This is a genomic window from Aeromonas sp. MTB, from assembly GCF_056632455.1.
In genome coordinates this window covers 2,545,300-3,006,672 of sequence record NZ_CP147026.1, presented here as the reverse complement: position 1 = coordinate 3,006,672, position 461,373 = coordinate 2,545,300, and the positions used below count along the sequence as shown (strand labels likewise).

Sequence of the window (461,373 nt, the reverse complement as noted above, 5' to 3'; positions counted from 1 at the left end):
TTCGGTCAGCTGCTCGGCGATCTGTACGGCACGGACACAGTAGGGGCAACCCGGGCGACCAAAAATCACTGCAAACATATTTTCTCTCCGTTTTTTAAGCCGTTTATGTATGGCCGTTGATATGAGGCAGGCAACAGCATAGCCCTGCCTCGTGGCGACTTGAAGCCGAAATTATCGATACCGTGATTCGAGCGGGCCTATTGGCTCAGCTCTCATCGGCGATCTGGATCGGCTGCTGCTGGTAGATGCTCTCCAGCACCCCCTTCTCGAATACGGTCCAGGGCCACGGCGCCTTGCTGGCACGATAGCGCTCATGGGTGGCCGGATCTTGCGACAGGCCACGCTGGAACATCACGAACGCCTTGCGCTGGCCGCCTGCCGTGTCGATAAAGCCCACCAGATTGGAGGTGCCGGTGATGGTTCCCGTCTTGGCGTGGACCTTGTTCTTCATCATGGGGGCGGTGACGCTGCGGCGCCACGCCAGGGTGCCATCCACCTGGGAGCTTGGCAGCAGCTTGATCAGGCCAAGTTCGGCATCATTTTTCTGGATGAAGTTCAGCACCGACATCATCTGGCGGGCGCTGATGAGATTGTGAGCGGAGAGACCGGAGCCGTCTGCCAGAGTGGCGTTGCCCAGATAGATACCGTTCTTGGTCAGGATGGCGCGCACCGCCATGGTGCCGCTGCGATAGCTGCCCGGCTTGTTGTAGTAGTGACGGCCCACGGTTTTGAGGAAGGTATCGGCATAGAGGTTGTCCGATTTCTTCAGCATCTTGGCGAGCATCACTGGCAGGGAGACCGAGTAGTGGGTGCCGAGGGTCTCAGCCCCTTCAGGGGCCTTGTGGGTGACCCGCAGCAGGCCATCATGCTTGATACCGGCACGGTTCATCGCCCAGCGGATGTTGTCCCAGCCCCAGGCTTCCACGTCGTGAATGGCGAAACGCAGCCCCTGCGGCTCCTTGTTCGGGGTGATGCAGCCCTTGAGCTCGTAGAAGTTGCCCTTGGCCATGTCCACTTCCAGTGCGCAGAACTGGCGCGCCATGTCGCCATAGCTCATCACCTCCACGTTGTCGGCACCGATGCCGATGGGGACGCCGGTAGCCACATTGCCCACCGCCGGTTTGCCAATCTGGGTGGCAGTGATGGTGCCGTAGGCGCAGTTCTTGTCGATGATGACAGAGGAGACGGGCGCTGCGAAGCAGAGGGTCTGATCCCCCCACGACCAGCCGTTGCCGCGCTCGTAGCCGTTGTAGGCGCCGGTGTTGACGTAGACATTCCCCTTGATGCTGGTGACACCGAGCTGTTTGAACAGGGCCAGCAGATCCATGCGGGAGAGGGTGGGGTCGCCGACGAAGTTGATCCAGATATCGCCGTTGATGGTGTCACCCTGTTTGGCACCAGGTTGGGCCTGAATGTCAGTGGCGAAGCGGAAGTCGGCACCCAGCTCGAGGCGGGCCGCCAGCGCGGTGAGCACCTTCATGGTGGAGGCGGGGGCGATCATCTGATCGGCGTGGCGGGCGAACTCGACGCCGTTATTGCCCTGCACCATGATGGCGTACTGGCCACCCTGAGGGGGCGTCAGCGGGGCGGCATGAGCCGCCAGAGAAGAAAAGAGAGCACAAAAACCAATCAACAGCCGCTGCATAACATCCTCTAACGTGACGAAGGGCCCGGCAGTGGTGCCGACCCTGATAATTCAACCCGCCGATGCGGGATCGACGGGATAACGCAATTCATGCCATGTATGCCGGTCGCCATCATGTCATCGAGTTGGCGGTACGATAGCGACCCTCATAATCAAAAATTTTCTCTTTTATCTGCCAGAAGCGACCCGATTTGCGGGCGATGACAAAATCCGGATGACGGAACTGGCTTTGCGCGGCCAGCACGCTCGCCAGGGTGGCAAATTCGGGCTCCAGCCCCGGGGCGGGCCAATGATGACGCACAAAGTGCTGTTGAAACAAGCGCCGTGCGCCCGGGGAGTGAAATCCGAAGTATTCACTGAGGGTCAGCCCATCCTCATCGTGGTAGGTCACCTCCAGCCGCTCCCCCTGTTTGCCGCGCCCTGCTGTGAGGGTTAGCCCCGCACAGCGGATCACCATGCAATCCTTGAGATTGAGCGCCTCTTTGAGCTTGTCGTCAGGGTCGACCAGCAGCTGATCGCAGCTCTGGCAGCGGCGGGCGGCGATGTCGTTCTCCGCACCACAGCCGGGGCAGATCTTGGCGCGAAAGCGGTAGTCGCACTCCTCGCGGTTGCCCTCGTCATCTTCAAACAGCCCCTGACAGCGGCGGCCGTAGTGCTCGATCACCTTGCCATCCTCGTCGGTTTTTCCCCAGAAGGTGTTGGCAAAACCGCAGGCGGGGCAGGGCACTTGCACCGGTTCGGTGCCGGCGTGGGGGCGAGGCTCCCCCACTTCGGGGGCGAACAGGTTGAAGTTGTTGCCCGCATAGTCGAGTACCAGACAATCCTCCTTGCCCGGCGAGAGGCGCAGGCCCCGCCCCACGATCTGCTGATAGAGCGAGACCGACTCGGTAGGCCTGAGCATCACGATAAGATCGACATGGGGGGCATCGAAACCGGTGGTGAGCACCGCCACGTTGACCAGAAACTTGAGCTCGCGCGCCTTGAAGGCGCTGATAAGGGCATCGCGCTCCGGCCCCGGCGTTTCGCCGGTGATAAGTGCTGCCTGCTGGCCTCTGGCGCCAAGCAGGCCGTGAATTTCGCGGGCATGTTCGACGGTGGCGGCGAAGATCATCACCCCCTGCCGGTCGGCGGCATACTCCAGCACCTGGCTCAGGATATGGGGGGTGACCCGCTGCTGGCGCTTGAGCTCGCCGTTGAGATCTGCCTCGCTAAAGAGGCCGTTCTCCCGCGCCACCAGCTTGCTGAAGTCGTAGTGGACGATGGGGGCATCCACCATGCGCGGCGGCGTCAGGTAGCCGTTTTTCACCATAAAACGCAAGGGCAGCTCGAACACGCAGTCGCCAAACAGCCGCTCGCCGTGGCTCTTGACCATGCCGTGGTAGTGGCGCCGGTAGATCCAGCCCAGCCCGAGCCGATAGGGGGTGGCGGTGAGGCCGAGGATCTTGAGGGCCGGGTTGGCGGCCTTGAGGTGGTCGATCACCTGATGGTACTGGCTGTCGTCATCGAGCGAGACCCGATGGCACTCATCGATGATGAGCAGCGAAAAGGCTCCGTCGAAGGCATCCAGATTGCGGGCAACCGACTGCACCGAGCCAAACACCACCTGGGCGCTCGCCTCCTTGCGATCCAGACCGGCGGCGAAGATGTCGGCCTTGAGCCCCCACGCCTCGTACTTGCCGTGGTTTTGCTCCACCAGCTCCTTGACGTGGGCCAGCACCAGCACCCGACCGCGCGCCTTGCGGGCCAGCTCGGCGATCACCAGACTCTTGCCGGCACCGGTTGGCAGCACCACCACGGCGGGATCCGGGTGTTTGCGAAAGTGGCTGATCACGGCGTTGACGGCGTCGGTCTGATAGGGTCTGAGAACGAACATGGGGGCGTGGCGTTTTGGCATGGTACGGCGCAGGGTGGTGCCATTATAGGGTGCTTGCCGCCACAAAAACAGCGGGCCGGCATGATGCCGGCCCGCAGGGTGCTTGGTTGCTGATCAATGGAACGGGAAGATGTAGTTCATCCAGCTTGCCATGCGCAGCAGTATCTTGCGCATCACAGATACATGGTGGAAGTACTGGGTGTAGACCGCAGCCTGCCCGCTGGCACCGGCAATCATCTGATACTTGGCCCATTCGGGGTCGGTGATGGAGATAACAACCGGCAGGCGACCCGGACGCACCGCCGTGGTCTGATCCAGCAGACCGGCGTTGGCCTGCACGTTACCGGCGGCAATGGCCGGAACCACGGCTGTCACCTTGCCTTTGAAGATTTTGCCGGGTACGCCATCGATCACCACTTCGGCCTCATCACCCACCGCCAGTCGCTGCATGCTGTTCTGCCAGAACCAGCCGACGTAGGCGGTGTCATCCTTGTGGATGAAGGTCATCACCGGACGATACATGAAGGGGGTGGCGATCATGCCGGGGCGCAGGGCCAGCTGCACCACATGGCCATCGCTTGGGGCATAGACCACGGTTTGTGACTGCTGGTATTTGGCTTCCATCAGCTGGGCCTGCAGATCATTCAGGGTGGCTTTCTGCTGGTCAATCTGGGCCACGATGTCGTCCACGTTGGCCTGGGTGACGTCGAGGTCACGCTGCTTGCCCACGCCACGGCGCATCAGGTCACTGGCGCGATCTCTGTCCAGTTTGGCTGAGCGCAGTCTCGCCTCGATGGACTTGAGGTGCTCGCGGTTGGATTCGACTCGGGCGGTGAGGCTATCCACTTTCAGACGGAACGGCTCATCATCAAGGCGAAACAGCACGTCGCCTTTTTTCACCGGCTGGTTGGCTTGTACCGGCACCTCAACGACCCGGCCCTTGACCAGCGGCACTATGGGGGTGGAGACGTAGTAGTTGCGCGCCATCTCGGAGTAGGGGTGGTTGTAGTTCATCAGCATGATCAGGGTGCCGATGAGCAGCACGCCACCCAGTGCTGCGGTGGGGACGGTCCACTTGTTGAGCGGGATGCGGAAAATTTTGAATATGGCGACACACAGCGCCGTGTAGGTCAGGATCAGTAGCAGGTCCATGGTTTATCCCTGTTGCTCACTCTCTTCGATAGTGTTGATACGGCTCTTGAGATCCGCCAACTCCTGCTTGAGGGCCGCCAGCTCCTCTTCATCTTTTTGCAGGCGCTGGCTAAAGCCCCAGCCGCGATCGGGGCGATAGATGGTTGCCCAGATCCAGAGGAAGGGCCACAGCACATGCAGGGTAAACAGGCTGACCCAACCTGCCACGTGAATGGCATCCTGATGAGGGTGATTCCGATGTTTGGCAATCTCGTAAGGAATATCGTGGATAACGATGACTCCATAAAAAATGACCAGCCCGACAAAGACGAGCAGACCAAGTGCAAAATAATCAAGGGCCATTTATAACCTCCACTGGCATGACGCACAGCTTAATCATTGGTTCCAACAAGCACTAAAGCAATTAAGAATCACACATTTATCGTCAGTTCGCCCGGAATCTTAAAGCTATTCGCTGTATTGAAGCTGAAGCCGTTCAATAGTTGCATTATTAGTCTTTTTGTCATTAAAAAAGGCGCCATCAGGCGCCTTTTTTGTGCTGCTTTCGCTGCATTTTTTGCTGTTTTTACCCTTCGCTGGTACTGCTGACCAGCGGCTGGCGGAACTTCATCAGGAAGGCCACGGTAATGGCAGCCGTTGCAGTCAAGCCGATGATGGTGGAGGTCCCCATCTCCAGCCCGAACCCGATGGGGGCGTTGGCCAGATAGGTAATCACGACAGCAGTCATGAACATGGCGGGAATGGTGCAGATCCAGTGCAGCTTGCCCTCTTTAATGAGGTAGGCGGCAGCGGCCCACAGCATGATGACGGCGGTGGTCTGGTTGGCCCAGCCGAAGTAGCGCCAGATCACCCCGAACTCAGCCTTGGAGATGATGAAACCAAGGATAAACATGGGGATGGCGATCAGCAGACGCTTGGCCAGCGGTTTCTGGGTCATCTTCAGGAAGTCCGCCACGATCAGGCGAGCACTGCGAAACGCGGTGTCACCGGAGGTGATGGGCAGGATCACCACGCCGAGGATGGCCAGAATGCCGCCGACTGTGCCGAGCAGGCTGGTGGAGACTTCGTGTACCACGGCTGCCGGGCCGCCGTTGGCCATGGTGGCGTTGAGCGCTTCGGTGCTGTCGTAGAAGGAGAGACCCAGGGTGCACCAGATAAGGGCGATGATCCCTTCACCGATCATTGCACCGTAGAAGATGAAGCGGCCGGATTTTTCGTTCTGCATGCAGCGCGCCATCAGCGGTGACTGGGTGGCGTGGAAGCCCGATACCGCGCCACAGGCGATGGTGATGAAGAGCAGCGGCCACAGCGGCAGTTCGGTCGGGTGCAGGTTGGAGAAGTCCATCCCGGTGTTGTAGAAGCCTTTGCCGGAGGCGATCAGGCCAACGATGAGGCCGACCGACATGAAGACCAGCAGGGCCCCGAAGATGGGGTAGAAGCGGCCGATGATCTTGTCGATGGGGACTATGGTCGCGAGGATGTAGTAGGCAAAAATTGCCACGATCCAGTAGACCAGATCGGTGGAGGTGAGGTTGGCGAGCAGCCCTGCCGGGCTCAGCACGAATACCACGCCCACCAGCATCAGCAGTACCACAGCAAACAGGTTCATGAAGTGCTTGGCGGCGGTGCCCAGATGCTCACCGACCACGGTTGGCACCGAGGCCCCCTTGGCGCGTACCGACAGCATGCCGGAGAAGTAGTCATGTACCGCACCGGCGAAGATGCAGCCAAAGACGATCCACAGCATGGCGACCGGGCCATAGAGGGCACCCAGAATGGGGCCGAAGATGGGGCCAACGCCTGCGATGTTGAGCAGTTGAACCAGATAGACTTTCTTGTCCGACATCGGGACATAGTCCACCCCGTCAGCCATGGTGATGGCGGGGGTTTTTAGCTCGGGTTTCGGGCTGAATATCCGTTCGATGAATTTGCCGTATATGAAGTAGCCGGCCACAAGTAAGCCGACACAGAGGAAGAACCAGATCATTGCTACGCTCCTGCATTGTTATTTTTTAGTGTGCAGAGCGAGTCTAAAACGGTTGCGCCTGACTGGCAGGTGAAACTCCCCGAACGGCGCTTTGGCGCGCCGAGCGGTCGGCGGCTGTGATCAGGCGCACACTCCGCGGCTCAGTCCAGCCCCAGCTGATCTTTAAGCTCCTTGAGATAGCGACGACTGACCGGCACCCGGGCGCCGCTCGGGGTGACAATCTCTGCCAGCTGGTTATCCAGCAGCCGGATCTCGAAGATGGCGTTGGGGGAGACCAGATACTGGCGGTGACAGCGCAGCAGCGGGCTCTTTTCTTCCAGGGATTTGAGGGTGAGCTGGGTGTGGAACAGCTCGCCCTGACAGGCCACATGGACCCCGCCCAGATCGGAGAAGGCATACTCCACCTGCGCGATGGGCAGCAGCCTGACCCGATTGTGCAGATAGCCCGGAATATGTTCGATAGTCGGGGCCAGCCGCTCGATGGGCTGCGGGGAGATATCCTGCTTGAGGCGAGCGAGGGTCTTGGCGAGCCGGGCGGGCTCCACCGGTTTTAGCAGGTAGTCGAAGGCGTTCTCTTCAAATGCCTGGATGGCATATTCGTCAAAAGCGGTGACAAAGACGATGCGGGGCAGGGGGTCGAGCATGGCGACCAGCTCCATGCCGCTCAGCTTGGGCATCTGGATATCGAGGAACACCACATCAGGCTTGAGGCGCTGAATAAGCGGCAGCGCCTCGATGGCGTTGGCCGCTTCCCCCACGATCTCGATGGCAGGATCGCAGGCCAGCTGCTGCCTCAGCTCTTCGCGGGCGTAGTGTTCGTCATCGACAATCAGGGTGCGGATCATGGTTGCTCCTTGGGGATGGTGAACGAGACCCGGGTCCACTGCTCAGGCTCGCAGGCAATAGTCACGCCATAGCGCTCGCCAAAGGCGCTTTTCAGTCGCCGATCGACAATGGTCATGCCCAGGCCGTCGCCAGCGGGGTGCGCTTGCCAGGTGCCTGCATTATCTTCCACATGGATGGTGACGCTGGTGGGATGCTCATCGGTATAAAGGCGAATGCGCCCTTGCTCCAGCAGGGTCGAGATGCCGTGCTTGATGGCATTCTCGATCAGCGGTTGCAGGGTGAAGCTGGGCAGTCGCAGTGTGGCCAGATGGGGCGGGATCTCGTTTATCACCGTCAGCCGATCGCCAAAGCGGGCCAGCTCGATCTCCAGATAGGATTGGCAGTGCTCCTGCTCCTCCTGCAGGGTCGCAAGGCCGCTCTGGCGTTTGAGATTTTTGCGAAAGAACAGCGAAAGATGCAGCAGAAGATCTCGCGCCTTGTCCGGATCACGCCGGGTGATGGCACTAATGGTGTTGAGGGTGTTGAACAGAAAGTGGGGGTTGATCTGGGCCTGGATAAGTTTCAACTCGGACTGCACCAGCAGCCGCTGATGCTGCTCCAGCCGACCGGCCAGCAACTGCTGTGACAGCAGATTGGCAATCCCTTCCCCCAGGGTGTGGTTGATCTTGAGAAACAGCCGCTTCTTCGGCTCGTAGAGCTTGATGGTGCCGATCACTCCCTTGTCCCCCTGCAGCGGGATCACCAGTACCGAACCCAGCTGGCATGCGGGGGAGAGGCTGCAGCGATAGGGCTGGCTGTTGCCATCGGCAAACAGCACCTTGTTCTGGGCGATGGCCTGCATGGTGATGGCTGACGCGATGGGGGTACCCGGCAGATGGTGATCTTCGCCGGCGCCGATAAAGGCGAGGATCTGCTCGGTGTCCGTGATGGCGACCGCCCCCACGCCGGTCTCCTCCTGAATGATGCGGGCAATCTTGTTGCTCGCCTGTGGGGTAAAGCCCTGACTCATGATCCCCACGGTGCGGTTGGCGATATTGAGCGCCTTGGCGGAGAAGACCCGGGAGAACTTCTCATACATCCGCTGCTGGTCGCGGATCATGCTGATAAAGAGCGCCGCGCCGCAGGAGTTGGCCAGAATCATCGGGGTGGCGATGGTGCGCACCAGCAGCAGGGATTTGTCGAACGGGGTCGCCACCAGCAGGATGATCACCATCTGCATGATCTCGGCATAGAGGGTGGTAAAGAAGGCGATGCGTGGTTCAAACAGGGCATCCGTTCGCCCCGAGCGCATCAGTCGCCAGTGCACAATGCCCCCGAGCAGCCCTTCACAGGTGGTGGAGATGGCGCAGGCGAGATCGGTAAATCCCCCTAGCGTATAGCGGTGCAGGCCGCCGGTCAGCCCCACCAGAAAGCCCACCAGCGGTCCCCCCAATAATCCCCCCAAGACGGCGCCGACCGCCCGGGTGTTGGCGATGGCATCGTCGATATCGAGGCCCACATAGGTGCCGAGGATACAAAAGCTAGAAAAGATGATGTATATCAGTATCTTGTGAGGTAGTCTCACTGAATAGTTGGCAAGCGGGCGCAGCAGCGGGCTTTTCGAGAAGAGATAGGCGATCACCAGGCTGACGCTCATCTGTTGCAGCAAGGAGAGGACCAACTGCATAAAAAACACTCCTCATAAGCCAGCTGAAAAAATGTTCAGCCCGTGAATAAGTGTGATCAGGATCTTGTTCTGTTGGCCCAACTGGGCGCAACGGGCCGCCAGTTTGCCAGAACAAGTTGATAAAACCATATTAAATCAGCATGTTAAATTGATATTTGTGTAAGCGGCAGCGGGTTGATATTGATGGATGGAGCATGAATGTATCCGCTGGATACGCCACACGGAGGTGGCATGCTCCGCCCGGCCCCTTGGCTGGGCGTTTTTTATACATGGTCAGTTGGCAACCTTCTGATGGGGGTTTGAGCAATTATTCCGGTTTGTCCAATGAGTTATCCCCAGCTTCTGGGGATAACTCAGAATGCAAAGTAGTAGCAGAAGCGGCGGGTCAGGTTGAAGAACTGCCGTTGTCCCTCATCCAGCTCTTCCTGTTTGATAAAAGCAGTGATGGTGCGTTCATCTTCTCGCAGATCGATCATGGCGACGGCTTCCGGCCGCTGGGCCTTGATATAGGGCAGGATCTTCGGCTTGAGAGGCATGGTGGGTTCGGTAGAGAGCACCAGCGCGATGCTCTCGTCGGAGAGTTTCACCAGTGAACCCGGCGGATAGACCCCCAGCACCTTGACCAGCAACTTGACCAGATTCTGGTCGAACTTTTTCTGGGATAACTTGTAGAGCTGGCTGATGGCCTGACTCGGCGCCGCCGGGTTGCCGCTGTTGCGGGGATGGAGCAGCTCGTCGTAGAAGTCGACCAGTCCGATCAATCGCGCCAGCGGCGGGATCTCCCCGCCCTTGATCCCGAGCGGATAACCGCTGCCGTCTAGCCGCTCGTGGTGCAGATGGGCGACCTGACGGATTTTCGGTTCAAAGGCGTTGAGCTGGGTCAGCATGTCAAATCCGTACTGGGGATGCATATTGAGGAAGTTCTGCTCGGCCTTGTTGAGATCCCCCCGTTTTTGGGTGATCTGGCTCGGGATTTTCAGTTCGCCGATGTCGTGGATAAGTCCCGCAAGTCCCGTCTCCTCAATCTCGATTGGGTTCATGCCGAGTTCGCGGGCCATCAGCATGGCGATAAAGGCGACGTTGAGGCTGTGCTGCAACAGGATATCGGTGTGGGGGCTGCGAATTAGGTGGAGCCCGAGAGGTCCTTCATGCTGACTGAGGGTGAAGGCGGCATTGCGGACGATCTGGGCGGTATTGGCCAGCCCCTCATCCGGTTTGAGGTTCAGCGCCCCGAGTGCATCGCGCAGCTCGCTCATGGATTGGCCAAAGGCTTTGTCAGCGGCGCGCATGGAGCGGCGAAAGGCTTTCTCGTCAAAGGGGGGCGGGCCCGAGGCAATCAGCTCTTCCAGCTCATCAAGATCAGGCCCGGCATCCGGGATATCGCCGCGCAGCAGCGGCTCGATGGGCAGATCGCTCTTGTCGGGGTCGACCATCAACAGGGTGAGATCAAGATGACGGAGAATGTCGAGTTGCTGCTGATCCTTGATCTTGAAGGTATTGAACATAAACGGGTGGTTAGTCCATCCCGTGGGGAGATGGATATAGTGGCCTACTCTCAATTGCTCTATCGAGGCTTGGATCAGTGCCATCGGTTAACCTGCATTTCATGAATGCCTACTCAACAAGCTAGCAAAATCCGATGGATAGACAACTAAAAATCCATTTCGGGGCCACGGAGCGCCCCGTGCTGTGATGGGGCGCACGAGCGCCGTGCTTCTCCTCTTAATTCGCGCTTAAGTTTTACTTCCTACGCTGGCCCCGTCGTTTTTGTTGGCTTGGCCGGCCCGCTGCGCTGCAGGCCGGTATGTAGGAGTTGTTTATGCGTGTAACTCTCGGTGTATTACAGACCAACCTTTTGCTGGTGCTCTTTTTCGCCCTGGTACTGAACTGGCCAGTCTTTTTGCATTTCTATACGGTGCTTAGCGCCCTGACTCATGTCAAAGCCGGATTTGCCATCTCGATCCCGCTGGTGCTGATCGCGGCGCTCAATGCCGTGTTTATTCCCTTCACGTTCCGGTTTGTGCTCAAGCCCTTTTTTACCGTGCTCATTCTGACTGGCTCCATCGTCAGCTACGCCATGCTCAAATACGGCGTCATCTTTGATGCAGGCATGATCCAGAACATAGTGGAGACCAACAGTGGTGAGGCGGGGGCCTATTTGAATGGCTCGGTTGCGCTCTGGTTTCTGCTGACCGGGCTGCTGCCTGTTCTGGTGCTCTGGTCACTGCGGATCCGCTATCCGGCTCGCTGGTATCAGGGGTTGGCGTTGCGGGCTGGTGCACTGGCTATCTCTCTGCTGTTTATCGGGGGCGTCGCGTCACTTTACTATCAGGATTACGCCTCGGTCGGGCGCAACAACAAGTCGCTGGCCAAAGAGATTGTGCCTGCCAACTATGTGCACGGCCTCTACAAATATGGGCGGGATGTGCTGTTTGCCACGCCGATCCCTTACCAGCAGTTGGGGACCGATGCCAGGGTGGTGGCCCGGGGAAGCAAGCCGACTTTGATGTTCCTGGTGGTGGGGGAGACGGCGCGCAGCCAGAACTACTCCCTTAACGGGTATGGCAAGGCGACCAACAGCTTTACGGCAAAAGAGCAGGGAGTGGTGTCGTTCAGGGATGTGCGCTCCTGCGGTACAGCAACCGCCGTTTCGGTGCCCTGCATGTTCTCCAACCTCACGCGCCGTGGCTACGATGACCAGCTTGCCAGCTCCCGTGACGGCCTGCTCGATGTGCTGCAACATGCCGGAGTCTCGGTATTGTGGAAAGAGAACGATGGCGGCTGCAAAGGGGTGTGCCGCAATGTGCCGACCATCGAGATCCTTCCCAAATCCTATCCTGCGCTCTGTCAGGGGGAGTCTTGCTATGACGAGGTGCTGCTGGAGGGGCTAGATCAGCAGATTGCCGGCATGAAGGGCAACAAGCTGGTGGCCTTTCACCTGATGGGCAGCCATGGCCCGACCTATTTCCGTCGTTACCCTGCCAGCGAGCGCGTCTTTATGCCGGACTGCCCGCGCAGCGACATTGAAAACTGCAGTAACGAAGAGCTGGTCAACACCTATGACAACACCATCCGCTACACCGACAAGGTGGTGGGGCTGCTGATAGACAAGCTCAAGTCGTTGGAGAGCCAGTACGATGTGGGACTGGTCTATCTCTCCGATCACGGCGAATCCCTCGGGGCCATGGGGCTCTATCTGCACGGCACGCCCTACAAGTTTGCGCCGGATGATCAGACCCGGGTGCCGCTGCTGACCTGGTTCTCGCCTCAGTTACAGGCTGATCGCCAGCTGGATATGGGTTGCCTGGCGGCGGAGGCGAGCAGTCAGCGCTTCTCCCACGATAACCTGTTCCACTCCATGCTGGGGATCATGGATGTGCAGACCCGTGTTTACGACAACAAGCTGGATCTGTTCAAGCCATGTCGGGCAGGTTAAACCGCCAGCAAGCACACAATAGAAAACGGCAGCCAGTGGCTGCCGTTTTGTTAACTCGCAAGATCAGTGTCTTACTTCTGCTCCATGATGATCTGCAGCAGATCTCCCTCCAGCAGGGCGCGCTTGACCAGTGCAAAGCCGCCATAGGTCGGCTGGTTCTGGAAGCGGGCTTTCACGATGGGCAGACCACGGTGGAAGCTCGGCAGGGATTGATGCTCGACGCAGCGACGAATGGCCGGGAAGAGGATCTCTTCGGCGGCGGTGATTTCACCGGCGATCAGCACCTTCTGCGGGTTGAACAGGTTGACCGTGATGGCCACCGCCCGTCCCAGATGCTCACCCACGTTCTCGATGACGCTGCGGGCCAGCTCATCACCTGCCAGCGCCGCCTTGCACACCTCCTGAATGGTGATGTGCTTCTCTTGCAGTGCACTCTGGTGACCGCGGCTGATGAGCTCCTTCACCTTGTCGATGATCGCTTCGTTGGAGGCGATGGTCTCGAGGCAGCCGAAGTTGCCACAGTGGCAGCGCTTGCCGAGTGGCTCGACCTGAATATGGCCGATCTCGCCGACGTTGCGGTTCTGGCCGAGGAACACCTGACCCTTGGTGATGATCCCGGAGCCCGTCCCCTGGTGAACACTCACCAGAATGGAGTCCATGCAGTCGCGGGACTCGCCGAAGAAGTGTTCGGCCAGCGCCAGCGAGCGGGTGTCGTTTCCCACGTAGCAGGGGAGGTTGAAGTGGTTCTCAAGCAGCTTCGCCAACCCCAGATTACGGATCTGGTACTTGGGGGTGTAGATGACCATGCCGGATTCCGGGTTGACCAGACCCGGCATGGTCAGCGCGATGCTGATGAGGTTGCGACAACGTTCGCGGTTGGCATCGATAAAGGCGCCAATCTCTCGCAGCAGCATGTCGACCACGGGTTGCTGGTCGATCTCGGTCACCTGAATGACGTGCTGGTCGAGCTCCTTGCCATCGAGGTCATAGAGACTCAGTTGCAGGTAGCCGCGGCCCAGCTTGGCAGAGACAAACTGAAAGCGATGTTTGATGGTGGTCAGGGAGATGGCACGCCGCCCGCCGGTTGAGGCTTGCGGAGAGGTCTCCTTGATCAGGCCATGCTCGATCAGTTGCCGGGTTATTTTGGTCACGCTGGCCGGGGCCAGCTGACTCAACTCGGCAATCTTGACCCGGGAGATGGGGCCTTGCAGGTCGATGAGCCGATACACGGCTGCACTGTTGACCTGCTTGATAAGATCTACGTTTGCTATTTGTCCGCCAGTCATGATGTCACTGTTGTGTGTAGTGTCCGTTAACCACGGTCCCACGGACCGTGAAGTCCTGATCGAAGACAGTGAGGTTGGCTACTTTACCGACCTGGATACTACCGAGACGTGAGTCCCATCCAATGGCGCGAGCGGGGTAGAGGCTGGCCATTCTCAGTGCTTCATCGAGCGGTAATCCGACCTGCTTGACCAGATTTTCCACCCCCTCAATCATGGTGAGGGAGGAACCGCCGAGTGTACCATTCTCGTCGACACACTGACCATCGCGTAAAAAGACGGTGGTGCCACAAAAATCAAATTTCTCAAAGCCTTCCGGCGCTCCGGCTGCCGCGGTGGCATCGGTGACCAGCACCAGTCGCTCCCCCAGCGCCTTGTGAGCCAGACGCACGTTGGCCCAGTGCACATGGTGGCCATCGACGATGATGCCCGCGTAGACATCTTTGCGATCGTAGATGGCGCCCACGACGCCCGGCTCGCGACCGTTGAGGGTCGGAGTCATGGCGTTGTAGAGGTGGGTCGCAAAGCGAATACCGTTATCGAACCCGGCCATCGCCTGATCGTAACTGGCGGCAGTGTGACCGGCCGAGACCAGAATGCCCGCTTCCACCAGACGGCGGATATGGGCCGGCTCGTTGCGCTCCGGAGCCAGGGTGATTTTGGTGATGGCATCCGCGTTGGCGCAGAAGAAGTCGATCATCTCGTCCGCTGGCTGGCGAATTTGCGCGGCAGGGTGGATCCCCTTGCGCTTGAGGTTGGTGTAAGGCCCTTCCAGATGGACGCCCAGCACCTCGTTGGGGTGTACAGCCATGTAGTCACGGGTCACCGCAACGGCCTGCTTCATGTCGGCATCCGGACTGGTGATCAGGGTCGGCAGGAAGCTGGTGGTTCCGGATTTGAGGTTAGCCGCCTGCATGGTCGCCAGGGTTTCGGTGGTGATGTCGGTGTTGAACATCACCCCGCCACAGCCGTTGAGCTGCACGTCGATAAAACCGGCGGTCAGGTTGGCGCCTTTGAGGTCAATCTGCTCGATGCCCGCAGGCAGTTCGGCCAGGTGAGAGATGGCGACAATCTTGTCGCCCTCGATAAGCACCCCGTAGCCGGTCAGCACGCAGCTGCCGGTGTAGAGGGTGCAGTTGGTCAATGCGTACATGACGACTCCTTACAGACGGCCGATGTTGGCGGCTTCCAGTTGCTGGAAGTAGCGAACGGTCTTGACCTTGAGCTCCATGGTAGAGGGCTCGTCGCACACCATCATTCCCTTCGGATGCAGTTGCAGGGTGGAGATGGTCCACATGTGGTTGACGCTGCCTTCCACGGCGGCCTGCAGGGCCAGTGCCTTGCCGTGACCGGTGACCAGGATCATGATCTCTTCCGCATCCATCAGGGTGCCGACACCCACGGTCAGGGCCAGCTTGGGCACCTGCTCCATGTCGCCACCGAAGAAGCGGGAGTTGGCGATGCGGGTGTCTTCGGTCAGGGTCTTGACCCGGGTGCGGGAGGAGAGGGAGGAGGCCGGTTCGTTGAACGCGATGTGGCCGTCGTTACCCACGCCCCCCATGAACAGGTGGATCTTGCCGTAGGACTTGATTTTGTCTTCGTAGCGCTTGCACTCGGCCACCAGATCCTCGGCATTGCCGTTGAGGATGTTGATGTTTTCGGGACGAATGTCGATGTGGCTGAAGAAGTTGTTGTGCATGAAGCTGTGGTAGCTCTCCGGGTGATCTTCCGGCAGGCCGACGTACTCGTCCATGTTGAAGGTGACCACGTTCTGGAAGCTCACTTCACCGGCTTTGTGCAACTCGATCAGGCGCTTGTAGGTGTTGAGCGGGGTGCCACCGGTGGGCAGGCCCAGTACGAAAGGGCGATCGCTGGTCGGCTTGAACGCGTTGATGCGGTCAACGATGTAACGAGCAGACCACAGGCCTACTTGGCTGGCAGATTTCAACGGGATCAGGCGCATATGGGATACCTCTGTGTCGGGTTGCGACCGGTTTGGCGGTGGCAATTGGCTAAGACGGATTCAAGTTGTTTTATAGCGTAAATAAAGATTGCGAACTAAGCCACATCTATCCACCACCTTTATCTTGTTTGGGTGATAACGATCACGATTATCGGTTTATTAATTTGCGCAGCGAAATAAAAGCCCTAGACTGCCAATCAAGCCTTGATGGCTTATGCGTCAAACGTGATAAGCACTTAATTTCTAGAAAAACATTAACTAAGGAGAGGAACCGTGAACATTCTCGGTTATTTGCAAAAGATCGGCCGTGCCCTGATGGTGCCGGTAGCGGTATTGCCTGCCGCCGCGATCCTGATGGGGGTTGGCTACTGGATTGACCCGAATGGTTGGGGTGGTGACAGTGCGCTGGCTGCCTTCCTGATTAAAGCGGGCGCAGCCATTATCGATAACATGTCCGTACTGTTCGCAGTCGGTGTCGCTTACGGTATGTCCAAGGATAAAGACGGTTCTGCTGCGCTGGCAGGTCTGGTCGGCTTCCTGGTCGTTACCACCCTGCTGAGCCCGGGCGCTGTGGCCCAGATCAAGAGCATCCCGGTGGAGCAGGTTCCTGCCGCGTTTGCCAAGATCAGCAACCAGTTCGTGGGTATCCTGTGTGGTGTTATCGCCGCTGAGCTGTACAACCGCTTCAGCAGCGTCGAGCTGCACAAGGCACTCTCCTTCTTCTCCGGTCGTCGTCTGGTACCGATCGTAACCTCCGTGGTGATGATCGTCGTATCTTTCATCCTGATGGCCGTATGGCCGGCAATCTACGGTGGTCTGGTCTCCTTCGGTGAGTCCATCGTGAGCCTTGGCTCTACCGGTGCCGGTATCTACGCCTTCTTCAACCGTCTGCTGATCCCGATCGGTCTGCACCACGCCCTGAACTCTGTGTTCTGGTTCAACGTGGCCGGTATCAACGACATCCCGAACTTCCTGGGTGGTCAGGCTACCATCGATGCCGCTCTGGCCGCTGGCAAGAGCCTGGAGCAGGTGAAAGGCGTGGTTGGTATGTACCAGGCTGGCTTCTTCCCCATCATGATGTTCGGTCTGCCGGGTGCCGCTCTGGCCATCTACCACTCCGCCAAGAAAGAGAACAAAGAGAAAGTTGCCTCCATCATGATCGCAGCTGCCTTTGCCTCCTTCTTCACCGGTGTAACCGAGCCGCTCGAGTTCTCCTTCATGTTCGTGGCGCCGGTACTGTATGTCATCCACGCTGTACTGACCGGTATCTCCGTGTTCATCGCTGCCTCCATGCAGTGGATGGCCGGTTTCGGTTTCAGTGCCGGTCTGGTGGATATGGTGCTCTCCAGCCGTAACCCGCTGGCGACCAACTGGTACATGCTGATCCCTCAGGGTCTGGTCTTCTTCGGCCTCTACTACACCGTGTTCCGCGTAGTGATTGCCAAGCTGAACCTGAAAACCCCGGGTCGTGAAGATGACGAAGATACTGCTCCGGCTGCCGCTCAATCTACCAACCGTACCGAGCTGGCCAAGCAATACCTGGAAGTGCTGGGTGGTCAAGAGAACCTGGTCTCCATCGATGCCTGCATCACCCGTCTGCGTCTGACTCTGAAAGACCGCAGCATCGTCGATGAGCGCAAGCTGAAAGCCTTGGGTGCGGCCGGTGTGGTCAAACTCGGTGAGCAGAACCTGCAGGTGATTCTGGGCCCATTGGCCGAAATCATCGCCGGTGAGATGAAAGCCCTGCGTTAATCGAGCGACTCGCTCACCTCAAGTCTAAGTCCATTGTTGACATAACTAAGGGCCCCGCTCAGGGGCCCCATATAAAAAAGCCAAGAAAATCCAACCTTTACTTCAAATGAGAGCAGCAGTTATGAACTTGAAACATTCTCTGTTAGCCATTGCCATGTCTACCGTTTTTGTCAGCCAGGTCCAGGCAGCCGATGCCGCCAAGCAGGCCGTGGTCGACTCCCTCGCCAACAACCTGGTGGTCAAGTATGAAGTGGTCACCAACGACGGTGCCGGTGCCGGCCTCGATTGCCAGGCGCTCGGTTCCGAGTGGGCAAGCTGTGGCGTTGCCAAGCTGCACCTGACCAATACCGGTGCGGACGTGACCTCCAAAGACTGGAGCATCTACGTCTCCTCCATCCGTCGTATCCAGCGTGTGGATAACGACCAGTTCACCATCACTCACCTGACCGGCGATCTCTATCGTTTGACGCCAACCGAGAAGTTCCAGGGCTTTGCCAAGGATGCCACTGTCGAAGTGCCGCTGGTGGTGGAATACTGGGTACTGTTCGAATCTGACATCATGCCGAACTGGTATGTCGCCAGCGAAGGTGCCGAGCCGAAAGTACTGGCCAGCATGAGCAACATCAATGATGCCAGCACCTACGAGAAGCCGATGCCGGCTGATGGCTGGAAGCGTACCAAGGATGACAAGAACATCCTGATGAACAGCGAGACCCGTTTCACGGCCAACCAGACCAGCACCCTGCTGCCGGCTGGCAAGATTGACAACCAGATCCTGCCGACCCCGATGAAGCAGGTAGTCAAAGCTGGTCCGCAAATCGACTTCTCTACCATCAAGCTCAATGCCCTGGACTTGCCGAGCGATCGCGCCGAGGCCCTGAAGGCTCAACTGACCAAGCTGGGTGTTACCCTCTCCGACACCGGCTACCCGGTGACCATCAAGCTCGGCAGCAAGCTCAAGCAGGCTGAAGGCTATGACATGACCATCGGTCAGAAGGGCACCGTGATCCAGGGTCGCGACATCGACGGGGCATTCTGGGGTGCACAATCCCTGATCTCCCTGCTGGGTGTTGATGACAAGCTGGTGAGCCCGATGACCGTCGAGGATGCGCCGCGCTTTGAATACCGTGGCATGCAGACCGACGTGGCCCGTCACTTCCGCAGTCTGGATACCATGAAGAAGCTGGTTGACCAGATGTCTGCCATGAAGCTCAACGTGCTGCACCTTGGCCTGACCAACGATGAAGGCTGGCGTCTGGAGATCCCGGGTCTGCCGGAGCTGACCCAGGTCGGTAGCCAGCGTTGCCACGACGAGTCCGAAACCAAGTGCCTGATGCCGCAACTGGGTTCCGGCCCGACCAGCGACAACCAGGGTTCCGGTTTCTACAGCAAGTCTGACTACGTGGATCTGGTGCGTTATGCCAAGGCCCGCGGTGTGACCGTGATCCCCGAGATCAACATGCCGGCTCACGCCCGTGCTGCCGTGGTCTCCATGGAAGCGCGCTACAAGCGTCTGATGGCGGAAGGCAAAGAAGCGGAAGCCAACCAGTTCCGTCTGACTGATCCGGCTGACACCTCCAACGTCACCTCGGTCCAGTTCTACGACAAGATGTCCTTCATCAACCCTTGCCAGCCGGGTGCTGCCACCTTCGTGGCCAAGGTAATGGATGAAGTTGCCCAGATGCACCAGGCCGCCGGTCAGCCGCTGACCGCATGGCACTACGGTGGTGATGAGGCGAAGAACATCATGCAGGGCGGTGGCTATCAGGATCCGGCCGTCACCAAGAAAGAAGAGCTGGTCGCCTGGAAAGGCAACGTCGACTCCAGCAAGCAGGACAAGCCGTTTGGCAAGTCCCCGATGTGCCAGAAGATGATCGACGAAGGCAAGATCAAGGAAGTGGGCGAGCTGCCGGTTTACTTCGCCAAGGAAGTGGGCCAGATGGTCAAAGACCGCGGCTTCTCTACCCTGCAGGCCTGGGAAGACGGTCTGAAGTACGCCAGCGGTGCCAAGGACTTCGCCACCGACAACACCCGTGTCAACTTCTGGGAAACCCTCTACTGGGGTGGCTTCAACGAAGCGATGAAGTGGGCGCACAAGGGTTACCAAGTGGTGCTGTCCAACCCGGATTACCTCTACTTCGACTTCCCGAACGAAGTACACCCGGCCGAGCGTGGCTACTACTGGGCAACCCGTTTCAACGACACACGCAAGGTATTTGCCTTCGCCCCGGAAAACCTGCCGCAGAACGCCGAGACCTCGGTTGACCGCGACGGCAACGCCTTCGTGGCCAAGGGTGACCAGGGTCCGGTCAAGTTCAAGGGGATCTCCGGTCAGCAGTGGAGTGAAACCGTGCGTACCGATGCTCAGTACGAGTACATGGTCTACCCGCGTATCTTCTCCGTGGCCGAGCGTGCCTGGCACAAAGGTGGCTTCGAGCTGAACTATGTGAAGGGTCGTGAGTTCTCCGGCGAGACCAAGTTCGTCAACAAGGCCACCCTCAACAAAGAGTGGAACCAGTTTGCTAACGTACTGGGTCAGCGCGTGCTGCCGAAACTGGATCAGGCCGGTGTTGAATACCGCCTCTCCGTACCGGGTGCCAAGGTAGTGAACGGTGTGCTGGAAGCGAACGTGGATCTGCCGGGTCTGCCCATCCAGTACAGCCTGGACGGTACCAACTGGAGTGCCTATGACGCAGCGGCCAAGCCGAACGTGAATGGCAAGGTCTACCTGCGTACCATCAGCTTCGATGGCAAGCGCACCAGCCGCGTCACCGAACTGAACTGATAGCAGTCAACCGTTAACATGAGGTGGGTCGCAAGACCCGCCTTTCCCAAGGGCGATGGCGCATCGGGTTTGGGAAAGGTTGACTGTGCGTGTGAGCCTTTGTTGTGTGTAATTGTCTGTTTTGTGTTTTTCATCACTTTCAGCCCCGCCTAGTGCGGGGCTTTTTTATGCATTTGGTGTGCAATGTGCCAAGCCACGCCGTTTTTAGCGGTGCAATGGCCGGGAAATGGCCCGGAAGTGCCAAATTCAGGTTGAGACAGCGCCCGTAATAAGGGATCATACTCGGCTTGACGGCGGGGGGATGAGGGTGCCAGCCGGCACAACTTCCGCCAGTGACGCTTTTTTGAGGTGAGCCATGAGTCAGGCGAACAGCCCAACTAACTTTATTCGTCAGATCATTGATGAAGATCTGGCCAGCGGTAAGCACAGCAGCGTGCATACCCGTTTTCCGCCCGAGCCGAACGGTTATCTCCATATCGGCCACGCCAAGTCCATCTGCCTGAACTTCGGCATCGCCCGCGACTATCAGGGCCAGTGCAACCTGCGTTTCGATGACACCAACCCGGTGAAGGAAGATATCGAGTACGTAGAGTCCATCAAGCAGGACGTTCAGTGGCTCGGCTTCCAGTGGAATGGCGAGATCTGCTACTCCTCCGACTATTTCGACAAGCTGCATGGCTACGCCATCGAGCTGATTGAAAAGGGTCTGGCCTATGTGGACGAGCTGACGCCCGAGCAGATGCGTGAGTACCGTGGCACCCTGACTGAAGCTGGCAAGAACAGCCCGTTCCGCGATCGCAGCGTGGAAGAGAACCTGGCGCTGTTTGCCAAGATGAAGAACGGCGAGTTCGCCGAAGGCACCGCCTGCCTGCGCGCCAAGATCGACATGGCTTCTCCCTTCATGGTGATGCGCGATCCGGTTATCTACCGTATCAAGTTTGCCCATCACCACCAGACCGGTGACAAGTGGTGCATCTACCCGATGTATGACTTCACTCACTGCATCTCGGACGCGCTGGAAGGGATCACCCACTCCATCTGCACCCTGGAGTTCCAGGACAACCGTCGTCTGTACGACTGGGTGCTGGACAACATCACCATCGACTGCCACCCCCGTCAGTACGAGTTCTCTCGTCTGAACCTCGAATACACCGTCATGTCCAAGCGCAAGCTGAACCTGCTGGTGACCGAGAAGCACGTCGATGGTTGGGATGACCCGCGCATGCTGACCGTCTCCGGTCTGCGTCGTCGTGGTTACACCCCGGCCTCCATCCGCGAGTTCTGCAAGCGCATCGGCGTCACCAAGCAGGACAACATCGTCGAGATGAGCATGCTGGAAGCCTGTATCCGTGAAGACCTCAATGAGAATGCGCCGCGCGCCATGGCCGTGCTGCATCCGGTGAAAGTGGTCATCGAGAATCTGGCTGCCGACGAAGTGCTGACTGCCCCGGCCCACCCGAGCAATGCCGAGATGGGTACTCGCGAGCTGAACTTCACCCGCGAAATCTTCATCGATGAAGCGGACTTCAAAGAAGAGGCGAACAAGCAGTTCAAGCGTCTGGTGCTGGGCAAGGAAGTGCGTCTGCGCAATGCCTATGTGATTAAGGCCGAGCGCATCGAGAAAGATGCCGATGGCAAGGTCACCTGCATCTACTGCTCCTACGATCCCGAGACCCTGGGCAAGGATCCGGCCGATGGCCGCAAGGTGAAAGGGGTGATCCACTGGGTCAGCGCCACTCACTCCCTGCCAGCGGAAGTGCGTCTCTACGACCGTCTGTTCAAGGTGCCGAACCCGGGCGCCGAGGATGACTTCGAAGCCGCGCTGAACCCGGAATCCCTGGTGATTATCGAGGGGGCCCGTGTCGAGGCATCCCTGAAGAACGCCAAGCCGGAGCAGGCTTACCAGTTCGAGCGTGAAGGTTACTTCTGCGCCGACAACAAGCTCTCCAGCCCGGAGCATCTGGTGTTTAACCGCACCGTTGCCCTGCGCGACTCCTGGGGCAAGGTAGAAGGCTAAGCCGATGGGGCAGGGGAGACCCTGCCCTGTGTGCTGCCAACGGCCTGCGCCGGACAATAAAAAAGCCAGCTGATGCTGGCTTTTTTATTGTCCGTTATCTGCAAGTCGCGGCCGACTTATTCGTCGTGCTTGCACTCACCGGTAGCACAGTGACCGTAGAGGTAGAGGCTGTGGTTGGTGAGATGGATATTGAATTTCTTGGCGATCTCGCGCTGACGCTGTTCGATCACTTCGTCGGAGAACTCGATCACCTTGCCGCAGTCGAGGCAAACCAGGTGGTCGTGGTGCTCCTGAGTGGCCAGCTCGAATACCGACTTGCCACCTTCGAAGTGGTGACGGGTAACGATACCGGCATCATCAAACTGGTTGAGAACGCGATAGACGGTAGCGAGACCAATCTCTTCACCCAGGTCGATCAGTCGTTTATAGAGATCTTCGGCGCTGGTGTGCTGGCAGTCCGGCTGTTGCAGGATTTCCAGGATTTTGACCCGGGGCAAGGTGATCTTGAGCCCGGCCTTTTTTAACGCTTGGTTGTTGTCTGCCATATTCTACTTATTCGCATTCTCGAAGGTGGGGTTATTCTGATGGACTGCCGCAGGAATGGCAACCTTGAACTCGCTTGGCCTGTCATTATAGGTCGTAGCTTCCCTAAAAATAAACCCAGCAATTCAAGGGGTTTAGCCATAAATGGCCGGTTGGATTGAAATAATCAATCGTGTCGTCCGACTTGCTGGCATGGCAGATGTTGATAAGATGTAACTTTCATATTCTGGTCGGATGAGATCCATGGATTGGCTTTTTGACAATGCGGCCTGGGTGCGCCGTGCACTCAACGCCTGGCCCCCTTTCTGGGGCGCCGGTATCAAGATAGAGACCCTGAGCGATGACTTTCGCTACTGCCGGGTGACCCTCAAATCCCGCTGGTGGAACAAGAATGCCAACCGCACCCAGTTTGGCGGCAGCATGTTTGCCATGACTGACCCCATTTATCCGCTGATGCTGATGGGCTACTTCAAGAATCGCTATTACGTCTGGGACAAGGCGGGCAGCATCAACTACATCAAGCCGGGCAAGGGCAAGCTGGTGGCCGAGTTTAACCTGACCGAGGGCAAGCTGGCCGAAATCGTGGCGGCGACCGAAGGTGGCAACAAACACTTCCCAGAATTCGAGGTCTCGGTGCAGGACAAGAGCGGCGAGCTGGTGGCGCAGGTCAAGCGCACCCTCTATGTGCGGGCCAAACCGGAGCACAGAGGGGAATAACAGGGGTGAATAAAGGCAGGCATCGCCACTTGCAGATACAACAAGGGCCCCGTCGGGGCCCTTGTTGTCAAAGAGAGGAGGGGACGCGGATTACTCCAGCTCGCCCAGGCACATCTCTTCGTGCAACTGCTTGCACCAACCCTTGACGCGCTCGGCGGTCAGCTCCGGCTGGCGATCTTCATCGATACCCAGACCGACAAAGTGCTTGTCATCGACCAGTGCCTTGGAGGCTTCGAACTCGTAGCCGGCAGTCGGCCAGTGACCGATGATGATGGCGCCTTTGGCTTCGACGATGTCACGCAGGGTGCCCATGGCGTCGAGGAAGTACTCGGAATAGTCTTCCTGATCACCGCAACCGAAGATGGCGACCAGCTTGTTGGTGAAGTCGATTTCGCCCAGATCGGGGAAGAAGTCGTCCCAGTCGGCCTGGGCTTCGCCGTAGTACCAAGTCGGGATGCCGAACATCAGCAGATCAAAGCTCTCGATGTCGGCCTTGCTGCTCTTGGCGATGTCACGGACTTCAATCAGGTTTTTGCCCAGCTCTTTCTGGATCATCTTGGCGACAGCTTCGGTGTTACCGGTATCGCTGCCAAAAAACAGACCTACACTTGCCATAGTGTTTAGTTACCCGTATTTGGTGTTAATGCTCAACGCTCAGACTGCAATGTCCACCGCAAAGGCGGACTCAATCTGTTGTTTCAGGATAGATTGGATCAGCTCGGCTCGGCTGATGTTCTGTTGTAACGCAAGTTGGTTCAGGCGCTCCAGCAACTCGGCCTCCACCTTTAACTCTACCCGCTTCAGCCCATTTTCCCGATCGCGCTTAAGCTGGTTACGCTTGTTGATCTTGAGCTGGGTCTCGCGGGGGAGTGGATTGGTCTTTGGCCTGCCGGGGCGCTTCTCATTTGCGAACAGATCCAGTGTTGTTCGATCAGTTTGCTGTTTGGCCATACATCACAGATGAAAATAAGTTAGCCGAGTCCTGAGCCTTCCCAGCCCAGTTCGATCAGCCCCTTGGCGACAAAACCCGCACAACCCAGAAACAGTACCAACCAGACGATAAAACGACCGAAACGGGGCACATTGCCGCGCTTGAGCACGTCCTGAATGGCCAGGCCAATCAATATGAAAATGGCCACAAAGAATAACTTGAGGCCCAAACTTTCGATCAGGTCGATATGTTCACTTAGCATGGATTGCGCACACTCCTTATGACCGGCGCACTATATCACAAAGGATTTGAAACTGTTAACCGCCTGTCGACAGGAAATCCACAACCAATTTGTTGAACAGAGCCGGTTTTTCCGCATGCAGCCAGTGGCCGGTACCCGCGATGACACGCACCTTTGCCGCCGGGAATTGGGCCAGTGCCGTCTCGCTGTATTGCGGCTGCATATAGTCAGAATCCCCCCCTTTGATAAAGAGCACAGGCCCCTCGAAGCGGCGTTCATCGTCTGGCCAGCCCATTATGTTGGCGTAGTTTTGCTCAAGGGCGGGCACATTGAAGCGCCAACCCCAGCCATGCTCGCCTCTGGCGAACGATTTGAGCAGGAACTGGCGCACCTCGGCGATCTCGATGTGCTGCGCCAGCATGGCTTCCGCTTCACTGCGGCTTTGCGGCGGCGTGCGCAGTGTAGCGTTGAGTCCGGCAAAGACATTCTGGTGGCGGGAGTGGGGATAGGCGACTGGCGCCATGTCGGCCACCACCAGCTTGGTCACCCGCTCAGGCGCCAGCTTGGCGACCTGCATCGCCACCTTGCCGCCCATCGAGTGGCCAATCAGGGTTGCTTCGGCAATATTCAGCCGATCCATCAGGGTCAGGATATCGGCAGCCTGGGCCGGATAGCTCATCTCGCTGCTATGAAAGGAGGCACCGTGGTTGCGCAGATCGACGCTGATGACCCGGTACTGTTCACAGAGAGCACGGGCCAGCAGGCCGAGGTTGTCGAGGCTGCCAAACAGGCCGTGGATCAGAATGACCGCCGGGCCCTGACCCTGCTCCTTGAAGTTCAATATGCTGTTTTGTTGCAAAATGACACCTTGTCGGTCGTGGGTGCGTATCGCTGTTTTATTTAACGCACTGGAAAGAAAAGGATTTCGTCCAACGGATGGGGAATAAATGTGGTTTTTTTTCTAAAAAATCCCGTCCGGATCGGCTATCAGTGCGGCTGATCACACACTTGGCCCGCTATTATGCCGTATTCTCGATGAGATTCATGTACATCTGCCAGCCCCTTGCTTGGGCTGTCGGGTTTGCCTATGTATAATCGCCGCATCCGAATTTCGACGAGTCCAGCGCATCCCTATGAAAACCATCGAGCTTGATGACGATCTCTACTTCTATATCGCCAGCCAGACCCGGCACATTGGTGAGAGTGCCTCCGATATCCTGCGCCGTCTGCTGGAACAGCCTGCTCACCAAGGTGTGCCGGTTGCCGAGCCCGTTGCCGTCGCGCAGCCCAGTACGGTAGCCACCCAACAAGGGCTGCAAGCCCTGCTCGATTCCGGTGAGCTGCAAAAAGAAGAGAAGTCCATCAACCGCTTTATGCTGGTGCTGAGTACCCTCTACCGGGATAACCCGGAAGGCTTTACCCAGGCCACCGAAATCAAGGGGCGCAAGCGCGTCTATTTCTCGCAGGATCCCGAGGCTCTGCGTGCCAGTGGCAGCACCACCAAGCCCAAGCCGGTACCGGAGACCCCGTTCTGGGTGATCACCAACACCAACACCAGCCGCAAGCAGAACATGGTTGCCCAGCTGATGGCCAGCATGGGCTATGGCGAAGAGGTGATCGCGCAGGTGTGTGGCGCCATTTAACGATTCTTCAAGACTCAGGCCTTGCCCGGCAAGGCCGCCATTACGCAAGGAAAACGCCATGGCTCAGCATTCCCACGCCGGTCAACCGGCCCGTTTAAGCGACCTGACCAACATCCCCCGTCTGGTCAGCGCCTACTACCTCAACAAGCCGGACATGAGCCGCCCCGAGCAGCGAGTTGCCTTTGGTACCTCCGGCCACCGCGGCAGCGCCCTGCACTACGCCTTTACCGAATCCCATATTCTGGCGGTGACCCAGGCGCTGGTGGAGTATCGCCAGCAGGCCGGTATCACTGGCCCGCTGTTTGTCGGCATGGATACCCACGCCCTGTCCGAATCCGCCTTTGCCAGTGCCGTCGAAGTGCTGGCTGCCAACGGCGTCGAGACCCGCATTCAGGCTGGCCTCGGTTTTACCCCGACCCCGGTCATCTCTCACGCCATCCTGCGCCATAACGCGGGCAAGCCTGCAGCGCGCGCCGACGGTGTGGTGATCACCCCGTCCCACAACCCGCCGGAAGATGGTGGCTTCAAGTACAACCCGCCTCACGGTGGCCCCGCCGAAGGGGAGATCACCAAGTGGGTGGAAGACCGTGCCAACGCCCTTCTGGAAGCGGGTTTGGCTGGCGTGAAACGGATGCCGTTCGCCGAGGCGCTCAAGAGCCCGTTCGTGGTCGAGCACGACTATGTCACCCCCTATGTGGATGATCTGAAGAACGTGCTGGACATGGATGCCATCAAGAACGCGGGCATCAAGATCGGTGTCGATCCGCTGGGCGGCTCTGGCGTCGCCTACTGGGACGTCATCGCCAAGACCTATGGCCTGAATATCGATGTGGTGAACTACAAGGTCGACCCGACCTTCTCCTTCATGACCCTGGATAAAGACGGCAAGATCCGGATGGACTGCTCCAGCCCGTTCGCCATGGCGAGCCTGATTGCCCTCAAAGACAAGTTCGACATCGCCCTTGGCAACGACCCTGACTACGACCGTCACGGCATCGTCACCAAGTCTGGCCTGATGAACCCGAACCACTATCTGGCGGTGGCGATCCAGTATCTGTTTACCCATCGCACCGGCTGGTCTGCCGATGCAGCCGTTGGCAAGACGCTGGTATCTTCTTCCATGATTGACCGGGTTGCCGGTGAGATTGGCCGCACCCTCAAAGAGGTACCGGTCGGCTTCAAGTGGTTCGTGGATGGCCTCTACAGCGGCGAGTTTGGCTTTGGTGGCGAAGAGAGTGCGGGCGCCTCCTTCCTGCGCAAAGATGGCACCGTTTGGACCACCGACAAGGATGGCTTCATTCTGGCGCTGCTGGCGGCGGAAATTCTGGCGGTGACCGGCAAGGATCCGCAGGCCCACTACGACGCACTGGAAGCCAGGTTTGGCCGCTCCAGCTATCGCCGTATCGACGCCCCGGCCAACAGCGCCCAGAAAGCGGTGCTCTCCAAGCTGGATCCGGCACTGGTAGAAGCCTCCACCCTGGCGGGTGAGCCCATCATCGCCAAGCTGACCAAGGCGCCGGGCAACGATGCCGCCATCGGCGGCCTCAAGGTGGTGACCGAGAACGGCTGGTTCGCGGCGCGCCCCTCCGGCACCGAGTCTATCTACAAGATCTATATGGAGAGCTTCAAGGGCGACGCGCACCTCGACCTCATCCAGCAAGAGGCCCAGCAGATCGTCTCTGCTGCGCTGGCCAAGGCTGGTGTCTAAGCCGCGCATCACGTCAGCGCCCGGGTCCTCGGGCTAAAGACAAGGTGAAGAGAGGAGCCAAATCGGCTCCTCTGTTTTTCTGTGGTGGCTACGAATTGTGCGAGGGCCTGCTGGTCTGTGGTTTAAAGCATGGCCTGTATCTGGGCCAACACAGCCTGTACCTTGGCGGCAGGTGGATGGGTGCGACCCAGTACGCGCATTCCCCACACCATGGTCATCAACAAAGCCGCGAGGGTGTCGATATCGCGCTCGGCGGCCAACTCTCCAGCTGCTTGTGCCTGGCGCAAGTTATTGGCCACCCGCTGTTCCACTTCGGCCAAGTGAACGCTGGCTTCATGCTGAATCGTTGGATTTTGGCGCCCCACTTCCAGCAGGGTATTGACCAGCAGGCAGCCACGATGTGCCTCGCTGGCTATGGCATCCCGAGCTACAGCATCGAGCAAGGCTCGTACACCGGCTAGGGGAGAATCTGCCGAGGCCAACAACAGTTCGATCTGCGCCAGACTCTGTGCTGAATAGCGCTGCAACACTTCGATAAACAATCCCTCTTTAGAGCTGAAGGCGCCGTACAGGCTGCTGGGCTTCAACCCCATTCTGTCAACGAGTGTGGCGATGCCAGTGTTGCTGAAGCCCGTTTCCCAGAAGCTGTTGAGGGCAATCTCCAGAACTTGTTCTCTGTCAAATGATGCCGGTCTTGCCATTTCGATTCCTGCTTGCGTTGTCTTTCTGTAGTGATCACTAAAAAATATCTTGACCAGTGTTGGTGGTTTGTTTGATATTGTAGTGACCACTACAGAAAGGATGATAATCATGCCCACACTTGAGCAAAAAATCAAAGAGTACGATGCGATAAAGCGAACTAAAGTCCCTGGTGATGTACTGGCGGTGATGGAGGGGGCTACAGAAGCGCTACGGGCGAGCGGACTGGGACAAGGGGCATTTGTCACTGGCGATCAGTTTCCTGACTTTGCGTTGCCCGATCAGCACGGGGTGGTGCGCCCGCTCTCCCACTATCTGGCTGAGGGGCCTGTGGTGCTCAACATCTATCGAGGTGGTTGGTGTCCTTATTGCAATCTCGAGATGCAGGCACTCAATATTGCGTTGCCCGAGTTTGTGAAACGGGGGGTCACCCTCCTCGGTTTGACTCCCGAGATGCCAACAACCGTGCAGGACACTCTCACCGCCAACGAGCTGGCGATCACTGTGCTCAGCGATGAAGGCAACCGGGTGTCGGCTTCGCTGGGGTTGGTATTCGAGCTGCCCGAGGTGCTGCGCCCAATCTATGAGCGTTTTGGTATCGATATTCCGGCCAGCAACGGGGATGACAGTTTTACTTTGCCAGTCCCGGCGACGTATATCCTTGGCCAGGATCGGGTGGTGCGCTACCACTTCGTCAATGTGGACTACACCCAACGGGCAGAGCCTACCCAGCTGATCGCTGAGCTGGACAGACTGGCCGCGGCTGGGATGCTTTAAACCGACACGGCGCCAGAAGGCGCCGTGTGGAGTGCAGACGAGGCGGGCCTGGACAGGCCTGCCTCGTGTTTATAAGCAAATGACTCAGTAACCGCCTTTAGCCTCTTTCACCGCCAGCCCCAGCTGCCACACCGCCATGGCGTAGTGGGTGCTGTGGTTGTAACGGGTGATGGTGTAGAAGTTGGGCAGACCGTACCAGTATTGGTAGCCGGTGCCCACATCGAGGCGCAGCAGGCTCGCTTCGCTGTGGTTGCCGAGGGTGCTGGTGGGGGTGAGCCCTGCGCGGCGCAGGGTGGCGACCGGGTAGCGGGTCTGGAAGCCATGCTCATAGCCGGGCAGTTGGCCCTGACCGCGCACCGCAACCGGTTGGCCTTTCTCCCAGCCGTGGGCCTTGAAGTAGTTGGCGACGCTGCCGATGGCATCTACCGGATCCCACAGGTTGGTGTGGCCGTTGCCATCAAAGTCCACCGCATAGCGCTGGAAGCTGGAGGGCATAAACTGGCCGTAGCCCATGGCGCCCGCATAGGAGCCCTTGGGTTCGGTGGGATCCATCCCCTCGTCGCGGGTCATCACCAGGAAGGCTTCCAGCTCGCTGGTGAAGAATTCGGCGCGGCGCGGATAATCAAATGCCAGAGTGGCCAGCGCATCCAGAATGCGGGTCTTGCCCATCACCCGGCCCCAGCGGGTCTCCACCCCGATAATGCCGACGATGATCTCCGGCGGCACCCCGTAGATCTGCTCCGCCCGGTTCAGCTCGCTTGCGTATTCACGCCAGAAGTTGACGCCGTTCTGTACGTTGTCGGGGGTGATGAACTTGGCGCGATAGCGGTTCCAGGCGCCGGTCGGGCCGGTGGGCTTGGCGGTAGTCGGCGCCTGGGCATCCATCAGGCGGATGATCCAGTCGTAACGCTCTGCCTGTGCCAGCACCTGATGCAACTGGGCGTTGTCAAAACCGTGCTTCTCGACCATTTTCTGGACGAACCTGTCCACGTTGGGGCGATTGGCGAAGTCCCCCTTGCTAACCCCTTGTGTATAAACGGGTTTGCTCGATGGCGCCTGATTGATAAAGGCGCTCTTGGGCTGGGGGACGACCACGGGCTTTGGCGCGGGGGCGCTGCTGCAGCCACCGAGCAGGGGGAATAATGACAGAGTGAGAAGAGAGGCAAGGCGACGCATAGGGTTCTCAAAGAGACTGATAAAGTGTCGCAATGGTAAAACATTGTCATCCCCGTGCAAGTGTTCCGTGCGCCTTGTTTGCCGCCAATTCATCGTGCGATGGATTAGCGCTCCGGTGAGGGCTGTGCTGTTTATGGCTGGGGGGGACGCAGGGTGTGGTAACCGCTCCAGAGTCGGGTCAGGGTGGTGATGGCGCAGAGCAGGGCAAAGCCGTAGGCGAGCGGGGCGAAGGCGGCGGGCCACAGGCACATCAGCACAAAGAGGGCGATGGTCTCGCTCCCCTCGGTGAGGCCGCCCAGATAGTAGAGAGATTTATGGTGGTAGACCGGATTATCGATCCCCCGCTTGCCCGCCATGATGGCAAACGCCAGAAAGCTCGACCCTGTACCCATAAAGGCAAATAGCAGGGTGGCGGCGGGCAGCGCATTGGCGGGGGCGGCGAGGGCAAAGCCCAGCACCACGGCGGCGTAGAAAATAAAGTCGAGGGTGATGTCGAGAAAGCCGCCGCAGTCGGTGATGCCGGTTTCCCGCGCCACGGCGCCATCGAGCCCGTCCAGCAAGCGGTTGAGCAGGATCGCCCCGAGCGCCCATTGATAGCAGCCAAAGGCCAGCAGCGGCAGCGCCAGCATGCCGATGGCAAAGCCGGTGAGGCTCACCTGATTGGCACTGATCCCGGCACGGCAGAGCGGCTTGGCGAGCTGGGTGAGGGGGCTGCGGATCACGGGGATCAGATGGCGATCAAACAAGGTGAACTCCTCGGTCAAAAACAGGATTCAGTGAGATTGAGTATGGTGCCCGGCGCATCCTCTTCGTCGTGGGTCACCAGAATCGCGGGGATGGCCAGCGCCCTGATCTGCGCGAACACCAGCTCGCGAAAGGCGGCCCGCAGCGGCTTGTCGAGGCGGGAGAAGGGCTCGTCCAGCAGCAGGGCGTCGGGTTCCGCCAACAGTGCCCGCAGCAGGCTGACCCGTGCCCGCTGCCCCCCTGACAGCAGCTGTGGCAGCTTATCAGCCTGATCTGCCAGTGCGACCTGCGCCAATGCGGCCAACGCCTTTTCCCGCCGCGCACGTTTTCCCTTGATGATCGCAGGCATGCCGAACATCAGGTTCTCCGCTACCGTCAAATGGTCGAACAGCAGGTCATCCTGAAACAGCATGCCGATGCGCCGCGCCTGCGGCGGTAGGGCGTTGAGTAGCCGCTCGCGAAGTCTTATCTCCCCCTCCAGCCGGATGGGGCTGCTATCAGTCTGCGCGCCCGGCAGTACCCCGGCGAGCCCCGCCAGCAGGGAGCTTTTACCACAGCCGCTGGGCCCCATCAGGGTCAATACCTCGCCGGGTGCCACCTGCAGGGGGGGCAGCGAGAGCAGTAGATTTTCATCAAGGTAAAGCCGAAGAGGCGTGGTGCTCAGCATATGGCTATTTCCATCATGAGAGTTCATCGTGAGCCGCCCCCCTTGAGCGCCGGATTGATCCGCGCCGGCAGCCAGAGCGCCAGCAGATAGATAACGAGCGGCAGCAGCAGTTGCAGCAGACCGTAGAGCCCCGCCAGCCGCCGGTTGAGGCCGCTGCCGATGGCCACCGCTTCCGTGGTGATGGTGACCACTCTGCCAGCCCCAAACAACAGGGTTGGCAGATACTGGGCCAAACTCACCGCCGCCCCGACGCCGAAGGCAAACAGCAGCGGGCGCGCCAGCAGCGGCGCTTTCACCTGCCACCAGGCTCGCCATGGCGTAGCCCCCAGCAGCAGGGCGCTCTGGGTGATCCGCGGATCGAACTGGCGATAGGGGCCGTGCAGGCAGAGATAGACATAGGGAAAGACGAACAGCAGCTGGCTCCAGAGCACCCAGCCCCAGCCAATGCCGCTGCTTATCGAGTCATGCGCAAGCCAGTCCAACCCGAGCCGGATGCCAAATAGCAGGCTTGCCTGCGGCAGCAACAGCGGCAGGCAGATAAGCCAGAGCGGCCAGGGGCGGCGGCTGGCTTGTGCCTCAAGACTGCACACCGCCATCATCAGTGCCAACAAGCCGCTCACCAGCGCCAGCAGCGCGCTGGTTCCCAGCAGTGGCAGCAGGGTTGGCAGCAGATCCAGCCAGTAGTGACTGCTCCACTGGCTGGGCCAGAGGGCGGGAAAGGGCCAGCGGCGCGCCAGCGACCAGAGCAGCAGGGCCGCCAGCACCGCCAGATTGAGGGTGATCAGCGTCAATGCAACGCCTGCTGCGAGCCGGTTGGCAAAGAAGTGGGACGCTGCCCGTTTGCCATTGAGCCAGCAACCTTTGCCCATCTCTTGATGAAGCCACTCCAGTAATCTGAGCATGGCAATGAGCAACGCCGTGATAGCGAGCAAAAGCAGGGCGCCGCTGGCGGTGGCACCGCGCCAGAGTAGATCCGGGTCCTGATACCAGAGCCACAGCCGTACCGCCAGCGGGGCGGGGGCATCGGGCCCGAGCAGCTGGGCGAGATCCACCACCGCCACTCCGTAGGCCGCCACCGCATAGATGGGCAGGCGCAGGGCAGGCCAGAGGGCGGGCAGCAGCAGGCGCCACCAGATCTGGGGGGCACTGAAACCGAGGCTCGCCCCCAGCCACTGCTGGCGTGCCAGCTGGATGGGTTGCTGTGCGGCCATCGCCATCAGCAGCAAAAAGGGGGTCTCCTTGAAAACGAGCAGTGCAATCAGCCCAAGCCCCAGAGGGTCCCGAATGGTCTGCCAATCGGGAGGCAGTTCAAGTCCGGTCAGAGCTGGCGAGACGAGCCGCAGCAGCCAGCCGGAGGGGGCGAGCAGAAAGGCAAAGCCGATGGCAAAGGCGACATGGGGCATGGCCAGCATGGGCGAGAGCAGACGACGGAGCAGCCCGAAAACCCGGCTGTTGCTGTGGGCCAGCAGCAGGGCGGTCAACAGCAGACTACCGAGGGTGGAGGCGGCGCCAATCCACAGACTCAGCGCAGCTGAGTGCCAAAGACCGGGTTGGGCGAGCAGCAAGGCGAGATGAGAGGCGGCCATCCCCTCCGCCAGCAGTTGCCACAGTCCCGCCAGCAATGGGATGACGAAGATCGCCAGATAAATGACCGCCATCCCCGTACTCATACTGGGGTGGCGTGTCAACCGGCGCCACGGTCGGGAGCGGGAAAGCGGGTGACCAGCGGCACTCATCAGTGACCGTAACGCTCGGCCCAGGCCGCTTCCAGCTTGAGCTGCCAGCTGGGGTGAGGCTCGGCTACCGCTTTGAAGCGCAGTGCCGGTTGCCCTTTGGCGGGATCAGGCAGCGCATCGGCCCGCAGCACGCTGGGATCACCCCAGAAGGCCGGATTGGCTTTTCGTGCCTGCGCCGCCGGGCTCAGCAGGAAGTTGGCCACCACCTTGGCACCCGCACGGGCACTGGCGTTGAAGGGGATGGCGAGAAAATGGCTGTTGGTGAGCGCCCCTTTCTCCATGGCGACCGCTTCCACACTGGGGGGCAGGGCGCCAATCTGGGCAGCGCTCTGCGCCTCCTGCGGATTGAAGCTGATGGCCATGGCCAGTTCGCCATCATCGAGTAGCTGGCGGGTTTCGGCGGCGCTGGTGGGGAACAGTTTGCCCTTGCGCCAGAGTGCCGGATGCAGCTCATCGAGCCAGGCCCAGAGCGGGGCGGTGAGCTTGGCAAAGTTGCTCTCAGTCGCCTCCCGATAGAGGGGGGCGGGGTTTGGCGTTAACTCCAGCAGGATCTGCTTGAGAAAACTGGAGCCATGGAACTGGGGCGGCTTGGGGTAGGTGAAGCGACCGGGATGGGCCTTGGCCCACGCCAGCAGGGCTGCAGCCGAGGTGGGCGCTCTGGCGACCTCTTCGGTGTCGACCATCAGATTGAGCTGGCCGATGCCCCAGGGGGCTTCCAGCCCTTCCACCGGCAGGGTGAAGTCCTCACTTACCGGCAGGGTGCTGTCTACCTGCGCCATGTTGGGCAGCTCGGCGGTAAAGGGTGCACCGAGCAGCCCCTGCTCCTTGAGCGCCTTGAAGTTCTCGCCGTTGACCCAGAGCAGGTCGATGGGGCCGCCAGCTTGCTTGCCCGCCTGCTTGTTGGCCAGCAACTGGCTGACGCTCTGGGCGATGTCATCCACCTTCACCTGCACCAGCTTGACCTGATAGTCGCGCGCCAGCTCCTGCCCGGCCCACACCAGATAGGCGTTGATCTCCGGGCTGCCGCCCCAGGCGTTGAAGTAGACGGTCTGTCCCTTCGCCTCCTCAAGGGTCCGTTGCCAGTTATCGTCTGGGTTGGCCGCCAACAGCGGGCCGCTGGCGAGCAGGGGCAGGGCGCACAGCAGGGCGTTTAGCCGCTGTTTGAGCTGTGAGTTGAGTTGTGAGAATGGCTTGAGCATAAACGTTTACCTGATTGTCAGGCGCCACGGCGCCAGCGGTGATAACGGGCCAGCAACGCCAGCACCCGGGTGGGCTGGTGGGCCCGTTTCCATTCACCCGCCACGTATTTGTTCCCCTCCATCAGGGTGGGGTAGGCGTGAATGGTGCCGAGGATCTTGCCTAGGCCGAGGCGGTGACGCATGGCGAGCACGAACTCGGCAATTCGCTCACCGGCGTGAGTGCCCACTATGGTGGCGCCAAGGATAGTATCCTTGCCCGGCACGGTCAGCACCTCGACAAAACCGTGGCGCTCCCCATCGGCGATGGCGCGATCCAGCTCGGCCAGCTCGAAGCGGGTCACCTCGAAGGGGATCCCCTGCGCCTCGGCCTCCTTGCGATTGAGGCCGACCCGGGCAATCTCCGGCGTGGTGTAGGTGGCCGCCGGAATGACCCGATAGTCGGCCCGAAAGCGCTTGAACTGGCCAAACAGGGCATTGACCGCCGCATACCAGGCCTGATGGGCTGCGAAGTGGGTGAACTGGTAAGGGCCCGCTACGTCTCCCACCGCCAGTATGCTGGGGAAGTTGGTGGCAAGGAAGCCATCGACCGCTATGGTGCCGCGGGGGGCAAGCTCGACTCCCAACGCTTCGAGCCCGAAGCCGCTCACATTGGCGACCCGACCCAGTGCCAGCAGCAGTTGATCCCCTTCCACCACTTGTGTCTCATCGCCCCGGCGCAGTTGCAGCCGGATGGGGAGATCCCCCTCGGCGGCGGGCAGATAGTCGGCTCGTTCGGCACGCCAGCCGGTGAGTAGCTGTACGCCATCGCGGCTCATCTGCCCGGCCAGGGCGTCGGCTACCTCTCTCTCTTCGCGGGGCAGCAGTTGCTCCGAGAGTTCCACCAAGGTCACGGGAATGCCGAGCAGGGCGAAGCTCTGGGCCAGCTCGCAGCCGATGGGGCCACCGCCCAGCACCAGCAGGTTGCGCGGCGGGGTGCGCAGCTGCCAGAGGCTATCCGAGGTGAGGTAAGGCACCTGATCCAGCCCCGGCAGCTTGGGCACCAACGGTCGGGCGCCGGTGGCGATAACGATATGGCGGCTGGCAAGGCGCTGGCCGTTAACCTCCACCTCCCAGGGAGAGACCAGCCGCGCCTCCCCTTCGATGCATTCCACTCCAAGCCCCTGATAGCGTTCGATGGAGTCGTGGGGCTCGACCTCCTTGATAACCTCCGCTACCCGCTCCATCACGGCGGCAAAATCGGCGCGGGAGTGGCTTGGGCTAAAGCCCAGCTCGTCGGCTTTACGCTGCTCTGCGGCAAAGCGGGCGCTGCGGATCAATGCCTTGGAGGGGACACAACCGCTGTTGAGGCAATCTCCCCCCATCTTGTGCTTCTCGATGAGCGCCACTTTGGCCTTCACCGCTGCCGCGATATAGCTGGTAACCAACCCACCTGCACCGGCACCGATCACCAGCAGGTTGTAGTCATAGCGAGCGGGTTTGCGGTAAGGGGCGAGCAGGCGCCGCTGCGCGAGGTATGTAGTCAATTTCTTGACCAGCCAGGGCATCAGCCCCAGCAGGGTCAACGCGACCATCAGGCCGGGGGAGAGGATATTGCCTGTGCTGGTTAACTGGCCAAGCTCGCTCCCTGCCAGCACATAGACGAAGGTGCCGGGCAGCATGCCAAGCTGGCTGACCCAGTAGTAGGTGCTGACTCTGATGGGGGTGAGCCCCATCAGCAAATTGACCAGAAAGAAGGGAAAGATGGGGATGAGGCGCAGGCTCAGCAGATAGAAGGCCCCCTCCTTCGCCATGCCGGAGTGAAAGGTGGCCAGCTTGTCGCCAAAGCGGGCGGTGACCCAGTCGCGCAGCAGAAAACGGGCGCTGAGAAAGGCCAGGGTCGCGCCTAGGGTGCTGGCGAAGGAGACCAGCAGCAGCCCCCAGCCGACGCCGAACACAGCGCTGCCACCCAGGGTGAGCAGGCTGGCACCGGGCAGGGAGAGGGCGGTGCTCAGCACATAGATAAGCACGAACAGCAGGCTGGCCGAGACAAAGTGGCTGTCGACCCATTGCGCCACTGCCGCCTGCTGGGCCTGCAAGGCGTCCAGAGTGAGGTAACGACCGAGATCGAGGGCAAAAAAGGTGCCGATAAGGCTCCCCATCACCAGTGCAAGCAGCAGGCGGGTCCGGTTCATCAGGCGTCCTTGCTGTCGGGCTGGGCAGGACGTTCCGGTTGCACCGGTAGCTGGCAGAAGCCCTGCGGCGCGATATCGAGGGCAGCGTTGAACTTGGCCGACATGTTCTGAAAGGCGATAAGGCCGGTCAGCTCCACCATGGCATCGTCATCGAACCAGGGTTTGAGGCGGGCCGCCTGCTCATCGCTCACCCCATCGAGGCCAGTCATCGCTTCGGTATAGTCGAGCACTGCTTTCTCCCGCTCGTCGAACAAGGGGCTTTCGCGCCAGTTGGCCAGCGCCTCCACCTTCTCGCTGGAGCCAGCTCTCTTTACCAGGGTCATGGCGTTGATGTCGACGCAAAAACGACACCAGTTGAGCTGGGAGACCCGCACCGTCACCAGCGAGCGCAGCACGGGATCGATGGGGGAGCGCTTGCGGTTGATGACGCCGTAGAGGGTGGCGACGGCTGCAAAGAGGCGCGGCGAGCGGCCCCAGCATTTGCCCGGAATAAGCACCTGACCATAGTTGCGCTTTTGCAGCCAGAAAAAGGGGCGGATAAACCAGGCATATTCCCGGTCGGGTTTGACCTCAACGCGCATCAGTTACCTTCTTGTTGTTTCACTCTTACGGTTTCAAATTGGGTTTGTAGGCTTGGCCCAACCGCTCGTTCAGGCGGGTCAGGAAATCCTCGATCCGCGCCCGGTTGGTGCCCAGATCGCTTTGCCCCTGACGGGAGGCTGATCGCATATCGATGCGGGTCTCTTTGGGGCCAGCAAAGACCCGCAGCGCCACATCATCCTGAAAGCCGAACCAGCCGGTGGTGACCACCGCATCCAGACCGTTGGGGCTGGGTCGTACCTGCCAGCCCAGCTCCTGCATCAGCTCCTCAGCCTCAATAACCACCTCTTCGGGGGCGGTATGGGTAAAGAGAGGACCGGGTTTTGCCTCAACTGCTTTCAGCGGTGCGCTATTTATTGGCAGATCCTGCGCCGTTCTGAGCTCTGCTGCCCAGCGTAACTGGGGGGGATTGTAGGGATCTGTGCTCACATCGTTGATCAGCGGCATCCGCAGCGCCTGTGCCACAAAGGTCAGCGGCAGCAGCAGTGGCAAGGCGCCAAGGCCGCTGGCGTAGCGGTTGCGGCTCCAGGGCAGACGCACCAGCAAGATCAGGGAGACAAGGGCTCCGATGAGACAGATCGCAAAACCGATCCACCAGGGCCAGAGATGAAAGCGGCTGCCGAGGGCGCCAGCGAGCGGGAGTAACCAGGCCAGCAGGGGCCACAAGCAAGAGCGGGGCATAGCACGGGATCCATCGTCGAATGTGGACAATGCCGAGAAGGATAAACTTAATTGCCTGATAACGTTAGTAAATTGATGAGAGTTTGGCGTGGTTTTGGTCAGTTTTGCGAGGGAGATGCAGAGGGAGGTGAAGCCCGCCTGACGGGAGCTTCACCGAGAAGATGGTCAGTTGTGATGACTTAGTTGCGATAGAGCACTTTGATCAGATGGAAGCCGAACTTGGTGCGCACCGGCCCCAGCACCTTGAGCAGTTCACCCTTGAAGACGGCATCGTCAAAGGGCTTGACCATATCCCCTTTATTGAACTCCCCCAGATCGCCGCTGCGTTTTGAGGAGGCGCAGGTGGAGAAGCGCTTGGCCATCTGGCCGAAGTCGGCTCCCTTCTCGATCTTCTCCTTGATCTCCAGACACTGTTTTTCGGTCTTGACCAGAATGTGCTGGGCACAGGCTTTTTTCATCGGGGCGCTCCTGGGAGTGATGGCGAAGGTTGTTAACGCCAAGGGTGGTAGCAAATCGGGGCGCAAGAGTACCCCAATTTGCCACCGGCGTCAGCCATCACATCCCGCCATTTACCGGCGCTCGTCAGCCCTGTTATTGGCGAGCGCGGGTGGCCAGCATGGCGCTGGGACGCGCTTGCCATATGATCTCCAGACCGAGCAGGGCGTAGAGGCTCCAGATGGCCAGCGGATTGAGCCACTCTCCCCCCAGTTGCAGGGTCATCAGGGCGCAACCTGCCAGCAGCAAGGTGATGCCCGGCAGCCGCCAGTGGACGGGCAGGGGGGCCAGCAGCGCCATCGCCAGCAAAATGCCGAGGCCAAACGGCAGGTTCAGGGCGGTAAAGGCCAGCGCCTGCTGGCCACTCATGCCGGTCAGCAGGGCCAGCAGGGCGCTGCAACAGGCGAGAAAGGTGATGAACTCGAGACGATCGGCAATATAGTCAGCCATCTGTTCGCTACGTGCATGCATGATGTGTCTCCTTCAGTTGATGGTTCAAGTGTGAGGGAGGGACGTCTGCAAAGGCAGCGGGATAATTCGATTGCGCTGAACGAGCAATTCTTAATCACCCGCTACGGCGTGTGCCGGGCCTGTTAAACGGTGATGGTGGGGCGATGCCGACAAACTCTGTCGTGGTGGGTTTCTGGTGGTAAAGAGAGGGGGAGAGGTGATAAATGGTGCCTGACGATGGGGTGAAGCATGTTTAGGGCAGGTCAGCTCGCCCCCATCGGGAAAGCGGGCACCGTCATTGTCACCAAAATGTGTGATTTATGGTCAACCTCTTAAAAGATATGGCGAATTTGCCAATGGCGCCGCGCTGTCGCTGGCCGACGCCTATGTTAGGATAAGGTTCGCCATTTTTCTGGCGCGCATTTTTGTGTCACGGCCATGCACGGCATGGCGTGCTGCGCCGCATTCGGGGTTGGCCCGAAAGGGCGCTGGTTTCCTTCACCACAGATTCAGGAATATTGACCTTTGACAGGATGCATTTCATCCCTGCTGGCAGGGCGTTCACTGTCCGGCCCTGCGTTTCGCCGCGGCCTGCGGGTACTGGGGGTGGGCCTGTTGCTGTCGCTGCTGGCTTCGCCCGCGTTTGCCGCCAAGCTCACCTATCAGGTCAAGGGGTTGAAAGGGGAGAACAAGGATAACGTTGAAGCCTACCTCAATGCCCTGCCGGTCTATCAGGAGCGGCAATACCGTCCGGCCCGCGCCAAAATCACCGAGAGCGTGCAAAAGGCGCTGCAGGTTTATGGCTACTACCAGCCGAAAATCACCCTGAGCCGCGACAAGAAGACTCCGTCCAAAGTGGTGATTGAGGTGGACAAGGGGGAGCCGGTCATCGTCTCCCGCCTCGATATTCTGCTGGAGGGGGATGCGGGCAGCGACGAGCTTTACAGCGCCCTGCTGGACAAGTTGCCCCTCAAAGAGGGGGAGCCCCTCAACCACGCCAAATATGAATCCATCAAGGCGGATCTCGGCAGCCTCGGGCTGGCCCGCGGTTACTTTGATGCCAAGCTGAGCAAGAGTCAGGTCAAGGTGTTCCCGGACAAGGGGACGGCGGAGATCTTTATTCTGTTCGAATCGGGCCATCGCTACCGTTTTGGCGAGATCCGCTACGATGCCACCCCCGAAGCGCTTCACCTTATTCGCCCGCTTATCAACATCAAGAGCGGCGACCCCTATCTCGCCATCCGTCTGGCCGAGATGTCGCAGGATGTCTCCTCCACCAAGCTGTTCCGTCAGGTCGATATCAAGCCGGTATTGAGCGAGGCGAGCAACTATCGGGTGCCCATTGCGGTGACGCTGGATAACCGGGTCGATCACGAAATCGAGACAGGTATCGGTTACGCCACCGACGTAGGGCCGCGGATGAGTGCCACCTGGGAGAAGCCCTGGGTCAACCGCTACGGCCACCGTCTCTTTGCCACCGCCAAGGTGTCGGCGCCGGAGGCCGAGCTCAGCTTCGACTACCAGATCCCGGTGGGTAACCCGCTGCGGGACTACTACTCCATCCAGACCGGCTACCAGTACAAGGACAACAACGATACCCGCTCCGATCTCACTACCATCGGTGTGCACCGCTGGACGCGGCGGCCGGAGAGCTGGGATCGGGACGTCTTTATCCGGCTGGAGAACGAGATCTATACCCAGGGCGCCGACGAGGGGAACAGCTTGCTGTTGATCCCCGGGGTCTCCTGGTCCCGACTGCGGGTGCGCGGCACTCTGGTGCCCGATTGGGGGGATCGCCAGCAGCTGACGCTGGAGTTCTCCGATCCCAGATGGGGTTCCGACATCAGCTTTATGCGGGTGTGGGGGCGCAGCAAGTGGCTGCGTACCCTCGGCGATAACCACAGATTCCTGATGCGGGCAGAGCAGGGGGCCATTATAGGTGACAGCTTCTCGCTGGTGCCGCCGTCTTTGCGTTTCTTTACCGGTGGCGATCAGACGGTGCGCGGCTTTGGTTACGAGAGCATCTCCCCCACCGGGCCGGATGGCAAGCTGACCGGTGGCCGCTACACCAGCGTGGCCAGTCTGGAATACAACTACCGCTTCAGCGAGAAGTGGCTGGGGGCCATGTTTGTGGATGGCGGCACCTCCACCACCGATTACAGCGAACCCTGGAAAATAGGTACTGGCGTCGGTGTGCGCTGGGTCACCCCCATCGGTCAGGTCAGGCTGGATCTGGCGGTCGGGGTATCGGAGGAGGACAAGCCCTTGCGGCTGCATTTCGCATTGGGGCCTGAATTATGATGTTGTCTAAACGCTTTTTTCTTTGGCCGCTGCGGCTGTATCTTGCGCGGGGGTCTGCATTGTGATCTGGCTAAAACGCATTTTTCTTTGGCTGATGGGGCTGGTGTTCCTGCTGCTCATCGGTGTCAGCCTGCTGGGCTTTACCCATCAGGGCAACAAGTGGCTGTGGCAACAGGCCAAGGGGGCGCTGCCCTCCCTAAAGGGAGAGCTGGTGGCCGGTCAGCTTGGTTATGGCTGGACCCTGGAAGGGGTCGGCTGGCAGGATGAGCTGGTGGATGTAACGGTGGATCGCGCCGTGCTCGACTGGGATCTTGGCAAACTGCTGCAGGGCAAACTCTGGATCAAATCGCTTGAAGTGACTCATCCGGTGGTGAAGGTGGCCGACTCCGAGCCTGCACCGGAAGAGCCGTCGGAGCCTTTTGTCTGGCATCCGCTCCCCCTCAAAATTCAGGTCGACAGCCTCAAGGTGGCCGATCTCGATCTGGCGCTGCCCGGCGTGGCAGTGACCCTGGGGTCCCTCGATATCGGCGCCACCCTCAACCGCAAGGGGCTGATTGTACGCGGCCCGGTGCTCGATAACTTGAAGGTGACGCTGGACGACGCGGCGCCCGCCAGCGCAGCCAAATCCGCCAAGCAGCCAGCCGCTAACGAGAAACAAGCCGGAGCTGCGGTGGCGCGCAACGACAAGGCCAGCGCCGAGACAGCCAAACAGGGCAAAGGGGCGCCAGTTGCAAAAACTGCAAAGGCAACCCCCATTCTCCTGCCCGTCATTCATCTTCCTTTCCCCATTCAGCTGGAAGGGGTCAGCGCGACCCGGGTGCAATATAAGCAGGGCGAGCTGATTGAAGGGCTCGACAAGCTGCTGCTCTCGGCTACCGCCGTCGATGATCGCATCGAGGTGCGCGAGCTCTCGCTGCGCCACGCCATGGCCGATCTGGAGCTCAAGGGACACATCCAGCTCAGTGACGACTACCCGCTGGCGGTGACGCTGGATGCCAAGGCCCGCAAGGGGCTGCTGGATGGCGAGTTGCAGGGTGAGCAGGCCACGCTGGCGCTGAGCGGTTCGGTCGGCAAGCTGGGGCTGGTGTTGTCGGCCAAGGGGCCGGTCGCCGCCAATCTCAAGGGCTCGCTGGCAGCCCTCGACCCGGATCTCCCTTTTGATTTGACCCTCGACTGGAAGAGCCTCGGCTGGCCATTTCATAAGGCTGCCAAAGATGAGCCGAGCTATCGGCTGGACAAGGGGAGCCTGACTGCCAAGGGCAAGCTCTCCGGCTATCAGTTTGCCCTCAATACCTCCGGCAAGGGAACCGATGTCCCCCCTTCAAGCTCGCGCTGGACGGGAAGGGGGATCTGGAGCGGCTCAGCAAGATCGCCTTGCAGCTCAACGCCCTCAAGGGGAGCTCAAGCTCGATGGCAAGCTGGCATGGAACAAGGGGATCGAGTGGCAGGGGACCACCCTGTTCAAGGGGATCAATCCGGCCGAGCTGCTGCCCGAGCTGAAAGGGACGCTGGACCGGTGAGCTGGAGAGCCGTTTCGTGATGAACGAAGTGGGCCACTGGGAGCTGAAACTGCCCAAGCTCAAGGTGGATGGCAAGCTCAACCAGTACCCGCTGGCCCTCAAGGGGAGCTTAGCGGCAACGACAAGATGGAGTGGCTGATCCCGGCGCTCTCGCTGCAAAGTGGCCCTAACCAGTTGCAGGCCAAGGGCAGTATAAGCAGCGCCCAGTGGAAGCTCGATGCCAACCTGCAGGCTCCCCAGCTGGGGGCATCTATCCTGGCCTGAAAGGGGATATCAAGGGGCAGGTGAAGGTCAGTGGCAATCAGCAGACGCCAAAAATCGATGCGGATCTCGCCTCCGAGCGGCTCTACTATGCCGGCACCGACCTGAAGGGTATTAGCCTCAAGGGCAATGCGGTGATCGGCGCCAAACCGGCCGGTGAGCTCGCGTTGTTGGTGGCGCAGCTGAAACAGGGGGAGACCAAGCTCAGCCAGCTGGCCCTGAACCTCAGCGGCGATATCAGTCAGCATCTGTTGACCCTGACCATGAAGGGTGACCCTGTTGCGGCCAATCTCAAACTGGGTGGCGGCGTGCGCGGGGATCACTGGCGCGGGGCGCTCTCCGAGTTGCGGCTGAAAACCCCGCTGCGCCGTTGGGACTTGAGCTCCCCCTGGGCGCTGGATCTCGATCTGCCGCGTCAGCGGCTGGCGATGGGGGATCTCTGCCTCGGCTCCCAGGGTGCCAGCCTCTGCGTCAAGGGGAGTCAGATTTCCGCTGCCCAGGGGACTCTGGAGTTTGCCCTGAGCGAGTTTGATCTCAAGCGGCTGCGCCCCTGGTTGCCGGACAACTTCCGCTGGCAGGCGATGCTCTCGGCCGATGGCCGCGCCAGCTGGCGTGGTAATCAGCCGACCCTGCATGCGGTGGTACGCACCACGCCGGGCACTTTTGTGGCAGATGGTCTAAAGACCGACTATCAGCAGCTGGCTTTGGCCCTTGATTTCGAGCGGCAGCAGGCGGCCATTCGCCTCGATTTTGCCTCCAAACAGATCGGCAATATCGATACCGATCTACTGATCAGGGAGCCCGCCGGTCGCGGTCTGCTCGGCGGTCAGCTCAAGTTTGACGATCTCAAGCTCAATACCTTCGCGCCGCTCATCCCTGAGGTGCGCTCCCTGCAAGGGATCATCTCCGCCGATGCCCGCTTCGACGGCACCCTGGCGGCGCCCCTGCTGTTTGGCCAGCTCAACCTGCGTGACGGTGAGGTGCAGACCCACTCTGACATGGTGACCCTGACCAAGCTGGTGACCCGCCTCAAGATCGAGGGAAATCGCGCCGAGCTGGATGGCTCCATGCTGGTTGGCAAGGGGCCGCTGGCGTTGGGCGGCTGGCTCAGCTGGGCCAAGATGCCGGTCAGCGGCAGCCTCACCATTCAGGGCAAGGATCTGGAGGCGCAATATCCGGGCATGGGCCGGGTCAGAGTCTCGCCCGATATCGCGGTGTCGCTGGGGGAGGAGACCCGCATTACCGGTCAGGTGGATATTCCCTGGGCGCGCATTCTGGTCAAGAGCTTGCCGGATTCGGCGGTGGCGGTCTCAGACGATGTGACCGTGGTCTATGACGATCTGCCCCCGGCTCCCAAGCAGGCCAGCCTGCCGCTGGCGATGAAGGTGGCGATCCGCCTTGGCAACGATGTGAAGCTCGATGCCATGGGGCTGAAGACCGATGTCTCCGGTGGCCTCAATATCCGTCAGGATCCCGAGAAGCCGCTGGCTGGCAATGGCCAGCTGGTGCTGACCAACGGCCGCTTCAAGGCTTACGGTCAGAACCTCATCATCAAGGAGGGGCGGATCCTCTTCTCCGGTCCGCTGGATCGGCCGTTCCTCAACATCGAGGCCAACCGGGATCCCGATACCATCGAGGGTCAGGTGACGGTCGGGGTGCGGGTGACTGGCCCTGCCAGCAAGCCGGAGATCACTGTCTACTCCGAACCGCAGATGGCGCAGTCGGAACAACTCTCCTATCTGCTGCGCGGCAAAGGGTTGCAGACCGGCGGTGAGGATGGCGGTTTCAACGGTCTGCTGGTGGCCGGTGCGGTGAGTCAGGCCAATGGCGTGGTGTCGAGCATCGGCGAGTCGCTGGGGATGAGCGATGTTTCCCTCGATACCGCGGGCAGTGGCGACAACACCCAGGTGACTCTGTCGGCCTATCTGCTGCCGGGCTTGCAGTTCCAGTACGGGGTCGGGGTTTTCAGCCCCATCGCCGAATTCAAGCTGCGCTACGAGGTATTGCCACGGCTCTATCTGCAGGCGATGAGCGGGGTGGCTCAGGCGGTCGATATCTTCTATCGCTTTACTCTGTAACGCTTCATTCCGTAACAGGGCTGATATGAACGTAAACGGGAGGCGCAGGCCTCCCGTTTTTTTATTGCGCGATCGGCTGCAGGTAAATGGCGATAAGGGACTGGAGGGTAGAGGAATAACGGATTGGGCAGACCAGAAATGCGAAAACCCGGCACCAGGCCGGGCTTTCTGAATTATGGTGGAGGGAGAAGGATTCGAACCTTCGAAGGCAGAGCCGTCAGATTTACAGTCTGATCCCTTTGGCCGCTCGGGAACCCCTCCACGGGGTATTGCTTCAACTTGTCGCACTTGAAATGGTGGAGGGAGAAGGATTCGAACCTTCGAAGGCAGAGCCGTCAGATTTACAGTCTGATCCCTTTGGCCGCTCGGGAACCCCTCCACAAGTGCGAGGCGCATACTAACAGATCTTCCGGTTTTGTGAACCCCCAAGCAGGATTTTTCCATTAAAAGAATTGGATTTGTGGCCGATAACCAGTGAAATCGCCATTTTCGAGAGTTATCTCATGCTGCCCAGTTCAATCCGTAATCACCTGCTCGTCGATGAGGGCCAGTTGGGGCAGCGCCTCAACCGTGACCTGCAACATGGCGATCGGGCGGATTTCCGGTTGCATCTGGCCCTGCTGACCGATGCGGTGGAGGAGCAGCCCTGGTTTGATGCCAAACCGGCGGCGACTCCCCAGAGCCGTGACTGGCGTCTGCACTTTGAGCTGAGACCGGCAGAGGTGCTGGTGGCTGAAGGGGCGGGGAGTGACTGCAGTGCCATCAATGAGCGGTTGCAGCAAGGGGGAAGCATGGTGGATGTACGGCTCTGGCTGGCGCTGCAAACACCGCCGCTGGCGGTCAAACAACCGCTGCTGGATGAGGCTGTCTACGACAACCTGTCGCCGCTGGCGCGGGAGCGGTTGCAAGGAAAGCTGGCCGATGTGCCGAGGCAGGAGGATCCGCTGGTATTGCTGCCGATCCTCGATCGTTTGCAAGAGGGGGTGGATACCCGGTTGCACTGGCTCAGTTGATGGCGCTTGTTCACTGACGTAACGCGATGCTTGTCGGCAAATCACAGGCAACAAAAAGGCGGGTGACCCCGCCTTTATGCTCTTTGGAATTTTTAGCCTTGCGGCATGCTATCAAGCGTCAGCTTCATCCGGTTGCGGCTGCTCTTTGAGGGCTGCATTGGCACGACGGGCAATCGGCTTTTCGGTGTGACGGTTGAGTTGGCGCTCCAGTTTTTGCCCCAGTTCGTTGATGGCGGCGTAGAGATCCTCATGCTCTGCCTGGGCAAACAGTTTGCCGTTGGGGATGCCAGCACTGGCTTCGACAGTGAACATCAGACGCTCTTTGGAAACAATCACATGGGGTGTGATGAGAGGCACCTGAAGACGTTCGAGCTTTTCAAAACGGGATTCGATGCGCTCGCGGATAGCCGGGGTGATGTCGATGATTTTGCTGGTAATTTCGATTTTCATATTGGCCCCCTTCGGGTCGTCTTGCTTGTGTCTTCACCTTCAGATTACTCATTGGTAAAGATTGAAATGTGATCTATGTCACATAACCTTCCCTTGGCTATTCAGCAACTTATAAATTGTGATCTTTTCCGGTTTCGTGCCAAAAACAGCTTGAGCTCCATGAAACTGGCAGGCAGTATGACGGGAATAGGATCGTTTCTGTCCCTTCTTGGCAGCACTTCGTGTCGACCTCATGTCCGGTTTCCACTGCTTGATATCGCATGTTTGTACTCTTCCCTCGCAACCTCTGATCTCATGAGCGGATGCAGGGGGCGTTGCTATGCCTGATTGGACATCAAACGTGGTTGGTTGTTGTGTTGGAGTGGTAAATGAAGCAGCAGGCCACGCAAGTCATGTGGTTTTTCGATCGGCAACATGATCAGTGGAGTCTCTCTGATCAGGGGGCCTACCAGCAGTGGCAAGGGGAGGGCAATCATCCCTGGGCCGCTCGCCTGTTACCGGAAGACGAGGCAGGCTTTGCCGACTTTCTTGTCCGGCTTCATGAATCACATCTGCCTGAACAGTTCATCGGTCATCTGAAAGATGATCAGGGGCAGCTCAACCATGTGCTCTGGAGCGGCCAGTTTGTGCCCACCCAGCAGATCTGCTGTGGCTGGCTGGCCCCTCTTGATACCGCTAACAGTGCAGTATCCTCTCTCAACCTCTCTTTGCCGTTGCTGCAAACCACCCTGCTCACCCAGTTGGCGCAGGCGCTCTCTGCCCGCACCGGGCTCGATTTCTTCAATACCCTGGTCAGCCAGCTGGCCCATATCCTCAAGGTGGATGCGGTCTGGGTGGGGGAGTTGTGCGGTGCCGACCGGGTCAAAGTGCTGGCCGCCGACGGGCTGGCGCTGAAGGACTATCCGCTGGCGGGTTCCCCCTGTCAGGAGCTCTACAAGCAAGGGGCCATCTGTTTCGAGGTGATCGACGAGTCGCAGGAGTATCAACCCTGGCTGGCGGCCGGGCAGACTTATTATGGTCAGCCGCTGTTTGATGCCAGAGGCCAACTTCTGGGCCATCTGGCGCTGCTCTATTCGGCCCCGGCAGATACCAGCAATCTCACCTCGGTGCTCAATACCTTTTCGGTACGGATGGTGGCCGAGCTGGAGCGATTGCAATCCGATGCCCAGATGCGGCTCTCTGCCGTTGCATTCGAGACCCACGAAGGGATCATCATTACGGATCCGGGGTTCAAGATCCTGCGGGTCAACAACGCCTTCAGCCAGATCACCGGCTTTGACAGCCAATCGGTGCTGGGCCTGCATCTGGAAGAGGATCTCTGGCCCAATCTGGGTGGGCTCGGTTACGAGCTCAATACCCTCAGCCGCTGGCAGGGGGAGACCCAGCGTCGCCATGTCGATGGTCACACCTATCCCCAGTGGGAGATAGTGACGCCGGTGCAGGACGAGAAGGGGGTGATCAGCCACTTTGTCATCTGCTTCGAGGATATCTCCGAGCGCAAGGCGGCCGAGCGACGCATTCAGGATCTCGCCTATTACGACGAGCTGACCGGATTGCCCAATCGCCGTCAGCTCCACGAGACTCTGGTGCAGACCTTCAACGAGGCGACCCGCGATGGCTTGATTGGCGCGCTGCTCTTTATCGATCTCGACCACTTCAAGACCATCAACGACTCCCTCGGCCACGCCACCGGTGACTGGTTGCTCAAGGAGGTCGCCGCCCGTCTCAAACGGTTGGTGCGACAGGGGGATTGTCTGGCGCGCCTGGGTGGAGACGAGTTTGTATTGCTGCTGCCATCGCTCTCGGCCAGCCCGCCCCAGGCGGAGATGCAGGCCGATATCATTGCCGAACGGCTTATCACCGAGATTGCCGCTCCTTATACCTATGTGGGGCAAGTGCTGCACATCGGCGCCAGTGTCGGCATTACCCTGTTTCCGGATCGGGAGCAGGGGGTCGATGATCTGCTCAAGCAGGCGGATACCGCCATGTATCAGGCCAAGTCCGCTGGCCGCAAGACCCGTCGCTTCTTCGATGCCTCGATGCAGCAGCAGGCGGATCGCCGTCTGCTCATTCACAACGAATTGCGCAACGCCCTCAGCCAGCAAGAGCTGACCCTCTACTATCAGCCCCAGCATATGGTCGATGGCGGCGATATCATTGGTGTCGAGGCGCTCATTCGCTGGCAGCCGGCCGGTCGCTCGCTGGTCTCACCGGCCGAGTTTATTCCCATCGCCGAGGAGACGGACCTGATTGTCGATATCGGCAACTGGGTGCTGCACGAGGCATGCGCCCAGTATGTGCTGTGGGAGGAGAACGGCATCCACATTCCGCAGATCTCGGTCAACGTCAGTGCCAAGCAGTTCCATGCCACCGATTTTGTCGAGCGGATCCACGATGTGTTGGCGCAAACTGGCATGGACCCGGCCTGCCTCAATCTGGAGATCACCGAATCTGTGGTGCTGGGCCATGCCGAGGACACCATCAGCAAAATGACCGAGCTCAAGGAGCTCGGCATCAGCTTTGCCATCGACGATTTTGGCGCCGGTTACTCCTCCCTGAGCTACCTCAAGCGGCTGCCTGCCGATGAGCTCAAGATCGACCGCTCCTTCATTCAGGACATCCCGAAAGATGGCGACAACATGGCCATCGTCGAGGCGGTGATCGCCATGGCGCGACATATGGGGTTCAACGTCACGGCGGAAGGGGTGGAGTCCCGTCAGCAACTGGAGTTTCTCAAGGCGCAGGGGTGCAGTTTCTATCAGGGCTATCTCGCTTCCAAGCCGCTGCCGGTGCCCTATCTGGAGAAATATGTACAGCGGCTGACCAGACCGGAGCAACTGCGTGAAATGCAGCTGAGCGAGTCAGAAAAATAGTCCCTGCTCCCCGCTGTAGCGCTGCCCGGCAACGGGTAGAATGAGAGGCAGTAGACCCACCGCCACCGGGCGGTGTATTGCCCTCAATGGAGATGTTCAGTGAAAGCTGTATGGGGAATTGTTTTGTCGGCGCTGTTTGTGCCGACCCTGATGGCGCAGACTGCCGACCAGACGCTCTACCGTCAGGCGTATGACGCCGTACGGGCCAATGATCAGGCCCGTTTCCAGCAAATTCGTGCCCGTTTGACCCATTACCCCCTGCTCCCTTACCTCGATTACTATCAGCTCGCCTTTCGTCCGGGGGCGGCCGATTACAACGATGTGACCCGCTTTATCCGCCAGCATGGAGATACCCCCCAGTCCAACCGGCTGGAGCGCAGCTATCTGACCTATCTGGCCCAGAGCCAGCAGTGGTCGCAGTTCCTGCGCTTCTATCCGGCCAAGCCGAGCTCCACCGATCTGCTCTGCATGCACTATCAGGCGCTCTATTACACCGGCAAGCCGAAAGAGGCGTTGCAGGGGGCGGGCAAGATCTGGATGAGCGGTCAATCCCGTCCCGATGCCTGCTCCCCGCTATTTCAGCTGTGGCAGGCATCCGGTCAGCGAACTCAGGAGAAGATCTGGCAGCGGATGACGCTGGCGTTCGAGGCGGAAAACCCCAATCTGATCCGCCATCTTGGCGCGACCCTGGGGAGTGGCTTGCAGAGCTATGGCGATCAGATGGTGACCCTGTTCGAACAGCCAGCCAAGGCGATGAACCCGGCCTATTTCAGCAGCAATCCCTATTCCCGCAAGCTGCTCTCCCTCGGTTTGACCCGCTATGCCAATCAGGAGCCTGAGTCGGTGCTGCGCCAGCTTGCGCTGTTTCGCAGCCGTTTCGGCCTGACCCAGGCCGAGGTGAAACCGGTAGAGCGTGCCATTGCCCGCCGCCTGCTGCTGGATCGCTCCATTGCCCAGCGCAGCTGGGTCGACAGCACGGTGAAAAAGCTGGCGGATCCCGACATTACCGAGCTGCGGGCGCGACTGGCCATCTGGGAGCAGGATTGGCGTGGCCTCTCCGGCTGGGTGAAGATGATGCCGATGGCCCGTCAGAAAGAGGATCGCTGGCGCTACTGGATGGCGCGCTCCCTTGAAGTGCAGGGGCAGCAAAAACCGGCGCGGGATCTCTATCTGGAGACCGCCAACCTGCGCGGTTTCTACGGCTTTATGGCCGCCCAGCGCACCGGGGTGCCTTATCGCATCAAGAACCAGAGCGTCAAGCATGTACCGGACTGGCGCACGGCCAGTCAGCGCTGGCCCTTCCTGTTGCGGGTGCGCGAGCTGCTGTCGATGAACGAGATTGCGGCGGCCCGCTCGGAGTGGATCCACAACATGGATCGCAATCCGGTGGCCCAGCGCATCGAGTTTGGTCATATCGCCCTCAATCAGGGTTGGCACGAGCTGGCCATTCTCGCCAGCATTCGCGCCGAAGCGTGGGATGCCCTCGACCTGCGCTTCCCGCTGCCGCTCAAACGCACCTTCTCCCAGATGGCGCAAGAGCGCACCATGAACACCAGTTTGCTCTACGCCATCTCCCGTCAGGAGAGTGCCCTCTATCCGCTGGCACAGTCGCCGGTGGGGGCGCGCGGTCTGATGCAACTGATGCCTGCTACTGCCAAAGAGACAGCCGGCAAGCTGGGGGTGCCCTATCGCAACGAGCAGCAACTGTTTGATCCGACGATGAATATTCGTCTGGGAAGCGCCTATCTCAAACGCTTGCTGGATGTCTATGATGGCAACCGGATCCTGGCGGCGGCCGCCTACAACGCCGGGCCGGGACGGGTAAAACGCTGGCGAGAGCAGAGTGACAACAAGCCGATGGACGTGTGGGTCGAGAGCATCCCCTACAAGGAGACCCGCAACTACGTGCAAAACGTGTTGTCGTTCGATCTCATCTATCAGCACAAGCTGCAGCAGCCGCTGCGCTTCATGTCAGAGCGGGAGCTCAATCACGCCTATTGAGTCGGGGGCCGCCAGCCGGCTCCTGTTTTCAAATTTCCCTGCTGCCGGGTATCATCGGGTAAGGTTTTGTTACCAAAGGAAACATGCCTAGTGACCTGGCTCCGGGAATTGCATCAGGCCGCAGGGTATACTCGGGCGTCGGCACCGACAGGTTCCCCCACAATAAAGGAATGGATAGTGGCAACGATTAAAGACGTTTCTCAGCTGGCAAATGTGTCTATCTCCACCGTGTCGCGGGTTATCAACAACACGGCACAGGTAGCACCGGAAAAGCGTGAGGCCGTACTGGCGGCCATGAAGGAACTGAATTTTCGACCCAACAGTTTTGCCCAGGCACTGGTCAGCAAGCGTTCCAACTGCATTGGCGTGCTGGTTGGCGACCTCTGCGGCGGCCCCTTCTTTGCCCAGATGATGCGTGGCATCGAAACCATGGTCGATCAGGCCAACAAGTTCACCATCGTCATGTCTGGCAACCACGATATCGCGCGCGAGCGTCACGCCATTCAGGCGCTGCTGCAGCGCCAGTGCGATGCGCTGATCCTCCACAGCAAGGCGCTCCCTGACGAGGAGCTGAGCGAGCTGGCGGCTGGCTCTACCCCCATCGTGTTCATCAACCGTCAGGTGCCGGGCGCGGAAGATCGCTGCGTCTGGCTCGATAACCAGGCGGGGATCACCACCGCGTGCCAGCACTTGCTGGATGCCGGTCATCGCAACATCGCCTTTATCACCTCCGATGATGAAGAGTTTGTCGATGGTCAGCAGCGGATGGCCGGTTACACCCAGACCCTGGCCAGAGCCGGGATCGCCTTTGATCCTGCTCTCGTCAGCCGTGCCTATGCCGACGAAAATGGCGGCTATGTGGCGATGAGTGAACTGCTGGCCCGTGGCGTCGAGTTCACGGCCGTGCTCGGTTTCAACGACGGTATGGTGGCGGGGGCGATCTCTTGCCTGCTGGAGCGGGGTTACAAGATCCCGCAGCAGGTGTCGGTGGTGGGGTTCGACGATATCCCCTACGCCCGCTACATCTATCCCAAGCTCACCACGGTGCGCTACCCCATCGAGGAGATGGGCAGCCGCGCTGCTGAGCTGGCGCTGCGCCTGCTCGATCACAAGCCGGTAGACGGCCTGGCGCTCAAGTTTGAAGCCCAGCTGGTGGAGCGGGAGTCAGTCGCCTGACGTGCGTCAAACAGTGAACAACAGTGTGGCCCCATCGGGGCCACACTCTTTTCTGCGTTATCTGAATAATCCGCTATTTATCCCGCCAGGGCGATCCGCTGCTGGCGGCGCGCCTCCACCCCTTCTGCCAACATATCGAGCAACTGCCTTGTCTGTTCCCAGCCGATGCAGCTATCGGTGATCGACTGGCCGTAGCGCAGCGGTTTATTGCCGATATCCTGATGCCCTTCGCAGATAAAACTCTCCACCATGATGGCGGCGATGGCATGGCTACCAGCACCCAGCGGGTCGGCAATGTCACGGGCAACCAGCAGCTGGCGGGCATGCTGCTTCTGGCTGTTGCCGTGGCTGCAATCGATCATCAGCCGGGGTGACAGATGATGCTGGCGCAGCAGCTCGCCAGCCTCTGCCACATGACTGCTCTGATAGTTAGGCTGGCGGCCACCGCGCAGGATCAGGTGGCAGTCGGGGTTGCCATGGCTGCGCACCAGTGCCAGCTGGCCATCACCGGAAGGTTGGGTATAGAGGTGGGCTGCCCGGCTGGCGAGGATCGCCTCGACAGCGATCCGGATATTGCCATCGGTGCCGTTTTTAAAACCGATGGGGCAGGGAAGGGCCGAGGCCAGCTGACGGTGGAGCTGGGATTCGGTGGTGCGAGCGCCAATGGCACCCCAGCTGATGAGATCCCCCAGATAGAGCATGCTGGTGAGATCGAGAAATTCGGTGGCACAGGCGAGCCCTTCCTGTCCAAGGGCCAACAGTAACTCCCGAGCCTGGGATAGGCCCTTTTCCAGTCGATCGCTGCCATCGAGGTCGGGATCGAAGATAAATCCTTTCCAGCCGAGCGTCGTGCGCGGCTTTTCGAAATAGGTGCGCATCACCAGTTGCAGCTGCTCCCCGTATTGGCCCTGCAGTTCAGCGAGCCGGCCACCATAGTCGCGGGCGGCTGCCGGATCGTGAATGGAGCTGGGGCCGATCACCAGCAGCAGGCGGTCATCCTCTCCCTGCAGAATATGGCGGGCTTGCTGGCGGCTGCGAGCGATCTGGCGAGCGAGCCGTGCCGGACAGGGTTTGGCCTTTAACATCTCGTCAGGGGTGGGCAGGGTGGCAAGGGGTGAAGCATTCAGAAGTGAGGTGAACATGAGCGATCCTGATGAAAATGGAAATCTGCATGCTCTTTGCTGTCCAGTGGGGATCTTCCCCTTATTCTCTTGGTTAACAGAGCGCGGGCATGGGCCCGCGCTCTGTTATATCGGCCTTGGCTACCTTAGAAGCGGGCTGAGCCGCTGACGTAGTAGCTGCGACCCGGTTCGACGTTCTGGAAGACAGTATCTTTCTCTTGCAGGCGCACGTCGGTCAGGTTGTTGATCCCCAGTCGCAGGTCAAAGTTCTCGGTGACCTTGAAGCCGGTGCCGAGATCGAAGGTCTGATAGCTGGGCAGCTTGTGCAGTACGACAACCTTGTTGACGGTCTGCTCGGCAAACTGGGTGCCGGTGTAGGTGGTGCCGACAAAGGCATTGACCCGCTCGGTGGCCTGCCAGGTGATCTTGGCATTGGCCTTGTGCTCCGGTCGCTCGGGCAGAGCCTGACCCTGATCGCCTTCCGCCTTGAGGTAGGTGTAGTTCGCGCCAAGGTTGATATCGTCGGTCAGATCGAGCTTGCCGGTCAGTTCCAGCCCCTTGGTGGTGGCTTTCTCCAGGTTGTACCAAGTGCGGTCAGTGGAGTTCGGCAACTGCTTGAAGGTGAGCATGTCGTCGATGTCGGAGTAGAAGAGGGTGGCGCTGGTCTCCCAGATCCCTTCTCCTGCGATGACACCCAGCTCGTAGTTGGTGCTGGTTTCCGGCTTGACCTTGTCGCTGCCATAGATGCGGCAGCTGCCGCCGCAGCTCTCGATGCTGTAACCGCTGGAGTACTGGTGCGGCGCCGGTGCCTTGAAGGCCTGGCTGACACCGCCTTTCACTGTCACCACATCGTTCATCTCATAGACCAGATAGCCGCGCGGGGTGAAGTGGCTGCCGTAGATCTCGTGGTGATCGTAACGGCCGCCCAGCGTGAAGGTCAGGCTGTCGGTCAGGCCAATTTCGTCCTGGGCGAACAGCGCCTCCTGAGAGTGACTCTCCTTGCCGCCGATATCCTTGTAACTCACCGCATCCACCAGCTCCCGATCCAGATATTCACCACCCAGGGTCAGGTAGTGGTTGGCCAGCGCCAGGTTGGTGTAGCCCTTGAGGGTCAAGGTGTTCTCTTCCAGTTTGCGCTGCTGCGGGGCCGAGTAGCTGGTGTTGAAGTCATCGATCTGGGAGGTCTCGTAGTTGGCCATGACGGTGGTGTCACCCCAGCTCCAGTTCCCCTTGTGGGTCAGACCAAACAGGTTGCGATCGTTTTGCTGCTGGCGGCTGTGCACCTTGTTGCCGGTTTTGCGGAAGATATCGAGAGGCCGCTCATCCTGGTTGTAGAGGTAATCCAGCTCGAAGCGTTGCTGCTCATCCACCAGCCAGCTGAGGGTGGAGGCGAAGTTGCGGGTCTGCTTGGCTTCGATAAGGGGGATGCCGTCAGCGGCTTCGGTGGGAGTCCAGGCTTGACGGTCATACACCTCGCCGTTCATCCGGATCAGCAGGTTGTCGGTCAGCGGGCCGGTAAAGCCCAGGTTGGTTCTGTGCTGATCGCCGCCATCCTTGCCCTCGATGGCCTTGAAGTCGGCATCGGCCGCCCCTTGCCAGGTTTTGCCCGGCTGCTTGGTGATGATGTTGATGACACCACCGATGGCATCGGAGCCGTAAAGTGCCGACATGGGGCCACGGATCACCTCGACCCGCTGGATCATGCCAAGGGGCACGGGAGTGTTGTCGAAGTTGCCGCCGCGCCACAGGGCATTGGAGGAGGAGAGGCGTTTGCCATCTACCAGTACCAGGGTGTATTTGCCGGACATGCCGCGAATACCGATATCGCTGCGGCCATTGGTGTCAGCTTCAGCCTGAATGCCCACTTCGTGGCGCAGCAGGTCGGCAAGATCATTGACGGGCGCGGCGGCGATCTGTTCGGCCGTGATGACAGAGATAGAGGCCGGTGCCGAGCGGGTATTGTGCGCCGTGGTGGTGACGGTGATCACCTCATCGGCTTGAGGGGTGTTGCTGGCGGCGATCGCTTGCTGGGTCAGCAGAGTGACGATGGTGGTGGCCAGCAGGCTGGGAGCAATAAAACGGGAGGTTGAGGATTTCATTATTTACATCTTCCATAATATACAAATGATAAGCGTTATCATTATCAAATTGAATTTGCTCCGATCGCAACTCTTTTTTATCGGCGAAGTTCAGTTTCGTTCGTCACCTTCTTTTGACTAAAAAGAAGTTAATGAAATTGATTCTCATTTGTATTGATCGTTATTTCGCTCCTTGTTAGGATGCCGTTCACCCTGATATCTGGTGAGTCAAATGACTCACTTTTAGTCGTGTCAGGCAGTGATTCATTCCAAGGAGTAGCACCGTCATGTGTGACCATGCACTGGAAGGAGAGTGGCCCGCAACAGCGGTCGGGTTGGATAAAGTGTGCTGTTTTGCCAGCGGTGACAGGGTTCTGGTCGCTTCCGGTATCCACGACAGTTTTACTGGCATCCCGCCGGAGAAGCTGCTCGCCCATCTGCGTCAGTTGCGCCAGCAGGGGATGGTCAATCCCATCGCCATCGGCGCCATCCCGTTTGATACCCAATCCCCCTGGCATCTGGTGATCCCGGCGCAATCGCAGTGGGTCAAACGGGATGCGTTGTTACCCGCCAGCTGTTGCCAGCTCCATGGCGAGGTGAGCGAAGTGACCGGCTCTGCCCACTATCATGGGGCAGTGCGGGCAGCGTTGCAGCAGTTCAGCGAGGGGCAACTCGAGAAGGTGGTGCTGTCGCGCGCCATCGATGTGCAGAGCGCAGAGCAGACCTCCCCTGCACACGCCTATGGCTCTCTGCTGGCCCAGAATCCGGGCGCCTATGTGTTCCAGATCCCGCTGCCGGAGGGGGAGACCCTGCTTGGTGCGAGCCCCGAGCTGCTGGTATCGCGCAGCGAGATGGCGGTGGTGAGCAATCCGCTGGCGGGCTCCCGTCCGCGCCACGCTTTTCCTGATCAACAGGCGGCCAGTGCCGAACTGCTTGGGGCGCAGAAGGATCGCTATGAACATGCGCTGGTGGCCGATGCAGTCGCTGCGGCCCTCGCTCCCTTCTGTCGCGAGCTGGACGTCCCCCTGGAGCCGCAGGTGATCGCCACTCCTACCATGTGGCACCTCTCGACCCGCATCGCCGGGCGGCTCCATGAGCCCTCTCCCGTGCTGGCTCTGGCGCTGGCACTGCACCCGACGCCAGCGGTATGCGGCACGCCGCTCTCGGCAGCACGTCAGGCCATCGCCCGGCTCGAGGGGTACGATCGCCGCTTCTACTGCGGCGCCGTCGGCTGGATGGATGCCGATGGTAATGGCGAGTGGGTAGTCACCATTCGCTGTGGCGTGCTGGCTGGCAGGCAACTGCGGCTTTATGCTGGCGCCGGGGTCGTGGTGGGCTCCTCGCCGGAAGCGGAGTGGCAGGAGACCGCCGCCAAGCTCGGCACCATGTTGCGTGCCTTCGGCCTCGAAAGCCGGGAGCCGGAGGTAACCGCATGAAGCCGCTGGTGCCCTTTACCCCCTGGCCCGCCGAGCTGGCAGCCCACTACCGTGCGCAAGGGTGGTGGCGCGGGCAACCGCTCACCGCCCTGCTCGATGACTCCGCCGAACGTTATCCCGAGCGCACGGCCCTGATCTGCGGCGAGCGCACCCTCAGTTATGGCCAGTTAAAGCGTGAGGTCGATGCACTGGCGGCGCGGCTGGCCGCGCGCGGGCTGGGTCATGGCGATACCGCTCTGGTGCAGTTGCCCAACTGCGCCGAGTTATATATCTGCTGGTTTGCCCTGATCCGCTGCGGCGTGGTGGCGGTGCATGCCCTCTACAGCCATCAACGGCGCGAGCTGGTGGCCTTTGCCCGCCAGATTGAGCCCGCCTTGCTGGTACTAAGCCCCTCTCACCTCGGCTTTGCCGGTGAAGCGGGAAGCCTCGTGGCCCTTGATGAGCTGGTATCTCCCTCCTGCCAGACACTGCTGTTCGAGCAGGCTGAAGGCTCCGATCTTCAGTCGGGATTTGCATGGCGTCAGCCTGACCCGATAGCCCGTGCTGATGGTTCGCCGCTGACGGCTATCTCGCCAACTCCTACCCCGGCCGATCAAGTCGCTTTTTTCCAGCTCTCCGGCGGCAGCACCGGCACCCCCAAACTGATCCCCCGTACCCACGATGACTATGGCTACAGCGTGCGCCAGAGCGTAGAGGTGTGCGGCTGGGATGAGCGGGTGATCTATCTCTGCGCTCTGCCAGCGCCCCACAACTTTCCCCTGAGCTCCCCCGGGGCACTCGGGGTGTTTTATGCCGGTGGCTGCGTGGTGCTGGCAAAGGATCCCTCTGCAGCAACCTGTCTGCCGCTGGTGCAGCGCCATCAGGTCAACTGGGCGGCGCTGGTGCCACCGGCTCTGGCGCTCTGGCTGGAGGCGGCCAGCCACTATCCGCAGACCTCCCTGGAGTGTGTGCAGGTGGGCGGCGCGCGCCTCAGCCCGGCTCATGCCGAGGCGGTAGCGAGCCGTCTTGGCTGCCGCTTGCAGCAGGTGTTCGGCATGGCCGAGGGGCTGGTCAACTACACCCGCATCGAGGATGACCAGTGGCACATCGTCAATACCCAGGGCCGCCCGATGAGCCCGGGCGACGAGGTCGAGGTGCGGGATAGCGACGGACGCCCCTTGCCAGATGGCGAGTGCGGCGAGCTCTGGACGCGTGGCCCCTACACCTTTCGCGGCTACTTCAAAGCTGATGCCCACAATCAGCGGGCTTTTGACCGGGACGGTTTCTACTGCACCGGCGATCTGGTCTGCCGCTTGCCCGGCGGTCATTTGATAGTGGTGGGGCGCAACAAGGATCAGATCAACCGGGGCGGGGAGAAGATCGACGCCCTCGAGATTGAAGAGCTGTTGCTGACCCACCCGGAGGTGCGGCAGGCAGCGCTGGTCGCCATGCCTGATCCCATGCTCGGGGAGCGCAGCTGCGCCTTTCTGATGTGCCGCGAGCCCCTCAATTTGCCCCGCTTGCGCCGTTTCCTGCGCGAGCAGGGGGTGGCCGATTACAAACTGCCCGATCGCCTGGTGCTGGTGGAGCAACTGCCCCACACCCCGGTCGGCAAGATAGACAAACAGACGCTGCGCGAGCAGCTCGCCAAGGAGTGTGCATGACCATTCAATCCCTCGCCGCCTATCCGCTGCCTACCGCCGAGGAGCTGCCCACCGGGCGGGTGAACTGGCCCTTCGAACCGGGCCGCGCCGCCTTGCTGGTCCACGATATGCAGCACTATTTCGTCGACTTCTACGGGCCGGACAATCCGCTGATCAATCAGGTCATCGACCATATCGCCACCCTGATCCGTCAGGCGCGAGCTCTTGGCATGCCGGTGGTCTATACCGCCCAGCCCGCCGAACAGAGTCAGGCCGATCGGGCGCTGCTCAACGACATGTGGGGGCCGGGGTTGACCCGGGCGCCGGAGCGTCAACCCATCGTTTCGGCGTTGGCGCCCGAGCCGCAGGATACTGTGCTGACCAAGTGGCGCTACAGCGCTTTTTGCCGCTCACCGCTGGCCGAGCTGATGGCCGAATGGGGGCGGGATCAGCTGGTGATCTGCGGCATCTACGGCCATATCGGGGTGATGCAGACGGCGGTCGATGCTTTTATGCGCGATATTCGCCCCTTCCTGGTGGCTGATGCCATCGCCGACTTCTCCCGCGAGGATCATCTGTTGGCGCTCTCCTACGTCAGCCGCAATGCCGGTCGGGTGATTACCGTGGCCGAGGTGATGGCGGCCAGCAAACACCCTCTGACTCGCGAGTCACTACGTGCTCAGGTGTTGGCACGGCTGCCCGCCGAGATGCAGCAGGAGCAGCCCACCGAGGATGACAACCTGCTCGACTACGGTCTCGACTCGCTGGCGGTGATGGGGCTGGTGGAGGAGTGGCGCCAGCAGGGGCTGGTGGTGGAGCTGGCCGAGCTTGCCCGCACACCGACCCTGGCTCACTGGTGGGCGCTCCTCTCCCGTCAGCTTAATGTCAGTCAGGCCAAGGCTTATCAGGTCAACGAAGATCACGTCAGCGAACCGGAGTGCACCCCATGAGCGAGTGGCAAGGCAGAACCGTCTGGGTAACCGGTGCGGCGCAGGGAATTGGCCATGCGGTGGCGCGCACCTTTGCCGAGGCGGGGGCCAGCGTGGTGGCGCTCGATCTGCAACTGGCCGAGGCGCTGCCCGGCAACGTGAAGGGAGTGGTGATCGATGTCAGCGACAGCGAGGCCGTGACCCGCTGCTGCGAACAGCTGCTGGATGAGGGGTTGGGGCCCGATGTGCTGGTCAATGTCGCGGGCGTACTGGCGACCGGCAGGCTCGATGAGGTGGATGACGCCCTCTTGCAGCGCACCTTCGCCATCAACACTTTCGCCCCCTTCTACCTGATGCGGGCCCTGACCCCCTGGTTTCAGAGACGGCGCAGGGGCGCCATCGTCAATGTCTCCTCCAATGCCGGTCGGGTGCCACGAGTGGGGATGGGTATCTATGGCGCCTCCAAGGCGGCGCTGACCAGCCTCACCCAAACGGCGGGGTTGGAGCTTGCTCCCTACGGCGTGCGCTGCAATCTGGTGTCGCCGGGCTCGACCCGTACCCCGATGCTGTACGGCATGTGGCAGGAGGGGGAGGCGGCGCAGCAGGAAGGAGAGCTGCGTACCATCGCGGGCCTGCCCGGGCAGTTCAAGCTGGGGATCCCTCTTGGCAAGCTCGGGACACCCGACGAGGTGGCTGCCTGCGTGCTGTTTCTCGCCTCCGATGCCGCCAGCCATATCACCCTGCAGGATCTGGTGGTCGATGGCGGTGCCACTCTGGGGGTCTAGCCCGCGCGCTGCCGATCCGGCAGGCGTGACACCTTCTTAATGGAGGAGGCCTTGCCTCCTCGCTTTTCAGCCATGCGGGCAGGAGCAACTCACTGCCCGCTCGATGTTTGCGCAAGGATATTCCCATGGAACAGACAATGGCGATGCGTGCCACCCACCTGCGTGGTGAGCACCCGCGCTGGCCGCTAACCACCGCTCAGGCGGGCATCTGGTTTGCCCAGCAAAAATACCCGCAGAGCCCCGCCTGCAATACCGGCGAGTACTGGCTGCTGGAGGGGGCGCTGGCTCCCCATCACTTCACCCGCGCGGTGCGCCAGACCATCGACGAGATCCCCGGTCTGCACTGCGCTTTTGTGGCCACTGCTGATGGCCCGCAAATGGTGGCCAATCCCGCCTGCTGGCAACTGACCGAGCGGGATCTGCGCAGCGAAGCCGACCCGCTTGCAGCCGCGCAGGCCGAGATGCGTGCGCAGCTGGCCGTCCCCTTCAATCTGGCCGGGGGGCCGCTTTTTGCCACCAGCCTCTATCGCCTTGGTGAGGGGCAGTGGGCCTGGTTTATTGCCGTGCACCATATCGCCATCGACGGCTTTGGCCTGAGCCTGCTCTGCCAGCGGGTGGTGAGCTGGTATGAGGCGCTGTGCGCCGGTGAGCAGCCAGCCCCCTGCCGCCATGCATCCCAGCAGGAGTTGCTGGCTGAAGAGGTGGCCTATCAGGATTCGCCGCGCGCCGCGCGGGATCGCGATTTCTTCGTGCAGCAGCTGGCCGGGGTGGAGAATCCGGCGTCGCTCTCCCGCCGTCCGGCGCAAGGGCCGGGCCCCACCTATCGTCTTGAGCAGCGGCTTGCTGGCCGCCAATGGCAGGCATTGGTGGCACGGGCGAGTCGCTCGGCCTGTCACCCCTACAGCCTGCTGTTGGCGGCAGTGGCCAGCTATGTGCAGCGGATGAGCGGCGCTGGCGAGGTGGTGCTGGGTATCCCGCTGATGGGGCGGCTGGGCTCAGCGGCGGCCGATACCCCCTGCATGAAGGTCAATGTGGTGCCCCTGCGCATCAAGCTGAGTGGCTCCAGCCGGGTTGGAGAGTTGCTGGCACAGGTCGAGCGGCAATTTGCCGCCCGGCGCCGTCATCAGGGCTGCCGTCAGGAGTGGTTGCAACAGCGTCAGCCGGGCCAGCCGCTGTTTGGCCCTCAGGTCAATTTGATGCCCTTTGCCCGTACCCTCAGCTTTGGTGAAGGGCACAACCAGGTTCGTGGCGAGGTGCAGGTGCTGGCGGCGGGGCCGGTGGAGGAGTGCGCCTTCTACTTTGCCGAGGAGGCAGGCGCTATGACCCTGACCCTCGAAGCACATCAGGGGCGCTTCAGCCATCAGGAGAGCGAGCGTCATCTGGCCCGGCTGCTGGCCTATCTGGCTGCCTGGAGTGAGGCGGGTGACGAGGCCCTGGCGGTGCGTTTGCCGCTGTTGCTGCCCTGCGAGCAAGCTGAGCTGGCGCGCTGGAACCAGACCGATCATCCGCTGCCGACCACTACCCTGAGCGCTCTGCTGGCCGAAGGGCTGGCGGCGGCGGATCAGAGCGCCATCGCGCTGGAGTGTGGCGCCGAGCGCTGGAGTGTGGCCGAGTTGCGCCAGCGTACCCGTCAGCTGGCCTGCTATCTGGCGGGGAGGGGCGTGAGCCCCGGTTGTCGGGTGGCGGTGGTGATCCCGCGCGCTCCCGAGCTTATTCTCGCCCAGCAGGCCATCATGGCGGTAGGTGCCGTCTATGTGCCCGTTGACCCGGACTATCCGGCGGAGCGGATCGGCTACATTCTCGCCAGCAGCGATCCTGCGCTGGTGCTGACCAGTCGCACCTTGAGGATGCCGCTCGATGTGGCCGCGCCACTTGTCTGCCTCGATGCCCCCGGTGTGGCAGAGCAGCTGGCGGCGGTAGAGTTGGCAACGACAGCACCTTGTGAGCTGCTAGCCCCCAAGCCGGAAGATGCGGCTTACATCATCTACACCTCCGGCTCGACCGGTCGGCCCAAAGGGGTGGTGGTGAGCCATGGCGCCATCGTCAACCGGCTGCTCTGGATGCAGCACATGTATCCCATCGGCCCGGCGGATCGGGTGCTGCAAAAGACCCCGGCCGGTTTCGATGTCTCCATCTGGGAGTTTTTCTGGCCCTTTATGAACGGGGCGCGGCTGGTGCTCGCCAAACCGGGCGGCCACAAGGATCCCGCCTACCTTGCCGAGCTGATTGAGCTGGCGGGTATCACCACCTTGCACTTTGTCCCCTCCATGCTGCAGATCTTTGTCACTCAGGCCGAGCCTGCGCGTTGCCGCGCCCTGCGGCAGGTCTTCTGCTCCGGCGAGGCGCTGCCCGCGGATCTGGTGCAGCGCTGGTATGGGGCATTTTCAGCCCCCCTGCACAACCTCTATGGCCCGACCGAGGCGGCGGTGGATGTCACCTGGTATCCCTGCCGGGCAGACGAGGCGGTGACCAGCGTGCCCATCGGCTATCCGGTCTGGAATACCTGCATCCACATTCTCGATCCCTGGTTGCAGCCGGTGCCGCCCGGTGTGGCGGGGGAGCTCTGGATCGGCGGCGTGCAGGTGGCGGAGGGGTACTTTGGTCAGCCCGAGCTCACCGCCGAGCGTTTTATTGCCAATCCCTTCGGGGCGGGACGGCTCTATCGCAGCGGCGATCTGGCCGCCTGGCGCGAGGATGGCGCCATCGAGTATCTGGGGCGCCTCGATTTTCAGGTGAAGATCCGCGGCCAGCGCATCGAACTGGAGGAGATCGAACAGGTGCTGCTGCGCCATCCCCGGGTGGCGCAGGCGGTGGTGCTGGCCCCCGAATTTGCTCCCGGCGATCGCCGTCTGGTGGCCTATGTGGTGGCCTCAGATAGCAGAGAGCTGACGCTGGCCGAGCTGGCACCCGCCCTTGGCGCGGCGTTGCCCGACTACATGGTACCGGGGCTCCTGGTAAACCTGGCCGAACTGCCGCTTACCCCCAATGGCAAGCTGGATCGCAAGGGGCTGCCGCTGCCCGATATGGCATCGGCGGTGGGTCAGGCGTTGCCGAAAACCCTGCTGGAGGAGCGGCTCTGTCGCCTCTTCGCCGAGGTTCTGGGGCTGGCGCGGGTCGGCGCCGACGATAACTTCTTTGCCCTCGGCGGCCACTCCCTGCTGGCGGCGCAGCTGGTGGTGCGTATTGAGGAATCAATAGGACAGGGTCTCACTCTGGCCAGCCTGTTCGAAGCGCCGAGCCCAGCCCAGCTGGCGCGTCGTCTTGGCGGCGAGCGGGAGGCCATGCCCATGCTGTTGCCCCTGCGGGCGCATGGTGCGCAGTCTGGCACATCGTGCCCCACCCTCTTTTGCGTCCACCCCGCAGGGGGGCTCGGCTGGTGTTATGCGCCACTGGTGCCCCATCTGCCGACCGACATGGCCGTCTATGCCCTGCAGGCGCGGGCGCTCTGTCAGCCGGATGCGCCGCTGCCCGCCAGTTTCGACGAGCTGGCGCTCGATTATGTGACCGAGCTGCGTCGTCAACAGAGCGAGGGGCCCTACTGGCTGCTCGGCTGGTCGCTCGGGGGCATGCTGGTGCATCGGATGGCCGCCATGTTGCAAGAGCAGGGACAAGAGGTGGCCATGGTGCTGCTGCTCGATGCCTACCCCTGCCTGCAGTGGCAGACCCAGCCGCTGCCCGACGAGCAGCGGATGCTCGATGCGCTGCTGCGAATGGGGGGGATTGCGGTTGCGGACGATGCGCTCGATTCCCTCACTCGTGACGAGGTGGTGGCACGGTTGGGGGCGGAGGGGAGTGCGCTGGCCATGCTCGACGAGCAGGTTGTGAGCGCCATGATTGAGCTGGTTGGCCACAACAACCGGTTGATCCGTGAGCCGGTCGACTACTGCTACCACGGGGAGGTGATCTTTATCGAGGCGTCAGCCTCCCGCCAGCCCTGGCTGGATGGGCGCGGTTGGGAGTCGCTGACAAAAGGGGAGATCCGCTATGAGCGCTTCCCCTGCCTGCATCAGGAGATGGTGCATCCCGACTGGCTGGCAAAGATCGGCGCTTTTATTTGTGAGCGGGTCGATGGGGTCGGGCAACAGCCGCACATCCGGCAGGAGGGGGGCGCATGACCCCGGTTGCCGCTATCCGGGAAGCCTTGCTGGCGGGCAAGCTGGTAGGGCTGGGAGAGCCGCACTGGCACCCGGATTTTATCCGGCGCCAGCACGCCTGGCTCTGCGATCCTGCGCTCTGGGGAGTCATGACCGATCTGGTGCTGGAGTGCGGCAACCGCCGCTATCAGGGGTTGCTCGATGCCTGGCTGGCGGGTGAGGAGAGCTGGCAGGGGGAGCCGCTGACGCTGGCACGGCTCTATCCGGTCTGGCTCGACTCCTGTGCTTTTCCCGCTTGGATGGCCCCCGAGTTTCCGGCCCTATTCGCGGCCCTGCGCCAGAGCAATCTGGCGCGCCCCGAACATGTGCGGCTGCGGGTGCATCTCTGCGAGCCCTTATTCGAGTGGCAGGAGATGAGCCCGGAGCGGTGGCAGCTACACAACAGGGGGCGGGATCAGGCGCTGGCCGACTATCTTCTTGCACTTCCCCCGCGCGGCGTGGTGGTGCTGGCGGGGGCGCGTCATCTGCTCAAAGCCGCAGGGGATCCCCACTTTGCTCAGCCGACGCTGGGCCAGTTGCTGGAGGCGGCAAGACCGGGCTGGCTACAGGTGCTTCACCCCTGGCCAATGGTTGCTGGGAAGGGAGATGAGGAAGAGGAGCGGGTGTGCGAGCTGGCCGGGATCGCGACTGCCGACCTCTATCCTCACTGGCCGGTGCATCCGCCGCTGGAGACCCTCATCGATCGGTTGGTGCGCGTGGCTGACCGGGGACGGGAGATGCGAATTTGCCCCACCTTGCTGGCCGAGCCCTGGCGCAGCCACTTGCTAAGCCGCGCTCACTTGCTGCCAGTTGGCATGGCCCGCCAGCTGCAACACTTGCTGCCAGTTGGCATGGCCCGCCAGCTGCAACACTGGCTGGCGTAACTGCTGGTTGGAGTAACACCTGACAAGAAGTAACAGCTAACTGAAGTAACTCAATGGGGGAGCAAGGCTCCCCTTTTTCACATTTTGCATCCTGCATTCAGCGCTGCAAAGTTGCACCATTTACGGCATACCTTGCCACTCATCGCCGAAAATTCAGCTCCTTCGCTACTTTAAAGAAGTTTCTACTGGTCTTACCTGAATAAATCCCTTTGCTTTTTATTTAACAAGGTATTTACATCTAGGTGTCACCAGCATCGGTGACGCTCACAACGGCAAGGAGCCAGTTATGACCCATGTCGACATCCCTTTCCTTCGTTACCTCGATGCGGAAGGGTGCCCGGTCGCCACCTTACCGACCTGGCTGGACAAGGCGATACTGCACACCTTCTACCGCAATATGGTGATGGTGCGCAGCTATGACAAAAAAGCGATTGCGCTGCAACGAACCGGCAAACTCGGTACTTTTCCCTCCCATCTCGGCGCAGAAGCCGTGGGGATTGGCATTGGTCTGGCCATGCAGCCGCAGGATGTCTACGTTCCCTACTATCGAGACATGCCCACCCTCTATGTGCGGGGTGTGCCGATGGAGAAAAACCTGCAATATTGGGGGGGGGACGAGCGGGGGAGTTATTTTCTCAAACCCGATGGGACTCCCTCTGAAGATCTCCCCATCTGCGTCCCCATCGCCACCCAGATCACCCACGCCTGCGGTATTGCCTCGGCTTTCAAACTGCGTAATCAACCGCGGGTTGCCGTAGTCACTATCGGCGACGGCGGCACCTCCAAGGGGGATTTTCTGGAGGGGCTCAACTGCGCCGGGGTCTGGCACCTGCCGATGGTCATCATCGTCAACAACAACCAGTGGGCTATCTCGGTGCCGCGCAAGCTGCAATCGAGCGCTCCTACGCTGGCCCAAAAGGGGATTGGCGCCGGGGTGCGCAGCCTGCAGGTGGATGGCAACGATGTGGTGGCGGTCTACGATGCCGCCCGCAGTGCCGTCGAACGGGCCCGCAGCGGCAAGGGGCCGACCCTGATAGAAGCGGTCAGTTATCGCCTCGGTGATCACACCACGGCCGACGATGCCACTCGCTATCGCGATGGGGCCGAGGTCGAGGCCGCCTGGGAGAAAGAGCCGGTCAAGCGGCTGCGCCAGTTTATGCACAGCCAGGGCTGGTGGGATGAAGAACAGGAGCAGAGCCTGCTGGCGGAGGCTACCCGAGAGGTCGAACAGGCGGTCGCCCGTTATGAGGCGATGGCGCCCCAGCCGCCGGAGGCGATGCTCGATTATCACTACGCCAGCCTGCCCGCCGAACTCTTGCCCCAGCGCGAGCGAGTGATTGCCAAGGGGATGAAGCAGGAGGTGGGCCATGAGTGAGATCAGTTTGCTGGAAGCGGTCAACATGGCCCTTCACTACGAGATGGAGCACGACCCGGATGTGGTGGTACTGGGCGAGGATGTGGGGGTCAACGGCGGGGTGTTTCGCGCCACCGTGGGCCTGCGCGACAAGTTCGGTTTCAAGCGGGTGATCGACACGCCGCTGGCCGAGGGATTAATCGCCGGGGTGGCGGTCGGCATGGCCACTCAGGGGCTCAAGCCGGTGGCTGAGTTCCAGTTTCAGGGCTTCATCTTCCCCGGGATGGAGCAGATCATCTGTCAGGCGGCGCGGATGCGAAACCGCACCCGTGGCCGCCTCTCCTGTCCCCTCGTCTATCGCTCCCCGTATGGCGCGGGCATTCATTCGCCTGAACATCACAGCGAGAGCGTCGAGGCGCTGTTTGCCCATATTCCGGGGCTACGGGTGGTGATCCCCTCCAGCCCGAGGCGCGCTTATGGTTTGCTGCTCTCGGCCATCCGCGATCCGGATCCCGTGATGTTTTTCGAACCGGATCGCATCTATCGCTCGATGAAATCCGAGGTGGTGGATGACGGTGTCGGCTTGCCGCTGGATGTCTGCTTCACCCTGCGCCCGGGCCGGGATATCACGGTAGTGGCCTGGGGGGCCTGCATCCAGGAGGTGATGCGGGCGGCGAACCTGCTGGCCGAGCAGGATATCCAGTGCGAGGTGCTGGATCTGGCCACCATCAAGCCGCTGGATATGGAGACCATCCTCACCTCGGTACGCAAGACCGGCCGGTTACTGGTGGTGCATGAGGCGTGTGGCAGCTTCGGGGTCGGGGCCGAAATTGTGGCGCGGGTGACCGAGCAGGCACTTCCCAGCCTCAAGGCGCCACCCAAACGGTTGACCGGGGTGGATGCAGCCGTTCCCTACTATCGCAACGAGGCGTATTACCTCATCACCGAGCAGGATATCGCCGATGCGGCTCATCAGCTGATGGAGAACCAGTGGCTATGAAATTTTTCAAATTACCGGATCTGGGTGAAGGGTTGGCCGAAGCCGAGATCGTCGAATGGAAGGTGAGTGCCGGTGATACCGTTGCGGTCGATCAGGTGCTCTTGTCGGTGGAAACGGCCAAGGCGCTGGTGGATGTGCCCTCTCCGGTGGCCGGGGTGATTGCCCGTCTCTGCGGCGCCGAGGGGGATATCCTCCATATCGGTGCGCCGCTGGTGGAGTTCGAGGGGGGCGAAGATGATGGCACCGTGGTGGGCAAGGTGAGCGCCCATCAGCAACATATCGAGGATCACTTCGTGGTGGGGGCCATTGCCCCGGGGGGATCGCTGGTGCAAGCCATGCCAGCCGTACGGTTATTGGCACAAAAACTGGGTCTGGATATCGACCGGATCAAGGGGAGTGGCAGCGGCGGCATGGTGACCGAGCTGGATGTGCAGCAGGCATTCGAGGCCCAGCAGAGCAGTGGCAACGAATTCCTCAAAGGGTCACGGCGGGCCATGGCCAAGGCGATGGAGCTCTCTCATCAGACTGTGGTGCCGGTCAGCATCACCGATGAGGTGGATTTGCGTCACTGGCGCCCTGATGAGGATGTGACGGTGCGCCTTATCAAGGCCATTGGCGTGGCGTGCCGCGCAGAGCCCTCGATGAACGCCTGGTTTGATGGCGACACCCTGTCACGGCGGCTGTTCAAAGAGGTTAATGTAGCCATCGCGGTGGATTCAAAGCATGGCCTCTATGTGCCGGTGATGGAGAACGTGGCCGAGCGGGAGGGGGCAGATATCCGGCAGGGGCTGGATCGGATGATCGCCGATGTGAAGGCGCGCGCCGTGCCGCGCGAGATGTTGCAGGGGGCGACCATTACGCTCACCAACTTCGGTGCTATCGCTGGCCGCTATGCCAGCCCCATCGTCACGCCGCCGCAGGTGGCCATCATAGGGGCAGGCAAATTGTTCGAAAAAGTGGTGTTCATCCATGGTGAAGCGCGTCCCGTCAGGGCATTGCCGCTGTCGATGACATTTGACCACAGAGCCTGTACTGGCGGGGAGGCGGCTCGTTTTCTCAGAGCGCTGGTCGAAGCGTTGGAAGCAGCCACCTTATAACGGTTTGTGCCCTGTCATTGGCAGGGCACAAATTTGTTTGCGTAATCTACAAAGCCACGTATAATCCAAACCAGCTTGAAAGGGCGATAGTTATGTCAATGAATACGATGTTTCACATCTTGTCCTGTTGTTCATAAGTTAATCCCGTTTTTTGAGCTTTACCCGCTGAAAAGCATAAGTAATTATTTTGAATACAGGTTTAAAAGATATGTCTAACATGATCACCGGTACCGTTAAGTTTTTCAACGAAACCAAAGGTTTTGGCTTCATCCAGCAAGAAAACGGCCCGGACGTTTTCGTTCACTTCAGCGCCATTCAAGGTAACGGTTTCCGTACCCTGGCTGAAGGTCAGCGCGTACAGTTCTCTGTGACCCAAGGTCAGAAAGGCCCGCAGGCTGAGAACGTAACCGCTCTGTAATTCTTACAGAATTTAAGAAAGCCGTGGTACCTCTGGTGCCACGGCTTTTTGTTTATATGGCTTTTGCTACTAATTCCTATGTGCTGAATCATGCTGCTATCGCTCCTGCTTGCTGCCACCTTGACTCCGACGTCCGATGCGCCGGTACCGATGCAATCCGCGATGGAAGCACAGATGATCTGCCAGCAATTTGTCCAGGTCCGGATGGGCACTGCACAGCAACCCGATGAGGTGAATGCGCGACTGGTGCCTGAAAGGGAGGGGGAGTGGCTGGTGGATGGCAAAGTAAAAGGACCCGAAGGTCCTTTGCTGTTTGCCTGTCATCTTCACCAAGGGGAGCGCTGGGAGCTACTCAACTTTTCGCTCTGGGCACCACAGCCGGTCAAAGCGGTTTGAGTGCGACCAGCAGATGTTGCAGGTGTTCAACCATGGTCATGCCAAACGGGGTGAGATAGCCGCCATCTTCTGCGCTGATGAGCCCCTGTTGATGCAGACGGGCTGCCGCCTGGCACAACTCTTCAGACATATCGCTGCGTAATTTAATCCCCAGGCTCATGTTGGCCGGATCAAAGCATGCCAGTATTTTCAAATCGTTCACGAATTCGTTAGAAACCTGGTCGATCCCAATCATGGATTTACTCCTTACGCTAAAGATGTATGCAAACTAGCATCCCCGGATCCACTTTAGTGGGCGCTGGCTCAAATTATTGACCTTTGACTGGATGCTGCGTTTCAAATGCTGTTTTTTTCGGCGTAATCAGATGGTTGGCTGACAGCTTCGCCAAGGGCCGAGCCGGATCAAACGTGGTAGGATAGGGCACTTCTTTATATCGGACGGTCTATTGGTGGCTGTTCGCCCTGTTCAAGGTATCGCTCATGGTCAAGATCACTCTGGTATCCCTGCTGCATTCACTTTGTACCCGCTTTCCGGTTTACCCCGCTGCTTCGTTGACCTCCCTGCTGGATGCCCATCAGGGCGAGGTGTGGTTACCTGCACGCAAGGGGGCCGACATTGCGCTGTTACGCAAGCATGCCAAGGAGGCTCATGAGCTGGCGTCACTCGATGCGGGCTGGTGTGATTTTGCCGCCAGCGACAGCGGTGATACACCCGAGCTGGATGCACTGGCCAACTACGACAGCGAGATGATGGATAACCTGCTGATGTACTGGCACTGCGCCGCCAAGATCAACAGCCCGATCACCGATAACCTGTTCGAGCTGCGTCGCGAAGTGGTGGATGAGGCCCACGGTGCCAAACTCGCTGCCGCCTGGGAGCAGCAACAACAGCTTCGCTTTGAACAGCTGATGGCGATGGCGGCCAATGGCCGGGATCTGCTCTGCTTTGTCGAGGTGGAGTCCGCCTACTGGCTGCGGCAAAAGCTGAGCGAGCAGCCTGATGTGGAGCTGATCACCCCTGCGTTGTAAAAGGGGCAATATGATGGCTGGCGGTCTCGTTATCGAGGAGGCTGCTCTATCCTTATTTGCGTCATTGTCCTCCCCATCCGGCGCCAAGGGGCTGCAAGCTGGACAAGCTGACGACAAGATGTGAACATGGCGCCCTTTATCGAGAGAGAGACTTGGCCAATGAGCTATGAACTGAGCGACACCGAGCGCAATGCCGCGCTGCAACTGAACGCTGATTACCGTTACGATCACTTCATCAGCAAGCTGGTCGAGCATGAAGAGCTGTTCGTCCTGACTGACGAGCATGGCGTCATGATGCTGACCACCGACGATGAAGATTGCATCCCGGTATGGCCGCACCCGGAGTACGCCAAGGCGTGGGCCGAAGGCGAGTGGGCCGATTGCAAGCCGCAGTCCATCACCCTCAAGGTGTGGCTGGAGCGCTGGGTTGACGGTATGGAGCAGGATGAGCTGTGTGTTGCCGTGTTCCCGACCCCGGATCAGGAAGGCATCGTACTGGAGCCGGCCGATGTGGCTGACGCCATTGCCGAGAAGCAGGCCAAGCGCGGCTGATCACCGAGCTATTCGCAACACCGGTTGCCAACAAAGACCCCGCTATCTGGCGGGGTCTTTGTTTTAGGTCTGTTTGCCAAACGAGTTGTGGCTATCAGGGCTGGCGATAGGTGGTGTCGATGATAGGCTCGGCCGGGAAAGTCTTGCCACTCTTGATGGCTGCCCTGGTCTCGGTTTTTAGCTCTTCATCGATCCACAGCAGACCGCCATAGCTGTAACCGCTGTTGTCGCCACCGAGGGGCCAGTAGAGCTGCTCGCTCTTGGGCGTTGCAGGTACTTTTGGCAGTTTTATCCAGCGCCAGGCCCCTTCCCGGGTATAGGGCACCTGATAGGCGGGGACGAAGCTCGCCAGCTCATAGAGCCGCTGCTGGATTTGCCGTGACAGGGCCGCCTTTTTGGCAAAGTCGAACTCCTTGTCATATTGCTCCACCAGCGCTGTGATGGCGTCGTCATCGATGTTCATGATGTTGTTGGTCTGGGGTTTGTTGGCGTTGACCTTGTGGAAGAACTCCCAATAGGCGGGATAGCGGCTGCCCGCCCAGGCCATCCAGGCGCTCTGGTGCTTTTTCTCCAGCATCGATTTGAAACCGGCCGATGCATCCATCAGGTTGAGCTCCAGATTAAGCCCCGCCTTCTTGGCCTCTTCCCGCAACAGCGTGAGCCGCTGGGCGTGCTCTGCGGTGGTGTAGGTGATGGCGAGGGTAAGTGACTGCCCCTTGTCGTTTTGCAAAATCCCCTGCGGCCCCACTTTGTTAAAGCCTGCCTTGGCAAAGTATTCCCGTGCCAGTTTGGGATCGAACGGACGGGCCTTGATCTCGCTGTTGGTAAACTCACCCTGACCTGAGCCATAACTGTTGAGTCGCTGGTAATCCCCCCGCAGCAGGGTGGTGAGCATCTTGTCGAGGTTGAGGGCATGCTGGACCCCGAGCCGCACATCGAGATTATTCAGCTGCGGATCGGCAGTGTTGAGATAGAGCCCCATTGGCGATTGCGGGGTCTGGTTGTAGAACCAGGTACGCGCGATATAACCCTTCTCGAACTCCGCGGTTTTGGTCTTGTCGTGCCACCAGTTGGGCATCACCAGCGGGAAGGTGTCGAGATCGCCGCGCAGGAAGTGCTGCCAGGCGATGTTCAGATCCCTGAGCACCTTGATCTCGATCCGCGCAGGATTGAAGCGATGCTGGAAGTAGCGCTCGTCATCCCCCCACCAGTTTTCAATCCGTTTGAAGGTGACCGATTTGCCCTTTTTCACCTGATCGATCTGATAGGGGCCGGTGACTGGCAACACCTTCCAGTTGTACTCCTTGACCCAGTTGGCGGTGAGCTTGATGGCGTGGCTCGGCTCCGGGCTGATGGGCAGTGATTCGAGCAGGTCCTGGCGGCTCTTTTCAGTGCCGCTGGTGATGGCCAGGGTGTGATCGTCAAACTTGGTGATGTCTGCTATCTGGGTGCTGTAGTAGTTGTTGTACCAGGGGTCGTTGATCTCCTTGCTGCGCATCATCTTGAGGGTAAATAGCCAGTCATCGGCGGTGACCGGCTGGCCGTCTGACCAGCGCGCCTTGGGATTGATGCGAAAATAGAGGGTCTTGTTGTCGGCGCCGAATGCCCACTCGTTTGCCAGCATCGGCATGGGGTTGCCGGTGACGGGATGAGTGCTCAGCAGTGGCAGGTTGGTTTCCCGCACGTAACCGGCAAAGCCGCCGTTGGAGTCGGGGCCATATTTGCGCAGGGTCAGGGGGAAGCTGGTCATAAAGGTGCGAAAGGTGCCGCCGCGTTTGGCGGCCGGATCGGCATACAGAGGATCCTGGTTGTTGCTCTCCCACCTCAAGTCGGCAGGCAGCGTGGCACTCCAGCCAAACGGGCTCCAGCACAGGGCCAGGGTGATGGCGGTGGCGCGAATGATAGGGGGGAGTCGGCGCTCCCCGGCGGTGATGGTCGATGGCATGTCCTTGCTCTCCTGAAGTCTGCTTCCTGCAGATCACACACTGGTGATGTCAGTCCCGATGGGGACTGGCTCATCATGAAAATTTTATCCTGTCAGGTCAATGAAATAGCGTGAATTAGCGGGTGGTCTAGGCCGCAACGCAGTGCAGGGTGATCCCCTTGGCCGCAATGGCTGCCCGCATGGGGGCGGGCAGGGCATCGTCGGTAACCAGCACGTTGATCTGGCCCGGCGCGCCAAGCTGGCTCGGGTGGATGGCGCCAAATTTGCTGCTGTCGGTGATCACCACATTGGTCATCCCCTTGGCCAGCACGCTGTTGACCACATCGGCCCTCATCATATCGCGGCCGGTGAAACCCATCTCGGGATGAAAGCCATCCACCCCTATAAAGGCCTTGGAGAAGTGCACCTGCTCGATGCAGAGGCGCGTGAGCGGCCCCACCACGCTCTCGCTCTGATGCTGGAACAGCCCGCCGAGCAGCACCACCTGAGCCGGGGTGTCTTTGAGCAGATGGGCGATATAGCTACTAATGGTGATGATGGTGACCCGTTTGTGCAGGGCCAGATGGCGCGCCAGCATAGCGTTGGCGCTGCCCCCTTCGATAAAGACCGTCTCGCCATCTTCCACCAGCTGGGCGGCCCGCTCGGCGAGGCGTTCCTTGAGCAAGTAATTGATGTTCATCCGGGCATCCGGGTCATCAGTCTCCAGCGCCATGGCCGAGCCGTGTACCCGTCTGAGCAGTCCCTGCTTCTCCAGCGCGGTGAGGTCGTTGCGCACCGTCACCTCAGACACGCCTGTGTGTCGGGAGAGTTCACTCACGCTCATCTTGCGAGCCTGATGGACCAGAGTGAGGATCAGTTGGTGGCGTGGATTCATGGTGCGCTCACATGCAAGGTGGTGGATAGCGGCAAGCCACCCGTGGGGTGGCTTGCCAATCATATAACGTCACAGGCGCCATGGGGTGCGCCCCGTCAGAGACTGTGCTCGGTGCGGGCGATGATATCATCTTGCGCATCCGGGGATAAGGCGGTGAAGAAGGCCGAATAGCCCGCCACCCGTACCACCAGATCCCGGTACTGATCCGGATTGGCTTTGGCCGCCAGCAGGGTCTCGCGCGAGACAATGTTGTACTGCACGTGCCACCCCTTGTGCACCTCGAAGAAGGTGCGCAGCAGGCTCATCAGCTTGGCCTTGTCCCGCTCGTTCTCAAGGCTCGCCGGACTCAGCTTCTGGTTGAGCAGCACCCCGCCGAGGATGGCCGCCGTGGGCAGCTTGCCGATGGAGTTGAACACCGCCGTCGGGCCGAGACGATCCGAACCTGAAGAGGGGCTGGCCCCTTCCGCCAGCGGGGTGCGGGCGTGGCGGCCATCCGGGGTGGCCATGGTGGCAGCACCGAACGGCACGTTGGCGGAGATGGAGGAGGTGCCCGCATAGTAGGTGCCACCGATGGGGCCGCGCCCGAAGCGGGTGTTGTGCAGTCCCTTGAGCTCGTCGATGTAGCTCTGGTAAGCCTGCACCAGCAGCAGGTCTACCTCGTCCAGATCGTTGCCATATTTGGGGGCGGCGTTGGTGAGGCGCTGGCGCAGCTGCTCCCCCGCCAGCCCGGCAAAGTCTTGCTCCAGTGCGGCAGCCAGCTCTTGCTGATCCACAATCCCCTGCTCGAACACCAGTTTCTTCAGTGCAGCCAGACTGTTGCCGAGGTTGGCAATGCCCACCTGCAGACCAGAGACCCAGTCATAGACGGCGCCTCCCTCCTTGATGGTCTTGCCGCGCTCTATGCAGTCATCCACCAGGGTGCTGCAGAGGATGTCATGGGCTTGAGCCTCCAGCACGCTGTCGACCACGCAGTCGATCTCGATGGATTTGCGGGTGAAGTAGCGCACTTGCTCATCCCAGCGGGCCATCACCTCGTCAAAGTTGCCAAAGCTCCCGTCTCGCAGCGACTGGGGCTGGGGCAGGAATACCTTGTCGGTGGTGGCATCGCGGCCGCCATCCAGCGCCGCCAGCAGGATGCGGGCGAAGTTGATAAAGCTCATGCCGGTGCAGCGGTAGCCCCACTTGCCGGGCACAGCAGTCTCGATGCAACCGATGGCGGCGTAGTGGTGGGCATCTTCCACACTCACCCCGAGCTTCATGAACTCGGGGATCACCACCTCGTCGTTGTTGAAGGCGGGCATGCCAAAGCCGCAGCGGATCACCTGAATGCAGGCGTCGAGGAAATCCTCACTCATCCCGGCATGGTAGCGCACCGAGAGGTTGGGCTGGGTGGATCGCAGCTGGCCGCAGGACTCCAGAATCGCGTAGGAGAGGCCATTGACCGCGTCATGGGCTGCACCATCCCGCCAGTTCTGGCCGCCGATGGTGACGTTCTGATAGAGCGGGCTGCCGGCGGAGGCCTTGGAGTGGGTGCCGGAGCGGATCTTGTTCACCTCCAGCAACTTGAGCCAGCACCCTTGCAGCAGTTCGATGGCGTGCGTCCGAGGCAGGGATTCCGACAATTCCACCTCGCGGCGATACCAGGGGTAGAGGTACTGATCCATCCGGCCAAACGACACCGAGTGACCGTTGGATTCGATCTGCAGGATGAGCTGGATGAAGTAGCAGAGCTGCAGCGCCTGCCAGAAGGTCTCGGGGGACTGGTGGGCGATGTGGGCGCAGTTGAGCGCGATGGTCTCAAGCTCGTTTCGGCGCTCGGGGCGAGATTCTTGTGCTGCCATGTCACGGGCAAGGGCAGCGTAGCGCCCGATGTGAGCGCTGACCGCATCCAGAGTGATGGCGACGGCGTGCAGGAACTGCTCGCGCTGCAGATCGGCCCAATCCGCCAAATCCAGCCGACTGCGGCGCTCGGCCACCTTGGCCTTGAAGCCATCGAGACCCAGCGTGAGCAGCTCCTCATAGTTGACCGCGAGGTGGGCATCCCCCGAGGTCATGTTGCCCTCGGCCTTGATGATGCCGCTCTCCAGCAGCGCTTTCTGCTCATCGGTAAAGAGGCCGAAGCAGCGATCCTGCACCGTCTGGCCGCGCCAGAAGGGGGTGAGGGCGTGGATGATCGCCTTGTCGGTTTCGCTGACGGCAAAACCGGCGCCGGGACGGTCTGCCAGCTCGTCGATCTCCTTCTCAATCCAGCTCACCGTGTATTCAGGAAACAGTGGCGCCGCCCGCACCTGACTGGCCTGATTGCCGACGATAAGCTCCTCGTGCTTGATCCAGATGGTGCGCGCCTTGAGGTGATGAGCCAGTGCAAGAGCGCGGCGCACCGGCAGCGGCCGGGCGAGATGAGCCTGATAGGCCTCGGTGTAGTGGCGGGCACGCTCGGTGCAGACCGGTGGCTGAACGATGTGGATCAGGCTCTCTTTGTGGGCGCGGATCCGCGGGCTGAGGGTATTGAGGTCGAGCTGGGTCATGATCTTATCCTCTGGTCACAGGGGTCAGCCCCTGACGTTGGGCGTATGCGTGGGCAAAGTGGAGTAAATCGGGGTCATCGAGCGGTGTCTCCGGCGCCTGATATGGCAGATCCAGCAGGGCATATTTGCCCACGCCTAAGGTGTGGTAGGGGAGGAAGTGGATCTCCTGCACCGTGCCGAGGCTGGCGGCTGTGTCGGTGATAGCTTCGATCGATGCGCGGTCGGCATTGAAGCCGGGAATGAGCGGCACCCGGATCTGCATCGGCACGCCGTGCTCGGCGAGGCGTTTGAGGTTCGCGATGGGCAGCTCCACCTTGCCGCGGGTCCAGTGGAAGAAACGTTCTTTATCCACGTGTTTGAGATCCGCCAGCACCAGGTCCAGTGAGGGGAGGCTTGGCTCAATCTGGTGCCATGGCACATGGAGGCAGCTCTCAACCGCTGTGTGCAGCCCTTCGGCATTGCAGCGGGCCAGCAGATTGGCAGCAAATTCGGGCTGCATAAACGGCTCGCCGCCGGAGAGGGTGATGCCACCGCCGCTGCGCTCGAAGAAGGGACGATCCCGCAAGATGGTGTCCATCAGGGTGTCCAGCGTTTCATCGCGGCCGCACACCTGCAGCGCTTCGCTCGGACAGAGGCCGCGCAGCCGTTCCATATCGCCGGCCTTGAGGGCAGAACGGCTGAGCTGGATGCCCTCGCTGTCACGCAAGATTGCCGGACAAGCCTGGCTGCAGAGCTGGCATCCCTCGATGCACTGGCGCCGGTCGAGTAGTATGTCCGGCTTGGGAGAGCGGCTTTCCGGGTTTTGACACCACAGGCAAGCTAGCGAGCACCCCTTGAGAAACACCAGGGTGCGAATGCCGGGGCCGTCGTGAGTTGAATATCGTTGCAGGTCGAAAATCATACCGCCTCCTTTTGTATTTGCATTCTATTTGCTTTCATTCGAAGGTTGATTTGATTTCAATCAAGCTATTTGCAGATGTTTTATCGCTAGAATGGCGACATATTGAACATCCCGTTAAGGAGTTAGAGATGGAGCTGTATCTCGATACCGCCGATGTGGCGGCAGTGCGTCGCTGGTCACGGATCCTGCCGTTGGCCGGTGTCACCACCAATCCTTCCATTACTGCCGCCGGGGGATTGCCGCTCTGTGAGCTGCTGCCCGCCCTGCGCGACGTGCTGGGCCCCAAGGCGCGCCTGTTTGCCCAGGTGATGGCCAAAACCGAAACCGAGATGGTGCGCGAGGCGTTCGCCCTGCGTGAGCTGGACCCGGATCTGGTGATCAAAATCCCGGTGTGTGCAGAGGGGCTGGCGGCCATCAAGAGCCTGACCGCCAACGGTGTGCCGACTCTGGGCACCGCTGTCTATACCCCGCTGCAGGGCTGGCTGGCTGCGGTGGCGGGGGCGGAATATGTCGCACCTTATGTCAACCGGCTGGATGCCCAGGGGGGCGATGGCATCGCCACCGTGCAGGAGCTGCAACAGCTGCTTGAGCTGCACGCCCCGAACAGCAAGGTGCTGGCGGCGTCATTTCGCACTCCCCGTCAGGCGCTCGACTGCCTGCTGGCGGGTTGCCAATCGATCACCTTGCCGCTCGACGTGGCCGAGCAGTTGCTGAACGTACCGGCAGTGGATGCGGCATTGGCGAAGTTTGATCAGGATTGGCAGCGCGCTTTCGGTCGCTGATCCCGGTGGCAAGCTGCTTGCAATGATTGAGGGGGAGGGTGAAGAAGCGCGGGTGATGGGGATTGACCGACTAGACTGGAAAGAGGTGGCTACATTCGCTGGCCGCCCTGCAGTCTACCGGAGGTATCCCATGAGCGACCATCTGCTGCTCCCCCATGGTGAAGATTTGCGTCGGGCGGTGCTTTGGCTCAGCGAGCATCACCAGCACGATCTCGCCGCCATTGAAGAGGCCAGCCTGCGTTTTGATCTCTCGCCGCTGGATGAGGAGTTTCTGATCCGGCACTGGCTCGACAGCCAGCGCCAATCATGAAGATCCGAGGTGAGAGATTTAGAAGAAGTTGGCGAGGTTGATGCCAAACTCTTTGGGGTCGACCGTGTTTTCGATGCTCTCCTGCACCCCTGACTTGGCCAGATCCAGCCACTGTACCTCGAGGTAGTGACGCTGGGTAGCGTGATAGATCACCTTGACCACCGGCTTGAGCGGCTGCTGCTCGTTGCGCTGCATCACGATAGCCAGGCGCTGGTTTGAGAGCTGTACCAGAGTGCCCACCGGATAGACCCCCATGCACTTGATGAACTTGGTGACCAGTTCGGCATCAAAGTGCTGATTGATCCCCTTGAGCAGAATGCGGAAGGCCTGGGTCGGCTGCATACCTGCTTTGTAGACCCGATCCGCGGTGATGGCATCATAGACATCGACGATGCCACTCATCCGGGTATAGAGGGAGAGCTGCTCCCCCTTCAGTCGCTGCGGGTAGCCGGAGCCATCGAGCCGCTCGTGGTGGTTGGCGGCCACCTCCAGCATGGTGGGGGTAATGCCAGGGGTATTGCTGAGGATCTCGTAACTGTGCACCACATGCTGACGCATGATAGCGAACTCCTCATCGGTCAGCTTGCCCGGTTTGTGGAGCACCTCGTCCGGGGTCATGATCTTGCCCACATCGTGCAGCAGGCCACCCAGGGTCAGCTCCTTGAGCACGCTGCGCTCCAGTCCCAGATAGCGGCCGAAGTTGGCCAGCAGAATGGCCACGTTCATGGAGTGCTCCATCAGGTAAGCATCCTTGGCGCGAATACGAGCCAGACAGAGCATGGCATCGCCGTGGGTGAACATGGTGTCCACCATCTCTTCGGCGACTTCGGCCAGCGGGGTGATGTCGATGGGTTCACCCGCTTTGAGGTGGCGAATGAACTTGCCTTGCAGTTCGCGCGCTTCCTGATAGAGGCGGCGGATTTTAAGCTCCCGCCCTTCACCGTTGGCACTGGCCCGGCGTCCCACCTGGGCGCTGTTGGCATTGAGATCGGGGGAGGTAACGGCGTCACTCTCGGCACTGCCCAGCTTGCTGCGGGCCAGATCGATGCGTACCGTGAGCACCCCCTGACGCACCAGATTGGCAATTTGCGCCACGCTGGTCACCAAGCCCATCTGGGCGATCTCCATCCCACCTGTCTGGCTGGCGATAGCAATGACATACATGCCGGGTTTCAGCTGGTTGACGGGAATGACGGGATAGGATGCTTGGGACTTCATGAGGGCTTCCTGACTCTTATTATTATGAGTATCGTTCGGATGGGTCACACCGGAGAAGTGTAACATCGGATGACCAGTTCGTCATAATTGGCAACCCCTTAACAGTGGCGTTGTCGCCCCCGCCCGATATAATGACGCCCCTTTACTTGTTGGACTCCGAGGTTGTGAATGCGGCTTGATAAATTTCTGTGCGATTGTTCCGATTTGACCCGTTCGCTGGCAGGCAAACTGATCCGTCAGGGTGAGGTCATGGTGGATGGCATTGTGGTCAAGCAGCCCGCCTTTCATATCAATGAGCAGAGCCAGATCGAGTTTGACGGCGTGCTGCTGACGCTGGAGCAGCGCAACCGCTATTTCATGCTGCACAAGCCGGAAGGTTACGTCTGCTCCAACGAGGATCCGGATCACCCGACTGTCTTCTTCCTGATGGATGAGCCGGCGATGGGCAAGCTGCACGTAGTGGGTCGCCTCGACCTCGATACCACGGGTCTGGTGCTGGTGACCGACGACGGTCAGTGGTCCCACCGCATCACCTCGCCGCGCCACGAGTGTGCCAAGACCTATCACGTCTGGTTGGCCGATCCGGTGAGCCCGGATGCGATCGCGCTGTTCGCCGAAGGGGTCTACCTGCGTAACGAGACCGATAAAACCCGTCCTGCCCAGCTGGAAATTCTCGGCGAGTGCGAGGCCCGTCTGACCATCCACGAAGGCAAGTACCATCAGGTCAAGCGGATGTTTGCCTCCATCGGCAACAAGGTCGTTGGCTTGCATCGCGAGCGGGTGGGCGGTCTGACGCTGGATGAAGAGTTGGCTCCCGGTGAATACCGCGAGCTGACCGCTGAGGAGATTGCCCTGTTCTGATCAGGGATGGTGCCGGGTGTCAGTGAGTGCTGAAACCCAGTACTAGCGCGGTACCCAGGGTGGCAATCAGTGCCCCCGCCCAGGCGGCAACGGATGGCCGCTCCCCCGAGTGCCACCACAACAGCGGCAGCAGCAGTACCGGCGTGGTGGAGGATAGAATGGCCACCATGCCCACCTCGCCCTGCCGCAGTGCCATCAGGATCAGCGTCATGCCCAGCCCCATAGCCAGAAAACCGTTGGTGGCAATCATGGCGAGGATCTGGCGATTGACCGGTTTGAGCGGCATGGCCAGCGGCAAGTGCCCCAGCCGCAGGACGCAGTGGGCCAGCAGTGCACTGCCCATCCGGATACCCGATGCACTCACCGCATCCACCTCACCACTCATCATCACCGGCTTGGCGATGATGGCTCCCACGCTCTGACACAGTGCCGCCGTCAGGCCAAGGCCAATTCCCAGCGCCAGATTGCCACGGATCTGCTCCCACTCGTTGCTGCTACTGCGTCTGCCAAACAGGATCGCCAGCATCACGCCGGCAAAGACCAGCATGGCCCCCAGCAGTCGCCAGCCCGTCAGCTGTTCATTAAAGAGCCACAGCCCAAGCAGGGCGGAAAATAGCGCATGGCAGGAGAAGAGCAGGGCACTGCGTCTTGGCCCCAACCGGTTCATGCAGGCAAACAGTGCCGTATCGCCCACGAAGATGCCGACCAGCCCCGAGATGGCGAGCAGGGGCAGGGCGCTTGCGGTGAGGGTTTGCCAGCCACCGGTGAGCAGACTCATGGTGCCGAGCATCAGGCTCACCAGAAACATGCGCCAGCGGCTGTAGGCAAATGCGCCGAGATGACGGGCCGGTTTGACCGAAATTAGCGCTGCAATTGCCCATAAACTGGCCGACGCGAGGGCCAGCCACTCATAACCCATAAAAACTCCTGAAAAAATTAACCCGAAAGACTCCATCTCCCGGGCAAGCCCGATACAATACGGGGCGTTTTCGGGGATAACAAGAGCGGCATCAGGCATTCATCAGGCGCGCCGTCGGCCTTCCCCTCCTGCAGTGGTTTTATTCGAGGTTTTGTCATGAGGTATGGTTTCTTCCCCAAGCTGGCGCAACGCTGGCTCTCCCCGCTATTGCTTGCCGTGCTGGCAGGGCCCCTGGCCCATGCCACCACCGTTGAGCAGCAGCCTTTGCTTGCCGATCGGCAAACCCTGGTCAAGGGCAACGGTGCCGAGCCGGAGTCGCTGGATCCGGCGCTGGTGCGCTCCGGTTTTCCGGGGGAGGCGGTACTGGTCGATCTGTTTGAAGGGCTGGTCAGCGAAGATGGTCAGGGGCATATCGTTCCTGCTCAGGCACAGCGCTGGGAGGTGAGTGAAGATGGGCTGGAGTGGCGATTCTTCCTGCGCCCTCAACTGAAATGGTCCAATGGCGAGCCGCTGGTGGCCGCTGATTTCGTCTATGCATGGCGCCGTCTGCTCGATCCGGCCATCAACTCCCCTTCTGCCGGATTGCTGCTGGCGACGGGGATCAACAATGCGCAATCCATCTATGCCGGTGCGCTGGAGCTCGGCAATCTGGGCATTGAAGCGCAAAGCGATCAGATTTTGAAAATCACCCTGGAGCGGCCGGCTCCCTATTTCCTGCAGCTCATCAGTCAGCGCCCCTTTGTGCCGGTCAATCAGAAGGCGATAGCCAAGTTTGGCAAACAGTGGACCGAGCCTGGCAAGCTGGTGAGCAATGGTGCGTACCGGCTGGCAAGCTGGACGCCGAACGAGCGGATCGAAGCCGAGCGCAATATCCACTACTGGGATGACCTTCACACCCGTATCGGACGGGTCACCTATCTGCCTATCACTTCGCAACATGCCGAACGGCTGCGCTATGAGGCTGGTGAAATCCAGCTTACCAACAAGGTCTCCCTCGGCTATTACCAGAAGATGAAGCGCGAGTCTCCGGAGCGGCTCTGGGGCTTGCCGCTGTTTGGTACCTATCTCTATGCGTTCAATCTGAAGCGCCCCGAACTGCAGGATGTGCGAGTGCGTCAGGCGCTCTCCATGGCGGTTGATCGACAGCAGCTCATTGAATCGGTGAGCGGGCAGGATGAACAGGCGGCATGGTCGCTGTTGCCGGAGATGCCGGGTTACCCCCGGGTGATATTGCCTGTGGCGCTTGAAGATATGCCGACCCGCCAGGCCAAAGCGGCAGCGTTGTTGTCAGCGGCCGGGTATAACAGTGCCAATCCACTCAAGCTGAGCATTACCTACAACAGCGCAGAAACCCACAAGCAGATGGCGATGGCCATTGCTGCCATGTGGCAGAAGCTGGGGGTGCAGGTCACCCTCAACAGTCTGGAGTGGGGCGCCTATCAGGTGGCCAAGGATAGCGGTGATTTTCAGGTGGCCAGAAGCTTCCTGTTTGGCGATTACGTGGAGCCGTCAGCCATGCTGGGCAGCTTCCGTTGTCAGGATCTGCGCAACGAGAGCGGCTACTGCAATCCCGACTTTGATCTGCTGCTGGAGCAGGCGGCCAATACGCTGGACAGCGCGAGCCGGGTTGAACTCTACCGGCATGCCGAACAGTTGCTGCTTGAGGAGGCGCCGATCCTCCCCGTGTATCATTACAATCAGATGAGACTGGTCGATCCCGCGCTGCGAGGGCTGCCCAGCCAGAATTTGAAAGGGACGATTGCCACCAAGGATCTCTATTTCAGCCCGCAGTGAGGAGCATTTCATGAAACTTGCCATCATTTCCGACCTCCACGGCAGCATCATTGCGCTGGAGCGAGTGCTGACCCAACTTGAGCCCTGGCAGCCGGATCACTATCTGCTGCTCGGCGATCTGCTCAACCATGGCCCGCGCAATCCTCTGCCGGAGGGGTATAACCCGGCTGCGGTGGCCGATCGGCTCAACGAGTTGGCTCCGCAGATCATCGCGGTGCGGGGCAATTGTGATTCCGAAGTGGATCAGATGCTGTTGCGCTTTCCCATCACCGCCCCCTACAACCAGCTGCTGGTCGATGAGCGGCGCTGGTTTGTCAGCCACGGCCATCTTTATCGCCCGGACGAGGTACAACTGCCGGAGGGCAGTCTGTTCCTGAGCGGCCACACCCATGTGCCTGTGCTGGAGTGGCAGAGGGAGCGGGTATTGATGAACCCGGGGTCGATCTGTTTCCCGCGCGGCGAGTTGCCTGCCAGTTACGGGAGCTATGAGGACGGAGTACTGCGCGTCAATGCGTGTGAGGACGGGCGAGAGTTGTTGCGACTGGTGCTTTAAAACGGAGAGCAAAAATGCAAGGCCTGATAAGAGATGTCAGGCCTTGATACCGTAGGAGCGGGTGCCAGAGCGAGTGTTGCCCCTGGCGTCATAGGTCAGGCTGTTGCGATCGCGCAGCTGACTCAGAAAGGTTGCCAGACGACGGTTTGAGACGATGCTCAATTCAAGCAATCGACCGTTGATATCATTTTGTGCCTGGCAGGCATCCAGTTTTGCACGAAGCTGCGCCATCTGGTCGGGATAGGCTGCCAGCTGCAGTGCCAGTTCAGGCATCTCTGCCAGTGTCTTGTCCAGAGTTTCTATCGCAGCAAGCAACTGCTGTTTGCGCTCGGTCAGTGCGGGCAGGGCCAGTGCCTGATGCTGTTCGAGCAAGCTGAACTCCTCTTCCAGAATGCCTTGCATCTGGCTGAGGTAGTCATCTTGGGTGTGCAGTAACGAAGGTAAATCCATCATCCCAGAACTTTGTCCAGATTGGCCTCGAAACTGAACATCTTCTTGGCCACAGCGTCGCTGTTAACCTGATATTCGCCACTCGCGACGGCTTTTTTCAGCCGTTCGACCTTGCTCTCATTGCCGGTTGAGGCGGTATTGAGGTTTTGTTGCATCTTTTGCAATTGTTGCGCCTCACTGGTCAAGGAGACGGAGTCCAGCTTGACAGTAGCCGCTTTGTTTTCGGGCGATGAGGTGACTGACTTGCTGCCTGTCCCCTGGCTATTAGCGGTATTTTGCAACCGATTATTCGCCAAGTTGTTGATATTGTTGATGGCCATTTTAGTTACCTTCGTCTGCTTTAAGGTTTGCTTACCTGTTTATCGGTGCGGCAGATCAAAACTTTAGAAAAAAGTTGTCAAGGATCCGGATTTAAAAAGTGACCGATACGGCACCTACTGCACTGACTTTACCCTCAACGGTTTTGCCGGAGCGAATATTGACGAGTTTGATGATCTCTCCGAAGCTGCCATCTTGCAAGGCTCGGGCCATGGTTTTGATCTGGAAGTTGCTGTTTTCTGCCGTCAGGGTGACCTGATCCCCTTTGCACACTACACAAACCTGGCTCAAACGGATGGGTTGCCCGGGTTTTATCTCCCGCTTGCTGCGTACTCCGATAAGAGGGGTTGTGTCAGTCAGGTAGTCGCCGCGGATCAGGGTCTGATCCTGATAGGCCAACACCAGCTGGCTTTCACTCAGCAGGTCCCCCTTGGCGATGGGGTTGGTCACAGTGACATAGGGCTTTTGAATGCTGACCCGCACCGGGAGATAGACGTCCCAGGGTTTGTCTTCCTCACACTTAAGGTAAACTGTTGTATTACGGCGAATTTCCATTTTTGCTGGTAAGCTGATAGTGAGCAGATCTTCGCAGCGGGTCAGTGGGAGCCGTTCATCCAGCGTGGCAGAGGTGACCTCGGCTCTGGCATCCAACGGAATATCCAGCTGGCTGTAAACGAACTCTTGTGCCTTTTCTTGCAGGTAAGTAGTGACGTCCGAGGCGTAGCTGGAAGATATGCTGCCAAAAAAGAGGCTGATGAGTAAAAGTCGGTTAATCATTTTCGCTCGTTGGTCGATAAGTTGTTCACGCATATCACCATATTTAACTATGATTGCTTCAGAATCTGTTCGTTGTCACATCGATAGTCTGACGCAATCCATCACGCATGCATGATTAATGCCAAGCGTTTTTAGGGAGTGTTTATGGCCAGTATCCTGGACTCGGTCAACCAACGTACCCAGCTAGTGGGGCAAAACCGGCTGGAGTTGTTGTTGTTTCGTCTCAATGGACGTCAAAGATTTGGCATCAACGTATTCAAAGTGCGTGAAGTGTTGCAGTGTCCCCCCTTGACCGTGATGCCAAAATTGAACTCCTGCATTCGCGGAGTGGCTCATATTCGTGGCCAGACGATCTCGGTTATCGACCTCAGCATGGCGGTTGGCAAACGCCCGATTGATGATCTGAGCAAATGCTTCATTATCATCTCCGAGTACAACCGCTCTATTCAGGGTTTTCTGGTGCATTCGGTCGAGCGCATCATCAACATGAACTGGGAATCCATCCTGCCTCCGCCTAAAGGTGCGGGTCGCATCAACTACATGACTGCCGTGACTGAAGTCGACGGCGAGTTGGTCGAAATTCTTGATGTTGAGCGGATATTGAACGAAATTTCTCCGGTTGCAACGGATGTTAGTGAGGAGTTGGTTCAGGCCAGCGTCGACCACCCGACTTTGGGGCGTCCTGTTCTTGTTGCGGATGACTCCTCAGTGGCACGCAAACAGGTACAACGTGCGCTTGAGGCTATCGGTGTCGAGTGCGTGTTGGCAAAAGATGGCCGCGAAGCATTGAACATGCTGCTGGAAATGACCAAAAATGGTCCTATCAAGGATCAGGTTGCGCTGGTTATTTCGGATATCGAAATGCCGGAAATGGATGGCTATACCTTCACTGCCGAGATCCGGAATAATCCCAATCTCAAGGATTTGCATGTTATTCTGCATACCTCGCTCAGTGGAGTATTCAACCAGGCAATGGTGCAGAAAGTTGGTGCGAACAATTTTATCGCCAAGTTCCAGCCTGATGAATTGGCCAAGGCCGTACAAAACGCACTCTAATAAAGAAGAACAGCTGCATGAAGACACTTTCGGACGACTTATACAAACAGTTCAGCAACTTTCTGGCGGTACAGAGCGGAATTGTGCTGGGGGATAACAAACAGTATCTGGTGAAGAGCCGTCTTTCACCTTTGATGGCTCAGTTTGGCATCGAGAGTCTGTCTGATCTGGTTACCCGTGCAATGAGTGTGCGAGAGCGTGACCTGAAAATGGCCGTGGTGGATGCCATGACGACCAACGAGACCCTCTGGTTTCGTGATACCTATCCGTTTCAGCTTCTTACTGACAAGATTTTCCCCGAGTTGGGGAAAAGTGGCCGCCCCATCAAGATCTGGTCGGCTGCATCCTCGTCAGGTCAGGAGCCCTATTCCATTGCCATGACGGCACTGGAGCAGCAGATGAAAAAGCCGGGGACCTTGCCTGGTGGCGTGCAGATTGTCGGGACGGATATTTCGACGACCATGCTCAATCAGTGTAAGGAAGGCGTTTACGATAGCCTTGCTCTGGCGCGCGGTTTGTCACCGGAGCGCAAGAAGATGTTTTTTGAGCCCTACGGTGACAACAAGATGCGGGTCGCTGAGCGAGTCAGAAAATTGACCACCTTCCGGCCACTCAACTTGTTGGAGAGTTATAGTCTGCTCGGCAAGTTTGACATTATCTTTTGCCGTAACGTGCTCATCTATTTTGCGCCGGAAGTGAAGTCGAAGATCCTCAACCAGTTTGCTGCCAGTCTCAATCCCGGTGGATATCTGATGCTGGGCGCGTCGGAGTCACTGGCCGGGTTAACCGATCGGTTCGAGATGATCCGCTGCAATCCGGGGATTGTCTACAAGGTCAAATAGGCCTGATGGCCTTGATATTCGGGGTCTGCCGAATATTGCTAGTCCATGCAAAGAGGGAAGCTACGAGCTTCCCTCTTTCTTAATCTACAGCTCAGTCTTTCTATTTACCTACCATATCTCGCCACTGCAAAAGTGGTTGCAACCTTAAGGTGGCCAAATGATGCCGTCTGACTCAAGGCACGAGATGCTCCTGCCGTTTTCGGTCTGAAATGTGCTCATACCCAAACCATCGAACTGAGTGATTTGCTTATGGCACACCTCTTGCAGGCAAAATAAACCAAGCAGGAGGTGTGCTATGGCTCTTTCATTTGACAAGGCATTCGGTGTGCATCAACACACCATAAGCGTTCGCGCCAAGCGTGCTGAGGTGCTTTCCAGCAATATTGCCAACGCAGATACCCCGGGCTTCAAAGCCAGGGATATCAATTTTGCTCAGGCATTGCAGGAGGCCCAGTCGCATCAGGGGTTTGGTTTGGCAACGACCAGCGAAAAGCACTTTGCCTTGAATATGGACGCCCCGGGTACCGTGCAATATCGCAACCCGCTGCAACCGGATACCGGTGACGGCAATACAGTCGATGTGCAGCAGGAGCGCAGCGAATTTCTGCGCAATAGCCTCGAGTATCAAACCTCCCTTGAATTTATGAATAGCAAGATCAGTGGCCTGCTCAAGGCCCTGAAAGGAGAGCAGTGATGAGTTTGTTCAAGGTCTTTGACATAGCAGGCTCGGCTATGAGCGCACAGTCAGTGCGCCTCAACACGGTTGCCAGCAACATGGCCAACGCGGACAGCGTCAGCTCCAGTGTGGAAAATACTTACCACGCTAGGCGGCCAGTCTTTGCCGCCCAGCTCGATCAGGCGATGTCTGACAAGCAAGGCTCAGTTGGGGTTGAGGTGAAGGGGATTGTCGAGAGCAAAGCGCCACTGCTTAAAGAGTACAACCCCAACCACCCGATGGCGGACAAAGACGGTTTTATCTTCAAACCAAACGTCAATATGGTTGAAGAGATGGCCGACATGATCAACGCCTCGCGCAGCTACCAGACCAACGTACAGGTTGCAGATTCGGCCAAAAAGATGCTGCAGCAGACGCTCCAGCTTGGCAAGTCCTGATAGGAGGGATGCAGCATGGTCGATACAACCAACAGTGCTAACGGTATAAGCCGTACCACGACCCAGGCGACAGGCACCACCACGACGCCCAAGAAAGAGCTGGATCAGGCTTCCTTTCTAAAGCTGCTGACCATGCAGCTGTCGTATCAGGATCCTTTCAAGCCTGTTGATAACGCCCAGATGCTCTCCCAGATGGCATCCATGTCGACATCTGAGGGGATCAGCAGTTTGTCCACTCAGATGGGTAAGCTTAATGACCAGATGATCTCCAGTCAGGCGCTGCAAGCCTCCGCATTGGTGGGACAAAATGTGCTGTTGCAGAGCAATACCGGCTATCTGGATAAGGAGGGCTCTCTCCCCGGTGTTGTGGCTGTGGGAACGACGAATAAATATTCGAGCGTCAAGGTCACCATCGAAGATGAAAAAGGCCAGGTTATCAAGGAATTCTCTCTCGAAGGGGAGCAGCGAGGCAACGTTGAAGTTGCCTGGGATGGCACAGACAAAGATGGAAAGCGGGTCAAGTCAGGTAAATATGTGATTAAGGCAAGCGGTACTCTGGATGGCAAATCCGAAAGTATTGCTGCTTATGCTTACGGCAAGGTGGATAGTGTGGCGCTGGGCAATGCGAGCAATCCGACAATGCTTAACGTGAAAGGCTTGGGTAGCACGCTGTTGAGTAGCATCTTGCAAATTTCAGGAACTAATTCAAACCAGACGGTTACACCGTCAAAAACCACGTCGACAGCATCGATCTAAGGAGCTGGATATGTCATTTAACAATGCCTTGAGCGGTGTCAACGCGGCACAAAAAGACTTGAACGTCACCGCCAACAACATTGCCAACGTTAACACCATGGGCTTTAAAGAGTCCCGTGCCGAGTTTGCGGATGTCTACGCCAACTCCATTTTTGTCAATGCCAAGACCCAGGTCGGTAACGGTGTGGCGACAGGTGCGGTTGCTCAGCAGTTCCACCAAGGGGCGCTGCAATTTACCAATAACGCACTGGATCTGGCTATTCAGGGTAACGGCTTCTTTGTGACCTCTGACGGTCTGACCAATCTGGATCGCACCTACACCCGTGCCGGTGCCTTCAAGCTCAATGAAAACAGCTATATGGTCAACAATCAGGGCCATTATCTGCAAGGTTACGAAATCAACGCCGATGGCACGCCTAAGGCGGTAAGTATCAATGCGACCAAGCCGATTCAGATACCTGACAAGGCCGGTGAACCAATCAAGACAACTAAGATTGACGCCAGTTTCAACCTGCCATCGACAGCGGCGCCCCTGCCCGCAGGTAATGCGGTGGGTGATGCCTCTACTTTTGACCCCAAAGATTCGAAAACATATTCCTCTTCAACTTCTGTGGTGATTTATGACTCACTGGGTGAGCCGCATACCATCACGCAATATTTTGTCAAAGAGGCTGACCCGGCAGATCTGACCAAACCCGCCAATCCTACTGCTTGGCGTATGTACCTCTACCAAGGTGATAAGCCTATTGATATTGTCGGTGGTGTCACACCCACTATGGCGACTGGTTTGAGTCAGGCGCCTGCTGGCGCAAGAGTTACCTTCGGGGCTGATGGCAAGATGATTACCCCGACTACACCGGCGACCATCAAGACAGAGCAATTGGGAGCCGCGCCCCCGACAGGCGCTGGCATTATCACCAATGGTGCAGATCCCACTCAGCAGGTGGATATCAACTTCGGAACGGTGACCCAGTATGCTTCACCGTTTGAAGTCAACAAGTTGACTCAGGATGGCTCCACTGTCGGTCGTTTGACCAAGGTGGAGATCACTCCGGATGGCATCGTGTCCGCGACTTACAGTAACGCAACCACCATCAAGGTGGCCATGGTGGCAATGGCCAAGTTTGCCAACTCGCAAGGATTGACTCAGGTTGGCGATACCTCCTGGCGACAGTCTCTGCTCTCTGGCGATGCCTTGCCGGGGACGCCCAATTCGGGCACTTTCGGGACCATCAAATCATCGGCGCTGGAGCAGTCCAACGTGGATTTGACCTCGGAGCTGGTTGACCTGATCACTGCCCAGCGTAACTTCCAGGCCAACTCCCGTTCTCTGGAGGTCAACAGTTCGCTGCAGCAGACCATCCTGCAGATCCGTTAATTGTGCAATACATGATAATGAGAGGGGGCTTGGCCCCCTCTCTGTTTCTGTCGCATTCCCATCCTCCTTACCCCCATATTTCTGCTGTTGGCACTCTAATTGCATTTCTCCTGTCAGAGTCATCTGTTTGACGGAGAATTCCATGGATCACCTGCTTTATATCGCCATGTCCGGGGCCAAAGAGACCATGAACAGCCTGGCTGTTCGGGGCAACAACCTCGCCAATGCCAATACCACCGGCTTCAAGTCCGATTTTGAGCAGGCCAGAAGCATGCAGGCGTTCGGAGAGGGCTTGCCAAGCCGGGTGTTTGCCATGGCTGAGCGCCCGGGTCAGAACCTGCAGCATGGCATGCTGATGACCACCGGACGGGATCTGGACGTGGCGGTGGATGGTCCTGGCTGGATTGCCGTGCAGGATCCCAAGGGCGGTGAGGCCTATACCCGCATGGGGAATTTGCAGGTCAATGCGACCGGCAACTTGCAGACCTCGACCGGACTGAATGTGGTGGATGACGGTGGTCAGCCAATCGTGTTGCCGATGCCGATGGAGAAACTGGAGATCAATCGGGATGGCACCATCAGCGGTCGTCCTGAGGGGGCTGCCGCCAACTTGCCGGAAGATTTTCAGCGGATCAAGTTGGTCAACCCAGCCGCCGATGCTGTGGAGAAGGGGCAAGATGGTCTGTTTCGCCGCAAAGATGGCCAGAATGAACCCGCCTCTGCCAATGTCGGCCTGATTGCCGGCTCCCTTGAGGGGAGCAACGTCAATGTGGTGGATGAGATGACTAACCTGATCCGGCTGCAACGCCAGTTCGAAACTCAGGTCAAAATCATGAAGACGGCCGAAGAGAATGATGAAGCTCAAACCCAACTGCTGCGAATCAGCTAATCAAGGAGTTACCTATGAATCCCGCACTCTGGATCAGCAAGACCGGGTTGGATGCACAGCAGACCAATATTTCGGTCACTTCGAACAACCTGGCGAACGCCAGCACCGTGGGCTTCAAAAAGTCACGGGCCATCTTTGAAGATCTGCTGTATCAAAACATCAACCAGCCCGGTGGCCGCTCCTCTGCCGATACCGAGCTCCCCTCCGGCTTGATGCTGGGGGCGGGTGCCAAGGTGGTGGCGACCCAGAAAAACCACAGTCAGGGTAACGTACAAACCACTGACAACTCCCTCGATTTGATGATCAGTGGTCGTGGCTACTTTGAAATTCAGCTGCCGGATGGCAGTGCAGCCTATACCCGTAACGGTCAGTTCACCCTCAACGATGAAGGGACCATAGTGACCCCGGGTAATGGCTACCCACTGCAACCGGAAATCCAGATCCCGGAAAACGCCCAGAGCGTTACGGTGGGTGAAGATGGCCAGGTCTCGGTGCAGCTCAAGGGCGATGGCGCTTCTCAGGTCGTCGGTCAGATCAACATCTCCGACTTCGTCAATGCCAGCGGCTTGCAGCCGATGGGGGAGAACATGTTTGTCGAGACCCAATCCAGTGGTGCTGCCGCCCAGGGGACTGCCGGTGCCGATGGCTTGGGGGTGATCAAACAGGGGATGCTGGAGACTTCCAACGTCAACGTGACCGAAGAGCTGGTGAACCTCATTCAGGCTCAGCGGGTCTACGAGATGAACTCCAAGGTGCTCTCTGCCGTTGACGGCATGATGTCCTTCCTGATCCAGCGTACCTAATTAGGAGGTGCATGATGAAAGCCGTATGGATGCTGGGATTGCTGGTGCTGGGAGGGTGTAGCAGCACTCCCAATACGCCCAAGCCTGATGATCCCGAGTTTTCCCCCGTCTACGGGGAGTCGGAGCCGGTTTCGGTGCGGCCGACAGGGGCTATTTTCCAGCCGGATCAGGTCAATGGCATCTATTCGGATATCAAGGCGCACAAGGTAGGCGACATCATTACCATCGAGTTGTCGGAGTCGACCTCCGCCTCGAAAAAGGCCAATACCCAGAGTGGCAAGGACAATAAATTCAATCTGGATCCGGTCAAGCTGGGTGGCGTGCCAGTCACCGCCAGTCCATATGATCTTTCGGCTTCCATTGGTCAGAACAGCGCGTTCAAGGGGCAGGCCAAAGCGGACCAGAGCAACAGCCTGCAGGGCAATATTTCGGTCAGCGTGGCCAAGGTGCTGCCCAACGGCAATCTGGTGGTGCGCGGCGAGAAGTGGATCATGCTCAACAATGGCAATGAATATATCCGGATCACCGGCCTTATTCGCCCGGAGGATGTGACGTCTGACAACAGCGTTTCGTCCCAGAAAGTGGCCAATGCCCGCATTTACTACGGTGGTACCGGCGATCTGGCCAATAGCCAGGAGCAAGGGTGGCTTACCAGCTTTTTCAATGGTCCCTGGTGGCCGCTCTAGGAGATGTTATGAAGTCACTCCGTCTTGTCACTCTGCTTTGCTGTCTGCTGCCCTTGGGTGTGGCCAATGCGGCCCGGATCAAGGACATCAGCTCGGTTGAAGGGGTGCGTAACAACCAGCTGATTGGTTACGGTCTGGTGGTGGGGTTGCCCGGTACTGGCGAGAAGAACAACGCCTTCACCGAGCAGACCTTCCGTACCATGCTCAACAACTTTGGCATCAAGGTGCCGGACAACATCAAGCCCAAGATCAAGGATGTGGCGCCGGTGGCGATCCATGCCGACCTGCCCCCCTTCTCCAAGCCGGGCCAGACCATCGACGTGACGGTCTCTGCCATTGGCGAGGCCAAGAGCCTGCGGGGCGGCACTCTGCTGCAGAGCTTCCTGAAAGGGCTCGATGGGCGGGTCTATGCAGTCGCGCAGGGCAGTCTGGTGGTTGGTGGTCTGGGGGCCGAGGGGGCTGATGGTTCCAAGGTAGTGATCAATACCCCGACCGTCGGGCGGATTGCCAACGGTGCGACCGTGGAGCGGGAGGTGCCCAACTCCTTCAGTCAGGGTGACACCATCACTTTCAACCTTAACCGACCCGACTTTACTACGGCGCGCCGTCTGGCCGATGTGGTCAACGATCTGGTGGGGCCCAATACCGCTCAGGCGCTCGATGCCACCTCGGTCAAGGTCTATGCCCCGCGGGATCCGGGTCAGCGCGTCTCCTATCTCGCCACCATCGAGAACCTGGAGGTGGATCCGGCCAATGAGGCGGCCAAGATCATCGTCAACTCCCGCACCGGCACCATAGTGATCGGCAGTCAGGTCAAGCTCAAACCGGCGGCCATCAGCCACGGCGGGTTGACGGTGACCATCGCCGAAAACCAGCAGGTCTCCCAGCCCAACCCGCTGGCGGGAGGAGAGACGACGGTGACCAACAACTCGACCATCAATGTCCAGCAGGAGCCGGGGCGAATGTTCAAGTTTGATACCGGTGCGACCCTGGACGATCTGGTCCGGGCGGTCAATCAGGTCGGGGTCGCCCCCGGTGATTTGATGGCCATCCTTGAGGCGCTGCAGCAGGCAGGCGCCATCGAGGGGCAACTGGTCATATTGTAACAAGCGGCAAGTGGTTGCCACGGGTGGCAATGAGGTAAGCAAAATGGCGGAGTTTGACAGCAACAGCGGCATGAATCTCGGGATGGTACAGGACATCAAGAACCTGGACCGTCTGCGCCAGATGAGCCAAAGCAAAGAGGGACAGGCCGAAGCGCTCAAGAGTGCGTCACGCCAGTTCGAGTCAATCTTTACCCAGATGCTGTTTCAGAGCATGCGTCAGGCCAACGGGGTGTTGACTCAGGACAACCCGATGAACAGCAGCTATACCCAGTTCTATGAAGGGATGCTGGATGAGCAGCGAGTTGCCGACATGTCCAGCAAGGGGGGGCTGGGATTGGCTGACATGGTGGCCAAGCAGCTCTCTCCCGAGACCTTTACCCATCAGGATGGACGGGTGCTCAAGATGCCGCAGCGCACCGAACGGACCTACAAACCCTATCAGCCACCCACGGCGGCTGCCGATGATTTGATCGCGGCATCAAAAGTTGGCAAAGATTTTGCTGAAAAAGAGATGACCGAGGGGGTCAAGGAGAGCCACGCACTCACTATGCCCCGTCGACCGCACCGCAGCATTCCGCCCATGGGACGCATGGCCAGCGAAGAGGGCAGTGCCACCGGTAGTGGGGGCAAAGAGTTCGATACACCGGAAGAGTTTGTTAATCGCCTGATGCCGCTGGCCAAGAAAGCGGCCGACAAGCTGGGGTTAAGCCCGGCGGTACTGGTCGCTCAGGCGGCACTGGAGAGCGGTTGGGGCAAGCGGGTGATCAAGGATGGCGAGGGGCAGGTGACCCATAACCTGTTTGGCATCAAGGCCGATCCGCGCTGGGAAGGGCCCAAGGCGGTGGTCAGCACGCTCGAGTATGAGCAAGGCGTCGCCTCCCGCCAGAAAGCGGCATTTCGCTCCTATGAGTCGTTTGAAGAGAGCTTCAACGACTATGTGGACTTCCTCACTTCCGGCTCTCGCTACAAGGGAGCCCTGGCGAAGGTGGATAGTCCCGATCGCTACTTTGAGGCGCTGCAACAGGCGGGTTATGCCACCGACCCGCACTACGCCAGAAAATTGAAACAGGTATTGCGCAGTGACGCCATTGCCCAATACAACGAGATGGAGCTGTAACGTATGGCAAGCGACCTGCTTGGGATTGGTTCATCGGGCGTGCTGGCACAGCAACGCCTGCTGCAGACCACCAGTAACAACATAGTGAACGTCAATAGCCAGGGCTATGTGCGTGAGCGTACGCTGGTGTATACCAATACCATCGGTCTGGGGACCGGTGACATCAAGACCCAGCGGGTAATCAACGACTATATGCAGGGGGAGGTGCGCCGTGATACCTCCGCCTATCATGCCTCCCTGACCCATTATGAACAGCTGGCTGGCGTTGACAGCTTGCTTGGGGATACCAGCAACAGCGTGGGGGCGGCCATCACCTCCTACTTCAAGTCATTTCACTCAGCCAATGAATCGCCTGCCGAGATCGGTGGGCGCAAGGTGGTGATGACGGAGTTGAGTGGCATGGTCAACCGTTTTCATACCCTCTCGGCGCAGCTCGACAAGCAGAGCGATACCCTCAACACCCGCATTGAAGATGAAACCAAGCAGGTCAACAGCCTGCTCACCAGCATCAATGATCTTAATCAGGCCATCATCCGCACCCAGGGGTCACCCGAAGAGAACCTGATGCTGTTTGATCAACGGGATGAGGCGATCCGCCAGCTGTCGGAGAAGATGGATATTCGCACCGTAGCCCAACCCAACGGCAGCATGCTGGTCAATATGAGCACCGGCCATTCGCTGATCCTCGATGGGGGCGTCGCCCAGTTCAAGGTGATTGCAGGAGATCCTGACTCCCGGGATCAGGAGCTGCAACTGACTTTGGGGGATAATCAGGCAACCATCGACCACGATACGTTTGGTGGCGCCATGGGGGGGCTGTTCAAGGCCCGCACCGACCTTGAGCCGACCAAGCGCGAACTGGGGCAGCTGGCCGTGGCGATGGCCGATGCGATGAACCAGCAGAACCGCCTCGGGATGGATCTGGATAACGAGATTGGCGGCGATATTTTCACCCTGCCTACCAGCAAGGGCTTACCCTACGGCAATAACACGGGGACGGTCGGGGCGAATGTCAGCTTCGTGCCGGGCAAGGGGACATCAGTGACCCCGTTTGATTACGAAGTGCAATTTAGCAGCGCTACCGGTTATGAGGTGTTCTCGCTCGACAAGTCTGGCAATCGTACCTCTGTGAGCACGGGGACCATGCCGCCAGCGACCTTTGAGCTGCCCGGACACGGGATCTCGATCGATCTCACCGGTACGCCGGCTGCGGGTGACAAACTGTTGCTGCAAGCCACCAAAAGTGCGGCCGCCGGTCTGGGTCAGCTGATCACCCGACCGGAAGATTTGGCCCTGGCCTCTCCGCTTAAAGCGGAAAAGACCACTAATAATGGCGGCGGGGCAGATATCAAACTGGGTGGCGTATTCAATACAGGTGCAGGGTCAGGTTTTGGTACCAATAGTCTGAGCCCGACAGCGCCCCAGGTGGTCAAAATTGATGGCAGTGGTAACTATCAGGTGTTTCAAGCCGATGGTACTACCTTGATTGGCACTGCCCCTGCGAGCAGCAAAGGGCAAAACCTGATGTCTGCGATCGTCAACCCTTTTCCCGCCGGAGCCGCAGTCTATGCCAACCCGAAACAGGCCCCCGGCTACGAGTTCAGCATCACCGGCACGGTGGATGCCGGTGACAGCTTCAAGCTCAGTTACAACAGCAATGGCTTTGCCGATAACAGCAATGGCCTGGTTCTGGCCGAGCTGCAAAACAAGGATCTGGTGCGCAAGAGCACCAATGGTGGGACGACCAACGACAAGATGACCTTCAATCAGGCCTATTCCGGGTTGGTGATGGAAGTGGGTAACAATACCAGTCAGGCAAAAACGCTGCTCAAGGCCAATGAGTCCAAGCTTATCCAGAGCACCGGCATCTTTGAAAGCGTGTCTGGGGTCAATCTGGAGGAGGAGGCGGCCAATCTGATCCGCTTCCAGCAATCCTATGCGGCATCGGCGCAAATCGTCAGCACGGCCAAAACCATTTTCGATACACTGCTCTCTTCCGTGAGGTAACGTCATGCGCATCACCACCAACATGATCTACGACCGGAATTTATATTCCCTCAACAGTGCCAACGAGCGGTTGAATACTGCCTATCAACAACTGCAAACCGGCAATAAATTTCAGACAGCTGGAGAAGATCCCGCAGGGATGAGTCAGAAGATGGCTCTGACCAAGGAGATTGACCTGTTCAAGCAGTACAGTGTCAATGGCAGCTTGCTGGAAAACAGCCTGGGGCATGAAGAGACAGTATTGGATTCTCTTAATACGGCGATGCTCAGTGCCCAGACCCTGATCCAGAAGTCAAATAATGGCGCTATCAGCATGGATGATCGCAAGGCCATCGCCAGCGAGCTTGAAGGGTTGCAGCAGCAGATGTTCGACCTGATGAATAGCAAAAACTCATCGGGTGAATTTATATTTGGTGGCAATCAGAGCAAGACCCAGCCATATATAAAAGACGTCAACGGAAAATATATTTATCAGGGTGATCCAGGTCAGCGAAATATTCAGGTCTCACCCACAGTACAAATCGCTGCCAATGATTCTGGGCAGGATCTGTTTGAAATCGTGGCGACCAGAAGAACCGCCAGTGCAACCACCGCAAATATCAAGGTCGGGATAGGCGATCAGGGTAACTTTGATAATTTCTATAAGTCCAATTATAACTCGGCACTGCCCAGCAACACTTATACCGTATCAACCACCATAGGTCCGCCTGATACCTATGATATCAAGGATGCCGGTGGCAATACGTTGCAAACGGGTAACTACACTGCTGGCACCAAGATCCCCTTTAATGGTCTGGAGTTGACCCTTGATTTGCCTGCAGGTGGTGCGGCTCAGCAGTTTGATCTTAATCCACCGAAGAATGACAACATATTGAATGGTATGTCGGACTTTATTACGGCTCTGCGAGATCCGGCTATTTCTGCCGAGACCTTCGAGCAGAAAATAGCCGATGCCACCGTTCATATGAAAAATGCCCGCCTGAATATCGATCATGGGTTGGGTGAGTTGGGCGGCCGGATGAACAGTCTGGAACAGGCTATGGGCTCCAATGAGGGATTGAGTACCCTCAACGCCGAGGCGAGAGCCAAGGTGTCGGAAGCGGATCTCTATGAAGTGATTTCCGCGCTGTCAAAAGAGGATGCGGCATTGAGTGCCTCGCAACTCTCTTTCAGCAAAATAAGCCGTCTGACACTGTTTGACTATATTCGCTAATTAGAGAGGGGCCCTTTGGGGCCTTTTCTTTTGTCCAGACTATGAAAATTGGTTCCGTGTCATCTCCTGCCAATTGTAACAAGCTGTTGCCGTTGCCAATTTAATGGTGGTTGCGGGGTTGACCTCCCAGTGGGATTGGATAATCATGCCGCCCGCACAACAGAGGGTTGTGCGAATTATTTGCAGCATCTCGTTAGGCGAGGCTCCTGTATAAACACAGGCCACTGATCTCACGACGTCCAGAGACGCCCAAGATCAGGACAGTTTTCATCGGATTAAGGTGTAAACCCAAGTGGCTTCCGGCATGCCGGATACGTTATACAGTGCTAAAGCTGGTACGTGGGGATGATGACACGCCGAACGGCGTCATTTCCTGCCTATTACTCGTCAATCAAATTGCTGTTTTCTTGTCGTTGCCTCCGGCTATTTCTGGAGGCATTCAGGCTCGCCTGAAATCACATGAGGATATCTGTGATGAAGAAAACACATACCATTCTTAACCGTCACCAACTGCTCGATCTGGCCGCCCTGCAGGGTTGGCTGGAACATAATCTGGATCCGGTTCAGCGCGCCGATCAACTGCTGACCCTGCGTCCGGAAGAGCTCAACTGCATCTTTGATACCCTACCAATCCCGCAAGGGGCCGAACTGCTTGGTTCACTCTCGGCCGAGAGTGCCGGGCGACTGTTGCAACGGTTGCATGGCAGCATCGTCAGCGTGTTGCAGGAGGCCATTCCCCGCCGTGATATGGTCGCCATCCTGCGCAAACTGGGTCGTCAGGATCGCACCATGTTGCTGGCTCGCTTCCCGACCCAGGCGCAGGCCATGTATTACTCCCTGCTGGATTGGCCCACCGAGTCAGTGGGTGCCAACATGCGCCACGAATATCTGGCGGTGCGGGAGGAGGACACGGTCGGTCACGCCAAACAGCTGATCCACGATGCCTGGGACAATGCCCAACTGTTTCGCCATATCTATGTGGTCAACGGGGATGGTCGTCTGCAAGGAAGCCTCTCCCTCAAGACCTTGCTGATCGCTGACCCGCTGGCCAACGTCGCGACCCTGATGGATCGGGAGACGGTGCGGATCAACGCCCGTGCGGATCAGGAGTTGGCAGCGCGCCTGCTGATCGACCGCGACCTGTCGGTATTGCCTGTCGAGGATCAGGGGCGACTGGTCGGTATTTTCCACGTCGATGATGCGGCGGATATTCTGGAGCTCGAATCTACCGAGGATGCCGAGATGCAAGGTGGCTCCTCGCCACTCGATACCCCTTACTTGCAGGCGACGCCCTGGCAGCTGTGGCGCAAACGGGTGGGCTGGCTGCTTATCCTGTTTGTGGCGGAAGCTTACACCGGCACCGTGTTGCGGGCATTCGAGGAGCAGCTGGAAGCGGCCATTGCGCTGGCCTTCTTTATTCCGCTCCTGATCGGTACTGGCGGTAACAGCGGCACCCAGATCACCACAACCATAGTACGTGCCATGGCGGTCGGGGAGGTGAGCCTGCGCAATCTCGGCACAGTGCTGAAAAAGGAGCTCTCCACCGGTCTGCTCATCTCGGGTGCCATTGCCATGGCAGCCTGGGTACGGGCATGGAGTCTCGGCGTCGGTCCCCAGATTGGCATGGTGGTGACCTTTACCATCATCGCCATCGTGCTCTGGAGTGCCACGGTCGCATCCATTATTCCCATGGTGCTGCGTCGTTTCCGCATCGATCCAGCGGTGGTCTCTGCGCCATTCATCGCGACACTGGTGGATGGCACCGGCCTTATCATCTACTTCGAGATGGCCAAGTGGTTGTTGCCCGAGTTGCAGTAACCGGGAGATTGAGATGCAAAAGGCAGCCAGTGGGCTGCCTTTTTCATTTATCTTTCCGGTTTAGCCGAGCTGGAACAACAGTGGCCAGCCCTGCTCCTGGCAATAACGATGCTCCTTCTCCAGATTCTGCATCAGGAGACGGTTCTCCTCGCACCAGTCGATCGGCAGGGTCACGACCAACTGATCCCCTTGTACCGCGACTTTCCACTCGGGCAGCAGGTTGTCCTGGCGCTTGTGGTGAGCGGCGACTGCGAGGCGCAGGATGCGGATGCAGCGCAGCACCGTCTGCATGTCGTGGTTGGGCAGGGGAGGCAGCTCGGAGAGCTTGAGCCCCTTGCGCTGAAAGCGTACCAGCGCTGCCAGCAGGGCCTGATCGTCCTGGTTGAAGCCGGGCAGGTCGGTGTGTTGCAGGATATAGGCTGAGTGGCGATGAATGCCGCTGTAGTTGATGGCAAGGCCAATTTCGTGAAGCCGGGCCGCCCAGCCGAGGATAGCTCGATAGGGCTCTATTTCCATCTGCCAGGGCTCTTGCAAGGCATCAAACAGGGTCAGCACGCTCTGCTCCACACGGGCTGCCTGTTTTTTGTCCATCCGGTAGTGGGTACCGAGCGCCTGTGCGGTACGCTCGCGAATATCGTGGTGCTGCAAGCGCTCCTCGAACTCATACAGCAATCCTTCGCGCAGGGCGCCATCGGAGTAGTCGAGCCGCTCGATGGGCAGCGAGGTAAACAGCCCGAGCAGGATGGCGACCGCAGCGGCAAACACCTCCTGACGCTCCTCGGTAAGCCCGACCAGTTTGAGGTTATCCACTCGCTTGCGCTCAATCATCAGCGCCTTGAGCCGCTCCAGCCCCTCCAGCGTGATGCTGCCATCGGTCAGCCCCTCACCTTGCAGCACATCGCGCACGGTGCGAATCGAACCTGAGCTGCCAAGGCAGCTCTGCCAGCCCAGCTTGCGGTACTGGTTGACGATGGGGGCGAGCTGGTGCTGCGCCTCCAGCACGGCATTGGTGAAGTGCTTGTCGCTCAGCTTGCCGCTGGCGAAGAAGCTCTGGGTAAAGCTGACGCAGCCCATCTTACGACTGGTGAGGGCCTTGTGTTCAAACCCTTCACCGATGATGAGTTCGGTGCTGCCGCCGCCGATATCGATCACCAGTACCTGACCCTCGATATGCTGGGTATGGGCAACCCCCTGATAGATGAGCCGTGCTTCTTCCTGCCCGCTTATGATCTCGATGGGGTGGTTGAGCACCTTGGCTGCTTCACTCACAAATTCGCGGGCGTTGCTGGCGCGGCGCAGGGTATAGGTACCTGCGATGCGGATCTGATCCGGCTTGATATTGGTGAGGCGCTCGGCAAACAGCGACAGGCAGGCGAGGCCGCGTTCCATCGCCTCCGGGCTCATCCGTTTCTGCTCATCCATCCCTTCCGCCAGCCGCACTCGCTCCTTGATGCGATCGACGATGCGAAAACGCCCTTCGCTCAGATGGGCGATCACCATATGAAAACTGTTGGAGCCGAGATCCACGGCGGCATAGAGACTATTGTCCATTGTTTGACTCGATACGTTTGAGATAGTCGTAAATCGCCACCTGAGAGCGGATCTTGCGGCGGTTGCCCCGCTTCACATATTCGTTCTGCTGGTCGGCATCAATGACCCGCGCCTTGCAGGTATCACTCAGTTGTAGTTCGAGAATGTCCATGATGCGCTGCTTGAGGCGCTCGTCATAAATGGGGGTGCCCACCTCGATCCGGCCGTCGATATTGCGGCTCATCCAGTCGGCGCTTGAGATATAGAGCTGGGGGTTGCCCTTGTTGTGGAACACCATCACCCGCGGATGCTCGAGGAAGCGGTCGATGATGCTGATCACCTTGATATTGTCACTGAGGCCCGGCACACCTGGACGCAGGGCGCACATGCCACGGATGATCATCTGGATCGGCACCCCGGCCTGCCCGGCGGCATAGAGCCGGTTGATGAGATCCTTGTCCACCAGATTGTTGATCTTGAGGATGATGCCGCTCGGCTGGCCCGCCTTGGCGTTGGAGAGCTCGTTGTCGATGAGACGATAGAGCTGACGGCGGCTGTTGATGGGGGAGACCAGCAGGTGGTTGAATTTGTAACGCTTATAGGGGTACTCGATGTATTCAAATACCCCTTCCACTTCGGCGGTGATATCCGGATTGCGGGTGAGCAGCGAGAAGTCGGTGTAGATCTTGGCGGTCTTCTCGTTGAAGTTGCCGGTACCGATATGGGCGTAGCGCACCGCCTCGCCATTTTCGTGGCGGGTGATGAGGCAGAGCTTGGAGTGGATCTTGAGGCTCGGCACCCCGAACACCACCTTGACCCCGGCATCGGTGAGAATATTGGCCCAGTCGATGTTGGCCGCTTCGTCGAAACGGGCGCGCAGCTCGACCACCACGGTCACCTTCTTGCCGTTGTTGGCGGCATCGATGAGGGAGTGGATGATCCGCGATTTTTTGGCCACCCGGTAGATATTGATGCGAATGGCGCTCACCGCCGGATCGAACGCCGCCTGGCGCACCAACTCGGTGAAGTGGTGGAACTTGTGATACGGGTAGTAGAGCAGGATATCCTGCTTGGTAATCGCATCGAAGGCGTTGACGAAGCCGTCAAAATCGCGGCAATCGAGGGCCGGCAGCTTGGGGTTTTCCAGATAGTCACGACCCACGTTGGGGAAGCCGATGAAATCCTTGAAGTTATGGTAACGCCCACCCGGCATGATGGCATCGTAGGAGCTGATCTGCAGCTTGAGCTTGAGGAAGCTAATCATGGCAGCGGGCATCTCCCGCTCGTAGACGAAGCGCACCGGCATGGCGGTGAGGCGCTGCTTCAAGCCGTCACTCATCTTGTCCACCAGGCTCAAGTCCAGCTGGTCGGAGAGATCGTATTCGGCATCCCGGGTCAGCTTCACCGCATAGGCGGCAATCTCGTCGTAGTCGAAGAAGCCCTTGAAGATCTCGTCGAGGCAGAAGCGGATGACGTTATCCAGAATGATGATCTGCTTCTTGCGGCGGGTCCCTTCCGGCGGCAGCTGGAAGAAGCGGGGCAGGTCGTCGGTCGGCACTTCCACCAGGGCGTACTGGATCACCTGACCGTTCTTCTTCATCTCGATGGCCAGATAGGTATACTCATCCTTGAGGAATTTGACCGGATTGACCTCCTTGTTGAGCAGGATCGGGATGATGTGACGCAGCACCTTCTCCTTGAAGAAGACCCGCAGCCACTTCTGAATGGCATCGGAGAGCTGATTCTCGTTGACCAGAAAGATGTTGTGGCGGGCCAGCGCAATCAACAGCTCTTTATAGGTGTTGTCGAACGCTTCACCGAGCGCCATCACTTTTTGCTGGATGGCGCGCAGCAGCACTTTCGCTTCATCGTCGCCACCATGTACTTCATTGATGAGGATGCGACGCTTGACGTCCGATACCCGTACCTTGAAGAACTCATCCTGGTTGGAGGAGAAGATCCCCAGAAAACGAACCCGCTCGATGAGGGGCACCGTCTTGTCCATTGCCTCTTGCAACACCCGTTCATTGAATGAGAGCCAGCTCAGCTCTTTCTCTTCATACTGCTTGTCGGTGCTCATCTTGTGCCTCTGTTTCAGGTCGCGTCTGCGCGGCAGTTATGGCGTTAATATATGACAAATAAATGACAGTATTGTTACTGCTCGCTGAACGCTTCGTCGATGTCGACCACCAGATCGTCGGAGAGGGATTCCAGTGCGGTGATCAGCGCATCCATCGCGAGCCCGTCGGGCAGGGCAACCAGCGCATGGGCATAGAAGAGCGGGGCGCCGGAGTGGGGAGCCGGTTCACAGCCAGTGGTGAGATCGGCCACGTTGATCTCGAGCTGGCGCAGGATGCTGGCTACTTCATGGACGATGCCGGGGCGGTCGTTGCCGGTCACCGTCATCATGACTTGATGGGCTGGCTCGGCGGTCGGTGTCCCTTCGGCAAAGCTGATGGTCAGACCCGGTAGCAGGGCCAGTGCTTCGCACAGGCTGCGATAGTGCTCATCGGGGACAGAGACATGGAGGATACCGGCAAACTGGCCCGCCAGTTCGCTCATGGCGCTGCCCAGCCAGTTGCCCTGCTCGCGGCTGATGACAGCTGCCAGACTTTCGACGATCCCGGGTTTGTCTGCACCGATCACGGTGACCACCAATTGCTTTTGCATCCTGCTCTCCTTGAAATGGGATTTCTTGCTCTATCCCTATTGTGCCTGCTGGGACTGGTCATATGAACCCCCGCCTGCTGACAAATAGATAAAAAGACGGGACTTTTCACTTTCTATACACGGGTCTGCTGCCTTGCTCCGTGGCGGCTGTGGTAAAGTAATTCCCCTTTCGTGTCGTGAACTGGATCGTGCTCTCATGAATACCCTTGTCCTATCGGGATTGTTGTTGCTGGCGCTGCTTGTGCTGGCGATCTTCTGGAGTAGAGGCAGACAGCAAAAGCGCCTGCCCTATGATATGCAGGAGACCCTGTTCAGTCCCGCCGAGCGATCCTTCCTCGGGGTGCTGGATCTGGCGGTGGGTGACAAGGCCCGGGTCCTTGCCAAGGTGCGGGTGGCCGATGTGCTGACGCCGCAGGCCGGGATCGGCAAAAGCAAATGGCAGCAGTACTTCAACAAGATCAGCGCCAAGCATTTCGACTATCTGCTTTGCCACCCCGCGGATCTCTCCTTTATCTGTGCCATCGAACTCGATGACAGCTCCCATCGTCACCAGAAGCGCAAGGCGCGGGATCTCTTTCTGAAAACCGCCTGCGACAGCGCCGGTCTGCCGTTGCTGCAGATCCCGGCAAGTGCCAGCTATCTGGTGGAAGAGCTGCGCGAACAGATCCTGCCGCTGCTGGTCAAAACCAGCGAACCATTGATCGACGATCTGCCGCACGGGGCGCGCCGTGAGCCGACGTTCAACCCTCTGCTGCTGGACGGCGTGGATGTCGGTGCCGGGATGCGTGGCCGCACTGCCCATGCCGAGGCCATCTCGCCTGCGTCGCTCCACGAGCCCGCCATTCAGGCCAAGGGGATGGTGGAGGCGCCACAGAGTGAGGGGGAGCTGGTCGATGGCTTGTTCGCCGATGTAGAGGATGATGAAGAGCACGAGGTGCACCACTGCCCTCGTTGTGATGCGCCGCTGGTGGAGCGGGAGGCGAAAAAAGGCCCCCACGCCGGTCGACTCTTTCTGGCTTGCAGCCGTTTCCCCGAGTGTCGTTACGCGGCGCCGCACCACCATAATCGCCATTGAGTGCTCTTCACCGTGTCCCATGCTGCCCTCTGAAGAGGGCAGTTTTCTTTCCGCCATTGGCGGCGTTTGTTAACGGCGCCAATGCAGAAAATTCCTCGGCAAAATTTATCTAATCTCCCGTTTCTGTCGATACACTTAGCCTGAATACGACAATTTTTGACAATGTGTCGGAATTTTGGCACTTTGTGTGCCAGCAAAAAGACAGTCGGTAGCTGTTTTATCATTAAATAAAACAATAAGTTAGTTCAGGACATCGCGAGGAATGGATATGGTGGAGATGGGCGTGTTGATTGTTGATGCCGATGCGCAGCGGCGCCAACAGTTGGGAACCGTGCTCTCGTTTATGGGGATCCCGTGGCAGGAGGTGGCACAAAGCGATCTGGATGTGGCCATCGAATCCTCCGGTCCGCTGCAAGGGGTGCTGGTGGGTGAGCTGACCGACCGTCCCTTGTCAGAGCTGCTGGCTGCCTTCCCCCGTACCCCCTTCCTCTCGCTGGTTGAGGCCGATCTGCCCAACAGCAACTTTATCGGGGTCGCGCTCTCGCCTTTTACCTATGAATCCCTCACCCGTCATCTGCACTTCTGTCAGGCGTTCGTCTCCTTGCATCCCCGTCAGCAGACCCATGACAAGGGGCAGGCCCTGCTGCGCTTGCTGGTGGGTAAAGGGAAGGGGATCCAGGAGGTACGCCGCCTCATCAGCCAGGTGGCCGAGACCGATGCCAACGTGCTGATCCTTGGGGAGTCCGGCACTGGTAAAGAGGTGGTGGCTCGCGCCATCCACGAACTCTCTTCCCGCAGCAGTGGCCCCTTCGTGCCCATCAACTGCGGCGCTATTCCGGCCGAATTGCTGGAGAGCGAACTGTTTGGCCACGAGAAGGGGGCGTTTACCGGCGCCATCGCGGCTCGTCGCGGTCGCTTCGAGCTGGCGCAGGGGGGCACCCTGTTCCTCGACGAGATCGGCGATATGCCGATGCCGATGCAGGTCAAACTGCTGCGGGTGTTGCAGGAGCGGTTGTTCGACAGGGTTGGTGGCGGCAAGCCCATTCAGGCCGATGTGCGCATCATAGCGGCGACCCACCGGGATCTGGAGGCGATGATCCGCACTCAGGGTTTCCGCGAAGATCTCTACTACCGCCTCAACGTTTTCCCCATAGAGACGCCGCCGCTGCGGGATCGCATCGATGACATCCCGCTGCTGCTGCAGGAGCTGCTCAACCGCCATGCCGAGCAGCACCACGGCTTTATCCGGCTGACCCAGCGGGCGCTGGAGTCGCTGATGCAGTACCCCTGGCCCGGCAACGTGCGCGAGCTATCCAACCTGCTGGAGCGGCTGCTGATCCTCTACCCGCACCAGATCGTCGATGTAGCCGATCTGCCGAGCCGTTATCGCCTGCTGCCGAGCGAGCCGCGGGATGAGCGGCTAACCGAGATGGATGAGCGGGATGCGCTGGCGGCGGTGTTCCAGGATCCGCCCGAGCTGGATCACGCCCTCGCCTCGGCCCGCACCATGCAGTTGCCGGAGGAGGGGGTCAACCTCAAAGAGATGCTGGCCGACCTTGAAGTGGAGCTGATCCGTCAGGCGCTGGAGTCTCAGGATGGGGTGGTGGCCCGCGCCGCCGATCTGCTCGGCATGCGCCGTACCACTTTGGTGGAGAAGATGAAAAAGTACGGGATGAGCAAAGACGTCTGAGGGTCAAAGCCTTGACGCCAATGCGCAATTAGTTGTTTTAATTCATATAATTTAGTGGCATGGAAATTGAATAACCTGACCCAATAGCCAGTTTGAGGTCAGGTTTATGACAATCCAGCAGCAGGACATGCCACTCCAGTCCCACGAAGTGAGCCAGCTCTATGCCATCTTCAAGGCGCTCCCCACCGGGGTGTTGCTGCTTGACGGGGCAGGGGTGGTCACCCGCGCGAATCCGGCTGCCATCTCCTTGCTGGGGGAGCCGTTGGAAGGGGAGCTCTGGCGCCACATCATTGCCCGCTGCTTTGAGCCGCGGGAGGATGATGGTCACGAGATCTCCCTGCGCGACGGGCGCCGGGTGCAGCTCTCGACCCAACCGCTGCCGGATCAGCCCGGCCAGCTGGTCTTTATCAATGACCTGACCGAAACCCGTAAACTGCAAGACCGCATCAACCACATGAAGCGGCTGTCGGCGCTGGGCAATATGGCGGCCTCGCTTGCCCACCAGATCCGCACGCCGCTCTCCGCTGCCATGCTCTATGCCGCCAACCTGGCCAACCGCACCCTCAAGCCGGAATCTCGCACTCAGTTTCAGCAAAAGCTGATGGCCCGTTTGCAGGATCTGGAGAAGCAGATCAACGACATCCTGCTGTTCGCCCGCAATGGCGACAATCAGGTGGTCACCCCCATCTCGGTACAAGGGCTGCTGGCCGAAGTGCAGGCCGGAGCCGAGGCTTTTTGCCAGCAGCAGGGCTGCGAGCTGCACATGGAGGCGCCGGAGCCCGATCTCTGTCTGCTGGCCAACAGCAGTGCGCTGGCGGGGGCCATCAACAACCTGATTGCCAATGCCCAGCAGGCAGGGGCCACGTCACTCTTGGTCAGCGCGGTGCGCAGCGGTGCCCGGGTGGAGATGCGGGTCATCGATAATGGCAAGGGGATCCCTTCCCATCAGCTCGGTCAGGTATTCGAACCCTTCTTTACCACTCGCTCCCAGGGCACAGGTCTCGGTCTTGCGGTGGTGCAATCTGTAGTGCGTGCCCATCAGGGGGAGGTCGGTGTGGCCTCGGTTCCCGGTGAAGGCACCTGCTTTACTCTGTCGTTCCCCCTGCACCAGCAACCGGTGCAGCTTGGAGGTGTAGCATGACACAGGCCAGGATCCTGGTAGTTGAAGATGACAATGGCCTGCGCGAAGCGCTGGTGGATACCCTGTTGCTCGGCGGTTATGAGTGCCGTGAAGCGGACAGCGGCGAGCGGGCTCTGCTGGCCCTCTCCCGTCAGCCGTTTGACATGGTGATCTCCGATATCCAGATGGGGGGGATGGACGGTCTCACCTTGCTGGCCACCATCCGCCAGCAATATCCGCAGATCCCTGTGCTGCTGATGACCGCCTACGCCAACATCGACGGCGCGGTGCGCGCCATGCGTGAAGGGGCCATCGACTATCTGGCCAAGCCATTTTCGCCGGAGGTGCTGCTCAATCAGGTCAGCCGCTATGTGCCCGCCCAAAAGGTGGAGAAGCGCGCCGTGGTCTACGGGGATCCCAAAACTGCCGAGCTGTTCCAGCTGGCGACCCGGGTGGCCAGAAGTGAAGCGACCGTGATGGTGACCGGCCCGAGCGGAACGGGTAAAGAGGTGCTGGCCCGTTACATTCACGACAATTCCAGCCGCGCCGAGCAGCCTTTCGTCGCCATCAACTGCGCCGCCATTCCGGAAAACATGTTGGAGGCGACCCTGTTTGGCTACGAGAAGGGGGCTTTCACCGGTGCGGTGCAGGGGTGCCCGGGCAAGTTCGAGCAGGCGCAGGGGGGCACCCTGCTGCTCGACGAGATCACCGAGATGGATCAGGGGCTGCAAGCCAAATTGCTGCGGGTGTTGCAGGAGAAAGAGGTGGAGCGGCTCGGCAGTCGCAAGATGATCCCGCTGGATGTGCGGGTCATCGCCACCAGCAACCGGGATTTGAAAAAAGCGGTGCAGGATGGCCTGTTTCGCGAAGATCTCTACTATCGCCTCAATGTCTTCCCGCTGCGCTGGTCTGCCCTGTGCGAGCGGCCCGGCGACATTCTGCCGCTGGCGGAACATCTGCTGGCGCTTCATGCCAGTCAGCAGGGGCTGCCGACACCACAGTTGACGGATGCCTCGCGGGAACGGCTGCTGGCTCACCCCTGGCCCGGCAACGTGCGGGAGCTGGACAACGTGGTACAGCGTGCCCTGATCCTCAGCCCCGACGGGGTCATTGATTGTGACCACATTATTCTGGAGGAGCTGGATGAGCAGGAGATGGAGTTTGTCAGCGTGGAGCGCAGCTATGGTGGCGATCGCCTCGGCAGCGAGCTCAAGCAGCAGGAGCACCAGATCATCCTCGACACCCTGCAAGATTGTAACGGCAGCCGCAAGGCGGTGGCCGACCGACTCGGCATCAGCCCGCGCACTCTGCGCTACAAGCTGGCCCAGATGCGGGAGGCGGGGATCGACCTGCCAGCCTAAGGCATGTAGGGAAACCGCACTGTGTGGGGGCTGTCATGGTCTTGACGGCCCGGCTCGATTATCATGGGGCCCTTGGCGCTTTGAGCCTGGGCCCTGTTTTTATTGGTAAAGCAGGGGACCGAGCCTTAATAAGGGACCCCTATGATCTCTCATCGAAAACTCGAAACCGTACTGAACCATCTGCTCGAACCGCACGCTATCAAGGATTACTGCCCCAACGGCTTGCAAGTGGAGGGGCGCGAACGTATTCGCAAGGTAGTGACCGGTGTCACCGCCAGTCAGGCGCTTATCGACGCGGCGGTGGCTGCCGAGGCCGATGCCATTCTGGTCCATCACGGCTACTTCTGGAGCGGTGAACCGGCCCAGATCACCGGCATGAAGCAGCGTCGGCTCAAGACCCTGCTGACCCACGATATCAACCTGTTTGCCTACCATTTGCCGCTGGATGTCCATCCCGAGGTGGGTAACAACGCCCAGCTCGCCAAGCTGCTCGACATCAAGGTACGCCGCGGTCTAGAGCCGTGGAACAGCAAGAGCGTCGCCATGGTGGGCAAGCTGGAAGAGCCGATGAGTGGCGCCGACTTTGCCAAACTGATTGCCGAGCGCCTTGGCCGCGAGCCACTCTATTGTGGCGACAGCGGCCCCGAGCTTATCCGTTCCGTGGCCTGGTGCACCGGCGGCGGTCAGAGCTACATCAATCTGGCGGCGGAGCAGGGCATCGATGCCTTTATCTCCGGTGAAGCCTCAGAGCAGACCATTCACACCGCCCGCGAGATGGGGATGCACTTCTACGCCGCGGGCCATCACGCCACCGAGCGTTACGGCGTCAAGGCGCTGGGGGAGTGGCTGGCGACTGTGCACGGGCTGGATGTGACCTTTATCGATATCGACAATCCGGTCTAAACCTGTCCACGATCTGGCTACTAAACCGTGATCAAGGCTCATGTGCTGCTCTTCACCTTGTTGACGGTTTCTCGCTGCAGGTCGTGAACAGGTTTAAGCCTGTGCCTGTGGTGGGAAAATTCAGGAAATAAAAAGGAGGCCATCGGCCTCCTTTTTCACATTTCGACAAGACGTCTGCTTAATCGCAGGCGTAACCTGCGGGGGCCAGCAGGGCGCCATCCAGGTGCACAGCGCCGTCCACCATCTGCAGCCTGCCTTCGCAGAACCAGCGCACCACCAGCGGGTAGATGCTGTGCTCCTGCGCCTGTACCCGTGCCGCTACCTCGTCCGCCGTGTCCCCTTCAAAGATGGGCACGCGGGCCTGCAGGATAACCGGGCCACCATCTAGCTCTTCGGTGACAAAGTGGACACTGGCGCCGTGTTCACTGTCACCGGCATCTATGGCGCGCTGGTGGGTGTGCAGGCCCTGATACTTGGGCAGCAGGGAGGGGTGGATATTGATCATCCGCCCGGCGAAATGGCGCACCAGATCGCCGCTCAATATCCGCATAAACCCGGCCAGCACCACCAGATCCGGCTGATAGTCTGCCATCAGCGCCAGCAGGGCGGCGTCGTACTCCTCCCGGCTGGCAAACTGCTGCTGGGCCAGAATGGCGGTCGCCACGCCTGCTTCTTTGGCGCGAACCAGACCATAGGCATCGGCCTTGTTGCTGATGACGCCGACCACTTCACCGACAATCTTACCGCTGGCGCAGTGGTCGAGGATCGCCTGCAGATTGCTACCGCTGCCGGAGATTAGGACGAGGATCCGCATCATTTGATGACGACCTGCTCCTCACCGTCTGTTGCCTTGGCGATATGACCGATGTGCCATGCGTTCTCGCCTTCCGCTTTGAGCAGGGTCAGCGCCTTCTCCAGCTGATTGGCAGGCAGGGCGATGATCATGCCGACACCGCAGTTGAAGGTGCGATACATCTCGTGACGGGTGACGTTGCCAGCCTGCTGCAGCCAGCTGAACACCGCCGGCCACTGCCAGCTCTGCTCGTCGATCACCGCTTGAGTATTGGCAGGCAATACGCGGGGGATGTTCTCCCAGAAGCCACCGCCGGTGATGTGGGAGAGGGCGTGGATCTCGCACTCCTTGATGAGCTTGAGCACAGGTTTCACATAGATGCGGGTCGGCTCCAGCAGGGCGTTGGCCAGGGTGGTGTCACCCAGCGGCTGATGCACGTCGGCTTTGGAGACTTCCAGAATTTTACGGATCAGGGAGAAGCCGTTGGAGTGAGGGCCGCTGGCGGCCAGCGCGATCAGGGCATCCCCTTCACCGACCTTACTGCCGTCGATGATTTCGCTCTTCTCCACCACACCGACGCAGAAACCGGCGATGTCGTAGTCTTCCCCTTCATACATACCCGGCATCTCGGCGGTCTCGCCGCCCACCAGGGCACAGCCTGACTGCTCGCAACCGGCACCGATCCCGGTGACCACCGCGGCCGCGGTGTCCACGTCCAGCTTGCCGGTTGCATAGTAGTCGAGGAAGAACAGCGGCTCGGCGCCCTGTACGATCAGGTCATTAACGCACATGGCAACCAGATCGATGCCCACGGTGTCGTGCTTCTTCAGGTCGATAGCCAGCCGCAGCTTGGTGCCCACACCATCGGTACCGGAGACCAGTACCGGCTCCTTGTAGCCCGCAGGGATTTGACACAAGGCCCCAAAGCCGCCAAGACCACCAAGGACTTCAGGACGACGAGTGCGCTTTGACACGCCCTTGATACGTTCAACCAGTGCATTGCCGGCATCGATATCTACGCCAGCATCCTTGTAGCTCAGTGAGGTTTTGTCAGTCACGAGTATTCCCCGTCATGTAAAGAAGTGGAGGGTAAAATTCGGGGCGTATTCTAACAGTGGCGGTGAAAAACCAGAAAGGAAATCGTTTGCGCGTTTTTGCGCGGAAATGCTCTACAAGCGGTGGCTTTTGTTGTATGATTCCGCGATTTTTTTGCGGCAGGTTAGAGGAGATAATAATGAAAGTCGTTGAAGTCAAACACCCCCTGGTCAAACACAAGATCGGTCTGATGCGTGAAGGCGATATCAGCACCAAGCGTTTCCGTGAACTGGCCAAAGAAGTGGGCAGTTTGTTGACCTATGAAGCGACCTCTGACTTCGAAACCGAGAAGGTTATCATCGATGGCTGGAATGGGCCAGTAGAAGTTGACCAGATCAAAGGCAAGAAGGTAACCGTCGTACCCATCCTGCGTGCCGGCCTTGGCATGATGGATGGCGTGCTGGAGCACATGCCGAGCGCCCGCGTCAGCGTGGTCGGTATCTACCGCGATGAAGAGACCCTGCAACCGGTTCCCTATTTCGAGAAGATCGTCAGCAACATCGAAGAGCGTCTGGCGCTGGTCATCGATCCGATGCTGGCCACCGGCGGCTCCATGATCGCCACCATCGATCTGCTGAAGAAGAAAGGCTGCCAATCCATCAAGGTGCTGGTACTGGTTGCCGCGCCGGAAGGGATCAAGGCGCTGGAAGCCGCTCACCCTGATGTAGAGCTCTACTGTGCTTCTGTCGACCAGGGGCTGAACGAGAAAGGCTACATCGTGCCGGGTCTGGGCGATGCAGGCGACAAGATCTTCGGTACCAAATAAGTTTATGCCTTGACCCGCTTCCCATGTGGAAGGGGTGATCGGAGCCGGCGCATCGCCGGCTCTGCTGTTTGTGGCCACTTGTGCCAGCCTTGCCGCAGGATGCGCCTTGCCGCTACCATAAGCACACTCTCCCATTTCGAGACTTTGTTCATGTTCAAACGTGTTGTGACCGCCCTCTGCTGCGGCTTGTCATTCATGGCCTCGGCCGCTCAGGTGACCGACCTCTATCAGGGCAAGGCCCCGACCAGTGGTGACATGGTGGCCGCTCAGGGGCAGGCACTGGGTCAGGTGCTGATCAAGGTGACCGGCAAGCGCAACATCCTCACCCAGCCGGTGGTGGTCAAGGCGCTGGCGGCGCCGGGCGACTATGTCAAAAGCTATGGCTATCAGGATCAGGACTCCGTCAAGTATCTGAAAGCCGAGTTCAAGAGTGACAAGGTCAACAGCCTGGTCTCCGAGAGCCAGTTTGCCCTGCTTGGCCCGGCGCGTCCCCAGATGGCCATCTGGCTGGTGGTGGATCAGGGGGAGCGTCGCTTGCTGGCGGATCAATCCAGCGATGGTTGGGCGCAAGCCTTGCGCGAGCAGGCCCAGACGCTGGGGCTGCCCATCAGCATTCCGCTGATGGATCTCGATGACAACATGGCGGTCAGTGCCACCGACGTCTGGGGACGCTTTGCCGACCCGATTTTGCAGGCAAGCCAGCGCTATGGCGCCGAGATGGTGGTGTTGGGCAAGCTGACTCCTGAAGGTGACAAGTGGAGCATCGATTGGGGACTCTACGGCCCCAAAGCAGCCGGTGAAGTGACCGAGCTGACCCGTGGCAATAGCACCGGCACTCAAGCCGAAGTGGCGCAAGGGTTTGCCGATACCCTGGCGGCCTGGCTGGTGAAAAACTACGGTGCCCGCATTTCTGGTCCGGCAACCAGCCAGACCCTGGTGGTAGATGGCCTCTCCGAAGTGGACAGCATGATCGCCGTGCAGAAGATGCTGCAGGGGATGGCCAACGTCAGCAAGGTGGCGATCGGCAAGCTGGAGGGGGACCAGATCACCTTCAACTTTACCCTGCAAGGGGATCAGGCCGAACTGGTGCGGGCACTGCAGCTCGAGAGTCGTTTGCGCAAGGTTGACGATAATGGCAGCGGTTTGCGTTACCAATGGTCGCAGCCCTGATTTTATAAGGCTTTTGTAGACCGCCCGGCTTGTCCGGGCGGTTCTCTATCTGCCTTTGCGATGATACACTTAGCCACAAATATCACAGTCAAAGCCCAACGAGTGAAGCAACCGGCCCAACTGTCTTTAGCCGTACAACTACCGGATGATGAAACCTTCGTCAGTTTTTATCCCGGCAACAATGCTCATCTGATCACCGCCCTCAAGAATGCGGCCATCGGTCAGGGGTCGCCTTTCCTCTATTTCTGGGGAGCCAAGGGATCCGGACGCTCTCATCTGCTCCACGCCACCTGTGCCGAGGTCAACGCCCGCGATGCGGCGGCGGCCTATCTCTCCCTCGATCAATTTGAACAGCTCGATCCCAGCATGCTCGATGCCCTCGAAAGCTTGCCGCTGGTCTGTCTCGACAGCCTTGAGGCCATCGCTGGCAATGCCGTGTGGGAGCGGGCGCTGTTCGATTTCTACAACCGCTGGCAGGAGAAGGGTGAGGGGACGCTGGTGGTCACCGGCTGCAGCGCACCGCGCAAACTGGGGCTGCAACTGCCGGATCTCGCCTCGCGCCTTGACTGGGGGGTGAGTTTCCATCTCGAAGAGCTGGATGATGAAGGCAAGCTCAGTGCCCTGCAGCTGCGTGCTGAGCTGCGGGGCTTCAAATTGCCCATCGATGTGGGCCGCTTCCTGCTCAACCGACTCTCCCGCGATATGCGAACCCTGCTCACCACTCTCAATCAGCTCGACAACGCCTCATTTCGCGCCAAGCGCAAGCTGACCATTCCCTTTGTCAAAGAGATCCTCGAGCTCTGAGCTTCTCGACTGTGTGCAGTTGTGCGCCTGACTTTCGTTTGAATTACAGATAAAAAGAAACCCCGGCATCAGGCCGGGGTTTTGCTATTTCAAGGCAGCTCTCTTATTAGTGGAACTGATCTTCTTCGGTGGAGCCGGTCAGGGCGGTGACCGAGGATTGGCCACCCTGAATGACAGTGGTCACCTTGTCGAAGTAACCGGTACCAACCTCCTGTTGGTGTGCCACGAAGGTGTAGCCACGGCTGGCGGCGGCAAATTCCGGCTCCTGCACCATCTCGACGTAGTGCTTCATCCCTTCGCCACGGGCGTACTGGTAGGCCAGTTCGTACATGTGGAACCACATGTTGTGGATACCCGCGAGGGTGATGAACTGGTACTTGTAGCCCATGTCGGAGAGCTCCTGCTGGAAGCGGGCGATGGTGGCATCGTCCAGATTCTTCTTCCAGTTGAAGCTCGGGGAGCAGTTGTAGGCCAGGATGCGATCCGGGAACTTGGCCTTGATTGCTTCGGCAAATTTACGCGCTTCGTCCAGATCCGGCTTGGCGGTTTCACACCACACCATGTCGGCGTAGGGGGCGTAAGCCAGACCGCGAGCGATGGCCTGATCGATACCGGCACGTACCTTGTAGAACCCTTCAGCTGTACGCTCGCCAGTCAGGAAGTCTGCATCGTACGGGTCGGCGTCGGTGGTCAACAGGTCAGCGGCGTTGGCGTCGGTACGGGCGATCACCAGGGTGGTGGTGCCGCACACATCAGCTGCCAGACGGGCTGCAACCAGCTTCTGCACCGCTTCCTGAGTCGGTACCAGCACCTTGCCGCCCATATGGCCGCATTTTTTCACCGATGCCAGCTGATCTTCGAAGTGCACGCCAGCGGCGCCCGCTTCAATCATCCCCTTCATCAGTTCGAAGGCGTTCAGCACGCCGCCGAAACCGGCTTCAGCATCGGCCACGATCGGCAGGAAGTAGTCGATAAAGCCCTCATCCTGCGGTCCTACCTTGTTGGCCCACTGGATCTGGTCGGCACGGGCGAAGGAGTTGTTGATGCGCTCCACCACGGACGGTACCGAGTTGGCCGGGTAGAGGGACTGATCCGGATACATGGTGGAGGACAAGTTGTTGTCCGCCGCCACCTGCCAGCCGGAGAGGTAGATCGCCTCGATCCCCGCCTTGGCCTGCTGCACTGCCTGACCACCGGTCAGGGCGCCGAGGCAGTTGACATAGCCTTTCTTGGCGTCGCCGTGGATCAGACCCCACAGCTTGTCGGCACCACGCTGGGCCAGGGTGTGCACCGGCTGCAAGCTGCCGCGCAGATTCACCACGTCTTCGGCGCTGTAGCCGCGCTTGATCCCTTTCCAGCGGGGGTTTTCCGCCCAGTCTTTCTCGATAGCCTGGATCTGTTGCTCACGGGTCAGTGCCATATCAGTTCCCTCTTTCATTGATTTCACGTTTCCATTGACTTGTTATTGGCGAGCCCCGCTGGGGGCCCGTGATTCAGAGCCGCTCGTAACCGGGCAGCGTCAGAAAATCGATCAGGGTATCGGCGCAGGTGATCTCTTCCATCAGCTCGCTTGCCTCGGCAAAGCGTCCTGCCTGCCAGCGCGCAGTACCCACCTCGGCTTTGACCACCTCCAGCTCCTCGGCCAGCATCTGGCGGAACAGCTCTTTGGTCACCACCTTGCCATTCGACAGGCTCTTGCCGTGGCGGATCCACTGCCAGATGGAGGTGCGGGAGATCTCGGCGGTGGCGGCATCTTCCATCAGACCGTAGATGGGGACGCAGCCGTTGCCGTTGATCCAGGCCTCCAGATATTGCAGGGCAACCCGGATATTGGTGCGCATCCCTGCCTCGGTGCGCTCGCCCTCACAGGGTGCCAGCAGGTCGGCGGCAGTGATGGGGGCATCCTGCTCGCGCAGTACGCCGATCTGGTTCTTGGCGCCAGCCGCAATGGTGGCGTTGAACACCGCCATGGCGGTATCAGCCAGGCCAGGGTGGGCGACCCAGGTACCATCGTGGCCGTTGTTGGCTTCGCGTTCCTTGTCGGCCTTGACCTTGGCGAAGACCTGCTCGTTGGCGGCAGCGTCTTTGGCCGGAATAAAGGCGGCCATGCCACCCATCGCCAGCGCACCGCGCTTGTGACAGGTCTTGATCAGCAGCCGCGAGTAGGCGGAGAGGAACGGCTTGTCCATGGTGACCACCTGACGATCAGGCAGGACCCGATCCGGATGGTTCTTCAAGGTTTTGATATAGCTGAAGATGTAGTCCCAGCGGCCGCAGTTCAGCGCAACGATGTGATCCTTCATTTGATAGAGCAGCTCATCCATCTCGAATACGGCTGGCAGGGTTTCAATCAGCACGGTGGCCTTGATGGTGCCACGGGGCAGACCAAACTTGTCCTCGGTCCAGGCGAACACCTCGCTCCACCAGCGCCCTTCCAGATGGCTCTGCAGCTTGGGTACATAGAAGTAGGGGCCGGAGCCTTTGGCCAGCAGCGCCTGATAGTTGTGCAGGAAGTAGAGGGCAAAATCGAACAGGCCACCGGGGATGGGCTCGCCATCGAAGGTGACATGTTTTTCCGGCAGGTGGAGACCGCGTACCCGGCAGATGAGGACGGCCGGATTGGCGTTCAGGGTATAAGCCTTTCCTTCCGGACTGGTGTAAGAGATGGTGCCGTTGACCGCATCGCGCAGGTTGATTTGGCCCTCGATCACCTTATTCCAGGCGGGAGCCAGTGAATCCTCGAAATCTGCCATGAACACCTTGACGTTGGCGTTGAGGGCGTTGATCACCATCTTGCGCTCGACCGGGCCGGTGATCTCCACACGGCGGTCTTGCAGGTCGGCGGGAATGCCGCGAATGGTCCAGTCACCTTCACGGATGTGGGCGGTTTCCGGCAGGAAGTCCGGCAGCTCGCCGCCATCTATACGGGCCTGGCGTGCCACACGTTGTTTCAGCAATTCCCCTCTTTGGGGAGCAAAACGTTCCACCAGTTCGGAGACCAGAGCCACCGCGTCCGGCGTCAGAATTTGCGCGTATTCGGGCAGCATCTCGCCCTGGATGCGAAGGCGGGCGCTGCAGTGGGTCTGAGCCGGTGCCGACATAAGGTTCACTCCTTTGAGAATTACATTTTGAACTTACTGACTACGACTAAAGTCGAATCCCTGTTCCTGAAACGTTCCCGCAACAACGGGATAACACGATTGATAAGGTGCGAAATATTGTTGAGTACGTCAACAGTTTTTTTTAAACACTTGTTTTTTGGATATGGTTAAGTTGATGTTTTTTATTACTTTATTTGGTTGGTATAAAAGCTCTACGCAGATGGTTATGCTCCTGCTTTTTCCCATCGGACAACGGCTAATTTGGGCCGTTACCCTGCCCCTCATTTTGTAACTTGTTACGTAATAAAATTACAAATGCAAAAACAAATCCCGACCTAACTCCAGGCTTTGCCAAAACAGCCGTATAAAGCGCGTTTGAATGTGGCAATGAATGTTTTGCTAATGCTAGACCTGATTGGTGAACGTGCGTTTTAAACTTGGTGTGGTGACGCAGGCTCTGTTGGCACCAGCGGTTGCAACGATGGAAAGTGAAGCGCAATAACGTAGGTTTGTATCAATTGTCGGGGGGAATGCTGGAGAGGGAAGGGGGAGACGCATTAGTCAATAATACTGCCATCCTTGATAGAATTAGCAGTTTGTCGTTTTTTGCAGATTTCTCGCCAAGGGTGTGAAACTGAGTGTGTTGAACAGGCGATGCCCCAGTGATTGAGCGGCCATCTGGCCGGGCTCAATAGTCATCATCCGGTTCGGCAAGATCGATCACATCCAGCTGGATGACCTGTTCATTTTCGCTTTCGGTGTGGCAAGGGGTGTCGTGAGGAACGGAGTAAAGCGTAATGGCGGGTGCGAAATCGGTGTTCTGGTTCATGCCTGGTCCTGTGTTGCACGCAAGCCGGACAGTGATCCCTTCACTCGTGTTTCCACCTCCTTGTGTTGTCTACCGGCGGAAAGTTGCGCATATTAATGAGTTCGGAAAAAAGATTCAAGTGGTTCTGAGTGTTTTTTGTTCTTGGTAGGCTGGCGTTGTCAGGAGGATAAATCGGAGGCAAAAAAATAGCCCAGTCGTTTGACTGAGCTATTCTCGGGGAAAATGGTCGGTGTGAGAGGATTCGAACCTCCGACCCTCTACACCCCATGCAGATGCGCTACCTGGCTGCGCTACACACCGACGGAGTCAGACTCGGCTGACGGGGAGGAAGTCTAATAGCATGGCCAAACGGGTGCAACTCCTTTTTTATCATAGAGATGCCGATTGCTTCTTTATTGCTCAGTCTGGATGTGGCTTGGGTCTGACGTGCAGATTTGGCATAATCGCCGCCCTGTCACCGCGAGCTATCATGCCTGCTATCTATGGAATCATCTGACAGGTATGAATAGCTGGAATGCAAACAGCACAATTGAACAATATAAAGAGGGGATGGGCGTGAAACCATCAGAGGTCCCAGAAATACCTAGTCAGGCACAGAGTCAAACCGAGCAGGACGAACAGTGGATGCGCCATGCCATGGCATTGGCCGCCCGGGCCGAAGGGATTGGCGAGATCCCGGTCGGTGCCGTACTGGTGCTGGATGGTCAGGTGGTGGGCGAGGGGTGGAACCGCTCCATCAGCGAACACGATGCCTGTGCCCATGCCGAGGTGATGGCAATCCGGGCGGCGGGCAAGCAGCTGGCGAACTACCGCCTGCTCGACACCACTCTTTATGTGACGCTGGAGCCCTGCTGTATGTGTGCCGGTGCGCTGATCCATAGCCGGGTCAAGCGGGTGGTTTACGGCGCCCGAGATCTCAAGACCGGTGCCGCGGGGTCGGTGTTCGAGATCTTGCAGGACCCGCGCCACAACCACAGTGTCGAGCTGACCAGCGGTGTGCTGGCCGATGCCTGCTCGGCCCAGTTGTCGGCCTTCTTCAAGCGCCGTCGCGCCGAGAAAAAGGCGGCCAAACTGGCGCTGCAACAATCAAACGATATCCTTTCCTGAATCATTCGGGGGCAGCGCAGGCTGCCCTTGCTGATTATCAGCATAAATATCCCTTTATAAACAATACATTACACTCGCCCGCCTTCGAAGGGATCCCCGCCTATTTTTCCGCTAACAACCTCTGTTAAAGCGTTCTCGATGTAACAAAACTGTCATGCAACCGCCATATAATGCCGCGAAGCCTAGCTTACATTGAGGTCTTGCATGTCATCGGAATCGTTAAACCTGGTCATGGCGGGCAGTAGAAAACGCCGGATCAAGGATAAATTGGCCAAATATGGCGTCACCACAGGCGGAGCCCTGGTACTGGTGGCGCTGCTGCTTATCTTCTTTTATCTGCTCTATGTGGTGAAACCCATCTTCAATGGCGCCTCCATGGAGCCGACAGCCTCGTTTACCCTGCCTGCCGCAGGGAAGACCGCCTGGCTCGGCGTGGAAGAGCAGAACGAGATCGGCTATCGCTTCAGCGATAAAGGGCAGGTCAACTTCTTTGCGGTGCAGGGAGATGACAAGATCAAGGTCGGCCAGTCACTGGGTCAGGCCCAGGTTGCTGGTGACATCACCACGGTAGCGACCCCGGCACCGGGCCAGCGGCTGATCGCTTACGGCTTTGCCGATGGCAAGGCGCAGGTCGTCCAGCCAGCGTTCAAGGTTTCCTATCCCAACGATGTTCGGGTGATTGAACCCAGCCTGCAATATCCCTTCGGCGAAGAGCCTGTGGTGATCGACCCGCAAGGGAAGGCATTGCAACTGATGGTGTTCGAAGCCACCAAGGACAAGATGGCGACCGCCGCCGTGACCGAAGATGGTCGTGGCGTGATGACGGTGATGAGCGGTGAGGAGAACTTCATCTCCGGGGAGATTGAGTGGAGCAGTGAAAACTACACGATTCCCTCCCTGCCGCGCCATGTGGATCAGATGTTGCTGACCCCCAATCTGCGCATCCTGTTCGTGCGCGAGGGCAATCGCCTCTCCGTCTATGACATTCATAACCTGAGCGAAATCTCCCTGCGCAACGTGCTGGAGATCAATGCCCCCAACGCCAATGTGACCCGGGTTCAGCTGCTCTCCGGCGCCTCTTCACTGCTGGTGGGTAATGACAACGGCGTGATTTCCCAGTGGTTCGAAGTGGCGAAGGATGGCAAACGCCAGTTCACCCAAATTCGTGACTTCAAGGGTGATGGTGCGGTAGATCTGCTGACTCCCGAGCACTTTCGCAAAGGCTTCATCAGTGCCGACAAGGATGGCATCATCAGCTTCTTCCACGCCACCGGCGAGACCAAGCTGCTGACCGAGACGGTGGAAGGGGGCGAACTCTCTGCCCTGGCCATCTCCCCCCGTCACAACCTGTTGCTGATGCAGCAAGGGAACAGCTTCAAGCTCTTCTCGGTGGAGAACGAACACCCCGAAGTGACCTGGTCTGCCCTCTGGCAACAGGTGTGGTATGAAGGGTATCCGGAGCCCCAGTATGTGTGGCAATCCACCTCCGCCAGCAACGACTTTGAAGCCAAGCTGAGTTTGGTGCCGCTGGTATTCGGTACGCTGAAAGCCTCTTTCTACGCCATGGTGTTTGCTGTGCCGCTCGGCGTGGCCGGTGCCATTTATACCGCCTACTTCATGTCGGCGGGGCTGCGCAAATACGTCAAGCCGACTGTCGAGATCATGGCGGCGCTGCCGACCGTTATCCTGGGCTTCCTGGCGGGTCTGTGGTTGGCGCCGATCATCGAGGGGGCGCTGCCCGGGGTGATCCTGCTGCTGATATTGCTGCCGATGGGGATGCTGCTGACTGCACTGCTCTGGAACTATCTGCCGGAGCGCGGCAAGTCCTTGCTGCCGGAGGGGTGGCACGCCATCCTGCTGATCCCGGTGCTGCTGCTGATTGGCTGGGGGGCCTTCGCCCTGAGCCCGCTCATCGAGAATGCTTTTATGCACGGCGATTCGCGCATCTGGCTGACTCACGAAATGGGCATCAAGTTTGACCAGCGCAACTCGCTGGTGGTCGGTATCGCCATGGGCTTTGCGGTCATCCCCACCATCTTCTCCATCGCTGAAGATGCGGTCTTCTCGGTGCCCAAGCACCTGACCCAGGGCTCGCTGGCGCTGGGGGCCACCCCGTGGCAGACCCTGAGCCGGGTGGTGATCCTCACCGCGAGCCCGGGCATCTTCTCTGCGGTGATGATGGGCCTCGGCCGCGCCGTGGGCGAGACCATGATCGTGCTGATGGCTACCGGCAACACCCCCATCATGGACTTCTCCATGTTCCAGGGGCTGCGCACCCTCGCCGCCAACATCGCGGTGGAGATGCCGGAATCGGAAGTGGGCAGCTCCCACTATCGGGTACTGTTCCTCGCGGCCTTCGTCCTGTTTGTGTTCACCTTTTTGTTCAACACCCTGGCCGAGTTTGTCCGTCAGCGGTTGCGTGAAAAATACAGCTCGATGTAAGGGGCGACTCTGTAATGGACAAGGAATCGACAATGGGTAAGTGGTTTAAATCAGGGGCCCCCTGGATCTGGATGACCGGCGGTGCCGTCAGCCTGAGTCTGGTGGCGGTACTGGGTCTGCTGCTGCTGATCGGCTGGCGTGGTCTGGTCTACTTCTGGCCGCACCCCATCTATGAGTGGCAGCTGGAAGATGCCAGCGGCAACAAGAGCGTACTGATCGGCGAGATCAACGATCGCGAGCAGGTACCGGTAGAGCGACTGCGCGCCGCAGGTCTGCCACTGGAAGGGGAAGAGCGCGAGCTGCTGACCCGCTATCTGGTCAAGACCGGCAACCGTGAGTTCGTTGACCTCGATTTTCGCTGGGTGCTGGAGACGGACATCAAGTCCCAGAGCCAGCCAGCCGAGCTGGCCATGGTTGAGCGTGCCACCAACGGCAACTTCTATGGCTATATCGTCGGGGTGAAAGAGGATGGCCGCGAGCTCACCTCTGATCTGCATCCTGCTCTGCAGCGGGTGCTGGCGCGAGCCAATGCCCTCTCCGAACAGGCCAACGATCTGCAAAAAGGGGATATCGGCAGCATCAACTATCAACTGGAGCGGCTGCGCCTGAAAGAGCGCAAGGCCGAGCTGGATGACAAGCTGACCGATCAGCTCAAAGCCGAACTGGCCAGCGAGCGTCAGGCCCTCAACGATCGCTATCAGGTGCTGGAAAAAGAGCTCTTCTCCCTGCGTAGCCAAGCGGACCGCGACGCCATCACCGTCAAGGATATGCGTGGCGAGCTGGTGACCATGCCGATGTCCAAGGTACTGGACGTGGTATGGCCCAACGACATGAGCCTGCTGGCAAAGGTGGGTCACTGGTTCCATCAGATCGGCAAGTTCGTCTCTGACGATCCCCGTGAAGCCAACACCGAGGGCGGGGTGTTCCCGGCCATCTTCGGCACCGTGTTCATGGTGTTCCTGATGGCGATCATCGTGACCCCGCTGGGGGTGGTGGCGGCAGTCTACCTGCACGAATACGCGGGCAAGAACAGTCTGACCAAGATCATCCGCATTGCGGTGATCAACCTGGCGGGCGTGCCCTCCATCGTCTACGGCGTGTTTGGTCTGGGCTTCTTCGTCTACACGCTCGGTGGTTCGCTGGATCAGCTGTTCTACCCGGAAGCGCTGCCGAGCCCGACCTTTGGCTCACCCGGCGTGATCTGGTCGGCGCTGACCCTGGCTATCCTGACCCTGCCGGTGGTGATTGTCTCCACCGAAGAGGGGCTGGCGCGGATCCCGAGCACCATCCGTCAGGGCTCGTTGGCACTGGGCGCGACCCAGGCCGAGACCCTGTGGCGCATCGTGCTGCCGATGGCGAGCCCGGCCATCATGACCGGCCTTATTCTGGCGATTGCCCGTGCAGCCGGTGAAGTGGCGCCGCTGATGCTGGTGGGGGTGGTAAAACTGGCACCGACCCTGCCGATGGATGGCAACTTCCCGTATCTGCATGTGGAGCGCAAGTTCATGCACCTGGGCTTCCACATCTATGACGTCGGCTTCCAGAGCCCCAACGTCGAGGCGGCCCGCCCGCTGGTCTACGCCACCTCCTTCCTGCTGGTGACGGTGATCGTGGGTCTGAACCTGACCGCTATCGGTATTCGTAACCACTTGCGCGAGAAATTCCGGTCGCTGGAGCATTAATCCGGCGCCGCATGAGTGATACAAGAGTGAGATAACAGAGGGGCGGCCGAGCGCGAGCCGCCATCTCTCTGCACCAATACGTGAGGGGCGCCGGCAGCTGTCCGGCCACTCCAGATAGATTTTGAGGTAACAGATGATCAACGTAACGACCACGTCTACCCAGCACACCGCGCTGGACCTGCTCAACCTGACCCCGGAGCAGACCGCGCTGGAGGTGAAGGATCTCAACCTGTACTACGGCAGCAAGCAGGCGTTGTTCAACGTCAACATGAAGATCCCCAAAGGGCAGGTGACCGCCTTTATCGGCCCGTCAGGCTGTGGCAAATCGACCCTGCTGCGCTGCATCAACCGGATGAACGATCTGGTGGAGATCTGCCGCATCGAGGGGGAAATCCAGCTGCACGGCCACAACATCTATGACAAGAGCGTCGATGTTTCCGCCCTGCGCCGTCAGGTGGGCATGGTGTTCCAGCGCCCGAACCCGTTCCCCAAGTCCATCTACGAGAACGTGGTCTATGGTCTGCGCCTGCAGGGGATCAACGATCGTCGCACTCTGGATGAAGCGGCCGAGCGCTCCCTGCGCGGTGCGGCCCTGTGGGACGAGGTGAAGGATCGTCTGCACGACAACGCCTTCGGTCTCTCCGGTGGTCAGCAGCAGCGTCTGGTGATTGCCCGTGCCATCGCCATCGAGCCGGAAGTGTTGCTGCTCGATGAGCCGACCTCGGCGCTCGACCCCATCTCCACCCTCACCATCGAGGAGCTGATCAACGAGCTCAAGAGCCAGTTCACCGTAGTGATCGTGACCCACAACATGCAACAGGCTGCGCGGGTGTCGGATCAGACTGCCTTCATGTATATGGGCGAGCTTATCGAGTACTCGGATACCAACACCATTTTCACCACCCCGGCCAAGAAAAAGACCGAAGATTACATTACCGGTCGTTACGGCTAAGGAGAGGAGAGGATGAATCTCAGCAAACAGATTGGCAGTCGGTTCAACGGCTAAGGCATAATCGGAGCAATCAAGGATTATTTGTATGGACAATATGAACCTCAATAAACACATCTCCGGTCAGTTCAATGCCGAGCTAGAGAGCGTGCGCAACCAGGTGCTGGTGATGGGCGGTCTGGTGGAGCAGCAGCTCACCGACGCCATTGCGGCGATCCACGATCAGGATCTCGATGCGGCGCGTAAAATCGTGGCCAACGACCACAAGGTCAACGCGATGGAAGTGGCGATCGATGAGGAGTGCACCCGCATCATCGCCAAGCGTCAGCCGACAGCCTCCGACCTGCGACTGGTGATGGCCATCATCAAGACCATCACCGATCTGGAGCGCATTGGCGACGTGGCCGACAAGATCGCCCGCATGCTGACCGACAACGCCAACAAGCCGCAGCCGCCGCTGGTGTCGCTGGAGAACATGGGCCGTCGTACCATCAAGATGCTGCACGATGTGCTCGACGCCTTCGCCCGCATGGATCTGGATGCGGCGCTGGCTGTCTACAAGGAAGATGACAAGGTAGACCGCGAGTACGAGTCCATCATCCGCGAGCTGATGACCTACATGATGGAAGATCCCCGCACCATCCCCCAGGTGCTCAACGTCCTGTGGGCGGCGCGAGCCATCGAGCGGGTCGGCGATCGCTGCCAGCACATCTGCGAGTACATCGTCTACTACGTGAAAGGCAAGGATGTGCGCCACACCAAGGCGGACGATCTGGGCACCCTACTGGGCAAGGGCTAACCGGAAGTGAATAAAAAGGCGCGTGAAGCGCCTTTTTTGTTGCATAACTGGTCGGAGTAAGATAAAGCCCCCAACTGGCTGTTTTCTGATAGAATACTCCCCCTGTGTGAGTCCCGGATGGGCTCACGGTCCGGTCTCCCGGGCCCAGTTTGCCGTCTTGTGCTAAGGCGGGTGTAGCAATAGGTTAATCATGAGTTTTGCCGATAGTTTGTTCTTTTTAATGCTGCTGGTTGGCGGCAGTGTGTTCTTCTCCCTCTCCGAGATCTCTCTCGCCGCGTCTCGCAAAATCAAATTGCAGGTGATGGCGGATGAAGGTAATCGCCAGGCCGAAAAGGTGCTGGCCCTGCAGGCCCAACCGGGCAACTTTTTCACTGTGGTGCAGATTGGCCTCAATACCGTCGCCATTCTGGGCGGTATCCTGGGTGAGTCTGCCCTCAACCCCGCCATCAAGGGGATTGTCTCCCAGTTCTACCAAGGGCCCTGGCTTGGCGAGATCAGCTCCGGTGCCTCCTTCGTGTTCGTCACCGGCATGTTTATCCTGATCGCCGACCTGATGCCCAAGCGTCTGGCCATGACCATGCCCGAGCAGATTGCCGTGGTGGTGGTGCGTCCCATGCTCTTCTTCGTCACCGTGTTGATGCCGCTGGTGTGGGTCTTCAACGGATTGGCGAACTCCCTGTTCCGTCTGATGCGCGTCTCCACGGTGCGTAACGACGAGATCACCTCCGACGATATCTATGCGGTGATGGATGCCGGTGCCGAGGCGGGGGTTATCCAGCGCGAGGAGCATCAGCTCATCGAGAACGTATTCGAGTTGCAGTCCCTTGGTGTCACCTCTGCCATGACGGCCCGCGAGAGCCTGATCTACTTCACCCTGCAAGAGAGTGAAGAGAGCATCAAGGCGAAGATCGCCGAACATCCCCACAACAAGTTTCTGGTCTGTGACCACAACCTCGACAGCATCAAGGGCTTTGTCGATGCCAAAGAGTTGCTGATCCGCGTTATCGGCGGCCAGAGCATCGACCTTATCGGTGGCAACCTGGTGCAGAACGTCATCATCATCCCCGATACCCTGAACCTCTATGAGGCGATGGAGTACTTCAAGAATCATCGTGGCGACTTTGCCGTGGTGATGAACGAGTACGCGCTGGTGGTGGGGATTGTCACCATGAACGACCTGATGAGCACCGTCATGGGTGAGTGGGCGACCCACGTGGTGGAAGAGCAGATCGTCCAGCGCGACGAGAACTCCTGGCTGGTGGACGGGGTCACCCCCATCTCCGACGTGATGCGCGCCTTCGATATCGAAGAGTTCCCCGAGAACCAGAACTACGAGACCATCGCCGGCTTTATCATGTATATGCTGCGCAAGATCCCCAAGCGCACTGACTCGGTCAAATACGCCGGTTACAAGTTCGAAGTGGTCGATATCGACAGTTACAAGATTGATCAGCTGCTGGTTACCCGGGTCGAACCGGCGGTGGCCGAGAAGCCAGCTCAGGAATCGTAAAAGGAGCGACATAAGAGTCATGAAGATGCAGTCTCATTCCCGTGCGCTGGCCTGTGTCGCGCTCGCCCTGGCACTGGGTGCCTGTAGTCAGAGTGCGCCGCGCAAAGCCACAGTGGTAGCCAAGCCGGTAACCCCCAAGCCTGCCGTGGTCGTGCCGCAGCCGGATCCCGATGCGGTGGTGCAAAGCGGCATTGCCGAGCCGAGCCCGGTCTTTGATGAGCAGTACCACGGCCCGGATCAGGGATCGCTGGAGTCGGTGACCGCCCTGTTTGCCCGTGGTTACATCGAGTCGGCCATGCGCGAGACCATGCTGGCGGCGGTGCACAACGACTATCCGCTGCTCGGCATGCGGGATGTGCGGTTGACCGATCCGGTCTCCAAATTCCTCACCTCCGAGCATGCGGCCACCACGGCCCATGACTACCTCTATGCAGGTGTACAGCGTCGCCTCGGTCGTCCGCTCAGCCCTGCCCAGTGGGAGCAGATCTGGCGCGGTTTGCCACAGCAGGGTCGGGTCTCCGACTGGGTCAAGCAGATCAAGCGAGTGCTGGCCGGGCGTTAAGCTGTCAGCGGATCAAGATAGTTATGAGGCCACCTTCGGGTGGCCTCTTGCATTTCTGCGTTTGCCTCGCCGTTTGCACGCTGATTTCTGCTGATACTGATTGCCGCCCGTGGCACTTTGTTTTATCTTGCTTTGGCCATCTAAACATCCATATGTTTTTATGGCTGCACAATAAAAGGGCTTCCCAGGATGAAGCAGTACGATCTGCAGCGATTCGATGCGAAACCGCAGATCAACAAAACAAACAGATAAATACGCAAATAAACAACGCACATAACTAAGAGACACGACAGATGAAAACCAGGGAATTGTGGGTGCTGGATGGGGGCATGGGGCGCGAGTTGGCACGGCGGGGGGCACCGTTTCGTCAACCCGAGTGGTCGGCGCTGGCCTTGATGGAGGCGCCAGAGACGGTGCGTGATGTGCATCAGGCCTATGTGGCGAGCGGTGCCCGGGTCATCACCACCAACAGCTATGCGCTGGTGCCGTTTCATATCGGCGATGAGCGTTTCTTTGCCGACGGGGAGGGGTTGGCAGCACTGGCTGGTCAGCTGGCCCGTGAGGTGGCTGACGCGCAGAAGGGCGCCGTGCAGGTGGCGGGTTCTCTGCCACCGCTGTTTGGCTCCTACCGTGCCGACCTGTTCAAGGCGGACCGGGTGAGCGAGCTGGCCACGCCGCTTATCCGGGCGCTATCCCCTTATGTGGATATCTGGTTGGCCGAGACCATGAGCCTGATTGCCGAGCCACTGGCCCTGAAAGCGCTGTTGCCTGACGATGGCAAGCCGTTATGGGTCTCCTTCACGCTGGAAGATGAGGCGCCTGGCAACGAACCGCGACTGCGTTCCGGCGAGCGGGTGGCCGATTCGGTTAGCGCGCTGGTGGCGGCCGGGGTCGATGCCATTCTGTTCAACTGCTGTCAGCCCGAGGTGATCGAGGGGGCCCTCGAGGTTGCTCGCGCCCGATTGCAGGCGCAGGGTCGCATCGACATCCGCCTCGGTGCTTACGCCAACGCCTTCCCGCCGCAACCCAAGGAGGCCACCGCCAACGATGGGCTGGACGAGATCCGCGCCGATCTGGGGCCGCTGGATTACCTTGGCTGGGCCGAGCGCTGGCGCGCGGCCGGGGCGAATTTGATCGGTGGTTGCTGCGGCATCGGCCCCGAGCATATTCAGGCGCTGAGCCGCCGGTTGCGCTAAGGAGCTTCCATGAAAGAGAGCAAGATCGGGCTCTGGTCCCTCACCGCGCTGGTGTTCAGCTCCATGGTGGGGGCGGGGATTTTTAGCCTGCCCCAGAACATGGCCGAGGTGGCAGGTGCCCGCGCCGTGCTGATCGGCTGGGGCGTGACGGGGGTGGGCATCCTTGCGCTCGCCATGAGTTTTCTCTATCTGTCGCGGTTAAGGCCGGATCTCGACGGCGGCATCTACAGCTACGCCCGCGCCGGTTTTGGCGATCTGGTGGGCTTTTTCTCCGCCTGGGGCTACTGGCTCTGTGCCACCATCGGCGTGGTGGGTTATCTGGTCATTGCCTTTGCGGCGCTGGGCAGTTTTATCGATACCCCCGAGCAGGTCTGGTTTGGTGAGGGCAACACTTTGGCGGCGTTTGTCGGCGAGTCCTGCATCCTCTGGGCGGTGCACCTGCTGGTGGCCCGCGGCGTGCAGCAGGCGGCGCTATTCAATCTGGTGGCGACCCTGGCCAAGAGCCTGCCGCTGCTGCTGTTTATTCTGTTTGCCTGCTACTTGTTCGATCCGGTCACCTTCGCGGCGGATCAGCAGGGCAGTAGCCTGGCGGAGCCGGTTTCCGAGCAGGTGCGCAATACCATGCTGATCACTCTCTGGGTCTTCACCGGTATCGAGGGGGCAGCGGTGCTGTCGGCCCGCGCCCGAAACCGGCGGGATGTGGGCACGGCCACCGTACTTGGGGTCGTGCTGGCGTTGCTGCTCTATGTGCTCATCTCGGTGCTGGCGCTGGGGATATTGAGTCGGCCCGAGCTGGCGGCGCTGCCCAACCCCTCCATGGCAGGGCTGATGGCCCAGATGACCGGCTCATGGGGCAAGCTGCTCATCAGCGTCGGCCTGATAGTCTCGGTGCTTGCCTCCTACGTGAGCTGGACCCTCTTCTCGGCGGAGGTGCCGTTCAGCGCGGCCCGCCACGGTGCGTTTCCCGCCATCTTCCGGCGCCAGAACCGCAACGGGACGCCTATCGCATCGCTCTGGCTCACCAGCCTGACGGTGCAGACTTGCCTGCTGCTGGTGTGGCTGCTCGGCAAGGGCTACACCAGTCTGCTGCTTATATCGACCTCGATGATTTTGGTGCCCTACCTGCTGATCGGCCTGTTCTTGCTCAAGCTCTCGTTCAGCAAGAAGGGTGAGGGCGGTCAGGGCCGCGGTCTGATGCGGGCGGTGGCACTGATGTCGAGCGGTTACGGCTTCTGGCTGCTCTATGCCGCCGGGGTGGAGTATCTGCTGCTGTCGTTGTTGCTCTACGGGCCGGGTCTGCTGCTGTTTCTCTACAGCCGTCGTCAGCTGGGCGCAGATCTTTGCCTGAGTGGTCGCGAGCGGCTGTTGGCCGGAGTGACCTTGCTGAGCCTGATCCCCGCCGTCTGGTCGTTTGCCCATCTCTGATATCGAAGATGTGATTGACCATAAAAGAGAGCGCCGCCGTGGCGCTCTCTTGTTATCAGGGACTGGTTATCAGGGGCTTGCTATCCGGGAGTTGCGATTCGGGGCGAAGGCTCAGCGGCTGGCAGGTCCGGCCGGTTTGCCAAACAGCACCGCGAGTTTTTGTCGCCAGGGTAGGCCACGGGCGTCACGCAGCATGTCGCGCCACTCGTGGAAGGTGAGAGTGAGGGGGTTGAAGCTGTGGAGCGGCTTGGTGATGCCAAAGCGACATGGCTCGGCCGGGTCTTCTTCCACAAAGGTGCCGAACAGCCGATCCCAGATGATCAGCACGCCGGCAAAGTTGCGGTCTATGTACTTGGCGTTGCTGGCGTGGTGCACCCTGTGGTGGGAGGGGGTGTTGAAGACCCACTCAAGCCAGCCGAGTTTGCCCACTACCTGGGTGTGGACGAAGAACTGGAAGCCCAGACTCAGCAGCACGGTGGCGACCACCGCCTCGGGCGGGAAGCCGATGACAATCATCGGGATCCAGAACAGCCACATGCCGGAGATGGGGTACATCAGGCTCTGGCGAAAGGCGGTGGAGAGATTGAGCCGCTCCGAGCTGTGATGCACCACATGGGAGGCCCACAGCCAGCGCACATGGTGGCTGGTGAAGTGGAACAGCCAGTAACAGAGATCCTGCAACAGGAACAGCAGTAGCACACTCCAGAAGGTGAGCTCGATATCGAACAGTCGCCAGCCCCAGAGGGTGTCATACAGATAAGCAATGGCGATGGCCGCCAGGGCATCGCCCCCTTGGTGCATCAGGGCCAGGGCTGCGTTGGCGAACAGATCCCGCCACTGGTAGGTGGCGGTGGGAAAGGCGGCGCCATGTTTGCGCAGGTAGAGCATCTCCCAGCCGACAAAGGCCAGAAAAACCGGGGAGAGGTAGAGCAAAAGCAGTTGCACATCCATATGCGGCCATCCATTCAGAGCAATTGCTCTCCAGCATAAAGGATGGCTTTAATATTTCATTAACATTTTTCTGCCAACGAAGAGATGGCATGAAATATGGCGCGGCAGCAGAGGAAGGCGCGGCGGATGGCTATGCTTGATGCAGGCTTTTTCAGGAGGTGCTGGCTTATGCGCGTCTGGTGTTGCTTGTTGCTGGGGTTGTGCATGATGGCGCACGCCAAGACCCGGGTCGAGATCCTGGCGGATGCCGCCTATCCCCCCTACTCCTGGCAGGAGGGGGAGGAGGTCAGGGGGATCTATGCCGACATTATCCGCGAGGTGACCACTGCCATGCCTGACTATGAGGTGGTGCTCAAGCCCATGCCGTGGCGGCGCGGTCTGAGCATGGTGGAACAGGGGACAGCCTTCGCTATTTTTCCACCTTACTACATGCCCGATACCCGTCCTTATATGTGGCCCTACTCCCAGCCGATGCTGGATGAAGAGCTGGTGGTGATGTGCGGCGCCAGTGTGGCAGCCAATACCCCGCAGGCCAGGTTTCCGCTCGACTATCACGGTTTGCGCTTTGGTATGAACGCCGGTTTTGCTGTCGGCGGCGATGCCTTTTGGCAGGCGGTAAAAGAGAAGCAGATCGACGTGGAGGAGGTGAAAAGCAATCGGGAGAACCTGCTCAAGATTGTCCGCGGCCGGGTCGATTGCACCATCAATGATCGCCTCTCCCTGCTCTATGAGTTGCTCAACATGATAAAGGCCGATCAGCTGGCGGTGGCCGATATGTCCCTGCTCAAACAGGGTCCGGTGCTCAGCAAGGAGCAGGGGTTTCTCGGCTATAGCCGCAAGGGGGAGTACCCCTACAAACAGGCCTTTATCGACCAATTTGACAAGGAGCTCTATCAGCTCAAAAAACGTGACGGGGTGAAAGTGATCGTGGAGCGCTATCTGGGAAAGTCCCCGCGCTGAGCCGATGAGAGGGGCACTCGGGTTCAGCTGGGTTGAGTATGCTCAGCGTGACACACAAGAAGAGGGACCTTGCGGTCCCTCTTCGTTTATCCAGCAGAGCGTGTTGGCTACAGCACCTGACTCAGGAACTGGCGCAGGCGTGGGGAGGGGGATTGTCGAAGAAGTCGGCCGGTTTTTCATCTACCAGCAGTTCGCCACTCTCCATAAAGAGCACCCGATCCGCCACCTCGCGGGCAAAGCCCATCTCGTGGGTCACCACCACCATGGTCATCCCTTCGCGGGCCAGCCCCTTCATCACATCCAGCACTTCCCCCACCATTTCGGGGTCCAGCGCACTGGTGGGCTCGTCAAACAGCATGATGCGCGGCTGCATGGCGAGCGCCCGGGCAATGGCTACCCGCTGTTGCTGACCGCCGGAGAGCTGGGACGGATAGCTGGCCGCTTTCACCGACAGCCCCACTTTCAGCAGCAGCGCCTTGGCTCTGTCTTCGGCCTCACGGCGTGACAGACCACGCACCTTCTGCGGGGCGAGGCAGATGTTATCCAGCACCGTCAGGTGGGGAAAGAGGTTGAAGGACTGGAACACCATACCTACCTCTTCCCGCAGCTTGTTGACATCGCCCGGCTCGGTCAGGCTGATGCCATCGACCACGATATTGCCGTCGTTGATGGTCTCCAGCTGGTTGAGGGTGCGCAGGAAGGTCGATTTGCCCGAGCCGCTGGGGCCGACGATCACCACCACTTCCCCTTCGGCCACCTCGGTGCTCACATTTTTCAGGGCATGCACTTCGCTGCCGTAGAACTTCTCAACGCCGGTCGCTTTGATGATGGGATCAGTTGCTGCGCGCATATTTCGCCTCCAGAAAACGAACCGGGAAGGCGAAGGGGGTGCCGGTGATGGCTGCACTTCTCGACGCCTGTTGCACCTTGATGATGGGATCAGTTACTGCGTGCATATTTCACCTCCAGAAAACGAACCGGGAAGGCGAAGAGGGTGTCGGTGATGGCTGCACTTCTCGACGCCTGTTGCACCTTGATGATGGGATCAGTTGCTGCGTGCATATTTCACCTCGAGACGGCGCACCAGGAAAGAGAGGGTGCCGGTGAGCACCAGATAGAGCAGGGCCACGGTGAACCACACCTCGAACGGGCTGAAGGTGGAGCTCACCACCTCGCGCCCCGCCTTGGTCAGATCGGTGATAGAGATGACCGAGACCAGCGAGGAGTCCTTGATCAGGTTGATGAATTGGCCCGCCAGCGGCGGCAGCACCCGCTTGAACGCCTGCGGCAGAATGACATAGCGCATGGTCTGGGCGGATGTCATACCCAGGCTGCGGCCCGCCTCCATCTGCCCCTTGTGGATGGAGCTGATACCGGCGCGGACGATCTCCGCCACATAGGCGCCGGTAAAGACCGCCAGTGCCGCGCCCCCGGCGGTGAAGCGGTCGAGGTTCAGCACGGTGCCGATAAAGAAGTAGACGATGAAGATCTGCACCAGCAGCGGCGTGCCGCGGATCAGCTCAACGTAGGTGACCGCCAGATTGCGCAGGGCGGGATTGGGGGAGAGACGCGCCAGCCCGGCCAGGGTGCCGAGCAGGATGGCGAAGATGCCCGCCACCAGCGAGAGCTTGACGGTGACCCAGACGCCCCAGGCGATGGGGCCTGCGGTCCAGCTCAGTTGGGTGTCGAGGGTATCGCCACGAAAAACGGTATCCCCTTCGGCGACTTGTACGCCGGTGCTGGCGATGGCTTGCCGCACATTGGGGTCGAGATCGTCTTGCAGGAACAGCTTGTCCTTCTCGGCCTCGCTGGTGCCCGCCATCACGGTGCCGTCAAATTCGGCGAGATTCTTCTGCTCCGCCTGATAGGCGATGTATTGGGGAATGCGTTCCCAGCGCCAGGTGTAATCCACAGACTGGACAGCCTTGTAGATGCCGAATACGGCAACCAGCAGCATCAGCAGGAAAACCCCATGCCAGAGCAGCTGATTGGGCTGTTTTTCCATCTGTCTTGTCGGTTTGGGTGTGTGCACAGTCACAACCTCTTCTCGTTATTGTGTGGGGAGCTGCGTGGTGCAGGGGCGGCAATGCGCCGCCCCCCGGAGGTTATTTGAGCTGGTTCAGCCAGGCGTTGGATTCGAACCACTTCTTGTAGAGACGGTCGTAGCTGCCATCGCCCTTGATCTGGCGCAAGTAGTTGTTGAACCAGTTGAGGGTGTCCTGATCTCCTTTGCGGATGGCCCAGGCCAGCGGCTCGAAGGTGAACGGCTTGTCGAGGTGTACCACGGCGCCCTGATTCTGGGAGGCGAAAATAGCGTTGTAGGGCAGGTCATAGACGAACGCATCGACCTTGCCGTTGATCACTTCCAGCTTGGCGTCATCCTGGGTTTCAAACTGCAGCAGGGTGGCTTTGGGGATCAGGCGCTTGACTGCCTGCTCGCCGGTGGTGCCGAGCTTGACCGCAATCTTGTATTTCGGGTCGTTGAGGTCGGTGAAGGATTTGATTTCGCCCGCCTTCTCTTTGCGCAGGACTATGGTCTGGCCGACCACGATGTAAGGATCGGCGAAGTTGACCCGCAGGTTGCGCTGGGGAGTGACGGTCATGCCGCCCATGATGACGTCGAACTTGTTGGTCAGCAGCGCCGGAATGATGCCATCCCAAGCTGTGTTGACGAATTCGACCTTCACGCCCATCTCTTTGGCGACCATCTTGGCGAGATCCACATCAAAGCCGATGTACTGGCCCTGCTTGTTGGTCATCTCGAAGGGTTGATAACCGGCGTCGAAGCCGACTCGCAGCACGCCGCGTTCGAGCACGGCATCCAGGGTGGACGTGGGGGCAGGTGTCGGGGCCGCCGTGGCGATCCCGCAAAACAGCAGGGTAGAAAGAATCAGTTTTTTGATCATAAGTGACGTCTCTGTCGGTGGTGTGTTCGGCCTTGAACCTGATCCCGTGCGACTCCGTGGCACAAGAGACTGCTGCATCCGGCAACAGGCAAGACAGGATGAATGTCTTGAGCGGGACAAAAGCCCCATATGAGATGCTATGAATAGTGGTTGAGTGAAAAATGTACCAAAAACAGATTGTGTCAGAAGACTCAACAGGTTAGAGACATTTATTGCTCATGGCTTCATTCATAAAATCACACGAAAACAACATATCTATCTAATTGAGTGGGTTCAAGCCCAAATTATCTCCAAGACATTTTGTTACAAAGTCAGGGCGCCGCTTGCGGCTCTTATTGAGTTATTGGGCTCCGTAAGAGGCTTTTTGTGGGGCTGATACGAATACGCATTGGTGGGATATCACACGCATTGCTCTGTTTGTCAGCAAACGAACGGGCTTTATTGTGAAAACCATCAAGTCGCACTGGGTCTTGGCAAACGCTTCTCATATACTCAGTTACCCTCTCTGCATGGCTTTGGTATGGACGCCTCACTACTGCTTAAGCTGGATATTTTTACCTTGATGATCATGGCCTTGTGTGGCTATTGTCTCGGTTTCCTCACTCTCACCATCATTCGCGTTACCCACAACGATATTCCCGGCGTCGGGGTCTGGTGGTGGTCCAGTCTGTTTGCCATGCTGGGTCAGGCGGGATTTGCCAGTCTGCTGCTGACACCCACCCCCTATGGCTCCTGGGTGGGCAATGTCTTCCTGATTTTTCATGTGTCGTTATTGCTGGTCGCCCAACGCTGTTTCTTCCGTCAATCGCCGGGCTGGCCTGTCTGCTGGGGATTCATCCTGCTGTTTGCCGCCGTCATGACCTGGTCGGTCGCCATCGATGGCCGGATTGCGGTACGGGTGATGATCAGCAGCGCCACCTTCCTCATGCTCAGTACGCTCATCATCTGGCAGCTCTGGCGTCACGGTCGACCCGATTATCAGGTGGCGGTCTGGGTGCTGATTGGCCTCAATCTGGTGCTGATTGCCATGACCCTGATGCGGATATTTACCGTGTGGGGCGAGGTGATCGAAAGCCCGTTCCAGCGTCAGTTGTTCAACGTGTTGCCCTATGTCTCCATGCTGGTGGGTAGCTCCATACTCACCTTCGGGGTGTTGCTGCTCTGTAACCAGCACCGGGCGCTGGAGCTGCGCTATCAGGCCAGTCATGACCCGCTGACCGGGTTACTCAATCGCCGTGGTTTTATGGAGCGTCTGGCTCGGGGACGCCCTGCACAGCAGGGGGCGCTGGTGGTGCTCGATCTGGATGACTTCAAGCAGATCAACGATCGGCATGGTCATGAGGTGGGGGATCGGGTGCTGGAGCGGGTCGGGTTGGCACTGCGTGAGCTGGAGGGAGTATTGGCCAGTCGCTTTGGGGGCGAGGAGTTTGTGCTGCTGTTTCGCCATGCCACCGCAGAGGAGGCGATCGCCCGTTGTCAGTCACTGCGGGTTCAGCTTGCGGCCTGCGAGGTAGAGGGGATCCATATCACCGTCAGCATGGGGGTCGCTCACTGGCAGGGGGAGTGGCACTTTGACAGCCTGTTCAGCCGTGCGGATGACGCTCTCTATCGGGCCAAGCGGGAAGGAAAAAACCGGGTCTGTCAGGCGGCCTGATGCAGGAATAGGTTCAGGAATAAAATCAGGGCGCGGTGATCCGCGCTCTGATTGTTTCTGTTTGCCGGATATAGCTTGTCAGCTGCCACCCGCTACTCTGCATTCGCTTGAGTGGTTCTCGGTGCCTGCGCCTTGAGAAAGGGAAGCAGCAGCAGGGCCGAGACGCCCGCCGCCACCGAGATCACCACGAAGAAGCCGTTCCAGTGCCAGATCTCCATCACCTTGGCCAGCGGATAGCCTGACAGCGCCGCCCCCATGTAGGCAAACAGGCCGACAAAGCCGGTAGCCGCCCCCGCCGAATTTTTGTGGGAGCACTCCGCCGCCGCCATGCCGATCAGCATCTGCGGGCCAAACACGAAAAAGCCGATGGTAAAGAAGCAGGCCGCCTGCATCACATAGCTGAAGAAGGGCATCAGCCAGAGCGATCCCACCGCCAGCAGGATCCCCACCGCAAAGATCAGGTTCATCGGGCCACGGTTGCCGTTGAACAGCTTGTCCGATCCCCAGCCCGCCACCAGGGCGCCGATAAAGCCCCCCACCTCGAACATGGAGATGGCCGAGTTGGCGCTCATCAGATTGAAGCCGCGCTGCTCGGTCATGTAGAGATTGCCCCAGTCATTGATGGCGGTGCGCACCACATAGACCAGCACGTAACAGCAGGCGAGCAGCCAGATATAGGGGTTGCCCAGCACATATTTGCGCAGGATCTGGCGATGGGAGAGCCCCGCATCCTGGGTCTGCTGGGCCAGCTCCATCGCATCCTTGCGCCACTCGCCCACTGTTGGCAATCCCATGGCGCTCGGGGTATCCCGCAGTCGCCAGCAGAGGAACAATCCCGCGATGATGGCGATAAGGCCGGGCACTATCATGCCGTAGCGCCAGCCATGTTGCAGAGCGATGGTGCTGACGATAAGGGGAATGAGCGCGCCGCCGACGTTGTGGGCGGTGTTCCAGGCCGACCACCAGACCCCGCGCTCGGTGCGCGAATACCAGCTGGTGAGCAGCTTGGAGCAGGGGGGCCACCCCCAGCCCTGGAAGAAGGCGTTGGCGACCCAGAGGGCGGCAAACATCCAGAGTGCCGACGAGAGGCCGAACAGGATATTGATAACGCCGGTGGCCATCAGTCCGACACCCATGAAGTAGCGCGGGTTGGCGCGGTCACTGATGATGCCGGAGAAGAACTTGGAGCAGCCGTAGGTGATGTAGAACAGGGTCCAGAGCATGCCGATATCGGACTTGTCCAGCATGCCGCTCGCCAGCATGTCCGGCATGGCGAAGTTGAAGCTCTTGCGGGTGAAGTAGAAGACCGCGTAGCCCAGATACATGGTCAGCAGCAGGTGCAGCCGCCAGTGGCGATAGGTGGCATCGATCTCGGCCTGATCCCGGATAAGGGGCCGGGGCGGCGCGCTTCTCATAAAACTCAGCACAGGCAGGCCCTCTGGTGGTGATTAGCCATGACTCTCCTCCCGTCTGCGAGTGGGAAGGTTGACCGTCAGCTGGGTGCCGTGGATGCAGGAGAGTTGCAGACTGCCCCCGAGGGCCTGTACCCGCTCGCGAATACCGAGCAGGCCATAGCCCTGCTGCGGGCGGCTTTCCGGCAGACCGCGGCCATCATCTTCCAGCACCAGTTGCAACAGCTCGCCGCTGGCACGGGCGCGAATGGTGACCGAGTGGGCGTTGGCATGTTTGACCACGTTGTTGAGCCCCTCCTGACAGACCCGAAACAGGGTGACCCGCTGGGCATCGGAGAGATCCCCATCCGCCAGCTGCCACTCCAGACGGGTGACGATGCCGTGACGTTCCAGTTCCAGTTCTCTGAGCAGTGCCCGTACCGCCTGTTCCAGAGTCATGTCGTCGAGCTGGCGCGGGCGCAGCCGCCCGAGAAGACCGCGCACCGCGTCGTAGATCCCGAGCGACAGCGTGTCGATCAGGGCGCTGCTCTGACCCACCCCGGCATTATCGGGGGCGAGGCGGCGCACTATTCCAGCCTGGGTACGAATGGCGGTGATGGTCTGGCCGATGTCGTCGTGCAGCTCGCGCGCCACCTCCTTGCGGATGCTCTCCTCGGTCTCCAGCAGCCGCTCGGTGAGCTGGCGATTGTGGGCGAGCTGGCGGGTCAGCGCCTGATTGAGTTCGCGCTGGCGCTGGATCCCGGCACCCAGCAGCAGGCCGGTGAGGCTCTGGGCCAGCAGGGAGAGCAGCAGATCGAGGGGGTGATCGTGCCAGGCCTGACTGGCCAGCAGAGCGATGGTGTTCATCAGGGTGGCGAGCAGCGCCCCTTGCCAGCCGTAGCGCCACGCCATGGCGATGATGGGGATGGCGAGACAAAACGGGGTAAAGCGCACCAGCGAGTTGGGCAATCCCAGTTGCAGCCAGAGGCTCAATACGAACAGCAGCAGATACCAGACCAGATGGCGAAAGCGCCACTCTACCGGCTGATCCACCAGCGCAGGCCCCAGCGGCACCCAAGTGGCGCGGGTGAGGTAGTGCCAGATCAGCATGCAGGTGGAGGTCAGCGTCAGCCCGCCGGTCAGGCTGAGCAGCAGGGCCGAGAGGCCATCTTCCCCGGCCAGATGCCAGAGCAGGGCTTGCAGCAGCGCCGCCGCCGTGACGGTGGCGAGCAGCAGCAACAGTTGCTGCCAGTCGTTGCGCACCTGTTGGCGACGGGCAATGAACAGCGGTAGCAGGGTCAGCAGACTGCCCGCGACCAGCCAAGGCCAGTGGGGCAGCCCCACCTCCAGATTGAGCCAGTAGAGCAGCAGCCCTTCGCACAGCAACAGCGGCGGCCAGTAGTGGCCGGGACTTTGCAGCAGCAACCCGAGGCGCAGGCCGAAGGGGAACAGCAGCACAGCCAGCGCCGGGCCGCCCGCCAGATGCAGGCTGATGCTCCAGAGACAAAACCAGCCGGCGGCAAAGATGAAGCAGGCCGCCAGCGCGATGGCGACATAGCTGGCAAGACGGGAGATCACCAGCTATCCAGCATGCGGTGGGCCAGCTCGACGTTGTTGCTGACCTTGAGCTTGTCCATCAGGTTGGCGCGATGGACGTGAACCGTCTTGGGGGAGAGTCCAAGCTGCTCGGCGATGGCTTTCACCTCCAGCCCCTGTGCCAGCAACTGGGCAATCTCCCGCTCCCGATTGGTGAGGGGATCCTGGCTGCTGCTGGCCAGCTTCTGGGCGATGTCCGGCGTCAGATAACACCCCCCCTGGGCGGCGGTGCGCACGGCAGCGATCAGCTCGTCCGGACTGCAGCGCTTGGAGAGAAATCCCTTGGCACCGGTCTGCAGTGCCTGCTCGATGAGGGCGGGGCTGTCGTGTACCGAGAGCATCACCACCGCCAGACCGGAGGGGAGCTGCTTGAGCAGATCCAGTCCCGATTGGTCGGGCATCGAGATGTCGCAGACGCAGACTCGCGCCCCGCTGCCGGGCAGGCCGGCAAGGGCGTCGCTGGCGGAGCCGAATTCGGCGACCACCTGCAGGTCTGGCTCCAGATTGAGCAGTTGGGCAAAACCGGATCGGACGATCTGGTGATCGTCGATGAGGGCAATTTTTATCATGATGTCAGCCTGAAATTCGGTGCGTCATGACCATGACGCGGCCAACAAGATACCTGCCCCCCGAGTCAGGCTCAAGCAGCAGCAGGAAAAGGGGCTAAAAACCGGGGGGCAAGGTGCGCAAAGCTTGATCGGGATCAGCTGGCAAGGGCGAGCAAGCGGGCTGATCAACAGGGGGATGACCAGCCCGGGGGACTCAGCGGTGCAGCTCGCCGGCGCGCTCCGGCTGATAGACCACTTCCAGAATTTCTACCTCGATGGTGCGACCGGCCGGGCCCGGCCAGGCGATGCTGTCGCCCACTTTCAGGCCGAGCAGGGCGCTGCCTACCGGCGCCAGTACCGAGATGTTGCTCTCGTCGCCCTTGGCATCGCGCGGGTAGACCAGGGTGAGGCAGAACTCGTTGCCGCTGCTCTGCATCTTGAAGCGCACCTTGCTGTTCATGGTGACCACGTCCGGCGGCATGTCGGCCGGTTCGCGGATCTCGGCGCGGTCCAGCTCCTCTTGCAGGGCCAGATGCTGCGGGTGGTTGCCAAGCAGTTGCTCAATACGGTCCAGATCAAGGCTGGAGATAACCAGATGAGGTTGTTTCATAAGATATTCCTTATCAATAGCGGATAGGCCCATACCGGCGGGTGCAGGTTGGCCATCACACAGGGTGTTACAAAAATGGATTCAACAGGTTCAATCGATTGAAAATGCCATGCCCCCAAGCGACTCGCGGCCGAAGGAGCGAGGCGGGGGCTCAGCAGGGTGTGAGCAAATGCGAGGAAATAGCGAGTATTTTCATAGGCCTACCATAACCATTCTGGCCGGCCTTGGCAACCGCGATTGAGTGACTACTCAGGAGCCTGATAGTTGTACTGACGGATGATCCGCGCCAGTGTGCCATCATGGCGCATCTCGTCTATCACGGCTTGCCAGCGCTGCGCCTGTTTGAAGGGGAAATCCTTGTGAGCGGCCAGGAACAGTTGGGTGTTCATCAACACTTCCCCGCGAACCAGCTGTTGTGATGAGCGTTTGTCTTGTTGTTGGGCATACAGGATGACATTCCATGCGGCGACCCAGGCATCAATGCGACCGCGATGGAGTTTATGAGCGTTTAGTTGCTCATCTGCCACTGTCTCTCCCCGGATCCCGATGCGTTGCTTGAGTAGGTGTTGACCAAACGAGTAGCGCAGCACGCCCACATCAAGGTTTTTCAAATCGCTGCTTTTCAGTGCTTTTGGGTGAAACCGGCGATCGCTGACGATCAAAAACTGCTCATCGAGGATGGGCGTTACCCACTGATAGAGGTGCTCTCGCTGACTGCTTCGCACGGGCGGTATCATCAATACATCGGGGCGATGAATTGTCTGGGTCAGTGCACGTGGAAGCGGCATCAACTCGATGGTGAGCGGTTCTTTAAGGCGTCGAGCAGCTTCTTCCATGATTTCGATACCCACACCGCTGGGTTTACCATGGGAGGACTGAATGACGTAAGGAGGCAGCTCGGCCGCCACCAGCACAATAGCCTGGGCACCGGTGTTCACCAGCAATAACAGCAGGGTCAAAAAGGGCAGGCAGAGAGCGCGCATCAAGGTCGTGAGCCAGAGTCGAATATGCAGAGTGTAACATTCCTGCCTGCGTTGTCGTTGTGCCCGCTGAGGGGTTGGGATCTCAGTCGAAGAAATCCCGCAGATCGCGTACTTCGTAATCAGCGAGTTGCTGCCAGGGGAGCTGAGCAGGCAGCTTGCGCAGGGTCACCTCCATCCGGTAGCTGCGATAGCCATCGAGGCTGGCCGACTCGACCACCAGCGGGATCTGCCACTGACTCGACCAGAGAATGCGGGTTCGTTGCTGCCCTTCGCGCTTTTCATACCAGCGGGCCTGCTCGGGGGCTGCCTCATCCAGTGGAGTCATCCCCTCGATCAGCGCCGGGTTGACGAGATGGCGGATCCGCAGCCAGTCGGGCTTGAAGGCCACCTGGCCATACTCTTCCACCGGCACTTCAACCAGCTGGTTGTGCCAGCTGTCGGCATAGCGCAGCTGAAGTTCACCCTCATCACTGCGACTGACCCAGCGGGCCGCCATCTGGTGGGTAAAGTGCTTGTGGCCGGGCGTGGCGTCGTGAGTGGCATGATAGGCACGGGCAAGGGGGAGGGGAATGAGCCGCTGGCTCCACACCTGATTGCCCACGCGCAGCCACTTCTCTTGCCAGACACTCTCTCTGGCGATGCCATCGCTGCCGGTGTTCCGGTCGTGATAGCTGATCCGGGCGGCGAGATCCGGGGGTGTGTCGTCAGCATGCAGAGGGAAGGCGAGGGTGCTGCCAAGCAGCCATAACGAAAGCAAAAGTCGCATCATCATCTGTCGCTCGAAAGAGCCGGGGCCCGGGCCGCTGAGTCAATTGCTCAGATGCACCCGGGCCCCTGCTGCTTACAGGCCGAGCGCCTCCCGCAGTTTGCCAAACACCTTGGTGTTATCCAATGTGCCTTTGAAGCGGTTGCTGCCGGCGCCATCGGCAAACAGCATCACATCGCCGCCGCCGTGGGTTTCCGATGTCAGTTTGACACCGGTCTCCTGCAGATAGTCATTGGCCATCACCTGATCGCTGGTGAGGACGGGGCGTACATCGGGGCGGTTGGGGCCGTTACCGAACACCAGGGTGGTGAAGGGCTTGCCATCCACATCGTTCTGGGTCGAGCCATCGCCATTTTTCACCAGATCCAGCACCGGATTGCCCTTGGCGGAGTAGCCGTTAATGGTCATGGTGTGGTCATGGTCGGCGGTGACCACGATCAGGGTATTGCTGAGATCCACTTTACCCAGCGCCGTCTTGACCGCCTCATCCAGAGCCACTGCGTCGGTGAGCGAGCGCTTGGCATTGGTACCGTGCAGGGCGTGATCGATCCGGCCGCCTTCTACCATCAGGAAATAACCCTGACTGTTCTTGCTCAGCAGGTCGATCGCCTTGGCGGTCATCTCGGAGAGGGACGGCTGGGTATTGGCAGCCCCCTTGGCGACCCGATCCAGCTCGTAGTCGAGGTGGGATTTGCTGCTGAACAGACCGAGCACCTTGCCACTGGTGACCTTGGCCAGTTCACTTTGGGTGGTGACATAGCTGTATCCCTTTGCCTTCATCTCGGCGGTCAGGTCGCGGTTGTCATTGCGACCGCCCTTGTTGCTGGCGCTGTAGGGAGTCCAGTGGTTGGCACCACCGCCCATCAGCACATCGACCCCATCTCCCAGCGCCTGGTTGAAACCTGCGCCTCCCGGAACAGCTTGTGCAGCGATGTCATAAGCGGCATCCCGATGGCAGATGTGGGCGTAGGTAGCCGCCGGGGTCGCGTGGGTCAGCTCGGTGGTAGTGACGGCCCCGACCGATTTGCCTGCCGCCTTGGCCAGCTCCAGGATGGTGGGCACCGGCTTGCCGTTATCGCTGCTGCAATTGTTGACGGTTTTGTTGCCATTGACGTCTTTGCCGGGGGCGACGGCTTTGGTGTCGCTGCTCATGGCGATCACCTCGTTGTTCATCTTGACCCCGGTGGTGTAGGCCGCCATGGAGGGGGCCGAGTCGGTGGTCTGGGCATCGTTGGAGAAGGTCTTGATGCGGGCACTGCGCGGCAGTTTCATCATCTCCAGATTGCCCTCTTCTCCCACCTTGAACAGGCGGGTGGCGGTGAGCACGGTAGGCCCCATGCCATCACCGATAAAGAGAATGACGTTTTTGGCATCACCGGCCTGTGCCTGGGAGGTTGCGCCCAGCGCACTGAACAGGGCGGCGCAGACCAGCGTGTGCTTGATGGATGTGTTCATCTGTTTGCTCATGAAAGTGCTCCTTACAGCTTGGCCGCAGCCTTGATCTTGCCGAACACGGCGGTGTTATCGAGAGAGCCATGGAAGCTGTCAGCCCCCTTGCCGATGGCGCCGAGGAAGACATCGGTGCCGCCGTGGGTCTCGTTGCCGATCTCGCCCACCTTGACCACCACTTCCTGGTGGTAGTCATTGGCGGAGACGGTGGCATCGTCGAGTGGGGCGACGCTGCTGCGCGGGCCATCCACCCGGTTGTAGCCGTTGCCAAAACCTATGATGGTGTAGGGCATGCCCTCGCTATCCTTGCTTGGCTCGCCAGTCTCGTAGTTCTTCACCAGCCCAAGTACGCCGGGATTGTCGGCGGTGGTCTTGCCGGTGCGCTTGGCATAGCCGTTGAGCACGAGCGTATGGTCGTGGTCGGCGGTGACCACGATCAGGGTGTTTTTCAGCTCGGGGTCGCTCTTTTTCACCTCGTCGATGGCGGCCTTGATGGCGTTGTCGAAGGCGATGGTGTCCTGCAGCGCCCGCTTGGCGTTGGTGTCGTGCAGGGCGTGGTCGATGCGACCCCCTTCCACCATCAGGAAGTAACCCTTCTCTTTGCCCTTGAGCTGCTTGATGGCGGCCAGGGTCATCTGGGCCAGTGACGGCTCGCTGGCGGGGCGGTCCAGGTCATATTTCATGTGACTGGAACCAAACAGGCCCAGCAGCGGCTTGCCCGTATCGGCCTTGTTCAGCTCATCCAGATTGCTGGCAAACTGGTAGCCCTTGGCCTGCATTTCGCTGATGAGGTTGCGGCCATCTTCCCGCTTGCCCTTGTCGGCTTTGGGCAGGAAGAAGCTGCTGCCGCCACCGAGCACCACATCCAGCCCCTCCTTGAGGGCGCTGTTGTAGCCTTTGCCGCCCGGTACCAGCTGGACGGCGATATCTGCCTCCAGATCCCGGTTGCAGATATGGGCATAGGTAGCCGCAGGGGTGGCGTGGGTTACCCGGGTGCTGGTTACCACACCGGTGCCGCGGCCATCGGCTTTGGCCAGCTCCAGCAGGGTAGTCACTGGCTTGCCGGCGCTCTTGCTGCAGTCGCTCTCATAGGTGGCATCGCCGTCCATGCTGATGACGCCGTTGTTGCTCTTGACCCCGGTCATGTAGGCCGCCATGGAGGGGGCCGAGTCAGTGACCTGGGCATCGTGGGAGAAGGTCTTGATAAAGGCCGTCTCTGGCAGGGTATCGATGGTGAGATCACCCTCTTCGCCGACACCGTAGATGCGGGCTGCCGTCAGGGTGTTGAGGCCCATGCCGTCACCGAGGAAGAAGATGACGTTGGTGGGTTGGGCTGCGGGCTTGGTCGCCACCGTGTCATTGTCTGATTTGCAGCCGGCAGCCAGGGCGGCGCCGATCATCACTGCAAGTCCTGCCATTTTTCTCATTGGGGTTCGCTCCTTGTAAAACCTGAGCGCAGCCTAGAGGGGGCAGATGACACTTTTACTGACTATCGGTGACGGTTGTGTGAAAAAGTGATGAAAATGTTACACTATATCAATGTGTTATCTATCAATTGAGCCAGTTGGTCCGGCCGCTTCCGGCAAGGTTGCTCCGCCTCGGCGGTTTGCTGATTTGATGAGGTGATGGTTAGAATGACCTGTCAAAAGAGGCCCGCAGCAGGTAAAATGCGCCCCCTTCGTTCGATGCCCGCGGCAGAGCGCCTGTTGTTCCATGCGCGCGCCCGCAGCCCCCACAGAGAGTAACGGATATGTCCATCAACTGGTTCCCCGGTCACATGCACAAGGCCCGCAAAGAGATTGCCGAGGTCATGCCCCAGGTCGATGTGATCATCGAGATGCTCGATGCCCGCATCCCCTTCTCCAGCGAAAACCCGCTGGTGCCCGAGCTGCGTGGTGATACCCCGGTGATCAAGGTGCTGAACAAGGCGGATCTGGCCGATCCGGCGATCACCGAGCTGTGGGTGGCGCACATGGAAAAAGAGAAGGGGATCAAGGCGCTGCCGCTGACGCAACAAGAGCCGGAGAAGATCAAGCAACTGCTGACCCTCTGCCACGAGATGCTGCCGGAACGCAATTTTGAGCTGCGCGGCGTGCGGGCGATGATCATGGGGATCCCCAACGTGGGCAAGTCCACTCTGATCAATACCCTGGCGGGGCGCATCATCGCCCGTACCGGCAACGAGGCGGGGGTGACCAAGTCCCAGCAGCGGATCAAGCTGGATAACAACGTTATCCTGACCGATACCCCAGGTTTCCTCTGGCCCAAGCTCAACCCGCCCTCCTGTGGTTATCGTCTGGCCATCACAGCGGCCATTAAAGACACTGTGTTCGACTATGCCGATATCGCCATGTTCGCCGCTGACTACTTCATCAAGGCCTATCCGGAGCGGATCAAGGCGCGCTACCAGATTGACGCGTTGCCCGAGACCGAGATCGAGCTGCTAGAGATGATCGCCCGCCAGCGGGCGTTTATGCGCAAAGGGGGGCTGGCCGACCTGCACAAGGCGTCAGAGATCCTGATTAACGAGTTCCGCTCCGGTTTGCTTGGCCGCATCTCGCTGGAGACGCCGGAGATGGTGAGCGTCGAGATTGTCGAAGCCGCCGCAGAAGCCGAGCAAAAAGCCAAAGAGAAGGCCGAGCGGGAAGAGGAGCGTCAGGCTCGCGCCCGTCGCAAGTACGCCCGCAAGCGTCAGAAATAGTTATCCTCAGGCGTCCCGAGCTTGCCTGACTGCGAGCGAGCTTGTGTGACCCTGATGACGAAACACGAAGAGGCGACCCCAAGGGTCGCCTCTTCTGTCTTATCTGGTGAAATGCCGCCCACTCTGATGGGGTGTGCGTGCTATAAAGCCATGCCATCAGCCAAAACGGTGGCGAGCCGTCTCAAACAGCGACATATGAAGCGGGATCAGCTGTTGCCAGTCGCGGCGATAGCCGCCACCGGGCATCGCCGCGATGGGCAACCCATGCTTGATTGCACAGTCAAATACCATGGCATCGCGTAGGCGAACCCCTTCATCGCTTAGGGAGAGATAACCAAGCTCGTCGGCATGATGCACATCGACGCCCGCCTGATAGAGGATGAGATCCGGCGAATAGAGGCGCAGTGCCAGTGATAGCGCCTGTTGCAGTGTGGTGAGATAGGCATCGTCCGTCATGCCGCTTGGCAGCGGAAAGTCGAGGTGAGAGGCGGCTTTGTGATGGGGAAAGTTGTGCTCCCCATGGAGGGAGAGGGTGATGATATCGCGCCTTCCGGCGCACAGGGCCGCACTGCCATCTCCCTGATGCACATCGAGATCGACGATCAGCACCTGTTCACAGCGCCCCTCGTCGAGGCAAGTCTGGGCGGCAATCACCAGATCGTTGAACAGACAAAAACCGCTGCCGTGATCCCGATGGGCGTGGTGGTAGCCACCGGAGATCTGCAAGCCGCAGCCCTGCTCAAGTGCATAGCGGCTGGCGGCAACGGTGGCACCCACCGAGCGCAAGGTGCGCTCTATCAGCATGGGTGACCAGGGAAAACCGATCTTGCGGATGGCGCGATCTTCAAGCTGGCCGCTCAAGGCCGCCGCGACATAATCGGCATCGTGTATGCGACAGATTTGCTCCCGGGTAGCGGCGGGCGCTTCGCCAAGGGGGTAACCCTGCACCTGCAGGCGTTCAAACAGCCCTTGATACTTGGCCAGCGGGAAGCGATGGCGCTCGGGTAGCGTCAGGGAGGAGTAGAGGGGGTGATAGAAAATGCGCAACGACATGGTGCCATTCTCCCTGGCAAGGTGGCGCTTTCTATATATGAAATCAGCAGATGAATCCATATATGTACTCCCTATATAAAGGGGAAGTGGCAGCGCATAAATCAAGACGCGTCGTGAGTTAGACCGCAGGATATGGAATGGAAAAGGGGAGCTTGGCTCCCCTTTCAGTCAATCACTCAGCCCGGCTTATTGCTGCTGGATAACCCAGATCTGGAAGGCTTTGCGGGTTTCCGCATCGGCCTTGTTGTACCAGTTTTGCAACTGGGTCAGCGCTTCCGGATTGCTTTGAGCCTTGCTGGGGGCAACCTGAACCGGTGCGCTGGCGGCAGCCATCACGGCAGCAGAAGAAACGGCCACTGCTTTGGGCTGGTTGAAGGCTTTGCCCATGTTGATCAGCTCTTGCTGATAGTCACGGGTCAGCTGGAAGCCCTCTACTTTCGGCATCACGAACTGTTCGCTACTCACTTGCTGACCACTGACCTTGTCTTTCAGCGCCACTTTCTGCTCTTTGACAAACTGCTTGGCTTCGGCTTCGTTGCGGGGCTTTTTATAGTCCAGCACCAGCTGCTGATTGTCGGCGGCGGTGAAGTTCAGCACCAGCGGCTCTGCGGTGACCAGCTTGATTTCGTTACGGCTGGAGTAGTTGCCTTCAAAGGCGACGACCAACTGGTGTTTGCCAGCAGAGAGGGGGAAGGTGCTGGTTTTGTCGAGCAGCTTGGGGTTGATGGATTGACCATCGATCAGCTGGACGACATACGGGGTGGTCACTTCCAATTGGGCATCAGCAAGGGCGCTACCGGCCCACAACAGACCAGCCAGCGCCGGTACCAGAACAGTCAGTTTCATTTCATCTCCTTGAACAGTCAGGCGATTGCCCACTGAAAACAGGGGCTCATTTTTACAGGTTTGGCCTACTGCGGCAATGGCTCTTTCTGGTGGTCGATGTTCGCGCGGCTGTCAGTTTGTTTATCAATAGCGGCCGGCTTATTTACTCGATCCGCCGTGTAAACGGGGGGAGGGCGTCGAGCAGCCCCTTGCCATAACGTTTGGTCAGCAGGCGGCGGTCCAGAATGGTGACCCGTCCCCGATCAGCCTCTTTGCGGATGAGGCGGCCACAGGCCTGGATAAGCTTGCGCGATGCCTCCGGCACTGTCAGTTGCAGGAAAGGGTTGCCGCCTCGCTGCTCCACCCACTCGGCGGTGGCCTCCTCGACCGGCGAGTTGGGCACGGCAAAGGGGAGTTTGGTGATCACCAGATTGGTAAGGTAGTGACCCGGCAGATCCAGCCCTTCCGAGAAGCTGCCGGTACCAAACAGAATGCTGGCCTGACCGCCATCGCATTTCTGTTTGTGCAGGGTGAGCAGGGCATTGCGGGAGGCTTCCCCCTGCACCAGCAGTGACAGCCCCTTGGCTCGCAAGCCAACGGCCACCTCATTCATCTGGCGGTAGGAGGAGAAGAGCACCAGACTCGCCTCCTTGCCCGCCAGAATACGTGGCAGCACGCTGATGAGTTCGTTGGTAAAGGCCGGCGAGTTGGGTTCGTGCTCCATCTTGGGCAGATAGAGCTCGGCTTTCTGATAGTCAAAGGGTGAGCGCAGGCGCAGATAGCGGGTACCGTCGTGCTCCTTGAGCCCCACCTGATGGCGAAAATAACTAAAGGAAGAGAGTGCTGTGAGGGTCGCGGAGACCAGCACGGCCCCCAAACATTTCGACCAGAGCCACTCCTCCAGCAGATAGCCCACTTCAATCGGTGAGGCGTGCAGCCAGATATCGCCGTCATCGCTCTTGGCCATCCAGCGGGCGAGCGGGGTTTTGCCGGTCGGCACATGGCGCCCCAGCATCTCCCAGAGGGCGCAGAAACTCTCCAGCCGCTGCAGATGAAAACCGCTCTCTGCCAGCAGGGGTTCGGCCTCCTTGCGGCGGATCTCGCCATCTTTCAGCGCTTCACCTATGGCCCCCTGCATCCGATCCAGCGCCCGCAGCGCCTTCTTGCTCGACTCCTTGAGATTCTCTGCCAGCATGGGCAGGGGATCCGGCAATACCCCTTCGGCGAAGCGGTAGTGAGGTTCACTGCCAAACAGCCGATCGTTGGCGCTGAGCCACTGCTCGACAGCCTTCAGATCAGGCTGGATGGAGGCCAGTGCATCCTGCAGTTTGAGTTGGGGGTCGAGCAGGCTCTCCTTATTAAGAGTCCGCGCCAGCTTGCCTGCACTTTGTACCAGCTTCTCCAGCCAGCGACGTGAGCCTTTGACGCTGGCCGACGCCGCGCCGTGATCCCGGGCGATGGTGGGCAGGTGATGGGCCTCATCCAGCACATAGATGCACTCATCAGGGGGCGGCAGAATGATGCCGCCGCCCATGGTGAGATCGGAGAGCAGCAGCGCATGGTTGACGACCAGCACATCGGCGCTCTCCATGTCGTTGCGGGCGCGATGAAAGGGGCAGTGCTGGTGATGGCTCAGCGCCTTGTTGCAGGTGTGGCGGTCGGCGGCGATGCGATCCCAGCAAGTGTCGGGAATGGGCTCCGGCCAGTTGTCCCGATCCCCGTCCCACTTGCCATTGGTGTAGGCCTGCCACAGAGCCTGGTAGCGATCTTTGTCGCTGTCAGATGGTTTGGATTTACTCAGACTGCCAAAGTCGAGCTCGAAGTTGGCCATCTCGGCGCCACTGGCTGCCTGCTCCAGCAGATGCTCGCAGCAGTAGCGCTGACGCCCCTTGACCAGCATAAAGCGAAACGACAGCTCGCTGTGGCGGTGGTAAAAAGGAAGGTCTTTGTGGATCAGCTGCTCTTGCAGGGCCACTGTGGCGGTGGAGATCACCAGCTTTTTCTGGGTGAGCCGTGCCACCGGGATGGCACCCTGCGCATAGGAGAGGGATTTGCCGATACCGGTGCCCGCTTCGGCCACCAGGATCCGGCGCTGCTTGTCGTACTCGCCGGTCAGGGTTTTGGCTATCTCTGCCACCAGAAAGTTCTGCTCTTTGCGCGGCACAAAACCGGGTAATCCATCCGAAATCTGGCGATAGGTTTGACGAATGGTGGCTTTAAGGCGAGTAGAGAGCATGAAGAGAAGGCCAGTTAGGGGTTAATCGAAGGACAAGGATACCCGCAACCCCTTGGTGAGGTCGAGGCAACTGCCATTATCACGGCTGTTTTACGCTGATCAGACCACTTTGGTTGTTTATCAGGTAGTTAGCGTTATTTGCATGCAAAATAGACTATTTGAGTCCAAATAATCAGCAGGATTCATTGTAAACGTTTTCCTTTTGCCTTGCCGTTAGGTGAGACTTGGCTCACATTTTTGCCTCCATGACTATGGTTTCCGTAAAAAGTTCCAAGTTTTTTCATTGCGGTTCAAAAAATCCGGTGCTAGTCTCGGCGGCATAGTGATGCAAAGAACATCGCTAACACAGGGAATAACAACAACTTAGTGTTTAATTACAGTAGGCATTGGAAACTATGAAAAAGACAATTCTGGCTATTGCTATTCCGGCTCTGTTTGCATCCGCCGCTAACGCCGCAGTGATCTATGACAAAGACGGCACCACTTTCGACGTATACGGCCGTGTACAGGCTAACTACTACGGCGAAGCTAACGACAAATCAGCAGAACTGGTTGGTGCAACCCGTCTGGGCTGGTCTGGTAAAGTAGCTCTGAACAACACCTGGTCTGCCATTGCTAAAACCGAGTGGCAAGTAGCTGCTGAAAACTCTGGTAGCAACACCAGCGACATCGATCCGCGTCACATCTATGCCGGTTTTGATGGTTCCCAGTACGGTAAAATCATCTTCGGTCAGACCGATACCGCTTTCTACGACGTACTCGAGCCGACCGATATTTTCAACGAGTGGGGCGATGCCGGTAACTTCTATGATGGTCGTCAAGAAGGTCAAATCATCTACTCCAACACCTTCGGTGGTTTCAAAGGTAAAGTTTCCTACCAAACCAACGATGATGTAGCGGTCAAAATCACTGACGTTGGTCAGAAGATCAAAGAAGACGCTATTTGGGGTAAAGACGTTAAGCGTAAGAAAGCTTACGGCGTAGCTGCTGGTTATGACTTTGACTTCGGTCTGGGCTTCAATGCCGGTTATGCCTACTCCGACCTGCAAAACAAAGTTAATGGTCAGACTGGTAAGAAAGACGAGTGGGCTGTTGGTGCACACTACGCAATCAATGGTTTCTACTTTGCTGGTGTTTACACTGAAGGCGAAGTGAAGAACAAGAGCCTGGGTATGAAAGATGACGGCCGTGGTTACGAGCTGGCTGCTTCTTACAACGTAGACGCTTGGACCTTCCTGGCTGGCTACAACTTCAAAGAAGGCAAGGCCAACGCTCAAGCTGCCGGTTCTACTTACAAGGATCTGGTTGACGAGACCCTGCTGGGTGTTCAGTATGCCTTCACTCCGAAGCTGAAAGCTTACACCGAGTACAAGATCCAGGGCATCGACAAGCAAGATGACGAGTGGACTGTTGCTCTGCAGTACAACTTCTAATAAGTTGCACATGAGTAATATCCTGGCTTGAGTCTTTGACCAAGCAACGAATGGCCGAGATGATATCTCGGCCATTTTCTTTTTGGCGGCATTGCTATTGCGTAACGGAGTTCTGGTGAATCGCCGGATTGTAATTTCTAGTGATAGTTGGCAAATTGCCGGTCTCGGTTAATTTGTACAGATCTAGTTATCACCTGACTCCGGCCTCAAACCGGTGTTTTGTTTACGCTACTTTAGTGCGCACTTTCTTCGGTATCAATTTCAGACCCTTCTTGAACATGTTGTAGGGGGGTTGACCCTCCATCATCCCGCCCTGATGTGGCCGCTGGGTGTTGTAGTGCACCAGATAGCTATCTAGGTCTGTCTGCATCTGCTCTACCGACTTATACCATGTCGTTCTCCCCTTGATACGGAAGTGTTCATCAAGCAGTGTGCGATGCAGCCGCTCGATAAAGCCGTTGCTCTGCGGCCTGCGCACCTTGGTTGTCCGGTGCTCAATCCCCTCCAGTTGCAGGAACAGTTCGTAGGGATGATGGTCTGGGCGCCAACAGAACTCGCGCCCGTTATCCGACAGGATGGTATAGACCCGTGCCTCATGGGCCTCGAAAAACGGCAGCACCGTTTCATTGAGCACATGAACCGAGGTCACCGGCAGCTTGCTGGTGTAGAGCCGCCCCCAGGCGTGGCGGCTATAGCAGTCCAGCACGGTTTGTAGATACATCTTACCGACCCCCTTGAGTGCGCCGACGAAGAAGGTGTCGATCGCCACCAGTTCCCGGTGTAGTGAACTTCTATCTGGCGTTCGCGGAACTCGGGGCTGAAGCGCTCTAACAGGCGAATTTGCTCGTCATTGAGCTCAATGGTCTGATCCCGGTGAGTTTTCTCAAGGCGCAGCAAGCGGTCGTGTTTGGAGAGCAAGTCGTGCCGTTGCCACACGCCACGTACACCACCCGCACTAACATTGATGCCTTGCAGAGCCAGTTTTTGCGCGACTCGCAGCGGGCCATGAGCTGGTCTGGTGAGGGAGTAATCGAGGATGGCCTGTTCAATCTCGGGAGCGACCCGGTTGGGATGAGCCCGTTTACAGCCGGGCAATTTGTCGAGCAATCCCTCGGCGCCATAGGTCTGGTAATTACGGCGAATTTCGTAGAACTGCTGACGACTGTAGCCGATGAACTTGCAGGCTTTGCTGACGTTATTGAGCTCTTTGGCGAGCTCTAGCAGGCTGAGTTTGCGACGTGCGACTTTCTCGTTGGTGGTCATGCAGAGGCTGATAGTATTTTGCAGGTGCAAAAAAGCCCCTTGGCGGGGCTTGGTGTCTGGCAAGGCCGGTGTCGGGATTATCAATCGAACAGGATGCGGCCGCTGGTGCCGGCATCGCTGTCTTTCCAGCTGGCGCCGTTTTTGCGCAGGGTGTAAGTGATGGTCTCCTGCTTGAATTTCAGGTAGTCGCTGCCGCTGTGATTTGGTTTGACCTGATTGCCATCGATATAGGTTTCCCCTGTGGTATCGACGTGAATTTCGGCCACGGTGCGGCCATCGTCAGTGACCGCTTTATAGTTGCCAGCCCACGGGCTCTCGTCGCCATACTGCACGGCCCCTTCCTGAGCGTGCGCTTGGGCATGGGTCTTGTGGCCGTGATGGGTTTTGGCCACGGCGCAGCCGGAGATACCGACCGCCAGCAGGCAACCGAGGGTGACATTGAGCAGAGTCTGTTTGGATTTCATCTTCATTTACCTGTATCAAATAATTGCAATGGATAAGGGGTGGAGCTCCCACGGTAGGTGTGGGCCCCGCTGAGCCGTGGCTCGAAATCAGTCCTGATTGATGCCTGAAATATGGCCGCGGGCGTCGGTGAGGCAGTGCCAGAGCCGGTCATGGGGCCCCTTGATATCAATCATCATCCCCGCCTGGGAGTCGGCCACATAGTCGAGGGTCAGTTTGCTGCGGCTGACGCCCGCTTTTCTGGCGATGGCGTTCATGCAGGCGTTCTCGGCAACCTTGGTTTGTGCAGTGCTGCCGTTGTAGGCACTGCTACTGGCGATTTCATTATCATCGCCGTCGTCATCGTTCTCATCGTCATTGAGCTGGCAGGCGCCGCTGTCGCCATTTTTGACAAAATAGGTGATGCCCCAGTCGCCATTTTTCACCATGGAGAGGGTGGTGCGCCCCTTGCTCGCCTCGTAGAAATTTGAATTCACTTTTTTAAGTGGAACTTGCTGGTTATTGATATAAGCCGTGCCATCTTCGACGCGAAGATTAATATGTCCAGGACAGCTGGCGGATAAATCAGGCACCCCTGCATATGCAGTTCCGGTTATTACCAATACAGAGAGAGCAAGCAGCGTTTTTTTCATCAGATAACCTCAAATCAACAAGGATCAGCAAGTGTGATGTCGTCAAAATAACGGTTGCTATGCCTGAACGTTATTTCTGTGCTCATTGCACACCTGTTATCGGTAGCCCGCAGTCAGTTGTTTCAGTGCGCCTCGTCCTGCCGGGATGACGCCAAATTTAGCAGTCGGGTGATGTAAGTAAAATAAAACAGGATTAATTGGATTCATAAAATATGAAAAACTATAAATCATTTAAAACAATGGGTTAGGTGCAGTTCAAGTCACTGTGCAAAAGATGGGGGACCATCCGGGATGGTTCCTTATGGGTGTCGATAAAGTTGGCCATAGGGCTGCAATATCGGGAGTTGAGTATTTTCTCTGTTGCAAGCGAGTACAGGCTGGCGACATCACAGGACCAATCAGCCATTGCGCGCCGTAAATACACAGACAAAAAACTCCAATATTCGGTGTGCGAGGGGGGGGAATTAGCCTACCAGCAGGTGGATATTTTTACCTGATATGATGGAGTGGTGAGGCATATGAAAGGGTCAGGATAAATAAACCCTCCGTCAATAGGGCGTGATTATCTGGAGTGTTACTGTGCTTTCCCTGAGGATTGCCCACTTTTGGCAGGAAAATATAACGACTTAGAAACTCATGGCCAACCCGATGGAATAACCGCTGGTGTTGTGGCTGAACATATAGCGGGCAACCAGCCGGGTACGGGTGACTATGATGTCGTATTTGCTGCTGTCCAGCTCCAGACCGGCGCCGATAGAGTTGAGGGAGTCAAAGCCAAGCAACCCCCGCTGCTCCCCCAGATATGCGGTATGGGCCCCCTCCAGTACATAGCGCACCGGTCTGTCGAGCAGTGTCCAGTCAAACAGTGGGGCCCGGCGGCGCAGATAGAGGCCGAGGTTCTCCGCCTCGGCGTGACCACGGACGCTGGTCGAAGTGCCGCCAAAGCTCTGCAGGTGCTGGTAGGAGTAGCGCACTTCGATATCGATATCCTGCGTCTTTGAAAAGAGCTCGTAGTCGAGCATCAGCGAGCCCCCCAGTCCGTACATATTGAGCTGTCCACCATCGAGGAAATCCAGCGAGTAGCCCTTGGTACGCTCCAGCAGCCAGTTGCCGATCCGCAGATCGCTGGCCATGGTACCGAGCGAGACGTTGGCGATTGGGCGCAGCACCCAGTGGCCACCGCGCGGGTCTTCATGGAGGGCGATATCCCAGCCGATCCCGCCCGAAGCGGTCAGGCTGTTCCATTTGGTCGGGAGGGTGCGGCTCTCGGTGCCGTTGCTCACTACAAACTGGGGATCGTAGCGGCTAAAGCCGATCGCTCCTTCCAGATAGATGGGCACGGCTTCGCTCATGGTGGCGCCGCCGCCGATCTGGGTCATGTTGAGGGCGGCAGATTGATTGGTGCCGCTGCCGATATCGAGGTTGCTGGCGGTGATGTCGGGCACCACGGTGAAGGTCATCAGCGAGAGCACCGCATTTGCGCGCTCCTGTGCCCACTCCTGATCCTGTGTTGCGGCTTTGACGGCGCCGCCGGATAGCGCCAGCAGCATTGGCAACAACATCTGCAATAAAGAGGAGCAAGAGCGGTGCATGAGTGTGGTTCCCGATAAGCGGCGTCTGATTGCCCTGGTTTTACTGTAGCGAGCTTCCCGGCGGTTGGCACGGAGCAAAGAGGGGGAGAGTGAGCGCCGCTTGTGGTCGGTTGCCGCTGAGGGGCAAGCCTTTGCCACACCAACGGCACGCCTTTGCAGTTTGTCGCTAAAGCTTGGCCTCTTGCCGCCGATATCTCTTGTGAGATCGTGTGGAGGACAAGCAATTGAACGCTTGGGTGTTGGGGTTGGTCAGCATATCAGTGAGTATGCAGTTACAGGCTGGGGTCACTGAATTTGGTGCCGGTCTGGATCAATCCGTCTGGCGTTTGACCTCCGATACCCAGATTGAGTGTCGCCTCGAGCACCCTATTCCCAACTGGGGAACGGGGGCTTTTGTCAGCCGCGCCGGGCGCAAGATCAACCTCGACTTCGAGCTCAAGGGCAAGCGGCCGCAGGCCCAGACCCAGACGGTGAGCCTTGGCATCATGCCACCGGTATGGCGCCCGGGCATCGCCGGGCGAGAAGTGAGTCAACTGCGCTTCTATCAGCAGTTCGATGGGCTGGTGGAGGGGCAGACTGCCTGGACCATGCTCGACGAGCTGGAGGGGGGGCGAATGCCCACTTTCCAGTATCGGGACTGGTATCGCCAAAACCGCGCGGTGCGGGTGTCCCTCTCGTCGGTCAACTTTCGGGTGAAATATCAGGCCTTTATAGACTGTCTGAGCGGGCTGTTGCCCTACAGCTTCAACGACATCGCCTTTAGCGTGCTCACCTACGACAAAAACAGCGATCAGCTCTCCATCCCCTCCAAGCGGCGGCTGGCGATGATCAGCGAGTTTATCAAGGCGGACAAGAGCATCGACGTAGTGGTGATAGACGCCTACAGCGACAGCTATGGCGGCCGCTGGCCGAACCTGAAACTCTCCGAGAAGCGGGCCGATGCCATCAAGAAGGTGTTTGTCGATCTGGGGATTGATCCCGGCAAGATCTCGGTGGAGGGGCATGGTGAGAAGCAGCACGTTGCCTCCAACGAAACCGAACAGGGTCGTGCCAAGAACCGGCGGGTGGTGATCAGCATGGGGCGCAATGGCGAGATCTAGCTTTGCGGCCCGGTCAGAGAAGCATAAAAAAGAGCGCATCTGCGCTCTTTTGTGATCCTGCCATCCGGCAGCGGAGTCGGGTAGCTTAGAAGCTGTCACCTAGGCCAGTACCGGCATCTTTCTTGGCGATCAGTTCAATCTTGTAACCGTCCGGATCTTCGACGAAGGCGATCACGGTGGTGCCGCCTTTAACTGGGCCCGGCTCGCGGGTGATCTTGGCACCGGCGGCGCGCAGCGCTTCGCAAGTGGCATAGATGTCGTCCGCTTCCAGCGCGATATGGCCGTAGGCTGAGCCCAGTTCGTACTCGCTCACTCCCCAGTTGTAGGTCAGCTCGATCACCGCTTCATCCTTCTCGTCACCGTAACCGACGAAAGCCAGGGTGTACTTGTACTCGCTGTTCTCGCTCTTGCGCAGCAGCTTCATGCCAAGGACGCGGGTGTAGAAGTCGATGGAGCGTTGCAGATCGCCGACACGCAGCATGGTATGCAGAATTCTCATTGCTCAGTTCTCCGGGTTGGTGATGTGTACTGCTTTCAATCTCGGTTGCGAGGCCATCAGCTTTCTGGATAGACCTTCTCTTTGTACTCGCAGAGGTCCTCGATGATACAGGAACCACTGCAGCGGATGTTTGCGAGCGAGACAGGTAGGACGGTTGTGGCGCCCAGTCATTCAGCTCTCTGGATAGACCTTCTCTTTGTATTCGCACAAGTCCTCGATGATACAGGAACCACAACGGGGCTTGCGAGCCAGACAGGTGTAACGCCCGTGCAGGATCAGCCAGTGGTGGACATCCAGCTTGAACTCGGCGGGTACCACTTTGAGCAGCTTTTCCTCCACCTGATCCACGTTCTTGCCCACCGCAAAACCAGTGCGGTTCGATACCCGGAAGATATGGGTATCGACAGCGATGGTGGGCCAGCCAAAGGCGGTGTTGAGCACCACGTTGGCGGTCTTGCGGCCGACGCCCGGCAGGGCTTCCAGCGCTTCGCGGTTCTCCGGCACCTCGCCGCCGTGGCGCTCCAGCAAGATGGCGCAGGTCTTGATGACGTTCTCGGCCTTGGTGTTGAAGAGGCCAATGGTCTTGATGTACTCCTTGAGCCCGTCCACCCCGAGCTCCAGCATCGCTTGCGGGGTGTTGGCCACCGGATAGAGCTTATCGGTCGCCTTGTTGACGCTGACATCGGTCGCCTGCGCCGAGAGCAGCACGGCGATCAACAGCTCGAATGGCGAGTTGAAATTGAGCTCTGTGGTGGGGTGCGGGTTGTTTTCCCGCAGCCGCTCGAGGATCTCTCTGCGTTTCTGGTTGTTCATGCCTTGCGTCCGATCATAGTTCGGTCGCCCGGACGCGAGCCGGGGCAACGTTGCAGTGGGCCACGGTAGCGGCTTGTTTGCGGTCCCGCCAGTCGTTGATGGCGTTCTTGGCGGCGATCAGCAGTCCCAGCCCGATAAAGCCGCCCGGCGGCAAAATCGCCAGCAGCAGGCTGGCATCGGCGTGGAACAGCTCGATGCGCAGGGATTTGGCCCACTCGCCCAGCAGCAGCTCGGCGCCATCAAACAGGGTGCCCATGCCGATGATCTCGCGCATGCCGCCCAGTACCAGCAGCACCAGGGTAAAGCCAAGGCCCATCATCAGGCCGTCGAGGGCTGCCAACAGCGGCGGGTTCTTGGAGGCATACGCCTCGGCGCGGCCGATGATGACGCAGTTGGTGACGATCAGGGCGATAAAGATGCCGAGCGCCTGATAGAGGCCATAGGTGTAGGCGTTCATCAGCAGCTGCACACTGGTCACCAGCGAGGCGATGATCATCACATAGACCGGAATGCGAATATCCTTCGGCACCCAGTTGCGCACCAGCGAGACGGCGAGGTTGGAGCAGACCAGCACCGCCATGGTGGCAAGGCCCAGCCCCAGCGCATTGGTAAAGGTGGAGGAGACGGCGAGGGTCGGGCAGAGCCCCAGCACCTGCACCAGCGAGGGGTTGTTCTTCCACAGCCCCTGACTCATCAGCTCCTTGAGCTCGCCCTTGCGGCTTTCCAGCTCGGCAAGCGGGGTTGCGCCCGTTTCAATCTGTTCCATCTGGTTCATGATGGCTCGACTCCGTTAGTTCGCCGCCGGACAAGCCGGGGCGTTGCTGAGCAGTTCGGGTTGCTCCTGCTGCAGTTTCAGCAGGTTCTTCACCGCCTTGACCACGGCTCGCGGGGTGATGGTGGCGCCGGTAAAGGCATCGAACTCGCCGCCATCCTTCTTCACCGCCCACTGGGGCTCGTTGTCATGGGTCAGGAATTTTCCGGCAAAGCTGTTGATCCAGTCCGATTTCTTCAGCTCGATCTTGTCACCGAGGCCAGGGGTCTCGTTGTGAGCGAGCACGCGCACAGCGGTGATGGTGCCCTTGGCATCAAAGCCCGCCACGATGCGGATCGCCCCGCTGTAACCATCCGGCGCGATCGCCTCCAGCGCATAGCCGGTCACCACGCCATTCTTGCTGGCGGTATAGAGGGCTTGCGGCTGGTCGCTGCCGAGATACTTCCTGCTGGTCACCTGCTTGCAGCTGGCCACCAGATCGTTGTCATAGCTCCCCTCCGGCAGCAATACCGAGAGGGTCTGCTGTTTCTCCAGCTGCTGCTGGTGGGCGATTTTATCCTTGGTCAGCTCGTTGGTCAGTACCACCAGCGCGGTACAGCCGAGCGCGAACATCGCCAGAATAAGGCCGTTCTTGCGCATGCTCTTTAACATGTCCGGGCTCCGTCAGCTGTGATGGGGGAAAAGGGCAGAAACATCATTGGCGACGAGCTCCATACACTTTCGGGCGAGTCAGGCTGTCAATAAACGGCACACAAAGGTTGGCCAGCAGCACGGCGAAGGCAAACGCATCCGGATAGCCGCCAAAGCGGCGAATGATGTAGACCAGCACCCCGATCAGCACGCCATAGACCAGTCGGCCGCGCGGTGTGGTGCAGGCGCTGACCGGATCGGTGGCGATAAAGAAGGCCCCCAGCATGGTCGCGCCGCTAAAGAGATGGAACATGGGCGTGGCGGTTGCATCCGGGCTTACCAGATAGCCGATGGTGGAGGCCGCCAGCAGGGCACCGAGAATGGCGGTGGGAATGCGCCAGTTGATCACCTTCTGTTGCAGAAGGAACAGGCCGCCCAGCAGATAGCCGAGGTTGACCCAGCTCCAGCCGATGCCGCCCCAACCCTCGAACAGCGGGCCGCTCAGGATCTCGCCGGTGGTGAGCCCCTGAGTCAGGCCGGTTTTCAGGGTATCGAGCGGAGTCGCCATGGTAAGGCCATCCACCCCCTGCTTGAGCTGGGCCATGCTGTAGCCGTCGAGGCTAAAGCCGGTGAAGATCACCGACGCCGCATCACCAAAGCCGAGGCTGTAGGCGCGCACGCTCTCCGGCGGCAGCCAGCTGGTCATCTGCACCGGGAAGGAGACCAGCAGCAGCACATAGGCGACCATGGCCGGGTTGAACAGATTCTGGCCCAGCCCTCCGTAGAGCTGCTTGGCGATGATGATGGCGAAGGCAGTGCCCACTACCATCATCCACCACGGCAGCAGCGGCGGCAGGGAGAGGCCGATCAGCACGGCGGTGAGGGCGGCGCTGCCATCCATCAGGGCCGGTTTGACGGGGCGGCCCCGCAGCTTGAGCACCAGCGCCTCACTCACCAGCGCGGTTACCAGCGCAATCAGGATCTGGATAAAGGAGCCCCAGCCGAAGAACCAGGTCTGGGCCAGCAAGCCCGGCACACAGGCCAGGATCACCAGCAGCATCAGGGTTCGGGTCTGTTTGCGGTTATGGGCAAACGGCGCAGTCGCGATATTGAACATGGATTAGTGCATTACCTCGTTGTTTAACGATGGGCCAGCGAGCATCAGCGCGGCTCGGCGTCGGATGATGATCCCTCATCCGGGGTGGCCCCACTGGCCCTGGCCGCGTCGGCAGCCAGTTTTTTCGCCTTGGCGCGGGCGACGGCAGCGGCGATGGCTGCCTTTTTCGGGTCAACGCTCACCTCGGCAACGGCCGATTCGGCCACGGCCTCGCTCACCGGCTCGGCGAGTGCTTGCTCACCGCGAGCCCCTTCTGCTGCCTGCATTGGCTCACCCTGTTCAGCAGCCTGCTGGGCCGCTTTCTTGGCTTTGGCGCGGGCAATGGCTGCGGCGATAGCGGCTTTCTTGGGATCGACCGCTTCGCTGGCCGCAGATGGCGCATCGTGTTGGGTTGCAGCCGTTTCGTTGGTGCCTGCGGTGGCAGTCAGATCGCCCTCAGCGCTGTCGCCCTGCTGGGCTGCCTTCTTGGCCTTGGCGCGAGCAATGGCTGCGGCGATAGCGGCCTTTTTGGGATCAACCGCTTCGCTGGCCGCAGATGGCGCATCACTTTGGGTTGCAGCGGATTCGCTGGTGCCTGCGTTTGCAGTCAGATCGCCCTCAGCGCTGTCACTCTGCTGGGCCAGCTTCTTGGCCTTGGCACGAGCGATGGCGGCAGCAATTGCAGCTTTCTTGGGATCGACAGGGGCGTCATTTTGCGTGTTGACCTCGGCTGCCGTGCCGTTGGCTGCGCTTACCGGCTCGCCACTGGCCTCGGCCTTTTTGGCTTTGGCACGGGCAATGGCGGCGGCAATTGCTGCCTTTTTCGGATCAACTTCTGCCTTTTGCTGATAAGCATCTACTACCGCAGGGGCAGCAACGGCTTCGGCAGTCACAGGCTCGGCGCTATCACCCGCTTGAGCGGCCTTTTTGGCCTTGGCGCGCGCCAGTGCGGCGGCGATGGCTGCTTTCTTGGGATCGCTGGCGGGGTCAACCGCCTCGGCGGGTTGCGCCGCAGCGGCAGTGTCGCTGTTTGCGCTCTCCGCCAGCTTGGCGGCGCGGCGGGCTTCCGCTTCCCGTTTGCGGGCTTCGCGGGCGGCAATCACGGCACTGTTGTCAGGCAAGCCCTCTGCGGTGGCGGTAATGGCTGTGATGGGGGCATCCTGCTTGGCCTTGATGCGGGCCAGTGCCGCTGCCACCGGATCTTCGCCGCCTGCGGCCGTCATGGTCTGACGGCGCTGGGCGGCGGCTTCGGCATGGCGCGCTTCGCGGGCCGCTTTCTCCCGCTCGAAGCGGGCCTGCTTGGCCTCGAAACGCTGCTTGGCGCGTTCGGCTTTTTCGGCCTCGGCACGGGCTTCGCGAATGTCGTCTTTGGCGATCTTGTAGTACTGCACCAGCGGGATCTCGCTGGGGCAGACCCAGGCGCAGGCGCCGCACTCGATGCAGTCCATCAGGTTGAGCTTCTCGGCCTTGTCATACTCCTTGGCCCGGCTGTACCAGTAGAGCTCTTGCGGCAGCAGGGTGGCCGGGCAGGCGTCGGCACAGGCGCTGCAACGGATGCAGGGCTGCTCCGGGCCGGGGGCGGGCAGTTCAGCCTGCGTCGGCGCCAGCAGGCAGTTGGTGGCCTTGACCACAGGCACCATGGCGTGGGGCAGGGTAAAGCCCATCATGGGGCCCCCCATGATCACCCGCTGCTCCGCTTCCGGTTGCAGTTCGAAACGCTGCAACAGCCAGCGTACCGGCGTACCGAGGCGCACCCAGGCGTTGCCGGGCTTTTTGAAGCTGTCGCCGGTGAGGGTAACGATCCGCTCGATCAGCGGCTCGCCGTCGATGATGGCGCGCTTGATGGCAAACACGGTGGCGACGTTGAGCACCATGATGCCGATATCGACCGCGCGGCCCCCCTTGGGCACCTGACGGCCGGTGAGCAGCTCGATGGTCTGCTTGGCACCGCCCGAGGGGTACTTGGTCGGCACCGTCTTGACCAGCACATCTTCATCGGTGGCGTGGCGGGTCAGCTGCTCGATCGCCTCGGGCTTGTTGTCTTCCACCCCGATCAGGGTGAGTTTCGGTTTGAGCAGGTGCTTGAGCACCCGGATGCCATCCATGATCTCGTCGGCGTACTGCTGCATCAACCGATCATCGGTGGTGATATAGGGTTCGCACTCCAGCCCGTTGACGATCAGGATCTCGGTGAGCTGGCCGCGGCCGTCGAGCTTGCTGTGAGTGGGGAACACGGCGCCGCCAAGGCCCGCTACCCCCGCCTGCTGGATGCGCTCGAGCAGCTCGCCCCGCTCCAGATTCCAGTAATCGGGTTTGCCATTGCGCTCGCCCCACTCATCTTCCCCATCCGGGGTGAGAATGACGCAGAGATCGCCGAGCCCGGAGGGGTGGGCAACCGTGTGGTTGCCAATCTCGGTGATGGTGCCGGAGGTGGAGGCATGGACAGGGACGACCCGCCCCTTGGCATAACGGGTCAGCGGCTGCCCTTTTTTGACCTTGTCGCCCACCTGCACCAGCAGATCGCCGGCGGGGCCTGCGTGCTGGCGCAGCGGAATGATGAGACGTGGCGGCAGACCGGCGTCTACCACCGGGCTCTGGCTTGATTGCAGCTTGTTGTCGGCGGGGTGAATGCCACCGTGAAAGTCCCAGAGCGTGCCGGCTTTGATACGTTCGAGTAAGGAATGCATGGTTGCTCCGCTGTTTATTCCACTATCTTGACCGGAATCTTGCCCGGAACATGCACGTTATTGAGATCCCACTTCCAGTTATCGACCGTGGTGGGCACCGGGATCATCTCGATGCAGTCGGTCGGGCAGGGATCGACACAGAGATCGCAACCGGTGCACTCGTTGGCAATCACGGTATGCATCGCCTTGGTGGCGCCGACGATGGCATCCACCGGGCAGGCCTGAATGCACTTGGTGCAGCCGATGCACTGATCTTCGTGGATAAAGGCGACCTTCTTGACCGGCACAGCGGCCTCGTCACTGCCCCCCAGTGGCTGGGGCTCGACCCCCATCAGATCGGCAATCTTGCGCATGGTGGCCTCGCCACCCGGCACGCACTTGTTGATCTGATCGCCGTTGGCGAGAGCCTCGGCGTAGGGTTTACAGCCGGGATAGCCGCACTGGCCACACTGGGTCTGGGGCAGCAGGGCATCGAGCTGATCGACGATGGGGTCTGCTTCCACATGAAACTTGACTGCGGCAAAGCCCAGGATAATCCCGAACGCCAGCGCCAGCAGGGTGAGCACCAGAATGGCAAAGAGAATATGGATCATGGTTATATCTTGATAAGGCCGGTAAAGCCCATAAAGGCCAGCGACATCAGACCGGCGGTGATCATGGCAATCGATACCCCGCGAAACGGCGCGGGCACATCGGCGGCGACCAGACGCTCGCGCATGGCGGCAAACAGGATCAACACCAGCGAGAAGCCGGTGGCGGCGCCAAAGCCGTAGATCACGCTCTGGATAAAGTCGTGTCGCTCATTGATGCTGAGCAGCGCCACCCCGAGCACCGCGCAGTTGGTGGTGATGAGGGGCAGGAAGATCCCCAGCAGGCGATAGAGGGTCGGGCTGCTCTTGCGCACCACCATCTCGGTAAACTGCACCACCACGGCGATCACCAGAATAAAGGCGAGGGTGCGCAGATAGGCGATATCCAGCGGCAGCAGGATATAGTGCTCCACCAGATAGGAGCTGGCACTGGCCAGGGTCATCACGAAGGTGGTCGCCAGCCCCATGCCGATGGCGGTTTCCAGCTTGCCGGAGACCCCCATAAAGGGGCAGAGGCCGAGGAATTTCACCAGCACGAAGTTGTTAACCAGCACGGTGCCGATCAATAAAAGCAGGTACTCAGTCATCAATTACCGTCACTGAAAGTCGGGTTATCGGGGTTTGAAGGCGGGCGGTATTATCTGACGTTAGGGCCAGTTAAACAACCGCAAGGCCGCATGGTTATTATGCAACTGGATAATTTAGCCGGGGTTTTGGGCGAGAATCCGGTGGGTTTTGCGTCATCTTCCCACCGGGTGAGAAGCCTTACTAACCAACAGCCAGTTTGGCGGCCTCTTTCCACATAAATGGCGGCATCGGAGTAGTGAGACGCCATTTAATGTTCATCGGTTGGCTGCCTGTGTGGGATACGTACTCCACCTCACCAAAGTTCACAAAGCCAAGGGTGCGGCCAAATTCATCTTTGCTCTGCTCGCGGACGAACAGAAACAAGCGCTTACCTTCTGCTCTGTGGTTTATGTAACTCAGCCCTTTACCCCGTTCTGGGCGAGCGCTGTTTTGGCTCTGCCAATGAAACAGCGACTCGTTGATGGCGTAGTCGTGATAACGGGTAGTGGGGGAGAAGTGCTGTTCCGTTTTGTTCAAGGTCACGAACAGCAACTCGATATTTTGCTCTGCGATGACATAGACCCCTTCGCGAGCCGTGGGTTGCTGCGCGAAGGTGGTCGCGCCAAAGCCAACCAGCACCTGTTCTCTGGCATAGCGAGCATGCAGTTGCAGCGGATTACCGGGAAGGTTTGGCATGGCGCTTTGTTCGTGCTGCACCCGGTTGATCAGCATGGGTAACAGATCTGCCAGCTCGGCCCTTAACTCTGGTTGATTGAGTTGTTTCAGGCTGTGCGCCAAGGAGCTAAAGCCTGCGTTGGATCCGCTCTGTTGCCAGAAGTCGTAATGGCACATCAAGGCCATACGTTCATCGTGTTCGGCCGTTAAGGTAAAGGCGCTTTCCACTAAGGTTTGTAAGAAGTTCAAGTAATGGAGCGCATCGCAGCCCAATAGCCGGGTTTTGATGGCCCGGGTGTAGAGGGTCGACAGCTTCTCATCGCTCATTTCAGAAATGGTATGGTTGCTAGCCTGTTTGACCAAGTTGCTCCAATTGCCGCGCTTGTAGATCTCCTCAAGGCTGATGTGAGGGTAGAACTTCAAAAAGCTCGTCAGCGTCAGCGGTAAATCACAATCCAGTGAGAAACGGCGGATCAGGCCCATGAGGCGCGAGGTATTGAGAGTCGCCTTTTTGATATTGCTCAGAATTAACTCTTGGGTCTGTTTTGAGAGTTCGATGCGGCAGCCCAAGGGGGCGTGAGGGAAGCCCTGTTTGATCTCGTGGCTGATCGCCTTATTAGTTTTACCCACCAGTGCCCGGAATTTCTGGGCAAAGTCATACTCAGCACGGGCATTGCCAACAAAGTCCAACACGGTGCAGCACTCTTTATCGCTCGCCAGCCGCAGGCCGCGCCCTAATTGCTGCAAGAAGATAGTGAGGCTTTCCGTTGGTCGTAAAAACAGCAAGGTATCGACTTCCGGGATATCAACCCCTTCGTTGAAGATGTCCACCACGCAGAGAATATTGATAACCCCAGTGCGCAAATCTTGTTGTTTACTATGCCGCTCGTCTCGATTATCGCTGGTGAGGATGTCAGCCTTGATGCCCTTCAATAAAAATGCCTTGCACATAAAGTCGGCATGTTCACGGCTCACACAAAATGCCAGCGCTTTGATCTTGGTAATATCGGTGACGATCTCATTGAGGCTCTGGACTATTTTCTGTACCCGCTGCTGATTGTGGGTATAGATATTGGTGAGTTCAGTGATGTCATAACGGCCATTTTTCCAAGCCACTTGGCGCAAGTCAGTATCATCATCGATACCAAAATATTGGAACGGACAGAGATGGCGACGATTGATGGCCTCGGGCAAGCGGATCTCTGCTGCGATGACACCACAAAAGTCGGCAAGAATATCACCGCCATCATGGCGCTCTGGCGTTGCGGTTAATCCCAACAGAATGTGAGGTTCAAAGGCGGCGAGCAGACCGCGATAACTGGCCGCCGCAATATGGTGAACCTCATCGATGACGATGTAATCGAAATAGTCTGGGCTAAGACGTAAATTAGCCAGCTGGTTATTCAAGGATTGCACCGAGGCAAATAGCTGACGGTAGTGGGTTGGCACGGCGCCGCCGACCAAGAGTTCGCCAAAATTGGATTGCTTGAGCACTCCGCGGTATGAGGCCAATGCTTGGCGCAAGATCTCCTCTTTGTGGGCGACAAACAGAAACTTGGCGTCGGGTTTGGTTTTCAGAAAACGCGCAAAATCAAAAGCGGAGATCAGGGTTTTCCCTGTACCGGTGGCCGCAACCACCAAGTTACGGAAGCGCTGGTGTAAAGCGCGCTCCATCGCCAATTGTTCAAGGATCTCCAGTTGATGGGGAAACGGCGTGATATCAAAGAAATAGGCAGGGCTATTTTTGTCCCCATCCCCACGGGCCTCTTGCAGCGCATGCTGCAATTTTGTACGGCTTTCGAGCTTGCCATCAAACAGCTCAAAATCATCGGATTCCCAATAGGTTTCAAAGGTACTCAGGGATTTCTCGATAATATGCGGGATCTCTTGCGAGGTGATTTTTAGGTTCCACTCCAAGCCGCTGGTGAGGGCAGAGTGAGAGAGATTGGAGGAGCCTATATAGCCGGTATGAAAGCCGGTATTCCGGCAAAAGAGATAGCTCTTGGCATGCAACCGCTCGCGCTGGGTGTTATAGCTGAGTTTGACTTCGGTATTTGGGAGACTAGCTAAAAATTCAACTGCCTTGGCATCGGTCGCCCCCATATAAGAGGTAGTAATTACTTTTAATTGGCGGCCGCTGCGAGTGAACTCTTCCAGCTCATGACGGAAAATACGGATACCTGCCCATTTGATGAATGAGACCAGCCAGCAGATGCTATCTGCCGATAATATTTCCCGTTTAATCTCAGACTCCATCGACAAACCCGCATTGCTACCGCAGAACAGCTCACTTTGCGTTAGACCGGTCAGAGGGAAAATATCCTCGGCATATTGCTTTAAATTGGCGGAGATGGGGTTATCCAATTGGTAGAGCGCTGTCAGAATTTTTCCCTGACTATCGATGAGGTTCTCACCAATAAAGTCTGGGTCTTGGGTGCGATCCTTTAGCCAAAGCAATAACTGGTTAGCCAGCTCAATCTGCCGTTGCAGCTGATCTTCACCAGTTACCGAACCCACCGCATATTCCAAAACCCGACTCAGAAATCTGGATAACCAAACTGCCGCTTCGGCAGGTTCAAGCTGGCGTTCCCCTACGTAAAAGCGCTCGCGGTCGAGTCGAGATGTCAGCAGTTGAGTAATGAGCTGTTCATAAATACCGCATTGTTGCATCACGCACGAGCCTCGAACATTGTCTATAGAAGAAAGAGATAATATCATTTTTTTCATCTAAATCAGCATGTTATTATCGGTGGCATGTTTGGTTATGGAGCCCGTATTATTAATTTTTTCACGTGGCTCACAGATTCAAGATGTGGCAGCATTTTTTTCTTACCCCATGCTGGGCTTTATTACTGCCACTATCTGCAGTGACTGAGGAGTACAGATGTTCAAGAAACCGGTAGCGGTTGAACTGGAGGCCATCAATCAGGAAGGTGAGATACAAGTGGTGCGTGACAGCGGTCTGACCGTTCAAGGCTACAGCGTTTACTTGCGAGTCGAAGAGAGCAACGGCTGTGCCTTGGCAACCTGTGTGGCAGACTACGACACCATCGGCCCTGCCTACGAACTGGCGGAGCGGTTGAGTCAGGCGCTGGCCATCCCGCTCATTGTGATGACTCCAGAAGCATTAATGCCAGTGAAGAGTTAGCCAAACGCGACAACAGCAGCCATTGCAACGCCCAACTGAACACCCCTTAAAAATTACATCATCATTTGCGCTCGCTTTGCGCGCCAAGGCACACATGGGCTTACCCTTGCCGGGTATGATGGGGTTGCCCGCCGTGGCGGCAACAGTCTGATGTTTGCGGGCATATGTCGGTCACATCAGCCAGATCACCACCAGGAGGTAACCATGATCAGCCATATCGACCATCTGGTATTGACGGTCAGTGATATCGAACGGGCCGTGGCGTTTTACAGTTCGGTGCTCAATATGGAGGCCATTACCTTCGGTGCAGGGCGCCGGGCGGTAGGGTTTGGCAACCAGAAGATCAATCTGCAGCTGCCGGGGCAGGAGCCGCGCAATCGGGCGCAGGTGGGGTCGGGAGATGTCTGCCTTATCACCCGCTGGCCGCTGGAGCAGGTGATGGCCCAGCTTGCCTGCTACGGGGTGGAGATTGTCGAGGGGCCGGTGACCAAAAGTGGCGCCTGCGGGCCGATAGAATCAATCTACTTCCTCGACCCGGATCAGAATCTGATAGAAGTGAGCATCTATCCCTGACAGGGCTGGCGCGGCGCCTGACGGTGCAACACCTATCAGAATCACCCTATTTCCTCGAGCCGGACCAGAACCTGATAGAAGTGAGCATCTATCCCTGAGCCCACCAAGCCATCAGTTCCATCGCCATCATCAATAGAAAGGGGCCGTCAATTGACGGCCCCTTTCTCGTATCGCCATCGACCCAGCGCCAGTGGCTCTTTGCCGATACTCCAGAAACGCCCTAGAAAGGCGCGCTGCTCTCGTCGCTCTCCTGTAAAAACTGCTCCAGTTCGGCCTGATAGGCCGCATCATATTGACCGCTGCTGGCAGGGGTTACGGCTGCAGACCGAGCCACGGGAGGGGCGGTGAGGGTCTCCATTACCCGCTGCTGCAGATAGGGGTAGAAGGGGTTGGAGGAGGTGCGGGTGAGGGCGCCGGGGTTAACGATCAGCACGCCGCGCTCGCCACGCAGGGCCAGACCGCCGAGATTGATGCCGTATTGCTCCCGCTGCTGCGGGCGCGCCGCCATGCCATAGAGGGGGTCGTCCATCGGGAAGGGGAGCGCTACATGGGAGAGGGAGTAGATCTCCTTGAGATAATCGACACCCAGCGGGCGGAGCTGCTCAGGCTGATCGCCGGTGGCCAGCGTTCTGGCCTGGGTTGCGGGGGAGGTTGGCTCGACATTGCCCACCACGGTGAGGCGATAGTGCTGAGGGGCGTTTGGCAGCAAGCGGTGCAGCGCCAGCTCGGAGGCCGAGCTCATCAGCGGGCCAAACAGGGTGCTGCGGTTGATATCAAACAGCACCAGTTCGCTGCCGTTGGCCGGCAGGTAGTGGTAGAGATCGGCAATGATGGAGCGGGTGCTGACGGTGTAGTCCATCACCGACTGGAAGGTGAGGGCGGGGGGAAACGCCACCAGCTCGCCACTGGCGGCCAGCTGGCGCACCTGCTGCTGGATGGCGTGGGTCAGTCGATAGGACTGGCGCGCCCCGTTGACCGGAAACGAGTTGTACTTGAACGGGTTGAACTCCGGCATGGTGTCGAGCCAGGCGGCGTTGGCAAAGGCGGGTAGCAGGGCTGGCACGGCCTTGAGCCCGGCGAAGCGGGCAAAGCGGGTCACCCCGATCATCGGGGAGATCAGCACCAGCCGATCCGGTTTTGCCAGCGCACCGCTCGGGTCGGCCAACGCATCGAGCGCATATTTCACCGCCAGCGCGCCGCCGTTGGAAAAGCCCACCAGATGCAGCGGCCGCTTGCCCGGTGCCAGCAATCTGGCCTCCCGCACCGCCAATCGGGTAGCGGCCAGCCAGGTCTCCCAATCCACATCCACGAGGCCAGCGGGCACGGTGCCGTGACCGGGGATCCTCAGTCCCAGCGCGATAAAGCCCTGCTGCTGATAGCGTCTGGCCAGATGGCGCAGGCTGTAGGGGGAGTCGGTCAGGCCGTGCAGCAGCACCGCCACTCCTTTGACTTCCCCCTCGGGGCGTAGCAGGTAGGAGCGGTTCCAGTTCTGCTGAAAGCGGGCGGGATTGATGGGGGCGTCCTGATAGTAGCGATTGCTGGCTAGTTGCTGCTCCGGCTGTGTCTTGGCAACCACCTCGGTGGCCACCAGCTCGAACAGCTCTGCTTCGCGGGCCAGATAGGCTTGCCAGTCGCTGTTGTCGAGCTCATCGGCACTGAGTTCGGGGGCACCACTGTGTGCCACAGCTGCAGCGGCGCTGCCTGCCAGGCGAAGTAGGCGATCACCGCCCATGCGGTCAGCAACAGCAGCAACAGGGTCAGCAGAGCACGGCGAACAAGGCGGCGAGTGTGAGCCAGCATGGTGCAATCCTTGGCGATAGGGGGGGCCGCCTTTGGGCGGGCGAGTTTGGCGTAGCACATTGGGCGCGGCCAACCGGCTTAAAGCCTAATGGAAACAAGGTGATATGTATAGTTGATGGCGTTCGGCCGCGCAGGCTGTGGGCGCCTGATCCTGCCGTTGGCATCAGGCTGGCCGTTCGAAGGCTGCATCGCGGGCCATCTGGTGGCGTGAACTTATCCGCGGATGCCTGCTTGGGCGCTGCGACATTGCAACTATCTGCCCCTGAAAGGGGGCAATTATGCTACTGTAGCGGCGTTTTTTGATGGATAAGCTGGCATTGGCCTTTTTTGAAGATGGAATGGTATGCAGAACTTTGACGTAGTGAATTGGCTGATGCAGCAGACAGCCTCCCCGGCGCAGCCGGAACAGGCGATGGCACAATCGGGCGCGGCCCAGAACCTGTGGCAGGTGACCCATGCTGGCTAACGAATCCATGCGCCTGAACAAATACATCAGCGAGAGCGGTATCTGCTCGCGCCGCGAGGCCGACCGTTTTATCGAGCAGGGCCACGTCTTTATCAACGGCAAGCGGGCCGGGATCGGTGATCAGGTGCAGGTTGGCGATCTGGTCAAGGTGAACGGTCAGGTGATCGAGCCGCGCGAGGCGGACAGTCTGGTGCTGATCGCCCTCAACAAGCCGGTGGGCATCGTCAGTACCACGGAGGCGGGCGAGAAGGACAACATCGTCGATTTCGTCAACCACAGCACCCGGGTCTTCCCCATCGGGCGGCTCGACAAGGATTCGCAGGGTCTGATTTTCCTTACCAACCACGGCGATCTGGTCAACAAGATCCTGCGGGCGGGCAACGATCACGAGAAAGAGTATCTGGTGACCGTCGACAAGCCGGTGACCGACGAGTTTGTGCGCGGCATGGCGGCCGGGGTGCCGATCCTCGGTACTGTGACCAAGAAGTGCAAGGTGAAGAAAGAGGCGCCGTTCGTCTTTCGCATCACCCTGGTGCAGGGGCTTAACCGCCAGATCCGCCGCATGTGCGAGCACTTCGGTTTTGAAGTGACCAAGCTGGAGCGCATCCGCATCATGAACGTCAGCCTCAAGGGGCTGCCGGTGGGCGAGTGGCGCGATCTGACCGACGACGAGCTGATCGATCTGTTCAAGCTGATTGAGGACTCCTCCTCCGAGGTGAAACCGGCCAAAGGCGACAAGCCCAAGGCGGCCAAGGCCCCTGCGGCGCCAAGCGCCAAACCGGGGCAGGGCAAGAAGCCGCGCCGCGATGACGATCACGAGATTGGCGGGCGCCCCAATGTGCCGGGCCCGGAAGCCTTCGAGAAGAAGCTGCCGGTGGGCAAGGGCGGCGCTGGCAAAGGAGCACCCAAGGGTGGCAAACCGGCCGCAGGAAAGCCGCGCACCGCTAACACCGGACGGCAGAAGAAGGGGCGCTGAGTTGCCCCCTTGAGTGGCATCGGCCGCCAGTCATCTCCAACACACCGGCCTCAGGCCGGTGTGTTGCTTTGGGTCGCAGAGTCGGTTGGGCGGGGCGCCGAAAGGGTTGGCTCGCAGGCGGTCGGTAACCGCATGACGCGGGGGTAGTGGCGCGGGTCGAGGCGCACTACCAGCAGGCTCATCAGCAGCAATCCTCCCAGTTGCCACTGCCAGGCGGCCGCAAAGTCGCCCACATAGTGATAGAGCCGTGCCGCCACCCAGGGGCCGGTGGCCGCCAGCATAAAGCCGAAGCCCTGCATCAGGGCGCTCAGGGTGCCGGCACGGCGCGGGTCGGGCAGGTGATCGAGCGCAATCACCATGATCAGCGAAAAACTGCCGCCAAGACCGGCACCGCACAGCATGCACCAGAGAATCGGGGCACTGGCTGGCGCCAGCCAGAGACCGCCGAATCCCGCCAGCTGCATGGCGATGGCAAGCCCCATCCACGGCCGCCGATCCAGACTGCGCGCCGCCAGCAGCGGCAGGCCGAGGCCGCTGGCGGTCTGCGCCAGCGCCAGCCAGGCGACCAGTTCGCCCGACTGCGCGGCGCTCCACCCCTGCGCCATATAGGCAGGGGCCAGCCAGGCCACGACTATGCCGTAGCCACTGTTGATGATGCCAAAGCAGACGATCAGCAACCAACTGCGGGGCAAGGTGATCAGCCGCTGTTCGCCGTGGGGAATGGCGATTGCCGCGGCCCGAGGCAGACGCACTTTCCACCCTAGCCAGACGAGGGCCAGCAGCACCGGCAGGCTCCAGAGTGCCAGCGCCCGCGACCAGTCGAGGCTGACTGCCAGCCTTGGCGTGAGGCTGGCTCCGAGCGCCCCGCCCCCCATCATGCAGGCAGAGAAGATCCCCATCACCAGCGGCACCTTGCGGGCGAAGGCCTGCTTGATCAGCGCGGGCAGCACTCCCTGCACCAGTGCCGAACCAAGGCCGCAGAGCGCCGCGCTGGCGATCAGCAGGGCGCCGCTTTTGGCATCGAAGCGCATGGCGCTACCAATGCCGAGCAGCAACAGGGCCAGCCCCAGCAGTTGGCACGCACTGGCGCGCCGACGCAGGCTGGGGGTGAGCAGCACACCAATCCCGATGAGCCAGAGCGGCAGCAGGGTGAGCCAGGCGAGGGTGTCCATCCCCAGCGACAGGGCGCGGCCAATCTCGCCGCTCAACGGGCCGATGGCGGTGAGAAAGGGGCGCAGGTTAAGGCCAATCAGGATCACCAGCACCAGCAGGGCAGTCTGGCCTGCGGGTTGATCCGCATTTTGTTGATTCATCGGGTGCTGTTTCCGGTTCTGGGAGAGACAGGGGGCACTCGGGACACGGAGTCATCGGGGCTGAACATGGCAGATCACCGTCAAAGTAGGCAAAAGCGCCAGCCTAGCGGGCTCGAAAGTCATTTGGAAATTAAATGATAGAATGGGCTTCAGTGGTTTTGTAAATGGAGCGCCCCATGCTGGATCCCCTGTTACTGCGCAGTTTTGTCGCCATTATCGACACCGGCAGCTTTACCCGCGCCGGTGAACGGGTCCATCTGACCCAATCCACCATCAGCCAGCAGATCCGCCGCCTTGAGCAGCAGCTTGGCTGCCCGCTGCTCGATCGTGCTGGCCGTCAGGTGGTCGCAACGGCGGAGGGGGAAAGATTGCTGGGGCTGGCCCGCCGCATTCTGGCGCTGCTGGCGCAGGCCGAGGAGCAGGTGAGCGAGGGGAGCATATCGCTTAGCCTCGGGGTGCCGGAGGATTTCGCCGCAGGCGCCATCACCCCGGTGCTGGCCGCCTTTGCCCGCGACTACCCCGAGGTGCGGCTGGAGGTGGAGAGCGGCCTGAGCCACGAGATCTGGCAGCGCTTCGAGGCGGGAGAGCTGGATCTGGCGCTGGTCAAGCAGACGCGGGGGCAGGGTTCGCCCCTTGCCAGCTGGCGTGAGCCGCTGGTGTGGGTCGACAGTCGCGACTGGCCCGCACGGGAACGGGATCCGCTGCCGCTGGTGGTATTCCCGAGCGAAGGGCTCTATCGGCGGCAGATGACCGAGGCGCTCGATGGCCTCGGTCGGCGTTGGCGTATCGCCTATGTCAGCGCCAGCCTTGCCAGCTTGCAGGGGGCGGTGAGCGCGGGGATCGGGGTGAGCTTGCTGCCCAAACGGCTGATGCCCGCCGATCAGCTGGCCCTGACCCATTGGCCCAAGGTGGCGCCGGTGGAGCTGGCGCTCCATGCCGGAGGAAGCGGGAGCGAGCCACTCACCCGTTTGAGCGCGGCCCTGATCGCCCTCTGTGACGAGGTGATGGGGCCGCAGTAATTTGCGGTATGGGGAAAAGTTGAAGTCTGAAAAAGCGCAACAAAGTGTGAGGGCCGATCAGAGATCCTTCCCCTCCGCCAGCTTGCGCTCGTAATCCTGTTTCACGATGGCCAGCGCCGCCAATACCAGCTCGGGGGCTAGCTGGTTGGTTTCCAGCAGTTCAATCAGATCCACCGCGAGTTTTACCTCGGGCGGGGCAGTTTCCAGTGACATGGGCAGGGTTCCGGTTGCGGGAAGAGGGGGGATTATACAGGGGCGCCGCCGTTGGCCGAAAGCGGCCCTCTATCGGGCAGGGGAATCACCAAGGTCAGAGGTGCTGGCGCATCTCCTTGTCGATCTCCTCGCGCAGGGCGATCAGCTTTTTGGCGTACTGCTGCAACTGCAGATCGCTCTCGCTCACCGGCTGCCACTGGGGCACCGGGGTCGGTTTGCCCTGCTCATCCATCGCCACAAAGATGATGATGCAGTGGGTGGTCTTGTGGCGCTCGGTCTCGGTGGGGTGGCGGCTGTAGACATCCACCGCCAGATGCATGCTGGTGGTGCCGGTGTGGATCACCTGAGCGTGCACCTCTACCAGTTGGCCAATCTGGATGGGGCGCAAAAAGCGGATCCCCCCCACATAGACGGTCACCGCATAGCCGCCGCACCAGCCCGCGGCACAGGCATAGCCCGCCTGATCGATCCACTTCATCACCATGCCGCCGTGTACCTTGCCGCCGAAATTGACGTCGGAGGGCTCGGCCAGAAATTGCAGGGTCAGTTCGCGATTGGGCACAGTTACATCCTTATTGCCTGAAGGGTTTCCCTGAGCTTTGCCCCATCGGCCTGCCCGGTCAAGGGTTCATCCCCGATTCAGGGGGGCGGGGTCACTATCTTGCTCTATCGATGGGAACATAGCCGCAGGAGTGACACCATGAAACAGATGCTGGAACAGTTGCTGGGGGCTGGCAAAGGCTGGCTCAACGAAGGCGGAGACAAGCGCAAGGGGCAGATGCAGGGGGCGCTGGCCGGCGGTGCGCTCGGTCTGCTGTTGGGCAATAAAAAAGTGCGCAAATATGGCGGCAAGGCCGCTGCCGTGGGCGGCGCCGCAGCTCTTGGCGGGCTGGCCTACAAGCTCTATCAGGATTGGCAGGCCCAGCAGGCGGCACCGGCCCAGCCTACCCATCCCATCAGCGGGCTGGAAGGCAATGCGCTGGATGCCCGCGCGGCGCTTTTGGTGCGCGCCATGGTGGCTGCGGCCCGGGCCGATGGCCATATCGACGGCGCCGAGCGCCAGAAAATTCAGGAGTACCTGACCGAACAGGGCCAGAGCGATGTCGCCCGCTGGATTGACGCCGAGCTGGCCCGTCCCCTCGATCCCCACGCGCTGGCGCGGGAAGTGACCGACATGGAGCTGGCCACCGAGGTCTATCTCGCCTCCCTGCTCGCTATCGAAGTGGATCACTTTATGGAGCGCGGTTATCTCGACGAACTGGCGCGCGCCCTCAAGCTCGATGACAACCTCAAGGGAAGCATCGAGCGGCAGGTGGCCCAGCTTAACGCTCCCGCCTGATACCCCTCATCGCCATGGATTGCCGATAACGTCCCGCTCATGGGGCGTTGTTGTTTCTGCGGCTCGTTAAAAGATGCGGATGAGCCTATTTGGATTGCGGGGCACAGCCCCTAAGATGGCGCAGGACCATCACCATTTTTGCAAGGAACAACCGTTGGAGATACGCAAGGCAACCGCACTGGATATCGACGCCATTGTCGAGCTGAACCGGCAGATTGGAGAGATCCACCATCAGCACTATCCCGAGGTGTTCTGCCCCCCTTCGCCAGAGGAGCGGGCATTTTTGCTGAGCGCCATCGGCGCGGAAGGGCGTCTATTCTGCGTTGCCGAGCAGGATGGCAGGGTGGTGGGCTTTTTGACGGCGCGGATCGACATCAATGACTCTGTGCCGTTTCTCACCCGTGCGCCGATTTGCCGTATCGGCTCGGTGGTGGTGGATGAGCAGCACCGCTCCCGCGGGATTGGCAAGGCGCTGATCGCCCATTGCGATGAGTGGGCCAAGGCCCGTGATGCTCAGCAAATCCGGCTGGAGGTGATGGCCTTCAACGAGCGTGCCCAAGCCCTCTACGAGGCGCTGGGCTTCAAGGTGCAGTCGCAGATCATGGCCAGATAACCAGTTTCTGATGGCGAGCCAAGGCGCGTCACCCACCAACCACAAAGGCCCGTTGCGGGCCTTTGTTCGTTTCGCCAGCGGCTCTTTGCCTCGTTACTTTTCACCGAGCTGCGCGGCAATCAGCGCCGCCAGCCGGGTGAGGGCCTGCTCCAGCTGTTCGCTCCAGGGATGGGAGCTGTTGAGGCGCAGGCAGTGGTTGTGTTGCCCCTGACTGGAGAAGAGCGCGCCGGGGGCTACTGAAAAACCGCTGCCCAGCGCCTTGGCGTGCAGGGCGCGGCTGTCGAAATGGGCAGGCAGCGCCAGCCAGAGGAAGTAGCCGCCATCGGGGGAGGAGATCCGCACCTCGTCCGGCAACAGCCGTTGCAGGGCCGCCCGCATCTGCTGCTGGCGCTGGGCCAGGGTGTGGCGCAGGCGGCGAAAGTGGGCATCGACCCCGCCCTGGCGCAGCATCTCGGCCAGCGCCAGCTGGCTCGGCACATTGGTGGAGAGGGTGGACATCAGCTGCAGCCGCTGGATCCGCTCGGCATGGGGCCCCGCCACCACCCAGCCGACCCGAAAGCCCGGCGCCAGACACTTGGAGAAGGAGCTGCAGAGCAGGCTGTCACCGCGCTGATCCCAGTGCTTGATGGGCTTGGGGCGCTCGCGACCAAAGTAGACCTCCGCATAGACGTCATCCTCCACCAGCGGCACCCCATGGCTGTTGAGCAGTGCCATCAGCCGCGCTTTGTGACTATCCGGCATGGTGTGGCCGAGCGGGTGCTGCACATTGCCCATCAACCAGCACGCCTTGACCGGAATACGGGTGAGGGCGTCTTCCAAAAGCGCCAGATCGATACCCACCCCCGGGATCACCGGGATCTCCACCGCCTTGAGTTTCAGCCGCTCGATGGCCTGCAGGGCGCCATAGAAGGTGGGGGACTCCACCACCACCCAGTCACCGGGCTCGGTCAGCACCTGCAGGCTGAGGGAGAGCGCCTCCATGGCGCCGGTGGTGATGATGATCTCCTGCGGATTGACCGCCACCCCGTCGCTGGCGTAGCGCTGGGCGATGGCACGGCGTAGCGCTTCGTTGCCGGGGGGCAGGTCGGCCACCGTGCTGAAGGGATCGAGCTTGCGCATGCAGCTGGCCAGCGCCCGCCCGAGCTGGGGATGGGGGAACAGGGTCGGGTCTGCTACCGACATGCCAAGGGGCACCAGATCCCGCGATTTGCTCGCCTGCAACACCTCGAACACCAGATCGTTGATATCCACCGAGCCGCTGTAGTGGGTCTGGCTCGGGGTGTGCTGCACGACCTGTGGTGAGGCGGCTTTGACGTAGTAGCCGGACTGGGGGCGGGCGAGGATCCGCCCCTGACTTTCGAGCAGTTGATATGCCTGCAGCACCGTCATGGGGCTGAGCCCGTGAGTCTTGCAGCTCTGGCGAATGGAGGGGATGCGCTCCCCCGGTTGCCAGATACCATCGTCGATCTGGCTTTGCAGGCGGTCGGCCAACTGCTGGTAAAGGGACATGATCTGGATCAACTGTTATAGGTGTAATTCAATATAACTGCATCTGTTATAGGTGTCATGCTCCGTGATGTACTTGTCACGCACGAAACGTGCAAGGCAAATACAACAAAAGAGAGTGACGCATGATCAATCCGGATGACGTGGTCAGCCTGTCGCGCCTGCAATTTGGCGCCACGGCCCTGTTCCACTTCCTGTTTGTCCCCCTCACCCTGGGGCTGTCCTGGATCCTGGTGATCGCCGAGTCGGCTTATGTGATGACCGGCAAGGTGATCTATCAGGACATCACCCGCTTCTGGGGCAAACTGTTTGGCATCAACTTCGTCATGGGGGTCACCACGGGGATCACCATGGAGTTTCAGTTCGGCACCAACTGGGCTTACTACTCCCACTATGTGGGGGACATCTTCGGTACCCCGCTGGCCATCGAGGGGCTGATGGCCTTCTTCCTCGAATCGACCCTGGTGGGGCTCTTCTTCTTCGGCTGGGACAAGCTCTCCCGCGGCAAGCATCTGCTGGTGACCATGCTGGTGGCGCTCGGCTCCAATCTCTCGGCACTGTGGATCCTGATCGGCAACGGCTGGATGCAAAACCCGGTGGGGGCCGAGTTCAACCTGCTGACCCAGCGCATGGAGCTGGTGGATATCGCCGCCGTGCTATTCAACCCGGTGGCGCAGGTGAAGTTCGTTCACACCGTCGCGGCGGGCTATGTGGCCGCCTCCATGTTCGTGATGGGGGTGAGCAGCTGGTATCTGCTGCGCAAGACCGAGGTGCAGTTCGCCCTGCGCTCCTTTGCCATTGCTTCCGGTTTCGGGCTGGCGGCCATCCTCTCGGTCATTGTGCTCGGGGATGAGTCGGGCTATCGCACCGGCGAGGTGCAGAAGGTGAAGCTCGCCGCCATCGAGGCAGAGTGGGAGACCGAGCCAGCGCCTGCGTCATTCACCCTGTTCGGCTTCCCGGATCAGCAGGCGGAAACCACCCACGCCGCCATCAAGATCCCGTATCTGATGGGGATCATCGCCACCCGCTCCATCGACGAGGCGGTGACCGGCCTCAAGGATATCAAGGTGCAGAACGAGGCACGCATCCGCAGCGGCATGGTGGCGGCCGAGGCCCTCGACCAGATCCGGCAGGGTGATGACACCCCGGCCAACCGCGCCCGCTTCGAGCAGCACGGCAAGGATCTCGGCTACGGCATGCTGCTCACCCCCTATGCCAGCAATATCGCCAAGGCCGGTGAGGCGGAGATTGCCAAAGCGGTCGATGACTCCATCCCGCCAGTGGCACCGCTGTTCTGGGGCTTTCGGGTGATGGTGGGGCTTGGCGTCACCATGCTGGGGCTGATGGTGGTGAGCTTTGTCCAGCTCTGCCGCAACCGGCTGCAAGACTCGCCGTGCCTGCTCAAGACCCTGCTCTGGAGCATTCCGCTGCCCTGGATTGCCATCGAGGCGGGCTGGCTGGTGGCCGAGCTCGGCCGTCAACCCTGGACCATCAGCGATGTGCTGCCGGTCTCGGCCTCGGTCTCTTTGCTTCAGCCGGGCCAACTCTGGTTCAGCCTCATCGCCATCTGTTCCATCTACACCCTGCTGCTGGTGGTGGAGCTGTTCCTGTTGCGCCATGTGATCCGCAAGGGGCCCGCCATTCTCCATACCGGCCGCTACAGCGGTGAACAACCCGAACTTGCGAGGATCGCCTGATGGATTACGCAACCCTGAAACTCATCTGGTGGGCGCTGGTGCTCTTCATGATGGTCGGTTTTATCGTGATGGATGGCTTCGATCTCGGCATCGCCATGCTGCTGCCGGTGGTGTCGAAAGATGACGACGACCGCCGTCTGGTGATCAACAGCGTGGGGCCGGTGTGGGAGGGTAATCAGGTGTGGCTGATTGCCGGTGCCGGTGCCCTGTTCGCCGCCTGGCCGCTGGTCTATGCCGCCGCCTTCTCGGGGCTTTATATCCCCATGGTGGTGCTGCTGCTCGGGCTCTTTCTGCGTCCGGTCGGCTTTGACTATCGCAGCAAGCTGGCCGATCCGGTGTGGCGCCGCTGGTGGGATCGGGCGCTGGTGGCCGGTGGCCTGATACCGGCGCTCATCCTCGGTGCGGCTATCGGTCTGGTGATGGAGGGGCTGCCGTTTCGCTTCGACACGGCGCTGCGTCTGCACTACGGCGCGTTCGACTTCCACTGGGGCTGGCTGCTCTCGGTGCTGGCCACCGCCATCACCTTGCTGTTGCTGCATGGCGCCGGTTTTCTGCAAGCCAAGGTGACCGGCACCCCTGCGCTGCGCGCACGGGGGATTGCCATCCTGCTGGCCCCGCTGGTGAGCCTCTGCTACCTGCTGGCCGGCTGGCATCTGGTGGATCTGCAAGGGTTTCAGTTGACCGGTATGGGCACGCAACCCTTTGACCCGAATGCCGCCATCAGCCCGCTGATGAAGGGGGTGATCCCCCACGCCGGAGGCTGGCTGCGCAACTACTTTGACTATCCGCTGCTGTGGCTGGTGCCGATCATCGGGACGCTGGCGCCGCTGGTGAGCGGGATTGCCTCCTGGCTGGAGCGGGGCCGAATTGCGCTGCTGGCCAGCGCCATCGCCTGCGCCGCCATGCTCTGCTCGGTGGCCATCGCCCTGTTCCCCTTCGTGCTGCCCTCATCCCTCGATGCGGTCAGCAGCCTGACCCTGTGGGACAGCACCTCCAGTTACAAGACCCTGGCCATCATGTTCGCCCTCGTGCTGGTGCTGATGCCGGTCAACCTGGGCTACACCGGCTGGGTCTATCGAGTGGTGCGCGGCAAGCTCGACCGTGCCCGCATCAAGCGCGACAGCCATCAACTCTACTGACCTCAAGGGATCTGCTATGTGGTACTTCACCTGGATTTTGGGCCTCGGATTCGCCCTGCTGCTGGGCTTGTGCAACCTGCTCTGGCTGGAAGCGCGCTGGCAGGCGGACGAACGGGACGGTAACTGACGGCGGGGGGCTCGCGCCCCGCCATGGCCGGTGGCTGGCGTTCACTCGTCGCCATCGGCCCCTCTCTCCCCCTCTTTAAACGACACACACGACACACTTTCAACCGACAACCAACCGACAGGTAATTGTGATGAAACAGAGATTGAAAGCGGTGGCGCTGGCCATCGGGTGCGCGCTCACCGTCGCCCCGGCCTGTGCCGAACCGGTACAACTGACGCCACTGGATAAAACCTTCACCCTGCAGGTGCTCGGCAGTGGTGGCCCCATCTCCGACGATCTGCGCGCCTCCTCCAGCGAGGTGATCTGGTGGAAGGGGAAATCCCGCATCCTGATCGATGCCGGTGGCGGCGTCTACCTGCGCTTCGGCCAGGCGGGGGCCAAGCTCGAAGAGGTCGATTTTATCGGCATCACCCACTTTCACACCGACCATGTGACCGACCTGCCCGCCCTGCTCAAGGGGGCCTACTTCTTCGAGCGCAGCGATCCGCTGGATCTGGCGGGGCCAGAGGCAGGCTCGGCCTTTCCCAGCATGAGCGGCTACTTTGATGCCCTCTTCAACAAAGACAAGGGCGCTTATGCCTACCTGAGCGGCTTCAAGGATGGCACCGATGGCCTATTCCCCATCACCCTCCATGATGTGCCCTACCAGAGCCCGCAGCCTCACACCGTCTATCAGCAGGATGGGCTGACCATCACCGCGCTCGGCATTCCTCACGGTGACGTGCCCTGTCTGGCCTATCGCATCGAGAGCGCCGAGGGGACCATCGTTATCTCGGCGGATCAGAACGGCAGCAACCCGGCCTTTGTGCCGTTTGCCAAGGGGGCCGACATTCTGGTGATGCCGCTCGCCATCCACGAAGGGGCCGATCCGGTCTCCGCCTCGCTTCACGCCAAGCCATCTGTGGTGGCCAAGATTGCCGCCGAGGTGAATCCCAAGCTGCTGGTGCTGAATCACTGGATGGGGGTTGGCCTCAATCACAAGAAAGAGGCGATGGCCATCGTCAAACAGCAGTTCCACGGTCAGATCGTGGCCGCCCGCGATCTCTCCAGCTACCCCGTTTCATCCGTCAAGGAGTCCGCTCATGAGTAACTCAAGCAGCAACAAAACCACCGGCAAACTGACCCTCTCCATCGCCATGACCAGCCTGATTGCCCTGACCCCGGGGCTGGCGCTGGCGGCCACCCCGAGCGATGCGCCGGTCAAGGCCTCCCCCAGCGAACAGCACGGCGGCAAGTGCGCGGCGGGCAAGTGCGGCACCGAGAAGCGCTTTGAAAAGCAAGCCCTCGACAGTGATCCACAGGGGCGGCTGGTGCGCGCCCGCGATGGCAAGTGTGGCGTGGCGGGCGAGGGGATTGATGGCAATACATCCAGCCAGGGCAGCAAGATGACGGAGGGGGTATGCGGCCAATAAGCTCCCGCAGTCGGGGGATCGGGCTGCGTCAGGAGCATCTGGATGCGCTCTGCGCCGGCCCCGTCCGCCCCGGTATCGACTTTCTCGAGCTGGCGCCGGAGAACTGGATGGCCATCGGCGGCGCCAAGCGGGCGCAGCTGCATCAGCTGGCCGAGCGTTACCCGCTGGTGGCCCACGGTCTCAGCCTCTCCCTCGGCGATTGTCAGCCCCTCAATCGCACTTTGCTCAGCCAGATCCGCACCTTTCTGGACGAGTTCGGCATCGGGATCTACAGCGAGCACCTGAGCTTTTCCCGCGACCAGCAGGGGTATCTTTACGAGCTTTTACCGGTGCCGCGCCAGTGGGAGAACATCCCCTATCTGGCCGAGCGGATCGCGCAGGTGCAGGAGGCGCTGGCCCGTCCGCTGGTGCTGGAAAATATCTCCTACTACCACGGCTATGACCACGAGATGCCGGAGGAGGATTTTCTCGCCGAGCTGGTGGCGCGCAGCGGCTGCGAGCTGCTGCTCGATATCAACAACGTCTTTGTGAACAGCCGCAACCACGGTTACTGCCCCAAGCGGATGATCGCCGGGATGCCGGGCACTGCGATCCGTTACTTCCATATCGCCGGTCATCTGGAAGAGGCAGACGGCACTTTATTGGATACCCATGGTCGTCCGGTCTGTGAGGAGGTGGTAGCGCTGGCCCGTTATACGGTGCAGACCCATGGCCTGCGCCCCCTGTTGCTGGAGCGGGATCACCATCTGCCACCGCTGGCAGAGCTGGAGGCCGAGCTGGCGCGGGTGCACGGCGCCTGTTGCGAGGCGATCGACAGTCAGGTGCGGGAGGTGCGCTATGGATAGACGGTTATCACTGATCACTGCGCCCAAAACGGCGCCGCAGCGGATGCAGCAGCAGACCGCCTGGCTGGCGAGCCGGGTGCGGCTGCCGCAGGATGGCATTGCCTGCCACTATGCCCGCAGCGTGCGCGCCAATGTGGCGTCGGTGCTGGAGAGCGCTTTTCCGCTCACCCACGCTCACTGGGCACCGGTGGACAGGTGGCAACTGGTGGAGGGCTTTGTCATCGCGCACGGCGCCGAGGCCCCCGAGTTTCACCATATCGCCACCGAGTTTGTCCGCTATGTGCAGCATCGCCACAGTGAGGGCTCTCTCAACTGGCCCAGGCAGCGGCTGGCGTTGCTGGAGTACGAGTGGGCCTGCCTCTGTGTCGAGATTGATGAAGGGGTAGTGCCGCAAGTTATATCGGGGGTTGAGGTGACGGCGGAGAGTCCGCTCGGGCTCAATCCCACCCTGCAACTGCTTGAGCTCCCCTTTGCCATCCGTCGCAGCGGCGTGGTGCCGACCCGGCAGGGCAAGCACTTCTATGGCCTGTTTCGCAGCCCGGAGCATCAGGTGGTGACCCAGCGGTTGCGCGAATGGGACGTGGCGCTGATCCAGTTGCTGCAACAGCAGCCGGGGATCACTCAAGCCGCGTTCCTGCAACAGGTACAACAGGTTCGCAGCGACTTTGATCTGAGCGAGTGGGCACGCCATTTTCACCGACTGGGTCTGCTTACCCTGCCCGTTGGCGAGCGCCAGCCCGGCACCCCCTTGCCCCCATTTAGCAAACACCAAGGAGAATTCCCATGAACAACACCCTTATCCAGTGGTACGAGCGGGCGGTGGCCCAGTGCAAGCGGCTCGATTTTCTGGCCCTGCTGGCCATTCGCCTCTATCTCATTCCGGTCATCTATGTGGGGGCCCACTCCAAGGTGATGGGCTTTGCCGGCACGGTCGCCTGGTTTGGCGCCCCGGTCTCGGAAGGGGGGCTCAACCTGCCGTTCCCGACCCTGCTCGCCTTTCTGGCGGCGGGCACCGAGGTGCTGGGCTGCATCTGCATCGCCCTTGGCCTCTTTACCCGCATCATGGCCATTCCCACCATCTTCCTGATGAGCGTGGCGAGCGCCATGGTGCACTGGAAGCACGGCTGGGATGCCATCGCCACCGGCAGCATGGAGGCCACTGTGCGCCTCAACGGCTTTATCGAGTGGCTGGCCGCCAACTTCCCCGGTCGCTACAACTACATCACCGAGCTGGGTGATCCCGTGATGCTCAACAACGGGATGGAGTTTGCCGCCACCTACTTCGTGATGCTGCTGGTGCTGCTGGTTTACGGCGGGGGCCGTTACGTCAGCCTCGACTACTGGCTCAAACGTGCCGTGACCGGCAAAGCAGGCGTGCAACAGGCGGCATAAGACCTGCTAACGGATAACAAAAACCATAACGACAGAGCGTGAAAAACAGCGAGCGGCCGGGTGCCGCTCGCTGTTTTTGTGCTTTGGGGGGGAGAGTGTCAGCTGCGTCAGCCGTTACTGGTAGCGGCCGACCGCGATGGGGGACTCCTGCTCAATCTGGCCAAGGCGCTCGGCCCACTGGGCGAGCCAGGCTTCCCGCTCTTCTTGCGAGACCCGCACCGGGGCATAACAGATATGGGGGCGCAGCACGTCGAAGCCGACAAATTGCAGGATCCCGCGCTGGATGGGGCGCAGCACCCCGTCGATATCACCGTTGAAGCCGTCGGGCAGATAGGTCTCGGCAGGGCCGCCGGTGGTGAGGCTCAGCAACGCCCGCTTGCCGCGAAACTTGCCGCTCTCGTAGATATGACCCTGACCGTAGACCCGCCCCATGGCAAAGACCCGATCCACCCACCCCTTGAGGATGGCTGGCAGGCCAAACCACCAGAGCGGGAACTGGAAGATCAGCAGATCGGCCGCCTCCAGCTTTTGCATCTCCTGCTCCAGCTGCGGGGCGAAGCTACCCTGCTCGGTGGCAGCCAGCTCTTCGAGTTGCAGCTTGAGAAAATCGGGATCGCTGGCGGCAGTGAAGTTGCGCCGATCCGAGACGGGATCAAAGCCCATGGCATAGAGATCGCTGGTCATCACGGTGTGGCCCGCCTGCTCCAGCGCCCTGATGGCGTGGCAGAAGAGGGCACCGTTGAAGCTTTTGGGTTCGGGATGGGCATAGACAATAAGCACCTTCATAACAGACTCCGTGGCAAATGATGCTAGGGGGCAGGCTTGGTTACTGAAACAGTTGCTGAAATGGCTGCCGGGTTGGCGCTGTGTCACAGCATAGAAGCCTGGCGCGCCGATTGCAGCAGGCGCCACGCCCTTGCGTGACGCCTGCTGGCGCAGCCTATGCCTGACAGGCGGCGAGTCGGAGTGCTTCGCGGCGCTCGCTGACATGGGTCAACCCGTAGGCCAGCAGCACGATAAGGGCGCCGATCCAGGGTGTGTGCATCAGGCCGAGGTGCTCTACTACAAAACCACCAACCACAGATCCCAGCGCAATGCCGACGTTGAAGGCGGCAATATTGAGGCCCGATGCCACATCCACTGCCTTGGGGGTGTGCAGTTCGGCCTGCTTCACCACCAGCACCTGCAGACCCGGCACGTTGCCGAAGGCAAAGGCGCCCCACACCAGCACGGTGAGCACGGCCAGCACCGGATGGGGGGCGGTGAAGGTGAGAGCCAGCAGCACCAGCGCCAGACCGGCAAACAGCAGTTTCAGCGCCGGCAATGGGCCCATCTTGTCGGCCAGCTTGCCACCCCAGATATTGCCGACGGCGACCGATATCCCGTACACCAGCAGGATCAGGCTCACCGCACCGGCGCTAAAGCCGCTCACCTGCTGCAGGATGGGGGCGAGGAAGGTAAACGCCGTGAAGGCACCGCCATAACCGAGGGCGGTTTTGGCGTAGACCAGCAGCAGCGGCTTTTTGGTCAGTACCGAGAGTTGCTCGCGGATGGTCGAGGCTGCTCCCTTGGGAAGGTTGCTCGGGATCAGCAGCAGGCTACCCACCATGGCGACGAGGCCGAGCAGGCTTACTACCAGAAAGGTTTCACGCCAGCCAAAGACCTGACCAATCCAGGTGCCGAGCGGTACGCCGGTCACCAGCGCCACGGTAAGGCCGCTGAACATGATGGCGATGGCGCTCGCCGCCTTCTCTTTGGCCACAAGACCTGTGGCGATGGTGCTGCCCACCGAGAAGAAGACTCCGTGGGCCAATCCGGTGAGAATGCGGGCGACGATCAGGCTCTCGTAACCGGGAGCTTGCCAGGCCAGCAGGTTGCCGGCGGTAAAGAGCGCCATCAGCCCTACCAGCAGCCACTTGCGCGGCACTTTGCCGGTCAGCGCTGTGAGCACAGGGGCGCCGATGGCTACCCCAAGGGCATAGAGGCTGACCAACAGGCCCGCGGAGGGGAGCGAGACATTGAGCTGCTGGGCTATGGTGGGGATAAGCCCCACGATCACAAATTCGGTGGTGCCGATCGCAAAGGCACTTAAGGTAAGGGCAAATAACGCCAGTGGCATAACAACTCCTTGGTTAGGGACTCCCGACGGGAGAATGGCGCCAGTATGCCGATGGGTTTTGTTGGCAAAAATGACGGTGACATCAAATTACTTTTGCCAAATCAGCAGCAATAACGCTGAGTGGGATGATGTTTGGGTTGCCCGCTACGCGAGCGTAACGCAGTGATCTACCTCGCAGAACGGGATAAGCGCAGCTCTTTTTCTGAGCTTGCTTAAGCTCCAGTACAAGCTGGTCGCCATAGGATTTTCCCTGTGAAACCCGTGTGTGTTGAACCCATGTGCGCCGGTGTTGTGATGGCCGTGCGTTTTCATCGACAGGCAATAGACAGGCAATACCCAGCTGACAGGTAACATGATGACATTGAATCGACTCTCCTCTCTTTTGCTGCTGTGCGGCGCCTTTGCGGTACAGGCTGGCCAGAGCGATCCCCTCTCTGCCTGGAATGACACGGCGGCCAAGCAGGCGATTACCCGCTGGGTGACCAATGCCACCGATCAGCAGCAGGCCACTTTTATTCCGCCAGAGAAGCGCCATGTGGTGTTTGACAATGACGGCACCCTCTGGCCGGAAGCGCCCATGACCTATCAGCTGCAGTTTGCGATGGATGAGATCAAGCGCCTGGCGCCGGAACACCCGGAGTGGAAGGCCGACCCCATCGTCGCGGCAGTGCTGAACAACGACCTCAAGGCCGTGGCCAAATCGGGGGAGAAGGGGCTCGCCAAGCTGGTGGGACTGACCCACAGCGGCATGACCACCACCGAGTTTGCCGAGCGGGTCACTCGCTGGATCAACAGCAGCAAGGATCCCCGTTTTGGCTGCCACTACGATCAGCTCGGGTATCTGCCGATGAAGCAGCTGCTGGGGTATCTGCGGGATAATGGCTTTCAGACCTGGATTGTCTCCGGCGGCGGCGTCGATTTTATGCGGGTGATGTCCGAGCAGATGTATGGCATCCCGCCCCAGCAGGTGATTGGCTCCTTTACCCTCGGCGAGTTTGCCCTGACCGGGGAGGGCAGCGAGATCCGCAAGACCATGAACGGCGCCTATTTCGATGACAGCAAGGCGAAACCGGCCGCCATTCACCTCTTTATGGGGCAGCGTCCGGTCGGCGCCTTTGGTAACAGCGATGGCGACGTGCCCATGCTGCAATACACTTCGACCAACCCGGATTACCACACTTTCGGCCTGCTGGTGCACCACACCGATGCCAAGCGCGAATACGCCTACGACAGTCATCCACCAGCCAGCGGCAAGCTGATCGACGGGCTGGCACAGGCAAAAGCGCGGGGCTGGGTGGTGGTCGATATGAAATCAGACTGGAATCAGGTGTTCGATCCCGCCCTTTGCCAGAACGCGCCCTGATTGCGGGGCTGTATCTGGCATCAATGTGGCGACTGGACGTTCAGCAAGCGCTGCAAAGCGTGAGGCAAGAAAAGAGACAGGGAGAGCATGATGCTCTCCCTGTTTTATCTGGCTTGCTGGCGAGCCAGCCTTTCTTTCGCGTTAGTCTCACGCCTTTCGCGTCAGTCCCATGCAGGGGCAAAGTCGGGATTGGCGCAGCGCTCGCCCCGATCCAGCGTGGCGATGGCGGCCATCTCCTCGCTGCTCAAGGTGATATCGAGAGCGGCCAGATTGGCAGCCTGATTCTCCCGCTTGGTGGAGCTCGGGATCACTGTCATGCCCTGCGCCAGCAGCCAGGCCAGCGACACCTGCGCCGCCGATACCCCGTGGCGTTTGCCAATCTCTATCAGCAGCGGCTCGCTCAGCACTTTGCCATAGGCGAGCGGCATATAGGCGGTGACGGCGATACCCTGGGCTTTGCAGAACTCGACCACCTTGCGATTTTGCAGCAGGGGATGAACCTCGATCTGTTGGTGAGCGATGGCACCCGGCCCCAAAATCTCGATAGCCTGTTTGAGTTGGGCCACGGTGAAGTTGGAGACCCCGATCTCCCGGGTCAGGCCCCGGGCCTTGGCCTCGGCCAACTGCTCCAGATAGACTGCCATCGGCACCTCATCCTTGGGGGAGGGCCAGTGGATCAGCGCCAGATCCAGATAGTCGGTGCCCAGTTTTTCGAGGCTCACCTCTAGGCTCGGGATCAGCTTGCCCGGGCCAAACTCGCTGGTCCACACCTTGGTGGTCAGGTAGATCTCGTGGCGAGCAACAGTGCTGCGGGTCAGCACGGCGCCGACCTCGGCTTCGTTGTCATAGATCTGGGCGGTATCGATATGGCGATAGCCCAGCTCCAGACCGTTGGTTAGGGTGGCAAGCAGCGGCTCGCCCTTCAGGCGGAAGGTGCCCAGACCCATGGGTGGCATATTGATCATCTCGTTCCTCAATGGGGTGGTGGTTGGCCCTTGATGGGCTAAGTGGAAAGTGGCACAGGGGCCAGTCAGGCGCCCAGCGGCTGATAGCGGCGAATGGTGCTGCTGGCAAACCAGGGCTCGGCCTTGGCGACAAATTCGGTAAAGTGGGGTTGACCCTGATGGGCGGTGAGGGTCGCTTCGCTCTCCCACACCTCGTAGAGCATCCAGCTGTTTGGATTGTCCAAGTCCTGATGCAACTGATAGCGCTGGCAGCCCGCCTCTTGCAAGGTGGCCGCAATCAGCGGCTCAAGGGCGGCGCGAAACTGGGCGGCGAATTCGGGTTTGGCTTCAAGCTGGGCAATCACAATCACGGGTGATGACATCTGAACCTCCTTGGCAAAAACGAAGTGTCAGTATGCCTGCCGTGACTTGCTGGAAACAGGGTGCTGGTCGCAAAACAGTATTGAGGGGAGAGCAGCAATGGGGTAATCCAGGACATATAAGAGGAATACGCTAATGACCTCATTAAACGAATCAACAATTTATTTTTTTAGTTTCTAAGTTTCGACCGATTCTGATTGCAAGCGTCAGGATCTTATGTGCTTCTACATAAGCTTCGATTGTAGGTGATTTGCTGAATGTTCCATCCATCTTAACATCTTGAACTATTGCATCTACTAAATGATGAAAATTAATAATTTGCTTTGATGTTTCATGATCTACCACGCCCAAATATTTACAGTTTTCTTGATATACTCTGGAATAATGAGGTGGGATATCGGAGGCTAATATGTATGTATCATCTGGATTTTCTTTTAAATGAGCAATGGCGTTATTGATACTGTCAAGAAACCCTCTTGTTTCCATTAAGTTAAGTAATGCGGATATCTCGGCAATCAGAGATCTTGTAATTTGTAATGAAAACATTTTCTCTTTTTTACGTTCAATTATGCTAGAAGTAATAGTTGAACTGAACGAACCCAAAACTGCACCGCCAAGGGCTGCAATAACTGGAATCCATTCGTTCGATCCTTTACTTCCAATAGCCTTGATTGATTCAGTTACAAGATTAATTTCTTCTGGGCTCATAGAACACCTTTTATAAAATTTCCATATAGATGGCATGATATTCTACTGTAACTACCTTCAAAATAACACCTTGAAATTTTGATGCAATCTGACAGCCATCTGCATCTGCAATAAAATGTAATAATATTAATGGGGAACTGTGTCTTTAATGCCGTGATTAAGTCAAGAACACGTAATATGAAATGAACACTTCACCTGTTTTTTTCAAAAAACGGCTAGGTGTTTTCTTTTATAAACCTTTCGGATATGTAGTAGAGAACGATATTATGAATAATATGGATGTAGATTGTTTCACTTCGTCCAGTATTATCAGGCGCTAAATAGCTGTTCCGAATAGTAGATCACTGCACTCGTACAGCTTCTACAAGTGACGTTGAGCACGCATCGTGCGCTAAGCCTTGTCACTTCAGGCTTTCTCGCCAGATTGCACAAATGCCTTACGCCACAAGGCTTCCGGCAAGATGGAGCACTATTAGGATCAGTTATTTAGCTTGCACCGACCAGACCGCAAACTCATTGCCGCTGGGCTCAACGAAGTGGAAACGGCAGCCACCGGGGAAGTCAAATAGTGGGCGACTGATGGTGCCACCGTGTTGGCTCACCTTGGCTTGAGTCGCTTCAATATCCGCGCTGTAGAACACCAGCAGGGCGCCGCCCTGAGCTGTCTGGCTGCACTGATCCGCTCGATAGAATCCGCCATCCAGCCCCTCATTGGCAAAGGCGCTGTAGTCGGGGCCGTAATCAACAAACTGCCAGCCAAATACAGCCTGAAAGAATGCCTTGGTCGCGGCGAGATCCCTGGCCGCAAACTCCACATAGTTCAGTTTTTCATGGGCTTTCATTCAGTTCGTCTCCCTCATCATCAGCATCGCTGGGCTCAGCAAGTTGTTCCCACGGTGTCAGTTTAAGTTGCTTGTGCCGTAATCTGAGGACACTGGCCATAATGAGGCCGATTAATCCCGCAAAAAAAGCGGTTTGACGTAGAGCAAATACCAGATCCAATCCCATGGGTTGCCAGCTGAAAAACCACAACAGTACGCTCCAGATCAGTCCAAGGCCGATGCCAAATACCAGAAAGTTGGTAAGCCAGCTCTCGTAATGTGGCGGTTTGACAGACCAACCCAGTTGGCGCAACAACCAGAACAAGGGGGGATTGTAGTTGGCGTGCCATACCCCTTTGCTTGCCAGTTCCTGATGGGCGGCGGCCAGCCGCTCTTCAAATGTCATGGTATTGATCCTTGTGAAATTAAAGGTGCCATACGGTGCTTTTCTGGCTGCATTGTACTGACAAATCGCGGGTATGATGTGGGCTCGCGGTCACGTTCTTTCTCTGTAGAAAAAAAGAACTGGCCTCACCGCACGCTTGCCAATCCACAGCGGCTGCGCCTATAAAGGCCCATAACTCTTGTCCGGATAACAGCAATGAAGACCCATTCTGATGAACTGACCCTGTTTGTGGCGGTGGTGGAGGCGGGCAGTTTTCGCCAGGCGGCGGAGAACCTCGGCATGGACAACTCGGTGGTGAGCCGCGGCATCAAGCGGCTGGAGGAGAAGCTCTCCACCGTTTTGCTCAATCGCACCACCCGCCGGGTCAGTCTGACCGAGGAGGGGAGCTGGTTCTATCAGCGGGCGGTGAAGATCCTGACCGAGATGAGCGAGGCGGAGGGGCATCTGCTGATGCGCCGGGAGCAACCAGAGGGGATCTTGCGGGTAGATGCCGCTACCCCCTTTATTCTGCACCGGCTGGTGCAGATCATCGGCGAGTTTCGCCGTCGCTACCCTGCCATCGAGCTGCAGCTGCACAGCTCGGAGGGCTTTATCAATCTGATGGAGCGGCGGGTGGACATGGCCATCCGCATCGGTGAGCTGACCGACTCCTCCCTGCGTGCGCTGCCGCTGGGCCGTTCGCGGCTGCGGCTGCTGGCCTCTCCCGCTTATTTGAGCGAGCGCGGCACCCCGCGCCAACCGGCGGATCTGCTGAGCGGTCACGAGCTGCTCGGCTTTTTGCATCCCGATCACCTCAACCACTGGCCGCTGCTCAGTGCCGAGCAGGGGGATCGCTTTGCCATCACCCCCAGCCTGCGTGCCAGCAGCGGTGAAACCTTGCGTCAGCTGGCGCTGGCGGGGCAGGGGATTGTCTGTCTGTCGGATTTCATGACCGGGCCGGATCGAGAGAGCGGCGCGCTGGTGGAGGTGCTGGCCCGTAGTAACAGCGGTGCCTCGCGCCCCATCAATGCGGTCTTCTACTCCGATGCCCAGCGGGATATCCGGCTGCGGGTCTGGCTCGATTTTCTTAAAGAGCAGCTTGGCAGCCATACCCTGTAGTTCAGGTTGGTTTGTGCGGTTTGTTTGAACGGTTCGTCGCTGCGGTTTGCTTGGCGAAGAACAAGGGGCGCCTTCGTTGCGGCCCATCAGCATTAGCCAGGCGGCAGATAAACAGACGGCCGACTTGAGGGTCGGCCGCCGGTTCGGGAAGGTGTGTGAGGTGAAGCGGAGTTACTGGGGCAGTTTGCCCCATACCCGGCTGAGCAGGGCGCCGCCGATCACCGGTGGAATGGCCAGCAGTAGGGTCCACTGCCAGGAGAGGCCGCCGACGGTGGCGGCCAGTACGATGCTGGTGAGCACCACCAGTTGGGCCACCATCATCAGGAAGGTGCCTTCGCGGGGGGTCAGGGTCTCTTTTTGAGTGGCGACGTGGGCTACGGGCGCTTGATTGGTGGTCGGTTTCATGGCGATATCCCTCTGTTGAGTCTGATATCACTAAGCAATGGCCATTCCACATTTTTTCATGTTAATTATCAATGTCTTGTGCTCTTGCTCGTTATTCTTGTTTCGAGAGCGCAGGCAAAATGATTTGCAAAATGAAAACGCCACCCTGCGGTGGCGTCTTGGTTATTGAGAGGGAGAGAGGGACGCGCCGGGTCTAGCCAATCCGGTATTGGCGGATCTGCTCATCGATGGCCTTGGCCAGCTCGAACAGCTCGCGACTGGCGGCATTGCTCTCCTGCGCGTGTTCCCGCTGGTGTTCGGCCACCATGGCCAGCTCGTCGAGCGCCGTTCTGGCTTGCCCCATCTGTTGATTCTGCGCCTGCGCCAGCGCGCTGATCTCGTTGATCTCGAGGGCGGTCTGGTTGATCTGGCTGGTGGCATCCACCAGCACCTCTCTGGCCTGATTCATCCGGTTGTATCCCTCTTCGCTCAAGTTGCGGGAGTCTGCCATTGAGCTGCTGGCCTGCCGCGTTCCCTCCTGCAGGCGCAAGATAAGATCCTGCACATCCTTGGTGGCCGTCTGGGTACGCACCGCCAGTTGGCGTACCTCGTCGGCCACCACTGCAAAGCCCCGTCCCATATCCCCTGCCCGGGCCGCTTCGATGGCCGCATTGAGGGCCAGCAGGTTGGTCTGGTTCGAGACATCGCGGATGAGGTTCATGATCTGGGTGATGTTGTTGCTGTCTTTCACCACTTCATCGAGCAGGGCCGAGGAGCTGCCGATGCTGCTGCGCAAGGTGTCGAGTTGCGCGGCGCTTTGGGTCACATCCTGCTCGATGCTGAGCATATGGTTGGCGATGCGTTGGGTTACGTCGTTGACTCCTTCCGAGCGGCTGGCGATCTGCTCGGCGTTGTCGCCGATGGTGGTGACCACAGTGGTCAGCTCCTGAATGCTCTGGGCCTGCTGGCACGCTTCTCCTGCCAGTGCCTGGGCCTGCTGCATGGATTGGGACGACTGCGCAGAGAGGGCGCTGCCTGACTGCTGGAAGCGGGAGAAGCTCTGGTTCAGGCTCTGGATCAGCTGATTGAAACTCTGGGCCATCATTCCCAGCTCCGACTCGTCAGAGAAGTCGAGGCGGGTCGCCAGATCCCGATCGGCGGTGATGTGATGCATGCCATCGGCTGCCTGACGAATGGGGCGACTGATGGAGTGAGCCAGCCAGGCGGATGCCAGCATGGCGATCCCGCCGATGGCGAGCGAGACCATGATGATGAGCTGGCGGGATTCCTGCAGGCCCTCTTCCAGCTCGGCGCTGTTGATCTCGCCAATCAGCAGCCGGTTGAGGGTGGGGATGTAACGCACCGCGATGAGGTAGGTTTGCCCCTCCAGTGTTAGCGCCTCTACGGCCACCTGTTCCCGGGCATTGGGAATAAGCCGCTTGACGGTATCGAGGAAGGATTGCTGGTGGTGGGCGGCCCCCTCCACCTCCTGCTCGGGGTGGATCTCGATATTGCCCTCCATATCCGCCAGATAGACCTGACCACTCTTGCCGATCCGGTAGCCGCTGATGAGCTTGCTCAGGGCGCTCATGTCGATGGAGGTGCCTGCCACCGCTAGGGTCTTGCCCTCGTGGGTGACGGCGGTGTTGATATAGAGGGAGGCGCGCTTGTCAAAATCGGAGATGTCGAGGTTCAGCTCATAGGGTTTGCTGCGTTTGAGAAAGCCGTAAAACCACCCATCTTTCGGGTCTGATTCGCTCAGCGATTTCTGGGCGATGGGGCCGCCGCTGAAGTTGATCAGGGTGTTGCTCTGGCGGGGTGCGATAAAGACGTTGCCGCCGATCCGCCGTTGCAGATCCTGAAAGTAACGCTCCATGGCGGGCCACTCTTGCTCTGGCATGCCAGCGGTCAGCCAGTCGATGACAAAGCGGTTGCTGGCCAGCGCCTGCGCCTCGGTCAGGTGCTGGATAAGCTGCGCTGTCAGCTGGTTGGCAATGCGATCCACGCTGCTTGGCAGCTCGTAGCGTTCGACCCGCTGCTGGGCCTGACTGTGGGATATCTGCTCGAGGATCAAGGTGATGCAGCTGATGGCGATGGCCATCAGTATCGCTACGCCAGCGAGGATCCGGGTGCGGATCCCGAGCCCTGACCAGAGTGAGTGCAGTGTAAAACGGTGTATCGCCCTCTCCATATCGCTCTCCTCATAAATAAGGTCGCATATGCGACCCAGATGATGATTATAGATAGAGAACTCAATTGCGTTGTGATGGATGGTGACAACAGAGGGCGGCAGAAAAACAGGAGGGAGCAATGAGCGGGGAAGGGGGCAGAAAGCGGCAAGGGAAAGCATAAAAAGAGAGGCCGACATTGCGGTCGGCCTCTCTGGTGTTTATCTCAACGGAATGTCGGGTGCCCGATCAATCCTCTTCAGCCCAACGGCGTGAACGCTCAACCGCTTTTTGCCAGCCGCTGTAACGTTTGGCGCGATCGTCTCTGTCCATCTGCGGGATGAACTCGCGGTCCACGCTGAACTTGTCTTCCAGCTCGTCCGAGCTCTTCCAGAAGCCGACTGCCAGACCAGCCAGGAAGGCGGCGCCCATGGCGGTAGTCTCGATGCGGGTCGGACGTACCACCGGGGTGTGCATCATGTCAGCCTGGAACTGCATCAGGAAGTCGTTGGCTACGGCGCCGCCGTCGACTTTCAGCGCAGCCAGCTTGATGCCGGAGTCCTGCTGCATGGCATCCAGCACATCGCGGCTCTGATAGGCGATGGATTCCAGCGCTGCACGGATGATGTGGTTGCGGTTGGCGCCACGGGTCAGGCCGACCATGGTGCCACGAGCATACGGATCCCAGTAGGGCGCACCCAGACCGACGAAGGCCGGCACCAGATAGACGCCGTTGGTATCGCCCACCTTGGAGGCGAAGTAGTCGGTGTCGCGGGCATCGTGAATGATCTTCAGCTCGTCACGCAGCCACTGGATGGTGGCGCCGCCCATAAACACCGCACCTTCCAGCGCGTAGTTCACTTCCCCTTTCGGGCCGATGGCGACGGTGGTCAGCAGGCCGTTGCTGGAGCGAACCGGCTCGGTACCGGTGTTCATCAGCATAAAGCAGCCGGTGCCGTAGGTGTTCTTGGCCATCCCTTTCTCAAAGCAGAGCTGGCCGAACAGGGCAGACTGCTGGTCACCGGCGATACCGGCGATGGGGATGCGGGAGCCGCCGCCACGGGTGGTGTAGCCGTAGACTTCGGAAGAGGGTTTCACTTCCGGCAGCATGGACATGGGGATGCCCAGCTCGTCCAGCATCTTCTCGTCCCACTTCAGCTCGCGGATGTTGTAGAGCATGGTACGGGAAGCGTTGGTCGGGTCAGTGACGTGCACTTCGCCATTGGTCATCTTCCAGACCAGCCAGGTATCGATGGTGCCGAACAGCAGTTCGCCGTTCATCGCCTTCTCGCGGGCACCTTCCACGTTGTCGAGGATCCACTTCACCTTGGTACCGGAGAAGTAGGCATCCAGCACCAGACCGGTGTTCTCGCGAACGTACTCTTCCAGACCGCGTGCTTTCAGCTCCTCGCAGATGGCGGCGGTGCGGCGGCACTGCCAGACGATGGCGTTGTAGATGGGCTTGCCGGTGGCCTTTTCCCAGACAACGGTGGTTTCACGCTGGTTGGTGATACCGATGGCGGCGATCTCTTCGCTGCGCAGGCCGGTCTTGGCCAGTACTTCGGTAAAGACGGAGGATTGGGTCGCCCAGATCTCCATCGGGTCGTGCTCTACCCAGCCCGCTTTCGGGTAGTGCTGGGTGAATTCGCGCTGGGAGGTACCGACAATGTTGGCATCCTGATCAAACACGATGGCGCGGGAAGAGGTGGTTCCCTGGTCCAGAGCGACGACATATTTCTTTTCAGCAGACATGATGTTCTCCACGTTTCTATTTTCCACGTTTTTATACGTTGGAGGGGCCGCTCTTATGCGGCAGCCTCTTCTTTGGCGGTTTGGGTCGCTTGCTCGGTGGTGACGACACGGTTGCCCGGGACGCAGGGAGCCAGCACTTTGACATACAGAGCGGTACCAATCTGGGCGCCAACGATGGGGCCAAGGATCGGAACCCAGAAGTAGGGGTTGTCACGACCACCGGTCAGGGCAACATCACCCCAGCCAGCAAAGAACGCGAACAGTTTCGGACCAAAGTCACGGGCCGGGTTCATGGCAAAACCGGTTAACGGGCCAAGGGAGGCGCCGATCACCGCGATCAGGATACCGATCAGCAGAGCGGCTGCGAAACCTTTGGGAGCGCCGTTGTTGTTGTCACCCAGCGCCATGATGCCCAGCATCAGGACGGCAGTGATCACCAGCTCGACGGCAAAAGCTTGCATATTGGTCAGCAGGGCATTGGGATAGGTGGAGAAGATCCCGGCGGTGCCGAGGCTCTCGACGCTGCCGCGCACCACGTTATGGGTCACTTCCCACTGGGTGAAAAGGTTACCATAAAGGAAGTAGACAAGGGCCGCGAAGCAGAAGGCACCGGCTATCTGGGCGATGATGTAGGGGACCACCTTGCGCTTGTCGAAACCGCAGAAGGTCATCAGCGCCAGGGTTACAGCCGGGTTCAGGTGAGCACCTGAAATGCCGCCGGTCACATAGATGGCGATGGCCACACCCAGACCCCAGGTAATGGAGATTTCCCACTGCCCGAAGTTGGCGCCTGCCAGCACCAGTGCCGCCACACATCCGACGCCGAAAAATATCAGCAGGCCGGTTCCGATAAACTCGGCGATGCACTCGCCAAGCAGGGTATTGGGTCTTTGTATGCTCATACTTTTGTTCCTTATATCCACCCGTAGAGGTTTGATGTTCCGTTTTATCTTTTTGTGTCTATCCGTTGCTGCCGAAAACGTTTCCTTGTTGTTTTTGCGTCTTGCGCAAACGTTATGCTCGTTTGCGCTCGTTATCGGTCGTGACAGAAAATAACCCTTCCCAATAATTTCACCATCCCCCCTCCATAGGAAATGTGGACAAGATCCCACTCATTGCTAAGAAAATGTGACGTAAAGCATCTTGATTACCGCTAGTTACCACTTAGGGGGTAGCTCGCAACCCTTGTCACACAAGGGCTGACGCTTGCTGAGTGATTTCTCATTTGGAGCTTTTATTTGTAATAAAACTGCAATATTTGAGCATGCATCACAGATTAAATGAGCGCATATGAGCACAATAGGCTCGCTTACGAATTAGTGGACTCACATGATTCGTTGGAATGGTCAGGGCATCCTCAACCGCCCATAACAACAATAAGGAAGCAGAACATGCTTAGTCTCTTCAGGCCTGCGGCGCACATCGACAGGCTCCCGGCTGACAAGGTCGACCCCTTCTACAAACGCATGCGTTGGCAGGTGTTTTTCGGGATCTTCTTCGGTTACGCCGGCTACTATCTGGTACGGAAAAACTTCAGTCTGGCGATGCCCTATCTGATCGAGCAGGGCTTCTCCCGTGGTGATCTCGGTTTCGCGCTCTCCGGGGTCTCCATCGCTTACGGTTTGTCCAAGTTCCTGATGGGGAACGTCTCTGACCGTTCCAACGCCCGTTACTTCCTCTCCGCCGGTCTGCTGCTCTCGGCTGCCATCATGTTCATGATGGGTACCATGCACTGGGCCACCTCCAGCATTGCCATCATGTTTGTGCTGTTGTTCCTGAACGGTTGGGCACAGGGCATGGGCTGGCCGCCTTGCGGTCGCACCATGGTGCACTGGTGGTCACAGAAAGAGCGCGGCGAAGTGGTTGCGGTCTGGAACGTGGCGCACAACGTGGGTGGCGGCATGATTGGCCCGCTGTTTATCCTCGGGATGGGCTGGTTCAACGACTGGCGCAGCGCCTTCTATGTGCCTGCGGCAGCGGCGGCCGCCATCGCGGTGATCGCCTTCTTCGTGATGCGTGATACCCCGCAATCGGTCGGTCTGCCGCCTATCGAGGAGTACAAGAACGACTATCCGAAGGATTACAACGAGAGCCACGAGCAGGAGTTCTCCGCCAAGGAGATCTTCGTCAAGTACGTGCTGCACAACAAACTGCTGTGGTACATCGCGATCGCCAACGCCTTCGTTTACCTCATTCGTTACGGTGTGCTGGACTGGGCGCCAACCTACCTGAAAGAGGCCAAGCACTTCACCGTCGACAACTCCTCCTGGGCTTACTTCCTCTACGAGTGGGCCGGTATTCCGGGCACCCTGCTGTGTGGCTGGATCTCTGACAAGATGTTCCAGGGCCGCCGTGCACCGGCCGGTATCCTGTTCATGGTGCTGGTGACCCTGGCTGTACTGGTCTACTGGTTCAACCCGGCCGGCAACCCGACCATCGACATGATGGCGCTGGTGGCTATCGGCTTCCTGATCTACGGTCCTGTCATGCTGATCGGCCTCTATGCTCTTGAGCTGGCACCGAAGAAAGCAGCCGGTACTGCGGCAGGTTTCACCGGTCTGTTCGGTTATCTGGGCGGCGCCGTGGCAGCCAACGCCATGCTGGGTTATACCGTTGACCACTTCGGTTGGGATGGCGGCTTCATGGTGCTGACCGTCTCCTGTGTGCTCTCCATCATCCTGCTGGCGATGACCCTCAAGCATGAGAACATTGCCGTTGCGGCCAAGAAAGCGGCTGCCCATAAGGCATAAAACGTGATCCTCAGCTTATTGATCCCAAAGGGGATCAGGTAAACTGCCAAAAGGCCCCGCATCTGCCGGGGCCTTTTTTTGTCTCATCATCGGAGTGCAAGCGTGAAGCAAACCCAACGACATCTGGAGATCCTGGACGTCCTGACGCGGCAGGGATTTGTCTCGACCGACGATCTGGTGACCCACTTTGACGTCAGCCCCCAGACCATTCGCCGGGATCTGAACGATCTCGCCGAACAGAACAAGATCCGGCGCCATCATGGCGGTGCCTCCCTGCATTCGAGTACCGTCAATACCGCCTATAGCGCCCGTAAAGTGATGCAACTCAAGGAGAAAGAGCGCATCGCCCGCGAGGTAGCGGCCAATATTCCCGACGGCTCATCGCTCTTTATCGACATAGGCACCACCACCGAAGCTATTGCCCGCGCCCTGCTCGATCACCGTGATCTGCGCATCGTCACCAACAACCTCAACGTGGCCAGCATTTTGACGGCAAAGGATGACTTCACCGTCATCATCGCCGGTGGCGAGATCCGCAACCGCGATGGCGGCATCGTGGGGGAGGCGACCCGCGACTTTATCGGTCAGTTTCGCATGGACTATGGCGTCATCGGGATTTCGGGGATCGACAACGACGGCTCCCTGCTCGATTTCGACTATCACGAGGTGAAGATTGCCCAGGCCATCATCGCTCACTCCCGTCAGGTGTTCCTGGCCGCCGACCACACCAAGTTCGGTCGCAATGCCATGGTCAATCTGGGCAATCTCAGCCAGATCCACGCCCTCTTTACCGATCAGGAGCCACCGGAAAAGCTGACGCGATTGATGGCGCAACACCAGATCGCCTGCCACATCTGCTGACGGCGAAACACGCCAAGGCTGTGCCGGTCGCCCGTCAGGGCGGCCTCCTTTCTCTTTTTCTCCCCCATCTCACCCCTTTATAGGTATTGCAAAAACCACTATTCAATCTGTTTTTTTTGGCTATTAACCCGCCGATTTTGGCCCGACGCCATTTGCTCCGCTGACCAGTTCCCTTTGCCACCTCTGGCGGGCTGTGGCGATCACACTTTCATCATAAAATGTTCGTTTGTTGTATTTTCATGTTCTAAAATGAGCGAAATCAAACATTGCTGTTATAGCAATCATAAAAATGAAAGTAGGTGAACATGAGCGAACATTATGATCTGGTCGTCGTCGGTGGCGGCATCAACGGGGTCGGCATCGCAGCCGATGCGGCAGGACGGGGTCTGAAGGTTGCCCTGTTTGAGGCGCAAGATCTCGCCTCTGCCACCTCGTCCAACTCCAGCAAGCTGATCCACGGCGGTTTGCGCTATCTCGAGCATTACGAATTCCGGCTGGTGAAAGAGGCGTTGGCGGAGCGTGAGGTGCTGCTCGGTATGGCGCCTCACATCGCCCGTCCCATGCGTTTTCGCCTGCCGCACCGCCCGCACCTGCGTCCGGCCTGGATGATCCGCGCCGGTCTGTTCCTCTATGACAATCTGGCCAAGCGCGACAAGCTAAAGGGGAGCTGTGGCGTGCGCTTCCTGCCGCAAGATGGCTTGAGCGCGGGGATCAACAAGGGGTTTGAATATTCCGATGCTTGGGTCGACGACGCCCGGTTGGTGGTGCTCAACGCTATGATGGCCCGTGACAAGGGGGCCGACGTTCAGACCCGCACCCGTTGCATCAAGGCGGTGCGCGGTTCCAAACACTGGACGCTCACTTTGGAGCGGGAAGGGGGCGAGCAGTTCACCGTCACCTGCCGTGGTCTGGTCAATGCAGCGGGCCCCTGGGTCAAGACCTTCTATGACGAGAGCCTGCACGAGAAATCCCCCCGCGGCATTCGCCTTATTAAAGGCAGCCACATGATAGTGCCACGCATCCATGAGCGCGAAGAGGCCTATATCCTGCAAAACGAAGACAACCGCATTGTCTTCGTCATCCCTTATCAGCAGGACTACTCCCTCATCGGCACCACGGATGTGGAGCACCACGGCAGCCCGCGGGAAGCGAAGATCAGCGAGGCCGAAATTACCTACCTGTGCAAGGTGGTCAACGCCCACTTCACTCGCCAAATTGCGCCGAAAGATGTGATCTGGACCTATGCCGGGGTGCGCCCGCTCTGTGATGACGAGTCAGACTCGCCGCAAGCGGTGACCCGCGACTACACTCTCGAACTCTCTGGCGAGTCTGACGGTGCGCCGCTCTTGTCGGTGTTTGGCGGCAAGCTCACCACCTATCGCAAGCTGGCGCAGGCCGCCTGCAACAAGCTCAAGCCCTGGTTCAGCCAGATGGGGGATGACTGGACTGCGACCAGCCGGCTGCCAGGTGGCGAGTTTGACTGCTCGGTACGCGAGCTGGCCCGCGCCTTTGCGCTGGAGTTTGACTGGCTCGATGATCGCAGCGCCCTGCGCATTGCCGAGGCCTATGGCGCCCATGCCCGTCTCTGGCTGAAAGAGGATCGCGGCATTCACCTCGGTGGTGGCCTGTACGAGTCGGAAGTGCGCTATCTCATCGAGCGGGAGTGGGCCTGTTCACTGGATGATATCCTCTGGCGCCGCAGCAAGCTGGGGCTGCGCCTGAATGAGTCAGAGCAGCAGATGCTGCAGATCTGGCTCGACCAATACCATCAGGCTCTGCGCAAAGCGAGCTGATGAGTGACGGTGGGCAGTGCGCTGCAGCCCACCGCTTTCCACCGTAAATGTGCAACAAACCTCTGATAGAACAATTACCTACACACAATAATAAAAGAGCATCACATATGAAAAAACTCGCCGTTTCCCTCATTGCCTTGAGCCTTGGGGCATCCCTCTCATTACCCGTGTTGGCTGCCGATGAAGGCAAGGTGGTTATCGCCCACCGTGGCGCTTCCGGCTACCTGCCCGAGCATACCCTGGAGTCCAAGGCGCTGGCCTATGGCATGGGGGCCGACTATCTGGAACAGGATCTGGTGATGACCAAGGATGACCAGCTGGTGGTGATGCACGATCACTTCCTCGATGGTATCACCGATGTGGCGGCGCGCTTCCCCGGTCGTGCCCGTCCGGACGGTCGTTATTATGTAGTGGATTTCACCTTGGATGAGGTGCGATCCCTGCGCATGACCGAGCCGTTCCAGCTGGTGGATGGCAAGCAGGTGCCGGTCTATCCGGCCCGCTTCCCGCTCTGGAAGTCAGACTTCAAGATCCACACCTTCCAGGAGGAGATCGAGATGATCCAGGGGCTCAACAAGAGCACCGGCAAGAACATCGGCATCTATCCGGAGATCAAGGCGCCCTGGCTGTTCCGTCACGAAGGCAAGGATATCTCCAAGGCGGTGCTGAAGGTGCTCAAGGAGTACGGCTATACCGGGAAGGATGACAAGGTCTATCTGCAGTGCTTCGATGCCGATGAACTCCAGCGCATCAACAGCGAACTGATGCCCGCCATGGGTATGGATCTGAAACTGGTGCAGCTGATGGCCGAGACCGACTGGAACGAGACCATGGTCTACGACGCCAAGGGCAAGGCGACCCCCTACAACTATGACTGGATGTTCAAGCCGGGGGCGATGAAAACCATCGCCAGCTATGCCGAAGGGATTGGCCCGTGGAAGCCGATGATCGTCACCGAGCCGGGCACTTTGGGCAAGCCGGTCTTCACCAGCATGGTAAAAGAAGCCCATGCGGCGGGCCTGAAAGTTCACCCCTATACCTTCCGTCAGGATGAGGGGCAGATCCCGGCCTATGCCAAGGACTTCACCGATCTCCTTAATATCTTCCTCTATCAGGCTGATGTGGATGGGGTGTTCAGTGACTTCCCTGACAAGGCGGTGGCCGTCATCAAGGCCCATCAAGAGGCGGCCAAATAGCACTCTGGCGCCATTTGAATGCAAAGCGAGGCCAATTGGCCTCGCTTTTTGTTTCAGGTTCCCGTAACGGGAGTGTGCGCCCTGTCAGAAAATAGCCAGATCACGTCATGGTGTGCCGGATCTGCATCATTTTACGCAGTTTTTACGTAGCAGATCGCTGGCATGAAATCGGCAGAGCGGTTAGTCTAGCGGCGTTGAACCAACCCCATGAGGTACAGATGAAAACCGTATTGCGTTTTAGCCTGCTGGGCGCCTTGTTGCTGGGTGGCCATGCCTTCGCCGCCGAGCCGAAAAAATTTGATATCAGCATGTTCCCAGCCGCTGACGTGAATCAGGAACGTGTGGTGATCCGCCTGCCTGAAGTCGAGAAAGAAGCCGACATGATGGTCGAGCTGCAGGTCGGCAAAAAGATGATGGTTGATTGCAACGTACCGCGTTTTGCAGGCAACCTGGAACAGCACAGCGTCAAAGGCTGGGGCTACAACTACCTGAAACTGGGCAAAGTCTCCGACCCCATCAGCACCCTGATGATGTGCCCGGATAACCAACAGAAAGAGACCTTCGTCCAGATCTACGGTCAGGGCTTCTTCGTGAACTACAACTCAAAACTGCCGTTCGTGATCTACGTGCCGCAGGAGTATGAAGTGCGCTACCGTCTGTGGCGTGCCGACAACCTGGCCCAACCGGCCATGATTGAGTAAGCATGTTTGAACCAAAGGTTCAGCTGGTTCACCTGATGTGATAAATAAAGCGCCGTATGGCGCTTTATTTTTGCCTGCGCAGTCCCAAAAGTGACGTGCAAATTAGCTGTACGTTTACATAAGTTTATTATTTATCAACGTTTTTTGTGTGTTATGCCACAAAATCGGCGTCAGCTATGGGGCAAAGTGACTTCGATAAAAGATATTTATTAACATAGTGAGAAAATTGATTTTGCACTCGGCGATGGCCTGATGATACTTGCCCGCAAAGGTCAAACTAACCAGAAAAAAGAGCACTATGAGCTTCGAATCAGACAAGCGTTTCAACGACTTCAAACATTTTCCCCGTGGCCTGCGTCGCAGTGGTGAATTCACTGTGGCCGAAGCGGACAGTCTGGAAAAGTATGGTACCGCTATGCTGGCACTCTACCAGGGCAACCTTGCACCCCGTGACGATGTCGAGTCCGCCTTCGTCGAACAGGTCAAATCCGGCGCAGCCGGTACCAACCCCCATGCCAAGGTGTGGTTCAAATACCTCAAGGTGATCGGTCCCAAGCGCGTTCATCGCCTCTGCACCGTCGTTGGCGGCGCCAGCGAAGAGAGCAGCGGTGGCGGCAGCTTTGATGTCGGTGGTGGCAGCGGTGGTGGCAGTGACGAGTCCATCGATTAATGGATACCGAGCTGCTTCGGACCTTTATCGAGGTGAGCAAGACCCGGCACTTTGGCCGGGCTGCTGAAAATCTCTACCTGACCCAGTCGGCGGTGAGTTTCCGGATCCGCCAGCTAGAGCAGCAACTGGGTGTCAGTCTATTTGCCCGTCATCGCAACAATATCCGTCTGACCGCCTCCGGTGAGCGTCTGCTGCCCTACGCAGACGCCATCTTGCACACCCTTGGTCGTGCCAAGCAGGATGTGGCGCTCTCGCCAGGATTCAGCCAGCAGTTGGCTATCGGCGCGCCCGCGGTGTTCTGGGAGCTCGATTTCAACGACTGGCTCAATCACATCTATGCACTGGCGCCCGGTTTGGCGGTGCGGCTGGAAACAGCCTCCCGCGAGCACCTCTGCCGTCAGCTGCTGGAGCGCTCCCTCGATCTGGCCCTGCTCTCCGAGCCCACCAAGATCGATGAGATTGCCCTGCATCCCATCGGTGAGCTGGTGTTCGAGCTGGTGAGCCGGGATCCGGCAGCCAATGCCGACAACCTGATGCAGATGCCGCACATCCACCTCGACTGGGGCACCAGCTTCGAGCCGCAACCCAGCCGTTTGCAGAGCCTGCAAAAGACCCCGGTGCTGCACTCCAGCTCCGCCAGCATGGCGTTGCAGTTCGTGCTGGCCAACGGTGGTGCTGCCTACCTGCCACGGCGGATGGTCAGCCCCTTCCTCGAGAAGGGGGCGCTCCATCTGGTGGAGGGGGGTCAGCCGCTGAGCCGCCCGCTCTATCTCGCCTATCTGGAGAAATCCGATCGCCGGGAGCTGATCGATCAGCTGTTGACCCTGCCACTGGGTTGGCACGACGCCGAACTGCGCCTCAACGTCGAATAAGCGTCGAGTTTTATCCAAGAAAGAGCCCACCCCACGGTGGGCTCTTCTGTTTGGGGAAAATTGCAGGGAGCGAAGTCACGTAATTGGCGCGGGAGGCTTGGCGTCATCGGCCTGTAACGGTACCTTTTCAGGCTGTTTATCCGATTGAGCACTGACAGGGATGGATTGTAATTGATCGACTTTAGTCACCCCGAATGGCGGGCACTGGCGCAGCAGTTGCTGAGCCACTCACCTGTGGTGATCCGTGGCCGCCAGTGGCAACCGCTGGTGGGCCTGCTCAAGGATAACCAGCTGCTGCTCGCTCATGGCAGCCACAGCTATGAGCTCACCCCGGCCGGACGGCGCTATCTCACCCGCGAGCTGATGCTGGCCGAGATCGCAACTGCCCCCCCCGAGCCCGAGGAGTGGTTGCATGCTCAGGGCTGGCAATTGGGGGAGCAGGTCAACGATCGGGTGTTGGCGGCGCTCTATCGCAAGAGCGAGGTGAACTTCACCCCCAACGAGCAGATCGATTTCGAGGACAAGGGGATCCGGCTCTGTGCCGATCAGCTGTTGCGCTTGCGCGCCGCCCAGCCGTTCAGCCTCTTTTTCAGCGGCGGCACCCTGATCGACGCAGCCCCCTGGTTGCAGGCGCTGGGGGAGGTGGCGCTGCCCGAGCGCACCCTGGCGGGTCTTGGCAAGATCCTGTGGGGGGAGGGGAGTATCGAGCGGGTGATCACCACAGATAGCGTCGGCGCCTTTGCAGAGTTGCCCCTTGATGCTGGCACCTTGCTGGTGTGGGCCCCCCCATCGGCTCCTCTAGCCTTGCAGCAGGTGGTGGCCGCCTTGCCCCCCAATGTGTTGTGGAGTCATCTCACCGCCCTCGACCCTACCGGGGTGGATCGGCTGCAGGCGCTGGCCCAGCGCTTGGGTCGTCCGGCCAGCTGGTGGTTGCCCCGTGATCTGGCCCCCATCCTCAGCGCATATGCCCAACCTTTGACTGAGGCTCGGCCCTGGGAGCCGAGCCGGATCCCCAAGTCATTGTTAGCAGTTTGTAGCGGTTTGGTTGAGTCCAATGGTGGCTTGTCGGCCGAGGTGTGCGCACTGGCGCCAGCGTGGCATGCCGTTGGTTGAAATTGGTCTGAAAGCGAGCCAAAAAGCGGTTTTCCCTCATTGAACGCGGTGATATAAAGAGTTGACGAAGCGCTCGCCAGATGAGCGCTTTTGTTTATCAAGCCGCTTTGCCACCCAACGAACTCAACGGAATACAGGGAATACCATGTTTGAAAAGGTTGTTGCCGCCCCAGCGGATCCGATCCTGGGCCTGACCGAAGCCTTCCGCGCTGACTCTCGCAGCCACAAGATCAATCTGGGCGTAGGGATCTACAAGGACGAGTCCGGTGCCACCCCCATTCTTCACTGCGTCAAGAAAGCCGAGCAGAAGCTGCTGACCGACGAGAAGACCAAGAACTACCTCGGTATTGAAGGCAATATCGAATATGGCCGCATCGTGCAGCAACTGCTGTTCGGGCAGCACTCTGCGCTGGTTGCCAGTGGCCGCGCCAAGACCGCGCAAGCGCCGGGCGGTACCGGTGCCCTGCGTATCGCGGCCGAATTCGTGGTGCGCAACGGTCTGGCCAAGACCATCTGGATCTCCGATCCCACCTGGGCCAACCACGTCAGCGTATTCCAGGCCGCGGGCCTGACCGTCAAGTGGTACAAGTACTACAACGCCGCCACCAAGGGGCTCGACTTTGCTGCCATGCAGGCCTCGCTGGCCGAAGTGCAGCCGGGTGAGCTGGTGCTGCTGCACGGCTGCTGCCACAACCCGACCGGTATCGACCCAACTAGCGATCAGTGGCGCGCACTGGCCAAGCAGAGTGCTGCCGCCGGCTGGTTGCCGCTGTTTGACTTCGCCTATCAGGGTTTTGCCCGTGGTATCGAAGAGGATGCCGAAGGCCTGCGCATCTTCGCCGAGTGCCATGACGAGCTGCTGGTGGCGAGCTCTTTCTCCAAGAACTTCGGCCTCTACAACGAGCGGGTCGGTGCCTTCACGCTGGTCAGCGCGACCAAAGAGATCGCCGATGTGGCCTTCACTCAGGTCAAGACAGTGATCCGTGCCAACTACTCCAACCCGCCGTCACACGGTGCCGCTGTGGTCACCGCCGTGGTGAGCGATCCGGCTCTCTATGCCGAGTGGGTCGAAGAAGTGGCTGCCATGCGGGTGCGTATTCGCGAGATGCGCGAACTGCTGGTAGAGAAGCTGGCTGCCCTCGGCGTGAGCCAGGATTTCAGCTTTATCCGCGAGCAGAACGGCATGTTCTCCTTCTCCGGTCTCACCAAGGATCAGGTGGAGCGCCTCAAGAGCGAGTTTGCCATCTATATCGTCGGCTCAGGCCGGATCAGCGTAGCCGGTATTACCCGCGCCAATATCGATCCCCTCTGCGAGGCGATCGCCAAGGTGCTGTAATCGCATCACCTTGCGCTCTGGCACTATGCGGCACTATGCCATGAAAAAGCCCGTCACCTTGGTGACGGGCTTTTTTGATCGCCAACGGTTGATCGTCAAACAGTCAAACAATGGGAAGGGGGACTCACTGGTGGCGGGCACCTTGCCACAGTTTGCGCAGTTGCAGCAGCAGCGCGGTCAGGGCGCCGCCGCTCAGGGCGGTGAGTACCGCCAGCAGCAGGCTGCCGAGCAGGAAGGGGGGCACCAGGGTTGCTGCCTCCTGTTCCAGCCAGTGGAGGGTCCAGCTGAGGTGGAAAGGCTCCGGCGTCTGGTGCAGTACCAGACAACCGGTGCGATAGGCGTAGAGGTACATGAACGGCAGGGTCAGCGGATTGTTGAACCAGACCGCCAGCAGCGCCAGTGGCAGGTTGAGGCTGAATGCCAGCGCCAGACCGACTGCGATGAGCGAGTGCATCGGGATGGGGAACCAGCAGGCGAAGATCCCGGCCGCCACCGCGCCACTCAGGGCGCGAGTGCCTCCTTGCCAGAGGGCGGGGGCAAGTAGTCGCTCACCAAAAAGGGCAAACCACTTCTGCTGGCGCAGGGTATCGGGATCTAGCTTGAAGCGGGCAAACCAGCGACTCAGCATGGGCGGGCCATCTTGCGTTTTTGCCACTGGCGCACCGTGCTGATCCGCCAGAAGGTGCGGATCAGGGTGTAGCCGATAAGGGAACTGAGCAGGGCCAAGATCAGCGAGCCCAGCAACAGCGGCGGTGCCACTGTGCCCAGTACCGAGACCAGCCACTCCCAGGTGAACTCAATCTCTATCTGCTGCGCCGAATGTCCCAGCAGCTGGCAACCCACCAGATAGGCGCCATAGAGCAGGGGAGGCATGGTAAAGGGGTTGGAGAGCCAGACCAGCGCCACCGAGAGCGGCAGATTGACCCGGCACAGGATGGCGCCACCGGCAGCCAGCAGCATCTGGCAGGGGAGCGGCACCCAGGCCATGAAGAGGCCCACCGCAAATGCCCCGGCAGCCGAGCGGCGGTTGAGGTGCCAGAGGTTGGCATCGAGCAGCAGTTTGCCGAACAGCCGCAGGTGCTTGTGTTCTTTCAGGGTTTGCTGATCGGGCATCCAGCGTTTAATGAGTCGTTTGGGCATATTGAAACCTTGCTAAATACTTGCTCCATGGATCTGCGTCTGTTGTCGTTTGCCCTGGGGGCAAGCTCCTCACTGCTCTGGCCATGGTTACCTTCACTCGCATGGGGGGGCCTGTTGCTGTCCCTGCTGATCCCCCTTGCATATTGCCGTGCCTGGCGGTGGCTGTTTCTCCTGCTCGGCATCCTCTGGATGCAGGCCAATCTTGCCTATCGGCTGGCCTGGCTGGAGCGGTTGGGCGATCAGACGAGCCACATGATAACCGCACAGCTGCAAAGTGCAGAGCCCGAGGGGGATAAATTTGTCCGGCTGCTGCTGCGGGTGAGCACCCTCGACGAGCAACCGGTGACACCTGAGCCCCTGATCCGGGTCAATGCCTATCAGGCATTACCCGCCATGACGGTAGGCAGCCGGATCACCCTGGTGACCTCGTTGAAACCGGCTCACGGTCTTGCCAACGAGGCGGGGCTGGATGGGCGGCGTCTGCTGCTGGGCAAGGGGATCACCGCCACTGGCAATCTGCGTCGGGTGATAGATATTCAACAGGCACCTGCGGGTTGGCGTGAACGCTGGTTGGGGGCCGCGACCGAGAGTTGGCGTCCGCTTGACCATGCCCCCTTGCTGGCGGCGCTCACTTTTGGCGAGCAGAGCGGCATCACGGATGCCCAGTGGGAGCTGTTTCGCGGCAGCGGCCTGACCCATATCATCGCCATCTCAGGGCAACACATCGCGCTGGTGGCGGTGCTTGGGTGGTGGCTGGGCAGGCTGTTTGGTCTGCGCGGCGCCATCATCACCTCCCTGCTGTTTGCCGCCGTCTACAGCGCGTTGGCCGGATTTGCGGTGGCCACCGAACGGGCTCTGATCATGGTGCTGGTGTGGAGTGTATTGCGCTGGAGCCGGCGAGAGTGGCCGGCCTGGCGCATCTGGCTGTGGGCCTTTGTGGTATTGACCCTCTGGGATCCCTTCGCCCTCTATTCGGCCGGCCTCTGGCTTTCGTTTCTGGCGGTGGCCATCTTGCTGCTGGTGGGATATGTCCACGACAAGCCGGGGCTCTGGCAGATCCAGCTCTGGCTGCTGCTTGGTCTGCTGCCGCTGCAACTGGCGTTGTTCGAGGGGATAGCACCCCTTGCCATGGTGATCAACCTGTTGGCGGTGCCGCTCTTTTGTATCGCCATCATCCCGCTGGCGCTGATCGGTGTGCTGCTGGCGCCGCTATCCACCTCTCTTGCCTATGTCCTGTTCTGGCTGGCGGATTTGGGGCTCGGGTGGGTGCTGACGATCCTGAACTGGCTGGCCGATCAACTGCAACTATGGTGGCCACTGCCCGGCTGGTGGCTGCCGCTTTGCACCCTGCTGTTGCTGCTCTGGTTCGCCGCGCAGTGGCGCTCGGCACGCTGGCTCTGGCTACCGGGTCTGTGTGCGCTGTTGCTGGCGCTCTGGCCAACGCCTGCCCGCTGGCAACTGCGGGTGCTGGATGTGGGACAGGGGCTGGCGGTGCTGATCAGCAAGGGGGAGCGTGCCATCCTCTATGACACCGGCGATCGTTATCCCGGAGGCTACAACATGGCGGATGCGGTGATCCTGCCTCAGCTAAGCCATCTGGGGATCCGGGTGATTGATCGCCTCATCATTAGCCACAAGGATCGGGACCATGCCGGCAATCGCAAGCGACTGCTCAGCGCCATGCCGGTGCGCTACGAGCTCTCCTCTTACCCTTTTAGTGAGAGAACGACGCTCTGCCAGCGTGGGCAACAGTGGCGTTGGCAGGGGCTCTCGTTTGCAGTGCTCTGGCCAGAACACCCCGGTGGCGGGCGCAATAACGATGGCTGCGTGGTGCGCATCAGCGATGGGCAGCGCAGCGTGCTGCTGAGCGCCGATATCGAACGGCAGGCCGAACAACGACTGGTGGCGCTGGAGGGGGAGGGGTTGGCCAGCACCTTGCTGGTGAGCCCCCATCATGGCAGTCGCACCTCCTCCACACCCTCGTTTGTCGCGGCGGTGGCGGCAAAGGATGTGATCCACAGCGCCGGTTTTATGAATCAGTGGGGCTTTCCCCGTCCCGATGTGGTGGCCCGCTATCGGGATGCCCGCCAGTGGATCACCGGTCAGCAAGGGGCGATGCTGGTTGAACCCACCGCAGCGGGCTTGAGCGTCACCGCCGAGCGAGATGTGGGGCCCTGGTACCGGCGCAGTGGTGAGTGGTGGCGACCGCGAGTGTGGTTTGAGCAATAATCGGCCATTTCTGCCGTGTAGGCATGCGATATAGGTGGCGGCGCTTGGTGTAAGCCTGCGCTTTGGCTAGAATAGCCCGTCATTTCCATTACTAACGGCTATTCATGCAACAAGAAACCTCACAAGAGAGCTGGCCAGTATTCAAACGCCTGCTCGGTTATGTCCGTGATCGCAAGCTGGGCCTGGTCGGTGGCATCATCGGGATGCTGGGCTACGCCGCCGTGGATACCACCTTTGTCTACTCCATCAAGCCGCTGATCGATCAGGGCATCAATGGCAACGACAGCACCGTTTTGAAATGGATGCCCTTCTTCGTCCTCGGCATCGTAGCCCTGCGCGGTGTCGCCAACTTTCTCTCCAACTACTGCATGGCCTGGGTCGGCAACCACGTGGTGATGCGTCTGCAACAGCAGGTGTTCAATCACATGGTGGCAATGCCGATGAGCTTCTTCGACCGTCAGAACACCGGTCATCTGCTCTCCAAGGTGACCTATGACGCCAGTCAGGTCTCCTCGGCGGCGAGCACCACGCTGGTGACCCTGGTGCGGGAAGGGGCGACCGTGGTCGGTCTGCTCGGCCTGATGTTCTGGCACTCTTGGCAGCTGTCGGTGATCTTTTTGGTGGTTGGCCCGCTGGTGGGGGTCATCATCGGCCTTATCAGCCGCCGTTTCCGCCAGATCAGCCGTCACATCCAGCAGGCGGTAGGGGATATCACCACCTCCACTGAGCAGATGCTCAAAGGGCACAAAGAGGTGCTGATGTTTGGTGGCCAGAAGGTGGAAGAGAAACGCTTCTTCCAGGTCAGCAACAACATGCGCCAGCAGACCATGAAGATGGTCGCGGCTGATGCCATCGGCAGCCCTGTGGTGCAGATGGTGGCCTCCATCGCGCTGGCTGCCTTCCTCTATGTAGCTACCATCGACAGTGTGCGCAGCGAGCTGACTGCCGGTACGTTTACCGTCATGATCACCTCCATGATGATGCTGCTCAAGCCGCTGAAAAGCCTGACCGACGTCAACAACCAGTTCCAGCGGGCCATCACTGCCTGCCACAGCCTGTTTGGCCTGCTCGACACCGAGCCGGAGCAGGATACCGGCACCCGCACTCTGGAGCGTGCTCGCGGCGAGATCGAGTTTCGCAACGTCACCTTCACCTACCCGACCAAGGACACCCCGGCGCTGCACAACGTCAGCTTCAAGGTGGAGGCGGGTAAGTCGGTGGCGCTGGTGGGCCGTTCCGGCTCTGGCAAGAGTACCATTGCCAGCCTGTTGACCCGCTTCTACGACATCGATCAGGGCGAGATCCTGCTGGACGGCATCAACATCCGCGAATACAAGTTGAGCGAGCTGCGCAAGCAGTACGCGCTGGTCTCCCAGCATGTTCACCTGTTCAATGACTCGGTGGCGAACAACATCGCCTACGCGGCGGAAGACAAATACAGCCGCGATCAGATCGTGCAGGCCGCTCGTATTGCTCACGCCGACGAGTTCGTCAGCAAGATGAGCAACGGGTATGACACTGTGGTTGGCGAGAACGGTGCATCCCTCTCCGGTGGTCAGCGCCAGCGTGTTGCCATTGCGCGCGCTCTGCTGCGCGATGCCCCGGTTCTGCTGCTGGATGAGGCCACCTCGGCCCTCGATACCGAATCCGAGCGCCACATTCAGGCGGCTATCGACGAGCTTTGCAAGGCGCGTACCTCGCTGGTGATCGCCCACCGTCTCTCCACCATCGAGAAGGCGGACGAGATCCTGGTGATCGACGAAGGCCATATCGTCGAGCGCGGCAACCACGAAGCATTGATGGAGCAGCGCGGCACCTATGCCCAGCTGCGCGCCATTCAGTTTGGCAACGCGGGAAGCAAGGCCTGATGCTGGAACGGCTCTGGTATGCAAAGAGTGGCTGGCGCTGGTTGCTGGCCCCCTTTGCCCTGCTGTTCGCCATCATTAGCGGCAGTCGCCGCTACGCCTATCGTCATGGCTGGCGCAAGGGGTATCGCTCCTCCTTGCCGGTGCTCGTGGTGGGCAATATTTCGGTGGGGGGCAACGGCAAGACGCCGGTGGTGGTCTGGCTGGTGGAGCAGTTGCAAGCCCGTGGCTATCGACCCGGGGTGGTGAGCCGTGGTTATGGTGGCAAGGCACCCCATTACCCCTATCGGCTGGATGAGACCAGCACCACGGCGCAGGCCGGAGATGAGCCGGTGCTGATTGCCCGGCGCTGCGGCTGTCCGGTGGTGGTTGCCCCGAAACGGGCCGACGCGGTACGACTGCTGGAGCAGAGCGGTGAGGTGGATATCATCATCACCGACGATGGTCTGCAGCACTATGCGCTGGCCCGCGACATCGAGCTGGTGGTGGTGGACGGCGCGCGCCGTTTCGGCAATGCCTGCCTGTTACCGATGGGGCCGCTGCGCGAGCCGGTTACCCGGCTCAAACGGGTGGACGCCATCATCTGCAACGGCGGCGAGCCGGGCAAGGGGGAGTACCCCATGCAACTGGTCGCCGACACCCCGCGCCGGGTGCGCGACGATGCCCCGCTGGCCGCCCCCTTGTCGGGGCCGGTTGATGCGCTGGCGGGGATTGGTCATCCGCCCCGCTTCTTTGCCACCCTGGAAGGGCTCGGCTACCAGCTGGATCAGCAGGCCGCCTACGGCGATCATCACCCCTTCGATCGGGATGAGCTGGTGGGCCGCTTTGCCAGCAAGCCGCTGCTGATGACCGAGAAGGATGCGGTCAAGTGTCGTCCGTTTGCCCTCGAAAACTGGTGGTATCTGCCGGTCAGCGCCGAGTTGCCCGCCTCCCTGCTCGATGCCCTGCTGCACAAGCTGGGGGCGAAGGCGAAGGGCGCGACCAAGGCGCAAGATTAATCTCTCTCGCCTCGGCGGGGGAGCAGGGGGGAGTATGCCCCGCATGGAATAGCTGGTTGCTCGACATCCATCGCTGGCGTGATGAAGCCGCCAGCGCGACATCGTTGAAGGAGTATCGTTTTGGCTTTGGACATCAAGTTGCTCGACATCATCGCCTGCCCGGTCTGCAAGGGTAAGCTGCATTACAACAAAGCAGTTCATGAGTTGGTCTGCCGCTTCGACAAGCTGGCCTATCCGCTGGAAGAGGGGATCCCGGTACTACTGGAGAACCGTGCCCGTCCGCTCAACAGCGATGAGCTGCCGTCATGAGTTTCGTCGTCGTCATTCCTGCCCGCTATGCGTCAACTCGTCTGCCGGGCAAGCCGCTGGCGGATATCCATGGCAAGCCCATGGTGCAGCACGTGGTGGAGAAAGCTCTGCAATCGGGGGCCGATCGGGTGATCGTTGCCACCGATGACGAGCGGGTACAGCAGGCACTGCAGAGCACCGGCGTCGAGGTGTGCATGACCTCACCGGATCACCAGTCCGGCACCGAGCGTCTGGCCGAGGTGTGCCGTCACTACGGCTTTGCCGCCGATACCATCATCGTCAATGTGCAGGGGGATGAACCGCTCATTCCGCCCGCCATCATTCGTCAAGTGGCGGACAATCTTGCCGCTGCCACGGCGCCGATGGCGACCCTGTCGGTGCCGATCCAGGATGCCGAAGAGGCGTTCAACCCGAACGCAGTGAAAGTGGTGACTAACAAGGATGGCTACGCCCTCTACTTCAGTCGCGCCAGCATTCCCTGGGATCGGGATCGCTTTGCCAAGAGCCATGAGCAGATTGGTGACCACTACCAGCGTCATATCGGTATCTATGCCTATCGCGCCGGCTTTATCCAGCGTTATGTGGGCTGGGCGCCGAGCGTGCTGGAGCAGGTCGAGGCGCTGGAGCAGCTGCGGGTGCTCTGGTACGGGGAGAAGATCCACGTCGCCCAGGCCCTTGAAGCGCCGCCGGTCGGGGTGGATACCCAGGCCGATCTGGAGAAGGTGCGCGCCTTTTTGGCCAAGTGATGGCCACAGCACTAACGTCATGAAAAACGGTGTCGCAAGGCACCGTTTTTTGTTTTGAAATTTTATATAATTATTTGATTTTAAACGCTAAACATGGGTTTTCTCAAACTTTTGGCGTGCATGGTTTGCCAAAGCGACGAGTTTGGTTATGATGCAAGACGCCCTGTTAACCCTAACCGGGCGGCTAAAACGAGATAAAACGGGGTGTTTGGGTGATAAATGTATTCCTGGTCGATGATCATGAGCTGGTGCGTACAGGGATAAGACGCATTCTTGAAGATGTGCGAGGGATCAAGGTGGTGGGCGAAGCACAGAGCGGCGAGACTGCAGTCACTTTCTGTCGCCAACACCATCCGGACGTGATCCTGATGGACATGAACATGCCGGGTATTGGTGGTCTGGAAGCGACCCGCAAAATTCTGCGGATCCGTCCCGATGTGCGCATCATAGTGCTGACCATTCATTCAGAAAATCCGTTCCCCACCAAGGTGATGCAGGCAGGCGCCGCCGGTTACCTGACCAAGGGGGCTGCCCCTGACGAGATGATCCAGGCGATCCGGCTGGTGCACTCCGGTCAGCGCTACATCTCCCCGGAGATTGCCCAGCAGATGGCCCTCAGCCAGTTTGCCTCCGCTGACGAGAATCCCTTCAAGTCCCTTTCCGAGCGCGAGCTGCAGATCATGATGATGATCACCAAGGGGCAGAAGGTGACCGATATCTCCGAGCAGCTCAACCTGAGCCCGAAGACGGTCAACAGCTACCGCTATCGGCTGTTTAGCAAGCTGGGGATCAACGGTGACGTGGAACTGACCCATCTGGCCATTCGCTATGGCATGCTGGATGCCGATACCCTCTAATCGGGTGGCGTGTGGTCACAAAGGCGGCGAGTGCCGCCTTTTTGCTTTTCTGCCCCTTTGCTTTTCGGGCGGCGAGGGCAGTATGCTCTGCCCGTCAATTTTTGCCTTTGTGTGAGCCGAGTAGCTGATGACCCTCTCTCCCGAACCTCTCTTCGACAGCAAGGCGTTTCTGAGCGCCGTCACCCATCAGAGTGGCGTCTACCGCATGTATGACAGCGGTGGCACCGTGATCTACGTGGGCAAGGCCAAGGATCTGAAAAAGCGGCTCGCCTCCTACTTTCGCACCAACGTCGACAGCATCAAGACTCGCACCCTGGTGCGCCAGATCGCCGATATCCAGGTCACCGTCACCCACACCGAGACTGAGGCGCTGATCCTCGAGCACAATCTCATCAAGCAGTACCAGCCCCGTTATAACGTGCTGCTGCGGGACGACAAATCCTACCCCTGGATCATCATCACTGCGCACCAGCATCCACGCATCGGCGTCCATCGCGGTGCCCGCAAGGTGAAGGGGGAGTACTTCGGCCCGTACCCCTCTGGTGGCGCGGTGCGCGAGAGTTTGCACCTGATGCAGAAAATATTTCCGGTACGCCAGTGCGAGGATGCGGTCTATGCCAACCGCACCCGTCCCTGCCTGCTCTACCAGCTCAAGCGTTGCGCTGGCCCTTGTGTTCCTGGACTGGTGAGCGAAGCCGAATATGCCCAGCAGGTGGAGCTGGCCAAGCTGTTTCTGGCGGGCAAGAACCAGCAGGTGATTGGCGAGCTGGTGGGCAAGATGGAGTCCGCCAGCGGCGATCTGCGCTTTGAAGAGGCAGCCCGCTATCGGGATCAGATCCTGGCGCTGCGCCGGGTTACCGAACAGCAGTCGGTGAGCGGCAACGTGCTGGACGAGCTGGATGTGGTGGGGGTCGCCTTCCAGCAAGGTGCGGCCTGCATCCACGTGCTCTTTATCCGTCAGGGCAAGGTGCTCGGCTCGCGCAGCTACTTCCCGAAAGTGCCGGCTGACACCCCGCTTGACGAGGTGGTGCAATCCTTCCTGCTGCAGTTCTATCTGTCGGGGCAGGGGGGACGGCAAATCCCGAGCGAGGTGCTGCTCGACGTGGCGTTGGAGGACGAGAGCGTCATCGCCGAGACCCTGAGCCAGACCGCCGGTTACAAGGTGCGGGTGGTGAGCCGAACTCGCGCCGAACGGGCCCGCTTTATCAAGCTCGCCTCTATCAACGCCGAGACGGCGCTGCGCTCGCGGCTGGCTCACAAGAGCACCATCACCGCCCGCTACGACCAGCTGGAAGAGCTGCTGGAGCTGGAGCGCCCCATCGCCCGCATGGAGTGTTTCGATATCTCCCACACCATGGGGGAGCGCACCGTGGCCTCTTGCGTGGTGTTCAACCGGGAGGGGCCGCTCTCATCGGAATATCGTCGTTTCAATATCGACGGTATCACTGGCGGTGATGACTACGCGGCGATGGAGCAAGCGCTGGAGCGCCGCTTTGGCAAGCAGCAGGAGCCGGACAAGGTGCCGGACGTGCTGTTTATTGACGGTGGCCTCGGTCAGTTGCGCCGCGCCGAAGAGATCCTGGCCCGTCAGCTGGAGTTTCTCGGCGGTAAATATCCGCTGCTGGTGGGGATTGCCAAGGGGGTCACCCGCAAGGCGGGGTTGGAAACTCTCATCATGGGGGAGAGCCACGAAGAGCTGCATTTGCCGGCAGATATGCCCGCTTTGCACCTTATTCAGCATATTCGCGATGAATCTCACCGTTTTGCCATTACTGGCCACCGTGCCAGACGGGCCAAGGCCCGCACCAGCAGCACGCTGGAGGATATTCCGGGGGTGGGGCCAAAGCGGCGGCAGGCGCTGCTCAAATATCTGGGCGGCCTGCAGGAGGTCAAAAAGGCGAGCGTGGATGAACTGGCCAAGGTACCCGGCATCAGTCAGGAGCTGGCCCAGACCATCCACGATGGCTTGCACAGCGCCTGAGCAGGGTTAGCGGCATGGCAAAATCGCTAACTCCTTGATGCACAAGAGCCGTGACGCGGGGGGGCCGTAAATGCCATAATGGCCCTCGCATTTTGAGAAGATTGATGGATTAAAAAGACCAAGACGGGCGCCAGTGCGGTTGCATCGCAAATCGGCTTTGGCGCACTATGTAGCGACGTACAAGAAGTGGCTGAAAATAATGACAAACATACCTAACCTGTTGACGTTTTTCCGGATTTTGCTCATTCCCGTCTTCGTCATCCTGTTCTATCTGCCTTATCAATGGTCCTATCTGGCTGCCGCCATTGTCTTTATTCTGGCCGCTGCCACCGACTGGTTTGATGGCTATCTGGCTCGCAAGCTCAATCAGTCCACCGCCTTTGGTGCCTTCCTTGACCCGGTTGCCGACAAGATCATGGTCGCCGCCGCACTGGTGGTTATCGTCGAACACTACAACACCATCTGGGTGACCATCCCCGCCATGACCATGATTGGCCGCGAGATCATCATCTCCGCCCTGCGTGAGTGGATGGCCGAGCTCGGCAAACGCTCCTCGGTGGCGGTCAGCTGGATTGGCAAGTGGAAGACCATGATCCAGATGGTGTCACTCACCGGTCTTATCTGGCAATACAACGTCTGGATGGTGTGGCTCGCCTATGTGATGCTCTATGTCGCTACCGTGCTCACCTTCTGGTCGATGTTCCAGTACATGAAGGCCGCCTGGGGCGATTTGACCCACCACGCCAACATGTGAGTCACTTGCGCCGCAAGGTGAGGTTTCCGCTGATTTGAGACAGGAAATGAGCAAAGGCGCTAAAACTGTTCAAAAAGGGCAAAAAATGCCCGAACGATCAGGTAATTAAATATTTCTGGTTGACTGGACGAGGAACATCGCTAGAATGCGTCCTCGTAGTCAGGCAGTCAGCCAGACCAGTGCGGGAATAGCTCAGTTGGTAGAGCACGACCTTGCCAAGGTCGGGGTCGCGAGTTCGAGTCTCGTTTCCCGCTCCAAATTCAGACAATAGAGAGCAAGCTCTCTTTTGCATGGCGCGTTAGCAAAGCGGTTATGCAGCGGATTGCAAATCCGTTTAGTCCGGTTCGACTCCGGAACGTGCCTCCATATTGACAAGCCCGCCACGCGAGCTTGATACCGATTGCGGTGCCCGAGTGGTGAAATCGGTAGACACAAGGGATTTAAAATCCCTCGACGTTCGCGTCGTGCCGGTTCGATTCCGGCCTCGGGCACCATTAAAATCAAAGAGTTACGAAAGGCCACTAGAAATAGTGGCCTTTTTCTTTTTCTTCAGTGTCCACATTTGATCCACACAGATTTATTCCGGCAGCTCTGCCAGTTTCACTTCGAGTTGCAAGCGGTTGGTGTAGCCCTGGTCGGTGAGGTCGTGAACGACCTGGGTGAGTAGCCATTCGGCCTCGTCGATTTGCGGTTTGAATCCCCTCACCGTGGTGGGTTGCTCCGGGTAGAGCTCTGGTCGGCCTTTGGCCAGGGTGATCTGAAACTCTGCCACGCCGCGCTGCAGCTTTTCCCACTCAGCCCGGGCGGCCCGCATGGCGTTGCTCTGGCTGGCGTAAACGTGGCGCAGCTCCTTGACGTTCTCACTGTCACCAACCAGCAGCTCGTTTTCCTTCTTGTTGACCACCACTCCAGGCGGTAATGGCCGTTCCTCTTTCGGTTTGGTCTTCCGTTTGCGCTTCACCTCTATTTTCTTCTTCTCGGCGGCCTTGTTGTCTTGCCAGTAGGCGATGACACCGGTGTAGGCGTCGCGGTCTGCCACCGAGAACTGGTGCTGATCGCCGTCCTGGCGGGTGATGGTGACAGCCGGCAGTGGCTTACCGCTGGCGGTGGTGCCGTTGCCCGCCTTGATGAACATCAGGCGGCCAGATTTGACGGTGGCGATGGCATCTTGCTCGGTGGCCAAGCGGGTGAGAAAGGCCAGATCGCTCTCGTTGGTCTGGTCGATGTGGTCGATCACCATCCCCTTGAAGGCGTCGCCAACGCTCGGTGTCAGGCCATAGCGGGCGGCCAGCTGCTCAACGATGGCGCCGATGGTCTCGAAGTGCCAGCTGCGCTCGCGTAGTTTGTTCATGCCCCCGCGCAGGTCTGCCGACTTGCCCCTGATGGTGAGCACATCCGGCGCGCCGCCATGCTCCACCTCGTCAATTTTGAAGGTGCCTTTATCGACCAGGGGGCCGCCTTGCCAGCCAATGCTGGCTTGAAGGGTGGCCCCACGGCGCGGCATGGCCAGTTTGCCGTCGCTGTCATCGAGGGCGATCTCGATGGTATCGGCCGAAAAGCCACGGTTATCGGTGATGGTCATGTGCATCAAGCGTGGGCGCAGGGTGCCCGAGACATCGCGGCCATCGACCAGTACCTGATAGGCGGGCGCCGGATGCTGCTGGCTCAGGGCATCCAGCTGGCTGGTGATACCAAGGTTTTCAGCCAGGCGGGTACCGAACAGGTCGAATGCTCCCATCAGAGCAGCCCCCCGAGTTTGCCGCCTACGGTGTTCAGCAGCTTGCCAACACCCAATCGACCGAGCAGGTTGCCCGCGGTGCGCCCGAGCAAGGTATTGCCGAGGGAGCTGTCGTTGTCGTCGACCCGCTTGAGCTTGATGCTGAACTCGATTTTTCTGGCGCTGCCATCCTGGAAGAACTCGCTGCGGGTGGTGCTGATCCCCTCTATCACGAACGAGCCGCGCATCACGCCATCCCCCTGGATCAGGGGGAAGGCTTGGCCGCTGTCGCCCATGCTATTGAGCATGTCGAGGGATACGGGCCCGCCGGTGAGCTCTGGATAGAGCACCCCGCTTAAGTGACTGAGCTCGTCATCTGGCCCGAGGTACTGATATGAGGGGCGGGCGCCGACCCGGTTATTGCCCGGGTGGCGCCATGATTTTTCGTCTTGTTGAGATTGCGGGGCCACGGTCGAGCGCATAAACACGAACCAGCCCAAGGTCATCATCATGGTGGTTGCTCCTTAGTTGCGGTCGGTCAGGGAGGCGCGGCCACTGGCAGCCGCCTGCCGTTCGCGTCGGTCCAGTTCGCGGCGCACCTCTTGCGCCACATCGGTGGCGGATTGTCCCGGCTGCTGGGTGATACTGATCGGGGCGTGGATCTGGGTGGTGCTGTTGCCTCTGGCTACAGGCCGCACCGGGGTGACGATACGCGGGCCGTAACCCGACCCGCCCGCCATGGCAGGGGTGTTGTAGTTACCGGTGAGGTATCCGGACGGATTGACGTTGGTGGTGACCGAGCCGCCCCCCTTCATCCAGTCCGGCAGCAGGTCGGTGAGGGCTTTGATCTTGTTCTTCAAGCTCTCCCACTTGGCACTGATGCCGCCAATCAGGCCGTCGATGATGGCCTTACCCTTGTTGGCGGCGCCCGCAGGCAGGGTATCGAAGAAGGCCCAGATCTCGTTCCAGTGCATGATCAGCATGCCGATGGGGGTCCATGAGAAGAGCTCTTTCAGGAGTTCCCAGAAGGCGAGAGCAGGGGCCTTGCACTGGGCCCATAGGTCGCTGAACCACTTGGTGACCCCATCCCAATTTTTGTAGAGCAGGTAGGCCCCGGCCGCGATTGCCACAATCCCCATGATGAACCAGCCGATCGGGGTGGTGAGCATGGCAATCCCGAGCCTGACCATGCCCATGGTCAGCGCCTTGATGAAGGTCAGCAGTGGGCCGCCATAAACCAGCAGGGTTGAAAGCCCCATCTTGATGGCGGCTAGTGGCCCCAGCAGACCAGCCACAATCAGCAGCAGCGACCCGCCAGCGGCAGCCGTTACGGCGGTGACCGCCGCGATACGGGTCAGGGTCGAGGTCAGCTCTGGGTTGGCCCGCATCCAGTCACCAGTTACCTGGATGATCTCGGTGACGCGCTGGATAATGCCACGCAGTGGGCCGTTCTCGGTCTCCATCATCTGGATCCCTACGTCATCCCAGGCGGAGGTGAGGTTGTCCAGGTCGCCGATGGCGTTATCGGCCATCACCTTGGCGACCTTGCCCGCTTCCCCCTGGGTTTGCTTCAAGGTGGCGATCAGCTCCTGCAGCTTGCCGGAACCGGCCTGCTCGGTCAGCACGGTCAGGGCGGCGAATGCCTCTTCGCCGGCGATGGCCTTGAAGTAGCCCGAGCGGGTGGCGTCCCCCATCTTGCTGGTTTTCTTGTAGAGCTCGTCCAGGATATCTGGCAGCGAGCGCAGGTTGCCCGCCGCATCGGCGGTCTTGACGTTGAGGGCGGCCAGCGCATCATTCGCGGCCTTGGGCGGGGAGGCCAAACGGCCGAGAATGGCACGGATGGCTGTCCCGCCCATGCTGCCCTGAATCCCTGCATCCCCCAGCTTGCCCGCCATGGCGGAGGCAGTTTCAAGGTCAACCCCGAGCCCTGCGGCTACCGGCCCCACGTATTTCATGGTTTCGCCCAGCATCTGCAAGTCGACGTTGGCGCGGGTGAAGGTGCCGACCATCACATCCCCCAAGCGGGTCATCTGGTTGGCCGGCAGCTTGAAGCCGGTCAGGATGTTGGACCCGATGTCAGCGGCAGCGGCAATCTCGACGCCGCCCGCCTTGGCGATATCGAGCACCCCGGGCATGGCGTCACGGATTGCCTTGGGGGTGAAACCGGCCATGGCCAGAAAGCCCTGACCCTGCGCCGCTTCGCCCGCCGTGAAGGCGGTATTGGCGCCGAGCTCCCGTGCCTGAGCCCGCAGGGCGGCCAGTTCGCGGCTCTCTTTGCTCAACCGGGTGATCGCCTGCACCTTGGACATATCGACATCAAAGCCCATCGCCTTGCCCGCGATATTGGTGCCCTTGTAGATGGCGGCGGCCCCGGTGGCCATGCCCGCAGCGCCATAGCCCGCCAGAGTGCCGCGCATAGACATGGTTTTGTCGTAGTTGATTTTGATCTGGTTGAGGCGCTTTTGCTGGTCGGCCAGCTGGCCCAGCTTGGCCCGCTGCTGGTCGAGCTGGCTGTTGGCTGCGGCCAGATCGCTCTTGAGCTGGCGCTGGTGTTGGCCCAGCTGTTTGGTGTTGATGCCTGCCTCGCTCATGGCCCGTTTCAGGCTGCCATGACGGGCGACCATTTCCCGCTCTTGCTGGGAGAGGTCGCGCACTTTCTGCTTGGCTTGCTCCATGGCGCGGGACATGGCCTTGGTCGGTTGCTCCACCTTGGCAAACTGCTGGGCCATCTGTTGGGCGTCGCGCTGGGCTTGGGTCAGCTGGGCGCGGGTTGCACCGATTTGCTGGCCGAGGGTGCGATAGCCATCAATCTGGCCGCTCTGGGCTTCCAGCTCCTTGATGCGCTTCTTCGTGTCGACCAGGTCTTTGGCGGTGATGCGGCTCTGGCCGCTGGCTGCTTTGAGGGGAGCGGTGAGCTTGTCGATCCCGTTAAGCAGGATTTGAAGTTTGAGAGGGTTCATTGTTGTTCTGCCCCGTTGATGCGGTTGTGAGTCTCAACGAGGCGTTGGTGCCAGCCCATCAGCTCGCTGATCTCCATGGCTGCCATTTCGGATGGCGGCCAGTGGGCGATGATGGCCAGATCGGCCATCACCTCGTCTACGCAATGAGGTAGGCCATTCTCTTCGGTACCAAAAAAGCGCTTACCTCGCTGCCCAGTTGCATCAGGTCAGCCGGATCCATGTTGCCGATCTCGGCTTCGGTCAACATAGGGGTGGTGATGCGGGGCAGCAGTTTGGTGAGGGCGTTGACGTCCATCTGCACCACATCGGTCATATTAAGGCCGCGCATTTCGCCCGCCTTGGGTTTGCGCAGCTGGATCTCGGTGATGGTGGTGTCGCCGCGCTGGATGGCTTGGTCGAGGGTAACGGTTTTGTTTTCCATGGTGTCGGTTCCTGGTGATGTGGTGAGGGCGGCACTTATTGGTTGGATAAGGACCTTGGTTGGATAAGGACCGCCCATTGGATGAGATAAGGGGTTAGAGGCCGAGGGCTTTGCGGTGCTGGGCCATGCGGTCGACGCCATCGGGGCCGATCTCAATCATGTTGATGAGGTCGATTTCATGGATTACCTGACCGTTGATGGTCTCCTTGTAGTAGGTGTTGACCATGCCGACCTTGGCCTGGGAGTTGTCACCGGCCTTGAGGGTGCCGCGGTCGAGCTCTTTGAAGCGGCCACGGCAGATGATCTCGACGGGTACCACCTCGGCGGTGTCGTCGCCCTGTACCGAGCCGGCAAAGCGCACCATGGTGCCGTCGGCCTTGGGTTCCCCCATGCAGCGCAGCAGGGGCTCGCCATAGCCGCCGAAGGTGAACGAGACATCGAGGGCGCTGTCATCGAATCCCATGTCGATGTTGACGGCGCCGCCCATGCCGCCGCCGCGATAGGCTTCAAACTTGCGGGTCAATTTGGCCGGGGTGAAATCTTCCGCTTCACCCACCCAGTTCTCGCCGTTGAGAAAGACGTTCAGGCGTTTGAGTTTGCGTGGCAGTGCCATGGGGGCTCCTTATGCTGCGGCCGCGACGCGGGCGCCGAAGTCGATCAGGTAGTGGTCGGTGATGCGCTGGATGAAACCGAGGTCTTCGAGCGGCGGCACCGGGGTGTAGTTGTAATCAATGCGCAGTTTGCCCGCCTTGAGGGTGTCCTTGTCGTTGAGCTCCTCGTTGTACCAGCAGTCAAACCCGAGCAAATATCCGCCGTTCACCAGCTCGCGGCCCTTGGCCTTGATCCCTTCGACGATGTCTTTGACCAGGGAAGGGTGCAGCGGCTTGTCGTTGGCCCACATGTGCGCCTCTGCCATGGTGTCTGCCAGGATCTGGGCGGTGCGGGTGTAGTTCTCGAAGGCGAACAGGGGATCATCGGAGCAAGTGCGGTTGCCCCAGTAGCGAAAGCCGTCAGAGCGGATCAGGGCGGTGACCTCGTTGGCGTTGAGCAGGCCGACCTCGGTGTCGGGGTCTTGCAGATCCCAGAACAGGTTTTTGGTCATGCCATCGACCCCGGTCACGCCGACGTTCGACAGGGTCTTGTGCCAGCCAATCTCTTTGTCGATGAGCGCCCGCATGGCGGCGGCCTTGAGGCAGGCATCGAGCTTGATGCTGGCATTGGCGGCAACGTCCCACGTCGTCCAGTCGGCATGCACCAGCATCAGCTCACGGCTGGAGAAGTTTTCACGGTAGGCCAGCGCGGCTTCGACGGTCTCGGCGATGGTCGGTACATAAGCAAAGGCGCGCAGTTTCTTGGCCATGCCCGCCAGCGCAGTGGACACCGGCAGGGTGCAGTTGTCCGGCACGCAGAGGATGCGCGGCTTGACGCCGGTGGCCGGGGTGGCCCGCTCCAGCGCCTTGAGGCCGGTATAGCTGCCATCGGGCTTGATGGTGCCGATGATGTTGCTGGTCAGCGCTGCCGCATCCGCGCCTTTGGCCACACGCACGGCGATAACGATGGTGTTGACGGTGTCATAGATGGTTTGCAGCGAGCGTTTCAGGTTCCCCTCGCTGCCCGCTTTGGCGATGGCCGCCGGCAGGTTGGCGATCAGCACAGGCTTGTCGAGGGGGAAGTAGGTGGCGTCGGCGTCTTCGCTGGTGCAGACCATGCCGATCACCGCCGTGGCGACGGTGCGGATGGTGCGGGCACCATCGGTCGCTTCGACGACGCGCACGCCGTGGTGGAATTGGTCCAGTGCCATAGGTTCTCCTGTTGTCCTGACGGAGCATTCTTTGCGTAGGTAATGCAGGTGATGTGAACAGGGTCAGGATGCAGGGGCAGGGGATCGCAGGCGAGCGGCGGCCAGTGTATCTGGCGTGGATACACTGGAGAGGCGGTGACAATAGGGGGATGGGCGGCAGTAACGAAACACCCCGCATAAGGCGGGGTGAGTGATGAGATGAGGGGTTAGCCTGGTTTGACTGGCCAAGTGATATGGCTTGGCCAACCCGGTTGCTGCTGGACTCTACTTATCTCCACACTGTATTGCCTAAATTCACTCAGTTTTGTGGCTTCCGATGCTGTTAACTGCTGGATTGACTCAAGGTAAAGCAATGGAGCCATCTGGTCAGAAGCATACCGTAACTCATCCGTTTGCATTTTGATTTGCATATCGATTAGGTCTGCAGTGGTCAATGATGGTTGGGCGCAAATAATAGGGAGCCCATTATCATCTGGTACTATACGCAATCCCTTGGCCAACGCGTTTTCAATATCAGCAACCTGTTGATCGTTTAATGTCACCAAGTCATTTGGCAGGTCTTGATAGTTGACCCCTTGGCGATAGATACCATTTGTGGACGCGGCATATTTCATAAAAGACCTCAGTATCCGATAGTAAAGTAATAGGCGCCGTCCGAAACTGGGGCACCAGCTATATTTCTGACTATGCCAATAAACCCTGTTCTACTAGCCCCTTGTGCCGCCCAGATGTTGCCGTTTGATTCATTTGCTGTAGTGTCACCGATAGTGACGTTTACACAGGCAGTTGGAAAAGCGACCGGGAATGTGACAATCGCTTTCCCAGCGGTTTCAGTTGTCAGAATGCCCCACTGAAATATCAGTCCACCTAGCCATGTTGGCAGGATAATGTAACCAGTCGGCCCAAGGCTGATGGTGAAGCCACCCAGTAGTTTTTTGGGGGTAATGGCTACATCATCAGCGGTTCCAGCGTTAGTCTGCGCCTGGGTGGCTACCTTCATCATGCCAAGCACGGTTTCTGATGCCTGTTTAACCCATGCAAACAATTTCTTGGCGGTAACGAATTTAGTGTCGTCACTGCCGGTATTCACTTCTGCCTGGGTGGCTACTGGCGCGATGCCTCTCGTTGCCTCAGTGGCATATTGCGTTGATGAAACCGCATCGGTGATGCCATAGCCCGCCAGGGTGGTGGGGTTGCTGCCGGCGGTGATGTTGCCCTTGGCATCGACGGTGACCGAGCGATAGGTGCCCGCCACCACTCCTGAGTTTTTATAGGTGGCGGTGATGGTGATGTTGCCGCTGCCATCAAATGCCGCCTGACCGGTCACATCACCAACCAGGGCGATATTGCGGGCGGTGCTGAGCTTGTTGGCCTTGCCCGCCGCCGTGTTGCCCCCTTCGATATCATCGACGTGTTTTTTCAGGTAGGCGGTACGGTTGGCCAGCGCTTGCGCCTGCTTGTTGGAGATGCCGCCCGGGCCGCCCAGCACCGGATCACCGGTTTCGAGTTGGTAGATGCCAGCCTCCCAGCTGACGACCTCTTGTAAATTCGCCATATCACGAGGCTCCGTGGTTGTAGTTACCGTTGTAGGTTGCGGCGCCGTTGTAGGTAACGGGCGCCCGGGTGTAATCGAGTGCAGAGAGGTGGCAGCGGGCCGGGGCCATCTCTGCCAACAGGCGCTTGATGCGGTTGGCCTGTTCGGTGGTGACCGGGCGGGTCAGAATGACCCGATAGACTGCCCAGCGTGTCGGGTCGCCGTGGGGTTCGTTGCCGTTGTAGCTGAGGGTGCCGTCATAGCGGCGGCCGGTGGCGCGCTCGATGATGGTGCTGTCACCAAAGCCCAGCACGTTCAGTGCTTCCTTGATGGCCCATGGGGTTCCCTTGCGCTGATGCAACCTGAACGAGGCTTTGATCAGCGCCCGCTGCTGGTCTTCCGATTCCGCCAGTTCCCACCAGTCCACCGAGCGTGCCCATGCCAGCCAGGGCAGCAACGGCGCCGGGCAGGTGTCGGCAAAGCGGGTGGAGGTAATGACTTCTGGTGTCAGGTTGCAGGCCAGCGCGGCGGCGGTCAGGTGCTCCAGACGGGTTGCAGAGGGGGCAACAGATCCCGGGTTGCCGGGGTTGCCAGTGGCAGGCGATGCACCTTGTGCGACCCCATGCCACCGGCATAGACCCCTTGGGTCGCCAAGCGAGCAATGGTGGTGAACGGGCCTACCAATGGTGGCGCTAGTCCATCGTGTGCCAGGGCGATGGTCAGGGCTGGCTGGGTTGCTGCTGGCATAGCTGGCGCCATCGGGTAGATGATCTGGGCGTACTTGGCGATCGGTGTGCCCATGGCGCCGGTAAAGGCGGTTGCCGCCTGCGCCAGTTTGGTTTTCAGCAATAGCGCACCTTGCTGACCGTCAGCCAGATCACCGATGGTCTGTCGCACCTTGGCCTTGTGGCTGCCGATGACGCCGAGATCGAGCCCTGCCGGAGCCAGCCGTCGCTGAATGGTCGGCGCCTCAATGGCATCCGGGGGTAATCCGCCGGTACCGAGCCGGGTTCTGACTCCCGCCATACCGACCATTCCCGCATCAAGCCCGACAAGGGTTATCTGTGTCGACATGTCAGCCGCCCCCATGGCGAGCAGATCGCCCATTGTTGCAACTGTGGCCCGGATGGTCGTTACCGGAGCGCCCTGTGCGCCATCGCTGATAGCGATGGCCTTGGCGCGGCTGGTCAGCTTGTTGGCCTCGGCTGCAAACTGGCTGATCCCAGTTGGCTTGGCGCGCTGAATGAGTGATGCCATCCCGACTTGGCCCGCTTCTATCCCTGCCACTGTCAGGCCAACTCTGACCCCGGCAATGGCTTTTGGCGCTGGATCATCCGGGCCTTGCACTGTGCCCCGATAGAGAGCTGCCCCGTCATGTGACAGGGTGCCGTCGTGATAGGTGAGTGACCCGCGCCAGACGGGATAGAGGGTTGCCATCAGAGCTTGAAGATCTTATTGGGGCCGTTATCCCAAGCGATGATGATGTCGCCGCCGTTGGTGCTGACCGGCAGGCCCGCCGCCGTATCGAACAGGGCGATCAGCGGACTGGTCGCGGCGTTGCCGGTGTCTTTGTAGATGGCGCAGTAGTTAACGTTGGCGGTTGGCACGGCGGTGAAGGTGACATCGGCCGCATCGAGCACGCCAGCAGCCACGGTTTTGCTGGTGAGGGTCTGCGGGGTACCGACCACATGGGCCGAGATCCCGCTGTAAAACTCGTCGCTGGCAAGGGTCGGTGAATAGGTGCTTTTGAGCAGGGCACACTTGAGGGTGTCGGCGCTGGCATTGATGGCGCCGGTGAGAAACTTTTCGCGGCCTTTGTCATAGAGGGCGTTTGCCATGGTGGTGTCCTTAGTCGAGGTGGAGGGTGGTGAGTTTGGCGGCCTGCTGCTCGCTGCAGGTGACATCGGTCAGCGGCGCGCGCAGGGTAACGCTGTCGATCCCCGGCTGGTGCAGGGCGGCATAGATGGCGGAAAGCGGGACTGTGGTCCCGACCCGGTAGTAAGCGGCGGCCGTTTTGGCCATGGCATCTTTTGCGGCGGCAATGGCCTGCGCTTTACCTAGGCCGATGGCGTTGAGGGTGGCATCGATGGCATAGAGTTTGAGCTGGGCCGGTTCGACCGCCACCAGATCGCAGAGCGGGCGAACGTCTTCGGCAGATAGGGCCTGCTCGACCAGATTGAGGGTGTCGGCACTCGGCTGGCCTGCCGGTGAGAGGATGGTCACTCTGACGGTACCCGGGGTGGGACTATCGACGGCGACATCGGCCACCTCGGCACTGGCCGAGAGGGCGTGAAACTTGTAGGCATTGATCGGGCCCGCCGTGGCCATGCCCTCATAAGCCATTTGGCAGCGCATACGCAGGCGGTCATCAGATTCATACACCGGCTCGATGGGCGGGGTGGCGTTGGGGTCACCCGGGGTGACCAGCAGGCGTTCGAGTTCGTACTCACCGGCCACATGGTCAAGGGTGGACCCACTGGCAAAGGCGAGCAGGGTTTGCTTGGCGGCATCGTTGATGCGGGCCCGCAGGATCATTTCGTTGTAGGCGTTCTCCTGCAGCAGCTTGTTGAGCGGTTCTGATTCAAGTTCCAGCGTGGCAGCGATGGCCGCCTGCTGGTCTGCCGGGTAGTAGCTGATCAGGGTGGCTTTGCGCTTGGCCAGGATGGCCTCAAAGTCGAGGGTTTCCTCGACTTCCGGTGGCGGGAGCTGGGTCAGGTCTACATTGCTCACTGGGCGGCTCCTGTAGGAATGGGGATGGTTGCAGACTCCAGCACGCCGCCATCTTTGCGCTGCCAGGTGAGCTCGATGGTGAGGGCACCATCCATGCCGCCGACCAGCACATCGACGCGGGTGATGGTGATGCGCGGTTCCCAGTTGATAAGGGCCTGCACCGTGGCGGCCATCAGGCGCAGGCGGGTGGCCTGATGCTGGGGCATGTCGATGAGGTAAAAGAGCTCGCTACCGTAGTCACGGCGCATCACCCGCGAGCCCACCGGGGTGATCAGGATGTCGCGCACCGACTGAATGATGTGGTCGGTGGCGCTGATGGCGCGGCCATTGGCAGCATTCATGCCGAGCCAGTTCATACCGGGCCCCCTGATTGGCCATCGCCCGGCTGCACGTTTTTGTGGCCGTGCTCTGTCACCTCGATGTCGCCCACCTTGGCGGTGTCACAGGTGAGGCGCTTGGCCTGCAGTTGGTTGGTGCAGATGGTCTTGGGGGTATCGAGAGTCACGCTGACACTGGCGACGATAGTGGCCTGTTTGATGCCGGTGGCGTTGAGTGCACCGGTTGTTGGGTTGTATTCGATGACGGCGCCGTCGCTGTATTCAGTGCGATCGAGATCCGGGTTGTCATCTTCGGCCAACGGCTCGGGGAAGCTGTCAGCATTGAGGCGGCCGACGATATAGGCATTGCGTAGATCGCCGCTGACGGAGAGCAGGATCACCTGCTCGCCCAGGCTCAGGCGGTGGCGGGTACGGTTAGCTCCGGCCCGTTCTGTGGTATAGGGCCGCCAGTTGGTGATGATGTCGCCAGTTTTGACGCGACATTCCCCGGATCGCACGGCAGTGATGGTGCCGATGCGGATCAGGTTGTCGATCAGGCGTTTGAGTTCGGTTGGGGTCGGTTGCATGGGGCCATTGTTTTGGGCAATGGCGGGGATGGCGAGGAATTGTAAGTGTGTCTACGGTAGATACACTAGCGGTAACATCGGCTATAAAATTGGGATGGGTAGCATAGTTTTTCTTAATGAAATCACATATTATTTGCTGTTGTAAAATAGGCACATGACGATAGGAAGAGCAATGGCTGAAATGATTGGTGATTGTCCGAGATGTTATTTAAAGCACACGACGCTATCTATTTTGGCTATGAATCAAAATGGTAGAAGTGAAAAGTCAGAGTTGTTTTGTGTATGCAGGAACTGTGCTAGGTCGGTTATATTTGAAGCGTCGGTAAATCCGTATGTTAACGAAGTTATTCATGGCCGAGGCTCTGGCAATGTGACTGCATATTTGTCAGAAATTTCAGTTGTCTGTATTAAGCCCGAAGAGGTTTTTATATCACCTGAGTTTGTTCCAGAAGAAATTGAAACAAACTTCAACGAAGGGGCTCAATGTTATTCAATTGGTTGTTATAACGCAGCGGCAACTATGTTTAGGTTATGTTTGGATAAAGCGACAAAGTCATTTCTTCCTGCAGACCTAACAACACCTCCAGCTAAAATAAGACGAAGTCTCGGTTTAAGAATGGAATGGCTATTCGCTAATCAGCATTTACCTACTGGGTTGGAGGATTTGGCTGAATGTATTAAAGATGATGGTAATGATGGTGCTCACGATGGAATTCTCTCAAAGGCGGATGTTGACGATTTGATTGATTTTACGATTGCTTTATTGGAAAGGCTTTATACTGAGCCCAAAAAACTTGAATTAGCAAAGCAAAGACGCATAGACAGAAGACTACAACAATAAAAATAAGGCCCTGATGGGCCTTATTTTTTTACCACCTATAGCCCTTGGCTCTCGGTGCAGATGGGGAACAGCTTGGGCTAAACGTTGCGGTGGTGATTTATGTCTTTTTTTGCATAATGTCAATGCAAGGTGTCGAGCTTGATAAAGTCGGCGTACCAGCCCACTCAGCCCACCGCACTGTCGGGACCTTATCCAATTTGCCTAACGGGGAGCAACTTGCTTTTTCGTCGCTGGTTGGGGGGATCGTCACGCTATCAATCTGGTCATGACGCAGGTATATGGTGCCATCTTTCTCTGTCCAGAAGGCACAATAGGTTGCGTTGCAGACGATACGAACGGCAGAGATACCTTCCGGATGCTTGGCGTAGATGAGATGTTCAGCAAAATCTTGAGGCCCCTGTTTCATTTTTTCAACTTGTTGATTGGCTGACTCTTCACCATCACGATAGCTGACGGATGCCAATCCAAAGACAATTGCACAGGTCATAAACACGTAGAGGAAGCGAAAATACCAAGTGAAAATCACATCAAATATATCTTCAAGCCATTTTGACTCATGCGGTTCGATAGAGTATTTAAACGCCACCTTATAGAATCGAATCATTGGTTCACTGCTACCTATGCGAATGCCGTAGGCACGTACCCGCTCAGTGATCCCTTTTATCAGTCTGAACGTCAAGGCAATTAAGGCACCCAGCACCATGCATGCGAGAACGATTGCTAGCGGATAGAAGATAAGTGGTAGCGTATTACTGACCAGGCTAAATACCCCCATCAGCAAGTTTTGCTCTGTAGATAGTGGGAACTCACCGCTATCTACGTGAAACACACTTAAGTACCCCATATGCCGCGCCATACCGAACAGGTAGATACAAGCGGTCAGGAGTGGCAACAGAGCCAAGGCAATTTGCACCAATAGAAGAGTGTGTTCAGGGGATTTGGCTGTCTTTGTTTTTTTCTGTTTGACTTGTTGGCGGAGCAGCTGCCGAAGTTCAGAACGCTGATTCATCCTTGCCTCATACGATAGAGTTTGCGTCATATCGTATTGGTTACAGCTTCGCTCGACAACCTTCTATTTGGTCAAATGGGCCAGCAGCAGTTCTTCCAACCTTTCCACTTCCTGATTGGTGATGCCCAGCAGTTCCCGCGCCGGATAGCTGATCTCGCGGCCCTTGATACGGTCTTTGAGGCCGTATTGGTGAATGGTGGCGAGGCGATTGGCCGAGCCGACAAACTCGACCACGGCCTGATGCTCGGTGCTGGTCGCCTTGAGCCAGCGGGGGCTGACCAGATGCTGAAACATCTTGCGGCGGGTGGCACCTCGTTTTTTTGCCAGCTTCTTGAGCGGCTTGCGCGGGGTCATCGGGCTGCCATCCGGCTGGATGTTGGCCCTGATCCGTTTGCTCTGACTGGCGCGCAGGTTTCGGGCCAGTTCCCCCATCAGTTGCCGGCGGGCGGCCGGTGTCATGCCGGCCAGCAAAGCATCGGCCCAGCTGATCAGCCGGTTCAGGTCGTCGGTGGCCATGGCTGCGGTTCCCCGTTGATAAAGAGCTCCCAGGTGATGCCGTCATAAGGGGCTTCCGGTGGCTCTGGCAGATGTTCCCAGCCTATCCCCTGTTCGTTCTGCCATACCTTGACCCGCTCGGTCAGCTTGACGGTGATGATGAGATCCATCAGGTCGTTGGCGAGGTATTCTGCCTCGAAGGTGATGCCATCCTTGCGCAACTCGTCGTTGGTCATCAGCTCGGGCTGGTGTTGGCGCAGCCAGGCCAGCAGCGGCACCATGATCTGATCCGGGTGGCCGGCAAAGTCTTCAATACCGATGGTGAGGGGGTATTGCCACTCGAACGAGAGGGAGCGGGCGCCGGTGCTTTCGATATTGCCCGGGGCGATAAAGATGTGCAGCTTGTCCGGGTTGGTCTTGAGGTGCGGCACGCAGCGGGTCAGCACCTCACGGATCTGTTTTGGCTTTTCCATCTTCACTCCCTTGTTGTCGTGTCTGGCAGGTGATGAGGCTATCGACCTTGGCGGCGCAACTGGCCCAGGCGGCCTCGGTCTGGCTCAGCTGGTCGAGCAAGTCGCCGTTATTGAGTGGCGCCGCCGGTGGCAGCTGGCAGGGGCTCGGGGCCGGACAGGTGAGCCTGATAATCTGCGGCGCCGGTGAGGGCGGGGCGCTGGAGCAGCCTGATAACAGGGTCAGGCAGAGGGCGATCAGCCCAAGCGCTGAGTTCGGCATTTTCACGTTTAAGCCTCTTGATGGTGTCGGCGCGGGTGGCGGCGGCCTGCGTCAGCTGGTCGAGCTGGCCCTGCAGCTGCTGCGCCGCTTGTGCCTGGGTGGTCAGTTCCCGGGTGAGGGTGGCGATGGCGGTCTCTTTAAGCTGCTCGCGCCGCTCGGCCTCTTTGGTTTTCTCATTGGCTGCCTTGAGACTGGTTTGCAGGGTGGTGACGTCCCCTTTGGCCTTGGCCGCCGAGCGGGCTGACCAGCCCCAGCCACCAAGGGCGAGAGCCACCGCCAACAGTAACCAGCTGAGGGGCGAGCCCAGCAGCTCACGCCACATTGGCCACCTCCTGCACCTGATAGACCTTGGTAAAGTGCGCAAACCACTTGGCCAGCTTGATGTCGTAGTCGTTCTCCTTAAACGCCGGGCCGTTGTAGCGGCGGGCGAAATCCGCCCACTTTCGACCCTGCAGTGCTTTGTGCATGGCGGGGTCTTGCTGGATAAAGCGGCACAGGGCGGTGAGGTGTTCGACCTCGCTGCGCTGCATGGCGTTCTGCCAGTCGCTGGCGGAGGCAAAGCCCAGTGGCTGCCAGTGGTAGCCCATGATCTGGAACATGCCCCAGCTGGCCGACTCAATGGCGGCATCCTTATTCAGGCTGATGGCCAGTTGCAGCCGCTCCCACTCGGCTGCGCCGCCTGCATAGCCGCCGCGCTTGGGGTTGACCAGGTTGGGGTAATGGGCGGCCAACTGGTCGGCGGCCGCCTTGCCCAGATGTTTGGTGAGCTGCTTGTAGAACACATGCCGCTCGAACAGCACCACCGGGCGCATGGCTTGGGTGAAGCCTTCACCGATGCTCTCGACCTGGGCAACGGTGGCCATGGTGGCCAGCGGTACCGCCAGCAGATCGGCGCCGGCCTGCATGTGGTTGATGGTCAGCTGGTTGCCGCGCTCACTGCCGAGCAGTGCGGTCAGGGTGCGCGGGCCCGCCTGACCGATGGCGGCAATCATGTAATCCCGCTGGAAGGCGATCAGCGCCTGCTCGGTTGCCTCACCAAACCAGCCATCGACAGCCACCGGATAACCGGCGGCGGTGAGGCGGCGTTGCAGGTCGGCCACGGCGGTGCCGGTATCCCCTTTTTTCAGGCTCATGGCTGGTACCTCCGGTAAATATCCCGGGCATGGTCGGTGCTGGACGGTTTGCCCCGGGGCAGCAGGTGGTGCACCGAGCCGCGGGTGTTGAGCACGGCGCACAGCAGGAAGAGGGCGAGCCCGAAGGCGGCCGGATCTGGCACCGGAATGCCACCGAACAGAAAGCGCAGCGGAATGGAGCCTGACAGCACGCAGAGCAGCCACGCCATCCAGGCGGGCAGGGCGCGATACTCGCCACCTTTGCGGTCAAACAGCATGACCCGCAGGAAGATGGCGGCGCAGACCAGGGCGTAAAGGGCGGTGTAGATAAACACACCGGTCGGAGTGGTCGGGATCATGGTTGCCCCCTTTTGTTAAACAAGGCTTCAAGTAGCCGATCCTGATTGCGCATGATGAGCTGCAGCAGGCGCACCATCATGGCGGAGGCGATCAGCGAGCCGATCGCATTGCTGACCTGGACGCTGTCGGGCAGCAGTACCTCCAGCAGTTGGCAGGTAAAGCCGGCCAGCAGCAGGCCGCTGATAAACGAGGCGACAAACAGGGCAATCCGGCGCAGACGCCCCTGCTCTTCGGCGGCCGAGATAAACAGCACCGCGCCGGTGAGTGCGCCGAGCACGACGGAGGGATCCACCCCTGGCAGGGTGAACAGCAAGGCCAGACCGGTGAGGGTGCTGGTTGCGGCGCTGGAGGAAATCGGTTCTGGCATCGTGCTCTCCTATCGTTTGCTGCCGCAGTGGCGGGCGAGTTGGAATTCGTGGATGGTCTGGCAGTCGGCGCAGCGCTCGCAGCCCCGGATCGCCTCGCGGCGCTCTTGCGGGATCGGGTCGTCGCAGTCGATGCAGTAGTGGGGGCCAGTGCCCGCAATGCGGGCGGCATGGATGCGGGCAGCCAGTTGTTGCTCGCTGATGTTGGCCAGTCGTTCGAGTTCGTCGTCGAGGCGGCTCATGTCGGTGTTCTCTTTTGTCGCATGACAGTCAGTCCCATAGCTGGATCAGCGGCTGTTCGGCCTGAGTGGGGGCCGCTGGCATGTTGATGAGGGTGCCGGTCGGCAGGATGGGGCCGAGTGCTGCCAGACCGGGGTTGAGGTTGAGCACCTGCTCGGTGATGCCTGCGGTGTAGCCGTAGTGACGAAACAGGATGAGATCGAGGGTGTCGCCCTGCAGGCTGCGCAGTTGCATCAGATGAGCTCCACCGTGGTGTGGGTGGTGCCAATGATGTCGCGGATGGCAAAGCGGGCGTCGCGGTAGAGGTCATCCGAACTTATCTCTTTGGCATCGGCCCCTTTAATGCCGTCACCGGTGGCGCTGTAGTCGGTGTAGCGCTCGAGCAGGTTGGCGCGGGTCATGGCGTAGACGGCGCGCCGGTAGCTGTGCAGATGTACCGATTCGCCGTTGATGGGCTCGGCGGGGACGGCTGCCAGGGTGGCGTGACCTTCGCTTTCTCTGGTGCTGCGCCACTGGGCCAGATCCCGGTTGACGCTGGTGATGGCGTCGATCACCGCATGAGTGAGGCGGGCGGTGGTGACGGTGCCATCGAGCCGGACGGTGTCGCGCAGCGCGCAGAGCGAGATGGCCGGCCAGAAGGGGGCGCTGGTGATGTCGCCCTCTTCTGTGGCGGCCGGGGTCGGGTTGGTGGCTAAAAATCCGGTGCTCATGGTGCTCCTGATGTGAGGTGGCGCCCCATGTTGGGCGGTGGTCGGGCCGTCTGGTATGCCGCTGGCATTCGTCAGGCCCGAGCCGCCCAGGGTGCGGGGTTCGCTCGGTTAGCTGGTCTCGCCGGGGGCGGGGTCAGGCTGTTCGGGTGGCTGTGACTCGGATTGGGGCTCAGCGCCCGGCTGCGGTGCCGGTTCATTGGCGGGCTGGCCGGCGGCGGCTTTATCCTTTTTGATCTCGCGCAGCAGATCTTCCAGCTCTCGCTTGATGCCCACCTTGTCGTGCAGCTCGATGGCGCGGCGGTAGTTGTCGGCCGCTTGCTCCTTGAGCCCTTCGGCATAACAGGCGCGGCCCACCGCCTTGTGCAACTTGGCGCGCACCTGGTCGAAGATGTCGCAGTCAGCCAGCATGCTCATGTAGCTGCTGAGCAATGGCAGGGATGGGCCATTGCCCGCCTCTTGCAGCTTGATGGCGGTGTCGGCCACCTCTTCGGCGATAAGGGTGGGGGCGGTGCGTTCGTACTGGTCAGGGGTATTGAGGCCGTGGCGGATCACGTAATCAGCCATCGGCAGGGCGCCTCCCAGATCGCCGGTGTCGAGGTGCCACAGCATCACGGTCACCATGACGTCATCCTGACCACCGCGATCGGCGGCCAGCAGGCCATCAATCCACGGTGTGTAGGTGGCCAGCATGGTGCGTTTGGCGTCAATCTTGCGCTCGAGGCTCTGGATGCCCTTGAGGGTGCGGCGGTGCTCGGCCAGCTGCATCAGCTGGAGTTCGTACTGGTTGGCGGCGGCGCGATCCTGCTCGGGGTTGGCCGCCCCTTGCAGGGCGGCCATGATGCGGGCGGTGTGTCGTTGTGCAGGTGTCATCGTGGCTCCTTAACCGCCTGCAGGCGCAGGTTTGGCGCCCAGCGTGATGTTTTCTGCGACGGCGATGCAGTCGTAATCCTCGACCACGTAGGCATCGTTGGAGGATTCCCAGTTGACGATGCGGTCGAGGCTCGGTTGCTCTTCCAGATGGCGACGGCGGCCGCCGATCTGCCAGTAGATGGAGAGGTTGTCGAGGCGGGTAACGATCAGGGTGTCTTCCGGGACGAAGGGGACGCGGATCGCCAGCAGGCCGCCGATCTGCTTCTGGCTCACCAGTACCTGACCGGCCAGCTTGTTCTGGTTGTCCCGGGTCTCGTTGAGGATGGGGAAGTATTTGTCGGCCAGCAGTTTGCGGCCGCAGATCACCACCAGATCGGTGTCGTCCTGGTACCAGGGTTTGATCTTGCTGTTGACCAGATCGAACACCAGGGCGTCGAGGTTGCCGTAATCCCCCTCTTTGGTGTCGGCTTCACTCTTGGGCTGGTAGATGTAGATATGGCCGGTGCCCGCATCCCCTTCGCTCATCACCTGGGCGGGAGCATCATGGCGGGTGTGCTCAATCCAGCCGATGTTGACGTCTTGCAGCATGGGGAACTGGACGCGATCGGTGTCTTTCGCGGCAAGTTTGCCGTTCCAGCCGATCATGATGCGGTCCAGGCCCTGGCGCTTGACGATGGCATCGCGAATGCGGATCTGGAAGTCTTTGAACTTGGCCCAGGCATCAAGCTTGGCGTAACCGATGCTGGTGTCGTAGTTGGTCTTTTCGCACTCGTATTTGGTGTTTTGCAGTCCGGTCGGGTCGAACGGGACGCGGGCCTTGCCGCCACTGGTATCGGTGCGAGAGGCAATGGTGCCATTGATGCCGATGCCGACCTTTTCCCCTTTGAGTTCATCCACCGGCACGATGTTGATCATGCTGAGGAAGTCGACGGACTCCTGCATTTTGGTTTCCAGCTTTTGCTGGATGCTGGGCTCGACACTGAATTGCACCATGGCCGAGCTGACGGCATTCAGGCTCGCCAGTTGGCTGGTGTACTGCTCGAATTGCTGACGGGTATCGTTGCGCATTATCGGGGTCCCTTAAAAATCGGTTTTGGTTGGCTTGGTGCCATCGTCACCGGTGGCAGGCTGGCGCTTGTGGCTGAAATCTTCCTGGCGCTCGAGCTGGGTGGTCAGGTCGGCCAGGGCGTTGGCGGTCGCCGTTTGCCGGGCTGTCAGTTCGTTGAACCTGGTTTGCAGGTCGGTATCGAGGCTGGTCACCTCTTTGGCCACGGCTTCGACGGCCTGATGCACATCGCTGAAATCGGCGGTCGATTGCTGCTTGTGGCTGGTGAAAATGGCGCTGATCCGTTCCAGCAGGCCCGGGCCTTTCTCTTGCTCATCTTCAAACTCGATGACGGTTTCGAGGGCTTCGGTAAACAGGCACTCCGGATGGTATTTGCGGTCGGCCAGCGGGTTGACCGCGGCTTTGCTGCAGAACTGCAGCATTTCAGTGCCAAGGCTTGCCGGGCTGTCTGTCACGGCCAGCCCCATCATGTAGGCCCCTTTTTCGTTCAGGTTGGGGTGGATCTCGATGGAGGTGTAGACCTTCTGGCGCTTCTTGTTGAGCGCGATCAGCTCCGGCGTCGGGTCAATCTGGACGAACAGGGCCAGCCGCTGTTCCCCTTCGATGGTGACCTCTTCGCTCTTGGCGGCGGTGATGTCGCCGTACATCTTGAACAAGCCGTTGGGGTCGAGGCCCCGGATATGCTCCATATTGACCCGTGCGCCATAGGTGGCCTGGTTGTAGCGCTGGGCCATCTGCTCAATCCATTCGCGGGTTATGGCGCGACCATCGGTGGTGCCCCCCTCAACCGCAACACGGAAGAATTTGGACTTAGGCATGTGCTGGGATCCCTTTGGTAATTGGGTAGTGATGTCGCGGTTATGGTCTGGGTGAGCGGCGGGATCGTGCAATCCGGGGCCAGTGTGTGGTGGCGCTACACACTGGCAGTGGGGCGTTTGGGGTAGTAGCGGCTGGGTAGACTGGCGCCATGACAACAGCACCCATCACCTTTCCCCATCTCGACCCCAGACGGCAGGCCATGTACCTGTTCTTTCAGGGGTACCCGCTGCGCGCCATTGCCGAGTTGCTGCAAACGCCGGAGGGTACCGTCTCGACCTGGAAGAAGCGCGACGGCTGGGAGGACATCAAACCGATAGACCGGGTGGATAGCGCCATCGAGGCGCGCATGATCCAGCTGGTGATGAAGGAGACCAAGAGCGGTGGCGACTTCAAGGAGATTGACCTGCTGGGCCGCCAGCTCGAGCGTATCGCCCGGGTCAACAAGTACAGCAACGGCGGTAACGAGGCCGACCTCAACCCCAAGGTGGCCAACCGCAACAAGGGGCCGAAGAAGGCGCCCGAGCGCAACGTGGTGGAGCCCGAGCAGCAAGAACGGCTCATCGAGCGGTTTGAGTCGACCATGTTCGATTACCAACGGGTCTGGTATCAGGCCGGACAGGAGTACCGGATCCGCGACCTGCTCAAGTCGCGCCAGATCGGGGCGACTTACTTCTTTGCCTTTGAGGCGTTCATTGATGCCCTGGTGACCGGGCGCAACCAGATTTTCCTGTCGGCCAGCAAGGCGCAGGCCCATATGTTCAAGCAGTACATCATCCAGTTCGCCAAGGAGGAGGGGGTCGAGCTCAAAGGTGACCCCATGGTGCTGCCGAACGGGGCGCACCTTTACTTCCTCGGTACCAACGCCCGCACCGCCCAGAGCTATCACGGCAATATCTACATGGACGAGTATTTCTGGATCCACGGCTTTCTGGAGTTCCGCAAGGTGGCCTCCGGCATGGCGATGCACAAGAAGTGGCGCCAGACCTACATCTCCACCCCCTCCAGCCTTTCCCATCCTGCTTATGGATTCTGGTCTGGCGCCAACTTTAACCGCGGCAAGGCCAAGGCCGACCGGGTCGAGATTGACCTGAGCCACGCCAATCTGTCTGCCGGCAAGCTGTGCGCCGATGGTCAGTGGCGGCAGATCGTCACCGTGGAAGATGCGGTGCGCGGCGGTTGCAACCTGTTCGACCTGGATCAGCTGCGCAGTGAGTATTCCGAGGATGAGTACCGCAACCTGCTGATGTGCGAATTCATGGATGACACCGAGAGCCTGTTTCCGCTGGCGACGCTGCAGCGCTGCATGGTCGACAGCTGGCTGGTGTGGGAGGACTACAAGCCCCACACCTTGCGGCCGCTGGCCAACCGGGCTGTGTGGATCGGCTATGACCCGGCCAAGGGGGGTAAAGGTGACAGCGCCGGCTGCGCGGTGCTGGCCCCGCCACTGGTGCCGGGTGGCAAGTTTCGGGTGCTGGAGCGCCACCGCTGGCAGGGGATGGACTTTGACGCCCAGGCCAAATCCATTCGCGCCATCTGCGATCGCTACAACGTCGCCTATATCGGCATCGATACCACCGGGATCGGGGAGGGGGTCTATCAGCTGGTGAAGCAGTTTTACCCTGCAGTGACCGCCATCCAGTACAACCCCAACGTGAAGATGCGGATGGTGATGAAGGCACAGGATGTGATGAACAAGGGGCGGCTGGAGTTCGACAGCGGCTGGACCGACTTGGCCCAGGCGTTTATGAGCATCCGCCGCGCCGTGACCCAAAGCGGCAAGCTACCCACCTTCGAGGCCAGCCGCTCCGATGAGACCAGCCACGCCGATATTGCCTGGGCAACCATGCAAGCCCTGTTACACGAGCCCCTTGAGGGGCAGACCGGCACCAATTCCGGCTTTATGGAGATTTACTGATGAGTGAGCAGATCAACTCGCCTGCCGGTGTGCAGGCGTTTACGTTTGGGGAGGCTATCCCGGTGTTGTCCCAGCGGGAGGTGTTCGATTACCTGGAGTCGATGCACAACGGCCGCTGGTATGAGCATCCCCTGAGCCTGCACGGGCTGGCGCGGGTCTACCGGGCAGCGGTGCATCACGCCTCGGCCATCCAGGTGAAGCGCAATATCTTGCGCGGCTGTTTCATCCCTCATCCCAAACTGAGCCTGGCCGCCTTCACCGGGCTGGTGATGGACTACGAGATCTTCGGCAACGCTCACCTGCAGCGGGTGCGCAACCGGCTGGGTAGCACGCTGCGCTATGACCAGATGCCGGCCAAGTACACTCGCAGATCCCTCGAGCTGGATCGCTATTGGTGGGTGCCAAGGCCTGGGGATGAGGTGGAGTTGCCCGCCGGTGATGTGGGGCATGTGATGGAGGCGGACGTTAACCAGGAGATTTATGGCATCCCCGACTATGTGGCCAGCCTGAACTCGGCACTGCTCAACGAGTCGGCCACCCTGTTTCGCCGTCGCTACTACGAGAACGGCAGCCATGCGGGGTTTATTCTGCACATCAGCGATGCCCTGCAGAACGAGGGCGACATCACCGCGCTCAAGACGGCGCTGCAAAACAGCAAGGGGCCGGGCAACTTCCGTAACCTGCTGCTCTATACCCCAGGTGGCAAGGCGGATTCGGTGAAGCTGATCCCGGTGGCCGAGATTGCGGCCAAGGATGATTTTCTTTCCATCAAGGGGGTGAGCCGGGATGACCAGCTGGCAGCCCATCGGGTACCGCCGCAACTGATGGGGGTGGTACCGAACAACACGGGCGGATTTGGGGATGTGACCAAGGCGGCCCAGGTGTTTGACGTCAACGAGATCGACAGCATGAAGGCGAACTTTGCGCAGTTCAACGAGTGGGCAGGGGAGGAGATAATCCGATTCACCTCCTATCGACTGTCAGATCTGACAGTGCAAAGCTGAAAACCTTGGCTATCTTCAAATTGGAATTCCTCCAAATTTCTCCATGATTTAATTCAAAGCCCCCTACCCAGGGGGCTTTGTTTTGGTTGGGATCCCATCCAGCCAGAGCTCACCAGTCGTGTTAAAGGCCATCGTCGGCTATCCCTTCGCCCATCACACTCCCGAGATCCTTCACGCGCACCTGCGAGCATGAGCGGAGCCTCGAAAGGCCCCTCAACACCCAGCGCGCGCAATCGGGACCCCGCCTCGCCTGCCCGCTTTATGTGTCGCTTTCCATGCAGGTGAACGACGGGTGGCGGCTATCTGCTCCCCGCGCCAGCACTGGCCGCGCGCAGCTTTTCAGATCCTTTTTGTGATCCTTCAAAATCTGTCAGATCCTTTCACTTTTCACTCGGAATCCGTTCCGTTTTATTAAAAGTCATCATCTTGGGTGGCTAGGCAGTATTCGTTCAGACCGTTATCCTGTAGAAGTTCTTCAAACACCTCTTCAGGTATTGTATTTGTTGAACGAAGGCTGCTAATTAAAGCTCCTAGCTGGAAGCTTCCTATGATTTGGTCATTATCTGCAATGCCGCTTAATATTTTACGTATTTGTTCTGCAGAAAAATCGGACCCGATTTGGCTTAAGTCCTTAGCCCAGTCATTAGCCTCGTCATACGTATTTGATTGAAGATATACATCAATTATTCTATCTAAAACTTCAGTTGGAGTTCCAAACCCTAACCATATTTTCTTGAGGTCTTGCTTGGTTGCTCGTCGCAAACGGATTTGCGCTTGTGGCTTCAATGGTTGGTATTCAATTAAAGATTCTATGAACCGAGAAAAATGTTCAGTATTTAGGCTGAGAACAAATCTTTTCAATTTCTCTTGAATATCATCCTCTAAAAACTCCCATGACTCTTTAAGATTTATTAGGAAGTTTATTGCGTTGGGGATGTCCTTGTCCTCAACACCTCTAAATAATTTAGATAGCGTATCTTTTTTTGCCTTTGAACTGGCAGCATGATGAAGTGAATCAACAGCCTTAATTGCTGTAACTCGCTGAGTTCGTTTCCTCCATTGATCATTTTCCGTCAAAAGCACCTTACAAAGCACGATCACCAAGCTTCTAACAAGTGAATCGCGAGGTCGCCTTAATGGGCCAGCACGAAAAACTAGTTGAGCCTCCTTTACCGTGGTAGGAAAGTAGTCTGAATCGATCTCTTTCAGTAATCTTTCAAGCGCATATTTCCCTTGAACAGGAGGATGTTGAAGTAGATGAATAACTGCTGAGTGTATATGCAGGCGAGCCAACTCCGCAGGTGGTGTATAAGCTTGATCATCTGATGATAGGGAAGGATGTGCGCATCGGTTTCTGTCGTCCTGAAGGCGCTTTAGGTCTTCATATTCAATCGGCGAAAGTAGTTCAAATTTGTCCTTAGCGAGGCCCAGTAACTCGCGCTCAAACTTCAAGGCCGCTGTAACATCATTTGTTCGATGCGTTTTTTCAATGGCTTGTACTTGCAGTTCGGCCTCTTTATCACCAGCCAAGGTTAGTTCTTTTAGTTTTTCAATAACATCGAAACAGACTGCGATCCAAGTAGCCACAATGGCAGATCGAAAGGCACCTGCTCGATAACTTGCAACAGCTTCAGTTATGTGTGCCCGTGCTTTTTCATCCCTACAGCGCAAGATTAATTCATCTAAGTCTTCAAGTGGTGATGCCATATAGCCTCTATTTGTCTAGGTACCTTGAGCAGAATTGCCTTTAAGAAAACGCACAGAAACAAAGCTCTTTTTGGTACCTGAATTTGAGATTCTGACATTTTAATCGTGGTAGTAGGACCGGTCACGTATTTGCAATGCGTGACCGGTCACATTTACCAACATTTTGGCATCGGAAGGCGGTGCAGGTGGGGGAGCAACCTGTTCCAGTCGCGGTTGCTGTGGGTGGCGGGCTGAATATGGTGGGTCTTGTCGGCCAGGATGCGCGGCGGCCAGGGTCATCGGGTGTTCGTGGATGATGGAGTAGTTGGTGCCGGCTTCGCGGTGTTCGGCTACTTCGAGCAGGGGATAGATGCGGCGGGCGGCCCCCATCATGTAATCGGCGGCGCGCCAGAGCCATGCCAGCGAATGCAGTTCGTCGTTGGTCAGCAGCACAACACCACCGGCAGGGTATCGGTTCATCACAAGGAAGGGGACGTTAGTTTCGGCAGGAAACATACACAAGTGAGCGTCCTCCCTTAACTTGAGTTGGTTAAGTAGTGATTGTTTAACTTGTTGTTTTTAATGTCTTTTCTAATAAATCACTATTATAGACAGCTTGTACAGTTAACCCGAATTGGTCTACGGTACATTGAGAATTCATCAGTGCTGAATAGGCTTCGTGCACTTTCTGCCAAAGTTCTTCAGCTTGTTCTTTCAAGTCGCCATCCAAGGACGCCTTCACACTGGGCCATAGCTCTACCCAAGACCAAAAATGCTTTGAGACATATTCAATTTCGGCTTTATCCTCTGACCATTGGAGAGTTTCCTTGTATACAAATTTCAATCTGCCTCTGAAAGCAGCTGCCATTCCAACCCATTCTGAGACAGCTTTGGTGCGGGAGTCGTGAAGGCTCGATTCTTTCCAGGAGTTTGCACTTAGCCATGCAAACCAAGCAGCAGCACCAGCGACAGGGAGAGAGATGAGGGTAGCTATGTCTGTAATATTCAAGTTTTTTTCCATTAGTTCGCAGAAGTAGCTTTAGGTTACAACCGATTCAGGAACTCGGTCCACCCCGAGTAACAAGTTATCCCGCGTATTGACCGATGGAGCCAAACGCCGAATGGTGATCCGCTTTTGGTGGCTTGCTATACTGTGTGTTTATACAGTATCACAGAGACTGCCAGCATGTTTGCTCAACCCGCTCCCGATGCTCCCTTGTTGGAGCTACCCCTGTTTCTCTCCCCGGTGGCCTGCGGCTTTCCGTCGCCGGCGCAGGACTACACCGAGCAGACCATCGACCTTAACCAGTTGTGCGTGGCCCATCCAGCGGCCACCTACTTCGTGCGGGCGGCCGGTGACAGCATGGTGGATCACGGGATCCGCGATGGCGACTTGCTGGTCGTCGACCGTAGCCGCAAGGCCAGGCACGGTAGCGTGGTGGTCGCCGCAGTTGATGGCGAGTTCACGGTGAAGGAGCTGCAGCTTGAGCCCACAGTCGCCTTGCTCCCTGGCAACCCGGCATATCGGCCTATCCATTTCAGTGAGGGGCAGGAGCTGGAAATCTTCGGGGTGGTGTCTTTTGTCGTGCATCAGGTGGATACCCCATGAACAAGCGCTGCGCCGTCGCTCTGGTCGATGTGAACAACTTCTACGCCAGTTGCGAACGGCTGTTTCGTCCTGATTTGAAGGGGCGGCCCATCGTGGTGCTCTCCAATAACGATGGTTGCGTGGTGGCCCGTTCGGCCGAGGCCAAGGCGCTGGGCATCAAGATGGGGGTGCCCTACTTTCAGATCCGCCAGTTCTTCGAGGCCATGGGTGGGGTCTGGTTTTCCAGCAACTACGCTCTCTACGGTGATATGAGTCAACGGGTGATGACCATTTTGGAGGGGATGGCCCCAGCGGTGGAGGTCTACAGCATCGACGAGGCCTTTATCGAACTGAGCGAGTCGTGGGCGGGTGACCTGGTGGCCTATGGCCGCCAAGTTCGCGAGCGGGTGCAGCAGTGGACCGGGTTGACCGTGGGGATCGGCATCGGACCCACCAAGACCCTCGCCAAGCTCGCCAACTACGCCGCCAAGAAGTGGCCGGCCACCGGAGGGGTGGTGGATCTGCGGGATGAAGCGCGGCGCTCCCGGCTGATGGCGATCACCCCGGTGGACGAGATATGGGGCATTGGCCGGCGGCTCACAGCCAAGCTGGAAGCCCAGGGCATCAAGGCGGTGGCCGACCTGGTCGCCGCTGACCCCAAGGCGCTGCGGCGCCGTTATGGCGTGGTGGTCGAGCGCACGGTGCAGGAGCTGCGGGGGATCCCCTGCGCCGAGCTGGAACAAGAGGCACAGGCCAAGCAGCAGATCATCTGCTCGCGCTCCTTCGGCGAGCGCATCACCCTGATAGGCCCCATGCACCAGGCGCTGGCCGGCTACATGGAGCGGGCCGCCGAGAAGCTGCGGGGGGAGGGGATGTGTTGCCGGCATGTGACCCTGTTCATTCGCACCAGTCCGTTCAGCGACCGGGAGCCCTATTACGGCAACCAGGTGAGTACCAAGCTGGCCATGCCCACCCATGACACTCGGGTGCTGCTGGCCCTGATCCCCGAGCTGCTCCCCCGCATCTGGCGCGACGAGCAGCGTTACCAGAAAGGTGGCGTCATGCTGGCCGACTTCACCCCAGCTAGCATGCAGCAGGGCGACTTGTTCGCCGCACAGCAGCAATCCCCACGCAGCGAGGCGCTGATGCAGGTCATCGACAAGATCAACCAGGGACGGCTTGGGAAGGTCTACTTTGCGGCCCGCGGCCGGGATACTCGAGAGTGGATGATGAAGCGGGAGCAGCTAAGCCCCCGCTATACCACCGCTCTCGGCGAGCTACCGGTGGTTAAGTGAGTTTTATTCGAATCTATCTTTGCCAAAGGACTGACGCTGAATGTGGCCACCTTGTCGCTCGCCCACATCTTAAGCCCTTCGGCCAAGACCACCAACCAGCTGGTGCTGAGCTTTATGGGTCATTCACGCCAGAGGGGCTGCAGTTGATGTTCCAAGGTTTGACAGGTCAATAATGCGCAAGGAATACTAACAAATTGATATGGGGGAAATCGGCGCATAAAAAAACGCGCTTTGCGCGCGTTTTTTTATACATTTAGTTTTTTTGCTGAAGACTTCGCTTGTTGCTTCTGTTTCATTGAAGCAAAGTCATCACTAACCATTTGATATATAAGGGTATCTTTTTTTTCTGTAACGGTATCCAGAGAGCTCTTCTGGTTCGGTTTAAAGCCCAATTTGTCCAGCTTCGCTTTTTCTACGGTCGGATCAAGTGAACAGAAAGCATAGGTATTATTCATAGCAGCAACCCCGTCGATACTGCCAAGAACCGATAACTGTTCAGCAAAAATCTTATCTTGAGATGTGTGCTTGGTCATAACAATACCCCCACCTGTGAATGGGTCACTACCCATGTTTCGACACTCTGTAATTTTCTCATCTATCGATATGGACTCGATCGCAGCGCCTCTTTTCCTTACCTTACGCTCGAGCTGTTTTAGAGCAAGCTCGTTTTTATCAATGATAGCTTTAATCGGTGAGGATGGGCATGGACTACTCTTATTGTCTTTATAGACCTGAGATTGGGAGCCAGATCCTATACCATGTTGTTCAACTGTCAATCCTCCTGATGAAGAATCATACAGCGCATCAAAATCGGCAAGATACCCAAAAACCTGCAATGTGCCGTCATAGCGCATCATCATAAAGTCCAGCTTTTGGTCTTTTGCAACTTGAGCTACCCAGTCGAGCAGATTAACGTCTTCGGTTTTTCTGTCATCTACAGATAGTTTCTGCATGTTGTACAAAAAGAGAGTATAAACTCGGTTTGTACCAGCAAATCCATACATAACATCTTGATAAGAAAATGATTTTTTGTATTTGGGAAAGTCTTGCCAATGGCTGACTTTACCGGTTTTTTCATCCATGAATGAGACTCGCCGATCACTTGCCATAGCAGCGCCTTTGCGGCTCAATCTAAACGTAGTAGTTGTCACGATATGTCACGTAAAAAATTGTCTTGTTAATTAGCATCTCACTTCAGGGCCATCCTTGTCCATATGACACCACATTCGAAAATGTGAAGATCATCATAGATAGTAGTAATTTTAGGCTGGTTAGTACCGCAGGAAGTAAACTATCCAAGGGTTGTTAACCTGATTCTTTCTTGGAGCTTCAGACTACTCTTGTCCGTACCCTTTAGCTCTGCAGCTTCCTGTGCATCGTGCCCTTCTAATACCCGCCACATCTCGGACTGATAGGTCTTGGGCAGCATTTCGATCCAGCGGTGTGCCCCGGCGTGGCCTTGTGCCTGGTAGACCTTGCCGCACAACTCAACCAGCATCGGCCAGTCCTGATCCCCTTTTGGTACTGCGTATTCATCAGGCTGCTCCTGTTTGGGATGCTGTAGTCCCTCTAGCTGCCAATCCGGCTCGCTTGGTAGCGCTCTGCACGACTGCACCTGGCCGTTCTCTAGCCAAAGGGTGAAACCGTCTGACCTGACACTGGCCCCAGCCCGTAATCGGTCGATGGAGAAGGGCGATAACCCCCATTGTTCCCTCATGATCTGCTCTGTGAAGGCATCAGGATCCGGTAGCGTACAGTTATTGTCAGAGCTCCAAGGTGCCGGGCTGTCGCCCAGCTTAACCCCAACCCCCCTCGCTGCAGCCTCGGCGGCTCTATTGGCAACATAGGTACCTGCAGGCATCACTTCCCACCCTTGCAGGCGGGTCTTGATGCCAAGGCGAGCGGAGGTAATGCCCATCAGGCGTTTGATGTCTTCGCCGTAGCTGTTGGCTTGCTCCTCAATGAGGTGGGCCAGCTTGATCGGGTGTTCGGCACGGGTCGCCAGTGCACCGCCCATGGCGTGCAGGTAACAGCGAAAGATGCCGTTATCTGCGGCAAAGCGAGCCGCCTCAAAGCGCGGGTCTTGCAGCACTGGCTTGGGTGGGCCCACCAGATCGGCATTCTTCTTGGCGTTGCTGATGCGGCGCAGTTCACGCCATACCCCGACTGGAGCACCTCCGATCTGCTGGAAGGTGCGAATGCCCCACCAACTGGCCCAAGCTACGGCATGCAGGGCACCCTCATCGGCGGCGGTACCGGCCTCCTCGTCATCGTCCAGGTAGGCGCCGTCGATGTTCTTGGCAATGTATTTGGCGAGATAGCCGGCGGCATCCCCCTTGGCCGGGTCTATCTCTTTCCAGTCAAAGCGGGGAGTAAAGTCGGTAAAGGGTGGGGTGCCCTTGATATCCCGTACCAGCTCTTCGTGGTCATCGGTCAGGGCATAGCGTTGTAGAATACCGATCACCCGGTTGCGATCTTCCGGGCGCATAAATAGCAGCAGATGCCAGTGCGGGGTGCCGTCGTGGTGAGCCTCGCAAACGCGAAATCCATAAACGGGGGCGTTCCACCGTTTGAGGGCAGCTCTGGTGCGGCTCCATAGCTTGGCCAGATAGGCGCAGGTCTCCCGCGGCGTGGCCCCTTGATATCGCTTGTTCTCTACCGCTTTGCCATTGTGCTTTTGTGTCCAGGCATGAAAGCGGCTCGGGGCTGTCCAGGTGAAGAAGACCCCCACATGACCCTGCTCCTCGGCATAGTCATTGAACCCTCGCGCCCGCACCATCATTTCGTTGCGGCGGTTCACCGGGTTGGCGTTGCTGGCCTTCCAGCAATCCTTCATCGACACGACCAGGTCATAACGCTCGTTCACCACTTCTGACTCGGCCAGCCAGCGCATCATGGCCCGCTTGCGTTCGCGTACCACCTTCATGGTGGCGTTCGATACATAAGCAGATACGCCCTTGCGCACTTTGCCGAGCAGGATATTGATGTGCTCTTGCAGCCTGTCCCAGCAGCGGTTGACGCGCTTCTCCCACCACTTGGCAGAGAGCAGGCGCACCATCACGCTCAAGATCCAGTTATCCCGAGCCTCTTCGGTTTTGAACTTCGGCAGCTCGCCGATAAAACCCCACTGGTCTGCAGGCTGGCGTATCAGCTCCCAGGTCAGCAGCAGATCCGCTTCGGCACCTTCTTTGATGTCCTGCTCGATGTGCTTGTAAATGGCTGCAGTCTGGTTGGCGAACTGGTGGGCAATCTGTTTGCGGCCGGTCTCATCGCGCATCTGTTTCGGATCGACCGGGATGGCCTGGAGTTGCATCCGCACCCACTTGGTTCGCTCCCGCAACCAGATGTTGGCGGAGCGGCAGTGGCTAAAGCTGCCGTCTTTGCGGCGGCGTATGTACTGCTTGAACAGGTTCTTGGTCAACTCGGTGGAGAGCCCATCGAGTAGTTGCATGGCCCAGAGCAGATCGTACTGGCCGCGGTCACCAGCAAAAGCGGCGTCAAAGTTGACGCCGGGCAGAGAGTTGCAAAGGGTATCGATGCGCTGCCGCAGCGTTCTTTTCGACAGCGGCAGGCGTTTGGTCTTGCTGGTCATGCAGAGAGATAACCGGATAGCTGTTTGATGTGGGACTGGCAGCCACGAACGCTCATTTTGGCGTGCTCTTTCAATCGGCGAGCGGCCGCACACTGGCGCAGCAATTGCCTGATGCTGGCGTGGGGGCGGGCAGGTAGCCGGCGCGCATGGGCCAGCTCTCGCTGATAAAGGCGCAGCCGTGCCTCGTCTTCCCGGTAGGTGGCTTGCCAGCGATCTTGCAGGAGCGTGAGCTCCCATTGCAGTCCATGGCTCATTTGATGATCTCCCCCTGTCCATGCAGTGGTGCGCACTCTGCCCACCACTCGGCAATTTCCCGGGCCAGTGCCAACTCCAGATTTGCAGCGGCCAACCAGTAGACGGTGCGCATTGCGCCCAGCGCCAGCAGCTCGGCTACCTGATCCCGGTTGCCTCTGGCATCGCAGCCCGCCGCGATAAACTCGGCGCGGGCGGCAAACCAGTGGGTGGTCAGCTGGCTAACCGGTGTGGTGGGCTGCATATGAGCAGGGCCGGCTTCGCTCTGCTCTTGTTGGGCGTCCAGCTCAAACAGTTCGAAGTTGCTCATCGCATGCCTCATCTATTGCTTGAAAGTCCGGTTCATCGATGGCGATATGGCCCGCCTCGATGCGGATCGAGATACCGAGTTCACCACCACAGCAGAGCGGGGCGGTCGGCAGCAGTTTCGATTCGTTCTGGGCCAGCCACTCTTTCAGGCTGGCCAGGGTGAACAGCGTGGTACTCATGCCTCATCCCCCATCACCAAATCGTCATCGAGCAGATCCGCAGGCTTGCTGGTCACCACCAGTTGCACCTGGATGTATTCATCCCCCGAGTAGAGTGCGCCCAGGGCGATGCGGTTATCCTCGGCGCGTGCGGCAAACATCTCGGCTAGCAGACCCTCGATCACCTTGGGGGCTTGGTTGGCAATCTTGATGGCGTCACTCATGGGCGGGCCCTCCGGTTGAGGTGGTGAAACAACTGGTGCCAGCGCAATGATTGCTGCGCCTGGACTAACAGGGATTTGCCCTCTGACCCCCGATAGGTAAAAGAGGCAGGGCGAGCTTTGGCGGTCAGCCGTTGTTGAAGGCGCGGCAACTCGGCTAGCGCCTCCTGTTGGGATATGGGGTGGAAGATCTGTCTCATAGCTGCACCTCCGGTGTGGCGATGCCGGTCAGCAGCCAGTCGATGTGCCGTTTCAGCTCCGGGTGGTTGGCAATCAGCAGGAACAAACCGCCGCCAATCTCGCGGTATCCCAGCTCGTAGTTCTTGAGCGTGGTGGGCGGAATACCCAGCAGGTCGGCAAACTTCGGGCGGCTCAGCTTCAACTGTTCCCGCAACTGGCGAAGACGCTTGGCGGCATGGTGGTTGAGCAGATTGATTTGGGTCGGTTGTGCGTTCATGGTCAGGCTCCTTGTTGAGGTGTGCAGGGGTTGATGCAGCTGAACAGAGAAGCCCAAGCCAGTGCGGTGGAACGCTCGAGCAGCGCCACCCCGTCCGGGTGCTGGCTAAGACGGGCGCCATAGCGGCCCGTCAGCTTGCGTTGCTGGATGCGAAGGTTGCGCAGTGCGCAGGGGATCGCTAAAGTTGCCATGTCGACTTCCTCATACGTTGTTGATAAAGGCCCGCTTGGAGTTGCACCTCCGTTAAGCGGGCTTTTTAGTGCCCGATTGCTCTCGGGCCTTCTTGGCCAATCTGGCCAGCGACATGCACCGCATGATCCAGTTGCTGGCGTTTGGCCTGTTCTCTCTTCTTCCGCTCGGCCACTTCAGCCGGCGTCACCTTCACCGATGGGTGCCACACTTTCGGATCGCACCCGCTGTGAAACAGCGACTGATAATCCAGCGCAATCACCGCAAGGCGGATCGCCTCACGCTGCTGATAGGGCAGGGCAGAGAGGGTCGCCATCATCAGCGAATCCCACGGCTGGCGGGCGATGGTGCAAATGGCGACTCGCTTGGTCTTGGGCGCATTAAGCCAATCACCGTCGAGGTTTGAACCCGCCCGGTTGAGGTGCTCCCGCAACAGCGCAATGCCTGCGGTATTCATCAACACCTGCTCCTCGGCGGTCAGACCGGCGATGTTGCGGGGCTCTGGTTGGGTGTGTTGCATGCTGGTTTCTCCTTCACCTGGGCGCAGAATCTGGCGGCCAGTGAGGGGATCACTGGGCCACCTCTTTCACCCTGCGCGGGACAATGGGCAGCACAATGGCCGGATTGGGCATGGCACTGGGGCTGATGGTTGCGATGATTTCGAACCCCGCCTTGAAGGTGTGGCCGCAATCCACATTGCTGCATTGATAAGTGGCGATGCCGCAAAGCGGGCTCATCCGAATGGATGTGCGAGTGCTAGCGCGGGCACCACAGTGGGGGCAAATCAGTCTCATGGCTTCTCCTATGCGCCGAGGGCTGCGCGGGCCATGTCGGCAGCACACGCAAGACCAGGGACGGCGTGAAAGCGGTCTTCGACCTCGGTAGCCAGCAGCACAAGATGCTCAATGCCAGCCCAGATGCCGGTGACGACGGTGTTTCGGTTGGATTTGGTGACGCGGTCACCGGCAAGCAGCGTGGTCGCCTGAGCGGTGACGCCCAGGATCTGGGCCCCCGCATTGAGTGCTTGCTGGGCACGTGCTTCTGGTGCAGCGGCCGCTGCAGCCGGCAAGCGCACGGCCGTCAACTGGCAATCAAACAGCAGCCCGTCGAACAAGGTGTCGTCACCGGTGACGCGGTAAAGGTCGATAAGGTCAGTCGCAGTCAACTTGTGCCGCGCCTGAGCCGGGTTGAACTTGTTGCGCAGCACATCGGCACTCATGCCGATCTGCGCGGCCAAGTCGGCAAGGTTGTGCACCTGCTTGAAGCGGTCGCAGGCACTGGCGAAGTGGCGGTGTAGGTTTCGTTGACAGTTAGACACTTTCAGCTCCTGTTCGCAGCCGCTACTGTGTGATCAAGCCACAGAGCGTGACGTGGGCTTTTTGGTCAGCGCACGGCTTGCCAGCCGCCGTCCGGAGTTCTCATTGACCAGCTTGAAATACTGCTCCGGCTCGCTGGCCATATCGCGCCAGCGCACCAGATTGACCCAGGGCTGATCGCCGGCGCGTAGCTTGGGAATGATGGGAATGCGGCCATCGGCAATCATGTCCTGGGCGGTGCGCTTGGGGAGCTTGAACTTGTAGACGTCGAGCAGCATGTCCAAAAAGGCATCGAGCGGAATGGCCGGCAGGGCTTGCAAGGCCAGCCCTTGCTTGATGGCCGCCAGCTCACGCAGTACCTCGGTGATGGGCTCGACAGGATGGTTTTCCATCGTCATGGCGATCTCCTTAATGTGCTGTACGCGAGTGCTTTGTTGTTGGGGTAGCTTTCAACTTCCCGCCAGTCAGCACTTCGATTTGATAGGCTCGGCCTTTGGGAATGTCGCTTCCCCAGCGGGATACAGCTGGCTCTGAAATGTTCAAGGTTCTGGCTAGCTCTGCTGCACTTCCGAAGTAGCTGATTGCGTCCTCTTTTTTCATGACCTCTTTTCCGACCTTAAGTTTGGATTGAACTGAGCCTAACTTAACTTCGGTAAAGTATCAACCTTTTGTTCGGATTGCCGAGGTTAAGCTAGAGCGATGACAATAAGTGATCGCATTTTCAGTAGACGAACGGCTCTGAATCTCTCGAAGACTGCACTTGCCAAAGCCATTGGTGTGAGTGACGTTTCAGTAGGGAAGTGGGAGTCTGGTTTGAACCAGCCGAAAGGCCGCTATCTCAATGACTTGGCGGCAGCGCTGGGGGTATCTGTTGACTGGCTTTTGGCCGGTGGTGGGGAGGGGGCGACGGCTCCTTCCCAAGAAACTATGCCCGGCTATCACAACGTCGAACCGGCAGTGATACCGCAGGGTAATCGTGTTCCGATTCTGAGCTATGTCCAAGCTGGTAACTGGCGGGAGATGTGCGAGCAGGCCACGACCTTCGACGGCAATGTCGAGTATGTGTCTGCCAGTATCGATATTGGCCCTCGTGGCTTCGGCCTCTGGCTGCGTGGCAATTCCATGACTCCGATCTTCAATGAAGGGGATTTGGTGATCGTTGACCCTGATGAGTCACCTCGCCCTGGCGATTATGTCGTTGCCAAGAACGGTAGCGAAGGGGCTACTTTCAAGAAGTTCCGACCCCGTGGCATCGATGAGAACGGGCAAGAGGTGTTTGAGCTTGTCCCCCTAAATGACGATTACCCTTCCATGCACTCCGACCGGCAACACATCGAGATCATCGGCGTGATGGTAGAACACCGGATTTTCAGAAAACGATAGGGCGCTGATGCGCCCTTTTTGTACTGGCATCAACCAGAGGTGGTTATGACCGATACCCATAACGTGCTTGAGCAAGCAATCGAAAGATTGACGGCCCATATTGGTCGAGGCTGCCAAGCATCTGAACTCCATTTTGTCGATCAAGCCTACGCGAAGCTTTTACTTCAACAGCTTTATCTGCGCGGAGTACCTCTCGACCGCGCCATAGTACAGATGTTGGCTAATGCACAAGGCTGGCATGAGCGCTCGGCCAAGCAGTTGGGAGAGTGGGCCGAGATGATTGGCAAGGGTGGTCCAGTCAGGGTGAAACATAAAACCAACTGGGCGGAAGGTGTTGTCAACGAACTGATGCCTTAGCCGCTTGTTTGGCTTCGGCTCGCCGAAATGCTGCGAGCGACTTTTGGTTGCGATCAAGCCACCACTGTTCGGCAAAGATGAGCAGGTCATGCAGGAATACGTCGGCGTCCCCGAACGTTTCGGCAAACTCAGGACTGCTTTTGGCTGATAGGTAGTCAGTGATTGCGTAATACAGCTTGGTCGTTTCACTCCTGTAATGGGAGTCGGTGATTTGACTACGCGGTAATTTGAATTTTGACATGGTGATCCCTTTATTGCTTGCGTTGGTCAGCATCACGCAGCGCATTGGGCAGGGTCCAGCTCAAAGCTTCAGCTAGGTATGCCAGATTCAGGGTGGGGAGTGTGGTTTCCCAATAGGCCCGGGCGTTAACCCGATCCATATCCCCCTCGATCTGCATCCGAATCGTGCTGGTCAGGTTGTAAATAATTTCGGCCTTTTCTTTGTTCTCTTGAAATGGAGTTTTCATGGCAAGCACCAACATTGAACAGTTTGATTTGATGGTCGGTAAGACGTTCGCATACCTCTATAACTGCTTCCCGATGCCAGTCTACCTTAGTGTCGGCACACTGATTGGTGAAGAAAATGTGTATGTGGAAGACGGATTCACAGGAGCAGAGCTGACGCCAAAGGCCGAGCTCACTTATGCCACCTATGCTTGGTTGCTTAATGCCGGCTACATCGATGGTAAAGCAATTTTCAATCAAGGTATCAGTGATGCCGTGCTGTCGGCCAAAGGCTTGGAAACACTTAAAGCTGTGCCTGATAGCCTGCAAGGTAGCCTGGGTGAGCGTTTGCAAGAGGCTGCTAGTCATCACGGTGTTGATATGGTGAAGTCACTGGCCTCTGAAGCTCTGTCGTTTGGGGTGAAGCTTTTGCTATAAATTGGCAACTACAGTTAATGGCAGAATAAATTTAATAAGATAACTTAGGGTTTGGAACGAGCGATCATATGTCGGAAAACAACAATAATAGAGGTTGGTGTTTCATCATCTTAATTTTAGTGTTTGTGCTTGTGCTATGGTTCTTTTATCCATTTTGGAGTTATTTGTATAAAGATTACTTTTATAATACAGAGTTGTCAGAAATGGGAGTGTTTGGTGATTCTTATGGTGCATTGAATACTCTATTTTCCGCGCTTGCCTTCACCGGAATCATTGCATCAATTTACTTTCAGAGGGAGGAGTTGAAAGCAACGAGAGAGGAATTGGAGGCTACTAGATATGAAATGAAAAATCAAGGTGAACAATTCGAGGCGCAAACTAAAGCATTGGATTTACAGGTTTTTGAAAATACATTTTTTAATATGTTGAAGTTGCATGGCGATATTGTTGAGTCCTTGTCGGTTCGAACCAGAACTGGTGTGGAATATAAAGGTCGATATGGGTTTAAAGTACTGTGTGAAGGCTATAGTAGCTTTAGGGAAGGACTTGAATGTATACCGGAATATAATGTTTATTATATTCGAAATGAGGAATGTTTAGGGCACTACTTTAGGGTTCTATATCAAATTCTTAGCTTGGTCGATAATTCAGTGTTAGGTGAGGATAAGAAGAGGAAGTATATAGATATTCTGCGCGCTCAGCTCTCAGTTTATGAGCTGGTTTTGCTAATCATACATACCCTGAGTAAACATGGAGGTGAAAATTATAAGTGTCTTGTCGAGAAGTACAGTCTTCTTGAATATATATCGAAAAATGCATTGGATAGTTTTTTGGGTGGGCCAGAACATACTAGCGACCTTTTAAGAAGTTATAGCGCCGGTGCATATGGCCAGCAAGGAGAGGAAATGTAAAGGTATTTCCTGTTGAATTAATCCGTTGTCGTTTGACGGCCATCTTTCAGGTTGTTGATGTATTTGAAATGGCCATAGATATATAAATTGGAGAAAACTAATGCCTGCATTGATTTTATTATATGTTGTGATGAGCACGTTTCTGTCATTTTGGGATTTTGAAATCGACGGAGAAACGTCACATTCTGTACAGAACTCTATAATCTGGCAGACTTTTTATATGTCTGAAGAACAGATGAAAGTGTATCTATCAGATTTGGATCTGCTGCCAATAAGGTCAAATATGGGGTTGGATGGCTTGGAGGTTGGGGATATCCATGATATTGCCAATGGTGAGCGACGTAGAAGGGGGATGGATGAGGTAGATTACCCTTGGCAGGGGCCTTTTTCATTCGCCTATACCACTTATATCAGGCCAGCTATCTTACTTGCTGTTGACTCCAATGCCTTTGAGTTTGAAATGGGGAAAAGTCTGCTGAAACAAGAAATGGGCTTATGACCGTCCGTAAACTCGACGACGGCAAGTCACTGCCCTGGCTTGCCGATATTCGCCCAAGTGGTCGCAATGGCCCGCGCAGGCGCAAGCGCTTTGCCACCAAAGGCGAAGCCGCTGCTTGGGAGCTTTGGCAGCTCGAGCAGTTCGCCGAGAAACCGTGGCTGGGCGACGATGAGCAGGTTGCAGAACCAGCCGCAGAAACCCGGCGCTTGTCTGATCTGGTTGAACGTTGGTATGGCCTGCATGGCCAGAGCTTGCGTGATGGTGAGCAGCGTCGGTCCAAACTGCTGCTGATCTGCGAAAGCTTGGGCAACCCACTGGCTTCTGAGTTTACGGGTAATGACTTTGCCAAATACCGTGAGGCGCGTCTCTCTGGCGCAGTGAGCGATCGGCGGGCTGCAACGCAAGAAGGGAAGGGGGTGAGCGCATCGACGGTGAACCGTGATCACGCTTACCTGCGAGCCGTGTTCAACGAACTCAAGCGGTTGGGGGAATGGACGGCAGAGAACCCGCTGGCTGGGATGAGACTTTACCGGGTTACCGAATCAGAGCTGGCGTTTCTGTACCCTGACGAGATCAAGGCATTGCTCGAGGCCTGTGACACTGCCAGCAATCCAGATCTCGGCATTGTGGTGCGGCTCTGCTTGGCCACAGGGGCGCGTTGGGGAGAAATCCAGGACCTGACCCAATCGCAGGTGTCACAGAACCGGTTGACCTTCACTCACACCAAAGGCGGAAAGCGCCGAACAGTGCCCATCAACCAAGAGCTGATCGACATCATCCCCAAGCGCAGGGGGAAACTGTTCAGTGAGTGCTACCACCACTTTGAATCCGCCATCAACAAGGCTGGGATCCAGCTACCGGCGGGGCAGAGTACCCATGTGCTGCGGCACACTTTTGCCAGCCATTTTATGATGAACGGTGGTAACATTCTGGTGTTGCAAAAGATACTCGGGCACTCAACTATCACCATGACAATGCGCTATGCCCACTTTGCGCCGGACCATCTTGAAGATGCGTTGCGGCTCAATCCGCTGACGGTCAACAACCTGCGCTAGTGTCCACATTTGATCCACACAGCTCGCAGAACACCGCATTTTTCCGCATAATGACGTGTCTATAAGTGACTGTATTTATTTAACTATTTGATTTTAAAGGCTGGGTGCAGGCATTTAAAATCCCTCGACGTTCGCGTCGTGCCGGTTCGATTCCGGCCTCGGGCACCATTAATACTTCCAAAGTATTCCGGAAAAGTTCAAAAAACCCAGTTAATTCAACGTCTCTGGGTTTTTTTACGTCCAGAACATTCCGAGTCATTCCTAACACATCCGCTATAAATTGGTATACGCTTAGGTATACATCGATTCGATAAAGGAGTCGTATACCAATGCCGCGAACCACCAGACCCTTGTCTGATACCGAGTGTCGCAATGCCCGCCCGCGAGAAAAAGACTATTCCCTGTTCGATGGGAATGGGTTGCACTTATTGGTCAAAAAGAACGGTACCCGTTCGTGGCGCTTCAAGTTCACTAAGCCTGATGGTAAGGCCGGGCTGATGGCGTTTGGTGATTACCCCATCCTGTCGTTGACGGAGGCCCGTGCCAAACACGCTGCCGCACGAAATTTGTTGGCCAAGGGTATTGACCCTGTCGTCCATAAGCAGCAGGTGCGTAACGACATTACCCGCAAACAAGTGAATAGTTTTGAGGCTGTTGCCCGTGAATGGCATGCAAATAATGCTGGCAAGTGGTCCTCCGATCACGCTTCACGCATCTTGACCCGGCTTGAAAAAGACGTGTTTCCATTGATTGGCCATTGCCCCGTTGCCGAACTCAAGACTCGTGACCTGCTTGTTCCACTGCGTAAGATAGAGCAGCGAAATGCGCTTGATTTGGCAGGACGAGTGCGGCAACACATCAATGGCATAATGAGTTATGCAATGCGAACTGATTTGATTGAGGCCAATCCTGCCGCTGATTTGACGGGGGCGTTGTCGGTTCGCAAAGTCCAGCATCATCCCGCGCTGCCGCTGCAGGATATTCCCGAGCTGGTGCGTCGTCTCGATAGTTATTCGGGACGTCTGCTGACCAAGATGGCGGTGAAATTCACCTTGTTAACCTTTGTCCGTTCGAGTGAATTGCGCTTCATGCGCTGGGATGAGCTCGATATCGAGCGAGCAATCTGGACGATCCCGGCGTCCCGCGATCCCATTGAAGGGGTTAAACATTCACATCGTGGTGCCAAGATGCGAGAACCGCACTTTGTGCCGTTGTCACGCCAGGCACTGGCCATCATTGAGGCGATCCGCCCTTTGACCGGGCGTTTTGATCTGGTATTTGCCGGTGACCATGATGTATCAAAACCCATGAGTGAAAACACCGTGAATAGTGCCTTGCGCCGCCTGGGTTATGACACCAAGGTGGAGGTATGCGGTCATGGCTTCCGGGCGATGGCCTGCAGCGCGTTGCTTGAATCAGGCCAATGGAGTGCGGATGCCATTGAACGGCAGATGAGCCATAAGGAGCGTAACGGTGTGCGGGCGGCTTACATTCATCGGGCCGAATTTATCACCCAGCGGCAACAGATGGTGCAATGGTGGGCTGACTGGCTGGACTGTTGCAAGCATCACTATGTGCCACCCCATGAATTTACCGGGTTGGAGAGCAATGTAATTCACTTGCCAAACAGTCTGTCTGTATAGACGGATCGGGTTGTCAATCAGCCTCGAAAAATGACCAGGGATCAGCGTCCAACATTGACCAGGGTTAGCTGGCTGATTTCATCCTCTGTTTGAAGCGATAGGCGTCGTTGCCTGTCTCGATAAACTCACATGATCCTATCCAGCATCACCGTTGTCATCTTCTCCACTTGCTGAAGGCCAGGTTGGAGGTCAGGAGCGGGCTGGTGCGCTTGCGCAGCTTGCTGATCAGGTGAAACAGCAGAGCGCCTCCGCTTTCGGCAAACGGCAGATAGCTCAGTTTGCCCAGAATCACTGCATCGACATTGACCAACCGAATGGCAAGCAGCCCGGCTTTGCCTGCCACCTTTTCCTGCTCCAGTTCGCTGACCAGTACACCACTGTATAGAAACGCACTCGCTTGCCCCAGCCACCAGCATTGCGTCCCATAGAGATGGTCCAGTGGGTTTTACCCGTCCCGGTTCTGCCGACCAACAGCCGATTGCGCTGCTGTTCCAGGAAGTCATCCACACCTACTCGCCATTTAATTTCCCTTGTCAAGTGCGTTTCTGAAGGGGTTCACCCCTGTAGGGCTAGGGATTTGTTGCGAGATGATAAAAATAAGGAGCCATGCTGGTGCATTTCGTTCCAGTGCATGACAGGGAATAACTAACATGGCTAAAGAAAGCAAACCCACTCTGACCATTATTCGCCGTAATGAGGTTGAAGCCCGCACCGGGCTGTCCCGCTCTACCATCTACGCCAAAATGCGTCCCAATCCGAAGTACCCCAATGTTTATGACCCGACCTTTCCCAAACCGGTGTCCATCGGCGCAAAAGCCGTTGGTTGGATTGAAGAGGAGTTGGAAGCATGGCTCATCGCCCAGATCCAGAAGCGCCGCGAGGCGTAAGGAGGCGAGGATGACAGTCACCAATTACGCAAAAAAGAGCCGCCATGGTACGGCGGCCTCTTCGATCTATCAGTTTGAGCGGGGTCTGATTGTGGAATCTGACCCCGAGATCGTAGCACCTGCACGCTCGCTGGCAAGCAAAAGCCTGTGCCGCGCAAAGTCGGGGATAATTAGCAGGGATGCTATTTGTGGCCAGTTCGCCCTGTATGGTGCTTCCCCTAGCACCAACAGCGCGCGCATCGAGGAAATGTACCGCCTTCAGGAAGCCTATGAGAACGATGACGGCGTGTCACTGTTCGATCATAAGCGTGCCATGCTGCGTGTGGTAGGGGGTACGGTATGAACGCCATCCTGCAAACCAGGGCTGCCAACATCGAAGCCAACGACCACGCTGTCATTCCGTGTCAGCGCAACGGCAACCCGCAACCCTATGGCAATGAGCAGCGCTACCCGTCCTCCATGGTGCGTGAGGATGACACCCTGTTTGGTGTTCGCTTGGATGAAATGGTCCTGCTGGACCTGGACGGTAACAAGGTACCCGAGGCGCCGCACCCCAGGGATCTGCTGGCGATGCTCGGATTGCCCAATGAGACGCTCCCGATCCAGTACCGGATGCTCACCGATAGCCAGCCGGACGGTTCGTATCACTGGCTGTTCCACTTGCCTGCTGGGGTAGACCTTGCCAGCTTGAAGCAGAGCGTCAACAACGCGAATGGGTTGGCGGGCGTGGATGTGAAGACCGGCAATCAGCTGGTCTACATCAAAGCCGATAAGGTACTGCACGGCGATACCATCCCCAAGCTGGCAGATCTGCCGGAGGCGCCAGCCATCTTGTTGGGGTGGATCACCAAGCCCAAACATGAGCCAAAGGTGATGGCCCCCATGGTCAGCTCCGCAGAGACCAGCCGCTATGGCGAGAGAGCGTTGACGAGTGCCTGTGAGGCGATTGTCAGCGCGCCGATGGGGAGCCGGAACGAGACGCTCAACCGGGAGGCGCTGGGGGTGGCGCAACTGGTCGCTGGTGGAGAGATCAGCCACGCCGACGCTGAGCGTCAGTTGTTTGCTGCTGGCATGGCGTCTGGCCAATCGGTACAGGAGGTCAAGGCGACTATTGCCAGTGCGCACCAGAAGGGGATACAGGAGCCACGCCAAGCCCCGCCTAAAAGTAAGCTGTTGGCCGATAAGAAGGGCAGCCAAAAAACAGGTTCTCTGCTGGCGGCCAATGTTGTTTCTCTGCGCCCCGAGCAGGACGACGCGGTGCTGCTGGATCAGATGAGTGCCTGCCAGCGCGGGGAGGCACTGGCTGCTAGTCTGAAGCCCCTGGCCATCAATGTCGACACGAGCCTGGTGTACCGTTACACCGGCAGCCTGTGGGAGCCGATGCCGGATGCGGTGCTTGCGCGCTGCATGACGGCAATGTTTAAGCAGCAAGGCGCCAAATACAGTGCCCGTGTGATCAACGCTGCTGTTGAAACCATGAAACTGGGCCTTGATAAAATACCGCGTCCTACGCTCAACCTGATTGGTTTTGCCAATGGGGTCTATGACCTAGTGCTCCGCACGTTTCGCCCGCATTCCCTCGTCGATGGTTTGCTGGCTCACAACGGGATCGAGTACAGCGAGCCGCTGGTGGGGGAAACCCTGGAGCATTGTGCCCCCCACTTTATGAAGTGGCTGAGCTATGCAACCGACAATGATGTGGCCAAGATGGATCGCATAAACGCGGCGCTGTTCATGGTGCTGGCGAATCGCTACGACTGGCAACTGTTCCTGGAGGTGACGGGGGAAGGCGGCAGTGGCAAATCGGTCATGGCGGCACTGTGCGAACTGCTGGTTGGCCAAGAAAATGTGGGTAGTAGCTCAATGAAACTGCTTGAGGACCAATTTGGTCTGGAGAACGTCTGGAACAAACGCCTGATCTTGTTGCCTGACCAACCTTCGTACGTTGGCGATGGCCACGTGCTCAAGGCGATCACTGGCGGGGATAAAGTATCGGTCAACCCTAAAGGCAAGACGATTTTCAGCACCCGGATCCCAGCTGTGTTGCTGGCCACCAACAACGTACCGATGGTGTTTAACGAGCGCAATGGGGGGATCGCTCGTCGCCGGGTGATCTTCCACTTCGGACAAGTGGTGGCATCCGCTGATCGGGATGGGGCGCTTGGCGACAAGATTGCCGCTGAGTTACCGGTGCTCATTCGCCATCTGCTGACCCGGTTTGCCGACCCAGACCAGGCCAAGCGTCTGCTGGAGGAGCAACGGGATGGTGCTGATGCGCTAGCGGTGAAGCGCGAGGCTGACCACGTACTCGACTTTTGCGCCACCTTGGCGTTTCTGGCTGAGCCGAAAGGGCTCTGTATGGGGGGAAATGTCGCCGTGATGAAGGCGCCGAGAAAATTCCTGTGTCACCTCTACCTGGCTTACCTGGAGTACCACGGCTTGAACCGCCCACTCTCGCTTAATTCATTCAGCAAAGCCGTCAAACAGGCTGCAAAGGAGCTGGGCGCGGAGTACAAGACGCGCAAGACCAATGGTCAAACTCAAACCAATGTTGCACTCACCGAGCAGGCTGAGGAGTACCTTCCGCGGGCCCTGTAGGCCTATATGGCTTAATGAGGCCAAACGGCGGTGACAAGAAGGCTCCTTGCGGGGCCTTTTTTTCTAACTTGAGGGGAGGGGGGCATACCCTATTTCATAGTCACTGAGTCACTTTACTGTGTGAATGTCTGGTCCTGCCCGGGTTGGGATGCAGTGACCAACATTGATTCATGGTCACTGTTTGTCACTGGGTCACTGCCCTGATGCTTCTTGATGGATGACAGATGGGAGATGACGCAATGAGTGGATGGATCAGTGAGAGCAGTGCCCAAAAGAGTGATGTGAGTGACTCCCAGAGACCATGAAAAATCACGGTCACTTGCTGCTAGCCCAATGATGGCGGGATGTTTATCAAAACAGTGACCAAGTGACTATCACAGACAACTTTTTGCCACACACAGCTGCGTTTGCACTGACGGGACTCCCCCTGTAGGGCTGGATACCTACTTGCCTCCTCGTAAATACTGGTCGCCTATGATCTATTCCCCTATGCATTCAACAGATTCCCCAGACTGGCACGGTATCGAACTCGCGTACTGTGCTGGCCGCCAGAGTGTGCGCCAGATAGCGATAGATTACGGCATTTCACATACCGCCATTAACAAGCGTGCCAAGACTCACAAATGGTCAAGAATCACAACACCCGTTAACGCTACCTCATCTTCAGGTATACCTCAGGCCCCTATAAATGGCGCTGAACATGTGAATGCCACAACTGAGGTTATGAGCCCAGTTTTCACTCATCAGGTTTCCACTGTGGAAACCAATACGTCGAATCCCAAGACGGTAACAAGAGGCCGTCGGAGCGCATACACGAACGAGTTGGGGGAGGCCATATGTAGCGCCATTGCTGATGGGGTGAGTCTACGCGCAGTGTTGGCTCGTCCGGGTATGCCGTCCAAATCCATGGTGATGCGCTGGTTGGCTGATGAACGCTACATAGAATTTAGGGACCAGTACGCGTGCGCGCGCGAGGATCTGACCGACAAACTGGCCGATGAGATCCTCCAGATTGCCGATGACGGCAGCAATGACACCTTCCTCGACGCCAACGGGAACGTAAAAGTTAACCATGATGTGATTGCTCGTGCCCGCCTGCAGATCGATGCTCGTAAATGGCTGGCCTCAAAGCTGGCCCCCAAGAAGTACGGCGATGGGGGGCGGCGAGAAGACTCTGGCGTTAACCACGGGAGCATGCAGGTGAAATCGACAGTCACGTTTGTGAATCCACCCAATAGGGATGAAGACTGCGATGTGATTAAGGATGACGAAGTCTGAGTTATGCCCATGATGAAAGCGCTCAGACTATTGATTAACCGGGGATGAGGCTGCCAATGTTGACTGCGTCTTCAGCCTATTTTGCAGACTAAATTTGCGGTCATTGCTAATCCAAGCCATTTCTCAAGCTAATGAATGAAGGCGTAAATTGCGGTACATCACATTTGAATTGTGTTTTTTATCATGTAGATGTCCCGCTATGGTACCCTTTTGGCCTCCTTTAATTGCATTGTTCCGCATGGCCTGGCTTGACGAAGTACAGCCTGCCATCACGTGACATTGTTGCGACATTAAGACCAGACTGATGAACGACCAAAATTTTGCACCCGGTATGCGGGTGGTGATCCGGGATGCAGAGTGGCGCATCCGTCGAGCAGACAATAGTGGTGATGGTGGTCACTTATTAACCTGTGATGGCGTGTCTGAATTGGTGCGTGGCAAAGAGGGGCTGTTTTTAACCCGACTGGAACAGCGCATCGAGATCCTCGATCCTGCTACTACCCAACTGGTGGAAGATGAATCGGCCAATTATCAGGCTGCGCAGCTGTATATCGAAAGCCAGCTGCGCCAAAGGGTACCAACCGATGCTAAGTTGCACTTTGGTCACCGGGCAGCGATGGACTCGATGGCGTTCCAGCTTGATCCCACCCGCATGGCACTGGAGCAACCGCGCCAGCGCATCCTGATCGCCGATGCCGTGGGGCTGGGTAAAACCCTGGAAGCAGGGATCATGGTTTCCGAGCTTATTCGTCGTGGCCGTGGCAAGCGGATCTTGGTGCTGGCGGTTAAATCCATGCTGACCCAGTTTCAAAAAGAGTTCTGGAGTCGGTTTGCCATTCCGCTCACCCGGCTCGATTCTCAAGGGTTGCAGCGGGTGCGCAATCGCATTCCCACCAACCACAACCCGTTTCACTACTTCGATAAAAGCATTATTTCCATCGATACCCTCAAGCAAGACATCGAATATCGCCACCATTTAGAGAATGCCTGGTGGGATATCATCGTCATCGACGAGGCGCACAACGTTGCCGAGCGTGGCAGCAGCTCACTACGCAGCAAGCTCGCCAAATTGCTGGCTGGGCGCAGTGACACCCTGATCATGCTCTCGGCCACCCCTCATGATGGCAAGCCAGAGAGCTTCGCCAGCTTAATGAACATGCTCGACCCGACAGCCATCGCCAATCCCTCAAATTACCAGCACAGTGATTTTTCCGACAAAAATCTGGTGGTGCGGCGCTTTAAAAAAGATGTCAAAGATCAGATGGCCGGTGAATTTCCCGAGCGCGAGATCAAGCAGATCGCACGTCAGGCCAGCGCACAAGAAGAAGAAGTCTTCCGCCGGCTTGTTGAGAGCGAACTTAAAGATGATGATAGTGATGACAGCAGTGCCAAGCGTGGTCGCCTGTTTAAGGTCACCCTCGCCAAGGCCCTGTTTTCCAGCCCCATGGCCTGCGCCAGCGTGGTGAACAACCGGCTCGCCAATCTCGCCAAGCGCAAGGTAAATAACTGCCAAAGCCAGATCAACGAGCTGCAGTCGTTGCAGTTGGCGCTGGCACGCATCGATGCCGGCTGCTTTAGCAAATACCAACTGCTGCTCGACACCATCCGCAACGATCTGCAATGGCGCGCCAATCAGGCTGATGACCGCTTGGTGATCTTCACCGAAAGCATCAAGACCCTGGAGTTTTTGGCAGACAACCTGACGCGCGATCTCAAGCTCAAGCCTGAACAACTCGCCACCTTGCGCGGCGACCAGGGCGATGTCGAACTGATGAACACCGTCGAAGCATTCAGCAAACAGAGTGCTCCGGTGCGCTTGCTGGTGTGCTCCGATGTCGCCTCCGAGGGCATCAACCTACACCATCAAAGCCACAAGATGATCCATTTTGACATCCCTTGGTCGCTGATGGTGTTTCAACAGCGTAATGGCCGTATCGACCGCTATGGCCAGCAGCATGTACCGCAGATCCGCTACCTGCTCACCGAAGCCGAGCAGATCAAGGGCGATATGCGGGTACTGGAAGTGCTGATCAACAAAGATGAGCAGGCACAAAAGAACATCGGTGACAGCTCCGAGTTCACCGGTAAATACAGCCAGGAAGAAGAAGAACTGCAGACCGCTGACTTCATGCTGCAGGGCGCCCAAGATGGCGCCAGCCTGTTAGATATGCTGCTTAACCACAATGCCAGCGAGCAGGAGCAACCCGGCGATCTACTGGGGGCCCTGAGCAATCAGGTCAGCCAGGATGCCAGTCGCCTCACCACAGCGGATCTGTCACTGTTTGCCAGCGAACAGGCCTATTGTGAGACGGCGCTCGGTTACCTCAAACAAGCCGGTCAACGGGTGCAATTCGAGCGTCTGCCCGATGGCTGTCTCTCATTGGTGGCGCCTGATGAACTGCGCCGCCGCTTTGCTCAGCTACCGCCAGAAATTGAGCCCGACAACTGGCAACTGCTGCTCAGCGAAGACAAACAGGTGATCAACAGCGCCATTATTGCGGCGCGCGGCGAGCAACATGCCTGGCCGAGCATTCACTATCTGTGGCAGATCAACCCGGTAGTGCAGTGGCTCGATGACAAGGTGCAAGGCGCCTTTGGCCGTCATCAGGCGCCTGTGCTGCGCATGAGCCATGCCATGAACGCCGATGAAGACCACTTTATCCTCTCGGGGCTGTTCCCCAACCGCAAATCCCACCCCATGGTCAACCCCTGGCTGGTGGTCAGCTTTAAGCAAGCGCAGTTTGTGGGCAGTCAGCCGTTTGCCGATTTTGTCGCCCAGCAGCCCGCTTTATGCAGTAAGTTGAGCAACCCCGGCGGCAAGCAGCGCAACCACCAACGCCAGCAAGATCTGCTGCGCGAAGCCATTGACCATGCTCGCAGTGTGTTTGTGCAGGAGCGCAACGCGTTTGAAACCGAGATCAACCTGCGCTTAACCGCGCAGCTAGAGAAACTCGGCGCGCTGAAAACCCGCCAGCTCCAGCAACTGACGCTGGATTTTGCCGATAACAAACAGGTCGAAGCGGTGAAACAGAGTCGCCAGGCCCAGCGTCAGCGCGAAATTGACCACAACTTTGAAAGCTATATCGAGTGGATCGAAGAGACCATGACCACCGAAAAAGAACCATATATTCAGTTGATTGCCGTTATCACCGGCGCGGAGGGTTAGCCATGGCACTGGTCGGCATCATTAACGAAAACGAATTTTACTCCAATCACTACCTCGACGAGGTGTTTGGCAGTGACATCCGCAGTGTGCTCGAACCCTGGCAGGCACAAGAGCAAGCCGCCCGCGACCAGGAACGCGCCGCCAGGGAGCTGGGCAAAACGGTCGCCCCCGGTTATCGTGCCCCATGGAATCAGCTCGCTAGTCTCGCCAGCGGCTATTTTCGCCAGCTCAGCGAGCAGGAGAAACAACGCGATATCGCGCAGCAACTTAGCCAGCAGCGCGCCCGCCAAGCAGCAGTGCTAAGCGCGCTCGGTTATCAGCTCGCGCCCACCTTGCAGCCGCTCGATGAAGGTTGCAGCTTGCCGCTGCTGGCCAGCTATGAGAGTGCCGATGGCAGCCCTTGGTTGTGGATTGCCGAAGCGTTCGACAGTGAAGAAGAGGGCGATCCGCTTGCCCAGGCCCTGCATGCGCTGCAACTGCCCGCTGACAGCGACCCGAAACAGAACCAACTGCTGCGCTACAACAGTCGCGGTGAGCCGCGTAGCTGGCAGGAATTGCTCTCCTCTGTGGTGTTTACCCAGGCCGAGCCGCCACGCTTTGTGTTGCTGCTCGGTAGCCGGCAACTGCTGTTGCTCGACAGAACCAAGTGGGCGCAAAACCGCCTGCTGCGCTTTGAACTCGATGAGATCTTAAGCCGCAAAGAAGATGCCACCCTCAAGGCGCTGGCCGCCTTGCTGCACAAAGACTCCTTGCTGCCCGGCAGCGGCGCACCCTATCTCGATTCCCTGGATGACAACGCCCACAAGCACGCCTTTGGGGTATCGGAAGATCTCAAATTTGCCCTGCGCGAAAGCATCGAGCTGCTCGGCAACGAGGCGATGCGCTATCTGATTGAGCACAATCAGGCCGGTTACAGTGGCCAGCGGGCGGTCAGCCCCGATGAGCTCAGCCGCGAATGCTTGCGCTACATGTACCGTTTGCTGTTTTTGTTCTACATCGAGGCGCGTCCCGAACTCGGCTTTGCGCCGATGACAGCCAAAACCTACCTGCAAGGCTATAGTCTGGAGAGCCTGCGCGATCTGGAGATGATCACCCTCACCAGTGAGGAAGATCGCCATGGCCGCTATTTGCACGACAGCTTGCAGATGCTGTTCAAGCTGGTGCGCGAAGGCTACGCAGGCGGCATCGCGGTGCAAGCGGATGCCCTAAGCGGCGAGCAAATAAGCCAGCACCAGAGTCAATTTAGCGTGCCGCGCCTCGATAGCCACCTGTTTGCCAACAGCAACACCCCGCACCTCAACAAGGTGGTATTTCGCAACGAAACCCTGCTTAACATCATCAACTTGATGTCGCTAAGCCGTGCCGGCAAGGGGCGCTTTGGCCGCCGTGGCCGCATCTCCTATCGCCAGCTTGGCATCAACCAGTTGGGCGCCGTCTATGAGGCGCTGCTCTCTTACCGCGGTTTTTTTGCTAGCGATGACTTATATGAAGTGAAAAAAGCCGGCGAGGAGTTTAACCCGCTGGAGACCGGTTACTTCGTCACGGCCGCCGAGATTGGCAAGTATCACGAAAATGAAAAAGTATTTGAGCCAGAAGACCGCCCAGGTAAGCGGAAAGGGACTCTGCGCATTCACCCCAAGGGCAGCTTTATCTACCGCATGGCTGGCCGCGATCGGGAAAAATCCGCGTCCTACTACACCCCGGAGGTGCTGACCCGAACCTTGGTCAAATACGCCCTCAAAGAGCTGTTTAAGGCGCAAATCGACCCGATTAGCGACCCCCATGCCAAGGCCGATGCCATCTTGACGCTCACCGTCTGCGAGCCCGCCATGGGCAGCGCAGCCTTCTTGAACGAAGCCATCAACCAGTTGGCCGAAGCCTATTTGCAACTCAAGCAACAGGCCGAGGGGCGGCGTATCCCGCAAGATAGCTATCCGCGCGAATTGCAGCGGGTGAAGATGTTTATTGCCGATAACAATGTGTACGGGGTGGATTTAAACCCGGTGGCGGTGGAGCTGGCCGAGGTGTCGTTGTGGCTCAACGCCATCAGCGGCGATGCCTTTGTGCCCTGGTTTGGCTATCAGCTGCATCACGGCAACTCGCTGATTGGCGCGCGCCGCCAAGTGTTTAGCAAAAGCGAGCTCAGCTATAAAAAGCAAAAAGACCCGAGCTGGCTGAACAGCGTGCCCAGCGAGCTGGCGATGAGTGAGCCGCGCTCCCCCGGGCAGGTGTTTCACTTCTTGCTGCCCGATTTAGGCATGGCCAGCTACAGCGACAAAACGGTCAAGGCCCGTTATCCCGATGATATAAAAGCGCTCGATAGCTGGCGCAAGGGGTTTTGCGCCAGCATCACCGCCGATGAGCAAGTCGCCCTTGACCGCATCAGTGCCAAGGTGGATAAGCTGTGGCAAGCGCACCGCCAGCAGCTTATGCAGGAGCGGGCGCAAACCTGCGACAGCCACCCGGTGTGGCCGGCGCCAAGCACGGCGCAGCCGTTATCGAGCCTTCGCGACAAGGATGCGCGCCTGGCCGGGCGCGGACAGGAGAGCAGCGCCTACCAAAAGCTGCGTTGGGTGATGAACTACTGGTGCGCGCTGTGGTTTTGGCCGATAGACCAGGCCGAACACCTGCCCAGCCGCGATGAGTGGCTGTTTGAGCTGGAAACCCTGCTCGATGGGGTGATGTTGACCAGCGCGCCGCAAGAGACCCCGGCCACCGCCCAGGGGCAATTATTTGCAGAGGAGCCTGCGGCGCCACCGGCGCAGCAGTTGGCGCTGTTTAGCCAGCAGGGGGTATTGCAGCGCAAGCAGCTGTTTGCGCTGTTGCCACGCCTCAAGTTGGTGGATGAGATTGCCAGCGCTCAGCGCTTTTTCCATTGGGATCTCGAATTTAGCGATCTGTTTGCCAAGCGCGGCGGTTTTGACCTGATGTTGGGTAACCCGCCCTGGCTTAAGGTGGAGTGGCAAGAGGCCGGGGTGCTCGGCGATTTTGAGCCGGAGTTTGTACTGCGCAAGCTTTCGGCCAGCAACTTGGTCAAACTGCGGGAGCAAACCTTTGAGCGCATTCCCGCATTGGAGAATGCCTGGCGCGCCGAATATGAGGGCTGTGAAGCGACCCAGAATTTCCTTAATGCGTTGCAAAATTACCCGGTGCTCAAAGGCACCCAGACCAATTTATATAAGTGCTTTTTACCGCAGGCCTGGCGGCTGGGTTCAAACCAGGGCGTAGCCGGCTTTTTGCACCCTGAAGGTATTTATGACGACCCCAAAGGCGGCTTATTGCGGGCGAAAATTTACCCACGGTTGCGGGCGCATTTTCAGTTTCAAAATGAAAAGGCGCTGTTCCCTATTGGTAATAGAAATAAATTCAGCATTAACCTTTATGCCGCCAGAGCGTCCCAGATTAGCTTTGAAAATATTGCCAACTTGTTTATGCCGCAAACCATTGATGGTTGTTATCTCGCGACCGAGAAACCCGTGGGTGGTATTAAGGATGAGCAAGACGAATGGAATCTTGAGGGGCATCCTGATCGAATTTTGCATGTTAATGAAGAGTTGTTGGGGCTCTTTGCCAGCTTGTACGATGAATCAGGCACGCCGGCCATTGAGGCACGCCTGCCCGCCTTGCATGCCGAGCAGTTGATTGCGGTGCTGCACAAATTTGCCGCCCAACCACAGCGGTTGGGGGACTTGCAGGGCGAATATTTCTCGACAGTCATGTTTGATGAAACCTACGCCCAACGTGACGGCACTATCAAACGCCAAACTCAGTTCCCGCAATATGCCGGTCAGTGGGTGCTCTCCGGCCCGCATTTTTATGTTGGCAATCCTTTATACAACACACCGAAACCGATTTGTGACACCCACAAGGCATATGACAGCCTCGATCTGCTGACCTTGCCGGATGACTACCTGCCGCGCACCAACTATCTTCCGGCCTGCAATGCCGAGGAGTATGCCCGCCGCACCCCACGGGTGAGTTGGATCGAACCGGGCCAAACCGAACCAAAAAAGGTGACGGATTATTATCGGTTGATAATAAGGGCGATGCTTTCCCAGTCTGGCGAGCGGACTTTGATTGCTGCCATTGCTCCACCAGAGAGCGGACATGTGAACGGGGCTCGCTCTTATGCGTACTCTTCAATCGAGCTATTACTTGAACATGCCTGTCAAGTTATCTCCATACCATACGACTTTATGTGCAAGTCAACAGGCAAAGCCAATTTGCATCAGATGTTGGACGATTTCTCTGTCACATCTTTCTCTGATGGAAGAAAACAGTCAGCATTTGTGCGAACCCTTGCTCTTACTTGTGTGGTTGACAAGTATTCCGATCTTTGGAAAACAGCATTTGATAGTGACTTTACCCATCAGCGTTGGAGCCGCGATCTGCCGCAATTGCCGCAGCGCTTCTTCTCTAATCTGACGCCTGACTGGCAACGCGATTGCGCGCTGCGCAGCGACTATAGCCGCCGTCAGGCGCTGGTCGAAATTGACGTGCTGGCAGCCCAAGCGCTGGGGCTGACCCTCGATGAACTGCTGACCATCTACCGGGTGCAGTTCCCGGTGATGCGCCAGTACGAAGCCGATACCTGGTATGACCAAGTGGGCCGCATCGTCTTTACCCCAAGCAAGGGGCTGGTGGGGGTTGGCCTGCCGCGCAAGGCGCGTAAAGCCGATCTCAAGGCCGGTATCGTCTATGGGGTGGATAGCCCGGAGTGGACCGGTGGCAGCGGCGCTGATCTGGTCATCGGCTGGGAGGATATCCAGCACCTGAAAACCGGCTCGGTCAGCGTCACCTTTGACGACGATACCCGACCGGGCGGCGTGGTGCGCCGCACCATCACCTGGCAAGCGCCCTTTATCAAGCCGGATCGCGAAGATGACTATCGGGTGGCGTGGGACTTCTTCAACAACCATAAGGAACATGGCTGATGCTGCCTTCTGTTGTCAGTCGGCAGGTGGCCGACAGTGTCGCCGAGTTTTTGCGCGCCGCCTTCCCGATGAATAGCCCGCTGTTTAACCAGGCTGCCGGCGACCCTGAGCAACCGGAGCACCACACCCTCGAGGCGTTTTTGCAAGACCCGGATACCTTGCTGAAGGGGCCCTATTTTTCGGCGCAGTTGCCTTTTCGCCAAAGCGCACTGCCGCTGGATTTTTTCAGCCAGTTGCGGTTGCCCTTCCCGCCGCACGCCCATCAGGCGCGCGCCTTTGAGCGTTTAGGCGGCGCCAACCCCCAGCCAACCCTGGTGGCCACCGGCACCGGCTCGGGCAAGACCGAATGTTTTATGTATCCGCTGCTTAACCACTGCGCCGCCACTGCCGGCGCGGGGGTCAAGGCGATCATCATCTACCCGATGAACGCGTTGGCCACCGATCAGGCCAGCCGTTTTGCCAGTGCTATTGCCAGTGATCCCAAGCTGCATGGGCGGGTGACGGTTGGCCTGTTTGTCGGCGACAGCGATGAGTTTCCCAGCAAGGTGATGGGACCCAAGCAGGTGATCACCGACAAGCCAACCTTGCGCCAGAACCCGCCGGATATTCTGCTGACCAACTACAAGATGCTCGACTACTTGTTGATGCGGCCGGTGGATCAGCCGCTATGGCGCTACAACACACCGGGTTGCTTGCGCTTTTTGGTGGTCGATGAGCTGCACACCTTCGATGGTGCTCAAGGCTCTGACCTGGCGTGTTTGGTGCGCCGCTTAAAGCATCATGTGGCGGTGGATAACGGCCAGTTCGCCTGTGTGGGCACCTCGGCCACGGTGGGCGATGAGCTAGGCCAGTTGCTTGACTACGCCAGCCAGATCTTCGAGCAGCCGTTTGATGACAGCGCGGTGATCCGCGAAGACCGCCTCAGTGCCGCCGAGTTTTTGCAAGACTCACCGGTGCGTTTTAGCTATTTCCCCGAGCCGGATAGCCAGCTCGAAGCAAGCAGTTACGCCGATCATCACGCTTACCTGAATGCCCAGTTGGCTCTGTGGTTTCCCGCAGAAGATCTGGTGCTGCCCGCCGATCTCGACAGCGATACCGGGCGCGAGGTGCGTATCCGCCTAGGTGAGTTGATGCGCCAGCACAGTGCCCTGCATCTGCTGCTGGCCGATCTGCAGGGAGGGATCCTGACCGAGCACTGCTGCGCTGAACGTTTTGCCGTGATGCTGTCACTGCCAGCGGTGCAGGCACGCCTGTTGCTGCAAAGTTGGCTGGCACTGTTGGCGCTAGCGCGCAGCCCGGTTAATGAATCGCCAGAGGCGCGTGCGCAACGGGAACTCGCTGGTAAACCGCGTCCGGTGCGCCCCTTGGTGCAACTGCGGTCTCAACTGTGGCTGCGCGAATTGCGCCGGCTGGTGGCTTCGGTCGAGAAGCAACCCAAGTTACGTTTCGCCAGCGATCTGCTGGCTGATGAACAAACCCATCACCTGCCGGTGGTGCACTGCCGCGACTGCCACGCTACCGGTTGGGCCAGCATGCGCCACGGCCAGAGTCGCCAACTCGAAACAGACCTGGATGATATCTACCGCCAGTTCTTCGATAGTGGCCGCGCGCTGGCGCTGGCATTCCCCGATCTCAGTGACAAGGCGGTCAGCGGCGTTCATCAGCACCTGTGCCCGCAGTGTTTGACTCTCAATCGCGCTGACAAAGCGGCCTGCGAGCAGTGTGGCCATGAAGGCCTTTTGCGGGTATTGGTGCCGGACCTGCTCAAAGAGCGCAAAGATACCCTGGTCTCATCCACCGATTGCCCCTACTGCGGCAGCTCGAAAGGCTTGTCGATCATGGGGTCGCGCGCCGCCAGCCTCTCGTCAGTGATGATCCACCAGCTCTATGGCAGCCGCTTTAATGAGCACAAAAAGCTCATTACCTTCTCTGATTCGGTGCAAGATGCGGCGCACCGCGCCAGTTTCTTTACTGCCCGCACCTGGCCTTTGGTGCTGCGCGGCCAGATAGCCAGTGCCTTGCCTGAGCAGGGAGAACTCACCCTCGATGCGTTTGCCGCCGCTGTGCTGGCTGATGCCAAGGCCCGCAGTCAGGATGAGGCCGAATTTGTCGGCCGCTTTATCGCCCCCAATATGCTGTGGCTGAACGATTTTCAGACACTGGTGCAAGACAACGTTCTGCCCGCGGGCTCGGAACTGCCTGAACTGGTGGCTAAGCGGCTTGACTGGGAGGTATGCAGTGAGCTGACATTGCGTGCCGGTATTGGCCGCACTCTGGAAAATAGCGGTTTTGCCTGTGTGGCGGCGGATGGCTCGTTACTCGATGCGCTGTTGCCGCCCTTGCACGCCAGGTGGCGCGAGGAGCTGGGGGATCTGATGCAGAGCGTGACCCTTGAACAGGTCACCCATTTTGTGCTCGGGGTGCTGCGGCACTTGATCCACGCTGGAGCCGTAATGCACCCGGCGTTTGAAAGTTACCGCGAAGATGGCGGTGATACTTTTCGCATGATGCAGCGTGAACGCACCTCACGCTACATGCCCACCATCGGTCCGCGCACCCGCAAACCGGCCTATGCCACCTTCGAGCGCAATAAAAGCTTTAGCCAGTTGCTCGGCGCCAAATCCAACCCCAGCTGGTATCAGCACTGGCTCAACCTTACCCTTGCCCAGGGTGAGCGTCTGTTTGTTAGCAGCATCAGCGAAACCGTGCTGCGCCAGCTGCTGGAGACCTTGACCAAGGCCGGATTGATGGCCCGTTTTGACAGCAAAAAGGGCGAAGCCTGGGGCATAGAGCCCAAGGCGCTCACAGTAACCCGTGAAGTCAGCCGCTTATGCTGCAGTGACTGTCGAGAGACGCTGGTTGCCCCCAGTGCACAGGCGTGGCAGTGGCAGGGGGCGCCCTGTATGTCGCTACGCTGCACCGGGACATATCAGCTTACCGCCCAAGCGAGTGCATTGCGCTGGGATCGGCTGGATGTGGCACGGGTGGTGGGTGCCGAGCATACCGGGCTGCTGACCCGCGAGGTGCGCGAGGCCACCGAGCAGGCGTTTTATCGCGGCACTCGCGCCTGGCAGGTGAATTTGCTGTCTGCCACCCCGACCCTGGAGATGGGTATCGATGTGGGCGATCTCTCTAGCGTGCTGCTCTGTTCGGTGCCACCGGCGCAGGCCAACTATTTGCAGCGCATTGGCCGTGCCGGGCGTAAAGATGGCAACGCCTTGAATATCACCCTGGCCGAAGGCAATCCACACGATCAATTCTTCTTTGAAGAGCCGCTGGAGATGATGCTGGGCCAGGTGCAGCCGCCGGGGGTGTTTCTTAACGCCGTGGCGATTTTGGAGCGTCAACTGGCGGCTTTCTGCCTCGACAGTTGGGTGAGAACCGGCATCACGCCGATGGCGATCAGCCCGAATGTGAAACAGATGCTCGATGAGGTGGAACGCGGCAAGAAGGAACGCTTCCCGTATAACTTTTTGGCGTTTGTCGAGGAGCAGAGGGTCCGGCTTGCTGCCGATTTTGCCGCTGTGTTTGCCGATCTTGAGCCGCAAACCCTGCAACAGCTCCATGACTATTTGATGGGGCAGCAGGCTGAGCATTCGCTGGTGCTGCGCATCGACAAGGCGTTGCAACAGTTGCTTGAAGATCGTAAGTCACTCAAGGCGCGCATCGATAAGCTCAAGCGCAGCATCGATAAGCTCGAAACCGGGCCGCGCGATCAGAACTTTGATTCGGATATGCGTGATCTGCATACCGAACGCCAAGCCTTGCAAGCCTTGGTCAGCCAGATCAACAACAAGCAGACGCTGAACTTTTTAACCGATGAGGGAATATTACCCAATTACGCCTTCCCTGAGGCGGGTATTACCCTGCGTTCTGTGTTGTGGCGTAAAAATGAGAATGAAGAGGGGCGCAGTTATCAGACCGCGACCTACGAATATGAGCGCCCGGCTTCGACCGCCTTGGCCGAGCTGGCGCCACTCAATAGTTTTTATGCTGGTGGTCATAAGGTCGAGATTGAACAAATTGATCTCAAGGTGTCGGAACCAGAGCACTGGCGCTTGTGTAGCCACTGCAATCACAGTGAAAACATCGACCAAAACGGTGACCCGCATAAATACTGCCCTAAGTGCGGGACCCCGGGTTGGGCTGACGCAGGTCAGAAGACCACGTTACTGAAGTTGCGTCAGGTCTATGCCCGCGCCAGTGCTCGTGACAGCCAGATTGGCGATGAGTCTGATAGCCGAGAACCGGCCTTTTATCAGCGCCAATTACTGGTGAGTTATGAGCCTAAGGATGTGACCGCAGCCTATGCGATCAGCGACGGAGAAGTGCCGTTTGGTTTTGAGTTTTTAAGCAAGGTGACCCTGCGTGATATCAACTTTGGCAAGCAGACTGAAGATGCGCTGGAACTGAGCATCGCCGGTGATATTAAACGTTGCAGCGGCTTTAAGGTCTGTTTGGGCTGCGGCATGGTGCAACATCCGGTGAATCAAGATCCACGCAAAGAGCACGATCTGAGCTGTAAATACAAGAGCACGCCTGAGAAGGCGCAGTTTGAAGATTATCTCTATCTCTATCGTCAGCTGGAATCCGAGGCGGTGCGCATCTTGCTGCCGGTGAGCAGTTATAGTAGTGATCCGACAGTGGAAGCCTCGTTAGGGGCTGCAATCCAGCTGGGGCTTAAGCACTACTTCAAGGGCAGTGTCGATCACCTCAAGGGGGTGGTTTATCGCGAGCCGGAAAATGAGGGGGATTCGTGGCGCCAGTATCTGGTGATCTACGATACCGTGCCGGGCGGCACGGGCTCACTCAAGGAGCTGATGCGCGAGCCCGATAACTTATTGCAACTATTGCAGTTGGCCTACGAGTCGCTGTGCGACTGCGGTTGTAATCAGGATGCCAGTAAAGATGGCTGTTATCGTTGCGTGTATGCCTACCGGGAGCGCGGCAAGATGCAGTACGTATCGCGCGATAAGGCGCGTTTGCTGGTGGGGCAGATCCTCGCGGTACGCGACAAGTTGCAACGCATTAACAGTATCAACCAGATCCCGCTCGATACCATGATGGGCTCTGAACTGGAAAAGCGCTTTATTGATGTGTTGGCGCAAAGCAAAGAGTTGGTCGTCAGCCGCAGCTATGCCCATGAGGGCGACGGTTGGATCATCAATACCCGCAGCAGCCCCTCTCTGAGCTGGCAGCTGAAAACGCAGGTCGATCTGGGCCCCAAACAGGGGGTTGGTATTCCCTGTCGCCCTGATTTTGTGCTCTATCCGCTGGGGCATATCGCCCAGTGCAAGCCGCTGGCTATTTTTCTCGATGGCTTTGCCTTTCATAAGGCGAGCGTGGTGGATGATGTGCAAAAGCGGCAGGCCATTCGCGATAGCGGTCGTTATGGGGTATGGACGCTGACCTGGCGCGATTTAACCCAACCTGGCTGCAAACATTTGCAAGATGTGTTGGGACTGCACCATAACCTCGATATGAAGGCACCGCAGTTTTATAACCGCTTCCATACCACCACCTTTGCCACCTTGGAGAGTGAAGTTCGTGAGCGTAACAGCTTCGAACTGCTGCTGACCTATGTGCAAGATCCCCGTGCTCAGGCGCCGTTCTGGCAAAAACTGGCGGCCGCTCATGCTTGGGTATGGCTGGAGGTGAAAAAGTCCCAAGATGCCGGAATTCGCCACAAGTTTGCCTATGAGATGCATGAGAATGCCCCGGCATGGCGTGAGGCGCAGTTGCTGCCCAATGAGCCGTTTGTGTTTGGTGGTTTGCTAGATTCCCTGGCCAGCTCTCAGCCATTTATTGAGCTAGCCTCGGTGTTGCCTCAGCGTTGGGTCAATGCGCAGACCACCCCGGAACAGCTGCGTGCGGCCCTGCGCTTGCATCTGTGTTTTGATGACCAAAATCCACTCGCAGATGGCTATGAACGCGGTTTAACCGGTTTTTGGCGCTTGGTAAATTTGCTGCAGTGGCTGCCGGATATGACCTTTACCAGCCGCAACGCTGTCCGCAATAACATCGGGCAGGTTCCGAGGCCAGTGGACACGTTGGTCACCACAGCGACACCAGACGGCACCACGTCGGATGCCACTTTGGATGCTGGTGTGCTGGCGCAGTGGCAAGAACTGGCAGAGCTGGAAGTGTTGAGTCAACAGCAGATTGTGCTGTTGCAACGATTACCACTGCCGGTGCCTGAGGTGGGGTATGCCCTTCAAGATGACGCAGGGGCCATCATTGCCGAGGCTGATTTGGCCTGGCCAGCGCTACACCGTGCCCATTGCTTTATAGACGATCAGCAAGCTGACGCTTTCATCGCGCAAGGTTGGCAACTGACCCATGGCGAACTTGACGCTGAGCTTATCGACACACTGACCCAATTAGTTACAGGAGGTAAGGCATGACACTGCCATCCCTGAAAGTTGCCATATCCGATGGCTTTTTAACGTCATTTGCCAAGATCCCCAAAGCACAACAAAAAAAGGTGATGGAGTTTCTTGCCAAGTTTCGTAATGACCCTACCAGCAAGGGGCTTAACTACGAAAAGATTCACGATACCAGCAGCACCAATGTGCATTCGGTGCGCATCGACCAGAACTACCGCGGCATTGTGCTCAAACCCGAGCAGGGCAATCTCTATATGCTGTTGTGGGTAGATAAGCATGATGATGCTTATTCTTGGGCTAAAAATCATAAGTGTGAAATTCATCCCGCTACAGGTGCGTTGCAGGTGATCGACACCAGCCTGGTTGTGCAGCCACCGCTGGACGATCCTGATCTGCCCATCGCATTCAAGCCAACCCCGTTATTTGCCGACTATTCGACCGAGCAGATCATGGCACTCGGGGTGCCGGCGCTGTTTTTGGATCGGGTGATGGCATTGACCAACTTGAGCGAGCTCTACCAGCTGGAGGGGGTGATGCCGGCCGATGCCTGGGAGCCGCTCTATTGGTTGGCCGAAGGGCTGGAGTATGACGAGGTATTGGCCGAGTTTAATGATGCTGCGGATGTGAAGGTTGATACCGACGATTTCGAACAGGCGATTAAGCGTAGCCAGCGGCACTTTTCCGTGGTGGAGAGCGAGCTGGAGCTGCTACAAATGCTCAACGCCCCGCTGGAAAAATGGCGGGTATTTTTGCACCCCAGCCAGCGCAAGCTGGTGGAAGCGCACGCCAATGGTCCGGTGCGGGTGCTGGGCGGCGCCGGTACCGGTAAAACCGTGGTCGCCATGCACCGAGCCCGTTGGTTGGCGCAGCGTTTGTTAGCCGCGCCCGGCAAAAAGGTGCTGTTCACTACGTTCACCAAAAACCTGGCGGCCGATATTCGCGCCAACCTGCAGCGGTTGTGCAGCCGTGAAGAGCTGACCAAAATTGAGGTGATCCATATCGATGGCTGGCTGACCGATCAACTAAAGCGCCACGGTTATGATTTTCGGGTGGTGTATGACAGCGATCCGGTGCGCCGCAAATGCTGGGAGTATGCGCTGCAACAGCTGCCCACAGACCTCAATCTGCCAGAGAATTTCTATTTGGAAGAGTGGCATCGTGTGGTGCAGCCCAATGGGGTTCACAGCCGCGAGGATTACTTCAAGGTGAGCCGATTAGGGCGAGGCACGGCCATTTCACGCTTGCAGCGGGCCAAGATTTGGCCGGTATTTGAAGAGTATCGGGCACAACTGGCGCGCGCCAAGTTACGCGAAATGCACGATGCCATGCTTGAGGCGGTGGTGTTGTTTAAAGAGAAGCAGGTGCAGCTGCCCTATCAATACCTGGTGGTCGATGAAGCGCAGGATATGGGCGCACCTGCCTTTGTGTTGCTGCGCCATCTCATCCCCGAAGGCGAAAACGACATCTTCATCGTCGGTGATGGCCACCAGCGCATCTATCGAAACAAGGTGGTGCTCGGTCAGTGTGGTATCAATGTGCGCGGTCGGCGCAGCAAGAAACTCAAGATCAACTACCGTACCACCGAAGAGACCCGCAAATTCGCCGTGGCGCTGTTGAATGGGGTGCCGACCGATAACCTCGATGGCGAGTCTGATACCGATAAAGACTATTTGTCGCTGATGCATGGCGAGGCACCGCTGGTGACCCATCATGCCGACTTTAAGCAAGAGGCAGCCACCATCGCTGAGCAGATCAAAGCGTTGTTGCAAGAGGGCACCCCAGATACCGATATCTGTCTGACAGCCCGTACCAAGTATGCCTATGAGCGATATACCACTGAGCTCAACAACGCTGGCATCACTACCTTTGTGCTGGGCCAGGACAGCGCTGACAGTGTGACGCATCCCGGGGTGCGCATCGCCACCATGCACCGCATCAAGGGACTGGAGTTTCAGTATGTGTTTCTTGCCGGCATCAACGATGGTGTAGTGCCAGAGCCCAAAGCCATTCAATCCGACGATCCGGTTGAGCTGCGCGATGCCCTGTTTAATGAGCGGGCGCTGTTGCATGTGGCCGCCACCCGGGCGATCAAGGGCCTGTTTGTTAGCTCCAGCGGTGTGCCCAGCCCACTGCTGTGCAACTGATAGGGGCTAATTTCGAGAACGATTCATGCCGTGGTGTTAAGTAGCAGTTACACTGCGGCGGTTGTTGTTCAACGTTACGGTAAGGATTAATGATGAGTGGTTTTGTTTGGCATGATTTTGGGGTGTTGACACGCTGTGTGATTGATAATGGGTACGTGATCATCACCAATGACGCAAATAAGTCACTAAAAATGAGTATGGGTAGATACAAGGAAAGTGCGATGCATGTTCATGACAAGGCGCTCCGGTTGATAAATTTTCCGGTCAGGGTCAGAACGAGCCAGAATACCGGTAACTGGAGTACCGGGGAGTGGTTTAGCGAAATTGAGAAGCGTTAAGCTGAGAGATAGGGCAGCGAACTGGCGGATTGATTTACCCCCAGACCAGCCTGGCAATGCTTCGGCTGCTCCTTGCTAGTGTACCGGTTGGAGTATCACCTTTGTTGATTGAGATTCTTGTTGGATTCAATCAGCAAGATGCGCGACTTCCTCGATCCCCTGTACGTATAAGATCCAACCTAGTCACAGAGATCCATGCAGGGGCTGTGGCACTAAAATATTATTGGTATACGGATAGGTATACGATGAAGTTTTTATAATGTGCATTTGTTGATTTTAAAGGCTTTGGTGTGCCATCTTCGATTCCGGCCTCGGCACCATTAAAATCAAAGAGTTACAGAAGGCCACTAGAAATAGTGGCCTTTTCTTTTGCCTAAATGTCGCCAAAGTGGCGACAGCGCTTTTTTAAGTGGTTCACCCTTCCTGTCATGTGGAGTAACAGGAGCTTCTTGTAGGATGCAGCTCTGCCTGATGGTGCACTTCATGCGGCGACTTTCCCTGGCCATGTTTCGGTGTGCTGTCAGACAGAAATGAGAATGGCCCCACATTGTGGGGCCATTCTCGGATCCAGTTATCACTCCTGCGTTTCTTCTAGCTGCACGTCGATATTCTTCTTCTGGGTAGCATCGCCGTTGGTGAACGATGTTATCGTCTGGTCGTTATGGACCATGCACACCTGTATTCCGTTGCGTAGTCTACAGACCAAGGCATAAGCCTGTAATCAGAACCGGTACTCGATATGGAGGGTATGGCTGTCCAGCCCCGGGTTCTTGTCATACATATATGCGTTGGACATGTGCTCATACTGATAGCCGATCAGCCAATTTTTGGTGATGGCGTAACCGAGGCCGATACCCAGGGCGAACTGTAAGGGGCCGCCGTAATCCTTGTAGCCGTGGCCGCGAGTGCCAAATTGGTACTGATCGAGCCAGACCATCTCGCCGGGGAGCCAGGTCACCCAGTTACCCCATTGGCATTCGATACGGGCGCCGCCCCCCACTCTGGCGGTCTCTTCATCTTCTACCTTGAGCGTTCCGGCACGTACCCCCAGCCCAAATTGACAGCCTGAGTCTCCCCAGCGCCAGAACATGTGGTGGAACTTGGCGTCGGCGATGTTGATGTCGAGCTTTTCATTGCTGAAGGCCTTGCCAAGCTGCAGTACCACGATATTGTCATTGGCCATCGTAGCCGGACTGACGAGCAGTGCTGTCAGCAGGCCAATCCTTGATAGAGTGTTAGCGTCCATGCCCCCTCCCGATCCTTGTTGTCATCGTGGTGATCCTGTTGATCACCCTTCAGGCATAGTCAATCGACGCGCTTCCTGTCAATGCATGGTCACTCGGTAAAAAAATTAAATATTTATGAAAAATCAACTATCTGCGATGGTCTGATGTGATTTGGCAGGCGTGACCGCGGGGAGATGAAAAAGCCCTTCACCATGGTGAAGGGCTTTTTGCTATCTGACGTTATCCGCTCGGTTTGGCGTGCAGGCTTAGTAGCCCTGCTGGTGCACGTCCATCACGGCGCGGCCGGACGGGTCGGCCATCTCCTTGAACTTGGCATCCCACTCCAGCGCGGTGGGAGTGGAGCAGGCGACTGACTTGCCGTAAGGCACGGTGCGGGCGGCGGCTTCCAGCGGGAAGTGCTCGTCGAAGATGGCGCGGTAGAAGTAGGCTTCCTTGGTGAGCGGGGTGTTGATGGGGAAGCGGAATGCGGCCGCCTCGAACATCTGATCCGTCACTTCCTGTTCCACCATGGCTTTCAGGCTGTCGATCCACGAATAGCCCACGCCATCGGAGAACTGCTCCTTCTGGCGCCACGCCACTTCGTGGGGCAGCAGATCTTCGAACGCTTCGCGCAGGATGTGCTTCTCGATCTTGCCCTTGCCACACATCTTGTCGGCGGGCTGCAGGCGCATCGCCACGTCCATGAACTCCTTGTCGAGGAAGGGCACGCGACCCTCCACACCCCAGGCGGCCATCGACTTGTTGGCGCGCAGGCAGTCATAGAGGTGCAGTGAGGCAAGCTTGCGCACGTTCTCTTCGTGGAATTCGCGAGCGTTGGGCGCCTTGTGGAAGTAGAGGTAGCCACCAAACAGCTCGTCGGAGCCTTCACCGGAGAGCACCATCTTGATCCCCATCGCCTTGATGTAACGGGCCATCAGATACATGGGCGTGGAGGCGCGGATGGTGGTGACGTCATAGGTCTCGAGGTGATAGATGACGTCGCGCAGGGCATCCAGACCCTCCTGCACGGTGAAGTGGATTTGGTGGTGGATGGTGCCGAGGTGATCAGCCACCTTGCGGGCGGCGGCGAGATCCGGCGACCCTTCCAGACCGACGGCGAAGGAGTGCAGTTGCGGCCACCAGGCTTCGCTCTTGCCATCGTCCTCAATGCGGCGCGCCGCATAGAGCTTGGTGATGGCGGAGATGACGGAGGAGTCCAGTCCGCCGGAGAGCAGCACGCCATAAGGCACGTCGCACATCAGCTGGCGTTTGACCGCCGCTTCCAGCGCGGCTTTCAGCTCGGCCTTGTCGCTGACGTTGTGCTCGACCGCGCTGTATTCCATCCAGTCGCGCTTGTACCACTGTTTGAGCTCGCCATCCTTGCTCCACAGATAGTGTCCCGGCGGGAAGGTTTCGACGCTCTTGCAGACCGGCACCAGCGCCTTCATCTCGGAGGCGACATAGAAGTTGCCGTGCTCGTCGCGGCCGGTATAGAGGGGGATGATCCCCATGTGGTCGCGACCAATCAGGTAGGCATCCTGTTCGGCGTCATAAAGAATGAAGGCAAAGATGCCGTTGAGATCGTCGAGAAACGCCGGGCCCTTCTCCTTGTAGAGGGCCAGCAGCACTTCACAGTCAGATTTGGTCTGGAACTGGAAGTCGACCTTGAGGGTTTTCTCCAGCTCTTTGTGGTTGTAGATCTCGCCGTTGACCGCCAGCACATGGGTGCGCTCGGGGTTGTAGAGCGGCTGGGCGCCATTGCCCGGGTCGACGATGGCCAGACGCTCATGCACCAGAATGGCTTTGTCGGAGCTGTAGACGCCGGACCAGTCAGGCCCGCGGTGACGCAATCGCTTGGACATCTCCAGCGCCGATTTGCGCAGGGCAACTGCGTCGGACTTGATATCCAGAATGCCGAAAATAGAACACATTGGCGGTAATCCTCTTGATTTTTATATGAGCCCCCCACGTTTGGGCTCGAAATTCCATTTACATTCCTCGTCAGACACAATGCCTAGCGGAAAAACCTTTTGCAAGCGGGAAAACCGCAGAAAATCATGCCGTAAGCGTCAAGCGGATCAACAGGATAAGGGCTGCTGCAACGGGGCAGGGTGACGTGAACGTCAAGCCGAGGCGGGTTCGAAGATCACGTAGACCTTGCGACAGGGGGTGAGGGTCTCCCACTCTCCGACAAAGCCGGCCGGAATCACGAATTGATCGCCCGGTTTGAGGGCCAACTGGCCGCCCTGACTGTCGTGGATCACCACATCCCCCTCCAGCAGCTGGCAATACTCGTGCTCGGTGTAGTGGATGGCCCAGCGGCCCGGCTCGCAAGCCCAGAAGCCGATGTGAAACTGCTGGCTGGGGTCGGAGTAGTGGTTCCACACCGTTTGCGCCGGGTTGCCCGCTTTAATGCGCTCGGGGGCTGGCATCAGCGGGGTGGGGGCCGTCTCATTGCGGTCGAGTAAAATCCAGTCGTTGAGGGTCTTCATGGTGCCTCCTTGGCTTCGGCAGATAGGAAAACGGGGCCATCCCGGCCCCGCGTTTGTTCGTTTTATTAAACGAGGTTGTGCATAACTTAAACGATGCGCATTCCCTTGCCAAGAGTCCTTGCCAAGGGCTGCTGGCCGACAGTTCAAAGTGGCTGCAAGCGGCGGATCACATGGCGGGCAAAGCCGCTGCCCGCTTCGTTGTAGACGTTGAACACTGCATCCACCCCCTGTTCCTTGAGGGAGGCGATATCATCCTCGAAGCGGACGATGGCGGCTATCTTGCCGGCAAAGCCGTGGCTGCGCAGCTTCTCGATGGCGTAGAGGTTGCCCGAGTGGTGGGGCATCGCCAGCAGCACCAGATTGACCTGATTGGAGAGCAACACCTTGTCCCAGAAGTCGGTATCGGTGGCATCCCCCTCGATGACGTTCATCCCCTGAGCCCGCAGGGTCGGTAGCTTCTCGCTGTCGTTCTCCACCCCGAGGATGACGTTGCCGTACTTGTTCTCCAGCTCGAAGTAGGCCCCCTGACCGATCCGCCCCATGCCGAGGATGATCACCTCCGCATCGCCCAGCTCGATGGGCCTGTCTTCCGGATGGAGGTTGCTCGCCTGCAATCCCCGCAGCCAGTGGCCGATGCGGTGGTAGATGCGCTCGCTCTGGGCATTGAGGGGGGCGGAGACCATAAAACTTGCCGCCAGCGCCAGCGAGACCGCCACCAGCCACTCGTGGGAGATCCAGCCCGCCTTGGCGGCGATGGCGGCGACGATCAGGCCAAACTCCGAGAAGTTGGTGAGCGCCAGGGTGGAGAGCAGGGCGGTGCGCACCCGCAGGTGGGCGCCGCTGTAGACCACATAGTAGAGGGCGCTTTTGAGCGGCAAGGCCAGCACCAGCGCCAGCGCCAGCAACATGGTGTCGTGGGTGGGCAGGCCGTTGAGGCCGATGGTGAGAAAGAAGCAGACCAAAAAGAGATCCTTGAGGTTAAAGAGCGCCTTGGCCAGTCCCGCAGCGGCGGGATGAGAGGCGAGCATCATACCGATGATCAGCGCTCCCAGATCCGGTTTGAGCCCCACCACTTCAAAGCCGGCGGCCCCCACTACCAGCGCCAGAAAGACCCCGAACAGCACCTGCAGCTCGCCGTGACCTGCCCGCTCCAGCAGCTTGAACAGCAGCGGGCGCAGCAGCGGCAGCCCCAGTACCCAGAGCGCCCAGATGCTGGGCAACTTGCCGCTTGAAAACGCCAGAAAGGCCACGGCGAACACATCCTGCATCACCAGCACCCCGATGGCGATGCGGGCGTAGAGGGCGTTCATGTCGCTGCGATCTTCCAACACCTTGACCGCAAAGACAGTGCTGGAGAAGGAGAGGGCAAAGCCCAGCAGCAGCGCCAGCTTCCAGTCCAGCGACAGGGCAAGTTCAAGCCCCAGTCCCTTGCAGACCAGCAGTACCACGGTAAAGAGCAGGGTGGAGAGCAGCAGGTGCAGGCTGGTGGTGCCCCACACATCGCGCCGCATCAGGGTCTTGATATTGAGCTTGAGACCGATGGTGAACAGCAGCAAGGTGACGCCGAGATCGGCTACCTCGCTCAGGGCAGGAGTATTTTCATATCCCATGCCGTTGAGGATAAAACCGGCGGCCAGAAAGCCGAGCAGGGGAGGCAGGCCAATCAGATTGACTACCATGCCGCAGCCAAAGGCCACAGCGATCAGAATGGGTTCCATAACAGATCCTGCAAGGGCAGGAGAGACCTGCCCTGTTTAACGCTTGGGTGGTGATTAGACGATATCGATGTCGACCACGGAGTCGAAAATATGGTTCGGGCGAAACGGCATGCGGTCGATATCGGCGACCTTGCTCACCCCGGAGAGCACCAGCACCGTCTCGAGACCGGCCTGAAAGCCCGCCAGAATGTCGGTGCGCAGGTTGTCGCCGATGATGATGGTGTCGTCGGAGTGGGCCTCCATCCGGTTGAGCGCCGCACGGATGATCCAGGCGCTCGGTTTGCCGACATAAAACGGCTTCTTGCCGGTCATCCGCTCGATGGGGGCGCACAGGGCGCCGCAGGCCGGGTGCATCATGGGGCCGTGGGTATCGGGGTTGGTGGCGATAAAGCGGGCCCCCTGATCGACGAACTTGGCCCCCTGTTGCATCATGGTCCAGTTGTAGTTGCGGGTCTCGCCCACCACCACGAAGTCCGGGTCGATATCGGTGATGGTGAAACCGGCCTTGTAGAGCTCGTGGGTCAGCGCCCCTTCACCGATCACATAGGCCTTCTTGCCATCCTGACGCTTGAGAAAGTCGGCGGTGCCCATGGCGGAGGTATAGAAGCACTCCTCCGGCACTTCGATCCCGGCGGAGCGGAAGCGGTTTTGCAGATCTTTCTGGGTCTGGGCCGGGTAGTTGGTGAGGAACAAGAGCTTGCTGCCCTGCTCCAGCAGGCGATGGACGAAACGGTCGGCACCGGGGATGAGATCGTTGTTGTGCAGGATGACACCGTCGATATCGCAGATGACGTTCTTCTTCATGAAAACTCCTTGTCAGGGCGCAGGCGAGCCGCCAATCGTTAAGATGTTCAATCATTTATGATTTTTGTGACGCCATTATAAGTCTGTTTGATGACAAGTCTCCCCTGTCTCGTCACTTCGGTGCACAATAAAGCTGCCGTCGGGTCAGTCTGGTGGAGGGGCTGACGCCGGATCACTTTGCTGATGGAGCCGTCGCTATGGACACCCCGATTTCCAAGCCAGTCACACCCGAACACCTCACCGCCGCGCAATTTATCGCCGGACTGCCGAAACTGGAGCTACACCTGCATATCGAGGGCAGCCTCGAACCCGAGCTGATGTTTGAGCTGGGCCGCCGCAATAACATCCCGCAGCCCTGGCCCGATGTGGCCAGCGTGCGCGCCGCCTATGACTTTGACTGCCTGCAATCCTTTCTCGACCTCTACTATCGCGGCGCCAGCGTGCTGGTGACCGAGCAGGACTTCTTCGACCTCACCTGGGCCTATCTTGAGCGTTGTGCCGCCGACAAGGTGGTGCATGTGGAGATCTTCTTTGACCCGCAGACCCATACCGCCCGCGGCGTCCCCTTTGCTACTGTGCTGGGCGGCATCGAGCGGGCGCTGCAGACCGGGGAGAAGGAGTTTGGCATCAGCTGGCGCCTTATCATGAGCTTTTTGCGCCACCTGAGCGAGGATGAAGCGTTCGCTACGTTGGCAGAGGCTATGCCCTTCCTGTCGCGCATTCACGGCATCGGCCTTGACTCCGGGGAGAGGGGCAACCCGCCCACTAAATTTGCCCGGGTCTTTGCCAAATGCCGCGAGCTGGGGCTGCCGGTGGTGGCCCACGCGGGTGAAGAGGGGCCTGCCGACTACATCTGGCAGGCGATCAACGAGCTGCAGGTATGCCGCATCGATCACGGGGTGCGCTCGGCCGACGATCCCGAGCTGCTGCGCTATCTGGCCGATACCCGGCTGCCGCTCACCGTCTGTCCCCTCTCCAACACCCGGCTCAAGGTGTTCGGCAATATTGCCCAGCACAATGTGTTGCGGCTGCTGGAGCAGGGGCTCTGCGTCACCATCAACTCGGACGACCCTGCCTACTTTGGTGGCTATATGAATGCCAACTTTGTGGCGCTGGCCGATGGCCTCGGCGCGACCATGAGTCAGCTCTGCCGCTTGTCGCTCAATGCCGTTGAGGCGAGCTGGCTCTCTCTGGCCGACAAGGCGCGGCTGACCCGGGAGATCCGCAGTTATGCCGCGACTCACGGGGTGATCTTGCACTGAGTCAGGCGCCAATGAAGTCGAGATGAGATGCAGTAGATATAAAGAGAGGCCCGCCCCCACTGGCGGGCCTCTCTTATTTCAAAGGCTGGTGTGGTTTCTGGAGGAGGGCTGTATTACGCCACTCGCACCAGAAACTTCTCGCCCTGTCCTTCGCGCTTGAAGCGCTCGAGCAGGGTGGGTAGTTCCTCAAAGTCGCCGACCACCAGCGGCGGCAGGGTCAGCTCGCCGCTCGCCATTTGATCCATCATGGCGACACCAGCGGCCACCAGTCGGCTCCACTGCTTGTCGGTGCCAAAGGCGTGCTGGGCGCCCAGCGCAATCTCGTGCAACGAGTGGCAATGGCTAAAGGCGGGCAGCGGATTGTGCGGGATGCGCCCGAGCACAGTCACCATGTGACCGTAGTAGCCAAGGGCGGGCAGCAGGCTCTCAGCCTGTTGGCTGGAGACCAGATCGATGATCCCCTCGAACGGCTCGTTGCCGTTGGCGGCTTGCAATATGGCCAGCCAGTCGAGATCCCGATAATCGGCCACCCCCTGCACACCTATCTGCTTGAGCCACTGATGGTGGCGTGAGCTGGCGCTGGCAAAGACCCGCGCTCCTTGCTGGAGGGCGAGCTGCACCGCAAAGCGGCCGACGCTGCTGCCAGCTCCTGTGATGAGCAGCGCTTCCCCGTGCAGGCGCGGCAGCTTGGCCAGCGCCTGCCACGCGGTGAGGCCGGGACAGGGCAGGGCGGCGGCGGCCTCGTCACTCAGGGCATCGGGCACCGGCAGCAGGGCGCGGGCGGGTACCCGGGTGTGGCGGGCAAAGCTGCCGTGGTGGCGCAGGTCGGTGTGATAGGCGACCCGGGTGCCGAGACGCAGATGGCTGACGTTGGCGCCGAGGGCCACGATAGTGCCCATGCCATCGACGCCGGGCACCTGACCCTCCTGCCAGTTGGAGTGGCCATATTCGATCAGCTTCCAGTCCACCGGATTGAAGGCGATGACCCGGTTTGCCACCAGCACCTCGTCAGGGGCGAGCGGTGCCAAGGGCAGATCGGCGAGGGTAAGCTGGGTCGGTTCACCGGGGGCATGCCAGCACCAGGCTTGGGTGTGATTCATGATGACTCCTTGTGAAAGCGAGGGGAGAGAACAACGAGGTCATTGCAACAGCAATACAGAGAAACTGCCACAGCTGCGAATGGGCAACAATACGGCAGGCCCCAACCTGTGGGGCCTGCGTTACGTGGCCGGTTGGCCATCGACAATCAGCGGCTGGCTGCTGCGTCATCGGCCTGATAGGTGGGGTAATCGGTCAACCCCTTCTCGCCGCCGCCAAACAGGGTGGCCGGATCGTGGGGGGCCAGCGGATAGCCGTGGCGCAGCCGGTTCGGCAGATCCGGGTTGGCGACGAAGGGGCGGCCAAAGCCAATCATGTCGGCCCAGCCCGCTTCTAGGGCGGCGCGTGCCCGCTTGCCATCATATTTACCGGCGTAGATCAGGGTGTTGGGGAAGGCATCGCGCAGACCCTGCTTGAAGTTCTCCGGCATCAGGGGGGCATCGTCCCAGTCCGCCTCGGCGATGTGCAGGTAGACCACGTTGAGCTGGCCCAGCAGGCGGGCGGCCGCCAGATAGGTCTCCTGCGGATTGGCATCGACTGTGCCGTTGAGGGTGGTGAGCGGCGCAAGACGCACCCCAACCCGATCTGCGCCGATTTCGCTACTGACCGCCTCGGTCACTTCTTTGAGAAAGCGCAGCCGGTTTTCCAGCGAACCGCCGTAACCGTCGGTGCGGGCGTTGGATTCGGAGTCGAGGAACTGGTTGATGAGATAACCGTTGGCGGCGTGCAGCTCGATACCGTCAAAACCGGCGCTGATGGCGTTGCGAGCTGCCTGACGGAACTGGCCCACCACCGCATGGATATCGGTCTGAGTCATGGCGCGCGGGGTGACTGTCTCGACAAAGCCTGGCGCATCGCTGCCGTTATCAACGAACACCTTGACGCCCACTGCGGGCAGGGCTGAAGCGGAGATGGGCTGGGCGCCGCCGATGTTATCCGGATGGGTGACGCGGCCCACGTGCCAGAGCTGGGCGAAGATAGTGCCCCCCTTGGCGTGCACGGCATCGGTCACCCCTTTCCAGCCAGCGATCTGCTCGGCGCTGTAGATCCCCGGCGTCCAGGCGTAGCCCTTGCCCATGGGGTCGATTTGGGTGCCTTCGCTGATGATCAGGCCCGCCTCGGCGCGCTGGGCGTAGTAGCTCGCCATCATGGCGTTGGCCACATCACCCGGCTGACTGGCACGGGAGCGGGTCATGGGGGGCATGACGATGCGGTTGGCAAGGTGCAGCTGGCCGAGGCGCAGCGGGCAGAACAGGTGATCGTGGCTCATCTTGAGTTCCTCATGGTGGAAGTGAGGCCACTTTATGCCGCCATCTTGTTGTGAAAAAGAGGGGTAATTGCACAAGAGAATTGCACTTGATGCAGCAATCAGCGCAAACCGTCGGGAAAGAGGCGTTGAGGCATAAAGTTGAAGCATAAAAAAGAGGGCCGTCTGGCCCTCTTCTGTATTCTGCTGGTGGCAGGCTCAAGCCGTGGCGGGCATCACTTTCACCCGCTCGATGCGCCGCTCGCTCACCTCGATCACCTCGAAGTTGAGCTGCTGCAGTTGCAACTGCTGGCCCGGGGTGGGCAGAGTGCCGAAGTGGGAGAGCAGCATGCCCGCCAGGGTTACGTATTCATCGCTCTCGCTCACCAGCCCCTCGTGCTCCAGCACCTGCTCCACATGATGGATGTTGGTGCTGCCGTTGATCAGCCACCCTTCGCCATCGCGCACGATATCCGGGGTTTCGTCCTCGTCCGGCAGCTCGCCGACGATGGCCTCCAGCAGGTCGTGGGTGGTGACCAGCCCCTGGATCACGCCAAACTCGTCGGAGACCAGAATAAGGCTCCCCTTGGCTTTGCGCAGCTCCGCCAGCAGGCGGATCACGTTGATGGTCTGCGGCACGATAATGGGATCGTTCTGCTTGGCCAGTTCGCTCAAGGATTGCCCTTCGTTCAAGGCAAACAGCAGATCGCGCGCCTTGACCACTCCGATCACCTCGTCCAGATCCCCGTCACAGATAGGGAACAGGCTGTGGGGCTCGCGCTGCAGCAGGGCGCGGATCTCGTCGCTGGAGTCGTTGATATCGATCCAGGCCATCTCCGAGCGCGGGGTCATGATGGTGCGAATGGAGCGCTCGGCCAGCGACAGCACGCCGGTCACCATATAGCGCTCCTCCTCGCCAAAGCTCACCGGCGCTACGGCAGGGGCATCCAGATCGTCATCCGGCTGATCCTGATAGGCCTTGCTGCCCATCAGCTTGAAGATGGCGGCAGTGGTGCGCTCGCGCAGCGGCTGTTTGGATTCGTGACGCATGGCGCTGCGCTGGGCCAGCTGGTTGAAAAACTCGATCAGCACCGAGAAGCCGATGGCCGCGTAGAGATAGCCCTTCGGAATATGGAAGCCAAATCCTTCCGCCACCAGGCTGAAGCCGATCATCAGCAGGAAGCTCAGGCAGAGCACCACCACGGTTGGATGAGCGTTGACGAAGCGGGTCAGCGGTTTGGAGGCGAGTACCATCACCACCATGGCGATGGTCACGGCGGCCATCATTACGCCAAGGTGCTCCACCATGCCGACGGCGGTGATGATGGAGTCGAGCGAGAAGACCGCATCGAGCGCCAGAATTTGGGCGATCACCACGCCGAAGCTGGCGTAGGCGCCGACCGGGCCATCATCCTGGGGCTTGGCTTCCAGCCGCTCATGCAGCTCGGAGGTGGCCTTGAACAGCAGGAACAGGCCGCCCCCCATCAGGATCAGGTCCCGACCGGAGAAGGGGTGATCCCACAGGTGCAAAATCGGGGTGGTCAGGGTGACCAGCCATGACATGACGCTCAAGAGCCCAAGTCGCATCAGCAGGGCCAGCGACAGGCCGATGACGCGTGCCTTGTCCCGTTGGGCGGGGGGCAGTTTTTTCACCAGAATGGCGATAAAGACCAGGTTGTCGATCCCCAGCACGATTTCCAGAATGATCAGGGTAAACAGACCAATCCAGATATGGGGATCCAGCAGCAATTCCATTGTATGACCTCAATAAAAACAGACAGAGCAGAGAGTGATCACGGCGCACGATGGCCGCAGTAACAGCAAGGCAAAGGTGTTATTCAGAGGCGCTGATTAAGCAGAAAAAGATAGGCTTTGATAGAGAGAGACGAAGGGCAACTTCGGGGATTGTCCATGATGGGCAATAAAACCTCGGGTGAAAAATGAGCCCTGATGATAGCGGCTGGCGCCAATTTGGCAAGAGCAGTGTCAGTGGGGCGTGATGGGGTTGTGATGCGACAGGGGGAGGCGGCCGTGCCACGCTCCCCCGTGCGGTCGTTACAACCAGCGCTTTTCGCGGGTGAAACAGACCGACAGCCAGGCATCCCCCAGGGTGTCGCCAAGGCGAGACCAGAGCTCCTGACGCAGGGCATCCTGACGTTCGACGGGCCACTCCTGACCCGGCGCCACCAGAATGTTCAATTCCAGATCGAAGCGGCGACCGCTTTTGGCCAGATGGCTGTAGCACTCGATGCCGTGGCGCTGGCGCAGCGCCTCGATCTCCTGCTCGACTTGCCGTGGCACATCCCCCTTGGGGGCGATCTTCAACACTTCCCGCAGGTTGCGACCGAGCACCTTGATGGGAATGAGGGTGGCGCAGAGGGCCAGCAGCGAGACCAGCACCGGGTCTATGTAGCGGTTGTATTGGCCGTAGCCGATGGCATCGAGGCCGATGGCGACCACAAAGCCAATCAGCAGAGTGGCGCTGAGCAGGGTATCCACCAGCCATTCCTTGGAGTCGACCCGCACCAGCTCGGAGTCTACCTGCTCGGCGACCTGGGCTTCGATGCGATAGATGATGGCGCAGAAGAAGGTGGAGACGGCGGCATAGATAAGGGCGTGGCCGAGATCGATCTCCCGTCCGCCATCCAGCAGGGTGGTGATGCCGCTATAGAGAGCGCCAAGGCAGAGCAGCAGAATAATGGTGCCATTGATGACGTTGGTGATGGGCTCGAAGTGGGCATAGCCGTATTGGAAGCGCGCATCGGAAGGGCGGGTAACGAGATAGGCGGTAACAAGACCGAGGCCCGTCATGCCCATGCTGAACAGGGTGAAGATACCATCGAGCATGATGGCGTTGGAACCGACGAAGAGGCCGTAGCCGATGCCGAAGATGGCAAAGGTGATACAACCGAACAGCGACAGGGTAAGCGCCTGTTTTTCGGTGGTGACCAGCGTACTGATAACATGGCTGTGGTGAGCCATAAAAGTCCTCCTTTCAAATGGTGAATATTGCCAAGCGCAAGCGGTTTTCTAGCTGATATACTGCCCGCTCACATGTGAGCGGACTGGCCTGACTGCCATTGACAGGCGGCTGGCCAGTCGTTGTCGCCGGCGTGCCGGCATCAAGCAAAGGATGGGAACAAGGATTCATGATCCCGAGACTCGATTACCAGGACAGTTTGTCACCCGCAACCCTGCAGTTTCTTGAGTTGCTAGAGCGCAGCGCATTTCGTGGTGATATCGAAAAGTCTTATGCAAGCCGGTTGGCGATGGCGACGGATAACAGCGTCTATCAGGTAGTACCTCAGGCGGTTCTCTATCCGCGCAGTGCGGACGACATAGCAGCAATGCTCAAGCTGGCCGCAGAGCCGGCGTTCGCCTCCTTGAGTTTTTTCCCTCGCGGTGGCGGTACCGGCACCAATGGCCAGTCATTGGGCGGCGGCATTATCGTCGATCTCTCCCGTTATATGAACCAGATCATGGAAATTAATCTGGAGGAGGGGTGGGTGCGTGCCCAGGCCGGGGTGGTGAAAGACCAGCTCAACGCCTATCTCAAGCCCCACGGTTACTTTTTCTCGCCGGATCTCTCCACCTCCAACCGCGCCACCTTAGGGGGCATGATCAACACCGACGCCTCGGGGCAGGGGTCTCTGGTCTACGGCAAAACCTCGGATCACGTACTGGGTCTCAAAGCGGTGCTGGAGAATGGCGATATCATGGCGACCGAGCCGCTGACCGGTGAGCGACTGGCCGACAAGCTGGCGCTGGAGAGTCGCGAAGGGGAGATCTATCGCACCCTCTATCGTATCGGCAAGGAACGCCGCGCCGACATCGAGGCGACCTTCCCCAAGCTCAACCGCTTTTTGACCGGTTACGATCTCAAACACCTCTATCAACCCGATACTGACACGCTGGATGTGAGCCGGGTGTTGTGCGGATCTGAAGGGTCTCTCGGCTTTATCACCGAAGCCAAACTCAACATCACCCCCATCCCACGCTACCGCACCCTGGTCAACGTCAAGTACGACAGTTTCCCCTCCGCCCTGCGCAACGCCCCCTTTATGGTTGAAGCCCAAGCGCTGTCGGTGGAGACGGTGGATTCCCGGGTGCTCGGGTTGGCCCGCGCCGACATCATCTGGCATTCGGTGAAAGAACTTATTCAGGACGTGCCCGGCAAGGATCTGCAGGGACTCAACATTGTCGAGTTTGCCGATACCGACGAGGCAGAACACAAGGCCAAGGTGGCGGAGCTCTGCCGCCGTATCGACGACCTGCTGGCCAAGGGCGAGGCGGGGATCATCGGCTATCAGGTGTGTGACCACCTGCCGAGCATCGAGACCATCTACACCATGCGCAAGAAGTCGGTGGGGCTGCTGGGCAACGCCGAAGGACGCAAGAAGCCGGTGGCCTTCACCGAAGATACCGCCGTGCCGCCCGAGTCACTGGCCGATTTCATCATGGAGTTTCGTGCCCTGCTGGACGCCCACGGCCTCGACTACGGCATGTTTGGCCACGTCGATGCCGGTGTGCTGCACGTGCGCCCGGCGCTGGATTTGTGCGATCCCGAGCAGGAGGTGCTGCTGCGCCGCATCTCCGATCAGGTGGTGGCCCTTACCGCCAAATATGGCGGTCTGATGTGGGGCGAGCATGGCAAGGGCTTTCGCTCCGAATACAGCCCCGCCTTCTTTGGCGAGCTGTGGGAAGAGCTGCAGCGGGTCAAGGGGGCGTTCGACCCGGCCAACCGCATCAACCCGGGCAAGATCTGTATCCCCTACGGTAGCGGCGCCGAGCTGGTGTCGGTGGATGGCCCCAAGCGTGGCAAGTATGACCGCCAGATCCCGCTCGCCGTGCGCACCAGCTACACTCGCGCCATGGATTGCAACGGCAACGGCCTCTGTTTCACCTTCGAGACCGACTCCCCCATGTGTCCCTCGGTCAAGATCAGCCGTGATCGCCGCCACTCCCCCAAGGGGCGGGCGGGTCTGATGCGTGAATGGTTGCGTCAGCTGGCGGAGCAGGGCTTCGACCCGTTGGCGGAAGAGGTGGCGCTGCAATCCGGTGGCGTACGCTTCAAACAGCTGGTGGACAAGGTGCGCAACAGCTGGGCCAAACAGCGCGGCGAGTATGACTTCTCCCACGAGGTGATGGAGGCGATGGCGGGCTGTCTGGCCTGCAAGGCGTGCACCAGCCAGTGCCCGATCAAGGTGGATGTGCCCGATTTTCGCGCCCGCTTTATGCAGCTCTACCACGGCCGCTACCTGCGCGCCCCCAAGGATTACTTCGTCGGCACGGTGGAGAGCTATGCGCCGCTGCTTGCCAAGGCGCCGAAGCTGGTCAACTTCTTCCTCGAAAAAGAGTGGGCCCAGAAGGCGACCGAGAAGAGCATCGGCATGGTCGATGTGCCGCTGCTCTCGGTGCCGACCCTGGCCGAGAGTCTGCACGACAACCGCGCCCGCTATTTTGATCTGCCGGGTCTGGAGCGGATGAGCGCCGAGCAGCGCAAGCAGGTGGTGCTGATCGTGCAGGACCCCTTCACCAGTTATTACGACGCCCCCGTGGTGCGCGACCTGGTGAAACTCGCCAGCAAGCTCGGCTTCCAGCCCTACTTGCTGCCCTTTAAACCCAACGGTAAACCCCAGCATATCAAGGGATTCCTGCGTGCCTTTGCCCGCACTGCTGCCAACAGCGCCCAGTTCCTCAACAAGGTGGCGGCGCTTGGCATTCCCATGGTGGGGGTGGATCCGGCCATGGTGCTTTGCTATCGCGACGAGTATGCCAAGGCGCTGGGGTCGGCCCGCGGTGATTTTCAGGTGTTGTTGCCGCAGGAGTGGCTGCTCTCGCTGCCGGCAGATCAACTGCCTGCCAGCGCCAACAAGGCAAAGAGCGAGGAGGGGAGTGAGCCCTGGTATCTGTTTGCCCACTGCACCGAGAAGACAGCCAAGCCCTCCACTCACGGTGACTGGGGTACCCTGTTTGGCCGCTTCGGCGCCAAACTGCAACCAGTCTCGGTCGGTTGCTGCGGTATGGCGGGCACCTATGGTCACGACGTCAAACAGGTGGAGAACTCCAAGGGCATCTATGGGTTGAGCTGGGCCGACCCGCTCGCCCGTCTACCCAAAGCGCGCTGTCTGGCAACTGGCTATTCGTGCCGCAGTCAGGTCAAGCGGATGGAGGGGGAAAAGCTCAAACATCCATTGCAAGCCCTGCTGGAGCTGCTCTGATGCTGACGTTTCCCAAGCGGTTTCGGGTGCCGAAGGCCTATCGACATCCACGTTTCTTGCTGTTACCCGCCACTCCTGCTCAGGCGGTGGTGGAGTTTGTCGCCATGTTGCGCGAGCGCGAGCAGCTTCATCAGCTGTTTCGCTCGAACGATCTCTGGCCCTCGTCCAACTTCAGCCTGAGCCAGCACGAAGGAGATCTGGAGTGGCAGCAGTCGGAGTTTCTGGCCAAGCGCTCGTTCGCCTATGGCCTCTGGAGTCCGGATCGGGAGCCGCAATTTTGGGGTGGGGTTTATCTCTACCCCTCGGTGTTGCCGGAGGTAGCGGTGGAGCTCTTCTTCTGGAAGGTGGCCGAGGCGCCCATCACGGATGAGGAGCTGGAGATTCAGCTGCGCGAGTGGCTCGCCAGGGTGTGGCAGTGGCCAGACCCCCGCTTGCCGGGGCGAGATGTGCCTTGGGCCGAGTGGCCCGGCGTTACCTACCCCTGGTGACATCCAGCTTAAGGGCATGATTGTGTAACACGCAGCGCCGGGTCGGGGCTGCGTTGTTACCACGTCACCTGGTAACCAACAACTCATATAACAGAACCATGTTGCCGATGGAGGTCGTTTCACCCATATCGGTACGCATTCATCGCTACATAAGGAGTCTGCTCGCAATGAGTCACGATATTGCGCCCATCTGGCGTAAACCCATGAGTCTGGAGGGGCTCAACGCCACCTCCCGCAACACCCTGATGGCCCATCTCGATATCGTCTACACCGCTTTTGGCGCCGATTGGCTGGAAGCGACCATGCCGGTGGATCACCGAACCCACCAGCCTCTTGGCATGTTGCATGGTGGCGCATCCGTGGTGCTGGCGGAGACGCTTGGGTCGCTGGCGGCCAATATGGCGGTAGGGCCAGATAGTTACTGTGTAGGGCTGGAGGTGAATGCCAACCATCTGCGAGCTAAACGGGAAGGGGTGGTGACCGGGCGTTGCACACCGCTCCATCTGGGGGCGACGACCCAGGTGTGGCAGATTGAAATTCGGGACGAACGTGAGCGTTTATTATGCACCAGCAGACTGACCATGGCGGTGCTCAAACACAAGCGGGGCAAGGACTCCAGCGAGGAGTGATCTGCAATAACGCACTATGAGTGCAAAATAAGCAAGCCATACTCGTCAGATCCCTCTATAATTGCCAACGTCTTGAGAGGCTTATCACATTTTTCAAGACAGCAGAACAAAGTGGCGCTATAATCGCCGCCTTTTTGCTATTCCGCGGTGTTAGCCGCCTGCCTTAATCTGGAAGAATCTATGTCTGATACCGAACAACTGCCCCTTTTTAGTGAGCTTGGACTGGCCGCGCCTGTATTGAAAGCGCTGCAGGACGTGGGCTATGAGCGCCCGTCACCGATCCAGGCCGCAGCAATTCCCCACCTGATGGCGGGACACGATCTGCTGGGGCAGGCGCAAACCGGTACAGGGAAGACCGCTGCTTTTGCCTTGCCTCTGTTGTCTCGTCTGGAAGCTGGTAACCGCAACACCCAGATCCTGGTGCTGGCGCCTACCCGCGAACTGGCGCTGCAGGTGGCTGAAGCGTGCCAACGCTACGCCCACCACATGCCTGATTTCCATGTACTGCCCATCTACGGCGGTGCCTCCTACGAAACCCAGACCCGCGCCCTGCGTCGCGGTGCTCAGGTTGTCGTCGGTACTCCGGGCCGTGTGATGGATCTGATCCGTCGCAAGAACCTGGATCTCTCCGGCCTGAAAGCCTTGGTACTGGACGAAGCTGATGAAATGCTGCGTATGGGCTTCATCGACGACGTTGACTGGATCATGGAGCAGTGCCCGAGCACTCGTCAGGTTGCCCTGTTCTCTGCCACCATGCCGGAACAGATCCGTCGTGTGGCCCAGAAGCACCTGAAGCAGCCCAAAGAGATCAAGATCGCCTCCAAGACTGCTACCGCTACCACTATTCGCCAGCGTTACTGGCAGGTAACCGGTCTGCACAAGCTGGACGCCATGACCCGTCTGCTGGAAGTGGAATCCTACGAAGCCCTGCTGGTGTTTGTGCGTACCAAGAACGCTGCCGAAGAGCTGGCAGGCAAGCTGGCCGCCCGTGGTCACGCCTGTGAAGCGCTGCACGGCGACATCCCGCAGAAACTGCGTGAGCGTACCGTCGACAAACTGCGTCAAGGCCAGCTGGATATCCTGATCGCCACCGACGTTGTCGCCCGTGGTCTGGACGTTGAGCGCATTACTCACGTAGTGAACTACGACATTCCGTACGACACCGAATCTTACGTTCACCGTATCGGCCGTACCGGTCGTGCCGGTCGTAAAGGCGAAGCCATCCTGTTCGTGGCTCCCCGCGAGCGTCGTATGCTGCGCGCCATCGAGCACGCAACCCGTCAGGCCATCGAGCCGATGAAGATGCCGAGCACCGAGGACATCAACCAGCATCGTCTGGCCAAGTTCAAGGAGCGCATCCGCGAAACCATGATGGGTGAAGAGCTCGAGATCTACCACAACCTGGTGAACGAGCTGATCGAAGAGGATTCTGCCGATCCGCTGGAGCTGGCTGCCGCACTGGCCAAGCTGGTACAGGGTGACCAACCGCTGCTGCTGGATGACTCCATTCCGGATCCGCTGCTGAACGCTGGTAACGATCGTGGTGGCTTCGAGCGCCGTGACTTCAACGACCGTGGTGGTCGTGACTTCGGTGACCGTGGCGAGCGTCCTGCCCGTCGCATGCCGTCTCTGGAGCCGCGTCCGCTGAAAGACAACCCGGACGTGGAGATGGAGCGCTATCGTGTAGACGTGGGTGCCCATCACGGTGTCAAGCCGGGCCAGATCGTGGGCGCCATCGCCAACGAAGCGAACATCGAGAGCCGCTTCATCGGCAACATTGACATCGCTGATGACTTCTCCACCGTCGATCTGCCGAAAGGCATGACCGCCGATGTGCTGGAAGTGATCAAGAAAGCCCGTGTTTGCCAGCGTCCGCTGCAAATCGCCCGCTACACCGAAGTGCCGGCCGGTGGCAACACCAGCAGCCGTCCGCCCCGTGGTGATCGTCCGTTCCGTGGCGACCGTCCTTTCAACAAGGATCGCCGTCCCCAGGGTGACCGTCCGTTCAACAAGAGCGGGGAGCGCCGTGAAGGTGGCTTCAACAAAGATCGCAAATTCGGTGGCAAGCGTCGCGAAAGCTGATTGCAGATCCCGTTATGAAGAAGGCCGCTCATTGAGCGGCCTTTTTTCTGCCTGCGGTTTACCCTGTGTTCTTACTGAACGCCAGATCGGCATAAGCCGTTACATGGGTGAGCGCATGATGGCCACTATTTGATAACTGGATGTCGGGGAAAGAGAGAATACCTTTTCTACTCGACAGGCGGTTGTGACGTGGTTGGGTGTCATCCGCCGTTCTGCCATAGGTCTGGGCTGGCAGCCGTTTCTTTGTATTGGCAAGCGTTGGGACGTGTGCACTTGGGCGGATAGTTGGATGGGGAGTGACAGCATTGCGCCCGCTGACTCCGGCGGTCGCAAGGGGTGGCGACTAGGTGGCCGCTCAGAGGCTTTGTCTGGCTGGCAGCCATTATTCATATCGAGCGGGGTAATTGGTTGGCATCAATGAAGAAGGCGACCAGATTGTCGCCTTCTTTGTTTATTATGACGTGCAGAGTTCGCAGCCCGAGGGGCTATCAGAGCACCATGGCGGCAATCCAGCCGAAGATCACCAGCGGGATATTGTAGTGAATAAAGGTGGGCACCACGCTGTCCCAGATATGGTCGTGCTGGCCGTCGGCGTTAAGGCCTGAGGTGGGGCCCAGCGTCGAGTCGGAGGCCGGTGAACCCGCATCCCCCAGCGCGCCAGCGGTACCGACCAGTGCGATGATCGCCATCGGTGAGAAGCCGAGCTGCAGACAGAGCGGCACATAGATGGTGGCGATGATGGGCACGGTGGAGAAGGAGGAGCCGATCCCCATGGTGATGAGCAGGCCCACCAGCAGCATCAGGAAGGCGGCGATGCCTTTGTGCTGACCGATGCCGGAGGCGACCACCTGAACCAGAGAGTCGACCCCGTGGGTTGCCTTCATCACGGCGGCAAAACCGGCGGCAGAGATCATGATGAAGCCGATCAGCGACATCATCCGCACCCCCTGAGTGAAGGCATCCTGGCTTTCGCGAAACTTGATAACGCCGCCGCAGGTGAAGATGACAAAACCGGCCAGTGCACCCAGTACGATGCTGTTGGTCATCAGTTGCAGCCCCAGCGCCACGCCAATGGCCAGCAGGGCCACCCAGATGTGGGTGAGGTTGAGCTCGACCGCTTCGGGCTCGGCATCCAGGATCTTGGCCAGATCGTACTGGCGCGGTTTGCGATAGCTAATGAATACCGCAATCAGCAGGCCCAGTACCATACCGGCGACCGGAATGGCCATCGCCAGCGGGATCTGGCTGGTGGTGATGGGCACGCCGTTATCGATCAGGTTCTTGGCCAGAATGTTATTCAGGAAGATGCCACCAAAGCCGACCGGCAGCACCATATAGGTGGCTGTCAGGCCAAAGGTGATGACACAGGCCACCTGACGACGGTCGATCTGCATCTGTGCCATCACATGCAGCAGCGGCGGGATCAGGATGGGAATAAAGGCGATGTGAACCGGGATCAGGTTTTGGGAGGAGATTGCCACGGCCAGCACGGAAGAGAGCAGCAGGGTCTTGACCCACATGATGCGGGTCGAGCTGGCATCCTTGCCCAACTGGCTGATCACCTTGCGGGCCAGCAGGTCGGTGATCCCGGAGCGGGAGATGGCAACCGCAAAGGCGCCCAGCATGGCGTAGGAGAGAGCAATCTCGGCGCCACCGCCCAGGCCACCGCTGAAGGTGGTGAGGGTATCGGTCAACGACAGCCCACCGACCAGGCCGCCAGCAATGGCCCCCAGCGCCAGCGAGACCACCACATTGATCCGCAGCAGACTGAGCACCAGCATCAGCCCGACTGCGATAACAACTGGATTCATTTGATTTCCTTATAGTTTGTTATTGCTGTCTGTCATGTGAAGGGGAGTTAGTTTGCGAAAAATGTGACAAATGTCGAGAAAAAAATCAGTCAAACCCTGCATATCGCAGCAGCATGTGGCACAAGGTTGCTCAGCATGAGGGTTTGTGACCTGTTTGTCTCCGTGCATCCCGTGCGCAGCGGTGGATAGTGACGTTGATGGCGATTTCCGGTGCGCCGTGCAATCAATCATTTCCCCAAAAAGCGAAGGCTGCCAGTGGCAGCCTTCATCCGTTTATTCTTGCCCCTCATCATCGGCAGGAGCATCGGTTGTGTCATCATCCGGATGCGCTGGCGGCCAACCCCCCATGCTCTTCCAGCGGTTAACGATATGACAGAAGAGCTCTGTGGTGCGTTCGGTGTCATAGAGGGCAGAGTGCGCCTCTTTATTGTCAAACGGGATGCGGGCGCTCTGGCACGCTTTGGCCAGCACGGTCTGACCCAGCGCCAATCCGGAGAGAGCTGCGGTGTCGAAGGTGGCAAACGGGTGGAACGGATTGCGCTTGAGGCCAGCGCGCTCGGCGGCAGCCATCACGAAGCCGTGATCAAAGGTGGCGTTGTGGGCCACTATGATGGCGCGGCCGCAATCCTGCTCCTTCATCCCCTTGCGGATCCCCTTGAAGATCTCGGTCAGCGCCTCTTTTTCCGAGACTGCGCCACGCAACGGGTTGTAGGGGTCGATGCCGGTGAACTCCAGCGCAGCCTTTTCCAGGTTGGCCCCTTCGAAAGGCTCGACATGAAAGTGGAATACCTGATCGGGAACGAGCCAGCCCTGCTCATCCATTTTCAGGGTGTAAGCCGCGATTTCGAGCAGGGCATCGGTCTTGGCGTTGAACCCGGCAGTTTCAACATCGATGACGACGGGGTAAAAACCACGGAAACGGCCCTTGAGGGTATGAACTGCGTCGGTCATGGGATCTCGGTCGGGATAAAATGAGGCGGCATTATGGCAAAAAAGCACAGGCTTGTCCCCCCATCCCACGCAGTCGGCTGCGGCAAGGTGGCGCTCGATTTAATATCTGTGCAGCCACCAGCGGGCGGCAATCAGCGCCGTGAGCGTGCCCAACAAGGCGCTGGCCAGCACATCCACCGGCCAGTGCATCCCCATTACCATGCGCGACAGACCAACTCCCAGTGCCCACAGTGGCAGCAGCCAGACGCCTGTGGGGGCGCGGGCCAGCCAGATAAGGCCAAAGAACTGGGCCAGGCTGATGGCGGCGATGCTGTGGCCAGAGGGGAAGGCGTAGTTCACCTCGGCCTGCCAGTGGTGGCCGAGCCACTCTGGCAGGGCCAGCAGCTGGCTGGCGGCGTGAACCTGTTCGCTGCGCACATCGACGCTACTGGCGTAGAAGTGCTTGATGGCCGGGATCAGCGCCTGACTCTCCAGCCAGAGCAGATAGGGTCTGGGCTCTTCGGTCAGGTGCTTGATCAGGCTCTTGAGCACCCAGTCGCTGGCGAGCAGGGCTGCCAGCGCACACCCCAGCGCAATGAAGGGGGTCAGCTCCAGTTTGAGTTTGTAGCGAGTCAGCATCAGCAAGAGGGCGCCACTGACCCCGATCCCGGGAAGGTCGACCATGCGGGTGAGGGCGTATGACCACCATAACCAGCCTGATTGCAGGGAGCCGGTCAGAAAAGGCTGCCAGGGCAGGGTGGCGAGCAGCAGCAGAGGCAGGATCAACAGGGCAGTGAATCCAAGCACCTGACTGCGGGTGAGTGAGGCGGTTGACGTTGGGAGCGACGAAGCGTGTGGCGGCATGGTGGGTATGGGCGATCGCGAAAAAAGAGGGGCATTGTGCCACCGTGATATGCCCGGACAAAGCTGAGCAGCACGTTTGTTACCTCTGCTTACACATTTGTGGCCACATCCTCTGTTTGAGCGGGCGTATGGAGCGGCTGCCGCACAATGTGGTCCCGTTTCGCGCCGGATTGCATCACAGGCTGAAATCTCGGGCGGCTTTGCGCTAGAATGGCGCCCCCGTGGCGGTTGTGACCAAAGAGAGCCCGATGAAGATAGTCGTTGATGAGAATATGCCCCATGCCGTGGAGCTGTTTGCCGAATTTGGCGAGGTGATCCCCTTGCCCGGGCGGCAGATGCAGGCCCGCGATCTGCTGGATGCCGATGTGCTGCTGGTGCGTTCGGTCACCCGCGTCAACGGCGATTTGCTGGCGACCAGCCCCAAACTCGGGTTTGTCGGCACCGCCACCATAGGCACCGACCATGTGGACAAGGCGCTGCTGGCAAGCCGCAATATTCCCTTCTTCAGCGCCCCCGGTTGCAACAAGTATTCGGTGGGGGATTATGTGCTCTCAGCCCTGCTGGTGCTGGCGGAGCGTTACGAACTCGACCTCTCGGCCATGACTTTGGCGGTGATTGGCGCGGGCAATACCGGCGAGTGTGTGGCGGCCAAGGCCCAAGCGCTCGGCATGCGGGTACTGCGCTGCGATCCACCCAAGGCGCGTAATACCCCCGATGCGGGCTTTGTCGATTATCAGACCGCTCTTGGTGCCGATATCGTCAGTTTCCACGTGCCCATTACCCGTGAAGGGCCGGATGCGACCTACCATCTGCTCGATGCCGAGAAGATTGCCGCGCGTCCTGCCGGGCAGATCCTGATCAACGCATCCCGTGGCGAGGTGTGGGATAACCGGGCCCTGCTGGCACGCCAGCTGAGCGATAAGCCGTTGCGACTGGTGATGGATGTGTGGGAGAACGAGCCCGAGCCACTGGCTGCGCTGGTGCCCCATACCGAGATTGCCACCCCCCATATCGCCGGTTACAGCCTGGAGGGGAAGGCGCGCGGCACCTGGATGCTTTATCAGGCGCTCTGCCAGCAGCTGGGACGCCAGCCTCGTCAGGATTTGAGTCAGCTGTTGCCTGCCCCCGATGTGCAGGCGGTGGTGCCGGGCCGCGCATTGGATCAGGCGTTGATCAAGCAGCTGGTGCATCTGGTTTATGACGTGCGCCGCGATGATGCCCGTTTCCGGGCCCGACTCGGCTTGCCCGGCAGCTTTGACGAGCAGCGCAAACACTACCCCGAGCGCCGTGAACTATCCTCCCTGCAGGTTGAGGGGGCGTTTGCCGACCAAGCGCTGGGCGAGCTGGGATTTGCGCTGTCACGCCCCTGAATCGGGGACTAGGCGTTGGAAGATAACTGGAAGAGGTGAGCCGTACTGGCTACCTCGCCCCCATTTTTTACTGAGCTGGCGCAGATACTACTGCGCCGGCTCAGCCATATCAGGCTGCGTCATCTCGCCGTGCGGGAGCCAGCCGACCATGGCGCCACCCGGCGCCATTGCAGCATTATCAGAGGAGAAAAGAATGAGCCAGCAGTTTAACGTAGCGGTATTGGGTGCCAGCGGTGCCGTGGGTCAGGCGATGATCGAGATCCTGGAAGAGCGCGAATTTCCGGTAGCGACCCTCTATCCGCTGGCTTCCAGCCGCAGCGCCGGTGATACCGTGCGCTTTGGCGGCAAGAACCTCGAGATCCTCGATGTGGAGGAGTTTGACTGGAGCCAGGTGCAGATCGCACTCTTCTCCGCCGGTGCCGAGGTCTCTGCCAAGTGGGCGCCGATTGCTGCCGAACACGGTTGTATCGTCATCGACAACACCTCCTGCTTCCGTTACGACGAAGATATCCCGCTGGTGATCCCGGAAGTGAACCCGGATGCGCTGGCCGATTTTCGCAATCGCAACATCATCGCCAACCCCAACTGCTCCACTATCCAGATGCTGGTGGCTTTGAAGCCGCTGCACGACGAAGTGGGCATTGCCCGCATCAACGTGGCCACCTATCAATCCGTATCAGGCTCCGGCAAAGAGGGGGTCAGCGAGCTGGCAGGTCAGACAGCTCATCTGCTCAACGGTCGTCCGGTGGAACCGACCCTCTATCCACAACAGATCGCCTTTAACCTGATCCCGCAGATCGACAGCTTCACCGACAACGGCTACACCCGTGAAGAGATGAAGATGGTATGGGAAACCCAGAAGATCCTCGGCGATGCCAGCATTGCCGTGAACCCCACCTGCGTGCGGGTGCCGGTCTTCTACGGCCACGCCGAGGCGGTACACGTCGAACTGCACCAGCCGCTCGATGCCGAACAGGTCAAGGATCTGCTCCGCAATGCGCCGGGTGTGACCCTGTTTGATGACGAAGGGGACTATCCGACCCCGGTGCGTGACGCAACCGGCAAGGATGAGGTGCTGGTGGGTCGGGTGCGCCAGGATATTTCTCATCCAAGTGGTATCAATATGTGGATCGTGGCCGATAACGTTCGTAAGGGCGCGGCAACCAACAGTGTACAGATTGCCGAGCTGCTGGTTCGCGACTATCTGTAAGGCTGGTCAGATGCCACAGATGCGCAGCAGGGAGTGCTGCGCATCCGGCCTGTGATCAAACCGGGGTGTGACCCATGCCGCACTCCGTCACTTCAAGATTCTGTTGCGATATCAACTGATTAAGTTTTTTCCTACACTCAGGGTCAAGTTGGGTGCTAAATGTGTCGGACTGCTGGCTTGCCAGGCGAGCCTGATTTATATTGAACCGACTGTTTTGGGGTAACTATCCAGATTTTTCAATGTGATAGGGCCGTCATACGAAGGAACGAATATGGGACATTCCCGCATAACATTGGCAACGCTACTCGCATTGGGTCTGCTGGGCACCGTCCAGGCTGAAGACTCGGCGCGGGAGCCTTTTTTTGTCGAGCTAAAAGGCCCTGACGAACCAGCACCTCCCGCCGTCAATTCCCAGCCGCTGGCGCAGCCGGTCGCCAGACCCGCCGCACAACCGGTGCGTACAACCGCCCAGCCGGTGGTGCGTCAGGTCACTGCCAATGCCGGTAGCTATGGCCCTGTTCGTCCGACCGATACCCTATGGAGCCTGGCGAGCAAATATCGCCCCTCCAATCGGGTCAGCGTCTACCAGACCATGGTGGCGATTTACGAGAAAAACCCCCGCAGTTTTGCCGATGGCAATATCAACCACATTCTGGTGGGATCCCGCATTCTGCTGCCGACCGTGGCCGAGGCGAGCGTCATCACTGATGCTCAGGCCCGTGCCAAGTTCCGCAGCGACAACGCCAGCTGGAAGGGGTTAAGCCCCAAATATCTGGCTGACAAGCAGGCCCATACCGCCAAGCCGGCTGCCGCCAAACCCGCGAAGGTTGAAGCCGCCAAGATCGAGCCGGTGAAGGCTGCGCCTGCGCCGCTGCCAGTGGCGAAAGCCGCCCCCATTCCCGCCCCGGTGGTGGCACCGCAACCGGCTGCTGAAACCAAAGAAGTGGCCAAGCTGAGCGAGCCTGCGCCGAAAGAGGCGGTAGCACCTGCTCCTAGCGCTGCAGAAGGCACCACCCCGGCGCCTCTGCCTTCCGATCTGGATAAACCGGTGGGCAAACCGGCTACCGAGATGGCGCTGGCACTGGAAGATGCCAATGCCCAGCTCGGCCAGGTGACCGAGATGAACCACAGGCTCAAGCTGCGTCTGCAATCCCTGACCGAAGAGGTGGAGACCCTCAAGGCCCAGCTGCAGGATCAGACCGCGCTGCAAAAAGAGATTGCCGAGCTCAAGGCGCAACCGGTCCCGCCGGTGGCAGCCGAGCCTGAGCCTGAGAAAAACTGGTTGATGGATCTGCTCTCCTCACCGCTCAACCTCGCCATGATCATTCTGCTGCCGGTGCTGCTGGTATTGGCGCTGGTGACCCTGTGGCTGCGTGCCCGTGCCCGCCGAGAGTTGGAAGAGCAGGAGAAGAGCCTCTCCGAATCTACTGCCATGATGATGGATCAGGAGCAGAGCGAGTTTGATGATCTGCTGAGCGTCGATGTGACCGACAACGAGCCGGTGCGCCCGGTGCCGGATCTCAACACCCCGGATGGCTTTATGCCGATGGAGCCTGACGAGCCGGCCGCCAAGCCGGATGTCGATCTGGTGTTCAGCGACGAGGGCGAGATGGAGCTGCAGGGCTTCGAGCCCGAGCGGATGGCGGCCCAGCCAGCCAGTCGTGACCCGGATCTGGTGCCGGATCTCGATCTCTCGCTGGATGAGCCCATCGCGCTGGCCAACGAGCCCGCCATGGATCTGGCCAGCGAGTTCAACCCCAAGCCCAAGGCCGCTGACGAGATCATGAGCGAAGAGGAGCTGCAGGCAGCCCTGTTTGCCGAGCTGGATGCGGATCTCTCAGCCGACCTCGAGCCCGATTTGAGCTCCATCGACGAAGTCGGCTCCGCTGACGACGATCTGGCGAGCTTCGATCTCGGCGATTTCGACAATGCCCTCGACGAGCCTGCTGCTGGCAAAGATGATAACGCCATTGATCTCAGTGCCGCAGAGGACGCCGACGAGAGTGCGGATGCCATGCTGGCCGAGCTCGGTCTTGAGCCTGTCAAGGCGAAGGAAGCCGAGCTGGATCTGGAGTGGGACCCCAACGAGCTGGCGCTCTCCGATTTTGAAGACGCGTTCGCCGAGGTGGAGTCTCATCCGGCCGATGTGCAGCCCCGTGAGCAAGCGCAGGAGAGCGGCTACGTCGAGATCGACAAGCTGCTGGCCGAAGCGGATGCCACCGCGCCGGAGCAGGAGCCGTATCAGGGCTTCTCGCTGGATGTGGGGCTCGATGGCTTCCCCGAGGTGCTGCCGGAATCCACCGGATTTGATGTGGATGCCGACGACGGCGGTGTGGGTGCCAAGCTGGATCTGGCCCGTGCCTACCTCGAGATTGACGACAAGGATAGCGCCCGCGAGCTGCTGCAAGAGGCAGCGGAACAGGGTAGCGATCACCAGCGCGCCGAAGCCGAGAAGTTGCTCAAGCGGTTGGGCTAAAGCATCTCCCATCACGGGATCAGCAAAACGGGGGCAGCCAGCAGGCTGCCCTCTTCTTTTGGCGATTTGCGATGGGGGGTCATGGCCGCGCAGGCTGACCATCCAGGCCAATTGCGGCGTGTGGTGGGACTTTTCGGGCTGAGCGCGTATAATCCGCCCCATTTCTTTCACTGCGTTTTCACAACAAGACAAGTTTATCCATGCGAATTGCCCTAGGTATTGAATATGACGGCAGCCGGTATTTCGGCTGGCAGCGTCAGCGTGAAGTGATCAGCGTGCAGGCTGAACTGGAGACGGCGCTGAGCCGGATTGCCAACCACCCTGTCTCCATCCAGTGTGCCGGACGCACCGATGCCGGTGTCCATGCGACCGGTCAGGTGATCCACTTCGATACCGAGGCGAACCGTGCCGAAGGGGCCTGGACCCTGGGGCTCAATTCCAACCTGCCGCCGGATATCGCCGTGCGCTGGGTCAAGCAGGTGGACGAGAGCTTCCACGCCCGCTTCAGCGCCACCGCCCGTCGCTACCGCTATGTCATCTACAACCACAACTACCGGCCGGCGATCCTCGGCAGTGGCGTCAGCCACTACCACGAGACCATCGATGCGGAGTTGATGCACCAGGCGGGCCAGAGCCTGCTGGGGGAGCACGACTTCAGCACCTTCCGTGCCGTCGCCTGCCAATCCAACACCCCGTGGCGCAATGTGACCCATCTGTGTGTCAGCCGCTCCGGCCCCTACATCGTGCTCGACATCAAGGCCAACGCCTTCCTGCACCATATGGTGCGCAACATCACAGGCTCCCTGCTGCTGGTGGGGCAGGGGCTCAAACCGGTGGAGTGGATTGCCGAGGTGCTGGCTGCCAAGGATCGCAATCTGGCCGGGCCGACCGCCAAGGCCGGTGGCCTCTATCTGGTCGATGTGGATTACCCGGCCGAGTTTGCTCTGCCGCAGTTGCCGCTCGGCCCGCTGTGGCTGCCGGACTCGGCACCGGGTACGACCAGTTTTTAGTAACTGCGCCCGAAAAATTGTGGTTTAATGACCCGTCATTTGTTGCCATCGAGCTATTAAGTCATTGAACAATCTAGGCTCGATGCGTTTTGTCAGGCACAAAAGCATTAAGGAATTCCATGAGCTGGCTTGAGAAGATTCTTCCCAAGAGCAAGATCACTGCGCCCCGTCGTCACAACATTCCGGAAGGGGTGTGGACCAAGTGCAGTGCTTGTGAACAGGTGCTCTACCGGGCAGAGTTGGAGCGCAACCTCGAAGTGTGCCCCAAGTGTGATCATCATATGCGCATCAGCGCCCGCGCCCGTCTCGAGAGCTTCCTCGATGAGCAGGGTCGTACCGAGATCGGTGCCGAGCTGGAGCCGCAGGATGTACTGAAATTCAAGGATTCCAAGCGCTACAAGGATCGTTTGTCTGCCGCTCAGAAAGAGACGGCGGAGAAAGATGCGCTGGTGGTGATGAAAGGGACCCTCAAAGGGGTACCGGTTGTTGCCTGTTCGTTCGAATTCTCCTTCATGGGTGGCTCCATGGCCTCCGTAGTCGGCGCCCGCTTCGTGCGCGCCGTCGAGGAGTGCATCAAGGAAGGCCGCGGTCTGGTCTGCTTCTCCGCCTCTGGTGGTGCTCGCATGCAGGAAGCGCTGTTCTCCCTGATGCAGATGGCCAAGACCAGTGCAGCTCTGGATCGTCTGTCCAAGGCGGGCCTGCCCTATATCTCCGTGCTGACCGACCCCACCATGGGTGGCGTCTCTGCCAGTCTGGCGATGCTGGGTGACATCAACGTGGGCGAGCCCAAGGCGCTGATCGGCTTTGCCGGCCCGCGCGTTATCGAGCAGACCGTGCGCGAGAAACTGCCGGAAGGCTTCCAGCGCTCCGAGTTCCTGCTGGAAAAGGGTGCCATCGATATCATCATCGATCGCCGCGAGATGCGTAACCGTCTGGCCAGCCTGCTCGCCAAAATGCTGAATACTCACGTCATCGAAGAGTGAAGATGAGTTCAAACATGCAACAATCCCAAAGCCGGTCGCTTGTCGACTGGCTTTCTTATTTGGAGCAGATCCATCCGGTTAATATCGACATGGGGCTGGATCGGGTCGGTGCCGTTGCCCGGCGTATGGGGCTTACCCAGCTGCCGTTCAAGGTGATCACGGTGGCGGGTACCAACGGCAAGGGCTCCAGCTGTGCCATGGCGGCCAGCATTCTGATGGCCGAAGGCTACAAGGTCGGCGTCTACTCCTCGCCCCATCTGCTGCGCTTTACCGAGCGGGTGCGGGTCAACGGGCAAGAGCTGCCCGACAGCGATCACTGCGCCGCCTTTGCTGAGGTGGAAGCGGCCCGCGGCGAGATTGCCCTTACCTTCTTCGAGTTCGCCACCCTGGCCGGTTTGTGGCTCTTCTGCCGCGCCGCCCCCGATGTGCTGCTGCTGGAAGTGGGGCTGGGTGGCCGGCTCGACGCCACCAACGTGGTGGAGTCCGATGTGGCGATGATCACCTCCATTGCCCTCGATCACTGCGACTGGCTGGGTGATACCCGCGAAGCGGTGGCGGTGGAGAAGGCCGGGGTCTATCGCGCCGGTAAACCCGCCATCAGTGGCGAGCCCAATCCGCCTGCGACTATCGCGAGTGAAGCACAGCGTCTTGGCGCCAACCTGCGTCAGGTTGGTATCGATTTTCGTGGCGATGAGCACGAGAGCGGTTGGGATTATCACGGCCTCAACCAGTGGCGGGATCTGCCAAAACCGGCGCTGCCGCTGATGAACGCGGTGACCGTACTGGCGGCGCTGGAGTCCCTCGGCTTGCCGCTGCCGGAGTCCGCCATTCGTGACGGGCTTGCCAATGCCCGGCTGGCTGGCCGGATGCAGCAGCTGCAAAGTGCGCCGCTGGTGATCGTCGATGTGGCCCACAACCCCCATTCGGCAGCCTATCTGGCAGCGCAATTGCGCAAGATGCCCTGCTCGGGTGTGCGCCGCGCCGTGGTCGGCATGCTCAAAGACAAGGACATGGCGGGATCCCTTGCCGAACTCGATGGTCTGATCGGCGAGTGGTATCTGGCCAGCCTCACCGGCCCGCGCGCCGCCACCGCTGTGCAACTGGCTGCGGCGTTGGGGGAGGGTAAGGGGCCTGCCAGAGAGTTTGATGATGTCAGCGCCGCTTATCAGACAGCGTTGGCCGCATCGAGTCCGGACGATATGGTCATTGTGTTTGGTTCGTTTTACACTGTCGCCGACATTCTGGCGGGTGTCGCCGTCTAGGCCACACCCCGGCTCCCCGGCCTTCGGGCGGGGAGCCAAATCGCATATTGAGTTACGTAAAGGTAGGATTCAACTTGGCCTCGAAGTTTCAAAACCGTCTGGTGGGCACCGTCATCCTGGTGGCCCTGGTTGTTATTTTCCTGCCGGACTTGCTGGATGGTCACAAGCTGGCACAAAAGGAGGAGGCCTTTGCCAAGATCCCGCTGCGCCCCGAGCTGGAGCCTGCCAAGCCTGCGCTGCAGGTCTCGGCAGCCAGCAGCCTGCCCGCCGATCATCTGGCCAGCCAGCAACAGGCCTCTGCGGCCCAGCAGTGGCAAGTGGAAGAGGTGGCTGACCCCATGACCCTCGCCGTTCAGGGCAACGGTGCGCAGCCGGCGACAACCCCTGCCGCACCGGCGCCGGTCCAGCCGCAACAGAATGCCCAACCCAAGCCACAGCCCAAGCCGGAAGTGGTGGCCAAAAAACCGGTCGAACCGCCCAAGCCAGCACCCAAGCCGACGCCAGCCAAACCGGTTGAAGTGGCCAAGGCGCCCGCACCGACCAAGCCGCAGGCGGGTCAGATCAAGTCCCTCGACGATCTGATTGAAAGCAAGATGACCCAGCCGACCACCCCCGCGCCTGCTGCGACACCGGCACAGGGTAGCTGGATCCTTCAGCTTGGCGCCTTCAAGAACGTCGACAGCGTCAACGCGCTGGTGAGCAAGCTGCGGGCGGCGGGCTACTCTGCCCACACCTCGCCGCGCACACCGGTGCAGGGTCAGCTCAACCGGGTCTTTATCGGACCGGATGTCTCCAAGGCCAAACTGCAGGGCATGCAGGGGCGGATCTCCCAGATGACCGGCCTCAGTGGCTCGGTGGTCTCTTACAATCCGTGACGGCTTGCCGTTGGCAATGGCCCTTTGAAACAAACACCGCGCCCCGTGCGCGGTGTTTTTTTATCTGGCCGTCGTGATTTTTAAGGACGGCGTCGTACAGGTCACCCCCCGGTTGGGATTTTCGGGCAGTTGGGGTAGTCTGAGCCCTTCTGCTACTCACAGGAGTTCAAGATGATCCTCTCGACGACCCCCACGCTGGAAGGCAAAACCATTCGTGAATACCGCGGCATCGTAGTTGGCGAAGCTATTCTCGGCGCCAATATTTTCAAGGATCTCTTTGCCGGGATCCGTGACATCATCGGCGGTCGCTCTGGCGCCTATGAAAAAGAGCTGGCCCGTGCCCGCGAGATCGCCTTCGATGAGCTGAAAGAGCGTGCCGCCGCCCTTGGCGCCAATGCGGTGGTCGGAATCGATATCGATTACGAAGTGGTGGGGCAAAACGGCAGCATGCTGATGGTCAGCATCAGTGGCACCGCCGTGGTGGTCTGATCGGGCACCCGCCTCTGCATGGGCAATGAGCCGATAACCGGGTTATCGGCTTTTTTATTGCCTGTCTGATACGTGGCGGCTGGCAGGGTTGTCATTCAACTCATTGATTTTAAATATTTATATTTATTAATAATTCCACTGACCGGTTTTATTTTTTTTAACTGGGTAGCCCGAGAGGGCCAAGCTAGAGTGCCGCCATCAGGAACGACACCGCTCACGGACGAGTTTCTCTTCTCTTGAAGGCGTATCAAAATGAATCAAACACCTGCTCTGCTGACCCTTGTCATGTTGGCCATGACCGCCCATGCCGGCAGTGCCCTCGCGGCGCTGCCCAACTTCAGCGCCACTTGCCCCACCGATATCCGGGTCAAGTCGCAAGGGGGCAACGTCTTTATCAATGGCAAGAAGGCGACCCTGAAAACGCTGGCGCCCGCAGCCTATTCGGCCACGAGCGGCAAAGTGGTCATCGGGATCACCTTCGATCTGCCCGCCAGCGAACCCACCCTGGATTACGTCATCAAGCATGATCGCCGAGCCCACGGCTTTTGCACCGTGCACGCCTGGTCGGCGGGCAAGGCCGCCGCACTGCCGATGGCCAAGGGAGACTCGCCCTATCAGGGCAAGTGGGTAGCCAAAAACCGCGAGACAGGTGCCACGGTGGCCAATATTCAGGTGGATGGCAAGGAGCAGGTGTGGGTCAACGGAGTCAAGGTGAAGGCGAAACGGGCCGATGGCGCGCTGCAGTTTCGTCAGGGCACCATCCTCTACACCTTGCAGGGGGATCCGCGCATTCGCGATGAGAGCGACTGGAATGACAGCGATGTTCAGAATACCGGCCCCATCCGGCTCGAGTAACAGACGCGCCGTGCCACGGCTTGGTCATTGATGCAAAAAGCAGAGAGCGGCATGGCCGCTCTCTGTTCCTTGTTTCTATTGGATGATAGCTGTGCGGGGTTAGATGCCGTGGATGGCGTTGGCTTCCCCATACCAGTCCAGCTTGTCGGCCAGAGTGACCACCGAGCCGATGATGATGAGACTCGGGCTCTTCACCTGACGGGCCAGTTCGGCCAGCTGTTGCAGCTCGCCGCGCACCACCCGCTGACTGAGCTGGGTGCCTTGCTCCACCAGCGCCACCGGGGTGTGACCGGGCATGCCGTGGGTTTGCAGCGCATCCTGAATGCGGGCGGCATGGGCCAGCCCCATGTAGAACACCAGGGTCTGGCGGGGGGCCGCCAGCGCCGACCACTCCTGAGCGATATTGCCCTCCTTGTCGTGGCCGGTGATGAACTGCACCCTCTGGGCATGATCGCGGTGGGTGAGAGGAATGCCGCTGTAGGCGGCGCAGCCCGATGCGGCGGTGATGCCCGGCACCACCGAGAAGGGGATGCCCGTCTCGGCCAGGGTTTCCAGCTCCTCGCCACCCCGGCCAAAGATAAAGGGATCGCCCCCCTTGAGCCGTACCACCTGTTTGCCCAGCTGCGCTTGTTCCAGCAACAGTTGGTTGATCGCCTGCTGGGGCACGCAGTGGCGGCCCGCCTCCTTGCCAACAAAGATCCGCTCGGCATCCCGGCGAACAAGTGCCAGCACCTCCTGCGAGACCAGCCGGTCATAGACCACCACATCCGCCTGCTGCAACTGCTGCAGACCGCTCAGGGTAAGCAGCCCCGCATCGCCGGGGCCTGCGCCCACCAGGGTTACGCTTCCCTTGCTCTGCAGCGGCTCATTCAATAGCTCTGCGACGCTCTGCTCGGCAGCCTGCTGCTGGCCGCGGGCCAGTTGGCGGGCGAGGCGATCGTGACTAAAGAGCCGCTCCCAGAAGCGGCGGCGGGCCAGCTTGTCCGGAATGAGTTTGACCCGCTCGCGCAGCTTGCCCGCCAGCGCAGCGAGCTGGCCGAGGTGTTGCGGCAGCAACGCTTCAAGTTTTTCCCGCAGCTGGCGGCTTAGAACCGGCGCCGCGCCTGCGCTGGAGATGGCCACCATCAGCGGCGAGCGGTCGATGATGGCGGGCATGATGGCGCTGCAGTGGGCGGGAGAGTCCACCACATTGCAGAAGATCTGGCGCAGGCTCGCCTCGTGAAAGACCTGATGATTGACCTCTGGATTATTGGTGGCGGCGATCACCAGCCACTTGCCATCGAGCAGTTCGGGATGAAAATTGGCGGCGCAGACGGTCAGGCGACCCTGCTCGGCCCAGCTCATCAGCTGGGGTTCCAGATGCGGGGCATTGATGGTGATCTTCGCCTTGGCATCGAGCAGCAGGCGCGCCTTGCGCACCGCCACCTCACCGCCGCCGACGATCAGGACCGGCTTGTTTTGCAGCTGACAGAAGAGAGGGAGAAAGTCCATAACAGGCTCCGGATGCTGGCCCGCTCGCAATGCCGCGCCGGGCGAGATAGCAGGGTGCGCCGTGACGCACCCCGGATGGTCGGGGGAAAGATCCCCGACGGGAATAAAAAAGGGGAAGGGTGATCTACGCCCGGGCCAACGACAGATCCCCACCGGTGTCGGCCACTTGATCACGCTTCCCCAAACGAGGTTTTTCCTATTGCACCGCTTTGACGTGCATGTTGGCGACGTACTGATCTTCGGCCCAGAAGATGCGGTCAGCGACCATGGCTTCCGGGTTGAGGGTGACGCCGCGCAGCACCCGCTCCTTGAACTTGTGATAACCGGCCCGGTCGATAAGGTGACCCATGTGCAGGTAGATGGGCTTGCCATCCAGCATCTCGGCCTCGAACTCGAACAGGTTTTTGATCACCGCATGCAGCACCTCTTCGGTCACCCAGTTGAGGAACAGCTTGCCGGTACGGGGAGTCTTCTTGCTGGTGCGTCCCCCCAGCTTGACCATGTAGAGCTGCTTGGGATCCCGCTGCCAGGCCAGGGTCGGGCAGGCCAGCACACACTCGCCACAGCCGATGCACTTGCTCTCCTCTTTGACCGCCTTGCCATGCTTGATGGCGAGGCAATCCACCGCGTGGTGGCTGCACGCCTTGACGCAGGCGCCGCAGCCGATACAGCGCTCGGCATTGAAGTGGATTTTGGCGATGCCGAGGATGCCGAAGTCGGCCATGTTGGCCTTGGCGCAGTCGTTGGGGCAGCCGGCGATCACCATCTTGAGGTGATAGGGGTTGGGGTAGAGGTGTTTCTCCATCCGCTGGGCCAGCCCGGTGCAGTCGATATTGCCCTTCTGGCAGATGGTGTTGCCCTGACAGGCGACGATGTTGCGTCCGCCGATGGTCTGGTAACCGGCTGCGGTGTCCTCTACCTCGATGCCGCAGGTCTCCACCTCGATCTCCTTGATAAAGGGCTCGAGGGCGGCATTGACCTTGTCCATGTCCTGATACTTGATGCCGGGCATCGCCAGCTTCTGGCGGGTGGTGAGGTGGATCAGGCCGTTGCCATACTGTTCGGCGATCTGCTGGGCTACCGCCAGCAGGTGGGCGGGCATGATCCCGCCGGGAATGCGTACGCTGATCATTGCTTCGCCGCGCACCTTGGAGAGGCGGTATTCGTTCTTGGCGCGTGCCTTGATGATGTCGATATCGAGACTCATGGTGTTCTCCCTCAGTCGATCAGATGCTGGGCCTGGTCAAAACGAAAGACCGGTCCATCCACGCAGATATAGGTGTCGCCCATCCGGCAGTGGCCGCATTTGCCCACGGCGCAGGCCATGCGGCGTTCGTAGTCGACCCAGATGCGATCCTTGGGGATGCCCCGCTCGAGGAAGGCGAGCACCACGAAGCGGATCATGATGGGGGGGCCGACCACGATCACCTGGATGTCCTCCTTGTCAGCGAGATCCAGCTGTTCGATGTAGTCGGTGACCCGGCCGATGCGAAACTGCTCGCTCTCCTTGCCCTCGTCCAGGGTAACGATGAGGTTCTGGCGCTCGGCCCAGAGCGGCATCTCGTGGCGATAGAGCACCGCCTGCTCGTTCTTGAAGCCGAGGATCATGTCGAGGGACTTCACCTCTTCCGGATGTTTGCTGAAGCGGCGTAGCAGCCCCTTGACCGGCGCGACGCCGGTGCCGCCCGCCACCACGATGAGGTGCTGGTTGCGGTAGGTCTCCAGCGGATAGCCGTTGCCGTGGACGCCGCGCATCCACACCTTGTCGCCCACATCGAGGGCAAACAGCGCATCGGTTACCTTGCCGACTTTGCGGATCAACAGATCCACATAACCATCGCCATAGTCGGAGACCGAGATAGGCGCTTCGCCGACGGTGGGCAGGGAGATCTCCACAAACTGGCCGTAGTGGACATCAAAGTCGCGGGAGACCCGAAAGTTCCACTCCAGCTCGGTGTGACGCTCGATAGCCAGAATGGTGTAGGCCTTGGGCAGCAGGCGGTTTTCGGCCACGTCCTGCTGCGGTTCTGCTGTTGCGGTTTGCTGGCACTGGCACATATCAGTTCGCCCCCTGCGCGTTGTCGGCTGCGATGGTCTGTTCGACCACATCGGTCATCTTGTTGATGATGTTGCTAAAGGAGATGTAGTGAGGGCAGCGATCGTCGCAGCGGCCACAGCCGACGCACATGTGCTCCTCCCCCTGACGGGCCTTGTAGTCGTTGACCTTGTGCAGGGCGCGATAACGCAGGCGCTCGCCATGCTTGGCGCGAAAACCGTGGCCACCGGCCATGTCGCTGAAGCCATCCACCATGCAGCTGGCCCACTGGCGACGGCGCTCGCCCTGCTGGGGGTTCTCCGCATAGGTGAGGTCGTGCACGCTGTAGCAGCTGCAGGTCGGGCAGGAGGTGGTACAGCGGCCGCAACCGATGCAGCGGCTGTCGTACTCGGCCCAGACCGGATGGGCGGTGAGGATCTGGCGGATCCGCTGGGGGTCGTCACAGACGCTGTCCGGGGTGCGTACCTTGACCGGGTTGCTCTGGACAAACTCCGGGGTGAAGTCGTCGGATTCACCCAGTTCGGCAAAGTAGCCGAGCAGCTCGGGATCCTTCACCTCAATACGGGCACCCTCATCGCTCAGACGAATGGCGGCGGCGTAGTCCTGGGTCTCGTTGCTGCCCATGGAGACGCAGAAGCAGTTCTCGAAGCTCTCGCGGCACTCCAGCAGTACCAGCTTGAGCTTGCTGCGCAGCCGGGCGTAGTAGACGTCGCTGTTCTGGCCGTTTTTCAGGTAGACCTGATCCAGCCTGCGCAGAGCGTGGATATCACAGCTGCGCAAGAACAGCAGGGTGGGCTTGGCCTCCACCTTGGATTCGCGCAGCTCCAGATTGTCGAAGTGGAACAGGGTCTGGGTGATGGGGAGCACCACCTCTTTCGGGGAGAAGTGGGACTTCTCCTGCCACACCAGATCGGCCGGATGGCGGATGCTGTGGTAGGTGACGTTGTCGGTGTCGGAGAAGCGGCCGCCCCGATATTCGGCCGCGGGCGCCATGATCCGGTAATCGGGCAGCAGCCGCTCGAACAGCTGCGCCAGCGCGGGATGGGTGAGAAGAAACGACATAAATAAACACCTTGTATGAGGGTGAGATGCCCTGGCATAGGGATGAGGAGCAAGCCGGTCAGGGTGTCTGGCACCGGTTCTGGCCGCGCTTGCCTCGCCACGGTCTGTTTTTATGACTCATGTTGCTCAACTGACCCGATTGTTATTGTGTTGGCGGCGCGTGCGTCGCGGCAGGTCGGGTCATGCCTGTAAAACCCTTATCAATTGAGCAGGGCGGCCTGATAGCCTGCGCACTTGCCCATCACGTATCCCATCTCCAGCTTGTTGATATCGCGGGTGAAACGGGAAACGGGGAAGTAGTCGGCCGGGGCGATCACCTCGATCTGGCAGTCCTCCGGCGGATTGGCGATAAAATCGAGCGCCTCGTTGTAGCTGCGATCCCGCTGCTCCAGCGCCTGTGCCAGCGCGGGGCGGGTCTTGAGCAGGGTGCGGATCATCCAGGGGAAGGGCATCGGCTTGAGCCGATAGCCAAGGGGCTCGGAGAGGATCACCGTCAGGTGACGGGCACCGCGGCGGTAGGCCTCGATCACCGGGATGGAGTCGGCCACCCCGCCATCTGTCATCGGCACCCCGTGCACCTCCGGGTATTCGTGGGAGGCGAGGGGAATGGCGCAGCTGGCGGGCAGCACCTCGTTCATGTTCTCCGGCTTGACCCGGATGTACTCCGCCTTGCCAGTCAGGGTATTGGTCACCACCGCATAGAAGGGGATGCCGGTCTCCCGGTAGGCGTGAATGTCGAGGGGATACTTGCGACAGCTGGTGTTCCACAGCCAGTGGATATCCACCAGATTGCCCCCCTTGGCAAAACGCAGGGGATCCATAAACTGCTGGCTGCATGCCAGTTTGGTCAGGATCTCGTGGCTGCGGCCATGCTGGCTGGCGAGATAAGCCAGCAAGTTGGTGGCCCCCGCCGAGACGCCGATGGCGAAGTCAAAGGGGCGATAGTCATGCTCGATAAACGCATCCAGCACACCGCTGGCAAATATGCCGCGCATGGCGCCGCCTTCTACAACCAATGCGCTGGGGGATGCGTTTTTGTTCATGACAGGCACCTCATTGATAAGTCAGAGAGAAAAAGTGGGAAAGAGAACGTTCGGGCTGTCAGGCCGACCGTTCTGACAACCAACCGGGGTTGGCCATCGCAATGAGGTCATTCTAGGAAGGGGATAGTGTTTAGAATATCTGTTAATAATGAATCAAGTGTTTTGTATTTCTAAACGATGGTGATAAACCCGTTGTGATCAAAGGGGTTGTGTAGGAGTCTCAACGACGCTGTGATGGCTGGATATTGGCAAGGATGAGTGTGTCATGACGTTATTGGTTCCCCCGCTGCTCCAACGTGGCGATACCATCGCTTTTTTCTCCCCCTCCAGCGCGGCGACCGCCTGGGCACCCAACCGTTTTGCCCGCGCAAAAACCTTTCTTGAGGGACAGGACTTTAGGCTCAAGGCGGGCAGCCTCACCGGCCAGCAGGATCACTGGCGCTCCGGCTCCATCGCCGCGCGGGCCGAGGAGCTCAATGCCCTTATTTGCGACCCCGAAGTGCGCTGCATCATGTCGGTGATTGGCGGCAGCAACTCCAACTCCCTGCTGCCCTACCTCGATTTTGATGCGCTGAGGCGCGATCCCAAGATCATTGTTGGCTACTCCGATGTGACGGCGCTGCTGCTCGGCATCCATGCTCAAACTGGCCTGGTTACCTTTTATGGCCCGGCGCTGGTGGCCTCCTTTGGCGAGTTGCCGCCGCTGGTGGATGAGACGCTGGCCAGTTTTTTACAGATTGCATTGGCCGACGAAGCTGGCGTCCCCTGCACGCTGCCTACGCCAGCGCAGTGGAGCGATGAACGGCTGGATTGGGAGAACCAGACCCGGGCCAAGCAGTGCCAGCCCAATTGGCTGATCTCGGTGGGTTCAGGTCGGGTTGAGGGACGACTGATTGGCGGCAACCTCAACACCATGGCGGGGATCTGGGGCTCCCCCTATATGCCGCCCATCGAGCGCGGCGACATTCTGCTGCTGGAGGACAGCCTGAAATCAGCCGAGACGCTGGAGCGATCCTTTGCTCATCTCAAACTGTGCGGGGTGTTTGATCGGATCGGCGCGCTTATCCTCGGCAAGCACGAGTTGTTCAACGGTCAGGGTAGCGGCAAGCGCCCCCTCGATATCCTGCTGGAGGTGGTGGGGGTGCCGAGCTTCCCCATTCTGGCGGAGTTTGACTGCGCCCATACCCACCCCATGCTGACGCTGCCGCTGGGTATCGAGGTAGCGCTCGATCTCGACCGCCAGCAGCTCACGCTACTGGAGCCCTGGTGGCGAGCAGAATGAGGGCGAAATGAATGTCCAACAACAAGGCCGCGGATGCGGCCTTGTCTGTTTTTTGGGGGCGTGATCAGGGCAGGGCATCGGGCCGGAAGCTGGCGCGGATCTGCGGCACCAGGCTTGAAGGGTCGAACCCTTTCTCCTCCCCCAGCACCGGATGGAGCAGGGGCTTCTCTTCGATGGGGGTGATATCCCCCGCCAGCAGCTGGCGAGTCGCCTGACCCATCTGGTAGAGCTGGCGCACCGGCGCAAACTGGGTCGCCAGATTGAGGGGATCATCTGCGCGGGTGAAGGCCATCATGGGGATCTGGTAGGTGGCATCGCGCGCCGGCTTGTCACCGTGAATCCCCTTGCCGGCAGACATCAAAAACGGCTGGTGATCGCCAAAGGCCACCACCAGATAGCGCTTGTCCGACTGGTCTAGGGTCTTGAGCAGCCGCTCCAGCGAGGCCATGGCATCCAGCACCCCGGTGTAGTAGGTGTTGAGCAGCTGGGTGTCGCTCTCGCTCTGGTTCGGGCAGGCGCCGCTGCGCTCCTGCCCCTGATAGCGGGGGCCATCGAAGGGGCCGTGCCCCTGCATGGTGACCGCATAGGCAAATAGCGGCTTGTCATCCTGTTCGCTGCGCTTGAGCAGGTGGTCGATCAGCGCATCATCGGAGATATAGAGTCCCTTGTGCTCAAGGGTGGTGAAGCGGGTGTCGAACCAGCGCTCCTCATAGCCGAGCGCCGGGATCGCCTTGGCGCGGCCCCAGAATTTTTCCACATAGGGGTGGGCGAACAGGGTCTGGTAGCCGCTCTGTCTGGCGCTCTGGGCCAATCCCGGCACCTGCTGCGAGAGGTAGTAGTAGGGCACCACGCCCTGCTTGAGCAAGCCCACCGGCAGGCCGGTGTTCATCTCGAACTCCGCCAGCACCGTCATGCCGCCGGTGGTGGGGGAGTGGATGGTCTTTTGCCACTGCTGCACGCTGGCGGGCAGGGAGAGGGTGGGAGCCAGGGCGCAGATCCGCCCCTTCCAGTCGAGCCAGAGCGACTCATATTGCAGCACGATCACCAGATCCCAGCGCGGCGCAATGCCCTGGGGCGGATAGCTCAGCTGCGGGGCCAGCTCGTTGATCTGCAAGGGGTAGCGAAACACGCTGCCGCTTTGCAGCATCTCGTCCACCAGATTGAACAGATAGAGGCCGGGGCCGGAGCGGATGATATCCCTGTGGTAGTTGACCGCGCGATCCACGTAGCGAATGTTGGCCCCCAGCAGTTTGTTGCCGGTCTGGGTGGCAAAGACGCACAGGGCAAAGAAGGCAGCGGTGGCGGCGGCTGTGCGCAGCACCCAGCGTGACAGGGCAAAGCGCCAGCAGAGAAACAGTGCCAGCAACACGGTGAAGATGGGCAGGATGGGATGCTGGTCGAGCAGGATCCGCAGCAGCGCGAGCAGGTTGCCAAAATCATCCCCGCCGAGCGGCACGCCGTAGATGGCGATCTTCATAAAGTTGGCGAGCAGTCCTATACCGGAAAGCGCGGTAAAGACCAGCCCCATATAGAGGTTGAAGCCCGCCAGCGCACAGAGGCTCCAGCCCAGCACCATGCTGCCCCAGGCGAGATAGTAGTGCTCTGGCCGAAAGCCTGACCAGAGCAGAAACTCCCCCAGCTTGAACACCACGAAGCCGTGCAGCAACACGAAGGTGAGGTTGCCGAGCAGCAGGCTGCCGATGATCCGCCAGCGCAGGCTGCGGCGCAGCTTTGGCAGCACCGTTTTGAGCACGGCGGCGCTCAGGGCCAGCACCAGCGTCAGGCTTACCACCAGATAGGTGAGGTTGAAGCCCTGCTCCGGCAGGGTTTGCAGGATCTGGCTGAAATCGCCGCTCTCGGGGCGATCCTTGAGCAGCAGACCGATGCGCAGCTGATAGCGGCTGGCCAGCGCGTCATCCGGGGCGCGCAAGGTGCTGTTGAGATCCAGCGAGCAGCGGTTATTGCGGCACACCTGACGCTTATCCACCGCTTGACTCAGCTGGTCGATCCGCTCCCCCTTGTCGTTGAGCAGCTCCACTCGCACCTTGTCCCCCGCTTGCAGCGGCCCTCGCAACTGCCACTGACTGCGTACCACCAGATAGAGGCCGCGGCTGTCGCTTTTATAGAGCAGGGCGTGGCGGGTGAGGGTGGCCAGTGGATTGTCGGCGGGGCCCAGTACCAGCGGCTGGGCACGGCCCAGCCAGCTGCCGGGATTGATCAGCGGCAACAACAGGGTCAGCAGCAGCAATCCGCCCAGCAGGGCAAGCAGCAGAGAGGGCAGACTCAGGACGCGGGGGCGGCCTGAGGAGGGGCGATTCATATAAGCTCATCCTTTGAGCGAGTGAGGGAGAGATCGTTCATCCGCATAGAGTTTGACCCGATGGTGCGGGCCTTGTTTCAGCTTGTCAATTTAATGACCACTTAATGAATATTTGGTTACAGCTCAACCTTGCAAATTGTGATCCCGATCGAGGGGTTGTTCGGAATATGTGATGAAAGCGTCATCATGGGGTTTTGCCACTGGCTTGGGAGGGATCTGCTGTTTAGTCTCTCGATAGCGACTGGAGGTACATGTATGAATCCCAAAGTGATGGCACGTCAGGCCAGATTGCTGCGCATGCTGGAGAGCAAGGAAGAGATCCGGATCGGACGCGAGCGCGACTGCCCGCTGCCGCTGGCCCAACTGGTCAAGCTGAAGGATAGCCATCCGGCTGTGGTCAAGGTCTATCGCCACGGTCTCACCGCCGAGGTGTTTCACCTCAAGGTGGAGGGGCATCACTGGTGCCTCAAGCGGCGCCGTCAGGATTCACTGGTGGCCAACCTCGATGGCAAGACTGCCTTTCTGACCGAGCTGGAGCGGCGGCGCGAAATCGAGGCGCTGCGCGAGCTGCATCCTACTGTCCTCTCCCACGTGGTCTGCACCAGCTTCGGCTCGGCGCGGGCCGGGGTGCTGGTCTCCCCCTGGTTGCGGGGTGTGCCGGTCCACCAGCTCAACGAGCGCAATCTGGCCCAGATGCTGGAGGTGCAGGGTGAGCTGGCCCGCTGGGGCTGGTTTGACTGGGACCCGAGCTCGGGCAACCTGCTCGATGACGGCGAGCAGATCTGCGTGTTCGACTTTGGCTATATGTGGACCTTCGATCCCCGCTTTGAATACAACTCCAATGGTCTGGTCGACCCGCAGTTTCATGTGCCGGAGCGGTTGGAGACCCGTACCCTCTCCGGGCTTTGGCTCGATGAGGCCGATCCTCTGCCGCAATTTCGCTACTGGCGCGAGCTCTGCCTCAAGTGGGTGAAACGGGAGATCCACCACCTGATCCGCGAAGGAGCCAGCGCGCCCGTGCTGGCCCGCCTGCACGCCCTGCAAGGGGAGTGGAGCGCCGCGCTGGCGAGCGACGAGGCGCTGGTCGCCAACTGGTGGCGGGACATGTATCGCAGCCACCGGCTCGATGTGGCCGATGATCTGAGCGGCCAGAGCTGCGGCCCGCTCACCCTGCGTCGCCTCGACTGGTTGATGCAGGCGGTGACGGATCACTATCCGCTGCTGGTGGACAATCTCTCGCCTCAGGAGACGGAGCTCGGCCAGACCGGGCTGCTGGCCCGCTTGCAGCAACTGCGCCGGGAAGCCGTGGCCTGCCAGTTGCCTGCTACCAGCCTTGCCTGAGCCAATACCTTTGCGGAGTACAAATGAACAGGGCGCTTTGCTGGCGCCCTGTTGCGTGTTCGAAATTGCCTCGGGTGAGGATCAGTCCAGCAACTCCTGATGGAGGCGGTTGACGATATTGCCCGCCTCGCTCTCCTTGACCAGGAAGCAGAGGTTGTGGGCGCTGGCGCCGTAGCAGATCATCCGGATGTTGTGCTCGCGCAGGGCGTCGAAGACCTGACTGCCCACCCCGTTCACTTCGCTCATCCGGTTGCCGATGAGCGCCACCAGTGCCAGACCGGTTTCCACTTCCACTTTGCAGAGCTGCCCCAGCTCGGCCAGTACCTTGTCGCTCAGGATCGGTTCGCCGTTACTCTGGCTGCCGGTGTGATCCAGGGTCAGCGACACGCTCACCTCCGACGTGGTGATGAGATCGACCGAGATGCGGTGACGGGCCAGAATGCCGAACACTTCGGCCAAAAAGCCGTAGGCGTGGAACATGTTGAGGCTGTGCAGGGTCACCAGCACCTGCTGGCGGCGCAGGGCGACGGCGCGAAACAGCGGGCTTGAATCTGTGCTGGCGCGGATCCAGGTACCACCGGCGGCGGGGTCCTTGGCGGAGCCGACAAACACCGGAATATTCTGGCGCACCGCCGGTTGCAATGTGGCGGGGTGCAGCACCTTGGCGCCGAAAGTGGCCATCTCGGCTGCTTCGACAAAGCTGATTTCGGGAATGGGGCGGGCGCGGGTGACGAGGCGCGGATCCGTGGTGTAGATGCCGGGCACATCGGTCCAGATCTCGATACTGGCGGCATCGAGCGCTTCGGCGAGCAGGGCTGCGCTGTAGTCAGAGCCGCCGCGCCCCAGCGTGGTGGTGCGGCCATCGCCATCGGCACCGATAAAGCCCTGGGTGATGATAAGGCTGTCGCCAAGCTGCGGGCCCAGCGTCTGCTGGCAAAGGGTTCGGGTGGTGGCCAGATCGACGGTGGCCTTGCCAAAGCGGCTGTCGGTGCGCATCAGCTGGCGCACATCCTGCCAGTGGGCCTTGACGCCGCGCTGGCGCAGCAGCTCGGTAAAGAGGCGGGTAGACATCAGCTCGCCGCAGGCGATGAGGCGATCGGCCAGCTCCGCATCGGTATGCTGGTGGGCTTGCTGGGCCATGAGGCGGATTTCGTCCAGCTGGCCATGAATGAGGGCGCTCACATCAACGGGGTTGCCGAGATCGGCCAGAATGGCCTGCTGGATCCCGGCCAGTTTGGCCAGCTGCTCGTCGCGGCCCGCTTCGTCCAGCTCCCCTTGTGCCAGGGCGACCAGCAGGTTGGTGACACCGGCGCTGGCGCTCAGTACCACCACCCGGGTGGCGGGATTGGCCAGCACGATGTCGGCGCAGTGATTCATGGCCGGGAAGTTGGCGACACTGGTTCCGCCAAACTTGGCGACATTGATCGGGCTCATTGCTTACTCCTGTCTTATTTTAAGATTCCGGTTCCATCGGGCAAAAAAGAGAGGAGGAGGCTGAAAATGGCAGGAATGAACGAAGCTATCCCGGCCAGAAGCACTCCACCTGCAGAGCCCATCCCGTACCGCCCCTGACAGGGCGCGGTGGGGGATGATCACTACCGATGACAACCCGGGGGATTCAGCCCCCGCAGCCGACGTTGAGGTCACCAGTCTCCTCACTCGTCTCGGCGCTGCTCCCCCTGACCCAAGTTCACCGGACGCTGGCGTCCTCCCTTGGGCTGCCTGGGCAGCGCTCCTCTTCTGGCTCCACCAGGGCGGTGGAGTGCATTTAGAAATACCCTGCGTTGGATTGCACTGTCAATCGAGTTTGTGAAAAAGTTCAAATTGTCGGCTAACTCAACGCAGAATCAATGGCTTAGGCAATGGTTTTTGACAAAACCTTGGAACGGCGCTGCCAGTTGTAGAGACGCTGGCGCGCCACCGGCAGATCTTCCACTTCCAGCGGATCGAAGCCCCGCTCCCGGAACCAGTGGATGGAGCGGGTGGTGAGCACGAACAGGCGGCGAATGCCAAGCCGCTTGGCCCGCTCGGCTACCTTGGCCACCAGCTGATCCCCCCGGTTGGAGTTGCGATAGTCGGGGTGGATGGCGACGCAGGCCATCTCCGCCATCGCCTCTTCCATAAAGCAGTAGAGGGCCGCGCAGCCGATGATGAGGCCATCGCGCTCAATGATGGTGAACTTGTCGATCTCCATCTCCAGCTGCTCGCGGGAGCGGCGCACCAGAATGCCTTCCTCCTCCAGCGGGCGAATAAGATCCAGAATGCCGCCGATATCCTCGATGGTGGCGGCGCGGGCCTGCTCGGCACTTTCCCGCACTATCTGGGTGCCGAGGCCGTCACGGCTGAACAGCTCCTGCAGCATGGCGCCATCATCCTGATAGCTCACCAGATGGGAGCGGGGCACGCCGCCACGGCAAGAGGCAATGGCCGCGCGCAGGTAGCGGGCGGTGCCGGACATCTCTTCGCCCGCCTGCTCCAGCTCCACCAGCAGCTCTTCGGCCTGTTCGGGGAAGAGCTCGGAGATGGCTTCGCCGCGCCTGTCCATCACCCCCTGGGTGCTGCTAAAGCAGATGAGCTTGTCCGCCTTGAGATCGACCGCCACCCGGCGGGCCACCTCTTCCGAGCTCAGGTTAAAGCTCTCGCCGGTGACCGAGCAGCCGATGGGGGAGATGAGCACCAGACTCTTCTGATCGAGCTGGCGGGTGATCCCCTCCACGTCGATGCGGCGCACCCGGCCGCTGTGGCAAAAGTCGATGCCATCATCCACCCCCAGCGGCTGGGCAGTGACGAAGTTGCCGCTCACCACGCTGATCCGCGCCCCCTGCATAGGGGTGTTGGCGAGCCCCATGGAGAGCTGGGCGGTGATGTCGTATTGCAGGCCGCCACACACTTGCTTGATGATGGTGAAGCTCTCGTCATCGGTGACCCGGATCCGCTTGTGATACTGGGCCTCGATACCGGCGCGGGCCAGCGCTTCATCGTTTTGCGGACGTGAACCAAACACCAGCACCAGGCGTATGCCCAGTGTCTGCAGCAGGGCGATATCGCTGACGATATTGGCGAAGTTGGGGTGGCAGATGGCTTCTCCCCCCATCATCAGCACAAAGGTGGCACCCCGATGGACATTGACATAGGGGGTGGATTGCCGGAAGGCATTGACCAGACTGGGTTCGCGTTCACGCACTTGATATTTCTTCCATAAAAAAACAGCGATTGGCTCAATATATGAAAATTAATTCACAAATCAAGACTAAATATTGATTTTGGCCGTTCTGGTCTACGAGGGGCGGGTTGGCTGTGCGGATCGGGAAAGAGGGACAGACGGTGCAGACGGCCGCCGGAGCGAGCGGGGAGGGGCCCGCCGGTTGATCCGGCGCGATAAACTGCTATCTTCGATGCTCCTTTTCGTCAGCTGTGTGATTTCACAGGGTTTTATACAAGGACAGAATTCATGGAACAGATTATTTCACCGGCAGATGCCCTGCCGGGACGACGCGAAGCGATGGTGATTGGTCAGCAGCATGCGGTGAATGGCAACCCGACCCAGGGGCCCTGGCCCGAGAACATTGAGATTGCCTGGTTTGGCATGGGCTGTTTCTGGGGCGTGGAGCGCCTGTTCTGGCAGCAGCCGGGCGTCTACTCCACCGCGGCAGGTTATCAGGGCGGCGTGACCCAGAATCCCACCTACAAAGAGGTGTGCAGCGGCCTGACCGGCCATGCCGAGACGGTGCAGGTGGTGTTTGATCCGGCGGTGATCAGCTACGGCGATCTGCTCAGACTGTTCTGGGAACAGCACGACCCGGCGCAGGGGATGCGTCAGGGCGGGGACATTGGCACCCAGTATCGCTCGGTGATCTTCTATGGCGATGAGAGCCAGCAGATCATTGCCCAGCAGAGCATGGCGGCCTACCAGCAGGCGATGGCGGCAAGCGGCGACAGCCGTGCCATTACCACCCGCATTCTGCCGCTGGCGCCCTTCTACTACGCCGAGGATTACCATCAGCAATATCTGGAGAAAAATCCGGATGGCTACTGCGGATTGGGTGGCATTGGAGTCTGTTTGCCGCCCAGCCTGAACCGCTGAACAGGTTTGTAGTCGATTTCTTAATAAAAGTGAAAATAAATGGTCGGAGGAGGGAACTTATTGCGACCAGTCGGGACTAACTAGGTAGCGTCCAGGGATCGGATGCAAAGTCCAGACACATTTCTTGCCTTGATAACCGCCTGATGAATGAACGCACTGGCGGGTTGAAAATGATAGCAAGCAGGGCTGCCCACCAAGGCGGCCCTTTTCCTTATCTGCTGCTTTGAAATCTTGCGTTGGGCGGGAGAGCCGGACGGCAGATCAGCCGATGGCGCTGTCGAACAGGTTCTTGATGAGATCGATAAACTCGATGAGGAAGGTTTTCTGTTCCGGGGTCGGTGCGCGCAGCCAGACGGCGGAGAGCACCTCTTCCAGATCGGCGACCACGGCGTCGGCCTCCTGCATGATGGCAAAACGCACCTTGGGATCGAGCTGGGGGTTTTGCTCGCAAATGGCCATCAGGTTGCTGGCAACACGGCCACTGACCAGATCTTCGATGGTCTCTTCACCATCGTTCTGCTGCTGGGATTCAAACAATCCCAAACTCTCCACCAGATACTCGATCAGCGAGATATAGCCTTCACTTTCTACCACCATGGTTGCTGCCTCAATACAGTAACAATACGAAAATTAAGCGTATTTTAGTGGCTTGCCCTAGCTTGGCAAGCAGCAGTGCAGGCGATGGCGAGTAAAACTGACTCCGCCCCGCTCCACGCACTCCAGCCCGGTCAACGTAAAGCCATGTCGTAAAAATAGCTCATAACTGAAGGCGCTGGCCTCGGTGGTGATGAGGGTCATACCGAGCCTTCTGGCCCCCGCGAGCGCCGTGGTGAGCAACAGATTGCCCAGTCCCTGGCGCTGATGGTCGGCGCTCACATAGAGCAGGCTGAGGTGGCCATCGGGGCTCAGGGTGACAAACCCGAGGGGCACATTTGCCTGCTCCGCCACCCAGCCGTGGTGCTCGCGCAGCTGGCTGACAAAGCCCGGATGTTGTGAACCGAGGGCCCACTGTTCCACCTGTTCGGCGCTGTAGTGCTCGGGGCCGCTGCGTCGCACCGCCTGCTCAAACAGGGTCACGAGAGCGGGGATATGTGCCTCGCCAAGGGGGACAATACAAAGTGCTGGACTAAGTGCTGGCGTCATAAGGTTGGGCCGTCAGTAGGGGGGAGGGGGCGCGGCGCCTGTGGCCGTTTGGCTTTGGGCAGACCCGCGACAACCCGCTCATAGGAGTGGTGCACCCAGCCCTGCCACAGATCATCTGGCAAGGTGCTGTTCAGGGTCACTGTGTTCCAGTGTTGCTTGTTCATATGCCAGCCCGGTTTGACCTCGGGGTGGATCTCGCGCAGCAGCAACGCCAGCTCGGGCTCGCATTTGAGGTTGATGGTGAGCGGCTCGGCCTGCCAATCCACCAGCGCGAACATCTTGCCCGCGATGCGGTAGACCAGGATCTCCGGGCCAAACGGGGTATCTTCGGTGGCGCCCGGCAGGGTCAGCAGAAAGTGGCGCAAACGGGTCAAATCCATGGAAAATTCTCGCGCAAGGGGTGATCCGGGTCATGTCAGGCGCATATCTATCGGCGGGCCTGTTCTGTTAATATGCGCGCAGCCGAGTATACCCCCCATCACCAAGGGAGCCTATTGGATGTTGTATCACAAGACTTTCGAACTGGGTCCCGAGCGGGATTGGGTGGTGTTTGTCCACGGCGCCGGTGGCAGCTCCTCCATCTGGTTCAAGCAGCTGCGCGCCTATCGCGAGCACTTCAATGTGCTGCTGCTGGACTTGCGCGGCCACGGCCAGTCCCACCAGCTGCAACAGGTGGTCAAGGGACACTACAGCTTTCGGGAAGTGACCGAAGATATCGTTCGGCTGCTCGATCATCTCGATATCCGCCGCGCCCACTTTGTCGGCATCTCCCTTGGCACCATCCTTATTCGCCATCTGGCCGAGCTTTGCCCGGAGCGGGTGAAAAGTATGGTGCTGGGAGGCGCCATTTTGCGGCTCGATATCCGCTCGCGGGTGCTGGTGCAACTGGGCCGACTCGGCCAGCACGTCCTGCCCTATATGTGGCTCTACCGGCTGTTTGCCTTCATCATCATGCCGCGCCAGCACCATCAGGAGTCGCGCAACCTCTTTGTGCGCGAGGCCCGCAAACTCTGCCAGAAAGAGTTCAAACGCTGGTTCCGCCTCGCCACCGAGGTCAACCCGCTGATGCGTTACTTCCGCGAACGCTCCCTGCCTATTCCCACCCTCTATGTGATGGGGGAGGAGGATCATATGTTTCTGGCCCCGGTACGCGAGCAGGTGGCCCGCGATGCCAGCTCCTCATTAGCTGTGATCGAACAGTGCGGCCATGTCTGCAATGTGGAGCAGCCGGAGCAGTTTAATCGCCGTACGCTGGCATTTATTCAATCACTGGGGGGCGGGAGGAAGTGAATTTTCACCAATATATCAGACTTTATTATCACCAAAATTTCATCTGGTTTTAGTTACAGATAGATAAAAGTAGCCCCAGTAAAGTGAATTTACCGGGGCTACTTATTGGCAATTTACCGTAGTTGTTTTTTACGTTTCATACTTATGTTTGAGTTTAGTTCATAGAGGATAACGTAAAGTTATAGTTTATGTTGAAGCGCTGAGGTCTTGGTACTCTTTCAATGCGAAATGGTCTGTCATACCACTAATGTAATCTATTATTAACCTCACTCTATAATAATGTTCGTATAATTTTTGATTGCTAGTCACCTCTGTTGTTTCAAAAATTTCTTTAGTTGATAGAGAGTATGTGGTTCTATACTTCTCTGACAAATTATGGAATAGTCTTGTTTCTATGGGGTGGCTCTTAAGGTGGTTGTTTTGAGTGAGGAGCTTGATATCCTCAAAGCTAAGTTTAATCAATGGAGTATAAAGGTCTAATAATCCAGAGATCACGGAGTACCCCTTTAGTTCTAATTTTTCAACTTCTTTAGAATTAAAAACATTGTTAATTGCAACTAAACGTAAAGTCTCAGTAGCAAAATGATATTTATCATTTCCATCAAGTAGTGATTCATCAAAGTGGCCATCAAAAATATATTGGTGATTATTGACAAATCTTTCTGCTGCATACCTTGCCAGATCATTTACTAAAATTGTTCTAAGGGTGAGTATGTATGCATGATTTTTATTTGTTGGGGTGTTCTGGTAGGCACCATATGCTTTGTTAATTATTTCATTAAGATAGTTTCTCTCATCCGCATTAGTAATCTTAACTTTTAAATCATCCCATATTTTAGTTATTTCGCTATGTAGTTTTTCAATAGACAAAATCCCTTTGTCCACAGCATCGTCAAGATCGGCTATGCAATATGAAATATCATCAGCAGCCTCCATTATATAAGTAAGGGGGAATCTACAACCAGCTGTTATTGATAGAGCTTTTTGGATGTTATTAATTAGATCCTCTTCAGAGAGGAAGAAGCCTGGTTTTTTACAACGATATTTATGTGTTGAACTCCCACCTGGCTTTGGTTGATATGCTGGGCGAGTATATTTTATTAAGCATGCTAACTGTGTATATGTTAAATTTAATGAGTGAAGGCTATGTAAAATCCTAATGCCTTGCGCATTGCCTTCGAAATTAATAATGTCTTGAATTACTTTCTTACAATCCTCTACGCTATTATATAAGTCATTAAATATCGGAGAGACTTTTTCTTTAGACCATATATTTATGGCCATTTCACCAAAATGACCGAAAGGTGGGTTTCCTATATCGTGCAGTAGACATGCAATTTCAACGGCGCTAATAAAACCATCAAGTTTATCATCTAATCCACAGTCATTTAATGGTAGTGCCGATAATACTAGCTTGCTGATATATCTCCCTACCTGTTGAACTTCAAGGGAGTGAGTAAGCCTACTTCGAACAGCAGCATTTTTTTCTAGTGGAAAGACTTGGGTTTTTTGTTGAAGACGTCGCAGAGCGGCAGATGTCAGGGCACGCCCTCTATCACTCTCCATTTCTTCATTGAAGTCTCGGCCATTTACTGTTGATATTCTATAACGGTCTGTTTTTAACTTAATTGAATAATCCATTCTTGCCTCTTGGGTAAATATTTAAACTATCTTGAGCTTATGTTGAACTATATCTGTTTTTTGGTTTTTAAGAGTATAGTCGGTGTGGATATTTCCTTTTAAACTCTATTTTTAATTGAGAGTGAACATCTATTATATGGCTTCTAACCCTTGGTAATTGCATGAAAATTTCATCGGTAAATTCAATGAGAGAAGGCAATAAAGCATTTCCTACAATTTTTTCTAGCTCTGCTAGGCTATAATATCCACCTGGATATAAATGATGCTGAACTTTTCGTTGGTAGTCGTTTATATATAGATTATTTCTTCTCATAATTGTATAAGAAAGAGATTTGAAGTCTCTTTGGCTACGCTCTAACTCTGATAATAAGTCTGAGTTTGATGACGATAACAAAAAAAGACTCCTTTCAATATTTATTGCATCGCACAGAGAATCGTCAAATTTTAGTGATTCTAGTTGTAAGGCTCTAGTGGTTTCATCCAAACTCTGGAATATTGCTATTCTTTTCTCAAACATTGATATAAACATTGCTTGGCGTTCTAGGATAAACATTATATATCTCAGGTAGTTAATCTCACATTCTTCTTTGTCTTCCGCTCTGGAATAAACAACATGAAAAAGAGTAAGTAATGCTGCGATAGCACCTGCTGACGCAAGAAAAACACCAAGTGAATTTAGTATTGATATAAAGTCACGAGATTCACTATCTGAATATGCTAAAACAACCGCAGAAGCATAAAATCCCAAAAAAGCAAAGCAAATATGTAAAGAATAACGGATTACAAGGCTCTTCACTGTCATCCTCATTACTTAATGTATTTAATACGATAATAATCGTATTGGCGATATTGCTGATATGTAAACGCTAAATAATAATGATTTGTTCACTTGTGGTTGATATATGGAAATACTTGATATTTTTTGAACACTAATATTATTACTAATAACGTTGAATTTACCCATCAGCAGAGAAGATAGCTACCGCACGGGGTTACAGCTCCCCGAGTGCGACCTTTAACCAGAATGAAAATGGGTAAATCATGGGCTTACCTCGGCTGCTTTTGGGGCTGCGGGTGCCGCATGGGCAAGATATCAAACGCCGACCAATTTAAGTGAGTGAAAAGTTAGTTACCGCTCGGATTTTGAAAGGTTTTTTGACGAGGATCAGACTTGAGCCAAGTTGGCTGCGGGTTGAGTGAATGAGGGGTGTTCAATAAATAAACAAACAAGGCATCCTTGACGACTGGCGCCAAGTGACAGAAGTGGTTGGGCAATATCACGGTTATGCCCTGTTATAAGGGCTATGGGTTTCGGGTCATCGAGCAGACCGGCCACTCGGGTGGCCGTTATCTGCAGAGGGCCGCAGTCAGTGGGGGGCAGTGAGGATTACTCACGGCCCTCTTTTTTGATCCCCAGCAGCCAAGGCACTATGGTCAGAATAAACAGCGCGATCAGGGTGGCGAGCACCGCGGTGGACTCTCGGCCCATACCCGCGGCAATGCCGATGGCGGCGGTAACCCAGATACCGGCGGCCGTGGTCAGCCCCTTGGTTTCTGTTTGTCGGGTGCCCAGAATGATGGTGCCAGCCCCCAGAAATCCCACCCCGGCAGTGAGACCCTGCAACACCCGGGTCAGGTCGGCAGTTGATGCGCCAGCTTGCTGGGGGATCAGCACGAACAGGGCGGCGCCAATACTGACCAGCATATGGGTGCGGATCCCGGCACTTTTCCCTTTCTGTTCACGTTCGTAGCCTAATAGACCGCCGAGCAGACCAGCCACCAGCAGGCGCAATACAATCTGGGTCATCTGCTTGATATCTTGAATATCGGTGAACTCGGAGACGATGGTCTGCCAGATCTCTTGCCACATAAATGCCATCCTTGTGCATGCTGCATATGAATTGAACGAATCAAACCGGTTAATGTTGTCGCCATGGGTGCTGTACGAAAATACGCCATGAGACCTCATCCGCAGGGTATCAAACGCTGACTTCCCTTGTTGAGTAAAAAGTGTTGAGTAAAAAGTGTTGAGTAAAAAGCTGTCCAGGTTGTCGGATTTTAATGAGTTCTTGATAGCACACTGCTTTTGAATCAAGCGTCAGAATAAGGGATAACCGGCGATGGTCGCAGGCTAATAACCGGTCATCTCCAGATAGCCGACCCCCTTGGCATCCCCCGAGACAGAGACCGCTCCCTCCCAGTAGTCAAAGCGACCTGTCATGGCCTGATTGGGCTGACGGGCCTTGATGGTGAGGCTCATTCCGGCGGCGTTTAATTGCCACTCGACGGGGTAATCCTGCCCCTTGGGGCCGCGCCAGGTGTTGCCCGGCGTAAGGCGAATCGCGTCGGGGGCGAGCACCCGGCTGCTGCCGTCCCGCTCAATCAACATGCCGTAGCGGTTCTCAGGCTCAGTGCGTCCCGATTTGGTGCGCAGGCGAAACAGCATCAGCTCGCGGCCATCGTTCAACTGGAGCGAAAACCAGTCCCAGCCCGATTGCCACTCGGCCAATACCGAGCTGCTCCACTCGTGATCAAACCACCCTTGGCCGGTGACGGTGCGGGTCTCTCCATCGCGAGTCAGGGTGCCGCTCAGCTGCAGGCGTGGGTAGGAGTAGTAAAAGGAGGCGTTGCCCGGGCTCTTCTCGCTGTAACCGGCCTTGCCTTGCAGCACCAGCGGTTTGGCGGCAGTGACGGTGAGGTTCAGCTCGCCAATCGTGCTCTGCACCTTGAGGGTGGCGGGGAACAGCGCCGCCCCTTGCGAGGCAAGCCGCCACTCCCTGAGCCAATATTGGCCGCCGCTGGCCCCCGCCAGTCCGGGCCCCTGCCGACTGGCCCGTTCATCTTGCTGGTGGCTGCCACGGTCGAGATCCGTGATGGCAAACTGGGCCAGCCAGAGCTGGGGGGTGAGCCAGGGGTTGCTGGTGCGAAGTTCTTGCTCGATACCCTGCCTAAACAGGGTCCACTGCATGCCATATTCACGCCCCTGTTCATCCTTGAGGTTGCCGGTGAGATACCACCACTCGGAGCGGTAATCGGGGTGGGCAGCATGATCCTCCGGCAATTGGATGGTTTGCCCCGGCTGCACCTTTTTAAAACTGTCGTTGCCACCGCTGAGTAGGGCGCCCAGATCGCTGGCAGCGATGGCCCCGCTATAGAGCGTCCAGAGCATACCCAGCGCCAGCGGCCACCCTTTGGTCTGTGTCATACCACTCTCCTTGCCGCATACCAGGATGCCAATGCGCCACATACCGGTGCCAGCAACAGGGACGTGACCGCATGAAGGGGGGCGGCCTCGAAGGCGAGGCGCCAGCCAAAGGCGCGTGGGTTGACCACCTCGATCAGCACCCAGGCGAGGCCATACCCCACCGGCAGGGCCAGCAGGGCAGTGAGCAGCCCCAATCCAGCCCCTTGCCACACCAGCAGCTGGCGGCAGTGACGGGGGCTCAAGCCCAGACTCTGCAAGGTCTGCAGCTCGCCACGGCGCGCCAGCCCCAGCACCATAAAAGCCGAGCCGATCCCGACAAAGGCGATGCCGAGGATCAGCAACTTCAATAGCTCGGTCACCACAAAGGTCTGGTCAAACACCTTGAGCGCAGCGCTGTGGATGGCGGGAGCGGAGAGCAGATTGAGCTGCTCGCCAAAGCGCTCGCGCAGACGGTCGGCCAGCTGCTCGGGGTCGTTGCTAAAGAGGGCGAGGGATTGCACCGCCCCCGCCTCGAAGGCGTGCAGGATCTGTCCCTTGTCGCTGCCGTAGTCCTGATAGACACCGGTGACGGTGAACTGCCGTGGCCCCTGCTCGCCGCTGATCGCCAATGTCTGGCCTACCTTGACCCCGAGGCGCACCGTCAGCGGTTCGCTCGCCAGCACTTCGTCGGAACGGGTGGGCCAGCGTCCGGCCAGCAGCGGATAGGCCGCTTTAAGCTGGGGGATAAAGTCCATCTGCGCCCACTCGATGGGCTGCCCCTGCCAGCGGGCGGGGTGTACCGAGCGGCGCGAGGCGGCGCTCACCAGCGGGTTGGCGAGCAGGGTCTTGAGGGGTGTGTCGCTCAAGGTGCCCTTGTTGCCCGCTACCCCCTTGGGGGCGGTGACATAGAGATCGGCGGCCAGACGCTGGCCGAGCCAGATCTCCACGCTGGAGCGAAAACTCGACACCATGACCCCGATGCCGATAGCCGCCGCGATGGCCAGCTGCAATGCCATCACCGCGATAGCGGTGCGATCGAGGTGATAGAGGGTCTCGGCCACCCCGAGCCGGGCGGTTAGCGGGCCGCCCGTGCGCCGTCGTAACCAGCCAAGCAGGCCGCGCAGGGCATCGGGCAGCCAGAGCGCCATGGCCAGCAGCCAGCCGCCAGCGATAAAGAGGGCACCGGTCAAACCGGTTTGCGGCAACCACAGGCACAGAGCGCACAGCAGCAAGATGGCGATGGCCAGCACGCGCCGTCGCCACGGGTGAGCGGGGGGACGGCTGTTTCCTGCTCGCAGTTCGAGGGGGGATTGGCGCAGCAGTTGCCACCAGCCGGGCAGGTTGGCAGCCAGCGTGCCGAGCAGCCCGATCAACAGTGCCTTGAGCAGGCTCACGGGGGAGAGGCGCAACAGATCGATGGGGTTGGGCCCATAGAGATCGGCCAGCGCCTGGGTCAGTTGTCCCATCAGTGCCAGCGCCAACAGGCTGCCGAGCATCACCCCGAGCAGGGTGCCGATGGTGGCGAGAATAAGTAGCTCCAGAATGAGCCAGCGGAGTACCCAGCTCGGCCCCATCCCCAGAATGATCAACTGGGCCAGCTGGGGGCGACGCACGCTCTGGACAAATCGCTGGGCGTTGAACACCAGAAACAGTCCCACCGCCATGGCGAGTAATGACAGCGCCGTCAGGTTAAGGGCCAACGCATCGCCAAGCTGACTGGCATCGAGCGCCGGGCTGATGGGCTCAAGCCACAAGGGCTGGTTGGGGTAACGGGTTTGCAGAGTGGCCTGCAGGGTACGAGCCTCGGCGTCGCTTAGCTTGAAGACGATGCGATCGAGCCGACCCGCTTTGCCCAGCAAGGGCTGGGCGAGGCCGATGTCGGTTATCAGCAGCCGCTCCATGGGCACGGCGCCCGGTTCAAAGGTACCCGCCAGCGTCAGGGTCAGGGTTCGGGCGCTGGCGCCATCGCTGCCGCCCAATACAAAGCGGCGGCTCTGGCCCGCTTGCCAGCCAAGGCGCTCCGCTTCGGGGGTTGCCAGCCAGATGCTGTCGGCGCGGTTGAGGGAAAAGTCGGGCTCGCTCGCGGGTTGGGCGCCAAACAGCTGGCGCAGGGGGCCGGGGTTGAAGAGATCCATTCCCAGCAGTTGAAAGCTGCGCCCCTCTTCATCTTTGAGCCAGCCATGGAGCTGGGGCATGGCATCCAAGGCGGGCTGGCTGGTCACCAGCTGCACGTAAAGCTGCTCATCCAGCCCGCCAGCGGGGGCCAGCCGGTAGTTGGCTTCCCCGGCGAGCTGGCTGCGGGTGGCGACAAAATTGGTGCGGGCACTGTGATTGAGCAGCTCGATGGCCACCACCAGCGATACCCCCAATACCAGCCCGGCCAGACTCATCAGCAGCAACCAGGGGTGGCTGCGATAGAGGCGCAGCAGCGCTTTGAGTGGCAGCATCAGCGTGCTCCCGGCAGACGCAGTCGCTGTTTAGTCATGACGGGGTCCCTTGAGTTCGATAAGTTGCCCCCCTTCGAGGCGCAGCACCCTGTCGGCCAGCGCAGCATAGGCGGGGTTGTGGCTCACCAGCAGCAAGCCTGCGCCGGTATCGCGAACCGCCGACACCATCAGCGCCATCACCTGTTCGGCATTGTGCTCATCTAGGCTGCCGGTGGGCTCGTCAGCGAGCAGCCAACTGGGCTGATGGATGAGGGCGCGGGCCAGCGCCACCCGCTGTCGCTGACCGCCGGAGAGCTGCTCCGGCCAGGCATGGCGCTTGTGGCTCATATCGAGCCGGTGCAGCAACTGGTCAATCTTTGTCTCATCCGGTGGCAGCCCGTTGATAGCGAGCGGCAGTGCCAGATTCTCGGCCACGTTGAGGGTCGGCAGCAGGTTGAAATCCTGATAGACGATGCCGAAATGACGGCCCCGCAGGCACGCCCGCTCGTCGGGGGTGCGGGTGTCGATCCGGGTCTCCCCCAGCCAGATCTCTCCTTCATCCGGTGCAATCAGCCCGGCGATAAGATTGAGCAGGGTCGACTTGCCGCAGCCGCTTTGGCCCAGCAGCAGGGTGATCTCGCCAGCGGGGAGGGCGAGATCGAGATGGTGGAACAGCGGCAGTCGTTCACTGCCGTTATCGAAGCTCTTGCAGAGGTTGCGCAGGGTCAGCATGGGATAACCGTTTGATGGTCAATGGCTTTCATCATGCTTGGTACGCTAGCACGGCCAGCATTGATCAACACCCCTTACGGCTGATCAAGAGTGCCAGTTAGTGATCAAGGCGGCAAAAGAGCTGTGGATCCTCGCTGGATCCCGCTTGCCCGAGGTGGTTAGAATAGGGGCTTCCATGGGTCACAGGATGAGCAAGGATGTTACACAAGCAAGTCAGTTTTATCATCGATAGCAAGGGCAACAAGCAGGCTGCCGTCGTCCCCATCGAGATCTACAACGAGCTGATGACCCTGCAAAAGGCACTCTCCGACAACCGGCCGGGGGAGCGCGAGCTCTACCACTTCAACGGCAAAGGGGCCGAGGCCCACGGTTATCCGGTGGGCAAGCGGCAAAATCCGGGCTTTATGGTGCTGGCCGGTTCCACCGCCAATGGCGAGGATGCTGCCTCCCTGCGTGAAGCGGTGATCGAGCTGCGCCACGAACTGCTGGAGAAGGGGGTCATTGTGCCCCGCAGTCAGGGCGGCTTTGTCTTTACCGCCGATCAGCTTTTCAACAGCCCGAGTCTGGCCGCCAGTCTGGTGGCGGGTAATAACCGCAGCGGTCTGGATGCCTGGCAAAACAGCGCAGGCTATACCCTCAAGCAGTCGGGTTTCGGCAAGAAATAATCCCGCGTTTCGAAAGCAAACCAATTAAGCGTTAATTGACCTGGATGAATTTTTCTTTTCATCCAGGTGCTAGCATGATTGCCAGATGGTTCTAAAAGGAAGAGACCATGTCTGCGCTCACCCCTGTTATTTTGCTGCTGTCCCTGTTTATCCCTCCCGCCCATGCCAGTAGTGGCCCTGTTCTGTTGACATCCTCCTCAATCGGACTTTTTTGTGTCGGATTGTTTGTGTTGGCCTACGCCCTGGTGATGGCTGAAGAGTATCTGCAACTGCGCAAGTCCAAACCCGTGCTGGTGGCCGCCGGGGTGATCTGGATCCTGATCGGTATCGCCTATGCACAGCAGGGGATGAGCCCTGCGGCCGAACAGGCCTTCCGCCATACCCTGCTGGAATATGCCGAGCTGATGCTGTTCCTGCTGGTGGCGATGACCTATATCAACGCCATGGAGGATCGGCGGCTGTTCGATGCCCTGCGCGCCTGGCTGGTGCGATCCGGTTTTCACTTGCGCACCCTGTTCTGGTTGACCGGCGGGCTTGCTTTTTGTATTTCGCCGGTGGCAGACAACCTGACCACTGCGCTCTTGATGTGCGCCGTGGTGTTGAAGGTGGCCAACGGTGATCGGCGTTTTGTCAATCTTGCCTGCATCAACATAGTGATCGCCGCCAACGCCGGAGGGGCATTCAGTCCCTTTGGCGATATCACCACCCTGATGGTGTGGCAGGCGGGCAAGGTGCAATTTGGCCAGTTCTTCACCCTGCTTATTCCCTCTCTGCTCAATTTTCTGGTGCCCGCCATCCTGATGAGCCTGATGGTGCCGCGCCATGTGCCGGAGGCTGATAACGAGGTGGTCGATCTCAAGCGAGGGGCCCGCCGTATCGTCGCGCTGTTCTTGCTGACCATCATCACGGCGGTGCTATGCCACAGTTTCCTCCATCTGCCACCCGTACTGGGCATGATGCTGGGGCTCGGTTATCTGCAGTTTTTCGGCTTCTATTTGCGCAAGTCGCTGCCACGATCCCTTGCCCGCAAGCGTGCGCTCTACGAACGCAATGGTGATGAGGTGCGGTTGCGCAGTCTGGGTTCTGTGGTGCCATTTGATGTGTTCAACAAGGTGGCCAAGGCGGAGTGGGATACCTTGCTCTTCTTCTACGGGGTGGTGATGTGTGTCGGTGGGCTGGGCTTTATGGGGTATCTGGAGCTGGTGTCACACTGGCTGTATGACGCTGGGGATCCCACCATGGCCAACATCTTCATCGGGGTCTTGTCCTCCGTCATCGACAACATTCCCGTGATGTTTGCCGTGTTGTCGATGAACCCGGATATGGCGCTGGGGCAGTGGTTGCTGGTGACCCTGACTGCCGGAGTGGGCGGCAGCCTGCTCTCCATCGGCTCTGCGGCCGGGGTGGCCCTGATGGGACAGGCCCACGGCATGTATACCTTTTTTGGCCACCTGAAGTGGCTGCCGGCTATCTTGCTCGGTTATCTGGTGAGCATAGGGGCGCACCTCTGGCTCAACAGTGCCCAGTTCTGAACGTCCGGGCGCCAGTACGGAAAAAGGCTTCCGTTGACGGAAGCCTTTTTCGTTTTCCTGACAGGGGGGAGGGGGATCAATCGCCTCGTTTGCCGGTCAGCAGCCAGTAACTCAGGGTGGAGCCCAGGCCACAGCAGGCGATGGCGATGGCCATGGGCAGCGGCGAGTGGGGCGGATTGAGGTTGACCAGAATGCCGACCAGGGCGCCGATGCCAAAGCGCAGGGTGCCCGCCAGTGCCGATGCGGTGCCCGCAGATTGCGGGAAGTGGCCCATCAGGCCGGTCATAGCATTGGCGCCCACCAGACTGATATGGCCGACAAACAGTACCACCGGAATGACGATGCCCCACAGGCCGCCGGTCTGGCTCCAGGCGTTGTAGACCAGCAGGGCGCCCGCGCAGGGCAGCACCAGCAGACCGTATTGCAGCATCCGCTCGGCGCCCACCCCTTTCACCAGTCGGCTGTTGACGAAGGTGACCACCATCATCAGCAGGATATTGAGGCCAAACAGCCAGCCGTAGTGCTCGGTCGGCACCTTGAAGTATTCGATATAGACGTAAGGGGAGCCGCTTAAGAAAGCGAACATGCCGGAGCTGGAGAGGGAGCCGCACAGCACGTAACCCATGGCGCCGCGATGGGAGAGCACCCCCCAGTAGTTCTTGAGGATCTGGCCAAGATTAAGGGGTTGGCGATGTTCAGGTTTCAGGGTCTCCTGAATTTTCCACTGCATCACCAGACAGATCAGCAAGCTGATCCCCACCAGCAGCCAGAAGATCACCCGCCAGTCGGCGTGGGCACTGATATAGCCGCCCACCACAGGGGCCACCAGCGGCGCCAGCGTCATCACCAGAATGACGAACGACATGGCGCGAGAAAACGCATCCTTCTCGAACAGATCGCGCAGCAGGGCATTGACCACCACAGAGCCCGCCGCGCCGCCCGCCGCTTGCAACATCCTATAGGCCAGCAATTCGGGCAGAGAGTCCGCCATGGCACAACCCACCGAGGCGATGGCAAACATCACCAGCCCCGCCAGGATCACCGGCTTGCGGCCATAGCTGTCGGCCAGCGGGCCGTAGAAGAGCTGGCCGATGGCAAAGCCGCCCAAAAAGGCGCTGATGGTGAGCTGGGCGCCGTCGATGCTGGTGGCCAGATCCCGGGCGATGGCCGGAATAGCGGGCAGATACATATCCACCGCCAGCGGGGTCAGACCCGCCAGAGCGCCGAGCAGGATAAACAGGAAACGGGGGAGAGGGCGGCAGCCTGAGCTGTTGGCGATTGGGGCATAGGGTATCCGCTGGTGAACCTTGGTTGAAAAAGGGAGAAGGGCGAGTCTATCAGGTTTGCCCCCGCTCGGCATGACGTTCCTGCCCCCTCAAAAGGGGGAGGTACCTGGTCGCTCAGGCACCTTGGGGTGCACGCTTGCGGTCATGCGGGCGCGCTGCGCGGATCACTCCCCCCAGCCAGAGCAGCCAGGCCAGCAACGAGATGGCGTACCCGAGCCGCTCCGGCCAGCGGGCGGTGAGGGTAAAGGTGAGGCTGTGTTGTCCGGCAGGCACCCAGACCTGCACCAGCCCGTTGCGGGTGCTGCTGACGCTCAGCGGCAGGCGCTGGTCGAGCCTTGCCTGCCAACCCGGGTAATCAAACTGGTGCAGGACCAGCTTGGCGGGTGCCGGGGCATCCACCGTCAATTCGATATGACGCGGCTGCCAGCGCTGGATCTGCCAGTTCACCCCCTGATGGTCGCTGGTGATGGCGGGCTGGAATTCCTCTTTCCAGGCCAGCAGGGTGGGGGCAAACATGCCGCGTGGCACCTGCTTTGGTCGGTATTCGCGGGCGCTGCGCTTGCTGTCGAACTCCCCGTCGAGCTGACTCTTTACGGGAGCCTGGGTGAGCGGCGCCTCGCGTACATAGAGTCCCTGCGAGAGCAGGGTGAGGGCAAGCAGTAGCCACCAGACCCACTGCCACGGGCGATAGGTAGGGGTACCCAGCGCCACTACGGCGACGGTCGCGATGACCAGCAGCAGATTGAGGCGCCAGGGAAATTGCACCAGTTGCAACGGAGTGAGCAGGCGCCACAGGGGCTCGCTTGGTGGCAGCATCATCAGAAAGCTCAGGGTGCCAATGACCCCCCAGAGCAGCAACTCGGGATGGCGCGGCTCGCGGGCGGCAGCCCAAGCTACCAGTAGCAGAGCCAGGGTGAGCAGAGTCAGCCAGGCGAGATGGCCGCGAAAGCGCCAGTCATCACGGCCTTGGGGCAAACGATCGAGAAAGTTGCGCTGAAACTCGAACATGCCGGTGCGCATCTGCTCCATGGAGATCCCCCTGATCCAGCAGAGCGGGCAGCAGCAACAGGCTGGCCATCGCCAACCCCCAGAGCTGGCCCAGCAGGGTGCCAATGAGCGGGGAGTCGGTGACAGGGACACTGACAAGCGCTGTGCTCCCCTTGTAGCGCCAGACCAGTAGCAGGCTGCGCAGGGTGAGCAAGCCCAGAATAAGCAGGGTGCTTGGTAGATGGGAAAGCGTCAGCATGGAGACGGCCAGTGCTAGCAGCAGTAGCGCAAAGGGGGCGCCGCGGCAGAGGCGATCCTGCGCCAGCAGTGCCAGCGGTGCCCAGGCGAAGGCCCAGCTCTCCGCCAGGGCAAAGCGGGCGTAGATATCGATGGCCAGATGATAGGGCAGCGCCATATAGAGCAGACTGGCCGCCAGCGCCCGTCCGTGGCCGGCAAAGGGGCGCAACCAGAGATAGGCAAACAGGCCGGAGAGCCAGAGTGCCACGCTGCTGCTCCAGAGCAGCGGCGTCATCGCCTCGTGGGCCAGTGGGGGGGCCGGCGAACAGGGCGCTCACATAGTAGGGCAGGGGGGGATAGAAGAAAAAGACCGGGCTGCCAAAGGCGCCGTTCATCTCCATCAACCAGCGCGGATAGAGCTCACCTTGCCACAGTTGCACGGCAAAGAAGTGACCGGAGAGCAGGTGGTGAAACAGATCATGGCCCTGACTGCCGCCACGCAGCCAGAATGGCAGCAACAGGAGGGCACAGGCCCCGGTCAGCACCGACAAAACCCACAGCCACTCTCTGGTTACACGCATAAGGAGACTCGTCTGTTATGGATGCGCAGTGAGTGTACCCGAGTTGTTCCCCTCTTTTTTAGTTACCTTGGCGGATTTTTGCGCTCTTTCTGTGTTTCTTGTCACTTTTGCCATGGGTTGTCTGCCGCGAGGGAATGGCGAGCCAGAGTCCGGGCTCGGCGGCAAAGCGCGGGGCAAACCAGTGCTGGCGCACTGCAGTGGGCATCTCGCTCGCAGCGATGGGGCGGCGACTGAGGCGACAGGCTCCCTGAGAGAGCGCCAGCGCCGCATCCCCCTTGTACCAGCCGTCCGTGACCGGCAGAGCTGTGGTCTCCCGCAGCAATCTTACCCCCCACTGGGTCACCAGCGCTGGGCAGCTTTTCTCTGCGAGCCTTGCCGCCTGCACCATGGCGGGCGGACGGGGCTGGGTGAAGGTCGCGCCGAGCAGCAGCAATCCGGCGACTGCGACCACCCACTCACCACGGCGCGGCAGCCAGCCTGCCAGCAGCACGAGACCGAGCAGGGTGATGGGGGCCAGATGGCGGGGATTGTCGGGATTCTGGCCAAACAGGGTCCAGAGCAGCAGGGCGAGCCAGTAGAGCGTCCAGAGCGGGGGGAGGGCGGCAGGGTGTTTTTTTGATCTTTGCCACAGCGGCAGCACCAGCAGCGCCCCGACAGCCAAGGGCCAAAGCGGGGTGAGTTGATCGTTGAAGGTTCGCGCCCAGCTCAGCAGTCGATCGCCATGGGCCGCCGCCGTGTTGCCCCACAGGGTAAAGTGGCCGTCGGTAAAGCGCCGCCCCTCACTGAAATAGGCCCAGCCATCGGCCTGCCAGACAAACAGCAGGCTGATAAGCCCCACCAGCATGATGGGGAGCACAAACCTGATGTGGGTGCCCTGCTGCGCCAGCCCGAGCCACAAGGGCAGCTGCGCCAGCACAAAATAGGAGGGGCGCATCGCCAGCATAAGGCCCAGCAGCAGACCCGCCAGCGCAATTCTGCGCTGCTGCAAGGCCAGCAGCGTCCCGAGCCAGGCGGCGAGCGCGGAGCCGTCCGAAAGGCCGGAGAGCGCCAGCGTCGGGGTGAGCGGCAGGGCCAATACCAGCAGCCAGACGGGTGCCAGCAGGCTTGGCCGTTGCCACAGTTTTACCGCCAGCAATGCGGCGAGCGGCGCCAGCAAACTGCTACCGAGCAGACTTGCCCACTGCACCGCGCGGGCCGGATCGTCCACCGCCAGATTGATCAGCCGCGCCAGCCAGATAAAGGCGGGGTAACCCGGAAAGTGGGGGAGAACTCCAGCACGCTAAAGCGCGTCACCCCGTGGGCAAAATTGAGGGCATCGTCGGAATCGAGCGCCACCGGGAAGGTCAGCAGCCAGCCGAGCCAGACCAGTTGCAGCAGGAGCAGTAAGTAGGGTCGATTAGCGAAGCGTAATCGGCCGTGAAGACGCCCCCTTCTCCCCTTGCGGGAGAAGGGTTGGGGATGAGGGGGCTGTCATCATCGATGAGAGGCCATCAAAGCGGCGCCAGCACGGCCATCAGCGCTTTTTCTGCATCGCTAAAGGCGGCGGCATCGGCGGGCTTGGCGCCCACCCCGAATACCCCCGGGTTGCCGATGGCATCGAGCACCTTGGCCAGCGCCTGTTCGGCTGCCTTGCGATCCCCTTCATTGAGGGAGGGAAGGATCAAGTCGAGGAAGCGCTTGCTCTTGACCACCAGCACCTTGGCGGTCTGGTAGTCGCCAAGATTCTGGCTGGCCCCTTCGAGGCGGCGTTCGATCTCCGCCTTGTAGGCGCGATTGAGCAGGGCGGCGGTGGCGGCAGCGTCTTTCCCCTTGATGGCTGCTGCCAGCGGCCCTTGCAGCTCCACCTTGTGGTGCTGTTCCAGATAGGTCAGCTCGTCGGCAATCTCGCTCAAGGTGGCGCTGGCATCCTTGCCGTCAGTGGCGGCGCCCAGCAGCGCTTCGCGGGCGTCGATCAGTGGCTCCTTGCCGGCGGCGGCGTAGGAGTAAGCCTGTGCCTGCCCGCTAAGGGCCAGCAGCAGGGTGAGGGCGAGTAAACCCGGGCGTATGGTCATCCTGTTCTCCTTACTTATGCCAAGAGGCTATGCCAATGGCGCGGCCATCAGGCCACGCTCTGGGTTTCAATCACGGTATTTTCGTTGCGATGGTTGAAGATGGCATGGCGTCTGTCCACCCCGTCGATCACCATGTCAGCGGCCATCATCCCCATCTCCATGGCGGTGTCGGTGAAGATGTAGCGGAATGTCCCCTGACGGCCGGTCATGATGAGGTTGGTGATGGGCATCAGCGCCTTGATCGCTTCGTTGCGGCGGGCCTGATAGCCGAGATCCATCAGCGGATAGGCGTACTCGCTGCGGGCCTCGAAGGTTTCATCGCCAAGCTTCTGGGTATCGACGCCGAGGCTCGCCAGATCAGCGGTAACCCGACCGCGCAGATCAGAGAGCGGTGCCTGCCAGGTGGCATCCCCCGGATTGCAGGGGATCTCCAGCATCACCGAGGTCTGACCCTGGGGCGCCATAAAGGGGCTGCGGCGGCGCGGCTCCTGCAGACGGGTCGCCAGAATATGGGGATCGGAGAGGTACTGCCAGGTGTTGTCCGAAAGGTTCTCTGTTTTAAGCGGCATATTGACGAAGCGAAGCGACCGGTATTGGAGATCGCACGGCAAGCCAAGATGCTGGCAGGTGAGCGGCAGCGGCAGGGTGGAGATCACCTGATCAAAGCGCTCGCTCAGCTCAACGTTATCTTGTTTCCAATAAACCCGTTCGATGCGGCCATCGGTCTGCTCAAGGCGGGTGATGGTGGCACCGGTTTTGAGCTCAACGCCCTCTGCCACCAGCCGTTCGCCCAGGGTGGTGAAGATCTGGCCGAAGCCATATTTGGGGTAGCGGTATTTGCGGGCATAGGTGCGCACCGAGATACTCCCGCTGCGTCTTGGCAGCAGGCGGCGTGCCACGTCTTTGAGATCGATCAGGCTGATGCGCTGACCGGCCCAGTCGGCGGAGAGCTTGTCCGGGTTGATGCCCCACAGTTTGCCGGTGTAGCCCTCGAAAAACTGACGGTAGAGGGTGCGGCCGAAGTGGCTCTGGATCCACTCGGCAAAGCTCGCCTTGGCAAAATCATCCGGCTTCTTGCTAAAGGGCAACAGCAGCAAGTCTTTTACCGCACCGGCCATCAGGGCCAGCGGCGCCGTCTTGAGCAAGTTGGGCAGGTTCAAGGGGTAGTCATAGGTGCGCCCGCCAAAGCGGATCACGCTCTTGCGCTCGGCGTGGAGCAGGTCGTCCCCCATCAGCTCGTCGATAAAGGCGAGCAGCTCGGGGTTCTTGGTGATAAAGCGGTGGCCGCCGTAGTCGAAGCGATACTCCCCATCGCGCCCCTTGAAGGTCTGGGTGGCGCACATGCCGCCGACCACCGGCTCCTGCTCGAACAGGGTGACTGCAAAACCGGCGCAGCGCAGGCGCCAGGCCGCCATCAAACCGGCGGGGCCAGCGCCCAGCACTGCAATGCTTTTCTTGTTGTTATCGCTCATGACCTATTCCGAAACTGCTTGATAGATAAGGGAACCGCGCCAAGGCGCGGCTCCTGAATAGTGTTGTTACCCCGTGGCCTTGTTACCACAGGGCGTACGGGCTCAGCCCTTGCTGGATGCGGCGCTCACCTGCGGGCGATAGCTGCGCTGCCAGAGGGTAACGAAGATCGCCAGATAGAGGACCCAGGTCAGCAGCTGCAAGCCAGCGGGTGAGGCATTGTAGCCAAACAGGGCGCGCAGGAAGGTACCAAATACCCCCTGATCGTCGAGAATGTGGCTGATGTCGAACACCGGCGTGGTCCAGAAGGTGATGATCTCTGCCGCCTGCAACATGTTGACGGCGGACGACAGCAGACCTGCGGCGATGATGATGATAAGCAGCCCAGTCCAGCGGAAGAAAGGAGCCAGCGCCACCTTGCGGGTGGAGCGAAGCAGTCCCCACACCAGCGCGATGGAGACCAGCAACCCCGCCAGCGCGCCCATCAGGCCGGATTGCAGATCGACCCCTTGCCCCGAATAGAGCAGGGCGGAGAAGAAGAGCACGGTTTCAAACCCTTCGCGCATCACCGCCAGAAAGGCGAGGAGCACCAGACCAAACAGGTTGCCGCCATCGATGGCCGCATCGATGCGCGCCGTCATGGCTCCCACCTGGGATTTGGCCTGTTTTTGCATCCAGATCGCCATATAGGTGAGCACCAAGGTGGCGAAGATCAGGATCCCCGCCATCAAGAGGTGGTTGTAGCGCTCGCTCTCGAACTGGCTCACCACCACCTGGAACAGGAAGGCGACGACAAGTGAGGCGATAAGGCCAAGCCCCACCCCCAGATAGATGAATTTGTTGTAGCGGCTCGCCCCCAGCTTGGCGAGGTAGGAGAGGCAGATGCCGACCAGCAGGAAGGCTTCCAGCCCCTCGCGCAGGGTAATGAGAAAACTTGCAAACATCAGGATTGAGGCTCCGTAGCGGGCGTGACGGGGAGAGGCTGCAGGGTAAGTTGCAACCGATTTAGCTGCACTATGGGTGGCTCCGGCAAGCTGGGCTCGGCGGCGCGCACCGCATCATTGACCCACTTGGGGTAGGTGCGGAAATTGAGTTTGATATCGACCTTGAAGGGCCCTCGGGCATCTGCGGGTAGCGGCCAGGCTTCATCCCGCCAGCCATCGGCCGGAATGCGGGTATCTTCCAAGAGCTTGGCGTAGCGCCAGAACTTGAGCCCCACCGGCTTGCCCTCGGCATCGCCGAATACTTTTCTGAACAGTCGCGCATCTTCAGGGACGGCACCATCCACCGGCTGGCCGCTGGCAAGCACCACCTTGCCGCTGGCGTCGGTGACGGTCAGCTCCAGCCAGAGTTCACGAAAATCGGCCACCCCGGTGGGCAGAGCATGGCCCGCGCCAGTATTGGCGACCCGCACCACCAACTGCTGACTATCGGCCGCCTGTTCGATACGGGCGGAGAGGGTAGCGCTGGAGCGCAAGAGCGCCAGGCTCTCCTGTTCAAGCGCAGGATTACGCAGCCCCACCAGCTGGTGCTGGGCACCGGTAAAGTTGTGGCGATAGAGCCGCGCTTTCATGGTGCCGTTTTCGGTAGACTGGCCAGCCACCGGCGCACCGCCATTGCCCGGCTCCGGGTTCATATGGCAGTCGATGCAGGTGCGCCGCTTGGCAGGATCCTCGGCCTTGGCGAAGCTGGATTTTTCCCACTCGTCCCAGGTGTTGACGATATTGGCGCCGGTGCCGGGGGCAAACTCGTTGTGGCACGACTTGCACAGAGCCGCGTCGCGGTAGAAATCCTTCTGATAGGAGGCTTTATGGGCTGCCGGACGGGCGTTGATCTGCCGCTCGGCCAGCCAGTGCTGGAGGCTGCCGCCCGGGGCATCCTCGAACACATAGCTCTCGCGGTCTTTCAAATTCACGGTAAAGGCGCTGTTGCCGCCCGCGTCTTCCACCTTGGTGATGCGATGGCAGAGCACGCAGCCGGTCCCTTCCTCCACCACAGGTTCGCCCGCTTTGTGAGCGGCAATCAGCGAGGCGCCACCCTGCTCGAACATATGGGAGCCCTTGGGCAGATCCAGCTGGCCTGTCATCACCTGCTGGGGCATATGGCAGCCCTGACACCACTGACCGAACGCTTCCCCTTCGGTTTCGCGGGCCAGCGCCTGCACCACCTTGTAGTAGGGGTGGGAGTTGCCCATCAGCCGGTGGTTGCTCTCGCTCCAATCCTGGAACGCCTGTTGGTGGCAGTTCTGGCAGGAGGCTGAGTTGAGCCACTCCTTCGGGTGAGTCGTCGGCGCCCTGGCGGGATCGGTGCGCGGGGCATCGAGCCGCAGCCAGTTGGCGAGATAGGGGAGGTTGCCATCGGCGGTGACGAAGGCGTGTAAGTCCTCCATCATCGCCTTCACCTCGGGCTGAGGCTTGGCGGGGTCAACCGCTTCGGCCCCATCGCGGGTGTCGTGCCCCATGCCACCCTGGGTCTGCTGGGTCATGCGCAGGTATTCGCCGACAAAATCCCCCGCCACCATGTTGGTGAGGTTGGCGTGGCCGTTGATGGCGTTGTCGCCGCTCTTCTGGCGATGGGCCGCCATCAGATAGCGGTTGGTGAAGTTGAACCCGTCCAGATGGCAAGAGTTGCAGCTCATCCAGTTGTCCCCTGCCATGGGGAAGCGTGGGTTGGACGCTGTGTTACCGAGGTTAAACAGCCGCTCGCCGCGCTGAAGCAACTCGGGGCGGGGATCTGTCTCTACTAGCTTGGCGAAGTGGGGCGCATCAACCGTGACCCGGGCAAACGGGCCGCTGCCGCCGCTATTGAGGCGGGTGAGATCCTGCCCCATGGCGTTGTGTACCAGAATGTGGTCACCGTCGATCAGCAGATCCCGCGGATTCTGGCCCGGCAGGTGACGCAAGAGCTGGGTCGCTTTGGCGCCCCCCTGAAACTTCTTGCGGCGGTGGCGGTTGTTGTTGGATTTGCCGCTGCGAGAGAGGTCAAACACCAGCAGATCTTCCGAGCCCGCCAGCGTCAGATAGACCCGTTTTCCGTCGGCGGCGAAGCGCGCAGCAAACGGGTTGGAGACGATCTGGCTGCGGTTGCCGACGCTTGGCAGGTTGATCTGCAAAAAGAGCTGTTTTCTTTCATCGACCCGCTCTTTCTCCTCATCGAGATTGATGATGGAGACGGCCGGAAAGACGGTGCTCTGAAACTGGAAGGGGTGGTCGAAGCTCCACAGTACATGGGGCAGCCAGGCCTCGCTGCCATCGGGGGAGAGGGCGATACCGTCGAGCAGGCGCGGCAATCCCTGGGAGTCGCTCGGCGTGTCGCTGTGGGTCTCGGCCAGGGTGATGAGCTTGGGCTTGGGAAGCGAAGCCCCCATGGCGCCGTGGCCAAGCTTGGCGAGATCATAGATGGCGAGCTGGCCTGTCATGGCGTGGGTCAGCAGCAGGCGATCGCTGTCGGTCAGGGCCAGTCCACGGGGAGTCTCGGCTGTTTCTGCATCCAGCTTGAGGTTGCCCGCGCTGTCGTAGGCCTGCAGACGAGCGGATTCGAACAGCGTGATCCAGAACCACTGCCGCTTGGCATCGAAGATGACGCCGTATGGTCTATGGCCGGTGGGGATCGCCTTTTCCAGATCGAGATCATCATCCAGCAGCAGCAGGCGATCGCCGCTGTAATCGGTGATCAGCAGGGTGCCGTCATCGGCGCGGGCCAGCTGGCGCAGCTCGCCCCCCAGCTGCACCTCTTTTAAGCGCTTTCCGCTATCGCGCTCAAGCAGGGTGACCGAGCCAGCGCTCAGGTTGGCGGTGACGAGGCGCGGGCTTTGCCCCTCCTCATAGGCGATCATCCCGGCGCCCATCTGCTGGGCCAATGCAAAGGGGCTGGCCAGCAGCAGGACGAGGGCCAGCAGGGGTGACAAATATGCAGAGAACGATGACTTCAACATGGGGTCAGGAGCGCCATTTCAAGATGGTCCAGCGCCAGGCATGGCGCAGCACCAGAGGAGTTAACGCCAACGCGCTCAACCAGTGGGCCCAGCTGGCGAGGTTGCCCATGGCATCGCCCGGAGTGCCGTGCAGCACTAGCAGCAGGCCGCTGGCCAGACAGATCAGCAGCAGGGCTTCAATAATCCGCCCCGTGGTGCGTAAAAAGGGTTTGTTGCTGCGGTTCAACAAGCTGCGGTGGGAGAGCCAGAAGGCGCCAAACAGCAGCGGGAACAGGGTGAGCGAGAGCATCACATGGAAAAACAGATTCCAGCGTGCCAGCGGCCAGAGCGGGGTCAGCGGCTCCCACAACAGCAGACCGGAGAAGAACATCAGATAGAGGGTGCCCTCGGCGGCCTGATGGTGGTAGGCCAGCCACTGCCAGAATTGTCGGGGTGAGAGAGAAAGGCTTGTCATAAAGGCTCCAGCACCCGGGCGGGGCAGCCCGGGGGGAGCAAGTTTATAACGCAGTAAGAGTAATGAAAAGTGTTATCAATTGTATTGCTGGTGAATCAAGGCTGAACAAGCACAGTGATCAAACTCGACTATTTATGCTCTGCCATCCGCTCGGTCACCGCATAGATGAGCGCGGCCAGCGAGAAGGCGAGAAACACCACCACGGACCACTTCATATCGACTTCGTTGATGATGCCATCTTCGAGAAATGCCTTGAGCACCTCCACTCCGGCGATAGTCACCAGCGAGTTGATGACGATGAGCTTGAGGGAGGCAAAGTTGATCTTGCTAAGCCAGTTGCTGCTCAGGGAGGCGCGCTGCTCTTCCGTCTGGATAAATTGCACATAGCCACAGATAGCAACCAGGATCAGCATCTGGGCCACCAGTATAAAGTCCACCAGAGTCAGCACGCCGGTAATGAGATCCAGATAGGGGATCTCGAAAATGTTTACAGAAAGCTGATAGAGCTGCATGGCAAACTTCACCATCAGCAATACCACGCAGATGAGAATGCCAATGTAGAAGGGGAACATCATCAATCTGCTGCCATTGAGCATGAAATTGAATCGACGCATGAGAACTCCGATGTTGGGAACAGGGGTAAATAGAGTGAGTATGGCGCGAGCAGCCCGCAGCGTTGCAAGGCCGTGGGGACTGATTATGCCGGGTCACCCCCTGCTTGCGCCTATAAAAAAATAAAAAGCCATCATAAAAAATAAAACCGCATCCCGCTGTCTTATTTGTGATTTTTCCCTGCCGTAACATGCCGCTTCTCGATACTGGGGGGCGACTGCCTCCCTCCTATTTATCAGGCTCGGCCCACACTTGTGGCCGCTTGCCAGGAGTGTTGCGATGCGTATTGGTCTGCTGTTGAGTATGGGGATGCTGGTTGCAAGCGGGGTTCAGGCTGAAGCTCTGGGGGCCATTCCCGGGGAGTCTGGTTTTTCCGGCAGTGTGCTGGCGGGGGTCAGCGTTGGCGAGACCAAGTCCAATTTTGCCACGGGGAGTGCAGGTAGCGAGCGTATTGACGCTTTGGGTGCTGCGGCGCAGCAGCGTCACCTTGATCCGGTGATCAACGGGGATCTGCGTTACACCTTTGCCTCCACCGGTAGCCAGTTGTTCCTGGGCAACCTCATTCAGGATGCCATTCGTAGCGACGGTACCCAGCAGTTCGGGCTGCGCCAGCAGCTGGGGGACAAGGGGATCGTGGCCGGTTCGCTGGTGTTCAATGCCACCCCGGTCAAGGTCTGGCGCGATCCCTTTGCTGTGGGTGTGGCACGCGAGCAGAGTGACGTGCGATCCCACGGCGCCCGTTTGGCGTGGGACAACATCTGGGGCAGCGCGTTCAGTGGCAGCGTCACCAGCCGCGACGTCAAGGTGGATGGGGAGTCCAGCGGCGAGCAATATGGCCGCGCGGTGATGGGGATGCTGGATCGCAATGGCCGGGTCAACTCCGCCGAGCTCTCCTACCAGTTCCGGCTAACAGACGATCAGTTCCTCGAGCCGGCATTGCGCTATCAGAGGGCGGATCTGGCGGGCAGTGCCGAGTCTTATGTGAGCAAGGGGTTGCAGCTCACCTACGCCAGAACCTCGCCCCGCGGGTCGTTCGTCAGCAACCTCTATCTGGGCAAGCGCGACTATGACGAGGCCAATCCGCTGTTTGGCCAGCGTGCCGACAGCCGCGACATGGCCATCGATGCCACCCTCTTCTGGCACCAGCTGTTTGGCATCGCGCCGCTCTCTGCGGTCCTTAGCGCCAGCTACGCCACGGCAAACTCCGGGATCGACTTTTACGATATTCGCGCCACCAGCATCACCACGGGTCTGCTCTACCGTTTCTGATCCCGGCATCCGGCAGTGAGATGAGGTGCACACAAAGGGGCTGGTCAATCCAGTCCTTTGTTGATGGGATGGAGCGCAATAGACAATTCAAGCTGTATGCAGGTTGGTCATCACATGCAGACAAGAGACGTTTTGACAGTGTAGCGTTCATCTGGGGTAGAGAGGAGGTCATGACATACAGGTTGATTTGGGAAAAAACGGCAAGAAAATCTCAAGTGTAATGCTATTTGTGTTGAGGGAAATTTAGCCTGATAGCTGAATAAGTGGACTATGTGCCTGTATAAGATAAAAACAAATGTGAGTTCAGATTTGACGAACGTCAAGGATTCATACAAAGACTCATCCTTTCTTGTAGTCTCCCAATGATTCAATCAGTTAGTATCGGTCAGATATGAAATGATAGGGTTATACCGTGAGCACAATCTCCCTTCGCAAGGCCCTCGGGGTTTTGGCTAAATCTTCTTCCTTCTCGGTCAAGACGACAACACAACGTCAGAGAGATCTGTTTGATGACCTCAAGGATTATCTCTACGTTACACCCGAAATCGAGGATGATTTTGAGAAGTGCCTCCGTTCATTGCAGCCTGGTGAGTGCGTGTTTTTATGCGGCAGCAGTGGTGATGGTAAATCTGAAATATTGTCACGTAGCTATGACCAATATAAAAACAGATATACCTTCCATCTGGATGCAACCCATAGCTTTTCGCCTCATCAATCAGCAATCGATGCGCTAAACGAACTCTTTGATCGTGCAGGAGACGGGGCTCAACCCCTGGTGGTTGGTATCAATATCGGTATGCTGGCCAACTTTGCCAAAGAAGGGGCTGAGCGGCACAGTGAGTTGCGTGGCGTGATCGAGCGTTTTTTGGATAGTGGCGAGAGAACGCAAGGGGCATATCACTTTCTGGATTTCGAGTCCTATCCAAAATTTCGTTTTAATGATGACGCAGGCAGCTATTCAAGCTTTATGCGTCAACTGCTCAAGCGGTTAACTCAGCCAACCGATGACAATCTGTTTCATGCTATTGCCCTTGCAGATGAGCAACGCCAACGCGACATGCGCCTCATCGCCAATTTCAGGCTGTTGGCCTATGAGCACGTGCAAGAGATTATCATTACCACTCTGTTCAAAACTCGTTTGATCAAGGATCAATTCATTACGACTCGCGCCTTGCTGGATCTGTTGCATCAGCTTCTGGCCGGGGAGCATTACCTCTTTGACAACCTGTTTCTGGCTAAAGACAGCGAGCTAAGCCTGCGTCTTGCTGACTTTGATCCTGCCTTGATTCATACCCAAGCGGTAGACCAGTTTGTGCTGCGTTATGAGCTGAATCTACCGGATGAGGCGCTGGATGCCTTTATGGTCGAGCTGGCAAAACTGGGGCTCATATTCAACGAGCCTCGTGATAAAGCTGGTCAAGCCGCATCCCTTCTGCGCCTTTTTTATCTGCTTAAGGACTGTGAACTTGGCAATAACTACCATCACCAATTCAAAGTCGATTTTGAAGAGCAGGTACTTGAACACTATGCCACTGTCTGGCTGCAGCATAGTCAGTATCTTGGGGAGGGTGGAAGCCAGCTGGCCTTGCGCAATTTCTATGTGAAAGCGCTGATCCCGGCCATTTTTGTCTATGCCAACCGCAATGCCCCTGAGTTGTCAAAGAGAGAGCTTTCTCTTGGTCAATTTGGCCAGTGTCATGTCGCGGCACCTGTCGAGCTGAAAGCTGATTACAGCGCAATTCAGCGTCAGCATGTCGAGAAACACGATCATTTCAGCGCCTATCTCAAGGTTGATGATCAGCCCCTGGCACCAATGGCAATCAACCTCAATCTGTTTGAGCTGATCTGCAAGCTCAACAATGGCTATCGACCAAACAAGTACGACAAGAATGCCATCGTGTTGCTTGATGAGATGGTTGAGCAAATCCGCGCTGTCGCTAAAAAGAGCCCTGTTCTTCACTATTACGAAGGTGATCAGCATTACCGTCTTGGTTTGGATGACGGCATGATCACTGTAGAAGGAACCAGATAGTCATGTCTCTGTATCCAATTCCTGCCGGATTAGCTCCGGTTGATAAAAACAAGCTCACCAACTACTGGCCCATTCGCAACAAAGGCAATGAGTTTGACTGGGATACCGTGACCGGTGTCGTGCTGGGGCTTTCTTTGCGCAAGCAGGTGACTGCCTATGAATTTGGGCAATTTAAGGAGGAGTGCAAAGCCCGGTTTGTAGACAAGCTCGACGATCCTGATTTTTGGCAGGTGCTTGAACGAGCCTATTTTTCAAATGACTCACTCTTTCACATTTCACCGCTGTTCCTGTTGTTTAAGGCCAAAGGGAAGAAGAGTGGACAAGCCGATCTCAGCGCACCAGATACACGATTGTGCAAATTGTTTGCAGGCCTGTTGGGGGATTTCTTCCTTGAAGATGCGCTCGATGACAAGCTCAACTTTGTCGAGCAACAACTGTTGTCAGTTCTGCAAGGCAAGTTGCAAAGTGGCAGCTTGGTAAAAAATGAGGATGAGCAACCTTATCTGCCGTTTTTGAATGCCGTATTTCGTGAAGATATTCGCTTTTTGGCTGCACATCCCCAATACCTGCTGCAAGCCTTGCCTGGCACACTCAAGCTGTATGCATTTGCTTACTGTGCTCAGCTGGCGCTGAATGTGACCGACTGGCAACATGAGCCCCAAAGCAAGCCCCTCTACTTTATTCTCGATTCGGAAAAGGCCAGCTCTGAACGTACATCGGTAAAGCGCTCTGGCTACAAGCTGCTGGCTGCGGCCAGCGAGCGGGTTTTCCCGCTGCTTTCCGCCCTTGACGTGCTCCAGTTGCCAGGGGATGCCAAGAAAAGACCGCTCTGGCAGGTTTATCACGATGCCACGCAATATGCTGACCAGACTCAGTTACTGGAAGATTTGAACAACTATCTACAGGCCTTTAGAGATAAGCGCGGGTTACGGCCTGAGCGTCCTCTCACAAACAGCGTGGCAGAAGCCTTTGAGCAGCTCAAAGAGTTGGCTCTGGAGCAATTCCGTGATGCCAATACCTCCCGTGGCGGCGTGAACAAGAAATATGTCAAAGAGCTGGAAGAGAAGCTGCTCAGTGATTTTATTCAGGCCCGGGGGGCCGCTGGCCGTACCCTGGTGCTGAATCAGGATCAGCTGTTGCTGTTGACCAATCTCACCATCGGCAAGGCCGACAAGCTGCGCCTGCACGATCTGCGCAAAGGCTTCGAACAGCGCGGTTTTTATCTTGATAACCAGTCATTGCAGCAACTGGTCAGCTTCTATGAGCGCATGGGCAATGTAGAACGAATGAGTGATAGTGGAGACGCCGTATATGTCCGCAAGACCCTTTGAGCATTTTCTGGCCGAACGTTTTATCGAGTGGGTCAGTGCCGACATTGAGCCGGGCTCTCGTTACCAGTTCAAATCCCCCAGCGCAGAAAACGGTCTGGTGCTCTATCAGTCACTGGTGACCTTTGCTGCCACAAATACGCTGGCTACGGCCGATGGCATTGACCTGCCGTATATAGAGTGCAATGGCGTGCGGGTTTTACCTGTGTTGCATGGTGAGGCTCCGGGATTTACCGAAAACTACATCTCCCGTTTGCGTGATCTGGTCGCAGGGCGCAGTGCAGAATTTGAAAAAGCAGCCCTGCTCATTATCCACAACAGCATGCTGGATACCCTGATCAACAGTGCGCTTGATTTGGGGGCGCCCGGTGCTGTCTGGCATCCGGATAGTCTCTCGCAGCAGCTTGGCGCACTAATAGATGTTGGCAGCAGTAACAAGGAGCTGTCAGCCTGCCTGCTTGAAGAGCAACTGGCCCTCATCACCGAAGAGGGGGCGACCGTGTTTGGTTTTGCTCCTCTGTTCAGTGCACTGGATCAAGATGGTGTTCTGGAATTTGATGAGCTCCAGCTATTCAATGACCCGGTCATTTTGAGCTGGAGTGGCAAGAAGGCTCAGATCAGCAAGCGGCTCCAAGCAAACCGCAAGCTGCGACGCGAGATTGAAGATGCAGTTGAGCATTATGATCTCGATCAGCTCGAGAGTGTCCTGAAAGAGTTCAGCGCCAAGTTTATCCGCCAGCATTTCCAGGATGAGAGCTGGCGTGATCTGGAATTCGAGGCCTACCTCAAAGAGATTGAAGCCAACAAAGCGCAAAAGTTGCTATTGGAAGAGGTGGCCGTTGACAGTGGTTCACTGCAACAAAGAGCCAAAAGCCAGAGCAAGGCGGGACAACGCGACCTGAGCCTGCTGATCCAGCTCCCGCCGGGGGAGAAAACCCTCAACCTCTCTTTTACCTTCATCGGTAATGATCTGGACGAGAGCCAGTTCAAACTGATGCACAATGGGCCGCTCAAAAATGCGGTCACTTATTCTGTCAGCCGTGTCGGTGGTAAACGTTGCTGGGCGACGGTGACCTTGTCCGTCACAGGAGAACCCACCTTTTTTAGCCTTGAGCTCAAACGCGATAACCGCTCCGAAGAGTACAAGTTCCGTTGTCTAGTGGTAGAGCAGGGAGATTTCTATTTCGATGAGTTGTTGCACTGCTTCCGAGTAGATGCGGGCAAGAAGTGGCTGACCCTGCTGCTGGAAGAGAACAAGTTCAAGGTCAACCCAGAGCAAAACGCTATCATGCATCTGGCTGATGATGAGGGTGAAGTGGACTGCCGCGCCTGTGGCTGGGTGAACTTTGATGCGCTGGCCGAGCAGAGCGAACAGATCCAGTTTGAGCTGGTCAATGGCGAGCGTCGCTTGCCCATCAATATTGAAGGCCCGGCCGCCGATGAGAGCATCTGCGTTCCGCTGCTATTTGACAGAGATCGTTTCGCCAAGCTGCTCAGAGATGACCGTAATGCCGAGTATCTGCGGGCCAAAGGCAAGATCATTTTCGATAACAGCGAAAGTGGCGTGGCCGGTATCCGCCAGCAGCTGATGAATCTCGAAGCTAGGATGGTTGATGAGCGGGCCTTGTATATCGGTTTGAGCGCCGAACCCATGCCACTTGCGGCGATTAGTGCAAGGTTCCCTGATTTACATGGCGCTTATGCCGCCCTGTTTGACTATCTGCAACACCATAAAACCTTGCCGAGCCTGGTGGCCTGGGGCGACAGCTATTGCGCCCTGGTGCAGCGGGTGCTGGATGCCTACGAAGCGGCATTAAGCGAGATACCGACCAATGCGGTGTTGGCGCTCGAGCACAAACAGCTGATGCGCATTGGCCTGTGCCGCCAGGATGAGTGGCAACGCCTTAGCCCGCTGCACCCCTTGGTACTTGCCTATCACCTGCAACTAGTGGCCGAGATAAAAGCCGATCGCGATGAAGATGGCGTCAGCTCTTTTGCCGAATTGCCAGAGGTGACCCGCGAGCGCCTGGTTGCATCTGGCTTGCTGCCTTTCGTCTATGACAATGACTCTGGCTACGCTCATCTGCAGCCGGTGCGGGAGAACTGCTTCTGGCTCGACGTGGTGCCACAAAAGCAGGAGAGCTACAGCTACATCAAGCGTCTGGTGCGCGACAAACTGGCCGAGTTTACCCAGGCCTATTCTCGTCTGTTCAGTGCCGGGGCCAAGAGCACCCTGATCGTCAATGCCATCAATCAGGCGAGTGCGGCAGAGCTCTTCCTCGGTTTGATCGAACACTTCAAGCTGCACAAAGAGCAAGCGATCGCCATCCATGTGAACTTCTACGATGAGCGGTTGCAATTCAACGATTTCGACCGCTTTGCCGAAACGGCCGCTTATGACGAGCTGAAAACCTGGCTTGGGTTGAACACCACTGCGCTGCGTGCTGAGGCCGATATGCTGATCGACCTGATCCGCAGCCGTCTGACCTACAGCAAGTTCACCCTGCCCAACGAGCGTGAGCAGTTTGCCTATGCCCACCTGGCGTTTTTCCGCAACCAGGAGCCGGTAGAGTGCCATCCCATCAATACCGATGAAGCTCTGAGTGGTGTGCTGTGTGATGGCTTGATCGCCGGGGAAGCGGCCGAAACTAAAGGGGCGGCCTATTTCACCGCCTTTGGTTTGCGTGGCGTGCCCTATCAAGGGGTGCAGTCGCTGCGGGTGGCCCGCCTGCTGGGCAACCTGTGGCAACCGGCCAGCCAGAGCAATGCCCAGTATCTAGCAACCAGCCTGGGGCTGGCGGTCAGTGCCGATTTCAAGGCACTGCTGACCCGCTCTTATGACAGCGCACTGTGGACCACCATCATCGATCCCAAGGTAACCCTCGATTTCTTCACCAGTCAGCAGGATGTGGTGCTGATCCACTACTCGGATCAATACACCAGTGCGGCTGGTTATGACGCCATCACGGTAACCAAGCAGGTAGACCTCTTTAAACGCTTGCTGCAAAAAGAGGGTCACGGACAAGGTGAGACGCTGCTCTCCGAATTCAATGCTTTCAATGGCGAGTGGCTGCTCAAGATGCTCACGGCCAATGACAAGGAGCGCAAAGAGAAGAACGGCATTATCGGTGCTTACAAGTTTGTCTCGGCCTTATTGCGGCAATCCGATATCTGCTGGGTCCCCCTCTCCGTGGCCGAGATGATCCGCGTCTCCGGCAATGTTGGCCTCAAGATGAGCGACAGCGAGTTCTCCCGTCAGGTGCATGGGTATCGCAAAGGGGCCATTTCCGATGACGTGCTCTTTGTCGGCTTCAAGGGCAAGCAACTCTATTTGTTGCCTCTGGAGGTCAAGACCGGTGTCAGACCTGACTTTGCCTATGCCGGGCAACAGGCGCTGGAGCTTAAACGTTACCTGATGGAAGAAGTACTTGGCCCCAATACCCTGGCTGCACGGCTCTACCGTGGTCTCTTTATTCGCCAGGTGCTGATGCAGGTCGACAAGCTTTGCCTCTATCAGGTGATGCAGCCAGCGCAGCTTGCACCGCTGCTGACCGAGCGGGAGTGGTGGCTCAAAGGGGAATATACCCTGGCCAACGTGCCCGACTATCCCGAAGGCTTTGTGGTCGCCCATATCGAAAACGACAGCTTCTTTGTACCTCACTACCAGATGACCGAGCGGGGCGTATTGCAGGTTGAACTGCCCTACGCCTTGCTGGGTAGCCTTATTCAGGCCTGTAGCGCCCCTGCGCTTGATGAGTTGGTGACCCTGTGCCATGTAGACAAACAATATCTGCTGGGGCCCAGAGAAGAGGCGGCTAAGCCTGAATCTGGCTCTCAACCGCAGCCAAAAGAAGGGGGCAATGAGGCGGTGGATATGGCGCCAGTGGCACCAGCCACTGATATCCAAAACACCGATCCGGTTACCCCAATAGCGGTGGAAACCGGACTGACCGGCGAGCCGATAGAGCCCATACGTATCCTGTTTGGCCACGAGGCGCTGCGGCAAACGCCGCTCTATTGGGAGCCGACCAATACCGCCCGCTTTATGAATACCAATACCGGCATCATAGGCACCATGGGCACCGGCAAAACCCAGTTTACCAAGTCGCTGATCACCCAGCTGATGCGCCAGCAAGACAACAATGTCGAGGGGGCACGTATCGGTCTGCTGATCTTCGATTACAAATCTGACTATGTGGATGATGCCTTTAGTGAGGCCAATCAGAGCAAGCGGCTGCGGTTGTATCGCTTGCCGTACAATCCGCTCTCGCTCTATGGCGATATGCCGATGCTGCCGGTGCATACCGCGACCGGGTTTGCCGAGACCCTGGCCAAAGCCTTTGGCCTCGGGCCCAAGCAGCAGCTGCGACTGCGCAAGTTGATCCTCGATGCCTATGAGCTGGCGGGGATCAACAGAGCTGACGCCAGCACCTGGTCAAGGCCAGCGCCCACCTTGGCCCAGGTATGGGATCTCTATCTTGAGCAGGAGAAGGTGGAGGAGGACTCTCTCTACGCGGCGCTCGACTCGCTGGTCACTTACGAGATCTTTGAAACCATGCCGGATAAGGTGAGCTCCCTGTATGAGCTGCTCGATGGGGTGACGGTGATTGAGCTGGCGGGCTACTCACCCCAGATCCAGAACCTGGTGGTAGCCCTGACGCTGGATCTCTTCTATTCGCAGATGCAAAAGCGCGGCAAACCGCAAGTCAACGGCGATTATCGCCAGATCACCAAGATGATCCTGGTCGACGAGGCCGACAACTTTATGTCGCAGGACTTCCCCAGCTTGCGCAAGATCCTGAAAGAGGGGCGCGAGTATGGGGTAGGGGTGATCCTCTCAACCCAGGACTTGAGTCACTTTAAAACCGGGGAAAACAACTACGGCTCTTATATTTTGACCTGGGTGGTGCATCGCGTCGCCGAGATCAAGAATGCAGATATCAAGGCCATCTTTAATAAAGATGATAAGACCGAGCAAGAACAATTAATGGAAACCATCCGCAAGCTGGATAAGCACTTTAGTCTCTATATTGATGGAGATAAAAAGGTATCCATGATGCGGGATAGAGCTTTTTACGAGTTAAAGTGAGCTATTCTGAATGAACTACTATACGCCTACGGCCATAATTAAGCCAAATAGTATTACATTATATGATTTTTTAGCCTCAGCAAGGTATTCAATTCCTCCATATCAAAGAAAATACGAGTGGAGTGAAAGCCAATTCCAAAAGCTTTGGCAGGATATAAAGAAGGTGTTTTCAGAAAATATTGAAAATAAGACGGTTAAATTGTCGGCCAAGCCCCATTTTTTAGGGTCAATCGTGTTGCAAAACAGCGCTCATGAAGAGCGTTATGAGATAATTGACGGTCAGCAGAGAACAACTACGTTTCTATGTCTGCTATCGGTGTTGGCGGAGTTTATAGATAATATAAAAGACGTTCAAAAGAAGAAAAATTTGTCTTCTCTTATTAGCCCTTTAATTGGGCAGTATATTCCTATGAAGGGAAATGAAGCTCGACTTTTGATTGGTCGAGATAATGAATTTTTCCATAAGATGTTGTTTGACCATACAACTCAGAAGCAACGAGAAGAATACTGTGCGAATAAGAGTATTAAAAAAGGCTCTTCTGCAAAAAATATAAAGGATTGTTTCGATTTCTTTTATAGTGAAATAGAGGCTCACGTACAAGATGACGAGAAAAAACTTGGATATGACCAGCATATAGAATCGTTATCGCTATTTATAGTTTACTATTTATTCCTTATGAAAGTTGAGGTATCTGGTTATGGGATGGCCTATCAATTATTTGAGTCAATGAACTTTAGAGGTCTTGCGTTATCTCAAGCAGATTTACTGAAAAATAATCTCCTAGGTATTGCAGCAAAAGTAAATAAAGAAAAGCAGGTTTCAGATTTTTGGTCTGTAATGGTTAATGAGATCGAAGACCAAGATAAGCTAGATCTTCCTGAGTTTATTCAGTTTCACTTCATTAGTAAATTTGGTAGAGTGAAGGCCTCATCATTATTTGAAAATATATCCACACATTTAATGGAAAATGGAATTAATCCTGTCGATTATTCTGAAAGCCTTAAGGAAGAAGCCTGTAATATATGCGAGATTATTAATGGAAGCTCTTCATTTGATAGTAAGATATCAGATGTGCTGGAAGATATAAATAAAGTATTGGATGTTAAATTTATTTATCCATTATTGCTTTCTGGTTATGCAAAATATAAGTCTGATAATGATGGTCTTTATAAGTTTTTTCTTTTTGCAAGAAACTTTTGTTTTAGATATGCAAAAATACAGGCAGAAGGTTTATCAAATGTAGAAAAGGCTATGGGAGAGTTAGCTAGGCATTTAAGAGAGTCTGATAGTTCACTAGATTCTCTACGAGAAAAAATGCTTGAACTTTCACCTGACTCAAAGTTTAAGTCAAATTTTAAAAGCTATACGTTAAGTAATAGCAAAATAGGCTTTTATTGTATTCACTCTATTGAAAATTTTCTATCAAAAAATTCTGGTGTAAATGCATATAAGCAAAGCCCAAATCAGCATCTTGAACATGTTATGCCGAAAAAGCCAAAGGCTGATTGGCCTCATATAGACCCTCTTGACCCCGAGTTTAATGAACATTTATATAAGTTAGGTAATTTATTAGTATTAGAGCAGGATATAAATGCTCATATTAAAAATAAATCTATTGATTATAAACTGAAAAATAATAAAAAGCTCTCATACGAGACCTCTTCATTGAGGTTGCCAAATACAATTTCTGAATTTATGTCTGGTAGTAAATGGGGATACGAAGAGATTACCAAGAGGACAAACAAACTTGTTGAATTATATGCAGTAGATATTTGGAGTTTATGATATATAAATGTGAAAGCGGGTTAAAGCCCGCTTTTTAACATTCCATCCAAAGAGTTTGTTACATTTGTCAAATAAGATATTCCTCTGTGGATGTGAAGTTTGAAATAGTCGTTCAAATCTTTACTATCAATAGATTTTATAAATGCTCGATGAAGAAAAATAGCCATATAAACATGCTGGTATTCTCCGGCAAAAACTTTCCATGTCATTTCGATTGAACTATCAGTTGTAATATCTTCCTTTGGTGGTTCGGATACCTCTTTTAATGAAAGGCATAGAGCCCAACGACAGAGCACATTCCAGTTATCGATACCTGTTTTGCGCTTAATCACAATAAGTTGCTGTTTGGCTTTTTCTGACAAGCGAATGTTATCAATCATTTTTTCTCTCCGGGAAATACCCAGGATTTATCGTAGAAGTGAAATGGTGCTCCTCGAAACAAATATGATACTCCTTAGCTATATAAGGCTTGAGTTCCTTATAGTATTTACCTTGGATCTCTTCATCAGTCGATAAAAGAATAACCTGAGATGCGGCTTGTGGGAAATAGTGTTTGATTAAATGGCTTCGATGTTGTCCATCAAGGCGCCCCATTGGAGTATCAATAATCGTTGGCAACTCTTTGCCTGACTCATCGGCAAGCCCCCACAAGACCGCTATGGCCAGCAGCTGCCTTTCACCAGCGGAGAGTCGAGCAGGGGAGATCGGCTTATTATCTTGTGCATAAAGAGTTAATACAAACGAATCTGCATCGATTTCAATCTTGGTGATTAAGCTGTCTTTACGTTTTATCTGGTTAAACTTGGAGATGATCTTTTTTTGTAGCTTATCGATATTATCTTTGATGAGATCTATTTTAAAGGAATCCACAATATCTTGTAGTCTTCCCATATGAGCAAAGAGTTGCTGTTGTCGCTGCTGCTCAAAGTCGATAGCATTACCTTGTATCCGAATTGAGGTGACCTGTATTTCTGCCTGTTCGATATCTGTTACCAATTTTTGTGCAGCTACAAGTAAATCCTCTTTTTCTTTTTTAGCCTTGCTAAGTTCATTATCTGCGCTCACTGAGCGTGTAATGATATGTTCAACAGATGCAAATTCAGGAATAGCAGCTCGTTGCTGTTCTACGAATTGCAGTTCTTCGTAAAATTGTTCTTTTTTCTGAATCAGAGATGACGCTTCCTGCGCTTCGGCGGCGATCCGTTCAGCAAGTCCATCGAAAATTGCAGGACTGCTGTTTAAATAGCAGGGTTCAGAGTAGAGTTGATCAGAAGCCTCTCTCTCTTTAGATAACTCGGTTTGCAGAGACTGGATAATACTTTTCTCTGTACCTCGTTCATTTAATAATCCAAATATTCTATTCTCTTGGTTAATAAGTAAAGAGCGAGCGGTATGATAGCGTTTTATCTCATCTTCTTTATAAAGCTGAGACTTGGTCTGTTCTATTAATGAAGAGACGAGCTTCAAAGGCAAGGCCCCAGCAGAAAGTTTGATCAACTCGCTATTGATGCCATCTATCTTTGTTGTAATTTCAACTTGTTGACGAGAGATCTCATCTTTTTTATGTAAAAGATGAGCGCCATTATCTTTCAGTTGTTGTCGCCAATAGGCTACTTCAGCTTCTCTATCTAGAATCTGTTCATCTATATCAATTAGGTTACTCTGTAATGTATTTTGAGCTTCCCAAAAGGCTTCAAGCCGAGCTTCAGCTTCTTCCAGTTTCATCTTTTGCTTGGGATCCAGCAGCTGGTTTTGACCGCGTTTTTTAAGCACGTCAAGGTCAATATTGAGCTGTGACAGCAATTCAAGACCGAGCAGGCTTTCGATACCCGTCTTTACCAGACTGGCAGAACGAGCGGGATCTGCTAGATGTTCAATCTTTTCACCATCAAAAAAGAAAAGTTCAGACAGTGATTGCGGGATAAATTCATTGATAAATTCTCCCCAATGCTCACTCAATAGTGCATCTGGATGACCGTTATGGCTGACGACAACTACTTCCTTACACTCTTTGTCAGCCTCTTTTTCCCAAGCTCGATTTATTTCATAAGTATGATCTTTACCGAGAATGGTATGTCTGAAGCGAAGTGAGAGAGAAGCTTTTTTTTCCGGTGCGTAACGGTTTATCGCCTGCTCCAGATATGCTGGATAGCTAAGGCGACCACGATTGGAGCATTTGGCATGTTTGCCATAAAGAGCCAATTGCAAGGCATCTAAAAAGGTTGTTTTACCACCGCCATTGAGTGCACCAAAGAGGATTATAGGTCTTTTATGATCGGGGCTATCAAGGTCAACCTCATGGCGTCCTTTATAGATACCAAAATTTTCTAACACGAGTTGTTCAAAAATCATGCTGATAGCTCTTCAATATCAATTTGTTCATCTTCCAAGAAATGACTATTGTTCGTCAAAGCAAGTTGCAGCTTCTCATTTTCCCACAATAGTTGTTCTTTATCCTGATCAGGTAAATTGGGCTGTAATAGTTTTATTTTGTTTTCATTGAGTTTTCTGTTCAGTGCAAAGTCTCTGGCCTCTTGAATATTGTTGAAGGCCATGGTCTGCAAGCTTGTATCCAGCTCTTTATATAGATTTGCACGACGCAGCATATTGCTATGCTTATCTTCAATCGAGATCAGTGTTCTAATCTGCTCATATATTAAACCATCGGGATCATTGTACGTAGAGCATTTATTTCTCAATTTTTCCATTATATTGCTATTTAATAAACTATGATGTGAGCGTTTAATACCTGGATATTTTTTCCCCAGCGTACGTTCATAAATATGAGGAACGCTATCTTCAACCTCGTGTTTATCTTCCAGCCATATATGTCGAATTGCTTCCAAATCTTCCAAAGAGAGTAGTTCTAGGTTGCGAACTTCATCTGGTCCTATCTCTTGTACGATTTTTTGTGCTTCAAGCACTTTTTTGAGCATGTGTTCTCTAAATGGCTGCCGATAAGGACCACGCACCAGATCCGCCCCATATTCATTGATATGAACGGTCAAGGAGCCATTCATTCGACGAAAATCACGACGTTCCTTGTCTGCTTGTATTTTTTTACCTTTGCGCTCTTTATTTGAATCATTAATGTCGATTTCGTTGCGGAGCTGCAAGAGAGGCAACATCCACTCTTTCTCGGTGTCATTTTGAATCATGGCTGCCATAGATTTATCTTCACCTACCATGGTACAGACATAACAGCCAAAACGACTATCTCCACAACTAGGAGTTGACTTATCAACGACGAGAGGGCATTCACCATCCGCAGTTGCACCTTGATACATACCAAGTAGCTCTTGATTTTTAAAGCCCCATGGATTTTTAACCTGCATCAGGTATTGCCAGACATCGTCATTACTCCAGTCGGCGATAGGAGTATATATCCAGACACGATCAAGCTGTTTGTTAACAGTTAATCCAACAGCGCTACGAGTATTATCTTCTCTGTTCTCATAACTTTCCATTGTTGCTGCTCTTGTCGCGCTCTCCGCTTTTCGCGTACCAAGAACAAGAATAGCCTCACCGTTATTTTTAACGACTGTCTTAATAAAGTTATTAGATGGACTGATTTTGAGTCGATCGGTACACCAGCGAAACTTATAGCGAGGCGCAGGGTAACCACGACCAATCAAATTGACCCAGAAGCGATCTTTTACTTCTGGTGTCAGGCGATGTGGAATAATATTTAAGTGTTGCTCAGCTACCGCTTGTCGCATCTGTTCCAATGAGCGTCCTACCCACATGGCAACAATCGGATTTTCAACAAGCGTATCAGTACTGATCACATGGACAGGCTTATTGGCTTTACCTTCGGCATGCAGTTCCTGCATGGCATACCACACTAGCTGGAGTATAGCGGTGGAGTCTTTACCACCACTATAACCAATTACCCAGGGGATCTGATCACTAAGATAAAGTGATTTGGTGCGGTCAACCAAGAACCGAATTGTCTCTGTAAACCCGGCCGCATCAAATGCTGAACGGGAAGGGGTATGTATTTCGGTACTCATGCCTTACCTTTCCTAAATAGATATTCAGCTTGTTCCTCTCCTTCAGAGAGGGGGAGGTCAAGGTGTTGTTTGATCAGTGTTGCAGTTAATAACGTTGTATTTGATGTCTTTTGAATACGGCCCGCGATCAGAGCCCGACCTTCCCATATTTCTGCATTTTGACGTAGCCAATCTAGTGTCAATAACCCAGATAAGGATTGCTTCAGGTCATAATTCTTTTCAAGAAGAGTCTTACCAACCAAACCTAATGCGTGCAGTGTTACAGCATGGCTATGGATAAAGTCTTCACGAACTTCCCCAGCAGTCAGTTTGGATAGCCTGACGAGTTTCCATTCTGGTATGACATTATCTACTTCATTCCAAAAACGGCATGCCTCACGGGTCGCTTTAGTTATGTCAATACTTTCCCAATTGCTAAACAAGGCATGAGTTGCCTGATGAATAGCGCTAAGAGTAAAGAGTTTGCGGGAGCGTTTACCAAGTTTGTTTTGCTCCATATCGACAATCCCTTTAAAGGCTTTGGATTTGGATGCAACAGCCCGAGCGACAGCAGCACTCTTATCTCGTTGGTCGTATGCGATGGCCAGAGATTTGCTGGCTTTGACCTGATTCTGATTGAGGTCTGTAAACATCTGCTGTGAACGCGCTAATCCCTGATCGAGGAAAAAAACCACAGAGATGCTTTCATCTGCCAAGGATGGATCTTCTTTTAGGGCTGCTTCAATCGCAGCTCTGCGATGTTGTCCATCATTGATGATAAATTGTGCGTCCAACCCAATTCTGAGGGCCCCGATACGGCTCGCTTCACCACTGGTTCCCATTGGTTCAAATCTCACATCTCCGTCAATCGAGGCGGTGATGGCAGAAAACACGTAGGAATCTCTATTGCGAACTATATAGTCAGCCATCACCGGGATCCGCCCTACGTTGAGGGTTCTCTGTGCGCGCAGTTCAGGCGAGAGATCCTCATCATCAAACCTGAAGATGCGTGGCAATAGCTTGAGAGGACACATTGACACGTAGTACTCAGAGCCCGCCTGGATACCACGAATTGCTGGAAAAACGAACTCAAAGGAGGGTTCAAACATGGTAACCTCTTGCGCTCCACACTGTATGTGACACCATGTCGATGGGTTCGAACAAAAGTCGTGTGTACGTACGAACATTGAAAGAGGTGGCAAGGATAATGGCAGTTTACTTGGATTGCAATGCGACAACCCCGGTTTCTTCAGGGGTCGCAGAGGTTGTCATGCGCTATATGACTGAGGAATATGGTAATTCTGGGAGCCGTACTCATGAGTTCGGGGTTGTAGCAAAGCAAGCTGTTGAGAGGGCGAGAGGGCAGGTTGCAGCTGTTGTTGGTGCTGACAAGTCTGATGTCTATTTCACCAGCGGTGCAACCGAAAGCAACAATTTAGCTATTTTGGGACTGGCTCAATATGCGGAACAGCAGGGACGCAAACATATCATCACAACGCCTATTGAGCATAAGGCTGTATTGGAGCCAATTGCTCAACTTGAGGCTAAAGGATTTGAGGTCACGTATTTGCCGATGGATTCTTCAGGCATGGTGGATCCTGCGCATCTTCGTGATGCATTGCGCCCCGACACCGCGCTGGTTTCGATCATGCACATTAATAACGAAACTGGGTCTATTCAGCCAATCAGCGAGTTGTGCGAAGTGCTTACTTCCCATGATGCTTTTTTCCATGTAGATGCGGCTCAGAGCTATGGCAAATATTCTGAGGTTCTTGAAGATCCACGTATCGACATGATCAGTGTCAGTGGTCATAAAATGTATGCTCCAAAAGGTGTGGGTGCTTTGTTACTGAAGCGGCGCAATTTTAAAAGGGCACCTCTTACCCCGCTGATGTTTGGTGGTGGGCAGGAGAGGGGCTTGCGCCCAGGCACTCTTCCTGTTGCCTTGATTGCAGGTTTAGGTCAAGCCTGTGAAGAAGCCAAACGCGATAGCGAGCAGCGTCGTCGTTATTGCGAGCAGATCAAGGAGCAATTACGTTCTGCCCTTCGCCCGCTCGGGTGTATTGAAAATGGCCAGAACACGGCTAGTCATGTTTTGAATGTCTCAATTCCTGGGATCAACTCTGAAGCGGCACTCGTTGTGCTTAAAGGTATCGTTGCGTTATCGAATGGTTCTGCATGCACCTCTCAAAGCTATGTGCCCAGCCATGTCTTGATGGCTATGGGTCTAGATGAAGAAAGAATTGAAGGTGCGATACGGATCTCTTGGTGCCACATGACAAAAGACATACCATTGGCAGAACTTGTTGATCGGATTAAGAAATTACAGTGACTAATCGAACCATCGTTGAAGCAGCTAAGCAGGCTTTGTTATTGATTGGGCATTCTGCCTCGGTAGATGAGGTGTATGACGTAATCGTGACACATCAGCTATATGAGTTTGGGGCCAAATCACCTCACTCGGTGATTCGTGTCACCATGGATCGCCACTGTGCCAACAAGTCACTAGGCTCCATGCATAAGCAGCGTTTTTTCCAAAAGAACGATGATGGGTCATATGAGCTGCTGTCAGATGTGAAAGAAGTCCTACAGCCTGAACAGAATACCTCTTCTTCGGAACAGCAACGCTCTGCTCAGGAAGTTGAGAACTATATAGAGCAGATCCTTGATTTGGCTGCTGTCCAGCGTGAGAAAGTAAAAGCTGAAATTTTAAGCAGCCTGCGGAGCTTTTCTCCTGAGCAGTTTGAATCGTTTTGTCGCTTATTTTTATCAAAATATGGATTTACTCGTATGGAGTTAACATCTCGTGGTCGAGATGGCGGCATTGATGTAAGAGGATTGTTGAAAATGGGGCTTGCTGAAATGCGCGTAGCAGTGCAGTGCAAGCGATATGCAGAAGATAATAAGGTCGGGCGTCCATCAGTATCTGCATTTCGGGGTGATATTGCCGGCGATTTTGAGCAGGGGATATTCATGACGACCAGCGGATTTACCAAAGAAGCTGAGGAAATTTCATTCAAGCCTGGCTGTGTGCCTATTATTCTGATTGATGGTGAGCAACTGGCAGATATTATGATAGATAAAGGAATTGGTGTTCAGCGCCAGCTCATTGATGTATTTGATTTTGATGCCTCATTGTTTATCAATTAACGTTTTTTGCCTCGATGTATTCGGTAACCAATGATTTTCATATCAGCATGATCTAGTGCACTGCTAAATTGAGAGCGGCTCAGGTTGAGGTCCTGAGCCAAGTCTATTGCTAGTAACTTGCTCAATCTTTGCTCCAGCGCTCGTTGTGCCTTGAAGCTCGGATCATCCGGTGCCATCAGATAGCTTTTGTTGAGCAGTGGTGGTCGGGTCTGCTCATTGATGTAGTCAAAGAAGTCGACCTCCTGCTCGGCCATCTTGATCTTCACCCGTTCCACCAGATAGGGGATGGGGTTGCTGAAGTCGTCATACCCCATCAGGCTCACCTTGCCGGAGCGGATGTGCAGCTTGATCACGTCGATATCGGTCAAGTCACCGTAGAGCTGGCAAGCCGCGCCGAGGTAGACACGCAGCAGCGGCGGTAATTGCGCAATAAAGCATTTGTGTAGCAGCAGTGAATGGCTGGGATAGAGCAGGCTGTTGGGTAGCTGTTGATGGGCCAGCTCGCAGGCTTGGTTGATGAGGGCGATATCCGCAATCTGGTAGAGCAGTGCTTTGGCGGCCTGCTGTGCCTGCGGGTTGCCACCGAAAAAGGCTTTGATATCCCGCTGCAGCTCGCTGGGGTAGTGGGTATAGGTTTGGCGTTTGCCAAACAGGTTGAGTGCCAGGTAGACCAGCAAATCTTGCTGCCGCTCCAGCTCGGCCTGCTTTAACTGGGCAAGGTCAAAATGCTGGCCAAGCAGGGTCATGGCTTTGCGATGACTGCCTGCTATCTCTCTTAACTCGTCGCTTTGTTCAAACTCGTCATTGGCTGGAATTCGGCCAAGGGTCAGCGCCCGCTGCCAGAAGGCTTCAAACAGCGGTTGATGGCGAGTGATCAGTAGTGCTGCTGCGGCCTGATGGTTGGGCGTGGGCGAGGTCAGCTGTTGCCAGCTGTGGTTTCGGCGTTGACGTTGTGCCAAAAAGCGCTGCTCTTCGAGCTTGTCTTTGAACACATAGAAGATGCCTGGCCCCACGGCGATGGCATTTTCATCCAATGTTCTGTCTATGTAGTGCTTGAGCTCGCTTTGGTTGTAGTAGCGCTGAAAGGTGTTGCGCGAGGTGATAACGCCATCTTTATAAGTGGTGAACTGGGCAATAAAGCTGTCGTTGGCCAGCATGGCCGAGACGACCAGCAGGGTTTGGGTCAGCTCCCAGGCGCCGAGCAGCGCCTCCATTCGCTCATCTTGATCCTCAATCACGTTGATCACAAAACCGAGATTGACCAGATGGGAGATCACCTTCTCGCCATCCGGACGAAAGTTCGGGTCCCAGCCCAGCGCGTCAATACCGTGAGCTTCCAGTTCCCGCAGGTCATCCCCCCGGCCGCAACCGTAATCAAACAGCGCATAGTCGCCGTTGAGATAACCATGGCGTGCCAGCATCTTCATGGGGGCCGAGAGTTCATGGCGAACCAACGCGGTTTTATGGCGATCAATTTGTGGGCCACCCTCTTCGGGCGGCAGGGCGGAGATGCGAAACAGGCGCCCATCAACCAGTTGGTAGCCGTGTCTTGCGATAAGCCGCTCCCACGATGCTTTGAAGCCAATCATGCGGGGATGATCGTAAAGTCCCGCCAACTCCCCCTCTTGGGTGATCTGGCGACAGCTCTCTGCCTGTGGGTGATCGGGGGTCAGCATGAACTCTTTGCGATGCAGAATGGGGGGATTATCCTGGTTCTCGTAGCGGGTAATGGTATGGCTTAGTTTGGCCAGATCAACGGTCACGCTCTGCTTGAGGCTGGGGTAGGCCTCTTCGAAGAAGGTGGGGTAGCTGAGCAGGGACAGCCTAAAGTCCTGCTTTGCCAACTTCACCAGATCCCATTCACACTCCGGCAGTTTGAGCGCTTGTGCCACCGCACAGACAAAGCGGTAGAGCTGTGGGTTGGTTGTGGCCAGGGTCTCTTTGTGCAGATAGACCGCGTCGGGCAGCACTTTTTTGTATGGCAGGGCAGCGACCAGTTGCGTGAAGCGCTCGGGGGTCAGCATCAGCACATTCCTTTGAGTTGGGTGAGTGTCAGCCGCTTGGGCATTCGTCTTCCATGGTGAGTGGTGAGTTCGACCAATGCGCGGTTTTGTTCGGGCCCATAGCTGATATGCAGTGGCCGGTCTGGGCCATAGAGATAGAGACGATCAAACGGGGTGTGCTGCGCCAACCAAAGGGCTACCTGATAGCTGTTCTTCCCTGGGTATATCAGATCAACCGCGGCCCCTTGCCGAGGACAGACAACTCTTCCTCGCTGATTGAGTTCACAGGCCGCATGTTGATCCAGTGTGGGGGCTATACCGGGCGAGGCGTTGGAAAGAATAGCTTTGCGTAGTGTTACTCCACAAAACCCATAGGTCAGCAATGGGTGACCAAATGTTTCTACCAGCGGATCGAGAATATGCGTTGCCAGTTCACGGTAGGCCAGCCAGCTCTCGGTTTGTTCAGGCAAGTTTGGGCATTGGATGCGTTGCCAAGTTTCACCACAGTGAAACAGCATCTCGAAGGTGAAATGTTGGCTGCAGGATTCCTTTATATCTATGGAGATGCCCCCTAACAGCTATCACAAATGGAAATGAACATGCCACGTTAGGCTGGGAAACCACATTCTGCCTTTACGGTATTATCTGCGGGGTTCCTAGTCAGAAAGCAAAAATTAGCACGTGCTGAGCTTTTCCTGCTATGCCCTTTTGTTGGTGGAAGCATTGGAACTGTGAGTGTGCGTGTGATTCATGCATCTGTGGATGAGGACTTGCGCTGGTTCAAAGGTGGTGCGCTATAATGGCTGTATATAAATACAGGTGTTTTGCCATGAAGTTGTTAACCCCAGACCCATCACCCGCCGAGGTGACCATCCCGCTGTTCTTGCACCGCGCCTCTTGCGGCTTTCCCAGCCCAGCCCAGCCAGCGACTATCTGGAAGGGAAGTTGGACCTCAACACCCACTGCGTGGCGCACCCTGCAGCAACCTTCTATCTGCGTGCCGAGGGGGAGAGCATGACCGGGGTCGGCATCTTTCCCGGTGACTTGCTGGTGGTCGATAAGAGCCTCACCCCGCGCCATGGTGATGTGGTGATTGCACTACTCGATGGCGGCTTCACGGTAAAGACCTTGCAGCTCAAGCCGAGGTTGCGGCTGTTGCCAGCCAATCCGGCGTTCGCGCCTATCGACCCTTGTATGAGCCTCTCCCTAGAGTTGTTCGGAGTGGTCACCCATGTGATCGGCAATCTGAGGCAGCGTGATGGCCATAGCGCTCGTTGATGTAAACAACTTCTACGCCAGCTGTGAGCGGTTGTTTCGCCCTGAGCTGCGTGGCCGCTCGATCGTGGTGCTCTCCAACAACGATGGATGCGTGGTGTCGCGCAGCCCCGAAGCTAAGGCGATGGGTATCAAGATGCCCGGGCCCTACTTCAAGATCCGCGAGCAGTTCGAGGCGCATGGCGGTGTGGCATTCAGCTCCAACTACGCGCTCTATGGAGACATGTCTGGCAGGGTGATGAGCACGTTGGAGACCATGGCCCCCGAGCTGGAGGTCTACTCCATCGATGAAGCATTCCTGTCACTGTCGGAGTCGTTTGCCGGGGACCTGACAGCCTATGGACAACAGATCCGGCAGCGAGTGTGGCAGTGGACCGGCCTCACGGTAGGGGTCGGGATTGGCCCCACCAAGACCCTCGCCAAGCTGGCCAACTATGCAGCCAAGAAGTGGCCTGCCACGGGCGGCGTCGTGGACTTGCGTGACGAGCTGCGCCGTGCCCGGCTGATGGCTATCACCCCGGTGGACGAGGTGTGGGGCATAGGACGGCGCTTGGGAGCCAAGTTGGTGGCACAAGGCATCAACACCGTGGCTGACCTGGTGGCTAGCGACGCCAAAGGGTTACGTGCCCAATACGGCGTGGTGGTCGAGCGGATCGTACAGGAGCTGCGTGGCCTGCCTTGCGCAGAGCTGACCGTTGAACCGGCGGCGAAGCTGCAGATCCTCTCGAGCCGTTCCTTTGGTGAGCGCGTGACTGACCGTGGAGAAATGGCCCAAGCGTTGTCGGGCTTTATGGCTCGCGCAGCCGAGAAGCTGCGGGCCGAGGGGATGTGTTGCCAGCGGGTGCACCTGTTCGTGCGAACCAGCCCCTTTGACGAACGAGCGCCTTACTACAGTGAGCAGGCTGGCGTCCGGCTGGTCTGCCCTAGCGATGATACCCGGTTGCTGCTGCAGCAAGTGAACGTGCTGCTACCGCAGATTTGGCGCGACGGTTACCGCTATCAGAAGGGGGGCGTCATGCTGAGTGAGTTCACCCCCAAGGGGCAGCAACAGGCCGATCTGTTTGCCCCGTCCTCCGCTCAATCGGACGCGCTGATGGCAGTGATGGACCAGATCAAAGCCAAGGGATTGGGGCGCGTAGGTTTTGCCAGCCAAGGCACGGGGTCGCCTGAGTGGATGATGCGACAAGAGCACCTGAGCCCCAGCTACACCACCCGCTGGGAGGACCTGCCAGTGGCGAGGTAACCAACCAAGGCACAATGAGGCCGCTACTTGGCTGTAGTAGGACGTTTTGGAAGTTAGTCGAATTTGAGTTGAGAGAAAACAGGGAGAGTGGATCGTTCACTGCGAGGGGAATGTGGCAGAGCAAGCGGTGAGGGATAGCTGGCTCTGCTTGAAACTATGAAGAGATAGATACGAAAAAGCCCAGCCAAAAGGCTGGGCTTTAGAATTTGGCTCCCTCGACAGGACTTGAACCTGTGACATACGGATTAACAGTCCGCCGTTCTACCGACTGAACTACGAGGGAAAAGTGGCTCCTCCTACTGGACTTGAACCAGTGACATACGGATTAACAGTCCGCCGTTCTACCGACTGAACTAAGGAGGAATTGCCTGTCTCGTTAAGACGGGGCGAATATTAATGACCAGGGCGGTGGGTGTCAACCCGCGAATTTCCCGAAAACCGGATTTTCGGACTGTTTGCCCAAAAGTTGCGCTTTGCGGTTTATTTTCAGCACAATCAGTCCCTTGCCATCGCATTGGCCAACTGATGCCGGGAACATTGGTTCGGTTCGCATCAACCTGATGATGCCAGCATGATGTCGCGAACGTGCCGGTAACCAGGTGAGGCTCAAATGGTAATCTTTGTGGCAAAAAGGGGGAGAGCAGGAGCCAAGATCGGCGATTTGGCGGCAAATAGGCCAAATAATGGGTGAGCGCGCGTTTCATTGATCCTGCCCATCGAAAAAATGGCCTGTCTGGAGTAAGGTTACGCAGGATACCATCGCCGCGTCGACAGCCCTGCCGGCCCTTGATGATGATCGGGCGCCGGATCTCTCCGGCCTTTATCTCCCTCTTCTGGTATTACGATATACATGCACAAGCAAGCCTCTTTAAATAGCGTGAAGCTCGCCATAGCCTTACGCCAGTCCTGCATTGATGAACCCTACAGCATGGCCCGCTTCGGCCGTGATCTTATCGCCGGTGTAACGGTGGGCATCATCGCCATCCCGCTCGCCATGGCGCTGGCCATCGCCAGCGGTGTGCCACCGCAACACGGTCTCTATACCGCCATCATCGCCGGTATCGTGATCGCCGTGACCGGTGGCTCCCGTTACTCCATCTCCGGCCCGACCGCTGCCTTTGTGGTGATCCTCTATCCGGTCGCCCAGCAGTTCGGGGTTGGCGGTCTGTTGATGGCAACGCTCATCTCAGGCCTCTTTCTGGTGGCGATGGGGATGGCCCGTCTTGGCCGCCTTATCGAGTACATTCCTCCGTCAGTGACGCTGGGCTTTACCGGTGGTATCGCCATCGTGATCGCCACCTTGCAAATCAAGGACTTCTTTGGCCTGAGCGTGCCCGAGATGCCGGAAACCTATTTGGGCAAGGTCGAAGCGCTGGCCGCCGCCCTGCCAAGCTGGCAGTGGGGCGATACCCTGGTGGGGGTCGCAACGCTGGCCGTGCTGCTGCTCTGGCCGCGCCTGCGTCTGCCGGTGCCCGGCCACCTGCCCGCAGTGCTGGTCGGGGTAGGTCTGGGTTTTGGCCTCCATTACTTTGGGGTGGATGTGGCCACCATCGGCAGCAAGTTCAGCTATACCCTGGCCGATGGCACCCAGGGGATGGGGATCCCGCCCATCGCACCGACCCTGGTGATGCCTTGGGCCTTGCCCGGACCGGATGGCTTGCCGGTTGAATGGAACCTGGCCGCCCTTGAGCGGCTGCTGCCTGCCGCCTTCTCCATGGCAATGCTGGGGGCGATCGAGTCGCTGCTCTGCGCCGTGGTGCTCGATGGCATGACCGGTCGCAAACACAGCTCCAACGCCGAGCTGATGGGGCAGGGGCTTGGCAACATCTTCGCCCCCTTCTTTGGCGGCATTACCGCTACCGCTGCCATCGCCCGCTCTGCCGCCAACGTGCGTGCCGGCGCTACGTCCCCCATCTCGGGGATCGTCCATGCGCTGGTGGTGCTGGCCGCCATTCTGGTGCTGGCCCCTTGGCTCTCCTGGTTGCCGCTCTCGGCCATGGCTGCCTTGCTGCTCATCGTGGCCTGGAACATGAGTGAAGCGCACAAGGTGGTGGAGCTGATCCGTCGCGCCCCCAAATCCGATGTGCTGGTGCTGCTGGTCTGCCTGTCGCTCACCGTCATTTTCGACATGGTCATCGCCATCACTTTCGGGGTGATCCTGGCCTCCCTGCTCTTTATGCGCGAAATCGCCAAGATGACCAAACTGCACGACTTGGCCGAGCACAAACGCTATGCCCACGAGGTGCCGGACAACGGCCTGCTCTACAAGATCAACGGCCCGCTCTTCTTCGCCGCGGCCGAACGGGTCTTTGCCGAGCTGGAAGCGCAAGTGAAAGGGCACAAGGTGCTGGTGTTGCAGATGGAGGCGGTCTCCATCCTCGATGCGGGCGGCCTGTCTGCCTTCCTCCACTTTGGCAAGCAGATGGCCAAAGCCGGTGTCGAGTTGCGGGTGGCCGAGTTGCAGTTCCAACCGCTCAAGACCCTGGCACGCGCCAAGGTGCGGCCGCAGCCCGGCAAGCTGGAATTTTACGGCTCGCTGGAAGAGGCGCTCAAAGGTGAACATTTGCACGAAGCTGCAGTAAATTGATTGAAAGGGATACGAAACGGCATTTTTTTGGTCACTTGGTTCGGATATTGAGCAAACGAACGCAAAAAGTAAAAATTGCATTGACCAAAAGCCATCGTATCCCTTACATTACGCTCCGTCGCCGCGGCATGGTCCGCAAGCGAATGTGCAGCTCAAGAGCACATAAAGCAGTGAGCAAAAAATTGGTGAGGTGTCCGAGTGGCTGAAGGAGCACGCCTGGAAAGTGTGTATACGGCAACGTATCGAGGGTTCGAATCCCTCCCTCACCGCCAAATTGCAAAGCCCTGATGGAAACATCAGGGCTTTTGTTTTATGGCGCAATCCCGAGCGGTTGTCAGCATAGGACTGCAAATCCGCATTGTTGATAGCCCAGCATCTGGTTGAGCCGATTGACTAATCGTAGTGAAAAGCCGCTCTGATCTTGCTGCCGAACCCAAGCCTGATCCTGTCAAACTTGCTGTCGAATTCAGTTAAAGGGCCTCTCGCAAGAGAGGCCCTTTTCATTGCTTGCTGATTTGCCCTGCTCGGCACTTGAAAGGCATTCCGTGGTGATACGGGTTAATGCTCTACAGGCTGCTGATTCAGGGCACGTTCAGCTGCTTGGTGATGGCCTGATAGAGCTGGGGGTAGTTATCGTCAAAATGATGTCCTCCCGGCAGGGTGATGCTGGTGACGTTAGGTTGGTTGAGACGGGGGCAGAGGCGGTCGTCATCATCATCATCGGCACCTTGCAGGCAGAGCATCGGCAGATCGCGGATGGTCTTCACCTGCGGCTCGGTCGGATAGCTGCGCGCCTTGTGGGTCAGCATGTCGCTAACGTGGAGCTCGAAATCCGAGCTGGTGGAGGGGGAGAGCATCACGGCCCCGACCAGTCCCTGACGATAGTGCTCCGGCAACCGGTTAATGACGAAGGGGGCAATCTCTGCACCAAACGAGAAGCCTACCAGCAGCCAGTGGGGGCGCTGCCAGCGGGCCTGATAATCATCGAGGATCCGCTCCAGATCGGCGGTCACCTGCTCCGGGGTTTTCTTCTTCCAGTAGTAGGTGAGGGAGCTCCAGCCCACGACCGGTATGCCGTGCAGCTGAAACTGGGCGCTCAGCCCCTTGTCGAGGGCCGCCCAGCCACCATCGCCGCTGAGAAAGATCACCATGGGGGCATCGGATGGCTGCTTGACCGGCAGCTCAATCAGGCTCAGGTCATCCTTGACCGGGGCGGCGTGCGCCGCAAAAGACGAAACGGGCAGTACGAGACTGAGTAACAGCAAAATCAAGGCTCTCATTGGCCATGCTCCTATTTCTTGATCAGCCCCAGCGGGCCGCGGCTAATCAGGGTGATCAGGTGAGTCAGGGTTCTGGGCAGTACCAGCTTGCTGCTGCAGAGCAGGTAGCGGGGTTCCCAGCGGGGCGAAAATTTCTCCTTGTAGCGTCTGAGCCCCTGAAAGTTGTAAAAACGGCTGCCACGGACGAACAGGGTATTGCCAAGGCGGGCCCAGTAGCTGTTGAGCGGGTGATCGTTGAAGCCGGACATGGGGGCCATCCCCAGATTGAAGCTGGCGTACCCTTGCGCCTTGCCCCACAGCAGCAGTTCGACAAAGAGAAAATCCATGATGGGGGCAGTGCCGGTATCCAGGCTGTAGCGCATCAGATCGATGGAGAGCATCTCCTTGCTATCGCTCACCCAGAGGTTGGCAAAGCCGACGATCTGCCCCTCGTGCCACACCAGCGCAGCCGGACTTAAAGTCAGGTAGTCAGGCTCGAAGCGGCCGACCGAGAAGCCCTTCTCCTTGCCCATCTTGCTCTGCAGCCAGGTATCGGAGACGGTCTGCAATCTGGGCAGCAGGGGGGCCACGGCACTGGCCTCGACCACCTCGAAGGTCAACCCTTCCCGTTTGCCCTTGGCGTGGCTCTGGCGCAGGTTGCGCAGCCGGCTGCCCGCCAGATCGAAGGTAGCCAGATCGACCATCGCCTCTTCACCAAGCTTGAAGGGGATCAGCCCCAGCTCCAGATAGAGCGGCAGATAGCGGGCCGACACCTGATAAAAGACCGGATTGGCGTCGTGCTCGTCGCACCGCTCGCGAAATTGCCAGAGCAGCTCTTCGATCTGCTCGGGGCGACCGACCGGATCCCCCATCACAATCCAGCTGTTGCCCTCGATGCCATACATCAGGAAGGCGTCGCCGGCGGGGTGGAACAGCAGTGACTTGTCCTGCAACTGGGCCAGATAGCCGTGGATCCCCCCTTCGCGCACCACCAGCTCGTGAGCGCGCGCCAGCGTCTCCTTGTCCGGCTTTTCACCGACTACGCGCAGCGGCGCAAGCAGCTGGGCAACCCCGGCCACGGCCAGCACGGCCACCACGCTCCCCATGGCGCGCAGGCCGCGGGCAGCCCCGCCGTGGGGCGAGAAGTGGAACCAGAGGGCGTGGTCATACTCCACCTGACGGTAGGAGAAGAGCAGCAGCCACAGCGCTCCCAGCAGCACGGCGCCGACCGAAATGAGCCAGCCCGGGGTGTATTGGGGATAGAGCAGCGACCCCTTGCGATAGAAGAGAGAACGGCAGGGGGTCATGATCAGCAGGAAGCTGCCAAGCAGCAGGGCTGACTCCCAGTCGCCCCCCTTGAGCAGGGAGAAGGCGATACCCAGAGCCAGCAGCAGCTGGGTGATGCGAAACGCGGCGTCGTGACGGCGATAGAGGCTGCGCGCCAGCAGGATCAGGAGGATACCGCTCACGCTGCCGAGCACGTGGGAGAGCTCCAGCAGATGGAGCGGCAACACCTGCAGCCACACCTCGATGTGGCTGCGCATGGTCGGGATCATCCCCGAGCAGAGCAGCAGGCTGCCGGCGGCGAAGGTGCCCATGCTGATAAGGGCAGGCAGAAATTCGCGCACCGCGCTCATCAGCCCCTGTAGCCGCTGCCAGCGCGCTTTTTGTTGCAGCATCTCCTGACTCGCAAAGAGCAGCAGGGCACAGAGAAAGGGAAGCAGGTAATAGATGCAGCGGTAGAGTAGCAGCGAGGCGAGCAGCTTGTCGGCCTGCAGGTAGTGGGCCAGCAGCAGGCTCATGCTCGCTTCGAACACCCCAATCCCGCCCGGCACGTGGGCCAGCACCCCGAGGAAGCTGGCCAGCACGAAGGCACTGAGCAGCACGGGGTAGGGGACGCTATCTGCAGGCAACAGCACAAACAGCACGGCGGCGGCGGCCATCCAGTCGGCCAGCGCGACCAACAGTTGCAACAGACGTATCCGAAAGCCCGGCAGGGTCAGGGTGTGTTTCCGCCAGGAGAGAAAGTATGTAGGCCAGCAGAGGTAGCTGGCCACCAACAGCAGCGCCATGACGCCCGCCAGCCTGAGTAGAGTATCCGCCCACTGCGGCCAGTCAGGCAGCAGCTGTGATACATCGCAGGTTAGTAGGGCGCCACCTCCCCACGCCAGCAGGCCGAGGAAAAAGGTGACGGAGCAGAACAGCACCACGCGGGCCACTTCTCCGGTGGTGAGCCCCAGTGCGGAGTAGAGGCGATAGCGTACCGAGGTGCCGGTCAGCAGGGCAAATCCCAGGGTATTGGAGAAGGTGTAGGCGATAAAGGAGGTGATGCTGACCTGTTGCCAGGGAAGGCGCTTGCCCAGCGCATGGAGCGCCAGCATGTCATAGCTGCAGAGACAACCATAACTGAGCAGGGTCAGCAACAGGGCGCCCGCCAGTCGCGGCAGGGGTTGGGACCAGATGGCCACACGAATATCGTGCCAGTGCCATGCCTGAGTCAGGTGATACAGCACGGTCAGTGCGGTGCCGAGCAGCAGCAAGCTGCACAAGGGGCCGAGCCATTTAAGCAGATGACGCCACATGCCATGTTCCTGTGGTCATTGACCGTTTCCCGCAAAGGGGGAGCCGGGTCGTGGATCCGGTTTGGACGAGGGAGGCGCTCGTCAGGAAAATTTCGGGAAGAGATGGAAAGGGAGGCGTCAGCCTCCCTCTGTGCTATCCAGTGACCGGTTGGATCACTTGGTATTCGGTGCGACTTTGACGGCAGGGGTTTTAGCGTGGGTGGCTTTATGGTGTTTTTTCACCACCTTGGTCTGGGTCGCCTGCGGTGTGGCTGTCTTGGTCGGGGTGGCCGCCATGGTGAAACCGGAAGTGAGGGCGAAGACGGCAGCCAGGGTCAGAGGAATGATCTTTTTCATGTTCAATTTCCTTATTCGGGTTGATGTTATGGAGCGCTCTCCATGACAGTCATCCTATGACGGTTGCAGCGGCCCTTCAGTGAGCGGTTGGTGACGGTTTGTATCCAAATGTACAGGCAGGGTCAGGCAGAAGCGGGCGCCGTGGTCACTGGCCAGCAACGCCACATCCCCCCCGTGATGACGGGCAATGCTGCGCACGATGGCCAACCCCAAACCAGTGCCGCCGGTGCGACGATCCCGGCTCTGATCAAGGCGCACGAATGGTTCGAAGATCTGGGGCGCCAGCGCCGGATCGATCCCCGGTCCATCGTCGCTCACCTCCAGCAGATAGTTCTCCTGCAGCCGCGAGATGGAGAGGGTGACCTCGCTCTCGGCGTAGCGCAGAGCATTGCCGATCAGGTTCTCCACCGCGCGGGTCAGCAGACGCTGATCGCCGCACCAGGGCATGTGGCGTGGCGGCAAATCGAGGGTGAGCCTCTTCTCGGGTGCCAGCGCCTGCCAGTCGCCAAGATGCGCTTGTGCCCAGTGACTGAGCTCCAGCTCGTCCCGTTGCAACGGCAGCTCGGGTCTATCCAGCTTGGCGTAAGTGAGCATCTCTTCGATCAGGGCGTCCAGCGCTCCCAGATCTCGCTCCAGCGCCTGCTGCTCCTGCTCGGCAGGGGCAGGATCGAGCATGGCAAGCCGATAGCGCAACCGGACCAGCGGGGTGCGCAACTCGTGTGCGATGGCATCGGTCAGTTGCTTGCGGCTGGCAATCATGGCCTGCAATTGGGTCGCCATTTGATCGAAGGTGCGTCCCACCCGGGCCAGACTGCTGCCCGGTGGCAGATTGGTTCGGCAGGAGAGATCCCCATCGCCTACGCGACGTGCGGTTTGCTCCAACTGCTGCAAGCCGCGCCAGTGGGGACGCAACCAGAGCAGAATGGGCAGGCCGAGGGATAGGCCGATCACCAGCAGCAGCCCCACATCGACCCAGTGCAGCTCGTGCAGGTAGGAGAGGTAGGGAACCGGGCCGACAATCAGCACCCGATCGGTATCGGGGATGCGCTGCAGGAAGGTGTCATCCTCCTCGACGATGACAATATTGCCGGCGGCCAGAAAGGCCTGATCCTCGCTGGTCAGGGGCTGGCGTGTCAGCTCACCGATCTTGAGGGGGAGGGTAAACTGACTGCTCTGCTCGGCCAGCCGATCGGGCCAGCGCTCTGGCGGGGTTCTTGCCAACTCGCCGGTCAACAGGCCAAGAGAGCCCTGCATCATGCGTTCGAGATAGCGATCACCCGCCCGTTCGGCGGTCACCTGATAGACCACGCCCACCAGCAGGATGGCTAGGGTGAAGCAGCCGATCAGCAACAGATAGAACTGGATAAAGAGACGGCGCATGGCGGTGCTCCCGAAAGAGGGTTATTCCCAGGCGTGGGGGACGAAGAGGTAGCCTTTCTGGCGCACCGTCTTGATCCGGGTCGGGTTGTCGGGGTTATCACCCAGTTTGCGGCGAAGGCGGGAGATGGCCACATCCATGCTGCGATCCTGGCCGTCATACTCCCGGCCGCGCAGGCTGCGAAAGAGGGCTTCCCGACTCAAGATTTGGCCCGCGTGGCAGGCGAGCTCCCATAGCAGATCAAAGTCAGCGGTCGAGAGGGCAATGCTCTCGCCATCGAGCCGCACATCTCGTCCCGGGCCATCTACCCGCAGCCGACCAAATTGCAACTGCTGGGGAACGCTGCTGGTGGTGGCCGGTTGGGTTGATGCTTGCTGGTGTTGGCGAAACTGCACCCTCAGTCTGGCCAGTAGCACGGGGGGCGGGGTGGTTTTAAGGATGTAGTCGTTGGCGCCCAGCTCCAGACTCAGGATCTGGTTCATGTCGCTATCCAGCGAGGTGAGCATTACGATGGGGCCGTCGAAGCGCGGCCGCAGATCCCGACAGAGGGACATGCCATCCTGCCCCGGCAACATGATATCGAGCAGCACCAGGTCGGGCTGTTCGGCCTCTATTCGGGCTAGCGCCATGTCCCCTCTGGGCTCGAGGATCACGTCCATATCGTGGCGACCGAGCCAACTGCTGATGAGCTGGCCAATCTCGGGATCATCTTCGACAAAAAGAATGCGTTGCATAGAAAAGCTCCAACGGGAAGCAGGAGAGAAGAAGAGCGATCAGCATATCAATGGCGCTTGGGAAATACAGAAAAAGAACCGGGCAGGCTGATGTGCGGGGGAGTGTGGCTGTGTCATCGATGGGGAGAAGCACATCGTGACAAATGGGCAGAGCCGCGTTTATCGGTCTGGAGGATGGCCTTGTAGACAAGGCATGGCACAGCCGAGCGCAAAACAAAAAACCGGCCAAGGCCGGTTTTTCGCGGAGCAGACCAGAAGGTCACTGCACCAAGTCGATGGTCATCACCTTGCGGCGATTATCGACAGAATAATGGGGTGGCTGATGGGGCTCGAACCCACGACAACCGGAATCACAATCCGGGACTCTACCAACTGAGCTACAGCCACCACTGAAATCTTCATCAACACTCGCCAATCCAGAAGAGAAGGAGAGCATCAATGGCGCGCCCTGCAGGATTCGAACCTGCGACCCACGGCTTAGAAGGCCGTTGCTCTATCCAACTGAGCTAAGGGCGCTTTGTATCAACACGTCTTAGGGACGAGTCGATGAACATGGTCGGTGATAAAGGATTCGAACCTTTGACCCTCTGGTCCCAAACCAGATGCGCTACCGGGCTGCGCTAATCACCGAAAATTCCTGACCAGCATATCGACATGAGTCGTACTGGGCAACGGGCGGGCATCATAGCCAAGCGTAAGGGGCAGCGTCAACGACTTTTTCCCCCAGTAAATTCAAGTGCCTACTTATTGCCCGCTACAGGTCTGGCGTGCGTCTGCCGCTAACATCCCGGCTAAAAAAATGCGACAATGCGCGGCAGTTGAACACATGGTGAGTGGAGAACGATGTCTGCCAAAATCATAGATGGAAAACAGGTTGCGCAAACGATTCGCAGCCAGGTCGCGGCGCAAGTCCAACAGCGGTTGGCGGCAGGGAAACGGGCTCCAGGGCTGGCAGTCATTCTGGTGGGGGCGGATCCCGCCTCTCAGGTCTATGTCGGCAGCAAACGTCGGGCGTGCGAGGAGGTGGGTTTTCTCTCCCGCTCCTATGACCTGAGTGCCACTGCCAGTCAGGAAGAGCTGCTGGCGCTGATTGATCAGCTGAATGCGGATAGCCACGTAGATGGCATTCTGGTTCAGCTGCCGTTGCCGGATCACTTTGATACCACTCAGGTGCTGGAGCGGATCCAGCCTGACAAGGATGTAGATGGATTCCACCCGTATAACGTCGGCCGTCTGGCACAACGTATTCCGGCGCTGCGCCCCTGCACTCCGAAAGGGATCATGACGCTGATCGAGACCACCGGCGTGAAGACACATGGTCTGCATGCGGTCGTGGTGGGAGCGTCCAACATAGTGGGGCGTCCCATGACCCTCGAATTGTTGCTGGCGGGCTGCACAACCACGACCTGTCACCGCTTTACCCGGGATCTGGAAGAGCAGGTTCGCCGTGCCGATCTGCTGGTTGTTGCGGTCGGCAAGCCCAACTTCATCCCTGGGGAGTGGATCAAACCTGGGGCACTGGTGATCGATGTGGGCATCAACCGCCTGGCTGATGGCTCGCTGGTCGGTGATGTGGAGTTTGAGACGGCGCGCAGCCATGCCTCCTTCATTACTCCGGTACCCGGTGGTGTGGGCCCGATGACGGTCGCCAGCCTGATGGAAAATACCCTGATCGCCTGCAGTGAATATCACGACTGATCATGGCTGGTGATAACCCTGTGATCCCGTGAGGAGGCAGGATTCGCCAGAAATCTGACAATAAAAAACCGGTTGCTCAGAGAGGAACCGGTTTTTTATTTATCCAACGGGTGTTATTTACATATTTTGTGCTTCGTTTGGCACAATCACAGAGGCGTGATTTCCTTTCGGCCCCTGTTGCAGTTCAAAATTGACAGCCTGACCCGCTTTCAGGGTCTTGTAGCCCTCCATTTGAATCGTGGAGTAGTGAGCGAAGATATCCTCACCGCCCCCTTCCGGACAGATAAACCCAAATCCTTTTGCGTTGTTAAACCACTTAACTGTGCCGGTTGCCATACTTCTACATCCTTTTATTGATTACCCAGAAGTCGTTGAGTAACCTGCGCCAGCCCTTTATAACTAGGGACATGGGCCCATAGCAGACGGGCACAGATTAGCAAGTAACCAATCTAGTCTAACTTTTGAGCGAGTCAAGAAGTTGTTAACAGCTGATGTGATCTGGTTAACAAGTCTATTGACAACCTTGTGTTAGACGGTAGTAATCTAGAGGTACCAAAGCGCGATTATGAGCAAGCAGAAAGAACTCTTTGCTAATGAAGAGATTGCAGAAGCAGAGAAAACAAAGCTGCAGCCGCCACCCATGTATAAGGTTGTGTTGAACAACGATGACTACACGCCGATGGAGTTTGTGGTGGAGGTGCTGCAAAAGTTCTTTGGTATGGATTTGGACAAGGCGACTCAGGTCATGCTGAGTGTGCATTATAGTGGTAAGGGTGTCTGCGGCATGTTTACCGCAGAGATCGCCGAAACCAAGGTTGTCCAAGTCAACACCTATGCGCGTAACAACGAACATCCACTGCTCTGTACTATGGAAAAGGCTTGAATCTGATGACTTGATGGCGAGTGTGACACCACATTGTAGCTGTACTAGGGGAGGTGCCTATGTTGAATAAAGATCTAGAAAAGACGCTGAACGAGGCTTTCAAACTGGCCCGTGACGAGCGCCACGAATTCATGACCGTCGAGCACCTGTTGTTAGCCCTTCTGGATAACAGTTCAGCCCATGAGGCGCTGAGCTCTTGTGGTGCCGATGTTGAGCAGATGCGCAAGGAGATCCGCGCATTCATCACCCAAACCACTCCGCTCATACCGCGCGATGATGACGATCGTGAAACCCAGCCGACACTAGGCTTCCAGCGCGTGTTGCAGCGTGCCGTCTTCCATGTGCAATCCTCCGGCAATACCGAAGTCAGCGGCGCCAACGTGCTGGTCGCTATCTTCAGTGAGCAGGAGTCACAAGCTGCTTATTTCCTGAAAAAAGCCGAGATCAGCCGTCTCGACGTCGTCAATTTCCTCTCCCACGGGGTGCGCAAGGACAGCAAGCCGGATCTCGGCAGCAATAACAATCCCGAGTCTGATGATGATGTTTCGGCCGCACAGATCGAGAGCTTTGCCACCAACCTGAACCAGCTGGTGCTGGAAGGGCGCATCGATCCGCTGATTGGCCGTGATCAGGAGCTCAATCGTACCATTCAGGTGCTCTGCCGTCGTCGCAAGAACAACCCGCTGCTGGTGGGTGAAGCGGGTGTGGGCAAAACTGCTATTGCTGAAGGCTTGGCCTATCGCATCGTCAAGGGGGATGTCCCCGAGGTGATTGCGGGCAGTACCATCTATTCGCTGGATATGGGGTCTCTGCTGGCGGGCACCAAATACCGTGGGGATTTCGAGAAGCGCCTCAAGGTACTGCTCAAGCAAATTGAGCGTCAGGAAGGGGCCATTCTCTTTATTGACGAGATCCATACCATCATTGGTGCCGGAGCGGCATCCGGTGGTCAGCTGGATGCGGCCAACCTGATCAAGCCGCTGCTCTCCAATGGTTTGCTCCGCTGTGTGGGATCCACCACTTATCAGGAGTACGCCCAAATCTTCGAGAAAGACCGTGCGCTGGCCCGTCGCTTCCAGAAAATCGATATTGTCGAGCCGACTATCGATGACACCACTCGCATCCTGATGGGGCTCAAGAGTCGCTACGAAGCCCACCACGGCGTGCGCTATACCGCCAAGGCGATCCGTGCAGCTGCCGAGCTCTCTGCCAAGTACATCAATGATCGTCACCTACCCGACAAGGCGATCGATGTGATCGACGAGGCGGGCGCCGGTCAACGGTTGCTGCCTGCGAGCAAGCGCAAGAAAGTGATCAATGTGCAGGAAATTGAGTCCATTGTGGCCAAGATCGCCCGCATTCCGGAAAAATCAGTCTCCTCTTCAGATAAAGAAGTACTGAAGAACTTGGAACGCAATCTCAAGATGGTGGTCTTTGGTCAGGATAAAGCCATCGAGGTACTGACCGATGCGATTCGCCTCTCTCGTTCAGGTTTGGGTAACGAGCGTCGCCCGGTTGGTTGCTTCCTGTTTGCCGGTCCTACCGGTGTTGGTAAAACAGAGGTGACCCAGCAGTTGGGCAAGGCATTGGGTGTCGAGATGCTGCGCTTTGATATGTCCGAGTACATGGAACGCCATACCGTATCTCGCCTGATTGGTGCGCCTCCCGGCTATGTCGGTTTTGAGCAGGGGGGTCTGCTGACTGATGCGGTGATCAAGCATCCTCATTCCGTTGTGTTGCTTGACGAAATTGAGAAAGCTCACCCGGACGTATTCAATCTACTGTTGCAGGTGATGGACAACGGCACCCTGACCGACAACAACGGGCGCAAGGCGGATTTCCGTAACGTCATTTTGGTCATGACTACCAACGCAGGTGTGCAGGAGACCCAGCGTAAATCGATTGGCTTCCAGCAACAGGATTTGAGCCACGATGCCATGGCGGTGATCAACAAGACCTTCAGTCCGGAGTTTCGTAACCGGCTTGATCACACCATCTGGTTCAACCATCTCGATATGACGGTGATTCATCAGGTGGTCGACAAGTTTATTGTCGAATTGCAGGTTCAACTGGATGCGAAGGGAGTTTCTCTCGAGGTGTCCGAGCGTGCCCGCCACTGGTTGGCGGAGAAGGGGTATGACAGAGCCATGGGCGCCAGACCGATGGGTCGGGTAATCCAGGAGCACCTCAAGAAACCCCTGGCCAACGAGATCCTGTTCGGTTCACTGGTTGACGGGGGAATTGTGAAGGTTGAGTTGGTAAATGACAGCCTCAGCTTTGATTTTCAGGTCAATGTTGAAGCTGTTTCCCACTAAGCGTCAGTGATCAGAAAACCACAAAAAACCCCAACCGAAAGGTTGGGGTTTTTTGCTGAATTCCTGGCTTAGCGAGAGCGGAAAACAATACGTCCCTTGGAGAGATCGTAGGGAGTCAGTGCTACCGTTACTTTGTCTCCAGTCAGGATACGAATGTAGTTTTTGCGCATCTTGCCTGAAATATGAGCGATAACCACGTGACCATTCTCCAGTTCCACACGGAACATGGTATTGGGCAGGGTTTCGAGAATAGTGCCCTGCATCTCAATACTGTCTTCTTTAGCCATTGAATCCTCTTGATAAGCCACAACAAAAAACCGCTGGATCATGCCGGATTTAAGGCTATGTGTAAAGTTTACTCGGGCTTGGTGTCGATATTTTTCCATTCCCCCTGAATTAACAGCTCGTGAGGGAGATAATTGCGCTTGTAATTCATCTTGCGGCACGCCTCCACCAGATAGCCAAGATAGAGCCAGCTTCGCCCTGTTCGCTTGGCCAGATCGAGCTGGCAGAGGATGGCAAAGGTGCCCAAGGAGCGATCGGCATAATCCGGATCGAAGAAGGTGTACATAGCGCTCAAGGAGTGGGGTAGCAGGTCTGTGGTGGCCACGCCGATAAGACGGCCCTCCTTGCGCATCTCCAGATAGAGTGGCGGCATCCAGTCACAATGGAGAAAACCGCGATACTGGCTGCGGTTGGGGGGATACATGCTGCCATCGTGGTGGCGTTCGCGGATATAGCGTTCGTAGAGCAGGTAATACTCGGGTTTGTCATCGTAGCTCAGGACGATCTCGATATCCCTGTTGAGCTGGCGGATCCGCTTCTGGCCGCGGCTGGGACGAAAGCGCTCGCTGTGAATACGAAGGGACTGGCAGGCATGACACGCCGGGCAGTGGGGGCGATAGATGTCGTTGCCACTGCGGCGAAAACCGGCAGTCAACAATCTCTCGTAGCCGTTGGCGTTGAGCAGATTGTGATCCATCAGTACCAGCAATTGCTCCTGCTCATGGTCCAGATAACTGCAGGGATGCTTGGGAGTCAGCCCTACTTTTAGGATCACTTCTTCAGTCATAGACTGATCTCCCCCTCTTGCCAGCAGGAAGCCAACAGTGGTTGATGGCCAAGGCGCTCCAGCTCGGCCAGAAAACGGGCCCTTGGCCACTCCTCGATACCCAGGGTCGCCAGAAACGGGTTCTGCATCTGGCAATCGATAAGTGCTCCACCATGGCGTGAAAAGTGGCGACAGAGTGCCACCAAGGCAAGTTTGGCGCCGTTATCAATCCGGCTGAACATGGATTCACCGCAAAACAGTCGGCCGATAGATAGGCCATATAGTCCCGCTTGCAGCTCTCCCTCCTGCCAGATCTCGATAGAGTGGGCATGACCCAGCCGATGCAACTGCTGGTAGGCCTCGATCATGGGCTGGCTGATCCAGGTGCCATCGGCAGTGCGACGAGGGGCGGCGCAGGCGGTAATGACTTCATTAAAGGCGCGATTGACAGAAATATCGAATGGGGTACGTCGGATAATCTTCTGCAGTGTCCGCCCCACATGGAGTTGGTCGGGACGGATCACCCCGCGGGGATCCGGTGACCACCACAGGGTCGGTTGGTGGGGTTCATTCCACGGGAAGATCCCCTTGTGGTAAGCTGCCAGCAATCTGGTAGGGGAGAGATCCCCGCCGATCGCCAGCAAGCCATTGGGCTCTTCCAGCGCATGGCTGGGGTCGGGAAACCAGCAAAGCTCATCATCCAGTTGGGTAAGATAGCGAGACATAAGGCAACGAGGTTCATAGATGAAGGCCATTATCCTGATAGTATCCAGCTTGCTCTGCTTTGTCACGGCGCCCGCCGGGGCGGAGGTCTACCAGCGCAATACCGCGCGGCCAGTCAATCAGGTGGTGTTTGGTCAGGTCGAAACGGTGCGCAATATTACCCAGCGCCAGATCCTGGAGTCCGAGCACTCTGGCTGGAAGACGCTGGGAGGGGCTGTGTTGGGCGGCCTGCTGGGCAACCAGTTTGGTGGCGGTCATGGTCGTGAAATCGCCACCGCCGTCGGGGCGCTGGCGGGAGCTGCAGCTGCGCAACAATACCAGTCCGGGGGAACCGTGGTGGAAAACAAGCTGGTGGAGCTGCTGATCCGCAACGAGCAAAATGCCCTTATCAACGTGATCCAGGATTATGATCCCGCCATGGTCTTTGCCAATGGAGACAAGGTGCGCATTCTCTACTTCGATGATGGGGTGCGGGTCGACAAGACTTACTGACTTTCGATAGTCATGGTGATGGGGAGACTGTGGCAGGAAAGGAACCCGCAGACTCTCCTGTCGGAAAGTCTGTCGGGCGGTAATACACGGGACTGATGCCCTGAGGATTCAGATAGTTATCTCTTGAGAGACTATCTTGTCGCGACCGGTGTTCTTTGCCTGATAGAGCAGCCGATCCGCTACGCTCAGCGCCTCGTCCATGGATATCCGCCCAACGCTGATCACGCCGTAACTGGCGCGAACAAAGAGCGGGGTTTCCGGTGACAAGGGTTGCTGGCGCAGCTGCTGACGCAGCCCTTCAAGACGCTTGATCAACACGGGGACGGTACAGTGAGGCACCATCATGGCAAACTCCTCTCCGCCAAACCGGGCGATCATGGCATCGGGGAAGAACTGGGTCAGTAGCCGGGTCAGATGGCAGAGCAGTTGATCGCCGATGGCATGGCCCCAGTGATCGTTGACCTGCTTGAAGTGATCCACATCGAGCACACAGAGTGCAAGAGGCGTCTGCTGGCGCTGATGTTCTTCAAACCATTTTTGCCCTTCGTTGAACCAGTAGCGCCGATTGTAGAGACCGGTCAGGTAGTCGCGATTGGCTGACTCCTGAATGCTGTTGAACTGCTCGAGCGCCTCCAGATTGTGGCTGACCCGACACTGCAGCTCTTCCGGCTCGAACGGCTGGTTGAGAAAGTCGTTGGCGCCTTGCTTGAGGTAGCGAGCAGAGAGACCGCGCTTGTCCGAGACCGAGATCCCGATAATCGCGAGCTGCTGCTTGCTGTATCGCTCTCTCAGCATCCGCACCAGACTGATGCCATCGATATCCGGCATATAGTAGTCGACCAGTGCCAGCCGGATGTCCGGGTGTTGCTCCAGCATCGCCATCGCTTCACGGGCATGACTGGCCTCATGCACCTGCAACAACTGCTTGCGCAACTGGGCCATGGTGCGGTGACGGGAGGTGCGTGAGTCGTCGACCACCAGCACTTCGATGGACTGGTTGAGATAGAGGCGGTGCACCAGACTGACGGCATATTGCAGCGAGTGGCGCGAATCCTTCATCACATAGTCCAGCACGCCGGTTTCCAGCCAGGCGGCACGTTTATCCTCGCTGATGTCGGCAGTGAGGATCACCACCGGCAAACCTCGAGCCAGCAGCTCGTTGACCGCTTCGCCACGGGGCGCATCCGGCAAGGTCAGGTCCACCAGCGCGACCACATACTCCTCGCCCCGACAGTGACGAGCGCCTTCGAGGGTATCGAAGGCGTCAATCTCGAGGCCTGTCTGCTGGGCAATGGCCTGAGTCAGCATACGGCGGATGGTCAGGCTATCTTCGACAATCAATATCTTCTGTTTCATTAGACTCCTTTAAATAAAAAAGGCATACCGACTGGTATGCCTTATATCACATCTGCGCTTGTTTATTGCGCGTCGAGGTAGCGTTCGGCATCGAGGGCTGCCATACAGCCGGTACCGGCAGAGGTGATCGCCTGACGGTAGTTGTGGTCGGCCACATCGCCGGCAGCGAAGACACCTTCAATGCTGGTCTGGGTGGCAAAACCGTCGAGGCCGCCACGTACCTTCAGATAGCCGTTTTGCATCTCCAGCTGGCCATCGAAGATCTGGGTATTGGGCTGGTGGCCGATGGCGATGAAGACGCCCATCAGCGGCAGCTCGCTGGTGCTGTTGTCCTGAGTGTTGCGCAGGCGCACACCGGTGACTCCCATCTGGTCACCCAGCACTTCGTCCAGGGTCTGGTGGGTGTGCAGCACGATGTTACCGCTCGCGACCTTGTCGTGCAGACGCTTGATCAGGATCTTCTCGGCACGGAATTCGTCGCGGCGGTGGATCAGGTGCACTTTCTTGGCGATGTTGGCCAGATACAAGGCTTCTTCAACAGCGGTGTTGCCGCCGCCGATCACCGCCACTTCCTGATTGCGGTAGAAGAAACCATCACAGGTGGCACAGGCGGAGACGCCGCGCCCCTTGAAGGCCTCTTCGGAGGGCAGACCCAGATACTTTGCGGAGGCGCCGGTCGCGATGATCAGGGCATCGCAGGTGTACTCGCCGTTGTCGCCCTTGAGGCGGAACGGGCGCTGAGTCAGTTCGACACTGTTGATGTGATCAAACAGGATGCGGGTGTCGAACTTCTCTGCATGCTCTTTCATGCGCTCCATCAGGGCAGGGCCGGTCAGCCCTTCCGGATCACCTGGCCAGTTTTCCACTTCGGTGGTGGTGGTCAGCTGACCCCCTTGCTGCATGCCGGTGATGAGCAGGGGATTGAGGTTGGCGCGGGCGGCGTAGACGGCCGCGGTGTAACCGGCCGGGCCTGACCCTAAGATCAGCAATTTGCTGTGAGTGACTTGGCTCATGATGTCATTTCCGGGATGTGATGAGTTTGCGCGATTGTAGGTAATTCGTGATCCGGGGTCAAAGGCTGGTGAGTCGATTGCACTAATCGTGTTCACAAGGGGTGACATGCAAAATAAAGGAATAAAAAAACCGCCCATCGCGGGCGGATTTTCACTCATCTCCAACTGGCTCAGGCCAGCGCAGATCAGTTCAGCAGGGTCAGGGGATCCGTGTAGGCAAGGCCATGTGCCACGGCCACTTCCTTGCAGGTGAGTTTGCCCTCCATCACGTTGAGCCCGTGCAACAGGTTCGGATCGCTCAGCAGTGCCTGACGAGACCCTTGCTGGGCCAGCTTGATGATAAAGGGGAGGGTGGCATTGTTGAGCGCCACGGTCGAGGTGCGGGCTACCGCCCCCGGCATGTTGGCGACACAGTAGTGCACCACCTCATCGACAATATAGGTCGGATCCTGGTGGGTGGTGGCGTGGGAGGTTTCCACACAGCCGCCCTGATCGATGGCCACATCGACGATGGCAGAACCCGGCTTCATGCGCGCAATGTGGTCACGGCGGACAAGTTTTGGCGCAGTGGCACCCGGTACCAGCACGCCACCGATGACCAGATCGGCCGCCAGCAGATGGCGCTCCAGCGTCTCGCTGTTGGAGTAGACCACTTTGGCCGCTCCCTGGAACTCGTTATCGAGACGGCGCAGGGTATCGACGTTGTTATCGAGGATGGTCACATCTGCGCGCAGGCCAATGGCCATGCGGGCTGCATTGGATCCGACCACGCCGCCACCGATGATCACCACCTTGGCCGGTTCGACACCGGGTACGCCGCCGAGCAGCACTCCGCTACCACCGCGCGATTTTTCCAGCGCTTGGGCACCCGCCTGAATAGACATGCGTCCGGCCACTTCCGACATGGGGGCCAGCAGGGGCAGGCCGCCACGGCCGTCGGTGACGGTTTCATAGGCGATACAGATGGCGCCGCTTTTCAGCAGGGCTTCGGTCTGGGGCAAGTCAGGCGCCAGATGCAGATAGGTAAACAGGGTTTGACCCGGGCGCAGCATGGCACATTCGACAGGCTGAGGTTCCTTGACCTTGACGATCATCTCGGCTTTGGCGAAAACCTCTGCTGCAGAGGCCAAAATTTCGGCTCCAACAGCGATATAATCTGCATCGCTGAAGCCAATGCCGTTTCCGGCACCGCTTTGGACGAAAACAGTATGGTTTCGTGCTGTCAGTTCACGTACACTGGCCGGAACCATGCCTACGCGGTATTCATGGTTTTTTATCTCTTTAGGTACACCGATAATCATGCTATCCCTCGTCTATAGATTGGTGTTTCATGTTGCCAAAATGTTAACCAACATTTGCGCCTAGTATATTCAGGTATTGACAGGATTTGTGACCATAATTATAAAATGACTGGTGATTCTTACCAAAAAATAGCCAAAGGATGGAATAAAATGATGGAAGCTAAGAGTCGGCTAAAGGATTTGGACAGGATTGACCGCAACATTCTTAATGAACTGCAAAAGGATGGCAGGATTTCGAATGTTGAGTTGTCCAAGCGAGTTGGCCTGAGTCCTACACCGTGTCTGGAACGGGTTCGTCGCCTCGAGCGACAAGGTTATATCGAAGGATATGCCGCTATTCTGAACCCTCATTATCTGGACGCATCTCTGCTGGTGTTCGTAGAGATAACCCTCAATCGCGGGGCGCCTGATGTGTTTGAACAGTTCAACAAGGCTGTTCAGGTACTCGAAGAGATCCAGGAGTGTCATCTGGTTTCCGGTGACTTCGACTATCTGCTCAAGACCCGAGTCAGCGACATGTCGGCTTACCGCCGTCTGTTGGGGGAAACCCTGCTGCGTCTGCCCGGTGTCAATGACACCCGCACCTACGTGGTGATGGAAGAGGTCAAGCAGAGCAGTCGTCTGGTGATCAGCACCCGATAAAGCAGGTTATGCCGTGGTATCTTTTCCATATGAGACACCATGACAGTCAGAAACGAGCGGCCGGTCCGCTCGTTTCTTCTTGTAAAGATAATTGCAAATATGGCCCCGTCCCATCAGGCTCTGGCTGACAATCGATGGGCTTTTCGGGGATACTAGGCCCCCTTATTTCCTGCATTACATGTTTTCAGAAAGGAGCCGGAGTTTGGCCGATAAAAAGCTGTTTACTCCTTTATCAGGTACACAACGGATCTTCGAAGCCGTCTTGATCGCCATCACCCTGATGGCTGCTTATCTTCTGCTTGCCCTGTTGTCCTATCATCCCGCTGATCCCGGCTGGTCCCAGACCTCCTGGCAAGGGGAGGTGAAGAACCTCGCCGGTAGTGCCGGTGCCTGGCTCGCCGACATCACCATGTTTACCTTTGGCGCCTTCTCCTATCTGGTGCCGCCGCTGGTGGTGCTGCTGGGCTGGAGTCTGTTCTGGCGCCCGAGCCGTCTGCTCGATGTGGATTACCTCACCCTGGGGGTGCGGATCATCGGCTTTATCCTGACCGTGCTCGGCATGTCGGCCATTGCCAGCATGAACTTCAACGATATGCAAAACTTCTCCGCCGGTGGTCTGGTGGGGGATGTGATCGCTTCTGCCGTGGTGCCGCTGTTTGGCGGCGTCGGGGCCAACCTGATGCTGCTCTGCTTCGTGGCAACCGGCATCACCCTGTTTACCGGCTGGTCCTGGCTCACCATCGTCGAGCAGATCGGCGCGGCCTGTACCGGTTCGGTCAGCGCCGTTTACCACTTCCCGACCACCCTCGGCCGCTGGCTGACCGGTGGCTGGCGTCAACCCCGCAACGAGGGGCCGGATCCCTTGCTGGAAGGCGGGGTAGGGGCCATCGCGTTTGATGACGAGGAAGATGAGCCGCACACCAGCTGGACGCGCAAGCCCAAGGCCAAGAACCAGAAGGCTGCCGCCGAAGAGTGGCTGCCGGAACTCGACGACGATACCTTCGAGTTCGATCCCCAGTTTGATGATGAAGATGATGAGCCGGCTCCGGCTGCCAAGCCCAAACGTGCGGTGGCGGCCGCCAATGGTCGCCGTCAGCCGGTACTGGCTGTGGCCGATGACGATGATGAGGACGATCTGGATCTGCCCTGGGCCGAAGGGGACGACGATGTTGCCGCGCCGGTAGCCGTCGCACCGACCAAGCCCAAGCGTCGTCCGCAATCTACGCTGCCGCCGTTGCCCAGTATCGAGCTGCTCGACCGTCCACCCGCCAAGACCCAGATGATGAGCAAGGATGAGCTGGATCGCATGGGCCGTCTGGTGGAGGCCAAGCTTGCCGACTACAACGTGCAGGCCAAGGTGGTCGGTGTCTATCCGGGCCCGGTTATTACCCGTTTCGAACTGGATCTGGCGCCGGGTATGAAGGCGAGCAAGATCACCAACCTCTCGCGCGATCTGGCCCGCTCCTTGTCTGCCAGCAGCGTGCGGGTGGTGGAAGTGATCCCGGGTAAAACCTATGTCGGTATCGAGCTGCCCAACCGGGTGCGCCAGACCGTTTACCTGCGCGAAACCCTCGACTGCGATGCTTTCCGCGATAGCCGCAACCCGCTCACCATGGGCCTGGGTCAGGACATCGCAGGGGAGCCGGTGGTGGTGAACCTGGCCAAGATGCCGCACCTGCTGGTGGCCGGTACCACAGGTTCCGGTAAGTCGGTGGGGGTCAACACCATGATCATCTCGATGCTCTACAAGTCCTCCCCCGATGATCTGCGCTTTATCATGATCGACCCCAAGATGCTGGAACTCTCGGTCTACGAAGGGATCCCGCATCTGCTGACCGAGGTGGTGACCGACATGAAGGATGCCGCCAACGCCCTGCGCTGGTGTGTGGGGGAGATGGAACGCCGTTACAAGCTGATGTCGGCAGTCGGGGTGCGCAATCTCAAGGGCTACAACGACAAGGTGCTGGCCGCCATCGAGGAGGGGGAACCCCTGCTGGATCCGTTGTGGCGCCCGGGTGACTCCATGGATCAGATGCCGCCGGAGCTGGAGAAACTGCCCCACATCGTGGTGGTGGTGGACGAGTTTGCCGACATGATGATGATCGTCGGCAAGAAGGTGGAAGAGCTGATCGCCCGGATCGCCCAGAAGGCGCGGGCCGCCGGTATTCACCTCATTCTGGCGACCCAGCGTCCGTCGGTGGATGTGATTACCGGTCTTATCAAGGCCAACATCCCGACCCGTATCTCGTTCCAGGTGTCGAGCAAGATCGACTCGCGCACCATCATCGATCAGGGCGGCGCCGAATCTCTGCTCGGCATGGGCGACATGCTCTACATGCCAGCCGGTACCTCCAACCCGACCCGGGTACACGGTGCGTTCGTCGATGATCACGAAGTGCACAAGGTAGTGGCAGACTGGAAACTGCGCGGCGAGCCGAACTACATCGAGGAGATCCTCTCCGGTGAGTCGGGTGGCGAAGGTGGCAGCGGCGAATATGGCGGTGGTGGCGATGAAGAGCTCGACCCCCTGTTCGACGAAGCGGTCGCTTTCGTGGTGGAGTCCCGCCGTGGCTCGACCTCCAGCGTCCAGCGCAAGTTCAAGATTGGTTACAACCGGGCAGCCCGTCTCATTGAGCAGATGGAGAATCAGGGCATCGTCAGCTCACCGGGTGGCAATGGTCAGCGTGACGTGCTGGCACCGCCGCCGGTGCGGGACTAAACCTCACCGTTTCATACTATCCCTGGCCATGCCCTCCGCGGGCGTGGCCTTTTATCGAGAGCGTCTTTATGAAGAGCGTGATGAAAAAACAACTGTTGATGGGTACCGTGCTGCTGATGGCCAGCAGCCAGGTGTGGGCCGATGCGGCCAGCGATCTCAAACAGAAGCTGGCGGGGGTGAGCCTCTTCTCCGCCAAATTTGCCCAGACCGTCTATGACAGCAAGGGCAAGGAGCTGCAAAAGGCCAGCGGCGATCTGCTGGTGCAACGCCCCAACCGTTTCAACTGGCACACCACCTCGCCGGACGAGAGCCTGATCGTGGCCGATGGTCAGGATGTCTGGGTCTATGATCCCTTCGTCGAGCAGGTCACAGCCCTCAAGCTGAAAGATGCGGTGCTCAACACCCCCTTTATTCTGATCGCAGGTAATGACGACAAGTTCTGGAAGAACTATGACGTGACCCAGCAGGGCGATGTCTACACCGTCACCAGCCGCAACAAGGATGAGCTGATCGCCTCCTTCCGTGTCACCTTCGACAGACAAGACAACATCAGTCGTTTCGATGTGAAAGAGGCGCAAGGGCAGTGGAGTGAATTCACCCTGAGCAGCTTCAACCGCAAGCCGGTGCTCAAGGGCAACGAATTTGTTTTCAAGATCCCGAAGGGGGTCGAGCTGGACGACCAGCGCTAATGAGCAAGCGGTCGTTGGATTGCTCGCCACTGCGCCAGTCAAAGGCGAGTAGCGTGACGCTGGGTGGTCAATACAGATGAGCAACTTGTCGCTGGATTTCTCGTCGGACTTTCGTCCGCTGGCGGCCCGGATGCGGCCGCAAAACCTCGACCAGTATATCGGTCAGCAACATATCCTGGGGGCTGACAAGCCCCTGCGCAAAGCCATTCTGGCGGGTCACTGCCACTCGATGATCCTGTGGGGGCCGCCCGGTACCGGCAAGACCACGCTGGCGGAGTTGATGGCTCACTACTGTCAGGCGGAAGTGGAGCGACTCTCTGCGGTCACCTCCGGTATCAAGGAGATCCGCGCCGCCATCGACAAGGCGAAGGAGAACAGCTGGCGCGGGGTGCGCACCATTCTGTTTGTGGATGAGGTGCACCGCTTCAACAAGAGCCAGCAGGATGTGTTCCTGCCCCACATCGAAGATGGCACCATCACCTTTATCGGTGCCACCACTGAAAACCCCTCGTTCGAACTCAACAACGCACTGCTCTCACGAGCCCGGGTCTATCTGCTCAAGCGGCTGGAGGAGAGCGATATTCTCGCCATGCTCGATCAGGCGATGACCGATCCCCGTGGTCTCAATGATCCGGCACTCACCTTCGCCCCCGGCGTCAAAGAGGCGCTGGCCAAGGCAGTGGATGGGGACGGGCGCAAATCTCTCAACTATCTGGAGCTGTTGGCCGACATGGCCGAAACCGACAGCACTGGGGCGCGGGTGATCGACAGTGCCCTGCTCGCCGCCGTGGTGGGGGAGCACGTGGCCCGCTTTGACAAGGGGGGATCACTTCTACGACCTCATCTCGGCGGTGCACAAATCCATTCGCGGCTCGGCGCCGGATGCGGCGCTCTACTGGTACGCCCGCATGGTGAGCGCCGGTTGCGATCCCCTCTATATAGCCCGCCGCTTGCTGGCGATTGCCTCGGAAGATGTGGGCAATGCCGATCCCCGCGCCATGCAGGTCGCCCTGTCAGCCTGGGATTGCTTCCATCGGATCGGGCCGGCGGAAGGGGAGCGGGCCATCGCCCAGGCGATCGTCTATCTCGCCTGTGCCCCGAAAAGCAATGCGGTCTACACCGCCTGGAAGGCGGCGCTTAATGATGCCAAAAACCTCCCTGACTTCGAGGTGCCGGTACACCTGCGCAATGCGCCGACCAAATTGATGAGCGATCTGGGCTATGGCGCCGAGTATCGCTACGCCCATGACGAGCCGGGCGCCTATGCTGCGGGCGAGCAGTATTTTCCGCCCGAGCTGGCGGGCAAGCAGTACTACCAGCCCACCGATCGCGGCCTTGAAAAGCAGATTGGTCAGAAGCTTGATTACCTCCATGAACTGGACAGGCAAAGTCCGCAGCAACGGGGCAAATAGCCCCTTTGTTACCCCGCATGGCTGAAAATTGGTCAGGCGTTTGAATATGCAGGGCGGTTTGCGTGCCAAAGTCGGTAAAAACGACACAAATAGTCCCTGTTCGGGCGGGGGGGCGGTCTGCTACACTGCCCGTCTGACCCCGCTTGTCTTGGCCTTGCGCCATCTTCTTGATCTCGAAGGCCTGATTGTTGAGGCCCGATTCTGAAGACGATTGGGGTGCGCCAACCGATGTTAACTTCCGGATCTGTTTCCCAGCCCGTCATGACGACTCAGGCCCAGATCCCATTTTAAAAAAGTAGGTAAACCATGCTGGATCCCAAATATCTGCGCAGCGATATCGAAGAGGCTGCCGCTCGTCTGGCGACACGTGGCTACGTTCTGGACGTAGCGGCTGTCAACGCTCTGGAAGAGAAACGCAAGGATCTGCAGTCCCGTACCCAGGAGCTGCAGGCCGAGCGCAACGCCCGCTCCAAATCCATCGGTGAAGCTGCCCGTCGTGGTGAAGATGTTGCCCCGCTCAAGGCCGAAGTGACCAAGATCAACGACGAGCTGGAAACCAGCAAGGTCGAGCTGGATGCCCTGCTGGCCCAGCTGAAAGCCATTGCCGACGCCATCCCCAACCTGCCGAGCGAGACCACCCCGGTGGGTCGTGACGAGAACGACAACGTGGAAGTGCGCCGTTGGGGGACCCCGCGCGAGTTCAGCTTCCCGGTACGCGATCACATCGATCTGGGCGAAGCGGCCAAGGGCGTTGACTTCAAGAACGGCGTCAAACTCTCCGGTACCCGTTTCGTGGTGATGAAGGGGCAGATTGCCCGTCTGCACCGTGCCCTGGCTCAGTTCATGCTGGATCTGCACACCCAGCAACACGGTTACACCGAGTGCTACGTGCCCTATCTGGTGAACCCGGACAGCCTCTATGGCACCGGCCAGTTGCCGAAATTTGCTCAGGACCTGTTCAATACCGGTATCGAAGGTGAAGGGGAAGAAGAGGGCAAGGTACGCAAGTTCTCCCTGATCCCGACCTCCGAAGTGCCGCTCACCAACATGGCCCGTGACGAGATCTTTGACGCGCAAGAGCTGCCGATCAAGATGACCGCCCACAGCCCCTGCTTCCGCTCTGAAGCGGGTTCCTACGGTCGTGATACCCGTGGCCTCATCCGTATGCACCAGTTCGACAAAGTCGAAATGGTTCAGCTGGTTCACCCGGAGAAATCCTGGGATGCCCTGGAAGAGATGGTCGGTCACGCCGAGAAGGTGCTGCAACTGCTGGAGCTGCCGTATCGCGTGATGGCGCTCTCTACCGGTGACATGGGCTTCTGCGCTTCCAAGACCTACGATCTGGAAGTGTGGCTGCCGGCCCAGAACACTTACCGCGAGATCTCCTCTGTCTCCAACTGCACCGACTTCCAGGCGCGCCGCATGCAAGCTCGCGTGCGCATCGACGGCAAGCCGCAGCTGCTGCACACCCTGAACGGCTCCGGTCTGGCGGTGGGTCGTACTCTGGTTGCCGTGATGGAGAACTACCAGCAGGAAGATGGCCGCATCGCCATCCCGGCTGCGCTGCAATCCTACATGGGTGGCCTGACCCACATTGGGTAAGCTCACGCCGCAGACCACAACGCCATGGCATTGCCATGGCGTTGTGCATTCTGGCGCCGATCAACCGTTTTAGTGCTGAAAAAATGCGGCTTTTCGGCGTCGCTTTGAACAGTTAACACATTTTTATCAAGCAATGCGCAATCGTTTTTGTTAGACTGCGCCGCAATTTCGCAGGACATCTTTTTCTATGGTCTGGATTGATTACGCCATCATCGGCATCGTCGGTTTCTCTGCTCTCATCAGCCTGGTGCGCGGCTTCGTCAAGGAGGCCATGTCTCTTGTCACCTGGTTCGTCGCCTTCTTTATTGCCAGCCATTTCTATCCCGATCTCGCCGTCTATTTCACCTCCTTCTCCGACGCGCTGGTTCGCAACGGTCTGGCCATCGCGGCGCTGTTTGTGGCGACTTTGATCCTCGGCAGCGTGGTCAACTATGTGGTGGGCCTGTTGGTGGACAAGACGGGTCTCTCCGGTACCGATCGGGTGCTGGGGGTCTGCTTCGGTGCAATTCGCGGGGTGCTGATCGTCAGTGCCCTGCTTTTTTTCATGGATACCTTCACCAGCCTCTCCCAGAGCGACTGGTGGGTGGCGTCCAAGCTGGTGCCGGAGTTCAAGCCGGTGATCCAGTGGTTTTTCGGGTTCATGTTGAACTCATCCAGTTTTCTTAAACAGGTATAGTGACTTCGAGGTAGCAAAGACATGTGTGGTATTGTCGGTATAGTTGGCACCACCCCCGTCAATCAGGCCCTCTACGACGCCTTGACGGTGTTGCAGCACAGGGGACAGGATGCCGCCGGGATCGTGACCATTGATAGTGGAAACTTCCGGCAACGCAAGGCCAATGGCCTGGTGAAGGACGTGTTTGAAGTGCGCCACATGCAGCGTCTGCAAGGGAACATCGGCATAGGTCATGTCAGATACCCCACCGCAGGCAGCTCAAGTGCCGCTGAAGCCCAACCTTTTTATGTGAACTCACCCTACGGCATGGTGCTGGCCCATAACGGCAACCTCACCAACGCCAAGGAGCTCAAGGAGCAGCAGTTCAAGGTCGCCCGTCGCCACATCAACACCACCTCCGACTCGGAAGTGTTGCTGAACGTGCTGGCTCACGAGCTGGATCGTTGTGACAAGATGGCCCTGCGTCCCGAAGATATCTTCGCCGCGGTGCGCAGAACCCATCAGCAGATCCGCGGCGCTTATGCGGTGGTCTCGCTGGTGATTGGTCATGGTCTCATCGGCTTTCGTGATCCCAACGGCATTCGCCCACTGATCCTCGGTCGTCGTCAGGACGAGGAGGGCCAGGTGGAGTACATGCTCGCCTCCGAGAGCGTGGCACTCGACGCGATCGGTTTCGAGACGGTGCGGGATATTGCGCCGGGTGAAGCCATCTACATCACCGAGCAGGGCCAGCTCTTCTCCGAGCAGTGTGCGGAAAACCCGCAGATGAGCTCCTGCATCTTCGAATACGTCTACTTCGCTCGTCCCGATTCGTGCATCGACAAGGTCTCGGTCTACGCCGCCCGCCTCAACATGGGTCGCAAGCTGGGTCAGAAGATTGCCCGCGAGTGGGAAGATCTCGATGTCGATGTGGTTATCCCCATCCCCGAGACCTCCTGTGACGTGGCGCTGGAGATCGCCCACACCCTGGATCTGCCATACCGTCAGGGCTTCGTGAAGAACCGCTACATCGGCCGTACCTTCATCATGCCGGGCCAGACCCAGCGCAAGAAGTCAGTGCGTCGCAAGCTCAACGCCATCAGCTCCGAATTCAAGGGCAAGAAGGTGTTGCTGGTGGATGATTCCATCGTGCGTGGTACCACGTCCGAGCAGATCATCCAGATGGCCCGCGAAGCGGGGGCAGCCAAGGTCTACTTCGCCTCGGCGGCGCCGGAAATTCGTTTCCCCAACGTCTATGGCATCGACATGCCCACCGCCAACGAGCTGATCGCCCACGGCCGTGAAGTAGAAGAGGTGTGCAAGCTGATTGGCGCTGACGGCCTGATTTTCCAGGATCTGGAAGATCTGGAAGCCGCCGTACGGGAGATCAACCCGGATCTGCGTCACTTCGAGACCTCGGTCTTCAATGGCCACTACGTCACCTCCGATGTGGACCAGTCCTATCTGGATCACCTCAATGCCCTGCGCAACGATGACACCAAAGCGGTGCGTGAATGGCAGGAAGGCACCAGCAATCTGGAAATTTTTAACGAAGGCAGTTAAACGTTTGCGGTTTTGCCGGATGGGATAGCGAGATGGGGGCCAGTGGCCCCCATTGTCGTTTCTACCTAACACGGCAGAAGGGGGAGGAGATATCTGTTTGAAAAATATCCGCTTATCTTGCCGGATATGGGCATGGCCAGCAGGATCCGCTAGCATAGGCGGCAACATATATGATCGATACGCTTTTAAGAGACGAGAGTTCAGATGGATGATCTGCTAGCCCCAGTGCGCCAGTTTTTGCAGTGCGAGACCCCGGATGAGTGGGTAGAAATGGCGCGGGATCCGGCCCGTTTACCGACCCTGCTCATCGATCACGCCAACTGCGAGACCAAGGCCGCACTCACTGCCCACAGTCTGGTGCGCCGTTACTGCCTGCCCAAGGGAAAGCGCCATCTGCTGCCCAAGCTGGAGTTTTATCGCGAGCTGGATGCCATCCCGGAGAAGGCCGAGATCTTGGGCAAACGCAGCATGGGGGAGTCTGATCGCACCGTCTTTGCCGAGCTGGAACGCAATCCGCTGCTGTTTCCCATGGTGCGGCTCATTCAGGAAGAACTGCACCACTTCGAGCAGGTGCTGGAGATCATGCAGGCCCGCGGCATCGAATACGGGCCGGTGACGGCCTCTCGCTATGCCCGCCAGTTGATGCAGCATGTGCGCACCCATGAGCCGGCCACCATAGTCGACAAGATGATCATCGGCGCCTATATCGAGGCCCGCTCCTGCGAGCGGTTTGCCAAGCTGGCGCCCCATCTGGATGAAGAGCTGAGTCGCTTCTATGTCTCTTTGCTGCGCTCCGAGGCGCGTCACTATCAGGATTACCTGAGCCTGGCCGAACAGTACGCAGGGGAGGATATCAGCGAGCGGGTGGTCTTCTTTGGCAAGCTGGAAGCCGAGCTTATCTGCTCGCCGGATCCCCAGTTCCGGTTTCATAGCGGCCTGCCTGTCACATCTGACAGTTGTTGACGCACAGGGGGCAAACTACTATTGCCCTGTTCCTACTACGAGCGACAAGTAGTTACTTTTGAGCGCAATTCCCGGCCCTGAGCCGGGATCTTTTTTTCTGTCGTGCATCCTTCCTACTTTTGGCGCTCTATGCTGAATCCCTGGCTATTTTTGCGTCTTCCCCTTGCGATGAAATCCTGTTCGATCAGCCGGTTATTGTGGTGATAAAGTGCTCATTCAGGTGGCTCACCCTTGTAGAAACGGGCGAAACCGTGTACTTTTTTGCCTTCGCAAGATTTGAATAACCAATCAATAGGAGCGTGTATGCGCATTGTTCTGTTGGGGGCTCCGGGCGCCGGCAAAGGTACCCAGGCTCAGTTCATCATGGAAAAACACGGTATTCCCCAGATCTCCACCGGCGATATGCTGCGTGCGGCGATCAAAGCGGGCACCGAGCTCGGTCTGAAAGCCAAAGCTGTGATGGACGCAGGTCAGCTGGTCTCTGACGACATCATCATCGGTCTGGTCAAAGAGCGCATCGCTCAGCCGGACTGCGCCAAAGGCTTCCTGTTGGACGGTTTCCCGCGCACCATTCCCCAGGCGCAAGCCATGAAGGACGCCGGTGTCGTGGTTGATTTCGTGCTGGAGTTCGATGTGCCGGACGAAGAGATCGTCAAGCGCATGAGCGGCCGTCGCGTTCACTCCGGCTCCGGCCGTACCTACCACGTGGTGTTCAACCCGCCGAAAGTGGAAGGCAAGGATGACGTGACCGGTGAAGATCTGGTGATCCGCGCCGACGACGAAGAGACCACAGTACGCAAGCGTCTGGATGTATATCATCAGCAGACCGCGCCGCTGATCGGTTTCTACGGCAAAGAGGCGGAAGCGGGCCACACCCGTTACGTCAAGATCGACGGCACCCAGCCGGTTGATCTGGTCAGCAAGCAGCTTGCCACCATTCTGGGCTGATCTTTGCTGCCGGCACTGTTTCCCGTGCCATCAGATAAATAAAGAGAAGGGCCCTGTCGGGCCCTTTTTGCATAATGACAGATAGACAGGAAGCCAACGTGACCACGAAAACCGGAATATTGCTGGTCAATCTGGGTACCCCAGCCGCACCGACCACCGCTGCCGTCAAAGCGTTCCTCAGCCAGTTCCTGCACGATCCCCGTGTGGTGGACCTGCCCCGTTACCTCTGGTGTCCGCTGCTCCACTTCATCATCTTGCCGACGCGCTCGCCCAAAGTGGCCAAGCTCTATCAGCAGGTCTGGACCGAGCAGGGCTCGCCGCTGATGGTGATAAGCAAGCAGCAGCGCGCCGCACTGGAGCAGGAGCTCAAGCGGGAGGGGGTCGAGGTGCCGGTGGAGCTGGCGATGACCTATGGTTCCCCGTCAGTGAATGATGGCTGGCAGGCGCTCAAGGCCAAAGGGGTCAACCGGGTGATCCTGTTGCCGCTCTATCCGCAATATTCGGTCAGTACCACCGCCTCGGTCTTCGATGCCTGGGGCAAGGCGATGAAGAGAGAACGCAATCTGCCGGTGGTACGGCTCATTCGTGATTATCACGCCCACCCCGAATACATTCAGGCGCTGGCCATGAGCGTGCGCCGTCACTGGGAGCAGCACGGTCAGGGTGATCACCTGCTGATGTCGTTCCACGGTATTCCCGAGCGCTACGAGAACGAAGGGGACCCCTATGGTCACCAGTGTCGCCATACCGCCAGCTTGCTGGCCGAGGCGCTCGGGCTGGAGGTCGGGCAGTGGACGGCCAGTTTCCAGTCCCGCTTTGGCAAGGAGGAGTGGCTCAAGCCCTACACCGACGTGACCATCGCCGGTATGCCTGCAGCGGGCATCAAGCGGCTCGATGTGATTTGCCCTGCCTTTGCGGCCGACTGCCTCGAAACCCTTGAGGAAATTCAGGTACAGAACCGGGAGATCTTCATGGAGGCCGGTGGCGAGCGGTTTGAATATATTCCGGCCCTCAACAGCGATCAGGCCCACATCAGGATGATGGTCTCGCTCATCTGCCGCGAATTGGCATGAGTGACCGGCAGTCAGTCAAACAAGGAGTCGAGTCATGGTACATATCACGCTGATTTATGCAGGTCTGCTGGGGCTGCTGTTTCTGGGGCTCTCCTTCTGGGTGGTCAGACGTCGTGCCCAGTTCGGGGTGATGATAGGGCAGGGGGAAGCCCCCGAGCTGCTGGCGGCGATCCGGGCCCACGGCAATTTTGCCGAGTATGTGCCGTTGACCCTGCTGCTGATGGCGCTGTGCGAGCTCTCCGGTGCCGCTGCGCTCTGGCTGCATGCCGGTGGCGCCATGCTGCTGCTCGGCCGCATCCTGCATGCCATCGGCATCCAGATCCCCAAAGCCCCCAATGTGCCCCGTTTTCTGGGCACCTTGCTGTTCTGGCTAGCCCTCGGCCTCTTCTCGCTGCTGGCCCTGTTGCAGGGGATGGCGGCCGCCTGAAAACCAACGCTTTTTTATGCTATGGAACCACCCCGGGCAGGGTGGTTTTTTTATGGTGAAAAGGCAAACGTTTTTCCTTGCAAGCCTTGTCTATACTGACTCCATTATTTAAACAGGGCGACTTTTCGGGGCGGCGGATTGTGTTAAAATCCCGCCCCTCTTTCCCCCAGAGCACAGAACATTGCCATGAAATTTCCCGGTCAGCGCAAGTCCAAACACTACTTCCCTGTCGACAGACGCGATCCCCTGGTGCCGCAAAATCCCCTGTTAACCGAGCTGGGCAAAGCCTACGTCGTCGGGATTGATCAGACCCTGGTTGATATCGAAGCCCATGTGGATGAAGACTTTCTGACCCGTTATGGTCTGAGCAAGGGGCACTCCGTCGTCATCAATGACGATGTAGCCGAACGGATTTATGACGAGCTCAAGGCCAACAACATGGTAGTGAGCGAGTTTGCCGGTGGCACCATCGGCAACACGGTACATAACTACTCGGTACTGACGAACTCCCACTCCATCCTGCTGGGTGTGATGAGTCAGGACATTCGCATCGGCTGCTACGCCTACCGTTATCTGTGCAACACCTCTTCCCGCGTCAATCTGGACTATTTGCAGCCGGTGGATGGCCCCATCGGCCGTTGCTTCACCTTCATCACCGAGTGCGGCGAGCGTAGCTTCGGCATCAACGCCGGCAAGATGAACCAGCTGGATGTGCAGCACATTCCGGAGGATGTGATCAAAGGGGCGTCTGCCCTGGTGATCACCGCCTATCTGGTGCGTGGTGACGATGGTGATCCGATGAAAGAGGCGGCCATGACCGCGGTGCGTTATGCCCGCGAGGCCGGTATTCCCGTGGTGCTGACCCTGGGCACCCGTTTCGTCATCGACGAAAACCCCCAGTGGTGGCGCGACTTCATTGCCGAGAACGTGACTGTGCTGGCGATGAACGAAGACGAAGGTGAAGCCCTGACCGGTATCGCTGATCCGCTCGGTGCGGCCGACAAGGCGCTCGACTGGGCCGACATGGTGCTCTGTACTGCTGGCCCCATCGGCCTCTACATGGCGAGCTACACCGATGAGGACTACAAGCGCGAGACCACCCATACCCTGTTGCCGGGCGTTATCCCCGAGTTCAACATGTATGAGTTCAGCCGCCCGATGGCCCGTGCCAAGTGTCGCAAACCGGCCCGTATCTACTCCCACATCTCCCCGTATATGGGTGGCCCGGAGAAGATCAAGAACACCAACGGGGCAGGGGATGGCGCCCTTTCCGCCGTGCTGCACGACATGGTGGCCAACTCCTATCATCGGATGAATGTGCCCAACTCCGCCAAACACATCTCCGAGTTCCTGACTTACTCCTCACTGGCCCAGGTGTGCAAATACGCCAACCGCGTCAGCTACGAGGTGTTGGCCCAGAGCAGTCCGCGTCTCTCCCGCGGTTTGCCGGAGAAAGAGGACAGCCTGGAAGAGGTTTACTGGGAGCGTTGATCTCCTGAATCTGCAAGACGCCTCCATCGGGAGGCGTTTTTGCAGGCAAATATGGGTTATCCCGGCTTTTTTCCCGGAATAACCCCAATATGCTTGAGTCCATGTCACTTTTACGACACCATTTGGCCATCGTATTGTCGCCCGACAATGCCGCAGCACCCGAAAGAAAGAGAGAATCCCATGAGCATGCTTAACGACAACCTTGACGCCAATTTCCAACTGTTTATCGAACAAGTCCGCGAGTCGGGTCAGGTGTGGGGTCTGCGCTATGGGGAAGACTGGGTCGTTTGCCGCTCCGCCGAATTTGAAGATGCCGACGTGATGCCGCTCTGGTCTGCCGAAGAGGACGCCCGTCTGCACTGCGTCGACGAGTGGGCCGATTACGAGCCGGAAGTGATCGATCTGGAAGAGTTTCTCGATATCTGGATCAACGATCTGGATGAAGACGATGTGCTGGTCGGCCCGAACTGGAACGCCGATCTGGAAGGCCAGGAGCTCGAACCCATCGAGCTGGCCAAGGCTCTGGTTGAACTGGACGCCTGAAAGCGCCTCCATTGATGGCTTGAACGCACAGGCCATCGGGACAAAGACCGGCATCCGTGAGGGTGCCGGTCTTTTTTATGGTCGAATGGCCCGATTGATGAGTTAAAAGCCGATTTGCCTTTGCACCTGTCAGGGGGATGGTCCATCATCAACCTTTTGCCAAGGGAGGAGCGCCATGTTTGTATTCGACGTAACGGGAGCTGCGGGTGAGAAGGCCAGCATTCGGGTGCAGGCGCTGGATTGGGCGCAAGCCGGACCAGTGACCTTCCAGTGCGATGACGATCAGCTGGCGGTCGTGCTTCTGAGCGGTTGTCGTTGCGACGCGGTGGGCTTTTTCAACCTGTTGGCGGGGTGTAAACCTCTCTATATCGAACAGTGGCTCAGCTATCTGCAGGAGAGTGGTCGCATTGGCAAGTGGAGTCACCAGACCGAGAGTCCCGCCGATGGGGACTATCTGGCCAGAGCCGGTCTGGAGCACGATGAGCTCAATACCCTGCTTGGCCAGGTCTATCAGGTGGCGGGGTTCAACCGGTTGCAGATCAACCGTTACCTCAAAAACCGCCACAATCCTACTACACTGGCTACCCGTTACGATCAGAAGGAGCTGGAGCGTTATCGCCAGCTCAATGACATCATTCTGACCCTTTTGAAGCTGAAGCATCCTCAGTAAAGAGCCCCAGCTGGCTGATATCCGGTCGCAGTGGTTGCGGCCGGGCGATCAGATAGCCCTGCAAGCCATCGACGTACATCCCCTGCAGAAGTTGTTTCTGACCAAGCTGTTCCACCCCCTCTGCAATCACCTGGCATCCCATCCGATGTGATACATCGACGATCATCCGCACGAACTGCTGGTTGGTCTGATCCTGCTCCAGCCCGGTGATCAGGGCAGGGTCCAGCTTGATGTAGTCGGGCTTGAGCTCGCGAAACAGGGTAAATGAGCCGATCCCCTTGCCGAAATTGGCGATGGCCGAGCGACTGCCGTTGCGGCGCAGCAGTTCAAACACCCGCTTGGCGCCGGTGAGGTTGCGTTCCAGATGCTCTTCATCCAGTTCGAACACCAGATTGGCGCTGGTATTGGGATCTTTGAGCAGCTGGCGGTCAAGCCAGATCAGGAAGGCGCTGTTTTGCAGCAGGTTGGGGGAGAGGTTGATCCCCCAGCGACTCTGGTTGGCACCAAAGGCCCGGTACTGGCGCATGATGTGGGTAATGACCAGCTGCTCCAGCCGCATCACCATATCCAGCCGCTGCGCCATGGCAAACAGGGTGTCGGTGGGCAGGGCAGTGCCGTCATTGCCGCTGAAGCGGGTGTAGATCTCGTTGTAGGCCAGCATGCTGCGGTGCAGGGGCTGGATCGGCTGATAGGTAAAGCTGAGGCGTTCCTGCGCCAGCACTTCGGTCAGCACGTCGCGCCAGTGGTGTTGGCCCTGCAGATCGGAGGCGCTGTCATCCTGCTGGATGGCCCAGCCGTTGATGGTTTCGGTCTGGGCGCGAGCCAGCGCCAGATCCGCTCTGGCCAGTACGGCTTCAATTTTCTGGCCGCTGCTGAGCTTGGTCAGCCCCGAGTAACCGCTGCTCTCCAGCTCGTGCTGATCCTGATAGTGATCGAAGGCCACCTTCAAATCCTGCCCCAGCAGATGGGGGGGAATATTGGCCACCGGTTGCACCAGCACGGCAAAATCGGCCCCCGAGATGCGGTAGACCTGATTGCCCGGGAAGCGGCTTACCACCCGCTTGATAAGGGCCGCCATGTCCTTGATGTAGGCATCACCAGACTGGAAGCCGCGCTGGGCGTTGATCTTGCCAAGCTCGGTGGCACGGATCAGCACCAGGGTCGCGGTCTGGGTGTCCTGATCCCGCTGCAGCAACTCGGTCATGTCGCGGCGAAACGCGTGGCGGTTGAGTAGCTGGGTCAGCTCGTCGGTGGTGGCCAGGTTGCTGAGCTCGGTCAGCTGGCGATGAGCGCTCTGCTCGGCACTTTCGAACTGCTCCAGCAGCTGTTGCAACACCTCCTGGGAGGCGGGCTCATCGAGTTGTGAGGGATCCCGCCCTCTGATCGCCTTGAGCCAAGTGAGCTCCTGATGCTGGAGCATGCCATCCATGGTGCGGATGGCCAGCATCAACAACAGGATCATGCCAAGCAGTGTGGTGGCCAGAATAATGGCCAAAGTGAGCGGTGTGCTCTGAAGGGCCAACCAAACTGCTTGCAGGAGCAGCAGGGGTATGGTCACTATGGTGGCGATCAGAAAGAGGGTACGTCCGAGCTTGTGAACCATCTTGTCATCCTTGAAGTGGCTGCTTGTGGGGGAATTTTAACCAAGCTGGCGGAGCAAAGCATGCTATTCCTCGCAACTCGGTGAAAAGGGTCAATTGAGATCGGTTAAATGTGAGTGAAACCACTTTCACAGGTGCCGAAACAGGCGAAGATGAGTTGAAAATAGATCAAACAAGGCAGAGGTAAATCATGTTGTTAGAGCCCGAAAATAGTGCCAAAGCACGACAATTATTGAACCAGAGTATGGCACTGGTGCTGGCGGGTGGACGTGGTAGTCGCCTGAAGCAGTTGACTGACAACCGCGCCAAGCCTGCCGTCCATTTCGGTGGCAAATTCCGGATCATTGATTTTGTGCTCTCCAACTGTATCAACTCGGGGATCCGCCGCGTTGGTGTAGTCACCCAATACAAATCCCACAGCCTGCTGCGTCACCTGCAATCGGGCTGGTCCTTCCTGCGTTACCAGATGAACGAATTCATCGACCTGCTACCTGCCCAGCAACGGGTGGACGAGGTGCACTGGTATCGCGGCACCGCCGATGCCATCTATCAGAACGTCGATATCATCCGTGACTACGGCCCCAAATACCTGGTGGTGCTGGCGGGGGATCACATCTACAAGATGGATTACGCTGCCATGCTGCTCGACCATGTGCGCCTTGGCGCCAAGGTGACTGTGGCTTGTATCGAGGTGCCGCGGGCCGAGGCATCCGCCTTCGGGATCATGGATATCGACGAGCAGCGCAAGATCCGCGCCTTCGTCGAAAAACCGGCCAATCCGCCCGCCATGCCGGGTTGCGAAGATCGCTCGCTGGCCTCCATGGGGATCTATATCTTCGAGGCGGAGTACCTCTACCAACTGCTGGAGGAGGATATTCACAATCAGGACTCCAAACACGACTTCGGGATGGACGTGATCCCCCGCATCGTGGAGGAGGGGATGGCATTTGCTCACCCCTTCAACATGTCCTGTGTCGGGGCGCGTGAGGGGCAAAAGCCCTACTGGCGTGATGTAGGTACGCTGGACTCCTTCTGGGAAGCGAACATGGATCTCGCCTCCGTGCTGCCCGAGCTCGACATCTACGATCAGAACTGGCCCATCTGGACCAGCCAGACCCTGACGCCACCGGCCAAGTTTGTGCAGGACCGCAACGGTCAGCATGGCATGACCATCAACTCCATGTTCTCGGGCGGTACCATCGTCAGTGGGTCATTTGTGCTCAACTCGGTGCTCTTTACCAATGTGCGGGTGCACTCCTTCTGCACCCTGGATCAGGCCATCATCTTCCCCGGGGTAGAGATTGGTGCCGGTTGCCGTCTGCGCCGGGTGGTGGTGGACAAGGGATGTGTGCTGCCCGATGGGCTGGTGGTGGGCGAGAATGCCGATGAGGATAGCCGCCGCTTCTACCGCTCCGAGCAGGGGATTGTGCTGGTGACCAAGGAGATGCTGGACAAGCTGGTTTGAGGAAGGCCCTTGAAACTGTGTCAGACGCTGTAATGCAAAGGGAGCCAATATGGCTCCCTTTTTCATGCTGGTGAATGGCGAGGATTACTCGCTAACCACTGCTTTAGCAGCCATCACCATGGCGGTGCCGTGCTTGCCACCGGCAGAGGTCACTTGCGGTACGCCATCTTCATCGGTGTCGCTGCCGGCACCTTCGATGATGTTCTCGCCGGAGTCACCAATCCACTCGGCCATCTGCATGCCACCGTTGACGGTGCCACGGAACCAGCTGACGTACTGACCGGTCAGCTTGGCCAGCTCCAGCTCGGGCGCCTTCTCGGCCCCTTCGTTGCGCAGGTTCAGCATGGCAGAGCGCAGGGCGCCGGAGATGGCAGCCTGGGTCCAGGGGGTGTATTCACCCTGTTTACCCGCCAGCCAGGTGCCCGCCTTGGCATTGAAGTAGGCCTTGTCGGTGGCGATGAACAGCTCGCGGGCGGCAGTGCGGTACTTGGCATCGGAGGTGGCGAGGAACGCGGCAGTCAGACCACGGATGGCGGCGAACTGTGCATCGATGGAGTGGCCGGCATCGAGCTTGCCACCTAGCGTGATGCCGTCATGCACCAGACCATTTTTGCCCTTGAGGTTGGCAAGGATGAAATCGGCCTGCTTGCGGATAAGCTCAAGCGCTTGCTGACCCTGCTTGGTCTTGAGGTTCAGCTCGCCATTGTCACCGGCGGCGTAACCGACCGGCAGCGCATCCTGAGCGCGCTGGAAGATCTGCAGGGCGACCAGTGCGTAAGCGGCGTCAAAGGTGGTGACGTGCTTGCCCTGTTTGCCTGCCTGCCAGCTGTCGACCAGGGTACCAGCCTTGGTATCAAAGTGCAGGGCTGCCAGGTTCTTTAAGGTGAGGTTGGAGAGATTGATCGCCAGCGAGAAGGCATCGCTGCCTGCGACCGCTTTGCCCAGGTCATTAGTCTTGTTGGCAGCCGGTGCGGCGGCAAACGGCGCGCCGTCAAACACGGCGTGGAAGGCCGGGTTCTGGTTGGTGTTGGCGCTGCGCTGATCGCTGAAGGCATAGAACTCGGAGAGCGGCCACAGCATCATCCAGGCATCGCGCAGCTGGGCGGAGCCATCCACCACCTCCAGCTTGCCGATGGCACCGGCATCGTTGTTGCTGGTTTCGGTCACTTTCACCTGATGGGGGAAGTAAATCACGCCCTTGGCCGGATCGTACTGCGGGGTGATTTTGGCGCCCAGTTGCTTGCCATCGAAGCCAAGCTGGTTCTGCATGATGGCCAGCTTGTCGATGGATTGCTCGGTCAGCATCATGCCGTTGAAACCATCGGCGGCAGAGACGCCCAGCTTGTGCTTGCCATCCTGATCCATGGTGGCGGAGGCGGCTTCTACCTCTTCATCGGTCTCGGCCACGTGCATGCCGCCGAGGAAGTCTTGCGACCACATCACCTCTTTGAGCAGGATGCCGCCCACCGCTGCGGGCACCAGCAGGTTGTCGCTGCCGCTCCAGCGCAGGGTGCTGTAGTCGCGGAAGTAGGCGGGCACCTGGGTCTTGACGGTTTTCTCGGTCCCTTTGGCGGTCTTGATGGTGATCTGGTCACCATTGACCGGAGTGGTATTCACTGCCTGGGCAAACTCAGGATTGGCGGAGGCGTAGGGCAGGGAGAGGGGATACATGCCCTGCGGCACTTCATCCGCCGGGAAGCCAACGGCATCGGCCATGGCCAGCACCCGTTGCCCCAGAGAGGCCATGGTGCCACCACGAGCCAGGTTTTGCGGCCCGTTTACCAGATGCGGGCCCATGCCGGATTGGTAGTTGAGGGCGTACATCGCCTCTTCGGAGTATTCGTAGGATTCGATGCCGGCAGCGAAGTCGAACGGGGTCGGCTCATCGGCACGGTTGGCATCCAGCACATCCAGATCCAGCCCCAGCGCTTCGGCCAGCGGCTCACCGGAGAGCTCGAATTCGGTATAGGCCAGCATGTTGGCGGCGGTATTGAATGTCTTGTCTTCGACTTTGACGGCAGCGTGTGCGGCGCCGCTGATCAGTGCGCAGGCAATCGCCTGAACCAGTACGGTTTTTCTCATGTCCCTTCTCACCATTGGTTTTATTATTGACGCTTCTCATGACGAATCTAAATGAGAATGGTCTGCATTATGCTGTGTTGAGGGTGACTTGAGAAGTAAAAAACCGCCCTGATCGGTAGCACGTTAAAGCAGACGTGCGCTGTCGAAGAGGACGGTTATCTGTTTATTGCGCTGAAAGTGCCGGTGCGGCGGGGGTCAGAGCAGCTTGAACGGGATGACCAGACGGCCTGGCTCCACCTTGAGGGCTTCGACCTTCTCCTTGATCCTGGCTTCGTTCTTGCGGCTGTTGTCGAGGCGATAGACCGGGGTCTGCGACAGGAACAGGGAGAGCGACTGATTGAAGGTGGGCAGCAGCGGGGTGAGGGCGGCCCCGATATCGGCCGGCTCAGTCTTGACCGAGACCAGCTCAAGGTCGCGCAGATAGATGGCGCCTTGATCGGCCACATAGTCCGGACGGGCGCTCAAAGCAAAGCGGATCTTCATCTGCTGGCTGCCAAGGGGGCTGCTCACCTGCAGGTCGCCAGCGGCGTCCAGCTCGATGCGATCTGCTTGTTTGCGGCCGATACGGCTATGCATCTCGTCCAGACGGATCTTGCTCGACATGATGCCGGGGATCCCCAGCTGTTTTTCAAAAGAGACCTGATCTTTGAGGTACTGGTTGATTTCGGCCTCGCTGACGTTGTACTGGGTCAGGGAGCAGGCCCCCAGCAGCAGGGCGAGGGGGAGTAACAACAGCTGTTTCAACATGATGGATTCCGCTTGGGCAACTATGATGGCGCTATCTTACGCGATAACGGGCGTGGAATGAGAGCCTCATACCCTGGGAAATCACGGACTTGCTGCATTCCCGATTGTTTTTTGGCAACCGCCGGGTTCATCATCGACGAGTGAGCTGAATAAGGTAGAGCTGTTTGCTGCGGGTGTGGGTCTACGCCTGAGCAGAGAGAGAACAGAGAGCGAGAAGAGCACAGAGAACGAGGAGATCGCAATGGTTCGGATGGGCAAGGTTGGTCGCAGGGCGCTGCTGTGGCTTGGCTGCATGATGGGACTGTGGAGCCCGTTGCTGTGGGCCGAGGTGAAAGTGATCCCGGTCTTCGAGGCGCAGGCGGCGGTGCAGACCCTCAAGGAGATCTATCCCCAGCTTGGGGTCAGCGCCATGGGTAACCAGTTGGTGCTGAGCGGGACGCCAGCCCAGCTGCAGGAGGCCGAAGCCACGCTGGCGCAGGTCAATCAGCCGCCGCAAAGTCTGCTTATCGAGTGGCGGGTGGAGGGCGCTGCCAGCAGTCAGCAACTGGGGGGCTCAATCAGTCGCGACGAGGCCAAACGGCAGTGGCTGCTCGATGGCAACGCCCGGCAGTACCAGCGCAGCCAGAACGACAGCTGGCAGGTGCGGGGGCTGTCGGGTCGTCCCGTGCTGCTGCAGATGGGCTCCTATCAGCCGGTCACCTTCTATCAGTGGAACGGGGGCGCCGTAGTGGGGATGATGCCGCTGGTGAACGGCCTCTATGCCACGGCCACCTTGATTGGCGATCGGGTGCAGATTGCGCTGAGCAGCGAACAGGCGAGGCTGGATCAGGGCACCATCAATCGTGGGCAGAGTGCCACCGAGGTGAGCGGGGCCCCGGGCCAGTGGCTGACGGTGGGGGAGCTCTCGACCAGCTCAGCGGATCAGGGGAGTAGCCTCGGTACCCAGCTACAGGGCGGGCGAGGCAGTCAGAGCGAGCGCCAGACCCTGCAGATCCGGGTCACTCGCCAATAGGTGTCAGCCCCGTCAGTGGGGCTGGTCTGCGGCATATTCCCGTAGTTGGCGACTGCGCAGCAGATACCAGAGTGACCAGAGGCTGGCGACCAGCACCAGTGCGGTGGGCCAGCTGAACGACCACTTTTGCAGATTGAGGCTGTGCAATTGCATCAGCAGGCCGCTGACGGCAGAGCAGAGTAGCAGTAGCGGGCTGTGGCGACGGAGTCTGGCGCGAATGCTCTGGGTCTGCTGATAGGTGCCCCCGCAGGCGAGCAACGCCAGCATGGCGGGCACGTCGGTCAGCAGGCTGATGTAGAGGGTGATCTTGTCCGGATAGAAGAGGGTCAGGATCTCGCTGCCGCTCTCGCGGGTCACTCCCGCCATCAGAAAGAGCCAGAGCGAGCGGGTCAACAACAGGGCGATGGGCCAGAACCAGAGGGGTGGGCGCAACTGGCCGTGATCGTCATATCGGTGTTCGGGGTAGAGGGTCATGGTTGCCCGATATCCATTCATAGAGTGCAAGTGATGCAAGGGATATGGGGCGAAGGCGAGCCCTTTGCAAGGCGCGGGAGAGAGCGGGAATTAATCGGGGGGCCATGCCCCCCAATCCGCGAAAAGTTGTCTTGTGCCGAGCGGCTGGCGTTACAGCCACCCCTTGCGCTTGAAGAAGAGCCCGGTGCCCAGCGATGACATCACCATCAGCACCAGCGAGAGGGGATAGCCATACTCCCAGGCGAGTTCAGGCATGCGGCCGAAGTTCATGCCGTAGATACTGGCGATCAGGGTCGGCGGCAGGAAGATCACGGCGGCAACCGAGAAGATCTTGATCACCTTGTTCTGCTCCAGATTGGTCACCCCCATGGAGGCCTCCAGCTGGAAGTTGATCTTGTCGAACAGGAACTGGGTGTGAGGCAGCAGTGACTCCACGTCGTGCAGCATCTCGTCGATCCACTTGTTCTGCTCGAGGCTCATGCGCTGGCGCAGGCTGCGTTTGAGGAAACGCAGGGCGCGGCGGGTATCGTGCAGGGAGAGACGGATCTGGCCGTTGGCCTCTTCCTGCGCCATCAACTCTTTCAGCATGGGGTTGATCTGATCCGGCTCGAAGATCTGATCGGCGGTGTTTTCCAAGGTCTTGTAACCATCCTCGATAAGGTCGGAGAGGTACTCCACCTTGAGGTTCTGCACCTCCAGCAGGATATCGAGGGCATCCTCCACCTCCAGCCGATCCTGGCGCATATAGTGGCGCAGCAGGCGCACCAGCCCGATGTCATCTTCACGAATGCTGATCAGCAGGTTGTTGCGCAGGGTAAAGGAGACGTGGACACCCTTGGTGTCACGACCGATCCGCTGGGGAAACAGGGAGTGAATGTGCAGACCATCGGTATCCCAGTAAAAACGGGCGGATGCTTCGATGTCGTCGAGCTCTTCCTTGTCGGGGACCTCTTCCAGGAACAGGCCCGTCAACCATTCTCGCTCTGCCGTGTCCGGCTTGTAGGCATCCAGCCAGACCGTGTTGTCAGGTACTATGTCGTCAGGCCCGAGCGTGACTATGTCCAGCACCTTGTTGTTGAGAATGTAGGCGGTGATCATCTGTCCCCCCTTAAAAAGTCATGGGTAATCAGGGATGGTTGCACAGGTCATGCGGCCTTAGATCGCTGCAGAAGGCGATCCCGTGGATAAGCAGATCGGGCCGATGGAAAACCTGAATGCGGCGAACTATACAGGGGCGGGCCGCGCTTGTCAGGGGCTATTCATCAGGGATTCAGCCTGTTTGTTCAAAAAAACAGCGAGGTCGGATCACCTGAGCGGCTATGCGGGGTAGAACCCAGCCTTTGGCTGGGGGAGGGCTAGCTGGGGCTGCTTGTTGCCGCTGCCCAGCTTCATCACATATTCGGATAATTGGGCCCGGAGCCCCCCTGTGGCGGCGTCCAGATAATGTTTTGACTGGGGTCCTTGATATCGCAGGTTTTGCAGTGGATGCAGTTGGCGGCGTTGATCTGCAGTTTGGCCGCGCCTTCCATTTCAAGCACTTCAAACACCCCTGCCGGGCAGTAGCGTTGGGCGGGTTCGGCCCAGGTGGGCAGATTGACCTCGACCGGAATGCGCTCGTCCTGCAGCTTGAGGTGGCAAGGCTGATCCTCGTCGTGACTGGTGTTGGCCAGATACACAGACGAGAGCTTGTCAAAGCTCAGTCTGCCATCGGGTTTGGGGTAATGGATGGGCTCGCAGCGGCTGGCCACGCGCAGCTGACGGTAGTCGTGAGCCTTATCGAGCAGTTTGAAGGGCGAGTTTGCGCCAAACAGCCGTTGCTCCAGCCAGTTGAAGGCACCGCCCAACCAGGGACCATAGCGATGAAGCGCAGCGCCGAAGTTGCGCGCCGCCTTGAGTTCGCGGGCCAGCCAGCTCTGTTGCAGCTCGTCGCCATACTGGGCCAGATCCCGGCCCCCTGCAGCGCCATCGCGACGGTTTTTGCCGCCAGCATCCCCGATTTCATGGCGGTGTGGATCCCCTTGATGCGGGAAAAGTCGAGGGTGCCCGCATCACAACCGATCAGCAGGCCGCCCGGGAAGTGCATGCGGGGCAGGGCGTGCCAGCCCCCTTGGTGATGGCGCGGGCGCCATAGCTGATGCGTTCACCCCCTTGCAACACGCCGGCTATAAGCGGGTGATGCTTGAGGCGCTGGAATTCGTCGAACGGGCTGAGCCAGGGATTCTGGTAGTTGAGATCGACAATCAGCCCGACCGCGACCTGATCCCCCTCCATGTGATAGAGATAGAAACCGCCGTGACTATTGCCGCCCCCCTGCTTGCCAAGGGGCCAGCCACTGCCGTGCAGCACCTGTCCCGCTTTGCCTTGGCCAGCAGGCAGTTGCCACAGCTCCTTGAAGCCGATGGCATAGTGCTGGGGCTGGACAGGGCTTGCCAGATTGAATGTGGTGATCAGCTGCTTGCCGAGATGACCGCGGGCCCCTTCGGCAAAGAGGGTGTAGCGACCGAGCAGTGCCATGCCGGGCACATGATCTGCTTTCGGATTGCCCGCCCGATCCAGCCCCAGATCGCCGGTGATGACGCCCTTGACCCGGCCCGCGTCCATGATAAGTTCGCTGGCGGTAAATCCCGGGTATATTTCGACTCCCAGTTTTTCCGCCTGTTGGCCAAGCCAGCGGCAAAGGTTGCCGAGGCTGATGATGTGACAGCCCTCATTGTGCATCCGGGGCGGCACCGCCCAGGCGGGGAGTTGCAGGGAACGTTGCTCGCTTTGCAGCAGATGCACCTGATCGTCGTTGACCGGTACGCCGAGCGGCGCTTGCTGCCAGCAATCCGGCAGCAGCTCTTGCAAGGCGACGGGATCAAAAAGGGCGCCGGAGAGCAGATGGGCGCCGATTTCCGCTCCCTTCTCCAGCAGACAGACAGAGAGAGTGGCATCCTGCTGTTTCAGGGCGATGGCTGCACTGAGCCCCGCCGGACCGCCGCCGACGATGACGACATCAAATTCCATTGCTTCCCGTTCCATCTTGCCTCTGCGCTCTGGTTGGCCTAGGGTAATGCTGGTAGTTTACGTAAACGTAAAGCAGTTGTAAGCAAAGCTGAGCAAGAAAAAGCAAAAAATCAGGGAAGAGCGTACTGCAACAAACGCAGAGGCACACTAATGAATTCAATCCAAAGAGACGAGGCATGACCCCATGAAGCTGCTGGTCGCAATCAAACGGGTAGTCGACTACAACGTCAAGATCCGGGTGAAGGGAGACGGCTCCGACGTGGAGCTGGCCAATGTGAAGATGGGGATCAACCCCTTTTGTGAAATTGCGGTGGAGGAGGGGGTCAGGCTGCGGGAAGCTGGGGTTGCCAGCGAACTGGTGGTGGTGACCTTTGGCCCTGACGCTGCCGCCGAGCAACTGCGCCATGGGCTGGCGCTGGGGGCGGATCGGGCGCTGCATTATGTCACCGATGAGACGCTCGCCCCGCTGACGGTTGCCCGCGCCTTGCACAAGGTGTGTAAGCAGGAGCAGCCGGATCTGGTGCTGCTCGGCAAACAGTCCATCGATTCAGACAACAATCAGGTGGCCCAGATGCTGGCTGCTCTCAATGATTGGCCGCTGGCGACCTGCGCGTCCGCCCTTAAGGTGGAAGCGGGAGAGCTGCTGGTGACTCGCGAAATCGACGGTGGCCTCGAGACCCTGGGCATGCCGTTGCCTGCCGTGGTGAGCGCCGATCTGCGTTTGAATGAACCGCGCTTTGCTTCGCTGCCCAACATCATGAAGGCCAAGCGCAAGCCGCTTGATAGCGCCCCCTTCTCGACACTTGCCGTTGAGGTGGCCAATCAGACCCGCTTGCTCGGGGTGATGGCGCCGCCAGCCCGCAGCGCTGGGATCAAGGTGGGCTCGGTGGACGAGCTGGTGGACAAACTCAAACACGAAGCGAAGGTGCTGCCATGAGCGTGCTGATCATTGCCGAACATCATCAAGGCCATCTGGCCGACAACGTGGCACAACTGGTGACCGCAGCCGGCTCCATCGGCGGTCAGGTTGATCTGCTGTTGCTCGGGCAGGGGCTGACCGAGGCGGGTGAACAGGCGGCAGCTCTCGGCGGTGTCGACAAGGTTCTGCTTGCCGAACATCCCCTGCTGGCCGACGGGCTGCTGGATGGGGTCGACAAGCTGCTGGCCAGCTGGTGTCAGGGTTACAGCCACTGCCTGATGGCGGCGAGTGCCATGGGCAAGGCGTTGCTGCCACAGGTGGCGGCACGGCTCGGGGTGGAGATGCTCTCCGAGGTAACGGCTATCGAGAGCAGCGACACCTTCCTGCGCCCCATCTATGCGGGCAATGCCATTGCCAGAGTGGCAAGCTCGGCGCCCGTCAAATTGATGACAGTGCGGGCCACCGCGTTTGCCAAGGCGGTGACGGGCGGGCAGGCTCTCATCGAGCACTTGGCCGTGCCCGAATTCGCTGGCCGTACCCGGCTGGTCGAGCGCCGCGCGGTGCGCTCCAGCAGGCCCGAATTGACAGCCGCTCGGGTCGTGGTCTCCGGTGGTCGGGCGCTGGGCTCAAAGGCGCAATTTGCCCTGATTGAGGCGCTGGCCGACAAGCTGGGCGGCGCGGTGGGGGCATCGCGGGCCGCCGTTGATGCGGGATATGTCGCCAACGATCTTCAGGTGGGGCAGACCGGCAAGGTGGTGGCGCCCGAGCTCTATATCGCGGTCGGCATTTCGGGCGCCATCCAGCATCTGGCTGGGATGAAGGAGTCGAAGGTGATCGTGGCCATCAACAAGGACAGCGATGCCCCCATCTTTCAGGTGGCGGACTACGGACTGGTGGGGGATCTCTTCACCCTGCTGCCGGAGCTCACCGCCAAACTGTAAATTTGTCAGAAATGGCTGAGCTGTGGTCGTTTATGCGCTCTGCCCGCCATTTCTGTGCATGTTCCCTGCAAGCCCTGACCCGTTCAGGGCTTTTTCTCCTGCAAGGGGGATGCAGAGTGACGGTAAAAGGTTGAGCCAGCTCCCAAAAAGCCTTTGATCCGCTGGCTGCTCTTGTGTAAAACCTGACAAGTCATCGATTACTCTCATCCACTCACGGAAAGCGTCATGAGCAAACAGATTTACAACTTCTGCGCCGGCCCCGCCATGCTGCCGGTTGAAGTCATGGAGCGCGCCCAGCGCGAATTTTGTAATTTTCAGGGGCTGGGAGCCTCGGTCATGGAGCTTTCCCATCGCGGCAAGCCCTACATGGCGGTGGCCGAGAAGGCCGAAGCGGATCTGCGCGAACTGCTGGCGGTGCCGGACAACTACAAGGTGCTCTTCATGCACGGTGGCGGCCGCGGTCAGTTCTCCGCCGTACCCATGAACCTGCTGGGCGGGGCCAACAAGAAAGCGGACTTCCTGCTGACCGGCGTCTGGTCCCAGAGCGCGGTGGATGAAGCCAAAAAGTATGGCGATATCCAGACCTTCCAGGGGGTTGCCAAGAACGAGCAGGGGGTCTCTCACCTGCTGCCGACCCCGGCGTTTCGCGCCGATGCGGCTTATGTTCACTACTGCCCGAACGAAACCATTGACGGCATCGAGATGTTTGACATCCCGGCTACCGGCGAGGTGCCGCTGGTGGCGGATCTCTCCTCCACTATTCTCTCCCGTCCTCTCGATGTGAGCCGCTTTGGCATTATCTATGCCGGTGCCCAGAAAAATATCGGGCCGTCCGGGCTTGCCATCGCCATCGTGCGCGATGATCTGCTGGATCAGGCGAGAGCCGATGTGCCCTCGATTTTTGACTACAAGCTCACAGCCAAGAACGACTCCATGTTCAACACGCCGCCCACCTACGCCTGGTATCTGGCCGGTCTGGTATTCGAATGGCTCAAGGAACAGGGTGGCCTCGAGGCAATGGAAGCGCGCAACAAGGAGAAGGCAGACTTCCTGTATGACTATCTCGATCAGTCGAGCTTCTATGGCAATCAGGTGGATGTCAGCTGCCGTTCGCGGATGAACATCCCGTTCCAGCTGAAAAATGCCGAGCTGGACAAGCAGTTCCTGGCCGAATCGGAAGCGGCCGGCCTGCTGGCCCTCAAAGGGCACCGCATCGTCGGTGGCATGCGAGCCAGCCTCTACAACGCCATGCCGCTGGAGGGAGTGAAGGCCCTGGTGAGCTTTATGGATGGCTTTGCCAAGCGCAACGGCTGAGAAGAGAGTACTCACATGCCTGCTGGCGGCCTCTCGTGACAACTCGTGAGCCGCTTCCAGCTACTGCAGTGATTCAAGACGCCGGGGATACCCCGGCGTCTTTTTTTCAACAGAACCAGCGCGCTGGCGTTTGCCGTGCGATTTCCCCTGAAAGTGCCCTTGCCGAGCGGGACGCAGGCTGTTAACGTCCGGACAGGCGTTTATTTTTGAGATAGCACAGGAAGTCTATGAATTCGTTGCGTTTGGAACCCATTTCTCGTGTGGCCGGTGAGGTTAATCTGCCCGGCTCCAAGAGTGTCTCTAACCGTGCGCTGCTGCTGGCGGCGCTGGCTCGTGGCACCACCCGTCTGACCAACCTGCTCGACAGCGATGACATTCGTCATATGCTGGCTGCGCTGACCCAGCTCGGGGTCAAGTACAAGCTCTCCGCCGACAAGACCGAGTGTACCGTTCAGGGTCTGGGTCGCAGTTTTGCGGTGAAAGAGCCGGTCAATCTGTTCCTCGGCAACGCCGGTACTGCCATGCGACCGCTCTGCGCCGCGCTATGCCTCGGCTCAGGTGAATATACCCTGGGCGGCGAGCCGCGCATGGAAGAGCGTCCCATCGGCCATCTGGTGGATGCCCTGCGTGAAGCAGGTGCCCATATCCAGTACCTCAAACACGATGGTTATCCGCCGCTGGTGGTGGATGCCAAGGGGCTGTGGGGCGGCGATGTGCACGTCGATGGCTCCATCTCCAGCCAGTTCCTGACCGCGTTTTTGATGGCAGCGCCGATGGCGGCCGGTGATACCCGGATCCACATCAAGGGGGAGCTGGTCTCCAAGCCCTACATCGACATCACCCTGCACATCATGAAGCAGTTCGGGGTGGTCATCGAGCATGACAACTACAAGCTGTTCTATATCAAGGGCAACCAGACCTATATCAGCCCGGGTGATTTTCTAGTGGAAGGGGATGCCTCCAGCGCCTCCTACTTCCTCGCGGCGGGTGCCATCAAGGGCAAGGTGCGGGTTACCGGTATCGGCAAGCACAGCATTCAGGGTGATATCCACTTCGCCGACGTGCTGGAGAAGATGGGCGCGCGCATCACCTGGGGTGATGATTTCATCGAGGCGGAGCAGGCGCCGCTGCACGGAGTGGATATGGACATGAACCATATTCCCGATGCGGCCATGACCATCGCGGTTGCCGCGCTGTTTGCCGAGGGGCCGACCTCCATTCGCAATATCTACAACTGGCGGGTGAAAGAGACCGACCGTCTGCACGCCATGGCGACCGAGCTGCGCAAGCTGGGCGTCGAAGTGGAGGAGGGGCATGACTTTATCACCGTGACCCCGCCGACCCAGCTCAAGCATGCCGAGATTGATACCTACAACGATCACCGTATCGCCATGTGCTTCTCGCTGGTGGCGCTGTCGGATACCCCGGTCACCATCAATGATCCCAAGTGCACGTCGAAGACCTTCCCGGATTACTTCGACAAGCTGGCCAGTATCAGCCAGCGTGGCTGATCACTGACAAACCCGTCATCACAGACGCTTCGGGCCCGCGCTGAGCGGGCCTTTATGCCTTCCTCATCCGCACTTCCATTTCGCCTAGCATCATTTCAATAACTTGCAAGATTGATATATAAAATAGTTTTGTGATTGCTGTAATTTCCTATTTACACATGCCCTGTCGCGGGCTATGTTGAGATTTCCTAATCGCAGTCATCTAGCAGGAAGCCTTGTCATGCAGCATCAAACCGACGACGTTCGTATCAGTGAAATCAAAGAGTTATTACCCCCGGTTGCGGTGCTTGAGAAGTTTCCGGCTACCGAGGTGGCCTCGTCCACCGTTTTTGAATCCCGTCAGGCCATTCACAATATCCTGGCTGGCGAAGATGATCGTCTGCTGGTGGTGATTGGCCCTTGCTCCATCCACGATCCGGTTGCCGCGCTGGAGTACGGCAAGCGCCTCAAGGCGCTGCGCGACGAGCTGAAAGATCAGCTGGAGATCGTGATGCGGGTCTACTTCGAAAAACCGCGCACCACAGTGGGCTGGAAGGGGCTGATCAACGATCCGTACCTCGACAATAGCTGCAAGATCAACGACGGTCTGCGCATTGGTCGCAAGCTGTTGCTGGATCTCAACGACATGGGGCTGCCGACTGCCTCCGAGTTCCTCGACATGATCACCCCGCAATACGTGGCGGATCTGATGAGCTGGGGCGCGATCGGTGCCCGTACCACCGAATCCCAGGTACACCGCGAGCTGGCCTCCGGTCTCTCCTGTCCGGTGGGCTTCAAGAACGGCACTGACGGCACCATCAAGGTTGCCATCGATGCCATTGGCGCTGCCAGTGCGCCACACCACTTCCTGTCGGTCACCAAATACGGTCACTCCGCCATCGTGGCGACCCGCGGCAACCCGGACTGTCACATCATTCTGCGTGGTGGTCGTGAGCCGAACTACAGCGCCGCCCATGTCAGCGAAGTTGTGAAGGGGCTGGAGAAGGCCGGTCTGCCGCAGAAGGTGATGATCGACTTTAGTCACGCCAACAGCAGCAAACAGTTCAAGAACCAGATGGTAGTGGCAGAAGACGTAGCCGGTCAGCTGCGTGCCGGCAGCAAGGCGGTGTTTGGGGTGATGGTGGAGAGCCATCTGGTAGAAGGCCGTCAGGATCTGGTGGAAGGGTGTGAACTCACCGTCGGCCAGAGCATCACCGATGCCTGCATCGGTTGGGCTGATACCGAAGTGTTGCTGCGCAACCTGGCGGATGCAGTCGCAACCCGTAACGCCCGCTAAAACCATCCCGGCGGCGCTGTTAATCGTCAACGCGCCGCTGGAACAGCAACGATGCCATTCGGCCAAATCGAATGCATAAAGCAAAAGCGCGACCCTCGGGTCGCGCTTTTTCGTTGGTGAAGTGGATTACCAACGGTAGGTTTTCAGCAGAGCCTCCAGTTTCTGACACTGCTCCACCAGCTGGATGCTGGCGAGGTTGGCGGCGTGCGCCTGACCCAGGGTGTCGTTGGAAGTGTTGCGAATATCGCTGACCGAGCTGTCTACCTCATGGCAGACCCTATCCTGCTCTTCGGCCGACTGGGCCATCTGGGCGTTGAGGTCGTTGATGCGGGCGATGCGCTCGATGATGTTCTGCATGGCTGCCAGGGTCGCTTCGGTCTTGCTGATGCTCTCATCGGCTTTGCTTTTTGCATCCCCGATCACCGTAACTGCGCTCTGGGCCTCATTTTGCAGGGCGGCGATCATCTGGGAGATCTCTTCGCTGGCGGCGCGGCTGCGGTTGGAGAGGGCCCGCACTTCATCGGCCACCACCGCAAAGCCACGGCCTTGTTCGCCTGCCCGGGCCGCTTCAATCGCAGCGTTGAGGGCCAACAGGTTGGTCTGATCGGCAATTCCCTTGATCACCTCGAGCACACCGTCAACCGCCAGGCAGCGGCTGTCGAGTTGCTGGATCACCTGATCCACCCGATCAATCTCTGCCGACATCTCGCCCATATCGGTGATGGAGTGCTGGGCGAGGCGGCTGGTGTCGGCGGCATCCTGATTGGTGAGGGCAGAGAGCTCGGCGCTGTGGCGGGCATGTTCGCGCACTTCATGAGAGCTGGCGGCCAGCTCGCTGACGGCGGCGGCGACCTGGGTGGTCATCCCCTCTTGCTGGCGGGCCGAGTTTTCGGTCTGGGTCGCCACCTGACGGATCTGGTTCGACTCCTGATAGAGCTGGTGGGTTGCCCCTTCCACCTCCTGCAGGCTGTGGCGGAATCCCTGCACCATGTCATTGACGGCGCGGGTCATCTGGCCCAGTTCATCCCGGCTGTGATTGACCAGGGGGAGGGCGAGGTCGCGCTCTTTGGCCATCCGGATCATGGTGAGCTGCAGCTGGCGCAGAGGGTGTTTCACGTAGCGTTGCAATACCCACCAGAGCAAGCCGAAGCCGAGACTGAAGACGGCGGCCAGGCTGCCGCTCAGGATCAGGTTGTTGTGGCGGATCTCGCCGAAGGTGTGGCTGAGGTCATAACTGATCCGCACAGCCCCCATCACGGTCCCCTCATTGACCTGATGACAGGTGAGGCACTGGGTGCCGCGATACTCCTTGTAGGCTTTGAACGGTTTGATCAAGGTGAGCCGGTTACCCTGCTGCTCCAGAATGGCTTCGCCCTGATTGATGGCTCGCTCATCGAGGGGATCCTGCGCTTTCTGATCCGGATGACCTGGGCCAAACAGGTTGCTTACTGCTGGTGCGCGCACCAGACGTGCCTCAACGATGCCCGCTTCACTCTTGAGTTTGGTCTGCACTATCTGCCGGTTGGCCATGCCACCTGTCATCATCAGCACGTTCACCTGATCCATATAGGTGTTGGCCATGCTCTCAACTTTCTCCTCTGCCAGCCGGATGGCGAGATCCCGTTGCAGCCATGCGGAGAGTTCGAAGCAGAGGCCAAAGGTGGTGCTGATGACCAGCGCAAGAGGGAGGAATATTTTCCAGTTCAAGGAGAGGTTATGCATTTTGGGCAAGTTCCATGCGCTTGGTGTTGTTATGTGATCCCGTATCATCTTGATCGTAGACGAAGAAACGGCGGGAGATGGTTCTCTATCGGCACACGATAACCACTCTTGAGTAAATAATCTGTTAAGCAGATCGGTAATGCAGGTTGCCAAAATGCCTTTCGGGAGGGGGGCTGCTCCTTGGGTTGATCCAGAACAAATTGCCAGTAACGATAATCGTTATCATTGTCATTATTTGCTGATAATAGTGACCATCATGAATCTGACCCCTTCCATGACCGGCATTGCCACGCCGGATCCCCTCAAGTTTGCTTTTAGCGCCAAGACCTCGGCTCACGCCAGTCGGGGAGGGATGCGCCCCTTCCCGCTGGATGAGGCAGGCTGGCAGAGCTGGTGGCAGCGAGAGAGTGAAGCTGAGGAGCGCGCCCTCTACATCCACATTCCGTTTTGCCGAAAGCGCTGCAGCTTCTGCAATTTCTTTGAAAATGGAGCCAATCCGGCGCGGATCAACCGCTATGTCAATGCCTTGTGCGCATCCCTTGCGCAGGCGGCTGACACCCCGCTGGCGCAGAGCATGCCGTTTTCAGCCGTCTATGTAGGGGGCGGTACACCGACCGACATGAGCGCCGACGAGCTTGCCATGCTGGCCACCGTGATCCGCCGTTTTCCGCTGGCGGCGGATGCCGAGGTGACGCTGGAGGGACGGCTCAACGGCTTTGATGATGAGAAATGGCAGGCGGCGCTGGCGGGGGGCTTCAACCGTTTCTCATTCGGGGTGCAAAGCTTTGATACCCGGGTGCGTCAGCAGGCAGCCCGTTTCGATGACAGGGAGACGCTGCTGACCCGTCTGGGTGAGCTGACCCGGGATGATGCGGCGGTGATCGTGGCGGATCTCATCTTTGGTCTGCCCGGTCAGGATGATGCCGTGTGGCAGCAGGATATCCGCGATGTGATGGCGAGCGGTGTACACGGGGTCGATCTTTACCAGCTCATCGCCATGCAGGGCACCAATCTGGAGCGGGCGCAGGAGAAGGGCACCCTGGATTGGCTCGCCGATGGTCAGCAGCGGGCGGCCATGTATGCCTATGGCGGGGCGCAACTGGAAGCTCACGGCTGGGAGCGTCTCTCTTGCAGCCACTGGCGGCGCAGTCCGGCCGAGCAGAGTCGTTATAACCAGATGGCCAAGCGCGGTGCGGAGATCCTCCCCTTTGGCGCCGGTGCTGGGGGCAGCATTCTTGGCCACGGCTTGATGTATGGGCGGGATCTGGCCCCCTGGCATGACGCGCTGGCAAGTGGCAAGCGGGCGCCCGGGATGGTGATGGGGCGCAATCCCAATGCAAGGATGGACGGTCTGCTGCGTGGCGCTCTCGACAGTGGCGTGCTGGCGCTGGATCGTCTGCCAACGCCTTTGCTGACCCATCTGATGCCGCTTTTTGCCGCCTGGCAGCAGCACGGGCTGGCCGAGATCGAGAGCACACGGTTGCAACTCACCCTCGCCGGACGCTTCTGGAACGTCAATATGCAGGCTGGCTTGTTCGAGTTCTTGCAGCTCAATCCGCTCGATGGTTCAGCGCCGCCCAGCCATGGTACTGCCGCGGTACGCCATTCGCTGGTTTGAGCCCGAGCGGAGCATTTGCACGGAGCACTTGCACGACTCCGTGCGATCCATAACGGAAGAGGGAGCCTTGCAGGCTCCCTCTTTTGGCTTGGCAGTTAGCGTCGCGCGAGTTTACTCGTCGCTGCTCTCCTGATAGCTGTCGCGCATTGCTTTGGGCAGACGGCGCATTGGCGCAAAGCCGATATCCTCGCCCACCACTTCGCGCTTGCGGGACTTGTTTTGCGGAGACTGGGCGGGATTTTTGCTGGTGTCACCCTTGGCTTTGCCCTTGCCCGCGGCTGGCTTGCCCTTGGCATTGCTGCTCTTGGCGTTGGCATGACCGCGAGCCCGAGGCGGGTTCTGCACCGGCTTGCTGCCCGGCAGAGTCTGGCGACTCGGCTTGCCGCTTGGCTCATACCCTTCCAGGATCTCCACGGTCAGGGATTGGCCGATCAGGGCTTCGATCGCCTTGAGCTGACCCAGCTCGTCCTGGCTGACCAGCGAGATGGCCTCGCCGCCACGACCGGCGCGGCCGGTACGGCCGATACGGTGGATGTAATCCTCCGCCATCTGCGGCAGTTCAAAGTTGATCACGTAGGGCAGTTGATCGATGTCCAGACCGCGGGCGGCGATATCGGTCGCCACCAGCACCCGCACCTCGCCACTGCGAAAATCGGCCAGCGCCCGGTTGCGGGCACCCTGGCTCTTGTCACCGTGGATCGCCACGGTATTGAGACCATCTTTTTGCATCTGCTGGGCGAGGCGGTCGGCGATCTGCTTGGTGCGGACAAACACCAGTACCCGCTGCCAGTTGCCACGGCCAATCATGTGGGATAGCAGCTCGCGGCGGCGTTCCCGATCCACCTGAATGATGCGTTGGGTCACCTGCTCCGCGGCAGTATTGCTGGGGTCAACCTCGATGAGTGTGGGGTGGTTCAGCAGATCGTCCGCCAGCGCCTTGATGTCGTTTGAGAAGGTGGCAGAGAAGAGCAGGGTTTGCCGCTCTGCAGGCAGCGCCTTCATGATGCGGCGGATGTCGACGATAAAACCCATGTCGAGCATGCGATCCGCTTCATCCAGCACCAGCACTTCCAGCTGGCTCAGGGTCAGGGCGCCCTGGGTCAGCAGATCCAGCAGACGGCCCGGGGTGGCGACCAGAATGTCCACACCCAGCTTGATGGCGTCCAGATTGGGCTTGATGCTGACACCGCCATAGGCGATCAGAGTCTTGAATGGCAGGTGGTGGGCATACTTGATGATGCTCTCGCCCACCTGTGCCGCCAGTTCGCGGGTCGGGGTCAGTACCAGTGCGCGTACCTGACGACGGCCACGACCGTGGTTGGCCAGCAGACGCTGCAACATCGGCAGGGTGAAACCGGCCGTTTTGCCTGTGCCTGTCTGAGCGCCGCCGAGCACATCCTGACCGGCCAGAATGGCCGGAATCGCTTGCTGCTGGATGGGGGTTGGCTGTTCGTAACCCAGCTCCTTGACGGCCCGCAGAATATGCGGAGACAGACCCAGTTCGTTGAATGACATGTTCGAGAGAAACTCCTGAGATGAGCCTTTGGCTCAACGGGCAGCCAGCGTATTGGGGCCAGCCACGATATGGAAATGATAACGGGGCCGTAATATAGCAAAAGAGCGGCCGATGCGCAGTAGCTGTCGCACCGGCCGCTATACAATCGTTCAACGCAGTGGCGTAAAACGGTGCGGGAGCATCAGAGAATCTCGCGGATCTGCTCGGCCAGACTCTCCGGTTTGGTGGTGGGAGCAAAGCGGTCAACCACCTTGCCATCACGGTCGATCAGGAACTTGGTGAAGTTCCACTTGACGTTTTCGAGCCCCAGCAGCCCCGGTTTCTTTTGCTTGAGCCATTGATAGAAGGGGTGGGCCTGTTCACCGTTGACATCGCACTTGGCCATGATGGGGAAGGTGACCGGATAGTCGAGGGAGCAGAAGCGGGCGATCTCGTCCGCATCCCCCGGCTCCTGATTGCCGAACTGGTTGCAGGGGAAGCCCAAAATCACCAGCCCCTTGGGGCCGAGTTCCCGATAGAGCGTTTCCAGCCCTTCATATTGTGGAGTAAAGCCGCAGAGACTGGCCACATTGACCACCAGCACCACCTTGCCCGCCAGTTGAGTCAGCGGGTAGGGGGTACCATCCAGTCGTTGCAAAGTGAGATCGGGCAGAGGCATGAGAAGATCCTTTCGTGGGTGATGCGCGGGTTGTGCCGTGAGTGGTTCGGTCGGTGACAGAGACAAGCGCCGGATGAACAGCAACATGGCGATGCGGATACGGTATCGGCTGGCTCTTGGCACCGCAAGGAGGCCGCGGCGCCTCCTCGTCCCGATTGCAAGGGCCATCACAGTTTCGACAGCCAATACGCTCTTTGGCAGGGCGGGATCACAACTGGCGACAAAAATGCGGGGAGGCGGGCAGCAACTCGCGTATTGATGTTGGGACTTCTCAAGAGAAGCAAACCGGTTTGTGACTTTGCCGGTAAGTCGCTACAAAGCGCCCTCTTTCCACTCATTGTGAGCCAATCTTGGACTATCAAGCTGCCATGGATGCCATTTACACCCGGGGATGGGTGATAGTGGATGATTTTTTGACCGCCGCCGAGGTGGATGCCCTCAAAGCCTGTTTGCCAAGCGAATGGCAACCGGCCGGGATCGGCCGTGACGCCCTGCACCAGGGCAATCCCGATATTCGCCGTGACCAAATCCACTGGCTGGAGCCCTCCCTCGGTGCGCCGGTGGCCGACTATCTCGCCCGGATGGAGTCCCTGCGTCTTGCCGCCAACCGGATGTTGATGCTGGGATTGTTCGACTACGAGGCCCACTTCGCCCGCTATCGCAGCGGGGATTTTTACGCCACCCATCGGGATGCCTTTGCCGGTCGCTCCAACCGCCGTCTTACCACCGTGTTTTACCTCAACAACGACTGGCTGCCCGAAGCGGGTGGAGTGCTGCGCATGTATGACGACAAGGAGCAGTTTCTGATGGATGTGAGCCCCAAGGGGGGGCGGCTGGTCATGTTTCTCTCCGAGGAGTTTCCCCACGAGGTGCTGCCTGCCAATCAGGAGCGCTACAGCATTGCCGGCTGGTTTCGGGTCAATGGCAACGGCATGGGAAGGGTCGATCCCCCGCGCTGAGGGGCAATGTGTCCCGATTTTGACACAGGGGAGACTTTTCACTGCAAGAAGTGGGGTCATGGGTCTCCCATCAGCTGACAAGGGTTGATCTCCCTTGCTACACTGGCGCGCACTTATGTTCGTATCTGGCTTCGTCCGGTTTTATGGTGGTTGGCTTATCAAATGGTCATGACGAGGCCGCTTTTCCCAAGGGATCACATCTAATGAAGAACATGCATGTCTTGCTGCTGTGCGGCGGCGGTGGCTCCGAGCACGAAGTTTCTCTGCGCAGCGCCAATTTCCTCGAGCAACAACTGGGCCTTCTGCCCGGTGTCGAAGTGACCCGCGTCGAGATGTTCGCCGATCGCTGGCTCAGTGCCGATGGCCGCGAGTGCAAGCTGGGGCTCGACAAGCTGCTTTCGTTTGACAGCGTGGCCCGTCCGGTGGATTACGTGGTGCCCTGCATCCACGGCTACCCGGGTGAGACCGGCGATCTGCAATCCTTCCTCGAGCTGGCCGGATTGCCTTATCTCGGTTGCGATGCCGAGGCGAGCAAGATCTGCTTCAACAAGATCAGCACCAAGCTGTGGCTCTCCGCCATCGGCATTCCCAACACCCCATACCTGTTCCTGACCGAACAAAATGACGCTGCGCTGGCCGAAGCGAAGGCCGCGCTGGCCAAGTGGGGAAAGGTCTTTATCAAGGCGGCCTCCCAGGGTTCTTCCGTTGGCTGCTACTCCGCCAGCAACGAAGCGGATCTGATGAAAGGTATTGCCGATGCCTTCGGTTACTCCGAACAGGTTCTGATCGAGAAAGCAGTCAAGCCGCGTGAGCTGGAAGTGGCGGTTTACCAGTATGGTGACGAGCTGGTGGCGACGTATCCGGGCGAGATCTGCGTGCCGCAGGACAAGTTCTACACCTATGAAGAGAAGTACAGCAGTGCCAGCCATACCGAGACTGCACTGCGTGCCGAGGGGCTGACCGAGGCGCAGGCTGAAGCTATTCACGAGTATGCCCTCAAGGCGTTCCGTCAGCTGAAACTGACCCATCTCTCCCGCATCGACTTCTTCCTGACCGAGGAGGGGGAGATCCTGCTGAATGAAATCAACACCTTCCCGGGCATGACCTCCATCTCCATGTTCCCGAAACTGCTGGAGCATCACGGTCACCGCTTCGCCGACTACCTTGAGCAGATCCTGCGCAAGGCCAGCTAAGCGTGCTCTCCCGCTCGCGGGATGAAGAAGAATCCAATAAAAAATCCCCGCCAATCGGCGGGGATTTTTTTATGCCTTTATCAAACGGGGCAGGCCAGCTTGAAGGGATAAACAGGCGGGGAGGGGATGACTCTTCCCCGCCTGTTGCTAGCTGTGGGTGTTACCGGCGGTTAGCCGCGAGCCACCCGAAAGCGCACGCTGCGGGAGTGGCACGGCGCCAGCTCGCCAAATTCGCCATCAGCCAGTTCAAGGGGCAGGGGCTGTTCGTCCATCCGCACCGCTTGCCAGTCGCTCAGGGCGTGTTCGCAGCTCACTTTGCCACCCTTCAGCACAGCCTGCTCGCTCGGGTTGTAGACCCGGATCACCAGCGCCTCTTCATCCTCGGCTTTTTTCAGGGCACTCAGCACCGGACCGGAGGGAGCCATGGCGAGCAGACTGAAGTGGAGCGGTGTGGTGAAGCTCGCCTTGTTGAGCTTCATGGCATCGAACGGGATCTTGTTGTAGCAGCGCACCGGGGTGAGGTAGCTGCGCGCCGCCTGCATCACGTTGGCGCTGATGTGATCACCGGCAAACGCCAGCAGGCTGAAACGGCAGCTGAGCTTGCCGCGCACCTGGGAGTCCGGGGTGGGCAGCTTGATGCCGGAGGGGCGACCCGGGCGCAGCAGCAGCTCCTCTTTACCGAGTACGCCGACCCCGCGCAGCAGGGTGAGTGCCAGGGTGTCGCACTGCTCACCGATCACTTCAAACTCGCGCAGACCATCGCTCAGCACCGCCAGCCCCTGCTTGCCATCTTGCAGGGCGACGAAGTTCATCAGCTGCCAGACCGGAATGGGGGCCTCTTTCCAACCTTCCGCCTCCCAGTTCGCCATGGCGCTGTCGCGGGTGGGGCGAGTGATGCAGCCAAACTGGTTGTCGGATACCACTGTGTCGCTCGGGAAGGGGGTGGGGATCAGCACCCGCACCCGGTGATCATCGGCCTGATTGTCGAGCTCCAGCTCGATATCGATACGCGGGCTCTGATGCGCCAGCGTGATGCGGCAGATGACATCAAGGTGACCGCTGCACTGACGGTTAGCTCGCTCGGCGAGGTTGGCAGGCAATGCCATACGCAGTTTGAGCGTGGCGATGCTCTGCCATGCCTGATGGGTAACCTCGCGGGTCACTGCAAACTCGGTGGAGTAGCGCAGCCATTCGTCCCGCGACGGCGAGTAGTCATACTCGTCGCCATCATCGGAGCCCTCTTCCAGCGTGAGCACCTGATCGAAGGTGGTGCCGCGAAGCTTGTCCAGGATCTGCAAAGTGCCGTTGTCATTGAGGGCGATGCGGTAAAAATCGTTCTCCAGCAGCTCGCCGCTGGCCATCACCGGCTGCTCCAGTCCCGGCTGATTGCCCTCGATATGCAGAGTGCAGTAGCCCATAGCCGGCAGCGGATGGCAGAGTTGGATGTCGTACTCCATAAAGGGGTCGTAGTTGCCGTAGTGCACGATCTGTCTGTCTACCAAACCAGGATCAATCTCGCGCTTGGCGCGGATGAAGTAGGGAACCGGCTGGCCCGCCTCATCGCTCAGGGCAAAGGATTGGGCGCGAATGCGGATGCTGGTATTGATCACCTCCTGACGGGGGAAGGGCATCAGGTTGAACAGGCAGAGCTTGTCGGCCACCTGCACGCCGTCTTCACAGAGAGCCACCGGCATGTTGTCGACAATCTTGCGCATGTAGAAGCGGATCAGGTTCTCGGCCATGTCGTCGGCCAGAATGAAGCGGGTCATCACCTCCTGATGCACCTTGTCGCTACAGCAGCAGCCGATGCTGTCATGGGCGTGGTTCTTCATGATCTCCTTCCACATCTTCTCCAATAGCCCGTGGTGGTACTCGAAGCCGAGTGCCCAGGCGATGCTCGCCAGCGGCTCGAGGATGTTGACGATCTTGTTCTCGATGGCGGCGTGGGCCAGCTTGATGTCCATCCGGGTGGAGGAGATGGTGCGGTGTACCCGCATGTATTTGCCGTCGTTGAACTCCCCCTTGAGGGTGGCAAGCTGGTCGCGGCACGCCTCGATGCGCTCGAAGACCTGCTCGAAGCGGCTCATGTGGAATTCACGCTGGGGGTAGATCTCCCGCAGCTTGTCGATAATGGCGAAGATGTTCTGTTGCAGCGGCATCTGGTCGTGGCCGTTGGGCAGCAGGATATCCTTGGTCACCGAGGCCTTCTCCAGCACCTCGAAGTAGGATTCGAGCCGCTTGCGCAGGCCCGCTTCATCTTCCGGCAGGTACTTGCCGATGGCGTAGCCGAGCGGCAGGACCTGGGCGGTCACCTCGCTGCCATCGTTGCTCTGCCAGAGGAACTCGGTCTTGTCGGTGCCGTGACGCTCGGAGCAGCCGCGCCAGAACATGGCCCGATCGATCCCGAAGCCGTTGAAGATGTGGGGTAGCTGGGAGGACATGCCGAATGAATCGGGCAGGTAACCGATCTTCATCGGCTCGCCAAGGCTAAGGCAGTCGCGCATCCCGTAGAGCAGGTTGCGCAGGATGGACTCGCCGCTCACCTGCATGGTGTCGGTCTGGGTGTACCAGGGGCCGATGATGAGCTTGCCCGCTTCCACCAGTGCCTTCACCCGGGCCTTGTTCTCGGGCTGGATGGCGAAGTAATCCTCCAGCACCGCGGTCTGGCCGTCCAGCACATAGAACTTGTAGTCGGGGTCGGATTCAAGACGCGCCAGGATCTCCGCCATGTTGTTGACCAGCAGGATGCGGGACTCCTCGGTGGTGAAGTACCACTCCCGATCCCAGTGCATGTGCGGCGTGATGTGAACTCGTGAAACTGTCATGACAATGATCCTTTGCTGACGCACGGCGGCCCTTGCCTGCCGTGCGGAAAAATAGTCTGTTGAAAAATCGGTTGTGAAGATGAGCCTTACTCAGCGGCAACCACCTGATAGGTGCCGCGCTGCATGGCGTGACGGCGCCAGCCGATCAGCACCACAGTGGAGATAAGGGTGCCCACCAGCGCCGCACCGAGCCAGACGGCGGCAGCCATCAGGGCGCCGTGGCCGCCATCGTGGAGCAGGAACAGGGAGAAGATGCCAGCCCCCGGGGTGGAGAGACCAATCCCCATGGCTCCCACCATGGCGCCGGTGACCACCGAGCCTGCGAGGAAGGAGCCGATCACCCGGATTGGATCTTCGATGGCCATCGGAATGGCGCCCTCGGTGATCCCCGCCAGCCCCAGTAGCCAGGTGGACTTGCCGGTCTCGATCTCGAAGGTCTGGAACAGGCGCGGCGCCAGCATAGTGGAGAAGGTGACGGTAAAGGCCGAGACCATCTTGACCGCGCCGAAGATGGCGTAAGGGCCGTAGACCCCGTTGGCCATGGCGCCGAGGCAGAAGGCGTAGGCCGCCTTGTTGACCGGGCCACCCAAGTCAAACGAGCACATAAAGCCGAGCAGGGCGCCCAGCACCAGCGCATTGGTGCCGGAGAGGCTGTTGAGCCACTCGGTGAGGCTGTTGTTGAGCCAGGCTACCGGCTGGCCGATGACAAACAGCATCAGGCTGCCCGCCACCAGAGTGCCGATCACCGGATAGAGGTAAAAGGTGAGAAAGCCGTTGAAGTTGGGGCTAAGGCGCACATGCTGCTTGACCCAACGCATCAGGTAACCGGCGATAAGACCACCGACCACGCCGCCGAGAAAACCGGAGCCAATCATGTTGGCGGCCAGCCCCGCCGCAAAGCCCGGGCCCAGCGCCGGTTTATCGGCCAGCGAATAGGCGGTATAGGCCGCCAGCACCGGCACCATCAGGGTGCCCAGCATGCCACCGCCCAGCTTGCGGTACATCCAGAGCCAGGAGTTCTCGGTATCAAACAGATGTTGCAGGCCGAAGATCTGGGCCAGCAGCACAGAGACGGCGAGCACGGTACCGCCCGCCACGATCAGCGGTACGGCAAAGGAGATACCGCTCAGCAACGCCTGCTTGAGCTCGGTCTTGAGGCTCACCTTCTTGCCGCTTGAAGCATCGCTCTGGCTGGTGTTGGGGGTCGGGGCGGTGCGACCGGCCTTGGCCGCTTCCAGCGCCTCATTCAGGATCCGCTCGGCATGGCGGATGGGCTCGGCCACCGGCGTCTCGATCCGGGGGATGCCGGCAAAACGTTCCTGCTCCTTGATGGCCACCTCGGCGGCGAAGATGCAGGCTACCGCAGTATCGAGCGCCTCTTGCGGCAGGCGATCCTCGATGCCGTTGGCACCCTGCTTCTCGACCAGTACCCGAATGCCCAGTTTGCGCCCCGCTTTTTCCAGATACTCGGCAGCCATATAGGTGTGGGCGATCCCCGCCGGGCAGGCGGTGACACAGACCACAGTGGGTTTATTTGTATTTAAGTTGTCTTCTTTTTCTGGTTGCTTGTCGCCATCCCCTTCACCATCAAGCAGCGCCATCAGCTGCTCGGCACTCTGGGCCGCCAGCACCGCCTCGCGGGTATCGTCATCCACCAGGGCAGTGGTGAGGGTGGTGAGTAGCTGCATATGGGTGGAGCCCGCCTGATCGGTCGGGATCGCCAGCATGAAGATCAGGTTGACCGGCTCGGGGCCGTCGATCCCCTCCCAGCCCAGCTCCTCGCTCAAGGTCGCGACGGCAAAGGCTGCTTCGCGCACCGCATCGCACTTGCCGTGGGGCACTGCCAGCCCTTCGCCAAGGGCGGTGGGGCCCTGCGCCTCGCGGGCCATGACCGCAGCCAGAAAGGCAGCCTTGTCGTGCAGCTTGCCGGCCTGATCGAGCCGATCAGCCAGGGCATGAATGGCCGCATCCCGATCGGCAAACCGGGTTTGCAACGTGATGAGATGGGGGCCGGTAAGACTGGTCAGATTCATGATGATCCTCTGTCAGGTTGGCTTGCCAGCAAGCCGTCATGGTGAAAGTGACAGCGATGCTAACAAACCGGCTGACTGATTTTTGTGAGTGGTATCATACAATTCATTATTTGTATTGTTTTTGTATTGTTGATTCAAGGTGATTTGTTAGGTCAAATGAGGCCGAGCCGTTTTGTCTGCCGGGCAAGTGGGGTAGAATGGCGCCTCTTCTATTTATCATGGCGCAGAGCCGACGAGGTGGCCTTTCGTGTCGAAAAAACCCATGTATCGCCAGATAGCCGACACCATCCAGCAGTGGATCGCGCAAGGGGAGCTGGCCCCCGGCGATGCCCTGCCCACCGAAGCCGAGCTGCGCGAGCAGTTCGGGGTGAGCCGGGTGACGGTGCGTCAGGCCCTCAAGCAGCTGACCGAGCTCAACGTCATCGAGAGCATTCAGGGCAGCGGCAGCTATGTGTGGCAGGAGAAGGTGAACTACGACATCTATCAGCTCACCAGCCTCTACGAGAAGGTGACCGATCCGGCGGCCGAGACTCACAGCGACGTTCTCGCCTTCGAGGTGATCAAGGCGAGCAGCGAGCTGGCCGAGCGGCTCAATCTGCTGGAAGGGGCGCTGGTCTACTACGTCAAGCGGGTGCGCTTTATTCGCCAGATCGCGGTAACGCTGGAGGAGACCTGGATGCCGCTCGCCCTCTTCCCCGACCTCAGCTATGCGGTGATGCAGGGCTCCAAGTACCACTACATCGAAGAGGTGAAGCAGCTGGTGATCGACCGCAGCGAGCAGGAGATCATTCCGGTGCTCCCCTCGGCGCAGGTGGTGGAGGCGCTCGGTATCGACCCTGCCAAGCCCATTATCGAGAAGGTCTCCCGCGGTTTCCTGCAAGATGGCACCGTGTTCGAGTTCAGTCGCAACTTCTTCAAGAGCGATGATTACAAGTTCACGCTGGTCGCCCGCCGCGCCAAGGGGTGAGCAGGCGCCAGCACCCGAGATGAAAAAGGCCACCACCCTGTTTGCGGTGGTGGCCTTTGTTTTTGGCTGATTGCCAGGCTGAATAGCAGATTGGCTGGTGGTTTGATGTAGCCGACCTACTGCGCAGAGTCTTTGATAACTTCCTCGACCCGCACCTGCAGGCTCCCTTGCGCCAGGGTGGTGATGAGCTGATCGCCGCTGTTGACCTGATCGGCGCGGCTAATAACCTCGCCACGCGCAGTGCGGGTGATGGAGTAGCCGCGCCCCAGAGTGGCAAGCGGGCTCACCCCGTCGAGGCGGGCGGTGAGCATGGCGAGGCGGTGACTCGCAAGGTCTTGCCGCTTGGCAATCAGGGCATAGAGTCGCTCCTCGGCCAGCTGATGGCGGCGCTTGCCAGCTGCCAAGAGGCGCTCCGGACTCTTGCCCTGCAGGCGCAGCTCAAGGTTGGTGAGGCGCCGCTCACCCTGATGCAGTCGCTGGCGCAATAGCTGCTGCAAACGGGTGGAGAGTTCGTCGAGGCGCTGGGATTGCTGCTCCAGCCGCCGTTTCGGGTCCTGATGGTCGAGCCGCTTTTGCAGCAGGATGAAATCGTGGCGGGCGGCGGTCTGCTGGCGGCTCATCGCCTGCAGCAGTCGCTGCTTGAGGTGAACCAGACGCTGGGCCCGGGCGCTCTGATCCGGCGCTACCAGCTCGGCGGCGGCCGATGGGGTAGGGGCACGCAAGTCGGCGGCAAAGTCGCTGATGGTGACATCCACCTCGTGGCCCACCGCGCTCACCACAGGTATGGCTGAGTGGGCAATGGCACGCGCCACCACCTCTTCGTTAAAGCACCAGAGATCTTCAAGCGACCCGCCGCCGCGCCCGACGATCAGCACATCTACCTCGGCGCGCTGGTTCGCTTTGGCGATCGCTGCGACGATCTGGCTGATGGCGGCGCTCCCTTGTACCTGAGTCGGGTAGATAAAGACCGGCAGATCCGGCGCTCGCCGTTTAAGCACCGTCAGCATATCGTGCAGGGCGGCACCGGTGGCGGAGGTGATAAGGCCTACCGCCCGCGGTTCGCGGGGCAGCGGCCGCTTGCGGCTCTCGTCAAACAGCCCCTCGGCGCTGAGGCGGCGCTTGAGCTCCTCAAAACGCAGGGCCAACACGCCGTCGCCCGCCGGCTGCATCGACTCGATGATCAGCTGGTAGTCGCCGCGCGGCTCATAGAGGGAGACCCGCGCTTGCACCAGTACCTGCATGCCATCCTGCGGGCGAAACGCCACCCGCCGGTTGTTGCCCTTGAACATGGCGCAGCGCACCTGCGCCGACATGTCCTTGAGGGAGAAGTACCAGTGGCCGGAGCTTGGCATCGCCAGATTGGAGAGCTCGCCGGTCAGCCACACCAGCCCCAGATCCTGCTCCAGGATCATGCGCACGGCGCTGTTGAGGCGGGTGACGGTAAAGACCTGCTGCTCGCGGCCGTTCGCCGTACTGGATGGAGTAAATCGGTTCAAAGGCGTACCTGTGGTCTGCCCCGGCGGAGCCGGGATAAAACGATGGCCGCTATCTTAACCCGAAACAGGGGGAGGGCGTTAAGCAGGAGGCGCCGGCAGCAGAAAAGCAAGATTGGAAACGCTGCCGTTTATCCGGGCAGGCAGTATGGCTCCCGACAAAGCCCTCGCGCTTGCCCGCATCGGGCCAAGTTACGGCTTGTCTCGATGCCGTTGATATCTCTTGTCCCGCTGATATTCACGACGCCACCATCTTTACCAGCGTTTACTCGCCCCCTGTTTGGAGTAACTTATGAATCCCTCAACCCACTTAAGTTTGACGACCCGTTTGCTGCACTGGTCGGTTGCCTTGCTGATGATTGGCCTGACCCTTGTGGGCTATCTGATGGTGAAATTTGAAATATGGGATCTCTATGCCCTGCATAAATCCCTGGGGGTGATTGCACTGATCTTGATTCTGCCCCGCGCCATTCTCCGCCTTGTTAAAGGATGGCCTGAGCCTGTGCGTCAATATCCTGTTTACGAGGCATTGACAGCCAGGGTGATCCACTTGGGTTTGCTGATTTCAACGCTGCTTATTCCGGTGTCCGGTCTCTGTTATTCCGCAGCGGCTGGCCGAGGTGTTGCGATATTTGGCTGGTCTATTATTCCGATGAATCCAGATATCCGTGATCCTGCCAATGTGATTCCATTTAGTGAATCCGTTCGGGATATTGCTCACACAGTCCATATATATTTACCATATGTCATGCTGGCATTTTTGCTGGTGCACATTGTCGGGGCGTTGAAACATCATCTGCTGGATAAAGATAATACCTTGTTGCGGATGGTGGGGCAAAAATAATAAAGAGAGGCACCCCTTGTTGTGCCGGGAAATATATATTGGTAGCGGGTGAAATTTATTATCCAGACCGAGCAAAGGGCATTGAGAAGAGAATGATACCGGTGCGAGTGGTCGCCGCGAGGGCAAGAGACAATACAAGGACACAAAACAAGGGGAGGGGGGGCAGAGGCCGCTTGCCCCTGAGCCCCTGTCGACCATCCCGTTGCATGGGGGTTGCGCTGCGTCAGCACCTACCGGTTTTGCATAAATCACCGGCTAGCCAACTCTTTTGCCCCGAAATGGCGCTTTTCGTACTGATAATCTTGGTTTTTTGGCGTTTTGGCCGCCTAAAAGAGGGCTATGCCATAAAAAATTCAAAAAACTTCTTTACCAGTGACCAATGCGTGAGTAAACTTCGTCGGCAATATTTTACACCCCCACTTCCTCAACGGTGAGATATTGCCATGCTCAGGATTGCCAAAGAAGCGTTAACCTTCGACGATGTACTGTTGGTTCCCGCCCACTCCGAAGTTCTTCCCAATACTGCCGATCTGCGTACCAAGCTGACCTCCGCCATCAGCTTGAACATCCCGATGATTTCCGCTGCCATGGACACAGTGACCGAAGCCCGTCTGGCTATCGCACTGGCCCAGGAAGGCGGTATCGGCTTTATCCACAAGAACATGTCCATCGAGCAGCAGGCTGCCGAAGTGCGCAAGGTCAAGAAGTACGAGAGCGGCGTGGTCACTGACCCCGTCACCGTGCGCCCTGACATGACCATCGCCCAAATCAAGGAGCTGAGCCACAAGAATGGCTTTGCCGGTTACCCCGTGGTGACTGATGGCAATCAGCTGGTCGGTATCATCACCGGCCGTGACGTGCGCTTCGTGATTGACCTCTCCCAGACCGTTGAACAGATCATGACCCAGAAAGATCGTCTGGTCACCGTGCGTGAAGGTGCCCCTCGCGAAGAGGTGGTAGCCCTGATGCAAAAGCACCGCATCGAAAAAGTGCTGGTGGTGAACGCCGACTTCAAACTCAAGGGCATGATCACCGTTAAAGATTTCCAGAAAGCCGAGCGCAAGCCCCACGCCTGTAAAGATGACAAGGGTCGTCTGCGGGTCGGTGCTGCGGTCGGTGCCGGTGCCGGTAACGAAGAGCGCGTCGCCGCGCTGGTGGAAGCCGGTGTTGACGTGCTGCTGATCGACTCCTCCCACGGCCACTCCCAGGGCGTGCTGGATCGCATCAAGGCCACTCGCGACGCCTATCCGGATCTGCAGATCATCGGTGGCAACGTGGCGACCGCCGCGGGCGCCAAGGCGCTGGCTGCTGCCGGTGTCAATGCGGTCAAGGTCGGTATCGGCCCGGGCTCCATCTGTACTACCCGTATCGTGACCGGTGTGGGCGTGCCCCAGATCACTGCCATCTCCGACGCCGTTGACGCGCTGGAAGGCACCGGTATTCCGGTGATTGCCGATGGCGGTATCCGCTTCTCCGGCGACATCGCCAAGGCCATTGCCGCGGGCGCCAGCTGCGTCATGGTGGGCTCCATGTTCGCAGGTACTGAAGAAGCGCCGGGCGAGATCGAGCTTTATCAGGGTCGCTCCTTCAAATCCTACCGTGGTATGGGTTCCCTGGGCGCCATGTCCAAAGGCTCCAGCGACCGCTACTTCCAGACCGACAACGCCGCCGACAAGCTGGTGCCGGAAGGCATCGAAGGCCGCGTGCCGTACAAGGGCCGCCTCAAAGAGATCATCCATCAGCAGATGGGCGGCCTGCGCTCCTCCATGGGCCTGACCGGCAGCGCCACCATCGACGACATGCGCACCAAAGCTGAATTCGTGCGCATCTCCGGCGCTGGGATGAAGGAGTCCCACGTCCACGATGTGACCATTACCAAAGAAGCCCCCAACTATCGGATGGGCTGATAAAACGGGGCCCTGCGCCCCGTTTTTCCACCCTTTTTTTATCCCGTGCCCTTTGTGACAACATCAGCCTGATGCAGGAATAAAATGACTAAAGACATTCACCAGCACCGTATCCTTATCCTCGACTTCGGTTCCCAGTACACCCAGCTGATCGCCCGCCGCGTGCGCGAAATCGGCGTTTACTGCGAACTGTGGGCCTGGGACGTAACCGAAGAGCAGATCCGCGAATTCAATCCGAGCGGCATCATCCTCTCCGGCGGCCCCGAGTCCGTCACCGAAGCGGGCAGCCCGCGCGCCCCCGAGTATGTGTTCAACGCCGGTGTCCCTGTGTTCGGTATCTGCTACGGCATGCAGACCATGGCCGAGCAGCTGGGTGGCAAGGTGCAATCCTCTACCGAGCGTGAATTCGGTTACGCCAAGGTGGAAGTGCTGGGCGAAGCTGGCAAGAGCAGCGCGCTGCTGCGCAACATCGAAGATGCCATCGCCGACAACGGCAATGCCCTGCTGGATGTCTGGATGAGCCACGGTGACAAGGTCACCACCATTCCGGCCGACTTCACCACCATCGCCCAGACCCCGACCTGCCCGCACGCGGCCATGGCGTGTGAGGCCAAGCGTTTCTACGGCGTGCAGTTCCACCCGGAAGTGACCCACACCCGTCAGGGGGCCCGCATGCTGGAGCACTTCGTCAAAGACATTTGCGGCTGCGAATGCCTCTGGACACCGGCCACCATCATCGACGACGCTGTTGCCCGCATCCGCGAGCAGGTGGGTGACGATGAAGTGATCCTCGGCCTCTCCGGCGGTGTCGACTCCTCCGTGGTCGCCATGCTGGTGCACCGCGCCATCGGCGATCGCCTGACCTGCGTCTTCGTGGACAACGGTCTGCTGCGTCTGAATGAAGGCGAGCAGGTGATGGAGATGTTTGGTGACCACTTTGGTCTGAACATCGTCAAGGTCGATGCCGAAGAGCGCTTCCTCTCCGCGCTGGCGGGTGAGGCTGAGCCGGAAGCCAAGCGCAAGATCATCGGCCGCGTCTTCGTTGAAGTGTTTGACGACGAAGCGAAAAAGCTGAAAAACGCCAAGTGGCTGGCGCAAGGCACCATCTATCCGGACGTTATCGAATCTGCCGCCAGCAAGACCGGTAAAGCCCACGTCATCAAGTCTCACCACAACGTCGGCGGCCTGCCGGAAGAGATGAAGATGGGTCTGGTCGAGCCGCTGCGCGAGCTGTTCAAAGACGAAGTGCGCCGCGTCGGCCTCGAGCTGGGTCTGCCTTACGACATGCTCTACCGTCACCCGTTCCCGGGCCCGGGTCTGGGCGTGCGCGTTCTTGGCGAAGTGAAGAAAGAGTACTGCGATATTCTGCGCCGCGCCGATGCGGTCTTTATCGAAGAGCTGCGCAAAGCCGACCTCTACAACCAGGTCAGCCAGGCGTTCGCCGTGTTCCTGCCGGTGCGCTCCGTTGGCGTGATGGGCGATGGTCGCAAATATGACTGGGTCATTGCCCTGCGCGCCGTCGAAACCATCGACTTTATGACTGCCCACTGGGCTCACCTGCCGTACGACTTCCTCGGTCACGTATCGAATCGCATCATCAACGAGATCAACGGTATCTCCCGCGTGGTGTACGACGTCTCCGGCAAGCCGCCCGCAACCATCGAATGGGAATAAGCGGCTCGCGCCGTTCTGCCCTTCGAGCATAAAAATGCAAAAAGACGCCCTTGAGGCGTCTTTTCTTTTCTCAATCGTTTGCGCAACACATCTTCTTTTTTCGAGCAGCTTTTTCGCCACCTTGCCCCTGTCATATGTGACAGGGGCATTTTTGCCATCCCGCACTAGGCTCTCTCATGCCAATTGAGCCCGCTGTCAACAGCGGCTTGTGGCTGGGGGGAGGGCTGATCCAGTTGCAGATAGCTGCGCAAACGGGCCCATCGTCATCGCGCCAACCGGCAGTGATGACACCCCGGTGGAGACCGGAAACCACTTGAATCAACGGGGCGCAGCCCGAACGGCCAAACGAGTCGGGATCATAGAGCACGGAGAGTTTGATATGTCAGAACAAGCAGTGTTGGTGGGTGGATGGACCGTATATCACAAGCTGACCGCCGAGGATCAGGCGGTATTTGACCAAGCGCTGAAAGGATTTGTCGGGGTGCAGTACGTACCCTTTGAAGTCTCCACTCAAGTGGTGGCTGGCACCAACTACCGCTTCAAGTGCAAGAGCACTGTGCCGCTTGCCAAACCGATCCATGGCGAAGCCGTGGTACAGATCTTCAAATCACTGGACGGGGATGCCCATATCACCTCCATCACCCCGATCTGATTGCGTTGCGGGGCAAGGCGGGGAGGGGGAAAGCTCTCAACCGGTTAGCTCCAGACTCCAGATAAAAGAAAGACGCCTTAGGGCGTCTTTTCTTTATCTATGCTCCGGCACTGCTGATATGTGGCCAGTATTTGTACTTATTGATTAATTTGTTGATCTTGCTCAGGAAACTATCATCATCTGCTTTTACTTACCTACCTTGCTAACTAAGATCGTCGTTTAGAAATGGCTTCGTTGGTGTCACCTGTGAGTTCCGCTGGGGACATCACATGGGGTGAATGCTGCGAACTAGAGGTTGTAGGGGTTTAGTTTGGGTATCATTTGGGAGCTTCACGAGAACGTCGAGTGTTGGTCGGCGCTGCAGTGGATAGAAATGAATGGGATATTGATTCAGTAGGATCAGTATGTTTCCATACTGATATTTCAGTGATGGAATGGCATCTTTTATCTGACTTGTTCTCGCAGGCAAAATTTAGTCGTTCCATCTATTGAATTAGCATGGTTTTTATATATGTAGTTATGATTTTAAATAACAAGAAATTAATGTGGTACGTGAAGTACGTTAGTGATCATATAGTTTTAAATAAATTTTAACAATTTTCAGATGGTATTGTAAGAATGGCTTTGCTATTGGGTTGGTGCTGCCTTCCTTCTAATTGACGTCATATTCATTGATGATTCTATGGGGTTGTTTTTATGTCTGAGACAATAGAAAAGCTGCGGTTTCTAAAAAAATTAGAATCTATGTTTTCAGAAGAGTTTGATTCAGTAAGACACTATGGCTCCTATTCTGAAGAAGAATATATATTACTTTTTTCAAAATTCAAAAAAAATATTAATTCAGATAAAGTCAATAGGCGATCATCAATTTCAAACTTCCTATATTCAGGATGTCTTACTTTTGATAGATTTAATGCACCTACGCCGTTTGTTTATGAAAGAAAAAGACAGAAGTATTTTTCTGATTTTCTAGAAGAACTGATTAAATCAGAAAGAAACGACCCAACTAATACCGCAACCTTTTCGCTTAGAGACATCAGGAACAGGATGTATGGTGAGTTTGATGGTGTTCAAATTGATTCTATCGACAGCAAAAAGGTTCTAGCCATTAAAAATGAGGTTGAACAGGTTTGTGTACCATCACATCCAATTAAACTGAAAGAGTTTCAAGAGGAAAAATATAAGGTTTCATCTATCCTACAGGGGATTTCAGACGCATCTTTAAAAACAAGTATTAAAACACGTATTCCATTCATAGTTCACGCATCACCTTTAGAGCTAACCACTGTATGGGAAAATGTAAATGTTATTATCAAGGCTCGGCCCAGATTTACGCAATGCGAAGGATCTTTCATTACTACTGACGCTGTCATACAGCAAAAGTCCCCATCCAGATGGAATAGTGGATATACAGAAATAGATTTAATTTTTGATGCGCTGATTGATTGCGATTTATATGAGGTTCCATTGCAAGCCATACATAAGGAAAAAAGCCCTATTAATGGTTGGCCAAAGTGTTTCAATATAGCTTTTGATATTGTAAGAAAAGTATCTTGGAGTCTCAGATTATATCACGGTGGATTAACTCAATGGATACCAGCACCTACAGATATTGGCGACATTGAATGGTGTTTAAGTTCATCAATGAACGATAAAATCGAATGGAAAATAAAGAGTTCACCTTCAGCATTAATGCATGTTTTCAACCCTCCAGAAACCCCAATATCAATTGATTTGGGCAGGTTATCTGAACCAGAATGGTCAGAGCAATGTAGATCATTTTCAATAATGTATCTTGAAATGGGACAGAATGAAGAGGCTCTTTTTTGGCTGAATGTTGGAGTGGAAGCATTATTTTATGAGCGAATACCTCTAATAGCTGAAGCGTCTGGATTAACGACACTTGAAGATGATTTGATAAGTCCAAAAACCTTTTGGAGCGATGCTGAAAATATTGTATCAAGTCAGTATCCAGAATTGAAAGATAAGATAAAATGGCCCGAAAAAAAAGTTCATGTAAGTCTATTTACTAAACTAAAGCACCTATTTGAAATGGTCAATATGCAAACTAAGTATAGGGAGCTAATCAAGCAATACTCACATATACAGAGATTTAGAAATGATCTCTTTCATGGTCGAAAAGCCTCGATTGTTAAGGTAGAAGATGTAATTGTTGGAATAGAGAGTTTCGATTGGATTAGAGATAACTTTAGGTTATCGGGTTCTGATAATTCTTAAGAGCATTTGCTACAGTGACGTAGGGTGCAATGAAATTGCACCTCTACTTTTGTTCCTAATACACTGCACACACGCCGCTCTGAAAACGGTGCAATGCGCTGCGCTTATTGCACCCTACGTGTTTTGTTAATCCGCTGGGGTGGTGTGGCTAAGCGCCATGTCTTGCCAAGGCAACCAAAGGGGCGATCTGCGCCCCGATTCTTCTTATGTCCCGAAATCTAGGACATCGACTGAAAAATGGGACACCCACCTTTCTGAGCGCCGCGTAGCGGTCAATAGTGCCGTAGGGTGCCATAAAATTGCACCTCTACTTTTGTTCCTCATACCTTGCCCAAAAGCCGCTCTACAAACGGCAAAAAGGTGGGTGTCCCAGATTTGGCCTGAACACTTTGCTATGTGTTTTTTAAAGGGAGATACCTAGGACACCCATCTTTTGGGTTATCTTTTGGGTTCGGGCTATGCTACGCCTTGCTCAAAAAGGTGGGTGTCCCAGATTTGTTCAAAAGGTGGGTGTCCCAGATTTGTTTGATTAAAACTTCCTCAATACTGCTTGATTTGTACACTTGGCACCTAACGCCCGCAGCCGCAATGTAAAAGCCGTCACCATGCCTGCGATTGTTAGCTGACAACTATAATCTGTTACCCTTTGAAAGGTTGCAACGCTCACAAAGTAATTGCAAGTTCCTAACCGAATTGCTCCCACCTTTCGAAAACGGAACAATATGATCAAAGCATAACTTTGCATTGGAGCTACATTCTACGCACTTACCTCCATCCCTTTGCCAAACCTCCCTCTGAACCGCTCTTGGTATGGCCTCTCGGCGCGGCTTCACTGGCTTAGGAATAGGCATTGAAGATATATCGACACGAATCAAGCTTTCGTCAGTGACAGGTTCAGGCTGTAGGTTCTGGCGTGGCTTAACCTTGAAATCAGGTAGTGGCTGAAAGGACTTAAAAGCATTGATGTAAGCTATCAGATCATCAAGCTCTTCAGTGCTGGTGATGATGAGTTTTAGAGCAGGCTTTCCCTTTCCTAACCCTGGGGATGGATAAGTATTACTGTGCCGACCAGATTCAGCTGCATATTCCAGAGCTATTTCTGGTACAGATTCCGAATCTGGGGGGTATGGCAGCCATACAAAAGCATAATCATCTTTATTTGGTTGATCTGTTTGAACTACTACACCAAGGTCACTTCCAACATCCCATGCAGTGACTTTCACCGTTTCACGCGATGGCAGCCCGAACTCTTTGTTAATTCTGTCTATCACCTGATTTTTAAACATCAAACTAAATTTCCTATCTACTGAGATGTAGCTAACGCCCGCCTAAGGGGCTGGCAACGCATTACCACTACACTCAAACACAACAACTGCAACCACCGCGGCTCAATGGGACTGGAAACGCCGCGCGTTGACAGTCCCTCTTGAGGCGTTTGTTATGTGCGTGGTTGATTCGATACGATTTTAACCCATTGAGCTCGCCATGCTTGAGGTGGTATCTCGTCAGGCCAAAACTCTTTTTGTTTAGTGATTAATCCATTCTCAACAGTATGGAATGTAATAGCTCTGGCTTTTTGCACACCATCTGTTATCGATACATCCGTTACAACGCTATCGCCTTCACATACAACAGAGTGAATGTTGAATAACCAATGACCATTTGCAGGATAGTGCGCATTAATGGCTACAAAATTCTCTCGGCCAAGAATCAATTCGCCTGACTGAGGCCAAAAACCTTCGAAATCCAAGCTTAAGAACTCACTGGCTTTGGCAAAGTCATTGGTTTTCATAGCATTCCAGAATGACAGTACAACGTCCTTGGAATTCATATTTTCTCCATTAGCACATAACAGTGATTAGATAGAAGGCGGCACTAATCCGTTAGCAGAGCATTCCATATAACTCCGTAACATTCTCACTGCCGCCAAGTAAAAACAACTATTAAATCATAATGTTACCCTTTTGCTTCTTATGCTGGGCGTATTCGCTTGACTTCCTCTTTTTGCGCCACCGTTACCACTGTATAAAAAATCAGTTCTCAGCGCACTCTTGGCACGCGCCGCCAGATCACGCCTGCGTGAGCAGGTCAGAAATCAGCATAAGGGCGAAAAATGGGACACCCACCTTTCTGAGCGCCGCGTAGCGGTCAATAGTGCCGTAGGGTGCCATAAAATTGTACCTCTACTTTTGTTCCTCATACCTTGCCAAAAAGCCGCTCTGCAAACGGTGCGCTGCGCTTATTGCACCCTATGTGTTTCGTCAATTCGCTGGGGCGGTGTTGCTGAGCGCCATGCCCCGTCACCAAGGCAATAAAAGGGGCGATCTGCGTCCCGAATTCTTTATAATGCCCCCCTTTAAATCGCCGGACCCGGGTTTGGCGCGCGCTGATGGTCGCTGTGCCATCAGGCAGATCATCAGGATTGAGAAACGGTTATGCATACTCTGGAACAGCTGCGCGCAGGTGAACTGTGCGGTGCCCGCCATCTGAAGCTTTGTGAAAACCTGACGGAGTTCCCCACCGAGATTTTGAGCCTGAAAGAGACGCTGGAGGTGCTGGATTTGACCGGCAACCAGCTAAGCACGCTCCCCGACGAGCTGGCCGGGTTTGGCAAACTGCGTATCATCTTCTGCTCCGAGAACCGCTTTACCGAGCTGCCCGAGGTGCTGGGGCGTTGCCCGGCGCTCACCATGGTGGGCTTTAAGGCCAACCGGATTGCCACCGTCTCGGCCAAGGCGCTGCCCGCCGGTTTGCGCTGGCTGATCCTGACCGACAACGCGGTGGAACAGTTGCCTGATGAGCTGGGCCAATGCGACGCCCTGCAAAAGCTGATGCTGGCGGGCAACCGCCTGCGCGAGTTGCCGACGAGCCTTGCCAACTGCCGCAAGCTGGAGTTGCTGCGCATCGCCGCCAACCGCATCGAATGCTTCCCCGAGTGGCTGCTCTCGCTGCCGCGCCTTTCATGGCTCGCTTACTCCGGCAACCCCTTTAGCGAAGGGGCGGAGGCGCGGGCCATCGATGATGCTCATGTCGACCCCCTTGCTTGGGAGACGCTGGCGCTGGGCGAGTTGCTGGGACAGGGGGCATCCGGCGTTATCCATCGCGCCACCCTTGTGGGTAATACTGCTGATGAAGTGACTCAGGCGAGCGGCAGAGCCGATGCCAGTCAGGTGGCGGTCAAGCTGTTCAAGGGGGCGGTGACCAGTGACGGGCTGCCCCGCTGCGAGATGGCTGCATCGCTGGCGGCGGGCAGCCATCCCAACCTTATCAAGGTGATAGGCAAGGTGGCGGATCACCCCTCCGGCATTCCGGCGCTGGTGATGGAGCTGATCGACCCGGCCTTTGCCAATCTGGCCGGGCCGCCGAGCCTGGACTCCTGCACTCGGGATGTCTATCCCGAGGGGCTGCATCTGAGTGTGCCGGATGCGCTGGCGATGGCCCACGGCATCGCCTCGGTGGCAGGCCATCTGCACCGCGCGGGCATCATGCACGGGGACCTCTACGGCCACAATATTCTGTTTACCCGCGGGCCTGACGCCCCGGCTCGCGCTCTGCTGGGGGATTTTGGCGCCGCTTCCTTATATGACCGCTGCGACCGCGAGCGGGCCGTAGGACTTGAGCGGTTGGAAGTGCGCGCCTTTGGTTGCCTGCTGGAAGAGCTGTTGGCCCATTGCGATACGCAAGACTCACCGCTTGATGGGTTGCATCAGCTCAAAGCGGCCTGCCTCTCGGAACTCCCCGCAGATCGTCCCGATTTTGCTTATATCGAGCGCCAGCTGGCGGCCGCTCGCGCCACGCTGTCGTGATTTTTCTGGCGTTGGCAGGCACGTTTTGGCCTGCCAACGTCATTCCCTTCTTTCATTAATGGCTATCAATGCATGACGTATTTGCATGGGTTGGTATGTCTTGTCCGTCATAAACGCAGCCAATAGCGCCCATTGCGACAGCGAGGCGCACGGAAAGGTGACGTCCCGCCATTCGCCCGATAACACGCAGAGGCTGCGCGGCAAAAAGGGGAGGGCAGAGGGTTGCGCGGTGCCGGTTAAGTTGTGATATTGAGGCATCTTTAAGTACAGAAGGGTAATAACGATGGAAGCTGCGTTTTGGCATCAGCGTTGGGAAGAGAACCGGATTGGCTTTCATCAGGCGGACTTCAACCACTGGCTGCAATCCTGGTGGTCAGCCCAGCAAGCGGACGAGCCGGTGCTGGTTCCCCTGTGTGGCAAGTCCCGCGACATGCTCTGGCTGAGCGCTCAGGGTCATCCGGTCGACGGTTTCGAGCTATCGAGCCTTGCCGTCAGCCAGTTCTTCAGTGAAAACCAGCTCGCCGCGACCGTGAGCGAAGTGGGCCCTTATCAGTGCCATCAGGTGGACAGCCTGCGCATTTTTCAGGGGGATTTTTTCGCCGCCCCCAGTCTGGGCCGCCGTTACCGGCTGGTCTATGATCGCGCGGCGCTGATCGCCCTGCCGACCGCGATGCGTCGCCAATATGCTGCCCTTATCACTTCGCTGGTCGAGACCGGTGGCCAGATCCTGCTGGTGACCCTCGAATATCAGCCGGAGCAGCAGAGTCAGCCCCCCTTCTCGGTGGGGGAGATGGAGGTGCGAGCCCTGTTCGAGCGCGATTTTCGCATCGAGGTGCTGGGGCGCGCCGCCGAAGTGGATCACCCGCGGGTGCTGTCGGGTCAGCTCTCCTACTTCGATGAGGTAGCCTACCGGCTGGTTCGCCGTGGCTAACGGGCAGCTAACGGGCAGCTAACGGGCGGCCAAAGGGTGATCTGCGCCGACAAATCGTCGGGCTGTGCGCTCTTCGCTACCTCCTTTGACGTAGATCAACGTGACTGATGGGGGGAGTGCCTAATATGAGGCTGTTTCTCAATCACTGTTGGCATTGCAAAGCGAGTATCGGGTCTTTCCCGCTTGCTGATCAGCAACTCAGTGTCTGATTTTCACGCTCATGTTCACTTTTGGCGGCTTTGGTCGCAATTGTTATGGTTTTTCCAGCCGACCCTGATGGGTCGGCTTTTTATTGCCTGCGATTTGCCGTGGGCAGGAAAAACGGAGGAGTGCGAGGCCTGATCAGGCCTCGAAGGTGGCGGCATTGAGCCGAAATGCTCGTGGATCATCGATAAACTGGCCGGTGATCCGCTCGTCATGTTCGTGCCCCTGACCATAGCTGCAGAGGATCAGCCGATCGGAGGTGCGCGATCGCAGCTGGGTGATAAAGCGCACCAGGTCGGCGCGGCTCAACTTGCCCACCTCGTCGCAGACCCGCTCCCGTTGATCAAACCCCAGATCCTTGTTGCCGATGCTGACCCACAGCCGCTGGCCGCGACTGCGCAGGTTGGCATCCCGCTCGCTCAGCTGGGCTTGCAGCCCCGCCTTGCTCTCCTGCCACTGCTGCTCGGTAAATTCGAGCATGGCGAGCGGGAAGAGGTCGATAAACTCCTCCACCGAATCGAGCAGGATCTGCGGCCCCGCCACCGGTGACTGGATATAGAAGATCAGCCCCGGATGGCGATTGAGGGGCAGGTTGCCGGCGCCCACCACATACCCCAGTTGCTGACGGGTACGCAGCTCGTGGAAGAAGGTGGAGGACATGATGTGGTTTGCCAGGGTGAAGCAGGCGAGATCCCGCGCCCGGGTGGTACGGGACTGGTAGTAGACCAGCAGTGCCGAGTCTTCGTGATCGCAACCCTGCTCGCGAATAAGGGTGCCCCTGTCCTGAATGGAGATGAGCGGGCGGCGGGTCTCGCCGCTCGGCTTGCTGCTGGTGCCATTGATATCGCTCAGGTGACGCGCCATCAGGGCGGCCAGCTCCAGCGCTTCGGCGGCAGTCCAGTCGCCGTGTACCAGCGCCTCGACATGCACCTCGCCAAACAGCTGGGCCACGAAGCCGGGCATTTCCTCCAGCTCGACGGTGCGCAGGTGGCGCAGCAACTGCTCGAACGGCGGGTTATTGGGTTGCAGCAGGCTGGTGAGCTGGTTAAAGAGCTGGGAGATGGGGCGCGCCTTGGACTGGTTATCCCAGTTGCGAATGAGCTGCTCCTTGATCTCGGCGAAGCGGCCCGGATCCGGATACCCCAGGGTGCGGTTGCCGAGGATCATGTCGAGCAACAGCGGCTGTTTGTCGGCAAAACCGCTCAGGTTGATGGTAAAGCCCCCCTGATGGGCATAGATCTGGTAGCCCAGCCCCGCCAGCTCCGCCGGATAGGTGAGGGCGTTGAGGTGGTCGGCCAACAGCTCCACGGCGAGGCGTGCCATGGCGATATTGCGCGGATTTTTGACCGCATGTTCGCTGTCGATGGAGATATAGAGATTGCCCTTGGGCACGCTGAACAGGTGCTCATGGAGGTGCCATAGGCGAAAACCGGGGCGATCGATAAGGCAGGCGGGCATGTCGGCGGCAAGCTCGGGCGTGCGCGGATCGAGCCTACTGCTGATAAAGGGGTTGGGCTTGGGCAGCGCCAGCGCCGGATCCGGCTCGCTTTGCTGCCAGCGAATTTTCTCGGCCTCGGTAATGGTCGCCACGCTGTAGGGGGTCTGATACCAGCGGGCCAGCCGATCGGTCGCCACTTCCGGCGCAGTGATGGTGATACGCAAATTGTGCGGGGTGAGCTTGGCGAGGAAGCGGCGGATCAGCCCCTCGTCATATTCGCGCATCATGTAGTCGCCGTAGAGCAGATCCTCTGGTTTGTAGCTAAAGAGGTTGAGCACCAGCCCCGACACCGTATCGAGGGGGCGGCCGCGCTCCTGAAAGCGGAACGCCGATTCGAGCACGGTCCGTTTTTCGTCGTAGCGCCAGCTCTGCAGCCCTTCGCGGCCAATCAGTTTCAGATAACCAAACAGGGCGGCGAGGATGTCATCCACATGCTCAAGGCCCAGAGGTGTGAGGCCGAAGTTGACGCCAAAATCCTTGAAGTTGGCGCCGCTGATGCCACCACCTGCCGAGAGCTGGTTGACCCAGCCTTTCGCCTTGAGCAGGGAGAGCAGGCTGCCATCCCCCTCGTAGCCAATCAGATGGCTCAGGAAGGTGAGGGGCTTTTTGTCGTAAAACTCGTCCACATTGGGCAAGGGGAAGCTGAGCGACAGCTTGCGGGTCTCCTTGACCGGATTGATGTGGATGCGCACGCCGAGATCATCGAGCCTGTAGAGCGGCATGGTGAGGGTCGGGGTTCCCAAATTGCGATTCAAAATGGGAGCAAAGTAGCGACAGCACCACTGCAACTGGGTATCGATGGATTCCGGCGAGATCATCACCAGCGCCATGCGATCCGCGCTGTAGTGGCTTTCGTAAAAACGGATAAGGTCGGAGCGCAGATCCCGTCCCGGCAGATCGGCCAGGGTATCGAGGTTGCCCACCGAGAACTTGGAGAAGGGGTGCGCCGGGTTGACCGTCTCTTTATGCACCTGATAGCTGCGGCGCATGTCGTCCTGCAGCTTGAGGCGATACTCGGAGTCGACCGCGTTGCGCTCCTTGTCCACCCACTCCGGGTCAAACGTGGGGCAGATAAAGAACTGGGAGAAGCGATCCAGACCCGCTTCAAAGAAGCCGTTGTCGATCTCGAAGAAGAAGTTGGTGAATTCGGTGCCGGTCCAGGCGTTGTTGCTGCCGCCATGACGGCTCATAAATTGCTGGTACTCACCAGGCTTGGGATAGGTGCAGGTGCCGAGAAACAGCATGTGCTCCAGAAAATGGGCCATTCCCTGCCGGTCGGCGGGATCGTCAAAATGGCCGGTATTGACCGCCAGCGAGGCGGCGGATTTGTCGGTGTCGGGATCACAAATCAACAAGACCCTGAGCCGGTTGGCCAGCTCCAGAAAATGGTATTGCCGATGGTCATTGGGACTGGCATATGGGCTCATTGGCGTGTGACTCACGTTGGATTTATTTGAATTTAAACATGATTATCGACCCCGCTATCCCGTCAGGCAAACCCTTTTCTGAGAGGTAGCGCAATTGTTTCCACACCCGTGGCGGGGTAAGATCCCCCGGCTATCAAA

The 461,373-nt window shown here is 58.4% G+C and carries 400 protein-coding genes, 12 tRNA genes, 9 pseudogenes and 2 riboswitches (1 of these 423 only partly in view); of the genes and pseudogenes, 193 read left to right on the top strand and 228 right to left on the bottom strand.

Features of this window, described 5'->3' with window-relative positions; translation table 11 throughout:
• The 9 genes from WBR25_RS13750 to WBR25_RS13710 form a co-directional block, all read right to left on the bottom strand.
• Positions 1-111 carry the start of a GrxA family glutaredoxin gene (locus WBR25_RS13750; RefSeq protein ID WP_223849348.1) on the bottom strand. It extends 186 nt beyond the left edge of the window, so the window shows 111 of its 297 coding nt (coding positions 1-111); it begins with the start codon at positions 109-111; its stop codon lies beyond the left edge, outside the window.
• A 94-nt stretch (positions 112-205) separates the two neighbouring features.
• Positions 206-1,645 (bottom strand): D-alanyl-D-alanine carboxypeptidase/D-alanyl-D-alanine endopeptidase, encoded by a 1,440-nt coding sequence (gene dacB, locus WBR25_RS13745; protein WP_479748281.1) that lies wholly within the window; start codon positions 1,643-1,645, stop codon positions 206-208.
• 112 nt (positions 1,646-1,757) lie between these two features.
• Positions 1,758-3,518, bottom strand: a complete 1,761-nt coding sequence (gene radD, locus WBR25_RS13740; protein WP_479749911.1) for a DNA repair helicase RadD — start codon at positions 3,516-3,518, stop codon at positions 1,758-1,760.
• Positions 3,519-3,632: 114 nt separating this feature from the next.
• On the bottom strand, positions 3,633-4,670 hold the full coding sequence (locus WBR25_RS13735) for an HlyD family secretion protein (protein WP_479748279.1): 1,038 nt from the start codon (positions 4,668-4,670) through the stop codon (positions 3,633-3,635).
• Positions 4,671-4,673: 3 nt separating this feature from the next.
• Positions 4,674-5,012 (bottom strand): DUF3302 domain-containing protein, encoded by a 339-nt coding sequence (locus WBR25_RS13730; RefSeq protein ID WP_201945529.1) that lies wholly within the window; start codon positions 5,010-5,012, stop codon positions 4,674-4,676.
• Between the two features lie 223 nt (positions 5,013-5,235).
• Positions 5,236-6,657 (bottom strand): carbon starvation CstA family protein, encoded by a 1,422-nt coding sequence (locus WBR25_RS13725; protein ID WP_005350521.1) that lies wholly within the window; start codon positions 6,655-6,657, stop codon positions 5,236-5,238.
• A gap of 140 nt (positions 6,658-6,797) precedes the next feature.
• Positions 6,798-7,502, bottom strand: coding sequence for a two-component system response regulator BtsR (gene btsR / locus WBR25_RS13720; protein WP_005350523.1), 705 nt, complete (start codon positions 7,500-7,502; stop codon positions 6,798-6,800).
• Positions 7,499-9,169 carry a LytS/YhcK type 5TM receptor domain-containing protein gene (locus WBR25_RS13715; protein ID WP_479748276.1) on the bottom strand — a complete coding sequence of 557 codons (1,671 nt, stop codon included), beginning with the start codon at positions 9,167-9,169 and terminating at the stop codon, positions 7,499-7,501. Before WBR25_RS13715 ends, btsR begins: the two co-directional genes overlap by 4 nt.
• Positions 9,170-9,522: 353 nt before the next feature.
• Positions 9,523-10,758, bottom strand: a complete 1,236-nt coding sequence (locus tag WBR25_RS13710; protein WP_042080247.1) for a cyclic di-GMP phosphodiesterase — start codon at positions 10,756-10,758, stop codon at positions 9,523-9,525.
• 230 nt (positions 10,759-10,988) lie between these two features.
• Between WBR25_RS13710 and WBR25_RS13705 the strand changes: the two genes are divergently transcribed.
• Entirely contained in the window at positions 10,989-12,605 is a 1,617-nt protein-coding gene (locus tag WBR25_RS13705; protein ID WP_479748273.1) for a phosphoethanolamine transferase, read from the top strand.
• A gap of 71 nt (positions 12,606-12,676) precedes the next feature.
• On the opposite strand, the gene nagC is transcribed toward WBR25_RS13705, so the two are convergent.
• Genes nagC through nagB form a run of 3 tightly spaced genes read right to left on the bottom strand, consistent with a single transcriptional unit; the run spans position 12,677 to position 15,851 of the window.
• Complete coding sequence (gene nagC, locus WBR25_RS13700; protein WP_005334312.1) at positions 12,677-13,891, bottom strand: DNA-binding transcriptional regulator NagC; 1,215 nt, start codon at positions 13,889-13,891, stop codon at positions 12,677-12,679.
• A gap of 4 nt (positions 13,892-13,895) precedes the next feature.
• Positions 13,896-15,041 (bottom strand): N-acetylglucosamine-6-phosphate deacetylase, encoded by a 1,146-nt coding sequence (gene nagA / locus WBR25_RS13695; RefSeq protein ID WP_100654103.1) that lies wholly within the window; start codon positions 15,039-15,041, stop codon positions 13,896-13,898.
• A gap of 9 nt (positions 15,042-15,050) precedes the next feature.
• A complete protein-coding gene (gene nagB / locus WBR25_RS13690) occupies positions 15,051-15,851 on the bottom strand; it encodes a glucosamine-6-phosphate deaminase (RefSeq protein WP_005334308.1) in 801 nt (266 codons plus the stop codon).
• Between the two features lie 273 nt (positions 15,852-16,124).
• Between nagB and nagE the strand changes: the two genes are divergently transcribed.
• The 3 genes from nagE to glnS all read left to right on the top strand — a co-directional run bounded on the left by nagE (position 16,125) and on the right by glnS (position 22,405).
• A complete protein-coding gene (nagE, locus tag WBR25_RS13685) occupies positions 16,125-17,603 on the top strand; it encodes an N-acetylglucosamine-specific PTS transporter subunit IIBC (protein WP_021231106.1) in 1,479 nt (492 codons plus the stop codon).
• A 121-nt stretch (positions 17,604-17,724) separates the two neighbouring features.
• On the top strand, positions 17,725-20,388 hold the full coding sequence (locus WBR25_RS13680; RefSeq protein WP_479748270.1) for a beta-N-acetylhexosaminidase: 2,664 nt from the start codon (positions 17,725-17,727) through the stop codon (positions 20,386-20,388).
• A 355-nt stretch (positions 20,389-20,743) separates the two neighbouring features.
• Positions 20,744-22,405: a glutamine--tRNA ligase gene (glnS, locus tag WBR25_RS13675; RefSeq protein WP_005350535.1), complete on the top strand. Its 1,662-nt coding sequence runs from the start codon at positions 20,744-20,746 to the stop codon at positions 22,403-22,405.
• Between the two features lie 116 nt (positions 22,406-22,521).
• Here the strand turns inward: glnS and fur are convergent, their stop codons facing one another.
• Positions 22,522-22,950 (bottom strand): ferric iron uptake transcriptional regulator, encoded by a 429-nt coding sequence (fur, locus tag WBR25_RS13670; protein ID WP_257687345.1) that lies wholly within the window; start codon positions 22,948-22,950, stop codon positions 22,522-22,524.
• A gap of 241 nt (positions 22,951-23,191) precedes the next feature.
• Here fur and WBR25_RS13665 point away from each other — a divergent pair, with 241 nt between their 5' ends.
• Positions 23,192-23,665, top strand: coding sequence for a DUF4442 domain-containing protein (locus WBR25_RS13665; protein ID WP_058056010.1), 474 nt, complete (start codon positions 23,192-23,194; stop codon positions 23,663-23,665).
• A gap of 90 nt (positions 23,666-23,755) precedes the next feature.
• Here WBR25_RS13665 and fldA read toward each other — a convergent pair whose 3' ends face one another.
• The 4 genes from fldA to WBR25_RS13645 are packed head-to-tail and all read right to left on the bottom strand — an operon-like array spanning position 23,756 to position 25,696.
• Entirely contained in the window at positions 23,756-24,280 is a 525-nt protein-coding gene (gene fldA, locus WBR25_RS13660) for a flavodoxin FldA (protein ID WP_005334298.1), read from the bottom strand.
• A gap of 39 nt (positions 24,281-24,319) precedes the next feature.
• The gene (ybfE, locus tag WBR25_RS13655) at positions 24,320-24,616 is read right to left on the bottom strand and encodes a LexA regulated protein (RefSeq protein WP_005334297.1); all 297 of its coding nucleotides are present in this window, start codon (positions 24,614-24,616) and stop codon (positions 24,320-24,322) included.
• 20 nt (positions 24,617-24,636) lie between these two features.
• Complete coding sequence (locus WBR25_RS13650; RefSeq protein WP_005334296.1) at positions 24,637-24,858, bottom strand: DUF2788 domain-containing protein; 222 nt, start codon at positions 24,856-24,858, stop codon at positions 24,637-24,639.
• A 55-nt stretch (positions 24,859-24,913) separates the two neighbouring features.
• Positions 24,914-25,696 (bottom strand): alpha/beta fold hydrolase, encoded by a 783-nt coding sequence (locus WBR25_RS13645; RefSeq protein WP_479748266.1) that lies wholly within the window; start codon positions 25,694-25,696, stop codon positions 24,914-24,916.
• Between the two features lie 274 nt (positions 25,697-25,970).
• Between WBR25_RS13645 and seqA the strand changes: the two genes are divergently transcribed.
• A complete protein-coding gene (gene seqA / locus WBR25_RS13640; RefSeq protein ID WP_075115494.1) occupies positions 25,971-26,480 on the top strand; it encodes a replication initiation negative regulator SeqA in 510 nt (169 codons plus the stop codon).
• A gap of 58 nt (positions 26,481-26,538) precedes the next feature.
• Positions 26,539-28,188, top strand: a complete 1,650-nt coding sequence (gene pgm, locus WBR25_RS13635) for a phosphoglucomutase (alpha-D-glucose-1,6-bisphosphate-dependent) (protein WP_479748264.1) — start codon at positions 26,539-26,541, stop codon at positions 28,186-28,188.
• Positions 28,189-28,310: 122 nt separating this feature from the next.
• On the opposite strand, the gene WBR25_RS13630 is transcribed toward pgm, so the two are convergent.
• A complete protein-coding gene (locus tag WBR25_RS13630) occupies positions 28,311-29,000 on the bottom strand; it encodes a TetR/AcrR family transcriptional regulator (RefSeq protein ID WP_440003911.1) in 690 nt (229 codons plus the stop codon).
• Between WBR25_RS13630 and WBR25_RS13625 the strand changes: the two genes are divergently transcribed.
• Complete coding sequence (locus tag WBR25_RS13625; protein WP_201955660.1) at positions 28,999-29,664, top strand: peroxiredoxin-like family protein; 666 nt, start codon at positions 28,999-29,001, stop codon at positions 29,662-29,664. The genes WBR25_RS13630 and WBR25_RS13625 overlap by 2 nt on opposite strands.
• 84 nt (positions 29,665-29,748) lie before the next feature.
• Here WBR25_RS13625 and mltB read toward each other — a convergent pair whose 3' ends face one another.
• The 10 genes from mltB to WBR25_RS13575 all read right to left on the bottom strand — a co-directional run bounded on the left by mltB (position 29,749) and on the right by WBR25_RS13575 (position 39,604).
• Entirely contained in the window at positions 29,749-30,840 is a 1,092-nt protein-coding gene (gene mltB, locus WBR25_RS13620) for a lytic murein transglycosylase B (protein WP_124929777.1), read from the bottom strand.
• 131 nt (positions 30,841-30,971) lie between these two features.
• Positions 30,972-31,586: a CDP-alcohol phosphatidyltransferase family protein gene (locus WBR25_RS13615; RefSeq protein WP_265061174.1), complete on the bottom strand. Its 615-nt coding sequence runs from the start codon at positions 31,584-31,586 to the stop codon at positions 30,972-30,974.
• A 14-nt stretch (positions 31,587-31,600) separates the two neighbouring features.
• Entirely contained in the window at positions 31,601-32,251 is a 651-nt protein-coding gene (locus tag WBR25_RS13610) for an ATP-binding cassette domain-containing protein (RefSeq protein WP_421325237.1), read from the bottom strand.
• Between the two features lie 23 nt (positions 32,252-32,274).
• Entirely contained in the window at positions 32,275-33,909 is a 1,635-nt protein-coding gene (locus WBR25_RS13605; RefSeq protein ID WP_479748260.1) for an ABC transporter permease, read from the bottom strand.
• Positions 33,910-33,986: 77 nt separating this feature from the next.
• On the bottom strand, positions 33,987-35,186 hold the full coding sequence (locus WBR25_RS13600; protein WP_479748258.1) for an ABC transporter substrate-binding protein: 1,200 nt from the start codon (positions 35,184-35,186) through the stop codon (positions 33,987-33,989).
• A gap of 17 nt (positions 35,187-35,203) precedes the next feature.
• Entirely contained in the window at positions 35,204-37,357 is a 2,154-nt protein-coding gene (locus WBR25_RS13595) for an FAD-dependent oxidoreductase (RefSeq protein ID WP_479748256.1), read from the bottom strand.
• Positions 37,357-37,938, bottom strand: a complete 582-nt coding sequence (locus WBR25_RS13590) for a carboxymuconolactone decarboxylase family protein (RefSeq protein WP_021231092.1) — start codon at positions 37,936-37,938, stop codon at positions 37,357-37,359. The genes WBR25_RS13595 and WBR25_RS13590 overlap by 1 nt, the downstream gene beginning before the upstream one ends.
• Before the next feature lie 25 nt (positions 37,939-37,963).
• Positions 37,964-38,638: a DUF1499 domain-containing protein gene (locus tag WBR25_RS13585; protein WP_479748254.1), complete on the bottom strand. Its 675-nt coding sequence runs from the start codon at positions 38,636-38,638 to the stop codon at positions 37,964-37,966.
• A gap of 179 nt (positions 38,639-38,817) precedes the next feature.
• On the bottom strand, positions 38,818-39,096 hold the full coding sequence (locus WBR25_RS13580; RefSeq protein ID WP_033136755.1) for a peptidylprolyl isomerase: 279 nt from the start codon (positions 39,094-39,096) through the stop codon (positions 38,818-38,820).
• A 133-nt stretch (positions 39,097-39,229) separates the two neighbouring features.
• The gene (locus WBR25_RS13575) at positions 39,230-39,604 is read right to left on the bottom strand and encodes a hypothetical protein (protein WP_479748252.1); all 375 of its coding nucleotides are present in this window, start codon (positions 39,602-39,604) and stop codon (positions 39,230-39,232) included.
• Positions 39,605-40,108: 504 nt separating this feature from the next.
• On the opposite strand from WBR25_RS13575, the gene tamA reads away from it, so the two are divergent.
• Together tamA and tamB are read left to right on the top strand one after the other, a co-directional pair.
• The gene (gene tamA / locus WBR25_RS13570; RefSeq protein ID WP_005334265.1) at positions 40,109-41,884 is read left to right on the top strand and encodes an autotransporter assembly complex protein TamA; all 1,776 of its coding nucleotides are present in this window, start codon (positions 40,109-40,111) and stop codon (positions 41,882-41,884) included.
• Between the two features lie 61 nt (positions 41,885-41,945).
• Positions 41,946-45,743: pseudogene (tamB, locus tag WBR25_RS13565) on the top strand (autotransporter assembly complex protein TamB).
• Positions 45,744-45,919: 176 nt separating this feature from the next.
• Here tamB and WBR25_RS13560 read toward each other — a convergent pair.
• Together WBR25_RS13560 and WBR25_RS13555 are read right to left on the bottom strand one after the other, a co-directional pair.
• Positions 45,920-46,004, bottom strand: a tRNA-Tyr gene (locus tag WBR25_RS13560).
• Between the two features lie 33 nt (positions 46,005-46,037).
• A tRNA-Tyr gene (locus WBR25_RS13555) sits at positions 46,038-46,122 on the bottom strand.
• A 124-nt stretch (positions 46,123-46,246) separates the two neighbouring features.
• On the opposite strand from WBR25_RS13555, the gene WBR25_RS13550 reads away from it, so the two are divergent.
• Positions 46,247-46,756: a VC2046/SO_2500 family protein gene (locus WBR25_RS13550; RefSeq protein ID WP_069555313.1), complete on the top strand. Its 510-nt coding sequence runs from the start codon at positions 46,247-46,249 to the stop codon at positions 46,754-46,756.
• A gap of 111 nt (positions 46,757-46,867) precedes the next feature.
• On the opposite strand, the gene hpf is transcribed toward WBR25_RS13550, so the two are convergent.
• Positions 46,868-47,206 carry a ribosome hibernation-promoting factor, HPF/YfiA family gene (gene hpf / locus WBR25_RS13545; protein ID WP_005334257.1) on the bottom strand — a complete coding sequence of 113 codons (339 nt, stop codon included), beginning with the start codon at positions 47,204-47,206 and terminating at the stop codon, positions 46,868-46,870.
• A 368-nt stretch (positions 47,207-47,574) separates the two neighbouring features.
• On the opposite strand from hpf, the gene WBR25_RS13540 reads away from it, so the two are divergent.
• The 3 genes from WBR25_RS13540 to WBR25_RS13530 all read left to right on the top strand — a co-directional run bounded on the left by WBR25_RS13540 (position 47,575) and on the right by WBR25_RS13530 (position 53,256).
• Positions 47,575-50,079: a putative bifunctional diguanylate cyclase/phosphodiesterase gene (locus WBR25_RS13540; protein ID WP_129504334.1), complete on the top strand. Its 2,505-nt coding sequence runs from the start codon at positions 47,575-47,577 to the stop codon at positions 50,077-50,079.
• A 99-nt stretch (positions 50,080-50,178) separates the two neighbouring features.
• Positions 50,179-52,080 carry a transglycosylase SLT domain-containing protein gene (locus WBR25_RS13535; protein ID WP_040066126.1) on the top strand — a complete coding sequence of 634 codons (1,902 nt, stop codon included), beginning with the start codon at positions 50,179-50,181 and terminating at the stop codon, positions 52,078-52,080.
• A gap of 177 nt (positions 52,081-52,257) precedes the next feature.
• Complete coding sequence (locus tag WBR25_RS13530; RefSeq protein ID WP_005350588.1) at positions 52,258-53,256, top strand: LacI family DNA-binding transcriptional regulator; 999 nt, start codon at positions 52,258-52,260, stop codon at positions 53,254-53,256.
• A 77-nt stretch (positions 53,257-53,333) separates the two neighbouring features.
• On the opposite strand, the gene WBR25_RS13525 is transcribed toward WBR25_RS13530, so the two are convergent.
• Complete coding sequence (locus WBR25_RS13525; RefSeq protein ID WP_479748248.1) at positions 53,334-54,398, bottom strand: 3-deoxy-7-phosphoheptulonate synthase; 1,065 nt, start codon at positions 54,396-54,398, stop codon at positions 53,334-53,336.
• Between the two features lie 125 nt (positions 54,399-54,523).
• Positions 54,524-56,476, bottom strand: a complete 1,953-nt coding sequence (locus WBR25_RS13520) for a TonB-dependent receptor domain-containing protein (RefSeq protein WP_479748247.1) — start codon at positions 56,474-56,476, stop codon at positions 54,524-54,526.
• Positions 56,477-56,742: 266 nt separating this feature from the next.
• Between WBR25_RS13520 and WBR25_RS13515 the strand changes: the two genes are divergently transcribed.
• The 11 genes from WBR25_RS13515 to WBR25_RS13465 all read left to right on the top strand — a co-directional run bounded on the left by WBR25_RS13515 (position 56,743) and on the right by WBR25_RS13465 (position 70,509).
• Positions 56,743-57,891 (top strand): isochorismate synthase, encoded by a 1,149-nt coding sequence (locus tag WBR25_RS13515; protein WP_479748245.1) that lies wholly within the window; start codon positions 56,743-56,745, stop codon positions 57,889-57,891.
• Entirely contained in the window at positions 57,888-59,534 is a 1,647-nt protein-coding gene (locus tag WBR25_RS13510) for a (2,3-dihydroxybenzoyl)adenylate synthase (protein ID WP_479748243.1), read from the top strand. The genes WBR25_RS13515 and WBR25_RS13510 overlap by 4 nt, the downstream gene beginning before the upstream one ends.
• The gene (locus tag WBR25_RS13505) at positions 59,531-60,463 is read left to right on the top strand and encodes an isochorismatase family protein (protein WP_479748241.1); all 933 of its coding nucleotides are present in this window, start codon (positions 59,531-59,533) and stop codon (positions 60,461-60,463) included. The genes WBR25_RS13510 and WBR25_RS13505 overlap by 4 nt, the downstream gene beginning before the upstream one ends.
• The gene (dhbA, locus tag WBR25_RS13500; protein WP_421329473.1) at positions 60,460-61,227 is read left to right on the top strand and encodes a 2,3-dihydro-2,3-dihydroxybenzoate dehydrogenase; all 768 of its coding nucleotides are present in this window, start codon (positions 60,460-60,462) and stop codon (positions 61,225-61,227) included. Before WBR25_RS13505 ends, dhbA begins: the two co-directional genes overlap by 4 nt.
• Positions 61,228-61,352: 125 nt before the next feature.
• The gene (locus tag WBR25_RS13495) at positions 61,353-65,342 is read left to right on the top strand and encodes an amino acid adenylation domain-containing protein (RefSeq protein WP_479748240.1); all 3,990 of its coding nucleotides are present in this window, start codon (positions 61,353-61,355) and stop codon (positions 65,340-65,342) included.
• Positions 65,339-66,244, top strand: coding sequence for a hypothetical protein (locus tag WBR25_RS13490; protein ID WP_479748239.1), 906 nt, complete (start codon positions 65,339-65,341; stop codon positions 66,242-66,244). Before WBR25_RS13495 ends, WBR25_RS13490 begins: the two co-directional genes overlap by 4 nt.
• A 286-nt stretch (positions 66,245-66,530) precedes the next feature.
• Positions 66,531-67,619, top strand: coding sequence for a pyruvate dehydrogenase (acetyl-transferring) E1 component subunit alpha (gene pdhA / locus WBR25_RS13485; RefSeq protein ID WP_374879997.1), 1,089 nt, complete (start codon positions 66,531-66,533; stop codon positions 67,617-67,619).
• Entirely contained in the window at positions 67,612-68,598 is a 987-nt protein-coding gene (locus tag WBR25_RS13480; protein WP_021231077.1) for an alpha-ketoacid dehydrogenase subunit beta, read from the top strand. Before pdhA ends, WBR25_RS13480 begins: the two co-directional genes overlap by 8 nt.
• Positions 68,595-69,695, top strand: a complete 1,101-nt coding sequence (locus WBR25_RS13475) for a dihydrolipoamide acetyltransferase family protein (RefSeq protein WP_335817746.1) — start codon at positions 68,595-68,597, stop codon at positions 69,693-69,695. Before WBR25_RS13480 ends, WBR25_RS13475 begins: the two co-directional genes overlap by 4 nt.
• Before the next feature lie 208 nt (positions 69,696-69,903).
• Positions 69,904-70,113: a cold-shock protein gene (locus WBR25_RS13470; protein ID WP_005302803.1), complete on the top strand. Its 210-nt coding sequence runs from the start codon at positions 69,904-69,906 to the stop codon at positions 70,111-70,113.
• Between the two features lie 90 nt (positions 70,114-70,203).
• Positions 70,204-70,509: a hypothetical protein gene (locus tag WBR25_RS13465; RefSeq protein ID WP_144712481.1), complete on the top strand. Its 306-nt coding sequence runs from the start codon at positions 70,204-70,206 to the stop codon at positions 70,507-70,509.
• Here WBR25_RS13465 and WBR25_RS13460 read toward each other — a convergent pair.
• The gene (locus WBR25_RS13460) at positions 70,496-70,744 is read right to left on the bottom strand and encodes a TIGR02647 family protein (protein ID WP_005334209.1); all 249 of its coding nucleotides are present in this window, start codon (positions 70,742-70,744) and stop codon (positions 70,496-70,498) included. The genes WBR25_RS13465 and WBR25_RS13460 overlap by 14 nt on opposite strands.
• Before the next feature lie 245 nt (positions 70,745-70,989).
• Here WBR25_RS13460 and WBR25_RS13455 point away from each other — a divergent pair, with 245 nt between their 5' ends.
• Positions 70,990-71,538 (top strand): hypothetical protein, encoded by a 549-nt coding sequence (locus WBR25_RS13455; RefSeq protein ID WP_167570109.1) that lies wholly within the window; start codon positions 70,990-70,992, stop codon positions 71,536-71,538.
• A gap of 159 nt (positions 71,539-71,697) precedes the next feature.
• Entirely contained in the window at positions 71,698-72,090 is a 393-nt protein-coding gene (locus tag WBR25_RS13450; protein WP_005334204.1) for a DUF2750 domain-containing protein, read from the top strand.
• A 94-nt stretch (positions 72,091-72,184) separates the two neighbouring features.
• Here WBR25_RS13450 and WBR25_RS13445 read toward each other — a convergent pair whose 3' ends face one another.
• The 4 genes from WBR25_RS13445 to WBR25_RS13430 all read right to left on the bottom strand — a co-directional run bounded on the left by WBR25_RS13445 (position 72,185) and on the right by WBR25_RS13430 (position 78,338).
• Positions 72,185-74,035 carry an extracellular solute-binding protein gene (locus WBR25_RS13445; protein WP_100654071.1) on the bottom strand — a complete coding sequence of 617 codons (1,851 nt, stop codon included), beginning with the start codon at positions 74,033-74,035 and terminating at the stop codon, positions 72,185-72,187.
• 127 nt (positions 74,036-74,162) lie between these two features.
• The gene (locus tag WBR25_RS13440; RefSeq protein ID WP_005350628.1) at positions 74,163-74,909 is read right to left on the bottom strand and encodes a DeoR/GlpR family DNA-binding transcription regulator; all 747 of its coding nucleotides are present in this window, start codon (positions 74,907-74,909) and stop codon (positions 74,163-74,165) included.
• 95 nt (positions 74,910-75,004) lie between these two features.
• Positions 75,005-77,437 (bottom strand): formate C-acetyltransferase/glycerol dehydratase family glycyl radical enzyme, encoded by a 2,433-nt coding sequence (locus WBR25_RS13435; RefSeq protein WP_479748235.1) that lies wholly within the window; start codon positions 77,435-77,437, stop codon positions 75,005-75,007.
• Between the two features lie 4 nt (positions 77,438-77,441).
• Positions 77,442-78,338, bottom strand: coding sequence for a glycyl-radical enzyme activating protein (locus WBR25_RS13430; protein WP_479748233.1), 897 nt, complete (start codon positions 78,336-78,338; stop codon positions 77,442-77,444).
• Positions 78,339-78,466: 128 nt separating this feature from the next.
• On the opposite strand from WBR25_RS13430, the gene fsa reads away from it, so the two are divergent.
• Together fsa and WBR25_RS13420 are read left to right on the top strand one after the other, a co-directional pair.
• Entirely contained in the window at positions 78,467-79,120 is a 654-nt protein-coding gene (gene fsa, locus WBR25_RS13425; protein ID WP_043823308.1) for a fructose-6-phosphate aldolase, read from the top strand.
• Between the two features lie 130 nt (positions 79,121-79,250).
• Positions 79,251-79,430: a hypothetical protein gene (locus tag WBR25_RS13420; protein WP_069555269.1), complete on the top strand. Its 180-nt coding sequence runs from the start codon at positions 79,251-79,253 to the stop codon at positions 79,428-79,430.
• 18 nt (positions 79,431-79,448) lie between these two features.
• Here WBR25_RS13420 and WBR25_RS13415 read toward each other — a convergent pair whose 3' ends face one another.
• The gene (locus WBR25_RS13415; protein WP_019446125.1) at positions 79,449-80,648 is read right to left on the bottom strand and encodes an HD-GYP domain-containing protein; all 1,200 of its coding nucleotides are present in this window, start codon (positions 80,646-80,648) and stop codon (positions 79,449-79,451) included.
• Between the two features lie 168 nt (positions 80,649-80,816).
• On the opposite strand from WBR25_RS13415, the gene rsuA reads away from it, so the two are divergent.
• A complete protein-coding gene (rsuA, locus tag WBR25_RS13410; protein WP_021231067.1) occupies positions 80,817-81,509 on the top strand; it encodes a 16S rRNA pseudouridine(516) synthase RsuA in 693 nt (230 codons plus the stop codon).
• Between the two features lie 19 nt (positions 81,510-81,528).
• Here rsuA and WBR25_RS13405 read toward each other — a convergent pair whose 3' ends face one another.
• Positions 81,529-82,428: a DMT family transporter gene (locus tag WBR25_RS13405; protein WP_479748231.1), complete on the bottom strand. Its 900-nt coding sequence runs from the start codon at positions 82,426-82,428 to the stop codon at positions 81,529-81,531.
• A gap of 156 nt (positions 82,429-82,584) precedes the next feature.
• Here WBR25_RS13405 and WBR25_RS13400 point away from each other — a divergent pair, with 156 nt between their 5' ends.
• Together WBR25_RS13400 and yfcE are read left to right on the top strand one after the other, a co-directional pair.
• Entirely contained in the window at positions 82,585-84,222 is a 1,638-nt protein-coding gene (locus tag WBR25_RS13400; RefSeq protein WP_479748229.1) for a peptide ABC transporter substrate-binding protein, read from the top strand.
• 10 nt (positions 84,223-84,232) lie between these two features.
• Positions 84,233-84,775 (top strand): phosphodiesterase, encoded by a 543-nt coding sequence (yfcE, locus tag WBR25_RS13395; protein WP_371177621.1) that lies wholly within the window; start codon positions 84,233-84,235, stop codon positions 84,773-84,775.
• Positions 84,776-84,811: 36 nt separating this feature from the next.
• On the opposite strand, the gene WBR25_RS13390 is transcribed toward yfcE, so the two are convergent.
• The 3 genes from WBR25_RS13390 to flgA form a co-directional block, all read right to left on the bottom strand.
• Positions 84,812-85,228 (bottom strand): flagella synthesis protein FlgN, encoded by a 417-nt coding sequence (locus tag WBR25_RS13390; protein ID WP_041202678.1) that lies wholly within the window; start codon positions 85,226-85,228, stop codon positions 84,812-84,814.
• A complete protein-coding gene (flgM, locus tag WBR25_RS13385; RefSeq protein ID WP_005334177.1) occupies positions 85,225-85,545 on the bottom strand; it encodes a flagellar biosynthesis anti-sigma factor FlgM in 321 nt (106 codons plus the stop codon). The genes WBR25_RS13390 and flgM overlap by 4 nt, the downstream gene beginning before the upstream one ends.
• A gap of 91 nt (positions 85,546-85,636) precedes the next feature.
• Positions 85,637-86,320, bottom strand: a complete 684-nt coding sequence (gene flgA, locus WBR25_RS13380; RefSeq protein WP_236316707.1) for a flagellar basal body P-ring formation chaperone FlgA — start codon at positions 86,318-86,320, stop codon at positions 85,637-85,639.
• 144 nt (positions 86,321-86,464) lie between these two features.
• On the opposite strand from flgA, the gene WBR25_RS13375 reads away from it, so the two are divergent.
• The 14 genes from WBR25_RS13375 to mgtE all read left to right on the top strand — a co-directional run bounded on the left by WBR25_RS13375 (position 86,465) and on the right by mgtE (position 101,104).
• Positions 86,465-87,376, top strand: a complete 912-nt coding sequence (locus WBR25_RS13375; protein ID WP_005334174.1) for a chemotaxis protein CheV — start codon at positions 86,465-86,467, stop codon at positions 87,374-87,376.
• A 17-nt stretch (positions 87,377-87,393) separates the two neighbouring features.
• Positions 87,394-88,218 carry a CheR family methyltransferase gene (locus WBR25_RS13370; protein ID WP_005350656.1) on the top strand — a complete coding sequence of 275 codons (825 nt, stop codon included), beginning with the start codon at positions 87,394-87,396 and terminating at the stop codon, positions 88,216-88,218.
• A 295-nt stretch (positions 88,219-88,513) separates the two neighbouring features.
• The gene (gene flgB, locus WBR25_RS13365; protein ID WP_005334169.1) at positions 88,514-88,912 is read left to right on the top strand and encodes a flagellar basal body rod protein FlgB; all 399 of its coding nucleotides are present in this window, start codon (positions 88,514-88,516) and stop codon (positions 88,910-88,912) included.
• Positions 88,912-89,331 (top strand): flagellar basal body rod protein FlgC, encoded by a 420-nt coding sequence (gene flgC, locus WBR25_RS13360; RefSeq protein ID WP_005350658.1) that lies wholly within the window; start codon positions 88,912-88,914, stop codon positions 89,329-89,331. Before flgB ends, flgC begins: the two co-directional genes overlap by 1 nt.
• A 15-nt stretch (positions 89,332-89,346) precedes the next feature.
• Positions 89,347-90,087 carry a flagellar hook assembly protein FlgD gene (locus tag WBR25_RS13355; RefSeq protein WP_110302906.1) on the top strand — a complete coding sequence of 247 codons (741 nt, stop codon included), beginning with the start codon at positions 89,347-89,349 and terminating at the stop codon, positions 90,085-90,087.
• A 10-nt stretch (positions 90,088-90,097) separates the two neighbouring features.
• Positions 90,098-91,465: a flagellar hook protein FlgE gene (flgE, locus tag WBR25_RS13350; RefSeq protein ID WP_129504306.1), complete on the top strand. Its 1,368-nt coding sequence runs from the start codon at positions 90,098-90,100 to the stop codon at positions 91,463-91,465.
• 142 nt (positions 91,466-91,607) lie between these two features.
• Positions 91,608-92,354: a flagellar basal-body rod protein FlgF gene (gene flgF, locus WBR25_RS13345; RefSeq protein ID WP_005334159.1), complete on the top strand. Its 747-nt coding sequence runs from the start codon at positions 91,608-91,610 to the stop codon at positions 92,352-92,354.
• Between the two features lie 14 nt (positions 92,355-92,368).
• Complete coding sequence (gene flgG, locus WBR25_RS13340) at positions 92,369-93,157, top strand: flagellar basal-body rod protein FlgG (protein WP_005334158.1); 789 nt, start codon at positions 92,369-92,371, stop codon at positions 93,155-93,157.
• Positions 93,158-93,171: 14 nt separating this feature from the next.
• The gene (gene flgH, locus WBR25_RS13335) at positions 93,172-93,843 is read left to right on the top strand and encodes a flagellar basal body L-ring protein FlgH (RefSeq protein WP_005334152.1); all 672 of its coding nucleotides are present in this window, start codon (positions 93,172-93,174) and stop codon (positions 93,841-93,843) included.
• An 8-nt stretch (positions 93,844-93,851) separates the two neighbouring features.
• Entirely contained in the window at positions 93,852-94,949 is a 1,098-nt protein-coding gene (locus tag WBR25_RS13330) for a flagellar basal body P-ring protein FlgI (RefSeq protein WP_005350664.1), read from the top strand.
• Between the two features lie 43 nt (positions 94,950-94,992).
• Positions 94,993-96,066: a flagellar assembly peptidoglycan hydrolase FlgJ gene (gene flgJ / locus WBR25_RS13325; RefSeq protein ID WP_335843090.1), complete on the top strand. Its 1,074-nt coding sequence runs from the start codon at positions 94,993-94,995 to the stop codon at positions 96,064-96,066.
• 3 nt (positions 96,067-96,069) lie between these two features.
• Positions 96,070-98,073, top strand: a complete 2,004-nt coding sequence (gene flgK / locus WBR25_RS13320; RefSeq protein WP_129504304.1) for a flagellar hook-associated protein FlgK — start codon at positions 96,070-96,072, stop codon at positions 98,071-98,073.
• 4 nt (positions 98,074-98,077) lie between these two features.
• Positions 98,078-99,286, top strand: coding sequence for a flagellar hook-associated protein FlgL (flgL, locus tag WBR25_RS13315; protein ID WP_076492068.1), 1,209 nt, complete (start codon positions 98,078-98,080; stop codon positions 99,284-99,286).
• A 182-nt stretch (positions 99,287-99,468) separates the two neighbouring features.
• Positions 99,469-99,638, top strand: a riboswitch (M-box (ykoK) riboswitch).
• 122 nt (positions 99,639-99,760) lie between these two features.
• Positions 99,761-101,104 carry a magnesium transporter gene (gene mgtE, locus WBR25_RS13310; protein WP_267528530.1) on the top strand — a complete coding sequence of 448 codons (1,344 nt, stop codon included), beginning with the start codon at positions 99,761-99,763 and terminating at the stop codon, positions 101,102-101,104.
• A 60-nt stretch (positions 101,105-101,164) separates the two neighbouring features.
• Here the strand turns inward: mgtE and ppx are convergent, their stop codons facing one another.
• The 3 genes from ppx to WBR25_RS13295 form a co-directional block, all read right to left on the bottom strand.
• Positions 101,165-102,655, bottom strand: coding sequence for an exopolyphosphatase (ppx, locus tag WBR25_RS13305; RefSeq protein WP_421348735.1), 1,491 nt, complete (start codon positions 102,653-102,655; stop codon positions 101,165-101,167).
• Positions 102,645-104,714: a polyphosphate kinase 1 gene (gene ppk1, locus WBR25_RS13300; protein WP_005350671.1), complete on the bottom strand. Its 2,070-nt coding sequence runs from the start codon at positions 104,712-104,714 to the stop codon at positions 102,645-102,647. The genes ppx and ppk1 overlap by 11 nt, the downstream gene beginning before the upstream one ends.
• Positions 104,715-104,788: 74 nt before the next feature.
• Positions 104,789-105,304 (bottom strand): glycine cleavage system transcriptional repressor, encoded by a 516-nt coding sequence (locus tag WBR25_RS13295; RefSeq protein ID WP_139494531.1) that lies wholly within the window; start codon positions 105,302-105,304, stop codon positions 104,789-104,791.
• A gap of 196 nt (positions 105,305-105,500) precedes the next feature.
• On the opposite strand from WBR25_RS13295, the gene WBR25_RS13290 reads away from it, so the two are divergent.
• The 5 genes from WBR25_RS13290 to WBR25_RS13270 all read left to right on the top strand — a co-directional run bounded on the left by WBR25_RS13290 (position 105,501) and on the right by WBR25_RS13270 (position 111,453).
• Entirely contained in the window at positions 105,501-106,379 is an 879-nt protein-coding gene (locus WBR25_RS13290; RefSeq protein WP_139494532.1) for a DUF2726 domain-containing protein, read from the top strand.
• A 268-nt stretch (positions 106,380-106,647) separates the two neighbouring features.
• Positions 106,648-108,069: a sigma-54 dependent transcriptional regulator gene (locus tag WBR25_RS13285; RefSeq protein ID WP_031227792.1), complete on the top strand. Its 1,422-nt coding sequence runs from the start codon at positions 106,648-106,650 to the stop codon at positions 108,067-108,069.
• 106 nt (positions 108,070-108,175) lie between these two features.
• Complete coding sequence (locus WBR25_RS13280) at positions 108,176-109,210, top strand: sensor histidine kinase (protein ID WP_005334126.1); 1,035 nt, start codon at positions 108,176-108,178, stop codon at positions 109,208-109,210.
• Positions 109,207-110,550 (top strand): sigma-54-dependent transcriptional regulator, encoded by a 1,344-nt coding sequence (locus WBR25_RS13275; protein ID WP_479748220.1) that lies wholly within the window; start codon positions 109,207-109,209, stop codon positions 110,548-110,550. The genes WBR25_RS13280 and WBR25_RS13275 overlap by 4 nt, the downstream gene beginning before the upstream one ends.
• 141 nt (positions 110,551-110,691) lie before the next feature.
• Positions 110,692-111,453, top strand: coding sequence for a Nif3-like dinuclear metal center hexameric protein (locus WBR25_RS13270; RefSeq protein WP_118853618.1), 762 nt, complete (start codon positions 110,692-110,694; stop codon positions 111,451-111,453).
• A 178-nt stretch (positions 111,454-111,631) separates the two neighbouring features.
• Here WBR25_RS13270 and purN read toward each other — a convergent pair whose 3' ends face one another.
• Positions 111,632-112,270, bottom strand: coding sequence for a phosphoribosylglycinamide formyltransferase (gene purN, locus WBR25_RS13265; protein ID WP_479748217.1), 639 nt, complete (start codon positions 112,268-112,270; stop codon positions 111,632-111,634).
• Complete coding sequence (purM, locus tag WBR25_RS13260; RefSeq protein WP_335836776.1) at positions 112,267-113,304, bottom strand: phosphoribosylformylglycinamidine cyclo-ligase; 1,038 nt, start codon at positions 113,302-113,304, stop codon at positions 112,267-112,269. The genes purN and purM overlap by 4 nt, the downstream gene beginning before the upstream one ends.
• Before the next feature lie 176 nt (positions 113,305-113,480).
• Between purM and upp the strand changes: the two genes are divergently transcribed.
• From upp to hda, 3 genes are all read left to right on the top strand, one after another.
• Entirely contained in the window at positions 113,481-114,107 is a 627-nt protein-coding gene (gene upp, locus WBR25_RS13255) for a uracil phosphoribosyltransferase (RefSeq protein ID WP_005334115.1), read from the top strand.
• A 150-nt stretch (positions 114,108-114,257) separates the two neighbouring features.
• On the top strand, positions 114,258-115,277 hold the full coding sequence (locus WBR25_RS13250; RefSeq protein ID WP_479748215.1) for a DUF2066 domain-containing protein: 1,020 nt from the start codon (positions 114,258-114,260) through the stop codon (positions 115,275-115,277).
• 102 nt (positions 115,278-115,379) lie between these two features.
• On the top strand, positions 115,380-116,081 hold the full coding sequence (gene hda / locus WBR25_RS13245) for a DnaA inactivator Hda (protein WP_013723920.1): 702 nt from the start codon (positions 115,380-115,382) through the stop codon (positions 116,079-116,081).
• A 106-nt stretch (positions 116,082-116,187) separates the two neighbouring features.
• On the opposite strand, the gene aceA is transcribed toward hda, so the two are convergent.
• The 4 genes from aceA to WBR25_RS13225 all read right to left on the bottom strand — a co-directional run bounded on the left by aceA (position 116,188) and on the right by WBR25_RS13225 (position 120,311).
• Positions 116,188-117,501, bottom strand: a complete 1,314-nt coding sequence (gene aceA / locus WBR25_RS13240) for an isocitrate lyase (protein WP_005344572.1) — start codon at positions 117,499-117,501, stop codon at positions 116,188-116,190.
• Between the two features lie 73 nt (positions 117,502-117,574).
• Positions 117,575-119,182, bottom strand: coding sequence for a malate synthase A (gene aceB / locus WBR25_RS13235; RefSeq protein WP_479748212.1), 1,608 nt, complete (start codon positions 119,180-119,182; stop codon positions 117,575-117,577).
• A 688-nt stretch (positions 119,183-119,870) separates the two neighbouring features.
• Positions 119,871-120,011, bottom strand: coding sequence for a hypothetical protein (locus tag WBR25_RS13230; RefSeq protein WP_005334106.1), 141 nt, complete (start codon positions 120,009-120,011; stop codon positions 119,871-119,873).
• 223 nt (positions 120,012-120,234) lie between these two features.
• Positions 120,235-120,311 (bottom strand) — tRNA-Pro (locus tag WBR25_RS13225).
• Positions 120,312-120,560: 249 nt separating this feature from the next.
• Between WBR25_RS13225 and tadA the strand changes: the two genes are divergently transcribed.
• From tadA to WBR25_RS13180, 9 genes are all read left to right on the top strand, one after another.
• Positions 120,561-121,118, top strand: coding sequence for a tRNA adenosine(34) deaminase TadA (gene tadA, locus WBR25_RS13220; protein ID WP_479748210.1), 558 nt, complete (start codon positions 120,561-120,563; stop codon positions 121,116-121,118).
• Between the two features lie 204 nt (positions 121,119-121,322).
• Positions 121,323-123,560, top strand: coding sequence for an ABC transporter permease subunit (locus tag WBR25_RS13215; RefSeq protein WP_058056059.1), 2,238 nt, complete (start codon positions 121,323-121,325; stop codon positions 123,558-123,560).
• A 32-nt stretch (positions 123,561-123,592) separates the two neighbouring features.
• The gene (gene pstA, locus WBR25_RS13210; protein ID WP_019446688.1) at positions 123,593-125,242 is read left to right on the top strand and encodes a phosphate ABC transporter permease PstA; all 1,650 of its coding nucleotides are present in this window, start codon (positions 123,593-123,595) and stop codon (positions 125,240-125,242) included.
• A 133-nt stretch (positions 125,243-125,375) separates the two neighbouring features.
• Positions 125,376-126,194, top strand: coding sequence for a phosphate ABC transporter ATP-binding protein PstB (gene pstB, locus WBR25_RS13205; protein WP_005334102.1), 819 nt, complete (start codon positions 125,376-125,378; stop codon positions 126,192-126,194).
• 85 nt (positions 126,195-126,279) lie between these two features.
• A complete protein-coding gene (phoU, locus tag WBR25_RS13200) occupies positions 126,280-126,990 on the top strand; it encodes a phosphate signaling complex protein PhoU (RefSeq protein WP_005334097.1) in 711 nt (236 codons plus the stop codon).
• Positions 126,991-127,180: 190 nt separating this feature from the next.
• On the top strand, positions 127,181-128,500 hold the full coding sequence (gene paeA / locus WBR25_RS13195; protein ID WP_005334094.1) for a polyamine export protein PaeA: 1,320 nt from the start codon (positions 127,181-127,183) through the stop codon (positions 128,498-128,500).
• A gap of 19 nt (positions 128,501-128,519) precedes the next feature.
• Positions 128,520-129,062: a hypothetical protein gene (locus tag WBR25_RS13190; RefSeq protein ID WP_164979981.1), complete on the top strand. Its 543-nt coding sequence runs from the start codon at positions 128,520-128,522 to the stop codon at positions 129,060-129,062.
• Between the two features lie 293 nt (positions 129,063-129,355).
• Positions 129,356-130,258 carry a homocysteine S-methyltransferase family protein gene (locus tag WBR25_RS13185; RefSeq protein ID WP_479748207.1) on the top strand — a complete coding sequence of 301 codons (903 nt, stop codon included), beginning with the start codon at positions 129,356-129,358 and terminating at the stop codon, positions 130,256-130,258.
• Positions 130,259-130,267: 9 nt separating this feature from the next.
• Positions 130,268-131,683 (top strand): basic amino acid/polyamine antiporter, encoded by a 1,416-nt coding sequence (locus tag WBR25_RS13180; protein WP_479748206.1) that lies wholly within the window; start codon positions 130,268-130,270, stop codon positions 131,681-131,683.
• A 111-nt stretch (positions 131,684-131,794) separates the two neighbouring features.
• Here the strand turns inward: WBR25_RS13180 and WBR25_RS13175 are convergent, their stop codons facing one another.
• Positions 131,795-132,634: a sterol desaturase family protein gene (locus tag WBR25_RS13175; protein WP_129504295.1), complete on the bottom strand. Its 840-nt coding sequence runs from the start codon at positions 132,632-132,634 to the stop codon at positions 131,795-131,797.
• A 168-nt stretch (positions 132,635-132,802) separates the two neighbouring features.
• Here WBR25_RS13175 and WBR25_RS13170 point away from each other — a divergent pair, with 168 nt between their 5' ends.
• Positions 132,803-133,594, top strand: a complete 792-nt coding sequence (locus tag WBR25_RS13170) for a substrate-binding periplasmic protein (RefSeq protein ID WP_429134816.1) — start codon at positions 132,803-132,805, stop codon at positions 133,592-133,594.
• A 107-nt stretch (positions 133,595-133,701) separates the two neighbouring features.
• Here WBR25_RS13170 and WBR25_RS13165 read toward each other — a convergent pair.
• The 5 genes and pseudogenes from WBR25_RS13165 to WBR25_RS13145 all read right to left on the bottom strand — a co-directional run bounded on the left by WBR25_RS13165 (position 133,702) and on the right by WBR25_RS13145 (position 136,500).
• Positions 133,702-134,444: pseudogene (locus WBR25_RS13165) on the bottom strand (amino acid ABC transporter ATP-binding protein).
• A complete protein-coding gene (locus tag WBR25_RS13160) occupies positions 134,428-134,550 on the bottom strand; it encodes a hypothetical protein (protein WP_019445266.1) in 123 nt (40 codons plus the stop codon). Before WBR25_RS13160 ends, WBR25_RS13165 begins: the two are co-directional and overlap by 17 nt.
• Complete coding sequence (locus tag WBR25_RS13155) at positions 134,534-134,656, bottom strand: hypothetical protein (RefSeq protein WP_005350727.1); 123 nt, start codon at positions 134,654-134,656, stop codon at positions 134,534-134,536. The genes WBR25_RS13160 and WBR25_RS13155 overlap by 17 nt, the downstream gene beginning before the upstream one ends.
• Positions 134,640-135,599, bottom strand: a complete 960-nt coding sequence (locus WBR25_RS13150; protein WP_479748203.1) for an amino acid ABC transporter permease — start codon at positions 135,597-135,599, stop codon at positions 134,640-134,642. Before WBR25_RS13150 ends, WBR25_RS13155 begins: the two co-directional genes overlap by 17 nt.
• Positions 135,600-135,699: 100 nt before the next feature.
• Entirely contained in the window at positions 135,700-136,500 is an 801-nt protein-coding gene (locus WBR25_RS13145) for a transporter substrate-binding domain-containing protein (RefSeq protein WP_005334079.1), read from the bottom strand.
• 520 nt (positions 136,501-137,020) lie between these two features.
• Between WBR25_RS13145 and WBR25_RS13140 the strand changes: the two genes are divergently transcribed.
• Positions 137,021-138,154, top strand: a complete 1,134-nt coding sequence (locus WBR25_RS13140) for a GGDEF domain-containing protein (protein ID WP_479748201.1) — start codon at positions 137,021-137,023, stop codon at positions 138,152-138,154.
• A gap of 92 nt (positions 138,155-138,246) precedes the next feature.
• Here WBR25_RS13140 and uhpC read toward each other — a convergent pair whose 3' ends face one another.
• From uhpC to WBR25_RS13100, 8 genes are all read right to left on the bottom strand, one after another.
• The gene (gene uhpC, locus WBR25_RS13135; protein ID WP_227273415.1) at positions 138,247-139,581 is read right to left on the bottom strand and encodes an MFS transporter; all 1,335 of its coding nucleotides are present in this window, start codon (positions 139,579-139,581) and stop codon (positions 138,247-138,249) included.
• Between the two features lie 21 nt (positions 139,582-139,602).
• Complete coding sequence (uhpB, locus tag WBR25_RS13130; protein ID WP_479748198.1) at positions 139,603-141,123, bottom strand: signal transduction histidine-protein kinase/phosphatase UhpB; 1,521 nt, start codon at positions 141,121-141,123, stop codon at positions 139,603-139,605.
• A complete protein-coding gene (gene uhpA, locus WBR25_RS13125) occupies positions 141,120-141,710 on the bottom strand; it encodes a response regulator transcription factor UhpA (protein ID WP_479748196.1) in 591 nt (196 codons plus the stop codon). Before uhpA ends, uhpB begins: the two co-directional genes overlap by 4 nt.
• Before the next feature lie 193 nt (positions 141,711-141,903).
• A complete protein-coding gene (gene rnk / locus WBR25_RS13120; protein WP_005334070.1) occupies positions 141,904-142,299 on the bottom strand; it encodes a nucleoside diphosphate kinase regulator in 396 nt (131 codons plus the stop codon).
• Positions 142,300-142,544: 245 nt separating this feature from the next.
• Positions 142,545-143,282: a substrate-binding periplasmic protein gene (locus WBR25_RS13115; RefSeq protein ID WP_201906335.1), complete on the bottom strand. Its 738-nt coding sequence runs from the start codon at positions 143,280-143,282 to the stop codon at positions 142,545-142,547.
• Positions 143,283-143,364: 82 nt separating this feature from the next.
• Positions 143,365-144,051, bottom strand: a complete 687-nt coding sequence (locus WBR25_RS13110; RefSeq protein WP_201906334.1) for a hypothetical protein — start codon at positions 144,049-144,051, stop codon at positions 143,365-143,367.
• Between the two features lie 72 nt (positions 144,052-144,123).
• Entirely contained in the window at positions 144,124-145,515 is a 1,392-nt protein-coding gene (locus WBR25_RS13105) for an alkaline phosphatase (protein WP_201906314.1), read from the bottom strand.
• 11 nt (positions 145,516-145,526) lie between these two features.
• Positions 145,527-146,924 carry an alkaline phosphatase gene (locus tag WBR25_RS13100; protein ID WP_201936673.1) on the bottom strand — a complete coding sequence of 466 codons (1,398 nt, stop codon included), beginning with the start codon at positions 146,922-146,924 and terminating at the stop codon, positions 145,527-145,529.
• Positions 146,925-147,247: 323 nt separating this feature from the next.
• Between WBR25_RS13100 and ylqF the strand changes: the two genes are divergently transcribed.
• The gene (ylqF, locus tag WBR25_RS13095) at positions 147,248-148,198 is read left to right on the top strand and encodes a ribosome biogenesis GTPase YlqF (protein ID WP_479748193.1); all 951 of its coding nucleotides are present in this window, start codon (positions 147,248-147,250) and stop codon (positions 148,196-148,198) included.
• A gap of 156 nt (positions 148,199-148,354) precedes the next feature.
• On the opposite strand, the gene WBR25_RS13090 is transcribed toward ylqF, so the two are convergent.
• The 3 genes from WBR25_RS13090 to dinG all read right to left on the bottom strand — a co-directional run bounded on the left by WBR25_RS13090 (position 148,355) and on the right by dinG (position 152,312).
• Complete coding sequence (locus WBR25_RS13090) at positions 148,355-149,251, bottom strand: histone deacetylase family protein (protein ID WP_279498081.1); 897 nt, start codon at positions 149,249-149,251, stop codon at positions 148,355-148,357.
• A 186-nt stretch (positions 149,252-149,437) separates the two neighbouring features.
• Positions 149,438-150,097 (bottom strand): YccT family protein, encoded by a 660-nt coding sequence (locus tag WBR25_RS13085; protein ID WP_058056075.1) that lies wholly within the window; start codon positions 150,095-150,097, stop codon positions 149,438-149,440.
• Positions 150,098-150,239: 142 nt separating this feature from the next.
• Positions 150,240-152,312: an ATP-dependent DNA helicase DinG gene (gene dinG / locus WBR25_RS13080; RefSeq protein WP_267511277.1), complete on the bottom strand. Its 2,073-nt coding sequence runs from the start codon at positions 152,310-152,312 to the stop codon at positions 150,240-150,242.
• A 395-nt stretch (positions 152,313-152,707) separates the two neighbouring features.
• On the opposite strand from dinG, the gene WBR25_RS13075 reads away from it, so the two are divergent.
• Positions 152,708-153,745, top strand: a complete 1,038-nt coding sequence (locus WBR25_RS13075) for a porin (RefSeq protein ID WP_064336762.1) — start codon at positions 152,708-152,710, stop codon at positions 153,743-153,745.
• A 223-nt stretch (positions 153,746-153,968) separates the two neighbouring features.
• On the opposite strand, the pseudogene WBR25_RS13070 reads toward WBR25_RS13075, so the two are convergent.
• From WBR25_RS13070 to WBR25_RS13055, 4 genes and pseudogenes are all read right to left on the bottom strand, one after another.
• Positions 153,969-155,008: pseudogene (locus WBR25_RS13070) on the bottom strand (IS481 family transposase).
• 80 nt (positions 155,009-155,088) lie between these two features.
• Positions 155,089-155,472, bottom strand: coding sequence for a hypothetical protein (locus WBR25_RS13065; RefSeq protein ID WP_279464701.1), 384 nt, complete (start codon positions 155,470-155,472; stop codon positions 155,089-155,091).
• A gap of 87 nt (positions 155,473-155,559) precedes the next feature.
• Positions 155,560-156,102: a hypothetical protein gene (locus WBR25_RS13060; protein WP_429106803.1), complete on the bottom strand. Its 543-nt coding sequence runs from the start codon at positions 156,100-156,102 to the stop codon at positions 155,560-155,562.
• Positions 156,103-156,728: 626 nt separating this feature from the next.
• Positions 156,729-157,694 (bottom strand): autotransporter domain-containing protein, encoded by a 966-nt coding sequence (locus tag WBR25_RS13055; RefSeq protein WP_005359609.1) that lies wholly within the window; start codon positions 157,692-157,694, stop codon positions 156,729-156,731.
• A gap of 224 nt (positions 157,695-157,918) precedes the next feature.
• Between WBR25_RS13055 and WBR25_RS13050 the strand changes: the two genes are divergently transcribed.
• Complete coding sequence (locus WBR25_RS13050; protein ID WP_005337611.1) at positions 157,919-158,794, top strand: flagellar protein MotY; 876 nt, start codon at positions 157,919-157,921, stop codon at positions 158,792-158,794.
• Between the two features lie 85 nt (positions 158,795-158,879).
• Here WBR25_RS13050 and gloA read toward each other — a convergent pair whose 3' ends face one another.
• From gloA to WBR25_RS13005, 9 genes are all read right to left on the bottom strand, one after another.
• Positions 158,880-159,293, bottom strand: a complete 414-nt coding sequence (gene gloA / locus WBR25_RS13045) for a lactoylglutathione lyase (protein WP_005337610.1) — start codon at positions 159,291-159,293, stop codon at positions 158,880-158,882.
• A gap of 171 nt (positions 159,294-159,464) precedes the next feature.
• Entirely contained in the window at positions 159,465-160,106 is a 642-nt protein-coding gene (gene nth, locus WBR25_RS13040) for an endonuclease III (protein WP_042080150.1), read from the bottom strand.
• A 13-nt stretch (positions 160,107-160,119) separates the two neighbouring features.
• Positions 160,120-160,881, bottom strand: coding sequence for an electron transport complex subunit E (locus WBR25_RS13035; RefSeq protein WP_019445996.1), 762 nt, complete (start codon positions 160,879-160,881; stop codon positions 160,120-160,122).
• A 15-nt stretch (positions 160,882-160,896) separates the two neighbouring features.
• Positions 160,897-161,529: an electron transport complex subunit RsxG gene (gene rsxG / locus WBR25_RS13030; RefSeq protein ID WP_005359614.1), complete on the bottom strand. Its 633-nt coding sequence runs from the start codon at positions 161,527-161,529 to the stop codon at positions 160,897-160,899.
• A gap of 43 nt (positions 161,530-161,572) precedes the next feature.
• On the bottom strand, positions 161,573-162,625 hold the full coding sequence (gene rsxD / locus WBR25_RS13025; protein WP_258721264.1) for an electron transport complex subunit RsxD: 1,053 nt from the start codon (positions 162,623-162,625) through the stop codon (positions 161,573-161,575).
• 44 nt (positions 162,626-162,669) lie between these two features.
• Positions 162,670-165,291 (bottom strand): electron transport complex subunit RsxC, encoded by a 2,622-nt coding sequence (rsxC, locus tag WBR25_RS13020; RefSeq protein WP_479748188.1) that lies wholly within the window; start codon positions 165,289-165,291, stop codon positions 162,670-162,672.
• Positions 165,292-165,305: 14 nt separating this feature from the next.
• Complete coding sequence (gene rsxB / locus WBR25_RS13015) at positions 165,306-165,884, bottom strand: electron transport complex subunit RsxB (RefSeq protein ID WP_005350799.1); 579 nt, start codon at positions 165,882-165,884, stop codon at positions 165,306-165,308.
• Positions 165,885-165,886: 2 nt separating this feature from the next.
• Positions 165,887-166,468, bottom strand: a complete 582-nt coding sequence (gene rsxA, locus WBR25_RS13010) for an electron transport complex subunit RsxA (protein WP_005337600.1) — start codon at positions 166,466-166,468, stop codon at positions 165,887-165,889.
• Positions 166,469-166,649: 181 nt separating this feature from the next.
• Positions 166,650-169,793 (bottom strand): DEAD/DEAH box helicase, encoded by a 3,144-nt coding sequence (locus WBR25_RS13005; RefSeq protein ID WP_479749910.1) that lies wholly within the window; start codon positions 169,791-169,793, stop codon positions 166,650-166,652.
• A 214-nt stretch (positions 169,794-170,007) separates the two neighbouring features.
• On the opposite strand from WBR25_RS13005, the gene WBR25_RS13000 reads away from it, so the two are divergent.
• Positions 170,008-170,271 (top strand): hypothetical protein, encoded by a 264-nt coding sequence (locus tag WBR25_RS13000; RefSeq protein ID WP_042056561.1) that lies wholly within the window; start codon positions 170,008-170,010, stop codon positions 170,269-170,271.
• A gap of 204 nt (positions 170,272-170,475) precedes the next feature.
• Complete coding sequence (locus WBR25_RS12995; protein ID WP_479748185.1) at positions 170,476-170,844, top strand: VOC family protein; 369 nt, start codon at positions 170,476-170,478, stop codon at positions 170,842-170,844.
• Positions 170,845-171,064: 220 nt separating this feature from the next.
• Here WBR25_RS12995 and WBR25_RS12990 read toward each other — a convergent pair.
• A pseudogene (locus WBR25_RS12990) lies at positions 171,065-172,644 on the bottom strand (alpha/beta hydrolase).
• A gap of 343 nt (positions 172,645-172,987) precedes the next feature.
• Here WBR25_RS12990 and WBR25_RS12985 point away from each other — a divergent pair.
• Positions 172,988-173,110 carry a hypothetical protein gene (locus WBR25_RS12985; RefSeq protein WP_263717539.1) on the top strand — a complete coding sequence of 41 codons (123 nt, stop codon included), beginning with the start codon at positions 172,988-172,990 and terminating at the stop codon, positions 173,108-173,110.
• Positions 173,100-174,086, top strand: a complete 987-nt coding sequence (gene rluF / locus WBR25_RS12980; protein WP_479748183.1) for a 23S rRNA pseudouridine(2604) synthase RluF — start codon at positions 173,100-173,102, stop codon at positions 174,084-174,086. Before WBR25_RS12985 ends, rluF begins: the two co-directional genes overlap by 11 nt.
• Positions 174,087-174,136: 50 nt before the next feature.
• On the opposite strand, the gene WBR25_RS12975 is transcribed toward rluF, so the two are convergent.
• The gene (locus WBR25_RS12975) at positions 174,137-175,399 is read right to left on the bottom strand and encodes a cyanate transporter (protein ID WP_479748181.1); all 1,263 of its coding nucleotides are present in this window, start codon (positions 175,397-175,399) and stop codon (positions 174,137-174,139) included.
• Positions 175,400-175,575: 176 nt separating this feature from the next.
• Between WBR25_RS12975 and WBR25_RS12970 the strand changes: the two genes are divergently transcribed.
• Positions 175,576-176,418: a LysR family transcriptional regulator gene (locus WBR25_RS12970; protein ID WP_479748179.1), complete on the top strand. Its 843-nt coding sequence runs from the start codon at positions 175,576-175,578 to the stop codon at positions 176,416-176,418.
• 57 nt (positions 176,419-176,475) lie between these two features.
• On the opposite strand, the gene rsmS is transcribed toward WBR25_RS12970, so the two are convergent.
• Together rsmS and WBR25_RS12960 are read right to left on the bottom strand one after the other, a co-directional pair.
• Entirely contained in the window at positions 176,476-176,631 is a 156-nt protein-coding gene (gene rsmS, locus WBR25_RS12965; protein WP_021230652.1) for a pleiotropic regulatory protein RsmS, read from the bottom strand.
• A gap of 94 nt (positions 176,632-176,725) precedes the next feature.
• Complete coding sequence (locus WBR25_RS12960) at positions 176,726-177,193, bottom strand: acyl-CoA thioesterase (protein WP_005337580.1); 468 nt, start codon at positions 177,191-177,193, stop codon at positions 176,726-176,728.
• 138 nt (positions 177,194-177,331) lie between these two features.
• On the opposite strand from WBR25_RS12960, the gene WBR25_RS12955 reads away from it, so the two are divergent.
• On the top strand, positions 177,332-177,970 hold the full coding sequence (locus WBR25_RS12955) for a tellurite resistance TerB family protein (RefSeq protein ID WP_042656069.1): 639 nt from the start codon (positions 177,332-177,334) through the stop codon (positions 177,968-177,970).
• A gap of 154 nt (positions 177,971-178,124) precedes the next feature.
• A complete protein-coding gene (locus WBR25_RS12950; RefSeq protein WP_479748177.1) occupies positions 178,125-178,583 on the top strand; it encodes an N-acetyltransferase family protein in 459 nt (152 codons plus the stop codon).
• Positions 178,584-178,676: 93 nt separating this feature from the next.
• Here WBR25_RS12950 and WBR25_RS12945 read toward each other — a convergent pair whose 3' ends face one another.
• Positions 178,677-180,092, bottom strand: coding sequence for an aminotransferase-like domain-containing protein (locus WBR25_RS12945; protein ID WP_479748175.1), 1,416 nt, complete (start codon positions 180,090-180,092; stop codon positions 178,677-178,679).
• A 122-nt stretch (positions 180,093-180,214) separates the two neighbouring features.
• Between WBR25_RS12945 and WBR25_RS12940 the strand changes: the two genes are divergently transcribed.
• From WBR25_RS12940 to WBR25_RS12905, 8 genes are all read left to right on the top strand, one after another.
• A complete protein-coding gene (locus WBR25_RS12940; RefSeq protein ID WP_479748173.1) occupies positions 180,215-181,786 on the top strand; it encodes a cytochrome ubiquinol oxidase subunit I in 1,572 nt (523 codons plus the stop codon).
• The gene (gene cydB / locus WBR25_RS12935; protein WP_479748171.1) at positions 181,786-182,925 is read left to right on the top strand and encodes a cytochrome d ubiquinol oxidase subunit II; all 1,140 of its coding nucleotides are present in this window, start codon (positions 181,786-181,788) and stop codon (positions 182,923-182,925) included. Before WBR25_RS12940 ends, cydB begins: the two co-directional genes overlap by 1 nt.
• Before the next feature lie 16 nt (positions 182,926-182,941).
• Positions 182,942-183,052, top strand: a complete 111-nt coding sequence (gene cydX / locus WBR25_RS12930) for a cytochrome bd-I oxidase subunit CydX (protein WP_005337572.1) — start codon at positions 182,942-182,944, stop codon at positions 183,050-183,052.
• Between the two features lie 130 nt (positions 183,053-183,182).
• On the top strand, positions 183,183-184,142 hold the full coding sequence (locus tag WBR25_RS12925) for an MBL fold metallo-hydrolase (protein WP_042081514.1): 960 nt from the start codon (positions 183,183-183,185) through the stop codon (positions 184,140-184,142).
• The gene (locus tag WBR25_RS12920) at positions 184,135-184,464 is read left to right on the top strand and encodes a hypothetical protein (RefSeq protein ID WP_227094832.1); all 330 of its coding nucleotides are present in this window, start codon (positions 184,135-184,137) and stop codon (positions 184,462-184,464) included. The genes WBR25_RS12925 and WBR25_RS12920 overlap by 8 nt, the downstream gene beginning before the upstream one ends.
• On the top strand, positions 184,452-185,309 hold the full coding sequence (locus WBR25_RS12915; RefSeq protein WP_479748169.1) for an MbnB/TglH/ChrH family RiPP precursor modification enzyme: 858 nt from the start codon (positions 184,452-184,454) through the stop codon (positions 185,307-185,309). Before WBR25_RS12920 ends, WBR25_RS12915 begins: the two co-directional genes overlap by 13 nt.
• Positions 185,302-186,096 (top strand): HvfC family peptide modification chaperone, encoded by a 795-nt coding sequence (locus tag WBR25_RS12910; RefSeq protein WP_429106789.1) that lies wholly within the window; start codon positions 185,302-185,304, stop codon positions 186,094-186,096. The genes WBR25_RS12915 and WBR25_RS12910 overlap by 8 nt, the downstream gene beginning before the upstream one ends.
• The gene (locus WBR25_RS12905) at positions 186,093-186,701 is read left to right on the top strand and encodes an HvfX family Cu-binding RiPP maturation protein (protein WP_005337566.1); all 609 of its coding nucleotides are present in this window, start codon (positions 186,093-186,095) and stop codon (positions 186,699-186,701) included. The genes WBR25_RS12910 and WBR25_RS12905 overlap by 4 nt, the downstream gene beginning before the upstream one ends.
• A gap of 114 nt (positions 186,702-186,815) precedes the next feature.
• Here WBR25_RS12905 and WBR25_RS12900 read toward each other — a convergent pair whose 3' ends face one another.
• Complete coding sequence (locus tag WBR25_RS12900; RefSeq protein ID WP_005359664.1) at positions 186,816-187,487, bottom strand: NAD(P)H-dependent oxidoreductase; 672 nt, start codon at positions 187,485-187,487, stop codon at positions 186,816-186,818.
• 154 nt (positions 187,488-187,641) lie between these two features.
• Positions 187,642-188,820: an MFS transporter gene (locus tag WBR25_RS12895; RefSeq protein ID WP_302245520.1), complete on the bottom strand. Its 1,179-nt coding sequence runs from the start codon at positions 188,818-188,820 to the stop codon at positions 187,642-187,644.
• Between the two features lie 352 nt (positions 188,821-189,172).
• Here WBR25_RS12895 and WBR25_RS12890 point away from each other — a divergent pair, with 352 nt between their 5' ends.
• Entirely contained in the window at positions 189,173-190,183 is a 1,011-nt protein-coding gene (locus WBR25_RS12890) for an HAD family hydrolase (protein WP_335816995.1), read from the top strand.
• Positions 190,184-190,344: 161 nt separating this feature from the next.
• On the opposite strand, the gene dkgB is transcribed toward WBR25_RS12890, so the two are convergent.
• From dkgB to WBR25_RS12865, 5 genes are all read right to left on the bottom strand, one after another.
• The gene (gene dkgB / locus WBR25_RS12885; RefSeq protein ID WP_302245518.1) at positions 190,345-191,148 is read right to left on the bottom strand and encodes a 2,5-didehydrogluconate reductase DkgB; all 804 of its coding nucleotides are present in this window, start codon (positions 191,146-191,148) and stop codon (positions 190,345-190,347) included.
• 65 nt (positions 191,149-191,213) lie between these two features.
• Complete coding sequence (locus WBR25_RS12880) at positions 191,214-191,510, bottom strand: putative quinol monooxygenase (RefSeq protein WP_302245517.1); 297 nt, start codon at positions 191,508-191,510, stop codon at positions 191,214-191,216.
• 151 nt (positions 191,511-191,661) lie between these two features.
• Complete coding sequence (locus WBR25_RS12875; protein WP_421283819.1) at positions 191,662-192,216, bottom strand: hypothetical protein; 555 nt, start codon at positions 192,214-192,216, stop codon at positions 191,662-191,664.
• A gap of 482 nt (positions 192,217-192,698) precedes the next feature.
• Complete coding sequence (locus tag WBR25_RS12870) at positions 192,699-193,058, bottom strand: VOC family protein (protein ID WP_429106788.1); 360 nt, start codon at positions 193,056-193,058, stop codon at positions 192,699-192,701.
• Positions 193,045-193,443 (bottom strand): DUF6404 family protein, encoded by a 399-nt coding sequence (locus tag WBR25_RS12865; protein ID WP_429106787.1) that lies wholly within the window; start codon positions 193,441-193,443, stop codon positions 193,045-193,047. The genes WBR25_RS12870 and WBR25_RS12865 overlap by 14 nt, the downstream gene beginning before the upstream one ends.
• Positions 193,444-193,638: 195 nt before the next feature.
• Here WBR25_RS12865 and WBR25_RS12860 point away from each other — a divergent pair, with 195 nt between their 5' ends.
• The gene (locus tag WBR25_RS12860) at positions 193,639-194,541 is read left to right on the top strand and encodes a LysR substrate-binding domain-containing protein (protein ID WP_429106786.1); all 903 of its coding nucleotides are present in this window, start codon (positions 193,639-193,641) and stop codon (positions 194,539-194,541) included.
• A 171-nt stretch (positions 194,542-194,712) separates the two neighbouring features.
• On the opposite strand, the gene WBR25_RS12855 is transcribed toward WBR25_RS12860, so the two are convergent.
• The 4 genes from WBR25_RS12855 to WBR25_RS12840 all read right to left on the bottom strand — a co-directional run bounded on the left by WBR25_RS12855 (position 194,713) and on the right by WBR25_RS12840 (position 199,747).
• Entirely contained in the window at positions 194,713-194,946 is a 234-nt protein-coding gene (locus WBR25_RS12855; protein WP_479748166.1) for a hypothetical protein, read from the bottom strand.
• 193 nt (positions 194,947-195,139) lie between these two features.
• Positions 195,140-197,116 (bottom strand): methyl-accepting chemotaxis protein, encoded by a 1,977-nt coding sequence (locus WBR25_RS12850; RefSeq protein WP_201939099.1) that lies wholly within the window; start codon positions 197,114-197,116, stop codon positions 195,140-195,142.
• 226 nt (positions 197,117-197,342) lie between these two features.
• Positions 197,343-198,845, bottom strand: a complete 1,503-nt coding sequence (gene glpK / locus WBR25_RS12845) for a glycerol kinase GlpK (protein WP_005337546.1) — start codon at positions 198,843-198,845, stop codon at positions 197,343-197,345.
• Between the two features lie 53 nt (positions 198,846-198,898).
• Positions 198,899-199,747 carry an MIP/aquaporin family protein gene (locus WBR25_RS12840; protein ID WP_005337544.1) on the bottom strand — a complete coding sequence of 283 codons (849 nt, stop codon included), beginning with the start codon at positions 199,745-199,747 and terminating at the stop codon, positions 198,899-198,901.
• 489 nt (positions 199,748-200,236) lie between these two features.
• On the opposite strand from WBR25_RS12840, the gene glpT reads away from it, so the two are divergent.
• The 9 genes from glpT (at position 200,237) to WBR25_RS12795 (ending at position 210,137) form a co-directional block, all read left to right on the top strand.
• A complete protein-coding gene (gene glpT / locus WBR25_RS12835) occupies positions 200,237-201,595 on the top strand; it encodes a glycerol-3-phosphate transporter (protein ID WP_005337540.1) in 1,359 nt (452 codons plus the stop codon).
• 102 nt (positions 201,596-201,697) lie between these two features.
• The gene (locus WBR25_RS12830) at positions 201,698-202,456 is read left to right on the top strand and encodes a DeoR/GlpR family transcriptional regulator (RefSeq protein ID WP_429106784.1); all 759 of its coding nucleotides are present in this window, start codon (positions 201,698-201,700) and stop codon (positions 202,454-202,456) included.
• A gap of 305 nt (positions 202,457-202,761) precedes the next feature.
• On the top strand, positions 202,762-204,249 hold the full coding sequence (gene glpD, locus WBR25_RS12825; protein WP_429106783.1) for a glycerol-3-phosphate dehydrogenase: 1,488 nt from the start codon (positions 202,762-202,764) through the stop codon (positions 204,247-204,249).
• Positions 204,250-204,356: 107 nt separating this feature from the next.
• On the top strand, positions 204,357-205,445 hold the full coding sequence (gene glpQ, locus WBR25_RS12820) for a glycerophosphodiester phosphodiesterase (protein ID WP_108613943.1): 1,089 nt from the start codon (positions 204,357-204,359) through the stop codon (positions 205,443-205,445).
• Between the two features lie 218 nt (positions 205,446-205,663).
• The gene (gene eco / locus WBR25_RS12815) at positions 205,664-206,146 is read left to right on the top strand and encodes a serine protease inhibitor ecotin (protein ID WP_005337529.1); all 483 of its coding nucleotides are present in this window, start codon (positions 205,664-205,666) and stop codon (positions 206,144-206,146) included.
• Between the two features lie 298 nt (positions 206,147-206,444).
• Positions 206,445-206,816, top strand: coding sequence for a MaoP family protein (locus tag WBR25_RS12810; protein WP_113738679.1), 372 nt, complete (start codon positions 206,445-206,447; stop codon positions 206,814-206,816).
• Complete coding sequence (gene hdfR, locus WBR25_RS12805) at positions 206,816-207,688, top strand: HTH-type transcriptional regulator HdfR (protein WP_005337525.1); 873 nt, start codon at positions 206,816-206,818, stop codon at positions 207,686-207,688. The genes WBR25_RS12810 and hdfR overlap by 1 nt, the downstream gene beginning before the upstream one ends.
• A gap of 171 nt (positions 207,689-207,859) precedes the next feature.
• On the top strand, positions 207,860-208,801 hold the full coding sequence (locus tag WBR25_RS12800; protein WP_429106781.1) for a hypothetical protein: 942 nt from the start codon (positions 207,860-207,862) through the stop codon (positions 208,799-208,801).
• A 145-nt stretch (positions 208,802-208,946) separates the two neighbouring features.
• On the top strand, positions 208,947-210,137 hold the full coding sequence (locus WBR25_RS12795; RefSeq protein ID WP_150388867.1) for an amino acid aminotransferase: 1,191 nt from the start codon (positions 208,947-208,949) through the stop codon (positions 210,135-210,137).
• A 124-nt stretch (positions 210,138-210,261) separates the two neighbouring features.
• Here the strand turns inward: WBR25_RS12795 and WBR25_RS12790 are convergent, their stop codons facing one another.
• Together WBR25_RS12790 and WBR25_RS12785 are read right to left on the bottom strand one after the other, a co-directional pair.
• Complete coding sequence (locus WBR25_RS12790) at positions 210,262-210,765, bottom strand: DUF2062 domain-containing protein (protein ID WP_005359699.1); 504 nt, start codon at positions 210,763-210,765, stop codon at positions 210,262-210,264.
• Positions 210,759-211,277, bottom strand: coding sequence for a DUF2062 domain-containing protein (locus WBR25_RS12785; protein WP_005350890.1), 519 nt, complete (start codon positions 211,275-211,277; stop codon positions 210,759-210,761). Before WBR25_RS12785 ends, WBR25_RS12790 begins: the two co-directional genes overlap by 7 nt.
• A 27-nt stretch (positions 211,278-211,304) precedes the next feature.
• Between WBR25_RS12785 and WBR25_RS12780 the strand changes: the two genes are divergently transcribed.
• The 11 genes from WBR25_RS12780 to WBR25_RS12730 all read left to right on the top strand — a co-directional run bounded on the left by WBR25_RS12780 (position 211,305) and on the right by WBR25_RS12730 (position 221,510).
• Entirely contained in the window at positions 211,305-213,506 is a 2,202-nt protein-coding gene (locus WBR25_RS12780) for a DNA internalization-related competence protein ComEC/Rec2 (RefSeq protein ID WP_429106780.1), read from the top strand.
• Between the two features lie 104 nt (positions 213,507-213,610).
• Positions 213,611-215,374 carry a lipid A ABC transporter ATP-binding protein/permease MsbA gene (msbA, locus tag WBR25_RS12775; RefSeq protein ID WP_075115539.1) on the top strand — a complete coding sequence of 588 codons (1,764 nt, stop codon included), beginning with the start codon at positions 213,611-213,613 and terminating at the stop codon, positions 215,372-215,374.
• Entirely contained in the window at positions 215,374-216,369 is a 996-nt protein-coding gene (gene lpxK / locus WBR25_RS12770; protein ID WP_429106779.1) for a tetraacyldisaccharide 4'-kinase, read from the top strand. The genes msbA and lpxK overlap by 1 nt, the downstream gene beginning before the upstream one ends.
• Positions 216,370-216,489: 120 nt before the next feature.
• Positions 216,490-216,678 carry a Trm112 family protein gene (locus tag WBR25_RS12765; RefSeq protein WP_005347033.1) on the top strand — a complete coding sequence of 63 codons (189 nt, stop codon included), beginning with the start codon at positions 216,490-216,492 and terminating at the stop codon, positions 216,676-216,678.
• Entirely contained in the window at positions 216,675-217,424 is a 750-nt protein-coding gene (gene kdsB, locus WBR25_RS12760; protein ID WP_429106778.1) for a 3-deoxy-manno-octulosonate cytidylyltransferase, read from the top strand. The genes WBR25_RS12765 and kdsB overlap by 4 nt, the downstream gene beginning before the upstream one ends.
• Before the next feature lie 212 nt (positions 217,425-217,636).
• Complete coding sequence (gene uvrY / locus WBR25_RS12755) at positions 217,637-218,281, top strand: UvrY/SirA/GacA family response regulator transcription factor (protein WP_005337448.1); 645 nt, start codon at positions 217,637-217,639, stop codon at positions 218,279-218,281.
• Between the two features lie 127 nt (positions 218,282-218,408).
• Positions 218,409-220,262, top strand: coding sequence for an excinuclease ABC subunit UvrC (uvrC, locus tag WBR25_RS12750; RefSeq protein ID WP_139741431.1), 1,854 nt, complete (start codon positions 218,409-218,411; stop codon positions 220,260-220,262).
• 199 nt (positions 220,263-220,461) lie between these two features.
• On the top strand, positions 220,462-221,016 hold the full coding sequence (pgsA, locus tag WBR25_RS12745) for a CDP-diacylglycerol--glycerol-3-phosphate 3-phosphatidyltransferase (RefSeq protein ID WP_429106777.1): 555 nt from the start codon (positions 220,462-220,464) through the stop codon (positions 221,014-221,016).
• 181 nt (positions 221,017-221,197) lie between these two features.
• Positions 221,198-221,273: transfer RNA gene (locus WBR25_RS12740), tRNA-Gly, on the top strand.
• A gap of 35 nt (positions 221,274-221,308) precedes the next feature.
• Positions 221,309-221,382, top strand: a tRNA-Cys gene (locus WBR25_RS12735).
• Between the two features lie 41 nt (positions 221,383-221,423).
• A tRNA-Leu gene (locus WBR25_RS12730) sits at positions 221,424-221,510 on the top strand.
• An 83-nt stretch (positions 221,511-221,593) separates the two neighbouring features.
• On the opposite strand, the gene WBR25_RS12725 is transcribed toward WBR25_RS12730, so the two are convergent.
• The 15 genes from WBR25_RS12725 to WBR25_RS12655 form a co-directional block, all read right to left on the bottom strand.
• The gene (locus tag WBR25_RS12725) at positions 221,594-222,754 is read right to left on the bottom strand and encodes a phage late control D family protein (protein WP_479748150.1); all 1,161 of its coding nucleotides are present in this window, start codon (positions 222,752-222,754) and stop codon (positions 221,594-221,596) included.
• On the bottom strand, positions 222,754-223,245 hold the full coding sequence (locus tag WBR25_RS12720; protein ID WP_108541149.1) for a phage tail protein: 492 nt from the start codon (positions 223,243-223,245) through the stop codon (positions 222,754-222,756). The genes WBR25_RS12725 and WBR25_RS12720 overlap by 1 nt, the downstream gene beginning before the upstream one ends.
• A gap of 12 nt (positions 223,246-223,257) precedes the next feature.
• The gene (locus WBR25_RS12715) at positions 223,258-225,693 is read right to left on the bottom strand and encodes a phage tail tape measure protein (protein ID WP_479748148.1); all 2,436 of its coding nucleotides are present in this window, start codon (positions 225,691-225,693) and stop codon (positions 223,258-223,260) included.
• Positions 225,690-225,821: a GpE family phage tail protein gene (locus WBR25_RS12710; protein WP_019445431.1), complete on the bottom strand. Its 132-nt coding sequence runs from the start codon at positions 225,819-225,821 to the stop codon at positions 225,690-225,692. The genes WBR25_RS12715 and WBR25_RS12710 overlap by 4 nt, the downstream gene beginning before the upstream one ends.
• 8 nt (positions 225,822-225,829) lie before the next feature.
• The gene (locus WBR25_RS12705; RefSeq protein ID WP_013723889.1) at positions 225,830-226,114 is read right to left on the bottom strand and encodes a phage tail assembly protein; all 285 of its coding nucleotides are present in this window, start codon (positions 226,112-226,114) and stop codon (positions 225,830-225,832) included.
• A gap of 94 nt (positions 226,115-226,208) precedes the next feature.
• On the bottom strand, positions 226,209-226,727 hold the full coding sequence (locus WBR25_RS12700) for a phage major tail tube protein (protein ID WP_479748147.1): 519 nt from the start codon (positions 226,725-226,727) through the stop codon (positions 226,209-226,211).
• Between the two features lie 9 nt (positions 226,728-226,736).
• Positions 226,737-227,915 (bottom strand): phage tail sheath protein, encoded by a 1,179-nt coding sequence (locus tag WBR25_RS12695; RefSeq protein ID WP_479748145.1) that lies wholly within the window; start codon positions 227,913-227,915, stop codon positions 226,737-226,739.
• A 206-nt stretch (positions 227,916-228,121) separates the two neighbouring features.
• Positions 228,122-228,529 (bottom strand): tail fiber assembly protein, encoded by a 408-nt coding sequence (locus tag WBR25_RS12690; RefSeq protein WP_129503777.1) that lies wholly within the window; start codon positions 228,527-228,529, stop codon positions 228,122-228,124.
• 8 nt (positions 228,530-228,537) lie between these two features.
• Positions 228,538-229,470: a gp53-like domain-containing protein gene (locus WBR25_RS12685; protein WP_479748143.1), complete on the bottom strand. Its 933-nt coding sequence runs from the start codon at positions 229,468-229,470 to the stop codon at positions 228,538-228,540.
• Position 229,471: 1 nt separating this feature from the next.
• Positions 229,472-229,960, bottom strand: coding sequence for a phage tail protein I (locus tag WBR25_RS12680; protein ID WP_479749909.1), 489 nt, complete (start codon positions 229,958-229,960; stop codon positions 229,472-229,474).
• Between the two features lie 23 nt (positions 229,961-229,983).
• Positions 229,984-230,886 (bottom strand): hypothetical protein, encoded by a 903-nt coding sequence (locus WBR25_RS12675; protein ID WP_479748142.1) that lies wholly within the window; start codon positions 230,884-230,886, stop codon positions 229,984-229,986.
• On the bottom strand, positions 230,886-231,287 hold the full coding sequence (locus WBR25_RS12670) for a hypothetical protein (protein ID WP_013723883.1): 402 nt from the start codon (positions 231,285-231,287) through the stop codon (positions 230,886-230,888). The genes WBR25_RS12675 and WBR25_RS12670 overlap by 1 nt, the downstream gene beginning before the upstream one ends.
• 10 nt (positions 231,288-231,297) lie before the next feature.
• Positions 231,298-232,179 carry a baseplate assembly protein gene (locus WBR25_RS12665; protein ID WP_479748141.1) on the bottom strand — a complete coding sequence of 294 codons (882 nt, stop codon included), beginning with the start codon at positions 232,177-232,179 and terminating at the stop codon, positions 231,298-231,300.
• Complete coding sequence (locus WBR25_RS12660; RefSeq protein ID WP_479748139.1) at positions 232,176-232,535, bottom strand: GPW/gp25 family protein; 360 nt, start codon at positions 232,533-232,535, stop codon at positions 232,176-232,178. Before WBR25_RS12660 ends, WBR25_RS12665 begins: the two co-directional genes overlap by 4 nt.
• Complete coding sequence (locus WBR25_RS12655) at positions 232,532-233,083, bottom strand: phage baseplate assembly protein V (RefSeq protein ID WP_479748137.1); 552 nt, start codon at positions 233,081-233,083, stop codon at positions 232,532-232,534. The genes WBR25_RS12660 and WBR25_RS12655 overlap by 4 nt, the downstream gene beginning before the upstream one ends.
• Positions 233,084-233,255: 172 nt before the next feature.
• Between WBR25_RS12655 and WBR25_RS12650 the strand changes: the two genes are divergently transcribed.
• Positions 233,256-233,924 (top strand): DUF4145 domain-containing protein, encoded by a 669-nt coding sequence (locus WBR25_RS12650; RefSeq protein WP_479748136.1) that lies wholly within the window; start codon positions 233,256-233,258, stop codon positions 233,922-233,924.
• A gap of 97 nt (positions 233,925-234,021) precedes the next feature.
• On the opposite strand, the gene WBR25_RS12645 is transcribed toward WBR25_RS12650, so the two are convergent.
• The 14 genes from WBR25_RS12645 to WBR25_RS12580 form a co-directional block, all read right to left on the bottom strand.
• Positions 234,022-234,933, bottom strand: a complete 912-nt coding sequence (locus tag WBR25_RS12645) for a hypothetical protein (RefSeq protein ID WP_479748134.1) — start codon at positions 234,931-234,933, stop codon at positions 234,022-234,024.
• Between the two features lie 63 nt (positions 234,934-234,996).
• A complete protein-coding gene (locus tag WBR25_RS12640; protein WP_479748132.1) occupies positions 234,997-235,449 on the bottom strand; it encodes a phage virion morphogenesis protein in 453 nt (150 codons plus the stop codon).
• Positions 235,431-235,901: a phage tail protein gene (locus tag WBR25_RS12635; protein WP_479748130.1), complete on the bottom strand. Its 471-nt coding sequence runs from the start codon at positions 235,899-235,901 to the stop codon at positions 235,431-235,433. Before WBR25_RS12635 ends, WBR25_RS12640 begins: the two co-directional genes overlap by 19 nt.
• On the bottom strand, positions 235,876-236,118 hold the full coding sequence (lysC, locus tag WBR25_RS12630) for an Rz1-like lysis system protein LysC (protein ID WP_232297631.1): 243 nt from the start codon (positions 236,116-236,118) through the stop codon (positions 235,876-235,878). Before lysC (WBR25_RS12630) ends, WBR25_RS12635 begins: the two co-directional genes overlap by 26 nt.
• Complete coding sequence (lysB, locus tag WBR25_RS12625; RefSeq protein ID WP_479748128.1) at positions 236,009-236,482, bottom strand: Rz-like lysis system protein LysB; 474 nt, start codon at positions 236,480-236,482, stop codon at positions 236,009-236,011. Before lysB ends, lysC (WBR25_RS12630) begins: the two co-directional genes overlap by 110 nt.
• Entirely contained in the window at positions 236,472-237,293 is an 822-nt protein-coding gene (locus WBR25_RS12620; RefSeq protein WP_479748126.1) for an N-acetylmuramidase domain-containing protein, read from the bottom strand. The genes lysB and WBR25_RS12620 overlap by 11 nt, the downstream gene beginning before the upstream one ends.
• Positions 237,290-237,631 (bottom strand): phage holin family protein, encoded by a 342-nt coding sequence (locus WBR25_RS12615; protein ID WP_479748124.1) that lies wholly within the window; start codon positions 237,629-237,631, stop codon positions 237,290-237,292. The genes WBR25_RS12620 and WBR25_RS12615 overlap by 4 nt, the downstream gene beginning before the upstream one ends.
• Entirely contained in the window at positions 237,628-237,999 is a 372-nt protein-coding gene (locus WBR25_RS12610; protein WP_019445414.1) for a putative holin, read from the bottom strand. The genes WBR25_RS12615 and WBR25_RS12610 overlap by 4 nt, the downstream gene beginning before the upstream one ends.
• Positions 238,000-238,008: 9 nt before the next feature.
• A complete protein-coding gene (locus tag WBR25_RS12605; protein WP_019445413.1) occupies positions 238,009-238,239 on the bottom strand; it encodes a TraR/DksA C4-type zinc finger protein in 231 nt (76 codons plus the stop codon).
• Positions 238,240-238,267: 28 nt separating this feature from the next.
• Positions 238,268-238,471 (bottom strand): tail protein X, encoded by a 204-nt coding sequence (locus WBR25_RS12600; RefSeq protein WP_005352059.1) that lies wholly within the window; start codon positions 238,469-238,471, stop codon positions 238,268-238,270.
• A complete protein-coding gene (locus tag WBR25_RS12595; RefSeq protein WP_479748122.1) occupies positions 238,471-238,947 on the bottom strand; it encodes a head completion/stabilization protein in 477 nt (158 codons plus the stop codon). The genes WBR25_RS12600 and WBR25_RS12595 overlap by 1 nt, the downstream gene beginning before the upstream one ends.
• A gap of 108 nt (positions 238,948-239,055) precedes the next feature.
• Positions 239,056-239,817, bottom strand: a complete 762-nt coding sequence (gpM, locus tag WBR25_RS12590; protein ID WP_479748120.1) for a phage terminase small subunit — start codon at positions 239,815-239,817, stop codon at positions 239,056-239,058.
• 9 nt (positions 239,818-239,826) lie between these two features.
• Positions 239,827-240,885 carry a phage major capsid protein, P2 family gene (locus WBR25_RS12585; protein WP_236269747.1) on the bottom strand — a complete coding sequence of 353 codons (1,059 nt, stop codon included), beginning with the start codon at positions 240,883-240,885 and terminating at the stop codon, positions 239,827-239,829.
• Positions 240,886-240,897: 12 nt separating this feature from the next.
• The gene (locus WBR25_RS12580; protein ID WP_479748118.1) at positions 240,898-241,701 is read right to left on the bottom strand and encodes a GPO family capsid scaffolding protein; all 804 of its coding nucleotides are present in this window, start codon (positions 241,699-241,701) and stop codon (positions 240,898-240,900) included.
• A gap of 149 nt (positions 241,702-241,850) precedes the next feature.
• Here WBR25_RS12580 and WBR25_RS12575 point away from each other — a divergent pair, with 149 nt between their 5' ends.
• Both WBR25_RS12575 and WBR25_RS12570 read left to right on the top strand, forming a co-directional pair.
• Complete coding sequence (locus WBR25_RS12575) at positions 241,851-243,617, top strand: terminase ATPase subunit family protein (RefSeq protein ID WP_479748116.1); 1,767 nt, start codon at positions 241,851-241,853, stop codon at positions 243,615-243,617.
• Entirely contained in the window at positions 243,617-244,621 is a 1,005-nt protein-coding gene (locus tag WBR25_RS12570) for a phage portal protein (protein WP_479748114.1), read from the top strand. Before WBR25_RS12575 ends, WBR25_RS12570 begins: the two co-directional genes overlap by 1 nt.
• A 411-nt stretch (positions 244,622-245,032) precedes the next feature.
• On the opposite strand, the gene WBR25_RS12565 is transcribed toward WBR25_RS12570, so the two are convergent.
• The 3 genes from WBR25_RS12565 to WBR25_RS12555 all read right to left on the bottom strand — a co-directional run bounded on the left by WBR25_RS12565 (position 245,033) and on the right by WBR25_RS12555 (position 247,316).
• Positions 245,033-246,328, bottom strand: coding sequence for a hypothetical protein (locus WBR25_RS12565; protein ID WP_479748112.1), 1,296 nt, complete (start codon positions 246,326-246,328; stop codon positions 245,033-245,035).
• Positions 246,329-246,427: 99 nt separating this feature from the next.
• Positions 246,428-246,787: a P22AR C-terminal domain-containing protein gene (locus tag WBR25_RS12560; RefSeq protein ID WP_479748110.1), complete on the bottom strand. Its 360-nt coding sequence runs from the start codon at positions 246,785-246,787 to the stop codon at positions 246,428-246,430.
• 85 nt (positions 246,788-246,872) lie between these two features.
• Positions 246,873-247,316, bottom strand: a complete 444-nt coding sequence (locus WBR25_RS12555) for a hypothetical protein (protein ID WP_479748108.1) — start codon at positions 247,314-247,316, stop codon at positions 246,873-246,875.
• Between the two features lie 177 nt (positions 247,317-247,493).
• On the opposite strand from WBR25_RS12555, the gene umuD reads away from it, so the two are divergent.
• The 3 genes and pseudogenes from umuD to WBR25_RS12540 all read left to right on the top strand — a co-directional run.
• Positions 247,494-247,916, top strand: a complete 423-nt coding sequence (gene umuD, locus WBR25_RS12550; protein WP_421313013.1) for a translesion error-prone DNA polymerase V autoproteolytic subunit — start codon at positions 247,494-247,496, stop codon at positions 247,914-247,916.
• Positions 247,913-249,190: a translesion error-prone DNA polymerase V subunit UmuC gene (gene umuC / locus WBR25_RS12545; protein WP_479748101.1), complete on the top strand. Its 1,278-nt coding sequence runs from the start codon at positions 247,913-247,915 to the stop codon at positions 249,188-249,190. Before umuD ends, umuC (WBR25_RS12545) begins: the two co-directional genes overlap by 4 nt.
• 20 nt (positions 249,191-249,210) lie before the next feature.
• Positions 249,211-249,363: pseudogene (locus tag WBR25_RS12540) on the top strand (transcriptional regulator); the annotation flags it as partial.
• A 72-nt stretch (positions 249,364-249,435) separates the two neighbouring features.
• Here WBR25_RS12540 and WBR25_RS12535 read toward each other — a convergent pair.
• From WBR25_RS12535 to WBR25_RS12475, 13 genes are all read right to left on the bottom strand, one after another.
• Positions 249,436-250,272 (bottom strand): hypothetical protein, encoded by an 837-nt coding sequence (locus WBR25_RS12535; protein WP_421229625.1) that lies wholly within the window; start codon positions 250,270-250,272, stop codon positions 249,436-249,438.
• Between the two features lie 209 nt (positions 250,273-250,481).
• Complete coding sequence (locus WBR25_RS12530) at positions 250,482-252,782, bottom strand: replication endonuclease (RefSeq protein WP_479748099.1); 2,301 nt, start codon at positions 252,780-252,782, stop codon at positions 250,482-250,484.
• On the bottom strand, positions 252,779-253,036 hold the full coding sequence (locus WBR25_RS12525) for a hypothetical protein (protein WP_323893780.1): 258 nt from the start codon (positions 253,034-253,036) through the stop codon (positions 252,779-252,781). The genes WBR25_RS12530 and WBR25_RS12525 overlap by 4 nt, the downstream gene beginning before the upstream one ends.
• The gene (locus WBR25_RS12520; RefSeq protein WP_323893781.1) at positions 253,033-253,344 is read right to left on the bottom strand and encodes a hypothetical protein; all 312 of its coding nucleotides are present in this window, start codon (positions 253,342-253,344) and stop codon (positions 253,033-253,035) included. Before WBR25_RS12520 ends, WBR25_RS12525 begins: the two co-directional genes overlap by 4 nt.
• Positions 253,322-253,522 (bottom strand): hypothetical protein, encoded by a 201-nt coding sequence (locus WBR25_RS12515; protein WP_005352019.1) that lies wholly within the window; start codon positions 253,520-253,522, stop codon positions 253,322-253,324. The genes WBR25_RS12520 and WBR25_RS12515 overlap by 23 nt, the downstream gene beginning before the upstream one ends.
• Complete coding sequence (locus WBR25_RS12510; RefSeq protein WP_005352017.1) at positions 253,519-253,725, bottom strand: hypothetical protein; 207 nt, start codon at positions 253,723-253,725, stop codon at positions 253,519-253,521. The genes WBR25_RS12515 and WBR25_RS12510 overlap by 4 nt, the downstream gene beginning before the upstream one ends.
• A gap of 193 nt (positions 253,726-253,918) precedes the next feature.
• Positions 253,919-254,179: a helix-turn-helix domain-containing protein gene (locus WBR25_RS12505; RefSeq protein ID WP_323893784.1), complete on the bottom strand. Its 261-nt coding sequence runs from the start codon at positions 254,177-254,179 to the stop codon at positions 253,919-253,921.
• 2 nt (positions 254,180-254,181) lie between these two features.
• Complete coding sequence (locus tag WBR25_RS12500) at positions 254,182-254,370, bottom strand: hypothetical protein (RefSeq protein ID WP_005352007.1); 189 nt, start codon at positions 254,368-254,370, stop codon at positions 254,182-254,184.
• A 65-nt stretch (positions 254,371-254,435) separates the two neighbouring features.
• Positions 254,436-254,888 (bottom strand): hypothetical protein, encoded by a 453-nt coding sequence (locus WBR25_RS12495; protein ID WP_323893786.1) that lies wholly within the window; start codon positions 254,886-254,888, stop codon positions 254,436-254,438.
• A gap of 49 nt (positions 254,889-254,937) precedes the next feature.
• A complete protein-coding gene (locus WBR25_RS12490) occupies positions 254,938-255,162 on the bottom strand; it encodes an Ogr/Delta-like zinc finger protein (RefSeq protein WP_005351998.1) in 225 nt (74 codons plus the stop codon).
• Positions 255,163-255,170: 8 nt separating this feature from the next.
• Positions 255,171-255,686: a phage regulatory CII family protein gene (locus WBR25_RS12485; protein WP_110303026.1), complete on the bottom strand. Its 516-nt coding sequence runs from the start codon at positions 255,684-255,686 to the stop codon at positions 255,171-255,173.
• A gap of 33 nt (positions 255,687-255,719) precedes the next feature.
• Positions 255,720-256,082 (bottom strand): hypothetical protein, encoded by a 363-nt coding sequence (locus WBR25_RS12480; protein WP_110303027.1) that lies wholly within the window; start codon positions 256,080-256,082, stop codon positions 255,720-255,722.
• A 10-nt stretch (positions 256,083-256,092) separates the two neighbouring features.
• Entirely contained in the window at positions 256,093-256,284 is a 192-nt protein-coding gene (locus WBR25_RS12475; protein WP_110303028.1) for a Cro/CI family transcriptional regulator, read from the bottom strand.
• A gap of 99 nt (positions 256,285-256,383) precedes the next feature.
• Between WBR25_RS12475 and WBR25_RS12470 the strand changes: the two genes are divergently transcribed.
• Positions 256,384-257,067 carry a LexA family protein gene (locus WBR25_RS12470; RefSeq protein WP_323893788.1) on the top strand — a complete coding sequence of 228 codons (684 nt, stop codon included), beginning with the start codon at positions 256,384-256,386 and terminating at the stop codon, positions 257,065-257,067.
• Between the two features lie 45 nt (positions 257,068-257,112).
• Entirely contained in the window at positions 257,113-257,424 is a 312-nt protein-coding gene (locus tag WBR25_RS12465) for a hypothetical protein (protein ID WP_323893790.1), read from the top strand.
• Here the strand turns inward: WBR25_RS12465 and WBR25_RS12460 are convergent.
• Positions 257,405-257,698: a globin family protein gene (locus WBR25_RS12460; RefSeq protein ID WP_323893792.1), complete on the bottom strand. Its 294-nt coding sequence runs from the start codon at positions 257,696-257,698 to the stop codon at positions 257,405-257,407. The two genes, WBR25_RS12465 and WBR25_RS12460, sit on opposite strands and share 20 nt — an antisense overlap.
• A complete protein-coding gene (locus WBR25_RS12455; protein ID WP_323893794.1) occupies positions 257,676-257,891 on the bottom strand; it encodes a hypothetical protein in 216 nt (71 codons plus the stop codon). Before WBR25_RS12455 ends, WBR25_RS12460 begins: the two co-directional genes overlap by 23 nt.
• On the opposite strand from WBR25_RS12455, the gene WBR25_RS12450 reads away from it, so the two are divergent.
• From WBR25_RS12450 to WBR25_RS12430, 5 genes are all read left to right on the top strand, one after another.
• Entirely contained in the window at positions 257,890-258,306 is a 417-nt protein-coding gene (locus WBR25_RS12450) for a hypothetical protein (RefSeq protein ID WP_323893796.1), read from the top strand. The genes WBR25_RS12455 and WBR25_RS12450 overlap by 2 nt on opposite strands.
• A 68-nt stretch (positions 258,307-258,374) precedes the next feature.
• Positions 258,375-259,217: a putative phage abortive infection protein gene (locus WBR25_RS12445; protein ID WP_323893797.1), complete on the top strand. Its 843-nt coding sequence runs from the start codon at positions 258,375-258,377 to the stop codon at positions 259,215-259,217.
• 100 nt (positions 259,218-259,317) lie between these two features.
• Complete coding sequence (locus tag WBR25_RS12440; protein ID WP_323893799.1) at positions 259,318-259,716, top strand: hypothetical protein; 399 nt, start codon at positions 259,318-259,320, stop codon at positions 259,714-259,716.
• Complete coding sequence (locus WBR25_RS12435) at positions 259,713-260,771, top strand: phage integrase (RefSeq protein WP_323893801.1); 1,059 nt, start codon at positions 259,713-259,715, stop codon at positions 260,769-260,771. Before WBR25_RS12440 ends, WBR25_RS12435 begins: the two co-directional genes overlap by 4 nt.
• Positions 260,772-261,100: 329 nt before the next feature.
• Positions 261,101-262,414, top strand: a complete 1,314-nt coding sequence (locus WBR25_RS12430) for a tyrosine-type recombinase/integrase (RefSeq protein ID WP_005350905.1) — start codon at positions 261,101-261,103, stop codon at positions 262,412-262,414.
• A 154-nt stretch (positions 262,415-262,568) separates the two neighbouring features.
• Here WBR25_RS12430 and WBR25_RS12425 read toward each other — a convergent pair.
• Positions 262,569-262,921, bottom strand: a pseudogene (locus WBR25_RS12425) (ATP-binding protein).
• Positions 262,922-263,064: 143 nt separating this feature from the next.
• Here WBR25_RS12425 and WBR25_RS12420 point away from each other — a divergent pair.
• The 5 genes from WBR25_RS12420 (at position 263,065) to WBR25_RS12400 (ending at position 270,343) form a co-directional block, all read left to right on the top strand.
• Positions 263,065-263,301, top strand: a complete 237-nt coding sequence (locus WBR25_RS12420) for a helix-turn-helix transcriptional regulator (RefSeq protein WP_335841142.1) — start codon at positions 263,065-263,067, stop codon at positions 263,299-263,301.
• 10 nt (positions 263,302-263,311) lie between these two features.
• Entirely contained in the window at positions 263,312-263,644 is a 333-nt protein-coding gene (locus tag WBR25_RS12415; RefSeq protein ID WP_335841141.1) for a hypothetical protein, read from the top strand.
• Positions 263,641-265,899: a DNA primase family protein gene (locus WBR25_RS12410; RefSeq protein WP_429105276.1), complete on the top strand. Its 2,259-nt coding sequence runs from the start codon at positions 263,641-263,643 to the stop codon at positions 265,897-265,899. The genes WBR25_RS12415 and WBR25_RS12410 overlap by 4 nt, the downstream gene beginning before the upstream one ends.
• A gap of 756 nt (positions 265,900-266,655) precedes the next feature.
• A complete protein-coding gene (locus tag WBR25_RS12405) occupies positions 266,656-267,177 on the top strand; it encodes a terminase small subunit-like protein (protein ID WP_429105274.1) in 522 nt (173 codons plus the stop codon).
• A 304-nt stretch (positions 267,178-267,481) separates the two neighbouring features.
• Positions 267,482-270,343, top strand: coding sequence for an SNF2-related protein (locus WBR25_RS12400; RefSeq protein ID WP_479748092.1), 2,862 nt, complete (start codon positions 267,482-267,484; stop codon positions 270,341-270,343).
• Here the strand turns inward: WBR25_RS12400 and WBR25_RS12395 are convergent.
• Positions 270,340-270,633, bottom strand: coding sequence for a hypothetical protein (locus WBR25_RS12395; protein ID WP_479748090.1), 294 nt, complete (start codon positions 270,631-270,633; stop codon positions 270,340-270,342). The two genes, WBR25_RS12400 and WBR25_RS12395, sit on opposite strands and share 4 nt — an antisense overlap.
• A gap of 9 nt (positions 270,634-270,642) precedes the next feature.
• Positions 270,643-270,999: a hypothetical protein gene (locus WBR25_RS12390; protein ID WP_479748089.1), complete on the bottom strand. Its 357-nt coding sequence runs from the start codon at positions 270,997-270,999 to the stop codon at positions 270,643-270,645.
• Positions 271,000-271,074: 75 nt separating this feature from the next.
• Here WBR25_RS12390 and WBR25_RS12385 point away from each other — a divergent pair, with 75 nt between their 5' ends.
• The 3 genes from WBR25_RS12385 to WBR25_RS12375 are packed head-to-tail and all read left to right on the top strand — an operon-like array spanning position 271,075 to position 283,807.
• Positions 271,075-275,277 carry a DNA methyltransferase family protein gene (locus WBR25_RS12385; RefSeq protein WP_479748087.1) on the top strand — a complete coding sequence of 1,401 codons (4,203 nt, stop codon included), beginning with the start codon at positions 271,075-271,077 and terminating at the stop codon, positions 275,275-275,277.
• Entirely contained in the window at positions 275,277-281,681 is a 6,405-nt protein-coding gene (locus WBR25_RS12380; RefSeq protein ID WP_429105268.1) for a DEAD/DEAH box helicase, read from the top strand. The genes WBR25_RS12385 and WBR25_RS12380 overlap by 1 nt, the downstream gene beginning before the upstream one ends.
• Entirely contained in the window at positions 281,678-283,807 is a 2,130-nt protein-coding gene (locus WBR25_RS12375) for a DEAD/DEAH box helicase (RefSeq protein ID WP_005350915.1), read from the top strand. The genes WBR25_RS12380 and WBR25_RS12375 overlap by 4 nt, the downstream gene beginning before the upstream one ends.
• Before the next feature lie 1,059 nt (positions 283,808-284,866).
• On the opposite strand, the gene WBR25_RS12370 is transcribed toward WBR25_RS12375, so the two are convergent.
• The 5 genes from WBR25_RS12370 to WBR25_RS12350 form a co-directional block, all read right to left on the bottom strand.
• Entirely contained in the window at positions 284,867-285,391 is a 525-nt protein-coding gene (locus WBR25_RS12370) for an acyloxyacyl hydrolase (protein ID WP_279464731.1), read from the bottom strand.
• Positions 285,392-285,637: 246 nt separating this feature from the next.
• Positions 285,638-287,302, bottom strand: a complete 1,665-nt coding sequence (gene asnB / locus WBR25_RS12365; RefSeq protein ID WP_005361356.1) for an asparagine synthase B — start codon at positions 287,300-287,302, stop codon at positions 285,638-285,640.
• A 192-nt stretch (positions 287,303-287,494) separates the two neighbouring features.
• The gene (locus WBR25_RS12360) at positions 287,495-287,863 is read right to left on the bottom strand and encodes a cupin domain-containing protein (protein WP_479748084.1); all 369 of its coding nucleotides are present in this window, start codon (positions 287,861-287,863) and stop codon (positions 287,495-287,497) included.
• Between the two features lie 143 nt (positions 287,864-288,006).
• Positions 288,007-289,581 carry a cation:proton antiporter domain-containing protein gene (locus WBR25_RS12355; protein WP_479748082.1) on the bottom strand — a complete coding sequence of 525 codons (1,575 nt, stop codon included), beginning with the start codon at positions 289,579-289,581 and terminating at the stop codon, positions 288,007-288,009.
• 54 nt (positions 289,582-289,635) lie between these two features.
• Positions 289,636-290,385: an HAD-IIA family hydrolase gene (locus WBR25_RS12350; RefSeq protein ID WP_005337281.1), complete on the bottom strand. Its 750-nt coding sequence runs from the start codon at positions 290,383-290,385 to the stop codon at positions 289,636-289,638.
• A gap of 197 nt (positions 290,386-290,582) precedes the next feature.
• Between WBR25_RS12350 and WBR25_RS12345 the strand changes: the two genes are divergently transcribed.
• Positions 290,583-291,647: an adenosine deaminase gene (locus WBR25_RS12345; RefSeq protein ID WP_429059186.1), complete on the top strand. Its 1,065-nt coding sequence runs from the start codon at positions 290,583-290,585 to the stop codon at positions 291,645-291,647.
• Between the two features lie 113 nt (positions 291,648-291,760).
• Here WBR25_RS12345 and WBR25_RS12340 read toward each other — a convergent pair whose 3' ends face one another.
• The 4 genes from WBR25_RS12340 to WBR25_RS12325 form a co-directional block, all read right to left on the bottom strand.
• The gene (locus WBR25_RS12340) at positions 291,761-292,747 is read right to left on the bottom strand and encodes a zinc-binding dehydrogenase (protein ID WP_429106775.1); all 987 of its coding nucleotides are present in this window, start codon (positions 292,745-292,747) and stop codon (positions 291,761-291,763) included.
• A 146-nt stretch (positions 292,748-292,893) separates the two neighbouring features.
• Complete coding sequence (locus WBR25_RS12335) at positions 292,894-294,015, bottom strand: alkene reductase (protein WP_429106774.1); 1,122 nt, start codon at positions 294,013-294,015, stop codon at positions 292,894-292,896.
• A 195-nt stretch (positions 294,016-294,210) separates the two neighbouring features.
• Positions 294,211-295,746 carry a TerC family protein gene (locus WBR25_RS12330; protein WP_429106772.1) on the bottom strand — a complete coding sequence of 512 codons (1,536 nt, stop codon included), beginning with the start codon at positions 295,744-295,746 and terminating at the stop codon, positions 294,211-294,213.
• A 300-nt stretch (positions 295,747-296,046) separates the two neighbouring features.
• Positions 296,047-296,973: a cation diffusion facilitator family transporter gene (locus tag WBR25_RS12325; protein ID WP_005361338.1), complete on the bottom strand. Its 927-nt coding sequence runs from the start codon at positions 296,971-296,973 to the stop codon at positions 296,047-296,049.
• Between the two features lie 167 nt (positions 296,974-297,140).
• Between WBR25_RS12325 and ydiJ the strand changes: the two genes are divergently transcribed.
• From ydiJ to WBR25_RS12305, 4 genes are all read left to right on the top strand, one after another.
• Positions 297,141-300,212, top strand: coding sequence for a D-2-hydroxyglutarate dehydrogenase YdiJ (ydiJ, locus tag WBR25_RS12320; protein ID WP_479748079.1), 3,072 nt, complete (start codon positions 297,141-297,143; stop codon positions 300,210-300,212).
• Positions 300,212-300,700, top strand: coding sequence for a hypothetical protein (locus WBR25_RS12315; protein WP_216951012.1), 489 nt, complete (start codon positions 300,212-300,214; stop codon positions 300,698-300,700). Before ydiJ ends, WBR25_RS12315 begins: the two co-directional genes overlap by 1 nt.
• A gap of 167 nt (positions 300,701-300,867) precedes the next feature.
• On the top strand, positions 300,868-301,329 hold the full coding sequence (locus WBR25_RS12310) for a hotdog fold thioesterase (RefSeq protein ID WP_139747391.1): 462 nt from the start codon (positions 300,868-300,870) through the stop codon (positions 301,327-301,329).
• A 180-nt stretch (positions 301,330-301,509) separates the two neighbouring features.
• The gene (locus tag WBR25_RS12305) at positions 301,510-303,411 is read left to right on the top strand and encodes a DEAD/DEAH box helicase (protein WP_216951011.1); all 1,902 of its coding nucleotides are present in this window, start codon (positions 301,510-301,512) and stop codon (positions 303,409-303,411) included.
• A gap of 488 nt (positions 303,412-303,899) precedes the next feature.
• On the opposite strand, the gene WBR25_RS12300 is transcribed toward WBR25_RS12305, so the two are convergent.
• The 3 genes from WBR25_RS12300 to WBR25_RS12290 all read right to left on the bottom strand — a co-directional run bounded on the left by WBR25_RS12300 (position 303,900) and on the right by WBR25_RS12290 (position 307,016).
• Positions 303,900-305,222 carry a Na+/H+ antiporter family protein gene (locus WBR25_RS12300; protein WP_005344933.1) on the bottom strand — a complete coding sequence of 441 codons (1,323 nt, stop codon included), beginning with the start codon at positions 305,220-305,222 and terminating at the stop codon, positions 303,900-303,902.
• A 273-nt stretch (positions 305,223-305,495) separates the two neighbouring features.
• Positions 305,496-306,173, bottom strand: coding sequence for a ribonuclease T (gene rnt / locus WBR25_RS12295; protein WP_005333780.1), 678 nt, complete (start codon positions 306,171-306,173; stop codon positions 305,496-305,498).
• Positions 306,174-306,272: 99 nt separating this feature from the next.
• Positions 306,273-307,016, bottom strand: coding sequence for a phosphatase PAP2 family protein (locus WBR25_RS12290; protein ID WP_421342338.1), 744 nt, complete (start codon positions 307,014-307,016; stop codon positions 306,273-306,275).
• A 248-nt stretch (positions 307,017-307,264) separates the two neighbouring features.
• Here WBR25_RS12290 and WBR25_RS12285 point away from each other — a divergent pair, with 248 nt between their 5' ends.
• From WBR25_RS12285 to WBR25_RS12245, 9 genes are all read left to right on the top strand, one after another.
• Entirely contained in the window at positions 307,265-308,386 is a 1,122-nt protein-coding gene (locus tag WBR25_RS12285) for a 4-phosphoerythronate dehydrogenase (RefSeq protein ID WP_429106770.1), read from the top strand.
• A gap of 193 nt (positions 308,387-308,579) precedes the next feature.
• Positions 308,580-309,596, top strand: a complete 1,017-nt coding sequence (locus WBR25_RS12280) for an aspartate-semialdehyde dehydrogenase (RefSeq protein ID WP_005344937.1) — start codon at positions 308,580-308,582, stop codon at positions 309,594-309,596.
• A gap of 271 nt (positions 309,597-309,867) precedes the next feature.
• Positions 309,868-312,072, top strand: coding sequence for a FimV/HubP family polar landmark protein (locus tag WBR25_RS12275; protein WP_129503827.1), 2,205 nt, complete (start codon positions 309,868-309,870; stop codon positions 312,070-312,072).
• 200 nt (positions 312,073-312,272) lie between these two features.
• Positions 312,273-313,082 carry a tRNA pseudouridine(38-40) synthase TruA gene (gene truA / locus WBR25_RS12270; protein WP_040066446.1) on the top strand — a complete coding sequence of 270 codons (810 nt, stop codon included), beginning with the start codon at positions 312,273-312,275 and terminating at the stop codon, positions 313,080-313,082.
• A gap of 119 nt (positions 313,083-313,201) precedes the next feature.
• Entirely contained in the window at positions 313,202-314,065 is an 864-nt protein-coding gene (accD, locus tag WBR25_RS12265; protein ID WP_042053089.1) for an acetyl-CoA carboxylase, carboxyltransferase subunit beta, read from the top strand.
• 2 nt (positions 314,066-314,067) lie between these two features.
• A complete protein-coding gene (gene folC / locus WBR25_RS12260; RefSeq protein ID WP_479748074.1) occupies positions 314,068-315,327 on the top strand; it encodes a bifunctional tetrahydrofolate synthase/dihydrofolate synthase in 1,260 nt (419 codons plus the stop codon).
• A 74-nt stretch (positions 315,328-315,401) separates the two neighbouring features.
• Entirely contained in the window at positions 315,402-316,202 is an 801-nt protein-coding gene (gene dedD / locus WBR25_RS12255; protein WP_479748072.1) for a cell division protein DedD, read from the top strand.
• A 171-nt stretch (positions 316,203-316,373) separates the two neighbouring features.
• The gene (locus tag WBR25_RS12250) at positions 316,374-316,691 is read left to right on the top strand and encodes a heavy metal-binding domain-containing protein (RefSeq protein WP_005333757.1); all 318 of its coding nucleotides are present in this window, start codon (positions 316,374-316,376) and stop codon (positions 316,689-316,691) included.
• 252 nt (positions 316,692-316,943) lie between these two features.
• Positions 316,944-317,546, top strand: a complete 603-nt coding sequence (locus WBR25_RS12245; RefSeq protein ID WP_335832532.1) for a hypothetical protein — start codon at positions 316,944-316,946, stop codon at positions 317,544-317,546.
• 99 nt (positions 317,547-317,645) lie between these two features.
• On the opposite strand, the gene cysG is transcribed toward WBR25_RS12245, so the two are convergent.
• The 5 genes from cysG to WBR25_RS12220 form a co-directional block, all read right to left on the bottom strand.
• A complete protein-coding gene (gene cysG / locus WBR25_RS12240) occupies positions 317,646-319,037 on the bottom strand; it encodes a siroheme synthase CysG (protein ID WP_479748070.1) in 1,392 nt (463 codons plus the stop codon).
• A 196-nt stretch (positions 319,038-319,233) separates the two neighbouring features.
• Positions 319,234-320,244, bottom strand: coding sequence for a sulfite reductase subunit C (asrC, locus tag WBR25_RS12235; protein WP_479748068.1), 1,011 nt, complete (start codon positions 320,242-320,244; stop codon positions 319,234-319,236).
• An 11-nt stretch (positions 320,245-320,255) separates the two neighbouring features.
• On the bottom strand, positions 320,256-321,095 hold the full coding sequence (asrB, locus tag WBR25_RS12230; protein WP_479748066.1) for an anaerobic sulfite reductase subunit AsrB: 840 nt from the start codon (positions 321,093-321,095) through the stop codon (positions 320,256-320,258).
• Position 321,096: 1 nt separating this feature from the next.
• A complete protein-coding gene (gene asrA / locus WBR25_RS12225) occupies positions 321,097-322,155 on the bottom strand; it encodes an anaerobic sulfite reductase subunit AsrA (protein ID WP_204476845.1) in 1,059 nt (352 codons plus the stop codon).
• Positions 322,156-322,355: 200 nt separating this feature from the next.
• Positions 322,356-323,198 (bottom strand): patatin-like phospholipase family protein, encoded by an 843-nt coding sequence (locus tag WBR25_RS12220; protein ID WP_005333746.1) that lies wholly within the window; start codon positions 323,196-323,198, stop codon positions 322,356-322,358.
• A gap of 265 nt (positions 323,199-323,463) precedes the next feature.
• On the opposite strand from WBR25_RS12220, the gene WBR25_RS12215 reads away from it, so the two are divergent.
• Positions 323,464-324,480 carry a S66 family peptidase gene (locus WBR25_RS12215; RefSeq protein ID WP_429154256.1) on the top strand — a complete coding sequence of 339 codons (1,017 nt, stop codon included), beginning with the start codon at positions 323,464-323,466 and terminating at the stop codon, positions 324,478-324,480.
• A gap of 64 nt (positions 324,481-324,544) precedes the next feature.
• Here the strand turns inward: WBR25_RS12215 and WBR25_RS12210 are convergent, their stop codons facing one another.
• On the bottom strand, positions 324,545-326,800 hold the full coding sequence (locus WBR25_RS12210; RefSeq protein WP_429106764.1) for an LTA synthase family protein: 2,256 nt from the start codon (positions 326,798-326,800) through the stop codon (positions 324,545-324,547).
• A 255-nt stretch (positions 326,801-327,055) separates the two neighbouring features.
• Between WBR25_RS12210 and WBR25_RS12205 the strand changes: the two genes are divergently transcribed.
• Entirely contained in the window at positions 327,056-328,141 is a 1,086-nt protein-coding gene (locus WBR25_RS12205) for a hypothetical protein (RefSeq protein WP_479748063.1), read from the top strand.
• Between the two features lie 81 nt (positions 328,142-328,222).
• On the opposite strand, the gene lysC (WBR25_RS12200) is transcribed toward WBR25_RS12205, so the two are convergent.
• Together lysC (WBR25_RS12200) and argA are read right to left on the bottom strand one after the other, a co-directional pair.
• Positions 328,223-329,575 (bottom strand): lysine-sensitive aspartokinase 3, encoded by a 1,353-nt coding sequence (lysC, locus tag WBR25_RS12200; protein ID WP_047438909.1) that lies wholly within the window; start codon positions 329,573-329,575, stop codon positions 328,223-328,225.
• 90 nt (positions 329,576-329,665) lie between these two features.
• A riboswitch (Lysine riboswitch) is annotated at positions 329,666-329,889 on the bottom strand.
• Between the two features lie 107 nt (positions 329,890-329,996).
• Entirely contained in the window at positions 329,997-331,325 is a 1,329-nt protein-coding gene (argA, locus tag WBR25_RS12195) for an amino-acid N-acetyltransferase (protein ID WP_005345063.1), read from the bottom strand.
• A 267-nt stretch (positions 331,326-331,592) separates the two neighbouring features.
• Here argA and msrA point away from each other — a divergent pair, with 267 nt between their 5' ends.
• Positions 331,593-332,225 carry a peptide-methionine (S)-S-oxide reductase MsrA gene (gene msrA / locus WBR25_RS12190; protein ID WP_127006619.1) on the top strand — a complete coding sequence of 211 codons (633 nt, stop codon included), beginning with the start codon at positions 331,593-331,595 and terminating at the stop codon, positions 332,223-332,225.
• Positions 332,226-332,486: 261 nt separating this feature from the next.
• Here msrA and WBR25_RS12185 read toward each other — a convergent pair whose 3' ends face one another.
• The 3 genes from WBR25_RS12185 to WBR25_RS12175 are packed head-to-tail and all read right to left on the bottom strand — an operon-like array spanning position 332,487 to position 333,748.
• Positions 332,487-332,822, bottom strand: coding sequence for a DUF3802 family protein (locus WBR25_RS12185; protein ID WP_005333735.1), 336 nt, complete (start codon positions 332,820-332,822; stop codon positions 332,487-332,489).
• Positions 332,823-332,879: 57 nt separating this feature from the next.
• The gene (locus WBR25_RS12180) at positions 332,880-333,368 is read right to left on the bottom strand and encodes a GNAT family N-acetyltransferase (protein WP_042080439.1); all 489 of its coding nucleotides are present in this window, start codon (positions 333,366-333,368) and stop codon (positions 332,880-332,882) included.
• Positions 333,365-333,748, bottom strand: a complete 384-nt coding sequence (locus tag WBR25_RS12175) for an MmcQ/YjbR family DNA-binding protein (RefSeq protein WP_019446158.1) — start codon at positions 333,746-333,748, stop codon at positions 333,365-333,367. Before WBR25_RS12175 ends, WBR25_RS12180 begins: the two co-directional genes overlap by 4 nt.
• Positions 333,749-333,866: 118 nt before the next feature.
• Here WBR25_RS12175 and WBR25_RS12170 point away from each other — a divergent pair, with 118 nt between their 5' ends.
• Positions 333,867-334,658 carry an alpha/beta fold hydrolase gene (locus WBR25_RS12170; RefSeq protein WP_429106761.1) on the top strand — a complete coding sequence of 264 codons (792 nt, stop codon included), beginning with the start codon at positions 333,867-333,869 and terminating at the stop codon, positions 334,656-334,658.
• 186 nt (positions 334,659-334,844) lie between these two features.
• Here WBR25_RS12170 and dgt read toward each other — a convergent pair whose 3' ends face one another.
• The 6 genes from dgt to WBR25_RS12140 all read right to left on the bottom strand — a co-directional run bounded on the left by dgt (position 334,845) and on the right by WBR25_RS12140 (position 342,641).
• A complete protein-coding gene (gene dgt / locus WBR25_RS12165; RefSeq protein ID WP_429106760.1) occupies positions 334,845-336,299 on the bottom strand; it encodes a dGTPase in 1,455 nt (484 codons plus the stop codon).
• A gap of 67 nt (positions 336,300-336,366) precedes the next feature.
• Positions 336,367-337,095, bottom strand: coding sequence for a hypothetical protein (locus WBR25_RS12160; protein WP_429106759.1), 729 nt, complete (start codon positions 337,093-337,095; stop codon positions 336,367-336,369).
• Between the two features lie 591 nt (positions 337,096-337,686).
• The gene (locus tag WBR25_RS12155; protein ID WP_170872271.1) at positions 337,687-338,169 is read right to left on the bottom strand and encodes an MgtC/SapB family protein; all 483 of its coding nucleotides are present in this window, start codon (positions 338,167-338,169) and stop codon (positions 337,687-337,689) included.
• Between the two features lie 261 nt (positions 338,170-338,430).
• Positions 338,431-339,504 carry a lipocalin-like domain-containing protein gene (locus WBR25_RS12150; RefSeq protein WP_429106758.1) on the bottom strand — a complete coding sequence of 358 codons (1,074 nt, stop codon included), beginning with the start codon at positions 339,502-339,504 and terminating at the stop codon, positions 338,431-338,433.
• Positions 339,501-341,930 (bottom strand): FtsX-like permease family protein, encoded by a 2,430-nt coding sequence (locus tag WBR25_RS12145; RefSeq protein WP_429106757.1) that lies wholly within the window; start codon positions 341,928-341,930, stop codon positions 339,501-339,503. The genes WBR25_RS12150 and WBR25_RS12145 overlap by 4 nt, the downstream gene beginning before the upstream one ends.
• Positions 341,931-341,960: 30 nt before the next feature.
• Complete coding sequence (locus WBR25_RS12140; RefSeq protein WP_411240395.1) at positions 341,961-342,641, bottom strand: ABC transporter ATP-binding protein; 681 nt, start codon at positions 342,639-342,641, stop codon at positions 341,961-341,963.
• A gap of 197 nt (positions 342,642-342,838) precedes the next feature.
• Here WBR25_RS12140 and WBR25_RS12135 point away from each other — a divergent pair, with 197 nt between their 5' ends.
• Together WBR25_RS12135 and nhaD are read left to right on the top strand one after the other, a co-directional pair.
• Positions 342,839-343,306: a DUF4357 domain-containing protein gene (locus WBR25_RS12135; protein ID WP_005333716.1), complete on the top strand. Its 468-nt coding sequence runs from the start codon at positions 342,839-342,841 to the stop codon at positions 343,304-343,306.
• Positions 343,307-343,413: 107 nt separating this feature from the next.
• Positions 343,414-344,838 (top strand): sodium:proton antiporter NhaD, encoded by a 1,425-nt coding sequence (gene nhaD, locus WBR25_RS12130; RefSeq protein ID WP_005352707.1) that lies wholly within the window; start codon positions 343,414-343,416, stop codon positions 344,836-344,838.
• A gap of 76 nt (positions 344,839-344,914) precedes the next feature.
• Here the strand turns inward: nhaD and WBR25_RS12125 are convergent, their stop codons facing one another.
• From WBR25_RS12125 to WBR25_RS12080, 10 genes and pseudogenes are all read right to left on the bottom strand, one after another.
• Entirely contained in the window at positions 344,915-346,198 is a 1,284-nt protein-coding gene (locus WBR25_RS12125) for a Bcr/CflA family multidrug efflux MFS transporter (protein WP_479748059.1), read from the bottom strand.
• 40 nt (positions 346,199-346,238) lie between these two features.
• Positions 346,239-347,153 (bottom strand): hypothetical protein, encoded by a 915-nt coding sequence (locus tag WBR25_RS12120; protein ID WP_479748057.1) that lies wholly within the window; start codon positions 347,151-347,153, stop codon positions 346,239-346,241.
• A complete protein-coding gene (locus WBR25_RS12115; protein ID WP_479748055.1) occupies positions 347,083-347,643 on the bottom strand; it encodes a hypothetical protein in 561 nt (186 codons plus the stop codon). Before WBR25_RS12115 ends, WBR25_RS12120 begins: the two co-directional genes overlap by 71 nt.
• 344 nt (positions 347,644-347,987) lie before the next feature.
• Positions 347,988-349,264 (bottom strand): annotated as a pseudogene (locus WBR25_RS12110) (hypothetical protein).
• Positions 349,265-349,419: 155 nt separating this feature from the next.
• A complete protein-coding gene (locus WBR25_RS12105) occupies positions 349,420-349,980 on the bottom strand; it encodes a hypothetical protein (RefSeq protein WP_429106754.1) in 561 nt (186 codons plus the stop codon).
• A gap of 47 nt (positions 349,981-350,027) precedes the next feature.
• Positions 350,028-351,452 carry an FAD-dependent oxidoreductase gene (locus WBR25_RS12100; protein ID WP_479748053.1) on the bottom strand — a complete coding sequence of 475 codons (1,425 nt, stop codon included), beginning with the start codon at positions 351,450-351,452 and terminating at the stop codon, positions 350,028-350,030.
• A 102-nt stretch (positions 351,453-351,554) separates the two neighbouring features.
• Positions 351,555-352,394, bottom strand: coding sequence for an FTR1 family iron permease (locus WBR25_RS12095; RefSeq protein WP_439969633.1), 840 nt, complete (start codon positions 352,392-352,394; stop codon positions 351,555-351,557).
• A complete protein-coding gene (locus WBR25_RS12090; RefSeq protein ID WP_479748052.1) occupies positions 352,394-355,384 on the bottom strand; it encodes a hypothetical protein in 2,991 nt (996 codons plus the stop codon). Before WBR25_RS12090 ends, WBR25_RS12095 begins: the two co-directional genes overlap by 1 nt.
• Positions 355,385-355,388: 4 nt before the next feature.
• Positions 355,389-355,838: a hypothetical protein gene (locus WBR25_RS12085; protein ID WP_479748050.1), complete on the bottom strand. Its 450-nt coding sequence runs from the start codon at positions 355,836-355,838 to the stop codon at positions 355,389-355,391.
• A gap of 128 nt (positions 355,839-355,966) precedes the next feature.
• Positions 355,967-356,452 carry a YqhA family protein gene (locus tag WBR25_RS12080; protein WP_005333692.1) on the bottom strand — a complete coding sequence of 162 codons (486 nt, stop codon included), beginning with the start codon at positions 356,450-356,452 and terminating at the stop codon, positions 355,967-355,969.
• Positions 356,453-356,729: 277 nt separating this feature from the next.
• On the opposite strand from WBR25_RS12080, the gene WBR25_RS12075 reads away from it, so the two are divergent.
• The 5 genes from WBR25_RS12075 to WBR25_RS12055 all read left to right on the top strand — a co-directional run bounded on the left by WBR25_RS12075 (position 356,730) and on the right by WBR25_RS12055 (position 367,954).
• Positions 356,730-357,719, top strand: coding sequence for a DUF2860 family protein (locus tag WBR25_RS12075; RefSeq protein ID WP_479748048.1), 990 nt, complete (start codon positions 356,730-356,732; stop codon positions 357,717-357,719).
• 412 nt (positions 357,720-358,131) lie between these two features.
• Positions 358,132-359,751 carry a DNA phosphorothioation-dependent restriction protein DptF gene (dptF, locus tag WBR25_RS12070; RefSeq protein ID WP_479748046.1) on the top strand — a complete coding sequence of 540 codons (1,620 nt, stop codon included), beginning with the start codon at positions 358,132-358,134 and terminating at the stop codon, positions 359,749-359,751.
• Between the two features lie 2 nt (positions 359,752-359,753).
• On the top strand, positions 359,754-361,082 hold the full coding sequence (gene dptG, locus WBR25_RS12065) for a DNA phosphorothioation-dependent restriction protein DptG (protein ID WP_445982554.1): 1,329 nt from the start codon (positions 359,754-359,756) through the stop codon (positions 361,080-361,082).
• The gene (gene dptH / locus WBR25_RS12060) at positions 361,063-366,168 is read left to right on the top strand and encodes a DNA phosphorothioation-dependent restriction protein DptH (protein WP_479748044.1); all 5,106 of its coding nucleotides are present in this window, start codon (positions 361,063-361,065) and stop codon (positions 366,166-366,168) included. The genes dptG and dptH overlap by 20 nt, the downstream gene beginning before the upstream one ends.
• 10 nt (positions 366,169-366,178) lie before the next feature.
• Positions 366,179-367,954, top strand: coding sequence for a DUF262 domain-containing protein (locus tag WBR25_RS12055; protein ID WP_479748042.1), 1,776 nt, complete (start codon positions 366,179-366,181; stop codon positions 367,952-367,954).
• Positions 367,955-367,974: 20 nt separating this feature from the next.
• On the opposite strand, the gene dndE is transcribed toward WBR25_RS12055, so the two are convergent.
• Genes dndE through dndB form a run of 4 tightly spaced genes read right to left on the bottom strand, consistent with a single transcriptional unit; the run spans position 367,975 to position 373,055 of the window.
• Positions 367,975-368,334 carry a DNA sulfur modification protein DndE gene (gene dndE, locus WBR25_RS12050; RefSeq protein WP_479748040.1) on the bottom strand — a complete coding sequence of 120 codons (360 nt, stop codon included), beginning with the start codon at positions 368,332-368,334 and terminating at the stop codon, positions 367,975-367,977.
• On the bottom strand, positions 368,327-370,306 hold the full coding sequence (gene dndD, locus WBR25_RS12045; RefSeq protein WP_479748039.1) for a DNA sulfur modification protein DndD: 1,980 nt from the start codon (positions 370,304-370,306) through the stop codon (positions 368,327-368,329). The genes dndE and dndD overlap by 8 nt, the downstream gene beginning before the upstream one ends.
• Positions 370,303-371,967, bottom strand: coding sequence for a DNA phosphorothioation system sulfurtransferase DndC (gene dndC, locus WBR25_RS12040; RefSeq protein WP_236317298.1), 1,665 nt, complete (start codon positions 371,965-371,967; stop codon positions 370,303-370,305). The genes dndD and dndC overlap by 4 nt, the downstream gene beginning before the upstream one ends.
• Positions 371,964-373,055, bottom strand: coding sequence for a DNA sulfur modification protein DndB (gene dndB, locus WBR25_RS12035; protein ID WP_021464719.1), 1,092 nt, complete (start codon positions 373,053-373,055; stop codon positions 371,964-371,966). The genes dndC and dndB overlap by 4 nt, the downstream gene beginning before the upstream one ends.
• A gap of 35 nt (positions 373,056-373,090) precedes the next feature.
• Here dndB and dndA point away from each other — a divergent pair, with 35 nt between their 5' ends.
• Both dndA and WBR25_RS12025 read left to right on the top strand, forming a co-directional pair.
• Positions 373,091-374,278, top strand: coding sequence for a cysteine desulfurase DndA (dndA, locus tag WBR25_RS12030; RefSeq protein WP_341769486.1), 1,188 nt, complete (start codon positions 373,091-373,093; stop codon positions 374,276-374,278).
• Complete coding sequence (locus tag WBR25_RS12025; RefSeq protein ID WP_479748036.1) at positions 374,275-375,096, top strand: restriction endonuclease; 822 nt, start codon at positions 374,275-374,277, stop codon at positions 375,094-375,096. The genes dndA and WBR25_RS12025 overlap by 4 nt, the downstream gene beginning before the upstream one ends.
• On the opposite strand, the gene WBR25_RS12020 is transcribed toward WBR25_RS12025, so the two are convergent.
• Together WBR25_RS12020 and WBR25_RS12015 are read right to left on the bottom strand one after the other, a co-directional pair.
• Entirely contained in the window at positions 375,093-377,120 is a 2,028-nt protein-coding gene (locus tag WBR25_RS12020) for a DNA phosphorothioation-associated putative methyltransferase (protein ID WP_479748034.1), read from the bottom strand. The genes WBR25_RS12025 and WBR25_RS12020 overlap by 4 nt on opposite strands.
• Positions 377,120-377,569, bottom strand: a complete 450-nt coding sequence (locus WBR25_RS12015; RefSeq protein ID WP_479748032.1) for a hypothetical protein — start codon at positions 377,567-377,569, stop codon at positions 377,120-377,122. Before WBR25_RS12015 ends, WBR25_RS12020 begins: the two co-directional genes overlap by 1 nt.
• Positions 377,570-378,044: 475 nt before the next feature.
• On the opposite strand from WBR25_RS12015, the gene WBR25_RS12010 reads away from it, so the two are divergent.
• Both WBR25_RS12010 and umuC (WBR25_RS12005) read left to right on the top strand, forming a co-directional pair.
• Complete coding sequence (locus tag WBR25_RS12010; protein ID WP_479748030.1) at positions 378,045-378,377, top strand: LexA family protein; 333 nt, start codon at positions 378,045-378,047, stop codon at positions 378,375-378,377.
• On the top strand, positions 378,358-379,617 hold the full coding sequence (gene umuC, locus WBR25_RS12005) for a translesion error-prone DNA polymerase V subunit UmuC (RefSeq protein WP_479748029.1): 1,260 nt from the start codon (positions 378,358-378,360) through the stop codon (positions 379,615-379,617). The genes WBR25_RS12010 and umuC (WBR25_RS12005) overlap by 20 nt, the downstream gene beginning before the upstream one ends.
• A gap of 207 nt (positions 379,618-379,824) precedes the next feature.
• Here the strand turns inward: umuC (WBR25_RS12005) and WBR25_RS12000 are convergent.
• Positions 379,825-379,900: transfer RNA gene (locus tag WBR25_RS12000), tRNA-Asn, on the bottom strand.
• Positions 379,901-379,904: 4 nt separating this feature from the next.
• Positions 379,905-379,980, bottom strand: a tRNA-Asn gene (locus tag WBR25_RS11995).
• Positions 379,981-380,467: 487 nt separating this feature from the next.
• Between WBR25_RS11995 and dauA the strand changes: the two genes are divergently transcribed.
• Together dauA and WBR25_RS11985 are read left to right on the top strand one after the other, a co-directional pair.
• Entirely contained in the window at positions 380,468-382,204 is a 1,737-nt protein-coding gene (gene dauA, locus WBR25_RS11990) for a C4-dicarboxylic acid transporter DauA (protein WP_479748027.1), read from the top strand.
• Positions 382,205-382,388: 184 nt separating this feature from the next.
• Positions 382,389-382,476 (top strand) — tRNA-Ser (locus WBR25_RS11985).
• Between the two features lie 309 nt (positions 382,477-382,785).
• On the opposite strand, the gene WBR25_RS11980 is transcribed toward WBR25_RS11985, so the two are convergent.
• The 8 genes from WBR25_RS11980 to WBR25_RS11945 all read right to left on the bottom strand — a co-directional run bounded on the left by WBR25_RS11980 (position 382,786) and on the right by WBR25_RS11945 (position 389,123).
• Positions 382,786-383,484 (bottom strand): AcvB/VirJ family lysyl-phosphatidylglycerol hydrolase, encoded by a 699-nt coding sequence (locus WBR25_RS11980; RefSeq protein ID WP_479748025.1) that lies wholly within the window; start codon positions 383,482-383,484, stop codon positions 382,786-382,788.
• Positions 383,485-383,495: 11 nt separating this feature from the next.
• On the bottom strand, positions 383,496-386,045 hold the full coding sequence (gene mprF, locus WBR25_RS11975; protein ID WP_479748023.1) for a bifunctional lysylphosphatidylglycerol flippase/synthetase MprF: 2,550 nt from the start codon (positions 386,043-386,045) through the stop codon (positions 383,496-383,498).
• Positions 386,046-386,198: 153 nt separating this feature from the next.
• Positions 386,199-386,381, bottom strand: coding sequence for a hypothetical protein (locus WBR25_RS11970; protein WP_479748021.1), 183 nt, complete (start codon positions 386,379-386,381; stop codon positions 386,199-386,201).
• Between the two features lie 54 nt (positions 386,382-386,435).
• Entirely contained in the window at positions 386,436-387,761 is a 1,326-nt protein-coding gene (rstB, locus tag WBR25_RS11965) for a two-component system sensor histidine kinase RstB (RefSeq protein ID WP_279489247.1), read from the bottom strand.
• 21 nt (positions 387,762-387,782) lie between these two features.
• Positions 387,783-388,493 (bottom strand): two-component system response regulator RstA, encoded by a 711-nt coding sequence (rstA, locus tag WBR25_RS11960; RefSeq protein WP_479748019.1) that lies wholly within the window; start codon positions 388,491-388,493, stop codon positions 387,783-387,785.
• A 311-nt stretch (positions 388,494-388,804) separates the two neighbouring features.
• A tRNA-His gene (locus WBR25_RS11955) sits at positions 388,805-388,880 on the bottom strand.
• A 52-nt stretch (positions 388,881-388,932) separates the two neighbouring features.
• Positions 388,933-389,009: transfer RNA gene (locus WBR25_RS11950), tRNA-Arg, on the bottom strand.
• Positions 389,010-389,046: 37 nt separating this feature from the next.
• Positions 389,047-389,123, bottom strand: a tRNA-Pro gene (locus tag WBR25_RS11945).
• A gap of 213 nt (positions 389,124-389,336) precedes the next feature.
• On the opposite strand from WBR25_RS11945, the gene folD reads away from it, so the two are divergent.
• Positions 389,337-390,191, top strand: coding sequence for a bifunctional methylenetetrahydrofolate dehydrogenase/methenyltetrahydrofolate cyclohydrolase FolD (folD, locus tag WBR25_RS11940; RefSeq protein WP_005337113.1), 855 nt, complete (start codon positions 389,337-389,339; stop codon positions 390,189-390,191).
• 117 nt (positions 390,192-390,308) lie between these two features.
• Here folD and cspD read toward each other — a convergent pair whose 3' ends face one another.
• The gene (gene cspD, locus WBR25_RS11935) at positions 390,309-390,527 is read right to left on the bottom strand and encodes a cold shock-like protein CspD (RefSeq protein WP_005300025.1); all 219 of its coding nucleotides are present in this window, start codon (positions 390,525-390,527) and stop codon (positions 390,309-390,311) included.
• 229 nt (positions 390,528-390,756) lie between these two features.
• On the opposite strand from cspD, the gene clpS reads away from it, so the two are divergent.
• Together clpS and clpA are read left to right on the top strand one after the other, a co-directional pair.
• Positions 390,757-391,074 (top strand): ATP-dependent Clp protease adapter ClpS, encoded by a 318-nt coding sequence (gene clpS / locus WBR25_RS11930; protein WP_005337111.1) that lies wholly within the window; start codon positions 390,757-390,759, stop codon positions 391,072-391,074.
• Positions 391,075-391,133: 59 nt separating this feature from the next.
• On the top strand, positions 391,134-393,389 hold the full coding sequence (clpA, locus tag WBR25_RS11925) for an ATP-dependent Clp protease ATP-binding subunit ClpA (protein WP_257699764.1): 2,256 nt from the start codon (positions 391,134-391,136) through the stop codon (positions 393,387-393,389).
• Positions 393,390-393,457: 68 nt separating this feature from the next.
• On the opposite strand, the gene infA is transcribed toward clpA, so the two are convergent.
• From infA to aat, 3 genes are all read right to left on the bottom strand, one after another.
• Positions 393,458-393,676: a translation initiation factor IF-1 gene (gene infA / locus WBR25_RS11920; RefSeq protein ID WP_005300033.1), complete on the bottom strand. Its 219-nt coding sequence runs from the start codon at positions 393,674-393,676 to the stop codon at positions 393,458-393,460.
• 68 nt (positions 393,677-393,744) lie between these two features.
• The gene (locus WBR25_RS11915) at positions 393,745-394,461 is read right to left on the bottom strand and encodes an arginyltransferase (protein WP_005337108.1); all 717 of its coding nucleotides are present in this window, start codon (positions 394,459-394,461) and stop codon (positions 393,745-393,747) included.
• On the bottom strand, positions 394,458-395,165 hold the full coding sequence (gene aat / locus WBR25_RS11910) for a leucyl/phenylalanyl-tRNA--protein transferase (protein WP_245094562.1): 708 nt from the start codon (positions 395,163-395,165) through the stop codon (positions 394,458-394,460). The genes WBR25_RS11915 and aat overlap by 4 nt, the downstream gene beginning before the upstream one ends.
• Before the next feature lie 19 nt (positions 395,166-395,184).
• Between aat and WBR25_RS11905 the strand changes: the two genes are divergently transcribed.
• Complete coding sequence (locus WBR25_RS11905; RefSeq protein WP_005337104.1) at positions 395,185-395,655, top strand: outer membrane lipoprotein; 471 nt, start codon at positions 395,185-395,187, stop codon at positions 395,653-395,655.
• Positions 395,656-395,763: 108 nt separating this feature from the next.
• Here WBR25_RS11905 and WBR25_RS11900 read toward each other — a convergent pair whose 3' ends face one another.
• The 3 genes from WBR25_RS11900 to ald form a co-directional block, all read right to left on the bottom strand.
• Positions 395,764-397,011, bottom strand: coding sequence for a diguanylate cyclase (locus tag WBR25_RS11900; protein ID WP_019445529.1), 1,248 nt, complete (start codon positions 397,009-397,011; stop codon positions 395,764-395,766).
• Positions 397,012-397,073: 62 nt separating this feature from the next.
• Positions 397,074-398,024, bottom strand: coding sequence for a thioredoxin-disulfide reductase (gene trxB, locus WBR25_RS11895; RefSeq protein ID WP_019445530.1), 951 nt, complete (start codon positions 398,022-398,024; stop codon positions 397,074-397,076).
• A 185-nt stretch (positions 398,025-398,209) separates the two neighbouring features.
• Positions 398,210-399,325: an alanine dehydrogenase gene (gene ald / locus WBR25_RS11890; RefSeq protein WP_429106746.1), complete on the bottom strand. Its 1,116-nt coding sequence runs from the start codon at positions 399,323-399,325 to the stop codon at positions 398,210-398,212.
• Positions 399,326-399,475: 150 nt separating this feature from the next.
• Between ald and lrp the strand changes: the two genes are divergently transcribed.
• The 5 genes and pseudogenes from lrp (at position 399,476) to serS (ending at position 406,389) form a co-directional block, all read left to right on the top strand.
• On the top strand, positions 399,476-399,967 hold the full coding sequence (gene lrp / locus WBR25_RS11885) for a leucine-responsive transcriptional regulator Lrp (protein WP_005300047.1): 492 nt from the start codon (positions 399,476-399,478) through the stop codon (positions 399,965-399,967).
• A 202-nt stretch (positions 399,968-400,169) separates the two neighbouring features.
• Positions 400,170-402,686 carry a DNA translocase FtsK gene (locus WBR25_RS11880; RefSeq protein WP_319920859.1) on the top strand — a complete coding sequence of 839 codons (2,517 nt, stop codon included), beginning with the start codon at positions 400,170-400,172 and terminating at the stop codon, positions 402,684-402,686.
• Positions 402,687-402,766: 80 nt separating this feature from the next.
• Positions 402,767-403,375 carry an outer membrane lipoprotein periplasmic chaperone LolA gene (gene lolA / locus WBR25_RS11875; RefSeq protein WP_041202312.1) on the top strand — a complete coding sequence of 203 codons (609 nt, stop codon included), beginning with the start codon at positions 402,767-402,769 and terminating at the stop codon, positions 403,373-403,375.
• A gap of 76 nt (positions 403,376-403,451) precedes the next feature.
• Positions 403,452-404,787: pseudogene (locus tag WBR25_RS11870) on the top strand (replication-associated recombination protein A).
• Between the two features lie 306 nt (positions 404,788-405,093).
• Positions 405,094-406,389 (top strand): serine--tRNA ligase, encoded by a 1,296-nt coding sequence (gene serS / locus WBR25_RS11865; protein WP_005337087.1) that lies wholly within the window; start codon positions 405,094-405,096, stop codon positions 406,387-406,389.
• A gap of 2 nt (positions 406,390-406,391) precedes the next feature.
• On the opposite strand, the gene WBR25_RS11860 is transcribed toward serS, so the two are convergent.
• Complete coding sequence (locus WBR25_RS11860; protein WP_155395816.1) at positions 406,392-406,568, bottom strand: hypothetical protein; 177 nt, start codon at positions 406,566-406,568, stop codon at positions 406,392-406,394.
• Positions 406,569-406,576: 8 nt separating this feature from the next.
• Here WBR25_RS11860 and WBR25_RS11855 point away from each other — a divergent pair, with 8 nt between their 5' ends.
• From WBR25_RS11855 to WBR25_RS11815, 9 genes are all read left to right on the top strand, one after another.
• A complete protein-coding gene (locus WBR25_RS11855; protein WP_005337086.1) occupies positions 406,577-407,065 on the top strand; it encodes a CvpA family protein in 489 nt (162 codons plus the stop codon).
• Between the two features lie 21 nt (positions 407,066-407,086).
• Positions 407,087-408,607 (top strand): amidophosphoribosyltransferase, encoded by a 1,521-nt coding sequence (gene purF / locus WBR25_RS11850; protein WP_213389754.1) that lies wholly within the window; start codon positions 407,087-407,089, stop codon positions 408,605-408,607.
• 204 nt (positions 408,608-408,811) lie between these two features.
• Entirely contained in the window at positions 408,812-409,570 is a 759-nt protein-coding gene (gene miaE / locus WBR25_RS11845; protein WP_151286580.1) for a tRNA isopentenyl-2-thiomethyl-A-37 hydroxylase MiaE, read from the top strand.
• A gap of 303 nt (positions 409,571-409,873) precedes the next feature.
• Positions 409,874-410,518, top strand: a complete 645-nt coding sequence (gene adk / locus WBR25_RS11840) for an adenylate kinase (protein WP_005337083.1) — start codon at positions 409,874-409,876, stop codon at positions 410,516-410,518.
• Between the two features lie 98 nt (positions 410,519-410,616).
• Positions 410,617-411,591 carry a ferrochelatase gene (gene hemH / locus WBR25_RS11835; RefSeq protein ID WP_236371614.1) on the top strand — a complete coding sequence of 325 codons (975 nt, stop codon included), beginning with the start codon at positions 410,617-410,619 and terminating at the stop codon, positions 411,589-411,591.
• A 34-nt stretch (positions 411,592-411,625) separates the two neighbouring features.
• Entirely contained in the window at positions 411,626-412,018 is a 393-nt protein-coding gene (locus WBR25_RS11830) for an MAPEG family protein (protein ID WP_429106745.1), read from the top strand.
• 186 nt (positions 412,019-412,204) lie between these two features.
• The gene (locus WBR25_RS11825; protein ID WP_479748011.1) at positions 412,205-413,509 is read left to right on the top strand and encodes an inosine/guanosine kinase; all 1,305 of its coding nucleotides are present in this window, start codon (positions 412,205-412,207) and stop codon (positions 413,507-413,509) included.
• 180 nt (positions 413,510-413,689) lie between these two features.
• Positions 413,690-414,052, top strand: a complete 363-nt coding sequence (locus tag WBR25_RS11820; protein ID WP_005337077.1) for a DUF2750 domain-containing protein — start codon at positions 413,690-413,692, stop codon at positions 414,050-414,052.
• Between the two features lie 175 nt (positions 414,053-414,227).
• Positions 414,228-414,722, top strand: coding sequence for a hypothetical protein (locus tag WBR25_RS11815; protein WP_042055706.1), 495 nt, complete (start codon positions 414,228-414,230; stop codon positions 414,720-414,722).
• On the opposite strand, the gene WBR25_RS11810 is transcribed toward WBR25_RS11815, so the two are convergent.
• Positions 414,685-416,325 carry an EAL domain-containing protein gene (locus WBR25_RS11810; RefSeq protein WP_429106744.1) on the bottom strand — a complete coding sequence of 547 codons (1,641 nt, stop codon included), beginning with the start codon at positions 416,323-416,325 and terminating at the stop codon, positions 414,685-414,687. The two genes, WBR25_RS11815 and WBR25_RS11810, sit on opposite strands and share 38 nt — an antisense overlap.
• Before the next feature lie 188 nt (positions 416,326-416,513).
• Between WBR25_RS11810 and glgC the strand changes: the two genes are divergently transcribed.
• Entirely contained in the window at positions 416,514-417,788 is a 1,275-nt protein-coding gene (glgC, locus tag WBR25_RS11805; RefSeq protein WP_005337070.1) for a glucose-1-phosphate adenylyltransferase, read from the top strand.
• 84 nt (positions 417,789-417,872) lie between these two features.
• On the opposite strand, the gene WBR25_RS11800 is transcribed toward glgC, so the two are convergent.
• Positions 417,873-419,870: a hypothetical protein gene (locus WBR25_RS11800; protein ID WP_429106743.1), complete on the bottom strand. Its 1,998-nt coding sequence runs from the start codon at positions 419,868-419,870 to the stop codon at positions 417,873-417,875.
• Positions 419,871-420,065: 195 nt separating this feature from the next.
• Entirely contained in the window at positions 420,066-420,617 is a 552-nt protein-coding gene (locus WBR25_RS11795; RefSeq protein WP_265776245.1) for a lipoprotein, read from the bottom strand.
• A 292-nt stretch (positions 420,618-420,909) separates the two neighbouring features.
• On the opposite strand from WBR25_RS11795, the gene WBR25_RS11790 reads away from it, so the two are divergent.
• On the top strand, positions 420,910-421,629 hold the full coding sequence (locus tag WBR25_RS11790; protein ID WP_404974333.1) for a hypothetical protein: 720 nt from the start codon (positions 420,910-420,912) through the stop codon (positions 421,627-421,629).
• A gap of 12 nt (positions 421,630-421,641) precedes the next feature.
• Here the strand turns inward: WBR25_RS11790 and WBR25_RS11785 are convergent, their stop codons facing one another.
• From WBR25_RS11785 to WBR25_RS11775, 3 genes and pseudogenes are all read right to left on the bottom strand, one after another.
• On the bottom strand, positions 421,642-422,103 hold the full coding sequence (locus WBR25_RS11785; RefSeq protein ID WP_429106742.1) for a DUF2919 domain-containing protein: 462 nt from the start codon (positions 422,101-422,103) through the stop codon (positions 421,642-421,644).
• Between the two features lie 150 nt (positions 422,104-422,253).
• Positions 422,254-423,201, bottom strand: coding sequence for a magnesium/cobalt transporter CorA (gene corA, locus WBR25_RS11780; RefSeq protein WP_026456618.1), 948 nt, complete (start codon positions 423,199-423,201; stop codon positions 422,254-422,256).
• A 293-nt stretch (positions 423,202-423,494) separates the two neighbouring features.
• Positions 423,495-425,124: pseudogene (locus WBR25_RS11775) on the bottom strand (electron transfer flavoprotein-ubiquinone oxidoreductase).
• A gap of 169 nt (positions 425,125-425,293) precedes the next feature.
• On the opposite strand from WBR25_RS11775, the gene WBR25_RS11770 reads away from it, so the two are divergent.
• From WBR25_RS11770 to aroG, 5 genes are all read left to right on the top strand, one after another.
• Entirely contained in the window at positions 425,294-426,046 is a 753-nt protein-coding gene (locus WBR25_RS11770; protein WP_236271213.1) for an electron transfer flavoprotein subunit beta/FixA family protein, read from the top strand.
• Positions 426,043-426,969 (top strand): electron transfer flavoprotein subunit alpha/FixB family protein, encoded by a 927-nt coding sequence (locus tag WBR25_RS11765; RefSeq protein WP_429106740.1) that lies wholly within the window; start codon positions 426,043-426,045, stop codon positions 426,967-426,969. Before WBR25_RS11770 ends, WBR25_RS11765 begins: the two co-directional genes overlap by 4 nt.
• A gap of 225 nt (positions 426,970-427,194) precedes the next feature.
• A complete protein-coding gene (gene serC, locus WBR25_RS11760; RefSeq protein WP_236271215.1) occupies positions 427,195-428,283 on the top strand; it encodes a 3-phosphoserine/phosphohydroxythreonine transaminase in 1,089 nt (362 codons plus the stop codon).
• A gap of 227 nt (positions 428,284-428,510) precedes the next feature.
• Positions 428,511-429,794, top strand: a complete 1,284-nt coding sequence (gene aroA, locus WBR25_RS11755) for a 3-phosphoshikimate 1-carboxyvinyltransferase (protein ID WP_479748007.1) — start codon at positions 428,511-428,513, stop codon at positions 429,792-429,794.
• A gap of 220 nt (positions 429,795-430,014) precedes the next feature.
• Entirely contained in the window at positions 430,015-431,070 is a 1,056-nt protein-coding gene (gene aroG / locus WBR25_RS11750) for a 3-deoxy-7-phosphoheptulonate synthase AroG (protein WP_042080388.1), read from the top strand.
• A gap of 126 nt (positions 431,071-431,196) precedes the next feature.
• Here aroG and WBR25_RS11745 read toward each other — a convergent pair whose 3' ends face one another.
• Positions 431,197-432,792: a methyl-accepting chemotaxis protein gene (locus WBR25_RS11745; protein ID WP_005360022.1), complete on the bottom strand. Its 1,596-nt coding sequence runs from the start codon at positions 432,790-432,792 to the stop codon at positions 431,197-431,199.
• Positions 432,793-433,048: 256 nt separating this feature from the next.
• Between WBR25_RS11745 and hutW the strand changes: the two genes are divergently transcribed.
• On the top strand, positions 433,049-434,410 hold the full coding sequence (hutW, locus tag WBR25_RS11740) for a heme anaerobic degradation radical SAM methyltransferase ChuW/HutW (RefSeq protein ID WP_479748005.1): 1,362 nt from the start codon (positions 433,049-433,051) through the stop codon (positions 434,408-434,410).
• A 111-nt stretch (positions 434,411-434,521) separates the two neighbouring features.
• Here hutW and WBR25_RS11735 read toward each other — a convergent pair whose 3' ends face one another.
• Positions 434,522-435,925 carry a DEAD/DEAH box helicase gene (locus WBR25_RS11735; protein WP_479748003.1) on the bottom strand — a complete coding sequence of 468 codons (1,404 nt, stop codon included), beginning with the start codon at positions 435,923-435,925 and terminating at the stop codon, positions 434,522-434,524.
• A 182-nt stretch (positions 435,926-436,107) separates the two neighbouring features.
• On the bottom strand, positions 436,108-436,584 hold the full coding sequence (locus WBR25_RS11730; RefSeq protein ID WP_139429670.1) for a glutathione peroxidase: 477 nt from the start codon (positions 436,582-436,584) through the stop codon (positions 436,108-436,110).
• A 350-nt stretch (positions 436,585-436,934) separates the two neighbouring features.
• On the opposite strand from WBR25_RS11730, the gene WBR25_RS11725 reads away from it, so the two are divergent.
• Positions 436,935-437,543 (top strand): 2OG-Fe(II) oxygenase, encoded by a 609-nt coding sequence (locus tag WBR25_RS11725; RefSeq protein ID WP_005344994.1) that lies wholly within the window; start codon positions 436,935-436,937, stop codon positions 437,541-437,543.
• A gap of 203 nt (positions 437,544-437,746) precedes the next feature.
• Positions 437,747-438,736, top strand: a complete 990-nt coding sequence (locus tag WBR25_RS11720; RefSeq protein WP_479748001.1) for a D-alanine--D-alanine ligase — start codon at positions 437,747-437,749, stop codon at positions 438,734-438,736.
• 170 nt (positions 438,737-438,906) lie between these two features.
• On the opposite strand, the gene mngB is transcribed toward WBR25_RS11720, so the two are convergent.
• Entirely contained in the window at positions 438,907-441,561 is a 2,655-nt protein-coding gene (gene mngB / locus WBR25_RS11715) for a mannosylglycerate hydrolase (RefSeq protein ID WP_479747999.1), read from the bottom strand.
• An 86-nt stretch (positions 441,562-441,647) separates the two neighbouring features.
• A complete protein-coding gene (gene mngA, locus WBR25_RS11710) occupies positions 441,648-443,594 on the bottom strand; it encodes a PTS 2-O-a-mannosyl-D-glycerate transporter subunit IIABC (RefSeq protein WP_479747997.1) in 1,947 nt (648 codons plus the stop codon).
• 247 nt (positions 443,595-443,841) lie between these two features.
• On the opposite strand from mngA, the gene WBR25_RS11705 reads away from it, so the two are divergent.
• On the top strand, positions 443,842-444,561 hold the full coding sequence (locus WBR25_RS11705) for a GntR family transcriptional regulator (protein ID WP_479747995.1): 720 nt from the start codon (positions 443,842-443,844) through the stop codon (positions 444,559-444,561).
• 116 nt (positions 444,562-444,677) lie between these two features.
• Here the strand turns inward: WBR25_RS11705 and xseA are convergent, their stop codons facing one another.
• Positions 444,678-446,057: an exodeoxyribonuclease VII large subunit gene (xseA, locus tag WBR25_RS11700; RefSeq protein WP_429106733.1), complete on the bottom strand. Its 1,380-nt coding sequence runs from the start codon at positions 446,055-446,057 to the stop codon at positions 444,678-444,680.
• A gap of 289 nt (positions 446,058-446,346) precedes the next feature.
• Between xseA and WBR25_RS11695 the strand changes: the two genes are divergently transcribed.
• From WBR25_RS11695 to WBR25_RS11675, 5 genes are all read left to right on the top strand, one after another.
• On the top strand, positions 446,347-446,898 hold the full coding sequence (locus tag WBR25_RS11695) for a cytochrome b (RefSeq protein ID WP_429106732.1): 552 nt from the start codon (positions 446,347-446,349) through the stop codon (positions 446,896-446,898).
• A gap of 443 nt (positions 446,899-447,341) precedes the next feature.
• Positions 447,342-448,805, top strand: a complete 1,464-nt coding sequence (guaB, locus tag WBR25_RS11690) for an IMP dehydrogenase (protein WP_005360033.1) — start codon at positions 447,342-447,344, stop codon at positions 448,803-448,805.
• Between the two features lie 84 nt (positions 448,806-448,889).
• Positions 448,890-450,479, top strand: coding sequence for a glutamine-hydrolyzing GMP synthase (gene guaA, locus WBR25_RS11685; protein WP_479747992.1), 1,590 nt, complete (start codon positions 448,890-448,892; stop codon positions 450,477-450,479).
• Between the two features lie 379 nt (positions 450,480-450,858).
• Positions 450,859-451,131, top strand: a complete 273-nt coding sequence (locus WBR25_RS11680; protein WP_479747991.1) for a hypothetical protein — start codon at positions 450,859-450,861, stop codon at positions 451,129-451,131.
• Between the two features lie 696 nt (positions 451,132-451,827).
• Complete coding sequence (locus WBR25_RS11675) at positions 451,828-453,369, top strand: hypothetical protein (protein ID WP_479747989.1); 1,542 nt, start codon at positions 451,828-451,830, stop codon at positions 453,367-453,369.
• Positions 453,370-453,998: 629 nt separating this feature from the next.
• Here WBR25_RS11675 and WBR25_RS11670 read toward each other — a convergent pair.
• Positions 453,999-454,655 carry an HNH endonuclease gene (locus WBR25_RS11670; protein WP_479747988.1) on the bottom strand — a complete coding sequence of 219 codons (657 nt, stop codon included), beginning with the start codon at positions 454,653-454,655 and terminating at the stop codon, positions 453,999-454,001.
• 152 nt (positions 454,656-454,807) lie between these two features.
• A complete protein-coding gene (locus WBR25_RS11665) occupies positions 454,808-455,200 on the bottom strand; it encodes a nuclear transport factor 2 family protein (protein WP_479747986.1) in 393 nt (130 codons plus the stop codon).
• A gap of 604 nt (positions 455,201-455,804) precedes the next feature.
• On the opposite strand from WBR25_RS11665, the gene WBR25_RS11660 reads away from it, so the two are divergent.
• A complete protein-coding gene (locus tag WBR25_RS11660; RefSeq protein ID WP_479747984.1) occupies positions 455,805-457,175 on the top strand; it encodes a leucine-rich repeat-containing protein kinase family protein in 1,371 nt (456 codons plus the stop codon).
• A gap of 283 nt (positions 457,176-457,458) precedes the next feature.
• Positions 457,459-458,106 (top strand): thiopurine S-methyltransferase, encoded by a 648-nt coding sequence (locus WBR25_RS11655; RefSeq protein ID WP_479747982.1) that lies wholly within the window; start codon positions 457,459-457,461, stop codon positions 458,104-458,106.
• Between the two features lie 342 nt (positions 458,107-458,448).
• Here WBR25_RS11655 and WBR25_RS11650 read toward each other — a convergent pair whose 3' ends face one another.
• On the bottom strand, positions 458,449-461,235 hold the full coding sequence (locus tag WBR25_RS11650) for an insulinase family protein (RefSeq protein ID WP_429106727.1): 2,787 nt from the start codon (positions 461,233-461,235) through the stop codon (positions 458,449-458,451).
• Between the last annotated feature and the right edge of the window lie 138 nt (positions 461,236-461,373).

Excerpts from the sequence above, each read along its gene's own strand:
- WBR25_RS12400 (WP_479748092.1), top strand. The coding sequence starts at position 267,482 with ATGAACGACCAAAATTTTGCACCCGGTATGCGGGTGGTGATCCGGGAT.
- nagB (WP_005334308.1), bottom strand. The coding sequence starts at position 15,851 with ATGCGCCTGATCCCGTTGAAATCTGCCAGCCAAGTAGGCCTGTGGTCT.
- WBR25_RS13275 (WP_479748220.1), top strand. The coding sequence starts at position 109,207 with ATGACACAGGCCAGGATCCTGGTAGTTGAAGATGACAATGGCCTGCGC.
- cysG (WP_479748070.1), bottom strand. The coding sequence starts at position 319,037 with ATGGACTTTCTCCCTCTCTTCTGTCAGCTGCAAAACAAGCCGGTCCTG.
- serS (WP_005337087.1), top strand. The coding sequence starts at position 405,094 with ATGCTGGATCCCAAATATCTGCGCAGCGATATCGAAGAGGCTGCCGCT.
- WBR25_RS12120 (WP_479748057.1), bottom strand. The coding sequence starts at position 347,153 with ATGGAGCAGATGCGCACCGGCATGTTCGAGTTTCAGCGCAACTTTCTC.
- WBR25_RS13270 (WP_118853618.1), top strand. The coding sequence starts at position 110,692 with ATGATCTCTCATCGAAAACTCGAAACCGTACTGAACCATCTGCTCGAA.
- nth (WP_042080150.1), bottom strand. The coding sequence starts at position 160,106 with ATGAACAACCAGAAACGCAGAGAGATCCTCGAGCGGCTGCGGGAAAAC.
- WBR25_RS12600 (WP_005352059.1), bottom strand. The coding sequence starts at position 238,471 with ATGCAACTGCGCAGCCTGCAGGGCGACACCCTCGATCTCATCCTGTTT.
- nhaD (WP_005352707.1), top strand. The coding sequence starts at position 343,414 with ATGTCTGCGCTCACCCCTGTTATTTTGCTGCTGTCCCTGTTTATCCCT.
- flgG (WP_005334158.1), top strand. The coding sequence starts at position 92,369 with ATGAATCCCGCACTCTGGATCAGCAAGACCGGGTTGGATGCACAGCAG.
- WBR25_RS13585 (WP_479748254.1), bottom strand. The coding sequence starts at position 38,638 with ATGCCCCGCTCTTGCTTGTGGCCCCTGCTGGCCTGGTTACTCCCGCTC.
- WBR25_RS12585 (WP_236269747.1), bottom strand. The coding sequence starts at position 240,885 with ATGCGCAACGATACCCGTCAGCAATTCGAGCAGTACACCAGCCAACTG.
- WBR25_RS11820 (WP_005337077.1), top strand. The coding sequence starts at position 413,690 with ATGAGCATGCTTAACGACAACCTTGACGCCAATTTCCAACTGTTTATC.
- mgtE (WP_267528530.1), top strand. The coding sequence starts at position 99,761 with ATGAAGAAAACACATACCATTCTTAACCGTCACCAACTGCTCGATCTG.
- gpM (WP_479748120.1), bottom strand. The coding sequence starts at position 239,817 with ATGACACCTGCACAACGACACACCGCCCGCATCATGGCCGCCCTGCAA.
- WBR25_RS13595 (WP_479748256.1), bottom strand. The coding sequence starts at position 37,357 with ATGAACCGGACCCGCCTGCTGCTTGCACTGGTGATGGGGAGCCTTATC.
- WBR25_RS11670 (WP_479747988.1), bottom strand. The coding sequence starts at position 454,655 with ATGTTTAAAAATCAGGTGATAGACAGAATTAACAAAGAGTTCGGGCTG.
- rstB (WP_279489247.1), bottom strand. The coding sequence starts at position 387,761 with ATGCGCCGTCTCTTTATCCAGTTCTATCTGTTGCTGATCGGCTGCTTC.
- WBR25_RS11745 (WP_005360022.1), bottom strand. The coding sequence starts at position 432,792 with ATGCATAACCTCTCCTTGAACTGGAAAATATTCCTCCCTCTTGCGCTG.
- WBR25_RS12910 (WP_429106789.1), top strand. The coding sequence starts at position 185,302 with ATGGATAGACGGTTATCACTGATCACTGCGCCCAAAACGGCGCCGCAG.
- WBR25_RS12440 (WP_323893799.1), top strand. The coding sequence starts at position 259,318 with ATGCCTGCATTGATTTTATTATATGTTGTGATGAGCACGTTTCTGTCA.
- WBR25_RS12340 (WP_429106775.1), bottom strand. The coding sequence starts at position 292,747 with ATGAATCACACCCAAGCCTGGTGCTGGCATGCCCCCGGTGAACCGACC.
- WBR25_RS11830 (WP_429106745.1), top strand. The coding sequence starts at position 411,626 with ATGGTACATATCACGCTGATTTATGCAGGTCTGCTGGGGCTGCTGTTT.
- WBR25_RS13475 (WP_335817746.1), top strand. The coding sequence starts at position 68,595 with ATGAAATTTTTCAAATTACCGGATCTGGGTGAAGGGTTGGCCGAAGCC.
- WBR25_RS13285 (WP_031227792.1), top strand. The coding sequence starts at position 106,648 with ATGGTGGAGATGGGCGTGTTGATTGTTGATGCCGATGCGCAGCGGCGC.
- WBR25_RS13085 (WP_058056075.1), bottom strand. The coding sequence starts at position 150,097 with ATGAAACTGACTGTTCTGGTACCGGCGCTGGCTGGTCTGTTGTGGGCC.
- flgM (WP_005334177.1), bottom strand. The coding sequence starts at position 85,545 with ATGGCCATCAACAATATCAACAACTTGGCGAATAATCGGTTGCAAAAT.
- WBR25_RS12105 (WP_429106754.1), bottom strand. The coding sequence starts at position 349,980 with ATGACCATACGCCCGGGTTTACTCGCCCTCACCCTGCTGCTGGCCCTT.
- WBR25_RS12810 (WP_113738679.1), top strand. The coding sequence starts at position 206,445 with ATGAGCTTCGAATCAGACAAGCGTTTCAACGACTTCAAACATTTTCCC.
- pgm (WP_479748264.1), top strand. The coding sequence starts at position 26,539 with ATGGCTCAGCATTCCCACGCCGGTCAACCGGCCCGTTTAAGCGACCTG.
- WBR25_RS13440 (WP_005350628.1), bottom strand. The coding sequence starts at position 74,909 with ATGAATCCACGCCACCAACTGATCCTCACTCTGGTCCATCAGGCTCGC.
- WBR25_RS13480 (WP_021231077.1), top strand. The coding sequence starts at position 67,612 with ATGAGTGAGATCAGTTTGCTGGAAGCGGTCAACATGGCCCTTCACTAC.
- WBR25_RS12860 (WP_429106786.1), top strand. The coding sequence starts at position 193,639 with ATGAAGACCCATTCTGATGAACTGACCCTGTTTGTGGCGGTGGTGGAG.
- lolA (WP_041202312.1), top strand. The coding sequence starts at position 402,767 with ATGAAAAAACAACTGTTGATGGGTACCGTGCTGCTGATGGCCAGCAGC.
- WBR25_RS11660 (WP_479747984.1), top strand. The coding sequence starts at position 455,805 with ATGCATACTCTGGAACAGCTGCGCGCAGGTGAACTGTGCGGTGCCCGC.
- WBR25_RS11680 (WP_479747991.1), top strand. The coding sequence starts at position 450,859 with ATGTCAGAACAAGCAGTGTTGGTGGGTGGATGGACCGTATATCACAAG.
- WBR25_RS11860 (WP_155395816.1), bottom strand. The coding sequence starts at position 406,568 with ATGTCCTGCGAAATTGCGGCGCAGTCTAACAAAAACGATTGCGCATTG.
- mngA (WP_479747997.1), bottom strand. The coding sequence starts at position 443,594 with ATGAATCTGACCAGTCTTACCGGCCCCCATCTCATCACGTTGCAAACC.
- flgC (WP_005350658.1), top strand. The coding sequence starts at position 88,912 with ATGAGTTTGTTCAAGGTCTTTGACATAGCAGGCTCGGCTATGAGCGCA.
- WBR25_RS13460 (WP_005334209.1), bottom strand. The coding sequence starts at position 70,744 with ATGATTGGGATCGACCAGGTTTCTAACGAATTCGTGAACGATTTGAAA.
- cydB (WP_479748171.1), top strand. The coding sequence starts at position 181,786 with ATGGATTACGCAACCCTGAAACTCATCTGGTGGGCGCTGGTGCTCTTC.
- WBR25_RS11815 (WP_042055706.1), top strand. The coding sequence starts at position 414,228 with ATGTTTGTATTCGACGTAACGGGAGCTGCGGGTGAGAAGGCCAGCATT.
- WBR25_RS12145 (WP_429106757.1), bottom strand. The coding sequence starts at position 341,930 with ATGCTGCCACTCAAAGCGCTGCTGCGCCTCTATCGCAGCCACCCCTGG.
- WBR25_RS12925 (WP_042081514.1), top strand. The coding sequence starts at position 183,183 with ATGAAACAGAGATTGAAAGCGGTGGCGCTGGCCATCGGGTGCGCGCTC.
- WBR25_RS12785 (WP_005350890.1), bottom strand. The coding sequence starts at position 211,277 with ATGCCCAAACGACTCATTAAACGCTGGATGCCCGATCAGCAAACCCTG.
- WBR25_RS11905 (WP_005337104.1), top strand. The coding sequence starts at position 395,185 with ATGAAGGCCATTATCCTGATAGTATCCAGCTTGCTCTGCTTTGTCACG.
- WBR25_RS13630 (WP_440003911.1), bottom strand. The coding sequence starts at position 29,000 with ATGATTATCATCCTTTCTGTAGTGGTCACTACAATATCAAACAAACCA.
- WBR25_RS13115 (WP_201906335.1), bottom strand. The coding sequence starts at position 143,282 with ATGCGCGCTCTCTGCCTGCCCTTTTTGACCCTGCTGTTATTGCTGGTG.
- WBR25_RS12685 (WP_479748143.1), bottom strand. The coding sequence starts at position 229,470 with ATGGCGAATTTACAAGAGGTCGTCAGCTGGGAGGCTGGCATCTACCAA.
- WBR25_RS11800 (WP_429106743.1), bottom strand. The coding sequence starts at position 419,870 with ATGAGAAAAACCGTACTGGTTCAGGCGATTGCCTGCGCACTGATCAGC.
- WBR25_RS11790 (WP_404974333.1), top strand. The coding sequence starts at position 420,910 with ATGATGGGACTGTGGAGCCCGTTGCTGTGGGCCGAGGTGAAAGTGATC.
- gloA (WP_005337610.1), bottom strand. The coding sequence starts at position 159,293 with ATGAGAATTCTGCATACCATGCTGCGTGTCGGCGATCTGCAACGCTCC.
- dhbA (WP_421329473.1), top strand. The coding sequence starts at position 60,460 with ATGAGCGAGTGGCAAGGCAGAACCGTCTGGGTAACCGGTGCGGCGCAG.
- WBR25_RS13650 (WP_005334296.1), bottom strand. The coding sequence starts at position 24,858 with ATGCTAAGTGAACATATCGACCTGATCGAAAGTTTGGGCCTCAAGTTA.
- WBR25_RS12655 (WP_479748137.1), bottom strand. The coding sequence starts at position 233,083 with ATGCAACCGACCCCAACCGAACTCAAACGCCTGATCGACAACCTGATC.
- WBR25_RS13465 (WP_144712481.1), top strand. The coding sequence starts at position 70,204 with ATGCTGCTATCGCTCCTGCTTGCTGCCACCTTGACTCCGACGTCCGAT.
- WBR25_RS13420 (WP_069555269.1), top strand. The coding sequence starts at position 79,251 with ATGAGCGACCATCTGCTGCTCCCCCATGGTGAAGATTTGCGTCGGGCG.
- WBR25_RS13715 (WP_479748276.1), bottom strand. The coding sequence starts at position 9,169 with ATGCAGTTGGTCCTCTCCTTGCTGCAACAGATGAGCGTCAGCCTGGTG.
- WBR25_RS12720 (WP_108541149.1), bottom strand. The coding sequence starts at position 223,245 with ATGATGATGACCTTGGGCTGGTTCGTGTTTATGCGCTCGACCGTGGCC.
- WBR25_RS13450 (WP_005334204.1), top strand. The coding sequence starts at position 71,698 with ATGAGCTATGAACTGAGCGACACCGAGCGCAATGCCGCGCTGCAACTG.
- ald (WP_429106746.1), bottom strand. The coding sequence starts at position 399,325 with ATGATTATCGGTGTACCTAAAGAGATAAAAAACCATGAATACCGCGTA.
- WBR25_RS13735 (WP_479748279.1), bottom strand. The coding sequence starts at position 4,670 with ATGGACCTGCTACTGATCCTGACCTACACGGCGCTGTGTGTCGCCATA.
- WBR25_RS13390 (WP_041202678.1), bottom strand. The coding sequence starts at position 85,228 with ATGATGGATTTACCTTCGTTACTGCACACCCAAGATGACTACCTCAGC.
- flgJ (WP_335843090.1), top strand. The coding sequence starts at position 94,993 with ATGGCGGAGTTTGACAGCAACAGCGGCATGAATCTCGGGATGGTACAG.
- WBR25_RS12595 (WP_479748122.1), bottom strand. The coding sequence starts at position 238,947 with ATGAGCACCGGATTTTTAGCCACCAACCCGACCCCGGCCGCCACAGAA.
- WBR25_RS12465 (WP_323893790.1), top strand. The coding sequence starts at position 257,113 with ATGACCGATACCCATAACGTGCTTGAGCAAGCAATCGAAAGATTGACG.
- WBR25_RS12290 (WP_421342338.1), bottom strand. The coding sequence starts at position 307,016 with ATGCCGCCACACGCTTCGTCGCTCCCAACGTCAACCGCCTCACTCACC.
- WBR25_RS12700 (WP_479748147.1), bottom strand. The coding sequence starts at position 226,727 with ATGGCACTGCCACGCAAACTCAAACGCCTGAACGTCTTTCTCAACGGC.
- msbA (WP_075115539.1), top strand. The coding sequence starts at position 213,611 with ATGCAACAAGAAACCTCACAAGAGAGCTGGCCAGTATTCAAACGCCTG.
- WBR25_RS12995 (WP_479748185.1), top strand. The coding sequence starts at position 170,476 with ATGATCAGCCATATCGACCATCTGGTATTGACGGTCAGTGATATCGAA.
- WBR25_RS12455 (WP_323893794.1), bottom strand. The coding sequence starts at position 257,891 with ATGAAAACTCCATTTCAAGAGAACAAAGAAAAGGCCGAAATTATTTAC.
- WBR25_RS13550 (WP_069555313.1), top strand. The coding sequence starts at position 46,247 with ATGCTGCCCAGTTCAATCCGTAATCACCTGCTCGTCGATGAGGGCCAG.
- WBR25_RS12185 (WP_005333735.1), bottom strand. The coding sequence starts at position 332,822 with ATGGTGGTAGAAAGTGAAGGCTATATCTCGCTGATCGAGTATCTGGTG.
- asrC (WP_479748068.1), bottom strand. The coding sequence starts at position 320,244 with ATGAGTCTCGATATCGACATCATCAAGGCACGCGCCAAGAACGAATAC.
- flgK (WP_129504304.1), top strand. The coding sequence starts at position 96,070 with ATGGCAAGCGACCTGCTTGGGATTGGTTCATCGGGCGTGCTGGCACAG.
- WBR25_RS12535 (WP_421229625.1), bottom strand. The coding sequence starts at position 250,272 with ATGGATGAAAAAACCGGTAAAGTCAGCCATTGGCAAGACTTTCCCAAA.
- rnt (WP_005333780.1), bottom strand. The coding sequence starts at position 306,173 with ATGACCGACGCAGTTCATACCCTCAAGGGCCGTTTCCGTGGTTTTTAC.
- trxB (WP_019445530.1), bottom strand. The coding sequence starts at position 398,024 with ATGAGCCAAGTCACTCACAGCAAATTGCTGATCTTAGGGTCAGGCCCG.
- flgF (WP_005334159.1), top strand. The coding sequence starts at position 91,608 with ATGGATCACCTGCTTTATATCGCCATGTCCGGGGCCAAAGAGACCATG.
- WBR25_RS12080 (WP_005333692.1), bottom strand. The coding sequence starts at position 356,452 with ATGCGTCGATTCAATTTCATGCTCAATGGCAGCAGATTGATGATGTTC.
- flgA (WP_236316707.1), bottom strand. The coding sequence starts at position 86,320 with ATGATTAACCGACTTTTACTCATCAGCCTCTTTTTTGGCAGCATATCT.
- uhpA (WP_479748196.1), bottom strand. The coding sequence starts at position 141,710 with ATGATAAAAATTGCCCTCATCGACGATCACCAGATCGTCCGATCCGGT.
- aceB (WP_479748212.1), bottom strand. The coding sequence starts at position 119,182 with ATGTCGGCACCGGCTCAGACCCACTGCAGCGCCCGCCTTCGCATCCAG.
- WBR25_RS13035 (WP_019445996.1), bottom strand. The coding sequence starts at position 160,881 with ATGAACCAGATGGAACAGATTGAAACGGGCGCAACCCCGCTTGCCGAG.
- glpQ (WP_108613943.1), top strand. The coding sequence starts at position 204,357 with ATGAAAAAACTCGCCGTTTCCCTCATTGCCTTGAGCCTTGGGGCATCC.
- WBR25_RS12285 (WP_429106770.1), top strand. The coding sequence starts at position 307,265 with ATGAAGATAGTCGTTGATGAGAATATGCCCCATGCCGTGGAGCTGTTT.
- WBR25_RS11900 (WP_019445529.1), bottom strand. The coding sequence starts at position 397,011 with ATGAAACAGAAGATATTGATTGTCGAAGATAGCCTGACCATCCGCCGT.
- rsxB (WP_005350799.1), bottom strand. The coding sequence starts at position 165,884 with ATGATCCATATTCTCTTTGCCATTCTGGTGCTCACCCTGCTGGCGCTG.
- WBR25_RS12280 (WP_005344937.1), top strand. The coding sequence starts at position 308,580 with ATGAGCCAGCAGTTTAACGTAGCGGTATTGGGTGCCAGCGGTGCCGTG.
- phoU (WP_005334097.1), top strand. The coding sequence starts at position 126,280 with ATGGACAATATGAACCTCAATAAACACATCTCCGGTCAGTTCAATGCC.
- aroA (WP_479748007.1), top strand. The coding sequence starts at position 428,511 with ATGAATTCGTTGCGTTTGGAACCCATTTCTCGTGTGGCCGGTGAGGTT.
- WBR25_RS12575 (WP_479748116.1), top strand. The coding sequence starts at position 241,851 with ATGACAACAGCACCCATCACCTTTCCCCATCTCGACCCCAGACGGCAG.
- asrB (WP_479748066.1), bottom strand. The coding sequence starts at position 321,095 with ATGTGCCAGTGCCAGCAAACCGCAACAGCAGAACCGCAGCAGGACGTG.
- rsmS (WP_021230652.1), bottom strand. The coding sequence starts at position 176,631 with ATGTCACTGGAAACTGCCCCGCCCGAGGTAAAACTCGCGGTGGATCTG.
- WBR25_RS12115 (WP_479748055.1), bottom strand. The coding sequence starts at position 347,643 with ATGACGCCGCTGCTCTGGAGCAGCAGCGTGGCACTCTGGCTCTCCGGC.
- WBR25_RS13330 (WP_005350664.1), top strand. The coding sequence starts at position 93,852 with ATGAAGTCACTCCGTCTTGTCACTCTGCTTTGCTGTCTGCTGCCCTTG.
- WBR25_RS12605 (WP_019445413.1), bottom strand. The coding sequence starts at position 238,239 with ATGAGCCGCCTCGACGACGAACTCGAACGACTGGCCAACATCAGCGAG.
- dptH (WP_479748044.1), top strand. The coding sequence starts at position 361,063 with ATGTCCGCAAGACCCTTTGAGCATTTTCTGGCCGAACGTTTTATCGAG.
- WBR25_RS12410 (WP_429105276.1), top strand. The coding sequence starts at position 263,641 with ATGAACGCCATCCTGCAAACCAGGGCTGCCAACATCGAAGCCAACGAC.
- WBR25_RS12690 (WP_129503777.1), bottom strand. The coding sequence starts at position 228,529 with ATGAAATATGCCGCGTCCACAAATGGTATCTATCGCCAAGGGGTCAAC.
- WBR25_RS12795 (WP_150388867.1), top strand. The coding sequence starts at position 208,947 with ATGTTTGAAAAGGTTGTTGCCGCCCCAGCGGATCCGATCCTGGGCCTG.
- WBR25_RS12075 (WP_479748048.1), top strand. The coding sequence starts at position 356,730 with ATGCGTATTGGTCTGCTGTTGAGTATGGGGATGCTGGTTGCAAGCGGG.
- rluF (WP_479748183.1), top strand. The coding sequence starts at position 173,100 with ATGCTGGCTAACGAATCCATGCGCCTGAACAAATACATCAGCGAGAGC.
- WBR25_RS12370 (WP_279464731.1), bottom strand. The coding sequence starts at position 285,391 with ATGGACGCTAACACTCTATCAAGGATTGGCCTGCTGACAGCACTGCTC.
- asrA (WP_204476845.1), bottom strand. The coding sequence starts at position 322,155 with ATGTCGTTTCTTCTCACCCATCCCGCGCTGGCGCAGCTGTTCGAGCGG.
- flgL (WP_076492068.1), top strand. The coding sequence starts at position 98,078 with ATGCGCATCACCACCAACATGATCTACGACCGGAATTTATATTCCCTC.
- WBR25_RS13060 (WP_429106803.1), bottom strand. The coding sequence starts at position 156,102 with ATGAAAAAAACGCTGCTTGCTCTCTCTGTATTGGTAATAACCGGAACT.
- pstA (WP_019446688.1), top strand. The coding sequence starts at position 123,593 with ATGGGTAAGTGGTTTAAATCAGGGGCCCCCTGGATCTGGATGACCGGC.
- WBR25_RS13605 (WP_479748260.1), bottom strand. The coding sequence starts at position 33,909 with ATGGCGGTCATTTATCTGGCGATCTTCGTCATCCCATTGCTGGCGGGA.
- WBR25_RS12640 (WP_479748132.1), bottom strand. The coding sequence starts at position 235,449 with ATGGCCACCGACGACCTGAACCGGCTGATCAGCTGGGCCGATGCTTTG.
- WBR25_RS12325 (WP_005361338.1), bottom strand. The coding sequence starts at position 296,973 with ATGGCTCACCACAGCCATGTTATCAGTACGCTGGTCACCACCGAAAAA.
- accD (WP_042053089.1), top strand. The coding sequence starts at position 313,202 with ATGAGCTGGCTTGAGAAGATTCTTCCCAAGAGCAAGATCACTGCGCCC.
- WBR25_RS12650 (WP_479748136.1), top strand. The coding sequence starts at position 233,256 with ATGGCTGAAATGATTGGTGATTGTCCGAGATGTTATTTAAAGCACACG.
- WBR25_RS12345 (WP_429059186.1), top strand. The coding sequence starts at position 290,583 with ATGGACACCCCGATTTCCAAGCCAGTCACACCCGAACACCTCACCGCC.
- WBR25_RS13000 (WP_042056561.1), top strand. The coding sequence starts at position 170,008 with ATGTTCAAGAAACCGGTAGCGGTTGAACTGGAGGCCATCAATCAGGAA.
- WBR25_RS12095 (WP_439969633.1), bottom strand. The coding sequence starts at position 352,394 with ATGTTTGCAAGTTTTCTCATTACCCTGCGCGAGGGGCTGGAAGCCTTC.
- flgB (WP_005334169.1), top strand. The coding sequence starts at position 88,514 with ATGGCTCTTTCATTTGACAAGGCATTCGGTGTGCATCAACACACCATA.
- serC (WP_236271215.1), top strand. The coding sequence starts at position 427,195 with ATGAGCAAACAGATTTACAACTTCTGCGCCGGCCCCGCCATGCTGCCG.
- WBR25_RS12985 (WP_263717539.1), top strand. The coding sequence starts at position 172,988 with ATGCAGAACTTTGACGTAGTGAATTGGCTGATGCAGCAGACAGCCTCC.
- WBR25_RS12945 (WP_479748175.1), bottom strand. The coding sequence starts at position 180,092 with ATGTCCCTTTACCAGCAGTTGGCCGACCGCCTGCAAAGCCAGATCGAC.
- WBR25_RS12915 (WP_479748169.1), top strand. The coding sequence starts at position 184,452 with ATGCGGCCAATAAGCTCCCGCAGTCGGGGGATCGGGCTGCGTCAGGAG.
- WBR25_RS11675 (WP_479747989.1), top strand. The coding sequence starts at position 451,828 with ATGTCTGAGACAATAGAAAAGCTGCGGTTTCTAAAAAAATTAGAATCT.
- WBR25_RS12435 (WP_323893801.1), top strand. The coding sequence starts at position 259,713 with ATGACCGTCCGTAAACTCGACGACGGCAAGTCACTGCCCTGGCTTGCC.
- WBR25_RS13145 (WP_005334079.1), bottom strand. The coding sequence starts at position 136,500 with ATGATCAAAAAACTGATTCTTTCTACCCTGCTGTTTTGCGGGATCGCC.
- WBR25_RS12510 (WP_005352017.1), bottom strand. The coding sequence starts at position 253,725 with ATGAGTGACGCCATCAAGATTGCCAACCAAGCCCCCAAGGTGATCGAG.
- miaE (WP_151286580.1), top strand. The coding sequence starts at position 408,812 with ATGGATGATCTGCTAGCCCCAGTGCGCCAGTTTTTGCAGTGCGAGACC.
- WBR25_RS12155 (WP_170872271.1), bottom strand. The coding sequence starts at position 338,169 with ATGTGGCAAGAGATCTGGCAGACCATCGTCTCCGAGTTCACCGATATT.
- msrA (WP_127006619.1), top strand. The coding sequence starts at position 331,593 with ATGGAACAGATTATTTCACCGGCAGATGCCCTGCCGGGACGACGCGAA.
- WBR25_RS13610 (WP_421325237.1), bottom strand. The coding sequence starts at position 32,251 with ATGCTGAGCACCACGCCTCTTCGGCTTTACCTTGATGAAAATCTACTG.
- WBR25_RS12310 (WP_139747391.1), top strand. The coding sequence starts at position 300,868 with ATGAGTCACGATATTGCGCCCATCTGGCGTAAACCCATGAGTCTGGAG.
- WBR25_RS11770 (WP_236271213.1), top strand. The coding sequence starts at position 425,294 with ATGAAGCTGCTGGTCGCAATCAAACGGGTAGTCGACTACAACGTCAAG.
- dinG (WP_267511277.1), bottom strand. The coding sequence starts at position 152,312 with ATGCTCTCTACTCGCCTTAAAGCCACCATTCGTCAAACCTATCGCCAG.
- WBR25_RS12470 (WP_323893788.1), top strand. The coding sequence starts at position 256,384 with ATGACAATAAGTGATCGCATTTTCAGTAGACGAACGGCTCTGAATCTC.
- pdhA (WP_374879997.1), top strand. The coding sequence starts at position 66,531 with ATGACCCATGTCGACATCCCTTTCCTTCGTTACCTCGATGCGGAAGGG.
- WBR25_RS13370 (WP_005350656.1), top strand. The coding sequence starts at position 87,394 with ATGAAGACACTTTCGGACGACTTATACAAACAGTTCAGCAACTTTCTG.
- WBR25_RS13710 (WP_042080247.1), bottom strand. The coding sequence starts at position 10,758 with ATGGCACTGATCCAAGCCTCGATAGAGCAATTGAGAGTAGGCCACTAT.
- dgt (WP_429106760.1), bottom strand. The coding sequence starts at position 336,299 with ATGGATTATTCAATTAAGTTAAAAACAGACCGTTATAGAATATCAACA.
- WBR25_RS12880 (WP_302245517.1), bottom strand. The coding sequence starts at position 191,510 with ATGTCATCACCCGTGATTGTGATTGCCCAGCTTGAAGCCAAACCCGAA.
- aroG (WP_042080388.1), top strand. The coding sequence starts at position 430,015 with ATGCAGCATCAAACCGACGACGTTCGTATCAGTGAAATCAAAGAGTTA.
- mprF (WP_479748023.1), bottom strand. The coding sequence starts at position 386,045 with ATGTGGCGTCATCTGCTTAAATGGCTCGGCCCCTTGTGCAGCTTGCTG.
- WBR25_RS12505 (WP_323893784.1), bottom strand. The coding sequence starts at position 254,179 with ATGAACGCACAACCGACCCAAATCAATCTGCTCAACCACCATGCCGCC.
- WBR25_RS12275 (WP_129503827.1), top strand. The coding sequence starts at position 309,868 with ATGGGACATTCCCGCATAACATTGGCAACGCTACTCGCATTGGGTCTG.
- WBR25_RS12125 (WP_479748059.1), bottom strand. The coding sequence starts at position 346,198 with ATGCCGAGCGGGGGCAAACCTGATAGACTCGCCCTTCTCCCTTTTTCA.
- WBR25_RS12330 (WP_429106772.1), bottom strand. The coding sequence starts at position 295,746 with ATGGAATTGCTGCTGGATCCCCATATCTGGATTGGTCTGTTTACCCTG.
- WBR25_RS12375 (WP_005350915.1), top strand. The coding sequence starts at position 281,678 with ATGACACTGCCATCCCTGAAAGTTGCCATATCCGATGGCTTTTTAACG.
- lysC (WP_047438909.1), bottom strand. The coding sequence starts at position 329,575 with ATGAGCCCGATCAATGTCGCCAAGTTTGGCGGAACCAGTGTCGCCAAC.
- fur (WP_257687345.1), bottom strand. The coding sequence starts at position 22,950 with ATGGCAGACAACAACCAAGCGTTAAAAAAGGCCGGGCTCAAGATCACC.
- WBR25_RS13005 (WP_479749910.1), bottom strand. The coding sequence starts at position 169,793 with ATGCAACAATGCGGTATTTATGAACAGCTCATTACTCAACTGCTGACA.
- hdfR (WP_005337525.1), top strand. The coding sequence starts at position 206,816 with ATGGATACCGAGCTGCTTCGGACCTTTATCGAGGTGAGCAAGACCCGG.
- ydiJ (WP_479748079.1), top strand. The coding sequence starts at position 297,141 with ATGATCCCGAGACTCGATTACCAGGACAGTTTGTCACCCGCAACCCTG.
- WBR25_RS11825 (WP_479748011.1), top strand. The coding sequence starts at position 412,205 with ATGAAATTTCCCGGTCAGCGCAAGTCCAAACACTACTTCCCTGTCGAC.
- WBR25_RS12180 (WP_042080439.1), bottom strand. The coding sequence starts at position 333,368 with ATGACGCCAGCACTTAGTCCAGCACTTTGTATTGTCCCCCTTGGCGAG.
- WBR25_RS13355 (WP_110302906.1), top strand. The coding sequence starts at position 89,347 with ATGGTCGATACAACCAACAGTGCTAACGGTATAAGCCGTACCACGACC.
- WBR25_RS12335 (WP_429106774.1), bottom strand. The coding sequence starts at position 294,015 with ATGAGCCACGATCACCTGTTCTGCCCGCTGCGCCTCGGCCAGCTGCAC.
- dptG (WP_445982554.1), top strand. The coding sequence starts at position 359,754 with ATGTCTCTGTATCCAATTCCTGCCGGATTAGCTCCGGTTGATAAAAAC.
- WBR25_RS12715 (WP_479748148.1), bottom strand. The coding sequence starts at position 225,693 with ATGAACCCTCTCAAACTTCAAATCCTGCTTAACGGGATCGACAAGCTC.
- WBR25_RS12955 (WP_042656069.1), top strand. The coding sequence starts at position 177,332 with ATGAAACAGATGCTGGAACAGTTGCTGGGGGCTGGCAAAGGCTGGCTC.
- umuC (WP_479748029.1), top strand. The coding sequence starts at position 378,358 with ATGGCCATAGCGCTCGTTGATGTAAACAACTTCTACGCCAGCTGTGAG.
- WBR25_RS12445 (WP_323893797.1), top strand. The coding sequence starts at position 258,375 with ATGTCGGAAAACAACAATAATAGAGGTTGGTGTTTCATCATCTTAATT.
- clpA (WP_257699764.1), top strand. The coding sequence starts at position 391,134 with ATGTTGAATAAAGATCTAGAAAAGACGCTGAACGAGGCTTTCAAACTG.
- WBR25_RS12970 (WP_479748179.1), top strand. The coding sequence starts at position 175,576 with ATGCTGGATCCCCTGTTACTGCGCAGTTTTGTCGCCATTATCGACACC.
- WBR25_RS12780 (WP_429106780.1), top strand. The coding sequence starts at position 211,305 with ATGGATCTGCGTCTGTTGTCGTTTGCCCTGGGGGCAAGCTCCTCACTG.
- btsR (WP_005350523.1), bottom strand. The coding sequence starts at position 7,502 with ATGATCCGCACCCTGATTGTCGATGACGAACACTACGCCCGCGAAGAG.
- WBR25_RS12855 (WP_479748166.1), bottom strand. The coding sequence starts at position 194,946 with ATGAAACCGACCACCAATCAAGCGCCCGTAGCCCACGTCGCCACTCAA.
- dacB (WP_479748281.1), bottom strand. The coding sequence starts at position 1,645 with ATGCAGCGGCTGTTGATTGGTTTTTGTGCTCTCTTTTCTTCTCTGGCG.
- rstA (WP_479748019.1), bottom strand. The coding sequence starts at position 388,493 with ATGCAACGCATTCTTTTTGTCGAAGATGATCCCGAGATTGGCCAGCTC.
- asnB (WP_005361356.1), bottom strand. The coding sequence starts at position 287,302 with ATGTGTTCTATTTTCGGCATTCTGGATATCAAGTCCGACGCAGTTGCC.
- WBR25_RS11730 (WP_139429670.1), bottom strand. The coding sequence starts at position 436,584 with ATGCCTCTGCCCGATCTCACTTTGCAACGACTGGATGGTACCCCCTAC.
- WBR25_RS13400 (WP_479748229.1), top strand. The coding sequence starts at position 82,585 with ATGAGGTATGGTTTCTTCCCCAAGCTGGCGCAACGCTGGCTCTCCCCG.
- dauA (WP_479748027.1), top strand. The coding sequence starts at position 380,468 with ATGCACAAGCAAGCCTCTTTAAATAGCGTGAAGCTCGCCATAGCCTTA.
- WBR25_RS12610 (WP_019445414.1), bottom strand. The coding sequence starts at position 237,999 with ATGCCAGAACCGATTTCCTCCAGCGCCGCAACCAGCACCCTCACCGGT.
- rsxA (WP_005337600.1), bottom strand. The coding sequence starts at position 166,468 with ATGACTGAGTACCTGCTTTTATTGATCGGCACCGTGCTGGTTAACAAC.
- WBR25_RS11915 (WP_005337108.1), bottom strand. The coding sequence starts at position 394,461 with ATGACTGAAGAAGTGATCCTAAAAGTAGGGCTGACTCCCAAGCATCCC.
- cspD (WP_005300025.1), bottom strand. The coding sequence starts at position 390,527 with ATGGCAACCGGCACAGTTAAGTGGTTTAACAACGCAAAAGGATTTGGG.
- WBR25_RS12570 (WP_479748114.1), top strand. The coding sequence starts at position 243,617 with ATGAGTGAGCAGATCAACTCGCCTGCCGGTGTGCAGGCGTTTACGTTT.
- mngB (WP_479747999.1), bottom strand. The coding sequence starts at position 441,561 with ATGACAGTTTCACGAGTTCACATCACGCCGCACATGCACTGGGATCGG.
- WBR25_RS12315 (WP_216951012.1), top strand. The coding sequence starts at position 300,212 with ATGCTGACGTTTCCCAAGCGGTTTCGGGTGCCGAAGGCCTATCGACAT.
- WBR25_RS12100 (WP_479748053.1), bottom strand. The coding sequence starts at position 351,452 with ATGAGCGATAACAACAAGAAAAGCATTGCAGTGCTGGGCGCTGGCCCC.
- aceA (WP_005344572.1), bottom strand. The coding sequence starts at position 117,501 with ATGGCACTGACCCGTGAGCAACAGATCCAGGCTATCGAGAAAGACTGG.
- WBR25_RS11980 (WP_479748025.1), bottom strand. The coding sequence starts at position 383,484 with ATGAGAGCCTTGATTTTGCTGTTACTCAGTCTCGTACTGCCCGTTTCG.
- cydX (WP_005337572.1), top strand. The coding sequence starts at position 182,942 with ATGTGGTACTTCACCTGGATTTTGGGCCTCGGATTCGCCCTGCTGCTG.
- WBR25_RS13155 (WP_005350727.1), bottom strand. The coding sequence starts at position 134,656 with ATGCACGCAGCAACTGATCCCATCATCAAGGTGCAACAGGCGTCGAGA.
- WBR25_RS13280 (WP_005334126.1), top strand. The coding sequence starts at position 108,176 with ATGACAATCCAGCAGCAGGACATGCCACTCCAGTCCCACGAAGTGAGC.
- WBR25_RS12170 (WP_429106761.1), top strand. The coding sequence starts at position 333,867 with ATGTTGTATCACAAGACTTTCGAACTGGGTCCCGAGCGGGATTGGGTG.
- seqA (WP_075115494.1), top strand. The coding sequence starts at position 25,971 with ATGAAAACCATCGAGCTTGATGACGATCTCTACTTCTATATCGCCAGC.
- WBR25_RS12565 (WP_479748112.1), bottom strand. The coding sequence starts at position 246,328 with ATGGCATCACCACTTGAAGACTTAGATGAATTAATCTTGCGCTGTAGG.
- WBR25_RS12500 (WP_005352007.1), bottom strand. The coding sequence starts at position 254,370 with ATGGCAACTTTAGCGATCCCCTGCGCACTGCGCAACCTTCGCATCCAG.
- ppk1 (WP_005350671.1), bottom strand. The coding sequence starts at position 104,714 with ATGAGCACCGACAAGCAGTATGAAGAGAAAGAGCTGAGCTGGCTCTCA.
- WBR25_RS12520 (WP_323893781.1), bottom strand. The coding sequence starts at position 253,344 with ATGAGCAACTTCGAACTGTTTGAGCTGGACGCCCAACAAGAGCAGAGC.
- WBR25_RS13110 (WP_201906334.1), bottom strand. The coding sequence starts at position 144,051 with ATGATGCGACTTTTGCTTTCGTTATGGCTGCTTGGCAGCACCCTCGCC.
- ybfE (WP_005334297.1), bottom strand. The coding sequence starts at position 24,616 with ATGGCCAAACAGCAAACTGATCGAACAACACTGGATCTGTTCGCAAAT.
- paeA (WP_005334094.1), top strand. The coding sequence starts at position 127,181 with ATGAGTTTTGCCGATAGTTTGTTCTTTTTAATGCTGCTGGTTGGCGGC.
- WBR25_RS13415 (WP_019446125.1), bottom strand. The coding sequence starts at position 80,648 with ATGAAGTCCCAAGCATCCTATCCCGTCATTCCCGTCAACCAGCTGAAA.
- lpxK (WP_429106779.1), top strand. The coding sequence starts at position 215,374 with ATGCTGGAACGGCTCTGGTATGCAAAGAGTGGCTGGCGCTGGTTGCTG.
- WBR25_RS12055 (WP_479748042.1), top strand. The coding sequence starts at position 366,179 with ATGAACTACTATACGCCTACGGCCATAATTAAGCCAAATAGTATTACA.
- WBR25_RS12645 (WP_479748134.1), bottom strand. The coding sequence starts at position 234,933 with ATGAATCAGCGTTCTGAACTTCGGCAGCTGCTCCGCCAACAAGTCAAA.
- WBR25_RS12210 (WP_429106764.1), bottom strand. The coding sequence starts at position 326,800 with ATGAATCGCCCCTCCTCAGGCCGCCCCCGCGTCCTGAGTCTGCCCTCT.
- WBR25_RS12495 (WP_323893786.1), bottom strand. The coding sequence starts at position 254,888 with ATGCAACACACCCAACCAGAGCCCCGCAACATCGCCGGTCTGACCGCC.
- WBR25_RS13625 (WP_201955660.1), top strand. The coding sequence starts at position 28,999 with ATGCCCACACTTGAGCAAAAAATCAAAGAGTACGATGCGATAAAGCGA.
- WBR25_RS12205 (WP_479748063.1), top strand. The coding sequence starts at position 327,056 with ATGAATCCCAAAGTGATGGCACGTCAGGCCAGATTGCTGCGCATGCTG.
- WBR25_RS13520 (WP_479748247.1), bottom strand. The coding sequence starts at position 56,476 with ATGAAATCCTCAACCTCCCGTTTTATTGCTCCCAGCCTGCTGGCCACC.
- WBR25_RS13055 (WP_005359609.1), bottom strand. The coding sequence starts at position 157,694 with ATGCACCGCTCTTGCTCCTCTTTATTGCAGATGTTGTTGCCAATGCTG.
- WBR25_RS12430 (WP_005350905.1), top strand. The coding sequence starts at position 261,101 with ATGCCGCGAACCACCAGACCCTTGTCTGATACCGAGTGTCGCAATGCC.
- WBR25_RS13510 (WP_479748243.1), top strand. The coding sequence starts at position 57,888 with ATGAAGCCGCTGGTGCCCTTTACCCCCTGGCCCGCCGAGCTGGCAGCC.
- ppx (WP_421348735.1), bottom strand. The coding sequence starts at position 102,655 with ATGGACAATAGTCTCTATGCCGCCGTGGATCTCGGCTCCAACAGTTTT.
- WBR25_RS12790 (WP_005359699.1), bottom strand. The coding sequence starts at position 210,765 with ATGCTGAGTCGCTGGTTTGCCCGCTTCAAGCTAGATCCCGATACCCTG.
- WBR25_RS12245 (WP_335832532.1), top strand. The coding sequence starts at position 316,944 with ATGAATCAAACACCTGCTCTGCTGACCCTTGTCATGTTGGCCATGACC.
- guaA (WP_479747992.1), top strand. The coding sequence starts at position 448,890 with ATGACTAAAGACATTCACCAGCACCGTATCCTTATCCTCGACTTCGGT.
- dndA (WP_341769486.1), top strand. The coding sequence starts at position 373,091 with ATGTCGATGGGTTCGAACAAAAGTCGTGTGTACGTACGAACATTGAAA.
- WBR25_RS11785 (WP_429106742.1), bottom strand. The coding sequence starts at position 422,103 with ATGACCCTCTACCCCGAACACCGATATGACGATCACGGCCAGTTGCGC.
- WBR25_RS11735 (WP_479748003.1), bottom strand. The coding sequence starts at position 435,925 with ATGTCATTCAACGAACTGGGTCTGTCTCCGCATATTCTGCGGGCCGTC.
- upp (WP_005334115.1), top strand. The coding sequence starts at position 113,481 with ATGAAAGTCGTTGAAGTCAAACACCCCCTGGTCAAACACAAGATCGGT.
- dndC (WP_236317298.1), bottom strand. The coding sequence starts at position 371,967 with ATGAGTACCGAAATACATACCCCTTCCCGTTCAGCATTTGATGCGGCC.
- WBR25_RS11650 (WP_429106727.1), bottom strand. The coding sequence starts at position 461,235 with ATGAGCCCATATGCCAGTCCCAATGACCATCGGCAATACCATTTTCTG.
- WBR25_RS13150 (WP_479748203.1), bottom strand. The coding sequence starts at position 135,599 with ATGGAAAAACAGCCCAATCAGCTGCTCTGGCATGGGGTTTTCCTGCTG.
- WBR25_RS12660 (WP_479748139.1), bottom strand. The coding sequence starts at position 232,535 with ATGAACTGGCTCGGCATGAATGCTGCCAATGGCCGCGCCATCAGCGCC.
- WBR25_RS12515 (WP_005352019.1), bottom strand. The coding sequence starts at position 253,522 with ATGAGTACCACGCTGTTCACCCTGGCCAGCCTGAAAGAGTGGCTGGCC.
- WBR25_RS12725 (WP_479748150.1), bottom strand. The coding sequence starts at position 222,754 with ATGGGAGCATTCGACCTGTTCGGTACCCGCCTGGCTGAAAACCTTGGT.
- pstB (WP_005334102.1), top strand. The coding sequence starts at position 125,376 with ATGATCAACGTAACGACCACGTCTACCCAGCACACCGCGCTGGACCTG.
- lysB (WP_479748128.1), bottom strand. The coding sequence starts at position 236,482 with ATGTGGCGTGAGCTGCTGGGCTCGCCCCTCAGCTGGTTACTGTTGGCG.
- guaB (WP_005360033.1), top strand. The coding sequence starts at position 447,342 with ATGCTCAGGATTGCCAAAGAAGCGTTAACCTTCGACGATGTACTGTTG.
- WBR25_RS11765 (WP_429106740.1), top strand. The coding sequence starts at position 426,043 with ATGAGCGTGCTGATCATTGCCGAACATCATCAAGGCCATCTGGCCGAC.
- WBR25_RS12420 (WP_335841142.1), top strand. The coding sequence starts at position 263,065 with ATGGCTAAAGAAAGCAAACCCACTCTGACCATTATTCGCCGTAATGAG.
- WBR25_RS12085 (WP_479748050.1), bottom strand. The coding sequence starts at position 355,838 with ATGACAAGCCTTTCTCTCTCACCCCGACAATTCTGGCAGTGGCTGGCC.
- WBR25_RS13105 (WP_201906314.1), bottom strand. The coding sequence starts at position 145,515 with ATGAGCAAACAGATGAACACATCCATCAAGCACACGCTGGTCTGCGCC.
- WBR25_RS13160 (WP_019445266.1), bottom strand. The coding sequence starts at position 134,550 with ATGCACGCAGTAACTGATCCCATCATCAAGGTGCAACAGGCGTCGAGA.
- WBR25_RS13090 (WP_279498081.1), bottom strand. The coding sequence starts at position 149,251 with ATGTCGTTGCGCATTTTCTATCACCCCCTCTACTCCTCCCTGACGCTA.
- WBR25_RS12140 (WP_411240395.1), bottom strand. The coding sequence starts at position 342,641 with ATGCTGACCCTGCGCAACCTCTGCAAGAGCTTCGATAACGGCAGTGAA.
- folC (WP_479748074.1), top strand. The coding sequence starts at position 314,068 with ATGAGTTCAAACATGCAACAATCCCAAAGCCGGTCGCTTGTCGACTGG.
- WBR25_RS11795 (WP_265776245.1), bottom strand. The coding sequence starts at position 420,617 with ATGTTGAAACAGCTGTTGTTACTCCCCCTCGCCCTGCTGCTGGGGGCC.
- WBR25_RS13515 (WP_479748245.1), top strand. The coding sequence starts at position 56,743 with ATGTGTGACCATGCACTGGAAGGAGAGTGGCCCGCAACAGCGGTCGGG.
- rsxG (WP_005359614.1), bottom strand. The coding sequence starts at position 161,529 with ATGTTAAAGAGCATGCGCAAGAACGGCCTTATTCTGGCGATGTTCGCG.
- ylqF (WP_479748193.1), top strand. The coding sequence starts at position 147,248 with ATGTCCATCAACTGGTTCCCCGGTCACATGCACAAGGCCCGCAAAGAG.
- rnk (WP_005334070.1), bottom strand. The coding sequence starts at position 142,299 with ATGAAACAACCTCATCTGGTTATCTCCAGCCTTGATCTGGACCGTATT.
- WBR25_RS12905 (WP_005337566.1), top strand. The coding sequence starts at position 186,093 with ATGAACAACACCCTTATCCAGTGGTACGAGCGGGCGGTGGCCCAGTGC.
- WBR25_RS12900 (WP_005359664.1), bottom strand. The coding sequence starts at position 187,487 with ATGAAGGTGCTTATTGTCTATGCCCATCCCGAACCCAAAAGCTTCAAC.
- purF (WP_213389754.1), top strand. The coding sequence starts at position 407,087 with ATGTGTGGTATTGTCGGTATAGTTGGCACCACCCCCGTCAATCAGGCC.
- WBR25_RS12020 (WP_479748034.1), bottom strand. The coding sequence starts at position 377,120 with ATGCTGACCCCCGAGCGCTTCACGCAACTGGTCGCTGCCCTGCCATAC.
- hutW (WP_479748005.1), top strand. The coding sequence starts at position 433,049 with ATGAATCTGACCCCTTCCATGACCGGCATTGCCACGCCGGATCCCCTC.
- WBR25_RS12670 (WP_013723883.1), bottom strand. The coding sequence starts at position 231,287 with ATGGCAAACGCCCTCTATGACAAAGGCCGCGAAAAGTTTCTCACCGGC.
- WBR25_RS11665 (WP_479747986.1), bottom strand. The coding sequence starts at position 455,200 with ATGAATTCCAAGGACGTTGTACTGTCATTCTGGAATGCTATGAAAACC.
- WBR25_RS13180 (WP_479748206.1), top strand. The coding sequence starts at position 130,268 with ATGAAAGAGAGCAAGATCGGGCTCTGGTCCCTCACCGCGCTGGTGTTC.
- WBR25_RS12695 (WP_479748145.1), bottom strand. The coding sequence starts at position 227,915 with ATGGCACTGGACCAATTCCACCACGGCGTGCGCGTCGTCGAAGCGACC.
- WBR25_RS12865 (WP_429106787.1), bottom strand. The coding sequence starts at position 193,443 with ATGACATTTGAAGAGCGGCTGGCCGCCGCCCATCAGGAACTGGCAAGC.
- WBR25_RS12360 (WP_479748084.1), bottom strand. The coding sequence starts at position 287,863 with ATGAAGACCCTCAACGACTGGATTTTACTCGACCGCAATGAGACGGCC.
- WBR25_RS12920 (WP_227094832.1), top strand. The coding sequence starts at position 184,135 with ATGAGTAACTCAAGCAGCAACAAAACCACCGGCAAACTGACCCTCTCC.
- WBR25_RS12940 (WP_479748173.1), top strand. The coding sequence starts at position 180,215 with ATGATCAATCCGGATGACGTGGTCAGCCTGTCGCGCCTGCAATTTGGC.
- flgH (WP_005334152.1), top strand. The coding sequence starts at position 93,172 with ATGAAAGCCGTATGGATGCTGGGATTGCTGGTGCTGGGAGGGTGTAGC.
- adk (WP_005337083.1), top strand. The coding sequence starts at position 409,874 with ATGCGCATTGTTCTGTTGGGGGCTCCGGGCGCCGGCAAAGGTACCCAG.
- WBR25_RS13430 (WP_479748233.1), bottom strand. The coding sequence starts at position 78,338 with ATGATTTTCGACCTGCAACGATATTCAACTCACGACGGCCCCGGCATT.
- WBR25_RS13190 (WP_164979981.1), top strand. The coding sequence starts at position 128,520 with ATGAAGATGCAGTCTCATTCCCGTGCGCTGGCCTGTGTCGCGCTCGCC.
- WBR25_RS13250 (WP_479748215.1), top strand. The coding sequence starts at position 114,258 with ATGTTCAAACGTGTTGTGACCGCCCTCTGCTGCGGCTTGTCATTCATG.
- tadA (WP_479748210.1), top strand. The coding sequence starts at position 120,561 with ATGGGCGTGAAACCATCAGAGGTCCCAGAAATACCTAGTCAGGCACAG.
- WBR25_RS13375 (WP_005334174.1), top strand. The coding sequence starts at position 86,465 with ATGGCCAGTATCCTGGACTCGGTCAACCAACGTACCCAGCTAGTGGGG.
- dndB (WP_021464719.1), bottom strand. The coding sequence starts at position 373,055 with ATGTTTGAACCCTCCTTTGAGTTCGTTTTTCCAGCAATTCGTGGTATC.
- WBR25_RS12300 (WP_005344933.1), bottom strand. The coding sequence starts at position 305,222 with ATGAATCCAGTTGTTATCGCAGTCGGGCTGATGCTGGTGCTCAGTCTG.
- WBR25_RS13185 (WP_479748207.1), top strand. The coding sequence starts at position 129,356 with ATGAAAACCAGGGAATTGTGGGTGCTGGATGGGGGCATGGGGCGCGAG.
- rsxC (WP_479748188.1), bottom strand. The coding sequence starts at position 165,291 with ATGCATTCCTTACTCGAACGTATCAAAGCCGGCACGCTCTGGGACTTT.
- WBR25_RS12635 (WP_479748130.1), bottom strand. The coding sequence starts at position 235,901 with ATGGAAAAGCCAAAACAGATCCGTGAGGTGCTGACCCGCTGCGTGCCG.
- WBR25_RS12305 (WP_216951011.1), top strand. The coding sequence starts at position 301,510 with ATGTCTGATACCGAACAACTGCCCCTTTTTAGTGAGCTTGGACTGGCC.
- radD (WP_479749911.1), bottom strand. The coding sequence starts at position 3,518 with ATGTTCGTTCTCAGACCCTATCAGACCGACGCCGTCAACGCCGTGATC.
- WBR25_RS13230 (WP_005334106.1), bottom strand. The coding sequence starts at position 120,011 with ATGAACCAGAACACCGATTTCGCACCCGCCATTACGCTTTACTCCGTT.
- WBR25_RS13405 (WP_479748231.1), bottom strand. The coding sequence starts at position 82,428 with ATGGGTTATGAGTGGCTGGCCCTCGCGTCGGCCAGTTTATGGGCAATT.
- WBR25_RS13575 (WP_479748252.1), bottom strand. The coding sequence starts at position 39,604 with ATGCATGCACGTAGCGAACAGATGGCTGACTATATTGCCGATCGTCTC.
- WBR25_RS12975 (WP_479748181.1), bottom strand. The coding sequence starts at position 175,399 with ATGAATCAACAAAATGCGGATCAACCCGCAGGCCAGACTGCCCTGCTG.
- WBR25_RS12415 (WP_335841141.1), top strand. The coding sequence starts at position 263,312 with ATGACAGTCACCAATTACGCAAAAAAGAGCCGCCATGGTACGGCGGCC.
- WBR25_RS12475 (WP_110303028.1), bottom strand. The coding sequence starts at position 256,284 with ATGAAAAAAGAGGACGCAATCAGCTACTTCGGAAGTGCAGCAGAGCTA.
- WBR25_RS13730 (WP_201945529.1), bottom strand. The coding sequence starts at position 5,012 with ATGGCCCTTGATTATTTTGCACTTGGTCTGCTCGTCTTTGTCGGGCTG.
- WBR25_RS13175 (WP_129504295.1), bottom strand. The coding sequence starts at position 132,634 with ATGGATGTGCAACTGCTTTTGCTCTACCTCTCCCCGGTTTTTCTGGCC.
- WBR25_RS11810 (WP_429106744.1), bottom strand. The coding sequence starts at position 416,325 with ATGGTTCACAAGCTCGGACGTACCCTCTTTCTGATCGCCACCATAGTG.
- WBR25_RS13455 (WP_167570109.1), top strand. The coding sequence starts at position 70,990 with ATGGTCAAGATCACTCTGGTATCCCTGCTGCATTCACTTTGTACCCGC.
- glpK (WP_005337546.1), bottom strand. The coding sequence starts at position 198,845 with ATGTCTGCTGAAAAGAAATATGTCGTCGCTCTGGACCAGGGAACCACC.
- WBR25_RS12220 (WP_005333746.1), bottom strand. The coding sequence starts at position 323,198 with ATGAACAAAAACGCATCCCCCAGCGCATTGGTTGTAGAAGGCGGCGCC.
- lrp (WP_005300047.1), top strand. The coding sequence starts at position 399,476 with ATGATGGAAGCTAAGAGTCGGCTAAAGGATTTGGACAGGATTGACCGC.
- yfcE (WP_371177621.1), top strand. The coding sequence starts at position 84,233 with ATGAAACTTGCCATCATTTCCGACCTCCACGGCAGCATCATTGCGCTG.
- WBR25_RS12675 (WP_479748142.1), bottom strand. The coding sequence starts at position 230,886 with ATGGCAACCCTCTATCCCGTCTGGCGCGGGTCACTCACCTATCACGAC.
- WBR25_RS13140 (WP_479748201.1), top strand. The coding sequence starts at position 137,021 with ATGGACGCCTCACTACTGCTTAAGCTGGATATTTTTACCTTGATGATC.
- rsxD (WP_258721264.1), bottom strand. The coding sequence starts at position 162,625 with ATGTTCAATATCGCGACTGCGCCGTTTGCCCATAACCGCAAACAGACC.
- WBR25_RS13435 (WP_479748235.1), bottom strand. The coding sequence starts at position 77,437 with ATGACCCAGCTCGACCTCAATACCCTCAGCCCGCGGATCCGCGCCCAC.
- WBR25_RS12580 (WP_479748118.1), bottom strand. The coding sequence starts at position 241,701 with ATGCCTAAGTCCAAATTCTTCCGTGTTGCGGTTGAGGGGGGCACCACC.
- WBR25_RS13290 (WP_139494532.1), top strand. The coding sequence starts at position 105,501 with ATGAATACCCTTGTCCTATCGGGATTGTTGTTGCTGGCGCTGCTTGTG.
- WBR25_RS12710 (WP_019445431.1), bottom strand. The coding sequence starts at position 225,821 with ATGGCCGATCTGGCCATCATCGCCCACTGGCCGCCATCCGAAATGGCA.
- WBR25_RS13580 (WP_033136755.1), bottom strand. The coding sequence starts at position 39,096 with ATGAAAAAAGCCTGTGCCCAGCACATTCTGGTCAAGACCGAAAAACAG.
- WBR25_RS13065 (WP_279464701.1), bottom strand. The coding sequence starts at position 155,472 with ATGAAATCCAAACAGACTCTGCTCAATGTCACCCTCGGTTGCCTGCTG.
- WBR25_RS12490 (WP_005351998.1), bottom strand. The coding sequence starts at position 255,162 with ATGAGACTGATTTGCCCCCACTGTGGTGCCCGCGCTAGCACTCGCACA.
- WBR25_RS13665 (WP_058056010.1), top strand. The coding sequence starts at position 23,192 with ATGGATTGGCTTTTTGACAATGCGGCCTGGGTGCGCCGTGCACTCAAC.
- WBR25_RS11655 (WP_479747982.1), top strand. The coding sequence starts at position 457,459 with ATGGAAGCTGCGTTTTGGCATCAGCGTTGGGAAGAGAACCGGATTGGC.
- WBR25_RS12525 (WP_323893780.1), bottom strand. The coding sequence starts at position 253,036 with ATGAGCCATGGACTGCAATGGGAGCTCACGCTCCTGCAAGATCGCTGG.
- clpS (WP_005337111.1), top strand. The coding sequence starts at position 390,757 with ATGAGCAAGCAGAAAGAACTCTTTGCTAATGAAGAGATTGCAGAAGCA.
- WBR25_RS12215 (WP_429154256.1), top strand. The coding sequence starts at position 323,464 with ATGACGTTATTGGTTCCCCCGCTGCTCCAACGTGGCGATACCATCGCT.
- WBR25_RS12890 (WP_335816995.1), top strand. The coding sequence starts at position 189,173 with ATGATGACATTGAATCGACTCTCCTCTCTTTTGCTGCTGTGCGGCGCC.
- WBR25_RS13505 (WP_479748241.1), top strand. The coding sequence starts at position 59,531 with ATGACCATTCAATCCCTCGCCGCCTATCCGCTGCCTACCGCCGAGGAG.
- fldA (WP_005334298.1), bottom strand. The coding sequence starts at position 24,280 with ATGGCAAGTGTAGGTCTGTTTTTTGGCAGCGATACCGGTAACACCGAA.
- glpD (WP_429106783.1), top strand. The coding sequence starts at position 202,762 with ATGAGCGAACATTATGATCTGGTCGTCGTCGGTGGCGGCATCAACGGG.
- WBR25_RS12355 (WP_479748082.1), bottom strand. The coding sequence starts at position 289,581 with ATGGAACCCATTCTGATCGCTGTGGCCTTTGGCTGCGGCATGGTAGTC.
- WBR25_RS13490 (WP_479748239.1), top strand. The coding sequence starts at position 65,339 with ATGACCCCGGTTGCCGCTATCCGGGAAGCCTTGCTGGCGGGCAAGCTG.
- purN (WP_479748217.1), bottom strand. The coding sequence starts at position 112,270 with ATGATGCGGATCCTCGTCCTAATCTCCGGCAGCGGTAGCAATCTGCAG.
- rsuA (WP_021231067.1), top strand. The coding sequence starts at position 80,817 with ATGCGGCTTGATAAATTTCTGTGCGATTGTTCCGATTTGACCCGTTCG.
- hpf (WP_005334257.1), bottom strand. The coding sequence starts at position 47,206 with ATGAAAATCGAAATTACCAGCAAAATCATCGACATCACCCCGGCTATC.
- WBR25_RS13725 (WP_005350521.1), bottom strand. The coding sequence starts at position 6,657 with ATGATCTGGTTCTTCCTCTGTGTCGGCTTACTTGTGGCCGGCTACTTC.
- fsa (WP_043823308.1), top strand. The coding sequence starts at position 78,467 with ATGGAGCTGTATCTCGATACCGCCGATGTGGCGGCAGTGCGTCGCTGG.
- umuD (WP_421313013.1), top strand. The coding sequence starts at position 247,494 with ATGTTTGCTCAACCCGCTCCCGATGCTCCCTTGTTGGAGCTACCCCTG.
- umuC (WP_479748101.1), top strand. The coding sequence starts at position 247,913 with ATGAACAAGCGCTGCGCCGTCGCTCTGGTCGATGTGAACAACTTCTAC.
- WBR25_RS12135 (WP_005333716.1), top strand. The coding sequence starts at position 342,839 with ATGTTACACAAGCAAGTCAGTTTTATCATCGATAGCAAGGGCAACAAG.
- WBR25_RS12175 (WP_019446158.1), bottom strand. The coding sequence starts at position 333,748 with ATGGATTTGACCCGTTTGCGCCACTTTCTGCTGACCCTGCCGGGCGCC.
- glnS (WP_005350535.1), top strand. The coding sequence starts at position 20,744 with ATGAGTCAGGCGAACAGCCCAACTAACTTTATTCGTCAGATCATTGAT.
- dndD (WP_479748039.1), bottom strand. The coding sequence starts at position 370,306 with ATGATTTTTGAACAACTCGTGTTAGAAAATTTTGGTATCTATAAAGGA.
- WBR25_RS13100 (WP_201936673.1), bottom strand. The coding sequence starts at position 146,924 with ATGAGAAAAATGGCAGGACTTGCAGTGATGATCGGCGCCGCCCTGGCT.
- WBR25_RS12460 (WP_323893792.1), bottom strand. The coding sequence starts at position 257,698 with ATGCTGACCAACGCAAGCAATAAAGGGATCACCATGTCAAAATTCAAA.
- WBR25_RS13470 (WP_005302803.1), top strand. The coding sequence starts at position 69,904 with ATGTCTAACATGATCACCGGTACCGTTAAGTTTTTCAACGAAACCAAA.
- WBR25_RS13295 (WP_139494531.1), bottom strand. The coding sequence starts at position 105,304 with ATGCAAAAGCAATTGGTGGTCACCGTGATCGGTGCAGACAAACCCGGG.
- WBR25_RS12350 (WP_005337281.1), bottom strand. The coding sequence starts at position 290,385 with ATGAAGAAGAACGTCATCTGCGATATCGACGGTGTCATCCTGCACAAC.
- WBR25_RS12850 (WP_201939099.1), bottom strand. The coding sequence starts at position 197,116 with ATGGAGAGGGCGATACACCGTTTTACACTGCACTCACTCTGGTCAGGG.
- nagC (WP_005334312.1), bottom strand. The coding sequence starts at position 13,891 with ATGACTGGCGGACAAATAGCAAACGTAGATCTTATCAAGCAGGTCAAC.
- WBR25_RS11695 (WP_429106732.1), top strand. The coding sequence starts at position 446,347 with ATGAATCCCTCAACCCACTTAAGTTTGACGACCCGTTTGCTGCACTGG.
- WBR25_RS12150 (WP_429106758.1), bottom strand. The coding sequence starts at position 339,504 with ATGACACAGACCAAAGGGTGGCCGCTGGCGCTGGGTATGCTCTGGACG.
- dkgB (WP_302245518.1), bottom strand. The coding sequence starts at position 191,148 with ATGATCAATATGCCACCCATGGGTCTGGGCACCTTCCGCCTGAAGGGC.
- WBR25_RS13590 (WP_021231092.1), bottom strand. The coding sequence starts at position 37,938 with ATGCGCGTTGAGGTCAAACCCGACCGGGAATATGCCTGGTTTATCCGC.
- WBR25_RS11970 (WP_479748021.1), bottom strand. The coding sequence starts at position 386,381 with ATGAAAAAGATCATTCCTCTGACCCTGGCTGCCGTCTTCGCCCTCACT.
- WBR25_RS13075 (WP_064336762.1), top strand. The coding sequence starts at position 152,708 with ATGAAAAAGACAATTCTGGCTATTGCTATTCCGGCTCTGTTTGCATCC.
- WBR25_RS11855 (WP_005337086.1), top strand. The coding sequence starts at position 406,577 with ATGGTCTGGATTGATTACGCCATCATCGGCATCGTCGGTTTCTCTGCT.
- WBR25_RS13540 (WP_129504334.1), top strand. The coding sequence starts at position 47,575 with ATGAAGCAGCAGGCCACGCAAGTCATGTGGTTTTTCGATCGGCAACAT.
- dndE (WP_479748040.1), bottom strand. The coding sequence starts at position 368,334 with ATGATTGATAACATTCGCTTGTCAGAAAAAGCCAAACAGCAACTTATT.
- WBR25_RS12615 (WP_479748124.1), bottom strand. The coding sequence starts at position 237,631 with ATGATCCCGACCACTCCGACCGGTGTGTTTATCTACACCGCCCTTTAC.
- WBR25_RS12450 (WP_323893796.1), top strand. The coding sequence starts at position 257,890 with ATGGCAAGCACCAACATTGAACAGTTTGATTTGATGGTCGGTAAGACG.
- WBR25_RS12480 (WP_110303027.1), bottom strand. The coding sequence starts at position 256,082 with ATGACGATGGAAAACCATCCTGTCGAGCCCATCACCGAGGTACTGCGT.
- WBR25_RS12250 (WP_005333757.1), top strand. The coding sequence starts at position 316,374 with ATGATCCTCTCGACGACCCCCACGCTGGAAGGCAAAACCATTCGTGAA.
- WBR25_RS12705 (WP_013723889.1), bottom strand. The coding sequence starts at position 226,114 with ATGGAAAACAAAACCGTTACCCTCGACCAAGCCATCCAGCGCGGCGAC.
- WBR25_RS11720 (WP_479748001.1), top strand. The coding sequence starts at position 437,747 with ATGAAGAACATGCATGTCTTGCTGCTGTGCGGCGGCGGTGGCTCCGAG.
- glpT (WP_005337540.1), top strand. The coding sequence starts at position 200,237 with ATGCTTAGTCTCTTCAGGCCTGCGGCGCACATCGACAGGCTCCCGGCT.
- WBR25_RS13445 (WP_100654071.1), bottom strand. The coding sequence starts at position 74,035 with ATGCCATCGACCATCACCGCCGGGGAGCGCCGACTCCCCCCTATCATT.
- mltB (WP_124929777.1), bottom strand. The coding sequence starts at position 30,840 with ATGCGTCGCCTTGCCTCTCTTCTCACTCTGTCATTATTCCCCCTGCTC.
- WBR25_RS13680 (WP_479748270.1), top strand. The coding sequence starts at position 17,725 with ATGAACTTGAAACATTCTCTGTTAGCCATTGCCATGTCTACCGTTTTT.
- folD (WP_005337113.1), top strand. The coding sequence starts at position 389,337 with ATGTCTGCCAAAATCATAGATGGAAAACAGGTTGCGCAAACGATTCGC.
- kdsB (WP_429106778.1), top strand. The coding sequence starts at position 216,675 with ATGAGTTTCGTCGTCGTCATTCCTGCCCGCTATGCGTCAACTCGTCTG.
- WBR25_RS12560 (WP_479748110.1), bottom strand. The coding sequence starts at position 246,787 with ATGAACCGATACCCTGCCGGTGGTGTTGTGCTGCTGACCAACGACGAA.
- pgsA (WP_429106777.1), top strand. The coding sequence starts at position 220,462 with ATGACAAACATACCTAACCTGTTGACGTTTTTCCGGATTTTGCTCATT.
- nagA (WP_100654103.1), bottom strand. The coding sequence starts at position 15,041 with ATGTACGCATTGACCAACTGCACCCTCTACACCGGCAGCTGCGTGCTG.
- WBR25_RS12895 (WP_302245520.1), bottom strand. The coding sequence starts at position 188,820 with ATGCCACTGGCGTTATTTGCCCTTACCTTAAGTGCCTTTGCGATCGGC.
- eco (WP_005337529.1), top strand. The coding sequence starts at position 205,664 with ATGAAAACCGTATTGCGTTTTAGCCTGCTGGGCGCCTTGTTGCTGGGT.
- glgC (WP_005337070.1), top strand. The coding sequence starts at position 416,514 with ATGTTGTTAGAGCCCGAAAATAGTGCCAAAGCACGACAATTATTGAAC.
- WBR25_RS12840 (WP_005337544.1), bottom strand. The coding sequence starts at position 199,747 with ATGAGCATACAAAGACCCAATACCCTGCTTGGCGAGTGCATCGCCGAG.
- WBR25_RS12090 (WP_479748052.1), bottom strand. The coding sequence starts at position 355,384 with ATGTTGAAGTCATCGTTCTCTGCATATTTGTCACCCCTGCTGGCCCTC.
- WBR25_RS12620 (WP_479748126.1), bottom strand. The coding sequence starts at position 237,293 with ATGAGCCTGAAAAAAGGGGATACCGGCACCGCCGTGGCCGACCTGCAA.
- infA (WP_005300033.1), bottom strand. The coding sequence starts at position 393,676 with ATGGCTAAAGAAGACAGTATTGAGATGCAGGGCACTATTCTCGAAACC.
- WBR25_RS12380 (WP_429105268.1), top strand. The coding sequence starts at position 275,277 with ATGCTGCCTTCTGTTGTCAGTCGGCAGGTGGCCGACAGTGTCGCCGAG.
- WBR25_RS13215 (WP_058056059.1), top strand. The coding sequence starts at position 121,323 with ATGTCATCGGAATCGTTAAACCTGGTCATGGCGGGCAGTAGAAAACGC.
- WBR25_RS13705 (WP_479748273.1), top strand. The coding sequence starts at position 10,989 with ATGCGTGTAACTCTCGGTGTATTACAGACCAACCTTTTGCTGGTGCTC.
- WBR25_RS12530 (WP_479748099.1), bottom strand. The coding sequence starts at position 252,782 with ATGACCAGCAAGACCAAACGCCTGCCGCTGTCGAAAAGAACGCTGCGG.
- WBR25_RS13600 (WP_479748258.1), bottom strand. The coding sequence starts at position 35,186 with ATGCTCAAGCCATTCTCACAACTCAACTCACAGCTCAAACAGCGGCTA.
- uvrC (WP_139741431.1), top strand. The coding sequence starts at position 218,409 with ATGACCCTCTCTCCCGAACCTCTCTTCGACAGCAAGGCGTTTCTGAGC.
- aat (WP_245094562.1), bottom strand. The coding sequence starts at position 395,165 with ATGTCTCGCTATCTTACCCAACTGGATGATGAGCTTTGCTGGTTTCCC.
- corA (WP_026456618.1), bottom strand. The coding sequence starts at position 423,201 with ATGATCACCGCCTACATTCTCAACAACAAGGTGCTGGACATAGTCACG.
- WBR25_RS13525 (WP_479748248.1), bottom strand. The coding sequence starts at position 54,398 with ATGTTCACCTCACTTCTGAATGCTTCACCCCTTGCCACCCTGCCCACC.
- flgE (WP_129504306.1), top strand. The coding sequence starts at position 90,098 with ATGTCATTTAACAATGCCTTGAGCGGTGTCAACGCGGCACAAAAAGAC.
- truA (WP_040066446.1), top strand. The coding sequence starts at position 312,273 with ATGCGAATTGCCCTAGGTATTGAATATGACGGCAGCCGGTATTTCGGC.
- WBR25_RS12875 (WP_421283819.1), bottom strand. The coding sequence starts at position 192,216 with ATGAGCCCAGAAGAAATTAATCTTGTAACTGAATCAATCAAGGCTATT.
- WBR25_RS13495 (WP_479748240.1), top strand. The coding sequence starts at position 61,353 with ATGGAACAGACAATGGCGATGCGTGCCACCCACCTGCGTGGTGAGCAC.
- WBR25_RS12870 (WP_429106788.1), bottom strand. The coding sequence starts at position 193,058 with ATGAAAGCCCATGAAAAACTGAACTATGTGGAGTTTGCGGCCAGGGAT.
- WBR25_RS13170 (WP_429134816.1), top strand. The coding sequence starts at position 132,803 with ATGCGCGTCTGGTGTTGCTTGTTGCTGGGGTTGTGCATGATGGCGCAC.